Origin of the sequence: Bradyrhizobium sp. URHA0013, from assembly GCF_000518345.1 — a bacterium.
Lineage (GTDB): Bacteria > Pseudomonadota > Alphaproteobacteria > Rhizobiales > Xanthobacteraceae > Bradyrhizobium.
This window is the reverse complement of record NZ_JADK01000003.1, coordinates 1-448,506: the sequence shown is the minus strand read 5'-3', so window position 1 is coordinate 448,506 and position 448,506 is coordinate 1. Positions and strand designations below refer to the sequence as shown.

The window sequence follows — 448,506 nt, the reverse complement described above, 5'->3', positions numbered from 1 at the left end:
TCTCGGCGATCGCAACCAGCGTGCTGCCGACCATCGCGATCATGTTGGGGATCGCAAGCCGCAGCAGCGTGGGCAGGATCGGTGCCGTCAACAAGCTGGCGATGGGGGAGGCGACCGGGGCAGGCGGCGGCACGGCGTCTAGGGAGGCGTCGATCGTCATGTGTCACCGCGCGGAATATTAGATGATGATCGACATATTATATGGCGTACAGCCCCGGCACCAGCCGCGCCTCACGCAGGGCTCACCAGGGCAGGCCGCAGAGGTCGATGGTGCCCAGCGTCGGCGCGCTGACGATGTTGCAGACATAGGGCGCCATGTGAGTGAAGCGGATCCGTCCCTCCGGCTGCTCGCAATAGACCTCGCCCTTGAAGGGGAGCCAGCTGCGGGCCTCGTAGAAGGCGACATTGTGCGGCTCGCAGAACAGCAGCGCGAAGCGGACCGCCTCGTTGGCGCGCATGGTGTGCAGCGCGGCGTCGATCGCCATGGTCGCATAGCCGCGGCCGCGCCGGTCCTCCCGCGTGCAGACGCCGCCGATGCCGCCGATGTGAACCTTCTGCCCATTCCAGGTGACGGTGCGGAAGTAGATGCCGACGTGGCAGACGAGACCATCCTCGGGCGTCTCGATCAGCACGCGCAGGTCGGCATTGGCCCATTTGACGTGAGCCCAGGGCTGCTTCCCGACGATATCAGGTCCGAAGACCGCCCGATGCAGCGGCTCCGCCATCCGCCACGAGGCATCGCCGTTCAAAATGTCGATCTCGATGCTCATTGCTCTCTCTTTCGCATCTCCACGCCGCCGGTGCGTTTCGTCTCCCATAAGCACCTCAAAGGCAATGATATTTTACGCCTGGTTGAACGCCGACATCCTTGCGACGATTTTATGCAATCCGGCCAAACCGCCGCACAAGCCTTTTGGAAAAATTCGCGGTATTTAACGGCCACGGAACCTTCTATAAGGGGTGACCGTTAAGTCTCGTTCCCCCATCAGTCGCGGACAACACCCATGACCTTTACGCTGCCCCCACTCCCCTACGCCTATGACGCCCTCGGACAATTCATGTCGAAGGAAACGCTCGAATTCCACCACGACAAGCATCATCAGGCCTATGTCACCAACGGCAACAACGCGCTCAAGGGCACCGAATGGGAAGGCAAGTCCCTTGAGGAGATCGTCAAGGGCTCGTTCGGCAAGAACCCCGCGGTGTTCAACAATGCCGGCCAGCACTACAACCACATCCATTTCTGGAGCTGGATGAAGCCCAATGGCGGCGGCACCAAGCTGCCGGGCAAGATCGAGAAGAAGATCAACGAGGACCTCGGCGGCTTCGAGAAGTTCAAGACGGACTTCCAGGCGGCCGGCGTCGGCCAGTTCGGCTCCGGCTGGTGCTGGCTCCAGGTCAAGAACGGCAAGCTCGAGATTGCCAAGACCCCGAACGGCGAGAATCCGCTGGTGCACGGCGCCACCCCGATCCTCGGCTGCGACGTTTGGGAGCACTCCTACTACATCGACTATCGCAACCGCCGTCCCGATTATCTGAAGGCGTTTGTCGAAAACCTCGTGAACTGGGAATACGTCGAGTCCCTGTTCGACAAGGCCTGAGTTCGACAAGGCCTGGGGCTTCACGCATTCCGTGGTCGGCTTTGCCGCTCCGGAATGACGGAATTGAAAAGGCGGTCGCAGGCGCGGCCGCCTTTTTGCTGTGCGGAATTCGCACTTCACCTCGCATGGCCCTGCGCGAGGTGCGCATCGCTCCCGTCATCGTACTGTTTGCATCGCATCCGCGGCGCCCTTAATCAGGACGGGCATCACCCTCGAGCCGAACGCGCCCGTTGTCAGAACCCTCCCCGAAAGACCCGGCGCCCGCCGCGGACGCGGAATCCGAGCCGCGGCCGGGTCGCGTGCGCAAGCCGATCGGCTGGTCGACCATCATCATCGCAGCGCTGGTGGCGGTGAGCGCGGGTCTGGTCTGGCGGCGCGACGGCACCGACGGTGTTCTCGACATACTGATCCATGATCTCTCGCTGTTCGGCGGCATCCTGCCGCGCGTGCTCGCCGGCTGCCTGCTCGGCGCGTTCATCTCCGAGATCCTGCCGCACGAAAAAGTCTCGCGCGCGCTCGGGCCGAAATCGGGCCTGAAAGGCCTTCTGATCGGCACCGCCTTCGGCGCGATTCTGCCCGGCGGTCCCTTCACCGCCTATCCCGTGGCGAGTGCGCTGCTCGCGGTCGGCGCCGATTTCGGTGCCACCATCGCCATGGTCGTGAGCTGGACCTTGATCGGCTATGGCCGGGCGGTGGCCTGGGAAATCCCGATCATGGGCACCGACTTCACGCTGTGGCGCATTGTCATCTCGCTGCCGTTGCCGGTGCTCGCAGGCGCGCTCGGCCGCTTCGTCTATGTCCGGCTCTATCCGAAGCCGGTCCTGAAGGACGATGAGAATTGAGCGCCGCGCTCCTGATCGACATCCTGTTGTGGGGCTCGGTGTTCGGCGTTGGCCTGATCGCCTTTCGCCGCGGCCCACCGGTGTTCAAGGCCTCGCTGCGCGAAGGCTTGATGGACTTCATCAACATCGTGCCGCGGATCGCGCTGGGGGTGATCGGCTCCGGCTACATCGCCGCCATCATCCCGCAGGAAGTGATCAGCGGCTGGCTTGGGCCGGACAGCGGCTGGCTCGGGGTCGCGACCGCCGTGGTCGCCGGGGCCGCGACCCCCGGCGGTCCGGTGATCGGGTTCTCCATCGGTACGGTGGCGCTGAAATCGGGCGGTGGGGTGCCGCAGGTGGTGGCCTATGTCGTCGCTTGGGCGCTGTTTGCCTTCCAGCGGGTGATTTTGTGGGAGATTCCGTTCATGCCGGCCCGTTTCGTCTGGTTCCGCTGCGCGGTCTCGCTGCCGTTCCCGTTCGTCGCCGCCGCCATTGCCATGGTGATCGGCAAGCCCTGAGCCCGGCGTGGACAGGGGTAATGTTATAATATAACGTCCCGGCATGGTTCCCGCCGCGTCCCCAGCCCATCATCACGACCATGCTCATGGCCATTCCCATGATCACGGGCATTCGCACGGACACGATCACAGCCACCCGCTTAACACCCACGCCCATGTCCACGATGCGGCCTCTCCGCATCCGGCTCAGGCGGCGCACTGGTCGATCCTGCGCATGACGATGGCCGCCCGCCTCGCGGCCGCGCTCGCGGTCTGCGCCGTGCTCTGGGGCGTGGTCTTCCTGGCGATGAGGTGACCATGGCGGCGCTGCATTTTCACAACGTTACGCTCGGCTATGACCGCCATCCGGCCGTGCACCATCTCAATGGTGAGGTCGCGCCGGGTGCGTTGCTGGCCGTGATCGGCCCGAACGGCGCCGGCAAGTCGACGCTGCTGCGCGGCATCGTCGGCATCCTCAGGCCGCTCGACGGCAGCATCCATCTCGGCGGGCTCGACAGCCGCGATATCGCCTATCTGCCGCAGAGCGCGGAGATCGACCGCAGCTTCCCGATCTCGGTGCTGGACTTCGTTGCCACCGGTCTGTGGCGTGGGACCGGCCTGTTCGGCGGCATCGGCAAGGCGGCGCGCGAAAAGATCCTCCGCGCGATCGCTTCCGTTGGCCTCAACGGCTTCGAGAACCGCCCGATCGGCACACTCTCGGGCGGCCAGATGCAGCGCGTGCTGTTCGCGCGCGTACTGCTCCAGGACGCGCGGCTGATCGTGCTGGACGAACCCTTCAACGCCATCGACAGCAAGACCACGGCCGATCTGCTGACGCTGGTGAAGCACTGGCATGGCGAGGGCCGCACCGTGCTCGCCGCACTGCACGACATGGAGATGGTGCGCACCCATTTCAGCGAGACGCTGGTGCTGGCGCGCGGCCCTGTGGCGTGGGGGCCGACGGCGGAGGTGCTGACGCCGGAAAACCTGCTGGTCGCGATGCGGATGTGCGAAGCCTTCGACGACAGCGCCGCCGCCTGCTCGGCCGATGATGCCCGCTCACGGGCGGCTTGATATCCGATGCTCTATGACGCGTTGATCGGCCCGTTCACCGAATTCGAGTTCATGCGACGTGCGCTCGCGGCCGTTATCGCGCTGTCGCTCGCGGGTGCGCCGATCGGCGTGTTCCTGATGTTGCGGCGGATGAGCCTGGTCGGCGACGCCATGGCACATGCAATCCTCCCCGGCGCCGCTGTCGGTTTTCTGCTCTCCGGTCTCAATCTGTTCGCGATGACGGCCGGAGGCCTGATCGCAGGTTTTGCCGTCGCAATCCTCGCAGGCCTCGTCGCGCGCTCGACCGGGTTGAAGGAGGATGCCTCGCTCGCGACCTTCTATCTGGCATCGCTGGCGCTGGGCGTGACGATCGTCTCGATCAAGGGTACCAATATCGACCTGCTGCACGTGCTGTTCGGCAATATACTCGCGATGGACGACCAGACGCTGCTGGTCGTCGCCTTCAACGCCACGGTGACGCTGCTGGTGCTCGCGGTGATCTACCGGGCGCTGGTGATCGAAAGTGTCGACCCCTTGTTCTTGCGCACCGTGAGCCGGGCTGGCGGGCCTGCGCATCTCGCCTTCCTCGCGCTGGTCGTGATCAACCTCGTCAACGGCTTTCAGGCGCTCGGCACGCTGCTCGCGGTCGGTCTGATGATCCTGCCGGCCGGCATCGCGCGGTTCTGGTCGCGCGATCTCACCGTCATGATTTGCATCGCGGTCGTCGCTGCCGCCGTCTCCGGCTATGCCGGCCTCGTGCTGTCGTTCCAGACCCGTGTGCCCTCGGGCCCGGCGATCATTCTGGTGGCGAGCGCGCTTTACACCGTCTCCGTCCTGTTCGGCCGGGTCGGCGGCGTCGTCAGGCAGCTGTTTCCCGGCCGGCATCTGGAAGCGTGATAGCGATGCGGCGCATCCTGCTTTGTGTGCTTCTGCTGATTGCCTCGCCGCTGCACGCCACGGAGCAACTGAAGGTCGTCGCGAGCTTCTCGATCCTCGCCGATTTCGTCCGCAATGTCGGCGGCGACCGGATCAATCTGACGACGCTGGTCGGGGCCGACAGCGACGTCCACGTCTACACGCCCGCGCCAAGCGATGCGAAGCGGATCGCGGACGCAAAGCTCGTCGTCGTCAACGGGCTTGGTCTCGAGGGTTGGCTGCCGCGCCTCGTGCAGTCCTCGGGAAGCAAGGCGCAGGTGGTCACCGCGAGCGCGGGCATCGCGCCGCTCAAGCTCGGCTCTGCCGCAGACCCGCATGGCTGGCAGTCCGTCCCCAACGCCAAAATCTACGTCACCGACATCGCCGATGCGCTGGCTACGGCCGACCCAGATGATGCGGAGTTCTTCCGCGCCCAGGCCAAGGCCTATCTGGAAAAGCTCGAAACGCTCGACCGCGAGGTCCGCGAAGCCGTGGCCAAAATCCCGCAGGAGCGGCGCAAGGTGATCTCGACCCATGACGCCTTCGGGTATTTCGCCGCCGAATACGGCGTCAGGTTCATCGCGCCCTTGGGCGTCTCGACGGAAACCGAGCCCAGCGCGCAGGACATCGCCACCATCATCGGCCAGATCAAGACCCAAAAAATCCCCGCCGTGTTCCTGGAGAATATCAGCGACGACCGGCTGATCCGGCGGATCGCGGCGGAGACCGGCTCAAAAGTCGGTGGGACCCTGATTTCGGACGGTTTGACCGGCGAAAAGGGGCCTGCACCCACTTACATTGATATGGTCAGGCACAATATAAAGGCCCTGACCAGCGCGCTTGACCATTAGGGCAGGGGCCACCCCGCCTCGCGTCGCGCGAAAAGCCCGAAGTCCGGAGTTGTTATGTCTGAAGCGACCGCCCCAAAAATTCCCGTGACCGTCCTGACCGGCTATCTCGGTGCCGGCAAGACCACGCTGTTGAACCGCATCCTGTCGGAAAACCACGGCAAGAAGTACGCCGTCATCGTCAACGAGTTCGGCGAGATAGGCATCGACAACGACCTCATCATCGGCGCCGATGAGGAAGTGTTCGAGATGAACAACGGCTGCATCTGCTGCACCGTGCGCGGCGATCTCGTGCGCATCATAGAAGGCCTGATGAAGCGCAAGGGCAAGTTCGACGCCATCATCGTCGAGACCACCGGTCTTGCCGATCCGGCACCGGTGGCCCAGACCTTCTTCGTCGACGAGGACGTGCAGAAGAACGCGCGCCTTGACGCGGTCGTCACGGTTGCGGATGCCAAGTGGCTGTCCGACCGTCTCAAGGATGCACCCGAGGCCAAGAACCAGATCGCCTTTGCCGACGTCATCGTGCTGAACAAGACCGATCTCGTCACCAAGGCCGAGCTTGCCGAGGTCGAGGCTCGCATCCGCGCCATCAACCCCTATGCGAAGCTGCACCGCACCGAGCGCTGCTCGGTGGCTTTGGCGGACGTGCTCGACCGCGGCGCTTTCGACCTCGACCGCATCCTCGACATCGAGCCGGACTTCCTGAATGCCGAGGATCATGACCACGACCATGATCATCATCACCACGGTCACGACCATCATCACGATCATGATCACGGCCACGGCCTGAAGCACTATCACGACGAGGACATGCAATCGCTGTCGCTCAAGACCGACAAGCCGCTTGATCCGAACGTGTTCATGCCCTGGCTCCAGAATCTGGTGCAGGTGGAGGGCGGCAAGATCCTGCGCTCCAAGGGCATCCTCGCTTTCCACGACGACGACGACCGCTACGTCTTCCAGGGCGTGCACATGATGCTGGAGGGCAATCACCAGCGCAAATGGAAGGACGGCGAGCCGCGCGAGAGCCGCCTCGTCTTCATCGGTCGCGAATTGCCGCAAGATCTCATTCGCCAGGGTTTTGAGAGCTGCATCGTCTCGTGATGAAAGAGTTTACGCCGCCCGCCGATTCCGCCTCGATCGTCTCCGTCACCGAGCGCGTCAAACCGCTCGCGCTCGGGATGGTCGTGACCTCCGTGCATTTCCTTGGGCCCCGCGCTGCCTTCGTCGGCGGCGAGGAGAACGTCGCGTTCGTGGATGGCCAGGGCGAGATCAGCAAGGTCGCCGTGCACAGCGGCGGCATTCTCTCGGCCGCCTCCGACGGCAAGCGCCTCATGATGGGCGGCGACGATGGAAAAGTCGTATCGCTCGACGCCAAGGGCGAAGTGACGCTGCTTGCCACCGACCCGAAGCGGCGCTGGATCGATGCGGTAGCGCTGCATCCGGACGGTGCCTACGCCTGGTCGGCCGGCAAGACTGCTTTCTTCAAGAGCGGCAAGAGCGAGGAGAAGTCGCTCGAGGTGCCCTCGACCGTCGGCGGCCTCGCGTTTGCGCCGAAGGGCCAGCGTCTCGCGATTGCTCATTACAACGGCGCGACGCTGTGGTTTCCCAACATGGCGGGATCGGCCGAATTCCTGCCCTGGGCCGGCTCGCATCTCGGCGTTACCTTCAGCCCGGACAACAAATTCCTGGTCACCACGATGCACGAATCGGCGCTGCACGGCTGGCGGCTTGCCGACAACAGGCACATGCGCATGACCGGCTATCCCGGCCGCGTCCGCTCGATGTCGTGGAGCGCGGGCGGCAAGGGGCTCGCGACTTCGGGCGCCGACACCGTCATCATATGGCCGTTCGCCAGCAAGGACGGCCCGATGGGCAAGGAGCCTGCGATGCTCGCGCCGCTCCAGGCGCGCGTGTCGGTCGTTGCCTGCCATCCCAGGAACGACATCTTCGCCGCCGGCTACAGCGACGGCACCGTGCTGATGGTGCGTCTGGAGGACGGCGCCGAGATCCTCGTCCGCCGCAATGGCACCCCGCCGGTGGCCGCGCTCGCCTGGAACGCCAAGGGGACGCTGCTGGCGTTCGCCGACGAAAATGGCGACGGCGGCCTGCTGGAGCTTTAATCTGTCATCGTTCCGACCGTAGATGGGGCCATGCGGTTTCTGACGACCTTTCAGATCGCTGACTTCGCGGACACGCTGGTCAGCCTGTTCACGGCGTTCGTGCTGGGCACGCTGATTGGGGCTGAGCGGCAGTACCGGCAGCGCACCGCGGGCCTGCGTACCAACGTGCTGGTCGCGGTCGGCGCCGCCGCCTTCGTCGATCTCGCCATGCACCTGACCGGCGCCGACGGCGCGGTGCGGGTGATCTCCTACGTCGTCTCGGGCATCGGCTTCCTCGGCGCCGGCGTCATCATGAAGCAGGGCATGGACGTGCGCGGGCTCAATACCGCGGCGACGCTGTGGGCTTCGGCCGCGGTCGGCTCCTGCGCCGGCGCCGACATGGTCGCGCAGGCCGCGGCGCTCACCGTCTTCGTCATTGCCGGCAACACCATGCTGCGGCCGCTGGTCAACGCGATCAACCGCATCCCTCTCAACGAGAAGACCTCCGAGGCGACCTATTACTTCAAGCTCGCGGTCGCATCGGACGCCTTGCCCGACATGCGTGACCGGCTCGTTGAGAAACTCGAGAGCGCAAAATATCTGGTGGCCGATATCGAAATGGTCGAAACCGGGGATGATCTGATCGAGATCGTGGCAAAGCTGGTCGCGAGCGCCGTCGATCCAAACGAGCTGAATGCAGTGGCCACCGATCTCCAGCACCTGCCCGGCGTCCGCCACGCCACCTGGGAAGTCAGCACCACGGACTGAGCGCGGCAATTGGGCGCGCAGCCGCCGAGTTCCCGCCCCCGCGGGCAGGGAACCGCGGACCGGCGATTTCGTTGATCCCACGGACAAAGGCGGTGATCGACATGCCCGGCCAATATGACAAGCGCAGACTGAAGCTCGACCTGATGGTTGCCTGCTCGCTGTTCGCAGCAGGAGTTGTGGTCTCGGGCATGTCGCTGGCGCAAATCCGCGCCGAGACTCGGATGCAGACGGCCCAGGCGACGCAGCCCCTTCAGGGCACGCCGTCCGACGATCAGAACAAGCCCGCGGAAGCCAAGCCCGGCGGCGACCGGCCGACCACGCCCGCCCCAGAGCCGGCGCGACCCGACCCGCAGACGCAGGGCGCTGCGGGCGCGGCTAAACCAGCATTGCCGCCGGCGCCAGCCGAGAAGATCGCGCCTCCGATCGAGAGGAAGTAGCTAACTGCCAGTTGTGGCGTCATGGCCGGGCTTGTCCCGGCCATCCACGTTCTTGGAGTCGCGAGAAAGAAAGTGCGTGGATGCCCGGGACAAGTCCTGGCATGACGGCATAATCACCGCACCAGAACGTTCCGGAACTGCCAGGGATCGCTGGTGTCGATGTCTTCCGGAAACAGTCCCGGACGATCCGTCAGCGGCGTCCAGTCGGTATAAAAACCCTTCACCGGGCCGAGATACGGCAGCTGGATTTCCAGCAGACGGTCGAAATCCATCTCGTCGGCTTCGACAATGCCCTCGTTCGGGTTTTCCAGCGCCCACACCATGCCGCCGAGCACGGCGGAGGTCACCTGCAGGCCGGTGGCGTTCTGGTAGGGCGCGAGTTCGCGGGTCTCTTCGATGGAGAGCTGCGAGCCGAACCAATAGGCATTGTTGTCGTGGCCGAACAGCAGCACGCCGAGCTCGTCGATGCCGTCGACGATCTCGTTCTCGTCGAGGATTTGGTGCTTTTCCTGCATCTTAGCGGCGCGGCCGAACATTTCATGCAGCGACAGCACGGCATCGTCAGCCGGATGATAGGCATAGTGGCAGGTCGGCCGATAGACCGCCGTGCCCGATGCGTCGCGCACGGTGAAATAGTCCGCGATCGAGATCGACTCGTTGTGGGTGACAAGGAAGCCATACTGCGCGCCGCGGGTCGGGCACCAGGTGCGCACGCGGGTATTGGCGCCGGGCTGCATCAGATAGATGGCGGCGCCGCAGCCGGATTCGTGGGTGCGCGCATTCTCGGGCATCCATTTTTCGTGGGTGCCCCAGCCGAGTTCTGATGGCTGCACGCCTTCCGACAGGAAACCTTCCACCGACCAGGTGTTGACGAAGACATCGGGCTCTTTTGGCTTCTTGGAGCGCTGGGTGTCGCGTTCGGCGATGTGGATGCCCTTGATGCCGGCCTGTCGCATCAAGTCCGCCCATTCGGCTTTGGTCTTCGGCTTGGGGGCATTGAGCTTCAGGTCAGCGGCGACGTTGAGCAGCGCCTGCTTGACGAAAAACGAGACCATGCCGGGATTGGCGCCACAGCAGGAGACCGCTGTCGTCGAGCCTGCAGGGCGCGCCTTCTTGGCGGCCAGCGTTGCTTCGCGAAGGGCGTAATTGGAGCGCGCTTCCGGGCCTTTCGAGGAGTCGAAATAGAAGCCGAGCCAGGGCTCGTTGACGGTGTCGATATAGAGAGCGCCGAGCTCGTTGCAGAGCTCCATGATGTCGGTTGAACCGGTGTCGACCGAGAGATTGACGCAAAAGCCCTGGCCGCCGCCCTCAGTGAGCAGCGGGGTCAGCAACTCCCGATAATTGTCCTTAGTCACGCCCTTCTGGATGAAGCGCACATTGTGCTTCTCGCAATGAGCCTTGCGACCCTCGTCCTTCGGATCGATCACGGTAACGCGCGACTTGTCGTAATCGAGATGCCGCTCGATCAGCGGCAACGTGCCTTTGCCGATGGAGCCGAAGCCGACCATGACGATGGGACCAGTGATCTTCGCGTAGATCTGCGAGGCGGGGCTCATGGGATGGTTTCTCCGGAACGTGCTGGCGAACAAATGGTGAGGGATGGCTCAGGCGCTGCGGCGCTTGGCAGTGGCTTCGATTTCGACCTTCATCTCGGGCTTGTAGAGCGCCGAGACGACGAGAAGCGTGGCGGCCGGGCGGATCTCGCCGAGGACTTCGCCGCAGACCGCGAAATGCGCGTCCGCATCCTTGATGTCGGTGAGGTAGTAGGTCACGCGGACGATGTCGGCCATCTCGAAGCCACCCTCCTTCAGGGCAGCTTCGATGGTCTTGAAGCAGTTGCGTGACTGGTTCGTGACATCGGCCGGCATTGTCATCGTGGTGTAGTCGTAACCGGTGGTCCCCGCGACGAAGGCGAACTCGCCGTCGATCACGGCGCGGCTGTAGCCGGCGGTCTTCTCGAACGGGGAGCCGGTGGAAATCAGGCGGCGGGACATTGGTCGTGGGCCTCGACTGAAGGGGGCGTTTGGCGGGTTAAAGGGCGTTTCTCAGGCCCGCGCAACCCTAAAGCAAAGGGCACGCGCGAGCATCTCCGCTCGGCGCGGCTTCGGTATCGCCATCATGGCAATCCCTTACGCCGCGCGCGCCTCGAGGGCGCGAACTACCCTCCGTTTGGGTAGGGCCGCGCCAGTCGGGACGATCATCCCCTCGGCGCCATCCAGCGCGCCTGTCGTGAATTCGATCGCCAGCAGGCGGTCGCGTTCGAACGGACCGGGCAGCGACAGCTCGCCGGTGTTGGCCACGGAGAAGCCGAAGCGGGCGTAATAAGGGGCATCGCCGAGCAGGATCACGGCGGCATGGCCGCGCGCCCGGGCGGCAGCCAGCGCTTGTTGCATCAGCGCGGCGCCGATCCCGAGCTCGCGGCAGGCAGGGTCCACCGCTAGCGGTCCGAGGACCAGAGCGGGCCTGCCTCCGGCGCTGACGTGCCACAGCCGCACGGTTCCCACGAGCTTCCCCTCGCGCATCGCGGTCAGCGCGAGGCCGGCTGCGGGTGCGCGTCCGTCACGCAGGCGCTGGCAGGTGCGGCCATGGCGGTTCTCGCCAAAGGACGCATCGAGCAGCGCTTCACGCATCGCAACGTCGGCCGCACGCTCCGCACGGATCGCGAACGGAGCGGCTTTCGAGGTGGGATCAACCTGTGTCTTCCGAAGAGTGGTCATGGCGCGTCAGTCCCCGCTTGAAACGGACGTGCCCAAAGCACGCCGGTCCAAGGCGTCGTCAGAAATCGAAATGTCAGGGAGGGAGCCGGCAAGCCGGCTCCCGGGTTCGTCAGGCCTCGGAAAGAGAGGCGATCAGATATGGTAGGTCTTCAGCGGCGGGATGCCGTTGAACGCCACCGCCGAGTAGGTCGACGTATAGGCCCCGGTGCCTTCGATCAACAGCTTGTCGCCGATCTCGAGCGTCACCGGAAGCGGATACGGGTTCTTCTCGTACAGCACGTCGGCGCTGTCGCAGGTCGGGCCCGCGAGCACGCACGGCGTCATGTCCGCGCCGTCATGCGGGGTGCGGATGGCGTAACGGATCGACTCGTCCATGGTCTCGGCGAGACCGCCGAACTTGCCGATGTCCAGATAGACCCAGCGCACCTCGTCTTCGTCGCTCTTCTTCGAGATGAGCACGACTTCGGACTCGATGATGCCGGCGTTGCCCACCATGCCGCGGCCCGGCTCGATGATGGTCTCCGGAATCTGGTTGCCGAAGTGCTTGCGCAGCGCGCGGAAGATCGAGCGCCCGTAGGTCACCACCGGCGGCACGTCCTTCAGGTACTTGGTGGGGAAACCGCCGCCCATGTTGACCATGGTCAGGTTGATGCCGCGCTCGGCGCAGTCGCGGAACACCTGCGAGGCCATCGCCAACGCACGGTCCCACGCCTTCACCTTGCGCTGCTGCGAGCCGACATGGAAGGAGATGCCGCACGGCTCCAGGCCCAGACGCTTGGCAACGTCGAGTACGTCGACGGCCATCTCCGGATCGCAGCCGAACTTGCGCGACAGCGGCCATTCGGCGCCGGCGCAGTCATAGAGGATGCGGCAGAACACCTTTGCGCCGGGCGCGGCACGGGCGATCTTCTCGACCTCGGCGGTGCAATCGACCGCGAACAGCCGAATGCCGAGCGCGAAGGCGCGAGCGATGTCGCGCTCCTTCTTGATCGTGTTGCCGAAGGAGATGCGGTCGGGCGTCGCGCCGGCGGCCAGCGCCATCTCGATCTCGGCGACCGTCGCGGTGTCGAAGCAGGAGCCCATGGAGGCGAGCAAAGTCAGCACTTCCGGCGCCGGGTTCGCCTTGACGGCATAGAACACGCGGCTGTCGGGCAGCGCCTTGGCAAAGGTCTGGTAATTGTCGCGCACGACTTCGAGGTCGACGACGAGGCACGGTTCGGTGTCGAGGCCCTCGCTGCGGCGGTTGCGCAGGAATTCCTGGATACGGTCGGTCATAGCACTCTCCCAAACGGCCCAGCGACGGGGATCCGTTCAAAAAATGACGTCGGATAAGAGCGCTCCGGCCAGATCGCGCGATGGAGGCGCGACGAGCCAAAGACTCACATCAGACTGTGCTGCCGTGGATTGGTTGGGAATGTTCCCGCCCGCACACCTGGCAATGAAGGACAAGCCTTTTCAGTAGCCCGCGCCGGCGTTGGACTGCCGGTAGAGACCAAAAAAGCCCGATCCGTCGTTGCTTTAAGTCGCGTCCCCCGTTGAGAGCGGGGTGCGCCGGTTCGCCTCCGGCTGCCAGTCACGGTTGCAAAGAGCAAAGTCACCTTCGACAAGGCATCTCTTTGAGAGAGATGCTGGACGCTCCGGGTTTGCTTTCGTCTTCCGGCTATGAGCCTTCCGACTTCCACACTTCCGAAGAGCCCCTCGGCTTCTTCACCCCTTGGCGGCTGTCCGGCCTCTTGTCCGGATACCTACCGACTGACACACGACCACAGGCACGTGCGAAATTGGGCAATCCGCACATAAGTGTTTTGACTCTGCTTCGCAAGAGATTTTTTAGACTGCGAACAGAATTGCCTAACATCTGCTTGCGCAGTGTTGCGCGAGCGACGCGGAAGATGAACGCGCGTTAAGTTTTCTGCGCGCGTGTCTCTCGCACGCCTACGCGCTTCAGCCGCGCTTCGTGAACGGCTCGACGCGCTGAGCGGCGCGGATGAAGGCAGTCATCACGAGCACGCCGAGTGCAAACAGCGCGGCCTGAAGGATGTGCGTGCCCTGCTCGCCCAGCCCGAACAGGATCGCGAGCGCCCAGCCGCCGGCAAACGCCGCGCCGAACACCTCGGCGCCGATCAGGATGGCGGCGCTGATGACGGTGATGACGCTCGGCCAGACGATCCGACGGGAAGACGAGGAGGTCGCGTTCATGAGCTCAGGGGTCCTAGGCTTGGAGGGCCGCAATCTCCCCGAAAAGGCAGCCGGGAGCAAGGGCAAATGGCCCAAAAAAGCCCCATCGCGTGCTATAGCTGGCCGCAACAATCGAGCCACAAATCGGGACTTGTAATGTCAGAACCCCGCCAAACTACGGACTCCGAGACCAACCCGCTGCTGAAGGCGTGGGTGACGCCGTTTGCGACCCCGCCCTTCGACGAGATCAAGCCGGAGCACTTCCTCCCGGCCTTCGAGCAGGCCTTCGCCGACCACTCCGCCGAGATCGCAGCGATCACCAACGACCCGACCGCGGCCGACTTCGCCAACACCATCACGGCGCTGGAGCGCTCGGGCAAGCTGCTCAGCAAGGTCGCGTCGGTCTTCTACGACCTCGTCTCGGCGCATTCCAACCCGGCCATCCTGGAGATCGACAAGGAGGTTTCCTTGCGGATGGCGCGGCACTGGAATCCGATCATGATGAACGCCGTGCTATTTGGCCGCATCGCCCAGCTGCACGAGAACCGCGCCAATCTCGGTCTGACGCCGGAACAGCTCCGCCTGCTCGAGCGCACCTACACCCGTTTCCACCGCTCCGGCGCCGGCCTCTCCGAAGAGGCCAAGACGCGGATGGCGGAGATCAACGAGAGACTCGCCCAGCTCGGCACCAGCTTCAGTCATCATCTGCTCGGCGACGAGCAGGAATGGTTCATGGAGCTCGGCGAAGCCGACCGCCAGGGCCTGCCGGAGAGTTTTGTCGCCAGCGCCAAGGCTGCGGCAGAAGAACGCGGCATGGCCGGAAAGGCCATCGTCACTCTGTCGCGCTCCTCGGTCGAACAGTTCCTGAAGAGCTCGGCCCGGCGTGACCTGCGCGAGAAGGTCTACAAGGCTTTCACCGCGCGGGGCGACAACGGCAATTCCAACGACAACAACGCGACCATCGTCGAGGTCCTCAAGCTGCGCGAGGAGAGCGCCAATCTCCTGGGTTACCCGACCTTCGCGGCCTACCGGCTCGAGGATTCCATGGCCAAGACGCCGGAAGCGGTGCGCGGCCTTCTGGAGCGGGTCTGGAAGCCGGCGCGGGCGCGGGCGCTCGCCGACCGCGACGACATGCAGGCGCTGATCACCGAGGAGGGCGGCAATTTCAAGCTCGCCCCCTGGGACTGGCGCTTCTATGCCGAAAAGCTGCGCCTTCAGCGCGCCAATTTCGACGACGCCGCGATCAAGCCGTATCTCGCGCTCGACCACATGATCGCCGCCGCCTTCGACTGCGCCACGCGCCTGTTCGGCGTCACCTTCGAGGAGCGCAAGGATGTGCCGGTCTGGCATCCGGACGTCCGGGTTTGGGAGATGAAGGGACGGGACGGCAAGCACAAGGCGCTGTTCTATGGCGACTACTTCGCCCGGCCCTCGAAACGCTCTGGCGCCTGGATGACCTCACTGCGGGACCAGCAGAAGCTCGACGGCGAGGTCGCGCCGCTGATCCTCAACATCTGCAACTTCTCCAAGGGCGCGGATGGGGAACCCTCGCTGCTGTCGCCCGACGACGCCCGCACCCTGTTCCACGAGTTCGGCCACGGCCTGCACGGCATGCTCTCCAACGTGACCTATCCGTCGCTGTCGGGCACCTCCGTATTCACCGACTTCGTCGAATTGCCCTCGCAGCTCTACGAGCACTGGCAGGAGCGACCGGAGGTGCTGCAGCAGTTCGCCCGCCACTACCAGACCGGCGAGCCGCTGCCGGACGATCTGCTGCAACGGTTCCTGGCCGCGCGAAAATTCAACCAGGGTTTCGCCACCGTCGAGTTCGTCTCCTCGGCGCTGATCGATCTCGAATTCCACACCCAGCCGGCCTCCGCCGCGCAGGATGTCCGCGCCTTCGAGAGACGCGAGCTGGAAAAGATCGGCATGCCCGAGGAGATCTCGCTGCGTCATCGGCCGACGCAATTCGGTCACATCTTCACCGGCGATCATTATGCCGCCGGCTATTACAGCTACATGTGGTCTGAGGTGATGGACGCCGACGCCTTCGGTGCATTCGAGGAAGCCGGCGACATCTTCGATCCCGCCGTCGCAAAACGTCTGCACGACGACATCTACTCGAGCGGTGGATCGGTTGATCCGGAAGCCGCCTATGAGGCCTTCCGCGGCCGGCCGCCGGAGCCGGACGCGCTGCTGCGCCGCCGCGGCCTGCTCGACGCTCCGAAGGCGGCCTGAGGGCATGCGCGCCCTGTTCGGGCTGCTGCTCGCTGTCGCCCTGTCGCTCGCGGCAGGCGCGGCGCAGGCGCATCCGCATGTCTGGATCACCGCGACCAGTGAACTGCTCTACGCCGAGGACGGCACCATCACCGGCGTGCGCCACGCCTGGACGTTTGACGACATGTTCTCGGCCTATGCCGTGCAGGGGTTGGAGAGCAAGGCCAAGGGTGCCTATACGCGCGAGGAGCTGAGTTCACTGGCGCAGACCAATGTCGAGTCGCTGAAGGAATATGCCTACTTCACCTTCGCGCGAGCCGACGGCAAGAAGGAGCGATTCCAGGAGCCGGTCGACTACTTCCTCGACTACAAGGATACGGTCCTGACCCTGCACTTCACGCTGCCCCTGAAGAACCCGGTCAAGCCCAGGCAATTGGTGCTCGAAGTGTTCGACCGCTCCTTCTTCATCGACTTCCAGATGGCCAAGGACAATCCGGTCAAGCTGGTCGGCGCGCCCGCCGGCTGCCAGATGAAACTTGACCGGCCGAGCGACGGCACCGCGACCGCGCAGAAGCTCAACGAGCAGACTTTTATGAACGGCGAGAATTCCAGTTTCGGCATGATGTTCGCCAACAAGATCACGGTGGATTGCCCTTGAAGCCGCAACTCACGCCCATGGCGCGCGGGCTCGCTGTCTGCGCCGGCGTTCTTCTCGTCGTGGGCGTGACCGATGCGGCGCTCCACGATCTCCTCGCGCAGAACCCGTTCGGCGCGCCGCGTTCGACACAAGCTGCCCAGCCCGAGGCCGGCGGCTTGATCGGCTGGCTGTTGGCAAAACAGTCGGAATTCTATCGGCAGATGTCGGCGACCATCCGCGCCGCGAAGTCCGATGGCTCCGCGGTGTGGACGCTGCTCTTCATCTCGCTTGCCTATGGCATCTTCCACGCGGCTGGTCCCGGGCACGGCAAGGCGGTGATCGCCTCCTATCTCGTCGCCAATCGCGAGACCGCCCGGCGCGGTATCATGCTGTCGTTTGCCTCCGCGTTGATGCAGTCGCTGGTGGCCATCCTGATCGTCGGCATCTCGGCCTGGGTGCTGAATGCGACCGCCAAGACCATGTGCAAGGCGGAAGGCGCGATCGAGATCGCAAGCTACGCGCTGATCGCGCTGTTCGGCCTGCGGCTGGTCTGGGTCAAGGGACGCACCTTCATCCGCGCGCTGCAGGCGGTTCAGGCGGTGCCGGCGATCGCGGGCGTGCCGCATGACCATCATGATCTCGGTCACCACCATCACGATGCGCACGATCATCATGGCCACGATCACGCCCAGGCCCATCATCACCACCAGCATGACCACGTTCACGACGAGCATTGCGGCCATTCCCACGGCCCCACGCCGAGCGAACTCGCCGGCCCCGGTGGCTGGGGACGCGGCTTTGCCGCGATCCTGACCGTCGGCATCCGCCCCTGTTCGGGCGCGATCCTGGTGCTGGTGTTCGCGCTGGCCCAGGGCCTGTTCTGGGCCGGCATTGCCGCGACCCTGCTGATGGGGCTCGGCACCGCGATCACGGTCGCGGCCATCGCTGTGGTCGCCGTCTCCGCCAAGGGCATCGCCGCCCGCCTGAGCGCCGGACGCGACGGCGGCGGCGCACTGTTCATGCGCGGCATCGAATTCGCCGCCGCCGGCGTCGTGCTGCTGTTCGGCGCGGGTCTGTTGTTGGGCTACGTCGCGGCCGAACGGACGACGTGTTTCTGAGTTTTTCCCTCACCTTCTCCCGCAAGGGGAGAAGGAAGGAAAGGTGTCACACCGGCAAGAACTGCTTCAACGCTGGCATGAAGAAGATCCCGAGATTGATCGCAAAGCCGATGCTCCAGAGAATGGAGCGCAGCGTCGGGCGGTTGCCGAGATAGGTCAGCACATAGGCGATCCGTACGATCAGGAACAGCACCGCGAGCTCGTCGATCAGGCGCTGCGGCGAATCCCTGTATTCGGCGAGCAGCACCGCAAAGGCGAAGAACGGAAAGGTCTCGATCCCGTTCTGATGCGCGCCGAGCGCGCGCTGAGCGATGGCGTCCTCGAAGAAAGCTGGATCGCGCGGCCGCGAATTGTCGAAGCCGCGAAATCTGATCCATTTGATCGAGACGATCGTTAAGAGATAGAGCAGTAGCGCCCCGAAAACGCACCATTCCGCCAGCGTCATGGTTCTCCCCCTGTGTACTGACCCTAGCGAAACCGCCCCAATCTTGACAAGTTCGGAACAACGCGCGACGCAACGGATCATGATGACAATCGCCCCCAGCCACGCCGCGATGCCGGCCACGCAGCCCGTCCCCTCGCGCGTCGGTGTGCTCCTGGTCAATCTCGGCACGCCCGATACCGCCGACGCGCGCGGCGTGCGGGTCTATCTGAAGGAGTTCCTCTCGGACGCCCGCGTCATCGAGAATCAAGGCTTGATCTGGAAGGCGGTGCTGAACGGCATCATCCTGCGCACCCGCCCCCGCGCCAAGGCGCGCGACTATCTCAAGATCTGGAACACCGAGAAGAACGAGTCGCCGCTCAAGACCATCACGCGCTCGCAGAGCGACAGGCTCGCGGCCATGCTTTCGGACCGCGACCAGGTCACGGTGGAGTGGGCGATGCGCTATGGTAATCCTTCGATCAAGTCGGGCATCGATGCCCTGATTGCGAAGGGCTGCGATCGCATCCTTGCCGTACCGCTCTATCCGCAATATTCGGCTGCGACATCCGCCACCGTCTGCGACGAGGTGTTCCGCGTGCTTGCCCGCATGCGCGCGCAGCCGACGCTGCGGGTGACGCCGCCTTACTACGAGGATGAAGCCTATATCGAGGCGCTCGCCACCTCGATCGAGACGCATCTGGCGAGCCTGCCCTTCAAGCCGGAGCTGATCGTCGCCTCATTCCACGGCATGCCGAAGGCCTATGTCGACAAGGGCGATCCCTATCAGGGCCAATGCGTCGCGACCACAGAGGCGCTGCGCCGCCGGCTCGGCATGGACGAGACAAAGCTGCTGCTGACGTTCCAGTCGCGGTTCGGATTCGACGAGTGGCTGCAGCCCTACACCGACAAGACCATGGAGCGTCTGGCGAAAGAGGGCGTGCGCCGCATCGCGGTGATCACGCCGGGTTTTTCCGCCGACTGCCTCGAGACGCTGGAGGAGATCGCGCAGGAGAATGCCGAGATCTTCGAGCACAATGGCGGCGAGCAGTTTTCCGCGATCCCCTGCCTCAACGACAGCGACCCGGGCATGGATGTGATCCGAACGCTGGTGCTGCGCGAGCTCCAGGGCTGGATATAGTGAGCCTGGATCCGAGGAGCGCCCCATGAACCGCCGCGAGGTTCTGGCGCTTCTTGGGGTGACTGCGGCGCTGCCGGCCTCGGTGCTGGCGCAAACGAATGCGACGCGCCGGCTCGGCGTGCTCTCGGTCACTGCGGCCGACGATGCGATCGGTCAGACGCGTAGCGCGGTCCTGGTCGAGGCGCTTGCCGGCCATGGCTGGAAGGAGCACGACGGCCTCAAGATTGATTGGCGCAACGGCGGCGGCGACCGCGCACGGATCGCGCAATTCGCCGACGAACTCGTGGCGCTCAAGCCCGACATCCTGCTTGCGGTCGGCACGCCCTCGGTCGAGGAGCTGCGCCGGCGCACGACGACCATCCCGATCGTTTTCGCCGTCGTCACCGATCCCGTCAGCCAGGGCTTTGTCCAGAATCTCGCCCATCCCGGCGGCAATCTCACCGGCTTCACCGATTACGACGGCCCGCTGGCCGGCAAATGGCTGGAGATGCTGACGCAGGTCACGCCAAAACCGTCCCGTGTCTTGGTCGTCTACAATCCCGCCACCGCGCCGTTCGCGCCGCTGATGCTGCGTACGATCGAGGACGCTGGCCACGCGCTCGATGTGACGGTGGAGCCCGTGCCGGTCCATGACACGGCCTCGATCGCCGCCCTGGCCCTACGGAAAGACGGCGGCCTACTGGTGCTGCCGGACTTCTTCACCATGTCCAACCGTGCGCTTCTGCTGGCGGCGATCAATGAAGCGCGCGTGCCGGCGGTGTTCTGGAGCCGCACCTTCGTCGACGAGGGTGGCTTGATGTCCTACAGCACCGACAGCGCCGAGCAGCTCCGCCGCGCCGCCTCCTATATCGATCGTATCCTGAAGGGGGCGCGAGCGGCCGATTTGCCGGTCCAGAATCCCACCACGTTCGAGCTCGCGGTCAACTTGAAGACTGCGAAGGCGATCGGCGTCACGCTTCCGCCAAGCCTGCTCGCAACCGCGAACGAGGTCATCGAGTAGGATTCGGCTACGACGGCCGGCATGGCCGGATTCGTTAACGTCGGCGCTAGGTCTACGGAAGCACGCTTTCAAGAGCGCCTCGCAAATACATAATCGCGACCATTCCCTCTCCCGGCGTCTTGTGTAGAATCCTGCCGATGCCGAAATCAGGCACGACCGCTGAGCCTTGAATCTTCTGAACTCTTTACTGAACGCTTTACTGAACCCTTGGGGTCGTGATCCCGACCAATGACAGCGCGGAAAAGGCCTTTTCCCGACAATCTTTCCCGCCTTGGAGGAAATATGAGCGGTTTCGACATTTTCGCAATTGTGCTGGTTTTGCTGGTCATCGTCACGCTGATTGCCGGCGTGAAAACGGTACCGCAGGGCTATGACTGGACCATCGAGCGGTTCGGCAAATACACCCAGACGCTGAGCCCCGGGCTCAATCTGATCGTGCCCTATTTCGATCGCGTCGGACGCAAGATCAACATGATGGAGCAGGTGATCGACATCCCCGAGCAGGAGGTGATCACCAAGGACAACGCCACCGTGACGGTCGACGGCGTCGCCTTCTTTCAGGTGTTCGATGCCGCCAAGGCGAGCTACGAGGTTTCCAACCTGACCCAGGCCGTCACCGTGCTGACCATGACCAACATCCGTTCGGTGATGGGTTCGATGGATCTCGACCAGGTGTTGTCGCACCGTGACGAAATCAACGAGCGCCTGCTGCGTGTGGTCGATGCCGCCGTCTCGCCCTGGGGCCTCAAGGTCAATCGTATCGAGATCAAGGACATCGTGCCGCCGGCGGACCTCGTCGAGGCCATGGGCCGACAGATGAAGGCCGAGCGCGTCAAACGCGCCGACATCCTTCAGGCTGAAGGTGCGCGCCAGTCCGAGATCCTGCGCGCTGAGGGTGCCAAGCAGGGCCAGATCCTCCAGGCGGAAGGTCGCCGCGAGGCCGCCTTCCGCGACGCAGAAGCGCGTGAGCGGTCGGCGGAAGCCGAGGCCAAGGCGACGCAGATGGTCAGTGAAGCCATTGCCAAGGGCGACGTCGCGGCGCTGAACTATTTTATCGCCGACAAGTATATCAAGGCGTTCGGCCAGTTCGCGGACTCTCCGAACCAGAAGATCATCATGCTGCCGATCGAAGCCACCAGCATGCTCGGCTCGCTCGCCGGCATCGGCGAGATCGCGAAAGCCACGTTCGGCGAGAGTGCGGCATCCGCGGCTGCCGCCGCTCGTCGCGGGGCGGTGCCGACGACCGGCAGCACGCCGCCGGCGGTGCCGCCGCGGCAGGGGTAAAGCGCATGCCCCGGAAAAGTGGACACCGGTTTTCCGACGAGGGCATGCGCCATTTCAAAGAGGTCGTGTCATGACCGACATGTTCGTATCGCTCGGCACCTGGAATTGGCTGATCTTCGGCTTCGTCCTGATGGCGCTGGAGGTGCTGGCGCCGGGCGTGTTCCTGTTCTGGCTCGGGCTCGCCGCGCTGCTGGTCGGGCTGATCTCGTTCGGAGCAGCGATATCCTGGCAGATCCAGCTCGTGATGTTCGCGATCTTCGCCGCCGCCGCCGTGCCGGTATGGCGCCGGCTCGCCCGGCCGAAGCCGGATGCAATTGCCGCCAGCCCCTTCCTCAACAAGCGCGCGGATGCGCTGCTCGGCCGCGAGTTCACGCTGGAGAAGCCGATTGTCGACGGCAACGGCACCATGCGCATCGGCGACACCGTCTGGCGCGTCGCAGGTCCTGATACGCCGGCGGGCACGCGTGTGAAAGTGGTGCAGGTCGACGGTGCGAATCTGACGGTGGCGGCGGCTTAGGTCGCCGTAATTGCGAGCGAAGCAATCCAGAATCTTTCCGCGGCGACAGTCTAGATTGCTTCGCTTCGCTCGCAATGACAAGCTTGTCGGGACGGCATCGCCAGACTTACGCGCCGCTCTTGCTTCGCCACCGCTCCGCGAACCTATGCAGCGGCATGAACGTCTCGCACAATTCCCGCCCCAGCGCCGTCAGCCCGTAACCGCTGGCTTCGCGGAGCTCCACGAACCCGGCCTCGCGCAAATCGTCCAGCCGCGCCTGCAGCACCGTCGGCGAGGCCTCGTCGCAGGCCCCTCGCAATGCGCGCGAGGTGAGGGGGGCGTCGCGCAACTCCCACAGGATTCGCAGGCTCCAGCGTCGTCCCAGGAGGTCAAGCAGCACCATGACCGGCCGCCCGGTGCGCGAGCTACGGACGCCGCGCGATCTCGAAGTGGTCTGTTTCGCCATCGCCGCCCTCTTGCGTGATGCTACAAATAGTGTAGCGTAATGCTACAATAAATGTAGCAAGAGAGGCGGCCGATGTCACAGGCCATACCGCGTATTGCCCCGCTCACCCCGCCTTATCCCCCAGAGATTCAGGCGCAGTTCGACCGCATCATGCGCGGTGCGCCGCCGCTGCTGCTGTTCCGGATGATGGCGGGCCACACCCGCGCCTGGGACAAGTTTCGCGCCGGCGGCCTGCTCGATCCCGGCCCGCTCTCGTTGCGCCAGCGCGAGATCGTGATCGACCGTACCTGCGCGCTGAACCAATGCGAATATGAATGGGGCGTGCACGTCGCGATTTTCGCCGCCCCGGCGGGTCTCAGCGCGGCGGAGGTGCGGGCGACCGTGCAGGGCGATGCGTCGTCGTCGTGCTGGTCCCCGGCCGAGCAGGCGCTGATCGCCGCCGTCGACGCGCTGCATCACCGCGCGACCTTTGACGACGCCGAGTTCGCCGCGCTGTCGGCGCATTACGACGAGGCGCAGATCCTGGAGATCATGCTGCTGTGCGGCTTCTATCGCACGGTGTCGTATCTGTCGAATGGGCTGCGGCTGCCGCTGGAGGACACGGCGGCAAGATTTCCGGCGTTGCTCTAACCATCGTCATTGCGAGAAGCTCTTGCGACGAAGCAATCCAGAGTCTTTCCGTGGAGGCAGTCTGGATTGCTTCGCTGCGCTCGCAATGACGAGCGGAGAGAGCGTGTCTTAAGCCACGCCCGCCCGCAGCAGATCGTGCAGATGCACGATGCCCACCACCTTGTCCGCCTCGGTCACGACCAGCGTCGTGATCTTGCGGGTGTTCAGCACCTCGATCATCTCGGTGGCGAGCATCGAGGGCGGCACGGTCTTTGGCTGCCTGGTCATGATGTCGTCGACCGACGCCGCCAGCAGGTCCGGCCGCATCTGGCGGCGCAAATCGCCGTCGGTGATGATGCCGACGGCCTCGACCGCATCGTTGACGATGCAGACGCAGCCGAGACCCTTGGCCGACATCTCCATCACCGCGTCCGACATCTTGGTGCCGAGCGGCTTGACCGGGATCTCCGCACCGGTGCGCATGTAGTCGCGGACGAATTTCAGCATCGCCCCTAACTTGCCGCCGGGGTGGAAATGCGCGAACTCCAGCGCGGTGAAGCCGCGGCCTTCGAGCAGCGCTATCGCGATGGCATCGCCGATCGCGGCCTGCATCAGGGTCGAGGTGGTCGGCGCCAGATTGTGCGGGCAGGCCTCGCGCGCCTTCGGCAGCTCGATCACGATGTCGGCGGCTTGTCCCAGCGAGGACGCCGCGTTCGACGTCACCGCGATCATGGGAATGGCGAACCGTGCCGAATAGTTCACCAGCGTCTTCATCTCCGGCTGCTCGCCGGACCAGGACAGCGCCATGATGACATCGTCGGGCGTGATCATGCCGAGGTCGCCATGACCGGCTTCGGCGGCATGGACGAAGAAGGCGGGCGTGCCGGTCGAGGCCAGCGTTGCCGCGATCTTGCGACCCATATGGCCCGACTTGCCGAGCCCGGTGACGATGACGCGGCCCTTTGCGTTGCGGATCAGATCGACCGCCTTGGCGAAGCTCGCGCCAAGCGGGCCGCGCAGGGCGGCGGCGAGCGCGTTGATACCGCCGCTCTCCGTTTCCAGGGTGCGGAGTGCGGATTCGACGCTGTCGGGAATGGGGCCGGATGATTGGGTCATCAGCGGTTTCGAACTCGGCATGTTCTGGTCCAGGGAGGAGGGGCGTTTGCCCGTTGGCGTCTGCTTAGCACGCCAGGGCCTTCGAGGCGACGAGGGCTCCCCAGCCCTCAACCGGTCGTTAACCATAATTGTTTTAACTCCATTAACGATGGTTCCCGCCGATCGGTGGGGGCGATCGCGAAAGTGTTTGATTTCGTTGGAGTTCTTCCATCGTGGGGTCGTCTCCAGGCACGAGCCGGAGCAAACGCGCGCATTTCCTGCGCGCGGCTTTGCCGTGCTTTGCGCTGACGGTCCTTGGAACCGCCCCCGTGGCCGCCCAGAGCCTCACCCCAGACCTGTTCAGTCCAAACCGCGGTGGCTTCGCCTCGCCCGACACGCTGCCGACGCGCCGTACCGCGGGCGTGCCGCAGGCACCGTCGGATGCGCTGCCGACACTGCCCGATCCCAACGCCGATTTGCGCAAACGCCAGCAGACGCCGGCGCGCGTGGGCCAAAACCCGACCAACCAAAGCCCGACCGGTCAGGTCCCGATCTACGGCTTGCCCGCCGCCAATGGCGCCAGCGCTTCCGGCTACGACTCGCTCAACCGCAAGCGACAGCAGCCAAAGTTTTATCCCGGACAGGCGAAGCCGAAGCGTCCGGTCGGCCCCGGCTCGCCGGTGCCGCCGGCGACACCGGAGCGAACGCTCGGCCCGCCACGCATCGCGCCGCCGCCCTCCGAGACGGCGCACAAGACTCCGGTCGCCCCGGCGATGGCCGGCAACGTGCCCGGCCAGCCGCTGCGCCGCCGCCTCAAGATCGATGACGATGCATTCGGCGCGGTCGGCGACTATGCCGGCAGCTTCCTGATCAAGGGCGGGCTCGAGCTCTCCACCGGTTACGACACCAACCCGGCGCGTTTGAACAAGCCGGTCGGCTCGCCGGTTTATGTGGTCGCGCCCGATCTCCTCGTGGCGTCCGACTGGGAGCGCCACGCGCTGGTCGCGGATCTGCGCGGCTCGTTCTCGGGCTACACCAAGAACATGCCGGCGACGATCGACGGCTTTGCCTCGCCCTCGCCGGTCGAGGTTGACCGCCCCGACTTCAACGGCCATGTCGACGGCCGCATCGACGTCAATCGCGATCTCAAGCTGACCACGCAACTGCGCCTGCGGCTCGCCACCGATAATCCCGGCAGCCCGAACGTGCAGGCCGGCCTGCAGAAATATCCCGTTTACGCCACCTATGGCACGACCGTCGGCTTCGACCAGACCTTCAACCGCTTCCAGGTCGCGGCCGGCGCCACCGCGGATCGCACCGCCTACACCAACTCGAAACTCACCGACGGCTCGACCTTCAGCAACGATGACCGCGACTTCAACCAATATGGCGGCGTCGGACGTTTCTCCTACGATCTCAAGCCGGGCCTGAAGCCGTTCGTCGAGATCCAGGGCGACACACGCGTCCACGACCAGGCCGCCGACCGCAATGGCTTCTTCCGCGATTCGAACGGCGGCTACGCCAAGGTCGGCACGTCCTTCGAGTTCTCGCGCATCCTCACCGGCGAGGTCTCGGTCGGCTATTCCGCGCGCAACTATGTCGATCCGCGCCTGAGCCAGCTCGCGGGATTCCTGACCTCGGGCTCGCTGATCTGGAATGCAAGCGGCCTGACCACGGTGAAATTCGCCACCGACACGCAGATCGCCGAGACCACCATCCCCGGCTCCTCCGGCGTGCTGGTGCACACCTACGCCGCCGAAGTCGATCACGACTTCCGCCGCTGGCTTACGGCAGTGGGCAAGTTCACCTACGGCACCTACGACTACCAGGGCCAGAATCGCAACGACAAGACCTACTCGTTCGAAAGCAATCTGATCTACAAGCTCAACCGCAACATCTGGGTGAAGGGCACGCTCCGCCACGACATCCTGGATTCGAACCAGCCGGGGTCGAGCTCGCAGGCGACGGTGGTGATGGTCGGGGTGAGGCTGCAGAATTAGCGGGCACCCGACCGTAGGCTCCTAATGAGGCCAAACCTCAGGTGTCGTCCTGGCGAAAGCCAGGACCCATTACCACGGGCGTGGTTTGGCGAAGACTCGTCGTTTGGTATTGCGATCGGTCACGATCGAGGGATCACGCGGTATGGGTCCTGGCTTTCGCCAGGACGACAGCGGATTTCTTGTCCGCGTTCGAGCTTGCGCAGCTCGCCCCAACTCAGCGCGGCAGATCCGTCTTCCCCATCAAGAACGTGTCGATCGACCGGGCGCACAGCCGACCCTCGCGGATGGCCCAGACCACCAGCGATTGGCCGCGGCGCATGTCACCGGCGGTGAACACGTTCGGGCGCGAGGTCTGGTAGTCGAGCGTGTTGGCCTTGACGTTGCCGCGCGGGTCGAGCTCGACCGAGAGCATCTTGAGCATCCCCTCGTGCACGGGATGGACGAAGCCCATCGCGAGCAGGACGAGGTCGGCATCGAGCTCGAACTCGGTGCCGGCGATCGGCTTGAACTTGTCGTCGACGCGCACGCAATGCAGCTTCTTGACCTTGCCGGTCTCACCGGTGAACTTCTGCGTCAACACCGCGAATTCGCGGATCGCGCCTTCGGCCTGGCTGGAGGACGTCCGCATCTTGAGCGGCCAGTTCGGCCAGGTCAGGCCCTTGTTTTCGTGCTCGGGCGGGGCCGGCATGATCTCGAGCTGGGTCACCGAGAGCGCGCCCTGGCGCAGCGAGGTGCCGATGCAGTCGGATCCGGTGTCGCCGCCGCCGATGACGACGACATGCTTGCCACCGGCCAGGATCTCCTGGACGCCGTTCAACGGTTCCTCGGACACGCGGCGGTTCTGCTGCGGCAGGAAGTCCATGGCGTAGTGGATGCCGGCGAGGTCGCGGCCGGGGATCGGCAGGTCGCGCGGGGCTTCGGCGCCGCCGGTCAGGGCCACGGCGTCGTACTCGTTGAGCATTTCGCGGGGATCGACATTGCCGTCGACGCCGACATGGCTGTTGTAGTGGAAGGTGACGCCTTCGCCCTCCATCTGCGTGACCCGGCGGTCGATGACGTTCTTTTCCATCTTGAAGTCGGGAATGCCATAGCGGAGCAGGCCGCCGGCCTTGGCGAACTTCTCGAACAGATGCACGTCGTGGCCGGCGCGCGCGAGCTGCTGTGCGCAGGCCATGCCGGCCGGACCCGAGCCGATCACCGCGACCTTCTTGCCCGTCTTCACGGCCGCCACTTCCGGCTTCAGCCAGCCATTATCCCAGGCGCGGTCGACGATCGCGCATTCGATGGTCTTGATGGTGACGGGGTTGTCGTCGATGTTGAGCGTGCAGGAGGCTTCGCACGGCGCCGGGCAGATACGCCCCGTGAACTCCGGGAAATTATTGGTCGAGTGCAGATTGCGCGAGGCTTCTTCCCAGTTGCCCTGATAGACGAGGTCGTTCCAGTCCGGGATCTGGTTGTTGACCGGGCAGCCGGGCGTGCCGGGCGAGACCGAGCCGGTGCCGTGGCAATAGGGGATGCCGCAGTTCATGCAGCGCGCGGCCTGGTCGCGCGTTTCCTTCTCGGAGAGGGGAACGACGAACTCGTGGAAATGCTTCACGCGCTCGGCGACCGGGGTGTACTTGCGGTCATGCCGTTCGATTTCGAGAAAACCCGTGATCTTGCCCATTAAACCCGAAGTCCCTGCCGCTTAAATTCGTTGTGTTTCTCTCTCGTCGTCATTGCGAGGAGCGTGAGCTTCGAAGCAATCCATTCCGCATCAGAGGAGAAAGTCTGGATTGCTTCGCTACGCTCGCAATGACGGGGTGTGATGCTCAGGCCCCGATCGCGATTTTCGGCTCGGCGTCCGCGTTGGCGGCCATCTCGCGCAGCGCGCGCCGGTATTCGACCGGCATCACCTTGCGGAATTTGGGCAGCCAGTCCTTCCAATTGGCCAGGATGTCGGCGGCACGCTTGGAGCCGGTTGCCTTGGCATGGCGCGTGATCAGGACGTGGAGCCGCTCGACGTCAGAGGCGAGCAGGTCCTTGAACACGTCCACCCGGCCGTGCGCCTCGAGGTCACCGGAGTGATGATAGGTGCCGGCGTTGATCAGCTCTTCCGACAGCACCGGCTCGAGCTCGACCATCGCCATGTTGCACAGCCTGTCGAAGTCGCCGGTCTCGTCCAGCACATAGGCGATGCCGCCGGACATGCCGGCCGCGAAGTTGCGCCCGGTCTTGCCGAGCACGACCACGATGCCGCCCGTCATGTATTCGCAGCAATGGTCGCCGGCGCCCTCGACCACCGCCACGGCGCCGGAATTGCGCACGGCAAAGCGCTCGCCGGCGATGCCGCGGAAGTAGCACTCGCCTTGAATGGCGCCGTACATCACGGTGTTGCCGACGATGATGCTCTCTTCCGGCACGATGCCGCTGTTGGCCGGCGGCTTGACGATGATCTTGCCGCCCGAGAGGCCCTTGCCGACATAGTCGTTGGCTTCGCCTTCGAGCTCGAAGGTGACACCTTGCGCCAGCCACGCGCCGAAGGCCTGGCCCGCGGTGCCCTTGAGGCTGACATGGATGGTCTCATGCGGAAGGCCGGCATGGCCGTAGATCTTGGCGACCGCACCCGACAGCATCGCGCCCGCGGAGCGGTTGGTGCTGTTGATCTTGGCCTCGATCTTCACCGGCGCACCGCGGTCGAGCGCAGGCGTCGCCTGCTCGATCAGCGTGCGATCGAGCACCGCTTCCAGATGATGGTTCTGGCGCTCGGAGTGATAGATCTTCTGGCCCTTCTCTTCCTTCTGCTTGACGAAGAGCTTGGAGAAGTCGAGCCCCTTGGCCTTCCAGTGAGCGACCAGCTTGGTCTGGTCGAGCAGCTGCACCTGGCCGATCATCTCGTTGAAGCTGCGGAAGCCGAGCGAGGCCATGATCTCGCGGACCTCTTCGGCGACGAAGAAGAAGTAGTTGATCACATGCTCAGGCTGGCCGGTGAAGCGCTTGCGCAGGACGGGGTCCTGGGTCGCGACGCCGACCGGGCAGGTGTTGAGATGGCACTTGCGCATCATGATGCAGCCGGCCGCGATCAAGGGCGCGGTGGCGAAGCCGAACTCGTCGGCGCCCAGCAGCGCGCCGATCACGACGTCACGGCCGGTGCGGAAGCCGCCGTCGACCTGCACCACGATGCGGCTGCGCAGCCGCTCGCGCACCAGCGTCTGGTGGGTTTCGGCGAGGCCGATTTCCCAAGGGCTGCCGGCGTGCTTGATCGAGGTCAGCGGCGAAGCGCCGGTGCCGCCCTCGAAGCCCGCGATGGTGACATGGTCGGCGCGCGCTTTGGCGACGCCCGCGGCCACGGTGCCGACGCCGATCTCGGAGACGAGCTTGACCGAGACTGCGCCATCCGGATTGACGTTCTTGAGGTCGTAGATCAGCTGCGCCAGATCCTCGATCGAGTAGATATCGTGGTGCGGCGGCGGCGAGATCAGGCCGACGCCCGGCGTCGAATGCCGGACCTTGGCGATGGTCGCGTCGACCTTGTGGCCGGGCAATTGGCCGCCTTCGCCGGGCTTTGCGCCCTGCGCCATCTTGATCTGCATCATGTCGGAGTTGACGAGATACTCCGTGGTGACGCCGAAGCGGCCCGAGGCGACCTGCTTGATCGCCGAGCGCATGCTGTCGCCGTTCGGCAGCGGCTTGAAACGGTCCGCTTCCTCGCCGCCTTCGCCGGTGTTCGACTTGCCGCCGATCCGGTTCATGGCAATCGCGAGCGTGGTGTGCGCCTCGCGCGAGATCGAGCCGAAGCTCATCGCGCCAGTGGCGAAACGCTTCACGATGTCCTTGGCCGGCTCGACCTGGTCGAGCGGTATCGGCTTGCGCTTCTCTTCGTCCGCATTCTTGATCCGGAACAGGCCGCGTAGCGTCAGGAGACGCTCCGACTGCTCGTTGAGGATCTTCGCGAAGGCGCGGTAGCGTTCCAGCGAATTGCCGCGCGCGGCGTGCTGCAGCAGCCCCACCGACTCGGCGGTCCATGCATGGTCCTCGCCGCGGCTGCGATAGGCGTATTCGCCGCCGACATCGAGCGAAGTCTTGTAAACGAGGGCATCGCCGAACGCGTCGGCATGACGGCGCACCGCCTCTTCGGCAATCTCGCCAAGACCGACGCCCTCGACGCGGGTGTGGGTGCCGGCGAAGAATTTGCCGACGAATTCCGCCTTCAGGCCGATGGCGTCAAAGATCTGCGCGCCGCAATAGGACTGGTAGGTCGAGATGCCCATCTTGGACATCACCTTGAGCAGGCCCTTGCCGATCGACTTGATGTAGCGCTTGACGATCTCGTAGTCGTCGAGCGAGCCGGGCAGGCGGTCCTTCATCGCGATGATGGTCTCGAACGCCAGATACGGATTGATCGCTTCCGCGCCGTAGCCGGCGAGACAGGCGAAATGATGCACTTCGCGCGGCTCGCCGGATTCGACGACGAGGCCGACCGAGGTGCGCAATCCGGTGCGGATCAGATGATGATGCACGGCGGCGCAGGCCAGCAGCGACGGGATCGGAACCCGGTCGGTGCCGACCATGCGGTCGGACAGGATGATGATGTTGACGCCCTCGCGCACCGCGCTCTCCGCGCGTGCGCAGAGCTCATCCAGCACCTGGTCCATGCCTGCCGCGCCGAGGCCGGCGTGGAAGGTGGTGTCCAGCGTGCGCGACTTGAAGTGCGACTCGGCGACCTCGGAGATCGAGCGGATCTTTTCGAGGTCCGCGTCGGTCAGGATCGGCTGGCGCGCTTCGAGGCGCTTGGTCGTGGCTAGGCCTTGCAGGTCGAACAGGTTCGGCCGCGGTCCGATGATGGAGACGAGGCTCATCACCAGCTCCTCGCGGATCGGGTCGATCGGCGGATTGGTGACCTGCGCAAAGTTCTGCTTGAAGTAGGTGAACAGCGGCTTGGCCTTGGCCGACAGCGCCGAGATCGGCGTGTCGTTGCCCATCGAGCCTGCGGCTTCCTCGCCGGTGGAGGCCATCGGCGTCATCAGGATGGTGATGTCTTCCTGGCTGTAGCCGAACGCCTGCTGGCGATCGAGCAGCGACAGGTTGGAGCGCACGCCGGTGGTCGGCACCTTCGGCAGCTCTTCCAGCACGATCTGGGTCCGCTCCAGCCACTCCGTGTAGGGATGGCTTCTGGCGAGCTCGGCTTTGATCTCGTCGTCGGGGATCAGGCGGCCCTGCTCGAGATCGACCAGCAGCATCTTGCCGGGCTGCAAGCGCCACTTGGTGATGATCTGGTCCTCGGGAATCGTCAGCACGCCCATCTCGGACGCCATCACGATGCGGTCGTCCTTGGTGACGAGATAGCGCGCCGGCCGAAGGCCGTTGCGGTCGAGCGTGGCACCGATCTGGCGGCCGTCGGTGAACGCGATCGCGGCGGGGCCGTCCCACGGCTCCATCAGGGCTGCGTGATATTCGTAGAAGGCGCGGCGCTTCTCATCCATCAAGGGATTGCCGGCCCACGCCTCCGGAATCATCATCATGACGGCGTGCGGCAGCGAGTAGCCGCCCTGCACCAGGAACTCGAGCGCGTTGTCGAAGCAGGCGGTGTCCGACTGGCCTTCGTAGGAGATCGGCCAGAGCCGGTTGATGTCCTTGCCGTACAGCTCGGAGCTCACCGAGGCCTGGCGCGCCGCCATCCAGTTGACGTTGCCGCGCAGCGTGTTGATCTCGCCGTTATGCGCGATCATGCGGTAGGGATGCGCCAGCGACCACGCCGGGAAGGTGTTGGTCGAGAAACGCTGGTGCACGAGCGCCAGCGCGCTCTCGAAATCCTTCTCGTGCAAATCGGGATAGTACTTGCCGAGCTGGTCGGCGAGGAACATGCCCTTGTAGATCACGGTGCGGCAGGACATTGAGCAGGGATAGTAGCCGGCGAGGCCGCGGTCGCGGCGCTGATAGATCGCCTGCGAGATCGACTTGCGCAGAATGTAGAGCCGGCGTTCGAAATCGTCCTCGGTCTTGGCGGTGCCGTTGCGGCCGATGAACACCTGCATGCAGGCGGGTTCGGTCGGCTTCACGGTGACGCCGAGCGAGGAATTGTCGGTCGGCACGTCGCGCCAGCCGAGCAGCGTCAGGCCCTCTTCCTTGATCTGGTCGGCGATGATGCTTTTGATGACGTTGCGCCACGCGGTGTCGCGCGGCATGAAAAGCGCGCCGATGGCGTATTCGCCCGGATTGGGCAGCGCGAAGCCGAGCTCCTTCGCCTTGCGGCTGAAGAACGCATGCGGGATCTGCACCAGAATGCCGGCGCCGTCACCGGCGCGCGGGTCGGCGCCGACGGCGCCGCGGTGCTCGAGGTTGCAGAGGATGCTGAGCGCGTCCGCGACGATCTCGTGCGACTTCTGGCCCTTGATGTTGGCGATGAAGCCGACGCCGCAGGAATCTTTTTCCAGGCTCGGATCGTAGAGGCCTACGGCCGGCGGCCGTGAATTGTGTTCCTGAATCGGATCGGCCGTTTTCGAGGCGACCGTCGCCGACAGTTGTTCTGCCACGATGTTTCCGCGCTCGACTTGCGACCCGTTCATGTTCTCGTCCTCTCCATGCGGCAAGCTGCCTCACCGCCATCTTCGGCGCACCTTGGGCGTCCCGCGGCACCCGCTTCTGGGTCACCGCTCGTCCGCTCGCGAGCCGCATTTTCTTAAATTCAGGCCAAGGCGTTCTTCGTCCCCGAGAACGGCTTTGCCTGTTGCCTTCCTGGCGCTCGAAAGCACCGACTTTCGTTGCAATCCCTATGCCGGAACCGCAAGCAAAATTGAGACAGTCTTCCTGTCCTAACCGTCACCTTGCCAAATTTTTGTCTATCACACAAGCGCGCGCAAGTCCCGATTCCCCATAGATCAATCAATCGCTTTCCAAAAGTTGCGCGGCCCCGGTTTAGAAGCAAACACGCCCTGATCCGGCCCCGCCGACGCCGGAATCCCCAATGAAGCTTCGGATCAACCCTCTGGAAGACGCGCCACGTCGCAAGAAGCGAAAGAGCGCGATCCATCGGGGGGCCTGACAGGAGCGTCTCGACCATGAAGTTTTTCACAGGATGTGTGGCCGCCGCCACGCTGGCGCTGGCCGCGACCGCGGCTCAAGCGCAGGTTCCAGCGCGAGGGGCGATGATCGCGGTCTCGGATTTCGACGCCCCCTATGCGCCGCCGGAGGCCGCGCCGCCTCCGCCGCGCTACGGCTATGGCTATGGCTACGAAGAACGCGGGCCGGCCCCGGTGCTGCTGCCATCGACAGAGGTCTACGCGGTGCTGCGCGAGAACGGCTTCTCTCCATTGGGCATCCCGCGCCTGCGCGGCAGCGTCTACACCATCGCGGTGATCGACCGCCGCGGGGAGGACGGCCGGCTCGTGATCGATGCCCGCGACGGAAGGATTTTGCGCTTCATGCCGGCTGCCGACGCCTACGGCATGGCGCCCGGCTACGAGCAGCCTGCGGTTGCGCCTTACCGCCCGCAAAGCGCGCTGCCGCCGCCGACCATGGTCCGCAGTGGTCCGCCCCGCCCACCGGCTCCGATTCCGCATGTCGCCAGCCGCTCCGTGCCGCTGCCCAAGGCGGCTCCGCCGCGCGGCGAGACGCCGGTCACAGCGGCGAAGCCGGCCGAGCCTGCGACGCAGCCGGCAGCGCAGGCTCAACCTGCCACGCAGACCGTGGCGGCCGTGCCGGCAAAGCCCGCCGAGGCCGCGCCGCAGGTCATTGCTCCAACCGTCGGTCTGGCCAAACCTGCTCCAACCATCCTGCCGACACAGGACATGCCGGCAGCGCAGGGGCTGGATTAGGACGCGCTACGCATCACCAACGGTGTCGTCCTGGCGAAAGCCAGGACCCATACCGCCAGGTCTGTCGATTGTTCGTGGTGTGAGTACCGGACGACGAGTCTTCGCCAAACATCCCCTTGGGGTAATGGGTCCTGGCTTTCGCCAGGACGACGTTGGGGAGAGAGCGGAGCAAAACAAAAGGCGCCTGAGCACTCAGGCGCCTTTGCACCATGACAAGCGCCGCTCAGCTCCGCCCATACCCCGCCGCTTCCAGGATCAAATTCGCCACCTCCTTCGGATGAGACACCAGCGAGAGGTGGCCGGCGTCGAGCTCGATCGTCGTGGCGTTCATGCGCTTGGCGAGGAAGCGTTCGAAATCGGGATTGATGGTGTCGTCGCTCTTCGACACCGCGTACCAGCTCGGCTTGGAATGCCATGCCGCCTCTGTGGTGCGACCGGCGAAGATCGAGGCGGCCGTCGGCCATTGCACCGCGTAGAGCGCCTTCGCCTGCTCCGGCTTCACGCCATTGGCGAAATACTTCAGGAAGGCGTCTTCCGAGAGCCTGGTGTAACCGTCGCGCTCGACGACGCCGGTGCGCACCGGTCCCGCGGGGAATTGCTTGGACAGGGCGACGAAATCCTCGTTGGCATCGGGTGCGCGGGCGGCGACATAGACGAGGCCAGTGACCTTCGGGTCGTTGCCGACCTGGCTGATGACGGTGCCGCCCCAGGAATGCGCGACCAGCACGGTTGGACCATCCTGCTCGGCCAGCGCGCGCTTGGTTGCCTCGACGGAGTCCGACAGCGACGACAGCGGATTTTGCACGGCAGTCACGTTGAGGCCGGCGGCCTGGAGGATCGGGATCACCTCCGACCAGCTCGAGCCGTCGGCCCAGGCGCCGTGCACCAGCACGATGTTCTTGGCCTTCACCGTTTGCGGGGTCTGTGCGTGAGCAAGGCTGATGGGGGCCGCCAACAGGCTCGCGGCGACGAAAAGGCTGCGCCAAAGTGTCATGATCGTTCTCCGTCTCATTTTGTGTTCGATATTCAAAGGACGGTGTGCGGAGCGGCGGCGTTACGCTTGGTCACTCACCTGTGACAACCGCCTTGGTCGGGGGCGTACGAGACACGCAGGCGAGCTCATGCGGTGTGTGGGTAACGTAGAACAACAGACCCAAACCTGTATTTCGATTTCAACCGAAAACCAGCTGCCGGCCGCAGGATTTGCGGCTACTTGCAGCTTTCGCGAGCCAACGACTGAACACGCAAAAAAACGCCCCGGGGCACCGGGGCGTTTTCGCAACCTGGAAGTGGCGTCCGTGATTTACGCGGCTACCGAGTTCTCGATCACCTGTGCGCCCTGCGCACCGGTGTTGATCGCGATCTGGCGCGGCTTCTTCGCCTCGGGAATCTCGCGGACGAGGTCGACGTGAAGCAGCCCGTTCTCGAGCGAGGCGTTCTTCACCTGCACGAAATCGGCAAGCTGGAATGCACGCTCGAAAGCACGCGCGGCGATGCCGCGGTACAGCACTTCGGCCTTCGAGTTCTCGTTGGCGACTTTTTCGCCCTTGATCGTCAGCGTGTTTTCCTTCGCGACGATGGAGAGCTCATCCTTGGCAAAGCCCGAGACCGCAACGGTGATGCGGTAGTCGTTCTCGCCGGTGCGCTCGATATTGTAGGGGGGATAACCGGGGCTGCCGTCCGAACCGGCCTGGTCGAGCAGGTTGAAGAGGCGGTCGAAGCCGACGGTGGAACGGTAGAAGGGGGTCAGGTCGTACGTACGCATGGTCAAGTCCTCCATTGAGCGACTGTTGAGTAACCCGCCCGCCAATCGGGCCGGGCTTTCGTCTGTGTGCAGCCTGATGTTCCGGTTCCGAAACACTGGTAGCGGCCTGCACCAAGGTGATATGGGTTGACGATAACGGCGTTCAAGAGGGCGGATACTTAGCCTTTTCGGCGCTCCCGCCCCCTGATTTGCAGCACTTCGTGCCCAAGCCCTCCCCATCATGACGCTGGTCTCGATACCCTCCAATCCCGTTCCCGAAGACGTCGTCAGCGGCACCATCAAAACCCCTGATGGCGTCGAGCTGCGCTTTGCGCGCTGGGCGCCGCCGGCGAACCGCAAGGGCACCGTCTGCGTCTTCACCGGACGCAGCGAGCAGATCGAAAAATATTTCGAGACCGTGCGCGATTTGCGCGACCGCGGCTTTGCGGTGGCGATGATCGACTGGCGCGGGCAGGGCCACTCCTCGCGGCGCCTGCGCGATCCGCGCAAGGGCTATGTCCGCGACTTCGCGGACTTCGAGATCGACGTCGAGACCTTCGTGCAGCAGGTGGTGCTGCCGGATTGCCCGCCGCCCTTCTTCGCGCTCGCCCACTCCATGGGCGGCACGGTGATGCTGCGGGTGGCGCATGCGGGCAAGCGCTGGTTCGACCGCATGGTGCTGTCGGCGCCGATGATCGACCTCCCCGGCCGCGCCACCTCGTTTCCGGCGCGGGCGCTGCTGAAGACGATGCGCGTGTTGGGGATGGGCGGCCGTTATGTCCCCGGCGGCACCGACCAGATCACCGGGCTCAATCCCTTCATCAACAATCCGCTGACCAGCGATCCGGTGCGCTATGCGCGCAATGCCGCGATCCTGGAGGAGGATCCGACCCTCGGACTCGCGTCACCGACGGTCGCCTGGGCCGATACCGCCTTCCGCGCGATGAACACCTTCAAGGGCAAAAACTACCCGTCCGAGATCCGTCAGCCGATCCTGATGCTGGCGGCCTCCAGCGACACCGTGGTCTCGATCGCGGCGATCGAGGAGTTCGCCTATCATTTGCGCGCCGGCTCCCATCTCGTGATCGCCGGCGCCAAGCACGAGATTCTCCAGGAGCAGGACCGTTACCGCTCCCAATTCTGGGCCGCCTTCGACGCCTTCGTGCCGGGCACGCCGCTGTTCAAGTGAGGGGAAGCGATGCTTCCCTGCGACCACACGCCGTCATGCCCGGGCTTGTCCCGGGCATCCACGTTCTTTGCGCCGTGACGAAGACCGTGGATGGCCGGGACAAACCCGGCCATGACGAGGAAGTAGCATCACCCACTACAGCGTTTTCAGATACTCGATCAGATCGTAGCGCTCGTTGTCGTCCTTGAACACGCGGCCGATCACGCCGGGACGTTTTTGCTCGCCCGGCTTGCGCTCGAAGGAATGGCCGAGCACGCTGTTGCCCTGGATCGGATCCTTGTCCGACCCGGCCGAGAACTCGGTTTCACCCGTCTTGCACTTCTCGTCGGCGGTGACCGCAAAGCCGACGGTCACGGGATCATAGTCGCGGCGGCCCATGCAGAATTTTTGCGGGCGCTCGCTTGCAGGCTTCAGCAACCAGTAGAGAGAGGGCACCGAGCCGTTGTGCAGATAGGGCGCCGTGGCCCAGATGCCGTTCAGCGGCCGTGCCCGATAGCGTGCTCCCCCCACCGGATTGAGGCAGTTCTTGCGCGCGAGATTCCACAATTTCGCCCGCTCGGCGTCCGGAGTCTTCTCGTCGTCCATCCATTTGCGGGCGACGAGATCCACCACGGTCATCAGCCCGAGCGCATACACCATCTCGGTCGGGGAGCTTGCGGTCGAGACGTCGCATTGCCACCATTTCTGGAGGTCGGCCGTATTCACTTTCAGGAAGCCGGGCAGATCGACGATCCTGTTGCTGAGCACGAGCGACTGTTCGGGATCCGTCTTGATCTCGTCGAGGGGGATCGTCACCGCGTTCAGCACCTTGCTGTCGCCGCTCGGCTCCCAATGTCCCGAAGACCAGAAAGCCGGGGTGTCGATCGCCGGCAGATGGCATCCGGAACACATCTCGGCGTAGATCTTGCGGCCATTGTCGACCTTCTTCTGATCGAGCCTCCAATTGTCGCCAAGGATCTGCGAGGGCCATTTCGGCGCCAGCAGGCCGCCGAACTTCGGACCGGTGGAGGGATCCGCCGTCTTGAACGGATCTGGCCCCCTGAGCATGTCCTCGATCCAGCCGAGCGTGTTGATATGAACGGAGGACCGCCACAGCCTGTCCTCAGGGTAGGCGTCGGACAGATTGAGCAGCGCCGTCACGCCGAGGGCTTCGCCGGCGTTGCGGATCAGCGGCTGCTCGATCGAGGCGTCGTACTGGGCGAACTTGAACCAGGGCACGGTCCAGATCGGGGGATAGCTGACCGGGGCGTCCTGGGCGTGCAGGTTCTTCTCGAATCCCTTGATCCCGCTCAGCGCGAGATCCTGCGAAAAAACCTGATTGCCGATGCGATTGAGAGCGTCGAGGCGACCGAACCCTTCCTCGGTGTCCTGCTGCTGCCTGCCGTTCCAGGTCTTCTTGCCTTCAATCGTCTTTTGCTGGGTTTGCGCCCAGTCGATCAGGAAGTTGCCGATCGCGCTGAGCTTCTGCTTGAGCGCGGCGCGGTCAGCCTTGCTGGCATCGGGGCCGAGCACGCGATCGGCGAAGCGCTGGAAGCGGAACGGCACGTAAAGCGTGTAGGCGATCGACAGGCCGGTGGAGAGTTCGAGCTTCTTCAGATCGGTCATGGCCGGACCGCCGTCGAAACGCACGTCCACGCCCTGGTAGTGGATCTGGCCGGTATGGCAGCCCGCGCAGGTCAGTCCGATCTTGTCCTCTTCGCGACGGCCCGTCGCGGGATCGATGACACCGGTCATCCGTGCGAAGCCGACCGGCAGGCCGTCGACGTTCTCCGCCGGCGTCCACCTAGTCGACCAGTCCGGCGCCTGCGTCGTCTCGTAGACATTGGCGTAGCCAAAGCGGCGCAGTGACGTCGCATCGGTCTGGATCGACTGCGGGCTCGGGATGAACCCGAAGCGCTCGAGATAGGCGCTGTCCGTCATCATGCCTGGCCGCGAGAACAAATGCAGGCGCGGCTGCTCCAGCGCCATGAACCATTCGTAAGGCACCGGGAAAGTCGCGGTGCCCTGACTGGCGTGGTGAAACCAGTGCCTGTCCTTCAGCGACCAGTTCTGTTCGAGCCAAAAGGCCGCCTTCGTCTCGGGGACCGTGGGCAAGGGCGGCGGCAGGAGATTCACGAGAATTCCCTTTTGCGGCAGCATGGCGCGCATCTGGTCGGGGAATTCGGCGACCGCAACGAGCAAGGCGAGACCGAGGGCGACGAGCAGGGCCGCAACCTTGAGGGCGCCCCGCACCACGCGCTGGCAGGTCGACAGCACCGGCTGCGATACGAGCCGCTGGTTGATGCGAGCAGGGAATTGTCGCTCGTTGAACAGAGTGCGCACGTCGGCCACGCTGAGATAGCGGTCCTCACCCGCGCCCTTGCCCGCGATCTTCAGGAGGATCGGCCACTCGAACTTCATCAGCAGAGGGTAGTACCAGCGCGCGGCGCTGCCGGCGCGCTTGAGGTTGTCGTGCATGAAGACGCCGATTTCCGAGGCGTTGAGACCCGGCTCGGAGTCGCCGCCGTTCGGATCCTGGTAGGTCCGGCCGAAGCTCGCAAACCGCGCAAGCTCGTCCTCATCGACGTTGCCGTCGACGCCGAGGACGCGCGAGCCGGCACCGCGCTTGTCGAGGGGGCCGCCACGCAACGCGTCGAGCTGCGCGCCCGAAAATATGCTCTTCAGGATGTGACCCAGACCGTTGGCGATAAGCGCGACGCCGCGGACCTGGATGCGGGCCGAGACCTTCTTCAGCCCGGTCTCGCCGCTCGCATTCGCGATCGTTTGCGACAGCGTGCCGAGCGGGACGGTTCCGCCGTCAACAAACCCCTCGCCGACGAGGCCGCGGAGGAATGGACAGGGATTGTTCGGCGAGACCTGGATCGAGGGGTCGAAGGGGGGCTTCGGAGCAGAGTCATGCATGGCCCAAAATCCTGAAAACGGCGAATCGTGAAATACAGACGCGGCGATAGAGCGCGGAAAGTCCTGACAAGCCGACAACACATTATACTACTTCAGCGTGTAGCGGAGTGTGGCTGAATTCACTGTCGTGTCAATAAAGGCGGAGGGGACATCGCCGCGTGGCCGCGGCTGGCCCTCAGGATTCGGCGACGCGTTTGACGTCGCTCGAAACCAGGGTCAGTTTGCCGAGCGGTACGCCCGCATTCAAGAGTCCGGCGCGGTAATGGGCGAGGTCCTCGGGCCGCTTCCAGTGGAAATTGCGCAAATGACGGTCGACATTCAGGGTCGGGTAGTTACCCACGAGCACGCGGGTCGCCTCGACCGCCTCGTCGCCCCGCCCCAATTGCGCCAGCGCCGCGGCGCGGATTGCCAGCGCCTGCAAATGGTTCGGGTTGATGTAGAGCTGTTCTCGAGCCCATGACAGGGTCGCGTCATATTGGCCCAGCAGATAGTGGCTGAAGGCGTTCAGCGCGGCCCATTGGTAGCGCGGATCGCTGTTGTCGCGCTGTGCGGCCAGCGAGAACAGCTCGATCGCCTCGCGGTGCTCGCCGATGGCGAAATGGCAGATGCCGAGCACGCCGCGCGCGCCGTTGTCGTAGGGGTTGAGCGCGACGGCGCGCTTGGCGGCGTCCATCGCGGCCTCGTAATGGCCCTCCAGCGCGTGGGTCCAGGACAGGATCGAGAACGCAAATGACGAGCGCGGATCGAGCCGGACGCTGGTTTCGGCAAGCTTCATCGCTTCGGCCCACATCTCGCGCGTGCCCTTGACCCAGCCGAACTGGATGCTCTGGATCTGGATCGTGGCGAGATAGGCGTGCGCAATCGACAGCTTGGGCTCGAGCCTGATGGCCTCCCGGAACAGGTCGACGGCGATGGCCAGGTCTTCCTTGGTTTGCCGATAATAGTGCGACAGCCCTTTGAGGAAGCGGTCCCAGGCGGTGACGTCGGTCGAGAGCCGCGCCGGCGCCGAGGCCTCGGCCCGGACGATCTCGGTGGCGATGGCGGCGGACAGGTTGGTGGTGATCTCGTCCTGCATCGCGAAGAGATCGCCGATGTCGCGGTCGTAGCGGCCAGTCCAGAGCTGCTCGCCGGTCTCCGGCGCGATCAGCTCGGCGGTGACGCGGATCTTGGCTCCGGCACGCCGCACCGAACCTTGGATCAGATAGCTAGCGTCGATCTCCCGCGCGATCAGGCGGGTGCTGACGTTGTTGCCCTTGAACACGAAAGTCGAGTTGCGGCTCAGCACGCGGTAAAAGGATTGCAGCGACAGCGCGTGGATCAGATCCTCGGTCAGGCCGTCGGAGAAATACTCGTCCTGGGCGTCGCTGAGATTGGCAAAGGGCAGCACGCCGACGATCGCGGTGCGGTACTGCTGCGAGAGGGCGGATGCCTCCCTCAGCGCGGGCGCAAGCGCCGGTGCACCCTCAGGTGTCCAGGTCCAGACCCCGATCGGATCCTTGATGTTCTTGAAGCGGTGGTTGCCGGCATCGATCAGCGGCACGGTGAGATGCTTGCCGGTCTCCTTGTAGGCCTTGGCCGAGATCGCGAAGCCCCCGGGGCTCGCCACGGCTTCGAGGCGGACGGCAATGTTGACATCGTCACCGAACACCTCGTCCTCGTCGGCGATGACGTCACCCATATGAATCCCGAGGCGGAATTGCATGGCGCGATCGGCGGGCAGATGGTGATTGCGTTCCGCCATCAGCGTCTGCATCGCGATCGCGGCCTCGGTGGCGCCGACAATCGAGGGGAATTCCAGCAGGAAGCCGTCGCCGGTGTTTTTGACGACGCGGCCGCCGTGATTGAGGATGATGGGGTGGATCGCGCTGCGATGGGCCTTGAAGGCGGCATGGGTGCCGGCCTCATCGGTGCCCATCATGCGCGAATAGCCAGCGACATCGGCGCAGACAATGGCAGCCAGACGTCTTTCCATATTCCGGAGCTCCAAGAGACTTGCAAGAGACTTGGAAGAGATCGAGGACCGGCCACGGCGTCGCAGTCGCCTCGAATCCCGCGTTCAAAGAACCCGTTCCTTATAGAGCAGATGAGGCCGAGCGAAAGTACGAACCGCATTGCAAATTCGAGGTAAATCCTCGGCAATCCCGGCAGTGGACGGGGACGAGCGAACCCACTAAGCCGGCCTCTTGGGCCATGGTTGGGCGACGGAGGCACGTCACACATGCTGGGCATTCACGAAATCTGGCTCTTCGTCCTGTCAGGCGTGCTGCTCAACATCACGCCGGGGCCTGATACGGTCTACGTGATCGGTCGCAGCATGCAGCTGGGCTGGCGAGGTGGCGCCGCGGCCGCGCTGGGCATCAGTTGCGGCTGCTTTTTCCACGTCGCGGGCGCGGCAATCGGCCTTTCGGCCCTGCTGATGGCCTCATCGACCGCGTTCTCGATCCTGAAGCTGGCCGGAGCGGCCTATCTCGTCGTGACCGGGCTTCAGATGCTGTGGTCGCGCCCGGTGCTGGCCTCGGCCATCGACGAGCCGGTGCAGAGCTCGCTGCGGCGGGTTTTCCTCCAGGGCGTCTTCACCAACGCGCTCAATCCCAAGGTCGCGCTGTTCTTCCTGGCCTTCCTGCCGCAATTCGTCGCAGCCGACTCGGCCCACAAGCCGCTCGCCTTCCTGACGCTCGGCCTGATCTTCATCTGCACGGGAACGCTGTGGTGCCTGGTGCTGGCGGCGTTCGCGGCAAAGGCCGCCCACCGCTTGCGGAGCTCCGAAGGCGCGGTCGCCTGGGTCAACCGTGCCCTCGGCGGCCTCTTCATCTATCTCGGCATTCGCGTCGCCATGCTGGAGACGCGGTAACGTCCTTTACGCGAATTCCTTCAGCAGCGCGCTGCCGGCGAGATAGAGGCCGAGCAGGATCATCGCGATCAGGAACCAGCGGCGAAACGCTTCCGCCGGCATCCGCGCCCGCACCGTTTGGCCGATATACATGCCGGCAAACGCGCAGGCCATGCCGACGGCGCCCGGCACCGCGTTGGCCGGCGTCAGCAATCCGCCGGCGGTGAGGTTGAAGGCGAGCGCCAGTGTCGCTGTCGTGAAAAACACGCCGAGCGCCTGCACCAGCTCGTCCTTCTCCATGCCGATCGCCTGCATGAACGGCATCGAGGGGATCACCTGCACGCCGGTCGAGGCCGAGATCACGCCGGTGACCAAGCCGACCACGCCGCCGACCCATTTCTCGTTCTTTGGCGCCACGTGAAACTGGAATTTGTTCAGCCCGATGATTGCGTAGATGACCAGGAGTGCGCCGAGCACGATCGTGCCGTAGCGCGCATGCGGACCGGTGAGCGCGCCGGCATTGAGCCAGCACCCGATCACGGTGCCGATCATCAGTGGCCACAGCCGCCTCAGGATGTCGCGCAAATGGGGGCCGACGAAAGTCTGCCAGATGTTGGTGAGGATGGCGGGTACGATCACGATGGCGATCGCGCGGCTTGGCGTCATGCTCACCGCGAGCAGGCCCATGGACACGGTCGGCAGGCCGAGTCCGACCACGCCCTTGACGAATCCGGCAATCAGGAAAACGGCGGCGATGAGAACGAGGAGCGGGTCGATCATATCTGCACATTGACCGATGCCGCGCTTCGGCACAATCTGTAGCTTACGGAGAAAACCTTCGTCTGGAACGAAGGCTGAAGGGACCCGGGATGCGCTTCGACCTCGTCGACCTCCAGCTGTTCATCGCGGTCGCCGACCAGCGCAGCATCACCCGCGGCGCGGAGCGGTCGCATCTGGCCCTGGCCTCGGCCAGCGCGCGCATCAAGGGGCTGGAGGATGCACTCGGCGTCGCGCTGCTCAAGCGCGGGCGCCGCGGCGTCGAATTGACCGCGGCCGGCGAGAGCCTGCTCGATCACGCCCGTCTCGTCATCCACCAGATCGACGCCATGCGCGGCGATCTCGCCGGCTTTGCCAGCGGCGTGCGCGCGAGCGTGCATTTCCTCGCCAATACCTCCGGCCTCTCGGAGCATCTGCCGAAGGCGCTTGCCGGCTTCCTGCGCGAGCACCGCGACGTCGCCATCGACATCGAGGAGCGCGAGAGCACTGACATCGCGGCCGCGATCACTGCGGGCGCGGCCGATCTCGGCTTTGCCGCCGAGCACGCGCTGCCCGATCATATCGAGCGATTCGCCTTCAGCGAGGATCGCCTGACGCTGGTGACGTCCAGGCGCGGCCCGTTCGCGGGCCGCCGCGCGATCGATTTCCAGGAGGCGGGTGCTTGCGAGTTCGTCGGGCTGACCAGCGCCACCGCGCTTCAGGTGCATATTTCGAAGCACGCCGCCCGGCTCGGCATGCGGCCGCATTACCGCGCGCGCCTGCGCGACTTCGACGCGATCTGCCAGATGGTCGCCGCCGATGTGGGCGTCGCGCTGGTGCCCGAAGCCGCGGCCCGCCGCTGCGCAAAACTGATGCCGCTCGCCATGGTCCGCCTGCGCGATAGCTGGGCCAACCGCAAACTCGTGATCTGCGCGCGAAGCTTCAAGACGCTACCGCGCCCGGCCAAGATGCTGGTGGAGCATTTGCGGGCTGCGGCGGTGTGAGCTCCAAGATTTCCCCGCCCCTTCAGGAGGGGCAAGACACAGTTACTTCGCCGTCTCCACGCCAGCGTCCTTGATCACCTTCGCCCATTTCTTGGTCTCGTCTGCGATGAATGTGCGAAAATGCTCCGGCTCATCGCCGACCAGGGTGGCGCCCTGGGCGGCAAGCTTTTCCTTCACCGCGGGATCCGCCATCGCCTTCGTGGCCAGACCATGCAGCGCGGCGACGATCTCCTTCGGCGTGCCCTTCGGCGCGACCATGCCGTACCAGTTCTCGATGCGCAGATCGGCAAAGCCGGCTTCCGCGGTGGTCGGCACATCAGGCGCGGTCGGCGAACGCTCGGCGGAGCCAACTGCGATCGGTCGCAGGGCGCCCGCCTTGACCTGCGGCAGCAGCACGGGGAGGTCCAGGAACGTCATCTGCACCTGCTGGCCCAGCAGATCGTTCACGGCCGGCGCCGCGCCGCGATAGGGCACGTGCACGATGTCGATTTTGGCCGTCAGCTTGAACAATTCACCGGCGAGATGCGGCAGGCTGCCGGGGCCGGAGGAGGCGAAGTTGAGTTTTCCCGGCTGCGCCTTGGCGAGCGCGATCAATTCGCCGATGTCCTTTGCGGGCACATTGGTCGCCACCACCAACATTTCCGGCACGGTTGCGACCAGCGTCACCGGCGTGAGGTCATTGAGCGTATCGTAGGCGACCCGCTCCATGCTCGGGCTGATGGCGAGCGCGCCGGCCGAGGAGATCGCGATGGTATAGCCGTCAGGTGCGCTCTTGGCGACCGCGTCAGTACCAAGCACGCCGCCCTGGCCGCCGCGATTGTCGATCAGCACCGGCTGCCCTGACAGCTCCGACATGCGCTGGCCGATCACCCGCGCGATGATGTCGTTGGGGCCGCCGGCCGGGAACGGCACGATCAGCTTGATTGGCTTGGCCGGGAAATTCTGGGCGCAGGCCAGGGTCGGAAACAGAAGCAAGGCCGCGAGAAGGAGCGTGCGCCGGTTGGTCATGCAGGCTCCCTGAAGCATGATCCGGAAAAGTGTGCAGCGGTTTTCCGAGAGGATCATGCGCAAACAATAAATCGCCTATCCGTTGAGCAGTTTCAGTGCTTTTTCGTGAACCCTGGCGTCGCCGGCCGCGACGATGCGGCCGCCGCCCTGCGCCGGCTTGCCTTCCCAGGTGGTGACGACGCCGCCGGCGCCGGTCACGATCGGAATCAGGGCTGCAATGTCGTAAGGCTTCAGCTCGGTCTCGACCACGAGATCGACGTGACCCGCCGCCAGCATGCAATAGGAGTAGCAGTCGCCGCCATAGCGCGACAGCCGCGCGCCCTTCTCGATGCGGCCGAAGATGGCGCGGTCGCGCTCGTTCATCAGCAGCGGGCTGGTGGTGTAGGTCGTCGCCTCCGACAGCGAAGCACAGCGCCGGACCTGGAGCCGGCGCTCGCCGGAGGGGCCATTATAATGAGCCGAGCCGCTGTCGCCGGAAAAGCGTTCGCCGATGAAGGGCTGGTGCATCATGCCGTAGACCGGCGTGCCCTTGTGCAGGAGCGCGATCAGCGTGCCCCAGATCGGAAAGCCGCCGATGAAGGATTTGGTGCCGTCGATGGGGTCGAGCACCCAGACGTAATCCGAATCCTCGCGCTCGTTGCCGAATTCCTCGCCGACGATGCCGTGCTGGGGAAAGTTGGCCTTGATCAGACGCCGCATCACCGCCTCCGCGGCGCGGTCGGCCTCGGTTACGGGGTCGAAATCCTTGGTCTTGCTCTTGTCCTCGATCGACAGCGAGGTGCGGAAGAACGGCAGGATGGTTTCGCCGGAGGCGGTGGCGAGCCGTCCGATGAAGGCGGAGAAATCGATCACCGTCACGGCGTATCCTCAAAAAGCGAAAGTCGGGTGAAGCTCACTCCTGCCTAGCTCAAATCGGAAGGATCGTGCAGCGCTGTCTTGCTTTTGCACCCTGGTATTTTGGATGCGGGAAGCGTTCGCCTCGTCAAAGACACCGCTGGGCAAATATCGATCATTGAGTTGAAACCTTAGTTCCGGATCTGCCTCGTTGGTATGCAAATGATTATCAACCCATTGAATTTACTTATCAAAGGAACTGAATCCGGGTTTCTCTGGAAGCAACCGAGCTATGTCCTCATTGCATGGGAAACCGCTCGAAAGCCCTTGCACTTTGTGCGTCGCGGCCGCATATTGTTGCGGTGCGGTAGCGCTTCTCGCGTTACTGCTGCCCTCCTTGGGCGTTTCCTCCCTAGACTTGGGCCGCTTCTTCATTAGAAGCGGCCCTTTTTTCTTTCAGCCTCTCATTTCTTTAAGCCTTGGCTTTCATTTCAATGCGCGCCGCGAAACGCGCTCGCGCTGATCGCACCCAACACCATTGTTCGAAGAAAAACGTCGCGCTTATTCCGCCGCGGCCTGGAACGGGCCGAGATCGCCGAACGGGACCGTGGTCGCCAGCACGTCGGCGAGCACGCCGAAGTCCGACGCCACTTGCGCAAAGCGCGGACTGCGCTCGCGCCGCCGCTCGTCCATGTAGATCGCGCGGTTGAGCTCGAGCTGCACGGCGTGGAGGCCGCTGGCCGGGTTACCGTAATGCTCGGTGATGAAGCCGCCGGCATAGGGCTTGTTGCGGCCGATCGAATAGCCGAGCCCGGCCATGGTCTCCTCGACCCGGTCGGGCAATAGCGGCGTGCAGCTCGTGCCGTAGCGGTCGCCGATCACGATGTCGGGCCGCCGCGGCTCGTCGCGGGAGACGCCGACCGAGGGCATCGAATGGCAGTCGACCAGCACGACGGTGCCGAACATCTGGTGCACCTTGTTGATCAGCCGGCGCAGCGCGCGATGATAGGGCTTGTACAGCGTCTCGATCCGCCCCAGCGCGTCGTCGACCAGGATGCGCTCGCGATAGATCTCCTGGCCGTCGCCGACCACGCGCGGAATGGTGCCGAGCCCGCCGGCGACCCGCATCGAGCGGGTGTTGGCAAAGCTCGGCAGGCGCCCGGTGAACATCCGGGGATCGAGCTCATAGGGCTCACGATTGACGTCGACATAGGAGCGCGGAAAGTTGACCCGCACGGTCGGAAAGCCGCGCTCGCTGAGATGGCCGATCAGCTCGTCCATGAAGGAATCTTCGGAACGCCGCAGCGTCGGCAGGTCGATCCTGGAGGCGCTGAGGAATTCGTCCGGATAGGTCGAGCCGGAATGGGGCGAGTTGAAGATAATTGGCGCGCGCCATTGCGCGGGCTCAACGATCTCGAAGGCGGGCGACTTGTCGCCGTCAAACCGGGTCATCTTCTCAGGCTTCGTCCCTTGGTGTCAGGCTTCATCCCTTGGCAATCAGGCTTCGCCCCTTGGTATCAGGCTTCGCCCCCTTTGGCGCCGCACGATCCAACAAGCCCAGCACCGGCCTCAACGCATTGATTCGGCCGATCGAGCGGCTCTTATGTGTCGTCATTGTCCGGAATCGCAACCATCCTGCCAAGCGAAAAGATGAGATCTGCGCTGGAACATGTCTTAACCCTGCGGGCAGCGAGGTGGGGACCGGCAGGTACGGCTCGATTGCTTCGTGCCGTATTCCGGTTCACAAGAGTCTGGCAGCGCGAGCTGCGGACGGTAAAGATTTTCACCCCAAATTTACCCTCCGTCGGGCTTAGTGACCTCCGCTGATATCCTCTGGGGATTCGACATTTCCGCCATGCCAAAGATCCTGCTCGCCGAAGACGACAACGACATGCGCCGTTTCCTGGTCAAGGCGCTGGAAAACGCCGGTTTTCAGGTCTCGTCCCACGATAACGGCATGGCCGCCTATCAGCGGCTGCGGGAAGAGCCGTTCGAGATGCTGCTCACCGACATCGTGATGCCGGAGATGGACGGCATCGAGCTCGCCCGCCGGGCCTCGGAACTCGACCCCGACATCAAGATCATGTTCATCACCGGCTTCGCCGCGGTCGCCCTGAACTCGGATTCGGACGCCCCCAAGAACGCCAAGGTGCTGTCCAAGCCCGTGCATTTGCGCGAATTGGTCAGCGAAGTGAACAAGATGCTGGCGGCCTAAATCGGCCCCCTTCCGTCCTTGCACCGGCTCCCGTGAGCCGTTATAGGGACCCGACCCGATCTAGACGACATCTAGGGCGCGTAGCTCAGCGGGAGAGCACTACCTTGACATGGTAGGGGTCACAGGTTCGATCCCTGTCGCGCCCACCACGCTTCGCCTTCGGCTTCGCGTGGCACAGCCAAGACCTCTCGGGCGAAGCGTGTCCGGCGTAGCTCGAAGAGCGTAGACGGACTGGGGCGTTCTGCTCCGCAGCCTGGAACGTCCAGACGCGCTCCCGCATTGGTTCGCCATGCCGAAAGTGTTCAAGCGTGGCGACCATGTCAGCTGGAATTCCGAGGCCGGCCGGGTGCGCGGCCACATCCTCCGCGTGCACACCAAGGACGTCGAGTACAAGGGCTACGTCCACCATGCCAGCCCCGACGATCCGCAATACGAGATCAAAAGCGACAAGACCGATCACGTCGCCTTGCATAAGGGCCGGGCGTTGCACTTGCTCCGGAGCTGACGGGCGATGGCTCACCCATTCTTCACGATCGGCCACGGCACACGTCCAATCGGTGAATTCGTTGTCCTGTTGCAGAGCGTGTCCGTCACGCATCTCGTCGACGTCCGCACCGTGCCCCGCTCGCGCACCAATCCCCAATACAATCGCGAGGCCCTGTCGCAAGCACTCGGGGCCGTTTCGGTCGACTATGAGCATATCGCCTCGCTCGGCGGCCTGCGCAGCCGCAAGCGGGAGATACCGCGCGAGACCAATGCTTTCTGGCAGAACGACAGCTTTCACAACTATGCCGACTATGCGGTGAGCGAGAGCTTTCGCGAGGGGCTCGCGCATCTGCGCGAACTCGGGCAGGCGCAGCGATGCGCCATCATGTGTGCCGAGACGGTATGGTGGCGCTGCCACCAGCGGATCATCACCGATTACCTGCTCGCCGGCGGCGAGAGCGTGTTTCACATTACGGGACCCGGGGAGGTCAAACTGGCCGAGATGAATCCGGCGGCGCACATGATGGCTGACGGCCGCTTGGTTTATCCCGCGGAAAGTTAGCAAATCGTGCTATTCGCGGCTATGATTGCTGCAGTCCGTGATCCTCTGGGGGAGTGGGTTATCGCTACCCGTCACCCATAGGATCTATGATCCTCTTGGTCCGCGACGTGAGTTTGCCATGAGCATTTCCGTGCTCGAACAGGTCAGAATCCAGGCGCAGGTGTTGGTGCCCTTGGTCAAGGCGCTCCAGGCCGAGCTCGGCGAGACGCATGCCAATGCGCTGGTGCGCAAGGCGCTCGGCGATCTCTATCGCGGTTTCGGCGAGGAATTCTGGAAAGCCAAGAACGAGAACAATCTCGGCAAGGCGGTGTCCTCCGCCTTCCAGACCTATGCCCGTGACGACGCGCTCGCTTACAATATTGTCGAGCAGACCGAGGACGTCTTCGCGCTTGATGTGAAGCGATGCGCCTATGCCGAGTTCTACAAGGCGCTGGGCGAGCCCAAGCTCGGCTTTCTCCTGGTCTGCACCGCCGACTTTGCGACCGCCGAAGGTTTCGGCCCCGACGTCGCGCTGACGCGAACGCAGACCATCATGCAAGGCGCTCCGCATTGCGACTTCCGCTACCGGCGCGATCCGGGCGGATCACGGTGAAGGAACTCCGACCCATGCGAACGGGCTGTCTTGCCCTAGCTGTATTGTCGCTGATTGCGTCGCGGGCCGACGCAGCCGCCATCGACTGGCAGGCCGAGCTCCAGCGCTGTCGTGTGCTGCGCGAAAACGTGGCGCCGTTGCTTCAGGCCGGCGAGGGGATCTCGGCGGTCGGCCGCTCCAACAGATCCGTGCGTCGCTGCATATGGATCCAGCGCATGGCGGTACGAAGGAAGATTCCGGGCGCGGAGACGTGGTAACGCGGGCGCCTCTCAGGGGACGCCTCCTTCGGCCCGCGCAGCAGGTCCTTCAATCCGGTCGGATAGCGGCTTGGTGCTGGCCCGAACGTGCCGCCTGGCGCAGCCTTGATCCGTGACTCGCCGCCTGCCATTGTCCGATCCTTCACCGCGGCGGCGAACCTGGCATTCGGCGAAACTGTATCGCTCACCGCGGATGTGGAAAGAAGGCAGGTTACCGAAATGAGCAGCGTGAACAAGCCCGGCGGCAACTACCTGCCGGTGATCATCCATAGTGGAATTGCGTATGTCAGTGGTCAGCTGCCGCGTCGCGGCGAAGACCTGCTGCACTCAGGCAAAGTCGGCGCAGGTGTCGATGTCGCCGCCGCACAGGAAGCTGCTGCACTCTGCGCTGATCTCTGCATTTCGGCCATCAACCACGCAACAGGCGGAGAGGACAAGATCGTCCAGGTCTTGCAGCTCGTTGGGTACATCGCCTCGGCGCCTGGATTTACGCAGCAATCGCAAGTCATGAACGGCGCCTCCGACCGGCTGATCGAGCGCCTAGGTGATCGCGGTCGTCATACGCGTACATCTGTTGGCGTCGCCGAGTTGCCGCGGGGCGCACCGGTCGAGCTGAGTATGATTGCCGCTGTTCGGTCGTAGATGGCATGTTCGCTCGGTGATCGTCAGGTTCCGAAGTTCGCGATGTGATGCGCCGCGACGAACGCGGCCTATTCGACCAGATATTTCTTCACCGCGGCCTCGTCCCACGCAATCCCGTTGCCGGGCTCCTCGTTCGGCAGGGCAAAGCCGTCCTTGATGATCAGCCGCGTCGAGAGCACTGCGTCGGCCCAGTCGACATATTCCAGCCAGTGCGCGGTGGGCGTTACGCAGAGCAGATGCGCGCTGACTTCCGAGAACAGATGCGTCGACATCTCGATCCCGGCGGCATGCGCCAGCGCGGCGGCGCGCAGCCAGCCGGTGACGCCGCCGATGCGCTGCACGTCGGGCATCACGTAGTCGCAGGCTTCCGCCGACAGCGCGGTCTGCATCGCGAAGGCGCTGTCGAAATTCTCGCCGATCTGGACCGGGGTGCGCAGCGCATCCGCGATGCGGGCGCAGCCGGAATAGTCGTCGTGACGAATCGGCTCCTCGATCCAGGTGAGCCCCTCGTCGTCGAGCATCTCGCCGCGGCGAATGGCCTCGCTGACCGTCAGCGCCTGGTTATAGTCGCACATCAAGGTCACGTCGTCGCCGACGGCCTTGCGCACCGCGCGCACCACCTTCAGGTCTTCCCGTGCATCGGGACGGCCGACGCGGATCTTTGCGGCCTGAAAGCCCTCGGCCAGCAGCTTGTGGGCTTCCTCCACCGCGGCACCCGCCGGCATGATGCCGAGCCCCTTCGAATTGTAAGCCCTGACCGGTCTCGGCGCGCCGCCGAGCAGCCGCGCTAGCGGAAGGCCGCGTGCGCGCGCCAGTGCGTCCCATGCCGCCATGTCGATGCCGGATTGTGCCAGCCGCTGCAGGCCGGCGAGCCCCAGCAGGGTGAAGCGCTGGGTCAGCTTGCGCTCGATCTCGAACGGCAGCAGTTCATCGCCCGCGACGAGCTCTGACATTTCCGCGACCATCGCCGTCAATGGCTTCAAGGCCGATGGTGTGATCGAGAACAGATAGGCGTGCCCCCGCACGCCCAGGTCGGTCTCGCAGTCGATCAGCACCAGAGGCGCCTTTGCGACCGCTCCGGTCGAGGTTTTGAGCGGGAGCTTCATCGGCACGATCACGGGGCGCGCATTGAAGCGCTTGACACGGATGGTCTCGGTCATTTGAGGGATCTCCCGGTGGAGTGAATGCAGATTAATGCCGATCTTAAACATTCGCCATGAAACGAAAAGCCGCTTGGCGCGACCACCATAAAATGGGGTTGCGCGGGAGCGCGTTTATTGGCTCTGTTCCGCATCCCCCGAGTTCGAGACAAGAACGCTCATCACGGAGCCAAAGAGTGAAGCAAGAGATCTCCGAAGAACAGCGCAAGAGTGGCATCCTGACCGGTGCCGCGGTCGCCTTCCTCCTGCTCGCCTTGCCGCTCGCGGTGTGGCTGGACCTGACCGAACTCAGCAAGACCGCGCTGCGCCGGCAGGCGATCGACCTGAATTCGGTGATCACGAGCGTGCGCAGCTATTACGCGACCAACGTGGTCGGGCGCATCATCGCCAATCCGAACGGCACGACCAGGGTGGTTCACAACTACGAATCCGTCCCCGGCGGGGTCCCGATCCCGGCCACGCTGTCGCTGGAGCTCGGGCGGGTAATCGGAGCGCAGCAGGAAAACATCACCTACCGTTTCGTTTCGGACTTCCCGTTCCAGAATCGCGCCCCGCACCAGCTCGACAAGTTCGAGAAGGATGCGCTCGAATCGCTTCGCAACGATCCCGAGCAGAAGATCGTCGAGACCGAGACCTCGCTGTTCAACGACAAGGTCCGCTTGATCGCTCCGGTGACGATGGGCCCGGCCTGCGTCAGCTGCCACAACAGCCACCCCGAAAGTCCGAAGAAGGACTGGAAGGTGGGCGACGTCAGGGGCATCCAGGAGGTGATCATCGCCCAGCCGATCGCCGCCAACATCTTCTCGTTCAAATTCCTCTTGGCCTATTTCCTGATCGCGGCCGGCAGCGGCTTGTCGTTTCTCTCGCTGCAGCGCCGTCAGGCGAGCCGCATCAAGGGCATGAACAAGGAGCTCGAATCCGCCAACGACTTCCTCGCCTCACTCTCGATGAAGATCTCGCGTTACATTCCGCCGCAGGTCTACCGAAGCATCTTCTCTGGCCAGAAGGACGTCACCATCCACACCGAACGCAAGAAGCTCACCATCTTCTTCTCGGACATCCAGAACTTCACCGCGACGGCGGAGCGGCTCCAGCCGGAGTTGCTGACCCAGCTCCTCAACGAATATTTCACCGAGATGTCGGCGGTCGCCCACGAATTTGGCGGCACCATCGACAAGTTCATCGGCGATGCCATGCTGATCTTCTTCGGCGATCCCGAGACCAAGGGCGACCGCGCCGACGCCCAGGCCTGCCTCCAGATGGCCTGGCGCATGCAGCACCGCCTCACCGAGCTCAATGCGAAATGGCGCGCCTCCGGCATCGAGCTGCCGTTCAAGGCGCGCATGGGCATCAATTCCGGCTATTGCAATGTCGGCAATTTCGGCAGCAGCGATCGCATGGACTACACGATCATCGGTGCGGAGGCGAACCTCGCCGCGCGCCTGCAATCGATCGCCGAGCCCGGCGGCATCGTGCTGAGCTATGAAACCTTTGCGCTGGTCAGCGACATCGTCCGCGCCCACGCGCTGCCCGCGATCACGATGAAAGGCATCAGCCGCGAAGTGATTCCGTACTCCGTGGATGCGCTGAACGACGCTTCAGTGGAGACAAGCGGCATCATTACCGAGCGTGCCCCCGGGCTGGAGCTCTATCTCGACCCCGCGGTGGTGAAATCCGGCGACGCAGCGCGGGTGCGCTCGCTGCTGGAGAACGCGCTGGCCTCGCTGAAGCCGGTGTGAGGCAGGGCTGTCGCAGTCGCAGTTGAGGTTGTCGAACGTGCTCGGCCTGCATGGTTCGAGACGCCCGCTCTGGCGGGCTCCTCACCATGAGGGTCGGATTTCTCGCTGCGAAAACGCGACCTCATCCTGAGGGCCTGCCTAGGCGGGCGTCTCGAAGGATGGCCGCGGGCGAGCTCCCAGTCACGTTTTCTCCGTGCGCTACCGCTGCCAGCGTGAAGCAACTCACCGCGCCGCGCCTTCCGTAAACGCCGTCTCGATCACGTCGCCGAAGGGTTGCCAGGAACGGCCGTCGAACTGGACCAACCGCATCTGCCTGATCGGCAGGTAGCTGGTCGGCGAGGTGTTCATCCTGATGTTGGGCAGGGCGACCGAGGGCTGATAATTCCTCAGCGAAGCCGCCTGACGCATGATGTTCTCGCGCGATAAATCGTCGCCGCATTGCTTCAGCACCTGCGTCAGCGCCTCGGCCGCGGCGTAGCCATAGAGCGCGGCGCTGTTGTTGGTGCTTTCGTCGTGATGGTATTTGTCCATGAAGGCGAACCAGTCCTTCATGGCGGGATCGTCTTTCCACGCGGGATCGCTCGGATCCTTGAGGAAAGCCGCCGAGATCACGCCGGAGGAATTCTCCAGGCCTGCGGGCGCCATCGCATTTGCGATCGAGGCCGAGGCGTCGTTGACGATGAAGACCGGGCGCCATTTCATTGCCGCCGCCAGCTTGATCACCTTGGACGCCGTCGACGGTACACCGAGAAAGACGAAAATATCTGCGCCGGCGCGCTTGAGGATCGAGACGTGTCCGTCGAGATGCTCATCGGCAATGTCGAAGGCGATGTCGACGAGGACGAGACGGTTCAGATCGCCAAGTCCTTCCTCCATGCCCTTGAGAAGCGCACGCCCGAACTGGTCGTTCTGCCAGAGCACCACGATCTTCTTCCTGGGATAATAGGCCTGAAGATAGTTGGCGTAGATGCGCCCCTCCGACCGGAACGACGGCTGCCAGCCCATGGTCCAGGGAAACGCCTTGGCCTGGCTCAGCTCCTCGTCGCCGGAGGCGACGAACAGTTGTGGGATCTTCTTTGCGTTCAGATACCAGCGCGTGGCGAGATTACCGGGTGTGCCGAACGATCCGAACATCAAATGCACGTCGTCCGTCTCGACCAGATTGCGCGTCAGCTCCAGCGCCGTCATCGGATCGGAATTGTCGTCGCGCGTGATGAAGCGGATCTTGCGGCCGTTGATGCCGCCGCGCGCGTTGACCATGTCGAAATAGGCGGCTTCCGCCTGGCCAATAGCGCCGAACTCCGAGAGCGGTCCCGAATACGGCATGACATTGCCGATACGGATTTCGTTTTCGGCGGTGGATTGATCCGAGTGTTGTTGCTGCGACATCGCTCCGAGCGAGGCCAAGGCGATCATCGAGACGAACAGCATCCTGCCGGTGACGCGCATGCTCAACACCTTGTCGTTGGCCCCCAACGAGGTCGGCTCAGTCCGCAGCAAGGCGAGTTGATCTACGTCAAGCGTTTGTCAAAGCTGTGGCCGGATGGCGCGCTTCGATGCGGCGCGTCGCAGCCCGGGCGAAAGCGACAGGCGTGCTGACGGGCTGCAAGAGGTCGTCATGCCCGGGCTTGTCCCGGGCATCCCCACGTTCTTTGTGCCGCGAGGAAGGCGTGGATGGCCGGGACAAGCCCGGCCATGACGTTGCAGGAGCTGTGTCCGCAACACCGCTACGGCAGACCGCGCGCCTCGAGCTGATGCACCAGCAGCAGCGTCGGCTCGGCGAGGCTGTCGCCGGAGCCGTCGAGGCCGAAGGCGCTGGCGATGCCGTCGCGGCTGCGCAGCAGCGCGCTACGCGGACAATGGCCGGCGCCGCAGAGCGTCTTCTTCAGGATTTCGCCTTGCGCCGTGATGCCGGCGGAATCATCCGCGGCCCAAGCCAGCACGATCGGGACGTCGACATTGAGGATGCCGGGGAAGACCGAGCGCTTGTTGAACTGGCTGGCGTCGCTGCCGAGATAGGCCTTCTCGCTGTCGCTCGCGTCCTTGCCGGCGCGGTAGACCCCGGACACCAGCACGACCGCCGCGACATCGGCCCGGTCGGTCTGGAGTTCGGGATGGGCCAGCAGGGTGGCGACATGGAAGGCGCCGGCGCCGTAGCCGACCGCGACGATCTCGCGGGCATCGCCGTTGAACAGGTCGATATTGCCGTGGACCCAGGACAGCGCCGCCGCCACGTCGCTCGCACCCGCCGGCCACGTCGCCGAGGGCGCCAGCCGGTAGTTGACGCGCACGCCGATCATGTCGTTGCGCGCGGCAAAGCACATGGCCTGGTCCTGGATCTGGCGCGACAGCTCCGGCGCGGCGCGGTCGCCAGTGAAGGTGTCGCCGGTCACGAACAGCAGCACCGGCCGCGGCGTATCCGCCTTGGTCGTAGCGGTGGCGACATCGAGCACATTGGCTTCGCTCTCGCCGTAGCGCAGGCCGCGCGAGAAGGTGACCTGCTCGCACAGCCGCGCGGTGCCGCCTGCGGTGGTGTCGCTGTCGGTGAGGCCGACCCGGACGAGATCGGACGGCGCGGCCGGCGGCATCGGAAGCGGACCGTGTGCGGAGGCTGCCGTCACGCCCAGAATCAGAAAAAATGCGAGAAAATTCTTCATGTCGGTGTTGGCCCTGCGTGCCCGATATGGGCTCGCGCGTTTGGCCCGTCTTTTCAATTCGCCTTATTAGTTAGTTGGTCATGAGGCGATTTCACGGCACCCATGGTTCTCTCGGCGCGTCCTCCACGCGTGGTTCAATTCCCCGGCTGGAACGTGCAATCCGCGCCGCTGCCGTCCTTCCGGCGGATGGCGTTGGGGTCGATCGTGCAACTCAGCTTGGTCAGGCTCTCGAAATTCGATCCTGCGGCGCCGTCGGGCGGAATGCCGGCCAAGGCTTCGGTGGCGAAGATCTCGCCGGCCGTGGAGCCGTTCACCGTCCTGGTCTTCTTGCCGAAGGTGACCTCGCAGTTCCGGATGGTGATGTCCACATTACCGGCGCGACAAACGATTCGATCGGCGGTCACCAGGATCGGCTTCTTGTAGGGAATGTCGCTGTTGGCGGCGAACAGCATCGCCATTGCCTTCTTCTCGGCGCCGGACAGGACCGACGACAGCGGCGCGATCACCCCCGCGAGCGCCAGCGCCGTCGAGCCCGAGACTTTTGCGGGCGTCGCGTCGGATGCATCGGCGACGCCGGAGGCGGTTCCGACAACGAGGGCGCAGGCGAGGATCAATCGACCGGCTTTCATCTTGCCTCCCTGGGCCTGCCATCGCGGCTTCCCTTCCGGGCGGGCGCGTGGAACCAGTTTAGCATGTAAACGCGAATTGGAAGGCAAGTTCGCCGGGCCTTGGGCCTTTGCGCGGTGCGGCTGTTTTGCCCCGAGGTGTCAAACGGTTACGCCGCGGGGCCGAGCCTCGCGCCGACACGGCCGTTCTACTGTGCATGGGGTTGTTTTCGCGTTTTTTTTGTTTGGCCGGCCGGTCAGGCCTGCTTCATCGTCCGCAAGGTGATGGAATAGCGGCGCGCCTCGACCGGCGGGATGCTGTGCTCCCATTGCGACCGCGCCTCGCCGTCCATCATGTAAAGCGAGCGCGGCAAGGCTTCGAGCGTATGGCGCTCCCATTTGTCGCCGCTACGGCGGCGGAAGCGGAATTTGCAGGACGAGCCCAGCGACAGGCCGATGATTTTGTCGAAATGCGGCTTGTCGCGATGCCAGCCGATGCCGACGCCGGCGTCGTATTCGGTGCAGAGCACCTGCCGCACGCTGCCGCCGGCGAGACCCGCCCATGCCTCGACCTGCCGCGCGACAGGAAGCACCCAGTCCGGGATCGGCTCGGCCTCGGCCAGCCGCTGCTCTGTGTAGTCATAGCGATAGCCGAAGGACGCCACCCGGCGGTTGCCCTCGAAGGCACCGAACTGGAAGTGCTGGAGCGGCAATGCTGCGATGCGGCCGATGAGCGCCTGCTCGACGGCGGCCTCAACGAAGTCATCGGCATAGCGAAGGCCGGCAGGCCCTGCTTGCGGATCGGCGAACAAACCAAGCTGCGTCATTCCTCGCATTTCCGTGATGGAACCTAATGGTGGCTGATGCGACTTACATATGACGCGGAAAGTAACGTGCGAGGCTGTCATGGCAGAGAAGCATACCGCCGATCCGGCAGAGATCATGCGGGCGACCGGTCATCCTGAACTGGAATACGCCGCCGGCTGGACCATCGCCGGTCTGGTCACCATCGGCACCATCGTCGCCGCCTGGGTGTTCGCGATCTAGCCCATTGGAAACTGGAGCTCGAACGCCGCGCCCTGATCGGTCGCTTTGAGCCTGATCGAGCCGCCATGGCTCGCCATCACCGCGCGCGCGATCGCGAGACCCATCCCGGTGCCGCCCTGGTCGCGGCGGGTGGTGAAGAACGCGTCGAAGATCCTGTCGCGGTTCGGCGCCGAGATCGGCTCGCCGTCATTGCTTACCGTCAGACGCAGGGTCGTGCGCTCGTCGATCGCCTCCAGGGTGATAGCCCCAGCCTTGTGCCGCATCGCATTGTCCGCGAGATGCGACAGCACGATCAGCGCCTTCTCGGCCGACATGCCGATCATCAGGTCGAGGCTGCCGCTGGCCTCGATCGAGCTCGCCGGAAATCGGCTCCTGAGGTCGGCAATCACGGGCGCCAATTCCGTGCGCTCGTTTTGCGGCAGGCTTTCGGCACGCGCGAGTTCGCGCAGCCGCTGCGCCATCGCTTCCAGCCGCTTTGTGTCGGACAGGATGTTGGCGATGAACGTCTCCTGCTCGGCCGGCGTCAGGCTGCCCGCTTTGCCCTGAACCGAATCCTGCAACAGCTCGGCGGCGCCCTTGATCGAGGTCAGCGGCGATTTCAATTCGTGGGTGAGATGGGCCGAGAACGTCGCGATATAGTCCGAGCGCCGCGCCAGCTGTTCGGCCATGCCGAGGAAGCTGTGTGAGAGCTGCGCGAACTCGCGCGTACCGTAATGTCGGAGCGGCCTGAACGCCTCACGGTCGCCGCGGCCTATTCTGGTGGCGCGATCGATCAGCTCGCGCATCGGCAGCGTGATGGTGCGCGAGAATACGAGGCCGATCGCGATCGTGCCGAGAACCACGGCGAGCCCCGCCAGCACGAACTTGGCCCGCTCCTGATAGAGATGGTCGAAGATGTTGCTCGGCGTCCGCGTCGTGTAGATCACCCCCGCGACGCGGTTGTTGACGATGACAGGCATTGCCGAAAACACGTGGACGCCGAGGCCGCGGCTGAAGGAATAGATCGACGGCGGCGGCTTGTCGGGCACGCGGTTGCGCAAGGTGGCGCGGTATTGCCCATGCAGCGCGTCCGCGACCTCCTCGATGTGGGCGAGCGACTGCCCGACCTCCTGCCGCCCGGCGATCACCACGCCTTGCGGATCGAGGATGCGAAAGCCTGCCAGCGTCACCTTTTGGGTCTCGCGGATGATCGGCGTCAGCTTTGCGCCGATCTCGACATAGACGGGCTGCGGCGGCTGTGGAGCGGTTTGCGCCTCTGGCCGCCGCCGCAGCAGGTCGTTGGCGGTGAGGTCAAGCGCGGGACGGATCGGGGTGACCTGGTCGCCTGGATCAGGCAGCACGTTCGTCGGCACCTCGGCGCCGAGCGTGAGGCCCCTATCGAGCCTTGCTGTGACTTCCTGCGCGTAGATCGTCGCGAGCACGCGGCTCTGCGCGATCAGCTCGGCCTGGGTCTGGCGGATCAGCTGGTTGTCGTAGAGACGGAAGAAGAACAGGCCGACCAGCGGCAGCACGCCGACGGTCGCCAGCACCGTGAAGATCACCAGGGTGAGCGACGGCCGCCATTTGTCCGGCGCCGCGCTCATGCCTCTTTCTCGCAGCGGCCGAGCTTGAAGCCCACGCCGTGGATGGTCTCGATGACATTGTCGCAGGCCAGCGCCGCGAGCTTGGCGCGGATGTTGCGGATGTGGCTGTCGATGGTGCGGTCGGAGACCTGGATATTGAGCTGGTAGGCGGCCCGCATCAGCTGCTCGCGATTGAACACCGAGGTCGGCCGGGTCAGGAACGCGCGCAAGATGCCGAACTCGATCGCGGTCAGCTTCAGCGGCGTGCCGGCGAACGACGCGACATGCTGCTCGGGATCGATCAACAGGCCGCCTTGCGCGAGTGCCGACGGCCCCGCCTTGGCCTCGCCATTGCGCGGGCCGAGACGGCGCAGGATGACGTTGACCCGCGCCACCAGCTCGCGCGGGCTGAAAGGCTTCGTCACATAATCGTCGCCGCCGATCTCGAGGCCGAGAATGCGGTCAATCTCCTCGTCGCGGGCCGACAGGAACAGGATCGGCACGTCGGAGCCTTTGCGCACCTCGCGGCAGACATCGAGGCCGTCGAATTCGGGCATGCCGATGTCGAGCACGATCAGGTCAGGCCGGTCGGCGGCAAAGCGGGTCAGCGCCTCCTTGCCGTCGCGCGCCTCGATTACGTCCATGCCGGCTTTCTTCAAGGCGACGCGGATGACCTCGCGGATGTGGCCCTCGTCGTCGAGGATGAGAATGCGATGCGCCAAGAATCTCTCCGCTCAGCCTGCCGGCTGATTGCCGGGCTGGCTTTTGGCCCCAGCATCGAGCCGGCGCTGCAGCCGCCAGCTCCGAAAGCTCCAGGCCCGCCAGACCATGTTCAGCCGCTGAGCTTCTACAAGCCGATCGCGGCGCCGCGCAAGGCAGTCGTCGCCCTTGCGATGGGCTATTACCTTGTCGAGCGCGGGCAGCGCCTGCGGTCCGAGTGTGAGGAGGTAGTCGGTATCGATCATCATGCCCTTGCCCGACATTTCACTGCTGTGCGCCAGATTGTAGTCGGAAATGAACGCGTCGAAGTTCACCAGCGAGACAGTATAGAGCACGATCGCTAACGCGATCAGATTGGCGCCGACAAGCCACCGGTTGGTGTGGTCGAGCGCGATGCGGGCCACGATCAGGATCAGCCCGAGTGCCACCAGCCCCATCCAGATGAAAGCGGCGATGCGCCAATAGGTCAGCATGTACCTGTCGACGTAGAGGTCGAGGCGGAGGATGGAGGACGCGACCAGAAGTACATTCTGCCCGACCCAGAGATAGACCAGCAGCCGGATCACCTTTGATTTTTCGGCCGATCCACCCGGACGCATCGCCACCAGCACGAAGGCGGCGGCGAGCAGGGCGGTGGCGATCAGCGGGTAGGCGCCGCGATGGGCATAGGCGGCATAAGTCATGTTGGCCGGCAGCGCGACATGACCCCAGAGATAGATGCCGTCGAGAATGGACTGCGCCGCGAACAGCAGATTGAACAGGATCAGCGAGCGCAGGATGGTGGAGGGGCCCAGGAACTGAGCCGAGACTTGGGACGGCAGCGGCGGGTGCACGGGGCCATCGACGACCGTCGTGGTGGCAATCGTCCTGCGCCGCCAGCGAACGTGGATGAACGGCCAGACCAGCGCCAGCATCATGGTCCAGAACAGCACGCGCGGGAAGCTGACATAGTCGAGGATGCACTTTGGATTGAGCAGGAACACCCACTGCTCGATCAATGGATTGGCCGCGGCGAACAGTGCGATGAAGACCGTGCTCAGCGCTGCAGGCAGAAACCAGAGTGCGATGCTCCGGGTGAGTGCCGACATGTTGAAGATTTGAAGTGCATCGGGGAAGACCCTGAAGGGATTGATCAGGACAAAGTTTCGCAGCGCGCGGGTGCGGTCGGCGAGCCCGGTCGTCTCCGGATTGGTCGCGAGCAGGAGGGCGACGACCAGCGCTGCCACGAGGATTGGAAACGAGAGCGTGTTGAGCTCTTCCGCGGCCGGAACGAGACCAAGCGCAACGATCGCGCCGCCAATCGCAGCACGCCGATGATCCAGCGTCGCGTGGTTGGCAAGCAGCGAGGCGCAGGCGATCGCGATGGCCATGATCACCAGTGACAGCCCCAATCGCTGCCCGTAGAGCAGAAAGTCGGCGAGCGCGGCGAGCACCAATGCCAACGCGAGCTTTGCCGACAGCGCCGAAGGCCTGATCGGTTTGATTTCCGTCGTCGACGTCGTAGCCAGGCTCGTCATGTCCAAATGGCCTTTCGTGAATGGTGGCATCACGAAGTCTGAACGTCGTTTGTGCAGAAGGCGGGATCGTCGTCTGCACGGCTTCAGGAGTCTTTTGCAGATTATGTGCAGGCGCGGCTTTAGTCCTTACGCGGCGCAAATCGCTTTGATAGGTGCGATGCATACATCACCTTGGGCGTGACGCATCATGCAGCTCCTCAACCGCACCGGTCTCATCCTGCTCTGGCTGGCCGCCCCTCTCGTCGCATTTGCGGCCGCTAACAAGAACGATCCCTATCTGCTCGTGCTGCGCGGCGCCGGAAACATCGCGCTTGTCGTCACAAGCATCGTGATCGTCATCGTGCTGCTGCGCAGGGGACGTTGGTGCACAACCGCCGGCAAGCTGCTCGTCATGCTCTGGTGCGTTCCGCCGCTCCTGATGTCGGCGGCGCACCTGAAATTCGAACTGCGCAAGCACGATGTTCTTGCCGCCAGTGCGGCCGAGGCGGGTCAGCTCGGACCTCACTTCATGGTCGGCTATTCCTCCCTCCCGGAGGTCGCGCGCCTCGCCGAGCAAGGCTTGATCGGCGGTGTCTACGTCACCCGGCACAACATCCGGGGCCGGACAGTCGAGGCGCTGCGTGCCGAGATCGCGGCGCTACAGGACAAGCGGCGCGCCGCCGGCCTGCCGCCGCTGGTAATCGCCGCGGACCAGGAGGGCGGCATCGTCGGGCATCTTGCGCCGCCGCTGACGAAGCTGCCGGCGCTGGCGACGCTTGCCGGGCTTGCCCCCGATGACCAGCAGGCCAAAGCGGCAGAGTTCGGCCGCATCCACGGTCGTGACCTCGCCGGGCTCGGCGTCAACCTCAATCTCGCACCGGTGCTCGATCTCAAGCCGCCGGGCCGGCGCAATCGCCTCGATTTTCACACGTTGATCGGTCAGCGCGCGATTGCGACCGATCCGACCGTCGTCGGCGCGATCGCGAGCGCCTATGTGCGCGGGCTGGAACAATCCGGCGTCGGCGCCACGCTCAAGCATTTTCCCGGCATCGGGCGCGTGCGCACCGACACGCATCATTTCAGCGCCAATCTCGATACGCCGGTGAAGGAGTTGGAAGCAACCGACTGGCTTCCGTTCCGCGAGGTGCTGTCGCATTCGCGCAGCGCGCTCATGGTCGGCCACGTCACGCTCACGGCCGTCGATCCCGATCGCACCGCCTCGCATTCGAAGCGTGTCGTCGAGGGGATTATTCGCGACAAATGGGGCTATCAGGGCGTCGTCATGACCGACGATCTCGTGATGGGCGCGATCTACCAGCACGACGTCTGCCAGGCCGTGGTCGAGGCCATCAACGCGGGCGTCGATCTGCTGCTGGTCGCCTATGACGGCGCGCAGTTCTACCGGATTTTCGCTTGCGCCCTGGATGGATCGCGGCACGGCAAGCTCGATACGGCGATGCTGCGCGCGAGCGAGGCGCGGCTCGCGCAGGGTTTCCCGTCCGAGCAGGCGCGAGCCGTCTCAAGCACCGTCAGCGTCGCCCGCCAAAACTAGCCCTTTACGAACTGCCTGTAGTCAGGCTCGCGATGAAACCAGAATTCGTAGCCGGTGATGCCCTTCTGCATGGCGACATCGTGGATCGGCTGGTTGAGCGGGACGACGGGAACATCGCGCATGCAGAGCGCGATGAAATCCTTCACGGCCTTGTCGTACTCGGCGGCATCCGTGGTGAACCGCGCCTTGTCGATCAGCGCGTCCATTTCCTTGTTCTGGTAGGAGGAGATGTTGAAGATCGAGTTGTTGCCGTGGAAATTCCAGTAGAAGTAATATTCGGGATAATCGAGCCAGCCGCTGAAACGATTCAGCGCGAGCGGCAGCTCCTTCTTGTTCAGCGTGGTGCGCCAGTTCGCGCCGGGAATCTTTTCGATCGCCGCCTTGATTCCGATCTTGGCTAGGCTTTCCTGGATCAGGATGGCGGTCGGCTCGCCGACCGTGGCGGTGCCCGTGTCGAGTGACAACGTCGTCTCCAGCCCTGACTCGAAGCCTGCCTCCTTCATCAGGGCCTTGGCCTTGTCGAGATCGGTGGCGTAGGGAAACGCCTGCGGCCAGACCGGCTTTGAGACGTCCGCTGCTCCGCCATACATGGGCACGGCGCGTCCGAAGAACGCGCTGTTCTGGATCTGCTCATAGGGCATCGCCCAGGCGACCGCTTGGCGCAGCTTCACATTGTCGAACGGCGGCTTTGCGGTGTTGAGCGCGACCGACCAGAGCGCGTTCGGGATCGGCACGCCGGAGACCTTGACCTTGCCCTCCCGAATGATCTGCTCGAAGTCACGCGGCGCGAAGCCGCTGGAGATATCCGCATCGCCTCGTTCCAGCATGGCGCGGCGAGTGCCGGCGGAGGGGACGTCGCGCGCGATCACGCGCTTGAGCTTCGGGAGAGGTCCGCTTTTCCAATCGTCGAAGCGCGCCAGCACGGTCTCACTGCCCGGCTTCCAGCTTTCGATCCTGTAAGCGCCGCCGCCGGCCTCGTTGTTCCTGAGCCATGCCAGTGCCCACGGGTCTTCCGACGTCGCGTTCTTTTTCGCGAGCTCCGAGTTGATGATGAAGGGCACGACCACCGCGACGTTGAACAGCAGCATCTTGTCCTTGCGCACATAGTCGATGCGGAAGGTGTGGTCGTCGACCACGATGAACTGCTCGGACTTTTCCAGCGATCCCGCCGACATCTGGAAGGTCGGAAAGCCGCCGACCTTCACCGCGCGGTCGAACGACCATTTGACGTCTTTCGCCGTGACCGGCGTACCGTCGTGGAATTTGGCGTCCTTCCGTAGCTTGAACGTGCAGGACATGCCGTCGGCTGCAACCTCCCAACTCTCGGCGAGTTCAGGCGCGAGCTTTTCGCGGTCATAAGACAGCGTACCGTCGGGGAAGTTCTTGGAGGCGTAGCTCAGCAGGCGATCGTAGCAATTCCAGGACAGCCCGTTCACGGTCTGGTTGGAGCCGACGCCCTGCATGTCGAGCGAGTTCGGCCCGAGCTCCTGCACCACCAGCAGCGTCTCGCTGCGCCCCTGCGCCGAGGCAAATCGCGGAGCGAGGACGGTCATTCCGGCAAGGCCGAGACCGCCGAGCACGCCGCGGCGGTTTAGGTTGAAAGATGATGCGCTCATGGGAGCCTCACTCTTGAGAGATTTGCACCCTAAAGAGGCAAGGCGCATGCCATCAGCCGCGCTTCACGGCGTCGCATGCTGCGCGGATCTTCAATCCTACGGCGTCACCGCTCCGCGGCTCACGGCGCGCGGGGCGGTCAGCTCTTTCCAGGTGGAATTGGCGACATGCACGGGCGAGAACGCCGGGCGTTCGACATAATGGCCGTCGCCGGCCTCGGCGCGCAGATCGCCATCCTTCCAAACGATGCGGCCGCGCGACAGCGTCGCCGCCGGTCCGCCGGTGCATGAAAAGCCCTCGAACACGTTGTAATCGATCCGGCTCATCTGCCGCTTCGCGCTGATGGTCCTGCTCGCCTTGGGATCCCAAACCACGATATCCGCGTCCGAGCCGATGGCGACCGCGCCTTTGCGCGGATAGATGTTGAGGATGCGGGCGATGTTCGCAGAGGTCACTGCGACGAATTCTTCCTTCGTCAGCCGCCCCGTGGTGACGCCCGCGGTCCACAGCAGCGCGAGGCGATCTTCGAGGCCGCCGGTGCCGTTCGGGATCTTCCTGAAATCGGCGAGCCCGAACCGCTTCTGCTCGGTGGTGAAGGCGCAGTGGTCGGTCGCGACCACTTGCAGCGAGCCGGCTTGCAGGCCGGCCCAAAGACTATCCTGATGCGACCTGTCGCGGAACGGCGGCGACATCACGCGCTGCGCGGAATGATCCCAATCCTTGTTTTGATATTCACCCGCGTCGAGCAGCAAGTGCTGGATCAGCGGCTCGCCATAGACGCGCTTGCCTGCCGCACGTGCGCGCGCGATCGCCTCATGCGCTTCGCGGCAGCTCGTGTGCACGATGTAGACCGGCGTCCCCGTCATGTCGGCAATCATGATGGCGCGGTTGGTGGCTTCGCCCTCGACCTCCGGCGGTCGTGAATAAGCGTGTCCCTCGGGCCCGGTGACACCGCGCGCGATCAGCGCCTCCTGCATCAGGGCGACGACGTCGCCGTTCTCCGCATGCACGACCGGCATGGCGCCGAGATGGGCGCAGCGAGCGAACGAGTTGTAGAGCTCGTCGTCGTTCACCATCAGCGCGCCCTTGTAGGCCATGAAGTGCTTGAAGGTGTTGATGCCGTAGGTTTTGACCACGGTCTCCATCTCGTCATGTATCTGCTTCGACCAGGATGTTACGGCCATGTGGAAGCCGTAGTCGGAGGCCGCCTTCTCGGATTTGTGTCGCCACTCCTGATAGGCCGCGAGCATCGACTGGCCTGGATCGGGCAGACAGAAATCCACCACCATGGTGGTGCCACCGGCCAGCGCCGCCTTGGTTCCCGATTCGAAATCGTCCGCGGTGACCGTGCCCATGAACGGCATTTCGAGATGGGTGTGCGGATCGATGCCGCCCGGGATGACGTAGGCGCCGCCCGCATCGATGATCTCGCACCCCGTCGCCGCATCGAGCGATTGCCCGACCGCGACGACGGTCGCGCCGTCGATCAGCACGTCCGCGCGGCGCGAATGATCATGATTGACGACGGTGCCGCCGCGGATGAGGAGGGGCATGGGAGGCTCCCGAGAGAGGCGTGAACCTCGCGAAGCTAGGCGCGCTGCATGCGCCGCGACAGGTGAAATTTTAGTCAGGCGTGGCCGACAGTTGAGCTGTGCTGTCCCGGCCTCTACGCCGCCCGCGCGATCAGTCCGTCAATCATCGCGCGCACCAGGCCCGCGATTTCCTTCCGGAGCGCCGGAAGTGGTACCGCGACCAGCTTCTGCTCCAGGCCCAGCGCCACCATGCCATGCACCGCCGAGAACAGGCTGCGCGCGGTGATCCCGAGCTCCTCCCGACTGCGTTGTGGAAACAGCGCGGCCAGCGGCTGGTAGACATGGCGAAACAGCTGCAGCTGGTCGTCGATAGACCAGTCGGGGAGGGGCTTGTCGGGGTCCATGCGGTGCTCGAACAGCGCGCGCCACAGTTCGAGATTCTCCGCGGCGAAATCGCAATAGGCGAGGGCGATGCGGACCAGGGTCGCCTGTGGCGACGGCTCGCCCGCGCTTTCCGCCACGCTCAGGGCCTGGTCGAGCCGAAGCAAGGTGCGCGAGCCCACGCGCAGGATCAGCTCATCCACATCGGCGACGAGATTGTAGACCGCGCCGTTGGCGCAGCCGATCTCGCGGGCGAGATCGCGGGTTTTTAGGCCCACCAATCCCCTCCCAGCGATCATTCGTTCCGCCGCTAGGACTAGGTCGGATCGAAGTTTTTCTCGGCGTTTCAATGCTTTAGTCATCTGCAATCAAATTTCTGAGCGCTGCTCAAGTATTTCTTGAACGATGTTCAAGTTTCTTGCTACAAACCGTCTGTGAGCAACGCTCATAACAGGGAGCTTCAGATGTTCAAGACCGTAGTGACACTTTTCCGCGGCAGCGTGGCCGCCGCCGGCGAGGAGCTGGAGGATCGGACGGCCCTTCTGATCCTCGATCAACAGATGCGCGACGCGGCCGCCGCCGTCGAGCGCGGCAAACGGACGCTGGCGCTGGCGATCGCACAGGACCAGCAGGAAGGTCGCAAGCTCGAGGCGACCGTCGCCCGCATCGCCGATCTCGAGACCCGCGCGGTTGCGGCGCTCGATGGCGGCCGCGAGGATCTCGCCAACGATGCCGCCGAAGCCATCGCAGGCCTTGAGGCCGATCGCGATGCGGCACTGACGGCACGTGCGCTGTTCGCAACCGAAATCGCGCGGCTGAAGCGGCACGTCGCAAGCGCGCAGGCCCGCATCACCGAGCTCGACCGCGGCCGCCGCGTCGCCCGTGCCTCGGAGGCGGTGCGCTCGCTTCGCCGCAGCGGCATCGAGGCGGCACGCCCCTACGAATCCACACTGCCGGAGGCGGAGAGCACTTTGAGGCGACTTCGTGAGCGGCAGATGGAAGCCCAGGCCGCCGACGACGCGCTGGTCGAGCTCGATGCGGCCACCGGTCCGCTCGCCACCGCCGAAAAACTCGCCGAGCAGGGTTTTGGCCCCCGGCTGAAGACGACCGCGGACGACGTGCTGGCGCGGTTGAAGTCCAAGCGCATGCCGACTGCCTGATCCCAACTCCATCATTCGAACCAACAGGAGACCATCATGAACCAGAACGGCCAGCCCCACAGCGGCGCCTGGGTGACTTTCACTTACGCGTCCTTCGCAGCCTCCGCGTTCCTCATTGCCATCGGCATCTTCTTCCTCCCGATCGACCTCTGGATGAAGGGTTATCTCACCATGGGCATCGTCATGCTGATCCAGACTTGCATCACCCTGACCAAGACGGTCCGCGACAACCATGAAAGCAGCCGGATGGTGAACCGCATCGAGGATGCCAAGGCGGAACGTCTGCTGATGGAAGTCTCCAAGGCTGCTTGACTGGCATAGACAATCCGCAAGGAAGCAGCGGAGCAATGCGCTCCGCGGCTTCGGCGTCGGAACGCATTTCGCCACACCTCATATCGCGCCTGCGAAATGCAACATAGCCATGACGATCGCGCGGGCGTGCGCTCTTGCGCAACCGCACGGGCAGGGGCAGTCTTCACAGGCGGCGCACAAGAACGCCGCCAATAAGATGTGCTTACAAGATCTCGGCGAGGAACCTCATGGCAGCGACGCGGATCGACTGCGACATCCACCCGGCGGTTGGTGGCACGCGCACGACGCTACTGCCCTATCTCAGCGATCACTGGAAAGAGCAGGTGGTGAGCCGCGCCATCGATGGACTCGATCTCACCTCCTATCCGCCGAGCATGCCGCTGGCGGGCCGCGCCGACTGGCGCCCGGTGAACGGCGCCAAGCCCGGTTCCGATCTTGCGATGGTGCAGAAGGGCGCATTCGAGCAGTTGGGTGCCAGTCACGCGATCCTCAACGTGCTCTATGGCGCGCAGGCCGTGTTCGATCCCTACATGGCGGCCGACTTCTGCAAGGCGATCAACGATTGGATCGCGACTGAGTGGCTGTCGCGCGATCCGCGCTTGCGTGCCTCGATCGTGGTGCCGATGCAGGACCCGGATCTGGCGGTCGAGGAGATCGAGCGCCGCGCCGGCGATCACCGCTTCGTCTCGATCCTCGTGCTGGCGCAGGGCGAGACGCTGCTGGGACGGCGGCATTTCTGGCCGGTCTATCGGCTCGCGGAAGAGTACAAGCTGCCGCTCGCGATCCACGCCGGCACGCAATATCGGCAGGCGCCGAGTTCGGCCGGATGGCCGTCGCACCGCTACGAATATTACTTCGTCGAGGCGCAGGCGTTTCAGGCGCAGATCTTGAGCCTGATCTATGAGGGCGTGTTCGGCAAGTTTCCGAACCTCAAGGTCGTGCTGATGGAATCCGGCGTAAGCTGGCTGCCGGCCTTCATGTGGCGCGCCAACAAGACCTGGCGCGGAGTGCGCGTCGAGGTGCCCTGGGTCGAGCGCGAGCCGGCTGAGATCATTCGCGAGAATTTCCGCGTCACCATGCAGCCGTTTGATGCGCCGGGCGACGCCAGAAGCGTCGAGGAGATCATCGACCAGATCGGCTCGGAAAAGATGTTCCTGTTCGCGTCCGACTATCCGCACTGGCAGTTCGACGGCGACGATCCGATCCCGCCGAACCTGCCGAATAGCATTATCTCGAAGATGTGCGTCGACAACCCGCTGGAGACGTTTCCGCGGCTGTCGCTCGCCAACTGACTTTGGAGGTTCGCATGGATGAGGTCATCGACCGCCCGCTGCGGGAAGACGAGAAGCCCGCCGCTTCGCGGCTGCGCATCGTCGATTGCGACGTCCATCCGAGCCTGCATTCGCCCGACGACCTCAACGAGTTCTTGCCCAAACGCTGGCAGCAGCATCTGAAGGAATATGGCAGCCATTTGCGCACGCCCTATCTGTTCACCACGCCCTATCCGCGCTCCTCGCCGCTGATCGCGCGCCGCGATGCCTGGCCGCCGACCGGCGGACCGCCCGGCTCGGATCTCGCCTTCATGCAGAAGCAGCATCTCGATCCGCTCGACGTCGAGTTCGGGATTTTGCAGGTGCTCGATCTCTTCATCTTCTCGCAGCAGAACCTCGAATTCGGCGCCGCGATCCAGCGCGCCATCAACGACTGGCAACTGGCGTTCTGGTCGCATCGCGACCCGCGTCTGAAAGCTTCGATCCTGGTCGGCCAGGACGGCGTTGATCTCGCCATTGCCGAGATCGAACGCTGCGCGAAAATCGGCGAGTACGTCCAGATCAACGTCTCGCCACGCGCCAACGAGCCGCTCGGCCGCCGCCGCTATTGGCCCATCTACGAACGTGCGCAGGCGCTGGGCTTGCCGCTCGGCATCCATGTCGGCGGCTATGGCGGGCATGCGCCGACCGGTGGCGGCTGGCCGTCCTATTATGTCGAGGAGCACCAGTCCAACGCGCACACGATTGCGGCGCAGCTTGCCAGCCTCGTGATCGAGGGCGTGCCGGAGCGCTTTCCAAAATTGAAGTTCGTCTTCATCGAGGGCGGCTTCGGTTGGATCCCGTCCGCGGTGTGGCGGATGGACCAGCATTTCGAGCGCTTCCGCAGCGAGGTGCCGCATCTCAAGCGCAAGCCGTCAGAATATGTCCGCGAGCATTTCTGGTTCACGACGCAGCCGATCGACGAACCTGACGAAGCCCGGCACCTGGGCTCGCTGATCGAATGGGTCGGCATCGATCGTCTCTTGTTCTCGTCGGACTATCCCCACTGGGATTTCGACGATCCGCGCTTCGCCTTCAAGACGCCGCTGACGGAAGCCGAGCGAAAGAAGATCTTCAGCACCAATGCCCGCGCGGTCTACAAGTTCTGAGGAGGTCTGCACGGTATGGCCCGTCACATCGTCGCGTCCACCTCGGAGATCCCACCCGGTGGCAACAAGGTCGTCGATGTCGCCGGCCGCGACATTGTCGTGTTCCACGTCAATGGCGAGTTCTTCGCTTTGCTGAACCGCTGTCCGCACGAAGGCGCGCCGCTGGAGAAAGCGGCCTGTGTCGCGCGACTGACCTCGCCCGAGCCCGGCATCTATCAGCGCTCGCGCGTCGGCGAGATGCTGCGCTGTCCCTGGCATGGCTGGGAGTTCGACATGCGCAACGGCCAATCCTGGTTCGACCCGAAGCGCGTCAAGATTAGGTCATATCCGGTCGCGGTGGAGCGGGGCGAGGAACTCCAGAAAGGTCCGTATGTCGCCGAGACGTTTCCGGTGCATGTCGAGGACAGCTACGTGATTGTCGAGGTCTGAGCAGCCGTTTCGGATTGTGATTTCGCCGCAGGTGGGATAAGCCTCGCCCGCATTTATGGCGGAGACGAGCTTTGTCCAAACAATCCCTGCGTGAGGAGGCCGAGCGCCTGATCCGCGAATCGATGGAAAAGAAAACCGTCGTCGTCAAGCAGGGCGATACCCGCATCGAGGCCGTCTGCGGTAAATGCGGCGCCCCGAACCGCGTGCAGGCGCCAAAGGGCCAGACCCGCATCAAGTTCGCCTGCAAGAATTGCGGGCATCAGCAAGAGACGCTGTAGAGCGTCCCCCGTGTAAACCTTCATCCTGAGGAGCCCGCTGGAAGCGGGCGTCTCGAAGGATCGGGGCCCAACCGGGCCTGCATGGTTCGAGACGCGCGCATTCCGCGCTCCTCACCATGAGGATCAAACAGCCTAATCCCCCTTCACGAACTTCGCGAATGCATCCGCATGGTCCGGATGCCAGCGTGACAGCGGCGGGCGATTCTCCACGATATCGCCGGCGGCCCACAGCATGCGCTTTTCGTCGAGCGCGCGCGGGACATCGTTGTCCGGGCACAGGATGTAGAAATCGCCGGCCTCCAGCCGCATCAGCATGAAATTCACGGTCTGCTCGGCCGTCCATGCGCCGGCCGGCTTCTCCGTCCGGCCCTTCGCGGTAAGGCCCGTAAAGACGAAGCCGGGAATCAGCAGATGCGCGGTGATGCGGCAACCCGCAGTGTTGCGCAGCTCATGCTGGAGCGCTTCCGTAAAAGCTTTCACGCCGGCCTTGGAGACGTTGTAGGCGGGATCGCCGGGCGGGGTGGTGATGCCCTGCTTCGAGCCGGTGTTGATGATGAGCCCCGCCCTGCCGCGCGCGACCATGTTGGGCGCGAAGATGCGCGAGCCGTTGATGAGGCCCCACATGTTGACGCCGATGATGCGCTGCCAGTTGTCGGGTTCGCCGAACAGCGTGCTGCCGGGCTGGATGCCCGCGTTGTTCATGAGGATGTCGGTGCCGCCGAAGCGCTCGCGCACGGCGCGCTCCAGTTCCGTCACGCTCTCGGCCTTGCTGACGTCAATCGCGAAGGTCATCACGTGTGTGGCGGACGTCAGGGATGAGAGTCTTGTTGCGGCATCCGCGAGTCCCGCCTGATCCACATCGGCGATACACACCTTCATGCCGTCGCGCGCGAAGGCTGCGGCGGCGGCGAATCCGATGCCGGACGCACCGCCGGTGATCACGGCAACATTGTCTTTGACGATGGCGGGGTGGGGCATGGATCGTCTCCGGGGAGGGCTCGGTCGTGCCATAACATGGCACGCGCGCGACCCTGCTCAAGTCGGCATGGGAGGTCTTCGTTCCGCGCCGACTTTACGCCTCTCCTTTACGCCTGTCCGGCATCGCAGTATTCTATCGACCTAACGATCCCGCCCAGATCGAACCAATCAATCATTTGACAGGGAGTTCAGCCATGGCTGTGTCGCAGGCTATTCCGATCACGCGCCATCCGTTCGCCAACGGGTCCTACAAGCAGATGTTGATCGATGGGAAGTGGGTCGATGCTGCCTCCGGCAAGCGCTTCGAGACCCACAACCCCGCGACCGGCGAACTGCTCGCAACAGTGGCCGAGGGCGACAAGGAAGACATCGATCGTGCGGTCGCTGCCGCCCGCCGCGCCTTCGAAGGTCCCTGGAGCAAGGTCAAGCCGTTCGAGCGGCAGAACCTTCTCCTGAAGCTTGCCGACCTCGTCGAGAAGAATTTCGACGAATTGTCGCAGCTCGACACGCTCGACATGGGCGCGCCGCTCAGCCGTACCCGTGCCTATCGCCTGCGCGCCGTCGGCATGCTGCGCTATTATGCCGGCCAGACCACCGCGATTCATGGCGAGACCATCGAGAACTCGCTGCCCGGCGAGATCTTTTCCTACACGCTGAAGGAGCCGATCGGCGTCGTCGGCGCCATCATTCCCTGGAACGGTCCTCTGACTGCGACGATCTGGAAGATCGGTCCGGCGATCGCGACCGGCTGCACCGTCGTGCTCAAGCCCGCCGAGGAGGCGCCGCTGACCTCGCTGCGCATCGCCGAGCTCGCGATGGAGGCGGGCGTTCCGGCCGGCGTCATCAACGTCGTGCCCGGCTATGGCGAGACCGCGGGCGCCGCGCTTGCCTCGCACCACGACGTCGACAAGGTTGCCTTCACCGGCTCGCATGTCACGGGCCAGTCGATCATCCGCGCCTCGGCCGGCAACCTCAAGCGTGTCTCGCTCGAGCTCGGCGGCAAGTCGCCGGACATCGTGTTCGCGGATGCCGATCTCGATGCGGCCGTGCCGGGCGCCGCGATGGCGGTGTTCGCCAATTCGGGGCAAATCTGCAGCGCCGGCACCCGGCTGTTCGTCGAGCATTCGATCTACGAGGAATTCGTCGGACGTGTCGCCGAGTTCGGCAAGAAGCTGCAGGTCGGCAACGGCCTCGATCCCAACACCCAGATCGGACCGCTGGTGTCCGAGCAGCAGCTCGAGCGCGTCACCAGCTATCTCGACATCGGCCAGAAGGAAGGCGCCAAGGCGCTCGCCGGCGGTGGTCGCGTCACCGAAGGCGCGCTTGCAAAAGGCTTCTTCGTGTCGCCGACGGTGTTCGCTGGCGTCCAGGACAACATGCGCATTGCGCAAGAGGAGATCTTTGGTCCCGTCATCTCCGCGATCGCGTTCAAGGACATGGACGAGCTGGTCAAGCGCGCCAACGCCACCACGTTCGGTCTCGGCTCGGGCCTGTGGACGCGGGACGTCAGCAAGGCGCATGCGGTCGCGAAGAGGCTCCGTGCCGGTTCGGTGTGGGTGAACTGCTACCAGGCGATGGACCCGGCTGTGCCCTTCGGCGGCTACAAGATGAGCGGCTATGGCCGCGAATCCGGCAAGCAGCACGTCGAGGAATATCTCAACGTGAAGGCCGTGTGGATCAAGACGGCCTGACGCGCCATCGCGTCCGGACTTCAGCGATCGGTCTTGCCTGCGGCGACGCTTGTCCGCTTGCGGCGACCAAAGGTTGTTGCCCGGACGCTACATGCGATTTTGAAAGCTCGCGTTGTCCGCGATTTTGCAAGGCTTGCTATCCCATTTCGAATGTCGGCCGGTTAGTTCTGGTCAACGTCAATCTTCGGAATTGGAATCTCGATAATGCTTCGCTTTGCTCCGATCGTGTTTGTGGCTTTGGGCGTCGCCTCGGCGCAGCCCGCTCTTGCGGCCGATATGACCGCACGTGCGCCAGCGTACAAGGCGTCGCCACTGCCTGTTGCCTACAACTGGTCGGGCTTCTACGCCGGCGTGAATGTCGGGTATGGGTGGGGCGATGGTGCGAACAATCTCGCGCCCCATGATCCGGTCTTCACTGCGGGCGTGCTCGACGTCGCACTGGCGGGCGGCCTTGTCCCGGCTTCGCTGGCAACAAACGCGCGTGGTGTGCTGGGCGGCTTGCAGGCCGGCTACAATGTGCAGACGGGCTCGTTGGTGTGGGGCGTCGAAGCCGATATTGCGGCGGCCGACATCAAGGGTAGCTCAACGGTGACCCGAACCTTGCCGGTCTTCCCGACGATCATGACCACGCAGGATCAGAAGGTCGACTGGCTGGGGACCGTGCGCGGCCGGATCGGTGCCGCCGTCGTGCCCGACCTGATGCTGTACGCGACCGGCGGTCTTGCCTATGGGCATGTCAAGGCGTCGACGTCGATCGTGGATCCCACGGGTGGGAGCGGCACACCCTGCCTCAATGTGATCTGTAGCGCAGGCGCGGTGGAAAGCTGGCGCGTGGGCTGGACGGTCGGCGGCGGCGGCGAGTACCGCATTGCGTCGAACTGGAGCGTCAAGCTCGAATATCTCTACTACGATCTCGGCAGCGAGAAATACACCATCTTCAATCCGCTGTTCCCGTTCACGCCCGGCCCGGCGCGTGGCTTTGACTCTACCGCGAATTTCACGGGCCACATCGCGCGTGTTGGCTTGAACTACAAGTTCGGCCCAGGCGCGGTCGTTGCGAAATACTGACCTGCAATCTGAATAGACGAAAGCCCCGGGCCTGGCCCCGGGGCTTTTTTATTCGCCGCCTCTTTTGGCTGGCCAGCCATTCCCCCGTGCAGCTTCCGAGCCGCGGACCTTTCTCTTATGATCCCCGTCCTCTCATCCAATCATTTTGGGGCCGGAATGAAATTCAAGGCGTTGTTTCAACCGTTGCAGGTCGGTTCGTACAAGCTCGCGCACCGCGTCGCGATGGCGCCGTTGACGCGCATGCGAGCCGAGCGCGAGAGCTTTTCGCCGCGGCCGCTCAATGCCGAATATTACGGTCAGCGCGCCACCCAAGGCGGCCTGCTCATTGCCGAGGCCTCGCCTGTGCTCTCGTATGGTCGCGGTAATCCGGCGACGCCAGGCATCTATTCGGAGACGCAGATCGCGGGCTGGCGCAAGGTTGTCGACGCCGTGCACGCCAAGGGCGGCATCATCTTTCTCCAGCTCTGGCATGTCGGCCGCGTCTCGCATTCTTCCTTCCACGGCGGGGAGCTACCGGTCTCGGCCTCGGCGATCCCGATCAGGGCCGAAGGCATGAAGGCAATGACCGCCGACGGCAAGATCTCCGACTATGAGACGCCGCGCGCGCTGGAGACGGACGAGGTCATGGGCATCGTCGAGGCCTTCAGGCAGGGTGCGAAGAACGCGCTGGCCGCGGGCTTCGACGGCGTCGAGATCCACGGCGCCAACGGCTATCTGCTCGAGCAATTCCTGCAATCACGCAGCAACCAGCGCACCGATCAATATGGCGGTTCGATCGAGAACCGCGCGCGGCTTCTGCTCGAAGTGACCCAGGCCGCCATCGACGTCTGGGGCGCGGGCCGCGTCGGCGTGCGGCTGTCGCCCCACGGCATCGCCAATGATTCCGGCGAGCCCGATCCGATGCCGCTCTACACGCACGTGGTCAAGGCGCTCGACAAGCTCGGTCTCGCCTATCTGCATTTCATCGAACCGCGCTCCAGCGGCTCCGGGCGCGCCGAAGTCAACTGGCAGAACGTGCCGTCGGCAATGCTGCTATTCCGCCCGCTCTACAGCGGCGTGCTGATGACGGCAGGCGGGTTTACGGGCGAGACGGCGAACGCCGCGATCGCAGAGGGACACGCCGACCTCATCGCCTTCGGCCGCATCTTCATCTCCAACCCCGATCTGCCGCGCCGCCTGCAGCACGACTACCCTCTCACGCCGTATAACCGTGCGACGTTCTACGGCGGCGAGGAGAAGGGCTATACGGACTATCCGGTGTATGACGAGCTGACGCCGGTCTGACACTGCTGTAGCCCGGATGAGCGAATCGATATCCGGGGTCTTCACCTAAGCTCTGGTCTTCCCGGATGTCGCTTCGCTCATCCGGGCTACGGAGTTATTGTGTTGCCCCGACGGACACCACGAATTCCGTCATTGCGAGCGATGAGGGAAGCACCCATGGCCAAAGCCGCAGCCGCCGCAGGAGTTGCCACCGGCCAATGCCTCTGCGGCAAGGTCACCTTCGAGATCGACGTCCCCGCACGCTGGGCTTGGCACGATCACTCCGCTGCCAGCCGTCGCGCCCACGGCGCTGCCTATGCGACCTATGTCGGAAGCTGGAAGAAACGGTTTCGCATCACCGCAGGCAAGACGGCGCTGACCCGCTACGAAGATAAGACAACGAAGACCGCGCGCAGCTTCTGCGCGCATTGCGGCACGCCGATCGCATATGAGCGCCCGCGCGGGCCGCACATGGTCAACATCCCCCGTGCGCTGTTTAGGGAACGCACCGGCCGCCAGCCGCTCTATCACATCGCGATCGAGGAGCTGCAGGAATGGACCTATACCGGCGAGCCGCTGGTACCGTTGAAGGGCTTTCCCGGTGTGGTCTGGCAGCGCTCGAAAAAGAAGAAGCGGGCGGGCGGCGAGGATCCGTTCGAGCTGGGGCGCGAGGAGATGTAGCGTGCTGCGCCCACGCAACGCAGCCATGACCGCGCTTCCTTGCGCGCCTCCCGCGATTTCGGCCATCATGCTTCCTGCCTTGCGGCAACGTCCGCCTCTGGAGGAAACATGAAGAACAAGATCACCGGCCGCTCCGCCTTTCTCGCGCTGCTCAAGGACGAGGGCATCACGCATCTGTTCGGCAATCCCGGCACGACCGAACTGCCGATCATGCACGCGCTGAAGGACCATCCCGATCTCACCTATGTGATGGCGATGCAGGAGAGCCTGGTGGTGGCGATCGCGGATGGCTATAGCCGCGCCTCCGGAAAGCTCGTCGCATGCAACGTCCATGTCGCGCCCGGCCTCGGCAACGCGATGGGCTCGCTCTACAACGCCCAGTTCACGGGCACGCCGATGATCCTCACCGCGGGCCAGCAGGAGCAGGGCCACGGACTGATGGAGCCGGTGCTCTACGGCCCGCTGGTGCGCATGGCCGAGCCGCTGGTGAAATGGGCGGTCGAGGTGACCCGGCTCGAGGATCTGCCGCGCATCGTGCGCCGCGCCGCAAAAGTCGCGACCACGCCGCCGACCGGGCCGGTGTTCATTTCGTTGCCCGGCGACATCCTCAACAGCGAGGCCGGAATAGATCTCGGTCGCTCCACCCGCATCGACGCTCGCACAAGGCCATCGGATGAGGCACTCAAGGCGTTCGCCGCGCGACTACTGAGGGCCGAGCGTCCCGTGATCGTCACCATGGACGAGGTGGTGAAGAGCGATGCGCTGAAGGAGGCCGCCGAACTCGCCGAGCTTTTGGGCGCGGCTGCGTACCAATCCTCGACGCCCTACGGCTCGCACTTCCTCTCGGAGAGCCCGAGCTTCGTCGGCACGCTGGCACGGGTTCAGAAAGTCGCGCGCGACACGCTTGCGCCGTACGACCTCTTGATCGCGCTCGGCGGCGATCCCCTGCGGATGTCGGTCTACAGCGAGGTCGATGCGCTGCCGGAGGGCCTTGGCATCGTGCAGATCGGCCTCGGCGATTGGGAGATCGCCAAGAACTACGGTGCCGAGATCGCGCTGAAGGCGGATTTGAAGGAAACGCTGCGCGCGCTGATCCCGGTGTTGAAGGAGATGGGCGGCGCTGCCCTGGCGCAACGTGCGAGGCAACGTCTCGCCGAGCTCGCGCCGAAGAACTGGACCGCAAGGCGTACCGCGCTGGTCGAGCAGCTCGCCAAAGCCGCCGACCGCAGCCCCATCGATCCGGACTGGCTGGTGCTGCAGATGGTCGAGGCCATGCCAGCCAATGCCATCCTCGTGGACGAAGGCCTCACCTCGAGCCGCCAGATCACGGCGCTGCGTGCGCACCGCGACCGCTTCGGCTATCACGGCCTTGCCTCCGGCGGCATCGGCTGGGGCCTGCCGGCCTCCGTCGGCGCCAGCATCGCCAATCCCGATCGCCCCGTCGTCTGCTTCTCCGGCGACGGCAGCGCGATGTATTCGATCCAGTCGCTGTGGACGGCGGCGCATCACAAGCTGCCGCTCAATGTGGTCATTGCCAACAATGGCGGCTACCGCATCATCAAGCAGCGCCTGCTCGCCTTCCATGGCGACGATAATTACGTCGGCATGGATTTCGTCGATCCCCCGGTGGATTTCGCGGGCGTGGCGAAGGCGTTGGGATGCGAGGCGATCAAGGTCAGCGATCCCCGCGAGTTGAAGGCGACGCTGGTGTCGGCGTTCGGCCGGCCTGGCACGAAGCTGATCGAGGTGATGGTGGACGGGAAGGTGTAGGGCAGGTGCCTCCACCGTCATTGCGAGGAGCACTTGCGACGAAGCAATCCAGACTGTCTCCGTGGAGCAATTCTGGATTGCTTCGCTTCGCTCGCAATGACGGGGAGAGCAGTGGGGCTATCCCTTCCTCCCCACCCGGTACCCCGCCGCCGGATGCGGCGCACCCAGCCTTGCACGCCCGTCACCGAACAGCTTCTCCCGCAGCGTGCCCCGCGCGTACTCGGCCTTGTACCGCCCACGCCGCGTCAGCTCCGGCACCAGCATGTCGGCGATGTCCTCGAAATCGCCGGGTGAGATCGCGAAGGCGACGTTGAGGCCGTCGACATCGGTCGCCTCGAACCACGCCTCGATCTTGTCCGCGACCATCTCCGGCGTGCCGACTACGACGGGACCGGCGCCGCCGACGCCGACATGCTCGATGACGTCGCGCACGGTCCAGACGCGATCGGGATCGGCCCGAGTGACGTTATCGAGTGCGCTGCGGCCGGCATCGTTCTGAACATGGCGCACCTGCTGATCGAGCTCGTAGCCGGAGAAGTCGATTCCGGTCCATCCCGACATCAGCGCGAGCGCGCCCTCGGGGCTGATGTGGCGGCGATAGTCGGCGTATTTTTCGTTCGCCTCGGCCTCCGTCCGCCCGAGGATGATCGTCATCATCGAGAACATCAGGATTTCCGCCGGATTGCGGCCGAACGCGGCGGCCTCCTGACGGATCGCCGACACCCGCGGCGCGATCACCTTGGCCGACGGTCCCGACATGAACACGCATTCGGCGTGCTGTGCCGCGAACCTCCGTCCGCGCGGCGAGGTGCCGGCCTGGTACAGCACGGGCGTCCGCTGCGGCGACGGCTCGCTCAGATGGATCGTGTTGTTGATGCGGTAGTTGGCGCCCTCGTGGTTGACGCGATGAACTTTTGTGGGATCGGTGAAGATGCCGCGCGTACGGTCGCGCAGCACGGCGTCGTCCTCCCAGCTTCCTTCCCAGAGCTTGTAGACGACCTCCATATATTCGTCGGCGATCTCGTAGCGGTCGTCGTGCCCGATCTGCTTGTCCTTGCCGGCGCCGCGCGCGGCGCTGTCGAGATAGCCGGTGACGACATTCCAGCCGATACGCCCCTCCGTAAGATGATCGAGCGTCGACATCCGCCGCGCGAACGGATAGGGCGGCTCGAAGGAGAGATTGCTGGTGACGCCGAAGCCGAGGTTCTGCGTGACCGCCGCCATTGCCGACAGCAGCAGCAGCGGATCGTTCGAGGGCGACTGGGCTGCATTGCGCAAGGCTGCGTCAGGACTGTTGCCGTAGACGTCATAGACGCCGAGCACGTCGGCCAGGAAAAGCCCGTCGAAACGGCCGCGCTCCAGCGTTTTGGCAAGATCGATCCAGTAGGGCAGGCGGTTATATTCGGCAGTGCGGTCACGCGGATGGGCCCACAAGCCTGGTGATTGGTGCGCGACGCAATTCATCGCAAATGCATTGAGCCTGATCTGCTTGGCCATGATGGTCCCCCGGCGCCCTGTACCGGGCGCTCTTCGAATGATAGAGCTGCGCCCGAACTTGGCGAAGTTCTTGCATATAGCGCGACGTTGGCAAGGCCAAAATCAGCGGCGCTGCCGCGCTTGGCAAGCCAATCTCAAGAGAGCAAGAACGAAATCCCAAGACTATCGAAGTCCCCGCCACTTTCGGAGGCCCGCCCCTATCGGGTATGGTCCTTCGTCTCGCAACCTAAAAAAGAAAATAATGACCAGAGCCGATGCCATCGCCCGCGCCCGTGACGATTTCAAATCCGGCGCGTTCCTCGCTGAACTCGACCGTCGCGTCGCCTACCGGACCGAGAGCCAGAATCCGAACCGGAGCGTCGAGCTGCGCGCCTATCTGGAACAGGAGATGGTGCCCGCTTTCGCCGCGCTCGATTTCCAAAGCCGGATGATCGAATCTCCCAGCGGCAAGGCGCCGTTCCTGTTCGCAGAACACCACGAGAGCGAGACGGCGCCGACCGTGCTGATCTACGGCCATGGCGACGTCGTCGACGGCATGGAAGGCGAGTGGCGCGACGGCCGCGATCCCTGGCGCACCACGGTTTCGGGCACGCGTCTTTACGGTCGCGGCACGGCCGACAACAAGGGCCAGCACAGCATCAACATGGCCGCACTCCGCGCGGTGCGCGAGGCCCGCGGCGGCAAGCTCGGCTTCAACGCCAAGTTCATCGTCGAGATGGGCGAGGAGATCGGTTCGCCGGATCTCGGCAAGGTCTGCGATCTCAATCGCGATGCGCTCAAGGCCGATCTGTTCATGGCCTCCGACGGGCCGCGCCTGTCCGCCGACCGTCCCACCCTGTTCCTCGGCTGCCGCGGCGGCATCCGCATTCATCTCGATGTGAACCTTCGCGACGGCGGCCATCACTCCGGCAATTGGGGCGGTGTGCTCGCCAACCCCGCGACCATTCTGGTCAACGCGATCTCGACGCTGGTCGACGGCCACGGCCGCCTTCGGCTGGATGCGCTGAAGCCGCCGCGCCTCACCAACCAGATCTGCAGTTATCTTGCGGACGTGCAGGTGGTGCCGACCGAGGACGAGCCGGCGTTGGCCGAGGGCTGGGGCGAGGAGGGTCTTTCGGCGGCCGAGCGGCTCTACGCCTGGAACACGCTCGAAGTGCTGGCGATGTCGTCGGGCAATATCGAGAAGCCGGCCAACGCCATTCCCGGCCACGCCAATGCCGTGCTGCAACTGCGTTTCGTGGTCGGCACCAGGATCGATGGGCTGATCGAGGCGATCCGCGCGCATCTGGCGCAGAAGGGCTTTCCGATGGTCGAGGTGCGGGCGACGCAGAGCTTTGCCGCCTCGCGCACGGATTTCGACAGCCCCTGGATCACATGGGCGGCAGATTCGGTCCGTCAGACCACCGGCAAGGTCCCGGCGGTACTGCCCAATTTCGGCGGCTCGCTGCCCAACGACGTGTTCTCCGAGATCCTGGGCCTGCCGACGATCTGGGTGCCGCACTCCTATCCCGGCTGCTCCCAGCATGCGCCCAATGAGCACATCCTGCTGCCATTGACCGAAGAGGCCTTGACGGTGATGGCCGGCCTGTTCTGGGATCTCGGGGAATTGCCAAGCCCGCTAACGCGCCCGCCGGCCTGAGCCGTTAACCGGAGCCGCGATCCAGCCAAAAGTCACATTCTATTCCAATCCAATTTGTGCTTGCATCCCGCCGGCATCATCCTGAAAGGGGACCCAAAAGTGAAACATTTCCGTAGCATCGGCCTCGCGCTCGCCGCGACCTTCGCTGTCAGCCAGGCCGGGGCCGAGGAGCTGACCGGCACGCTGAAGAACATCAAGGACACCGGCGCCATTACGCTCGGCTTCCGCGACTCCTCGATCCCGTTCTCCTATCTCGATGACAACCAGAAGCCCATCGGGTTCGCGATGGACATCTGCTACAAGATCGTCGACGCCGTGAAGAAGGAGCTCAAGCTCGACAAGCTCGAGGTCAAGCTCAATCCCGTGACCTCGGCGACGCGTATTCCGCTGATGGCCAACGGCACCATCGACCTCGAATGCGGCTCGACCACCAACAATGCCGAGCGGCAGAAGCAGGTTGCCTTCACCAACACCCATTACCTGACCGCCAGCCGCTACGTCTTCAAGAAGTCGAGCGGCCTGAAGTCGATCGACGATCTCAAGGGCAAGACGGTGGTCTCGACCGCCGGCACCACCAACATCAAGCAGCTCACCGAAGCCAATGTTGCGAAAAGCCTCGGCGCCAACATCATCCCGGCCAAGGACCACGCCGAATCCTTCCTGATGGTCGAGACCGACCGCGCCGTCGCCTTCGTGATGGACGACATCCTGCTCGCGAGCCTCGTTGCCGGCTCGAAGTCGCCCGACGACTACGTCATCTCCAAGGACGCGTTCTCCAAGCCTGAGCCCTACGGCATCATGCTGCGCAAGGACGACGCGGCGTTCAAGAAGGTGGTCGATGCGGCGACCGCAGCGCTCTATACTTCCGGGGAAGGCCAGAAGATCTATGAGAAGTGGTTCACCCAGAAGATCCCGCCGAAGGGTCTGAACCTCAACACCCCGATCTCGGCCGAGCTGAAGAACGAGTTCGCCAAGCCGACCGACTCGCCGAACCCGGACGATTATAAGTAAGCTATAACCGCGATCTTTCGATCCGGATCGTGTCCGGCCATCTTGACTCCAAGGTGGCCGGACATTTGCATAGGCGCCAGGACATCCATGACTGGCGCGTTCGCGCGGGGGACACGTGAACTACCACTGGAACTGGGGAATTTTCTTCGAGCCGAACCCGATGGGGACCGGCACCTATCTCGACATGCTGTTGTCGGGCCTGGTGCTGACCCTCAAGACGGGTGCGCTCGCATGGATCATCGCGCTGATCATGGGCTCGATCGTCGGCGTGATGCGCACGCTGCCGTCGAAGGGAGCGTACTGGTTCGGCTTTGCCTATGTCGAATTCTTCCGCAACATGCCGCTGCTGGTGCAGCTCTTCCTGTGGTTCTTCGTGCTGCCGGAACTGCTGCCGAAATCTGCCGGCCTCTGGCTGAAGCAGCTGCCGAATGCGCCGTTCTGGACGGCGGCGATCGGCATCGGGTTCTTCATGTCGGCGCGCGTCGCCGTGCAGTTGCAGGCCGGCATCGGATCGCTCCCACGCGGCCAGAAGATGGCGGCGACCGCGCTCGGCCTGACGACCTTGCAGGCTTATCGCTATATTTTGCTGCCGATGGCTTTTCGCATCATCCTTCCGCCGCTGACGTCCGAGTTCCTCAACACCATCAAGAACACGGCCGTGGCCATCACCATCGGCTTGCTTGAGTTGACCGGACAGGCGCGCTCGATGCAGGAATTCTCGTTCCAGGTGTTCGAGGCCTTCACCGCCGCGACCCTTCTCTATCTCCTCGTCAACGCCGTCGTCGTGACCGCAATGCGCTTCCTCGAGCGCTACGTCGCGATCCCCGGCTACATCACGGGGAAATAGCACCATGTTCAGCAATTTCGATTTCGACGTCATCCGCCGCACGCTGCCTTATCTGTTCTACGAGGGCATGACGTTCACGCTGATGCTCACGGGACTTGCGGCGCTCGGCGGCCTGATCTTCGGCACGGCAATCGCGCTGATGCGGCTGTCTGGCTTCAAGATCCTGGGCCGCATCGCCGGGGTCTATGTCGACTTCATGCGCTCGCTGCCGCTGGTGCTGGTGATCTTCTGGTTCTACTTCCTGGTGCCCTATATCGGGCAGTGGGTGACCGGCGCGTCGCGCCCGATCAGTGTCGGCGCGTTCGCGTCCTCGCTCATCACCTTCATCTTGTTCGAGGCCGCGTACTTCTCCGAGATCATGCGTGCCGGCATCCAGTCGATCTCGCGCGGTCAGCCGGCCGCAGCCAACGCGCTTGGCCTGACATACGCCCAGACCATGCGCTACGTCGTGCTGCCGCAGGCCTTCCGTAACATGCTGCCGGTGCTGATCACGCAGACCATCGTGCTGTTCCAGGACACCTCACTGGTTTACGTGCTGTCGATCACCGATTTCCTCGGTGCCGCGAGCAAGGTCGCGCAGCGCGACGGCCGTCTGGTCGAAATGTATCTGTTCGCAGCGATCGTCTACTTCACCATTTCCTGTGTTGCGTCCTTTGGCGTTCGCCGCCTGCAGGCGCGCATCGCCATCATTCGATAGAGTTTGTCATGATCGAGATCAGCCACGTCGACAAATGGTACAGCCCGAGCTTCCAGGTGCTGACCGACTGCACCACCAGCGTCACCAAGGGCGAGGTGGTCGTGGTCTGCGGTCCGTCGGGATCAGGCAAGTCGACGCTGATCAAATGCGTCAACGCGCTGGAGCCGTTCCAGAAAGGCGACATCAGCGTCGATGGCACCAAGGTCAACGATCCCAAGACCAATCTGCCCAAGCTGCGCTCGCGTGTCGGCATGGTGTTTCAGCATTTCGAGCTGTTTCCGCATCTGAAGATCATCGACAATCTCTGTCTCGCACAGCAGAAGGTGCTCGACCGGTCGCGCGACAAGGCGATGGCAAAAGGCATGCAGCTGCTGGAGCGCGTCGGCCTGAAGGAACAGGCGCAAAAGTATCCCGCGAACCTGTCCGGTGGCCAGCAGCAGCGGGTGGCGATCGCTCGCGCGCTCGCAATGGATCCCATTGTCATGCTGTTCGACGAGCCGACCTCGGCGCTCGACCCCGAAATGGTGAGCGAGGTGCTCGACGTCATGGTGGACCTCGCCCATGAGGGCATGACCATGATGGTCGTCACCCACGAGATGGGCTTTGCCCGCAAGGTTGCCAACCGCGTGATCTTCATGGACCGCGGCGAGATCGTCGAGGACGCCCCGAAGGACGATTTCTTCGGCAAGCCCCGCAGCGATCGTGCGCAGAAGTTCTTGTCGAAGATCCTGTCGCATTAATTCTCGCGTTATTCCGGGATGCGCCGAAGGCGGGTTTCAGGGCGTCGCCAAATCCCGTATAACCGCACCAAATATCTCTTCCCGCCAGGAGACCTGCCTTGGATCCGATCGCCTATGTCAACGGCTCATTCGTCCCGCTCTCGGACGCCAAAATTTCGGTGCTCGATCGCGGCTTCCTGTTTGCCGACGGCATCTACGAGGTCTCGGCCGTGCTCGACGGCAAGCTGATCGACAATGCCTCGCATCTGACGCGGCTGGAGCGCTCGGTCGGCGAGATCCAGCTGAAGCTGCCCGAGACGGTCGAGCGCATCACCGAGCTCCAGAAGGAGCTGATCGCGCGCAACAAGGTCGAGAACGGCCTCGTCTATCTCCAGGTCACCCGCGGCGCCGACAAGGGCCGCGACTTCGCCTTCCCCAAGGGCGACGTCAAGTCGAGCCTGGTAATGTTCACGTCGGAGAAGGACATCATCAACGCCGCCTCGGCCAAGACCGGCATCAACGTGATCACCGTGCCCGACATCCGCTGGGAGCGGCGCGACATCAAGAGCGTGGCACTGCTCGCGCAAGTGCTGGCAAAGCAGGCCGCGGCCGAAGCCGGTGCGGGCGAGGCCTGGATGCTGGAAGACGGCTACGTCACCGAAGGCGGCTCGTCCTCGGCGTTCATCCTGACCCAGGACGACGTCATCGTGACCCGCAAGAACTCCAACGCGATCCTGCCGGGCTGCACCCGCAAGGCGGTGGTGGCGCTGGCGGAAGAGCGTCAGCTCCGCGTCGAGGAGCGTTCCTTCACGGTCGCCGAGGCGCTCGCCGCCAAGGAAGCCTTCGCCACCTCGGCGTCGCTGTTCGTCCAGCCGGTGGTTGCGATCGACGGCAAGAAGGTCGGCGACGGCAAGCCCGGCCCGCTTGCCGCGCGGCTGCGCGAGATCTACGTGGAGTTCGCCAAAGCGACGGCGGTTTAAGCGGCGCACTCGGTGTCACCGCCCGCGAAGGCGGGCGATCCAGTCCGCCGCGCGGGCGGTGATTAATCTCGCTGTCTCTGGAATACTGGATGCCCCGCCTGCGCGGGGCATGACAGCCAAGAACATCTTACGCCACCGACGCCTTCACCTTCACCGGGTGAACCGCACGGAACGCGATCGCGATTCTGTTCCAGGCATTGATGGCGCCGATCAGCATGGTCAGGTTCACCGTCTCCGCATCGGAGAATTGCGTGCGGACCTGCTCGTAGATGTCATCAGGCGCGTGCGTCTCGGAGATCAGCGTCACTGATTCGGTCCAGGCCAGCGCCGCGCGCTCGCGGTCGGTGTAGAGCGGCGATTCGCGCCAGGCGTTGAGTAGATAGATGCGTTGCTCGGTCTCGCCGCGCTTGCGGGCGTCCTCGGTGTGCATGTTGATGCAGAAGGCACAGCCGTTGATCTGCGACGCGCGGATCTTGACGAGCTCGATCAGCGATTTCTCGAGGCCGGTCGACTGGATCTGCTCTTCCAGCGCCATCAGCGCCTTCATCGTGTCGGGTGCGGCCTGGTAGAAATTCATGCGGGGTTTCATGGTCGTTCTCCTTGCTTGCTGGGGTGATGTCAGTGGGCGCCGCCGGCCGAGGCGGGGCCGGCCTTCTTCAGGAAGAGGGTGGCGATCAGCGCGACGATCAGTGCCACGCCGAGCAGATAGAAGGTGTCGCTGAAGGCGAGGATATAGGCCTGCTTCTGCACGATATGGCCGATCGCAACATAGGCGCGATGCAACGCGTCCGCCCGGTCGAGAATGCCGTGATTGACGAAGTATTGGGTGAGCTGTTCCAGCCGCGTCCGCGTCGCCTGCTCGAACAGCGAGACCGACTGCATCAGCACGTTGGAGTGATACTGCTCGCGCTTGGTCAGCAGGGTCTGCAACAGCGCGATGCCGACGGCGCCACCGAGATTGCGCATCATGTTGAACAGGCCGGAGGCCGAGCCCGCGTTCTCCGGTTCGATGCCCGAGGTCGCCACCGCAGACAGCGGCGCCATCACCAGCGCCTGGCCGATCGCACGAACCACATTGGGCCAGAGCAATTGATCGGCGGCATAGTTGCCGGTCATGTAGATGTTCATGAAGTTGGAGGCCGCGAACAGGACGAAGCCGACGCCGATGATGAGCCGCGCATCGAGCTTCTGCATCAGCCGCGGCACCAGCGGGATCAGCAGGAGCTGCGGCAGGCCCGTCCATGCCAGCACCATGCCGATCTGCTCGGCATTGTAGCCTTGGATGCGAGCCAGATATTGCGGCAGGATGAACACCGAGCCGTAGAGCGCGATTCCCAGCAGGAAATTCGCGAGCATGCCGAAGCCGAAATTGCGGCGGACCAGCAGGCGCAGGTTGAGGAGCGGCTTCTTCACGGTCAGCTCGATGATCAGGAAGGCGGTCAGCGCCACGGCCGCGATGACGGACAGCTTGACGATGAAGGGCGAGCCGAACCAGTCGTCCTTATTGCCTTCCTCAAGCACGGTCTGCAGCGCCGACAGTCCGATCGCCATGGCGATGATGCCGGCCCAGTCGCCGTCGCGCAGCAGCCCAAGCTTCATGGGCTTTGCATCGAGCGCGTACCAGAGCATGCCGACCATGATCCCGCCCGGGACGACATTGACGTAGAAGATGTACTGCCAGCCAAAATTTTCGGTGAGATAGCCGCCGATGGTCGGGCCGATCGCGGGCGCGAACGTCGCCGACAGCGCGAACAGCGCAAGGCCGACCGGCTGCCTTCCGCGCGGCAGCAATGTGATGATGAGCGTGAACGCCATCGGAATCAGCACGCCGCCGGTAAAACCTTGCACTGCCCGCAGCACGATCATCTGCGGCAGGTCCTGCGCCAGCGCACAGGCGGCCGACAGGATCAGGAACAGGACCGCGTTGGTGAGCAGATAAATGCGGATCGAGAACACCTGCGCCAGCCAGCCCGAGAGCGGGATGACCACGATCTCCGCGATCAGATAAGAGGTCGAGATCCAGCCGCCATCGTCGATGCCGGCGCCGATCGCGCCCTGGATGTCGGCGAGCGAGGCATTGACGATCTGGATGTTCAGCACCGCCATGAAGGCGCCGAGTGTCGCGCCGATCACGGCAATCCAGGTCTTGGTGGAAACCACCGGCGTGGCGGCCGCGGCCGGAGCAGGAAGGCTGGCGGCGGAAGCGGCGTTCAGGGCGGGTTGGAGCGTGCTCATGAAGGGCCTCGTCTCGGGTACGGAGACAGGATGCATCAGGCGGATGGCTTCGATCATCGCGGAAGCGTGGGAAGGATCATCCGGCAGGACTTGATATTGCTGCCGGAGCCGGCCTTTAGCCTCCGTTGGGTCGCGCCGCATTATCGGCGAGGCGCTTGGCCGTCTTGCGCTCGGCCATGACGGCCTGTTTGGTGTCGATAGTCGGCGCCGCGGACATGCCGGGGCGCAGCAGCCCGGTCAGGCTGTGGTCGTCGAGCACGATCTTTACCGGCACCCGTTGCACGATCTTGGTGAAATTGCCGGTGGCGTTGTCGGGCGGCAGCAGTGCGAATTCAAGGCCGCTCGCCGGCGACAGGCTGTCGACATGGCCGCGAAGGGTCTGATTGCGAAAACTGTCGACGTGCAGCTCGACCGGTTGGCCGGCGCGGACATGAGTGAGCTGCGTCTCCTTGAAATTCGCCACGACATAGACTGCATCGAGCGGCACCACCGCCATCAATTGCGTGCCGGCCTGCACGAACTGTCCCACGCGCAGTGAGCGGGCGCCAACCGTGCCGTCGACCGGCGCGGTAATCTCGGTGTAGGAGAGATTCAGGGTCGCCTGCTCCGCGACCGCGCGCGCGTGCTCGAGCTGGGCTGTCGCCTGCGCGCGCTGGGTGGTGAGCACGTCGATCTTGCGTTGCGCGGCCACGAGGCCCGACCTGGCATGTTGCAGTTGCGCGTTGCTGGCGCGCAACGCGGCGTCAGTCTGTTGTGCGCGCTGAATCGTGCCTGAGCCCGACTTCATCAAATCGTCGTAGCGGGCGCGCTCCTCCTGCGCAAATTTCAGATTCGCGTCCGCAGCAGCGACATCGGCCGTGCTCTGCTCGATGATCGGCTGCTGGAGTTCGAGTTGGGCGTCGAGGTTGCGCACCGACGCTTCCGCCGCAGCGACATCGGCGCGGGCCTGGTCGAGCGCCGCCTTGAAGTCGCGGTCGTCGATCTTCGCCAGCAGATGGCCCGCTTTGACCTTTTCGTTGTCGCTGACCAGCACCTTGGCGATGTAGCCCGAGACTTTTGGCGCGACGATCGTGGAGTCGGCCTTCACATAGGCGTCGTCGGTTGTCTCGAGATAACGGCCGTTGACCCAGTAGTCGTGTCCGTAATGGACAATCGCTGCTGTGCCCGCGAGAAACGCGAGCGCCAACGCCGCCCGTCGAACCATATTCCGGGTCGGACCACGCACCGGCACCGGCGGTGAAGCTTGCAGTACCTCAGTCGCTTGCTGGAAGTTTTCGGTGCGGGGCATCTCGGACATGGCAGTCTCCTGTCGGGTGGCTGAGACTATCGGTCTTCTTCGGGCGATCGATAATCGGCGAAATACCGGAAGGATTATCCGCTGAGAGTGGATAGTCCGGGAATCCCGCCTTCGCGTATGGTCTACCGAGCCGGAGGTGCGACTGCCCCAGAGCGATTGCCGCCTCTGTCGCAGGATTGCGGCTAACCCATCCGCCATCCGCGCGCGAGCTAATCTGACGGATAATCGGACAGAATTCCTTGCGATTATCGACCAAGAGCGGATAATCAGTCGGCATGGACCGATTGACGAGCCTCGAAGTCTTTAGCCGGGTGGTCGAGACTGGCGGCTTCTCTGCAGCAGCCCGCAAGCTCAACATGTCGACCACCATGGTGAGCAATCACGTTCAGGCGCTGGAAGACCGGCTCGGGGTGAGGCTGCTTCAGCGCACCACGCGTAAGGTCAATCTCACCGAGATCGGCAAGGCCTACTACGACCGCTGCATCCAGATCCTCGCCGATATCGAACAGGCCGACGACATTGCGAGCGAATTGCAGTCGGTACCGCGCGGGACGCTGCGGATCCACGTCGCCACGCACATGGTGCCGTTCGTCGCGCCCGTGGTGGCGAAGCTCCTGTCGGCCTATCCAGAGCTCAAGATCGATCTGCGCATGGGCGAAGCGGACATCGACCTCATCGAAGAAGGCTACGACGTTGCCCTGCGCATGACCGCGCCGCCGGATTCGAGCCTGATCGTCCGCAGCCTTGCCACCTGGCGTCACGTGCTGTGCTGCTCGCACGATTATCTCGACAAGCACGGTCGCGTGCAGAAGCTCGATGAGCTCACGGCGCACAATTGCGGGCGCCATTTGAACTATCCCTTCGGCGACGATTGGCGCTTTTTCGATCGCAAGGGCGCGCCGGCATCGGTACGGATTTCCGGCAGCTTCATCACCAACAGCGGTGAGGCCTTGCGGAAGGTGGCGCTGGAAGGCGCTGCCGTCTGCCTGATGGCGGGTTTTCTCGTTCGGGACGATCTCGAAGCCGGTCGGCTCGTTCGCCTGCTGCCCGAGTACCGGCCGGTCGAGATGTCGATGAACGCCGTCTATCCGCACCGGCATCATCTGTCGGCGAAGGTCAGGACTTTCATCGACATGCTCGTGCATCACAGCGCCGAGCAGCAGAAGCTGATCAATCCGTATTCATGATTGGCGCGGCGGCGGCAATCGCTCGAACACGGCGTCGAGTGCCATGCCGATCGCAAGCAGGCCGCGATCGCTGCCCGCGGGGCCGTCCAATTCAAGCCCGATCGGCAGTTTGCTCCGGGCGCCGAGCGCGATCGGAATCTGGATGCCGGGAATGCCGGCATTGCTGCCGGGATCGGTGTTCTGGATGAACAGGGCGAAATTCTCCAGGCTGCTGGAATCGGGATTGGAGGCAATGGCGATACGCGGCGTGGTCGGGAAGGCGATGGCATCGAGCCGGTTGTCCGCAAAGGTCTTGCCGTAGAGCGCCTGCAGGGCGGGTCGCGCGGACCTGATGGCCGCGTCATAGATCGGCTCGGCATCGACCAGCGTATTGTCTGGACCTGGCAGCTTGCGCGGGATCACGAGGCCGTCATAGGTGCCCTTGACGTCGGGGCTCGCGATCTCCCGCGCCAGTGCGTCAATGGTGATGCCGGTGCCGCTATGCGCCAGATAGGCCACCATGTCGTCATAGGCCTCGTACAGCGCGACGGGAAAGCCGACCTGGACGTTGAGTTCGGCCAGATGCGGCATCTCGATCTCAACGATCGTGATGCCCTGCGTCTTCATTTTCGTGAGGGCTGCCTGGAATGCGGCGTCGGTGTCGGCGTCGAGATTGCTCAGCATCGTCTTTACGATGCCGATCCGCACCAGCCTCAGATCGGCCGCCTGAACGGCATCGCCACCTGCAATGACGCGGTCGAGCAGCGCGACATCCGCCGCGGTCGCTGCCATCGGACCCGCGGTGTCGCGGGTGTGCGAGATTGGCGCGATGCCAGCCTGCGGATAGCGTCCGACCGTCGGGCGGAGCGAGGCACATCCATTCAGCGCGGCGGGAACCCTGACCGATCCGCCAGTGTCGGTGCCGAGACCGCCCGCGACGATCCGTGCGCCGATCGCGGCGCCCGTTCCGGAGGAGGAGCCGCCGGCGATCAGGGCGCGGTCATAGGCGTTGCGCACGCCGAACTCCGCGCCGGTCTTGAATGCGGTGTTGTAGCCGGAGATGCCGAAGGCGAGCTCGTGCATGCTGGTTTTGCCGATGATGACCGCGCCCGCCGCGCGCAGCTTTGCGACCACCGGCGCGTCGGCCCTCGGAACGTAATTTTTCAGCGCTGGCGTTCCCGCGCTGCAGGGCAGTCCCGCGACCTCGATATTGTCCTTGATCACGATGGGAACGCCGCCGAGCGTGTTGTCCTTGTTGTCGTTCGCGTCGAATGCGGCCGCAGCTTTCAGGGCGCCGGCCTCGTCCAGGGTGACGAAGGCATTCAGATCGGCATTGGCCGTGGCGCGGGCGAGAGCTTCCGTCGTGAGTGCGGTGCTCGTGATTTTTCCGGCGCGGAGGTCGGCTACAGCCTGGGTCAGGGTCAACTGGTCGAAATCCATGAGGCGTCACCCCGTTGCAGGAGCGCCATCAGGGCGCGCCTCGGCTCCAGAGGCTGAAGCTTCGTCGGCGCCCCGTCAACCGTAGGCGCGCATCTTTGCAGGTGATGGCGCGTCGAGCTCGGCGAACAGCCGCTCGACCTCGGCCTTTACCTTCCCGATCGCGGCGTCCTTAACCGGCCCGTAGCCCCGGATATCCATCGGCGCTTTTGCAATGGCGACGAGACTTGGCAGATGCGCCGCGTCGAGCCCGCCGAGCAGCCGTCTGATGACGCCGTCGTACCAGGTGATCAGTTCCCGCTCCGCGCGCCGTTCCGCCGTGTAGCCGAACGGATCAAACGGCGTCCCGCGCAATCCTTTCAATCGCGCCAGCGTGGCAAGCGGCATCTGGATCCATCGCCCGAAGGCGCGCTTGCGCGGACGTCCGCGGGCGTCGCGCTTCGACGGCAGGAACGGCGGGGCGAGGTGATATTGGATGCTGAAGTCGCCTTCGAATTCGCCTTTCAATTCGTCGAGGAAACCGCTCTGCATGTGCAGCCGTGCCACCTCGTATTCGTCCTTGTAGGCCATCAGCTTGAACAGCGCGCGCGCGACTGCTTCGGTCAATGCTCCGCTATTCAGTTTGGCTTCGGCCTTGCGAACGTTTGCAACGAGTGCTCGATAGCGCGTTGCATACGCATCGTTCTGATAGGCCGTGAGGAAGTCGGCGCGGCGGTCGATCAGCTGGTCGAGCGTCTCTGCCTTGGGCGCGTCGTCCATCTTCGGCAAGAAGTTGGGATCGGCCGCTGCAATCCGGCCCCAGGCGAAAGCCTGCTTGTTGCGTTCTACCGCGACCCCGTTGAGCTCGATTGCTCGCAACAGCGCCGACAGCGAGACCGGCAGCAGTCCGTGCTGCCAGGCAAAGCCCAGCATGACGATGTTGGCATAGACGGCATCGCCGAGCAGGCGCTCGGCCAGCGCGTTGGCGTTGATGGTGTCGAGATTGCCGTCGCCGATCACCTGGCCGATCGCGCGCAGGCGGGCAGGTGAGGCGAGATCTGCGTCGCGGAAGCGGACGACGTCGCCGGTCGGCATCTCCGCGGTGTTGACCGCGGCGCGCGTGCCTTTCCGATAGGTGCCGGATGCCTTTGGCGAGGAGCTGACGACGAGGTCGCAGCCGATCAGCGCATCGGCCGCGCCCTGGTCGATGCGGACCTGATGCAACGCGTCGGGGGATGCAGCCAATCGGATGTAGCTCAGCACCGGCCCGAATTTCTGCGCAAAGCCGGTAAAATCCAGCACCGAGACGCCGTTTCGTTCGAGATGCGCCGCCATGCCGATCAGCGCGCCGACCGTGATCACGCCGGTGCCACCGACGCCGGTGACGAGCAGATCATAGGGACGGTCGAGCGGTGCGGGCGCGGGCAGCGGAAGCGTGGCCGCGTGGCCGACCGGGTTGATCCGGCTCGCGCCCTTCTTCCGGCGCGTCGCGCCCTCAACGGTGACGAAGCTCGGGCAGAACCCGTTGAGGCAGGAGAAGTCCTTGTTGCAGGATGAGAGATTGATCCGGCGCTTCCGGCCGAACGGCGTCTCCTTGGGCTCCACGCTGAGGCAGTTGGATTCAACCGAGCAGTCGCCGCAGCCCTCGCAGACGAGATCGTTGATATAGGCGAAGCGTTTGGGATCGGCCATCTGGCCACGCTTGCGGCGACGCCGTTTCTCCGTCGCGCAGGTCTGCTGATAGATCAGCACCGAGACGCCTGAGATTTCGCGCAGCTCGCGCTGCACATTGTCCATCTCTTCGCGCGGATGGATGGACACGCCGACCGGCAAGTCGCCGGGCGAAAATTGCGCTGGATCGTCCGACACCAGCGCGATGCGCGCAACGCCCTCGGCGCGGACGCTGTGCGCGATGGCGTGGACGCTGATCGGGCCGTCGACGGGTTGGCCGCCGGTCATCGCGACGGCATCGTTGAACAGGATCTTGTAGGTGATGTTGGCTTTGGCCGCGATCGCCTGCCGGATCGCCATCGAACCGGAGTGATAGTAGGTGCCTTCGCCGAGATTCTGGAAGACGTGCTTGCTTCCGGTGAATCGTGACGAGGCGGCCCAGTTCACGCCTTCGCCGCCCATCTGGATCAGGGACGATGTCTCGCGGTCCATCCAGCTCGCCATGAAATGACAGCCGATGCCGGCCAGCGCCTTCGATCCTTCCGGCACTTTTGTCGAAATGTTGTGCGGGCATCCGGAGCAGAAATAGGGCGTGCGCGTCGCACCAGAGACGTTGATCGTGCGCGCAGCCTCAGGCATCAAGCCGGCTGCGCGCGCGGCGAGATTGAGGCCCGGGAAGATCGGATCGAGACGGCGTGCGAGCACCCCAGCGAGCGCTCGCGGCGACAATTCGCCGATCCAGGAGATCAGCCGCGCGCCGGTTTCGTCGTGCTTTCCGACCATGCGCTCGGGTTTTTCGCCCGGATAATCGTAAAAATATTCCTTGAACTGGCTTTCGATGATGCCGCGCTTCTCCTCGACCACGAGGATCTCGCGCTTGCCCTTCACGAACGCCATCGCGTCATGCAGCGCCAGCGGCCAGACCATTCCGACCTTGTAGATGTCGATGCCGATGCTGCGGCAGGCTGCTTCCTCGAGACCCATCAGCCGCAGCGCTTCCATCAGATCGAGATGCGCCTTGCCCGTGGTGACGATGCCGTAGGTGGCGCCCGGGATGTCGTAGATGTGACGATCGATCGGATTGGCCTTGGCGAAGGCGTAGACCGCGTGCTTCTTCGCCTCCAGCCGCTCCTCGATCTGTGGGCCGGGTAGATCGGGCCAGCGATAGTGCAAGCCGCCGGGCGGCGGCGTGAAGTCTGGCGTGTGGAAGGCGCGCGGCGGGCGCAGCGCGACGGAAGCGCCGGATTCCACGATCTCCGAGATCGCCTTGAAGCCGACCCACATGCCGGTGAAGCGGCTCAGGGCGTAGCCATATTCACCGAATTCGAGATATTCGCTGACGCTTGCGGGATGGAGCGTCGGCATGAACCAGCTCATGAAGGCCACGTCGGACTGGTGCGGCATCGAGGACGAGACGCAGCCATGGTCGTCGCCGGCGACCACCAGCACGCCGCCATGCGGCGAGGAGCCGTAGGCGTTGCCGTGTTTCAGCGCATCGCCGGAGCGATCGACGCCGGGGCCTTTGCCGTACCAGAGCCCGAACACACCATCGACCGCGCGGTCGGCCTGCGTTTCGACCTGTTGTGAGCCGAGCACCGCAGTCGCGGCAAGATCTTCGTTCACTGCGGGGAGGAATTCGATGCGGTCCCGCTTCAGTCGCTCCTGGATGCGCCACAGTTCGAGGTCGATGCCGCCGAGCGGCGAACCGCGATAGCCCGAAATGAAGCCCGCCGTGTTCAGCCCCGCGGCACGGTCGTGCCGCACCTGGTCGAGCGCAATGCGGACGATGGCCTGCGTGCCTGTAAGGAAGACGCGGCCCACTTCGCGATCGTAGCGGTCGGAAAGCTCGTAGGCGTCGAGTGACGAAATGGCGTCCATGCGGACCTCCCGCGGCATCCTTGCCATCGGAGAAGGGTAGGCCTGGGCGACTGGTAGGTCCTACCTATTTTCCCGAATAGAACATCCATTATGGTAGAATTGTCCGATATATTTTACAAAACGGTAGATAAATCCATTTTGGTGCTTTCCATGATCGAAGACCAAGACGCGCGGATTCTCGCCTATCTCCAGAAGGACGGCCGCGCCACCAACCAGCAGCTCGCCGACGCGGTTGGCATGTCGACCTCGGCGTGCTGGCGCCGGGTGCGCGCGCTGGAGGAGCGCGGTGCCATCCAGGGCTATGCGGCCCTCGTCGCGCGCGAGCAGGCCGGCTTTGCGATGTCCGCGATCCTCCACGTCTCGCTGGAACGGCACGACGCAAAATTCGTCGACGAGTTCGTCGCGCGGGTAACCACGCGGCGTGAGGTGTTGGAGTGCTTTGCGACCACGGGCGATGCCGATTATCATCTGCGCGTCGTCGTGCAGGACATGGCGGCCTACAACAGATTCCTCGACGACTTCATGTTCCGCATTCCCGGCATTCGCTATGTGAGAAGCAACGTGGTGCTGAAAGAGATCAAGACGGGCGTGGCGCTGCCGTTTTGAGCTTGCGCTGAGGAGGCTGCGTAGCGGCCGTCTCGAAGCGCGACACCACAACCGGGCCTTCATCCTTCGAGACGCTTGCTTCGCAAGCTCCTCAGGATGAGGATCACCGCTCCTCCCGCACGAACCTGTTCCGCAGCGTGCCGATGCCGGTGATGTCGATCTCCACGACGTCGCCATGCTTGATATCAGGCGAGGCTCCATCCGTTCCCATCCAGATCACGTCGCCGGGCCATAACGTAAAGTATTTGGTCAGCTCGACCAGGAACGGCACCACGCCAAAGATCATGTCGTTGGTGTGGAAGCGGTTGGTCTCCTTGCCGTTGACCCGGACGATCGTTTCCATCTTGTCGAGGTCGGCTTCGGTCTCGATCCACGGGCCCATCGGCTTGAACGTGTCGGCGTTCTTCGAGCGCCAGAGGCTGCGGTCGGCCTTCTGCCAGCTGCGCTCGCTGACGTCGTTGCCGATGGTGTAGCCGAACACGCAATCCATGGCATTCTGATTGGTGAGATGCTTGACCTTTCTGCCGATGACGACGACGAGTTCGCCTTCGTAGTGGATCTTGTCCGTAGCAAAGGACGGAATCACCACGTCCTCGTCATGCGCAATCAGCGCGTTTTGCGCGCGATAGCCGATCTCGGGGCGGTCGGGGACAGCAGGCACTTCGCCGCGCTTGTCGGCGGCTTCCTTCAGATGCTTGAGGTAATTCAAGCCGACGCAGTAGAAGGTGCGCGGAATCAGCGGCAGGTCGATTCTGACCTGCGACAGCGGATGCGTGCGCGAGGTGCGTTGCCATTCGCCGAAGGGATCGCCCTCGATCGCGATCACCTGGTCACCCTCGGCGATTCCCCAGGACGGCTTGTCCGCGGCGGTGAATTTCAGCCAGCGCATGCCGTGTCTCCGTTGTTATTCCGCGGCATCGCGCGGCTGCACTTTCCAGTCGCCGGCAGCCGGCCGCTTGAGCCCGAGATTTTCACGCAGCGTCTTGCCGCGATATTCCTTCTGGAACAATCCGCGCCGCTGCAATTCCGGTACGATATGTTGCACGAAATCGGCATAGGAGCCGGGCACATAGGTCGCGGCGATGACGAAGCCGTCGCAGCCCCGTTCGACGAACATTTCTTCGAGCTTGTCCGCGATCTCCTTGGGGCCGCCAACCATCGCATCCTGGACCTGACCGCGGCCGGAGAAGGTGACGAAGTCGCGCGCGCTCGGATTGCTCTTGCCGGAGTTCTTGAGCACGCCGTCGCGGATGCCCAGAATGCCCTGCATGCTCTTCAATTCTTCCGTCGTCAGCGGCTCGTCGAGATCCTTGGAGGCGAAATCGTAGTTGAGCGCTTCGGCCAGCAGCGACAGCGCGTCGATCTGCAGCGGCAGCTTGTTGATCAGCGCCATCTTGTCTTCGGCCTCGGCTTTGGTCGCGGCGCAAACCGGTGTCGTCAGGTTGCAGAGAAACATCGCCTCCGGATCGCGGCCGGCTTTCGCGGCCTCGTTACGCACCGACGCATAGCCTTCCTTGGCGGCGGCGAGATTGCGGGCAGCGGTGAAGATCACTTCGCCCCATCGTCCGGCAAAGCGCTGGCCGCGGCCGGACGCGCCGGCCTGGATGATCACGGGATGGCCCTGATCAGAGCGCGGCACCGTGAAGGGACCGCGCGACTTGTAGAATGGGCCCTTGTGATCGAGCCGCTTCACCTTGGCTGGATCGGCGAAGCGGCCGCTCTTTTTGTCCATGATGAGCGCGCCGTCTTCCCACGTATCCCAGTGGCCGAGCACGATCTCCATGAATTCGTCGGCGCGGTCGTAGCGGGAATCATGTTCGGGATGAGAGTCCCGCCCCATGTTGTGTGCCTCGCCGTCATTGAGCGAGGTCACGACGTTCCAGCCGGCACGACCGCCCGACATCAGGTCGAGCGTTGCGAAGCGGCGGGCGATGTCGAAAGGTTCGAAATAAGTCGTCGAGCCGGTCGCCCCCAACCCGAGCTTCTCCGTAACCATGCCCATCGTGGTCAGCACGATCAGGGGATCCATCTTCACGCAGCGGATGCCGTATTCGACGGTGTGGGCGTGATCGTTGCCGTAGCGGTCCGGCATCGCCAGCCGGTCGTCGAAGAAGGCCATGTGGAACTTGCCGGCTTCGAGGATTTTGGCGATCTCCTGATAATAGTCCGCCGACATCGAATCGTCGCGCGAGTCCGGATGACGCCACGAGCTCGGCAAATTCGTGCAGTTCTGCGCCTGAAGGAAGCCGACCAGTACCATCTGCCGCGTCATGCTGCTGTTCTCCGAATTGCGTCAGGCCGAAATCCGTCAGGCCAGGTCGAGGACTGTATCGAGCCTGTACTCGCGCGCCAGCGCGCGCAGCTTTTCCCAGGTGGCATCCTCGATCTCGATGCCGTCGCGCAGGCGCTGCTGTTCGCGCACGCCCTCGATCTCGCCGGGATAGAACACGCCCTTGCTGCCCTCGGAGGGCGGGGTCGATTTGAGATAGTGCGCGAACTCGGCGACCTCGCGCTTGAAGTCGTGCAGCGGGCGAAACGCGGCGACGTTGAACACGGCCATGAAGCAGCCGTCATTGTGCCGCCCCGTGGGCTCGACGCCGAAACCGAGGCCGGTGAGCAGGCCGCACAGGACCTCGACCATGGCGGCGAGGCCGCTGCCCTTGTAGCCCTCGGTGCCGCCGAGCGGCAGCAACGCGCCGCCCTTGCGGTATTGGGTCGGATCGGTGGTGTGTCGTCCTTCGGCATCGATGATCCACCCCGGCGGAATCTCCTCGCCGCGGGCGACCGCGAGCTGGATCTTGCCGGCCGCGACCGCAGAGGTCGCCATGTCCAGGTAGAAAGGCGCATCGAGATCGGACGGCACCGCGATCGAGATCGGATTGGTGCCGAGCCGTGCCTCCTTGCCGCCGAACGGCGCCACATGCTTCGGCGAACGGCCGGAATCCGCCGTTGCAATCCCGATCATCCCTTCGCGCATCGCCATCAGCGGATAGGCGGCGAGGCGGCCGACATGGCTTTGCCGGAACACGGTGCAGGCGGCGACATTCGCCGTCTTCGCTTTCTCGATCGTCAGCGCCATCGCCTTGGCGTTGACGTGGAAGCCAAAACCCCACTGGCCGTCGATCACGGTCGTCGTCGGCGATTCCTGCACGATGGTCCATCTGGCGCCGGGCACGATGTGGCCGGCCTTGATGCGGTCGACATAGGTGGGAATGGCGATCACGCCGTGGGAATCGTGGCCGGCGAGGTTGGCGTTGACGCAGCCGCTTGCGACCGCGTCGGCCTCTTCCTCGGAAGCCCCGGCGGCACGAAGCAGCGCGGCGCTGATACGCGTGAGGCGGTCGGCCTGGACGATCGGCATGGCGTTTCCCCGGCATGGTGCCCTTAACAGGCTGCTTGTTGGGAACCATGGTCTCAAAGCGCGGCTCCGATATCAATCTCCTGTAAACCAATACAGGGCTGCAAATTCGTAGCGAGGAGGGCCGTCGCGCGAAGATTCGTCCCGCACGGTGGCATTTCGACAGATTGGCGCAGGTCGTTCGCAGCTCGTTCACTTTGATCCACGGTTTGCAGCGCGCAATAACGACCACTTAGGCGATCGGCGGTCATAACGTCATCCGGGAAAAAAAGGCAGAAATGCCCGGGAGCTGAGATCGTGCCGACGACACTCGCGCGCACCTTTGCGGCGTTGAGCGCCATCAACGAAGCGATCCTCTACGCGAAATCGCCCGACGAGCTGTACCAGAAGGTCTGCGACGCCGGCTTTTCGAGCGGGGATTTTATGGCGGTGGCCGTGTTCCTCGTTGAGCCGGACGGCCAGCGGCTCCGCTTTGCCGCTGGTCGCGGCGATGACGTGGCGCGGCTGAGGGCGATCGAGATCACCACGCAAGCCAGCACGCCGGAAGGCCTGGGCGTAGGCGGCGAGGCGTTCCGCAGCCAGAAGCTCTGCATCAGCAACGATTTCCTGAACGACCCGCGTTCGCTGGCATGGCGCGACGGCGCGGTGGCGGCGGGTGTCGGCGCGGCCGCGGCGCTACCCCTGATCTGCATGGGCCGCAGTATTGGGGTGTTGTATGTTACGCGGTCGGGGGCCGGCTCGCTCGACGAGGCGATGGTTTCGTTGTTCGAGCGGATGTCGGCCAATATCTCTCACGCGCTGGAGAGCTTCGCGACCGAGGGAGCCCGCCTGGATGGCGAGCGCGCAGTGCGGCGGCTCAACCGCATGTTCGGCGCGCTCAGTGCGACGAACGAAGCAATTCTGCAAGCCAGCACCGAGCTGGACTTGTACCAGCGGGTCTGCGACGCCGCTGTTTATAGTGGCAAATCGCTTGCCACTTTCGTTCTGCTGCACGAGCCGGATTCCGAATGGCTGACGCCGGTGGCAGCGACCGGACATAATCTGGATCTGATCAGACAGTCGCGCTACTCGATTGATCCGGAGAGTCCCTACGGCAAGGGCATCTCCGGCGAGGTGTTCCGGACCCAGCAAGCGATCGTCGAGGACGACCTCGTCAATCGTACCAAGGGGACCACCTGGGAGCAGGCCAACGTCAATGCCGGCGCCGTCGCCTGCGTGGCTGCTCCCTTGATCAAGCGTGGCACCAGCATCGGCGTGCTGTTTTTCTTCGTGAGCAAAGCCTGGGCGAAAGACGAAGGCATCGTCGCATTGTTGCTGCGCATGACCGAAAACGTGTGCTTTGCACTCGAGAACTTCGACCGCGACAAGGAGAAGGCCCAGATCGCCCTGGAGGAGGATCGGCTGGCGCGTATGTACGCGGCGCTAAGCGCGACCAACGAAGCCATTCTGCGGGCAAGGTCGCGCAGCGAACTGTTGGATCTGGTTTGCGAAGCCACGGTGCACGGCGCCAAGTTCGCCTCGACCTCCATTGCATTGCTTGACGGCGATGCGGGACTGCTTCGTGTTGTCGCGTCCTTCGGACCGAACGCCGAGGAAGTGCGATCCTTCAGACTGTCGGTCAGCGACAAGGAGCCGGAAGGACGCGGGCTGACCGGCACCGCGTTCCGGACGCGGCGGCCCTGTATCAGCAACGATGTCCTGGCAGACGCCCGCCTCGAGCCCTGGCACACCAGCGCGCGTCGCAACGGCATTGCGTCTTCGACCGCGATGCCGCTGTTCAACGGCGACAGGGTCGAAGGCGTATTCCTGTTCAATTCGCCCGAGTGCGGCACTTTCACCGACGAATTCGTCGAGCTGTTGCGCAAGCTCCAGGCTAATGTCGCCTTCGCGTTGGAGAACTTCGACCGTGCCGACGAGAAGGCGAAGGCCGACAGGCAGCGTGACAGGTTGAGCGGCATGTTCGAGGCGCTGAGCGCAACGAACGAGGCAATCATGCGCGCCAAGACGCGTGAGGAGCTGTTCGAAGGGGCGTGCCAGGCAGCCGTGCTCGGCGGCGTATTCGCCTCGGCGACAATCGGCATTATGGACGACCGGCGTGAACTCGTTCGCGTGGTCGCCGTGAAGGGGCGCCTCCAGGAGCGGATGGTGGGACGCACCTGTTTCGTTTCCGCCGACCATCCTGAGGGTCGCGGAATCATAGGGATGTCGCTGCGGACCCGCGGGCCCAGCGTGATCAACGACTATCTCCACGACCCCCGATCGGCGCATTGGCACTCTAAGGCGATCGAAGATGGAACGCGAGCGGCTGCCAGCTTCCCGCTGCTGCGCGCCGGCCAGGAGCCGATCGGCATTCTGCTTTTCCTCGCGCCGGAAGAGAATACGTTCACACCCGATATGGTCGAGTTGCTCGGGCGCCTCGCCGAGAACGTGTCATTTGCACTCGATAATTTCGATCGCGCCGAGGAAAAGTCCCGCGACGAGGCGCGGACGGAGCGTTTGGCTCGCATGTTCGCGGCGCTGAGCGCGACCAACGAGGCGATCATGCGGGCGAAGTCGCGCGCCGAACTGTTCGACCTCGTCTGTCTCGCCGCATCGAACGGCGCCAAGTTCACCTCGACCACCATTGCGCTGGCGAGGGTCGATAGCGATCAGCTGGAGATCGTGTCGAGCGCCGGACCGTCGTCTGACACCACGCGCAATGTCCGCCTGTCAATCGACCCCGAGCGCCCCGAGGGGCGCGGAATGAGCGGCACGGCGTTCCGCACCCGCCAGCCCTGCATCAGCAACGACTATCTCAACGATGATCGCGTTCGCGCCTTTCATTCCATCGTCCGCAACGACGGCGCGCGGTCGGGCGCGGCTTTTCCGCTCGTCGCGCACGATAAGGCCGTCGGCGTCATGATCTACATGTCGACCGAGCCTGGCACCTTCACGGCCGAGTTCGTCGAGCTGTTGCAGCGCCTCGCCGACAACGTCTCCTTCGCGATGGAGAATTTCGACCGGGCCGACGAGAAAAACCAGGCCGACGAGCGAATCGAATACCTCGCTTCGCACGACAGCCTGACCGACCTGCCGAACCGCGAGACCTTCAACGGGCTGCTGCATGAGGCGATCGACGAGGCGCATCGCCACGATCGCCGCTTTGCGGTGCTGTTCATCGACCTCGACCGTTTCAAAGTCATAAACGATTCGCTGGGCCACGAAGCCGGCGATCTGCTCCTGCTCGAAGTGGCCAACCGGCTGCGTGGTGCGTTGCGCGCAACCGACGTCGTGGCGCGGCTCGGCGGCGACGAGTTCGTGGTGATCCTCGATCAATGCGGCGAGATCGATGGCGTCCAGCGCATCGCGACCGCGCTGTTGACGGCGCTTGCGGAGCCCATGGAACTAGCGGGGCACGAGTGCCACACCACGGCCTCGATCGGCATCGCGATGTATCCGACCAACGGCTCCGACGTGCAGACGCTAACCAAGAACGCCGATATGGCGATGTATCTCGCCAAGGAAGACGGCAAGAACGGCTATCGCTTCTTCTCCAAGGAAGTGAAGACGCAATCAATCGAGCGGCTGTCGTTGGAGAGCGCGCTGCGCCGGGCGCTGGAGCGGAATCAGTTCACTTTGAACTACCAGCCCAAGGTGGACATGGAGACCGGCCAGATCACGGGCGTGGAAGCCCTGCTGCGCTGGACGCACCCCGATCTCGGCAGCATCTCGCCGGCGCAGTTCATTCCGCTTGCGGAAGAGACCGGATTGATCGTGCCGATCGGCCGGTGGGTGGTGAAGGAGGCCTGCGCGCAGGCCATGGCCTGGCAGCGCCTCGGCCTGTTGCCGGTGTCGATGGCGGTCAACCTGTCACCGCGGCAGTTTGTCGACGAGCATTTGTTGCAGGACGTCGACGAGGCGCTGGCCGCCAGCGGCATGTCGCCCGTGCTGCTCCAGTTGGAGGTCACCGAGAGCATGATGATGCGCAACGTCGGGCGCGCGCTCAAGGTGCTCGACGCCATCCAGAGCCGCGGCATTCGCCTGGCGATCGACGATTTCGGCACCGGCTATTCGTCGATGTCGCTGATGAAGCATTTCCCGATCGATACCATCAAGATCGACCGCTCCTTCGTGCGCGACTTGCCGCAGGATGCGGAGGATCAGGCGATCGCGCAGGCGATCATCAGCATGGGCAAGGCGCTCGGCATGACCGTGGTGGCGGAAGGCGTCGAGAACGCCGAGCAGGAGGCGTTCCTGCGCGCCCATGGCTGCGACGAGATGCAGGGCTTCCTGATCTCCAAGCCCGTTCCGGCGCGGCAGATGGCCGAGCTGCTGCGGCCGATGGAGCTGCCCGGCGCGCCGCCGCTCCAGCCGGAGCGGGACCATGCCGCCACCGCGGCCGCGGCGCTACGGTTGAAAAGCGCTGTCGTCTGATGGCTGTGGGTGCAGCTCGCGGACGTCCTCGTCCCTGATCTCCGCCTTGCGTGGAAAATCATCCGGCCACGGAAGTGAGGTTTGTTCGGCGAAGAGCGTGATAAGGACATGCGCGCCTTCGGCAAAGCTCGAGCCGTCGCCAAGGCCGAGCTCACGGCACCACACCTGTCGCATCGGCTCGTGCGTATCGAGCACCGCCATCGCCGGACCCCACCACCACGCCGGCGCCGGCGATCGTTCGTCCTCCGGCACGGCATGCCAGAGGACGAGCTCGTCCATCATGCGCTCGAATTGCAGGCTTGCGGCCTGATTCATTCGTTCCGTGCTCCCTTGGGTCGTGCCTGAAAGCAGGCCGATGCGCGGACTCGATCGTGGCCTTCGCTGTGAAAGCTGGCTCGCACTATTGGCTGAGCCGATTGTGCCGCTTGTGCCGACGGCCATACAAAAACATGCGGCGGCCGGGAAAGTTGCCGACGCCGACTGTGACAGTCTCTTTAGCCGCTTATGAGCCCGACCTGCAAGGCAATACCGGCGCCGCTGGCGCTGAGGTAGCGCAGGTGGGGCTGATCACCGGCGGCGGTCATGTCGTTGTCAACTCAGCGATTGAAGGGCCCGTTGCGGCTGAACAGCAGATAGATCGCGCGAGGGTTGGTGGTCAGATAGCGCCAGAACAGCCGGCGGGGCTCGAGCAAGGTGCGCCAGGCCCATTCCAGGCCGATCTTCTGCATCCATCGCGGCGCGCGGGCGCGGCTTCCCGACAAGAAGTTGAACAGGCCGCCGGATGTCTTGATGACGCCGACATTGGTGAGATGCGGCGTGAATTCCTCGACGAAGGCCTGCTCGTTTGGCACGCCCAGCGCAACCCAGAGATAATCCGGCGCTAGCGCGTTGATCTCGTCGACCTTCGCGCGCAGTGCATCGCCACGGAGATACCCGTGGCTATGGCCGACGATCTTGAGGTTTGGATACATCTTCCGGACGTTCTCGACCGCCGCGGCGTTCTCGTCCTCGCTCGCGCCGAACATGTAAAAGGTGCGGCCGACCGCTTCCGCCTTGCGCGCGACGACGTGAAACAGATCCGTCGTGGCGACGCGCTCGGGCAGCGGAAACCAGGATTGCAGCCTTGACGCCGCCACCAGCGGCTGACCATCGGCGTTGATGAGGTCGGCGCCGCGGAACAGGCGCTCGGTCTCCGGTTCGGTCGAGCATCGCGCCAGGACCTCGCCATTGGCCGAGGTCAGGTGCAGCGGACGGCCGATGCGATGGCGCGGATCGGTCGCCTCGATCATGAAATCTGCGGTCGCTTCGAGGTCGAGCGCGGCCATGCGAAGGCCGCCGATGGTGATCCGCGGCACGTCGGCGGTTGCGGCCCGGCCATCGAGATTGATGCGGCGCTCAAGCATATTGTCTGCCTCGTTGGCGAGCTTGGGCCATAGGGGTGAGTTCGTCGAGCACGACGCCGACGAGCTTGCGCTCGGCGCGGCCGAGCGTGCTCAATATCTCTTCCAGGCCGTCGTTGATGTCGAGGCTGGTCGGCAACACTGCCACCAGCGCGTCGGCATCATCGAGCAGCTTACGGCTGCCGGCCGTGAGTGGCGCCGTGGGGCCGTCGAGGATCACGAGGTCATAGCCGCCGGCGGAGCGCGCCTGCTCGATGGCCTTGCGGATGGCGTCAGTGGCCTTGCCAGCGTCGCCTTCGACGGCCGGCAATACCGAGATGCCGTTGAGTGTCTTGATCTCGCGTGCGGCCTTGCTGCCGATCGAAAGCCATCCGACCTTGCTCGGCTCGCTCTTGCGGGGACGGTTGACCTTGTTCGAGAGAAAGTGCGCCTGATGGTCGGCGTCGATCATCAGCACCCGGGCGCCGTCGCGCGCGGCCGCGAGCGCGAAATTCAGCGCCGTCACGCTGCGCCCGGTGGTCTCGCTGGCACCGACGAGCGCGATGATCGGCATTGTCTTTCCGCCGGCGCGCCGGGCCGCCGTAGCGCGCATGTCGCGCCAGGCGTTGAGCAGCGTCGTCAGTGGAAAGCCGGGGCGCAGCGTCGGCCAGCCCAGCCGAGTGAGGTCGATGCCGCCGCCGGTGGCGAGAATGGCACCGAGCGTGTGGATGACGTCGGCCTCCTGCAGGCGCGCGATCAGCGGCTTTTCGATCAGGGGCTTCTCGACCATCGAAGGTTGCAGCGGCGGGGCGGCGAGTTCCGGCAGTGCCTCCGCGACTTCCGGGGCTCGCGAGACCGGCTGGGGCCGGGCAGTCCCCGGCGCCCGCGAAGGCTCTGGAGCTCGCGGCAACGGAGTACGATGGGGCCGGGCCGGCGCCGGTGCCGGCACGAACGCACCGGCGAACAGCAGTTCGGCCGCGACGAACCAGCTCGATGCAGCGATTGCGCCGAAGATGAAACCGATCATGGCGAACAGGCTCATCGCCGGCGGGAACGAGCGCCGTTGCGGCACCGTCGCTTCGCCGATGATCCGGGCCGCCGAGGTGTTCAGCGTCTCCTGCTCCTCGGTCTCGCGCGAGCGCTTGAGGAAGGATTGATAGACGTCACGGCTTGCATCGGCCTCGCGCTCGAGCTCGCGCAGGCGCACGGCGGCCTGGCTGAGCTGGACGCTCTGCCGCTTCTGCGCCTCCAGCGCCCGACTGAGCGAGGCTTCAAAGTCGCGGGCGCGCGTCAGATCGTTCTTGGCGGACTGGGCGAAGCGGTCGATCTCTTCGTTGATGGTGCGCTTGAGATCTTCGACCTGCTTCTCGGTCTGGCGCAGCGCCGGATGACGCGGGCCGAGCTCGCCGGCTTGCTCCGCATATTTCTTGCGCGCATCGGCATACTGCGCGCGCAGGTTCGCAATGGTCGGCGATTGCAGCGCCTCGGAGTTTGCGCCTGCATCTGCCGTGGTGCGTCGGCTCGCCTCGATCTGGTCGAGGCGCGCCTGCGCGTCCATCGTCGCGGCGCGGGCGGCGGAAAGCCGCTGGTTGCTGGCGGAAAGCTGCTGGTCGCTGATCAGCGCATCCTGGGTGCCGACGAAATTGTTCTGGGCCTTGTAGGTCGCAAGCACGGTCTCGGCGTTGCGCAGCCGCTCGCGCAGCTCCTTCAGGCGGCCGGAGAGATCGTTGGTGGCGCGCCGCGCGGCCGACGCCTGCGAGTTGCGGGATTCCGCGAGGTAGGCGCTGGTCAGCGTGTTGGCGAGCATCGCCGCTTTCGCCGGATCGGTCGACCAGACCTCGATGTCGACGATGAAGCTCTTCTCGGTCTTGCGGATCGTGATGTGCCGGTTCAGCGCCTCGAGGGCGGCGAGCTGCACTTCCTTTTTCTCCGTGGCGGAGGGCGCGTGGGGCTGAAGGCCGATCAGGCCGAGCAGCGACGACATCACGCCTTTGCCATCGGCCCCGCCGAATTCGGGGTCCTTGTCCAGATCAGCCTGCTGGATCACCTGGAGCAGCACGCTGTTGGAGGTGATCAGGCGCGCCTGGCTCTCGACCACCATCGACATGCCGGAGACGTCCTGCGCGCGAGGCGTTAGTTCGCGATCGACGAGCTGAAGCTCGCGCGGGTCGACATAGAGCTGGGCGGTGGCGGTGTAGCGGGGCGCCAGGCTCTTGCCCACGGTGACGGCAAGCGTCGCACCGAGCAGCGCGGCAACGGCAATCGCGATCTTCCGCCGCCAGAGCAGATTGACCAGCTCCAGCACGTTGAAGCCGGCCCGAGGCCGCTGCTGCGGAGCCTCCGGTCTGGCCCGGTCTATCGGCTGGTTGTAGTCAAGCATGATCCCCAGCTTTCATTCCAAGTGCCGCGTGCTGAGGGGGTACTCTTCGCTCTACGCCACGCACCGCAAATATAGGTGCCCACTCAACGCAACAGGGAAAATTAACCATACTCATTGAGGGACTATTCACCGAAATGGCAAACAAAGCGTTTAAGCGCATGCCACTCTTCGACGCGTCGTCGTGACGCGTGCGATGGCGCGGTCCGTCAGAGATTAACGGTTCGTTACCGCGTGCGGCGTGGCCGCGAGGCTTCGCTGGTCTTGCCATCGGCCGCGCCCGCGCCATGGCCGTCAGCTTTTCCGCAGGATGACGTGATAATCGCCGCGGCGGACGTCGGTCCCGCGCGGGAGCACGGCGTTGAGCACGGCGGCACCGGCGTCGACCAGGGCTGCGAACAGCGGCTTGCGCCGGCGCATCTCGGGATAGCGCGGGCTCTCGACCTCACGGCGGTAGATCATCTCGAGGCCATTGGCGGCGGCGAACGCTTGGAGCCTCGGCAGCGACACCAGGGGATGGAAGAAGGTCGGGAACGGCGGCTCGCCCGGCAAGCCGGCATCCTTGATGCCGCGAATGTGCCGGTAGAACCAGACGTGGAACCAGTGCGGCGAGTATTTGGTGACGACCCCGGACAGCGAACGCGGATTGGGCGCGCCGATCAGGATCATCCCGCCGCGCTTGAGCGCATCGCGGAAATTCAGGAGTGCGGCGTCGACGTTGGGAAGATGTTCGATCACGTTGTAGCAGATCACCAGATCGAAGGTCTCGCGCCCGAAGCGGTAGGTCTGGACGTCGCCGAGGATTGCTTCGTCCGCGTAGCTGTTGTTGCGAACCTGGTCCTCGTCGATGTCGACGACGGTGACCTTGCTGCGGCTCAGCAATTCCGGTGGCAGTACGCTGCACGAGCCGCCTCCGGCTTCGTAGGTGGCGAGCTGGCCCTGCGGCAGTTCGCGGCGCAGCACGTCGTGAACGGCGAGCAGGCTATCGCGGGCTTCACCGGGGACGAGATCGTGCAGCGCCTGAGTGTGTGCAATGGCCGCGGGAATTTGGACCGCCGTGGCTGTCGCGAAATCGATCGTGGCTGGCTTGTTCATTTTTTTTCGACCGCGCTTGTTCGACTTAAATTTACAGGAATAATCTCGTGTACCCGTAGAGCAAATCCGATGCCGCGACGCCTCACTCGTCGCAGTGCTTACGGTCAGGTTAATGAGCATGTGCGTTAACTACGGTATCGTCCGCGCCAGCCGCCATCGGCGCCGTGGGCCGCGAATTGCAGTATTACGCGCGCAAGGTTTCGCAGCAGAAACACCCGGAAGCAGTTAAGTGCATGGATGGCGGAAAATCGGCGGCGTGGCGCCGTCGGGAGGCTCAAACCGGCCGTTCATTTTGGGACGTGCCTGTCCCGCGGCGATGTGCCGTCGCGGGACGGCGCTGATCCCCGGGATCGAAGCAGGGCTTTTTCAATCTATCTCGGACATCTAGAACGTCATGACATTGATCCCGACAGACCTGTCCGCCACGCGTATCTCGGATGCCGTGCGCGATCCGAACCGGGAGATCGCGGCCAGCTCCCGGATTATCGACCTGTCGGTTGGTATCGTCGTCTGCATCCCCTGCTTCCGCCGCCCGCAGCATCTGCGGTTGACGCTGGACTCGCTCGCCAGCCAGCGCACCCCGCGCTCCTTCGCCGTCGTCATGGTCGAGAACGATGCGGTCCGGCGCGAAAGCGCGCCGGTGGCAGCGGAATATCTCGCCGATGGCAGGCTTCAGGGTGTCTGCCTGGTCGAGAAACGGCAAGGCAACGTCCAGGCGATCAATGCCGCGTTCGAGACGGCGCTGGCGATGTTTCCCGCCGCCACCCGGTTCCTGATGATCGACGACGACGAGATCGCCTCGCCCGATTGGCTCGAGCTGATGGTCCGCACCGCGGAGGCGACCGGCGCCGATGTGGTCGGCGGGCCGGTGCTGCCGGTCTTCGAGGACCGCAGCATGCCCTGGCTTTCGCGCCACCCCGTTTTCTGTCCCGCCTATGATTACAGCGGCGCTGTGCCCCTGATCTACGGCTGTGGCAATTGCCTGATCACGCGTGCGGCGTTCGAGAGGTTCGCCCGTCCCGCCTTCGACCCACGCTTCAACTTCCTCGGCGGCGGCGACTGTGATTTCTTCGTGCGGTGCCGCGATGCCGGCATGACGTTCCACTGGACGGCGGAGGCTGTCATCACCGAGACGGTGCCGCAAAGCCGCACCAGTTTCGGCTGGATCGTGAAGCGAGGCCTGCGCATCGGCGCGATCAATTATCGCGTGCAGGCCAAGGCCGCGCAGGGCGCGGCGGCGCGCGTGTGGGTGTTTGCGCAGATGCTCGGGAGGTTGCCGCTGTCGCTGGTGCGCGCGGCCGCTTTGCTGAAATCGTCGAAGGCCGTCGTCGCGATGCATCCCGTGATGGTCGCGCTCGGCTCGGTGCTCGCCGCGTTCGGCATCGAGCCGAAGCCCTACGAGGCTTCGAAGATCGTGTCCTGACGCCGAGGCGGCGGGCTAAATACCAAAGCAGGCGAGGGCGACCCTGACCGCGGAACGCGGCAGCGATTTGAGCGAGCGGCGCCCGACCATCCCGAGATAGGCGAAGGCCTGGCGATATCTGCCGAAGCGGACCGCTTGCATCGCCGAATACGTGACGAGATGAACCTCGGCGGCCTGGCGCAGCCCGGCTGCCATGCCCGCTGGCAATCGCGCCATGATCAGCCCGTCGTCGAACACCCGCGCGATCGCCGGAAAGAAATCCTGCGGCGTCCGCACCGCCGCGTTCATGGTGTTGGCCGTGTGCAGGCGGTAGTCGAGCAGCAGGTTCGGCGCAAATTCGAATTCGCCGATCGCGGCAAGACGGCACCAGCAGTGCCAGTCCTCGCAATATCTGAGCGAGACGTCGAAGCCACCGATGGCGCGGAAAGCCTCTGCACGTGCCAGCGCAATGCCGCCATTGACGATGAAGTTGCCGGCCGCGAGCCGCGCCAGCACGTCGCCGGACGGTTTGCGGCGTCCTTTCAGCAGATCCCGTCGGCCGATCTGCCGCCCCTCGCTGTCGATCGTGTTGTAGTCGCCGTAGACGAGAACCGCTCGTCGCGCGCCACGCGCAGCCGCCAGCAGCGCCGCGACGGCGCCGGGCCGCAGGCGATCGTCGGCATCGAGGAAGAGCAGCCATTGGCCGCTCGCATGGTGCGCGCCGAGATTGCGCGCTGCCGATACGCCGGCGGCGCCGTTGGTGATCAGGCGCAGTCGCGGGTCACGAATGGCGCGGACGATGGCGGTGGTGTCGTCGGTCGAGCCGTCGTCCACGACGATCACTTCGCTGACCTCGGCCTGAGCCAGTGCGCTGGCGAGGGTTTCGCCGACATAGGCCGCAACGTTCTTGGCCGGAATGATGACGGACACCGATGTGGTTGAGCCGACTTGCAGCGGGAGGCGCGCTGCCGGAACGACGCGCGATGTGGCGGGCAATTCGAGAATTTCTTCCGCGGTGATCAAGATACGACTCGCCTTTAACCGTCTGTTAACCAGGGCGCTTTGGCGCGTTGGCAATGCGATCGATCGCAACCTTGGCCGTCGCGAATGATACTCGCATTGGGAAAAAAACGTCGCCGTGAAGGCTAACGCAGCGCTGGTTTCGTCAATTAGCGTTAAGCCGCCGGCATTAAGCCTGTGGCAAATTTGGAAGAGTGCGGCAGCCGGTCCCATGCGAGAATGCGCATCAGGCCGCCGCGGATGGACCCCAGTGCCCGCAAAGACATTCGACTACGATCCCGACGACATGGTCCTCAACCTGTTCTACGAGGACAAGGACGATCGCTGGTTTCCCGGCGATCGGCATTTGCGGCGCATGGCGCGTCGCATGCTGCTCGGCGAGCCGCGCATGAGCGGGCAGCTCCGCGTGTTCCTCAATCTCTGTGCGGGGCTCGACCGGCTCGGTATCCGCTATCGCGTCAACGACTATGGCTACATCGCGCGGCATCCGGGCGAACTCGCCTGCATCATCGGCCGCACCTTCCTGCTCGACAAGTTCGCCTGGAAAAATCCGATCCTGCTCGGCGTCGCCGCCCACAATCATCCACTCGACGATCCCGACCTGTTCAAGCGCCTGCCGGTCAAGAAGGTCGTGGTGCCCGGCCCGTGGTACGCCGACATGTATCGACCGCATTGGCCCGACACGGAGGCCTGGCCGATCGGCATCGACACGGATCTCTGGGCGCCATCGCCGACGTCTCAAAAGAACGTCGACGTCCTGATCTACGACAAGGTGCACTGGGACCGCGATCACCATGCGACGGAGCTGATCGAGCCCGTCCGCGCCCGGCTCACGAGGGAAGGCCGCTCGTTCACCGAGCTGCGTTACGGCAGCTACAAGGAAGAAGACTATCGGGCCGCGCTCGCGCAATCGCGTGCGATGATCTTCCTCTGCCAGAACGAGAGCCAGGGCATTGCCTACCAGCAGGCATTGTCTTGCGGCGTGCCGGTGCTGGCCTGGGATCCCGGCGGCCCTTGGCGGGACCCCGATTATTATCCGCATCGCGTTCAGTTCGCGCCGGTGTCGTCGGTGCCGTACTGGGACGATCGTTGCGGCGCCAAGTTCGTCGACATCGCAGGGTTTGAGGCGGGCTGGGATGATTTCTGGGCCGGGTGCGCCGCCGATACGTTCGATCCGCGCGGTTTCGTGCTCGACAACCTCACGCTGGAACAGCGTGCCCTGCAATATTACGAGATCGCGCGGAGCATCGTGCGGCAGCAGGCGCCGCAGAGCTCCGGCGGACTGGTTGACGGATGCTTAACAGGGATCGGCTAGGACTTCGGGCTTCCCCCGGCTTCACCACCAACCTCGAGCCATGGATCGCAGCGCCACTGACATGACCGACGTCGAGGCCCGATCGTTCGGCGACGTCCTGCGCGTTGGGCTTGCGGGGGTCAACGCCGTGCGGGCGGCGCGCTGCCTCGTCGCAGTCGCAGCCCTGCTCCTCGTGCTGGTGACGCTCGATCCGTTTCCTGACCTGCGCAACGAGGATGTCACCACCGTGGTCGGCGGGCGAATGGCGCTCACCTATGTCTCCTGGGGTCTATTGGCCGTGGTCGCGGTATTGTTCGTCGCCGCAACGGATGCGCCCGCGCTGAAGACCCTGGTGACGCCACTGCATCTCTGCCTGGTCGGCTGGCTGGTGATCAACATCGTCTTCTCCGAGAATCGCGGAGTCTCGATGCAGCGCTTCGTGCTCGCAGCCAGCGTGATGTCGCTCGCGGTGTTGTTGCCGCTGTTGCCGCCGACGCAGCGTAGCTTCAATCTGTGTCTTGGCGGCGCCGCGCTCGCACTGCTTACGCTCTGCTATCTCGGCGTCTTCCTCGCGCCGCAATATTCGATGCACACCGCACTGGACGTCACCGAGCCGCAGTTGGCCGGCGACTGGCGCGGAAGCTTCGGCCACAAGAACATCGCTTCGCCCGTGATGACCATCCTGATCTATGTCGGCATTTACTTGTCTGCCATTGGTTCGTTCGTGATGGGGCCGGCCATCGCCGCGCTGGCAGGACTCTTCCTGATCTTCACCGGCGGCAAGACGTCGTCGGTGCTGTGTCTTGCGATCTACGCGCTCGCCTCGCTGGTCTGCGTCACACCGAGCCTGTGGCTGAAGCGGATCATTTGCTTCGTGCCGCTGATCGTGATGAACCTGTTGACGGTCGGCAGCGTCCTGAGCCCGGCGCTCGGGGCGATGACGCGGCTGCTTCCACTCGATCCCACCTTCACCGGCCGTTCCGCCATCTGGGAGTTCGCGCTCGCAGCCGTCGCCGAGAAGCCGATCATCGGTCACGGCTACGCCGCGTTCTGGGACGACGTGACCGCGCGGCAGACCGCCCAGGGCGCCGAATGGGCGACGAGCGCGGCGCACAGCCACAACAGCTATCTCGACCTCGCTGTCACGATCGGCCTGCCGGGGCTATTGCTGGTGATCCTCGTCTTCGTGCTCGCGCCGCTAGGCAATTTCCAGACGGCCCGAACTCACAACCGCAGCGGTGCGTTGGCAAAGCTGTTCCTGACCGTGTGGCTGTTCGGCCTGTACTACGGGGCCACCGAGACCTTCCTGCTCGAACGGCAAAATCCGATCTGGTTCATGTTCGCGGTTGCCGTGGCCGGCCTGCACTTCCTGGCCAGGTTCCAATGCGTCGCGGAAATGGAACCGGACGACTTGTCGCAGCCGGTGCCGCCGCAGTTGCATCGGCTTAACGATAAGCCGTGAGGTCACTTGTGGCCGCGACAAAACATAATCTATCTGGAAACACCCAGTAATCGCATGTCCCGCGGATGACGATCCTCAGCGTCGAGCAACCAGATGGTCTTGTGTCCAGCACGTCGGGAATCGCGGTCGATTTCGTGCGTGATTGGCCGCGGGCCGCATCGCGCCTGAACGCAGGCCATCGCACTGCATTCCAGCATGGCTACTGGCTCGGCGCCTGGTACGAGGCGTTCCACGGTCTCTCGCCGCTGATTGCATTGATCTCCGATGCCACGACCGGCAGGGACATCGCAATGGTGCCGATGATCAGCCACCTCAGGCGCGGCATCCGCATCGTCGAATTCGCCGATCTCGGCGTCTCCGACAACAACGCGCCAATCCTGGCGCTCGATGCCGCGTTGGACGCGGCGGCGACGGAGGCGATCGGCAAGGCGCTGATCGACGCATTGCGCGCATTGCCGGACCGCTTCGATTTGCTGCGCCTGAAGAAGATGCCGGCCCAGATCGGCGGCAACCCGAACCCGCTGGTGTCGCTCGGCCGGGTCGGGTCCTGCTCGCTCAACGGCAACGTCGTGCTGACCGGCGACGACTATGAAGATTACCAGGCCTCGATCAAGCGCATGCAGATGCCGCGCTGCTGGCGCGTCTTCAACCGTCACGCCGGCGCGCGATTCGAGATCGCTACCGATGTCGCCCGTGCGCGCGAGCTGCTGGACGTGATGGATGCCCAGCAGCAGGCGCGCATGCGAAAGCTTGGTTCGCGCTTCGTCCTCAACGACGAAACCCATGCGCAGTTCTATCGCGAGGTCGCGCGTCAGGGCGTCGCGGACGGTTATGCCGTCATCTCGGCCCTGGTCTGCGACGAGGCCGTCGTCGCCACCACGTTCGGCGTCAGGTTCGGTGCGGCCTATTTCCTGCTGCGCATCAGCCATGCCGGCGATTCCTGGTCGAACTGCTCGCCGGGGCTGCTCGTGACCGAGCGCACCATGGCGACGCTGCATGCGGAGGGCGTGCGCCGTTTCGACCTCAGCATCGGCAACCAGGAGTACAAGCGCCGATTCGGCGCCGAGCCGGTGCCGCTGACTGATGTCAGCGTCGCGCTGTCCTGGCGCGGCGTGCCCTTCGCGTGGCGTGACCACGCCGCCCAGGCCCTGCGCCGTCATCCCAGGCTCGCTGCCTTTGCGGCGAAGGCGATTGGCAAGGGGACGCGCTGACGGGCGCTCCCCTCCATCAGACGTGCAGCTCAGCCGTGTAGCTCAGCCGTGCAGCTTCCTGGCTGTCTCCGCGATCTGGCGGCCCTGATAGCGCGCACCGGCGAGCTCGTTGGCGCTGGGCTGGCGGCTGCCGTCGCCGCCGGTGATCGTGGTGGCGCCGTAAGGTGCGCCGCCGGTGATCTCGTCGAGCTTCATCTGGCCGGCGAAGCCGTAGTTCAGGCCGACCACGACCATGCCGAAATGCAAGAGATTGGTGATGATCGAGAACAGCGTCGTCTCCTGGCCGCCATGCTGGGTCGCGGTCGCCGTGAAGGCGCCGCCGACCTTGCCGTGCAGCGCGCCCTTGGCCCAGAGACCGCCGGCCTGGTCGAGGAAGTTCGCCATCTGCGAGGCCATGCGGCCGAAGCGGGTGCCGGTGCCGACGATGATTGCGTCGTAGTTTGCGAGGTCCTCGATCGTCGCGACGGGGGCGGTCTGGTCGAGCTTGTAATAGGACGCCTTGGCGACCTCGGCCGGCACCAGCTCAGGCACGCGCTTGATGTCGACGGTGGCACCGGCTTCGCGCGCGCCTTCCGCAACGGCATTGGCCATCGCTTCGATGTGGCCATAGGCGGAATAATAAAGGACGAGAACTTTGGTCATGATGGTCTCCGTTGGATGCAGATTTGATGCGTCGGTGTCGGGAGCGTCATGCCGGGACAAAGCCTGCATGACGAAGGCGTTGCTAAACCGCGTCGACGAGCACGATCTCGGAATCTTCCAGTGCCGTGATCTTCAGCCTGTCCTCGTCGCGGATCGCCGCACCGTCGCGGGCGTTGACGCGCACGCCGTTGATCTCGACTGACCCCGCCGCGGGCACGAGATAAAGGTGCCGTGACTTGTCCGGCGCGTACTCCGCGCTCTCGCCCGCCTTCAGTGTGGTGGCGAGCACCCGCGCATCGGCGCGGATCGGCAGAGCGTCCGTGTCATTCTCGAAGCCGCTCGCGATGGTGACGAGCTTGCCCGAGCGGTCTCCTTTCGGAAACGGCTTCGAGCCCCAGGTCGGCTGGCCACCGCGCGCGGTCGGCTCGATCCAGATCTGGAAGATGCGTGTCCTGGTCGGCTCGAGATTGTATTCGGAGTGGCGGATGCCGCTGCCGGCGCTCATCACCTGCACGTCGCCCGCTTCGGTGCGGCCTTCGTTGCCGAGGCTGTCCTGATGAGTGATCGCGCCCTCGCGCACATAGGTGATGATTTCCATGTTGGCGTGGGGATGGGCGGGAAACCCGGTGTTGGGCGCGATCTCGTCATCGTTCCACACCCGCAGGGCGCCGTGACCCATGTTGTCGGGGTCATAATGGCTTGCGAAGGAGAAATGATGCTTGGCATTGAGCCAGCCGTGATCGGCGCCGCCGAGCTTTGCGAAGGGTCTGAGTTCGATCATCTGCGTAATTCCTTGTTTGAGCGGGCGGCGCCTTGATCAGGCGCCGAAACCGCCGTCGACGTTGAGCACGGTGCCGGTGACGAAGGAGGCTTCCGGACTTGCGAGGAACACGACGCCAGCCGCGACTTCCTCGGGGCGGCCGAAGCGTTGCAGCGCGTGCTGCTTGCGCTGGGTCTCGGCGAACTCGCCGCCGTCCTTCGGGTTCATGTCAGTGTCGATCGAGCCGGGCTGCACCACATTCACGGTAATGCCGCGCGGGCCGAGGTCGCGCGCTGCGCCCTTGGTGTAACCGACCACGGCGGCCTTGGTGGCGACGTAGTCCGCAAGACCCGGGAACGAGGCGCGGTCGGCAAGCATCGAGCCGACGGTGACGATGCGGCCGCCCTCCCCCATCAATTGCGAAGCGGCGCGGATCGCCGCGATTACGCCATGCACGTTGATGGCATCCTGGCGGGCGAGCGCTTCCGTGTCGGCATTGGCATCGTCGATCGCGCCACCGCTCGCGACGCCCGCATTGTTGACGAGGATGTCGAGATGGCCGAACTCTTTCGCGACGTCGTTGACGAGCTGCGTCACGTCCTTGGCCGAGGCCTGGTCCGCCCGGAAGGCGCGCGCCTTGACGCCCCGGGCCTTCAACTCGGTGACGACCGCTTCCGCCTTTTCGGGCGAGGCGACGTAGCTGATGGCGACGTCCGCGCCTTGATCGGCGAGTGCGCGGGCGGAGGCCGCGCCGATACCGCGCGAGCCGCCGGTGACGAGGGCAACCTTGCCTGAGAGCTTCTTGGTCATTGGATTTCTCCATTCCTGAATTTCTGATGACCCTTGGATAAGCCTCCGCCTGTGGTATAGAAATAGAAACTGTTGAAACGCATTGTTTCCTTAAACAGCCCAATTGGATCCGCTATCATGGCCAAACTCCCCGATTTCGAGGCGCTCGCGATTTTCGCAAAAGTCGTGGAATTACGATCGTTTGCGGGGGCCGCGGGCGAGCTCGCGATGTCCAAGGCGACGGTGTCCAAGGCGGTCACGCGCCTCGAAGAGCGGCTCGGCGCCCGGCTGTTCAACCGCACCTCACGCCGGCTCGCGCTGACCGATGCCGGGCATAAGCTCGCCGAGCGTGCGACGCGCCTGCTGTCCGACGGCGAGGCGGCGGAGAACGAAGCACTGGCGCAGTCGGTAGCGCCGCGGGGCCTGGTGCGGCTCGCCGTCCCCATGACATTCGGGATCAAGGCGGTGGCGCCATTGCTGCCGGAGTTCTTCGAGGCTTATCCGGAGGTCTCGGTCGATCTGCACCTGAGCGATGCGACCATCGATTTGATCGGCGAGGGCTTTGACATGGCGGTGCGGATCGCGCGGCTGCCGGATTCCTCGCTGATTGCGCGGCGGCTCTTCACGATGCCGCGCTTTACGGTGGCGGCGCCGTCCTATCTTAAGCAATACGGACGGCCGACGCATCCGATGCATCTGGCCGAGCACAAATGTTTCAGCTACGCCTATCTCTCGACGCCCAACGTCTGGCACTACACCAATTCGGCCGGCGAGCAGGCCAGCGTGCGTCCGGGCGGGCAGCTCCGCGTGAACAACGGCGAAGCGGTAATGCCGGCGCTGATCGCCGGCCTCGGCATCGCCGACCTTCCGGAATTCATCGTCGGTGACGCCATCTCCTCCGGCGAGGTCGAGGTGGTCCTGAAGGACTGGAAGCAGGTTGAAGGCGCCGTGCATCTGGTGACGCCACCTGGCGGCCCGCGCCCCGCACGCGTCGAGGCGCTCGGCGATTTTCTCGCAGCGAAGCTGCCGGGTACGTGCAAGCGGCAGGTGCGCGGAAGGGCAAAGCCGTCGTAGCAAAGCCGTCGTAGAGCGAGTGCCTTCAGCGACCTCCGTCATTGCGAGAAGCGAAGCGACGAAGCAAATCCGGAATGTCTCCGCGGAGGCATTCTGGATTGCTTCGCTTCGCTCGCAATGACGGAGTTGGACTAAGACACCGTCACATCATTACGCGCGACCACGCGCAAGTTCGGCTTCAACGTTTCTTCCAGCTGCGACTTCAAATCATGGACACGCGGATCGCGCGAGCGCTTCGCGCAGACTGCGTATTGATGCACGGATTGCGCCAAGGCGCGTCGCGCTTCCGGCGTCCGCGTGACGTCGGGTTTTGATAGCCGCAAGACGATGGCGGCGAGATTCACCAGCATCTCGTCCAGCGCCACGTCAATGGTCTGAAGTCTATTCATCGCTCCACTCCCTGCGAGGCAACGGTAGAGTCCGGGGGGCGTTCCTGACCGGGCGGAACATGGATAATGCTTCGTTAATCCCGCCGCACGGCTTGTTCTTGCGGGCGGTCACGCTAGGCTGGCACCGAAATAAGAAAACAGGGGGAAATCTGCCATGGATCGACGCGATGTCCTGCGCGCCGCTGCCGCATTGCCGTTGTTGCCTTCGTTGTCGAGCGTGGCTTTCGCGCAAGTCTATCCCGCGCGCAACGTCACCATGATCGTGCCGTTTCCGGCCGGCGGCCAGGCGGATCTCGCGGCGCGCCCGGTCGCACAGGCGCTGGAGCGAATCCTGGGCAAGGCGGTCATCGTCGACAACCGCGCCGGCGGTGGCGGTGGATCGGTCGGCAATGCCGCGGCGGCGCGAGCCGAGCCCGACGGCTACACGCTGCTGATGACGCTGTCCTCGCTCGCGGTGCTGCCCGAAGCCGACCGGCTGTTCGACCGTCCGGTCGCCTATGAGATCTCGCAGTTCATGCCGATCGCGCGGGTGCTGGCCGATCCCACGCTGCTCGCCGTGCCGGCCTCGGCGCCGTGGAAGACCGCGCAGGATTTCGTCGAAGACGCAAAGAAACGCCCGGGCCAGATCACCTATGGCTCGTCCGGGCCTTACGGCACGCTGCACGTGGCGATGGAAATGTTTGCGAGCAGCGCCGACATCAAGCTGCTGCATGTGCCGTTTCGCGGCGCCGGTCCAGCGCTCACCGCGCTGCTCAGCGGCACCGTGCAGGCGATCGCCGCCGCACCGGGAACGCTGAAGCCGCAAGTGGAGGACGGCAAGCTGCGCGTGCTCGGCAATTGCGGCGCCAAGCGCATCGCAAGCTTCCCCGATGTACCGACCTTCCAGGAGCTCGGCTACAAGGACGTCGAGATGTACATCTGGGCCGGGCTGTTTGCGCAGAGCGCGCTGCCGGCGCCGATCGCGGCCCGCCTGCGCGAGGCGATGGCGCAGGTGATGACGAGCCCGGAGGTGCTCAAGGCCTTCGAAACGTCGGGCAGCCTCGTTGCCTATCAGGACGCGCCGGCGTTTGCCGAGTTCGTGGCGGTCGACAGCGCGCGGCTGATTACGGCAGTGAAGAAGATCGGCAAGGTCGAATAAGTTCCTGGCCCGTTTTCACAATTTTTTGTTGGTCCAGAACCTCTCCCCGTCTCATTGATTGGAGAGAATTCAGGAGACTCGCGAAGGAATCGGACATGCGAACAGAGCGGATTGCGCTGGGTGTGGCGCTTGCGATCGGCGGCATCGTCGCGCAGGGCGCTGCATCCGCTGAAGAGTATCGCGCAACCATGGAGCAGCAGATGGCCTGCACGCCGGATGTGTGGCGGCTGTGCAGCGACCAGATCCCTGATGTGAGCCGCATTACGGCCTGCTTGCGGCAGAACACGCCCCAGCTCTCCAGCGGTTGTCGCGCGGTGTTCCAGTCCAACAACCAGATGCCGCCGCAGCAGCAAGTTCCGGGCAATCGCGCCGCGCCGGCGCCACGATATAACAATGCGCCACCGCCTCCGGCGACCCAGCCCCGGCCTTACGACGAGGATGATTAGGGCGCTTCGGACCTGACTTCGCAGACATCGACCCATTCCGCCGCAGTCAGCTCGGCCATCCGCTCCGGCGTGATGCGCACCGCGCTGTGGGTCGAGCCAGCGGCCGGCACCACCACGTCGAACGCTTTCAGCGAGACGTCGCAATAGACCGGCAGCGGCGCCTTCAGTCCGAACGGGCAGACGCCGCCGACCTCGTGGCCAGTGACCTCCGCGACCTCTTCCAGTCCCAGCATCTTCGGTTTGCCGCCGAACGCGGCCTTCACCTTCTTGTTGTCCATGCGCGAGGTGCCGGCCGCGACGATCAGGATCACGCGCTCGCCGATCCGCAACGACAGCGTCTTGGCGATCATTCCGGGTTCGACGCCATAGGCTTCGGCGGCCAGCGCCACTGTCGCGGAGCTGATCGGGGATTCGATGACTGATATGTCGGGGGCTTTTTCAGCGAAGAAGGCGCGAACGGATTGTAGGCTCATTCAGGTCGGCTCATTCCAGACTTATGGGCGGGCGGCGATGCCTAAGCAATCCTTGGCAGCTCCGAGAGCGCCCGGACGCGATGATCGGGCGCAAAGCCGAGCTCGTCCATCTGGGTGCGGATCGCCTTGAACATCGTCAGCGGTGCCACGAGTTCGTTCTCGACGCAAGCCAGCGCCATCGCTTCGGGCGTCACCCGTTCGATCCAGGCAACGTTCAATCCGAATGCTTTCGCGCCCGCAACATCCCAGGGATTGGAGGAGACGAACAGCGCCTCATCCGGCGCGGTGCCGAGCACCTCGCCGATCAGCTCATAGGCTTCCGGGCTCGGCTTGAAGATCTTCTTCGCGTCGACGCTGATCGTGGCGTCGAGCAGGGCGTCGAGGCCGGAGTTGCGCACGAGCGCATTCAGCATATCCGGACTGCCGTTGGAGAGGATGGCGAGTTTTCGCGGTTTCAGAGCCGTGAGCGCTGCCGTCGCATCCGCATAGAGATCGAGATGCAGATATTTCTCGATCACGCGCTCGAATGCCTCGTTCTCGTAAGCGAGCCCGAGCACGCGCAGCGTATAGGCAAGCGAGTCGCGCGTGATGGCTGCGAAGTCCTGGTAGCGCCGCATCAGCGAGCGCAACCAGGTGTATTCGAGCTGCTTGATCCGCCAGATCTGCGTGATGATCTCACCGTAGCCCGGAAACGCATCCTCGGTGGTCTCGGCGACCGACTGGATGTCGTAGAGCGTTCCGTAGGCATCGAAGACAACGGCTTTGAGGCTCAATTGACCTGTCCTCCGGGATCGTTGCGGTCCACGGACTATACAAGGCGCCCCGAAATCGGTCCAAGACGGAATCGCGACTTGGGCCCTGGTTTCTAAAGCCTGATCACGACCTTGCCGAAATGTGAGCCGGTCCGCAGGTGCGCATACGCTTCGGGTGCCTCATCGAAACCATAGATCCGATCGACGATCGGGTGGATCGCATGTTCGGTCAGGAAGCGATTCATCGCGGCAAAGTGTTCGACCGATCCGACGGTGACACCGATGATGTCGGCATTCTCCCACTGAAGGCGCGCGAGGTCGGGCTTGGGACCGAACCCCGTCAAGACACCAATCTGGACGATCTTGCCACCCGAAGCGACCGATCGCAGCGATCGATCATAGGTGCCGGGACCGCCGAGTTCGAGGATATGACTGGCCCCGGCGTCATTCGTCGCCTTCATCAGGGCGACATCCCAGTCAGGCGTCTCGCGATAGTTGATGAGGATCGAGCCGCCCAGCGCCTTGGCGCGGGCGAGTTTTTCATCCGAGGAGGATATCACGATCGCACGCGCCCCCAACGCCACCGCGAATTGAAGCCCGAACAGCGCAACGCCGCCTGTTCCCTGGACCAACAGCGTGTCGCCTTTGCGCATCCCGCCGCGTGCGATGAGGCCATGGAACGCCGTGACGCCGGCACAGGGCAGGGTCGCTGCCTCCACCGCGGACAGATGCGCCGGCACTGAGACCAGCGCGGTCGCCGGCAGCACGACATACTCAGCCAGCATTCCGTCCATCGTGTTGCCACCGAGGGATGACGGAATATAGCTGGACTTGAACGGCCCCGAGATCCAATCGCGGAAGAAAGACCCAGCGACGTGGTCTCCGAGTCGCCATTGCGCGACGTCGGTGCCGATGGCGTCAACGACACCCGCACCGTCGGAGAGTGGCACGCGGCCCTTGAGCTCGCCTTGGCCTGCACGGTCGAGGATCAGGAGGTCGCGGTAATTCAGACTTGCCGCTTCGACCCGAATGCGGACCTCGCCATTGGCGGGTTCGGGTTTGCTGATTTCGACGCGCGCAAGGCGGCCAGCAGCAGCATGGCTATTCAAATGGTAGGCTCTCATCGTTGCTCCCTTCACAAGTGCATTCACTTGGACGAGCAAAGTCTGTAGGGTCTGACAGTGCTGTCAGGGTCAAGAGGCTTCAGATGAAGATCGGCGAACTCTCCCGGCGGACGGGGGTCAGCGTCCGAATGCTGCGCTACTACGAAGGCGAAGGACTGCTCGCGCCGCTGCGGACGAACTCCGGCTATCGCGATTACGGCCAGGCCGAAGAGGAAACGGTGCGGCGCATCAAGATGCTCGGCGGCGCCGGGATGACGCTCGAAACCATCAAGCGGTGGCTCCCCTGCGTGCGGAACAACGATCCGGCTTTCACGCCGTGCAACGAGCTGCGAAATATACTCAAGCAGCAGGTCGGCCTGATCGACGAACGTATCGAGACGCTCAGCCAAAGCCGGATAATTTTGGCGGGCTATCTGGCAAGCGTGAATTGATCGCACGCATCTCGACCATCACATTCACCGGCTCTTGGAATTCCAGGCCTCCCGCTCGGCGAAGACCTGGCTGACCTCCGCCATGTGCTCGGTGCCCCACGCGCAGAGCGGTACGAGAGCTTGGGCGAGGCTGTGACCCAAAAGGGTGAGGCTATAGTCCACCCGCGGCGGCACCTCCTTGTAGTCGGTCCGCTTCACGAGACCATCGGCCTCCAACTCCTTGAGCTGCTGGATCAGCACCTTGTCGCTGACGTCGCGCACGGCTCGCCGCAGCTCGCCGTAGCGGGTCGGCCCGCCCTGGGCGAGGAAGTACAGAATCAGCGGCTTCCACTTGCCGGCGATGACCCGCACGGTCGCGTCGAGGCCGCAAGTGAAGCCGGGCAAAGTCGGGGTGCAGCTTTGGACAGGTGGCGAAGCCTGCGCAGGTGGAGAGATCGTGTCTGACATTTTTGGGCACTTACCAAAAGGTGCATACTTGTCGATAGGTGGGTAGGCCGCCAGCTCAGTGCAACCCTAGTGAAGGAGCACATCATGAGCAGACTACAAGGCAAGACGGCGGTGGTTACGGGCGGCGGAACCGGCATCGGATTTGGAGCGGCCAAACGGTTCATCGACGAAGGCGCGTTCGTCTATCTCTTCGGGCGGCGGCAGGAGCCGCTCGACGCCGCCGTGGCGCAGCTGGGTTCCTCGGCGCGCGCCGTCAGGGGCTCGGTGACTGATATGTCCGACCTCGACAGGTTATACGCGGCGGTGAAGGCCGAACGCGGCGGGCTCGACATCCTGTTCGCCAATGCTGGGACCGGATTGTTTGCGCCGCTCGGCGAGATCACGCCCGAGCATTACGATCAGATCTTCGACGTCAATGTGAAGGGGCTGGTGTTCACGGTGCAGAAAGCCCTGCCGCTGATGACGAAGGGGTCGTCGATCATCCTGACCGGATCGAGCACGGGGGTGATGGGGACGCCGCAGTTCAGCATCTACAGCGCGACCAAGGCTGCGATCCGGAATCTGGCGCGCAGCTGGGCGCTGGACCTGCGCGGCACCGGCATCCGCGTCAATGTGCTGTCACCGGGGCCGACCAAGACGGAGCTGGCGCTGGAGATCGTCGGCGAGGAAGCCTTCGATGCGCTCGGAAGCATGACGCCGATCGGACGCGTCGGCGACCCGAGCGAGACGGGGGCGGTTGCGGCGTTCCTGGCGTCCTCAGACAGCAGCTTCATGACCGGCGGCGAGGTTTTCGTGGATGGAGGCCTGGCACAGGTCTGAGACTTGAGCGTGAGGGCTTCGGTTACCGGATCGAAGCCCTCGACGCGCTTTCTAGATCCCCAGCAGCTTCCTTGCGTTGGCCTTCAGCACCTTCGGCCGGATCTCGTCGCGGATCTCGATCTTGGCGAAATCCGACAGCCAGCGGTCCGGCGTGATCACCGGCCAGTCCGAGCCGAACAGCATCTTGTCCTGCAGGATCGAGTTGATGTAGCGCACCAGGATCGGCGGGAAATATTTCGGCGACCAGCCGGACAGGTCGATGTAGACGTTCGGCTTGTGGGTCGCGACCGACAGTGCTTCCTCCTGCCAGGGGAAGGAGGGATGCGCGAGGATGATCTTGAGGTCGGGGAAATCGGCCGCGACGTCGTCCATGTACATCGGGTTGGAATATTTCAGCCGCATCCCCATGCCGCCGGGCATGCCCGAGCCGACGCCGGTCTGGCCGGTGTGGAACAGCGCGATCGCGCCGCCATTGTTGATCTCTTCATAGAGCGGATAGGCCATGCGGTCGTTGGCGTAGAAGCCCTGCATGGTCGGATGGAATTTGAAGCCGCGCACCCCGTATTCCTCGATCAGCTTGCGCGCCTCGCGGACCCCGAGCTTGCCCTTGTGCGGGTCGATCGAGACGAAGGGGATGAGAACGTCGAGATGGTCGGAGGCGATCTCCAGCATCTCCTCGTTCTTGTAGCGGCGGAAGCCGGTTTCGCGCTCGGCGTCGACCGGGAAGATCACCGCGGCGATGTTCTTGGAGCGGTAGTAGGCGGCGGTCTCCGGCACGGTCGGCGGATGCTTGTGCGGCGACTTGAAATAGTCCGCCATCTGCGCCTGAAAATCGTCATAGCCGTCGTCGGGATGGGTGCCGCAGGGCTCCTCGGCGTGGGTGTGGATGTCGATGGCGACGACGTCGTCGATGTTCGGCAGCTTCAGCTTCGGCATGGGTTTCCTCCCGACGGGTTGCCGAATTGATTATATGATATAACGAACTTGGCAAGACATTGTGGGACAAGGCATTGTGGGACAAGGCATTGTGGGACCAGGCGTTGTAGGACAGGCGTCGTCCGCGCCAGATTGGGCCGATCCGGCCGCTTCTACTTTGCATGGGGTTGTTTTCCAGAATTTGGTGGGTGGGATCGGGGCAGTTAACATTGACATCCGGTCCTCCCATGCCTTAAGAACCGCCCCGTCCCGGGCGGTCGGTCCGCCAGCGGGAAAATCTCATTTTGCCTCATTCGCGCGTGCCGAAACGGTAGTGCCGAACACGGCCTTTCGAACGTTCAGGATTCTGCCATGAAGGTCCGTAACTCGCTGAAATCGCTGCGCGGTCGCCATCGCGCCAACCGCCTGGTCCGCCGCAAGGGCCGGGTCTATGTGATCAACAAGGTGCAGCGCCGCTTCAAGGCTCGCCAGGGCTGATTTCGCCCTGCCGGACGCCCGCGCGCGCCCCGCAAGACCACGGTCTCACACGAGTTTGACGCCGCCCCTGCTTTGCAAGGGCGGCTTTGCGCGTTTAGACTTCGACCATGGCAGTGAGATTCTTCATCGCGCGCACCCTGTGTCTGGCTCTCGTACTGGGAGCCGCCGGACTCGCTCCGGCGCTGGCACAGCAGATTGATCCACCGACTCCGCCCGGCAAGCAGAAGAAACTTCCGGAAGCGCCGGCCAAGCTGCCCAAGGTCGATCGCACCAAGAATCTCGATTTCCTATTCGGCGCGCTGAAAGCCGCGCCCGACGAGGCCAGCGCCAAGCACGTCGAGGCGCGGATCTGGGCGATCTGGATCCAGACCCCGAGCGACACCGCGGCGCTGCTGATGGCGCGGGCCAAGACCGCGGTCGACGCAAAGAAGATCGAGGTTGCGATCAAGCTGCTGGATTCGGTCGTCAAGCTCAGGCCCGACTACATCGAGGCCTGGAATCGTCGCGCGACGCTCTACTACATGCAGAACGATTACGGCCGCTCGCTCGCCGATATTCGCGAGGTGTTGATCCGCGAGCCCCGCCATTTCGGCGCGCTCGCAGGCCTCGGCATGATCATGCAGGAGGTCGGCGACGAAAAACGCGCACTCGAGGCCTACCGCAAAGCGCTCGCCGTCAATCCGCACCTCGAGAAGATCCCCGACCAGGTCAAGGCGCTGACGGAGAAGGTCGAAGGCCGCGATATTTAGCGGACAAGTCGATCATTGCTCGAGCGAATGCGGCGTAAGCCGATTAACCACGATGACACGCGCCGCGTTACGAGGGTTTGGGTTGCCCCGCCGCAGGCCTACCTTCATGGCGGGAGCACAGCCATGAAGCGTTTGATCTTTGCAGGTATATTGCTGCTGGCGCCGGGCACGGTGAGCCTCGCCGACGGACTGTTCTGGGTGGTCGGCAATCGCGCCACCGGAAAATGCAACATCGTGACCAGCAATCCCGTGATCATCGGCGATGTCTGGTTCGGTGACGGTCCTTACAAATCGAAGGCCGACGCCAAGCTTGCCCGTTCGACCATCCGCGCCTGTCCCGCACCCACGCCTGACGAGGAAAAGGACGAGGACGGCACGAACTAAGTCGACAGCAACCTAGTGCAAAACGCTGCCTTCGCGCTCGGCGAGGCCGCGATCGACCGCTGCGGCGTAAGCCTTTGCAAGCTCCGTCTCGAGGTGCTCGTTGATCAGCAGCAGCGCGCGCACGGCACCGCGCAGGTCGCCGTGGCAGCTTGCCACGATCTCGTCGATCGCAGTATCTTTGGACCTCAGGCTCATCGAAATTCTCCGGTTCAAATCAGGATAAATCCTGCCGGTCTTTCCCGCATCCCCGAGGGTTGCGAGCACGATCGGCGCCCACCCGCGTCTAAATGGCGGAACCGACCGTGGCGATTATAAGGAAGCCGCGATGACGACGGCATGAAGCTTTTCGAAGCCTGCGTGCTCCGGGGAGCAGCATTGATTTGATTGCGTTTTTCCCGCTTGAATTATGCACATATCCACAGCCCCGGCATTTCAAGTGGAGCGCGGGGGCTCCCCGGGCGAAACTGCCGCCCGCAAGCCACGTAACTGCCCTGTGCCCTGGATCGCCCGGATTCCATCCATGATCGTGATGTCAGTCGTGACCGCGCTGCTTGTGCTGGCGCTGGTCACGCAGGCCGGCGTCCTCGCCGTGCAGCGCGCGTTTCCACCGCAGGGCCGAATGATCGAGGTCGATGGTGCCGTGCTTCACCTCGTCGATATCGGCCCGCGCGATTCGGGCCTGCCGGTCGTGATGCTGCACGGCGCGAGCTCAAACCTCGAAGCGATGCGGCGGCCGCTCGGCGATCTCCTCGCCAGGAACCACCGCGTCATCCTGATCGACCGTCCCGGCCACGGCTGGAGCACGCGGGCGCGGCGGCAGGATTCGACCCCGGAGGTCCAGGCGCGGATGATCGATGAGGCGCTCGGCAAGCTCGGGATCGATCGCGCGGTCTTCGTGGTGCATTCCTGGAGCGGCGCGCTCGGCGCGCGGTTGGCGCTCGATTATCCCGGCCGCGTCGCGGGCCTTGTAATGCTCGCGCCGGTCACACATCCCTGGCGCGGCGGCGTCGGCCGCTACAACGAGATCATCGCAACGCCCGTGATCGGCCCGCTGCTCGCCTACACCATAACCCTGCCGCTGGGCTATTTCCTGAGCGAGCCCGGCGCGCGCAATGTCTTCCTGCCGCAAATGATGCCGGATGGTTTCGTGCAGGACTCTGCGACGCCGCTGCTGCTGCGCCCGCGCGAGTTCATCGTCAATGCGTATGATCTGGTGACGCTGAAGGAAGCGGTCGCCGCGCAGGTCGCGCGCTACGGCGAGATATCGGCGCCGGTCACGATCATCGCCGGCGAACCCGACAAGACGGTGAAGACCGACATTCACGCGCGGCCGTTCGCCGCCACCGTGCAGAACGCCAAGCTGATCGTGCTGCCCGATCTCGGCCACATGGTGCAGAACGCGGTGCCCGATCTCGTGAAGACCGAGATCGAGACGCTGATCGGGAAAATCGTCCCGGCGCAGGCGGCCGCCGATTAGAGCGTTTTCGAGCGAAGTGGATGCCGGTTTGCGTGAAGAAAACGCGTCAAAACAAGAAGCTGGAGCTTCGGTTCAGAACCGAAGCTCCAGCGACCGCCTGTCGCGCGCTTACTGCTTGATCTTCCCGTCCTTGTCGAACTGCGACACGTAGGCCCAGAGATTGTTGATCTCGGTCTCGTTCTTGATGCCGGCGAACGCCATCTTGGTGCCGGGGATCTTGGCCTTGGGGTCCTTGATGTATTCCTTGAACACGGCCTCGTTCCAGGTGATGCCGGAATTCTTGTTGGCGTCGGAGTAATTGTAGTCCGGCGCGGTGCCGGACTTGCGGCCGTCGAGGCCGTTGAGCTCGGGGCCGACCTTGTTCTTGGCGCCTTCGCCGATTGCGTGACAGGCCAGGCATTTGTTGAACGAAGATTTGCCGGCCGCGACGTCCTGCGCCATCGCGCTGGGTGCGGTGGCAATCGCGGTGAGGATGGTCAATGCGCCAAAAATCAGTTTTGTCATCGGGTGCTCTTCGTTTCTTCCCTGGGGCTGGTCAGTTGCATGCCTGATCGGCAATGGTCGGACCTGCCGGTTTTGGCAGGCCTGCTCGGATTGGACAAGCCGCCAAACCATGGCAGGTTTCACGATTTCCTACTTGTCCCAGAGCGAACTCGCGCAAGATCGTCGATCTGACTTTCGGATGGCCTACCCAAACCACCGCGGACGTGGTTGATTTACCGCGACAAATCGATCGTGCGGCCTCGGCCGGAACGATATGCCATGAAGGAAATGCTATGGCCATCATGATGCCCGCGAGTGACCAGGCCGTGCTCGCGCGCCGCGCCGAAATCGTGGCTGCATTGCGCGCAATCGTACCGGGCGAAGGCGTGATCGATAGCGCCGCCGAGATGCGAGCCTATGAATCCGACGGATTAACGGCCTATCGGCAGCCGCCGATGGTCGTGGTGCTGCCCGACACGACCGAGCAGGTTTCGCTGGTCCTGAAATATTGTGCAGGGCAGGGCATCAAGGTGGTCCCGCGTGGCTCCGGCACCTCGCTGTCCGGCGGCGCGCTGCCACTGGAAGACGGCGTGCTCCTGGGCCTCGGCAAGTTCAAGCGCATCCGCGAGATCGATTTCGACAACCGCGCCGTCGTCACCGAGCCCGGCGTCACCAACCTCGCGATCAGCCAGGCCGTCGCTCATGCCGGGTTCTACTACGCGCCGGATCCGTCCTCGCAGATCGCCTGCTCGATCGGCGGCAATGTCGCGGAGAATTCCGGCGGCGTGCACTGCCTGAAATACGGCATGACCACCAACAACGTGCTCGGCTGCGAGATCGTGCTGATGAGCGGGGAGATCCTGCGCATCGGCGGCAAATCGGCGGAGAACACAGGCTACGACCTGATGGGCGTCATCACCGGCTCGGAGGGCCTGCTCGGTGTCATCACCGAGATCACGGTGCGCATCCTGCAAAAGCCGGAGACGGCGCGCGCGCTTATGGTCGGATTCGCGCAAGTCGAGGCGGCCGGCGAATGCGTGGCGCGCATCATCGGCGCCGGCATCATTCCCGGCGGCATGGAGATGATGGACAAGCCCGCGATCCACGCCGCGGAGGCCTTCGTCCATGCCGGCTATCCGCTCGATGTCGAGGCCCTCCTCATCATCGAGCTCGACGGTCCCAAGATCGAGGTCGACGAGCTGATCACGCGGGTCGAGACGATTGCGAACGCTTGCGGCTCGACCACCTGCCAGATCTCGACCTCCGAGGCCGAGCGCAATCTGTTCTGGGCCGGCCGGAAAGCCGCGTTCCCCGCCGTCGGCCGCATCTCGCCGGACTATCTCTGCATGGACGGCACCATCCCACGCGGTGCGCTGCCGAAAGCGCTGGCGCGCATCCGCGAGCTATCGGAAAAATACCAGCTCGGTTGCGCCAACGTGTTCCATGCCGGCGACGGCAACCTGCATCCGCTGATCCTCTATGACGCCAACAAGCCCGGCGAGATCGAGCGCGCCGAAGCCTTCGGCGCCGACATCCTGCGCGCCTGCGTCGAGTTCGGCGGCGTGCTCACCGGCGAGCACGGCGTCGGCATCGAGAAGCGCGATCTGATGCCTGAGATGTTCAGTGAGATCGACCTCAACCAGCAGCAGCGCCTGAAATGCGCCTTCGATGCGCAAGGCCTGCTCAATCCCGGAAAGGTGTTTCCGACCCTGCACCGATGCGCCGAGCTCGGCCGCATGCATGTCCACGCCGGGAAGCTGGCATTCCCGGACATTCCGCGGTTCTAGAGTCGCCTCGCTGCAACGCGCCAAATTTGATTTTCGCTGCAAACTTCGTTACCCGCTACAGGCGTGGATACGCTCAAGGTCAGAGACGCCAACGACGTCGAAGAGGTGGTGCGCGCGGCGATTGCCAATGAGCAGCCGCTCGAGATCATCGGCCATGGCTCCAAGCGCGGCATCGGCCATGCGATGGCGACCAACGCCGTGCTGGACGTCTCCGCGCTGAATGCCATCACCGCCTACGAGCCCAACGAACTCATTGTCACGCTCCAGGCCGGGGCGCCGCTGGCCGACGTGCTGTCGCTGATCGATGCCAAGAACCAGCAATTCGCCTTCGAGCCGATGAACACCGCGCCGCTGCTCGGCACGCCCGCGCTCGGCACCATCGGCGGCATGATTGCGTCTGGCCTGGCCGGTCCGCGCCGGATCAAGGCGGGCGGGGCGCGCGACCATCTGCTCGGGGCGCATGCCGTCTCCGGTTTCGGCGATAGCTTCAAGACCGGCGGCAAGGTGGTGAAGAACGTCACCGGCTACGACCTCTGCAAGCTTCTCGCCGGTTCCTGGGGCACGCTGTCGGTCATGACCGAGGTCACGCTGAAGGTGATGCCGAAGCCGGAGGCCGAGCGGACGCTGTTGCTGCGCGGCCTCGACGATGCCGCGGCCAACAAGGCGATGACGGCGGCGCTCGGCTCGCCCTTCGACGTCTCGGGGGCCGCGCATCTGCCGACATCGGCGTTCCGGACCAAGATCGAAGGTCTCGGCGCTATCGCAGGCCAAAGCGAGGCGCTGACCGTGCTGCGGCTTGAGGGCATTACCGCCTCGACCGCCCACCGTGCCGGCTCGCTGCGCGAATTGCTGGCGCCGTTCGGAACCGCAACGCTCGTCGAGGACACGGTGTCAGCGGCGCTATGGACCACGATCCGCGACGTCCTGCCGTTCGCGGCTGACGGCACGTTGGGGGCTTGGCCGGTTTGGCGGATCGTCTGTCCGCCCGCGTCGGGCGCGGCGCTCGGGACGCTGCTGGCGCGCGAGACCGGCGGCGACGTGATCTACGATTGGGGTGGTGGACTGATCTGGGCGGCGTTGCCACCGAAGCCGGACGCGCATGCCACGGCCGTGCGCGAACGTGTGAATGCGGCCGGCGGGCACGCCACGCTGATCCGGGCGGCCGAGGACATCAGGCGCGCGATCGATGTATTCCACCCGCAGGCCCCTGGCCTTGCCGCGTTGAGCGAGCGGGTCCGCGCCAGTTTCGATCCGAAGACCATCCTCAACCGGGGCCGGCTGACGCGGGACGCTTGCTGAATGAAGACCGAATTCTCACTCGCGCAGCTCGCCGATCCCGACATCGCGGAAGCCGACAAGATCCTGCGCGCCTGCGTCCATTGCGGCTTCTGCACCGCAACCTGTCCGACTTATGTGCTGCTTGGCGACGAGCTCGATAGCCCGCGCGGCCGCATCTATCTGATCAAGGAGATGCTGGAGAAGGACCAGACGCCGACGGCCGAAGTGGTCAAACATGTCGACCGCTGCTTGTCGTGCCTGGCCTGCATGACGACCTGCCCCTCGGGGGTGAATTATATGCATCTGGTCGATCAGGCCCGGGTCAGGATCGAGCAGCGTTACGAGCGGCCGCTCGCCGAGCGGCTGCTGCGCCGGGTGCTGGCCTTCGTCCTGCCGGACCCGCAGCGTTTCCGCGCCAGCATGTGGCTGGCGCGGCTGGCCCGCCCGCTGGCCGCGTTCCTGCCGACGCCCCGGCCGTCGGCGACACCCGGCCTGATCCTGCGCCTCAAGGCGATGCTGGCGCTGGCGCCGGACCGGCTGCCGCCACCGGGGCCCGCCGCCGGCAGTGTGTTCGCGGCACTCGGCAAGAAGCGCGGCCGGGTCGCGCTGCTCCAGGGCTGCGCCCAGCAGGTGCTGGCCCCGCGCATCAACCAGGCCGCCATCAGTCTCCTCACGCGCCACGGCATCGAGGTCGTCCTCGTCAGGGACGAGCAGTGCTGCGGCGCGCTGACCCATCACCTCGGCAACGACCAGGACGCATTGGGGCGGGCTCGCGCCAATGTCGCGGCGTGGCGCGCGGAAGCGGCCGGCGAGGGGCTCGACGCCATCCTGGTGACGGCGTCAGGCTGCGGCACCGTGATCAAGGACTACGGCTATCTTCTGCGCGAGGACGCTGCGTTTGCCGCCGATGCGGCGAAGGTCTCCGCGCTCGCCAAGGACATAACTGAATACGTCGCCGGCCTTGGACTCGTGGCCACCGCGCGACAGGACAACATCGTCGTCGCCTATCACTCTGCGTGTTCGTTGCAGCACGGACAGAAAATCACGGGCCTTCCGAAAGAATTGCTTTCCAATAATGGATTCGTGGTGAAAGATGTGCCGGAGAGCCATTTGTGTTGCGGTTCGGCGGGGACCTACAACATTCTCCAGCCCGAGCTTGCGGGCCGGTTGCGTGATCGCAAGGTCGCCAACATCGCGAGCGTCAAGCCGGACATGATTGCCGCAGGCAATATCGGCTGCATGGTGCAGATTGCCAGTGGCACGTCAGTTCCGGTCGTACACACGATTGAGCTTCTCGATTGGGCTACGGGCGGGTCGCGGCCGGCATTGAACGCGCAAGACTGAGCTTTCGAAGACTGAGCTTTCGAGGGCTGAGCTTTCGTCCGGAGGTGACGGCTGAAGACGCCCGGATCGACCATTGTTCGGCGGCAACAGGAGGACCACGATGGCGAAAGCGAAGAAGAAAAAAAGCAAGAAGGCCAAAAAAGCCAAGAAGGCGGTAGCGGCGAAGAAGACCTCAAAGAAGGCAGCCAAGAAGTCCGCGAAGAAGTCTGCCAAGAAAGCCACAAAGAAATCTGCCAAGAAGGCCGCGCCGAAGAAGGCCGCCAAGAAGTCGGCCAAGAAAGCCGCTAAGAAGGCTGCCCCTAAGAAGGCTGCCCCTAAGAAGGCCGCCAAGAAGGCTGCGAAAAAAGCGGCGCCGAAGAAGGCGAAGGCAGCTCCCGCGCCGAAGCCGTCAACGCCGGCAGCTCCGGCTCCCGAGCCCGCCGCCGAGACAAGCTGGGCGATGCCTTCGTCTTCTGCGGAAACGACGCCGGCCGAAGGACAAGGTTAGGCCCAAAGTTAGGCCCAAGATTAGGCCAAAGGCTGGATCCAATCCGACGACCATGATCGACGACAGGAAGGCCGCAGCGGTGATGCTGCGGCCTTTTTGCATCGGCGTGACGGCGCGTTTGTCCTGGAGCAGCCTGATTCGTGGCGTGGCCAGCACGGTACCGCGGGGCCCGTACTAACCCGGGCCTGCCAGTGCACTTTGCAATGCAAATAATGTGGTCGAGAAGACACACAGGCTGACAACCTTTCGTGGAATCGTCAGAACGCCCAAAAAGTCGGCAGATGCCCGCGTTTTTTGCTTCTCGGTTTACGCCACTCCATCCAGATTGCCGCAGTTACGAAATTTGCAATCAGGTCGTGCGTTCCGGGGGCTTCCGGGATCCGGCTGGGGTCTTAGAACTGGTGATGGGGATCGAAATGAAAAAAGTGGCTTTGTTGGCAACGGCGCTGGCAATGGTGACGGGCTCGGCTTTCGCGGCAGACATGCGAGTGAAGGCACTGAAGGCCCCGCCGGTGGTCGCGTTTGACCCTTGGGATATCGCCTTCGGCGGCGCCATCATGAGCGACTACATCTTCCGCGGCGTCACGCAGTCGAACCACAAGCCGTCGGTCGCGGCCTATTTCGAGCCGCGCTACAACGTCAACAAGGACCTCCAGCTCTACGTCGGCGTGTCCGCCGAGAGCATCTCCTTCGCCAATCGTGCCGCTGCTGAAGTTGACATCTACGGCGGTATCCGCCCGACTTTCGGTGCCTTCGCCTTCGACATCGGCGTCTGGGGCTACCTGTATCCGGGTGGAAGCTGCGCCGACAACGTGCTCACCGGCGGCATTCCCGGCGGCAACGTCTGCGGCGTCAGCACGACCACGATCTTCCTCGCCGACGGCAACGTCATGAAGAAGGACGTCAGCTTCGTCGAAGTCTACGGCAAGGTGAACTACACCATCAACGACAGCTTCACGGTCGGCGCGACCGAGTACTACTCGCCGAACTTCCTGAACTCGGGTGCCTGGGGCAACTACGCTTCGTTGACCGCCAAATACACGGCGCCCAGCACGGCCTTCGGTCCCTCCGGCATGGGCATGTACGTGTCGGGTGAGTTCGGCCGCCAGTGGTTCGGTACTTCGGACGCCTTCTACGGCACCGGCGTCGGCACCGTTTTCGCCAACGGCATCCCCTACAAGGACTACAACACCTGGAATATCGGCATCGGCTTCACCTACAAGGTGTTCACGCTGGACCTGCGTTACTCCGACACCGACCTGAACAAGGGTGATTGCAACGCCTTCACCAGCGCCTTCAACGCCACCGGCACCACCAACGTCACCGCGATCAATCCGGGCGGCGCTGGCTCCAACTGGTGCGGCGCGGCCGGCATTGCCAAGCTGTCGTTCGACCTGACGGCGATGAGCAACCTGAAGTAAGCTTCTTCCCGAAGCGACTTGATGAGGGCGGCAGGGCAAACCTGCCGCCCTTTTGCTTTTGGGCGCAGGCCGGGGCGCCTGCATGGTTGGAGACGCCCACCTCCGGCGGGCTCCTCACCATGAGGGGGCACGGATTTCACCGCGAGGACAGACCTCATCCTGAGGGCCCGCCAAAGGCGGGCGTGTCGAAGAATGGCCGCAACGAAGGGCCATAGCCTCAGGGTTGGTCGGACCGTCTCAGCGTGCCGCGCTCGGCTCCTTCTCGACCGGCACACCACCGTCACCGAGGACGTGGATCGCGCCGTGCTTCACCATCGTCACCTTGCGGGTATGGAAGGCTTCCAGCGTCGAGCGGTGGCCAATCGAGACGACGGTGGCCTGTGGCAGCTTCTCCGCCAGCAACCGGTACAGGCGGGCCTCGGACGGCTCGTCCAGCGAGGCCGTGGCCTCGTCCAGGAACAGATAGTCCGGCGCGTGCAGCAGCGCGCGGGCGAGCCCGAGGCGCTGCTGCTCGCCCAGCGACAGCATCCGGTTCCAATGACCGTCCTCCTCAAGCCGCTCGGCGAGGTCGGGCAGCCCGACCGCGATCAGCGCGTCCCTGACGCGTGAGGTTTCGAACGCGCCCGGCGCGGCCGGGTAGACCACCGCGTCGCGCAGCACGCCGACCGGGAAATAGGGGCGCTGGGGCAGCATCATCAGCTTCGCCTTTTCCGGCACGAAGATGCTGCCGGTGCCGAACGGCCAGATGCCGGCGATGGCCCGGAACAGCGTCGACTTGCCGGAGCCCGACGGTCCGGTCACCAGCACGCGCTCCGGCGTCTGGACGGAGAAGGCGTCGGCGGCGACCAGCGGCGTGCCGCTCGGCAGGTTCACGCAGAGCTGTTCGAGAGAGATATTGCGATTGCCGCCGGCGGCCTTGAGGGCAATCGCAGGCTCGTGCGGCGGCAGGTGCGCGGCCGCATCGACCGACATCTCGAAGCCGTCGAGGCGGGCGACGATCGAGCGCCATTCCGCCAGCGATCGGTACGCCGTGACGAAGAACGACAATGCGCCCTGTACGCTGGAGAAGGCGGACGCGGTTTGCATCATGTCGCCAAGCTGGATCTTCTTGGCGAAGAAGGCCGGCGCCACCAGCACGTAGGGAAAGATCACGGCGGCCTGCTGATAGCTCGCGGTGAACGCGGTGAGGCGCTTGGTGCGGCTCATGATGGCGTACCAATTGCCGATCACGAAGCCGAAGCGCTCCAGCAGCCGGCCGCGCTCGGCGCCTTCGCCCTTGAGCAGCGCGATCTGCTCGGAATTTTCGCGGACACGGACGAGATTGAAGCGGAAGTCGGCTTCATAGCGCTGCTGCTCGAAATTGAGATTGACCAGCGGGGCGCCGATCCAGTGCGTCAGTGCCGTGCCGAAGATCGCGTAGACCAGCGCGCCCCAGCACAGATAGCCGGGGATCATGAGATCGGCGCCGAACAGGTGCAACGGCGCGGCGTTGGAAAGCCCCCAAAGGATGATCACGAACGAGAACAGCGTCACGATCGACGAGAGCAGGCCGAGACCGATGGTCAGGGTCTGCTCGACGAAATTCTTGACGTCCTCGGTGATGCGCTGGTCCGGGTTGTCGGCCGCATCGCCCTTGAGCTGCATGCGGTAGTGGGTGGCGCCTTGCAGCCATTCGCCCAGATAGTGCCGGGTCAGCCATTGCCGCCAGCGGATCTGAAGCCACTGGTTCAGATACAGCTTGTAGACGGCCAGCGCGATGAAGGCGGAGGCGAGGCCGATGAAGATCCAGATCTCCCTGACGAAACTATCCCAGTCACTTGCCTGCAGTGAGCTGTAGAACCGGTTCTGCCATTGATTGACCAAGACGTCGATCGCGACCAGCGCCAGCTCCATCGCGATGACAGCGGCGAGCAGGCCGCGGCCGGCCCATTTGTCCTCCGACCGGAAATAGGGGGCGGCGATTCGCCAGACGATCGCGAGCGTGGCGCTGATGTTCTTCACAGAGCTCTGTCTCCTGAGGGGATGTGCACAACTGCCCGGGGCCAAAGACTTGGGACGACGGCGAAAATCGGCGCGCTTAGACTAAAGTCGCAAGTCCTGCAATTTGCGTTGGCTTGTCGCAGCTTGCAACCCTAGCATGGGGCGCATCGGCGCGGGGTGGGGGCCTTCGGGATTTCGCGAGCTTGTGAGCGGACGGGAACCGCTGCATTCGCGAGGAATTCGCGTCCAGCTCGGGGGTTATCGCTTCAGCGTCAAGCAGGATCGGCTGTCCACGCGGGCCGCCTGCAGCACACATGCGTGGGGGAGGAAGATCATGTGGAATCAAGTTTATGACCCGTTGCACAGCCCTGTGCTGTCGACGATCGCGGCGGCAGTCCCTGTCGTCACATTGCTGGTCCTGATCGCGAGCGGCCGCGTCCAGGCTCATATCGCGGCGGTCATCGCCGTGATCGTGGCCAATTTGATCACGATCTTCGTCTTCACCATGCCGGCCAACATGTCGATCCGCGCTTCGGTGCTGGGCATCGTCACCGGTTTCTTTCCGATCGGCTGGATCGTTCTCAACGTCATCTTCCTTTACCAGGTGACGGTGACCACTGGACGCTTCGAATTGCTCAAGCGCGCCGTCGGCGGCGTCACCGAGGACCGGCGGCTGCAATTGCTGCTGATCGCGTTCTCGTTCGGCGCCTTCTTCGAGGGTGCTTCGGGCTTCGGCACCCCGGTCGCGATCACCGGTGCCGTCCTGATCGGCCTCGGCTTCTCGCCGCTCGCGGCCTCCGGCCTGTCGCTGATCGCCAACACAGCACCGGTCGCCTTTGGCGCGCTGGGTACGCCGATCCAGGGCCTCGCTTCGGTCACCGGGCTCGATCCCTACATCCTCGGCGCGATGGTCGGACGGCAGTTGCCGATCTTCTCGCTGATCGTGCCGTTCTGGGTGGTGTGGGCGTTCGCGGGCTGGAAGGGCATGAAGGACGTCTGGCCGGCGATTCTCGTCACCGGCGTGTCGTTCGCAGTCCCGCAATTCGTGATCTCGAACTTCGTCAACCCCTGGATCGTCGACATCGGTGCGTCGCTGATCTCGATGGGCGCGCTGATCCTGTTCCTGAAGGTGTGGCAGCCCAGGCAGCTCTGGCTGTCGCCGGCGCTGCGCAGCCGTGATGAATCGACCTCCACCATGGCGGCCGCAAAACCGCTCGACAAGACGCCGCTCACGCAGAGCGAGATGTTCAGCGCGCTGCTGCCTTGGATCATCGTCTGTATCGTGATGCTGATCTGGGGCAACGGTGCCTTCAAGACCTGGGCGAACTCCATCTTCACCTGGAACTACCCCGTTCCCGAGCTGCATCAGATGATCAACAAGATGCCGCCGGTCGCACCAGGGCCGACGAAAGAGAGTGCGGTGTTCGGCTTCACCTATCTCTCGTTCACCGGCACAGGCATGCTGATTGCCGCGATCATCTCCGGCTTCCTAATGGGCGTCGGACCCGGCAAGCTCGTGATTCAGTACGGCCGCACCATCCGGCTGTGCGCGATCTCGCTGATCACGATCTCGGCGATGCTCGCGATCGGCACGCTGACGCGGCTCTCCGGCGTGGACGCGACGCTCGGCCTCGCCTTTGCTGCAACCGGCGTGCTCTATCCTTTCTTCGGCACGCTGCTCGGCTGGTTGGGCGTGGCGCTGACAGGGTCGGATACCGCTTCCAACGTGCTGTTCGGAAATCTTCAGAAGATCACCTCCGAGCAGCTTGGCCTGTCGCCGATCCTGATGGCCGCGGCGAACTCGTCCGGCGGCGTGATGGGCAAGATGATCGACGCCCAGTCGATCGTGGTCGCGTCCACTGCGACGAATTGGTACGGGCACGAAGGCACGATCCTGCGCTTCGTGTTCTGGCACTCGATCGTGCTGGCCTCGTTGGTCGGCGTGTTCGTGACGTTGCAGGCCTATGTCTGGCCGTTCACGGCGATGGTGCTGAAGTAGCAGGTCACAATTCGCTTCGAAGCAAATCCCCGCGGATTCGTCCCCGCGGGGATTTTTGCGTCGCGTATGCGCGAACCTTCTCAACGGCGCCGCCGTCTTATAGAAGGTGCCGCAAATCAGGTCGGTCGAGAGGTTTCATGGTTTCGTTCAGGCAGATGGTGTGTGCGGCGGTTGCAATGCTCGCGATGTCCACGCTCGCGCGTGCGGAGGACGGTTTTCCGTTCGGCACCGAGATGACGCTGGAGGCGCTGCCGCAGCCGGGCTCGAAGCGGATTCCGAACATCGAGATCGGCGACAATGGTGAGGTCGTGCTGGAGCTCTGGTGCAAGGGCGGCAAGGGCCAGTTCTCGGTCGCCGGCAATACCGTGATCTTCGTCCCCGGCCAGATCCAGGACCGCTCCTGCCCGCCCGCAAGGGCCCAGGCCGACGACGATCTCGTTGCAGCCCTCGGCAGCGTCGAGACCTGGAAGCGCCAGGGCGACGTGCTGACGCTCGTCGGCCCCAAGCCGCTGCGTTTTCGCGTCAACGGAAATTAGCCACCGCTGTCATTCCCCGCGAAAGCGGGGAATCCAGTATGCCGCGGCCTATCGATTCAACCACGGCCGTCTCGGAGTACTGGATCGCCCGCCTTCGCGGGCGATGACTGACAGGGGGTGTCTGCGTCTATTTCCACACCGACTTGTCGGCGTCCCAGCGCTGGCCCTTCAGCTCCTTGGCGAGCGCCTCGACCGAACCGTTGTCGTCGGGCTGATCGCCTTCCTCGTCGGCGGTCGCTTCGTCCGAGAGATTGAGCTTGGCGCCGCTGCTCTCGTCGGTGGTCGTGGTCGCGGGACTCCCGACCCAGAGCATGAGCTTGTCGGTCGTGCCCGGCTTGTCGGGCGAGACGAGACCCGCAACCTCGATCGTGTCGGTGAGCTCGAGCGCGGGAAAGTCCTGGTTCGGCCGCTTGAACACCAGCTTGAGCTTGCCGGTCGCCGGGTTGAAGCTTTGCGAGACCGGCTTTGCCGCGAGCGTCCTGCTCAGCACGCCAGCCACCGCGGCCGCGAGCTTGTCGCGGTTGATCTTGTCGCCCTCGCGCCAGTCGGCGGCGGCAATGCGGATGGTGCGGTCCATCTCGGTCATGCCCGCGGTCCAGCCCGCGGCGGTGACGCCGGGCGTCGCCTTGAATTTTGCCAGCAGCGCACCGGCGCGCTCCGGATCGACCGACATGTTGATGGTCTGCTCGCCCGCGCGCAACGCGTCGCAGCCGACGGTGAGGCTCGCCAGCGTCACCTCGACGTCCTGGCCCTTCAGGCTCTTCAGGAACTCGGTCGCGGCATCCAGCTTGACCTTGACCGCGATCGCTTCCGGCGAGACGTCGGTGAAATCCTTCGGCTGCGGCGTGATACCGTCGTCGGAGGTCTGGTTGTCGAGGAATTCCTTCTCGCTGAGATCGGAATTGTCGGGCGAGGTGACCTCGGTCACGGCCTGGCCAATGCTGATCTGGCCGCGGAATTCGAACGTGTCTCCGGCCTGTTTGCGCAGCAGCTTGACGGTGACCGGCGCCTTCGCGCCGAGGCTCTGCGTCGTACCCGTCAGGTTCTGGCCCGCGACCTGGAGATTGACGACGAAGCGGTCCTTGCGGTCGGAATTCTTCGCGACGGGATAGCAGACGTCGAGCACGGCTGCGGTGACGGTCTTGCCCTGGCGTGTCTCCTTCAGGATCACGTCGGCATTGCCATCCATCAGCCCGTCGATCGAGGTGAAATAGCGCGTCTCGACGCCGCCGGGCGCCGTGGCCTTCGGCGCCAGCTTCATCTGGGCGGATGCGACCTCAGGCGAACCTGCAAGCAGAGCCGCCAGAACGGCCGTGGAGCAAAACACAAGCGCGCGCATCGACGAAATCCCCGGGGCAATGGGGCATGATCCGGAAAGTGTGAAGTGGTTTTCCGTTGAGATCAGGCCCAAACAATTCGAATCGGGCGTCACCGTAGTGGGTTTTGGCCGCCGGTTGAATTGGAAAGCACGGGCCATGATTGCCAAAAAAGAAGGCCGCCCGGAGGCGGCCTTCGCAACACTGTGGGCTAAGGATCGGTCTTAGAAGCCGCCCATGCCGCCACCGGCCGGCATGCCGGGCGCGGCGTCCTTCTTCGGCGACTCGGCGACCATGGCCTCGGTGGTCACCAGCAGGCCGGCGATCGAGGCGGCGTCCTGGAGCGCGGTGCGCACCACCTTGGCGGGGTCGATGATGCCCTTCTCGACCATGTCGACATACTCCTCGGTCTGGGCGTCGAAGCCGAAGGTCTCGGACTTGTTCTCCAGGATCTTGCCGACGACGATCGAGCCTTCCACGCCCGCGTTCTCGGAGATCTGGCGGATCGGGGCTTCCAGCGCCTTCAGCACGATGTTGATGCCGGCCTGGACGTCGGCATTGGCGTTGGTGAGACGGCCAACCGCCTTCTTGGCGCGGAGCAGCGCGACGCCGCCGCCGGGAACGATGCCCTCCTGCACCGCGGCGCGGGTGGCGTTGAGCGCGTCCTCGACGCGGTCCTTCTTCTCCTTGACCTCGATCTCGGTGGCACCGCCGACGCGGATCACCGCGACGCCGCCTGCGAGCTTGGCGAGGCGCTCCTGGAGCTTCTCACGGTCGTAATCCGAGGTGGTTTCCTCGATCTGGGCCTTGATCTGGCCGACGCGGGCCTCGATCTCCGGCTTCTTGCCGGCGCCCTTGACGATCGTGGTGTTCTCCTTGTCGATCACCACCTTGCCCGCGCGCCCAAGCATCTTCACCGTGACGTTCTCGAGCTTCATGCCGAGGTCTTCGGAGATCAGTTGCCCACCGGTGAGGATCGCGAGGTCCTCGAGCATGGCCTTGCGGCGGTCGCCGAAGCCCGGCGCCTTGACGGCGGCGACCTTCAGGCCGCCACGGAGGCGGTTGACGACCAGGGTAGCCAGAGCCTCGCCCTCGACGTCCTCGGCGATGATGACGAGCGGCTTGCCAGACTGCACCACGGCTTCCAGCACCGGCAGCATGGCCTGCAGGCCGGACAGCTTCTTCTCGTGCAGGAGGATGTAGGCATCCTCGAGCTCGGCGGTCATCTTCTCGGGGTTGGTGACGAAGTAGGGTGACAGATAGCCGCGGTCGAACTTCATGCCCTCGACGATGTCCACCTCGGTGTCGAGCGACTTGTTCTCCTCGACGGTGATGACGCCCTCGTTGCCGACCTTCTGCATCGCCTGCGCGATCATCTTGCCGATGGCGGCATCGCCGTTGGCCGAGATGGTGCCGACCTGGGCGACCTCGGAGGAGGCGGCGACCGGCTTGGCGCGCTTCTCGATGTCCTTGACGACGGCGGCGACCGCGATGTCGATGCCGCGCTTGAGGTCCATCGGGTTCATGCCGGCGGCAACCGACTTGGCGCCTTCGCGCACGATGGACTGGGCCAGCACGGTCGCGGTGGTGGTGCCGTCGCCGGCGAGGTCGTTGGTCTTGGAGGCGACCTCACGCACCATCTGGGCGCCCATGTTCTCGAACTTGTCCTCGAGCTCGATCTCCTTGGCGACGGTGACGCCGTCCTTGGTGATGCGGGGCGCGCCGAACGACTTCTCGATGAGCACGTTGCGGCCCTTCGGGCCGAGCGTCACCTTGACGGCGTTGGCGAGAATGTCGACGCCGCGCAGCATGCGATCGCGCGCGTCTCCGGAAAACTTGACGTCTTTGGCAGCCATGGTCTGCAATTCCTCTTGTTTCGTGATGTGTCTTGCTTATTGGGTCGCCTCATTCCCGGGGTCCGCGATCGAACCCGGCGGAATGATGCATGCCCGGATCGAGTGACCCGGGCATGCATTCAGCGGCCGTTCAGGCGTCTGGCCTTAGGCCATCACACCCATGATGTCCGACTCCTTCATGATCAGGAGCTCATCGTTGTCGATCTTGACCTCGGTGCCCGACCACTTGCCAAACAGCACACGGTCGCCGACCTTGAGGTCGATCGGGATCAGCTTGCCGGCCTCGTCGCGGCCACCGGGGCCGACGGCGACGACTTCGCCCTGGGACGGCTTTTCCTTGGCCGTGTCCGGAATGATGATGCCGCCCTTGGTCTTTGACTCGGCGTCGATACGTTTGACCACGACACGGTCATGCAGCGGACGAAATTTGGATTTAGTCATGACGTTTCCCTTTGGAGGCTCGCTTCGGAAGGAGTGAAAGTGGGCGGGCGGCGCTTCCGTCCACCCTTCTCGAGGATCGATCGGCGCGCGTTAGCAATCCATCTTTCAGAGTGCTAATGGTCCGCCCGGGAATATGGCTTGGCCGCGATCCTGTCAAGCAAAGGTGGTTAAGCGATTGGTGAGACGGATATAGGATGGTGACGTTGGAAACTTGTTCGGGGCGCCGGCGTATTAAAGGACGTCATTGCTCCGGCAGCGGTTTTGCGCTTGGCTGCGTAAGGGGTGCGGCCATGGTTTTGTCCGGGGGAATGCCATGATCAGTTCAGCTCACGCGCGCACGGTCGCCAATCTGGCGGCGGCTTCTTGCCTGGCGCTGCTGCTTGGCGCCTGCGGCGGCGGCATGAGCCTGCCGTCCTTTTCTTCGTCCTCACCGCCCCCCGAGGCCGAGCCCGGCACCGGTCCGGAAATGCCCGCGTCGATCCGCGCCGACGAGATCGTCGGGCGCTGGGGCCTCGCCTCGTTCCAGAACCCGGCGGACCGCGCCCGCACCGAGGCTGCCGCCCGGGCCCAATGCAAAAATCCTTATGTGATCACGGCCGGCTCCTCCGGCGGCGTGATCATGCATCTGGCGGACCAGGCAACACCGCAGGAGCTGCGGCTGAAGGGTTCGCCCAGCGGCAAGAACTATATCGGGCCGGCGGGTCCGACGCCCGGCGAGCAGGACCGCGAGATCGTCTCCTTCGACGGCCGCGTCCTCATCACCCGCTTCATCGACAAGGACGCCGCCACCCGCTACGGCAACATGGTCTACGTCCGCTGCGCGCCGAGGGCGTAATTTACTTTTGCCCTCTCCCCTTGCGGGAGAGGGTGGCTCGCCGCAAAGCGGCGAGACGGGTGAGGGGTCTCTCTCCCCGATCATAATTCTCACCTGAGTTTGCGGAGCCAATCCCTCATCCGGCGCTTCGCGCCACCTTCTCCCACAAGGGGAGAAGAGAACGCGGTGTCGCAATGACGAAAAAAACGCCGGCGTGCGCCGGCGTTTTGTTTTTCCGGAGTGTCGCGTCCGCTCAGTCGAACAGCGCGTCGATGTCGTCCTGCGAGGCGTGGCCGACGTCGCCTGCGAGCTTCGGGCCGTTGAGAAGCTTGTCGTCATCGCTGCGGGTGTCGACCTGCGGCACGACGTGGGACTTGATCGCGTCGACGCCGCCCCAGATCTCCATCATGGAATTGATGTGCTGCTCGATGAACTTCATCGTGCTCATGACCTTGCTGATGCGCTGGCCGGTCAGGTCCTGGAAGTTGCAGGCTTCGAAAATCGAGATGACGCGTTCCTGGATATCGTCGGCCAGCCGCTTCTGCTGATCGGCCGATTGCACCTTGGCCATCGCGCTGGCCGCCTGGTCGATCGACTCGGCGGCTTCGAGGATCTGCTGGGTCGCCTGTTCGGTGCCGCCGACGACCGCGCCGAGCTCGCCATTGACCTTGGCCATTTCGCCGCCGTCGAAGCTCTTGCCGTGCAGTGTCGCGATCTCGCGCTTGGTGCGGTCGATGGCGTCGTGGATGAGGTCGAGCTCGACCTTCAGCTTCTCGCACTGCTCGATCTGCGCCCGGTAAGTATCGAGCATGGTACGGGCTTCGGAGAGCTCGTGGGCAGTGGAGGCGTCGATCGCCGCCATGGCGGCGCTGCCGGACAAGGGCGCGGTGCCCTTCGCCATCTGTGCACGGATCGCACGCAACTCGGCCATGATCTCGCTATGCATCGGCGCAGCCTCCTCAATCATTTCGGGGCTGGGCATCTCGCCGACAATAGCCTCCTCGACACGAAAACGTTTGCGGTGAATAGCCATCAAGAACTCCCCCCACCTCACTCACGCGTCTTTGTAGGCAGAAGCGATTTAACACGAAGTTCACAGCCGGAACTGTCGTCTCGGTTGTGCGCGACGGCTTGCAAACGGGCGATTAACCATGCGTGCAAGGCGTTCATCGAAAATAAACGCTGATCGCCAAATTGCACCGCTGCCGACGACGTGGTGAATCGAAATGGCGTTTCCGTTTACCAAACAAAACGGCTTTTGCTCTTTATTGACCACGTCGCGGGTGCGGATCAGCGGTCAGCTTGCCACGACGCATGTGATCTAGACGAAACAGTACAGAGTACGTCGATGTTCAAGAAAATGTCTGTCGCGCTGCTTGGCAGCGCTTGCACCTTCATTGCCGGCGCCAACAGCGCCAGCGCCTTCGACAATAGCGTGCCGAACGATCCACCCGCGGTGCTCTATCAGCCGCAAGTGCCGCCTGCGCCGGTGCGTGTCGCCTCCAATGCGAACATGGGCGGCGGCTTCATCGAGTTCATGTTCGGTGACGGGCCCGGTCGCGGTCCGGCCTACGCTCCGCAGCAGCCGATGTATCAGCAGCAGCCTGGTTATTATGACCAGCGCCGCCTGCCGCCGATGGGCGAGCCGCAGACGCAGGGCGCAGGTCTCCAGCAGGAGGCGGTCGATCCGCGGCAGCGTCAGTTCGACCCGAGATTCGAGAAACAACTCGTTGACTATAGCGGCAATGAAAGCGCCGGCACGATCGTGGTCGATACGCCGAACAAATTCCTCTATCTCGTCGAGGGCAACGGCCGGGCGATGCGCTACGGCATCGGCGTCGGCCGTCCCGGCTTCACCTGGTCCGGCGTGAAGTCGATCACGGCCAAGCGCGAATGGCCGGCCTGGACGCCGCCGGCGGAAATGATCGCGCGCCGCCCCGATCTGCCCAGGCACATGGAAGGCGGCCCGGAAAATCCGCTCGGCGCGCGCGCGATGTATCTCGGCTCGACGCTTTACCGTATCCACGGCTCCAACGAACCCTGGACCATCGGCACCAACGTCTCCTCGGGCTGCATCCGCATGCGCAACGAGGACGTCATCGATCTCTACGGCCGCGTCAATGTCGGCACCAAGGTCGTCGTGATGTAGGCGCATAGCGCTCGGAACCAAAACGGCCGCCTCATCGGCGGCCGTTCTCGTTTGGAGCAAGGATAAAAAGCGTCAGGCGTAATCGCTGCCGCCATCATCTCCGCCGCCGAAATCGCTGTCGTCGGCGAGGTCGACATTGCCGCCGTCATTGTCGTTCTGATCGTTGTAGTTCTGGTCGTCGTTCGAAGCGTGGTCGGCGAAGCCCTGCCGGGACGCATCACCGCGGTTCGAGCCAATGTCGTCGAGGCCGGCATCACGCGCGAGCGAGCCGCCGGACTGATCGCTGCCGCTCCAGGGACTTCCACCAGCGCTGCGATCGCCCAGGGCATTGGTGTCGCCGAAGGCCTGCTGATGCGATCCGCCCATCATGCCGCGGATGCTGGAGAGCAGCAGCGAGCCGCCAACGACGCCGGCCGCGGCTGCCGCCGCCGTTCCGAGGAACGAACCGCCGCCACCGCCGACCGGCGGCGCGCCATAGCCCTGACCGGGGCCCTGACCTGGACCTTGACCGTAAGCCTGCCCGTAGGGCGGCTGGCCATAACCGGGCTGGCTTTGCTGCATCGCCTGGCCGCTGTTCCACACCGGCCGCGAGTCACGCGGCGGCACGTTCGGAACCGAGCCGCGCGACGGACCCCCGCCGAACAGCGTATCGCGCATGGTGTCCAGGAAACCGCCGGACTGCGCCTGTTCGGGCGCCTGCGCCGCCTCCAGCTCCTGGATACGGGCATGGGCGCGCTTCAGCGCTTCGTCCTGCAACAGCACGGTCTGCACCAGCGCATAGATCGCGCCAGGCGCCTTGCGCAGGCCGTCGGAGATCGCGGCGATCGCGTCGGGATCGCGCGGTGCATTTTCCAGTTTCGAAAGCCGGTCGAAAAGCTCGTCGACGAGCTGGCGTTCCTGCGGCGTCATGGTCAGTCTCCCTCGCGCAAAACAAGCGCGAGGCAGATGTAGGGTTCCATTGTGGCCCCAACAGTGCCGGCAGGATTAAATTTCGGTATGCGACAAGCTGCCCCGCGGGCGGCTTTTCGCAAACTGTCGCCGGTTTCATCCCAGCGTGACGCCGCTGTCCGTCAGCAGGCGCGCGAAGGCATCGCCGGCGAGATAGGCGTGCTCGCGTTCGCGGACATCCGTCATCGGGTCGAGCCCAGTGAGGATGTCGTCGACGAAGCCGGGATGACACATGATGAGGCCGCCATCCGGCAGGCCTTCGAGAAATTGCCGCATCAGCTTGCCGAAATCGGCCGCCTGCGTGAAATCATAGGCGCCGGCGAAGCCGGGATTGAAGCTCAGGCCCGCGCTGCCGGCACGGCGGCGGAATTGCGCGCTGAGGATATCGAGCACCATGGCTTTCGGTGAAGCCAGCCGCTGCATCAGCGGCAGGTCGCGGCCGCCTTGGCGCACCCAGGCTTTTGGCGCGACTTCGGCGACTGCGTCGATAAAGCCGTCGCGCACCTGCGGGTAGAGCTGCACATGCTGATGGCCGTCGACGAAGTCAGGCGCGCGCCCGAACGCTTTCGCGAAGGCTGCCAGCTGCGCCTTGACCTCGTTGCGAAAGAATTCGCGGTCGAGCCTTCGCGCAAGACCCGCGCGCAGCAGCTTCGGAAACGGGAGAAACATGTCGCCGTCGAGTGGGCGGAAATGCATGGTGAGCGGCCGGAACGGTGCCGACAATGTCACGTGCAATCCGATCGCGCAGCGCGGGCTCGCTTGCGCTGCCGTCTGGAGGGCTTCGATCTCGCTGCGCTCGACCGCAGGTCCCACCATCATAACCGAGGTGGCGTTGAGACGGCCGCGTTCGATCAGGTCGCGGATGGCGCGATTGACACCCGGGCTGATGCCGTAATCGTCGGCGCAGAGCCAGATCCGCCGCGGCGGCGCGGCCGCGTTCATTCGGCCGCCGTCCTCTTCGAGGCGTCGTCAGCCTTGTCGGTCTCGAAATGCTTTTCACTGTGCTCGGCGACGAAGTAGATCGGGCGCGCCTTCAGCTCGGAGAGGATCTTGCCGATATATTCGCCGACGATGCCGATCATGATGAGCTGCACGCCGCCGATCGTCATCAGGCCGATCACGAGTGAGGGATAGCCGGGCACCTGCTTGCCGGTGGTCAAGACCTCCCACAGGATCGACAGACCGAACAGGAACGCTCCGCCGGCGAGGATCACGCCGAGCAGGCTGGCGAAGCGCAACGGCGCCACCGAGAACGAGGTGACGCCTTCGATCGAAAGACCAAGTAGACGCGCGGCGCTGAAGGTTGTCACGCCATGGGTGCGCGGCGCGGGCTCGTAATCGACGCGGATCTGGCGGAAGCCGATCCAGCTCGCGAGGCCCTTAAAGAAGCGGTTGCGCTCCGGCAGCTGCCTCAGTGCTGCCACCGCGCGCGGCGACAGCAGGCGGAAGTCGCCGGCGTCTTCGGGAATCTTCTGGCGCGCGCCCCAATTGATCAGCGCATAGAAGCCCCGTCCGGCGAGCCGCCGCAGGAACGGCTCGTTGTCGCGATGCGCCTTGGCGGTATAGACGACGTCGTAGCCGTCCTCGATCCAGTGCCGCACCAGTCGCTCGACCAGCGACGGCGGATGCTGGCCGTCGCCGTCCATGAACAGCACCGCGCCGAGCCGGGCATGGTCGAGGCCGGCCATCAGCGCGGCCTCCTTGCCGAAATTGCGCGACAGCGACACCACCTGGACGTCGACCGCGTCGGCCGGCAGCGAGCGGGCGATCGACAGCGTCGCGTCCGCGCTGCCGTCGTCGACATAGACGACCTCGCAAGCCAAGCGATAGCGCTGACGCAAGGTCTTTGCGAGATCGCAGATGCGCTGGTGCAGGGCGGCGAGGCCCGCCGCTTCGTTGTAGAGCGGGACGACAATCGACAGTCCGTTCGCGGCGGTGCTTGCCGCGATGGTCGTCATGCCGGAAACGTCAGAGCCCAGCGTCATCGATCAAGGTTCCAGAGGCGTTCAAGGTCATCTCAACAGCATATGGTAGCTGCCGTTTGCTGTCGCTACGCTGAACGGAATTGCTCAACAAACTTTGGGCTCACTGCCGCAGGAACGCCTCGAGCCTGGCGAACAGCGGGTTGTCCCGGTCGAAAACATAATCCAGCGAAACCACCGAGACGGTCTCGGCGCCATGGGTGCGCAGGAAGCTCGCGAGTGCATAGAGCTGGCCCGGCGGGCAGTGCAGTGTGAGCATGCCTGACGAGGTCGGCCCGCCGAACGGGGCTTCGACGCCGAAGCGCTCGTGGGCCTCTGTGAGCATGGCCGCGTCGCACTGGCGGAAGCGGGTGCGGACTTCGCGGTATTTGTTGGCCCGCGCCCGCGCCGCGATGTGATCGAGGATGATTCGCGCGGTCTCCCGCGCCTGCGGCGACCAATCGGCATCTCTTGAGGCGACCAGATTGGCCTGGCTGCGCAGGATCATGCCGTCGTCGAGCACCCGCAATCCGTTGGCGGCGAGGGTCGCGCCGGTCGTGGTGATGTCGACGATCAACTCGGCGCTGCCGGCGGCCGGCGCGCCTTCGGTCGCGCCCGTGCTTTCGACGATGCGGTAATCGGTGATGCCCTGGCTCTGGAAGAAGGCGCGGGTGAGGTTGATGAACTTGGTCGCGACCCGCATCCGCATGTGATGCTGCTCGCGGAAGCCGGTGGTGACGTCGTCGAGGTCAGCCATGGTGCGGACGTCGATCCACGCCTGCGGCACCGCGACGACGACGTCGGCATAGCCGAAGCCGAGGCCTTCGATCAGGGAGACGCGCTTGTCGGCGTCCGCGATGGTCTCGCGCACCAGATCCTCCCCGGTGACGCCGAGATGCGCCGAGCCGCGGGATAGTTGCGAGGCGATCTCGCTCGCCGAGAGATAGGCGACCTCGACATTGTCGAGGCCCGTGAGCGTGCCGCGATAGTCGCGGGCGCCGCCCGCCTTCGACAGCTTGAGCCCGGCGCGGGCGAAGAAGGCTTCGGTGTTTTCCTGCAGGCGGCCCTTGGAGGGAACGGCCAGAACGAATGGCGCGCTCATGACTTAAGCTCCCACCTTGCGGCCGATCCGGGTCAGCGCATCCACCCAGACCGAGAAACCGACCGCCGGGATCGGCTCGGCCGATCCAAGCTGGGTCATCAGCCCGTCATAGCGGCCGCCGGCAACCAGCGGCTCGGCGCCGTTGCCGCGGTGATGCAGCTCGAATTCGAAGCCGGTGTAGTAGTCGAGCCCGCGCCCGAACGCGGTCGAAAACCGCGTCCCCTTCACATCGATGCCGCGCGCGGCCATGAAGCCGACCCGGCTTTCGAACTGGTCGATCGCAGCACTGAGGTCGAGCTTTGCATCATTGGTGAGCGCGCGCAGCTCGGCGACGGCGTCGTCGGGGTTACCCGATATCGACAGGAAACGCTTGAGCACGGCGATGGCCTCGCGCGGCAGCGCGCCACCCTTCAGCGTCGACTGCTCGAGGAAGCGGTCGGCAATCTCGGCGGTGGTGCGGCCGCCGACATTGGTGGTGCCGGCGATCGACATCAGATCGGTGACGAAAGCGAGTGCCGCCTTGCGGTCGGAGCCGGCGAGCGCCGCGAGCACGCCCTCATATTCGCTGCGGGTCGCGGTGGTTGCGGCCGCCAGCCGCTCCAGATCCTGCTCCAGGCTGATCTTGCGGTTGAAATCCTTGACCAGGCGGCGGCGCCAGACCGGATAGAGGTCGAGCGCGTCGAGCAGCGCGTTGAACAGCGCCACGTCGCCGGTGCGGATCTCGACGTCGCGGACGCCGAACGCGGCGGTCGCCTCCAGCGCCAGCGCCAGCATCTCGGCATCGGCCGCAGCGCGGTCAAGACGGCCGAACGATTCGATGCCGGCCTGCAGGAATTCGCTGCTCTGGCCGTTGCGGTAGCGGAACACCGGACCGAGATAGCTGAACCCGGCCGGCTGGCCGGCACGGCCAGAGCTGAGGTAATCGCGGGCCACCGGAATGGTCAGATCCGGGCGCAGGCAGAGCTCCTCGCCGGAGAGGTCGGTGGTCAGGTACAGGCTCTTGCGGATATCCTCGCCGGAGAGATCCAGGAACGGTTCGGCCGGCTGCAGGATGGCGGGCTCGGCCCTGACATAGCCGGCCTGCGCGAACGACAGCAGCAGCGTATCCGCCCAGGCGGCGGAGCCGGCAGCATGTGAGGTGGCAGTCGCGGTCATCTCAGGGGTCCATCGTCCCGGTGGAACCGGGCAGGGCAAGCAAGGGGAGCGAATTGCCGCAGGCCTTAGCATGGCCCGAAAGCGGTTTCGACCTCCAAAGGATCAATCGCTTAACAGCGTCGGAGCGAGGCGGTGTGATCAGAGGAGGCGGCGGCCTAATCAGGTCCGGCGCCAACTAGGTAATACAGCACCTGTTCATCCCGCTGCAATCGACCCAGGTAGGTAGGGAGGCTCACCTCACCCCCATTCATTTCGGGCCAAGGACGTCTCCGGGGCGCTTCCACGAGGAATGGGTCGCCTGGGGCGCCCCATCCGCGAGCTGCTCGGCCCGTTTGAGAATGCTCCACCGGTAGCATACTCAATTTGGGTAGGAGGACGATCCGTTCGCAGAGCCTTCGTTTACAATGCGAGTTGGTTTCCGATTCATGTGCAACGCAACCGATGGTATCCGGTCGCGCGACACACGCTGGCCTATATGCTGTTTTCGATCTGAGACATGTTCCGGCACTAAGACGAATTCGATCCACTCGACCTTCTGATCGTTCATGCCATCTCAATGCTCCGCGACTGCGGCGCGCCGGCGTCAACGGGCGGGATGATTTGCGTGGCGCTAAATCGCCGTTTCCAAGAAGAAGGCCAAGTAAGCAGCAGAACATGGATCAAAGCCGTCTAGTCCCTGCTCGCGAGGGAATGCAAAAGAGAGCGGCGGATCGCTTGATGTCGTTCCAGGATCTCAAGCCGTCCTCGGCGCTCGAGCTCAATTCGTATGACATCGATCATTTCGGCGAGACCGAGAAATACGCCGGCGCATCGAGCATGCCGTTGTCGGCCGGGGTGACAGCGATCATGCGTGCCCGGCTCACCTTGCCGACCCTGACCCTGTCGCTGTTGAAAACCTTCCCCCGGATCATTCGAGGCTATCAGTTCACCAATGCTGCCGCAGTGGCGGTACCGATGGATCACGTGACCTCTGCCCGCATCAACGGGCAATCGATGGGCGGTTCTGTCCTCGTATTGAAAGGTGATTCAGATTGCCTGGTGCATGAGCCGGAGGGGCGTCTGCTGGCAGTGGTCTACTTCAGTCCATCCGGGCGGGAGCCATTGCCTGAATTGGGCGATGGATGCCATTTGCTGAATCCGGCGCCGGACGTGCTTGCCTCGCTGCGCCGTCTGATCTCGATCTCGCTTGAAACCGCAGCAAATGACCCAGACTTCTTGAACGAGCCAGCTTCGCAAAAATTTGTCGAACAGTCACTGCTCAGCACGATGGACGCGGCGATCTGGTCCAGCGTCGCAAGCGGACCTGTCTCATCCACCGCCGAACATTATCGCCGGATCGTAGCTGATATGGAGAAACTGATTCGGCGCGATCTGATGATCTGGCACAAGACGACCGAACTGGCGGAGCAGGCGGGCGTGTCGGTCCGGACTCTCCAGAGTGCGACACGGGCCATCTGCGGCATGAGCCCACATCGCTATAGCCGGGTCTTACGCCTCTGGTCGGTGCGCAAGCAACTGCGCACCGGTCGAGCGGGCCGGAGTGTGAAGTCCTGTGCGCTTGCGCATGGTTTCTGGCATCTCAGCGAGTTCGCAGCGAGCTACAGAGAGGCTTTCGGAGAGTTGCCTTCGGAGACCCTGAACCGATCGCTACGAGGCGAATAGCAACGTGCCTTAGCCGCGTTCGCCAGCCCAGTCGCCCAGCACCGCCTGCACCAGCGCCAGCGCGGCCACTGCGGCCGTGTCGGCCCGCATGATCCGGGGTCCCAGCGCCAGCCGCAGGATTTTCGGCTGCCGCAGCAGCAGCGCCCGCTCTTCATCGGCAAAGCCGCCTTCGGGGCCGATCAGCACGTCGACGCCTGCCGCCGCGTCTGCGCCTTGCAGGCTCTGAATGGGGTTTTCGAGCTCCGCCGCCTCGTCGCAGAAGATCAGCAGGCGGCCCGCGGCGCGCTGGCTGAGGAAGCGCTCCAGCGGCATCGGCTCGCCAACGGTGGCGATGCTGAGAATGCCGCATTGCTCGGCCGCCTCGACGACATTGGCGCGCATCCGCTCGGTATTGACGCGGGAAGCCTGGGTGAACCGGGTCAGCACCGGCTGAAGCGAGGCCGCCCCCATCTCGATGGCCTTCTGCACCATGTAGTCGAGCCGGGCATGCTTGAGCGGGGCGAAGACGTAGGCGAGGTCGGGCAGCCGGTCCTGCGGCCGGGTCTGCTGGAGGATGACGAGGCCATCCGGCCGCTTGCGGCCTTCGATGGCGGCCTGCCACTCGCCGTCGCGGCCGTTGAACGCCAAGACCTCGGCCCCGGCGGCAAGCCGCAGCACATTGCCGAGATAATTGCTCTGGTCGCGGTCGAGCTCGATCCTGCCGTCCTGGGCGAGGGGGGCATCGACGAACAGGCGAGGGCCGCGGAAATCGTGGGAGGGCATGGTTCAAAGGTCCGATTTGGCGCCGTTCTTAGCCGAAAGCAGTACTTTCGGGGTAAATTTTGCCAAAATGGTGCGTCGGCGCGCCGCGCTCCTGCCCTATTCAACGGGTTGTTAAGGGCCGGCGGGAATCGTAAAATCGCGAGCACGCTGGTTGCGCTTCAATTGGGAAGACGCCGAACCCCGCAAGCTCCTGCCGGAGAGACTGCCTTGATGATCCGTCATTTGATGGTTCCGATCACTGCCGCCATGGTCACGATGGGCGCCGTTTGTGCCTATGCGCAGGGTTTCCCCGCGCCGCTGCCGGGCCAGGCCCCAACCAGTTCCGCGTTTCCGCCCGTGAACGGGTCGGCGCCCGTCGCCTCCGTCGGCGGCGCGCCGCAATCGTCCTTCCCCGTGAACGGCGCCGCGCCCGTCGGTGGCGCCGGCGCCTTCAGCGCGGCCCCGCCGACGCAAGCCGGTCCCGGCGAGGACTGCATGAAGGCCTTCATGCCTCTGCGCGAGGATGCCGAAAAGCGCGGCAAGCTGATCAAGGCCGCGAGCGACCGTCACGCCCCGCCTGACGAGGCCTGCAAGCTGATCCGCAACTTCAGCCAGGCCGAGACCAAGATGATCAAGTACATCGAGGCCAACGCCTCGAAGTGCGGGATTCCGGCGCAGGTCGGCGCGCAGATGAAGGACGGCCACAAGAACACCGATGCCATGGCGGCGAAGGTCTGCAATGTTGCGCAGCAGATGCAGAACCAGCCGCGCGGTCCGGCCGGTCCGTCGCTGAGCGAAGTGCTGGGTTCGGCCTCGGCGCCCGAGGCCAATGCGGGCAAGAAGGGCGGCAGCACCTTCGACACACTCAACGGCAACGTCCTGACCCGATGAGCGACACATCCGCCCGCGTTGCCGATTCCACCGGCAACTGGGTCGATACGCGCGCACCGCAATGGGCGCGGCCTTATCTGCGCTTGTCCCGCTTCGATCGTCCGATCGGCTCCTGGCTCCTCTTGATGCCGTGCTGGTGGTCGGCGGCGCTCGCCGCCGGCATGGCGCATGACGTCCGCGGCCTGCCGCTCACCATCGTCCTGTTCTTCATCGGCGCCTTCGTGATGCGGGGGGCAGGCTGTACCTGGAACGACATCACCGACCGTGACCTCGACGACAAGGTCGAGCGCACCCGCTCGCGGCCGCTGCCGTCGGGCCAGGTGAGCGCGAAGCAGGCGCTGGCCTTCATGGTCGCGCAGGCGCTGATCGGGCTCGTGGTGTTGCTGCAGTTCAACCGCTTCGCGATCCTGACCGGCATCGCCTCATTGCTGATCGTCGCGATCTACCCGTTCATGAAGCGCATCACCTGGTGGCCGCAGATCGTGCTTGGGCTCGCGTTCTCCTGGGGCGCCTTGATGGGATTTGCCGTCACCTTCGGGCGCATCGACGTCACCGCGCTCGTGCTCTATGCCGGCGCGATTTCCTGGGTGATCGGCTATGACACGATCTATGCGCATCAGGACGCCGAGGACGATGCGCTGATCGGCATCAAGTCCACCGCGCGCCTGTTCGGTGCGCATACGCACCAGGCGCTGATCCTGTTCTACGGCCTGGCGGTGCTGCTGATCGGCGTGGCGCTGGCGTCGGGCGATGCGCGCTGGCCGGCTTGGCTCGGACTTGTGGCCTTCGCCGTGCATCTGGCCTCGCAGATCGCGCGGCTGAATATTAGCGACGGCGAACTCTGCAAGCGCCTGTTCTATTCGAACCGCGACGCGGGGCTGTTGTTGTTTGCGGGCTTATTGGCCGACGCGGTGATGCGGGCGGCTTAACTCCGTGCGATGATCTCGCGCTCATCGCGATGCACCGACAACTCGCGTGCGACACCGGCGCGGCGGCGCATCAGAAATTTCGGATGGCGGTCGCGGATCGCGTTGGCGCGGCGGCGGCGTGGCGCGGGCTTGCGTGCGCCTTCGTCGAGCTGCGGAAGCGCGAACAGCTCGCTCCAGATCGCCCAGGCCTCAACGAGTTCGTCGCCATCGGCGCTGACCAGCAGCGGAATGGAGAGCGAGGGATCGCGATGCACCAGGACGAGGGTCTGGGCCTCGTCGTTGCCGCGCAGCGCGACGCCGATGAAGTCGCTGACGCGAACATTGATTGCCATCCGCATGCCGCGGACGGCACGGTGCAGCACGACACGTTCGCGATGAAGCTCGATCTGCCGGACATAACCGTCGGCGCGCGGATCATGCGCATCGAAGCGGACCGGAAGGGAAAGGGGGTCGAGCCGCAGGGAGCGGCTCGACCCGGCGGGAGCGATCCCGCTTGTTGCTGTTTGACGCCTCACGGCTTTAGTTCTCCCCGCCGGGATTATGTTCCCGGTCGATGTGAGGACCTTAGCGCGAGCCTTTCCGAAACCGCTTAAAAAGGCTGGTTAATCCAACCTCACCGCCGCTCATGATTGACAAGACCTTGGCACGCATGATTGACGAGACGTTGCGCGCAAGCTGCGAATCTGAGCTTTTGGTGGGCTGAAAATGCTTGAAGTCCGCGCGATCAGGGCACATCTGTGGGTTCCGGTCCCGCAGCCCGCCCCAACAGGATTTCGTTTGTGAACCCTTCACCAAGCTCGACGCTTTCGCCCAAGGATTCGTCCACAGCCGGTCGCGACCTGTTCGATCAGTCTGCGCTCTCCGATCTCGCGCAGCGGCTGGTGGAGGCTGCCCGGCGCGCCGGCGCGGATGCGGCCGATGCGGTCGCCGTGCGCGGCGTCTCGCAAGGCGTCGAGGTCCGCGACGGCCGGGTCGAGGAATCCGAACGTTCCGAGGGTGACGATGTCGGCTTGCGCGTGCTGGTCGGCCGGCGCCAGGCGGTGGTCTCGACCAACGACGCCAGCGGCGATGCCGTGACCAAGCTTGCCGAGCGAGCGGTTGCGATGGCGCGTGTTGCACCCGACGACAAATATGTCGGCCTTGCCGATCCCGCACTGCTCGCGCGCGACTTCCCCGATCTCGATCTGCTCGACCCCGACGTGCCCGCGACCTCGGAACTCGAGCGCCGCGCGCTCGAAGCCGAGGCTGCGGCGCTCGGTGTGAAGGGCGTGACCAAATCCGGCGGCGCCTCGGCCTCCGCCGGCATGGGCGGCATGGTGCTCGTCACCAGCACCGGCTTCCACGGCTCTTATCTGCGTTCCAGCCAGGGCATCTCCGCCACCGCCATTGTCGGCGACGGCACAGGCATGGAGCGCGACTACGATTTCACCTCGGCGCCGCATGGTGCCGATCTGCTGTCGCCGGAGATCGTCGGCCGTTCCGCGGGCGAGCGCACCGTGGCGCGCGCCAATCCGCGCAAGGTCGAGACCTGCAAGGTGCCTGTGGTGTTCGATCCGCGCGTCGCGGGCTCGCTGGTCGGTCATGTCGTCGGCGCCATCAATGGCGCTTCGATCGCGCGCAAGACCAGCTTCCTGAAGGACAAGCTCGGCCAGCAGCTGTTCGCCAAGAACATCCGCATCATCGACGATCCCCTGCGCAAACGCGGCCTGCGCTCGCAGACGTTCGACGCCGAAGGCGTCGCCGTGAAGAAGATCGCGCTGATCGACGAAGGCGTGCTGACGACGTGGCTGCTCGATTGCGCCACCGCGCGTGAGCTCGGTCTCACCACCACCGGCCACGCCCATCGCGGCGTCTCCTCCTCGCCGTCGCCGGGGCCGTATAATCTGCACCTTGAACCCGGCACGCCCACCCCGGCCGAGCTGATCTCCGACATCAAGCAGGGTTTCTACGTCACCGATTTGATCGGCTCGGGCGTCAACGGCGTGACCGGCGATTACAGCCGCGGCGCCTCCGGCTTCTGGATCGAGAACGGCGAGCTCACTTATCCCGTGAGCGAGGTGACGATCGCCGGCCATCTGTTCGAGATCTTCAAGTCGATGCAGCCGGCGAACAATCTCGAGTTCCGCTACGGCGTCAATGCGCCGACGGTGCGCATCGAGGGTTTGACGCTTGGCGGACGTTGACGCGAACGCAACAGGCGAAGCCATCCTGACGCGCGACGCGGCGCTGCTGCAAGACACGGTGCGGGAGGCGGGCGCACTCGCGCAGTCGATGTTCCGCACCGAGCTGAAGAAGTGGACCAAGGGCGCGTCCTCGCCGGTCTCGGAAGCCGACATTGCCGTCAACGATCTCCTGGAAGCTCGCCTGCGCGCGGCGACGCCCGACTATGGCTGGCTGTCGGAGGAGAGCGCCGACGACGAGGTGCGGCTGTCGCGGCGACTGACCTGGATCGTCGATCCCATCGACGGCACCCGCAATTACCTCAACGGCCATGACGAATGGTGCGTCAGCGTCGCGCTGGTCGAGGACGCCTCGCCGGTGCTGGCCGCGGTGTTCGCACCGACGAGCGATGAGTTCTTCTTCGCCGCCCGCGGCCGGGGCACGACCCTCAATGAGGTGCCGGTGCGGGCGACGGCGGGATCCGAGCTCGACTTCTCGCGGGTCGCGGGTCCGAAGCCCCTTGTTGAGCGCCTGAAGCCGTCACTGGGCGAGATCAAGCTGCATCCGCGAATCGGTTCGCTCGCGCTGCGTCTGTGCCGGGTCTCCCATGGCGCGCTGGATGCGGCTTTTGCGGGCGGCAACAGTCATGATTGGGACCTTGCGGCGGCGGATTTGATCGTGCAGGAAGCCGATGGTAGGATGAGCGATCTCTCCGGAGATCCCATCCTCTATAACCGCCGGCAAGTCACGCATGGGGTGCTGGTGGCAGCGGGTCGCGATCGTCATGCGAACATTGTCTCGCATTTTCGAAACCGCCCCTTGCCGTGAAGCGCTTTCTCGTGCTTGTCGAACACTGCTTTGCCGGGCAGCCCGTTAGGAACAGAACCGATGCCAGATAGTGCCCCGCAACAACTGCTCCACCTCGTCGTCGGCGGCGAGCTCGTCGATCTCGAGCACAACACCTTCAAGAACCTCGACGACGTCGAGATCGTCGGCCTCTATCCGAACTATGCGACCGCGCACGCCGCCTGGCGCGCCAAGGCGCAGAGCACGGTCGACAACGCGCAGATGCGCTATTTCATCGTCCATCTCCACCGGCTGCTCGACCCGAATCAAGAACCGGCGCGTTGAAAAAGCTGCTTCGCAATACGCTGAGGAGCAGCTTCGTCCAGCGTGCCGTCGGAATCCTGGCGGCCGAATATCTGCGTCTGGTCTGGCGGACGAACAAATTCACGTTCGATCCGCCTGACGTCTATGACCGCGTCGAACCGCAGATCCCGGCGATCTTCGCGTTTTGGCACGGCCAGCATTTCCTCACCCCCTTCATCAAGAACAAGGACTGGTACAAGGCCAGGGTCCTGATCTCCCGTCACCGCGACGGCGAGTTCAACGCGATTGCCGCCGAGCGGCTCGGCATCGGCACCATCCGCGGGTCCGGCGACCATGGCGGCGCGTTTCACCGCAAAGGCGGGGTCGGTGCCTTCAAGGAAATGGTGCGGACGCTCCAGGACGGTTGTAATGTCGCGCTGACCGCCGACGTCCCCAAGCGCTCGCGCGTGGCCGGGCTCGGCATCATCATGCTGGCACGGGAATCGGGGCGGCCGATCATGCCTTTTGCGATGGCGACCAGCCGCTTCGTCCGGCTCCAGAACTGGGACCGCACCACCATCAACCTGCCGTTCGGGCGGGGCGCGTTGGTCGGCATCAAGGAAATCCACGTTCCGCCGGATGCGAACGCCGCCACCATGGAAGCGCTGCGGCTCGAGCTGGAGGAGACCTTGAACGAGGCGACCCGCCGCGCCTATGCGCAACTCGGCCGGCCGGGACCTGCAGATGCCTAAATCGCTGCCCGGCTCGCTGCCGTTGACGCTGCGGATGTACCGGCGCCTGGCGCGCGGCCTGGTGCCGCTCGCGCCTGTGCTGATCAAGCGGCGCCTGAAGCAGGGCAAGGAAGATCCCGCGCGCGTCGGCGAACGGCGGGGCCTCTCCCGGGACGTGCGGCCGCACGGTCCGCTGGTCTGGATTCACGGCGCCAGCGTCGGCGAGGTCCTCGCCGCGGCGGCCCTGATCGAGCGCTTGCGCGATCTGAACCTGCGCATTCTGCTCACCTCGGGCACGGTCACGTCGGCTGCCATTGTGGCAAAGCGCTTTCCGCCCGACGTCATCCATCAATACGTGCCGTATGATTCCCCGCGTTATGTCGCGCGCTTCCTCGATCATTGGAAGCCGTCGCTGGCGCTGTTCATCGAATCCGATCTGTGGCCGAACCTGATCCTGGCCGGCGCCGCGCGCCGCGTGCCGATGGTGCTGATCAACGGGCGGATGTCGCCGCGCTCGTTCCCGCGCTGGCGCCGCATGCAAGGCACCATCTCGGCACTGTTGTCGCGGTTCGACATTTGTCTGGCGCAGTCCAAGACCGATGCCGAGCGCTTCTCGGCGCTCGGCGGCCGCGACGTCGTCACCACGGGCAATCTCAAGCTCGACGTTCCCGCGCCGCCGGCCGATCCCGCCAAGCTCGAACGGCTGCTGGCGATGACGCGCGGGCGTCCGATCATCGTGGCGGCCTCGACCCATCCGGGCGAGGAGGAGATGCTGGTGGCGGCGCATCGCAGCCTCAGCGGTTTCTTCCCGCAGCTCCTGAGCGTGATCGTGCCGCGCCATCCGGATCGCGGCTCCTCGATCACGGGCCTGATCACGGCGTCTGGCCTGAAGCCGGCCCTGCGCTCGCGCGACGAGCTGCCGACGGCGGCCACCGACGTTTATATCGCCGACACCATGGGCGAGCTCGGCCTGTTCTATCGCCTCTCGGACATCGTGTTCATGGGGGGATCGCTGATCCACCATGGCGGCCAGAATCCGATCGAACCGATCAAGCTCGGCGCGGCCATCGTCCATGGTCCGCACGTCTTCAATTTTGCCGATGTCTACGAGGCGCTCGATCACAGCGGCGGCGCGCGCCAGGCCGACACCCAGGAGCTGCTGATCAAGCAACTCGGCCAGCTGCTCGCCGATCCCGCCCTGCGCCAGAAGATACAGCGATCGGGCGCCGGCGTGGTCGAGGATCTCGGCGGCGCACTCAACCGCACCATGACCGCGCTCGAGCCTTATCTTCTGCAGTTGCGGATCGAGATGGGGGCCGCCAATGCGTGAGCCGGCCTTCTGGTACCGGCCACGTTCGCTCGAATCCTACGCATTGGGGCCGCTGGGTGCGCTCTACGGCGCGATCACCGAACGGCGGATGCTGCGCGAGGGCATCGACGCCGGCATCCCCGTGATCTGCGTCGGCAACTACCATGTCGGCGGCGCCGGCAAGACGCCGACCGTGCTGGCGCTGACCAAGCTCTTGCGCGAGCTCGGCGAGACGCCGGTGGTGCTCAGCCGCGGCTATGGCGGCAGGCTCAAGGGCCCGGTGATGGTCGACCGGATGCGTCACACCGCGTCCGAAATCGGCGACGAGCCGCTGATGATGGCGCGCGACGTCCCTGTTGCAGTTGCGCGCGACCGCCTCGACGGCGTCGCGCTGGCGAAGTCGCAAGGCGCCACCGTGATCCTGATGGACGACGGTTTCCAGAACCCGCGTCTGTTGAAGGACATCTCGCTGATCGTGATCGACAGCGAGCGCGGCCTCGGCAACGGCAAGGTGTTTCCGGCCGGTCCCCTGCGTGCGCCGCTGAAGGCGCAGCTCGCGCGCACCGACGCGCTGGTCCTGATCGGCGGTGGCCGTGCCGCCGATGATGTCGCGGCCGAGCTTGCCACGCGCAGCAAGCCGGAGCTGCGCGCGCGGCTGAAGCCGGACGCCGGGTCGGTCGCAAGACTGCTGGGCAAGCCGGTGTTCGCGTTCGCCGGCATTGGGGATCCCGAGCGGTTCTTCCGCAGCTTGCGCGCCGGCGGCATCGAGGTCGCGCGCACCCGCGCCTTCGCCGATCATCACATGTTTTCGAACGACGAGATCGCGGCCCTCGCTGCGGAGGCGCGGCGCGAGCAGCAAACACTGGTGACGACGGAAAAGGATATCGCCCGTCTGCACGGCCGCGAAGGCGTGCCGGATGGCATCGTGCCGTTCGCCGTCCAGCTCGAATTCGACGACCCGGCTGCGCTCCGGCAATTGATCAGCGATCATCTCTACAAGGCGCGCGAGCGGCGCTTTTCAAGGCGCTGAAACCCACTGTCGTCCTGTCAGGGCGACGAGGACATTCAGGCGCCATTCATCGCAAGCTCCTATCTTTTCAGACGATCAGGAGAATTCGATGAAGTTGCTGTCCGCCGCCTCACGCTTGCGGCTTGGGCGCGCCCGGGTAATGCCGCTCGAGCACGGCGGCGGGTGTGGCGTAGGCTTCCTGCAGGTCCACGCTCCAGTATTTCAACTCGTCGAGCGGGATGCGCGTATCGGTGATTGCGCACCGCACGAAGGTCCCCGGCGAGATCACGCGGAAATCGCCGTCGAGATACTGCACCTGCGCTTCGCCATGGCCCGAGGGGCCGAACTTGTTCAGCACGGTCGAAAGTCTCCGTGGAAGGCCGCTCCGGGATCACCTTGGAGGGCACGATGTGTTGGACGGGATGTAGCATAGATAGGGTGGCTTGTCCGCCCGGTAAACCCACCGGTTTGTGATGTTTTGGCGCCGTTTCCGCGTGATAGTGCTTGAGCGAAGGATCCAACGGCAAAGTTCGATGCGCCTTCCGTTCACCGCCCTGTTCCTGACGTTGCTGATGTCGGCCGCGCAAGCGTCGCCAGCGCCGCAGCCGGTCGAGATTCCGCTGGCGTCCGGCGTGCTGCATGCGCAGCTCTACAAGCCCGAGGGCACGGGGCCGTTTCCGACCGTGATCGCGCTGCACGGCTGCGGCGGGCTCGGTGGCCATTCCGATTCCGTGCTGCCGCGCTATCGCGAATGGGCCGAGCGGCTGCTCAAGTCTGGCAACGCCGTCCTGCTTCCTGACAGCTACGGCTCGCGCGAGCTCGGGCCGCAATGCCGCGTCAAGGAGATCCACGTCAAGGCGCGGCGCGAACGCGTCACCGACATCGCGGCGTCGCGCGCCTGGTTGATGCGGCAGAGTTGGGTTGCGCGCGACCGCGTCAGCCTGATGGGATGGGCCAATGGCGCCAGCGCGCTGCTCTGGGCCGTGCGTCCGCAAAACCTTGCGCGCGAGGCGGGCCCGGATTTCCGCGCCGCGATCGCGTTCTATCCGGACTGCAGGATTTCCGCAGGCCTTGGCTGGAGCACGCGGGTGCCGACGCTGGTGCTGATCGGCGCCAATGACGACGTCTCGTCGCCGCCGTCCTGTCGCCAGATGGTCGAGGGTGCGCATGGCCGCAGCGCGCTCGCGCGCATCGTGGTCTATCCCGGCGCCTATCACGATTTCGACCGCGCCAACACGCCGCTGCATGCGCTCGCCGGCAGCCTTGATGCCGCCGCACCCGAGCACGGCCATCTCGGCACCGATGCGGCCGCGCGCGCGGAGTCGCAGAAGGACGTCGCGGAGTGGCTGGCGCGGTAGGCTTGGGATGAGGGCTCGCCGCGCCGTAGCTCGTGAGAGCGAAGGCGGGGCCGCCCTTGGGAACAACAGCGGACAGCCCCGCATCGACCACCGCCCTGCACGGAGAATGGCCGACCGTGAATCTACGGTTGGCGCGCCGTGATGGTTTCAACCCGTGACGACGCCATCATTCGACCACGATGTCGATTAAACGCAATCCCATGCGCAACCGCTTCGTCCTGTTCTCCTCCGCCCTGATCGTCTTCACCGTCGCGGTCTTCCTGTTCGAAGCCCATCTGTTCGAAGCCCATGCCGGCGCGCCGATGCGTGCGCCGGAACATTGCGGCTTCTGGACCACGATCGATGCGGGATTGTCCTGCCGGTAGGCGGACTGCTGCCACACCGTCATTGCGAGCGCAGCGAAGCAATCCAGAGTCCCACCGCGGAAAGATTCTGGATTGCTTCGCTGCGCTCGCAATGACGAGGTTGAGGATGCATACGCGCGCCACACTCTCGCTGTCATCGCCCGGCTTGACCGGGCGATCCAGTACACCGAGGCGGCTGTGATTCATGGAGAAGCCGCGGCGTACTGGATTCCCCGCTCCAGTGCGCAATTGCGCACAAGGCGGGGAATGACGGCGAGGGTGGCGCAACGCCCTCGCGCCTCTAAAACAAATTCCCCTGATCCACCGGCTTGCCCACGCGCTTCGGAGCTTGCTTGGCCTCTTGCGCCGCCGCCTTCGCTTGCGAAGGCGCGCGCTTTGCTGCGGCCGCGGGCCGATCCGCATCCGCGGTCGCACCCACGCGGCCATCCGCAAACTCGATCTCGACCCTTGCACCAGGCCCGATCGCGTCGGCCGCATGCAGGGGATGGCCGGCCTCGTCGCGCACCAGCGCGAAGCCGCGCGCGAGCACGCCGCGATAGGACAGGGCGGAGAGCAGCTTGCCGCTGTTCTCGACGCGGGCATCGAGCCGCTGCAACAGCGTCACCAGCGCGCGGCTCGCGCGCTCGGCAAGGCGATGCGTGCGCTCGCGCTGGCGGTGAATCGCGTTGCGCTGCGCCTGCGCATTGGAGAGCTTTGAGGCGCGCAAGCGCACCTCCAGCCCGGCAAAGCGGTCGCGCCGCCGCCGCAGCAGCGAGCGCGTGGACAGGCCCAGCCGCTCGCCGCACACGGTGAGGCGATGATCGGCTTGCGAGATCTGGCCATGCAGCACCCGCAGCGTTAGCTTGGCGCTCGCGGCGGTGAACCTTCGGAAATGCGCGTGGGTGTTGGCCTTGAGGCAGCGGGGCAGGGACGCACCCGCCGAATCCAGCCGCTGCCGCGGGATCGCCAGCAAATCGCCGGCGGCCGGCAGCGCGCGCGCGGCCGCACGCAACTCGCTGCGGCGGCTCTCCTGGCCGCGTTGCCAGCAGGACCGGGTGCGTCGCCCGAGATCGCCGACCTCGACAAAGAGGTCGCTGCGCACCGGCACCGCCATCTCGGCCGCCGCCGTCGGCGTCGGCGCGCGCTTGTCGGCGACGAAATCGATCAGCGTGATGTCGGTCTCGTGCCCCACCGCCGAGATCAGCGGGATCATGCTCTCGGCCGCGGCACGGACCACGATCTCCTCGTTGAACGACCAGAGATCCTCCAGCGAGCCGCCGCCGCGCGCGACGATCAGCACGTCGGGGCGCGGAATCTTGCCGCCCTCCGGCAGCGCGTTGAAGCCGCGGATCGCGGCCGCGACCTGCTCGGCCGAGCCTTCGCCCTGCACCTTGACCGGCCACACCAGCACGTGGCGGGGAAAGCGGTCCTCCAGCCGGTGCAGGATGTCGCGGATCACGGCGCCGGTCGGCGAGGTCACCACGCCGATCACCTCCGGCAGCCACGGCAGCAGCTGCTTGCGCGCCTCGTCGAACAGGCCTTCGGCGGCGAGCTTCCGCTTGCGCTCCTCCATCAGCGCCATCAGGGCGCCGATGCCGGCCGGCTCCAGCGCCTCGATCACGATCTGGTATTTCGAGGAGCCGGGATAGGTCGTGAGCTTGCCGGTGGCGATGACCTCGAGCCCCTCCTGGGGCTTGAAGCGCATGCGGCCGTGCACGCCCTTCCAGATCACCGCCTCGATCTTGGCGCTCTCGTCCTTGAGCGCGAAATAGCAATGGCCGGAGGAGTGCGCGCCGCGGAAACCGGAAATCTCGCCGCGGACCCGGACATGGCCATAGGTGTCCTCGACCGTCCGTTTCAGGGACTGCGAGAGCTCGGAAACGGTGAATTCGGGGGTGTTGAGCAGCGGCTCTGCAGGCGGCATCGGCAAACGATTCGGCATTTTGGGGTCAGACCCGACGTTAAGGATTTTCGCAGCGCGGCGCCAATCCGGGGATTGATCACAAGAGTACTCTGTAGTATAGAGTTCTCTATATTGAACCGATTTTAGAGGAGTGGATCATGGCAATCCGACTGCTGCGCGGCGTTTTGAGCGGACTGAAATGGGCCTTGTGTGCGGTCGGCGGCGTGGCGCTGATCCTGGCCGCGATGATCGCAACGCCGCTAGAGCGGCCGCCGGAGATGCGATCCGTCTCCGACTCCGCCAAGGGCATCGATTGGTCGACGCTGCCGGCCCTGGAACGCTTTCAGGCCCGCGACGGCACCTGGATCGGTTTCCGCCACTACGCCCCCATTGGAGCCGCGACGGGCCGTGGCGCGATCTTCATCCACGGCTCCTCGGGCTCCAGCGGCACCGTCAATCATGCCCTGACCCATGCGATCGCCGCGCGCGGCGTGGAGACCTGGGCGCTCGACATTCGCGGCCATGGCGGCTCCGGCACGCGCGGCGACATCGGCTATGTCGGGCAGCTCGAAGACGACCTCGTCGACTTCGTCGCACAAATCCGCAAGACCGCGCCGGATCTGCCGCTCACTTTGATCGGCCATTCCGCCGGCGCCGGCTTCTCGCTGCGCGTCGCCGCGACACCGATCATGCAGGACATGTTCGTGCGCACGGTGCTGCTCGCGCCCTACCTCGGCTATGACGCGCCGACCAACAAGCCGCGTGCCGGCGGCTGGGCCAATTTCGACCTGCCGCGCTTCCTCGGGCTCGCCACCCTGCGCAAGCTCGGCATCGACTGCTGCGCGCAGCTTCCGGTGCTCGCTCTCGCCGTGCCGGCGAGTTCGGCAAAGTATCTCGTCTCCACCTATTCCGACCGCCTGACGCGCAATTTCGCGACGCGCGGCTATCGCGTCGATCTTCCGGCGGTAACGCATCCGATTACGATTTTCGGCGGCGCCGACGACGAGATGATGATCTCGGATAAATACGCGGAGACCGTGCAGGCCATCAAACAGTCGGTCGACGTCAGGATCATCGACGGCATCAACCACATGGGCATCGTCACCAACCCGAAGGCGATTTCGATCATCGCCGAGGATGTGGCAACGCGCGGGGCGGGGCAGTCATGATCGACAGCAAGGAGGCGTCCGCAGCGCTGGCCGATATCGACGACATCGTCCAGCGCGTGAAGCAATCGCAGCTCTACGAGCTGGCGAGCCATGCGGCCGTCTGGTGGGGCGTATTGGTGTTCGCGGGCAATCTCGCGACCTGGCTCTGGCCGGTCTATGCCGTCTACGCCTGGGTTGCCGTGGATGTTGTCGGCGTTGTCGGTATGGTTGTGCTCCGCCTGGTCAATCCGCCGCGCCACTCCCATGGTCGCGGCTTCGACATCAGACTGCTTCTGGTGTTTCTGCTCTTCTTCGCCTTCGGTTATCTCTGCACCAACGTGATCGGTCATTTCGGTCCGCGCCAGCTGGGCACGTTCTGGCCGCTCTACTTCATGCTGTTCTATGCGCTGGCGGGTCTCTGGTTCGGCTATGCCTTCATGGCGATCGGTCTTGGCATCTCCGCGCTGACGCTGATCGGATTCTTCTATATCGGCGAGGCGTTTCCGCTCTGGATGGCCTTCGTCAACGGCGGTGGCCTGATCCTCGGCGGGCTCTGGATGCGGCGGATCTGATGGCCGAGCTCGACGACATCATTCATCAACCGTTGCGGCTGAAGATCATGGCGGCACTCAACGCGCTGCCGGCCGCCGCAGGCCTGGAGTTTTCCCGGCTGAAAAAGCTCACCGGTGCCACCGACGGCAATCTCGGTGCGCATATCGAGACGCTGGCCAAGGCGGGGTATGTGTCGGTGGAAAAAGCCTTCGTCGGCAAGAAGCCGCAGACCACGGTGAGCGCGACCTCCGCCGGCCGCGGCGCGTTTGCAACGCACGTTGCGACGTTGCAGGAGATCATTGTGGGGAAGCAGGGCTAGGACGTGTATCCCTCAGCTCGTCAGCAGGGCAAGCCCCTGAAGGACGGCCGCAGCGGCAGCGGCTACAGCGGCATATGCACTCCAGCGAGATTGCGCCTGCGCTGATCCAGTCACATCATACATCCGGCCCTCCTTCAGAATTACCATGTTGTCACTTCTCGGGCCTTTCTGACCATCAGCCCAAACCTCAACGCGTGCTGAATGCAACCAGAGCGCTGCGGCGATAAATGCGCATCCAGCGGAAAGCCAATTCGCGAAAACGCTCCAGTTCATTCCGTCCCCCCGGTACAATATGGTCGACAAGCTAGAAGATACGACACGTTTAGTTCCCCAGTTCTACGCCAGTCTATTCTGCGTCCTCGGCGTCAAGGGATATCAATCCCCTGAGATCGCTGATTGAAAGCTCGTTCGACTTTCTCTTATGAAAGACCTCTTTGAAGATTCCGTAAGCGATGCCTATTTCGGCGACGATCTGATCGATATCGGACCGCCTCTCCTCTCGGCGTGCTCGATTTACAATCGTTGCAATGCTCGTCCTGTAGTACTCGAACAAGTTCATTATCAATGAGTCTAGATAAGTCAGGACGCGACCAGCGTGGACGAGATTATTCCGTGCCCTGTAAATGCGATGGATCTGCCATTCCACGCGCCGTTCATGGGAATTGAGTGCTTTGTAAATGCCCGCTGAACTTTGAAAGTCGCTGTTCAGTCTATACAGCCTATGGCAAGCGAGCGGATTGTCGGAGCACATCCGAAGCAAATCTGCTCTCAGTTCGCCATGTGGAGGTAGGAGCATCACGGATGCAAATCGCGAATGGATGTCAATCCCATTGATGGCCGTCTCGCGGGAAACAATGTCCTTAAATTTGCGCTTGTATGATACCAACAGCTCATCGCTTACTGCAGCAAACTGGAGGCGGATATGCCTCAGGCATATGCAGGGCACCAACAATTTTGAATAATGAACTATTCGAGGAACGCCAACCTCAGGTTCACTTAGAAGCACCTCAACTGCTGACCAAAGAGAGATAAGCTTGTTCTCTGGGCTCGGGGTCGTTCTTGCCTGCGCGCTGGTGTTTATTGAAGCAAGCAGCCTTTCATTAGAGCGCCTGTCGAAGTTCTGGAGAATGCGTAGCGAGTATTTTTTAATATCTCTGACCTGCCGTGCTGAAGATCGTGCGCGGCTCGATTGTCGCTCGAAGACTATATCAGCCTGCTCCTCTACGGCACCGTGCGTATCGCGAGCCTTTTGAACAAACTTCTTTTGACTCCATGTGCAAGGCAGGCCTTCATGTGCAAGGAAGGTAAGAGCGCGAACGTTAGTAAGAACCAGATTTTGTTTCGCGGCAGCGCTGTAGCTATCAAACGCCTCGAACGCATCCGTCACGATAGAAGAGAATTGGTCGTCGCCATCCACGCATTGAACTATGTCCGCAGAAAACCCGACCTTTGAGGCGACCTCAAAGCCCAGGCTTTTTAGGAATTGACCAAACTCCTTCGAAACAGCTGCATACACCTTATACTTCGATGGCTGCTGTTTGAACGAACCAAAAAACCTGCGAAGCGATGCACATCCAACTCGTCTTTGCGGACCTGATAAGAACTGGGACTCAACGAGCTTGGCTATATGATTTTTTGAATACCCTCTATTCACCAGATAGCTACAGTAAAATCCCGCTAGCACTCTCAGTTCATTCCGAGCCTTTGGATCATGAAAGGTCTCCAGTAGCGCCGCTTCCAGCGCATCTTTGTATTTTTCGCCGATGAGCTTCTGCAGCAGAATAAGATGAGCCAATAGTCCAGGCAGCGAGTATTGACCGGCTTCGACGAGACGGTGAAATGAAACAATTTCTGAACCAGCGAGGCCATTGGCGACCGGGTCCTTTTCTAATGACCACCTTAGTTCGTGCAGCACCGGCTCAAGCGCAAGCTTATTAATCCGATTTCGTTGTACGTCTTCAATGACAACGCTCGCCTCCTGCAGCCTTGAGACTGTGCAGAGAGTATAGACTCGATAACTTTCGAAGCTCTGAGGGCTCAACATCTCAGCTATCTGCTGGGCCAGCATGAGGACGCCACGAGCAGCGTCGCTACCTGGCCATGAGTATCGTGGGTGCCGCATGTTGCTGCGCTCCTTCTAGCAATAGCTTCAGCTTAAGGCGTGTCTCTGGCCATCGGCCACACGCGAATCAAGGGAGGTTTTCAGCATCGGTTCACGCGAAGTTTTGCAGAAAGCAATCCGAGGTCAGCTCGTAGGATGGTTGAGTCCTTGCGAAACCCCTCGCTTCTCTATCCCCGTTCTCCGAAATCGCGGCCGTCATCCGACTGATCGCCGGCCCAACCGGAATTACGGTGACAGTGCACTAACGGTAGCAACTGATGCGCTGGCTTCGGAAATTAGTGCTGTCACCGTAATACCTGTGATAGCTGGGCCATTCCTCGGTCATGTGAAGAACTGTGAAACTTGATTGTGGGAGTATCGGTCGCCGCCGAACGTCTCTTTCAGCGGCCGGTTCGAATAACCGATCAGTGCGGACTTGGCCTTGCTAATGCGCGCGTCGTTCTGAAGAGCCTTCAATGCAAAAGGATCGATGACGAAAAGCTTCAGGCCTGCGTGAATGCCGTCCACTATCGCGTCGTTGATATGGGAGTCACTAAAGCTGTACCCAATGACCATGAGCCTGGCCGAAGGCCGGGTGAGCATTTTTCGGAACTCGTCGTGGTACCACTGCAGAATTGGGTATAGCCCGATGCTGACAGCTTTCTGGCCACCCATGATGAGGATGCGCTTTCCCTGGTTGGATTCTACCCAATTCACCGACCCGTGGAGTTTGACGTAGGGCTGCGCCCCAGTCCCGAAGTTCGTGAACGGCGGATGGGGCTCCATAACGGCGAACTTGTCCTGCCGCGCTCCGGTAGGCTGGAATGGCGGCATGAACCTCATGCCAGGAGTGTTCATGCGCGCCCAATTCATCGGTGGCCCAATGTGTGGGTTGTAGTGCTGTTCGAGCAGGGCGTCCTGGTTCAACGTGAAGATGGCGTGAAACCGGCTCAGAAAGGCCGCCACCGAGTGCTGGACGCTCGGCGGGTCCTCGAACTCGAACCTCACGTGCATAAAAGTGTTGTTCATGCCGTTGAATAACCCCGCCACGCTTGTCATCAGCGCCTCATGCCGCTTCTGGTCGGCCGGGTCGGTCGATACTTGCAGGTCGGCCAACACCTGCTCGAAATTTCCTCCTGAATCGAACAGGCGGTCCCGGGTAGGGTTGTCCAAGTCTTTGTCAGCCAGCAGCGCGCTGAAGATATCGGAGGCGAGGGGGCCACCCCAATTGTAGGAAAATCCAGCTCCAGTCAGAAGAATGAAGGTCATGGCTTAACCGGCTTTGGCATGTCGAACAGCATCAGGGTGATGACGATATCCCGTTGCTTGTCCTGCGGATGGGTGAACGTATATCGGAAGCAGGTCTCGCCTTCTTTTTTCGGCCCGGATTTGAAGTGCTGATGGTCCTTCATCGCACGCTGAGCCTCTGAAACAACGCTGGTGAAATCCTGCCTCCGGCTAAAGATGATGAGGGCGGTCTTGGTGTCTCGCCACGTCGTGTATCCAAGAAGCTGGTCGACCGTCTTCTTCAGACCTTCATATCCCTCCCAGAACTTGCACTCGGCGACAAAGACGTTCCGATTCTCATGCCGGATGAGAATGTCGGTCTTGCCGTGGTTGTTGAACGTTTCTCCAGTGGCCTTGCCTTGGTACTGCCCGTTCAGCTGGACGAGGTATTGCACCCGGATGTGCTCCTCCTCCGCGTTTTCGAACACCGTGGGGCTTCGCTCCATGACCAGGGACATGCTCTCGCAAATCCGAAGAATGTCCTGGTAGTCCTTTTCGTCAAGCGTGAACTCACGCTCTGCCGATGGTATCAGTTTCAGTGCCAGAGGCTTCGGCTTCTCGGGCATCTTGAAGGTCTCAGGAGCGTTGTCCCTCCGTCGAAGGGGATACTTCAGACCCGCCGTGGTCTCGAGCGTTTTCTTGGCAGTCACAATCCGGTGCGCCAACCGAGCGATAATTACGTTGCGGAGCGCAGCGTTGAAGGGCGTGACGTGTTTCTCCACCCTTGCGACGCCATCCCGCAGAAAGGCAATGTTACCGTCGAACTGCTTGTTGATGGACTCGGAGTTGTGCCACGCGCCGGCCGCGGTGAAGACGACCTCGGTCGTGGACACACCCGCATGCTGCGGGTTCGCGGGCGGTGGCATCGGCATGTAGTGCCAGAGGTATTCGTCACCCGTGTAAGGGACGTGGAGGAAGTAAATGCGACCCTTCACGCCCGGCTGTTGGTCAAAGCTGGGGTTGGGCGTCATGTACTGGGGGACATACCCATCGACAAAATCGACGACCTTTGCGCCTAAGTCCAGCACCAACGGCTTAACGGCATACTTGTCATATACGTTCTCGGTCAGGTCCTCGATGGGATGCCCGAGTACATAGTCGTCGCTGCAATTGGCAATTTCGGTTTCGGCATTTCCTTGGACGGTTTTGAAGGCAACTTGGACATCGGCGCCGGAAAACAACAGGGTCATTTCTTGTCCCGTAGTTGAAACGTTCGCCAATAGCAGCTTTCCCGTGTGCAAAACAGCGGTTTTGCCGTTTCGACGTCAGGAAGCGTCACGATCGCATTCGTGCTGTTGCCGCCTGACGGGATCGTCCAGAGTCCAGCAAGCACGTCTGGCAATCTTATCCCCGAAGAGTGGTCGCAACTGCGCGGCGTACTTGATGCTATCGCAGCGGCTCAGTTGGAAGATGCGGCCGCTTCACCGCGCCCCGGAATGAAGGGGAGTTCGGGGCCTCCCCCCTTGAGCCCCACCCCGATTCGTGCGACCTCCGCCCCCAGCAAAACCCCTCTTTTCGAGCCTTCGATGCACATTCTCCTGCTCGGTTCCGGCGGCCGCGAACATGCGCTGGCGTGGAAGATCGCAGCCTCTCCCCTGGTGACCAAATTCTGGTGCGCGCCGGGCAATGCCGGGATCGCGCGCGAGGCGGAATGCGTGGCGCTCGACGTCGCCGACCATGCGGCCGTGATCGACTTCTGCAAAAAGAATGCGGTCGAGCTCGTGGTGGTCGGCCCGGAGACGCCGCTGGCGGCCGGTATCGTCGATGACCTCACCGCCGCCGGCATCAAGGCGTTCGGGCCGAACAGGATCCCCGCCCAGCTCGAAAGCTCGAAGGGCTTTACCAAGGCGCTGTGCACCGAATTCGGCATTCCGACCGGCGCCTATGAGCGATTCACCAACGCCGCCGATGCGCGTGCTTACGTCCAGAGCCAGGGCGCGCCGATCGTGGTCAAGGCCGACGGCCTTGCCGCCGGCAAGGGCGTCGTCGTCGCCAAGACCGTGCGCGAGGCCGAGGACGCCATCGCCATGATGTTCGAGGGCGCCTTTGGCGAGGCCGGCGCTGAGGTCGTGATCGAGGAGTTTCTGCCGGGCCGCGAGATCAGCTTCTTCGCGCTGTGCGACGGCGAGACCGCCATTCCGCTGGCCTCCGCGCAGGACCACAAGCGCGTGTTCGACCATGACGTCGGTCCGAACACCGGCGGCATGGGCGCCTATTCGCCGACGCCGCTGGTGACGCCGGCGATCCACGACGCGATCATGGCAAAAATCATTCTGCCGACGGTATCAGGCATGAAGCAGCGCGGCACGCCGTTTCGCGGCATCCTCTATGCCGGGATCATGCTGACGACGCAGGGCCCAAAACTGTTCGAGTTCAACGTGCGCTTCGGCGACCCCGAGTGCCAGGTGCTGATGCTGCGCATGATGTCGGACATCGTGCCGGCCTTCCTCGCCGCCTGCGACGGGCAGCTCAAGAATTTCGATCTGCGCTGGCATCCGGACTCCGCCCTTACGGTGGTGATGGCGGCGAAGGGCTATCCCGGCGACTACCAGAAGGGCACGCGGATCGAGGGGCTCGATGACGCCGCGAAGGTCGAGACCGCCGAGATCTTCCACGCCGGCACGGTCGAGAAGGACGGCGCCATCCTCGCCAATGGCGGCCGCGTGCTCAATGTCTGCGCGCTCGGCAAGACCGTGACGGAGGCGCAGGCCCGCGCCTATCAGGCCGTCGACCGCATCAACTGGCCGGAAGGTTTTTGCCGCCGCGACATCGGCTGGCAGGCGGTGGATGCCGAGAAGGCCAAGATCTGAGCGAGCGCTGACAGGCTTTTTTCGCACGCGCGCGCAATGTGCGGCCCCGCCCGACGGCACTCCGAAATTGTGTAGGCGGCTGTTGGACTTAGCTACTGTGCATGGGGTTGTTTTTCGACTTTTTTGTTTTGGGGCATTCTCAAGACCGAACAGATCCCGCGCTGACAGATAAGGATGCAGAAGATGTCCGATCTCGCCGACCTCTATCCCGGCTTCGCCTCCGAATGGATCAACACCTCCTTCGGCCGCATCTTCGCCCGCGTCGGCGGCAAGGGACCGCCGCTGCTGCTGCTGCACGGCTTCTCCGAAACCAACGTGATGTGGCACCGCGTCGCGCCGCAGCTGGCCGACCGGTTCACGCTGATCATCGCCGACCTGCCCGGCTATGGCTGGTCCGACATGCCCGAGAGCGATGCGCTGCACATCCCCTACAGCAAGCGCGCGATGGCCAAGGCCATGGTCGAGGCGATGGAGCAACTCGGCCACGTGCACTTCGCGCTCGCCGGCCACGATCGCGGCGGCCGCGTCTCGTATCGGCTGGCGCTCGATCATCCCGGCCGGCTGTCGAAGCTTGCCATGCTCGATATCCTGCCGACCTATAATTACTGGGAGCGGATGAACCGCGCCTACGCGCTGAAGATCTATCACTGGACGTTCCTGGCGCAGCCGGCGCCGTTGCCCGAGACGCTGATCGCGAGCAACGGCGAGTTCTTCCTGCGCTTCAAGATGGCGAGCCAGACCAAATCGAAGACGCTGGAGGCGATCGACGCGCGCGCGCTCGAACACTACATCGCCCCGTTCCGCGATCCCGCCCGCGTGCACGCGATGTGCGAGGACTACCGCGCGGGCGCCTATTTCGACTACGATCTCGACAAGGCCGATTTCGAGGCCGGCAAGAAGATCACCATTCCGATGCTGGCGCTGTGGGGCAATGCCGGCGTCGCGCAAGCCGCCGCCACCCCGCTCGACATCTGGAAGCAATGGGCGACCAACGTCGCGGGCATGCCGGTGGATTCCGGACACTTCCTCACCGAAGAGAACCCCGATGTCACCGCCAAGGCGTTGCGCGAGTTCTTCTCGGCTTAGGCCCGCTGTTCGCCACACACTCAACTGTCATCGCCCGCGAAGGCGGGCGATCCAGTACTCCGAGGCGGTCATGATTGAGTCGGCAGGCCTCGGCGTACTGGATGCCCCGGTCAAGCCGGGGCATGACATCGGAGGGCGTATCTCCTAGCGCCGCTCGCGAAAGAAGTCCTTGAGCATCCGCGCCGCCTCGCTTTCGCCGACCCCGGAATAGACATCCGGGACGTGATGGCAGGTCGGCGAGGTGAAGAACCGCACGCCTGATTCAACCGCGCCGCCCTTGGGGTCGGCGGCGCCGTAATACAGCCGCCTCACCCTTGCAAACGAGATCGCGCCCGCACACATGGTGCACGGCTCCAGCGTCACGTAGAGGTCGCAGTCGACCAGGCGCTCGCTGCCGATTTTTTTGGCCGCCTCGCGCAGCGCAACGATCTCGGCATGCGCCGTGGGGTCGTAGTCGGTCAGCGTCCGGTTCGCCGCGGTGGCGATGACCTCGTAATTGCGGACCACGACGCATCCGATCGGAACTTCGCCCGCCTTTCCGGCGCTTTCGGCCGTTTTGAGCGCCAAATCCATGAAAGAGGGGGCTTTCAAGCCTCGTATCATCGCGAGAAACCTGCTAGTAGCTGCGCCTTCAGCAGAAGTGCTTACCGATTTTGCCTGAGCATGCGGCTCGAGACGAGCGCGCACAATGCTTTCTGGCCACCCCCTGAGTGAGATTATTCATGCCTCGCGACAGCGACAAAGACAACGATTCCCGCGGCCGGCGTGATCGCGGCCCGGCCAAGGGCGGCCCCGCCAAGGGCCGCTCGGGCAAGCCACGCGGACCCGACAAGAAGTTCGCCAAGCGCGGCCCTCCCGGGGACAAAGGCGACGCCCGCCCGCCCCGCGGCGACCGCGACAGCCGTCCCTTCCGCCGCCGCGAGGAGAGCGATGCCCCGCGCCGCGACTTCAGCGACCGCCCGAAGTTCAATCGCGAAGACCGGCCGCGCCAAGACCGGCCGCGTGAAGACCGGCCGCGCGGCGAGGATCGTGGCGAGCGCAGCTTCAAGCCGCGTGGCGATCGTCCCTTCAAGCCGCGTGAAGACCGTCCGTTTTCCGATCGTCCGTCGCGCGACGGCGAGAAGCGCCCGTTCAAGCCCCGTGGCGACCGCCCATTTTCTGATCGCCCCTCGCGCGATGGCGACAAGCGGCCGTTCAAGCCGCGCGGTGATCGCCCGTCCTATGGGCGTGATGACCGTCCGCCGCGCAGGGATCGCGACGATTCCCGTCCGGCCGGCCGAACCGGTGACGCGAAGTTTGGCGACAAGCGACCTTACCGTCCGGAACGCAAGTTCGACGGCGAGCGGAAGTTTTCGCGCGGCGCACCGGACCGCAATCGCAGCGAGCGCAGCGATTCGAAACCTTGGCAGAAGCGCGATGCGGCCCCGCGCGGCGACCGGCCGCCGCGCAAGGACTTCAGCAAGGGTCCGCGCAAGGATTTCGGCGGCAGCGACCGCGGTCAGGACAAGCCCTGGCAGAAGCGCGATGATCGGCAAGGCGGCGGCGACGACCGTCCGCGCTTTTCGCGTTCGCGCGACGATCGCACATCGGGTGACCGTCCGTTCCGCGAGCGCCCCAAATTCGATCGTCCCAAGTTCGATCGTCCGCGCGATGATCGTCCGAGGTTCGATCGCGGCGGTGATCGCCCGAAATTCGATCGTCCGCGCGAGCGTTCCGAAGGCCGCTCCGACTGGCATGAGCATCCCCGCAGCGAAGAGCGTTCCGGCGATCGTCCACGCCGCGAAAACGAGGACGAGAGCAGGATCTTCGAGAAACGTCCCGCCTTCGGCGGTCGCGGCGCCTATCGCGAGCGCGATCGTGATTCCGAGCGGCGGCCGCGCCGCGAGGAAGAGGTCAAGCCGAAGAAGGCCGGTGAGCGTATCGCCAAGGTGCTGTCGCGTGCGGGCCTCGCCTCGCGCCGCGACGCCGAGGAGATGGTCACGCAGGGCCGCGTCAGCGTCAACGGCCGGGTGATCAATTCGCCCGCGCTCGACATCACCTCGAACGATGTCGTCACCATCGACGGCAAGCCGTTGCCGGAGCGCGAGCGCACGCGGCTGTTCCTCTATCACAAGCCGCGCGGCCTGATGACGACCCATGACGATCCCGAGGGGCGTCCGACCGTGTTCGACAATTTGCCCGAAGGTCTGCCGCGGCTGATCTCGATCGGCCGGCTCGACTTCAACACCGAGGGCCTGCTGCTGCTCACCAATGATGGCGGGCTCGCGCGCACGCTCGAACTGCCGGACACCGGCTGGCTGCGCCGCTACCGTGTCCGCGCCCATGGCGACGTCACGCAGGCGCAGCTCGACGAGCTGAAGAACGGCATCGAGATCGAGGGCATCAAATACGGTCCGATCGACGCCACGCTGGAGCGTGATCAGGGCGCCAATGTCTGGCTGGTTTTTGCGATCCGCGAGGGCAAGAACCGCGAAGTGCGCAACGTCTGCGCCCATCTCGGACTCGAGGTGAACCGGTTGATCCGGGTTTCCTACGGCCCGTTCCAGCTCGGCGAGGTCCCCGAAGGCCAGGTCGAGGAGATCAAGTCCCGCGTGCTGCGCGACCAGCTCGGCGAAAAGATCATCGAGAAATCGGGCGCGCAGTTCGACGTGCCGCAGAAATCTGCCTCGCATGAGGGAGACGACGCGCCGCGCGAGAAGAAGCCGGCGACCAAGCGCGGCGTGATCAACGACCGCAAGGGCCGCCGCGTGCTGGTGCAACGCACCGGGAGCGAGGAAGCGCGCGAGCGCAACGAGGCTGAGGCGAGCGGCTACGGCCCGCCGCGCCGTCCCAAGCGCGGCTACCACGGCAAGCGCGATCTGGCGCCGAAGGAGGACTGACGTTGCGCGTCGTCGGCGGTCGCTTGAAGGGGCGCAATCTGGCCTCACCGTCCTCGCGCGACATCCGCCCCACGGCGGACCGCCTGCGCGAGTCCGTGTTCAACATCCTCGTGCACGCCTATGACGATCCGATTGCGGATGCGCGCGTGCTCGATCTCTTCGCCGGCACCGGCGCGCTGGGCATCGAGGCGTCGTCACGCGGCGCGAAATTCGTGCTGTTCGTCGACAACGGCGCGGAAGCGCGCGCCCTGCTGCGGAATAATGTCGAGACGCTGGGCTTGGGCGGCGTGACAAAAGTCTATCGCCGCGATGCGACCGATCTCGGCCCTGCGCATCCGGTCGAGCCGTTCTCGCTGGTGTTTCTCGATCCGCCCTATGGCAAGGGGCTTGCGGAGAAGGCGCTTGCGAGCTTGCGCGACGGCGGCTGGCTGACGCCGGGCGCGCTGCTCGTCGTGGAAGAGGCAAAGGCTGCGCAATTCGTCACGCCGGAAGGCTTCGAAGAATTGGAGCGGCGCGCTTATGACGACACGGAGTTCGTGTTTTTGAAGCGGCCGTAACGTCGAACTCACCTTCGCCCGAACAGCTTCTCGACATCCGACAGCTTCAGCTCGACATAGGTCGGGCGGCCGTGATTGCACTGGCCGGAGTTCGGGGTGTCCTCCATCTCGCGGAGCAGGGCGTTCATCTCCTCCGGCCGCAGCCTTCGGCCGGCGCGCACCGAGCCGTGGCAGGCCATGGTGGCGGCGACGTGCATCAGGCGGCGCTCCAGAGGCAGCGCCTCGTCCCACTCGGCCATGTGCTCGGAAAGATCGCGCAAGAGCCCGCCCGCGTTGGTCTTGCCGAGCAGGGACGGCGTCTCGCGCACCGCGACTGCGCCGGGGCCGAAGGATTCGACCGCGAGGCCAAATGACGCCAGCTCCTCGCTGCGCTCGAGCAGGCGCTCCACCGTGGCCTCGTCCATCTCGACGATCTCGGGGATCAGCAGGATCTGCCGCTGCACGCCGTTCTCCGCCAGCGAGGCCTTCAGCCGCTCGTAGACGATGCGTTCATGCGCGGCGTGCTGGTCGACGATGATCAAGCCATCGCGGGTCTGCGAGACGATATAGGTCTCGTGGATCTGGGTGCGCGCAGCGCCGAGCGGGCGGTCGACCAGGTCACTGACCGGCTGGGATTCGATCCGCACGTCCGCGCTGGGGGCGCCGACGTCAAACGCCGCTTGGGCGCGTTCGGTAAATGCCGGCACGGCGGAGCCGTCGAATGACGGCATCGGCGCGACCGGGGCGGATGGCGACGCCCGCCAGTCCCAGCTTGCCGGGCGCGGCGTGAATGCGGGGCGGAACGACGACAGCGCGCTCTCGCCGCTGTTAGCCGCCGTACGCCGGCCCTCCCGTGCAAGCCCTTCCTTCAATCCGTGCACGATCAGCGCGCGGACGAGGCCGGCGTTGCGAAACCGCACCTCGGTCTTGGCCGGATGCACGTTGGCGTCGACCTCGCGCGGATCGAGCGTGACGAACAGCGCCAGCACCGGATGGCGGTCGCGCGGCAGATAGTCGGCATAGGCCCCGCGGACTGCCCCTAGGATCAGCTTGTCGCGCACCGGGCGGCCGTTGACGAAGAGATACTGCCCGAGCGCGTTGGCTTTGGTCAGCGCGGGCGCTGCGGCATAGCCGGCGACCACCACGCCCTCGCGCTCGGCATGGACCTCGATGGCATGGCTGCGGAACTCTGCCCCCAGGATGTCGCCGAGCCGCGTCAGGCGACCGGCGACGCCGGGCAGCGCCGCAGCCCAGGTCACCGGCGCGCGCTCTTCGCCCGCGAGCGTGAAGGCGATTTCGGGCCGCGCCATCGCGAGGCGCCGCACCACCTCACGGATCGCTTCCGCCTCGGTCCGGTCGGTCTTCAAGAACTTCAGCCGCGCCGGCGTAGCGTAGAAGAGGTCGTTGACCTCGACCCGCGTGCCATGCGCGAGCGCGGCCGGCATGATCTCGGATTTCTCGCCGCCCTCGACATTGAGCGCCCAGGCGTGCGGCTCGCCGGCGTGCCGCGTGGTGATGGCGAGCCGCGCCACAGAGCCGATCGAGGGCAGCGCCTCGCCGCGGAATCCGAGCGTGCGGATCTGCAGCAAGTCCTCGTCGTCGAGCTTGGAGGTGGCGTGACGCTCGACCGCCAGTGACAGGTCCTTGGCGGTCATGCCGCCGCCGTCGTCGGTGATGCCGATCCGCCGGCGCCCGCCGCCATCGGTAAAGACGTCGATCCGGCTCGCGCCGGCATCGATCGCGTTCTCGACCAGTTCCTTGACCACGCTAGCGGGACGTTCGACCACCTCGCCGGCGGCGATGCGGTTGACGACCTGTTCTGGCAATTGGCGGACGGGCATGAAACTCGTTTTTCGGCTTCGATCTTGGGCTTCGATCTGGATTCGCGGAGAACGCTATTCTAGGCCGTGTTGCGTCAAAAGCATGTGTTGGGCAACAGGAACGTGGCGGGCTGGGGAAAAGGGCTGTCTATCGCATTGATGGGATTGGACGTTCGAGAAAATCGCGCAACCGGGATGGATCGATCTCCGGCTGCCGTCCCGATTGTGGGGTACCGGGCTGCGGTGTAGCATCGCGAAAAAACGGCAACAGGACGGGAGGACGCCATGTGCCATCTCTTCGCGCATCAGCCCCAACGCGACTATGAATCCCAGACCCGCTCCTTACGGATCGGTGGGCATTGCACCTCGATCCGTCTGGAAATGGCGTTCTGGGACACGCTGGAGGAGATCGCGGCCAAGGAGAACATGAGCGTCGGCAAATTCCTGACGACGCTCTACAACGAGGTGCTCGACCATCACGGCGAGGTCAACAATTTTGCTTCGTTGCTGCGCTGCTCCTGCCTGATCTATCGCTCCCGGAGCTTGGCGCCGGTACGGGATTTCAAGGTCGCCGTCGCACCCATTCTTGATGCGGCTGAATAGCCCCTCCGTCATTGCGAGGAGCTCTTGCGACGAAGCAATCCAGACCGTCACCGCGGTGGGATTCTGGATTGCTTCGCGTCGCTCGCAATGGCGGGGAGGGAACGGTGTGCTCCATTCCGAGCCGATGGACGTCGGGCGTCAGATCTCTTTCTTCTGCATCGCGCCGGCAATGTAATCCGCCTGCCGGATCGCCAGCGAAACGATGGTCAGCGTCGGATTGCAGGCTGCGCCGCTGGTGAACTGGCTGCCGTCGGAGACGAACAGGTTCTTGACGTCGTGGCTCTGGCCGAATTTGTTGACCACGCCGTCTCGCGGCTTCTCGCTCATCCGGTTGGTACCGAGATTGTGCGTGCTGGGATAGGGCGGTGTCGGATAACTCACGGTGGCTCCGACGGCATCGTAGACCGCAGCGCCCTGCTTGTACGCGTGCGCGCGCATCGCGAGATCGTTGGGATGATCGTCGAAGTGCACGCTTGCGACCGGCTGGCCGAACTTGTCCTTCACGGTCGGATCGAGCGTGATGCGGTTGGTCTCCTGCGCCATGTCCTCGCCGACCAGCCACATGCCGGCCATCCTGGGATAACCGTCGAGCGCTGCGGTGAACGGACGTCCCCAGGCGCCGGGGTTGAGGAACGCCGCCATGAAGGGCAGGCCGATCGACAGTGTCTCCATCTCGTAGCCGCCGACGAAGCCGCGCTTCGGATTATTTGCGGCCTCGTCGCGGATGATGCCGGCCATGGTGGTGCCGCGATACATGTGCACCGATTTCTCGAAGACGGCGTAGACGCTGCCGGTCATGTGGCGCATGTAGTTGCGACCGACCTGGCCCGATGAGTTGCCGGGGCCGTCGGGAAACATCGTGGATGCGCTGTTCAACAGCAGCCGCGGGCTTTCGATCGAATTGCCGGCCACCGCAACGATGCGGGCCTTCTGGCGCTGCATCGCGCCCGTCTCGTCGGCGTACACCACGCCGGTGACCTTGCCGCCTGCGTCATGCTCGATCTTGACCGCCATGCTCGCGGGACGGACCTCGAGATTGCCGGTCGCCTCGCCTTTGGGTATCTCGGTGTAAAGCGTCGACCATTTCGCGCCGGACTTGCAGCCCTGGAAGCAGAAGCCGATCTGCTGACAGGCGCCGCGGCCGTCGCGTGGCTGGCTGTTGATCGCCATGTTGCCGGTGTGCACAGTCTTGTAACCGAGCTTCTTTGCGCCCGCCTCCATCACTCTGAAGTTATTGTTGCCGGGAAGTCCGGGAATGCCGTTGGTGCGGGTCACCCCCATCTTGTTCTCGGCCTTGGCGTACCACGGCTCCATCTCCGCGAGCGTGACCGGCCAGTCCAGCAGGTTGGCGCCGGGAATGTTGCCGTAGGTGCTCTTCACCTTGAACTCGTGCTCGTCGAACCGCAGCGATGCGCCGGCCCAATGTGTGGTCGAGCCGCCGACCGCCTTGACGATCCAGGCGGGAAGACCCGAGAAGTCTTTTGCGACGCGCCATGTTCCGGATGTGGTGCGCGCATCGGTCCAGGCGAGCTGAGAGAAGCTCTCCCACTCGTCGTTGACGAAGTCCTGATTTTCGATGCGGGGGCCAGCTTCGAGGATGACCACCTTGACGCCCTTCTGCGCAAGCTCGTTGCCCAGCGTGCCGCCGCCGGCACCGGAGCCGACGATCACCACAACGCCGGAGTCGTTCAGATCGAATTTTGCCATATGCGTTCTCCTGAACCGTTGGGTGGGCCTTAAGCCTTCGGCAGCCAGTCGATGTCTGCGAAGCCGCGGTTGATGTAGCCGCCGTGCTCGGCGGAGGAGCCCTCGTAGCCGAACCGCGGCCAGACCTCCTTCTGGTTGTAGAGAGAGACGATGAGGTCGCCGCGCACCTTCTGGAAGAAGTCGCTCTGCTCGATCTCCTTCAACAGCACCACGCGATCGGCTTCCCAGGGCACTTCAGCGTAAGCCACCTTGTGGCGATCACGCGCATTCTGATCGAGCCGTGTGATGCCGTCACTGATCAGCGACTTGACGGCGGGATCCTTCGCCGCCTTGCCTTCCCACGGCTTGATCGCGCTGATGTAATAGCTGTCGCCGAGGACGTCGTGCGGATAGATATCGCGTGCGACCTTCAGCAGCGTCTTCATCGTCGCGGGCGAAAGCGCGCTTGTCTCGTCAGCCCATGCGCCCTCGATGCTGACGGCGACGCTGGTCGCGACTGCCGCGACCGGCACGGCGGTCGCGGCGCCCTTGAGAAAGACGCGGCGGCTGTGCTTGCTTCGACGATCGACTTCTCTCATGGCATTCCTCCTTCGATTTTTTGGGATTTGAATTCTTGTGGTTCGATCAGTTGAAACGTCCGCCGCGCTGGATCACCTCGATCTTGTAGCCGTCGGGATCGCTGACGAAGAAGAAGCGCGCCAGCGTTTTGCCGTCGTGCTTGAAGTCGCGCAGCTGACCCGGTGCGAGCTTCTCGCGCTCGAAGCGGGCATGTTCGGCATCGAGATCCTCGACCACCACGGCGAGATGTCCGTAGCCGTCGCCGAGCGCATACGGCTCCTTGCGATCGAAATTGACCGTCAGCTCCAGCTCGAAGGGTGAGGAGGGGTGACGCAGATAGATCAGGGCAAAGTCTGCGAACTTCAGACGCTCGGTGACTTCCAGGCTAAAGGCCCGTCTGTAGAAGTCGAGTGAGCGCGCCTCGTCGAGTGCGCGGATCATGGAATGGACCGGCTTTGCCATTCAGTTCTGCTCCTTAAGAAAGGCGATGATGGCGGCGCGCGTCTCCGGTTTCGCCTGCCGGTACACCATGACCACGCCGGGAATCACGGCTTGCGGATTGGTCAGCCATGCGTCGAGCTTCGTCTCGTCCCAGGCGAAGGCTGCTTTTGCGAGGGGCTCTGAATAGTGAAAGCCCTCGACCTTGCCGGCGGGCCGCCCGACGATCCCGACCAGCGGCGGACCCTGCCGCACCGGTTCTGACAGGTTCGTGGTGTGGCACACCGCGCATTGCTGCTTGAACAGTGTTGCGCCATCCGGCGGCTTTGCAGCCGGCAAGGCTATCTGCGCCTCGGCCACCCGCACCACCAGCACCATCGCGGTGCACAATCCCAGCACGATCGCGCGCATCGTCAAAAGTCCGCCCGTCCACGTCAATTCAGCGTGCGCAAACTCTAGGCGCGGCAAAACATGCGGTGGTAGTAGCGGGCTGTTTCGCTGCGTGCGGAGGTGCGCGCGGGTGCGTTGTTCCAAGTTGCCGTATATGCGGAGGACAATTCCGCGAAACCGCCGTCAAATCCCTAAACGATCACCACACGAGACAGGTTGCATTGCGGTCGCGCCGTTCGAGCTCGTAACGCGATGGATCGGTTCGGCTCAGGCGGACGGCGCATCAAGCCGCCGAACCGATCATCGCGAAAATCCAGGAGAAATGGATGAAGTTGGTGAAGACCTCCGCAATCGCATGCGCCGTCTCGGCCCTCATTGTGACACCTGTTCTCGCGCAAGGTACGTCGTCTGGCGCCAAGCCTAGCGGCACCGTGCAAAGCAAACCCATGCAAGGTAGCACGATGGGCAGCGGCGACGAGGAGATGAATGCCCAGCCGGGCACGGCGGGCGAGACGACGGGCATGAAGCCGACGAAGGGCACCAGGGGCACGGTTGGCACCACGGGCAATGCTGCACACAAAGGGACCGCCGACGATTCCGCGACGGGCGGTGCAGCCACGGGCAAGCGCTACTAGCCAATGGAGTGAGACGGCAGAACTCCGGTCGCCCTGCGGCCGGAGTTCTTTTGCAGTCTCTGCTAGTCGTCGAAACCGCGCCCGCGCTTCGACTTGATGTCGCTGCGGTGTTTCTTGCCCTCGAGCCGGCGCTGCTTGGAGCCAAAGGTCGGCTTTGTCGCGCGCCGGGGCTTCGGCCGGATCATGGCTTCTCCGAGCATCTCCGTAAGGCGGTCGATGGCGTCCTGGCGGTTGCGCTCCTGGGTGCGGAAGCGTTGGGCCTGGATCACGATGACGCCGTCCTTGGTCATGCGCTGCCCTGCGAGCCGGGCGAGGCGCAGCGCGGCATCCTCCGGAAGCGTCAGCTTCCGCGTGTCGAAGCGCAATTGCGCCGAGGTCGCGACCTTGTTGACGTTCTGCCCGCCCGGGCCGGAGGCGCGGACGAAGCCGATCTCGATGTCGTCCTCGTCGATGACGAGATCGCGGGATATCCGCAGCATGGTGGCACCATTCGTGATGCCCGGACATATCCCGGACGCCCAAGTTCGGCAATGGCGCCCCGAAATGCAAATGGCCGGGCGAGCCCGGCCATTTCAGGAAGCGTATGGAAGACGTCAGTTCGACTTCGTCGCCGGTGCGGTTGCGGGTTGCGCCGCGGCCTGCGGAGCGCGGCCGACGACGACGGTCAGCAGGCCCTGGCCCCAGAGGCGCTTTGCGGCCGCCTTGGCGTCGTCCATGGTGACCGCATCGACGACGGCGTTGCGCTTCTCGATATAGTCGATCGGCAGCTTGTCCTGCTGATATTGCAGCAGCGCCTGCGCGAGCTTCGAGGAGGTGTCGAGCGCCAGCATCTGCGAGCCCTTGAGGTAGGACTTGGCCTCGTCGAGCTCCTTCTGCGTCGGGCCTTCCTCGGCGATCCGGCGCACTTCCTTGTCGATGGCGTCGATAGTGTCGCCGGCGCGGTCCGCGCGGGTGCCGGTGTTGCCGATGAAGACCGCCGAATGCTCCATCCAGAGCAGCGATTCGAACACCGAATAGGCCAGTCCGCGCTTCTCGCGCACCTCGCGATAGAGCCGCGAGGACAACCCGCCGCCGCCGAGGATGTGGTTGACAACATAGGCTGCCATGAAGTTCGGATCGCTGCGCTTCACTCCGGGGCCGCCGAAGGTGATCACGGTCTGGGGCACGTCGAGCGTCACGAAAGCGCGTTGCGGCGGCTTGGCGGCCTCAACGTCGGGGACCGGCACGAGATTGGCCTTGGCGGGCAGGCTGCCAAACGTGTGGTCGAGCAGCTTGCCGAGCGTATCGGCATCCACGTCGCCAACCACTGCAATCTTCAGCGTGTCCTTGGCGAGCACGCGGCCGACATAATCCTTCATGTCGGCGACCGTGATGGTCGGAACGCTGTCGAGGTTGCCGTTGGACTGCCTACCGTAGGGATGATCGCCGAAGGCGACCTCCAGGAATTTGCGGCTCGCCAGCGAGGTCGGGTTGGTGGTCTCGCGGCGCAGGCCCGAGATCACCTGCGAACGGATACGCTCGACATCGGCGGTTTCGAAATGCGGCGAGGTCAGCGCGCTCCGCAGCAGGTCGAAGGCTTCGTCCTTGTTGTCGCGCAGCATGCGCAGGCTGCCGCGGAAGGTGTCGCGGGTGGCGCTGAAGGAGAGCTCGATGGCGCGGCGGTCGAGCCGCTCATGGAAGGTCTTGGAATCGAGATCGCCGGAGCCTTCGTCGAGGAGATCGCCGACCAGATTGGCGACGCCCGACTTGTCCTTGGGATCCTGTGCCGAGCCGCCGGCAAAGGAATATTCCATGGCGATCAGCGGCACAGTCGCATCCTGTACGAACCAGGCCTCGATGCCGCCCGGCGAGGTCAAATGCTGGATCTTTGCTGCCGCCTGCGACGGCGAGACGGTAGCAAGCGCGAGTGCCGCGCCGGTGACGAGGGAGAATGAGACACGTCGAAGGAAGGGATAGGTCACGAACGCTTCTCCTCGCGCTTGGCGGCGCCGGTGTCCTTGATCAGGTAGCCCGTCACCGAGCGCTTCTTCTCGAGCCATTTCTGCGCGACGGTGCGGACCTGCTCGGCGGTAACGGCGCGGACGCGATCTGGCCAGCTCCGGATGTCCTCGATCGACAGGCCCGTGGTCAATGCGCCGCCATACCAGCGCGCCAGCACCGCCTGGTTGTCCTGGGCGTAGATCGCCTCGGCGATGAGCTGGGTCTTGACCCGCTCGAGATCCTCGGCGCGGATCGGGTTCTGCGCGATGTCGGCGATGACGCCGTCGACCACCTGCTCGACCTCGGCGAAGCTGACGCCGGATTTGGGCGAAGCCGAGATCGCGAACTGGGTCGGGTCAAGCGAGATGCTCGAATAGCTGGCACTGGCGGAGACCGCGAGCGGCTTGTCGACCACGAGCGCGCGGTAGAGATAGGAATTGCTGCCGCTGCCCATCAGTTGCGCCAGCACGTCGAGGGCCGCGCTTTCGCCGGCCGCAGCCGTCGTCGCCGAGGGCACCAGGTAATAGCGTCGCAGGCCGGGTTGCTCGACGCGCGGATCGGCCAGGGTCACGGTGCGCGGCGCCGCGGGCTCCGGCTCCTGCGGGCGGACGCGGCGCGCCGGGATGGCGGGTTGGGCAGGGATAGAGCCGAAATTGCGCTCGACCAACGGGCGGATGTCGGCGGGCTCGACGTCGCCGGCGATCACCAGGATCGCGTTGTTCGGCGCATAGAAGCGGCGGTAGAAGGCGAGCGCATCCTCGCGGTCGAGCTTCTCGATCTCCTGGTGCCAGCCGATCACCGGCCGGCCGTAGGGATGGTTGAGATAGAGCGCGGCCATGATCTGCTCGTTCAGCCGCGCGTCCGGATTGTTGGCGACGCGCATGTTGTATTCTTCGAGCACGACGTCGCGCTCGGGCAACACGTTCTCGTCCTTGAGGATCAGGCCGGTCATACGGTCGGCCTCGAACTCCATCATGGTCGGCAACTGCTCGCGCGGCACGCGCTGGTAGTAGTTGGTGTAGTCGACCGAAGTCGAGGCGTTCTCGTTGCCGCCGACGCGGAGCACGGTCTGGGAGAATTCGCCGACCGGATGCTTCGATGTGCCCTTGAACATCAGGTGCTCGAGGAAGTGCGCGAGCCCGGACTTGCCCGGCGTCTCGTCCGCCGAGCCGACCTTGTACCAGATCATTTCCGTGACGACGGGCGTGCGGTGGTCGGGAATCACCACGACCTGCATGCCGTTTCCGAGCGTGAAGCTGGCGGGCGGAGCCGATGTCACCGTGGTCTGCGCAAGGGATGCGCCGGCCGTGAGGACACTCGTCGAAAGCAGCGCGGCAAGGAGGCGGGCAGCCGATCGGTAAGAGGACATTATGATCCTTATGAAAGGCCGAGCCCGGATGTCCGGCTCGGAGGCACGGCATGGTACACCGTGCGGCAAACGCTTCGCGTCACGAAGCAGAGAACTCAACTCGGGCGCAAGTTACTGATAAGCAATTAAAGACCGCGTCCGGCGCGCACGAGCCGCCGGCGCGGGACCGCGTCTGTCGGGATGTCGCAAACGGACAGGAGGCTATTGTTCCTTGTCCTTGCCGGACATGATGTCGAAATAGGTCCGCCGTGTCTTGTCCTCTCCGGCGCCATAGGCGTAGCTCGGCGACGGCGTCTGGTAGCCCGGCGGCGGCTCGACCAGCGACTGGCGCGGCGGCTCGGTCGTGAATTGCTTGGCCTCGCCTTTGTTGTTCGACATCATGCCCCACAGACCGCCGGTGAAACCGAGCTGGGCCGGGCTGAGCGACGGATTGCCGTTGGTGCCCGGCTGAATAGGATCATTGCTGGTGCGCTCGGGTGCGGCTGTCCTGCCGACCTCCATCTCGGCGGGCGACAACGCCCGGCCTGCCTGCCAGCTCTCGGTGGCCTTGACGGCCTTCTTCCGCTGCGCGATGGCCTCCTTGCGGCGTCTCTCGTCAGGGTCCTTCGGCCAGTTCGGTGCGTTCTTGGCTTCAACGCCGGCGGGTGGCGGCAGGTCGAGCTTGGGCGGCACCACCAGCGGCGACCGCTCGCGGTATTCGATACCCTTCTTCTCCATGCTCTTGGCGCCGATGCCGGACATCAGATTGTCGATGAGCTTCTCTTCGAAGGTCATGTCGTCGTCGTCCTCGCCGTCGTCACCGGCGCGGGCGGCGCCAGCCGACATGACGAGACCGATGCCGAGCGCGACAGCGGACAATTTCAACGCCCGCCAGAACCCCTGCCGGGGGTCTTCAACCATCGAACCGCTGGTCTTCGAGCTGCGCATCACTGTACCTGTTCCAAAATGTGGCAGTTTGCCGCTCTCGCGCGGCATAATCCCTCGCAAAAGCAAGGTTCCGCCTGCCGGTCCGTATCGGCCGGGATCAGGGCGCTTTTACGGCGGGTACCCCCAGGAAGGAATCATACAATAGCGCCGCCACGCCAGCAACGATGGCCACGTCCGCAAGGTTGAACACGTACCAATTATAGGTGTTTCCGCCGATATTGATGTGAAACAGGGCGAAATCGACCACCGCGCCATAGGCGAGGCGGTCGATGCCGTTGCCGATGGCGCCGCCAATGATCAGGCCGAGCGCGATGGTTGCCAGCAGGGTGTGGGAGCGAGCCATCCAGATCGCCAGCGCAACCACCGCGAGGACCTTCACGGCCATCAGCGCCATTTGCGCAGCCTGACCGTCGTTCTGGAGCCAGCCGAAGCTGATGCCGATGTTCCAGGCCAGCACCAGGTCGAAGAACGGGGTCACCTCGACCGCGCCGCGACGGGCGAGGTCGAACACGTTCAGCAGCCAGAGCTTTGAGGCCTGGTCGGCCACGAGCGTGACCAGGGCCGCGAGGATGCCGGCGCGGAGCGGGGTCATGGGCAGTCGGCCACAATAGGCTCCGTCGTCGTCCTGGCGAAAGCCAGGACCCATACGCCGAGGCGGTCGTTGTTTGAAAGACTTGTGGTCATCAGCCTTCGTCGCAATTGGCGGCGGTGGAATGGGTCCTGGCTTTCGCTAGGACGACGGTGAGACCTAGATGCTGACCCCCAGCGCCTTCCATTCGCGCAGCGCCTGGGCATCGCGCGGGGTGACGTCGGGGTATTCGGGGTCTTCACCCACCGTCGGCGAAATCTTCCAGGAACGGGCGCATTTGGTGCCGACCGCCTTCTCCACCACGACAGCGACGCCTGGAACGGCATCGAGACGGAATGCGGAAGCCGGCGCCTCGCCCTCGCGCACCTCGTAGTTCGAGGTGATGCAGATCTCGGCGAGGTCGGTGTCGAACAGCGTCGCAAGCATGTCGCGGTCGGCGACATAGATGACCGGTGATGCCTCCAGCGACGAGCCGATGTTCTTGGCGGCGCGTTCGAGCTCCAGCGCACCGGTGACGACGCGGCGGACGTTGCGGATCGCTTCCCACTTCGCGGCGAGCTTGTCGTCGCGCAGGCTTTCGAGGTCGTCGGGAAACTGCGTCAGGTGCACCGAGGGCTCGGCGTCAGGCCTGTACATGCGCCAGGCCTCCTCCGCGGTGAAGCTGAGGATCGGCGCCAGCCATTTCAGGATCGAGCTGCACAACAGGTCGATCGTGGTCAGCGCCGCCTTGCGCGTCGGCGAGGACGGCGGATCGCAATACAGCGTGTCCTTGCGGATGTCGAAATAGAACGCGGAGAGCTCACTGTTCAGGAAGGCGGACAAGGTCGCGACCACGGTCTTGTAGTCGAACTCCTGATAGGCCTTGCGGACGACGGCAGCACGGACCGCGAGCTCGTGCAGCATCAGCCGTTCGAGCTCAGGCATGTCGGCGGGCGCGACTGCGTCGGCCGGCTTGTAGTGATCCAGCGTTCCCAGCATCCAGCGCACAGTGTTGCGCAGTTTGCGATAGGTCTCGATGGTGTTCTTCAGGATCTCCGGGCCGATGCGTTGGTCGTCGGCATAGTCGGTGGCGCAGACCCAGAGGCGCAGGATATCCGCGCCCGAATCCTTGATCACCTTCTGAGGCTCAACGGTGTTGCCGATCGACTTCGACATCTTGCGGCCGTTCTCGTCGAGCGTGAAGCCGTGGGTGAGCACGATGTCATATGGCGCGCGGCCGCGCGTGCCGGCGCTTTCCAGCAGCGAGGAATGAAACCAGCCGCGATGCTGGTCGCTGCCTTCCAGGTACATCACGGTGTCGTCGCCGCCATCGACCTTGCGGACGATGTTGCCGAGCTGCGGGAAGTTCTGGCGATCCTCGAGCACGAAAGCATGTGTGGAGCCGGAATCGAACCAGACGTCGCAGATGTCGTCGATCTTCTTCCAGTCTTCCTTCGCGCGCGATCCAAGGAAGCGCTCGCGGGCCCCTTCCATGTACCAGGCGTCAGCGCCTTCCTCCATGAAGGCCTCGGCGATGCGCTGATTGACGATCTCGTCCTGCAGGATCTCGGCCGAGCCGTCGCTCTTCTCGCGCACGAACACGGCGATCGGAACGCCCCAGGCGCGCTGGCGCGAGATCACCCAGTCCGGACGATTGGCGATCATGCCGTTGATGCGGTTCTCACCCGACGGCGGCACCCATTGCGTGACCGAGATCGCCTGCAGCGCGCGGGCCCGCAGCGTATCGCCCTTCCTGGCGTGGCCATTCTCGCTGACGTCCTTGTCCATCGCGATGAACCATTGCGGCGTATTGCGGAAGATGACCGGCTTCTTCGAGCGCCATGAATGCGGGTATTGGTGCTTGAGGCGGCCGCGCGCGAGCAGCTTGCCGGCCTCGATCAACGCCTTGATGACGGCCTCATTGGCATCGCCCTTCTCGCCCTTGTCGTTGAGCACGCGCTTGCCGGTGAAGCCGGGGGCCTGCGCAGTATAGGCGCCGTTCTCGTCGACAGTGTAGGGGATCGCGGTCGAGATGCCGCGTTCATCGAGCTCGCGGGTATTGGCCATCCAGACGTCGAAATCCTCGCGGCCGTGGCTCGGCGCGGTGTGCACGAAACCAGTGCCTGTATCGTCGGTGACATGCTCGCCGGCGAGCAGCGGCACGATAAACGTGTAACCGCCATCGAGGCCGCGCAAGGGATGGGCACACTCCACGGCGTCCAGCGTGTCGCCGGGAATGTCGCGCACCTTCTCATAGGCCGTGACGCGCGCCTGCTTGAACACCTCTGCGGCAAGCGCATCAGCCAGGATCACGAGATCGCCGGTCTTCGCCCAATTGTCCGCGGCCGCATCCGTGACCTTGTAGAGGCCGTAGGCGATCTTCGGCGAGAACGAGATCGCGCGGTTGCCGGGCAGTGTCCAGGGCGTGGTCGTCCAGATCACGACCGAAGCATTGGCGAGCGCGCCATGTGCCGGAGACGTGACGGGAAACTTCACCCACACCATGTCGGAGGTGTAGTCCTCGTACTCGACCTCGGCCTCGGCGAGCGCGGTCTTCTCGACCACGCTCCACATCACCGGCTTGGAGCCGCGATACAGCGTGCCGTTGGCGGCGAACTTCATCAGCTCGCGGGCGATCTGCGCCTCCGCGGGATAGCTCATCGTCTGATAGGGATGATCCCAGTCGCCGATGATGCCGAGGCGCTTGAATTCCTCGCGCTGCACGTTGATCCAGTGTGTCGCATAGGCGCGACATTCCTTGCGGAACGCCACCATCGCGGCGGAGTCGCGGAAGTCGGGCTTCTGCTTGCCCTTGGAGCGGTAGTTCTCTTCCTCGATCTTCCATTCGATCGGCAGGCCGTGGCAGTCCCAGCCGGGCACGTAGTTGGAGTCGAAGCCGAGCATCTGCTGGCTCTTGGTCACGACGTCCTTGAGGATCTTGTTCAGCGCGTGCCCGATATGGATGTTGCCATTGGCGTAGGGTGGGCCGTCATGCAGCACGAATTTGGCGCGGCCCTGGGCTTCCTGGCGCAGTCTGTCGTAAAGGCCGATGTCGTTCCAGTATTTCAGCAGCTCCGGCTCGCGCTGCGGCAGGCCGGCGCGCATCGGGAATTCGGTCTGCGGCAGGAACAGGGTTTTGGAATAGTCTTTGGCTTCGGATTTTTGAGATTTTTGTGGCTTGTCGGACATGAGGCTGACTGGCTCGGAAAGGCGCGGGAACGGATGGCGATGCGGAATCGCGGGTGAAACGACAACATCCCGGTCTTGCGCCGAGCCGAAAGCTCAGGCGGAAGCCGGGCCGCTAATCCCTATGATGCGCCGCGCAAACATGGGCTCTCCATAGCAGGGGGGCGGGGGAAGCGCAAAAGGTACGGCGGGCCGGTTTCCGACCTCAATCGATGACGCCAAGCCTCGGAAACGCGTCCGGGGCGGCGGCGAGCATGGCGCGGGCGCAGGCGGAATCGTCGTCCATCTGGCGGATCAGGGCCTCCAGGCTGTCGAATTTCAGCTCCTCGCGGATGAAGCCGATAAAGGCGCAGTCGAGCGTCTGTCCGTAAAGATCGCCCTTGAAGTCGAACAGGAAGATTTCCAGCAGCGGCGCGCCATTATCAAACGTCGGGCGGCGACCGAAGCTTGCCACCCCGTCCAGCCGCTCCGCGCCGCGGCCGACCCGCACCGCATAGATGCCGTGCTTGAGGCCGCAATTGGCATCGAGACGGATGTTGGCGGTGGGATAACCGAGGTCGCGGCCGCGCTTCTCGCCGTGGATGACCTCGCCGGTGATGAACCAGGGCGCGCCGAGCATGGCCGTGGCCTCGTCGAGTTGGCCTTCGGCGAGCGCGATCCGGATCGCGCTGGACGAGACCGGCCGCTCGTCGATATCGACATGCGGCTGCACGTCGACCTCGATGCCGAGCCGGGGCGCCTCGTTGACGAGGAGGCTCGGCGAGCCGACCCGACCCTTGCCGAAGTGGAAGTCGTAGCCGACTGCGATCCCGCCGATGCCCAGGCGCCCGATCAGGTCATGGTGAATGAAGTCTTGCGCGCTGGTCCCGGCGCGGGACTTGTCGAAGGTCATGACCACGGCGCCGTCAAGTCCGGTGCCGGCCAGAAGCCGCAGCTTGGCCCGCTCGTCGGTCAGGCGGAATTGCGGGGTGTTGGGGCTGAAAAACCGGCGCGGATGCGGCTCGAAGGTCAATGCCAGCGCCGGGCGGCCATGGATCCTGCCCATTTCCATGGCTGCGGCGATCACGGCGCGATGGCCGAGATGAACGCCGTCGAAATTGCCCATCGCGACCACGGCACCCCTTGCAATGGCGGAGTCCGGCGTGGTGTCGCGGATAACGGTAAAATGCGGAGCCATCAGGGGAATTCTCAAACCGGCGGGACCGGCCGGGACCGTGGCGCGACGGGCCGGATGAAGTCAAGCGGGAGGGGGCGGCCGCATCGAAAGCGATTTCAGTCCGCCGGGGGCGTTCCCAGTTAACGCGCTGTTTAACGCCTTGGTGCTAGTCCTTGGGCGTGGAACCGCGGGGCTCCGGCCCGGCAGGTCCGATCGTAAATATTTCCTGGGTTTGCGTTGGGGGAGTCGAGATGGCGGTTGATTTGTCGATGTCGGTTCTGGTGGTTGACGACTACAGCACCATGATCCGTATCATCAGGAACCTCCTGAAGCAGCTTGGCTTCGAGAATATCGATGATGCAAGCGACGGTTCGGCAGCGCTGAACAAGATGCGCGGCAAGAAGTACGGGCTCGTGATTTCCGACTGGAACATGGAGCCGATGACGGGTTACGACCTGCTGCGCGAAGTGCGCGCAGATCCGAACCTCGCCACCACGCCCTTCATCATGATCACGGCCGAATCAAAGACCGAGAACGTGATCGCGGCCAAGAAGGCCGGCGTGAACAACTACATCGTCAAGCCGTTCAACGCGGCGACGCTGAAGACCAAGATCGAGGCGGTCTTCCCGGACATGGCAAGCGCGTAAGGCGCGGTCGAAGCCATCGGTTGAATTCGGAAGGCCCGGGCGATCGTCCCGGGCTTTCTGCATCGGGTTCGTCGTGCCGGAATCGATGGCCCCACATCAAGCGGGAATGACGATCAACTCGCTACCACTTCAGTTCGCGCATCAGCGCCTTCGGCGGATGGCCGAACAATTCCAGTACCGAAGCCGGGTCGAGCTGGTCGAGACCCTCGAACTCCTCGGCATGGATGCCGCGGGTCACGAACAGGCAATCGATGCCGAACTCGCGCGCGCCGGTGAGGTCGGTCCGGACGGAATCGCCGATCGCGAGCACCTTTTTGCGGTCGATCTGGTGGCCCTGGCGTTCGCCGGCGAGCGCCATCGCGCGCTCGTAGATCGGCCGGTGCGGCTTGCCGTAGAAGATCACCTCGCCGCCGAGCTCGCGATAGAGCTCTGCGATCGCACCGGCGCAATAGATCAGGCGGTCGCCCTTTTCCACCACGATGTCGGGGTTGGCGCAGACCAGCGTCAGCTTGCGCTCGCGCGCCTTGAGCATCATGCCGCGATAGTCTTCCGCCGTCTCGGTCTCGTCGTCGTAGAGACCGGTGCAGACGATGTAATCCGCCTCCTCCAGCGGCGCGATCACCGCATCGAGGCCGCGGTAGATCGAGTTGTCGCGCTCCGGGCCGAGCCAGAACATCTTGCGGCCGGGATGGTCGGCGACATAGAGCCGCGTCAGGTCGCCTGAAGACACGATCGCATCATAGGTCTCGTCGGCCACGCCAAGTTTGCGCAATTGCCGCTGCACGGAGTCGGCCGGGCGCGGCGCGTTGGTGATCAGGATGACCGTACCACCGCGGCTGCGATAGGTATGCAGCGCCTCGCAGGCTTCGGGGAAGGATTCGAGGCCGTTATGGACCACGCCCCAGATATCGCTGAGCACGACATCCACGCCCGCCACGAGTTCACGCAGGCTTTCAGCGAAATGCAGCGTGGTCATGATACGTGCGGCCGATCAGATGCGGCGCGCGAGCGCGGCGTTGCCGGTGACGCGCTGTGGCGCAGACGCAGCCGACGTTGCGCTTGAGCTGGGTGTGCCGGAGCCATTGGATCCCTGAGTGTCCTGTGCCTGGTTCGGCGCGGCGGTAGCAGATGGCCCCTCCGGCCGCAATGGCCGGGGCGGCGCGAACAGGAACCCCTGGCCGAACCGCACGTCATAATCGAGCAGGTCGATCACGGCGCGCTCGCCCTCGATCCGCTCGGCGATCAGGTCAATGCCGAAGCGGCCGAGCAGGTCGGAAAGGTCGGAAGGGTGGATGTCCGAGGCCGAAGCCTGCCTGGGGTCGAGCAGCAGCGAAGCCGGCACCTTGATGAAGCGCACGCCGCGATCGGCGAGCTCGCGCGGTTCGATGCGCAAATCGGTGACATGGTCGATCGAGAAACGGAAGCCGCGCTGGGCGAGCGCGGCGAGATTTTCGGTCTCGGCCGGACCGAGATTGCGGAAGGTCGATTGCTTGAATTCCAGCACTAGCGAGGGCGCCAGCGCCCGGTTGGCTTCGAGGAAATCGAGGTATTGCGCGAAGGTCGTGGAATTGCCGAGCGTGGAAGCCGCGACGTTGCAGAACACGCCGACCTCCTTGTTGCGTACCATCAGGCGCCGCAGCACCTGGACGCAGCGCAGCATCACCATGTTGTCGATGCGCCCGATCAGGCCGGAGGCCTCCGCGATGCTGATGAACTCCTCCGCCGCGACCAGCTGGTCACGCTCGTGGCGCAGGCGCGTCACCGCCTCGTAGAAGCGGACCTTGCGCTGCGGTAGCGACACCATCGGCTGGAGAAAGATGTCGATGCGGTTCTCGTCGATCGCGTTGCGGAGCGTCGCCAGCAATTGGGTCTGGTTGCGGCCGTTGGAGGTCTGAACCGGATTGGCGGTCTGGGTCTGGATCGCCGGTGCTGCCGGCCGCAACGGCGGCGGCGCGGGAAGCGGGGGAAGAGCAGCCGGCCGCTCCTCCTCAAGCGTGGCGATCAGGTCGAGCGGCGCCTCCGGCTCCTGCCTTGCGACCGGCGCGGGGGCCGGCACCGGCGCGTTGCCGGCTATCAGATCCTCGTGGGCCGACACGGTGGTGGCGAGTTGCCTGACCAGTCCGCCGAGCTCGTTGATCTCGCCGACCACCGACTGGATGCGGTCGGAGTTGGCCGAATTGGAAGAGGCGATGCGTGCTTCGATCGTGGCGAGCCGGCGGCCGAACTCGGCGACCTGGCGGGCGAGGTCGGCGGTGCCGCGCGAAAGATCGGCGATCTGGCCACCGACGTCGCTGCGGTCGCGCAGTCGCATCGACACTGCATTGTAGAGGATCAGGAAGGTCAGCGCCGTCAGCGCCACGATCGCGGATTCGGTTCCGCTGATGCCGGCGACCGCGTAGAGCACGAGCCCAAGCGAGGCGGCGACCAGAACCATGCAGATGGCGATGAAGATCGTCGAAATACGAATCATGCCGCGCGTTACGCCTCAAGAGCTGACTGCCTGACCGGGAAAACACGGGTGGCGTCTCGAACCCGTGACGCCGCATGCTCCCCCAAGCGGCATGAGGTTAACATCATTGTTGATTCGAGGGGATAGCGGCCCGATCTCGGAGTCAGGATGGCGCCGCGGCGCCGACCGTGTCGGCCGAGACCGCCTCGCGGGTGCCAAGCGGCTTGGGCGCCCCGGCGGTCGTGTCGCGCAGGGTCTGCCGTTCGATCTCCGAATTCAGTTCGGCCCCGAACATGATGACGATGGCCGACATCCACATCCACATCATCAAGCCAATCGCAGCGCCGAGCGAGCCGTAGGTCGCATTGTAATTGGCGAATTCCGAGAGATACCAGGACAGCAGCGCCGAGCCGGCGATCCAGAGGATCGCCGCCGTTACCGCTCCAGGGCTCAGCCATTGCCAGCGCGGGGCGTCGCGGCTGGGCGCGAAGCGGTAGAGGATGGCGAGCGCCGCAAGGAGAATGACGAACAGCACCGGCCATCGCGCCAGCGCCACGATCAGCTTGCTTTCGGGCGCCATGCCGAGGTGGTTGAGCGCAAGCGGGAAGGCGACGACGGTGCCCACCATCAGCAGCAGGGCAACGATGCCACCGACCGTGAAGGCCAGCGAAACCGTGTTCAGCCGGATGAAGCTGCGCTTTTCACGCTCCTCATAGGCGACGTTGAGGGCGTCGAAGATGGCTTTGACGCCGGCATTGGCGCTCCAGATCGCGAGCACGAGTCCAAACAGGAAAGTGACACCAAGGGTGGCGCCGCCGTTCGACACGACGCGCGCCACCTGGTCCTCGACGATCTGGAACGCGCCCTCGGGCAGCATCATCGCGAGCGAATGCAGGTTGGAACTGATCGTCGAGGGATCGGCGAACAGGCCATAGAATGAAACCAGAGCTGTGACGGCGGGAAAGATCGCGAGCAGCCCGAAAAAGACGACGCCGCCGGCGGTCGCGAGCAGGCGATCCTCATCGATGCGCTGATAGGTGCGCCAGAGGATGTCCTTCCAGCCCGCCCACGGGATCGCGAACGGGCTTTTCGCACGGCGGCCGCGGCCGGGCTGCGAGGCTGCGCCCGTCGGGCTCGTTTCCGGCGAATTCGCCTCGCCGTTGCGGTGGTCTTGCGGAGGTCCCGGCCGGATCAGGCCAGAATCCTGGAAATACCGTTCCGCGGTGAGCACGAACACGGTCGTGGCTGCCACTAACAGCCAGCTGTCGAATTGCTCGGCGCGCCGCAGAGGCATTTTCAGGTATCCGCTCCGTGGCCGTGACGCCGCCGGCGAGCTGCCGTCAGCCCGACCAGCCCAACGGCCGCGAGCATCAGCCCGAGTTGCACAGGCCGGTTGGACCGAGCCGGCCACGTGCTGCCGCCATGTCCCCGGTCATGTCCTCGTTCGCCCGGCGCGAGCGGCGCCAGGGGAATTGTCGTCGCGACCTCTTTCACGGCCTGCTTCACCGTTCCGCGCGGGATGCGCGGGGTGGCGATCGCCACCCGTAGGCGGCTGGCAAGCGGCAAGATCGGCTTGGTCTTGCGCTTCATCTGAGCCATGGCCACGCCGGCGCAGGCGGCGGCGAGGACCAGGAGGACACCGCCGGCGGCGCCGAATCCCCAGAATTGCCCGTAATGGATCGCAACCCAGCGGTACAGGGCAATCAGGCCGACAAAGAAGGCTGCGATGACGAACAAGCCCGCAACGGCGAGCAGTCCGGCCGCAGTCGCGTAAGACGTCATGCGCCCCGTGGCTTGATTGCTCCGGTCACGGGCATAGGACTGGGCGGCGCGCTTGAGATGGTTGAGCTTGAGCGCGACGCCGGCGCGCAGCAATTCGCCCGATGGCGCAAGCATGCGGTGATCCTCCGAGTGCGAGAAAATTCGTCGGGGGATGAACGTGGCGGTATTTGACTTGTTCCGACGAGGTCTGCCCGTCGTGATCGATCAGCCGAGATCGGCTGCCGCGATCCAGAACACTTCGCCCTCGGAGTCCTCGGTGTCGAGCCAGAGCAGCGGTAGTTCAGGAAAGGCCTCGTCGACGAGTTCGCGGCCGCGGCCGATCTCGCAGATCAGCCCGCCATCCGGCGTCAAATGGCCGGGCGCGTCGCGCAGGATCCGGCGCACCACGTCGAGACCGTCGGCGCCGCCGTCAAAGGCGAGCTTCGGCTCGGCCCGGCACTCCGGCGGCAGCGCCGCCATGCCTTCGGCATCGACATAAGGCGGGTTGGTGATGATCAGGTCGTATTTGGCGTCACCGAGCGGGGTGAACAGGTCGCCGCGATGCAGGCTGATCCGGTCATCGAGCCCGTATTCGCCGACATTTCGTCTGGCGACGTCGATCGCGCCCTTCGAGATATCGACGGCGTCGATCGTGGCATTCGGAAAATGATGCGCCGCGAGGATCGCGAGGCATCCCGACCCAGTGCAGAGATCGAGTACGCGTTCGACCGCGCTGGGGTCGTCGATCAGCGAGCCGGCTTCGCCGTCGCCGCCGAAATGCGATTCCAGCAACTCGCCGATAAAGGAGCGGGGAACGATGACGCGCTCGTCGACATAGAACGGCAGGCCGCGCATGTAGATCTTGTTGACGAGATAGGCGGCCGGTTTGCGGGTGGTGACGCGCTGATGGATGAGATCGATGATGGTCCTGCCCTCGGCGTCCGTGACTCGCGCGTTGGCAAAAATCTCGAACTGCTCGGGATGCAGATGCAGGGCTTCACAGACCAGGAAGGCCGCTTCCGCGACCGGATCGGGTGTGCCATGGGCAAAGGCGAGCTTGGCCTCATTGAAGCGGCTCACCGCATAGCGGACGAAATCGATCAGCGTGAGAAGCTCGCCGCGCCCCACTTTCGCGAGCTTTGGCGCGGCGCGGCCGCGCACGGTCTTTTTGGATGTCGTTGCCATCAGGATCGGGTCCAGCGTGCGGCGGCTTCATCGTCGCGGGCCTGGGCCTCGACCCAGCCGGTGCCGGTGGCGCTCTCTTCCTTCTTCCAGAACGGCGCGTTGGTCTTCAGATAATCCATCAGGAACTCGGCTGCCTGGAACGCTGCCTGGCGGTGCTGCGAGGCGGTCAGCACCAGCACGATGTTCTGGCCAGGCATGAAACGGCCGACGCGATGGATCACCGTGACGCCGTTGAGCGGCCAGCGCGAGGTGGCCTCGTCGGCATGGCGCCTGATCTCTTCCTCGGCCATGCCCGGATAATGCTCGAGCGAGAGCGCGGCGATCTTGGCGCTGTCCTCGTCACCGCGGCAGATGCCGGAAAAGCTCACGACTGCACCGATGTCGGTGCGGTTCCCGGTCAGCACCGCGATCTCGCGCGCGATGTCGAAATCGTCTTGCTGGATACGAATGGTGACGGGACAGGTGGTGGCGGGCATGGTCTAGCCGCCGGTCATCGGCGGGAAGAACGCGATCTCGCGAGCGCCCGCGATCGCGGCGTCCGACTTGACGTGGGCATGGTCGATCGCGGTGCGGATCACCTTCGGCTTCTCGAACGCGTAGGCGTAGGCTTCGCCTTGGCCGGACAGCCAGGCGATCAGCTCTTCCACCGTGCGCACGGTCGCGGGCGGCTCGATGGTCTCCTCGGCCTTGCCGACGCGCTCGCGCACCCAGGCGAAGTACTTCACTTTCATCCCTCATCCTCCTTGATGAGGTGATGGATGCCGGCGCCGAAATAGTCGTAGCCGGTGTACATGGTGAGGATCGCCGAGGCCCAGAGCAGCGCCAGCCCGGTCATCGAGACCATGGGCACCACCTCATCGCCGGCGGGACCGGCCAGCAGGAAGCCGATGGCGATGAGCTGAACCGTCGTCTTCCACTTCGCAAGCTTGGTCACGGGCACGCTGACGCGCAGCGCGGCAAGATATTCGCGCAGGCCCGAGACCAGGATCTCGCGGCACAGGATCACGATGGCGGCCCACAGCGACCAGCCGTGAATGATGCCGTCGGCGGCCAGCATCAGCAGGCACGAGGCGACCAGAAGCTTGTCGGCGATCGGATCGAGCATGCGGCCGAACGCCGATTGCTGATTCCAGATCCGCGCGTAATAGCCGTCGAGGTAATCAGTGACCGCAGCCGCGATGAAAATGGCGACGGCAACCCATCGCAGCCACAGCGGACCGTCCATGATCGACTGTGCGTAGATGCACCCGACCACGACCGGGATCGCGGCGATCCGGCCGTAGGTCAGGATGTTCGGGAGGGACATCGCGCGGCTGGTGGTCCCTCGTGTCGTGGCGATGTTCATCCGTCCTACCAATACCGCTGCAGCCTCAAGGTCAACCGTTCCGCTCCCAAATGGGGTGCGGGATGCGACGACCATATGACCGCGGCCCCCTTTTATTTCATCTCGGCTGAGGGTGGAAATACTCGAAAATCCTGCGGGCGCTCTCGGCGCTCACCCCCGGAACCTTGCCGAGATCGGTGATCGAGGCCCGTTCGATCTCCTTCAGGGTTCCGAAATGATGCAGCAAGGCACGTTTGCGTGACGGGCCGATGCCCGGAATCTCCTGCAAGCCGGCCTCGCGGATGTCCTTCTTGCGCAGCTTGCGGTGCGAGCCGATGACGAAGCGGTGCGCCTCGTCCCGCAGGCGCTGGATGAAATAGAGCACGGGGTCGCGCGGCTCCAGCTTGATCGCCTCGCGCTCCGGCATGAACAGGGTCTCGCGGCCGGCATCCCGGTCCGGCCCCTTGGCCACGGACATCAGCGCCACCTGGGTCAGGCCGAGATTTGCAAAGATCTCCCGGACCGCGTTGAGCTGGCCGCGGCCGCCGTCGATGATCACGAGATCGGGCCATTGCGGGAAGTCGTCGTCCTTGGTTTTGGCCGCGCCCTCTTCGGGCGGATTGATCAGGCGCTTGAAGCGGCGCTCCAGCACTTCGCGCATCATGGCGAAGTCGTCGCCCGGCGTGATCCCTTCCGACTTGATGTTGAACTTGCGGTACTGGTTTTTGACGAAGCCATCGGGGCCGGCGACGATCATGGCGCCGACCGCGTTGGTGCCCTGGATATGGCTGTTGTCGTAGACTTCGATCCGCTTCGGCGCATGCGGCAGGCTCAAGGTCGTGGCCATGGCGTCCAGCAGGCGGCTCTGCGTCGCGGTGTCCGCGAGCTTGCGGCCCAGGGCCTCGCGCGCGTTGGTGAGCGCGTGGGTGACGAGCTCCTTCTTCTCGCCGCGCTTCGGCGTGGAAACCTCGACCTTGCGGCCGGCCTTTATCGACAGCGCGTTGGCGAGCAGCTCGCTCTCCTCGATCTCGTGCGAGAGCAGGATGTTCCTCGGCGGCGGCTTGTCGTCATAGAACTGGGCGAGGAAGGAGCCGAGCACCTCTTCCGGCGTATACGTCTTCTCCGCGCGCGGGAAATAGGCGCGGTTGCCCCAGTTCTGCCCGGTGCGGAAGAAGAACACCTCGACACATGAGAAGCCGCCCTCCTGGTGGATGGCGAACACGTCGGCTTCTTCCACCGTGCGCGGATTGATGCCCTGCTGCGACTGGATCGCGGACAACGCAGCGAGGCGGTCGCGGTAGAGCGCGGCGCTCTCGAATTCGAGCTCACCGGAGGCCTTCTCCATCTCGGCGGCAAGCTCCTGTTTCACCGCATGGCTCCTGCCGGACAGGAAGTCGCTCGCCTCGCGCACCAGGGTCGTGTAGCCGGGGAAGTCGATCTCGCGGGTGCAGGGGCCGGCACAACGGCGGATCTGGTAGAGCAGGCACGGCCGCGAGCGGCTCTCGAAGAAGGAATCCGTGCAGGAGCGGATCAGGAATGCGCGCTGCAACGCGGTGATGGTGCGGTTGACGGCGCCGGCCGAGGCGAACGGGCCGAAATAGCGACCGGGCCGCGTCTGCGCGCCGCGATGCTTCAGGATCTGCGGCGCCCAATGGTCGCCCGTGATCAGGATATAGGGAAACGACTTGTCGTCGCGCAGCTGCACGTTGAAGCGCGGTCGAAGCTGCTTGATGAGGTTGGCCTCCAGCAGCAGCGCTTCGGTCTCGGTGTGGGTCGAGATGATTTCCACGGTAACTGTGGCGGCGATCATGCGCAGGATGCGCGCCGGCTGCGGCGCACTCTGGCGCGCATAGTTCGACAGGCGCTTTTTGACGTTCTTGGCCTTGCCGACATAGAGCACGTCGGCATTCCCATTGAGCATGCGGTAGACGCCGGGCGAGGTGGGGGCGAGGCGGACCGCGCGTTCGATCGCCTCGTGGCCGGTCGCCAGCGGCTCTTCGCCAACCGTGCCGCTCTCTTCCAGGATGTCCGGCAGCCGTGCGTCGTCCTCGTCGTCCCCGTTTGCTGTGGCGGGATCGAGGTCGGGCGGCGCCGCTTCCGTCTCCTGGGGCGGGACGTCGGGCGCGTTGCCGCGCACGGGTTTGCGCGCACGTGCGTCGTCCGGATTGTCGGTGGAATCGTGAACCATGGTGCGAATTTAGGCGTTGCGGGTGGCGAATTGAAGTTCCGGCGGTGCGGCACGCACAGGATGGCGGCGCAGTTCCCGGTAACGCTTGCTTAAGCCTGTTAACAGCGCGGTAACCCGGCTTAACAGGCCTTTAACTTAAAACTCTCGATAAATGTTACGCGAAATAGTGGTGGTTCCGTAACCATGCGGTTTTGCCTCGCGCGGCGGCGCAGGCATCGCGCCGGTGACGGCAGTTGCGTTGGAGTATGTGATGAAGAGGCTCGTTGTGGGCGCAGCCGCGTTGGCTGCAGTCGGCTGGACGGCTTCGGCAGGGGCCGCCGATCTCAATTACGGGCAACGTGCGCCCTACACGGTCAATCAGCCGCTCAACGCCTATAGCTGGGCCGGTCCGTATCTCGGTGCCAATCTCGGCTACGAATGGGGCTCGGTGAACAACAATCCCGCAAAACCGTCGGGCTTCGTCGGCGGCGTTCAGGCCGGTTACAATTTCCAGACCGGCCCGTGGGTGTTCGGTGTCGAAGGTGACATCCAGGCCGCCGGTGCCGACGATACCTTCGCGCCGTGGAAGTTCTCCAATCCGTGGTTCGGCACCCTGCGCGGCCGCGCGGGCTATGCCCTCAGCAACGTGCTGTTCTACGGCACGGCGGGCCTCGCCTTCGGCGAGCTGCGCGCGCAGACGTTCGGCTGGACGGAGTCGCATACCAGCGCCGGCTGGACCATCGGTGCCGGCGCGGAAGTTGGTTTCGCGCCGAACTGGAGCGCCAAGCTCGAATATCTCTACATCGATCTGTCGACGAGTCAGTTCGCGATTACAGGCGTGTCAAACGGCTATAGCGCCAGCGTTGTGCGCGCAGGCGTGAACTATCACTTCTGATACCCAAAGAAGAAAATACCGGACTACAGCCTCCCGGCCGCTCGCGGCCGGGATTTTTTTTGCGCCGGTGTTTCGCGTCGGACTCGCTAGGGAAGGATGACCAAATCGACCGCCTTCGGCCCCTTGCCCTTCTTGTCCGGTTCGACTTCGAAAGTAATACGCTGTCCTTCGGCAAGGTCCTTCAGTCCGGCCCGCTCCACAGCAGTAATATGCACGAAGACGTCGCGGCCCCCGTCGTCCGGTTTGATGAATCCGTAGCCGCGCTCACCGTTGAAAAACTTGACCGTTCCCGTCATGGCCATCGGGAAACTCCCCCTCATTGCTCCTCCGTCGTGACGCAGACGCACGTCACGACATGACCGGGCCTTACGAAGCCCGGGAGCTGGCCATCCTTGGGCAGACCATTCGGTCCGACTGGATCTTTCTTAGGCCTTCACTCCGCCGCAACCATTCGCGGAAGCGGAACGTAAAGCCAGTCACCGCAACAGCATAATACGGTTCTCTGCAGATTGACCACCGCTCCTGCATATTTTTCCCAAGATGCCGGAGTGTTACGGCCTTGGCACCTCTAATCGGAATCTGGCAGCGCCCCCCTGGCCGAGCGGCATTTCCAGCTCGGGCAGGATCGTCTTGAGCTCGCCGTGCAGTGTGTAAGGGGGATTGACGATCAAGAGCCCGCTGGAGGTGAGGGCTGCGCCGTCGGCTTGTGGCGCCACGCTGAATTCGAGGCGCAGGCATTTTCCCGGCGGTTTTGCTGCGGCTGCGAGCCGCGCCACTGATTGCACCAGCGCGTCGGTGGCGCGCCGGCTCTTGGCGGGATACCAGATTACATAGATACCGGTCGGCCATTTCGCAAAAGCCGTCGAGAAGGCCTCTTCGAGCTTTTCGAACTCGTCCTTCGCCTCGAACGGCGGGTCGATCAGCACGAGCCCGCGCCGTTCCTTCGGCGGCACGAAAGCCGGCAGCGCCATCCAGCCGTCGAGGTCGACCACGCGGGCCTGTTCGTCGTGGCGCAGCACGCCGATCAGCGCCTTGCGCGCCTTCGGCTCGAGTTCGCAGAGCAAGAGGCGGTCCTGTGGTCTCAGCAGGCCGCGTGCGATCAGCGGGGAGCCCGGATAGGCCTTGAGCTCACCCTTCGGATTGAAGGCGCGGACGATGTCGAGGTAGGGCTTGGTCAGCGCCATGGCGTCGTTAGACAGTCGCGCCTGCATCAGCCGCGCAATGCCCGTCAGCCACTCGCCGCCGCGACGCGCCTCCTCGCTTTCGAGATCGTAGAGGCCAGCGCCGGCATGGGTGTCGATGACACGGAACGCGCCCGGCTTATCCTGGAGATAGGTGATGATGCGCGCCAGCACGATGTGCTTGATGACATCGGCGAAGCTTCCGGCGTGAAAGGCGTGGCGGTAATTCATGCAAGAGCACTACGCCACGTGACGGCTTGAGCAAAGAGGCACGATGCCTGGGCTAGCCACCCCGGATCGGCGGCATCGCCAACTGGTCGCGACGGCAGGCGCGGCGGTCGATCTCCTCGCAGGCGCGGAATTGCAGGTCCTTGCTGAGGCAGATGCGGACTTCCGATAGCCGCGTCCGGTTGCAGGTGATCGAGACGGCGGCATTGCTGAGGCCCGGATTGGCCTTGATGAAGGCTTCCTCCACCTCTGCCGGCGCCACCGTCTTGGCCTGCGACAAATCGAGATATTCGGCCGGAATCTTGATTGCGGCGCGCGCCTTCCGGATCGTCTCGAAATAGCTGCGGTCGGCGAGCCCCGAGCAGGTGCCGTGCTTGTCCCATTCGTTGAAGATCAGCCCCGGCGCCGGCATCAGATCGAGCATGGAGGAGACGATGCTGCGGTTCAGCCGCGGCGAAGGCCGCTGGCAATATTCCGGAAAACCGTTCTCATATTGCGGCCACAGACCATGCACCACGAAAGCATAGGGCCGTCCGCTGCACTGGGTCTGCGAGCGGCCGCCGCGCTCCGCTGCCTCTTCGCAGAAGGAGGGCGACCACGACAGCGACAGCACATAAAAATCGAATTCGCCGGGCGTGTTCTGCCGCTTGTCCTGGGCCTTTGCGCCGCCGGCCAGTGCAGCCAGCCCGGCCGCAAGCGTCAGCGAGATCATCAGGCGGGAGAACGAATGCAATCTGGAATGAAACATGGCGACGCCCCTCAACTAGACTGTGCAGACGAGCCTAGCAGGCGATAGGAACATTTCAAGAACAAATTTCGGGCGACCATCGTTGGGCCGCCTGATCGGTCCGGATCAGCGCAATTATTGCTTGGCGGCGCGGCAGGCCGGGTTGTAGGCCCAGTTGCGGTCGAGCCCGACCACGCACCATTCCACGCCCTGGCCGTAGCCGGCGAAGCCGCCGTCCTCGACGATCGAGAAGTGCACCTTGCGCATCTTGCCGTCCGTGAGCATGGCCTCGCCGGTGCAATAGCGGCGGGGGATGTTATCCGATGCCCAGGGCCGGAACGCGGTCTCGTGAACCGCGGCGAAGCCGGTGATCTTCAACGAGGAATTCCAGAACGAGCTTTCTTTCTCCCAGAACTGGCTGGCGATCGTCGGCAGCGCCCGGTCGCATTCGGAGACGTTGCCGTCATAACGCGGCCCGCTCAGCCAGAAATTCAGCTCCAGCGGATTGGCGGCCCTGGCCTCACCGAGCGACAACGCCCCGAACAGGAGGCCGAGCACGGCGGCAAAGCGGAGCGATTTCAGGAAGGTCGAGGCGCGCATGGATGATCCAGACAGCATGATCTGCAAGGGTCGGACGGTGCCGTGAAGGCCGGAGGAGGTCAAGTGCAGCGCGGCAACACTTGCCGACGAGTTGACCGCAATGCTGCGTTGGACCGGCCATCCGTTCTTTCCACCGCCGCGCCGACACCGTAAACTGCCGCCAACCAATCGGAGTGACGGGAATGCGAATCATTGCGGCCGCGGGCCTACTTGCCTTGGGTATGATGGCGAGCCAGTCGGCGCGCGCCGATCTGCTTCCGGTGCCTCCGTTCAAGGGCAACGACACTGGCGGAATCATCGCCTATTCGATGGCAACCCAGGTCGATGCGCGGCAGGTCGCGGTCGATCACTGCGCCCGCTACGGGAAGGTCGCCAAATTCCTGGCGATGCAGGCCTATGAGGGCGGCTACATCTCGTTCTCCTGCCGCTGGGTGCCCTATGGCGCGGCCGACCAGCCGATCCGCACGCTCTACTGAGGCGCTTTCGCAACGCCGCCATCGCAGCCGGGAGCTTCCGACATGACGCGCAAACTCGCTTTGCTCGGCTCCGCACTTTGCCTCGTCTTGTCGGCAGCCAGCGCCCGCGCTGACGACCTGCCGGTGCGCAAGGCGGGCCTGTGGGAATTGAAGATGGTCAGGACTGGCACGCCGGTGCCCGAGATGACCATGCAGCACTGCACCGACGAGACCGTCGACAAGGAGATGAACAACAACATCTCCCCGATGGCCAAGCAGATCTGCGCCAAGCAGGACATCAAGAAGACCGCAACCGGTTATGTCAGCGATTCCGAATGCAATGTCGCCGGCATCAGCACGACCTCGCATGCTGAGATCACTGGCGATTTCAATTCGGCCTATACGGTGAAGACATCGTCGCACGCGCAAGGCGGCGCCGCCGGCGCGGCAGGCCGCGACACCACCATGCAGCTCGAAGCGAAATGGCTAGGGGCCTGCAAGCCGGACCAGAAGCCCGGCGACGTCGTGATGCCCGGCGGCTTCAAGATGAACGTGCGCGACATGGACAAGCTGAAGGCGCTGTTGCCGAAGTAAGGAAGATCGTAGCCCGGATGGAGCGAAGCGAAATCCGGGACCGGTGCATCGATCGCGAAGAAAGAATCCCGGATTCGCTACGCTCCATCCGGGCTACATCACCGGTTACACCGGTATCCGCACGCTCGCTCTTAATCCGCCCATCGGACTGTCGCCAAGTGTGATGTCGCCGCCATGCGAACGGGCGATGTCGCGGGCGATCGCGAGGCCCAGGCCCGTGCCGCCTTCATCCTGGTTGCGGGCGTTGTCCAGCCGCAGGAACGGCTTGAACACCTCTTCGCGCAGGTGTGCGGGAATGCCCGGCCCGTCGTCGTCGACCGTCACGGTCAAATAACGGTGATCGCGCTGGCCGGTGATGGCGATGCTCTTGCCGTAGCGGGCGGCGTTGGTGACGAGGTTGGCAAGGCAGCGCTTGAACGAGGCCGGCTTCACCGTGACCACGGGCAGCCCGTTGAATGCGACTGTCGCCGTGTGGCCGTGGCGTTCGGCGTCGCTGCGCAGCTCCTCGAGCGCCTGGGCCATGTCGGTCGGCTGCGACTGCTCGCCGGAATCGCCGCGAGCAAACGCGAGGTAGTCCTCGAGCATCATCGACATCTCGTCGACGTCCTTGCGCATGCCCTCCATTTCGGGGCTGTCGCCGATCAGCGCCAGCTCGAGCTTGAACCGCGTCAGGATCGTGCGCAGATCGTGGCTGACGCCGGCGAGCATCGCGGTGCGCTGCTCCATCGTCCGCTCGATGCGCGACTTCATTTCGAGGAAGGCGACCGACGCGCGCCGCACCTCGCGCGCGCCGCGCGGGCGGAAATTCGGCGCCTCGCGGCCCTTGCCAAAACTCTCGGCGGCGTCGGCAAGTCGCAGGATCGGCTTGATCTGGTTGCGCAGGAATAGCACCGCGACGATCAGCAGGATCGAGGACGTTCCGACCATCCAGAACAGGAAGATCTCCGAGTTCGAGGCATAGGCGGCGCTGCGCTGCGCGAACACGCGCATCACGGCGTCGTCGAGCTGGATCCGGATCTCGACCAGATTGGAGCGGCCGACCGTGTCGATCCAGAAGGAGCGCCCGATCTGGCGGCCGAGCTGCACCGACAGCGTCTGGTCGAGCAGCGAGAAGAACGGCTTGGGTCCCGGCGGCGGCATGTCGCCGGCCGGGAGGAAATCGACGACGAGGCCCAGGCGCTGCTGCGCGATGCGGCGGATCTGGTCGCGATCCTTGTCTTGCGGATAGCCCTTGTAGACGTCGATCAGCGCGGCGATGTCCTGCACCACCGCGGCCGACAGGCGCCGTGTCACCGTGTTCCAGTGCCGCTCCATGAACACGAAGGCGACGACCGATTGCAGGATCACCATCGGCACGATCATGATCAGCAGCGCACGCGCATAAAGGCCGGTCGGCATCCAGCCCTTGAAGGCGTTGCCCATCCAGCCATTGGCGGCGGAGACGCGGCCGGCGGCGCTCTTCAAAAGCGTCAGGCCGCTATCGATCGTGCTCATCGGTGGCGCTTCACTCTTTATGGAGAGGCTACCAGCCGGTAGCCGATGCCGCGCACGGCCTGGAGGAACAGCGGATTGGCGGGATCGGTCTCGATCTTGCGCCGCAAGCGGTTGATCTGCACGTCGACGGCGCGCTCGTTGACGCTGCCATTGCCGGTTAGCGCGCTGCGCGGCACGGTCTCGCCCGGTGTCTCCGACAGGATCCGCAGCATCTCGCGCTCGCGGTCGGTCAGGTGAATGACGTCTTCGCCTTGGCGCAGTTCGCCGCGGTCCAGGTGATAGATGTACGGGCCAAACGCGATCTTCTCCACTGCAGCGGCCTGCGGCGGCGGCGCAGCGCGCTTGAGGATGTTGTTGATGCGCAGCGCAAGCTCGCGCGGCTCGAACGGCTTTGCGACGTAATCGTCGGCGCCGATCTGCAGGCCCTCGATGCGCGCTTCGGCTTCATGCCGCGCTGTCAGCATCACGATCGGCACCGAGGACGAAGTCCGGATGAAACGGGCGAGATCGAAGCCGGTCTCGCCGGGCATCATGACATCCAGGATCAAGAGGTCGAAGTGCAGGCCCAAAAGCTTGGAACGGGCGTCGCTGGCGCTGGCGGCGGTCGAGACGCGATAGCCTTCGCCGGCAAGGAAGCGCGAGAGCAGGTCGCGGATGCGGCGGTCGTCGTCAACCAGCAGGAGATGCGGAGCATCGTCGGCGGGGCGTGCCGGCGGGCGTGCGAGCGTGGCAGCGAGCGGCACGGTCACTCCTTGTCCTGATTGACGGTGGCGAAGATCGTTTCGAGCACCTTGTCGGGATCGTCGCGGTCGATCATTGCGCGCAGGAAGCGCTTGACGGTTTCGGCATCCTGCGGCGCCATCTCGGCGAGCGCCTTGGTGATGCGCGTGGTCTGGAGACCGGCGAGCTTCTGCACCAGCGCCTCGCCCTTCGGTGTCGCAAACAGCAGGCGTTGGCGGCGATCATTGTCGCCGGTCTTCTGGACGATATAGCCCTCGTCCAGGAGCTGCTTGAGCACCCGGCCGAGCGATTGCTTGGTGATGCGCAGGACGTCGAGGAGGTCGGCGACCTTGAGGCCGGGATAACGATAAACAAAGTGCATGACGCGGTGATGGGCCCGGCCGAAGCCGAACGCCTCCAGCTCCTGGTCGGGATCGCCGACGAAATCGCGATAGGCGAAGAACAGCAGTTCGATGATATCCCAGCGCAAATTGCCTCCGTCGTCTGCGGCCGGCCGCGGCCCGGCAGCGTCTTGAGAAGGAGTCGCGAAATTTATGTCAGGCATATTGACGTATCTTGGTCTCAATGTTACAAAACGATCGGCCCGTACGAAATTTTAGATCGTTTCGCGTCGGGTGGGCATCGAAGCAAGGCGGCCCCAGTGGGCCAGACAGGCGGCGACGGCCGGAGCAGATCAACCGTGCGATTGTCGAACGGCATTTCGGCAAAACATACTGGACTTCCGTCTTCCGCAAAAGCATGTCCTCGGTGACATGCTGGCCACGGAAACCGGCCGTAACAAGGCTGGCGGCGGTCCGGCCAGAAACCAATTGAGCCAGCCGGGCCCAAATCGGGGCAGGTGGGTGCCACAACGGCGCCGCTACCGGCAGCGGGAGGCAAGGACATGAGCATGAAATTCGACATCCAGCCCGCATCCAATCCGACCCCCGAGAAGGATCGGGTCGCCAAGCTGGTGGACCCCGGCTTCGGGCGGGTCTTCACCGATCACATGGCGGTGGTCCGCTACAACCAGGCCAAGGGCGGCTGGTACGAGGCGCGTGTCGAGGCCCGCGCCAATTTCCAGCTCGATCCGGCCGGCGCCGTCCTGCACTACGCCCAGGAAATTTTTGAAGGCCTCAAGGCCTACAAGCGCGACGACGGCGGCGTGAACCTGTTCCGCCCCGACGCCAATGCGCGGCGCTTCAAGGACTCGGCGGACCGCATGGCGATGGCGCAGCTCCCCGAAGACGTCTTCATCGAGGCCGTCGAGCAAATCGTGCGCATCGACCGCGCCTGGATGCCGGGCGGCGAGGGCAGCCTTTACCTGCGCCCGTTCATGATCGCGAGCGAGACCTTCCTCGGCGTCAAGCCGTCGTCCGAATACATCTTCGCGGTGATCGCCTCGCCGGTCGGCTCCTACTTCAAGGGCGGCCCCGCGCCAGTCTCGATCTGGGTGTCCGAGAACTACACGCGCGCTGCCGTCGGCGGCACCGGCGCCGTCAAATGCGGCGGCAACTATGCCGCAAGCCTGCGCGCCCAGGCCGAAGCGATCCAGCACGGCTGCGACCAAGTCGTGTTTCTCGATGCGATCGAGCGCCGCTACATCGAGGAGCTCGGCGGCATGAACGTGTTCTTCGTGTTTGACGACGGTTCGCTCTCGACGCCGCCGCTCGGCACCATCCTGCCCGGCATCACCCGCGACTCCATCATCGCGCTGGCCAAGGACGCCGGCAAGACCGTGCGCGAGGAGCCGTACTCGCTCGACCAGTGGCGCAAGGATGCGGCCAGCGGCAAGCTGAAGGAGGCGTTTGCCTGCGGCACCGCGGCCGTGATCTCGCCGATCGGCACGGTGCGCTCAGTGAGCGGCGATTTCGAGATCAGCGGCGGTGCCGCCGGCCCCGTCGCCATGGGCCTGCGCAAGCAGCTCGTCGACATCCAGTACGGCCGCACCAACGATCCGCATAACTGGATCCGCAATCTGTCTTGATTTTTGCCCTCTCTCTCTCCGCTCGCGGGGAGAGAGAGGCGCAATGAACGCGACACGATGATCGTGCGACAAAGTCCGAGACCTCGAATACCTGGACATCGAGTTTTCCGGACATTGCGATCATGACATCCACTCTTCCCCAGTCCCTGAAATGGGTCGTTCTCGCCGCAATCACCGGCGTCACCGTCTTTGGCATCCTGACCATCGGCCCCAAGCCGGACGTCTCCGCTGAGGGCCGTTCGCCCGTCGTCGACGTGCGCAACACCGATCCGGAGATGAACACCGCGATCGCGCGCGCCCGCGGCACGCTGCCGACCTTCTGGGCCTCCTACGAGGCGCCGAAACCGTCGGAAACGGGGCACGCCCTGAAGGTGCACTTTTCGACCCGCAAAGGCGGTGAGCACATCTGGATGGCCGAGGTGAAGAAGCTACCCAATGGGGGCTATTCCGGCCTCTTCGCCAACGAGCCACGCGATCTGCCGGGCAAGCGGGCAGGCGACAAGGTCGGCTTCACTGAAGCCGACATCTCGGACTGGATGTTCATGCGCAACGGCAAGATCGTCGGCGGCGAAACCATCAAGCCAACGCTGAAGTCGCTGCCGAAAGCGGATGCCGATGCGCTGCGGGCACGGATGGAGCAGCCGTAAGGGCCTACCCGGCAGTTGCCGCTTCGCGCGTCGGCTGGTAAATGCCGCGCATGGCCGAAAAATCCAAAAAACCCCAGAAACTGAAGGCGCGCCTGCCGCGCGGGCTCGAGGATCGCGATCCCGCCGCGATCCGGGCGACGCGCGAGATGGTGGAAAAGATCCGCACCGTCTACGAGCTCTACGGGTTCGAGCCTGTGGAAACGCCGGCGATGGAATACACCGATGCGCTCGGCAAGTTCCTGCCCGACCAGGATCGTCCGAACGAGGGCGTGTTCTCGTTCCAGGACGACGACGAGCAGTGGATCTCGCTGCGCTACGATTTGACCGCGCCGCTCGCCCGCTACGTCGGCGAGCGATACGGCACCGACGCTCTCGTGTTGCCCTACCGCAGCTACCGGGTCGGCTACGTCTTCCGCAATGAAAAGCCGGGTCCCGGTCGCTTCCGCCAGTTCATGCAGTTCGATGCGGACACGGTGGGCTCGGCAACGCCGGCGGCCGATGCCGAGATCTGCATGATGGCGGCCGACACGATGGAGGCGCTGGGCATTGCGCGCGGCTCGTATGTCGTGAAGGTGAACAACCGCAAGGTGCTCGACGGCGTTCTGGAAGCCATCGGGCTCGGCGGCGAAGAGAACGCAGCGCGCAGGCTCACCGTGCTGCGCGCAATCGACAAGCTCGATAAGTTTCCCGCCGAGGAAGTTCGCAAGCTCCTCGGTCCCGGCAGATGGGATGGAGGCGAAGAAGGCAAGGGCGACTTCACGAAGGGCGCCAATCTAAGCGCGTCGGAAGCTGACGTCGTTCTCGCCATCACCAAACCGCGCGACGATTGGAAAGAGGCCATTGCCGCGGCGGAAACCTATCTCACCAAGAGCGAAGTCGGTCAGGCCGGCGTGAGCGAGCTGGAAGAGATCGCGAAACTAGTGACGGCGTCGGGTTACGGTGCGGATCGCATCAAGATCGACCCCTCCGTGGTGCGCGGCCTCGAATATTACACCGGCCCCGTCTACGAGGTCGAACTGCTGCTCGAGACCAGGGACGACAAGGGCCGACCGGTGCGCTTCGGCTCGGTCGGCGGCGGCGGACGCTACGATGGCCTGGTCTCGCGCTTCCGCGGCGAGCCCGTGCCGGCGACCGGTTTCTCGATCGGCGTGTCGCGGCTTCAGGCCGCGCTGACGCTGCTCGGCAAGCTCGACACGAAGCCCGGGTTCGGCCCCGTCGTCGTCACCGTGTTCGACCGCGACCGCGTCGCCGACTATCAGAAGATGGTCGCATCGTTGCGAACCGCCGGCATCCGCGCCGAGCTCTATCTCGGCAATCCCAAGAACATGGGCAACCAGCTCAAATATGCCGATCGCCGCAATGCGCCCTGCGTCATCATCCAGGGCTCGGATGAAAAAGCGCGTGGCGAGGTGCAGATCAAGGATCTGATCGAGGGCGCGAAGGCGGCAGCCGCGATCGCTTCCAACCAGGAATGGCGTGAGAGCCGCCCGGCGCAGTTCTCGTGCAGCGAGGCCGATCTTGTCGCCAAAGTTCGCGAGGTGCTAGCGCGCCATGACGTGAGCTGGGGCTAGCTATTCGCTGACGCCGCCATGCCCGGGCTTGTCCCGGGCATCCGCCTCCTGTTTGATGGCGCCCGTCAATGGCCGGTGTTCGGCCCAAGGGAGAGAAAAATGCCTGAGATCACTGTCAGCATGGCCGAAGGCCGCACCGACGAGCAGAAGGCCGGCATGATGCGCGACATCACCCAGGCGCTGGTGAAGAATCTCGGCGTCGATGCCGACGCCGTCGTCATCCAGATCAATGAAGCCCCGCTCCGCCACAAGATGAAGGGCGGCAAGACGTTCGTGGAGCGCGCGGCGGCTGCGAAGAAGTAGCCAGCGCTCTAGCTGCAAACGCAACTGTCGTCCTGGCGAAAGCCAGGACCCATTACCCCAAGCGGCAGTTGTTACGGCGGGTCGTGGTTTAGGCCGCTCATGACAATGTTCAGTCGGGGTAATGGGTCCTGGATCGGCGCTTCGCTTCGCTGCGCTTGTCCAGGACGACGGGGGGAGGCCCCATGGACGCACGCGACTTCATCAAGGTCGGCATGAGCGCCGAGCGCACGCTGGTGGTGCCGGTGGAGCGCACGGTCGGGCATTTCGTGCCCGGCATGCCGATGGTCTATGCGACGCCGATGATGATTCTGGAAATGGAGATGACGTCGGGCGATGCGATCCGCAGCGTCCTTCAGCCCGGCTGGGTCACGGTCGGCACCGAGGTCGATATCCGCCATCTTGCAGCAGCCCTTGTCGGCGCGACGGTGCGGACTACCGCGAAGGTCATTGCGGTCGAGCGCCGCGTCATCCGCTTCGAGGTCGAGGCCTTCGAGGGCACGCGAAAACTCGGCGAAGGCCGCCACGCGCGCGGGCTCGTCAATGTCGCGATGTTCAACAAGCGGCTGGGGACGAGCTAGGAGCCCCTTGCTCTGCCCTCATCCTGAGGAGACCGCGCAGCGGTCGTCTCGAAGGATGGCCACAGGCGAGAGCCGGGCCTGCATGGTTCGAGACGGCGCTTTCGCGCCTCCTCACCATGAGGGGATAGCTTCCTTACTTCGCCAATTCCTTCGACCGCTGCGTCGCCGCCGCGATCGCGCGGATCATCAGATCGCGCAGGCCTGGTTCGCCCATCAGCACGCCGAGCGCCGCGGCCGTGGTGCCGCCGGGCGAGGTGACGTTCTGGCGTAGCGTGCCGGAGGCAAGCTCCGACTGGTGGAGAAGTTCACCCGAGCCGGCGACGGTTTCGCGCGCGAGTTTTGTCGCGAGCGCCTGGGGCAATCCCGCCTCGACACCGGCGCGCGCGAGTTCTTCGGCCAGCAAGAACACATAGGCCGGGCCCGAGCCGGAGACCGCGGTCACCGCGTCCATCAGGCTCTCATCGTCGACCCATTCCACCGAGCCGGTGGCGCGCAGCAGCGCATCGGCCACCGCGCGTTGCTGTGCGCTGACGTTGTTCGCGGCGACAGCCACCGTGATGCCACGACCGATCGCGGCCGGCGTGTTCGGCATCGCGCGCACCACCGCGCCGCCGCAGACCTCCTCGAGCAGGGCGATCGTGGTTCCCGCCATGATCGACACCACCGCGGTCTTGTCGGAGAGGAATGGCTTCAGCTTGGCGCCGGCCTCGCGGAACATTTGCGGCTTCACCGCGACGATCAGCGTCTCGACCTGGCCTGCCGTCGTCACATCAGGATTGAGCGCAACCCCCTTGGCGGCAAGTGCGGTGATCTCGGCCGAGATGTATGGATCAATCACCGCGACGCGGCGCGGATCGAGCCCGCCCGAAAGCCATCCGGTCAGCATCGCGCCGCCCATCTTGCCGGCGCCGGCGAGCAGGATAGTGCCGGTGATGTTTTCGAGAGTGCCGTTGCTCGTCATAGCCGTTACCACAAACTCAGTGTCGTCCCGGCCTAGTGCGCAATTGCGCACGGGGGGCCGGGACCCATAACCACAACTGGTTTTAGTGGATGGAGGTGTTGGCAACAAGCAGCGTGCCACAAGCGAAACCACGCGGTATGGGCCCCGGCCCCCCGTGCGCAAGTGCGCACTAGGCCGGGACGACAAGAAAACTACGCCTCGCCCACCGTGTCGAACATCGCCGCGTCCATGGCTTCCGTCGTGGACTTGCCCGCCCACACCACGAACTGGAACGCCGGGAAATAGCGCTCGCAGGCGTGGATGGCGCCGGCGAGCATGGCTTCGCATTGCCCGGTGGAGGCGGTGAGCCCGCCCGGCAGCACGAGGGCCTGCCGGTGCATGATCATGCCGGTGGTCGTCCACAGGTCGAAGTGCCCGACCCACAACTGCTCGTTGACGGCGGCGACGAGCCGCTGCACCTCCGGTCGCCGCGCAACCGGAATCTTCATGTCGAACGCGCAGGCCAGATGCAGCGCCTCGATCTCGCCCATCCAGGTGAAGGAGATCTGGTAGTCGGTCCATTGTCCCTTGGAGACAATCGTGAGTTCGTCTTCGCCGGAGCGTTCGAACGGCCAGTTGTTGCTGGCAGCGATATCCTCGACCACCGCGAGCGGATGGTTTTTGGAATCGATAGTGCCTTCGAGCAGGGACATGCCGTCTCGACCTCTTGCCTTTTTGTTGTCTTTGATACGCACGCGGTTGGTCCGGCGCGCGCTCCCTTAATATTGGTAAGGCGATCCGTTCGGATCAGCGCGGGCTTGTCGCGGATCAACTGATGTGATTTGCGGAATCTGCGCAACTGGCTGCCGAGTCCGTCCACAAGTCAGGACTCGTTCGTCCACAGCTCATCTCCGCCACAATTATTAACGCGGGGGAGGCCGAGCCGGACGGAAAAGAACAAACCGGAATCGGATTCGCCGATAGCCCTCCAATCGTTAATTCCGCCCCGTACGGACTGGACCACTATAGCGGCATGGGACCATGCGGTTTTCCCATGCGGAACCCGCTTGCCGCGGCCCCCAACCGGCGTCATATTTCGGTCAGGCCGTTCATTCCGGGCGGCCGATGTTCTCAGGGCGGGGTGAAAGTCCCCACCGGCGGTAAGGGCCGTAAGGCCTAAGCCCGCGAGCGCCTTCCTCAAAGTCTGTTGCTGAGGGGAAGGGTCAGCAGATTCGGTGCAACTCCGAGGCCGACGGTTAAAGTCCGGATGAAAGAGAACGGTCGGTGACAGACGCATCGCAGGATGCGGCTGTTTGTCGTTCCGTGTGCCCTGATTCTGGTCCTTAACTGAGGAAAGCCATGAATCAGATATTGCAAGATACCCAAGTCCAAACTTCCAAAGCCGAAACATCCCAACCAACCCAAACGCCACCGCCGGTTCCACACGAGCCGGCGCCCGACCATCCGCGCTTCGCGAAACCGCAGCGGGTGGCCTTCGTGCAGGCCTGCTGGCACCGCGACGTGGTCGAGGAGGCCCGTATCGCCTTCGTGAAGGAGGCAGAAGCGCGCCACCTCAATCACGTCGACGTGTTCGAGGTGCCGGGCTCGTTCGAGATCCCGCTGCATGCGCAGATCCTCGCCAAGACACGGCGCTACACCGCGATCGTCGCGGCCGGCCTCGTCGTCGACGGCGGCATCTACCGCCATGAGTTCGTGGCCGACACCGTGATCAAGGCGTTGATGGACGTGCAGCTGCGCACGGAGGTGCCCGTGTTCTCCGCGGTGCTGACGCCGCAGCAATTCCACGAGACCGAGGTGCACTACGATTTCTTCCGCAGGCATTTTGCGATCAAGGGCGTCGAGGTGGCGGCCGCCTGCGCGGAGACGTTGCTCGGGCTCGAACGCCTGCGCGGCCAGGTCGCCGCGGGAATCGTGTAACGCAGCGCAACGACCATCCCTCATCCCGAGGGGCGCGAAGCGCGTCTCGAAGGATGAGGGGCGATCGTCGCCGTCATCACCCCAGTGACACTCCTGCCTTGGCGCGGCTGATCCCGAGGGCCAGGATGCGCTGCAGGAGAGCCGGATATTTGAGCCCGTCATGTAGAGCGGCCGTCGCGAACTCCTGGCTCTTGGCGATCTCGGGATTGGGATTGGCTTCGATGAAATACGGCGTGCCGTCGGCGGTGAGACGAAAATCGATGCGCGCGTAACCGTCGAGGCCAAGCGCCCGGTAGATGCGTTTCGCGGCTCGCTGGATCCTGGCGGTCACTTCCGGCGCCAGATCCTTCGCAGGCCCGTCGACGATGCCGACCTTCTCCTGATAGTCGGTGTCGTGCTTGGCCTTCTCAGTAGCGATATGCCGTGACGAGCGGCCGCCCATGCTGCCGAATTTCAACTCCCAGATCGGCAGAACACGTAAGCGGTTGTTGCCGAGCACGCCGACGTAGAGCTCTCGCCCCTCGATGAACTGCTCGGCGATGGCGGCGGATTCGACCCGCTCGTGGATGAAGGCAACCCGCTCGGCCAGCTTTTCGTCGGTGTCGACGATCGAGGCTTGCGAGATGCCGAACGAGCCATCCATGTTCAGGCTCTTGACGATCAGCGGCAGCGCAAGACGCGTCGGGCGTTTCACTTTGCGGCGCATCGGGAAGACGGCAAAGGCCGGCGCGGCGATCCGGCGGTGATGCACCAGCGTCTTGGACAGATCCTTGCCGCGGGCCAGGGTCAGGCCGCGCGGATTGCACCCGGTATAAGGGACCTTCATCAGCTCGAGATAGCTCGCGATGTGCTGGTCGAAGGCGACGTTGTTGTGGAATTCCTCCAGCAACGTGAAAACCACGTGCGGCTTGAACTCCTCGATCGCCTCGCGCACCGGCCTGATTTCCTCCTGCGCGCCGAGCGGTCGAACCTCGTGGCCGGCGGCACGCAAGGTGCTCACCACGTCGTACTCGGTTTTCCACGCATTGATCTCCTGCGGGCTGTATCCGTCGGAGGAGTCCGGAGGCAGGAAGTCCGGATGCATGAGGACCAGAATGCGCAGACGTCTCATAGCGCGATCCATTTTCGTCGAGACGGGCCAAACATCGTGTGCATCGTCTTGGCGGTCACGAGGACGATGAAGTCGAGAACGAGCTTCTGTTCAGGGCCGACGGCACGCAGATCGAGCTCGCGACAACGGGAGATCATCTCGTCAAGCACAGCATCGAGCGTAAGCTGATTCTCGCCGGTCCATCGCGCGACCAATTGCCTGATCTGGGAGCGGTGGCGCCTGATCAGGGCTGAAGCCGGCTTTGAGCGGTGATGCCGTGGATCGGCTGAAAACAGCCGGGAGAGATCGCGGTCGTAGGTCTTGGGGGGTGTGAAGGCGTAGAACGCCTGCTTCTTCTTGTAGTGCTCTTCGAGCGTCTGGCTGAGCCGACCCAGCGTATCGACACGCTCCCGCGTCGCGATCGGCGGCCGCTTTCCCGCGATCTCGCCCATCAGCTCGTCGACATATTCGAGCTTCTTCAGCGCCGGCCAACCAGCATATCGCGTCCGCCAGTTCGAGCGCGGCCGCAGCCACACCGCAAAGGTCTCGGCGAAATCCTCGTCCGGATGGCTCTGCGCATACCACAGCCGCAGATGCTGGACGTAACGCCTGCTCGCCGGATTGGGCCGGTAGTAGCGCGGGTAGTGTTTCGACGACGGGCCGAACAGCTGCTGCCAGCGCCGCCGGCGCTGCAGCTGGTAGCCGTGTTGGATCGCGTGGCCCGCTTCGTGACGGAGGATGGCCATGCACTCGCGCCATGTTCCGCCCTCGACGTCAAACATCATCTTCTTCTCGAGTTTCATCAGGCGGGGATGAGCGAGATAGAACGGAATGGCGATGCCGGGAACGCCGCCCGGACTGAACCATTCGCTCGACATCCAGGTGTGCGGCCGCAGCCGGATATCCCGTTCTTCCAGCTCCTCATAGAGCGTGCTGACGCAATCCTCGAGCCAGGTGCCTTCGACCGTAACCCTCAGGCTGGAGAGGCGTTGCTTGAGCAACTCGTCATCCGACAGCTTCTCCCAGGCAAATTTCCGTCGTGGCATCGGGCATCCAGAGGGCAGAGATGACTCGGGATTCGGATGATGTCATGGGCGGTCGTTGGCAACAACCCGGGGGCTGCCTCATAAGGGACGTAGACGCTCGCACTCCCTGTCCCTGCAAGCGGGGCAAGGTAAGAAACTCAGTCGAACAGGCTCGACACCGACTCTTCCGCCGCGGTGCGCGCGATCGCGTCGGAGATCAGGCTGGCGATCGGCAGCGTGCGGATGTTCGGCGCCTTGCTCACCGCCTCGGTCGGCAGGATCGAGTCAGTGATCACCAGCTCCTTCAGCCTGGAGTTCGTGATCCGGGCAGCCGCGCCGCCGGAGAGCACGCCGTGGGTGATGTAGGCGTAGACGTCCTTGGCGCCCTTGGCGATCAGCGCGTCGGCGGCGTTCACCAGCGTGCCGCCGGAGTCCACGATGTCGTCGATCAGGATGCAGGTGTAGCCGGCGACGTCGCCGATCACGTTCATGACCTCGGATTCACCCGCCCTCTCGCGGCGCTTGTCGACGATCGCGAGCGGGGTGTTGATGCGCTTGGCGAGGCCGCGTGCGCGCGCCACGCCGCCGACGTCGGGTGAGATCACCATCGTCCTGGAGAGGTCGAACTTGTCCTTGATGTCGCGCACCATCAGCGGCGCGGCGTAGAGGTTGTCGGTCGGGATGTCGAAGAAGCCCTGGATCTGGCCGGCATGCAGGTCGAGCGTCATGACGCGGTCGACGCCGGCCTGCGTGATCAAATTGGCGACGAGTTTTGCCGAGATCGGCGTGCGCGAGCCCGATTTGCGGTCCTGCCGGGCGTAGCCGAAATAGGGCAGCACCGCGGTGATGCGGCGCGCCGAGGAGCGGCGCAGTGCGTCGGTGATGATCAGCAATTCCATCAAATGGTCGTTCGCCGGGAACGAGGTCGACTGGATGACGAAGGCATCCGAGCCGCGCACGTTCTCCTGGATCTCGACGAAGATCTCCATGTCGGCGAAGCGCCGTACCACCGCTTTGGTCAGCGGCAGGTCGAGACCTTGCGCGATGGCCTGCGCGAGAGCCGGATTGGAGTTGCCGGCGACGAGCTTGATGGAGCCGTTCTTGGCCGACATGGACGCTTCCTCCCGCGCTTTGCTGGACACGATGTTCAACATCAAACAATACCCACTGGAAGCACGGTTACGACGGGCGAGGAAATATCAGGCCGGGGGCTGCAATGGCAACCCGGGACGCTACGTTTTCCCTGCGAAATCCCGAATCCGGCCAACGGTTTGGCCGGAAGTTGGGGCCGTGGTTTCGCGGGGGTTATCGCTCGGCATAGCCCAGCGCCGAGGCCGGCATCTGGGCCGCTTGGGCCTCCGGGACCACGCTCGCCACGGCCGGCCCGCGCAAGCCGGGAGCCGAGTTCGGTGCATCCGGCGTTCCGTTGATCATGTTGGAAAGTCCGCTGAATCCGGCCTGGGCGATCTTCCGCAGCACGAGGTCATCGGCAGCGCCCCAAGGGTCGCGACCGCCCTTGGCCGCCGTGGGTTCCTCGCCGGAAAGGCGCAGCGCCCGCTGCTGGTTGGCGTCGTAGACGTCCCAGACCCAGGCGATCACGGTCTTGCCGCGCACGATCTGGGCGGAGAGGTAGCTGCGCACGCGGTAGGCAGCCGTCCCCTCGCGGGAGACTACGGACAGGCTGCGCAGCTTGGATTCGGTGTCGAGCACGCCGACCATGCGGTCGAACACTTGCGGTGGCGGCCCGTCGATCGATTCGAACGCGACTGTCGCGCCGGAGCTCGGCGCCATCGCATAGGAGTTCGCGGCACCACCGCCACCGGCACAGCCGCCAAGCGCGGTCGCAGCCGTCAGCAGCATGACCGCCAGCACGCGCGAACCCGCGCGGCGCAAGATGAATGACGCGTCCCTCATTATGGAGGGCAGCGATATCGTTAAAATCGATTAAGGTCTAGGGCGGGTGCGCCACAGGCCACTGTCATCGCGCGCAGGCATCGCCCCGGAATGACACGGGGTTGCCTTTGTGTTCACGCTTCGAGCGCGATTGCGTGAACGTGGCGGCCGTAATCCGGCTCCTTGCGATGCACCGAGCGGCGGTAGCTGAAGAAGCGTTCGTCGGCGTAGGTGTCCAGACCGAGATCGTCGATCATCAGGATACCCGCGGCTTCCAGACGCTTGCGGATGAAGCCGGCGAGGTCGAACATCGCGTGGCTTTCGCGCACCGACGGGATGAAGAACATGGCGTTGTGCGCATCCGCCTCGATGAAGCGCGCCACGAACTCGTTGCCGACTTCATAACTGTCCTGGCGGATCAGCGGGCCGATCGCGGCGATGATGCCGCTGCGCGAGGCGCCGAGTTTTTCCATCGCTGAAATGGTCTGCTCCAGTACGCCGGTGAGCGCGCCCTTCCAGCCGGCATGAGCGCCCCCGATCACGCCCGCCTCGGGATCGACGAACAGCACGGGCCCGCAGTCGGCGGTGGAGACGCCGAGCGCGATGCCGGGCACCTTCGTCACCAGCGCATCGCCCTTCGGCCGCGGCCCGCTCGGCCACGGAGCGTCGGCCACGAGCACGTCGGGCGAATGGATCTGGTGCAGGCTGAGAAAGCGTTCCGGTGCGACGCCGACATGCTCGGCCATACGGCGGCGGTTCTCCGCGACAAGGGCCTGATCGTCGTTGGAGCCGAGCCCGCCGTTCAGCGCGGAATAGATGCCGCCCGAGACGCCGCCCTCGCGGGTGAAGAAGGCGTGGCGCAGGCCCGGCACCGCCGACAGCAACGAGGAGGCAACCGTCATGAACCGTCTCCGGCGCGTTCGAGATCGCTGAGTCCCGCAAGGCCTGTCAACCGCGGCTCGGAGATGCCGAGCACTTTGAACATCGAACCCATGCCGCTGCGCCCGGTTTCGGTCAGGCGCTTGAGCGCGATCGAAATGTCGGTGGCAACGTCGGGCGCCGCCTTCTGCATCAAGGCGGCTGCACGGGTCTCGATGCCGACGCGTTTGAGGAAATCGCCCTGGGTCACCGGCCCGTGCACGCGTGCGCCCACGTCCTCCGCCCCGCGCGCGAGCGCCTGGAAGTCGACATGGGCCGTGACGTCGGCCTGGCCCGGCGCCTTCAGGGGATCGGTGAAGGTGTGGCGCGCGATCGCCTGGAAGGTGTCGCCGGCATCGCTGCGCAGATGACCGTAATCGATGATCAGCGCCGCGCCGTCCTGGTCGCGCACGCGGCTGGCGAGCTTCATGATCTCCGCATCTGGCCGCCATTCGAACACGGCCCCGACGGGCGCGGCGCGCACCAGAGGCGGCAGCAGCACCTCGAAGCGCGGCGTCGGCTCGGCCGCCGCGCCGAATTGAAGTTTTCCGTTGGCGTCGACCTCGATCACGCGCTCGTGCCAGCCGTTCTCGTGACGCACCATCTGGTGGATCGGCAGCACGTCGAAATATTCGTTGGCGAGGATGATGCTCGGTCCCTCGGGCACGTCGTCGATGCTGTCGTGCCAGGCGATGTTGCGCACGCCCGACAGCGTCGCACTCTGCCGCTCGCGCAGGACCGGATTGACCTCGACCATGTGGATGTGGAGCGCCTGGTAGAGCGGCGGCAGCACGCGGAGCGCACGCAGCGCATCCGCCATCATGGTGCCGCGGCCGGGGCCGAGCTCGATCAGCCGCAGGAATTGCGGCGAGCCCATCTGCTTCCACACCGAGGCGGTCCACAGGCCCAGAAGCTCGCCGAACATCTGGCTGACTTCGGGCGCGGTGGTGAAGTCGCCTTCTCGTCCCAGGGGATCGCGCGAGACGTAATAGCCATAGCGCGGATGCATCAGGCACAGTTCCATGTACCGCCAGACCGGCATGGGGCCTGAGGATTTGATCAGCGCCTTGATCTCGTCGAGTAACGGCTGGTCGGTCACGGCCTATCTTCTCAAAAGGAATTAACGAATAGCCCCTGCGGGCTCGGGCGCACCGCGCCTCACTGCCAATACAATAAGTACGAGGCCGACAATAAGCATCGGGATCGACAACAGCATGCCCATGGTTAATCCGCCCCAGAGGAAGCCGAGCTGGACGTCCGGTTCGCGGAAATGCTCGCCGGCGATCCGGCTCAGACCATAGATCAGGATGAAGGCGCCGAGGATCATGCCCGGCCGCTTCAGGGCGCCGAAGCGGATCATGATTGCAAGCACCGTGAACAGCAAAATGCCCTCCATGCCGGCTTCGTAGAGCTGGCTCGGATGGCGCGGCAGCTGGGTGGGATCATTGGGGAAGATCATCGCCCAGGGCAGCTCCGGGTCGGTGGCGCGGCCCCACAATTCGCCGTTGATGAAATTGGCGATGCGACCGAGCAGCAGCCCGACCGGAGCAACGGCGGTGGTGATGTCGCCGAGCGACAGGATCGAAATGCGATTGCGATAAGCGAACCACATCACCGCGACGACGCAGCCGAGGAAGCCGCCGTGGAAGGACATGCCGCCTTCCCACAGCCTGAAGATCGCGGCGGGATGGTCGATGAAGAAGGGCAGATTGTAGAACAGCACATAGCCGGTGCGGCCGCCGAGGATGATGCCGAGCGTGACCCACAGGATGAAGTCGTCGATCTGCAGCAGCGACATCGGCGCCGGGCCGCCCCACAGCCGCTCCTTCTTCAGGAGCGAGCGCGCATAGAGCCAGCCGAACACGATGCCGCAGATATAGGCCAGCGCATACCAGCGGATCGCGAACGGGCCGATCTCGATCGCGATCGGCTTGAAGGCGGGAAAGTCGATGAGCAGAAAGGGCATCGCGCCTTCTATGTCTAGACGAGATTGCGGCGATAGAGCGCCAGCAGGCGCTCCCAATGCCGCTCGGCGGCGTCGCGGTGATAGACCGGACGCTTGGGGAAGGCGAAGCCGTGATGGGTGCCGGGATAGATCTCGACTTCAGCTTTGGCGCCGCTCATGCCCTGCTTCACCTTCTCGATGATCTCGGCGGGCGCGTAGATGTCGGTCTCGGCGCAGGCGAAGTAGAGCTCGGCCTTGGTCTTGGCTGCCGCGAGATGCGGGCTGTCGTCCTGGTCGGTTGCGAGCTGCGTGCCGTAGACCGAGGCGGCGGCCTTGACGCGATCGGGGAAATGCGTGGCGGCGTTGACGGCGTAGCGGCCGCTCATGCAGTAGCCGACGGTGCCGATCAATTTGGTGTTCGCGGCCGCCTGGCCCTCGGCATAGGTCAGCAGCGCGCGCGTGTCGTCCATGATCATGGGGATCGTGAGCGATCCCATCAGCGCGAACATGCGCTTCCGCTCCGGCGCGTTCGGATCGGCCGGCAGCGCGCCCAGCTCCATCACCCCGGAACGGTAATAGAGGTTCGGCAGCATCACGTAATAGCCCGATGTCGCGAGCCGGCGCGCCATGTCGCGCAGCTCTTCGCGGATCGCCGGCGCGTCCATGTAGAACAGGATGACCGGAAACGGCCCGCCGCGTTCGGGATGGCTGATGAAGGTTGCGGTGTGACCGTCCTTGGTGGGGATCGCGATCTGCTGGTCGATCATCTCGAGCGCCTTTTGTGATTCTTCTTATGCAGGGACGTTGAATACGATTGCAAGGAAACCGGGGCATGACAAGGATACCGCCGATCGGCCCTTGAACCGGCCCAAACGGATTGCCATTGTCTTCCCGCGCGTTCGCGCAGAGTTCATCGAAAGCCGCCAGGAGACCGACATGACCCAGACCAACAACCGGTTTTTCGACGAGATCGGCCGCCTGATGAACGACGCCGCCGGTGCCGCGCAGGGCGTCAAGCGCGAGTTCGACACGGTGATGCGCACCCAGGCCGAAAAATTCCTGCGCGACATGGACCTGGTCAAGCGCGAGGAGTTCGAGGCGGTCAAGGACATGGCGCGCCTGGCGCGTGAGGAGAACGAGGCTCTGAAGGCGCGCATCGCGGCGCTGGAGGCCAAGCTCGGCGGGTAGGGAGGGAATCGTAGCCCGGATGGAGCCAACGGGTCGGCGCGAAGCGCCGCCCAATGACAGGCTTCGCGCAATCCGGGGTGTTCCAGCGGCGTAGGTCCCGGATCACGCTGCGCTCCGTCCGGGCTACCGACACCTTCCGGCAGCCCATTCTCCTTGTCATTTCCGCGTCTTCCGGGTAAAAGCCCGCCACGTCCGCAGCCCCCGCACCCCTGGAGGCTTGCTGCGGCGTATGCCATGGGCCGCGTTGCGGCCCATTAACTTTTGCAAAAACAAGGACTTAACGTTATGGCGACCGTCAAGGAATTGAAGGCGACCGCACGTCCGAAGAGCGGCAAGGGGGCCGCCCGGGCTGAGCGTCGCGCCGGGAGAGTGCCCGGAGTGATCTACGGCAACAACCAGCCCCCGCTGACCATCTCGGTTGACGATCGCGAACTGCGCTCGCGCATCCTCGCCGGCCGGTTCCTGACCACGCTGGTCGACATCGACCTCGAAGGCAACAAGCACCGCGTGATTCCGCGCGACTACCACCTCGATCCGGTCAAGGACTTCCCGATCCACGTCGACTTCATGCGGCTCGGCGAAGGCGCCACCATCCGCATCAGCGTTCCCTTGCACGTAGTGAAGGCTGAAGGTTCGCCCGGCGTGAAGCGCGGCGGCGCCGTGAACATCGTTGCGCACGCGATCGAGCTCGAGTGCGGCGTGGAGAACATCCCGCAGTTCATCGAGGCCGACGTCGGGTCGCTCGAAATCGGCCACTCGCTGCATCTCTCCGACATCAAGCTGCCGGCCGGCGTGAAGGCGCTGACCGCCGAGGACGCGACCCTCGTCACCATCGTGCCGCCGTCCGGCTACGCCGAAGAGCAGAAGGCCGCGGCTGCTGCTCCGGCTGCGGGTGCTGCTGCTCCGGCGGCTGGTGCTGCTCCGGCTGCGGGTGCTGCTGCTCCGGCAGCGGCTGCCAAGGCCCCGGCTGCCAAGGCTCCCGCCGGCGGCGACAAGAAGAAGTAATCTCTCAAAGCTGGCGCGCGGTCCCTGACCGCGCGCCGAGCGAGGGGCGCGCCGCGTCATGCGACTGTTTGTTGGGCTCGGCAATCCCGGCCCGAAATTCGCACGTAACCGGCACAATGTCGGCTTCATGGCCGTCGATGAGATCGCGCGGCGTCATGGTTTCGCGCCTTGGCGCCGCAGGTTTCAGGGCGAGACCTCGGAAGGCACGCTCGGCACCGAGCGCGTGATCCTGCTCAAGCCGATGACCTACATGAATGAGTCCGGCCGCAGCGTTCAGGAAGCGGCAAGCTTCTTCAAGATCGCGCCGGGCGACGTCACCGTATTCCATGACGAGCTCGAACTGCCGCCGGGCAAGGTGCGGGTGAAGATCGGCGGCGGCATCGCCGGCCACAACGGCCTGCGTTCGATCTCCGCCCATATCGGCAACGAGTACCGCCGGGTGCGGCTCGGCATCGGTCACCCCGGCGTCAAGGAATTGGTGCACGGCCACGTGCTGTCGGACTTCGCTAAAGCCGACAACGACTGGGTGGCGACGCTCTGCGACGCGGTGGCCGAGCACGCGGCACTGGTTGCCAAAGGCACCGACGCGACTTTCGCCAACAGGGTGCACCTCGCCATGCAGGCGAAGGGATTTTTGACCAAGGACGACAACGGCAAGGAATAACGCTCGTGGGATTTAAATGCGGGATCGTCGGATTGCCCAATGTCGGCAAATCGACCTTGTTCAACGCGCTGACCGAGACGGCCGCGGCGCAGGCGGCGAACTATCCGTTCTGCACCATCGAGCCGAATGTCGGCGAGGTCGCGGTGCCGGATCCGCGGCTCGACAAGCTCGCAGCGATCGCCAAGTCGGGCCAGATCATCCCGACCCGGCTGACCTTCGTGGATATCGCCGGCCTCGTGCGCGGCGCGTCCAAGGGTGAAGGCCTCGGCAACCAGTTCCTCGCCAACATCCGCGAGGTCGACGCCATCGCGCATGTCGTGCGCTGCTTCGAGGATTCCGACATCACCCATGTCGAGGGCAAGATCGCCCCGCTCGCCGACATCGAGACCATCGAGACCGAGCTGATGCTCGCCGATCTCGACAGCCTCGAGAAGCGCGTCGACAATCTGTCCAAGAAGGCCAAGGGCAACGACAAGGACGCCAAGGAGCAGCTCGACCTCGTCAATCGCACCCTGGTGCTGCTGCGCGAGGGCAAGCCCGCGCGCCTGGTCGAGCGCAAGGCGGAGGAGGAGCGCGCCTTCGGGATGCTCGGCCTGCTGTCGTCCAAGCCCGTGCTCTACGTCTGCAACGTCGAGGAAGGCTCGGCCGCATCAGGCAATTCGTTCTCGAAGGCGGTGCAGGACCAGGCTGCCAAGGAAGGCGCCATTGCCGTCGTCATCTCGGCAAAAATCGAGTCCGAGATCGCCACCATCTCGCGTGACGAACGCGCCGACTTCCTGGAGACGCTGGGTCTCGAAGAGGCCGGCCTCGATCGCCTGATCCGCGCCGGCTACACGCTGCTCGACCTCATCACCTATTTCACGGTGGGCCCGAAGGAAGCACGTGCCTGGACCATCTATCGCGGCACCAAGGCGCCGGGCGCGGCCGGTGTGATCCACACCGACTTCGAGAAGGGGTTTATCCGCGCCGAGACCATCGCGTATGAGGACTACATCACGCTCGGCGGCGAAGCCGGCGCCCGCGATGCCGGCAAGCTCCGCCTTGAAGGCAAGGAATACGTCGTCGCCGACGGCGACGTGATGCATTTCAGGTTCAACACGTAAGATTCCGGAGTTCGTGCCCCGGACGCACCGTCCGGGACACGGAAGCCTCACCGTACCCCGCCGCCCTGATCCCTGATCGCGCCGAGATGCTCGTTGATGCGGAAGATGATCAGGATCAGCTCCGCGATGATGCGCGAGAACACGATCCCGACGACGACGCTCGCGATCGACGACAGCAGCATCAGGAAGCCGCCGAACGGGCTGATCGCCATCATCGCGAGGCCGGAGAAGATGCCGGAGAGGCCGAACAGGCAGATCAGCGCGATCACCAGCCAGTAGAAGGTCTTGATGATCGTCGGCGTGATGAAGCGGTCCCATTGAAACAGGTCGCTGAATGAAAACATTGCTCTCCCCAGGGCAATTCAGGTGTTGTCGGGCCTTGCAAATGGATCGTGGCCCCTGCTCGATCCGACTCAAGACCAACGCCGTGCGCCGAATGTAGCACGAGCCATGCGGGCCGGCGGGTTGAGATTGCCGCAAAGTGCGGCCACAATCTGTCATTCCCTCAAACCTTTCCCAAGATGACCCTGACCTTCGAAGATTTCCCGCCCGGCCGGTTCGGAACATTCGGCCCGCGCCATGTCACGCGCGACGAGATCTTGGCCTTTGCCGCCGAGTTCGATCCGCAGCCGATGCACCTCGACGAGGAGGCCGCCGGCAAAAGCATGCTGCGCGGCCTGTCCGGCTCGGGCTGGCATCTCTGTTCGCTGATGATGCGGATGATGGCCGACGGTTTCATTACCCGCGCCGCTTCGCTGGGATCTCCCGGCGTCGATGAGGTGCGCTGGCTGTCGCCGCTCAGACCCGGCGACGACCTCACGCTCGACGTCGACGTCGTGGAGGCCCGCACCTCGAAGAGCCGGCCGGAACTCGGCATCGTCAAGTTCAAATGCACCGTGCGTAACGCCAGGGGTGAGGCGCTGTGCGAGATGACGTCGCCGATCCTGATCAAGCGGCGCGAGGGAGCGGTCTGATGCCGTTTTTCGAGGAGATCGAGATTGGGCATCGCCGCGAGATCGGCGCCTATACGTTCACGGCCGAGTCGATCAAGACATTCGCCGCAAAGTTCGATCCGCAGCGTTTTCACCTTGACGAGGAGGAGGGCAAGAACTCGCTGTTTGGCGGGCTCGCGGCCTCGGGTTGGCATGTCGGCTCGGCCTGCATGAGCCTGCTTGTCGCCGACGGACAGCGTCTGGCGCGGGAAGCCGCCTCGCGCGGCGAGGAGGTCGCGGTATGGGGGCCTTCGCCGGGCTTTCGCGACCTGCGCTGGATCAGGCCGGTGCTCGCCGGCGACATCGTCACCTACGTCAACGTCGTCATCGACAAGCGCAGCTCCGCCTCGCGACCCGGCTGGGGCATCCTGACCGCGCGCACCACCGGTACCAACCAGCGCGGCGAGGACGTCTACGCCATCACCGCCAGTGCTTTCGTGCCGATGCGTGCGAACGGCGGTTAGATTCGTTCCAGGATGAACGGCAAAAACAGCGCGCGAGTGTTGCCCCCGCGCTATGGACGCGATTCCGGGTGGCTGCCATAAGCCTGCGCAACATGGTTTTCCCGCGAAGCAGTTGGGGGAACCATCGAGTTGCTAACCAATTATGAACCTGTCGCTGTCTATTTGAACGAACTGGGCAGAGTACAGGGGACGAGGACCATGGCAGACCGCGGCGCACTCAAGCTGGTCGGATTCATCTTTGCTACCGCGACGCTGGCCGTGATGCTGGTCGCGGGCATGGTGGTGAAGGGCTATGCCGACGGTGCCTACACCTTGGAAGCTTCGACCGTGGAAGCCGCCCGGTAAGACTTCGTTAACTCCGCGGGGCCGCAACGCGGCCTCCGCCTCAGCGGCTATAGACGAACGCCAAGATCGCGATCGCAACCGCCAGCAATCCGACAAAACGCAACATGATCGTGCCGAACTGGTTCGGCGCGGGCTGTAGCGGTATCGGGTCCGTGGTGTCGGGCCGAATGCTTTCCATGACATGTCCCCAGGCCCGGCCGCGATGGCAAGAGCGCTTGGCGTTAGTCGCCGGGTGGATGCGGGAAGTTCAAAATCCTCCGCTGTCGTGCCCCGCGAACGCGGGGCATCCAGTACGCCGGGGGGCTCTCGGTTCTAGCCTCGCTGCCTCTGGAATACTGGATCACCCGCTTTCGCGGGTGATGACAGCTGCGCTTGAGAAGGCACCCTCGAATCAAAACCGCCGCGCCCCTTTCGGAACGCGGCGGCTGGTGATGCGTGATGTCAGCGATCAGCTGTTGCGCAGGCCGTCGGCGGCGCGCTTCCACTGCGAGACGTTGTCGGCGATCATGCGGGTCGACTTCATCGCGGCCTGGCTGAGCTGGGCGTAGCCGGAGATCTCGCGCTGGACGCGCTGGCCTTCGGCGTGGAGCAGGTCGCGCAGGCTCTCGAGCTCGGAGATCAAATTCTCGATCTCGGCGAGGGAGGTGCCGGCGACGCGCTGGATCAGCGAGTTGACGTTGGTGACGGTGGCCTCCGCGCTCGGATCAAGCGGCGGCGCGTCCGTGGCGGTCGCTGCCGGACGGCGCAGATAGGCGATGTCGTTGCGGACGAAGTCACGGATGCCGGCTTCGACTTCCGTCACTGCGGCGAGGTTGGTGTCGATGGTCTCGGTCTCGGTGCCTTCGGTCTTTTCCGGACGCATGGCGTTCATCGTTATTCCCCTGTTCGCGTTGAGCGCAGCGCGAGTGTCCCCCGCACGACGACGTCAGTCTGGGACTAGGGCGTCGGATTTTGGCCGCAACTTGGCCGAGGTGCGGCAAGGGCGGTCCATTCGTGGGCTTTGCCGTGGCGTATGGTTACGGGAGTCTGAATGCTGTCCGCGGAGAAGGAACCAATCTCCTCATGGTGAGGAGCGCGAAGCGCGCGGCGGACGGTGCTGCGCACAGCCGCGAGAACCATGCAGGCCCGGCTGTCGCCGCGAGGGCCTCGATCCTTCGAGACGCGCGCAAGCGCGCTCCTCAGGATGAGGAGAAAGATTCGCGCCCGACCTACCAGCTCTTCTTGAAACCCGCCGTCAGGCTCTTGTTGATCGCCCCTTGCGAGGTTTCGCCGACCGAGCCGGAGACGGTGACGTTGTCGAAGAGCTTTTGTTCGGCGCCGACCTTGCGCAGCCATTTGTCGTCGGTGGTCGACAGCGACTGGCCCGCGGTGATGCTGGTGCCGGTGTCGGTGAGGGTGACCTTGGCCGACTGGTCGGTCTCGTAATTGCGCGTGACGCGACCACCGACGCCGGGGAGCGCCGTGGTGCCCTGCTGGTTGACGCTGTAGCCGTTCTGCAGCGTCAGCGACGTGTCGCCCGTCAGCGGCACCGACTTGGTCAGCGAGGCCCCGAGCTTGCTCTGTTCGGCGCCGGGATCGACGCGGGCCTCCACAGCGGTCTTGTCCCAGATCGCGCCCGCGCCGGGCGCGGTCGCGGCCGCCCAGGCGCTGCCGGACGACTGAGGCACGCTGCCGCCATTGGTGGCCTTCTGCGCCAGCAGCTCGGACATCGTCCGCGGCTCGCTCGTCACCGTCATGTCGGCGCCGATGCGGGCGTCCCAGAATGAGGATACCGACTGCTTCACAGTCACCGCCGAGGAGCCGTTGGCGTTGGCGTTCGTCGCCCAGTTCAGCCCGTCCTTGGCGGCGGCCTGGGCGCGCTTCTTGGCGGCGATGATGTCGTTGAGCGTGCCGGCGTCGATCGCAAGCTGGCCCCAGTCGAGCTTGTCGACGTCGATGCCGCTCAGCACGTCGGGGTCGTTGACGTCGGGGGCCTCCGCCCCCTCGGCCTCGTCGTCGGACGCTGCGGCCGGGCCGGGGGAGAAGGGCGGAATGATCTGCGCCGACACCGTCAGCACCGAGCCCAAGATCAAAGCGGCCGCCAGCATCGGCAGCCTGGTCCAGCCAAACCCTGTCGCGAATTCCATCGTCCTGCCCGTCAGCCCAGTTCCCGCCGAGGATGCGGAACCATCGTTGCGAAATTGTGGCGGTTCCATCGAATGCGAACCAACGGGCCGCGCGAAAGGCGCGCGCCCGATGGCGAGCTTCTCCACGATTGCATCCGGCGGGGCTGGAGGCCAGGACGCGTCGCGGAGAGCATCAGCCATCGGTCCCGAACAGCGGGGCCCGTTGGTGTTCCGTTCAGCCGACGCTGGTCATCTTCGGCAGATGAATGGCGCGGCCGAGTGCCTGCTCGACCAGATCAAACGTGTCGATCAGCACGCGCATGCTGGTGAGCTTGCCCGCCCTGAACTGGGCGAACTGCGCCACCCGCAAGCTGATCGGCTTGCTGGAATCCAGCGCGGTCAGCGAATAGCGCAGCATCGAGGCGGCGGAATCAACGCCCAGCATGATGCTCTCGCGGTCGAAGCGGCGGACCTGGAAGTTGTCGGCGAACTGGCGGATGACGTCGAGCACGGCGTCCTTGCCCTGGCGCGCGCCGAGGAACGGAAACATGTCGATCGGGCCGTAGAGCGCCCACTCGACGTCCTCGTCGATCAGGGCCTCGATGTCCTCGAAATGCCGGTCGTTGATCGCGCGGTGCAATGCTCGCGAGAAACGCCAGAGGCTGTGCTCTGTCATTTTGGGCAGTCCTGAAGCTGGCTTGCGAAAAAACGAAAAACAACCCCAAGCGCACGGGATAGGTGCCGCGGGGTCGCTCAACTCATTTGTATACGAACAAAATACGCCAATTCGGCCAAAACGCAATTCACGTTTTCGCAATGCACAATTGATCGCGGCGTGTGAGATTTACAATAGAACCCCGTATTTTCCCGGTCCGGGCCGGTTTGGAGAGAGCTAAGCCCCGTCCACCCGCTCGCCCACGATCAGCGGGCCGATCTCACGTTCCAGCACCTGCTGCACCAGGTCGTAGGAATCGATGATCTCGCGGATCTGCGCCACCTGGCCGTTGCGGAAATTGTAGAATATGGCCATGTCGACCTGAATGATGCGGTCGTTGCTGCGCTTCCTGAAGAACACGCGCAGATAGGCCGCGACCGCGTCGCCTTCGGCGATGATCTGCGGCACCTCGTAGCGGATCTCGGCGTATCGCTCCTGCACGGTGCGCCAGAATTCGCCGAGCTCCTGCTTGCCGTGGCAGGGGCCCATGTGGGGCAGCACGTCGATCGGCGCGTGGGTGAGGAAGTCGACGTCGTCGGTGCAGCACGACAGCGCCGCCTCGAGATCGCTGCGCGCGATCGCGTCGAGCAGATGCAGCACACGCTGGCGATTGAGCTTCTCGACCGTCATTCCGCCCGTCCTCATTGGCCGTGTGGAGCTTGCGCCGAGCTAATGCGCGGCCTCGGATACCGGCAATCCGCAAACCCACAGGGAATATTGCAGACGTATGACGCGCAAGCGCAATGCCAGGTTCATGACTGCAATTGGGGGTTGAGCGACCGGGCGCCTGCACGAATTCGCGTGGCTGGCGTGGACGCAGGAAGCGAACGCGGAACCGGGACGGGCCTGTGCCCGTTGAGGTCGCAAGGCCGCATCCGGAGACATCGATCCATGAAATCCCTCGCCGCCATCGCCGCCGTACTTCTCATCTGTGGCGCGACTTCCGCCGCCAACGCCAAGGGCTGCATCAAGGGTGCCGTCGTCGGCGGCGTCGCCGGCCACTATGCCGGCCATCACGGCGTCCTCGGCGCCGCCGCCGGCTGCCTCTACGGCCGCCACCATGCCAAGGAGCAGCAAGAGCAGGAGAGACAGCGGCAACAGCAGAGCCAGGTGAACGGGCAGGGCAAGCTGTAACCTTGGTCATTCGGGGGGCGCGCGCCTTGTTCCCGCAGAGGAAATGGGCGTGACGCATCTCACATCATGCCTCCCTGATGGCGGCTAGATTCATCCGCATGTCCTCAGGGAGACGTGCCATGGCCGCCATCGCCAGAGTCAGAAAGTCCAGCCTGCATAACGCGCTCGAAGGCCTCGCGCTGACCGCGACGCTGCAGAGCTTCCCGACCTTCGCCGCCGCCGCCTTCCTGCTCAAGCTGGTCGGCAATCACGACCTGGTCGGCGATCCCGGCGTCGCCATCTTCGTCGCCATCGCTTCGCTCGCCCATGCGCTGCTTGCGGTGACCTTCGGGCCGAGCTTCCCGACCTTCTTCAAGACCGTCTACGAACCAAAGTTCTTCGAGGCCCATCTGTCGCTCACCGACAAGATCACGGCATGGCGAACCCAACCGGTCGCCTCGTTGCAACTCATGACCATCGTGCTGCTGCTGTCCGTGATGGCCGTGGTGACGGCGAGCGTGGGGTGATCGCATCATGCCCTTCATCACCGCGTCGAAATCGGGCCCGCTCAACTGGCTCGAAGGCTTTGCGCTCACCGCGATCCTGCAGGGATTTCCAATCTTTGCCGCGGCGTCCCTGATGGTGAAGCTCCTGGGCAACCATCATGGCGGCAATCCCATGCTTACCATCACCATGGCGACGATCTTCTACAGCTTCCTCTCCATCTGGGCAGGATCGACATTCCCGGGATTTGCAAAGAACGCCTACGAACCGCTGTTCTTCGACGCCAGCCTGTCCTTCTCCGACAAGATCGCCCGCTGGCGCGCCAAGCCCGCGACGTCGATGCAATTGGTGGCCTCAGTGCTGCTGTTGTCGCTGCTGGCGGCAAGCGTGGGGTGAGCTCGCGTTCTCATCATTCTCGCCGCCATGAACAACCATCGGCGGCGCCGGCGCTCTGCACCCCCTACCTCTTCTTCCACCCACCTCTATGCCCCGGCGCGCCTCCGCTCGACCGCGGCGATGGCCCGAACTCCGGTCCCGACTGCCTCGAGTCCGTCGGCTGGATGATCCGGCTCTCGCCGCCGAACGGTTTCGATGGCAGTGCGCGGTCCCCGCGATAGGGCAGGGATTCCGGGCCGTGCATCTCGTCGAGATGCGGCTTGTGCACCTTCGAGCCGCTGCCGCCGCCGCTCGCTTTCAGCGCCGAGCTCACGGTCTTCTTCTTCATGGCGCTGACCGGCAAATTGGCGGCGTCGCCGTATTTCTTCGCGCCCGCATAGGCGCCGGCCTTGCCCTGCACGGTGCGCTGCTTGACGGTGGGATCGTCGACCACTGCGAGCTCGGTGGCGCGCAGCCGCTTGACCTCGTCGCGCAGGCGCGCGGCTTCCTCGAAGTTCAAATCGGCCGCGGCCTCGCGCATCCTGGTCTCGAGATCGCCGAGCACGGCTTCGAAATTGTGGCCGATCGAGATGACGTCGTCGGTCATGTCGTGGCCGCCGATCTCGACCAGCACATGATCGCGCTCGTAGACGCTGTTCATGATGTCGCCGATCGACTTCTTGATGCTCTCCGGCGTGATGCCATGCGCCGTGTTGTACTCGACCTGCTTCTCGCGGCGGCGGTCGGTTTCGGCGATGGCGCGCTCCATCGAGCCCGTCATCTGGTCGGCATAGAGGATCACCTTGCCGTCGACGTTGCGCGCGGCGCGGCCGATGGTCTGGATCAGCGAGGTCTCGCTGCGCAAAAAGCCTTCCTTGTCGGCATCGAGGATCGCGACCAGCGCGCACTCGGGAATGTCGAGGCCTTCGCGCAGCAGATTGATGCCGACCAGCGCGTCGAACGCGCCGAGGCGCAGATCGCGGATGATCTCGATGCGCTCGATGGTGTCGATATCGCTGTGCATGTAGCGGACGCGAATGCCCTGCTCGTGCAGATATTCGGTCAGATCCTCCGCCATGCGCTTGGTCAGCACCGTGATCAGCGAGCGATAGCCGGCCTGGGCCGTGGCGCGGACCTCGCCGACGAGATCGTCGACCTGGGTGCGGGCCGGGCGGATGTTGACGGGAGGATCAATCAGGCCGGTCGGTCGGATCACCTGCTCGACGAACACGCCACCGCTCTCGTTGATCTCCCAGGCGCTGGGCGTGGCCGAGACCGCGACCGTCTGCGGCCGCATCATGTCCCATTCCTCGAAGCGTAGCGGGCGGTTGTCCATGCAGGAGGGCAGCCGGAAGCCGTATTCGGCGAGCGTCGCCTTGCGGCGGAAGTCGCCGCGGAACATGCCGCCGATCTGGGGAACGGTGACGTGGCTCTCGTCGGCGAACACCAGCGCGTTGTCGGGCACGTATTCGAACAGCGTCGGCGGCGGCTCGCCGGGCAGGCGCCCGGTGAGATAGCGCGAATAGTTCTCGATGCCGGCGCAGCTTCCTGTCGCCTCCATCATCTCGAGGTCGAAGGTGGTGCGCTGCTCCAGCCGCTGGGCCTCAAGCAGGCGGCCCTGGTCGTGGAGCTGGTCCAGCCGCATCTTCAATTCGGATTTGATCGACTTGATCGCCTGCACCAGCGTCGGGCGCGGCGTCACATAGTGCGAGTTGGCGTAGATCTTGATGAATTCGAGCTCGTCCTGCTTGTGGCCGGTGAGCGGGTCGAACTCCTCGATGGTCTCGACGGTGTCGCCGAACAGGTTCACGCGCCAGGCGCGGTCTTCATAGTGCGCCGGAAAGATGTCGATGACATCGCCGCGCACGCGAAATGTGCCGCGGGTAAAATCGGCCTGGGTGCGCTTGTATTGCAGCGCGACGAGGTCGGCGATGAGCTGGCGCTGGTCGATGCGCTCGCCCTTCTTCAGGGCAAAGGTCATCGCGGTGTAGGTTTCGACCGAGCCGATACCGTAGATGCAGGACACCGAGGCGACGATGATGACGTCGTCGCGTTCGAGCAGCGCGCGCGTCGCCGAGTGGCGCATGCGGTCGATCTGCTCGTTGATCGAGGAGTCCTTTTCTATGTAGGTGTCGGTGCGAGGGACATACGCTTCGGGCTGGTAGTAGTCGTAATAGCTGACGAAATACTCGACCGCGTTGTCGGGGAAGAAGCTCTTGAACTCGCCATAGAGCTGGGCGGCGAGCGTCTTGTTCGGCGCCAGGATGATGGCGGGCCGCTGCGTGGCCTCGATCACCTTGGCCATGGTGTAGGTCTTGCCGGAGCCGGTGACGCCGAGCAGCACCTGAGAGCGGTCATTGCGATTGATGCCCTCGACCAGCTCGGCGATCGCGGTCGGCTGGTCGCCGCGCGGCTCGTAATGCGACTTGATCTCGAAGCGCACGCCGCCTTCGGACTTTTCCGGACGCGGCGGCCGATGCGGGGTCCACACCCTGGTGGAGCCGTCGTCCTTGCGGAACTCCGGCCGGCCCTCGCGGATCAGCGATTCCAGCGCGTCGGCGGTCGCCTTGACGCCGAGCGCCTCCATCTTGCTGCGCGGCGGACGCGCCAGGGCTTCGGCATCGTCCTCTTCCGTGGGAAGACCGAGCTGACGCGCCAGCTCCGGATCGAGCGTCGGGATCGTGGCCGCGGTTCCGTAATTGGCCTGCGGTGCTTCCTCGAAGCCCGCGTCGCGGGCGCCGGGCGGCTGCGGATTGGGCCGCAGCGGCATCGGCCGTGTATTGTCTTGCGGAAACTCCTTCGGCGTCGAGGTCCGCGCGCGATGCGCGGCGGCCTCGCCCCCGGAGCGGCGGTCGCGCGAATTGTCCGGCGGCGGCTGCAGGCCGGTGCCCGATCCGAGCCCGGCATCGCCGCGATTGATTGCGGGATTGAGCAACTCGGCCAGCGCCGGCCCGATCGGCTGCACGTCGGGGCGAGACGCCTTGGAATTGGGCGCCTTCGCGTTCGGAGCCTTGGTCTTGGGGGATTTCCCGGATTTTTCGGAGGATGCAGGTTTCTTCGCCATGCTCCGAATATGGGGCGAGTCCGCCTCGCAATAAAGAGCGAATGCCCCCTCCCGGATCAGACTGCTGACAGCAGGTTGGCAGCAGGATTGGATCGCCGGATCTTGCGATCAGGCCGCCGGCGACGGTCCCTCGTCGTCCCCGGCCGCCTGACGTGGCTCGAGGATGTCGAGGTGGATGCCGCCGCAATCGGTGCAGCGCATGGCCCAATACTCGCATCCGGCACGGCCGCCGATCACGCGGAGCACCGTGAGATCGCCGTCGCATTCCGGGCAATTCGACAGCACATTGCGGGTGTAAATCCCCGGCCGCGGCGTGTCTTCGAATTCGATGACTGACATGACCGGTTTCCCCCTTTGACCCTGCGCCGTTCCTTGGTCGCCTGCAGTCCCGCTCGCCTATTCGTCGTCGCTGTCGTCGGCCCGCCGGCGGAAGCGATCGATGTGATGCTTGGCATGGGCAATCGCGGCATCGGGATCGGGCCAGGCGAAGCCGACTTCCATGGCCGGAAACAGCACGCCGTCGATGGCAACCGGGCTGAAATCGGCACGTCGGATCCGGGCGTGCCACAGCCCCTTGCCCGCTTCGAAGGATTCGATGTCAAAGCCGTCGTAGAGGGTCGTCATTGCAGTCCCCAAAATGTTTTGTTCGAGCGCCTTGTTGGAGGGTCAGGGGACCACATTTGCGGATTTCAGGATGTGAAGCCGTTCACAAGCGGCGGGCTTTTTTGCCCAAAGGGCGGCTGCAGCGTCAGTTCCGCGCGCTGGTGCGGCCGGTCCGCCGGACCGGACGGGCGGCGGGTTCCGACGCCGCGCGCATGATCCAGCGGCGGAACGCGGCAAAGTCGCGCTGCTCGGTCTGGAAGCTGCGATAGAGCAGGTACCAGCGCATGCCCTTGGGCACGGAGAGGTCGAATGGCGCGACCAGTCGGCCGGCGGCGAGATCGTCGTCGATATAGGGCCGGATGCCCATGGCGATGCCGAGCCCGTCGGCGGCAGCCTGAAGCGCCTGGCCGTAGAACTGGAACTCCGGCCCCCGCGCGTTGATGCGCGCGAGGTTCGCGGCCTTGAGCCAGATCGGCCAGTCCTCGGGCGAATGCGCGACGCGGATCAGGCTCGGTCCCCTAAGATCGGCCGGGCGCTTCAGCGAGGAAGCCAGGCGAGGCACGCAGACCGGCGTGAGGTCGCCGTCGAACAGCGGCTCGGCCACCAGCCCGGGCCAGTCGCCGGTCCCGAGCTGGATGCCGCAGCTCCAGTCTTCGCCGAACGGCACCGACGCGCCGCCGGTGGTGAAGCGCACCTCGATGTCGGGCTCCTCGTTGCGAAACTCCGACAGGCGCGGGATCAGCCAGCGCATCGCGAAGGTGTGGCCGATGCCGATGGTGAGCACGCGGACGCTCGAGGGCGCCGTCACCTGGGCGGTGAGGCTTGCGAGCGCGTCGAAGATCGGGGTCAGCCCGCTCTGATAGGCGCGGCCCGCCTGCGTGAGCAGCAGCTTGTTGGCCTTGCGCTCGAACAGCGCGACGCCGAGCCGTTCTTCCAGGATATGCACCATGCGGCTGACCGCCGCTGCCGATACGCTCAGTTCGAGGCCGGCCGCGGCAAAGCTGCCGGCCCGCGCCGCGGCTTCGAATGCCTTGATGCCGTTGAGAAACAGCAAGCGTCGCAAATGAACGACCCTCAGGAAAGCTGATGCCAGGTCAAGATAACTCAGTTTGCGTAGACGGCGCAAGCGGGGCACGTTTCTCTTCGCACGCGCCGCAAGCGGGGAGAAGGCCAACAGGAGATTTTTACGTGACGCCCATCACGATCGCTGCCCTTGGATTGCTGATGGTCGGCACCGCGTTCCTGTCGGGGCTGTTCGGGATGGCGGGCGGGCTGATCCTGATCGGCGTGCTGTTGGCCCTGATGCCGCTGCCGACCGCGATGGTGTTGCATGCGATCACGCAGATGGCCTCGAACGGCTGGCGGGCCTTTCTCTGCCGCGCGCATATCCGCTGGCGGCCGGTCGCAAACTACATGGTCGGCGCGGCCGTCGCGCTCGCGGCGTGGTCGCTCACGCGCTACGTGCCCGACAAGCCGGTCGCGCTGCTGCTGCTCGGCATCACCCCGTTCATGGCGCGGCTGCTGCCCGCGAACATCAAGCCGGATCCCGACCGTCTCTGGCAGGGCACCGTCTACGGCACGATCTGCATGGGCCTCATGTTGATGACCGGCGTGTCGGGACCGCTGCTCGACACCTTCTTCCTCGGCGGCGATTTCGGCCGGCGCGAGAAGGTGGCGACCAAGGCGATGTGCCAGCTCGTCAGCCATTTCACCAAGCTGATCTATTTCGGCGGCGTGATCGACCAGGCCGCGACGCTCGATCCCGTGCTCGCGGCCGTCGCGATCGCAGCATCCATGTTCGGCACCACGCTGGCGCGGCGCATCCTCGAAGCCATGACCGACCAGCAATTCGTGGCCTGGTCGATGAAGCTGATCACCACCATCGCCTGCTACTACGTCGCCTATGGCAGCTGGCTGCTGGTCCGCACGCCCGTGCTGGCGGCCTTCGAGAAGGGAGGTTTGCAATGAGCGAGACTGCCGACCCGCTGGTGCTGGACTTCGTCGAATGGGTTGCGCGCGAGCCGCGCGCCTATGCCGAGGTGATCGCGACCTGGAAGACCTCGTGCCCGCGCCTCACCATCTGGGAAGACGCCGCCGACCGCGGCTATGTCGCGCGCGAGACGCTCCCCGGAATGGGGCTGATCATCGCGGTGACGGAAGACGGCGAGAAGCTGCTGCGCACGAACGGGCGCTAGCTCTCGCCACATCCGTCATTGCGAGCGCAAGCGAAGCAATTCAGAATGTTTCCGCGGCGGCAGTCCTGGATTGCTTCGCTTCGCTCGCAACGACGGAATACCGGGAGACCCTTTTTATGTCGCTCAAACTGTTCGAACTCGTCGGCACCGACGCCTCGCGACCGTTCAGCCCGTTCTGCTGGCGCACGCGGATGGCGCTGGCACACAAGGGCCTTTCGGCGGAAACGCTGCCCTGGCGCTTCACCGAGAAAAGCGCGATTGCGCCGCACGGCTCGGAGAAGGTGCCGGTGCTGCTGCATCACGACCAGCCGGTGGTCGATTCCTGGGCGATCGCGACCTATCTCGAAGACAAGTTTCCGGACCGTCCGTCGCTGTTCGGCGGCGAGGGTGGCCGCGCCATGGCGCGCATGCTCAACGCCTGGGGCGACATCGCCATCGTCGGCGGCATCTTTCCGCTGATCATCGCCGACATCCCGAAGAATCTAGACGAGGTGGACGCCGCCTATTTCCGCCAGTCGCGCGAGGCGCGTTTCGGCGGCAAGACGCTTGAAGAGATCATGGCCAGCCGCGATGCCGGCGTGGTCGCCTTCCGCAAATCGCTCGAGGTGATGCGGCAGACCCTGAAGAAGCAGCCCTTCATCGGCGGCGCCGCACCGAACTATGCCGACTACATCGTGTTCGGCGGTTTTCAGTGGGCGCGCGTGACGAGCCCGTTCAAGCTGCTCGAGGCGGACGACCCGGTCTACGCCTGGCGCGAAAAGCTGCTGGAGGCGTTCGACGGCATGGCCCGGAAGTCACCGGGGCACGCGGTGTAAGCTTCGTAGCCCGGATTACGCTTTCGCTCCATCCGGGCTATGCATCGCCGCCGCCTCACGCAAGCAAGCCCGGCACAAACAATCCTCGCCCTTGACCGGCATCGGTAGCCGTGCCGTTTCTTCCGCGCACCAGCAGGTGCCCGAGAGGTCGCAGCCGAACTCGGTGCCGCAGCGGGAGCAGGCGAGGCGTCGCGGCTCCTGCACCGGAATGTCTTGCGGATTTGTCATGATTTGCGCAAAAGCCGTGCTGTCATTTTCATGCCGGGTTCATCTCCCGCTGCGGTATATTAGGCCTCGCGCACGTATCAGGAAAGCGGTTGGCAACGCGCGAAGGACACATCGATGGCCCGCGATTCGCAAGCCGCGCTCGTCGCGCTCAACCGTTTCGGCTTCGGCGCCCGTGGTGGTGCATCCGGCGATCTCATCAATGCGGCCTCCGATCCTCGCGGTTTTGTGAAGGCGGAACTGGCTCGTCCCAACGCTGTACTGCTGGAGGCGCCGGGCCTGCAATCCACGCCGCAGCTCGGGCAGGCCGTGTTCGCCTATCAGGATCAGGTCAAGCAGGCGCGCGAGGCCGCCGCCAAAGCCGGCGCGCCGGCCGAGGCGCCGTCGCAAGCGCCGGTCGATCAGAAGCCCGGACCGCGCCGCAATCTCTCGCTGAACGCCGTGGCAACCGAGATCGCCGGCCAGATGGCTGAGTCCAAGCCTACTGAAAATAAGCCGATTGATAACAAGCCGGCGGACAATATGGCCAAGCCGTACACCATGCAGCCCAACGCGGCCGCGCCGGCTGCCGCAAAACCCGCCCCGCAGCCGCTCAACGTCATCCAAAAGACCTTTCGCGCCGAGGCACTGGCGCGGTTGCAGCGCGCGACCCTGGTCGAATGCGGCTTCACCGAACGTCTGGTCGTGTTCTGGTCCAACCATTTCTGTATCTCCGCCAGCAAGGGCGAGCTGGCACGGATATGGGCCGGCGCGTTCGAGCGCGAGGCGATCAGGCCGCATGTGCTCGGGCGTTTCGCCGACATGCTGAAGGCGGTAGAGCAGCATCCGGCGATGCTGTTCTTCCTCGACAACCAGCAATCGCTCGGACCGGACTCGCGCGCGGGCCAGAACCGCAAGCGCGGGCTCAACGAAAATCTCGCGCGCGAGATCATGGAGCTGCATACGCTCGGCGTCGGCGGCGGCTACACGCAGGACGACGTCACCTCGCTCGCGCGCATCATCACCGGCTGGACCTTTGCCGGCCGGCAGGGACAGCTGGGGGTGCCCGGTTCGTTCGTGTTCAATGTCAATGCGCACCAGCCCGGGCCGCAAATGCTGCTCGGCAGGACCTACGAGCCGACCGGCCTTGCGCAGGGCGAAGCCGCGCTTGCGGACATCGCACGCCATTCCTCGACCGCGAATTTCATCGCCACCAAATTCGTTCGCCATTTCGTCGCCGACGATCCGCCGCCGGCGCTGGTGGCGCGATTGCGCGATGTCTTCATCAAGACCGACGGGGATCTCAAGGCGCTCGCAACCGCACTGGTCGATTCCGACGAGGCGTGGAAGGCGCCGCTGACGAAGATGCGGAGCCCCTATGATTTCCTGGTCGCGAGCGGCCGGCTGCTCGCGCGCGTGCCGGAGGATCCCGGCGCCTATCTCAACAACCTCAATCTGCTGGGCCAGCCGCTGTGGTCGCCGGCCGGCCCGAATGGTTTCGCCGATACCAGCGCCGCGTGGGCTGCTCCCGAAGGCATCAAGCTCCGGCTCGACATTGCCGCGCAAATGGGCGCGCGGCTTGGGCCCAACATCGATCCGCTCGATTTGTTGGAATTTGCGGCCGCAGATGCGGCCTCGATCGAAACGCGCCGCACCATCGAGCGGGCGGAGTCGCGGCAGCAGGCGCTGGCGCTGCTGTTGATGTCGCCGGAAATGCAGAGAAGATGATGATGATCGACTGCGTCGAGAACCGGCTCCTCACCTCGCGCCGCGGCCTCCTGCTCCGCGGTGCCTCTTTTGCGGCGTGGGCATATTTGCCGAAATTCGCCCGCGCGGCTGATGGCCGGGATCCCCGGCTGATCGTGGTGATCCTGCGCGGCGCGCTTGACGGGCTTTCGACCGTCGCGCCGGTCGGCGATCCCGATTATGCCGGCTTGCACGGGGCGATCGCGCTGACGGCGGACGGTGCCCATCCCGCGATCATGCTTGATCCTTTCTTTGCGCTGCATCCGGCGATGCCCGAGTTCGCACGCATGTATCGCGATAGGCACGCCGCGGTGATCCACGCGGTGGCGACGCCCTATCGCGACCGCTCGCATTTCGACGGTCAGGACGTGCTCGAAAGCGGCTACACCGGCCCGGGGCGCGTGCAATCCGGCTGGCTCAACCGCGCGCTGGAAGCGCTGCCGCGCGGCGAGCGGGTGTCGAGCGCTCTTGCCGTCGGCCCGACCACGCCGCTGGTGCTGCGCGGCAATGCGCCGACCGTCGGCTGGGCGCCGGTGGCGCTGCCGCAAGCCGATGACGACACCGCGATGCGCCTGGTCGAGCTCTACCGTCACCGCGATCCCGCGCTGGCGGCCGTGCTGTCGCAGGGCCTTGCGCTGGAAAAGGCCGCAAGCGGCGACGACATGAAGCCGAAGCCCGGCAATGCGGTCGCGCAGATGCGGCAAGTCGCGCGCGGCGCCGCAAAACTGATGGCGTCCGACGACGGCCCGCGGATCGCAGCGCTCGCTTTCGACGGCTGGGACACGCACGCCAATGAAGGCGGGCCGATCGGTCGCCTCGCCTTCCTGCTCGGCGGGCTCGACGGTGCGCTCGCCGAATTCGAAAGCGGCTTAGGCGAGCGCTGGCGCGACACCGCCGTGGTGGTCGCCACTGAATTCGGCCGCACCGCGCGCATCAACGGCACCGACGGCACCGATCACGGCACGGGAACGATCGCGCTCCTCGCCGGCGGCGCGGTGAAGGGCGGCCGCGTCATCGCCGACTGGCCCGGCCTCAAGCCCGCCAACCTCTTCGAGGCCCGCGATCTCAAGCCCACCACCGATCTGCGCTCCGTGATCAAGGGCGTGCTGCAGGGGCAGTTCGGCCTGTCGGATCGCGTGCTGGCCGAAACGGTGTTCCCGGATAGCGCAAGCGCACGTCCGATGAAGGGGCTGGTTACTTAACTGCGATTCCGGGCCCGCGCCTTGCGGCGCGTCCCGGAATGACGACATCATTAGCCGAACATCAGGAGATCATCCCCATGTACATCGCTATGAACCGCTTCCGCGTCGCCAAGGGCTCCGAGGCCGCCTTCGAGCAGGTCTGGCTTTCGCGCGATACTCATTTGGACAAGGTGCCGGGCTTCGTCGAGTTTCATTTGCTGCGCGGCCCGAGCTCGAGGACCACACACTGTACGCCTCGCACACGATCTGGGCCAACCACGCCGCGTTCGAGGCCTAGACCAAATCGGATGCTTTTCGTGCCGCGCATGCGCGGGCCGGCGACACCAAGCCGACCTATCTCGGCCATCCCCAGTTCGAGGGCTTCGAGGTGATCCAGACGGTCGGACATGGCGCCAAGTAGCGCGCCACTTCGCAACGATCAGCCCAGCGTGATCTTATCGATCTCCGCCATCTCCTCCGCACCGAGCTTCCACGCAATCGCCCTCACGTTCTCCTCGACCTGCTCGACGCGGGTGGCGCCGGCAATCACGCTCGACACTTGCGGGCGCGCGGCGAGCCAGGAGAAGGCGAGCTCGAGCATGCTGTGGCCGCGCGCCTTCGCGAATGCCGTGAGCTTCTCGACGATGTCCTCATTGCGCGGCGTGACGTAGCGGTCGCGTAACGCCGGTACCTTGCCGAAGCGCGTATCGGTCGGGGCCGCCGCGCCGCGCTGGTACTTGCCGGTGAGGAGCCCACTTGCAAGCGGGAAGAACGGCAGGAGGCCGAGCTTGTACTCCTGTGCGGCCGGCAGCAGGTCCTTTTCGATGTCGCGCACCAGCAGGCTGTATTCATCCTGGCACGAGACGAAGCGGCTGACATTCATCGCGCGCGCGGTGAATTCGGCTTCCGCCATGCGCCAGGCCGGAAAGTTGGAATTGCCGATGTAGCGCACCTTGCCCTGACGGATGAGATCGTCGAGCGCGCGCAGCGTCTCCTCCATCGGCGTCAGCGGGTCGTAATCGTGCTGCTGATAAAGATCGATATAGTCGGTCTTGAGCCGCGTCAGGCTCGCCTCGACTGCGTTCATGATGTAGCGGCGCGAAGCGCCCTGCTTGGTTCCGTCGGTCGCCATCGGCTTTGAGTATTTGGTGGCGAGCACGATCTCCTTGCGGCGGTCGCCGAGCACGGTGCCGAGCACCGTTTCCGAACCGCCCATGCCGGCATAGATGTCGGCGGTGTCGAACAGCGTAATGCCGAGATCGAGCGCGCGATGGATCACCTTGCGCGAGGTCTCCAAATCCGTGCGCTGGCCGAAATTGTTGCAGCCGAGCCCGACCGCAGACACGCGTAGGCCGGAGGCGCCGAGATTACGAATTTCCATGGGAGATCCCTGTCGGAGATAGGCAGGGGCGCATTGTGACTGCGCTGCGCCGCTGCAGCAAGCCGCGCGCCGCGTTGCTGCCATGCTGACAAGGAACTGCGGACAACGACTGCCGACAAAAAAATGCGGCCCCTGTCAGACGCGGCGACTGACGGGGACCGCTTTGGGGCGCTTGATCGGTGACGGGGGGCTGATCAGACGCAGCTGCAGCCTAGTCCCGCTATGTTACGCGCGGGTGACAGGCAAAGTTATCCACAGGCCCCGCGTCGCGACGATCAGAAGATCTTGCGATAGACGATGAAGCCGGAACGCTCGGCGACCTTGTCGTACAGACCCTGCGCCGTGACGTTGGTCTCATGCGTTTGCCAGTACACGCGCGGGGAGCCTGCGAGCTTCGCGCGCTCGTAGACGCCGTGGATCAGCGCCGAGCCGACACCTTTGCCGCGTGCGTCCTCGGTCGTGAACAGGTCCTGCAGATAGCAGGACGGCTCGATCGCGGTGGTGCTGCGGTGAAACAGGTAATTCGTCATCCCGAGCAGGCGGCCGTCGCTCTCGGCGACCAATCCGTGCACCGGCTCATAGGCATCGAAAAAGCGCTGCCACGTCACGCGCGTGATTTCGGGCGAGAGCGCGGTCGGGCCGGAGCGGCCGTAGAAGGCGTTGTAGCCGTCCCAGAGCGGCACCCATTGATCGTAGTCCTGCCTGGTGACGGGGCGAATGGTGAGCGACATATGAAATTCCCGCAATCGATGAGGCGTCCTTCATACGTGATGATGGATGCGTCGATCAATCGCGCATCACTCCGCGACGCGCAGATAACGGATCAGCTTGCGGCCTGCGGGATCGCGCAGTGAGCGGTAGTAGTCGGCGCGGGACGGCGCATCGGTGTGGCGCACGAGGTCGGTCACGGGCGTGTAGCTCAGCATGCGCCCGCCATCGGGCAGCGCGGCACAGACGAAGCGCAACACCTCGCCATTGCGCAAGGCGATGTTGATCGGCGTGGCATCGCCGATCCGCACCATCTCCATGCGCTGTGCGATGAAGGTGCCGAGCTCGTCCTGGGGCAATTCGAACGCGCCGGTGTCGCGGCCGTGATACATCAGCGCGATGAACGGCGGCTTGCCGTCGGCGATGTCGTCCGGCACCGCAAAATAGTCGCGGAACGCGCGGTTGATGAATTCGGCGCGCGTCTCGGCATCGAGCAGCACGATGCCGATATCGACCTGGTCGAGCGCGGCCGACAGCCGCGCGGCGATGGCGTGGCTCCGACGCTCGGCGGCAAACGTGCCGAGCAGCCGCTGGCGCATCAGGCCGGTGATGCCTGCGGTGCCCGCGGCGGCCGCCGCCAGGAGGCCGAGCCGGATCATATCCGCCGTGGTCAGGCCTGAAACGCCGTGCTGGCTGAGGAGCAGTAGTGCCGCGCCGATGACGGCGATAGCTGCGCTGGCGACGGCGGAAGCCGAACCCGAGAGCGCGCCGGCGAGCGCCACGATGCAGACGAGCAGCGGCGCGGGCGAGGGAATGGGGACGAAGCGATCGAAAAATATCGCCAGCAGCAAAGTCGCTGCCGTCAGCGCCGGACCGGAGATCGCACGCCATCCCAACCGCATGGGCCTGTCTCGCTCCTTCCTGAACGAGGTAAGGCGGCAACACTGACCGAACATTGCGCCATTGCGATGCGGTTTCGCGCGGTGTGCTTAAGGTGCGCTTTGGCTCACGCGCAAAGCTTTCGGATGATTTTAGACCAAATGCGCGTGCCTGAGACGTTGTTGCAGCGCGGGCGCATTCAGCGTCGACGTCCCTTGGCCCTTGCGTGTGCCGACGAAGATCAACAGCGATGCCGCGACCAGGATGGCCGCGGTCAGGGTGATTGCAACGATGACCACAGGTGATTTCATCGAAATCCTGTCGCGATGCCGGTCGGTGCGGGCCACGCGGCGCCTTGAAGGCGGGTCCAGGATGAAGCGGGAATCAGACCGGCAGGCCCATCGCCATGGTCGCCTTGGTCGACAGCACCGTCAGGGTGACGATCAGGCACAGCGAGAGCGCGGCGACGGCGAGCGAGGCCGCGACCGCATTGGTCAGCCGGGAAGACGAAACGGTAGCGGGTGGGCCCTGAAAGCCTGCCGTGCCGGACACCCGAATCATGGTCTAAATCCTTCAACGCGCGAGCGAATCACCCGCGACATCGAACAATTTCACTGTTGCAATCGGCAATATTGCGGCGGCCAATCGAGGGAAAATGGCGAGATTGCGGCAATGGTGACCCTTATGCCCGCTATTCGCCAGAGCGCGATCCCTCAGGCGCCAGCGGCGATGCTGGCGGGATCCTCGATGTCGGCCGGCCGCCAGTCCATTGCGACGAAGCCGGGCGCCGCTTCCACGCGCTTGAGCCAGTCACGGATCGCCGGGAAGGTCGAGAGGTCGAAGTCGCAGCGGTCGGCGAGATGGGTATAGCCGTACAGCGCGATGTCGGCGACCGTGAGCTGCCGGGCCGCAAAATAGGCGTTGGTCTTGAGGTGATTCTCCATCACCTGGAGCGCGCCATAGCCGCGCTCCATCCAGTCCTCCAGCGAATGAGTCTGCAGGTCGCGGCCGCCCCTTACCAGCGACAGCCAGAAATAGGCCGCGCCGATGTTCGGCTCCAGCGCGTGCTGCTCGAAGAACATCCATTGCAGCGCGTCGGCGCGATCGATGCGGTTCTCCGGCGCGAGCGGCGTGCCGACGGCGACGTACCAGAGAATGGCGTTGGACTCGGCGAGATAGCGATCGTCGCCGACCTCGAGCAGCGGCACCTGACCGGATGGGTTCTTGGCCAGGAAATCCGGGGTGCGGCTCTCGCCGCGCAGAATGTCCACCTCGACCGCTTCGTAAGGCAAGTTCAGCAGCGCCAGCGCAAGGCGGACCTTGTAACTGTTGCCCGAGCGCTGCATCGAATAGAGCTTGTACATTCTGAGGAGATTCCGGAAGACGGGAGGGCGCGGCGCTTGTTGCCTCGCAACGCGGCTAAACAATGATGCCGATGCGAATCCGCCGCAAGACCCGGCCAATAGAAAAACTCGAAAACCCTACCGCATTGCAATGCGGCGGAAGATCATTTCCGTGCGACCATCCAACTCAGTTCACGCTTGCGTCACCACGCGGATGCAAGGCGCCTGCATTGGTGTAGCGCAAGCGCTCGCGCTTCGTCGTGGCCGGGCTTGACCCGGCCATCCACGTCTGAGCTACGCAGCAGCAGAACGGATGCCCGGGCCTTCGCCGCACCGAAGCGGCTTCGGCCGCGCAGGCGGGACAAGGCCCGGGCATGACGACGGTCTGGATTTCGCGGCGATCAACCCGCCAAAATTGCTCCGAGGACACGCCTTGTCGGATATGTGGGATTTGCCTGGCAAAGTTGCGGAAAATTGCGGGAAATCACGGCTTGATGCGCGCCAGACACGTAAACTTTTGCGGGATCGGACCGAAGTTTCTTGCGGTGCAACGGCACTCGTTTTAGGGTGGCTCATTCCCACAATCGGAGTCGTGAAGCCAAAGGGTTCACGACGCTTGTCAGGAGATGACGATGTCCTTCCTTGCCGCTGCGCTCGACCGTGTGAAGCCGTCCGCGACCATCGCGGTCACGGATAAAGCACGTGCGCTGAAAGCGGCGGGCCGCAACGTCATCGGCTTAGGTGCCGGCGAGCCCGACTTCGACACGCCCGCCAACATCAAGCTGGCCGCGATCCACGCCATCGAAGCCGGCAAGACCAAGTACACCGCGGTCGACGGCATTCCCGAGTTGAAGGAAGCCATCATCGCCAAGTTTCAGCGCGAGAACGGCGTCGTCTACAAGGCGAACCAGATCATCGTCGGTACCGGCGGCAAGCAGGTGCTCTACAACGCGCTGATGGCAACCATCAATCCGGGCGACGAGGTGATCATCCCCGCGCCGTACTGGGTCAGCTATCCCGAGATGGTGGCGCTGGCCGGTGGCGAGCCGGTGCCGGTGGTCTGCACCGCCGCGACCGGCTTCAAGCTCCAGGCCGAGGCGCTCGAGCGCGCGATCACGCCGAAGACCAAATGGGTGATCCTGTGCTCGCCGTCGAATCCGACGGGAGCTGCCTACACCAGGACCGAGCTCAAGGCGCTCACCGACGTGCTGGTCAAGCATCCCCACGTCTGGGTGATGACCGACGACATGTATGAGCATCTCGTCTATGACGACTTCCAGTTCACCACGGTCGCGCAGGTCGAGCCGAAACTCTACGACCGCACGCTCACCGTGAACGGCGTGTCGAAGGCCTATTGCATGACCGGCTGGCGTATCGGCTATGCCGGCGGCCCGGCGCAGCTGATCAAGGCGATGTCGACGATCCAGTCGCAGTCGACCTCGAACCCGTCGTCGATTGCGCAATGGGCCGCGGTTGAGGCCCTGAACGGTCCGCAGGACTTCATCCCCGCCAACAATAAGGTCTTCAAGGAGCGCCGCGACCTCGTCGTCTCCATGCTCAACCAGGCCAAGGGCATCGAGTGCCCGCGTCCCGAGGGTGCCTTCTACGTCTATCCGTCCTGCGCCGGCACCATCGGCAAGACCGCGCCGTCGGGCAAGGTGATTGACAATGACGAGACGTTCGTGACCGAGCTGCTCGAGACCGAAGGCGTCGCCGTGGTGCAGGGTTCGGCCTTCGGCCTTGGACCCGCGTTCCGCATCTCCTACGCAACCAAGACCTCGGACCTCGAAGACGCCTGCAAGCGCATCCAGCGCTTCTGCGGCAATCTGCGCTGAACTCGCAGACATGAAGTAACATCAAAGGGCCCGCGCAATGCGGGCCCTTTTTCTTTCAAGTCTGCGCGATCTGGCGCCACCGGAACTGTTGTGGCATAGACCATCGCGCGGTGTGTGCCGCGCCCCCATGCTCGCATCGCATTCATCGCCGGAGATTTTCATGCGCCGTTCACTCCTCCTCGCCGGGCTTGCCGTTGCGAGCCTCGTTGCCTCGGTTGCGGGCGCCAGCGCGCAATCGCGGATGGTGCAGGTGGGCGTGCTCGAATGCCGCGGCGGCGCCAGCGTGGGCTTCATCGTGGGATCGGTGACCCATCTCGGTTGCGTGCTGCGGGTCGATGGTTTGCCGGACGACCGTTACGTCGCGACCATCCGCAAGGTCGGCCTGGATATCGGCATCACCCAGGAGACGGCTTTGGCGTGGGGCGTGTTCGCGCCGGTGAACCGACTCGGACCGGGCGACCTCGCCGGCAACTACGCCGGTGCGCAGGGCAGCGCCTCCGTTGGTGTCGGCCTCGGCGGCAACGTGCTGGTCGGCGGCTCCAACAATTCGATCGCGCTCCAGCCGCTCAGCGTGCAGGGCCAGGTCGGCCTCAACGTCGCCGCCGGCCTCGAGAGCCTGGAACTCCGCCCGGGCCGTTAACAACTCCCGTGTGTGAATCGCGTCGCTCCGGCGCGATTCCCGCGACGACGCACCGCAGCGACGTTTGATGCTTGCCAAATCTCGGGGACGGGCAGAGCATCGGCGTTTGCCGACCCAATCATGGGCCGAGCTCCACACCAAGGAGGCGGCGAATGGGACAAGACGTCAGAAGTCCCCGAGGTCCACGGTGCATCGCGCTGGTGGGCCCTTTCCAAAGCGGTAAAACCACACTTCTCGAAGCGATCATGGCACGAACCGGCGCAATCCCTCGCGCCGGCAGCGTCGATGCCGGAACCTCCGTCGGCGACGCCACGCCAGAGGCCCGTCATCACAAGATGACCGTCGGGTTGACTGCCGTCACCACGAGTTTCATGGGCGACAGCTACACCTTCCTCGATTGTCCCGGTTCCGTCGAATTTGCCCACGACATGCGCGCCGCGCTGCCCGCGGTCGATGCCGCAATCGTGGTCTGCGAAGCCGACGAGAAGAAGCTGCCGCAGCTTCAGATCATCCTGCGCGAGCTGGAGGAGCTGAAGATCCCGCGTTTCCTGTTCCTCAACAAGATCGACCGCGCCAACAAGCGCATCCGCGAGACGCTCGAGATGCTCCAGCCCGCCTCTCGCGTGCCGCTTGTGCTGCGCCAGATCCCGATCTGGAAGGACGAGCTGATCGAGGGCTTCGTCGATCTCGCGCTGGAGCGCGCGTTCATTTACCGCGAGCACAAGGCCTCCGAAGTGGTCGCGCTTCAAGGCGGTGATCTCGATCGCGAGAAGGAGGCCCGCTTCTCGATGCTGGAGAAGCTCGCCGATCACGACGATGCGCTGATGGAGCAGCTGCTCGAGGACATTCCGCCACCGCGCGATGCCGTGTTCGACGATCTCGCCCGCGAACTGCGCGACGGGCTGATCTGCCCCGTGCTGCTCGGCGCCGCCGCACGCGAAAACGGCGTGCTGCGTTTGATGAAAGCGTTGCGCCACGAGGCGCCCGGTATCGCGGAGACCGCAAAACGTCTCGGCGTTCCCGAGACCAGGGACGCCCTCGGCTTCGTCTTCAAGACGCTGCACTCGCAGCACGGTGGAAAGCTGTCGCTGACACGGATGCTCGCTGGCCATCTCGACGACGGTGCCACCCTGCAATCCTCCTCCGGCGGAGCCAGCCGCATCTCCGGCATCCTCGCCGTCACCGGAGCCTACGACACCAAGCGTGCCGCGGCGGAAGCCGGCGACACGGTGGCGCTCGCCAAGCTCGACCCGATCAAGACCGGCGACACGGTCTCGAACGGCAAGACCCAGCCGGCAGCGCTCGCCGCCAGCGAACCCACTCCGCCGGTGCTCGCGATCTCGGTTGCGGCCACCGACCGCAAGGACGACGTCAAGCTCGGCCAGGCGCTGATGCGGCTGCACGAGGAGGATCCCTCGCTCGTCTTCGTGATGAACGCGCAAACCCACGACACCGTGCTGTGGGGGCAGGGCGAGATGCATCTGCGCGTCGCGAGCGAGCGGCTGCGCGACCGTTTCGGCGTCAAGGTCGCCTCGCATCCGCCCGCGATCGGCTATCAGGAAACCATCCGCAAGCCGATCGTCCAGCGCGGTCGCCACAAGAAGCAGTCCGGCGGCCATGGCCAGTTCGGCGATGTCGTGCTCGACATCAGGCCGCTGCCGCGCGGTGAGGGCTTCAGGTTCGCCGAGAAGGTGGTCGGCGGTGCGGTGCCCCGCAACTATATCGGCGCGGTGGAAGAGGGCGTCGTCGACGGGCTTGCGCGTGGCCCGCTCGGTTTCCCGGTCACCGATTTGCAGGTGACGCTGACCGACGGCTCCTATCACAGCGTCGATTCCTCCGACCTCGCCTTTCGCACGGCGGCGCGGGTCGGGCTCAATGAAGGCCTGCCGCAATGCCAGTCGGTGCTGCTGGAGCCGATCCACGTGGTCGAGATCGTCTGCCCGACCGACGCCACCGCCAAGATCAACGCGATCCTGTCGGCGCGTCGCGGCCAGATCCTCGGCTTCGACACCCGCGACGGCTGGAGCGGATGGGACTGCGTCCGCGCCATGATGCCGGAAGCCGAGATCGGCGAGTTGATCGTCGAGCTGCGCTCGGCCACGGCAGGCGCCGGCAGCTTCACCCGCCAGTTCGACCACATGGCCGAAGTCACGGGGCGCGCCGCCGACCAGATCATCGCTGCGCATCAGCACGCGGCGTGAGCTGCCTCTCGCAGTGAGGCACGTACTGCTCTCGCCCTCTCTCCGTTCGTACGGGGAGAGGGCGATGCGGAGCACGTGGCGGCGAGGGCCCTCTTGCGTTCGGCTCAATTTGATGTATTTTACATCATTGTGCATGCTCCAGACATCATTTATAATCGTTAATACGTGAGGCCAAGGTGATCACGTCGTTCCAGATGCGGGCAGCGCGCGCGCTGCTCGGCATTGACCAGAGGGCCTTGGCGGAGCTTGCAGGCGTATCGCTGCCGACCATTCAGCGGATGGAGGCGAGCACCGGCAACGTCCGTGGCGTGGTCGAGACCTTGATGAAGGTGGTCGAAGCCTTTGATCGGGCCGGCGTCGAGCTGATCGGCGAACAGGCGCGCAGCGAAGGCGGCGGACGTGGCGTTCGGCTCAAGGAGCCGGGGCCGCCGCGTCGGGTGGGGGCGTGATCCCGCAAATGATCATGCTCGGAAGCAGTCTTAACTAACGCACCGTCGCGCCCCGATACGCGGCCGCACGATGCATCGGAGCGTCGTGGGCAGCGGAGCATTTTGCTGAAATGAGCATCACAGGCGAACACGCAGGCAAGCTGCACCAGCTTCGTCGGCCGACCTTCACCGAACTCTATCTGCCAAAGCTCGTCACCGTATGGCGCGAGGGCTACGGCTGGTCGGATTTCCGCGCCGATGTGTTTGCGGGCCTCACAGTTGCGATCGTCGCGCTGCCGCTGTCGATGGCGATAGCGATCGCCTCCGGTGTGACGCCGGACCGCGGACTTTACACCGCTGTTGTCGGCGGCTTCATTGCCTCACTGCTCGGCGGCAGCCGGTTCCAGATCGGCGGTCCTGCCGGCGCCTTCATTGTGCTGGTTGCGGCGACCGCCGACCGTCACGGGGTCGACGGCGTGATCCTGGCGACGCTGATGGCGGGCCTGTTCCTGATCGCTGCGGGCTTCCTGCGGATCGGCACCTATATCAAGTTCATTCCGTATCCGGTGACGGTCGGCTTCACCGCCGGCATCGCCGTCATCATCTTCGCCAGCCAGCTGCGCGATCTCGGCGGGATCACGCTCCTCGCGAAGGAGCCGAGCGAGTTCGTTCCGAAACTGGTCGCGCTTGCCGGCGGCCTGCACACCGTCAATCCGTCGGCCGTCGCGGTCGCGATCGTCAGCATTGCCATCATCGCCGGACTGCGACGTTGGCTGCCGTCCTGGCCGGGCATCCTGATCGCGGTCGTGCTCGCGGCGGTCGCATGTGCCGTGCTGTCGCTGCCGGTCGAGACCGTCGGCTCGCGCTTCGGCGGCATTCCGCGCGAACTGCCCTCGCCGGCCTTGCCTGCGTTCTCGCTCGCAAAGGCGACCGCCGTGCTGCCGGATGCGATCTCCTTCGCGCTGCTCGCCGCCATCGAATCGCTGCTGTCGGCGGTGGTGGCCGACGGCATGACCGGTCGCCGTCACCGCTCCAATTGCGAGCTGGTGGCGCAAGGCGCTGCCAATGTCGGCGCGGCGCTGTTCGGCGGCATCTGTGTCACGGGGCTGATCGCGCGTACCGCGACCAACATCCGCGCCGGCGCGCGGGGGCCGCTCGCGGGCATGCTGCATTCGGTCTTTCTGCTGCTGTTCATGCTGATCGCAGCGCCGCTCGCGAGCTACATCCCGCTGGCCGCGCTCGCCGCCGTGCTCGTCGTGGTGGCTTGGACCATGGCGGAGAAGCACGAATTCGCGACGCTCCTTCGCTCGTCATGGGGCGATGCCGTGGTGCTGCTCGCAACCTTCCTGCTCACCATCTTCCGCGATCTGACCGAAGGGATTCTGGTCGGCTTCGCGCTCGGTGCGGTGCTGTTCATCCATCGTATGGCGGAAATGACCGGCATCGAGGAACGTTCGCCGATGGTGGCCGCCGATCGTCCCGACGACGAAAATGGCGAGCGCGTGCCTTACGACCCCGCGCTCGCGGTCGATCGCGACGTGCTGGTCTATCGCATCACCGGCGCGTTCTTCTTCGGCGCGGCCTCGGCGATCGGCAGCGTGCTCGACGGCATCGCCGACAAGCGCAAGGGATTCGTGGTCGATTTCGCCGCGGTGCCGTTTTTGGATTCGACCGCGGCCAACGTGCTCGGCCGCGTCGCCGCCAAGGCCCACCGCCAGGGCATCCGGCTGTTCATCACGGGGGCGTCGCCTGCGGTGCGCCGCGCGCTGCTCACCCATGGCGTCACGCCGCCACGCGCCCGCTATCGCGAGACCATCGCGCGTGCGGTCGCCGACATCAAGGGTGGCGCGGCGCAGCCCGCGGCCGGTGAGGCGGGCACGACCTGACGTCGAGCCTCTCCCGAGACGGCCCGCGCGCTTGACAGGGCTTGCGGGACGCGAAATGGATCGCCTCCGAAACGACCCCAGGGGAGGACGACCGTGACCAAGGCTCCCGCAGCCTGTCTGATCGGATGGCCGGCCGCGCATTCGCGCTCGCCGCTGATCCATCGTTACTGGCTGCGCACGCTCGATATCGAGGGCGGCTATGTCATCGAGGCGGTTCCACCCGATAATCTGCGCGACTTCGTGCTGCGGCTGTCGCTGCGCGGCTTCGTCGGCGCCAACGTCACCATCCCGCACAAGGAGGGCGTGCTTGAGCTCTCGACGCCCGATGCCCGCGCGCGGGCGGTCGGTGCGGCCAACACGCTGTGGTTTGCGGACGGCGAGCTGCACTCGACCAACACCGACGTCGAGGGCTTTATCAGCAATCTCGATGCCAGCGCGCCCGGCTGGGACGCAGCCGAAGAGGCGCTGGTGCTGGGCGCCGGCGGTTCCTCGCGCGCCATCGTGTTCGGGTTGCTCGAACGCGGCATCAGCTGCGTCCATCTCGCCAATCGCACCATCGCCCGGGCCGAGATGCTTGCAAGGCAGTTCGGGCCGAACGTGCATCCTGTTGCGTGGGACAGCATCCACGACGTTCTGCCGCGTGCAAACCTTCTCGTGAACACGACCTCGCTCGGCATGGACGGCCAGCCTTCACTCGACCTTGACGTGGCGCGGCTGGCGGATGGCGCCGTGGTCGCCGATCTCGTCTATGTCCCGCTGGTGACGCCGCTGCTCGCGGCCGCACAGGCGCGCGGGCTGAAAACCGCCGACGGGCTCGGCATGCTGCTGCATCAGGCGATCCGCGGCTTCGAGCTGTGGTTCGGCCAGCGGCCGCAGGTCACGGCCGAGCTGCGCGCGCTGGTCGAGGCCGATCTCACAAAGACTTGAGAGAATAGCGCGTAACCTCCGGAGTTCTATGTCCGTAAGGGCGATAGGGACAATCGGAGACCATCATGTCTGTTCAACGTGCAACTTTCACACGTCCGCTCATCGCCGTCGCGATGGTGGCCGTCTCGACCATTTCGGCACTTGCGCAAAGGGCGCCGGTGCCGACGCGCGTGCGCGGCACGATCGAAAGCGTCAATGGTGACACGATGCAGGTCAAGGCGCGCAGCGGCGAGGACGTCAAGCTGCACATCGCCTCCGACGTGAACGTGTCGGGCATTACCAGGATTTCACTTGGCGACATCAAGCCCGGCTCCTTCGTCGGCGCCACCACCGTGCCGGGACCGGACGGCGGCGCGAACGCGGTCGAGGTCCACGTGTTTCCGGAGAGCATGCGCGGCACCGGCGAGGGCTCGCGACCCTATGACCTCAAGCCCAACTCCAGCATGACCAATGCGACCGTGTCGGAGAGCGTCGTCGGCAATGACGGCCATACGCTGCTGGTCAAGTACAAGGACGGCGAGAAGAAGGTGTTCGTCGCCGACAATACGCCGGTGGTGACCTTCGTGCCCGGCGACAAATCCGATCTGAAGGCCGGCGCCAAGGTGATCGCCTTCATGAAGCAGCTGCCGGACGGCTCGTTCGAAACCAACCGCGTCAGCGTCGGCCGCGACGGCCTGACGCCGCCGATGTAAATGGAGAATAACAACATGTCGAAGAGAAGCTGGATATCACGCGTTGGCGTGGCCGCATTCGCCGCCTGCATCGTCACGTCATCCGCCCTGGCGCAGCAGACGCCGACGGTCCGCATCCGCGGCACCATCGAGAGCGTCGACGGCAACACGCTCGGAATCAAGACCCGCGAAGGCAGCGACGTGAAGGTGCGCATGACCGACAACGTCGCCGTCTTCGCGGTGGTGAAGACGTCGTTGTCGGAGATCAAGGACGGCTCCTATATCGGCGTCACCGGAATGCCCGAGCCCGACGGCACCCAGAAGGCGATCGCGGTGCACATCTTCCCTGAAAACCAGCGCGGCGCGGCCGAAGGTTTTCGTCCCTGGGATGCGCGCGCCAACTCGACCATGACCAACGCCACCGTGGCGCAGACGGTGAAGGGCACCGACGGCCAGAACATCACGGTCAAGTACAAGGACGGCGAGAAGAAAGTCGTGGTGCCCCCGGACACGCCGATCGTCACCTTCGTGGCCAGCGACAAATCCGAGCTCAAGCCCGGCGCCAAGCTGATCATTTTCGGTGCGGTGAAGAAGGACGATGGTTCGCTGGAAGCCAACCGGGTCAACGTCGGCCGCGACGGAGTGACGCCGCCGATGTAAGGGTGCTGCTGCGGCGACATCTTCAGTGTCGTCCCGGCGAAGGCCGGGACCCATACCGCGTGATCTATCGTTGGGCGCAGGTCTCAGTACCGCGCGAAGGTTGAATAACTACCAATCTTCGCCAAACTACTCGCTGTGGCTATGGGTCCCGGCCTTCGCCGGGACGACGGCTGAGTTTGAAGCGGTTGCTTTTTGCCACATCACTGCGGTTCACATCGCAATGATATGTTCGTCGATCTCGTCGATCCTGTTGACGCCGCACAGGCCCATGGTGGTGAGCAGCTCCTTCTGGATGATGTCGATCGCCTTGGCGACGCCGGCCTGGCCGCCGGCGCCAAGGCCATAGGCGTAGGCGCGGCCGATCATGCAGGACTTTGCACCGAGCGCGAGCGCGCGCATCACGTCCTGGCCGGAACGAATGCCGCCGTCGAACATGATCTCCATCCTGTCACCGACCGCCTCGGCGATCTCGGGCAGCACCTCGATCGATGACGGCGCGCCGTCGAGCTGACGGCCGCCGTGGTTCGATACGACGAGCGCCTGCGCGCCGGTCTTGGCGGCCTCCTCGGCGTCCTCGACGTCCAGAATGCCCTTGATGATCAGCTTGCCCGGCCAGATGCTGCGGACCCACTCGACGTCCTTCCAGTTCAGGGACGTATCGAATTGCGACGCCGTCCACTCCGCGAGGCGATTGAGGTCCCCGGTGTTCTTCACATGGCCGGCGATGTTACCGAAGGTGCGGCGCTTGCCTTGCAGCACGCCGGAGACCCAGGCGGGCTTGCTGGCGAAATCCAATAGCTTCGAGAGCGACCATTCGGGCGGGACCGTCATGCCGTTCTTGATGTCCTGGTGGCGCTGGCCGATCACCTGGAGATCGACGGTCAGCACTAGCGCGGAGCATTTCGCCGCGATCGCGCGCTGGATCAATTCCTTGATGAAGCCGCGGTCCTTCATCACGTAGAGCTGGAACCAGAACGGCTTCTCGACACTGGCCGCGATGTCCTCGATCGAGCAGATCGACATCGTCGACTGCGTGAACGGGATACCGGCGGCTTGCGCGGCGCGGCAGGCATGGATCTCGCCGTCGCCATGCTGCATGCCGAGCAGGCCCACCGGCGCGAGCATCAGCGGCATGGTCGAGGGCTCGCCGAGGATCGTGGTGGCGGTATCGCGTTTGGAGACGTCGACCAGGATACGCTGGCGGAACTTGATCGCCTGCATGTCATCGCGGTTGGCGCGCAGCGTTTCCTCGGCGTAGGAGCCGCGGTCGCAATAATCGAAGAACGCCTTCGGCACGCGGCGCTGATGCAGTGTGCGAAGATCGTCGATACAGGTGATGTGCTTCATGAACGTTTCCCCGGCCCGTCTTGTATCGGAAGAGTCTGCATCGGAAGTAGCGGATGAGTCTTGCATCGGAAGATCGAGGGGTCATCTAGCATGGTTGGATGCACAGCCAAATCGTTTGCAAATCCTTTGTGGAGAGGAGGGCGCCATGACCAGGCCGCACACCGGACCGACGCCGGAGGAGATCAAGGAGAAGCATGATCTCGAGGAAGCGCTGGAGGAAGGTCTGGAAGAGACCTTTCCGGGCTCCGATCCCGTCAATGTCACCCAGCCGGCGCCGAGCCGCGGGGACGGCCATGTGAAGCGCTCGGACTAGGCGCGAGTTCCGCCCTGTTCCGGCGTCCTCGCTGGAAATATAATGTTAACAAGACGTTATCAGCGTCGGGGCCTGCCCGGTTCCGTAATGATTCATCATATTTTTTGAAGCCAAGTTAGCCGCGATGGCTTTATAAGACCTCAGCAAATCAGGGATGCGGGTCCCGCCAGGGCACTCGCAGGTTGTATTGGGGATCCCTGGTTGTCGCGTGGGGGACGATATGAGCCGCAAATATTTCGGGACGGACGGGATCCGGGGCCGCGCCAACGGACTGATCACGCCGGAGCTCGCGCTCAAGGTCGGCCAGGCCGCAGGCCTGGCGTTTCAGCGCGGTGACCACCGCCACAGGGTCGTGATCGGCAAGGATACCCGCCTGTCCGGCTACATGATCGAATACGCCATGGTGGCGGGCTTCACCTCGGTCGGCATGGACGTGCTGCTGGTCGGCCCGATGCCGACGCCGGCGGTCGCGATGCTGACCAAGTCGATGCGCGCCGATCTCGGCGTGATGATCTCCGCCTCGCACAACCTGTTCGAGGACAACGGCATCAAGCTGTTCGGCCCGCAGGGCTTCAAGCTCTCCGACGACGTCGAGAAGCAGATCGAGCAGCTGCTCGACGAGCCCATCGACAAGCGTCTCGCCCAGAGCGCCAGTCTCGGCCGCGCCCGCCGCATCGACGGCGTGCATGACCGCTACATCGAATTCGCCAAGCGCACGCTGCCGCGCGATCTGTCGCTCGACGGCTTGCGCGTCGTGGTCGATTGCGCCAATGGCGCCGCCTACAAGGTGGTGCCGGAAGCGCTGTGGGAGCTGGGCGCCGACGTGATTCCGATCGGGGTCGAGCCCGACGGCTTCAACATCAACAAGGAATGCGGCTCCACCTCGCCGGAAGCGCTGTCGAAGAAGGTCCGCGAGATGCGCGCCGACATCGGCATCGCGCTTGACGGTGACGCCGATCGCGTCATCCTGGTCGACGAGCGCGGTCACATCGTCGACGGCGACCAGCTGCTCGCGGTGATCGCGCAGAGCTGGAAGGAAGACGGCCGGCTGTCGCGATCGGGCATCGTCGCCACCGTAATGTCGAACCTCGGGCTCGAGCGCTTCCTCAATGCGCAGGGGCTCGATCTCGTGCGCACGCCGGTCGGCGATCGCTACGTGCTCGAGCAGATGCTGAACGGCGGCTATAATCTCGGCGGCGAGCAGTCCGGCCACATCATCCTGTCCGACTACGCCACCACGGGCGACGGCTTCGTTGCCGCGTTGCAGGTGCTTGCCGTGGTGCAGAAGCTGCGCCGCCCGGTGTCGGAAGTCTGCCACCGCTTCGATCCGCTGCCGCAGATTCTGAAGAACGTTCGTCACAAGGGCGGCAAGCCGCTCGACAATTCCGACGTCAAATCGGCGATCTCCGACGGCGAGCAGCGGCTCAACGGCCACGGCCGCCTGCTGATCCGCTCCTCCGGCACCGAGCCGGTGATCCGCGTCATGGGCGAGGGCGAGGATCGCATCCTGGTCGAGGACGTCGTCGATACCATCGTCTCGGCGCTCGGGCAGGCCGCGGCGTAAGCTCTTCCTCGACCACAGTATCGTAGGGTGGGCAAAGCGAAGCGTGCCCACCGCTTCTGTTGCGCTGTCGGGCGATGGTGGGCACGGCGCAAGTGCGCCTTTGCCCACCCTACGATTCCGGACTCGCGGAGAGGGTAAGAGATGCATCGCAGCCATTTGCGATTGGCGGTGGTTCCACCACTCCCTGCATCGTAATGAGCTTGTCGCGGCAATCTGCCGCGCCCGCCGGGATGCTCCAGTGAACAAGCCTGTCGTCGTCTCAGAGGAAGCGCTGACCGAACCCGTCATCGTCAGCGACGTGGCACAAGCAGCCAAGGCCGCAGGGCCGGCCTATGTCGTGCTGGCCGGCATCAGCTTCTCGCACTTCCTCAACGACACCATGCAGTCGCTGATCGCCTCGGTGTATCCGATCCTGAAGGACACCTACGCGCTCGACTTCGCGCAGATCGGCATGATCACGCTGGCCTTCCAGTTCACGGCCTCGCTGCTCCAGCCGGTGGTCGGCCACTACACCGACAAGAAGGCGCAGCCTTATTCGCTGTCGATCGGCATGGCCTCGACCTTCTTTGGTCTTTTGCTGCTCAGTGCCGCCCACCAATATCTCGTCATCCTCGTCGCCGCCGCGCTGGTCGGTCTCGGCTCGGCGGTGTTTCATCCGGAGTCGGCGCGCATCGCGCGGCTGGCCTCCGGCGGCCGCTACGGTTTTGCGCAGTCGGTGTTCCAGCTCGGCGGCAGTTTTGGCACCTCGATGGGACCGGTGCTGGCCGCGCTCATCGTCGTGCCGTTCGGGCAGGGCAGCATCGCCTGGTTCTCCTCGATCGCCTTCCTCGCGATCCTCATCCTCTGGCGCATCGGCCGCTGGTACGAACCGCAGATCAAGGCGAAGAAGACCGCGGTGGCTCAAGCCCATCCCGACGCGCCGAGCTCGCGTCGCGTCGTCGTTGCGCTCCTCGTGCTGGTCGCGCTGCTGTTCTCGAAACAGCTCTACGTCTCGAGCCTGTCGAGCTACTACATCTTCTATCTGATCGACCGGTTCGGCGTGTCGACGCAAGCCGCGCAGATGTATCTCTTCATTTTCCTCGCGGCGAATGCGGTCGGGGCTTTTCTCGGTGGTCCCCTGGGCGATCGCTTCGGCCGCAAGATCGTGATCTGGATCTCGATCCTGGGAGCGCTGCCGTTCACGCTGGCGCTGCCCTATGCCGGGCTCTATGCGAGCGCGGTGCTGTCCGTGATCATCGGCCTGATCATCTCCTCGACGACGTCGTCGATCATCGTGTTCGCGCAGGAGCTGGTTCCGCATCGCTTCGGCATGATCTCCGGCGTGTTCTTCGGTGTCGCGTTCGGCATCGGCGGCTTGGGCGCCGCCGTGCTGGGCAAGCTTGCCGACCACACCTCGATCGCGTTCGTCTACCAGGTCTGCGCCTATCTGCCGGCGATCGGCCTGCTTGCGGTGTTCCTGCCCAAGCTACCGCGGCACGCGCGTTAACATATCCTGTCTTGCTGCAGCGCGGCTTCATACATCGTTAGGACATGCGGCGACGGCGTCGCATTTGCGCTGCATTTTTGCAACGCTCGCCCCGCATGCGCGTGAACGGTTAGAAAAAATCAAGCTTAAAAATTAGGGTTAAGTGGCGCTTAAACATTTGCTGGCATCGTCCGGGCCGTGAGTTTCCAGAACGTGAGGCGCCGTATTGCCTCACCGGCCAAAAGGACGAAGCCAATGCGTAGCGTTAAGTCTCTCCTTGCCGCGGGTGCGGCAACCCTGATCTCCTCGATGGCGTTCGCCGCCGACATGCCGATCGCGGCGCCCCCTCCGATGTACGCGCCCCCGGCTCCGCCCGCCGACTTCGGCGGCTGGTATCTGCGCGGCGACGTCGGCATGACCAACCAGCGCGCCAAGAGCATCGAGGGCGCCGTAGCGCCTGGGTTTACGAAGACGACGGAGGGACTCGGCTTCGATTCGGCGACGCTGTTCGATCTCGGCGTCGGCTACCGCTTCAACAACTGGTTCCGTGGCGACGTGATCGGCCAGTACCGGGGCAGGGCCAATCTGCACGGCAGCGACAACGTCATTGGACCCGGCTTCGTCGGCGTCAACAATTACAGCGGCAGCAAATCCGAGTGGGTCGTCATGGCGAATGCCTATGTCGATCTCGGCACCTGGTGGTGCATCACCCCGTTCATCGGCGCCGGTGTCGGCGGCTCCTACAACAAGATCAGCGGCTTCCGCGACGACGGCGTGTCGTACAGCCCAGGGCTCAACAACAGCGTCGCTTACTTCGCCGACAACGGAAAGTGGAACCTCGCCTGGGCCGCCCACGCCGGTCTCGCCTACAAGGTCAATCCCGGGTTCACCGTCGAACTGGCCTACAGCTACATGAACCTCGGCGACGCGGCGCCCGGCAACTATCGCTTGTTCGACAACAGCGCCTCGGGTCCGTCAACGATCAAGATCAAGGAGCTCACCTCGCACGACGTCAAGCTCGGCGTGCGCTGGGATCTCAACAGCCCGCCGGCCTACATGCCGCCGCTCGTCACCAAGGGCTGATCGACAGCCTCATCGCTTAGGACTTCTTAACGGCGCGGGATCATCCCGCGCCGTTTCGCTTTGCGTATTTTTCATGGCGAGCGGCGACGAAAGGCTGCGACGCAACCATTGGTTAAGGTTAACGAGCCATGATCAGGGCTGAAAGATCGAGTTCGATGGAGCGTTCGATGCGTAGGCTTTTGTTGGCGGCGGCGATGTTGGGGACGGTCTCTGCGGCGCATGCGGCCGATCTTTCCGATCTTCCCATCCTGCGCGGTGGCTTCACCGACGGCTTGAGCAAGTCCAACGTCAACTGGCAGGGCAGCTATATCGGCGCCCAGGGCGGCTATGGCTCGTCGGACGAGAACTTCAACGGCTCGACCCGCAACATGATGGCGGCGTTGCTGGCCGATACCTTGATCGAAAGTTCGATGGGTGTATCGCAGTGGAACCTCGGACTTGGCAAGGCTTCGCAGCGTACCAGCGGCTACGGCGCTTTCGTCGGCTACAATGGCCAGTGGGACGATGTCGTACTCGGCCTTGAATTCAGCTACCTGCACGGCAAGTTTGGTGGAACGGCGTCAGCGTCGGAGCGGCGCGTGAGCCCCGTCGCCCTGTCCGACGGCAATTTTCACGACGTCACGGCGATCTCCACGTCATCGATCAACATCAGCGACATGGCGACATTCCGCGGCCGCGCAGCTTACGCCTGGGGATGCTTTCTGCCCTACATGTTCGCGGGTCTCGCACTTGGGAATGCCGACATCATCCGCACGGTCAGTGCGCAGGACCGCATCAGCGCGACCCAACTCGGCACCTATACTCCACTCGCGCTGCTGAGCTCGACGGATGCCCAGCATAACCATTTGATCTACGGCTACACCGCCGGTCTTGGCGTCGACGTCAATCTGGTTGGTGGCCTGTTCTTCCGCGGTGAATACGAATACATCCGCTTCAGCTCGGCGGTCGACACCAGCATCAACACCGTTCGCGCCGGTCTCGGCTACAAGTTCTGACGCGCCGGCGCGCGGCGCCGATTGACAGGCCGCCTCCGTCCTGATGCTCTGTCGCCGAATGCGCGGGGGGCAGCGATGCGGATCTACGGCGATACCAATTCCGGCAATTGTCTGAAGGTGAAGTGGGTCTGCGACAAGCTCGCGCTGCCCTACCAGTGGATCGAGATCGACACTCGCAAGGGCGAAAGCCGCACGGCGCAATTCCTCGAGATGAATGGTGCCGGCCAGGTGCCCACCGTCGCTTTCGACGACGGCCGCACGCTGGCGCAATCCAATGCCATCATCCGCTATCTCGCGCGCGACAGCGTGCTCATTCCGCGCGATGCTTTCACCGCCGCCAAGATGGACGAATGGCTGTTCTGGGAACAATACAGCCACGAGCCCTACATCGCGGTGTGCCGCTTCCAGCTCGTCTATCTCGGCAAGGACGCCTCCGAGCTCGATCCTGAAAAGGTCAAGCGCGGCTATGCGGCGCTTGACCGCATGGAGCAGCATCTCGCCGGCAGCCGTTTCCTCGCCGGCGATGCCGTCTCGCTCGCCGAGGTGTCACTGCTCGCCTATACCCGCGTTGCGCATGAAGGCGGCTTCGATCTCGGCCGCTTTGCCGCCGTCCGCCGCTGGATCGCCGAAGCTGAGACCTTTCTCGGGCTTCCCAAGGTGCGCTAAGGCGCGCTGAGGCAGGAGTAACTTCATGAACGCCGAATCCGTCTCCATTCGTCCCGCGCGCCGCGAGGACGTTGCTGCGATCGTGGCGATGCTCGCCGACGATCATCTCGGGCGCGCACGCGAGCGCGTAGAAGACCCGTTGCCTGCGTCCTATTACGAGGCATTCGCGCGGGTCGAGCGCGATCAAAATATCCAGCTCGTGGTTGCGGAGAGCGAGGGCAGGGTGGTCGGCTGCCTGCAGCTCGCGATCCTGCCGGGTCTCAGCTCGCAAGGCGGCCGGCGGGGTCTGCTCGAAGACGTCCGCGTTGCTTCCGATTGCCGCAGCCGCGGCATCGGCGAGCAATTGGTGCAATGGGCGGTGACGGAAGCGAAAGCGCGCGGCTGCAATCTGGTCGAACTGCTCACACATCAGACGCGAACAGATGCGCAGCGCTTCTACAAGCGGCTTGGGTTCACCGCGAGTCACGTCGGCATGACTGTCCGCTTTTGACGCAGCGCGCCATGAGCCTTGCGCGATCAGCGAAATCGGATCGCGCATACGTTCATGTTAAGAGCTGATAAACTACCCGTTCGACGTTCACATGGAACCAGGAACGAACGGTGCTACGCGAGCGTCTGAAACCGGGCTCGATCGGTTCGGGGATTTCGATGACAAGCTATTCGATGATCAAGGTCGGCAACGACTACGTCGTGCAGGCCAATGACAAATGCATTTTGAAAGTAGGCAGCCGCCGCCGCGCCGCGCAATTGATCAACGATGCCACGGACTTGCTGAACGCGCTGGCCGTGGTCGAATCCCCCAAAATCACACCGGAGGCGCCATCACTCGCGCGTGAGGCTCCGGAACTTCCTTGACTGGTCTTCCCGATTCCCGTATCTGCCGCGGCGGGACACCTCCCCCCAACGGGAGGCTTACTATCTGGAAGGGTAGACGATGACTGTAGCGAAGCCCGCTTCGCGGCCGAACGTGCCGCATTTTTCCTCCGGTCCCTGCGCCAAGCGCCCCGGATGGAATGCCCAAAATCTCAAGGACGCAGCGCTCGGCCGTTCGCATCGCGCGAAGGTCGGCAAGACCAAGCTCAAGCTCGCGATCGATTTGACGCGCGAGGTGCTCGAAGTGCCCGCCGATTATCGCATCGGCATCGTGCCGGCCTCCGATACCGGCGCTGTCGAGATGGCGCTGTGGTCGATGCTGGGGGCGCGGCCCGTCACCACGCTCGCCTGGGAATCCTTCGGCGAGGGCTGGGTCAGCGACATCGTCAAGGAATTGAAGCTCAAGGACGTCACCAAGCTCAACGCGGCTTACGGTGAGATCCCCGACCTCTCCAAGGTCGATCCGAAGTCCGACGTCGTCTTCACCTGGAACGGCACCACCTCGGGCGTGCGCGTGCCTAACGCCGACTGGATCAGCGCCACTCGCGAAGGCCTGACCATCTGCGACGCCACCTCGGCCGCGTTCGCGCAACCGCTCGACTGGGCCAAGCTCGACGTCGTCACCTTCTCCTGGCAGAAGGCGCTCGGCGGCGAAGCCGCGCACGGCATGCTGATCCTGTCGCCCCGCGCCGTGGAGCGGCTCGAAACCTACAAGCCGGCTTGGCCGCTGCCGAAGATTTTCCGCATGACCAAGGGCGGCAAGATCAACGAAGGCATTTTCGTCGGCGAGACCATCAACACGCCGTCGATGCTCTGCGTCGAGGATTATCTCGACGCGCTGAACTGGGCCAAGTCGATCGGTGGCCTGAAGGCGCTGATCGCGCGCGCCGACGCCAACACCAAGGTGCTCGCCGACTGGAAGGCGAAGACGCCCTGGATCGACTTCCTCGCCAAGGACGCCGCGATCCGCTCCAACACTTCGGTGTGCCTGAAGTTCACCGATCCCGCGATCACCTCGCTCTCCGAGGACGCGCAGGCCGACTTCTCCAAGAAGCTGGTGGCGCTGGTCGAGAAGGAAGGCGCGGGCTACGACTTCGCCTACTACCGCGATGCGCCCGCCGGCCTGCGCATCTGGTGCGGCGCCACCGTCGAGGCCAGCGATGTCGCGCTGCTGACACAGTGGATCGACTGGGCCTTCGCCGAGACCAAGGCCACGCTCGCCAAGGCGGCGTAAGCAGGCTTCGCTCGTCGCGTATCTCATCTCGTCATGGCCGGGCTTGACCCGGCCATCCATCGAAGAGAATGGTTCTGCGGGTCAAGCCGCGGATGACGGTCTCAGATTTATCGACCATCAGGGATCATTCCCATGACCAAACCCAAAGTTCTCATTTCCGACGCGCTCTCTCCGGCCGCCGTGCAGATCTTCAAAGACCGCGGCGTCGAGGTCGACTTTCAGCCCAATCTCGGCAAGGACAAGGACAAGCTCGCCGAGATCATCGGCAATTACGACGGCCTCGCGATCCGCTCGGCGACCAAGGCGACCGCGAAGATCCTCGAGAAGGCGACCAATCTCAAGGTGATCGGCCGCGCCGGCATCGGCGTCGACAACGTCGAGATTCCCGCCGCCACGGCCAAGGGCATCATCGTGATGAACACACCGTTCGGCAATTCGATCACGACCGCCGAGCACGCCATCACCCTGATGCTGGCGCTGGCGCGCGAGATTCCGCAGGCGGACGCTTCGACCCAGGCCGGCAAGTGGGAGAAGAACCGCTTCATGGGCGTCGAGATCACCGGCAAGGTGCTCGGCGTCGTCGGCTGCGGCAACATCGGCTCGATCGTCGCCGACCGCGCGCTCGGCCTGCGCATGAAGGTGATCGCGTTCGATCCGTTCCTGTCGCCGGAGCGCGCCAGGGACATCGGCGTCGAGAAGGTCGAGCTCGACGACCTCTTCAAGCGCGCCGACTTCATCACGCTGCACACTCCGCTGACCGAGAAGACCAAGAACATCATCGACGCAGCCGCGATCGCCAAGATGAAGAAGGGCGTGCGCCTGATCAACTGCGCCCGCGGCGGCCTCGTCGACGAGCAGGCCGTGGTCGACGCCTTGAATTCCAAGCACATCGCAGGCGCCGCCTTCGACGTCTTTGTCGAGGAGCCCGCCACCGCGAACGTGCTGTTCGGCCATCCCAACGTGATCTGCACGCCGCATCTCGGCGCGTCCACCACGGAAGCGCAGGAGAACGTCGCGCTTCAGGTCGCCGAGCAGATGTCGGATTACCTGCTCACCGGCGCGATCTCGAATGCCGTCAACTTCCCCTCGATCACGGCGGAAGAGGCGCCGAAGCTGAAGCCGTTCATCGCGCTCGCCGAAAAGCTCGGCTCGTTCGCGGGACAGCTCACCGAGAGCGGCATCCTCAAGGTCGAGATCACCTATGAGGGCCACGTCGCCGAGATGAAGATCAAGGCGATCACCTCCGCCGTGCTGTCCGGCCTGCTGCGGCCGATGCTGGGCGAGGTCAACGTCGTCTCCGCGCCCGTCGTCGCCAAGGAGCGCGGCATGGTGGTGGACGAGATCGTGCGCGCCGCCCAGAGCGACTATGAAAGCCTGATCACCGTCACCGTCACCACCGAGCGGCAGGAGCGGTCGGTTTCGGGCACGGTCTATGCCGACGGCAAGCCGCGCCTGGTCGACATCAAGGGCATCCGCGTCGATGCTGAATTTGGCAAGTCGATGATCTACGTGACCAACGAAGACAAGCCGGGCTTCATCGGCAAGTTCGCGAGCCTGCTCGGCGATGCCAAGATCAACATCGCGACCTTCCATCTCGGCCGCGTCGCGCCGGGCTCCGATGCCATCGCGCTGATCGAGGTCGACGGGGCGGTGCCGGCCGATCTGCTCGCCAAGGTGCAGGCCCTGCCGCAGGTCAAGCAGGTCAAGGCGCTGACGTTCTGACACGCCGACATATTCCGACCCGCGGAACAACGCCGCCCTCTCGCGAGGGCGGCGTTTTTATTTCTCCCGCGACCGCTGCACTTTGTGTACCAATGGCGCCGAGAAGACGTCGACCGACGCTCCGTTTAAAATCGTTCGAAAAGGGAGAAAACAATGCGTGAAGCCGTCATCGTTTCCTATGCACGCACGGGCCTCGCGAAATCCGGCCGCGGCGGGTTCAACATCACCCCGCCGATGTCGCTCGCGGCCCACGCCATTCACCACGCGGTCGACCGCGCCGGCGTCGAGAAGGACTATGTCGAGGATTGCTATCTCGGCAATTGCGCTCATGGCGCACCGAACATCGGCCGCCAGGCCGCGCTGCTGGCGGGAATGCCGAAATCGACCGGGGGCGTCTCGGTGAACCGGTTCTGCTCGTCCGGTCTCCAGACCATTGCGATGGCCGCCAACTCGATCCGCTCGGACGGTTCCGACTGCATCGTCGCAGGCGGGGTCGAGAGCATCTCGATGCCGGGCGGCGGCACTCCGAAAGAATCGATCGATCCCGAGCTGCTCAAGACGGCGCCGGCGATCTTCATGGCGATGATCGACACCGCCGATATCGTCGCCGAGCGCTACAATCTCAGCCGTGAATATCAGGACGAATATTCGCTGGAGTCGCAGCGCCGCATGGCCGCCGCGCAGCAGGCGGGCAAGTTCAAGGACGAGATCGTCCCGATGAAGACCAAGATGAAAGTGGTCGACAAGGCGACCAAGGCCGAGTCGATCGTCGACTACGTCGTCGACCGCGACGAGTGCAACCGGCCCGAGACCACGCTGGAAGGTCTCGCCAAGCTCGAGCCCGTCAGGGGCCCCGGCAAGTTCGTCACGGCGGGCAACGCCAGCCAATTGTCGGACGGTGCCGCGGCCGTGGTGCTGATGGAAGCCAAGGACGCGGAGAAGCGCGGCCTCAATCCCATGGGCCGGTTCGTCGCCTGGGCGGCGGCGGGTTGCGAGCCGGACGAGATGGGCATCGGCCCGATCTTTGCCGTGCCGAAGCTGTTGAAGCGTCACGGCCTGAAGATCGACGACATCGATCTGTGGGAGCTCAACGAAGCCTTCGCCAGCCAGTGTCTCTATTCGCGCGACAAGCTCGGCATCGATCCCGCCAAGTACAACGTCAACGGCGGCTCGATCGCGATCGGCCATCCCTTCGGCATGACCGGGGCGCGTCTCACCGGCCACATCCTCCAAGAAGGCAAGCGCCGCAAGGCCAAGTGGGGCGTCGTGACGATGTGCATCGGCGGCGGCCAGGGCGGCGCGGGACTGTTCGAGATCTACAGCTGAGGCGATCGCCTCATTGAATGCGAAGGGCACGGCGCCGCAAACGCCGTGCCTTTTGCTTTCTGGCGTGCTTGGGGTTACGCCCGCGGCAACTCAACCGTTCTTCTCGGTTGCGACAGGTCGGAACACCCATTCGCGCCAGACCACCAGCAAGGCTGACATGATCACCGGGCCTAAAAACAAGCCCAGGAGGCCGAAGGCAGCCAGGCCTCCAAAGATCCCGACGAATGCGAACAGAAACGGTAGCCGCGCCGAGTCGCCGACCAGGGTCGGCCATACGAAATGATCGCCGGCCAACATGACGATCGCGCCCCAGAAGAAGACGCCCGCGGCTGCGAAGCCGCTGCCTCCGCCGGAGATCAGGACCAGCGCCGCGGCGGTGAAGGCCAGCCAGGCGCCGAACGGAAGCATGGCGAAGGCCGTGGTCAAGATCGTGAATACGATGGCATGCGGCACGCCCGCGACGAAATAGGCCACGCCGATCAATAATCCCTCGCCCGCGGCGACCAGCACCGTGCCGTTCACCGTGCCGCGGATCGCATCGACCATTTGCTCCGCGAGACCCTCTCCCGCCTCACCGAAAAGTCGATCGCAGGTTTCCAGCACGCGGCCCGAGATCGGCCGGCCGTTGCGCAGCAGGACGAACAAGGCCACCAGCGAAAAGAACAGAAGAAACAGGCGGTGAAGCAGCTGTCCGCCGAACGTTCGAAACAGTTCCGATGCGTTGTCTGCATTGACGCTTTTCAGCCATGCGGTCGCGGCTTTGGGATCGGAAAGATTGCTGCGCCACCACTGCTCCATGCTCCCTGCGGCGATCGGAAGCCGCGCGAGCCAATCGGGCACTTCGATCCCGCTCTCTCCGGCCTGTTTCATCCAGCCCACGAGCAGATCGCCTTGTTGCGCGATCTGATAGACGGCAAGCGACATCGGCGTAAACAGGATGAGGGCGACGACGAGCGTGAAGACCAGCGGGGCCAGGCTGGACCGGCCGGAGCTCACGCGTGTCGCAAACTTGGTGTAGAGCGGCCACAGGCTGGTTGCGAGAATCGCGGCCCAGATCAATGCGGGGAGAAATCCCGCCGCCGTCCACAACGCCAGTACGACGAGCGCGAGGGCAAGCACGACCCGTGCGTTCATGCGTGCGCCCGCGCCCGTGGGCAGCGGCTTTCGCTCGGTCGTGTTCGGGCCGCCTTCGCTCCGCACGGCGTCGCTCCGCTTGGGCGAACGCTGCTTCGGTGCCACGGATTTCGCTCGTTCGGCCATTTGAGATCACTGGGGCGCGGGAGCTGCAGTGTCGAACTGATCAGCAGGAGAAACGCTGGGTCCCGGCTTCAAGCCGCAACAAGGGGCTTCAGTTCCGCCCGGGAAGAAGTTGCAGTGAGGTGGCGCCCTTCGTCGGGCGCGGCTCGGCCGAAGCCGCCCGGCACGAGGCCGCAGCGCGGCCGCGGGCGTGCACCGCGGGCAGGAAATCGCGTTCGCCGCTTAAGCCTGCGCCAGCGCCGGTGCGAACACCACCTCGATCAGCGAGCCGGAGTTCGCCGCGCTCTTGATGTTGAAGCGGGCGCGGTTGGCTTCGACCAGGGCCTTGGTCAGCGACAGGCTCAGCGCCGAATTGTCCTCGGCGTCGCCGGGCGGTGGGGTGCGGAACGGCTCCATCGCGGCGGCGACTTCGCGCTCGCTGAGGCCGTGGCCGGTGTCGCGGATGCGAAGTGCGACCTCGCCGCGGTCGGTGAGCGCGGTGGAGACGATGACCTGGCCGCCGGCGCTGGCGAGCCGGATCGAGTTCGAGATCAGGTTCATGGTGATCTGCCGCATAGCGCGCGCATCCGCGCTCACCTGCGGCAGCGCATGGCCGAGCGAGGTGCGGATGATGATGCGCTCGCGATTGGCCTGCGGCTGCATCACCACCACGCAGGCCTCGACGAGATCGTTGAGGTTGAGGTTGGCGAAGTTGAGGTCGAGCTTGCCGGTCTCGATCCGCGACAGCTCGAGCAGGTCGTCGATGATGGCGATGACGCGCTCGCCGGAGGCGCGGATGTCCTTCATGTACTCGCCGTAGCGCTCGTTGCCGAGCGTGCCGAAGCGCTCCGAGATCATCACCTCCGAGAAGCCGATGATGGCGTTGAGCGGCGTGCGGATCTCGTGGCTGATCCGCGCCAGCATGTCGGCCTTGGCGTTCGCCGTGCCTTCGACGAGGCGTCGCGCCTGCGTCAACTCGCTCTCGCCCTGCTTGCTGTGCGAGAGGTCGCGGAACACGGCGAAGAAGTTCGGGCCGTCGGGCCTGGTGCGGCCCATGATCATGGCGAGCGGAATGACGCCGCCCTTCTTCTCGCGCCCCAGCACCTCACGGCCGTGGTCGAGCAGGCTCGCGATGTCCTGGCTCTTGAGGTTTTCCAGATAGTCGATGACGACATGCTGGCTCTCCGGCGCGAACAGCGTCACCAGATTCTGCTGCATCAGCGTCTCGCCATCATAGCCGAACAGCGCCTCGGCGCTGCGGTTGCAGGCGTGGATGTTGCCTTCGGCATCGAACATGACGATGCCCTCGGCCGTGGTGTCGAGGATCGCAGCGAGATCTTCCGCGGCCGCCTCGCCGGCGTCGGGCTCGGGCGCGGTGGGGAAGGTCTCGGGGACAATGGTCTCCGGGACAATAGTCTCGGCGACGACGGTCTCGGCGATGACGGGAGCAGCGGGTGCTGCCTGCGGCAGCGCGCAGATCAGCGCATGCGCGCTCTCGCCGTCCCAGTCGATCGCGTGCAGATGCGCCTCGGTGGTCGGCAGCGGCGCTTCGCCATTGGCGAGCGTCGCGCTGATCGTGACAGGCGTGCCTGCTTGCGACGTGCTGCTGGCCGCGGACACGCCCGGCTCGACATAGAGCGCGTCCAGCCCGCCGGCATTCTCCAGTGCGCTCAGGCTGGCATAGCCCATGCGCGCGAGAAACGCGGGGTTGGCGTAGAGCAGGCGGTCGAGCCGGTAGATCAGGATGCCCGTCGGCAGCAGGTCGAGCAGCGCGCGGTCGCGCATGCTGTGGCCGTGTGCGGGCGGCGCGGGCTCGCTCAGCCATTCGGCCGGCGCGTGCGGCGTCTCAGGCTCCGGCGTCGGCGCCTCAGGCGTGATCTCGGCATCCGGCGGTTCGGACGATGCCGCGATGGTTTCCTTGTCGCGTTCGAGGCGCTCGGACAATTGCCGGGCGAGCTCGTTGAACGCGCTGTTCTCGACCGGCGTCAGCGTCGGCGATCGCGTGTCGCCGGGCGCGCGGAACGGCAGGACATTGGGAGGCGTTTCCACTGGCGTTTCCGGATTGGTTGGATGTGAATTCGCGTCGGTTGTGGGTTCGGGCAGTTCGGCTTCAGGCTCAGGTGCGGGCTCAGGCTCAGGCTCAGGTGCGGGCGGCTCGATCGGCGGAGGCGGCGGCGCCTCCAGCACTGGCTGGGGCTCGGGTTCAGGCTCCGGCTCGACCACATACAGGCTTTGCGGCGCCGCCGGTTCGGCCAACAACTCAAAACGCCTGAGCGCGTCGAGCCGGTTGAGGCCGTCGAGATCGCGGCAGACGCCAAAACCCCTGAAGCCCACGAAATTGCGCTCGCCATCATAAACCGGAAGCCCGGCAAGCTCGACCGGCAGATGCTCGCCGCCGTCGGCTGGCCAGTTCACGGTGATCCCGGCCCAGGTATCCTTGCTGGCAAGCGCGTGCGCCACACGGCTTTCAGGGTCGAGCGCGAATGCATCGGTGATCTCGCGCCAGGGGCGGCCGAAGCCGGCGGCCGTGCGCGGACCGATCAGGTGGATGAACTCGTCTGACAGAAGCACAAAGCGGCCCTCTGCATCCACCTTCCAGAGGAAGCGCAGCGGATGCTGACGCGGTGCGGGCGGCTCTTCGTGGCCCGACGGCGGCTCGACCATGCCTGTTACGGTCGGCGCGGCCTGCGGCGACACCATGGCTTCGGCCGAGTTTTCAACCGGAGTTTCTGGCGCGGCTTCGGCCGCTTCCTCGACGGTTTGCTGGATCGTCACGATCTCCGTCACCGGCTCGTGCGCGGGCGGTTCGTGCGCGATCGTTGCTTCCGGCGCGTCGACCGGCTCGGCAAAGGCGTCGAACAGCGCGATCTCGGATGGCGCCTCGTGCGACGGCGCGGCTTGCGCATGCTCGGGCACGGCGGCTGGAGCAGGGGCCGGCGTAGCCTCAGGCTGAGCGATGTCTTCGCGCGCGACCTCTTCAGCGGCCTCGGCTTTAACCTCGTCAGTCGCAGCCGCCGCCTGCTGCACGGCAGGCTCGATCAGCGCGACCAGGCCGACATCGGCTCCGCTGCCGACCCGCTGCAGCACCATCTGGCCGATGCCGATCGGCGTCTCGGCGCGGCCCTGGCGAAGCGCATCGCTGCGCGCCTGTTCGAGTCCGCCCTCGCTGAGATCGCGGAAGCCGAGCAGGGTGCGGGCGGTTTCGCTGGCGCCGACGAACAGGCCGTCGGGCGCGAACGCCGCCATCGGCGTCTTGGCGCCGTCGACCAGACGAAGCAGGCGTTCGACCAGCGGCATGGTGCGCAAGCCCGGGTCCATCGCGGTGACGAGCACGGCAGATCCTTGGAAGAATTGGCCGCCATCGGCGAAGTCGAGCCGGGCACAGGCGCAGGTCATCAGCGTGCCGAGCCGCGCCCCGAAGCCGCGCAGCCGTTCGAGCCGGATTGCGCCGTTTGGAGGCAGCCGGCCGGCAAGCCGGATGATCTGGCGGCGGTGGCTGTCGGTGGGCCCGAAGGTCTTCTCCGCCAGCGCCGTGGCATGGGCCGCGCCGAACAGCCTTGCGCCGACCGGATTGGCCCAGAGCACGCGCGTGCCGTCGATCGACCAGAGCCAGGCGGGCAGCGGCGAGGTCGCGTGCACGGCCAGCCGGGGATCGCCCACGCCTCGCAACTGGAAATCCGAACTCGTCATTCGACCGGCTTCGCGTCCCACTTGTGCGCATCAGGCTGCCGTAATGGCAGCCTTAAGAAAGGGTTAGTATCGCCCGCAGCCGCGGGCAGGTCCACGTCCCAAGCCTAGGCGGCAAGGCCTAAAGCCGCGATAACCTTAATGTAGCGGGGCCCGCAAGCCGTAGGCCGGTCGCATCCCCATCCTTCAGATGCCGCGTCGGGCAGCACCTATGCCGCCCAGCCAATCCGCGCAGCGGTTGTCTCCAGGCCAAGGCGGGTGCTCAGGGGCCACCCCGTTACCTCAACCACCGGTTCCCTAGCCTGGGAACCTCATCCTCGCCGCGATTAAATTTGCGCAATGCACCCCAAAACCCGTTGCGCTGCACAATGTTGACATTTTAGGCAGGCATGGTCCTCGCGCTGGGCGAGCCATCATTCGTTTTATGTTTCCAGTCTTCGCTTCCGTCACCCAATTGGCCGGCGGGCGCGGCCGAAAAGGCTCACTCCGTTTTTCCATTTAGTGTGAGGGATACCCAATGACAGGTACGACTGATCCATTCTCCGCCTCCGTCATTCCGTTCGAAGTTCCGGAGCAGATGCGTGCGTTCGCCGAAAAGGGCGTGTCGCAGGCCCGCGAGAGCTATGCCAAGTTCAAGGACGCCGCCGAAACCCACAACGGCACCGTCGAGGCCGTGTTCGCGTCCGCCCACAAGGGCGTCAGCGAATACACCGCCAAGCTTATGGAGTTCGCGAAGGCCAACACCAAGGCCCATCTCGACTTCACCCAGGAGCTGTTCAGCGTGAAGGCGCCGCAGGATGCGTTCGCGCTGTGGACCAACCATTCCAAGGCGCAGCTCGAGACCTTCCAGGCCCAGGCCCGGGAGCTCGCCGAGATCACCCAGCGCGCGGCCACTGCCGCCGCCGAGCCGATCAAGGCCTCCGCCGCGAAGCTCTACACGCCCCCCGCCGCCTGATCTGGTTGGGACGTCTGAATTAAGAAACCCGGGCCGAAAGCCCGGGTTTTTCTTCACCTCTCCCGCTTGCGGGAGAGGGCTCTCTCATCACGGGGAGTGTCGCCACCACGCGGGCGAGGGGAGCGCAACCTCGCTACGGTCGCCATCAAGCCCGATTTCATTGTGCTGAGGGTGATTTACCCCGGTTTTTCGTCCGTTTGCGGCCTTGCCAAAAACGGCCATTGCACCTAGTTTCCGCCCCGTCCAGCCCCCCTTAGGTCACGGCCCTTTCAGGCGCCCAGAGGCGCGGCTCGCAAGGATGCAGTTGTAGCTCAGTTGGTTAGAGCGCCTGTCTGTGGAACAGGAGGTCGGTGGTTCGAGCCCACCCAACTGTACCAGTGATTATAATATCTTATCCGAAAACAGCAGATCGTCGAATTTCTCTTAGCGGAGGCTATAGCGGAGGTCGCCGATGTGCGGAGTCGCGCCATTTGTTTGATCGCGCGACTAAAGGGGCCTCGCGAGAAATCCCACAGGGGCTCTCTCGGAAGAGCTTCGAAGCACTCAAATCGTGGGTGGATGTAATGGTGTCATTGGCCGAAAAATCCGTCGCCTCGAAATGGTACGTCGAATGGTACACGCCGACTTCAACAAAGGCCGAAGAGCATTATCTTTTGAGCGACTGGGCTGAGGTGCAGAACTTCATGGCCGAATTTAAGAAGACCGTTCCGGGCGTCATCTTCCGTGTGATTGCTCCGGATGATGCCAGCCCAAGCGACTTGGCCGAACTGAGAGCCGTTGGGGTTCGGACCTTCTGAGCGGGGTCGCCATGGTCACGATCAAAAGCAGTTTCATGGGCAACTTCAAGCTCGGCGATAATATTTGCTTCAATCTCGCCATCTTGAAGACGCTTTACGATCTTCGCGCGGCAGGCAATCCATTGCAGAAGCGCCATCTGCAAAAGCCGATCACTGTGATGAATGTCTCAATTATCGAGGCCGTGCTTTACGATCTTCATCTGCGCGTAAAAACCTTCACGAGCGAGGGTGTCGCAAATATTCAGGCAACAGTGATCGAGTATATTCGCGGAAAGAAGATCGACGAACTTGAAAGATACATCGCGAGCGCGAAGAAGCATGATCTCTTCGACCAAGGTGATAGTGGCTTTTATGAAGCGCTTGATGACCTGCGTAAGATCAGGAATAGGCTGCACATCCAAAATACAAGAAACCATTTTGAGCCGGACGACGTCACAGCTTTTAGCGAAGCGCGCATGATGCTTTCCGAGCAGGCCGTCGAGCATGTCCTGAGAACGATGGCGCGGAAATATCCAAGGCCGCAGCATAACTTTGTCAAAGATTTTATTCTTCCGTGGCAGCCTCATTTCGAGGATGTGCCGCTTTAGGTACTCCAGTTCGGCCAGCAGCCGTCTTCCTCATGTCGGCCGGTGCGATTGGTGCAGGTCTGATCCAGCAAGCGCTGGCCAACATTCTTCCAGATCGCGTCTGCTCCATAGAAGCGGACGGCATCGAGCTTCTGCATCTCGACGGTCCGAGAGCAGCGCCGGCACTCGACGCGAAGCACATGCTGCTGAATGTCGGCGAGGCGGCATTGCTGGATCGGCTGCTTGGGCTTGCCGGCCGCGCGCGGATCGGTCAGCAGGCTCGTCCATAGCTCGTCCGGCGTCGGAGCGGCTGGAGCCGGGTCAGGTGCGGCGGCGCCCCGACGCGCGGCGTCTGCCGCCATCTTTTCCATCTGCTTGATTGAGGGCATTCGCCAGCCTGCCATGCGCTGCTTGGTCATGAGCAAATTGGAACATAACAAGAACGAAGAGTCGAGTCACCGGAGGCTGCGGCCTAGGCTGCGTACAATTTTAGAAAGCGCTTTCACTTGGCTCCAATTACCGGGTGCTATTTCCGAGCCTTCCTCCCTAGGAGATAAAGCAATGGCAAAACTGGACCCCGATGTTGAGGCGATGGCGCAGGCATTTAACAATTTGAGGCGCAGGAGGCTTCGCGTCATGAAGACGGGCAATCCGAAGAAGGCTGGCACCGCAGTGAGAGCACGGTGGGACTGGCTCTTGAAGAATGCGAAGCGAAATGGGGCAGTCGGCGATTACCTTACCAGCAAGGGCCATCCCGTGACGCTCATGAACGCGATCAAGCAAGGGTATGTCGAGCTGGTATAGCAAAGGCATCCAGCGAGCCGAACGATGTAAGATGACAAGGTGCAGCATGGCTACCAAAGACGCTGGCAGCGTCCGCTCTCTGTTCACTGAACTAAAGAAGACAAAGCCGAAGGCCTTCCCAAAGGTCGGGATGCGACTTGAAGCTCCAAATGAGCAGGGTGTCTATGTGATCTATTCGCCGAGCGGGAAGGTCTTGCACGTGGGTCGGACATATCGAGGCACGAATGGTTTGCGGCAGCGTCTGGCCAATCACCTCCATGCAGCATCCTCTTTCACGGAGCAGTACCTGAAGGGGCACGGCGCTCGGCTGCGATCTGGATATAAGTTCGCCTTTTTGGCAGTGCCGCAGCCGCGCCAGCGTGCTTTGCTGGAGGCTTTGGCCATTGGATTGCTTTGCCCCGCCCACCTGGGGCTCGGTGAAAAGAAGCAATAGCTTCGAAGGGCGAGCCGCCGCCGACGCCGAACTGACAAGCGGCGGCTCGCTTGCCTGCCGCGCTAAGGAGGATGCCTCGACCGCAGACTTGTCGGGGGTTCTTTCATGAAAAGCGGACACTCGGATTACGGTGACAGTGCACAAAACCTCTCGTCGCAGAGAGTGCCCCATCCGCAACGCTGCTCAAAGCCAGTTTGGCGCACTGTCACCGTAGCTCCCCGGTCCGCAATGCGCTATCGGTAGCGAACCAAGGACATTTATGGACAAGCAAGCCAGGCGAAAAACATCGTGAGCTTCTTCGAGCGTCTCAAGACAGCAGCATCCGTTGAGTGGCGGGCTTATACCGAGCATCCCTTCACGAACGGATTGGCAGACGGCTCGCTCCCCGAAGCAGCGTTTCGTCACTACCTCGTTCAGGACTATCTGTTCCTCATCGAGTTTGCGCGCGCCTACGCGCTCGCGGTCTACAAGTCGCCCAGACTTGCCGACATGCGTGAGGCAGCCGTCGGCCTTTCGGCCATCCTTGATGTCGAGATGAACCTGCATGTGAAGCTCTGTGCCGATTGGGGTCTGTCGCCGACCGACCTTGAACAGGCCCCTCCGGCTGCCGAGATGCTGGCCTATACACGCTACGTGCTCGACGCGGGAATGCGCGGCGACCTGCTGGCCCTCAAGGTGGCGCTTGCCCCCTGCGTGATCGGGTATGCGGAGATCGCAACGCGGCTCGCCTCGCTCCCCCTCGCGGACGCCGCGTCGAACGCCTACCGCGTCTGGATCGCGGAATATGCCGGCGCGCCGTACCAGGAGGTCGCCGCCAAGGCGCGGGCGCATATGGAGCATCTCGCCGATCTCTACGCCACGCCGGCGCGCGAGGCAGAGCTGATGGCGATCTTCAAGGAAGCCACCCGACTCGAGGCCGACTTCTGGGAGATGGCCTGGCGCGCGGGTCAGCGTGTTCAATAGCTCTTTCGGCAGTCAGGATGGGGGCGAGGGCTCAGCACGCCACGACGCAGGATCGGTCGCTTTCGTTCCCCCATTTCAGGAGAAATCGGCATCGAGCAAGGCCGAACCTTTTCATGACCTGGAGTGTTTGTACCTGCGGCAGGGGTGACAACGCTGAGGAGCCAAGACATGAACGGTATTATCTATCTGGTCGGACTCGTCGTCGTGATTGGTGTGGTGCTCTCGTTCCTGGGCCTGCGCTGATTGTATTTGGGAGGTGGTGCGTCGCACTCGCCAAGCCTCTGACACCTCACCTCGCCACCACCCACACCACCACCGGCAACGTGACCGCCGCCAGCAGCGTCCCCAGCGCCACCGCGCCCGACACCGGGTTCACCAACCGCTTGTATTGCGCCGCAAAGATGTAGGCGTTCGCGCCGGTCGGCATCGCCGCGAACAGCACGATGACGCCGGCTGCTATCGGCGGCAAACCGAGCAGCTTGGCCAGCACGAACGCCGCCGCCGGCATCGCCATCAGCTTGAGCACGCACATCACGACGACGCTCGACATCTCGCCCTTGACCTCGAAACGAAAAAGATTGATGCCGAGCGCGATCAGCGCGGCCGGCGATCCCGCCTGCGCCAGCAGCTCGATGGTCCTGTCGACGACGGGATTGAGACCGAGCCCCGTAAAGCGCCAGACCACGCCAAAACCGATCCCCAGCATCAGCGGATTGCGCGCGAGATCCGCGAGCACGGGACGGATCACCGCCAGAGGCGAGCCGGCTTGCTTGCGGCTGACAAGCTCCATTTGCAGGATGCCGCAGAGCCAGAGCAGCGGCGTGTTCACCGACAGGATCAGCGCCATCGGCCCCGCCGCCTCGTTGCCCAGCGCCGAGAGCGTCAGGGGAATGCCGAGCATCACGATGTTGCCGTAGACCGAGCCGATTGCGAACACGACGCCGTCCTCGCGGTCCTCGCGCCGCGCGCGCAGCAGGGCCGACAGCGCCAGCGCCGCGAGCCAGGTCATCGCCAGCGCGCCGTAATAGGCGCCCCACATCCTGTAGGGGCTGACATCGGGGAATTCCGACACCACGATGGTGCGGAACAGCAGCGCCGGAATCGCGATGCTGAAGGCGAATTCGGAGATGCCCTTGTGCGCGGTCTCGGACACGAAACGAAACAGCACCGCGGCATAGCCGGCCGCGATCAGCGCGAATACCGGCGCGACGATCAGCACTGTAGACATGCGCCGCTACGACCCCATCTCGATGATCCGGCGCGCCATCCGGACATTGGCATAGTCGATCATCTTGCCGTCGAGGGTCACCGCGCCCTGGCCCTGCGCCTCGGCCTGCTCCATGGCCTCGACCACCCGCCGCGCGTGCGCGAGCTCAGCGTCGGACGGGACGAACGCCCGCAGCGTCGGTTCGATCTGGTCGGGATGGATCACCTGCTTGCCGTCAAAACCCATCGCAGCCGCCTTGAGCGCGCTGCTTTCCGTCAGTCTGGCATCCCGGAACGCGCCGCACGGGCCGTCGATCGCGCGCAGGCCGAACGCGCGCGCGGCCACCAGCAGGCGCATCATCGGATAGGCGAACAGATCGAGCGGAGCGGAGGCATAGCCGCTCTGGGCGGAGCCGACGTGGCGGTAGCCGTCCGGCGACGCGCCGATTTCGGAGGAACGGGCGCCGATCGACGCCGCGAAGTCGCCGACGCCGAGATGAAGGGCGCCGACACTTTGGTGCGCGGCGGCGAGCGCGTCGACATTGACCAGACCCAGCGCGGTCTCGATCAGCAGTTCGAGCGCGACGGGCGAGGGGCGACCAGGCGCGGCCGCGCGCAGCTGATCGGCAATGGCGGCGATGTCGCTCGGGCGCTCCGCCTTCGGCACGATCACAGAATCCAGCCTGGAGAGCGCAGCGAGCTTGCGGATTTCCTGCGCGATGAAGGGGCTATCGACGGCGTTGAGCCTGACCGCGACGACCTTGTTGCCCCAGTCCAGCGAGGACAGCGCCCGCGCACCTTCTTCCAGTGCCACGTTTTTCTCCGACGGCGGCACCGCGTCCTCGAGGTCCATGAACACCGCGTCTGCGGCCGAGGCAGCAGCCTTGGCGACGAGACGGGAGCGATGCGCGGGAACGGCCAGATAGACCCGCGTCGGCCGCTGAGGGGCCATCGTCATGTTTCCTTTGCGAGACTGAGTTCGCTGAGGATGGATTGATTGTGCTGCCCGACGCCGGGCACGGGATCCATCCGGGGCGACAGGCCGGGAATGGTGAGCGCCGGCAGGAAGCTCATCACCGGACCGCACGGAGAGCCAACCGTTTGCACCCGGTCGCGGGAGCGGAGCTGCTCGTGCTCCAGGAACGCCTCGACCGAATTCAGATGCGCGTTGGCGATCGAGGCCGCGTCGAGCAGCCGCAGCACCTCGTCACTGGTCATCGCCGCAAAACGCTGCTCGATATGCACCTGCAAATCGTCCCTGTTCTGCATGCGCAGCGGATTGGTGCGGAAGCGGGGGTGGTCGGCAAAGGGCGCGTCGCCAAGCACGATGGCGCACAGCGACCGCCATTCCCGGTCGTTCTGGATGCCGAAGAAGATCGTGTTGCCGTCGCCGACGCGGAAAGGGCCATACGGCGCTATGGTTGCATGCTTGGCTCCGGTTCGCGGCAGCGGGCGGCCGGTACTCTGCGTGTAGAAGGCGGGATAGCTCATCCAGTCCGTGATGGAATCGAACAGCGAGGCCTGGAAGGCGGTGCCCTTGCCGGTCCGCTCGCGGCGATACAGCGCCATCAGGACGCCGTTGAGGATGTACATGCCGGTGGCGATATCGACCACCGAAAGCCCGACCTTGGCGGGCTCCGCCTCGGTGCCGTTGATGGCGAGCACGCCGGCCTCGCACTGCACTAGGAGATCGTAAGCCTTCTTGTTGCTGTAGGGTCCGCCCGCACCATAGCCCGACACGTCGCAGGCGATGATGCGGGGAAACTTTCGCAGCAGCGATGCGGCATCGAGGCCGAGCCGCTCCGCCGCGCCGGGCGCCAGGTTCTGGATGAAGACGTCGGCCTGCGGCAGCAGGGCCTCGAGCACCTCCTGGCCGTCAGGACTCTTGATGTCGATGGCGAGGCTCTCCTTGGACCTGTTGGTCCAGACGAACTGGCTCGACATCCCGTTCATCACGTGATCGTAGTCGCGGCAGAAATCGCCATCGCCCGGCCGCTCGATCTTAATGACGCGCGCGCCCCAGTCCGCAAGATGCCGGCTGGCAAGAGGAGCCGCGATCGCCTGCTCGAGCGAGACCACCGTCACCCCCGACAGCGGCAGGTCCGCCTCATTCCTCTCCATGCAATCGTCTCCGTCCCGCTCACGCTTTCGACCAGCGCAGGAGACAAGCCGACCACCCCACGCAAATTCTGTGACGATGGCATGATGCCCCTGTTTTGCCCGACGAGTCAAACTTCATTTCGTAAAATCCGCAAATCGCGATCCGCAAAGTTCAATTCCAACATGGACTTGGCTACTGTGCATGGGGTTGTTTTCGCGGTTTTTGTTTTAGGGGGCCCTGTTGCCGAGACCGCACACGTCCCGCCTTTCGCATCTCGCCTCGGTTGCCAACGAACCCCCGTTCACCCACTATCGTCTCCGACTCGACATTTGGGGGGATCGATGCCGGCGTTCCGCTTTAAGAAATCTTTCGCTGCTGCGATCACGGGGATGGCGCTGGCCGTCCTGATCCACCCGGGTGAAGGCTTTGCCTACTCCCAGGAGGAGCAGCAGGCCTGCACCCCCGATGCGATGCGGCTGTGCGGCGACTTTGTTCCGAACGTCGACGCCATCACCGCCTGCATGATCCAGAAGAAGTCGCAGCTCTCGCCGCAGTGCCGGGCCTTCTTCCGGCCGGGACCGGAGCCGGGCATGGCGGCGGCGCCCCGCGCCGGCAAGCCGACCAGCATCGCGCCCAAGAGCTCAGCCCGGACGGCGAAGAAGAGCACCAAGCCGGCCAAGAAGAAGAAAGCCAGCGAAGGCTGAGCGCGAGCACGACGTTCCCTTTTTGAAACTCGACCATGCCCGGGCCACAGCGCGCAGTGCGTTTGAAGTCCCGGGCATCTGCGTGTCCGACTCCTCGTTTGCTCGCCCCTTGAGTCAAACTGACCCAGGCATCAGCCCCACACCAGCCACCGGACTCGTTTTGTTCGCCTTCGCGTGCGGATGCTTGCGACAATTACGACCGCGCGGGGATGGAAACGAGTCGCGGAACGGTTTGCCCGGCGAGGTTGCATTCCGTTTTTTCCCGCCGCACTGCTCAAAAAACGCACGATTGCTGGCGTGAGGCCGTCGTCGCACGCAGCAGTGTGACTCAAAAGCCAACGCGCTTTGTTATTTCATGGCGCCAGCATAACTTATGATAAATTTTTCTTTCCCGAATCACCGTGGTGATTCATTTTCGCTGCCTGGGGTCAATCTGGAGGCAGAGGTATGAACGTTATTGTTTTTGCATCGCGTAAAGGTGGCTCGGGCAAGAGTACGCTGGCCGCGCATCTTGCCGCGCAGATCAAGGCGACCAAGCCGATCCTGCTCGTCGATGCGGATCCGCAAGGCTCGCTCACGCTATGGCACAAGCTGCGTGGCACCAACGAACCGCCGATCAAGTCCGCGGTGAACTCGGTCAGCGGCATCGTCTCCGCTGCCAAGCGCGACGGTTATGAATGGGTGTTGATCGACACGCCGCCGAACCTGTCGGCCGTCGTCGACGACGCCATCCGCAATGCCACCATGGTGGTGATTCCCGCCCGTCCCGGCGTGTTCGACGTCAACGCGGTGCAGGAAACCATCCAGATGTGCCGTGCGGCGCGCAAGCCCTACGCGGTCGTGCTCAACGGTGCGCCGGCGCGCCGCGACGAGTCCGAGAGCCCGATCGTCACGATCGCCCGCGAGGCGCTGGCGAAGTTCCGTGCTCCGGTGTGGGGCGGCCAGATCACCAACCGTTCGGATCTGCTGATGGCGTTGAGCCACGGCGAGGGCGCGCGGGAATATCAGGCCGAGAGTCGTGCGGCTCAGGAAATCGCAAGGCTGTGGGCGGCGATCGAACGTTCGGTGAAGGCTATTCGCGGCACGGCGTCGGCATCCGGCGCAATGCACAAGCAGGCGGCGTAATTTTTCATAAATCATTCCCCGGACGAAAAACGCGCGGACCTCCGCGCGTTTTGCGTTTTCGGGAAGATGACTTTGCCGCTAGGCTACCATCAGCATGTAGAACACGATCACCGGCGACAAAGTGAGGATCACCGACCAGATGCCGGCGGCCCAGAGAATGTCCTCGGTGGTGAAGCCCTGCTGTCCAGCGTCGTAATGCGACGCCACTTCGTTATGACTATTCACAAACGCCCCCGCGATTTCTTCGCTTATGGGCATGAACGCTACGTGAGATATTTTAAAATTCCGGGTCGCAGTTTCGCGCGCTTTCGAACATAGGTGCTACCACGGATTAACCATCCGGACGCGCTTGCGTCAGGCCAGCCAGACCCGAAACACCAGCACCGGCATCAGGCCGAGCATCACCGCCCAGAAACCGAACGACGACACCACCAGAATTCCCCGCAAGAAATCGGCCGACGCGAACATGTCTGCCGCCGTCGGGCGGATGCGCTGCCCCATGATCATTCCCCCATTTGAAAAGACTTTGAACGAAGACGATAGGCGCGTTTGCGTAAACGAGCCGTGGATGCGCCATGCGGCAGCAGCGAACGCCGTTGGGGCGCGGTTAACCACGGGGCGTCTTCCCTTCTCCCGCAAGGGAGAAGGGCGAGCATGCGTGGATCGAGAAACACTACGCCGCGACTTCCATCCGCCGCTCGATCTCGCGGTCGAGCTGGACGGCGAGTTCGCTGCCGACCTCCACCATCGGCAGGCGCACTTCGGGGCTGTCGATCAGCCCCGTGCGCCACAGCCAGTATTTTGCCGGCGCAGGACTGGGCTCGGTGAACAACAGGCGCGTCAGGTCCGCGACCTCCTGCCAGCGCGCCAGCGCTGCATCATGGTCGCCGCGCTTCAGCTCGGCATGGACAGCCGCAAACGTCGCGGTCTCGAGATGGGCTGACAGCACGATGCCGCCGTCGGCGCCGTCGCTGAGCGCCTCGAAATAATTCGCATCCTCGCCGGTCAGCACGCGAAAGTCCGCGGGCCGGTCGCGCAGCAGGGCGATGGATTGGTCGCGGCTCGCGCCGCAATCCTTCAGGCCGATGATGTTCGGATGTTCGGCAAGCCGCAGCAGGGTCTGGTTGGAGATATTGACCGAGGTGCGATAGGGGATGTTGTAGAGCGCGAGTGGCCAGGCGGCGTGATCGGCGAGCGCCTCGAAATGCGCCAGCAACCCGCGCTGCGACGGCCGCACATAATACGGGCTCGCGATCAGATAGCCATCGATCGGCCAGTCCGCGGTCGCGTCGAGACGCTCCTTCAGCCGCGACGTGTCCGCGCCTGAAAGTCCAAGGCAGATCGGAATCTTGCTGTGGCCGGTGGCCAGCTCGTCGCGCACGATGGCGACGAGGCGTTCGAGCTCGGCGTCGCGCAGCGTCATGCCTTCACCGGAGGTCGCCCCCAGGATAAAGCCGTCGACGGCCTGTCCGCTGTAATGCCGTGTCAGGCGCCGCAGCGACCTCTCGTCGAGGGCGCCGTCGCGAAACGGCGTCACCAGCGGCAGCCAGAGCCCGTGCAATTGTTCCTGTAGTCCGGTCATGTTCCATCTCCTTCTCGGGAAAAATCCTGAGACGGGGCACATGAAAAAACCCCGTCCAGGCGGCGGGGTTTTCGAAGTTTCGGCTCGCGATGACGAAGGCTGTTAGCGCGCGCAAAAATCCGAGGTCCCCAGATGGGGGCCTTTTTTCGAGGCGACTGCCTGCGACGAGATTGCGCACGACTTCGTGATCATTCGCAAATGATGCGGGGTAAGCATGGAACTGTCAATACACGCGGAGGGCGATGGCCGGATCCGCAAAAAAAAGCCGGGCTCGATCGAGCCCGGCTTAAGGTATTGGCCACGTGAGGCCGACACAATCACCTTCCAAGAGGGATTACTGAACTCCCGCGCCACTGGAGGAGGGGGACAAATGCGCAACGCGAAGGCTCAGCGTGAACAGATTATGGGCTAGCTTCGCGCCATGCATCAAGCGTCCAAGCCGCATGTCAGACATGCGGAAATCAGGACGGCCAGCGCTGCGCCTTGCTCACCACGAAGTCGCGGAACACTTGCACGCGCGCGACCGTCTTCAGCTCTTCCGGATAAACAAAATACGTATCGAGCTGGATCGAATCCGATTCGCCGAACAGCTGCACGAGGCGGCTCTGTTCTTCGATCAGATAGTCCGGCAGCGCGGCGATGCCCAGGCCCTGCTGACAGGCGCGGACGAGGCCGAGAATGTTGTTGACCCTGAAATAGGCTTCGCGCGGACCCGAGCCGTTGCGCCCCGCTTCCACTAGCCAGTTGCGGTTCTGAAGATGCGGCGCGAAGTTGCCGTCGGAGAGCGTGATGATGCGGTGGGAGTCGAGCTCCTCCAGCGTGCGCGGCGTGCCGAAGCGCTTGATGTAATCGGGCGAGCAATAAGCGTGGAAGCCCATCGCGAACAGCTTGCGCTGGATGAGATCCGGCTGCGTCGGCTTGCGGGTGCGGATGGCGACATCGGCCTCGCGCATCGAGAGATCAAGCTCCTCGTCGGTGACGATCAGCGAGATCCGGATTTCCGGATAGAGCGCGGTGAATTCGCCAAGCCTGGGGATCAGCCAGTTGATGCCGACGCCGGGCGTGGTGGTGATCTTGAGATCGCCGCTCGGCCGCTCGCGGCTGTCGGTCAGTTTCGCGCGCGCCGCCTGCAGCTGCATGAACACGTCATGGGCGGTGCGGAACAGGAGGTCGCCCTGTTCGGTGAGGATCAGGCCGCGGGCGTGGCGGTGGAACAGCGAGACCGAGAGCTCCTGCTCCAGTGCCGAGACTTGGCGTGATACTGCCGATTGCGACAGGCCGAGCTGCTCGCCCGCGTGCGTGAAGCTGCCCGCTTCCGCCGCGGCGTGAAACACCTTCAGCTTGTCCCAGTCCATATCCGTAAATCCGTCGCGTGTTCTTGCCATGATGTCTATTCCGCTGCCGCGCGCTCGCTGGCGCGCAGGGCCAAAAATCGTTCCGCCTCGAGCGCTGCCATGCAGCCGAGGCCGGCCGCCGTCACCGCTTGACGATAAGTTTCGTCGGCGACGTCGCCGGCGGCGAACAGTCCGGGCACCGAGGTGGCGGTCGAGTTCGGGGCGACCTCGACATAGCCCGACGGTTTCAGCTTGATCTGTCCGGCTACGAGCTCGGTCGCCGGGGCATGCCCGATGGCGACGAAGACGCCGTCGGTCGGCACATCGGTCAAGGCGCCGGTCTTGACGTTCTTCAGTCGCACATGGGTAACCTTGTTCGGGTTCTCGGTACCGCAGATCTCGTCGACGGCTGAGTCCCAGATCACCTTGATCTTCGGGTGCTTGAACAGGCGCTCCTGCAGGATGCGTTCGGCGCGGAAGTGATCGCGACGATGCACGATGGTGACCTGCGAGGCGTGGTTGGTGAGGTAAAGCGCTTCCTCGACCGCGGTATTGCCGCCGCCGACCACCACGACTTGCTTGTTGCGGTAGAAGAAGCCGTCACAGGTGGCACAGGCCGACACGCCGCCGCCCTGGAATTTCGCTTCGGACGGCAGCCCGAGCCAGCGCGCCTGGGCGCCGGTGGCGAGAATGACGGTGTCGGCGAGATAGACATCACCGCTATCGCAGGTCAGGCGAAAGGGGCGTTGGGAGGTGTCGAGCTTGGTCACCAGATCGGTCTTGATCTGGGTGCCCACATGCAGCGCCTGCTTCTCCATCTGCTCCATCAACCAGGGGCCTTGGATCACGTCGGCGAAGCCCGGATAGTTCTCGACGTCGGTGGTGATGGTGAGCTGGCCGCCCGCCTGGATGCCCTGGATCAGGATCGGCTCCAGCATCGCGCGCGCGGCGTAGATCGCCGCCGTGTAGCCGGCGGGGCCGGAGCCGATGATGATGACCTTTGCATGGACAGCGGCGGACATTTCGACAGATGCCTTTCACGGGGGACTGCAGCGCGGGCGCGGAACGTGCCGGGAGGCCTCGCGGAGGCGCTGAAATATCAGAGGTAATCTAAGCCTTCTGGTGAGCTATGCAAGAATTGCATTCCCTGTCGGCGGATTTTTCCAACAGGGAACAAAAGTCGATTGCGCTGCACGCGCAATAAAATTGCGCCGAGTGCGTGGTCTGCGCTATGAGGATTGCGACAGAGCCATCAATACCGCCGCAAAGGCAGGAGTTCCAATCACGTGTCGCGGAACCTAGACGAGATCGACCTGAAAATTCTCACCGAGATTCAGGCCGACGGTCGAATCACGAATGTCGAGCTGGCCAAGCGCGTCGGCATTTCGCCACCGCCCTGCCTGCGCCGAGTCCGGGCGCTGGAGGAGGAGGGGTATATCCATGGCTATCGCGGGCTCTTGGACGCGCGCAAGCTCGGCTTCGACGTCACGGTGTTTGCCGCAGTGCACCTCTCCAGCCAGGCCGAGGCGGATTTGCGCGCCTTCGAGGAGTTCGTCCGCGCCGAGCCGCTGGTGCGCGAGTGCTGGATGCTGTCGGGCGAAGTCGATTTCATCCTGAAATGCGTCGCACCCGACATGGCCACCTTCCAGGATTTCGTCACCCATTTGACCGCCGCCCCGCACGTCCGCAACGTGCGGACCTCGCTGGTGCTGCACAATTCGAAATACGAGGCGGCCGTGCCGCTCGACGTGAGGGGACGAAGGTAGCGTCTCCTCCGTCATTGCGAGCAACACGCAGATACAGAAAAGGCCGCGCAGTGCGCGGCCTTTTTCAAATCACACGCAACGGCAAATCGTTACCGCCACTCCACCTTGGTAATCTCATAAGCCTTGGCGCCGCCGGGTGCGTTGACCTCGACGGTTGAACCCTTCTTCTTGCCGATCAGCGCGCGCGCGAGCGGCGAGGTGATGGAGATGCGGCCCTTCTTGGCGTCGGCCTCGACCTCGCCGACGATCTGCCACACCGTCTTCTTTTCGGTGTCCTCGTCGACCAGTGTCACGGTCGCGCCGAACTTGATGGTGTCGCCGGACAGCTTCGAGATGTCGATGATGTCGGCGCGCGCGAGCTTGTCCTCGAGCTCGGCGATGCGGCCTTCATTGTGGGACTGCTCTTCCTTCGCGGCGTGGTATTCCGCGTTCTCCGACAGGTCTCCGTGCGAGCGCGCCTCGGCGATATGCTCGATGATCCGCGGACGGTCCTCCGACTGGCGCTTCTTCAGTTCTTCCCCGAGCGCGGCAAAGCCGCCCGCAGTCATCGGTACCTTTTCCATCTCTTCTCTCGTCCTTCGGTCGCGCGCGCCCTGACATGTCAACGCGCACGCAACTTGATTCGTCAGTCTGTCCGGGGGCTCAACGCGCGTGCCGCCGAACGTTCATATGGGCTTGGCGCCGGAACAGAACAACCATATGGCCGGACAGTTCCTCCGGCCATAGTGGCTTCATCGCCAATCACTTAGCGGAAGGTTGGGCCTCCCGCTCGCGATCAGGTTTCCGAAAAGTAGCTCTGCAGGGTCCGAACCTCAAGGTCCCCGCCCAGATAGGCGTGGATGCCCTGCGCGGCCGCCACGGCCCCGGAAAGAGTGGTGTAATACGGCACTTTATGCAAGAGGGCCGCGCGCCGCAGAGAACGGCTGTCGGCGAGCGCCTGCGGGCCTTCGGTGGTGTTGAAGACGAGCTGGACCTCGCCATTGGTGATGGCGTCGACGATGTGCGGCCGGCCCTCCAGCACCTTGTTCACCTTCTCGGTCGGGATGCCCTGGTCGGTCAGGAAGCGGGCCGTGCCCGATGTCGCCAGCACCTTGAAGCCGAGCGAATGCAGCTCGCGAACGGCCTCGGTGATGCGCGTCTTGTCGCTCTCGCGAACCGAGACGAACACCGTACCCTTGCGCGGCACTCGTGTGCCGCCGCCGAGCTGGCTCTTGGCGAACGCCACCGCGAAGGAGCGATCGATGCCCATGACCTCGCCGGTCGAGCGCATCTCGGGGCCGAGCACGGTATCGACGCCGGGGAAGCGGGCGAACGGAAACACCGATTCCTTCACGCCGACATGGTCGAATTTCGCCTTCTTCAGCTTGAAATCGGCAAGCTTCTCGCCGGCCATGATACGCGCCGCGATCTTCGCGACCGGCGTACCGACCACCTTGGCGACAAAGGGCACGGTGCGCGAGGCGCGCGGATTGACTTCGAGCACGTAGATCTCGCCGTCCTTGATGGCGTATTGCACATTCATGAGGCCGACGACGTCGAGGCCGAGCGCCAGCTCGCGGGTCTGCCGCTCCAGCTCCTCGATCATCTTGTCGTCCAGCGAGTGCGGGGGCAACGAGCAGGCGCTGTCGCCGGAATGGATGCCAGCTTCCTCGATGTGCTCCATGATGCCGACGATGAAGGTGTCCTTGCCGTCGCAGAGGCAGTCGACGTCGATCTCGGTCGCATCGGACAAATAGCGGTCGAACAGCAGCGGGTTCTTGCCGAGCACGGTGTTGATCTGGCCGGTCTTGTCGTTCGGGTAGCGCGCCTTGACGTCTCCCGGCACCAGCTCCGGCAGCGTGCCGAGCAGGTAATCGCTGAGCTGGTTCTCCTCGCGGATGATTTGCATCGCGCGGCCGCCGAGCACGTAGGACGGGCGCACCACCAGCGGCAGGCCGAGATCGGTTGCGACCAGGCGCGCTTGCTCGACCGAATACGCGATGCCGTTCTTCGGCTGCTTCAGCCGCAGCTTGTCGAGCACCCGCTTGAAGCGGTCGCGGTCTTCCGCAAGGTCGATGGCGTCGGGCGAGGTGCCGAGGATCGGCACTTCGGCGGCTTCCAGCGCGCGCGCGAGCTTGAGCGGGGTCTGGCCGCCGAACTGCACGATTACGCCATGCAGCGTGCCGTTCGTGCGTTCCTTTGCGATGATCTCCAGCACGTCCTCGGCGGTGAGCGGCTCGAAATAGAGCCGGTCCGCAGTGTCGTAGTCGGTCGACACCGTCTCCGGGTTGCAGTTGACCATGATGGATTCGTAGCCGGCGTCGTGCAGCGCGAAGCAGGCGTGACAGCAGCAATAGTCGAATTCAATGCCTTGGCCGATTCGGTTCGGGCCGCCGCCGAGGATGATGACCTTCTTCTTGTCGGACGGCGAGCTCTCGTCCGCAGGCGCGCCCGCGAACGGCGCCTCATAGGTCGAGTACATGTAGGCCGTGGGCGAAGCGAACTCGGCCGCGCAGGTGTCGATGCGCTTGTAGACGGGGCGAACGCCGAGCGCGTGGCGCTTCGCCGTGACCTCCGCCTCCGTCGTCTCCGCGATCACCGCAAGCCGGGCATCGGAGAAGCCCATGGCCTTGAGCGTGCGCATGCCGAAGGCGTTGCCCGGCAGGCCGTTCTTGCGGACCTTCGCTTCCATATCGACGATGCCGCGCATCTCACCGAGGAACCACGGATCGATCTTGCAGGAATTGAAGATCTCCTCGTCCGACCAGCCGAGCCGCATCGCCTGCGCGACCTGGAGCAGTCGGTTCGGCGTCGGCGTGCCGAGCGCGGCGCGGATCGCATTCTTGTCGTCGTCGCGGCCGAGACCTTCGATCTCGATCTCGTCGAGTCCGGTGAGGCCGGTCTCGAGCCCGCGCAATGCCTTCTGAAGGCTTTCCTGGAAGGTGCGGCCGATCGCCATGACTTCGCCGACCGACTTCATCGACGTGGTCAGCGTGGTGGAGGCGCCGGGGAATTTCTCGAACGCGAAACGCGGCACCTTGGTGACGACGTAGTCGATCGTCGGCTCGAACGAGGCTGGCGTGGCGCCGCCGGTGATGTCGTTGGCGATTTCGTCGAGCGTGTAGCCGACCGCAAGCTTGGCGGCGACCTTTGCGATCGGAAAGCCGGTGGCTTTCGAAGCCAGGGCGGAGGAACGCGACACACGCGGATTCATCTCGATGACGACCATGCGGCCGTCTTCGGGATTGACGCCGAACTGCACGTTGGAGCCGCCGGTCTCGACGCCGATCTCGCGCAGCACCGCCAGCGAGGCGTCGCGCATGATCTGGTATTCCTTGTCGGTCAGCGTCAGCGCCGGCGCCACCGTGATGGAATCGCCGGTGTGCACGCCCATCGGATCGAGGTTCTCGATCGAGCAGACGATGATGCAATTGTCTTTCTTGTCGCGCACCACCTCCATCTCGTACTCTTTCCAGCCGAGCACGGATTCTTCGATCAGCACTTCGTTGGTGGGAGACGCATCCAGGCCGCGCTCGATGATGTCGAGGAACTCTTCCTTGTTGTAGGCGATGCCGCCGCCGGTGCCGCCCATGGTGAAGGAGGGGCGGATGATCGCGGGCAGGCCGATCTCGGATAGCGCCATCAGCGCTTGGCCGAGCGCATATTCCTGATAGCGCTTGCGACGGTCGCTCTCGCCGAGCGTCCACTGCCGCTCGAGTTCTTCGAGCGCAGCGCCCGATGCCTTTGCGCGATCGGCCTGGTACTTGTCGCGGAAGGACTTCTTCAGGGCGGAGGCGTTGGCGAGCCGCGACTTCGGCGTCTCGAGCCCGATCTTGGTCATGGCCTCGCGGAACAGCTGGCGGTCCTCGGCCTTGTCGATCGCGTCCGCGGTGGCGCCGATCATTTCGACGTCGAACTTGTCGAGCGTGCCTTGCTGGCGCAGCGACAGCGCGCAGTTCAGCGCGGTCTGTCCGCCCATGGTCGGCAGCAGCGCGAAGCCGCCGGGAATGACGTGACGTTCTTTCTCGATGATTTTCGCGACGATCTCGGGCGTGATCGGCTCGATATAGGTCGCATCGGCCAATTCCGGGTCGGTCATGATGGTGGCCGGATTGGAATTGACGAGGACGATGCGATAGCCCTCTTCCTTCAGCGTCTTCACCGCCTGGGTGCCCGAATAGTCGAACTCGCAGGCCTGGCCGATCACGATGGGACCGGCGCCGATGATCAGGATGGTGGTGATGTCTGTACGTTTGGGCATCAACTCTCGCCGAAGTGGAATTTGGGCACAAAAAAAGGGCGCGCCTGCTGCGCGTCCCTTTGGCCGAGAGCGCGTTGGTCCCCCTCGCGCGCGGGGTGGGTCTTAGACCAGTTTTCAGGGCGGCGAAACCCCGAAAAACGCCCATCAACCGGCAATTTTGACGGGTTTTGGCCGGGCCTGCCAGCCGCGGGCGAGATGGACCAGAAGAGCCGCCGAAACGCTCAATCCGCCGACCCAGCCCAGATCCGCCGGGCTCCACGCCGCAAGCACGGCGCCGCCCAAGGCTCCGCCGATCGCAAAGCCGAGATACATGGCCGAGGCGTTGAGCGAGAGCGCGATCATCGAGGCCTGCGGCTCGATCCGGATGATGCTGGCGACCTGGGCCGGGTAGAACGCCCATCCCGAGATGCCCCAGAGGAAGATCGCGCCCAGCACCGCATAATGCGCCTGTCCCGGCATCAGCTTCAGGACCAGCGAATGCAGGATCAGCGCGCTGGCCATGCCGGCAAGCCCGAGACCTGCTGTGGCGAGCGTGCCGAGCCGGTCGGCCAGGACGCCGCCGAGCATGTTGCCGATCGCGGCCGCGCCGCCGAACACCAGCAGCGCGAGGCTGATCTGCGAGGCGTCGAATCCAAGGCCGTGCAGCGGGACCGCGAAATAGGTAAACACGGTGAAGCCGCCGAGCGCCCATAAAATCGTGATCAGAAGCGCGACCAGGACATCGCGGTGACGCGCCACCGCCAGCCGATCGCTGAGCGAGGCTGTGTTGCGCGGCAGGCCGCGGGGCAGGCCGAGCAGGAGGCCGGCGAGCGCAACGGCGCCGATCAGGGCGACCATGGCAAAGGTCGCGCGCCAGCCGAGCAGGCTGCCGACGAGATTGCCGAGCGGAACGCCGATAACGGTCGCAACCGTGAGGCCCGAGGTGACGAGTGCCACCGCGCGGCCGCGCCGCTCCGGCGCGGCGACGGCCACGGATACGGCCAGCGCGGTCGGCATGCACAGCCCGGAGCCCAGCGCCATCAGCATGCGCGAGGCCAGCAACAGGGCGTAATTCGACGCCACCATGGCCGCGAGGTTTCCGGCAATGAAAGTCGATAGCGCCAAGGCTAGCACGGTGCGGCGGTCGATATTGTTCAGCGTCACCGCCAGGATCGGCGAGCCGACCGCGTAGGTGAGGGCATAGGCCGTGACCAACTGGCCGGCGGCGGGGACGGAAATCGCCAGGTCGGTTGCGATAGACGGCAAAAGCCCAGCAATGACAAAGCCTTCCGTGCCGATCGCAAAGGCCGCCAAGGCCAGCCAGAATACGCTCATCAGGAAAATCCTGTTCAACGTTTATTGAACTATGGGTGGGACCGAGTCGGGAGTCAATTGGTTCAAGAACTATTGAACATTGAGGCCATTTCGCTATGATCTCAGACCATGAGCCGCACGCCTCCTCACCCCACCCGCGAGCAGATCGAACTGCCGATGGTCCTGGATTGCCTGAGCGATCCGATCAGATTGGCGATTGTGTACCAGCTCGCCCAGCAGGAACCTGTCAGCAGCGAGCTGTGCTGCGGCGACTTCAACGCGCTCAGCGGCAAGTCGAATCTTGCCTATCACTTCGCCAAGCTACGCGAATGCGGCCTGATGCAGACCCGCGTCGCCGGCACCAACCGGTTCGTGCGGCTGCGCCGCGCGGATCTGGACGCACGCTTTCCGGGCCTGCTCGATGCAGTCATCACGTCCGCGGCAAAGGATGCCGACCGGCTGCGGCTGCTGTCGGAGCACGATCTGGTTGAGGCTGATTGAGGATTGGGCGGCCAGTCCGTCTTCGCTTGCGCTTCGCTCCAGCTACGCCGGACACGCTTCGCCCCTTCGGGTCTCGCGTGGCTGCGCCACGCGTAGCCCCGCAGGGGCGAAGCGTGGAGACCCGGCCTGGATTTGAACCAGGATAAAGAGCGATGCATCGCCCTCGCGTAGACACTTCCGCCACCGGGCCGCGGCGATCATTACTGATCGGGGTGCGACAAGCCACCTCAGGCAGACGTTATGCTTAACGAACTCAGGAAGCTTACCGAATCCGAGAGGTTTACCGAACTAATGGCGGCCGCGCGACGAACGTCATGCGCCAGCTATTGTGGCCGATATTGCGGTGAGCGCGCTGGACCGTGAAGCCGGCTGTCTTGAGCTTGGCGGTGATCTCCTCCTCACTGTAGCGCTGCAGCCCGATGCGCGTGCGCAGCTGACGGTAATCCGACAATGCGGTGCTGATCAGCCCGATCAGCGCATCTTTCAGAAAGCCGTGACGAAGGCCGAAGCTGAGTAGCGCTGTGACGTCCCTGAACATGCCGACATTGGGCTGGAGGATGTCGCCGAGCACCAGCTTGCCGGAGGGCTTCAGGATGCGGCGGAAGTTGAGGAGCGCGGCGTCGAGCTCGTCCGGCGCCATGTATTGCGCGACCGAGTTCATCACGACGAGATCGATCGACTGCTCCTGCATGTTGTGAACGTCGTCGAGCGAGCGGACGCGGATTTTCGTGTTCGGGGCAAACCGCGCGATCAGCCGGCCGCGCACGCCGGGCGCGGGCTCGGCCAAAATCAGCTTGCCGCAGACAGCCGCGACCTGGCTCGCCGACAGCGCCTCGCCGCAGGCATAGTCGAGCACGGCCGCCTCGGGCGAAGAAATGTAACCGATGATGTCCCGCGCGATGATCTGGAAGTGCAAGTCGCGATGCAGCTTGCTGACATAGATCGTGTGCGTCGAGTCGTAGTAATCGATCCAATCGTCCATGGTATTCGAGGGCCCCGGCCAAACGGTTCCGCTGAAGGAACCGGCGCTGCCCGCCTGCGTTAGGGGTGCGGCGGCGCGCCGTCAATGTCTGCGTCCTAACAGGAAGGTTTCCCGTGAGCAAAGCCCCACAAAAGGTCTCGCCCGACCTCGATACACCCACCGATCTGTCGTCCCAGGCGGTCAACAAGGTTTCGGAGGCGCTCAACGTGCTTCTGGCAGACGCGTTCGCGCTGTATCTGAAGACCAAGAATTTCCACTGGCACATCAGCGGCCGGCATTTCCGCGATTATCATCTGCTGCTTGACGAGCAGTCCGACCAGATCTTCGCCACCACCGACCAGCTCGCCGAGCGCGTCCGCAAGATCGGCGGCGTCACGCTGAAGTCGATCGGGCAGATCGCCAAGCTCCAGACCATCAAGGACAATAACGAAGACTATGTCCCGCCGCGCGAGATGTTGCGCGAGCTGATGCAGGACAACAAGCATGTCGCCGCGGCAATGCGCAAGGCACACGAGGTCTGCGACGACGCCGGTGACGTCGCCAGCGCCAGCATCCTCGAAAACTTCATCGACGAGACCGAACGCCGCACCTGGTTCCTGTTCGAAGCCACAAGACAGGAAGGTGCGAACGAGGCGTAGGTGACGCTGTCGTAGGGTGGGCAAAGGCGCGCTCTTCGCGCGCCGTGCCCACCATCTATCCGCAGTTCAAACTGTTTGGTGGGCACGCTTCGCTTTGCCCACCCTACTGCACCGTCTTTGTAGCTACCGCCACAACCGCATCAACGCCCCATCCTTCCCCGTCACCGGATCGGCCGGCGGCAGCGCGACGTTTGGAATCGTCTTCAGCGCTTTCGCGTGGTTCTCCGGCGTTGCGCGGGTGATCTCCATCTTCGCACCCGGCGGATAAGCGCCGATCACGCAGAAATCCTCGCTCGCCTTGATGCGCTGGTGACCTGTGCCGGCGGGCAGGATCGCGACGTCGCCGGCCTTGATCTCCAGCTCCTGGCCATGGTCGCCGCCGAAGCGGACGCGCGCGCTGCCACGCGCAACGCCGAGCACCTCGTGCACCGTCGCGTGATAATGCAGATAATCGAAGACGCCATTGCGCCACGTGCCGCCCCAGCCGTTCGCTTCGAACAAGCGTTCGATCGTCTCTTCCGGTTGTCTGGAATCGAGCGTCACCGCGGCCTGGTAGACCAGGAAGGGGAGGATATTGTTCGGCACGAGCCCGTCATCCTCAAACACGATGGCGAGCGGCTCGGCATTGTCGCGGACGACGGACATAAGGGGCTCCTGCGTGAGCGTAGCAGGGATCAACGAAGGGAGCTAAGCGGCGTTCCTTTCACGAAAAAAGCCCGGGACCAGGCCCGGGCTCTTTGTCATGACGTTAATTGCGAAAGAGCGCGCGCGCCTTACGCGCTCTTGTTCTGCCGCATCAGATCCGCAAAACGCTGGAACAGATAGTGCGAGTCGCGCGGACCCGGCGAGGCCTCGGGGTGGTACTGCACCGAGAACACCGGCTTGCCGTCGAGCTGGATGCCGCAATTGGAGCCGTCGAACAGCGAGATGTGGGTCTGCGTCGCGCCGGTCGGCAGGGTGCTCTCGTCCACGGCAAAGCCGTGGTTCATCGAAGTGATCTCGACCTTGCCGGTGGTCTCGTCCTTCACGGGATGATTGGCGCCGTGATGGCCCTGGTGCATCTTCTTGGTCTTGGCGCCGACGGCGAGGCCGAGCATCTGATGGCCGAGACAAATTCCGAATGTCGGCGTGCCCGACTTGATCACGTCCTGGATCACGGGCACGGCATATTTGCCGGTCGCGGCCGGATCGCCGGGACCGTTCGACAGGAACACGCCGTCCGGTTTCATCGCCAGGATGTCCTCGGATGACGTCGTTGCCGGCACCACCGTGACCTTGCAGCCGACGCCGGCGAGCAGGCGCAGAATGTTGCGCTTGATGCCGTAATCGATGGCGACCACGTTGAACTCAGGCTTGTCCTGACGGCCAAAGCCCTTGTCCCAGAGCCAGGGCGTTTCGTCCCATGTGAAACGCTGGCCGGAGGTGACCATCGGCACGAGGTCCATGCCCTCGAGGCCGGGCCATTCGCGCGCTTCTTCCTTCAGGCCGTGCAGGTCGAACTCGCCATCCCTGGCGTGTGCGATCACGGCGTTGGGCATGCCCTTGTTGCGGATCAGCGCGGTCAGCGCGCGGGTGTCGATGCCGGACAGGCCGATGATGCCGCGGGCCTTCAGCCACTGGTCGAGGTGCTTGGTGGCGCGGTAGTTCGAGGGATCGGTGATCGCGGTGCGCAGGATCACGCCGCGCGCGCCGGGCGTCGCGGCCATGTTCACCGTCTCGATGTCGTCGTCATTGGTGCCGACATTGCCGATATGCGGGAACGTGAAGGTGATGAGCTGGCCGGCATAGGAGGGATCGGTGAGGATCTCCTCGTAGCCGGTCATCGCGGTGTTGAAGCAGACCTCGCCGACGGCTTGGCCTTCGGCGCCGAGGCCAAAGCCTTCCAGCACCGTGCCATCGGCAAGCACCAACAGCGCGGTCGGTTTGTGGTCCGGCCAAGCGTGATCGTTATCATGTTGTGTCATGAGCCCGGTTCATAGTCCCCGCGGGCGCCGACGTCAAAGCGGAGATGCGCCGATTCACATGCGTTTTTGCATATTTGACAGGTCGCCTTGGGCCCCTAAGCTCCGCGGCACAATTTCCGGCAAATTCGAGGGCTTGGGAGGCAATAATGGACCAGACGATGCCGATTCTGCTGGTTCCGGGATTAGCTTCCTCGGCCCGGATTTATGCGCCGGTCATCCCGTCGCTCTGGCGGTTCGGCCCGGTGATGGTCGCCAACCATATTCGCGACGACAGCATGGCGGCGATCGCCCGGCGTGTGCTGAGCGAGGCGCCGCCGCGCTTCGCGCTCGCCGGTCATTCCATGGGCGGCTACATCGCCCTCGAGATCATGCGCCAGGCGCCCGAGCGGGTGGCCAGGCTGGCATTGATCAACACTCAGGCGCGGCCCGACACGGAGGAGGCGACCGCGCGCCGCCGTGGCCTGATGGAGCGGGCCAGGCGCGGCGAGCTGCGTGCCGCGCGCGAGGAGATGTTTCCCGAACTGGTGCATCCGTCGCGCCGCGACGATGCCGGTATTCGCCAGCTCGTGCATGAGCAGGGCGAGGACGTCGGCGTCGAAGGCTATCTGCGACAGCAGACCGCGATCATCGCGCGGGTGGATTCACGGCCGACGCTTGCGACGATCAAATGCCCGACATTGGTGCTGACGGGCGATGCGGACAACACGATTCCCAACGCACTCTCGAAGGAGATGGCGGAGGGCATTGCCGGTGCAAGGCTCGTCGTTTTGGAGGATTGCGGACACCTGCCGCAGCCGGAGCAGCCCGCGGCGACGGTGCGCGCGCTGGTCGAATGGCTGGGCCCCCCGGTTGTCTCAGGGCCGCGAACGGCCTAGATCAGGCCTCGGATATGCTAGGGGAGCACGATCATGCTGCGCGACGACATCAACAATGCGGTCAAGGAGGCCATGAAGGCCAAGGAAGAGCGCAAGCTGTCCACGCTGCGCATGGTCAATTCGACCATCAAGAACGCCGACATCGAGGCGCGCGGCAGCGGCAAGCCGCCGCTCTCGGACGCGGACCTGCTCGGCGTGTTTCAGAAGATGATCAAGCAGCGCCAGGAATCGGTCGAGCTCTACGAGAAGGGCGGCCGTGCCGAGCTCGCGGCGCAGGAGCGCGAGGAGATCGCGGTGATCTCGGCGTATCTGCCGAAGCAGATGTCGGACGACGACGTCAAGAAGGCGATCTCGGATGCCATCGCCGAGACCGGCGCCGCCGGCATGAAGGACATGGGCAAGGTGATCGCCGTGCTGAAGACGAAGTACGCGGGCCAGATGGATTTCGGCAAGGCGTCCGGTTTGGTGAAGGCTGCTCTGACGGGCTAGTTCTTGCCCTCTCCCCTTGTGGGAGAGGGTGGATCGCCGCGTAGCGGCGAAACAGGTGAGGGGTCTCGCTCCGCGTGTGCCATTCTCACGAGAAGAATTTGCCGACAGAAACCCCTCATCCGGCGCTTCGCGCCACCTTCTCCCACAAGGGGAGAAGGGTGCACCTTTGATGCGGCGCCCGTTCGGTCTACTCTCTCCCGATAGACAAATCGGGAGCAACCGATGACTGCCATCAAGCCGTTTCGCATCGCCATCAGCGACGACATTCTCACCGACCTCAAGTCGCGCCTCGCCCGCACGCGCTGGCCGGAGGCGGAGCTGGTCGACGACTGGAGCCAGGGTGCGCCGCTGAAATGGATCCAGGAGATCTGCGCCTATTGGGCTGATGGCTATGACTGGCGCGCGCGCGAGGCAAAACTCAACCGCTTCGAGCAGTTCACCACCGAGATCGACGGGCTCGACATCCACTTCCTGCATGCGCGCTCGAAGGAGCCGTCGGCGCTGCCGCTGATCATCACCCATGGCTGGCCCGGCTCGATCGTCGAATTCCAGAAGGTGATCGCGCCGCTGGTCGATCCTGTCGCGCATGGCGGCAATCCCGCCGATGCTTTCCACGTCGTCTGTCCGTCGCTGCCGGGCTTTGGGTTCTCCAGCAAGCCGAACACCACCGGCTGGGGCGTCGATCGTATCGCCGCGACCTGGGCCAAGCTGATGGACCGGCTCGGCTATATCAGTTATGGCGCGCAGGGCGGCGACTGGGGCTCGGCGGTGACGACCTCGCTTGGCATGCAGGACGGCGAGCATTGCGCCGGCATCCACGTCACGCTCGCCTTCAACGCCGCGCCGAAAGTCGAGGGCGAACCGACGCCGGAGGAGAAGCGCGCGCTCGCCGGCCTCAAGCATTATGTCGACCTCGACTCCGGCTATTCGAAGCAGCAATCGACGCGGCCGCAGACACTCGGTTACGCTCTGACCGATTCGCCGAGCGGACAGGCGGCTTGGATTTTGGAAAAATTCTGGGCCTGGACCGATTGCAACGGTCATCCCGAAAACATCTTCACCAAGGACGAGTTGCTCGACAACGTCATGCTCTACTGGGCGACGGAGACGGCGACCTCGTCTGCGCGGCTCTATTGGGAAAGCTTCGGCAAGCGCCGGACCTCGCCGGTCGTCAAGGTGCCGACGGGCGTGGCTGTCTTCCCCAAGGAGATCATCACGCCGGTGCGGCGCTGGATGGAGCCGAACTTTCACAACATCACGCATTGGAGCGAGATGGAGAAGGGAGGCCATTTCGCCGCATTCGAGCAGCCGGAGCTGTATGTCGGCGAGGTCAGAAAGTTCTTCCGGACGGTGCGCTGAGACGCATTCTCCGTCAGGCCCGGGCTTGTCCCGGGCATCCACGCCCTTAAACTCGGGTCAAACAAGAACGTGGATGGCCGGGACAAGTCCGGTCAAGACGACGCTGCCGGGAAACGACCATGCTCACCGAAGCCAACACCTACGACGAACTCTACAGCAATTTCCACTGGGAGATCCCGGCGCGCTTCAACCTGGCGGACGCCTGCTGCGATCGCCACGCCGACGGCACCAGCCGGCTCGCGTTGGTCTATGTCGACGAGGACGGCGCCATCACGCGCACATCCTTTGACGAAGTTGCGGAGATGTCGCGCCGCTTCGCCAATGTGCTGAAGGCAGATGGTCTTGCCCGCGGCGACCGCGTCGCGGTGTTCCTGTCGCAGTCGCTGGAGCTGCCGATCGCGCACATGGCCGCGTTCCGTTCGGCGATGATCTCCATTCCGCTGTTCGCGCTGTTCGGCGAAGACGCGCTGGAATTCCGTCTGTCGAACTCGGAGGCCAAGGCGATCGTCACCGACAAGGCGGGCTGGGAGAAGCTTTCGAAGATTCGCGACCGTCTGCCGGAGCTGAAGAATGTCTACATCGTTGGCGAACGAACGCCGGCGGGCACGACATCGTTCTGGAATTCGGTCAAGGCTGCATCGCCCGACTTCAGGCTGGTGGACACGTCTGCTGACGATCCCGCGCTGATCATCTACACCTCGGGCACGACGGGCAATCCGAAGGGCGCGCTGCACGCACACCGCGTCGTGCTCGGGCATCTCCCCAATGTCGAGATGTGCCACAACTTCCTGCCGCGCCCCGGCGATCTGATGTGGACGCCGGCGGATTGGGCCTGGATCGGTGGCCTCATCAACGGCCTGTTCGCGTTCTGGTATCACGGCATTCCGCTGGTCGGCCACCGCGCGCGAAGATTTGAGCCGCAAGCGGCGATGCAGATGATGGCCGATCTCAGCGTGCGCAATGTCTTCCTGCCGCCGACCGCGCTGAAGCTGATGCGGCAGGCCGGCGTGACGCATTCCGGAGTCAAGCTGCGCAGCATCTTTACCGGCGGCGAGTCCCTCGGCGGCGAGATGCTCGGCTGGGTGCGCGAGACTTTCGGCGTCGACGCGCACGAGGTGTTTGGCCAGACCGAATGCAATCTCGTGATCGGCAGCAACGCGAATCTGTTTCCGATCCGCCCCGGTTCGATGGGCAAGGCGACGCCGGGTTTCGATGTTCGCATCGTCAACGACAGAGGCGAGGAGCAGCCACGTGGCCAGCGCGGCATCATCGGCGTGCGCCAACCCTGTCCTTGCACGATGCTCGAATACTGGCGCAATCCGGAGGCGACGGCGAAGAAATATGCTGGCGAGTTCCTGCTCACCGGCGATCTCGGCGTGCAGGACGAGGACGGTTACTTCTGGTACGTGAGCCGCGAGGACGACGTCATCACCACCGCCGGTTATCGCGTCGGTCCTTCCGAGATCGAGCACACGCTGATGAAGCACCCGGCGGTGGCGATGGCGGCGGTGGTCGGCATTCCCGATCCGATCCGCACTGAATCGATCAAGGCCTGGATCGTGCTGCGCCCGGGCTTTGCCGCCGGCGACGCACTCGCGCGCGAGATCCAGGAATTCGTCAAGGTGCAACTCGCCGCCCACGAATACCCGCGCTTCGTGGAGTTCGCGGAGACACTGCCGATGACCGCCACCGGAAAGGTGCTGCGGCGCGAGCTGCGAGCGCTCGGGTAGAGCACATCGTCATCTCACCGCTGCGGCGTCGACAGCGCGGATCGCAGCATCGCGGCGAGGTCTCGCCGCCGGAACGGCTTGGTCAGGATGCGGGCATCGCCGATCCCGTCGGGCGCCTTGACCGGATTTTGGCTGTAGCCGGAGGTGAAGAGCACCTTGAGCCCGGGCCGCAACTGGATTGCTTGCCTGGCAAGCTCCGGCCCGAACATGCCGCCGGGCATCACGACGTCGGTGAACAGCAGGTCGATGTCCGCGGACTGGCGCAACAAGTCGAGCGCCGCCGGGCCGCTTGCGGCCGTGATGACGCGGTAGCCGAGCGCCTTCAGCTCGCTTTCGACATAAGTCCGAACCATGTCGTCGTCCTCGACGACGAGAATGGTCTCGCTTCCTTCGCGCGTGACGATCCCTTCGGCGGGTGAGGCGTCCTCGTTTGGCGGTGCCGCCAGGCGGGGAAAGAACAGCCTGACGGTGCTGCCTTGTCTCGGTGCGGACTGCATCTGCACCAGCCCGCCGGACTGCCGAACAAACCCGTGGACCATGCTCAGGCCGAGCCCGGTCCCCTTGCCGACCTCCTTGGTGGTGAAGAACGGCTCGAACGCCCGGCTCGCCACCTCGGCAGTCATGCCGCTGCCGGTGTCGGTCACGGCCACCATGACATAGTCGCCCGGTCGCGGTTCGGCGTTGATGTCCAAGTCGGATTCACCGAGCGACACGTTGCGCGCCTCGATGGTCAGCCTGCCGCCCAAGTGCATGACATCGCGCGCGTTGAGCACGAGATTGAGCAGGGCCGTCGTCAGCTGGCCGGGATCGACGCTGGTCAACCCCACATCCGGTTCGAGCACGAAAGCGCATTCGATGTGCTCGCCCAGCGGCCGGCGCAACAACGCCTCCATCTCCTGAATCTTCTCGCTAATGTCGATGTCTCGCGGCCTCAGGGGCTGCTTGCGCGCGAAGGCGAGCAGGCTCCGCGTCAGGTCGGAGCCGCGCTCGGCGGCTGTCGCGATGTCGCCGGCGATCCGGTGCAACTCCTTGTTCCCCGCCAGCCTGTCGGCAAGGTGTTCCGAATTGCCGAGAATGACGGTGAGGAGGTTGTTGAAGTCATGTGCCACGCCGCCGGTGAGCTGACCCATGGCCTCCATTTTCTGGGATTGGCTGAGCTTCTGGTTGAGGTCCGCGATGGCCGCGCGTTGCTGCTCGAGCGACTCGGCAGTGCCATTGAGCAGGGTCATCAATCCCCCCAGCTCGCCGCGCGGATGGGGCGGGGGAATTCGCGCGCTGAGATCGCCGAGCCCGAGTCGCTTCGCCATGTTGGCGAGTCGCCCGACCTGGCGCCCGACGCTCACGGTTGCGAGGATCCATACGCCGGCCAGCAGCAGCAGCAAGGCCACCGCGAGGATCGCCATGTCCTCGTAGAGCCGGCGATTCGCCGCCGCGACCAGTCCGCCCTTGGAGCGTCCGACCAGGATGAACAGGCCGGCATCACGGATCGAAGGCGAGTGGGCGACGGCCCAGACCTGCGTGCGGCCGTCGCGATCGGTCACTTCCTGAAATGCCTTTTGATCGGGAGCCGTCGCGAAGCGGAGCAGGTCGGATCCCGCAATCGACGCGCCCACGGGCGCGGTCCAGCCGGCTGTCGAGGGGGCGACGAGAACGGTGCCCTTGGCGTCAATGAGCAGGACATCCTTCTCGGCGAGCAGCCGCTTGTGGTGATACTCGGCGAATTTACGCAGGTTGAACGAGGCGAGCAGCACCAGCTTCAGCGCGCCCGCCTCCGATCGCACCGGATATGCGATCTGGAGCACCGATATTCCGGTCAGCCGGCCGAATACCGGCTCAACCACGACGCTGCGCGAGACCAGGGCCTGCTTGAAATAGGCGCGATCCCTCAGATCGAGGGTGCGGTTGGTCCGCAGCGAGTCGCAGAACAGGCTGCCGTCCGGGTCGATGGTCAGGATTCCCGTGAACTGAGGGTATTCCTCGCGCACGTCCGATAGAAACGCCGAGCACGCCGCCTTGTCGCGCGTGTCGAGGTCGCGCGCGCGGGCCAGACCGTAGTGAAGCTGCGCGGTTCCTTGAATCTTCTCACTCAGATCGCTGGCAATGTCGTCGGCCGAGGCCGCCAGATTGGCCAGGGCGGCGTTGATTTCACTGCTCCGGTTCTGCACGAAACGGAGCCCGACGAGGCTCGCCGGCACCAGCATGGCCGCGATGACGAGTATCAGTAGCCGGGTACGCAAGCTCATCGGTCGGACGGTCCAATCTGGTCATCGCGCGCTCGTTCAAGGACCCAATTTGCGGCACCACCCTCCGCTCAGTCCATAGGCATCGGGCCGAAAAAGTCCTCGACGGGGAAAGATTTCGAGCTAGTTGCAGCACGGATGAGCTTCTCGAAAGGAGCGCCGCCGACGGCGCGATGGCTTTCCCGGGTCTGCGCCGGTGGCCTCGGGATACCGTCGTCCGGCCGTCAACTCCCGCGTGCGCGCCGGCCGCGGGGACGCTAAGATCGAGGTCATCCGCGTGCGACGGAGATCGCACCGGCTAAGGAGGAGGGAGCTGATGTCCATTTCGGGCAAGGTCGATCCGGTGGTGCGTCCCGTCGCGGCGACCGACATCGCCGAGGCGCTGGTCGAGGGCCTGCGTGATTTCCAGGCGCTGCCGCTTTACGGCCTTTGCTTCGGCGCGCTCTACGCCACCGGCGGCATCGCCATCATGCTGTGCTTCACCGCGTTCGGCATGGTCTATCTGGTCTATCCGCTGGCCGCCGGCTTCGCGCTGCTCGGGCCATTCGTGGCGATCGGGCTCTATGAAGTCAGCCGTCGCCGCGAGCGCGGCGAGCCCGTCTCGCCCGGCGCGATCTGGTCGGCCGTGCGCGCGCGCAGCGAGATCGGCTGGATGGCCTTCGTCACGCTGTTCGTCTTCGTGGTCTGGATGTACCAGGTGCGGCTTCTGATCGCGCTGCTGCTCGGCCTGCATGCCTCGTTCTCGAGCCTGCAGGAGTTCATGACGGTGGTGCTGACCACGAACGAGGGCTTGCTGTTCCTCGGCATCGGCAACGCGGTCGGCGCGGTGCTGTCGCTGATCTTGTTTTCGCTGACCGTGCTGTCGTTTCCGCTGCTGCTCGACCGCGAGGTCGATTTCGTCACGGCGATGGTGACAAGCGTGCGCGCGGTCGTCGCCAGCCCGCTGCCGATGATTGGCTGGGCCGCGGTGATCGTGATGGTCCTGATCGTCTCGGCGCTGCCGTATTTTCTGGGGCTGGTGGTGACGCTGCCCGTGCTCGGGCACGCGACCTGGCATCTTTATCGGCGGATCGTGGTGCCGGTGGCGTAACAGTGAGCCGGACGCAACGGCAGCGAACTATTCGCCCGTTGCCAGCCGGCGCTCGCCTGATGAGGTCAGTTCGAGTTCACCGAGGCGCCTGACCGCATAACCGAGGTTGGTCAGCCGCTCGCCGTGCGCTTGCGGAATTTCGCCTTGCGCCTTGCCCTTGCCGATCTCGGCCAACGACGCAAATTCATCTGCGCTAAGCGCAACGCTACTGTCTGTCATCAGGCAACTTCGTCGGTCCATACTTTGAAATTGAGCAGCTTATTCGGACCGAAGGTCTGGGTGATCGGGACGTCCGCGGCATCGCGTCCTTGCGCGATCAGCACGCGGCCGATCCGCGGCGTGTTGTTGCGGGGATCGAACATGTGCCAGCTTCCGCCGAGATAAGCCTCGAACCATCCGGCGAAATCTCCCACGGCCCAGGGCTTCGGCGTGCCGATGTCACTGAGATAGCCGGTGCAGTAGCGCGCCGGGATGTTCATGCAGCGGCAGAACGCGATGGCAAGATGAGCATAGTCGCGGCACACACCCTTGCCTTCGTCGTAGACTTCCCGCGCCGTCTTGGTTGCGCGCGCGTGCTCATAGCCGAAGGCGATGTGACGATGAACGAAATCGCAGATGGCCTGGACCCGCGCCCAGCCGGGCGGCGTGTGCTCGAACAATTTCCATGCGATATCCGACAGGCGATCGGTCTCGCAGTAGCGACTGCCGAGCAGATAGACGAGCGTGTCGGTCGGCAGCGCCTCGACGGCGTGCTGAACTGCGTTCGGAAACGCCGGGTCGGGCAGGCCGCTGTCACTCACGACCCCATCGCCGGCAAGGCGAAAGGTACCGGCCGGCGCTACGATACGGCTGCACCAATTGCCGAAGAGGTCGCGATAGGGAGTGATCGGCACCGAGGGTCTGGTGGTCACCAGGTCGGGCACGATGACATCGGAGGCGCGGGTGAAGTGCGTGCCCAACACCATGATCATAGGCGTGGGCTGCGGGAATTCGTACAGCATCTCAAACCCGACGCGGAGCTTCATACGTTTTTCCCTTGGCTAAGCTCCCAACATGGCTACGAAGCGGCCGATCACAAGGCTTCGACGGCTTATTCGGTCGCGAACGGCAATTAGCGCTTCAAAAGCGCGGCACGGGCGAGAAAACGATAGCTAATTGCGGCGATTGCGCGCACGGTGCCGACAACGTCGGAAAGAACCTGTCGTCTCTGCGCATATGCAGCGCCACGACTATTCGCGCGACGTGAAAGCGCCTCATTCCCTCGCACTGGCGGAGCCGACTCATCGCGACGTCGCAACAGCGGTCGTTGCGTATATTGCCCGCTCCAGCGGTGAGGCGGACGCGGCACGCCCGTGCCACGAACGCCTGAAGGTTTCACCGCGATTCGATCACAAGATCGAACGCCAACCGAAAGCACCCGATGCAAACTCAACCGATGCAAGCTCTCTCGCCACGGCACGTCAAGACAGAAGAAGCGCTCCGGCTCGGCGTCGAGTCGGGCTGGTACGCGATCAAGGTCAGCGGGACCTTTGTCTCGGGCCCGCACGTTTCGGAAGCGGATTGCAGTCGCAAGATCGACGAAATCAATCCGCCGGTGAAGAAGAAGCGGTGACGGCGCAGGGTTCGTCCGCTACGGCGTCTTGATCCCCATCGCCCTCAACGCTTCCAGCATCTGCGCCGGCGGCGCCATCTTGATCTGCGGCGCCTTGCCCGTTTCCAGCAGGCTCTTCAGCCCCGACAGGATTGCGGGCCAGCCGGTGCGGCCGCCGGAAAGGATGTCGTCGCTGAGCGGGCGGTCGTGACGTTCGCTCATGGTGAGGCGGACGGCCTCGCCGGCTTGTTCGATCTCGTAAGTGACAAGCGTGGTGCCGAGCTTCGCGACGAGGTCGGGCCAGTTGACGTTCCACGTCACCGTCAGCCTGTTCGGCGGATCGTATTCGAATACATCGCCCGAGATGTGTTCCGACCCGTCAGGCGCGCGCACGATGAATTTGCCGGCGAGTCTGGGCTCCATCTCAACCGCAAAGCCGGAAAAGTATTTGCGGCTGAACTCGGCGGAGGTCAGCGCCTCCCACACCTTGTCCGGCGTCGCGGCGATGTAAATCGTGTAGACGGTGAGCGGCTTGAACTGATCGAGGTTCATTTTGCATCAAATCCCTTGTTGAGGGCTGCGCGCGGAATGGCCAGCACTTTGCCGCGTTCCAGCAGACTCTTGAGGCCGGACAGGATCGCCGGCCAGCCGTTGGAAACGGCGCCGAGATATTTGCCGCCTTCGACGAAGCCGTCATGCAGCACGGTCAAACGCACGAGCGAGCCGAACGGTTCGATGGTGAACACGACGCGCGAGATCGGTTCGCCGCGCAGCTCTTCGTATTTCTGGTGCTTGAAGCTGTAGGACAACCGCCGCGGTGGATCGGCTTCGAGTATCTCGCCGGAATCGGTGGTCTCGCCGTCCAGCAGCAGCGCGAAAGGGGAGCCGATTTTCCAATCGGACCTGACCTCGGCGCCGAACCAATATTGCATGGTGAACTCGCTTGATGTCAGCGCCTCCCACAGCCTCGTTGGCGTGGTCTCGATGTAGGTGACATAAACGAATTGCGGCTTACTCATCACGTTTCTCCAACTGGCGTTTCAACTCGCCGAGCGCGGCGAGCTTGCCGCGCTCGAATTTCTTGATCCAGCGCTCGCCGATCTGATGGATCGGAACCGGATTGAGATAGTGCAGCTTCTCGCGGCCGTGCCTGATGGTCGTGACCAAGTTGGCCTGTTCCAGAATCGCAAGGTGCTTGGTCACCGCCTGGCGCGTCATCGCGAGACCTTCGCAGAGCTCGTTCAGCGTCTGGCCGTTCCTGGTGTGAAGCCTGTCGAGCAGCGACCGTCGTGACGCATCGGCGAGCGCTTTGAAGACCTCATCCATGGCGACGATCATATGCAACCAAATGGTTGCTTGTCAAGACGGTGATGCATCGCGCGCGGCTCGTGTTCCGGCAGACACCGGAGATGAAGACGTGGGAGCTGCGGCGCTGGACGGACATTAAGTGTCATGCATTAATGCTCCAAACCGCTCTCAGCGAGTCCTCCCCATGATGTCTCTGCAAGCCTATCTCGCCTTCCTTGCCGCCTGCATCGCGCTGGCGCTGCTGCCGGGGCCGATCGTCACTCTCGTCATCGCCAACGGGCTGCGCCACGGCACGCGTGCGGCGCTGACCAATGTGGCCGGTGCGCAGGCCGGTCTCGCCATCGTCATCGGCATCGTCGCGGTCGGGCTGACCTCGCTGATGGCGACCATGGGCTACTGGTTCGACTGGGTGCGCTTTGCCGGCGCCGCCTATCTGGTCTGGCTCGGCATCAAGCTGATCTGGGCACCGGTCGAAGGCGTCAATGTCGACCAACCGCCGGCGCCGCCGCGCGGCGGATTCTTCCTGCAAGGTTTCCTGGTGCTGCTGTCGAACCCGAAGGTGCTGGTGTTCTTCGGCGCCTTCATCCCGCAGTTCATGGACATGAATCGCGACCACTTCCCGCAGGTCGCGCTGCTGGGTGCAACCTTCATGGTCACTGCGGTGATGACGGACGCGCTCTACGCCATCGCCGCGGGGCGGGCCCGAAAGTTCTTTTCGGCTCGCCGCACCCGCATGATGTCGCGCATCTCCGGCGGCTTCATGATCGGCGGCGGCATCTGGCTGGCGCTGACCAGGGCAAAATAACCGCCATCGGGCTAGTCGATAAGCCTCTCTGCCCGCAACTCCAGCTCGATCTCCGCAAAAATCCTCGCCAGACGCTCGGCCCATTGTTGCTGGCCGGACTGGTCGGCGATCAGATCCTGGCGGATCTCGATGCCGGTGTTGACGAGGCCGCGGGCTTCGCCATGCACGGGGATGGTGTAGTCGGTGAGGTCGTTGACCGCGTAGGGCTCGTTGTCGCCGACGACGAGATCGCTCTCTCTGCGCAGATGCCTGAGCAGCAGCTGCGGCAGCACGGTGTCGCGATTGTAGAGCGCGCCGATGTGCCAGGGGCGCGCGACGCCGGCGTAAACGGGGGTGAAGCTGTGCAGCGAAACCAGCACTGTCGGCCGCTTGTCGTGCACGCGGCGGTCGATCGCGGCCTCGATACGGCGGTGGTAGGGCTCGAAGATCTCACGCCGGCGCGCTTTGCGCTCCTGCTCCGAAATTCCCTCGTTGCGCGGGATCGCGGTTGCTTCGGAAATCAGGGGGATAGAGCTCACGGCGCCGGGCGGGCGGTTGCAGTCGATCACCAGCCGCGAATAGCGCTGGGCGATCAGATGTGCGCCCAGCATCTCTGCGAGCCGGTCGGCGACCCCCGCAATGCCGATGTCCCAGGCGATATGCCGCGTCAGCTCGCCTCCCGCGACGCCGAGATCGCCGAGCGCACGCGGCAGGACCCGTCCGTAGTGGTCCGAGGTGAGCAGAAAAGGCGATGTCCCTTGCGCATTCACCTCGTGCACTGGGGGGACGTCACCCTCGCTGAGGAGTTGATTGGTCGCCTCGATTGTGTCTAAAGCCATCCTGATTGCCTAATGAAACAGCAGTCACCCCGAAGAATCGGGCGGGATTGCTATAGATTGGTCCGCCCGACCTCACCATGATTGCCTGACGATGCCGCTGCTGACGATTCATCACAAGACCGAATATCGCTACACCCGCCCGGTGGCGTTCGGCGAACACAGGATCATGCTGCGTCCGCGCGACGGGCATGATCTGCGCGTGCTCGACTCCAGGCTCGAGATCTCGCCCGAGCCGATGTCGCTGCATTGGATCCATGACGTGTTCGGCAATTCCGTCGCGATCGCGAATTTCGACGAGCGCGCGGACACGCTGGTCTTCGACTGGCACGTCACCGTCGAGCACAATCCAGTCGAGGAGTTCGCGCTGACGCCGGACGACTCGGCCTATTTCTATCCGTTCGCGTATGATGACGAGGAATTTCCCGACCTCGTCCACTACATCACGCCGCAATATACCGATCCCGACGGCGAGATCGCGGAATGGGCGCGCGGCTTTCTCGACGAGGACGCGCCGACGCCGACCTTCAAGATACTGAGCGGCATGACCCACGGCATCCGCGAGCGGTTCAAGTATCGCAAGCGCCACGAGCTGGGCACGCAGCATCCGCTCGACACCTTGCAGTCCGGTAGCGGAACCTGCCGCGACTACGCGCTGTTCATGATCGAGGCGCTGCGCCATCTCGGCATCGCCGCACGATTCGTCTCCGGCTACATCTTCCTGCCGGAGGATATCGAGCAGCGCCATGTCGGCGGTGGTTCGACGCATGCCTGGGTGCAGGTCTACCTGCCCAGCGCGGGCTGGATCGAGTTCGATCCGACCAACGGCATCGTCGGCACCCGCGACCTCATCCGCGTCGCGGTCGCACGCGATCCGCGCCAGGCGATCCCGCTGCATGGCGTCTATATCGGCCCCGCGGGCGCGTTCGACGCCATGGACGTGACCATCAGGGTGGTGTCGGACGAGCAACGCAACGGCGAGGAGCTGGAGGCGGAGGTTTCGTAGACGCTCACCGTCGTCGTCCTGGCCTTCGCCAGGACGACACTGGAAGGTGTGGCGCTGTCGCTCTGCATCATTCGCAGCTATAGAGCCCCCATGACCTCCGATCGTCTTTTCGTCTACGGCACGCTGATGCGCGGCTTCGACCATCCGATGGCGCGGTTGCTTGCGGGCCATGCGGATTTTCTGGGTGAAGCGACCTGCCGCGGCCGGCTCGTTCTGGTGAAGCATTATCCGGGGCTGCTGCTCTCAGATGTGCCGTCCGACCGCGTCCACGGCGAACTCTTTCACCTGGGCGTGCCCGACGAGCTGTTGCGCGAGCTCGACATGTACGAGGCCTGCGGCGAGGGCTTTCCGGCGCCGACCGAATATCTGCGCCAGCTGGTCGACGTGACAGGCCCGGACGGCGCGACGGCACCGGCCTGGACCTACATCTACAACTGGCCCGTCACCGATCTGCCGCGCATCGAATCCGGCCGCTTCCTCGATCACTAGGCCGACAGCACTTCCTTCACCGCGCGGACGTCGACCTCGCGCTCGACATAACTCCACTCCTCGGTCCGCCTCAGCATCGCAACCAGCTCCTCGAACAGCGAGGCGTGCGCGGGCGCGAATTCGAACCAGGTCAGAAAATCGAAGGGCCCGCCGAGGTCGCGGCAATGATAGAGCTGGCGCGCAATCGCAGGCAGGAAGCGCAGGCTGCTCGCGATGTGATGCGACTTGTCCTCGAAGATCCTGCGTCGCTCTTCCTGGGTCAGCTCCCACCAGGCCTGCGACTTGCGGATCGGGATCAGCGCCGCGCTGGTCGCTTCCAGCCGGCCGAGGCCGGCCTGCACGGCCGTGAGCTGCTGCTTCTCGGCGCGCTCGGTGTAGCGCAAGTTGCTCGCGGCGCCGACCAGCCGCCAGGCATTGCGCGAGGGCACCAGGGGCAATGCGATGGCCTCGCTGTCGGTGACCGACAGCGCCGGCATGAAGGCGAGGGGTTCGCCCGTCACAGGCGAAATCGAGGTGATGCGCCAACCCCCACTCTGGCCGCCTCGGAAGGTCCTGAACATCGCCCATGGAAGCGTGGAACCGAGGCGGGTTCAAGGCCTCTGGCAGTCGGGCTCACACTCCGCGGGCCCCGGGATGACCGAAGGGCTGTGAACAGCGCGTATAAGCCTGACAAACCTGACTTCTGGACGGGCCGTCCCTATATCCCTGATCCCTTCGCCCGACTCACACGGTTTCGCGTTACACAGAGCCCATGCGCTTCACGCCCCAATTCCTCGACGAGCTGCGTGCCAGGCTTTCGGTCTCCGAAGTCGTGGGCAAGCGCGTCAAGCTGAAGAAGGCGGGGCGGGAGTGGAAGGGGCTGTCGCCGTTCCAGCAGGAAAAGACGCCGTCCTTCTACGTCAACGACCAGAAGGGCTTTTACCACGACTTCTCCTCGGGCAAGCACGGCGACATCATCAGCTTCATGATGGAGACCGATGGCCTGCCGTTCGCGGAGGCCGTGGAGCGACTCGCCAATATGGCGGGCCTGCCGCTGCCGGCGGTGACGCCGGATGCGGCGCGTCAGGAGCAGCGGCGCCGCTCGCTGCACGACGTGATGGATCTCGCGGCCAAGTTCTTTGCCGAGACGCTGGCCTCGCGCGTCGGCGCCAAGGCGCGGGGCTATCTCGCCGACCGTGCGATCTCGCCGGCGACGCAATTGCAGTTTCGGCTGGGCTATGCGCCACCAGATCGTTTCGCGCTGAAAGAGCATCTCGGTAAGCTCGGCGTCTCCGTCGACGACATGGTCGAGACCGGCATGCTGGTGGCCGGCAACGACATCCCCGTGCCCTATGACCGCTTCCGCGACCGCGTGATGTTTCCGATCACGGATTTGCGCGGCCGCGTCATCGCCTTCGGCGGCCGCGCGCTGGAGAAGGACGTTCCGGCCAAGTACCTGAATTCGCCGGAGACGCCGCTCTTCCACAAGGGCGACAATCTCTACAACCACCAGACGGCGCGCAAAGCCACCCATGACGGCAGCGCCCTCATCGTGGTCGAGGGCTATGTCGACGTCATTGCCATGGTCACCGCGGGCTTTGCCGGCAGCGTGGCGCCGCTCGGCACCGCGCTTACCGAAAACCAGCTCGCGCTGCTCTGGAAGATGGCGGACGAGCCGATCCTCTGCTTCGACGGCGACCGCGCCGGCCAGAAGGCCGCTTATCGTGCCGCGGATCTCGCCTTGCCCTTCCTCGCACCCGGCAAGAGTCTTCGTTTCGCGCTGCTGCCGGAGGGGCAGGACCCCGACGATCTCGTGCGCTCCGGCGGTCGCGGCGCAATCGAGGAGGTGATCGCGGCGGCGCGTCCGCTCGCCGAGATGATCTGGTCGCGCGAGCTCGAAGGCGGCAATTTCGCCACGCCCGAGCGCCGCGCCGCGCTGGAGGCGCGCATCAAGGAGCTCTCCAACGGCATCCGCGACGAGGTGGTGCGGCGCTATTATCGGCAGGATCTTGCCGAGCGGCTTCAGCGCGCCTTTGCCCCCGAAGGCGGGCGCGGCGGCTTTGGCGGCCGTGGCAATTTCCGCCCCGGCTCGGCTGGCCGTCAGTTCCAGCCCCGCGGTGGGGGAGGCGCGAATCGATTCGGCGGCCAAGGATTCGGCCAGGGATTTGGCGGCCGCCGCGGCCCGCCCGGTCCGATCCAGCTGCCCTCGGGGCCCTATCAGGCGGCGAGCGCGCAGCTCGCGGCAAGCCCGATCATGCGCGGCCAGCGCAGCGCCATCTCCCGCCGGGAGGCCCTGATCCTGCAGATCCTGATCAACCACCCCTGGCTGCTGCACGATCACCTCGAGGAAGTCGCGGCCCTGGAGCTCGCCCATCCCGAGGTCCATAAGCTCAGGGCCGGCATCATCGCCGCTTTTGCCAACGACCATCACCATTCGCCGGACCCCGGCGAGCTGGCCGAGAAGATGCGCAGCGACCTCGAGAAGGGTGGATTTTCGCAGGCTCTTCAAAGGGTTGAGGGCGGCATCACGACGGCGGCGGTGTGGGGCGCCCGCGAGGGCGCCGCACGGGACGACGTTCTCTCCACCTGGCATCAGCTGGTCGCCTTGCATCGGCAGTACCATTCACTACTTAGAGAGCTGAAAGACGCCGAGCTGGCCTTGGGGGATGATCCCAGCGAGGCCAACATGGCGTGGCTGCGCGACGTCAAGGCTCGGATAGGCGAAGTCGACGGCACCGAGGCCCTGATCGAGGGTTTTGGCGAGCTGTCAGGCCGGTTCCAGAAGAGCGTGTGATGAAAGAATCATGCGGACGGCCGAGGCCTGAACCGCTAAAAGACTCGCCAAATCCGAGGTTTGGCGGCAAAAACAGGGTTAATCGAGGCTTAACGGTCTTGTAGCACTTTGGCCACCAGGCGGCCGCAGGCAGAACAGACGCGTCAGGAATGAATCCGCGCAATTGCTGTTGGCACTACACCTGCATCCGCTGCGACAAAGAGGCTCTACGAAGCGTTAGGCAAATCCGGCGAGTGAAAGGTCGGGGGTGGCGACAAGAGGTCCGCGCCGCCCTTTCCGTGTCGAGATCTGACGAAGCGAGAGCATCGAGCAACAGGTTCAAGTGATTTCACGCGGGCGCGGCGAACGTCTGTGTGAAACGCGTTTAGGAGCAATGGATGGCCACCAAGGCAAAGACGCTGCAGGCGAAGGACAAGGAAAAAGACGACAAGGCAGCGGACGCGCCGGAGAAGGACTCCCAGGACGCGCCCTCGCCGTTGCTCGATCTGTCCGACGCGGCCGTGAAGAAGATGATCAAGCAGGCCAAGAAGCGCGGCTTCGTGACCTTCGATCAGCTCAACGAAGTTTTGCCGTCCGACCAGACCTCTCCCGAGCAGATCGAGGACATCATGTCCATGCTCTCGGACATGGGCATCAACGTCACCGAAGCCGACGATAGCGAAGGCGAGGAGGACAAGGACGAGGGCGGCGAGGACGAGACCGACAACGAACTCGTCGAAGTCACCCAGAAGGCCGTCACCGAGGTCAAGAAGAGCGAGCCGGGCGAGCGCACCGACGATCCCGTGCGCATGTATCTGCGCGAGATGGGCACCGTCGAGCTGCTGTCGCGCGAAGGCGAAATCGCGATTGCCAAGCGCATCGAGGCCGGCCGCGAGGCGATGATCGCAGGGCTGTGCGAAAGCCCGCTGACCTTCCAGGCCATCATCATCTGGCGCGACGAGCTCAACGAAGGAAAGATCTTCCTTCGTGACATCATCGATCTCGAAGCCACCTATGCCGGGCCCGATGCCAAGGCCGGCATGAACAATGCGATGATCGCCGGTCCGAACGGCGAGACCGGTGAAGCGACGGCCGAAGGCAGCCAGGCCACCGGTGCCGCGCCTGCGCATGTCGCCCCGCCCGCCGCACCGCCGGCGCCGACCCCGTTCCGCGCCGCGCCTGCGCCCGGCAATGCCGGCGACGCCGCGAAGGATCCGGCGGAGTCCGCCGCCGAAGCCGACATGGACGAGGACGACGAGTTCGAGAACCAGATGTCGCTTGCGGCGATCGAGGCCGAGCTCAAGCCGAAGGTCGTCGAGATATTCGACAAGATCGCCGACAGCTACAAGAAGTTGCGCAAGCTGCAAGAGCAGGACATCCAGAACCAGCTCGAGAGCACCTCGCACGGCCCTTCGCTCTCGCCGCACCAGGAGCGCAAATACCGCAAGCTCAAGGACGAGATCATCGTCGAGGTGAAGTCGCTGCGCCTCAACCAGGCGCGTATCGACTCACTCGTCGAGCAACTCTACGACATCAACAAGCGCCTCGTCTCGCATGAGGGCCGCCTGATGCGGCTTGCCGACAGCCACGGCGTCGCGCGCGAGGACTTCCTGCGCAACTACACCGGCTCGGAGCTCGATCCGCGCTGGCTTAACCGTGTCTCGAAGCTGTCGGCCAAGGGCTGGAAGAACTTCGTCCATCACGAGAAGGACCGCATCAAGGACCTCCGCCACGAGGTGCATCAGCTCGCGGCGCTGACCGGCTTGGAGATCATCGAGTTCCGCAAGATCGTGCACTCGGTGCAGAAGGGCGAACGCGAGGCCCGTCAGGCCAAGAAGGAGATGGTGGAAGCCAACCTCCGTCTCGTGATCTCGATCGCCAAGAAATACACCAACCGCGGCCTGCAGTTCCTCGACCTGATCCAGGAAGGCAACATCGGCCTGATGAAGGCGGTCGACAAGTTCGAGTACCGCCGCGGCTACAAGTTCTCGACCTACGCCACGTGGTGGATCCGGCAGGCGATCACCCGCTCGATCGCGGACCAGGCGCGCACCATCCGCATCCCCGTGCACATGATCGAGACGATCAACAAGATCGTGCGCACCTCGCGCCAGATGCTCAACGAGATCGGCCGCGAGCCGACCCCGGAAGAGCTGGCCGAAAAGCTCGGCATGCCGCTGGAGAAAGTGCGAAAAGTCCTCAAGATCGCCAAGGAGCCGCTCTCGCTGGAGACGCCCGTCGGTGACGAAGAGGATTCACACCTCGGCGATTTCATCGAGGACAAGAACGCGATCCTCCCGATCGACGCCGCGATCCAGTCCAACCTGCGCGAGACCACCACGCGCGTGCTGGCCTCGCTCACCCCGCGCGAAGAGCGCGTGCTGCGCATGCGCTTCGGCATCGGCATGAACACCGACCACACGCTGGAAGAAGTCGGTCAGCAGTTCAGCGTGACGCGCGAGCGTATTCGCCAGATCGAGGCGAAGGCCCTGCGGAAGCTGAAGCATCCGTCGCGGTCAAGGAAGCTGCGGAGCTTCTTGGACAATTGATCGCGAACATCGATTCAAAGCAAAACGGCGGGCCAAGGCCCGCCGTTTTTGTTTTAGCTTCCGCTCTCGCCCCGTCATTGCGAGCGAAGCGAAGCAATCCATCGCGCAGCATGTGGAGACGTGGATTGCTTCGCTTCCCTCGCAATGGCGGGGATGGGGCTGAACCTACTTCTTCTTCGCGCCGACCCGCTCGAGGTTCTTGATCTCCAGCGCCGGACGGCCGGATTTTTCGGCGATCTCGCGGTCCTGCTCCATGATGTAGGCGCGGGCCGGCTCGTCGCCCTCGAGGCCGCCGAGCAATTCGGCGGGGACGCGCCGGTTGGAGCGTTGGGAGCCGTCTTCATAGAAGACGTTGAAAAAGGCGAATTCGCCCTTGGGATTGGTTCCGGGTTTTTTGGCCATGGCCGGCTTTTCGTCGATCAGGGGGCCATAGTCAAATGACTTTGGCAGGCTTCCGGAGGCCGGTGCCCGGCCCTGCAGCGGCAGAACCGCCTGCGATCGATCGACGAGCCCGTTTGCGAGGCGCCTGGCTGTCGGGTGGAACGTCCAGCGCTTCGTAAAACCCGATGCGCTCCTTCGAGGAGACCCTTGTCTCACCCTTGCCTCAACAAACGGCGGGCCGCGAAGCCCGCCGTTTATTTTGGTCTTCAGTGTCGCCCGGGGCTGGCGGGGCGACAACCTAGAATAGAAGTTTATAACCGGCGCCATGCCGTGGCAAGGCAAATCGTTGGCGCTGCGATGTCGTAGCGAACGCATCAGATATGCAGCGGTCGCGACATCGCGTTTCGATCAGCGCCAAAGCAATTGCTTGGATGGCCAAATCACTTTGTTCATATTTCCTGCTCTCGCAATGAGACCGGCGCGCGCCTTGTTAGAAAACGCGTTTGCCTGCACGTATTTCCGCGTGCGTGCAGAAGTTGCGCCGACTAACATAATCCGTTTTCGCCTTCACATTGTTCCCATCATGCTGCGCGCGCAGCATGCACCAATCTCACGGCGCCACCAGCTCCACGCGCCGATTGAGCGCGCGGCCGGTGTCCGTTGCATTCGGGCCGACCGGCGCCAGCAATCCAACGCCGGCTGTGCGCAATCGCGTCGGCGCGATGCGAAAGTTCTTCACCAGCTCGGCTGCGACGGCTTCGGCGCGGCGCTTCGACAGGTCGAGATTGTACTCATAGGCGCCTTGGCTGTCGGTGTGGCCGACGATGAAGACGTTGAGCTGCGGCTGGCTCGTCAGCAGTTTTGCGATCTGCTCCAGCATCGGGCGGCTCTCCGGTTTGAGCACGGCCTTGTCGGTGTCGAAATAGATGCCGTAGAGCGCGATGTGGCCGGTCTCGCCGAGCCCCTTCGCCATCGCGGCGGCGTCCACCATCTTGTTCGCGATGGCGCCGAGCTCGGCGACGGTGACCTGCGCCGTGATGTCCTGATTGTTCTGGCTTACCAGGACGCTGGCAAAGGTCTCGCGCCCGCCCTCGGTCTTGCGGCCGGCGTAGTAACGATAGTTGAAACCATCGACCCACATCTGCGGGACCGGCAGCGTGTCGACGGCTTCGGTAAAGGGAATGGCGCCGCAGGCATCGGTGTCGCAGGCGAGCAGGGTCTCGAAGCCGGCTTTCGCAAGCTGCGTCTCGAAATTGCGCGACACTTCCAGGATCGAGGGGCCGGGATTGGTGCGATAGGCGATGCGAAAGACGCGGCCCTCGAGCCGCCGCGCATCGACGGGCTGGCCGTCCTTGAAGGGAGCCGCCTGCATCCGCGCCGCGTCAAAATCCTTCATCACATAACCGGTGATGACGCTGCCGGCGAACCGGCCGATGCCGGGATAGTCGCGGCTGCCGGCGACATCGCGCGTCTGCGCGGAAGCGGCCATCACGGTGAGGCAGAGCAAGGCGAGGACGGCGAGCATCCGGCGCGACATGGACATGAGCATGGAGATCCGCATAGGCATGGTCATCTCGATCGGTTGGGGAGGGGGCGAGCGCATTTGATTTGTCGCAGGCAGGCAGCGATCGGTTCTGGCGAGGATTGCCGCTTTGACGCGAATCCGGTTCCCGGGCATGATTGCGCGCTGCTCCCCCGCCCATTCCCTGTAGGATTCATCCGAATGTCGAAATACGCCTTGGCCATCGCCTTCATCGCCTGTCTGGCCGGCGGATCGGCGCAAGCCGCGCGCTGCGGCGGCGACTTCAACAGCTTTGTCGCCAGCATGACCGCGGAAGCGCAAGCTGCCGGCGTCTCGGCGAGCGTGACCAGCGCGGCGCTCAGCGGTGTGCAGCAGGATGGCGCGGTGCTCGCCTTCGACCGGCGCCAGCGCTACACCTTCAACAAGAGCTTCGAGCAGTACGTCTCGACCCGCGTCGGCCCCGGCCGCATCAATGGCGGCAAGGCACTGCTGCAGCGCCACGCCGCGCTGCTGTCTCGCATCGAGCAGCAGTTCGGCGTGCCCCGCTATATCCTGGTCGCGATCTGGGGGCTGGAGAGCGATTTCGGCAAGGGTGACATCGGCAAGCTGCCGGTGGTCCGCACGCTGGCGACGCTGGCGCATGATTGCCGCCGCACCGAGCTATTCCAGGGCGAGCTGCTTGCGGCGCTGAAGATCGTGCAGCGGGGTGACCTGCCGCTGCGCGACCTGATCGGCGCCTATGCCGGCGAAATCGGCCAGACCCAGTTCTTGCCGTCCTCCTACATCAAGTACGGCGTCGATTTCGACGGCGACGGCCACGTCGATCTCCGCCACAGCGTCCCCGACGTGCTCGCCTCGACCGCGAACCTTCTCCACACCAGCGGCTTCAAGATGGGCCAGTCCTACGGCGAAGGCACCGCAAATTTCGAGGCCATGCGCGAATGGAATAGAGCGGTGATCTATCGCAAGACGATCGGGTATTTTGCCGATCGGCTGGCGGGGCAGTGAGGGGGAGCTAACCACAGTCGTCATTGCGAGCGCAGCGAAGCAATCCAGAATCTTTCCGTGGAGACGGTCTGAATGCTTCGTCGCTGCGCTCCTCGCAATGACGAGCGGAGACAGTGCCGCGCCCCTGACCTACTTCGCCAGCCCCTTCGCCATCCTCTCCAGCTTGCGCTGCAACGGTGCCCAGTACGTTGCCGGGCGGAAGCGCTGCAGGAGGTCCATGAAGCGGGCGTCGTTGCCGATCAGGATGCGCGGCTCGTTTCTTTCGATGCCCTTGATGATGCGCAGCGCGGCATCTCTCGGCGTGGTCTTTGCCGCGTTCTCGAACCGCTCGATCGATTGCGACCGGCGTGCGTTGTCGGTAACGCCGACCCCGGTGCGCGAATTGCGGGCGATGGCGGTGGCGACGCCGCCGGGATGCACGACCGACAGCCTGACAGGGCTGCCCGCGACTGCAAGCTCGTGCCGCACGCTCTCGGAAAAGCCGCGCACCGCGAATTTCGCCGCAGCATAGGCCGACTGTCCGGGCGGGGCGATGATGCCGAAGATCGAGGACAGGTTGACGATGTGCGCCTCGCCCAGCGTCTTCAGATGCGGCAGGAAGGCGCGCGTGCCGTGCACGACGCCCCAGAAATTGATGTCGAACAGCCAGTCCATCTGCGCCTGGTCGATCTCCTCGAACGAGCCCATCAGCGCCACGCCGGCATTGTTGACGACGATGCCGAGCGCGGGATGCGCGATGGTCGCCTCACGCGCGAACTGCGCGATGTCGTCGGGCTCGCCGACGTCGACGCGATGCAGGCTGACCTTGCATGCGGCTCCGATCTCGGCCGCGAGCGTCTTCAGCCCGGGCTCGTCGCGATCGGCGAGCGCGAGATCGCAGCCGCGCCGCGCAAGCTCGGTCGCCAGCGCGCGGCCGATGCCGCTTGCCGCTCCGGTGATGGCGGCGGCGCCGCCGATTGCAGTCATGATGATCCCCCGTCGAGCGCTCTCCAGCGGAACTATGATTTACATTTTTTCATATTGGAACCGAACCGCATGGCGGTTCCCACCTTAACCTACGTTACTTCATGAAGACAGGCAGCATTGGGAGCCGCCGATGGGACAAGCACAGCCATTTCGCGCCACCGCACTGATCGTGGAAGACGACCTCATGCAGAGGGAGATGCTCAGTCTTCTTCTCGAAGAAAGCGGCTACGACGTCATTCAGTGCGAGAGCGCCGAGGCGGCCGAGCTTGTGCTGGAGAAGAGCGCCGGCGCGCTCTGCCTGATGATGACCGACGTGCAACTCGCCGGCCGCATGAATGGGGTCGAGCTCGCGCATGTCGCCAAGGACCGCAACCCGAAGCTCGACATCGTCGTCACCTCCGGCCGCCCCTTGATGCAGCCCTTGCCGAACGGCGCAAAGTTCTGGGCCAAGCCCTGGGCGCCGCTCGACGTGCTCCGCGAGGCCGAGATCGCGCAGCTGTCCTGACGGTCGATCCGGCAGGCCGGCTTTCGTGGTCCGGAGCGCGGTGATAAGGTCGGTCCATGACCTTGTCCTTCCTGCTCACCTCGCTCATCGTCGTCGCCTCGCCCGGCACCGGCGTGCTCTACACGCTGGCCGCCGCGCTGACCCGCGGCTCGCGCGCGAGCATCGCGGCTGCCTTCGGCTGCACCCTCGGGATCGTGCCGCACATGACGGCCGCGATGCTGGGGCTCGCCGCCGTGCTCCACACCAGCGCGCTCGCCTTCGCCGCGCTGAAATGGTGCGGCGTCGCCTATCTGCTCTACATGTCCTGGCAGGCGCTGCGCGAGACCGGGGCGCTGGCGGTGGACGGCGAGATCCGCGAGCGTTCGGCCGGCCGGGTGATCGTGACCGGCTTTCTGATCAACATCCTCAATCCGAAGCTGTCGATCTTCTTCCTCGCCTTCCTGCCGCAGTTCATCGCCGCGGACGAGGGCCATGTGCTGGCGCGGATGCTGGAATTGAGCGGCGCCTTCATGGCGATGACGTTTGCGGTGTTCGTGGTCTACGGACTCTGCGCAGCCTCGGTGCGCGAGCGCGTCATCTCCCGCCCGCGCGTCATGGCTTGGCTGCGCCGGAGTTTTGCCGCCGGCTTCGCCGCGCTCGGCGCCAAGCTGGCGTTCGCGGAGCGATAGCTTCTCCAGCCAATCAACGCGGGAGCCAATAAAAAAGCGGGCCTTGCGCCCGCCATCTTCCAACTCACAACTTCCACCCGACGCCCGGGCGGAGCGAGCTCCACCCGGGCAAAGAATAAGAAGCCTCGTTACTTCTTCTTCGCTGCCTTCTTGGCCTTCTTCTTCGTCGCCTTCTTCGCCTTCTTCGCTTTCTTAGCCATAGGATCCTCTTCAGGGTTAATGGTGAAACGCGACACGAGGGATGCTCGGCGGAGGGCCAGCCTCGCAACATCCTCGACGACAAGCTCAGCAGATTCGCGCGCTTCTGCCCCGCGCTGTCACATCGGTGTCATCGCGTTATCCACAGCTCAGATGCGTTTTTGGGTGATTTTGGTTCGCAAATCCGGCGTCGCCGGCATGCCTAACGATCCGACAATGCGCCGGCCGTTCATGAATCCAAAACCAAAGGCATGCTTTCGCGGATCGCAGTGAGACTCCGTTAAGCGCGACGGCCGCATTGTCTCCGCAAGAAAACGGGGACGGGGTCATGGACGGACAGCTGGCAGGGACAGAGGGCGCGATGCTGCGCTTGTGGCGCGCGCCATGCTGAACGTGCCGACACTCTGGACCGTGTTCGTCGTCAACTTCCTGGCGCTCGGCCTGATCTGGGCCTACGTGACACGCTCCTATCCGAAATTCGCGGCCGCGCGGTTCTGGATGGCATCGTGCTTCGTCGGCGCGACCGGCACGATGGCGGCCTTGATCCGCTTATTCGTCGTCTCGCCTGTCCCGCTTCTGCTCGGAGCCGCCGGCGTCATCGCGGCGAGCTGCCTTGCCGCCATGGGCATTCAGCGCTTCTACGGTCAACCGGTCTCCTGGCGCGTCATGGCCGCGACGGGAATTCTCAGCCTTGGCGGCGTCGTGTTCTTCATGGTCGCATTCGATCACATGCAGCTGCGCATGCTCAGCTACTCGCTTGGTCAGGGGCTGCCGCTGGCGCTGTCGCTGCGTTTGCTGCTGTCGCCGCCGGAAGGCCGCGCCAGCCCGGGAGCCCGGCTCTCCGGCATCGTGATCATCACCATCATCGCGATCTTCGCGGCCCGTGCGATCGGCAATCTGCTCGGTGGCGATTTCTCGTCGGTCGCCGGCGGGCAGTCTCATGCCGTCATGGTGCTGGGCCTCCTGTTCCTCTCGATGACGCTCAATTTCGGCTTCCTGCTGATGGCGATGGACCGCCTGCGCAACGAGGTTGCCGACCTCGCGCTGCTCGACGATCTTACCGGTGTCGCCAACCGGCGGCACCTGTTGCAGCGGCTGGGTGAAGAATGCGCCCGCTCGGAGCGCAGCAGCGAGCCGTTCTCGCTGCTGGTGATCGATCTCGACGGCTTCAAGACCATCAACGACACCCACGGCCATGCCGCGGGCGATGCCTGCCTGCAGCACTTCACCCTGATGGCGCAGACGCGCTTGAGGCCCGGCGACATGCTCGCCCGCACCGGTGGCGACGAATTCTGCGTCGTGCTGCCGTCGTCGACCTTGCGCGAGGCGGCTGCGATCGCCCGCCGCGTGCTCGAGGTCTGCCGCCAGGATGCCGTCAACTGCACCGGCATCGACATTCCGATCGCGATCTCGATCGGGGTGGCGCAGTGGGACCGCGGCGTCGGCCAGTTTCCGGACCGCCTGATCGCGCATGCCGACCACGCGCTCTATGCCGCCAAGAAGAACGGCAAGAACGACTTTGCCGTCCACGATCCGGCGCCGCCGCTCATGCCTGACCCGGTCGGTCCCGGCGAGGCCTTGCGCAAATTCGCGTAAGGGCGTGCTAACGTCAGGTCCGCACTGGACCCGCATGATGATCTCTCGCCTGCTCGCGGCCGTTCTCGCCGCTCTCATTCTGATCGCACCTGCCGCTGCGACCGACACCGAGCTCGCTAAGCTCGCGCGCGCCTCCGGCACGCCCGACATTCCCGGCCTGAAGATGGTGTGGCTGGCGCCATGGGGCGACGTCGGCAACGCAAAACCGTGGCGTAACATCATCGTGCACCAGACCGAGGGACCGGCCGGCTCGGCGCGGGGCGGTGCCGAGGTGCAAGCGAAGAATCCCACGCGTCGCGGCGTCACATTGTGGGTCGAGACCGACGGCACCGTCTATTGGGCGGTCGCGGAAAACCTGGTACCGACCCATGGCGACGGCGCCAACCGCAACGACAACAAATACATCGACAACAAGCCGACCTATCGCCAGGTGGTGCGCGACAATTCGATCGGCGTCGAGTTCGCCGGCAACTATCCCGACGTCACGACGGGACCGACCGCGGCGCAGGTCGCGGCATGGAAGATCCTCGTCCAGATCCTGCGCGCGCGCTACGGCATCCCGCTCGACCACGTCTATGCGCACAATTGGATCGACTACAAGGACGCCCGCTATTGCGAAGGCTGCTGGCTCGCGACGCTGGCGCGGATTTGGGGGGAGTGACTAGCTACACCGGTTGCGACATCCAGCCGAACAGCCGCCGGATCAAGCCCGGTCGCCGCGGCAGTTCGGGTGGGTCATCCACCGCCAGCACGCGTTTGAAGAAGTAGTCCAGGAACACCATGTCGTTCGGCTCAGTGACCGTGAATGTCTCGTCGCCGAAGTAGACGCTGTAATTGAAGAAGAACGGACCCATGAGCGGGATCGTCGCGGTCGAGGCGTAGTCCTTCGAGATCACGAACTCCGACGGCTCGAGCCCGTGGTCGCGCATGGCCTGCTCGACCAGCGGCAGCTTGCGCATGAACTGGGCGGAGAAGCCGCCGACGGTGGATTGCAGAATGATCGACACGGGTGGTGTCCGTTCTCTTGATGCTGTCGGCCCGATGCTTTTGGTCGGTCGACCGGCAGCGCGGGTTCAAGATGCCTGGTCCGCGTCCCCGCGAACATGCTGCGCCTCACACGCAAACAAAAAAGCCGGCGTTGCCGCCGGCTTTTTGTCTCTTGTCGATCCGCCAATCTCTGGCGCTAAAAACCTCGCGCTTAGAGCGCGGCTTCCAGCGCGGCCTGTTCGGCCTTTGCGATCGTGCCCTTGACCGCGGACTGCACCTTCTCGAAGGCGCGGACCTCGATCTGGCGGACGCGCTCGCGCGACACGCCGAACTCGGCAGCAAGGTCTTCCAGCGTCATCGGCTCATCGGCGAGGCGGCGCGCCTCGAAGATGCGGCGTTCGCGCGGGTTGAGCACGCCCATGGCGCCGTTCAGGGCGTCACGGCGATGATCATACTCCTCGTGCTCGGCCAGCATGGCTTCCTGGTTGGGCGAATTGTCGACCAGCCAGTCCTGCCATTCGCCGGCCTCGCCGTCGTCGCGGATCGGAGCGTTGAGCGACGCGTCGCCACCGAGGCGGCGGTTCATGTCGACCACGTCCTGAGCCGTGACGCCGAGACGCTTGGCAATGATGGCCACCTGGTCGGGGCGGAGATCGCCTTCGTCCAGTGCGGAAATCTTGCTCTTCGCCTTGCGCAGGTTGAAGAACAGCTTCTTCTGGTTCGCGGTGGTGCCCATCTTCACCAGCGACCACGAACGCAGGATGTACTCTTGAATCGACGCCTTGATCCACCACATCGCGTAGGTAGCGAGACGGAAGCCCTTCTCGGGCTCGAATCGCTTCACTGCCTGCATCAGGCCGACATTGCCTTCCGAGACGACCTCGGAGATCGGCAGCCCGTAGCCGCGATAGCCCATGGCGATCTTGGCCACGAGACGGAGATGGCTGGTGACGAGTTGGTGCGCGGCGTCACGATCATCGTGCTCGCGCCAACGCTTGGCGAGCATGTATTCCTGCTGGGGTTCCAGCATCGGAAACTTGCGGATTTCGCCGAGGTAACGGGAAAGGCCGGATTCGCCATTAAGGACCGGCAGGGTAGCTGTACGGGCCATAGTGCGCCCTCCAAACAGGTTCAGGCCCCCGATAGCGGCGGGCCAGGCAGACGACCGCTTGGTTAAAGCCGATCGGTGCTGCGATGTTCCGCGTTGGTCTTCAACGCAAGCGCAATATACTCCATCGGGAGGCAAAAAGGGAAGGATTGCTGACGTCACGTCCCCGTGTGGCAGCTATAACTTTTTGTAATGTAAGGCATTTCTGAAGCGGCCTGCGTCATAGCGCCGCTTTCAGGGCCCCTTGGAGGAGAAGCAAATCCTCCGGCAGAGGCGCCTCCCAGTGGAGTAATTCTCCAGTCCTCGGGTGCTCCAATACCAGCAGGTAAGCGTGCAGGGCCTGCCGCCCCAGCGCGGCCAGGACGGCCTGCGACTCAGGGCTCAGCTGGTTTGCCTTGGTCTTGAAATGCGGGCCGTAGACGGCGTCGCCCATCAGGGGGTGGCCGATATGGGCAAGGTGGACGCGGATCTGGTGGGTGCGCCCGGTCTCGAGCTCGCAGGCGAGCAGCGTCGCGATCGGCTTGCCGTCGCGCCCGGCAAAACTCTCCAGAAGCTCCCAATGCGTCACCGCCTCGCGGCCGCCCTGGCGCACCGCCATCTTCTCGCGCGCATGCGGGTGGCGGTCGATCGGCGCGTCCACGGTGCCACGGTGGCGGCCCGGCAGCCCCCAAGCGAAAGCCATGTAGCCGCGCCGCATCGGCCCGGTGCGGCCGTGGTCGGCGAATTGCGCGGTGAGCGAGGCATGCGCGAGGTCGTTCTTGGCGACCACCATCAACCCCGTGGTGTCCTTGTCCAGCCGGTGCACGATGCCGGGCCGCCGCACCCCGCCGATGCCCGACAGCGATGAGCCGCAATGGGCGATCAGCGCATTCACCAGCGTGCCGGTCTCGTGGCCGGCTGCGGGATGCACCACCAGCCCCTTCGGCTTGTTGAGGACGACGACGTCGTCGTCCTCGAAGACGATGTCGAGGGCGATATCCTCGCCTTTCGGCTCCGGCGGGGCCGCTTCCGGCACGTCGATTGTGATCGTATCGCCGGATGCGACGTGATAAGCGGGGTCCCGGATCGCGGCGTCCCTGAGGCTCACCGCGCCCGCCAGAATCAGGGCTTTCAGCCTCGATCGCGACAACTCGGCAAGGTGCACCGCCAGCACGCGGTCGAGCCGGGTCGAGCCCTCGGAGCCTTCGACGACAACCTCCAACCGCTGCGCAGAGCCAGAATTTTCCATGACGACGTCTGATACCGTTGTTCCCGAACCGAGCCCCGAGCAGGCCGCGCTGTTCGCGCGGGTGCGGCGGATGATGCTGATCGCGGGGCTGACCACGGCGCTGGCAATCTGCGCCGTGCTGATCGCCGTGGGCTACCGCCTTTTCAAGTCCGAGGGAAGGGCGCCCGAGCCGGCAGGCGACGTCATTGCCACCCTGCCGAAGGGCGCCAAAATTGTCTCGAGCGGCGTCGCCGGCGACCGGCTCGTGATCACGCTCGACGTCGGCGGCGTCACCGAGATCCGCACCTTCGATGCCCACACCTTGCGGCCGGCCGGAAAGCTGAAATTCGCCAATGAGCCGTAAGGCGGGGCTGGGGCGCGGAACCCGCCTCATCCGTCGTCCTGGCGAAAGCCAGGACCCATAACCACCGAATCGGGTTGCGTGAACGAGATCGTTGCTCCGATCTGCCTTAACCATCGCCACACGGGGCGATGGGTCTGAACTTCGCCAGGACGACGCCGATTGGGCGTTTGAATCCCCTCGATCCCCGCTTGCCGCCGGCAAAATTCGAGGCTATGTCCTCTCCCTCACGCTCCCTTCGTCTAGCGGTTAGGACGCGGCCCTCTCAAGGCTGAAACAGGGGTTCGATTCCCCTAGGGAGCGCCATTGTCTCTCAACCCATTGAAATATCGAAAGCTCCGATATATCAGGCGCTTGCTAACTGCCGTTGCTACACGAACGTGCTACGGCAGGGCGCTACATGGCATTTCGGATGACGCACCTGGTATGGCGGAAGGGCTGGGCCTACTTCCGCTTCAAACTACCTGACGATCTCGCTGGCAAACCCGTCCCTAGCGCTTGGCCGGATGACTTAAATCTGCTGGTCAACACTGCGCGTCGCATGTTCAAGGTCGAGATATGGAAATCGCTGAAGCTCGCCAAGAAGGATGAGCAGCGAGCAAAGCGCGCCGTCGCAACCAGAATTGCAGAGACCACCAGCCTGATTGACGAAGCACGTTTGCTCTTGGCGCGTGGCCCAGCCGCTGGGATCAGTGACGAGGACATTGCCGCCATCGCGGCCCGCGTCCATGCTGATCGCCTCGCCCATGACGAACAGTTGCGGCTACAGGGGATAGGGCTCCGCCTTCCTCGTGCAGCCGATCTTCTTCGCATACCATCAGCGGGCCATCGCACCGCCCCCGCAACCGAGGAGCCCGGCCTCACTGAAGATGATTTGGGCCTGCTGCGGTTCGCCGCCGAGAAGGTCCACAAGGAGCTGCAAGAGGCGGCGGTGCGGATGCGGCCACCGGCTGCCGTGAAACAGCGGGTTGCAGAGGAGCTTGCGAAGCGCGGTGCGGAATTAGCACCGGACGAGCGACGGAGGATCGAAATCGAGGTTCTGAAGGCCGAGTTACGGGCCTCGAACGACATCCGAGCGCGATTAGACGGTGAGATCATTCCGACCCCAATTGTCGAACCGATCGTGCCCACGGGAGGGCAGGACCCGATGTTGAAACAGGCGTTCGCCCTTTGGAAGGATGGCGCTGGGGTTCGTGGCGGCAAACTTCCGAGTAGGAATACGGCCCACGAAGCAGAGGTTGCTGTGAGGCGTTTTGCGGAGCTGCACGGGAATCTGCGGGTGTCCTCGATCAAACGAGGGCATGTCCGGTCGTTTCGTGATGCGATGATCAAGCTGCCGAAGCACCTGCCTCACGCACTCCAAAAGCTGCCCCTACCGCGCCTCCTTGAACAACTGCCCGGAGGGCTGGCGAAGCGTTCTGCGCGAACAGTCAACAAATCGCTACGGCTACTGTCCGCGATCACCAATGCAGCTGCAAACGAGTACGATTTTGCCGAACGTCCCGGGGGTTGGCGCAATCCATTTCACAGGATCGCGATTATAGTCGATGAAGGCGAGGACGACAGGCTTCCTTTCACCATCGCAGACCTCAAGGCTGTCTTCGCGTCGCCCGTGTATGCAGAGGCGAGGCGGCCTACAGGGGGAAGGGGCGAAGCAGCTTTCTGGTTTCCTCTGATCTCGCTGTACACCGGGGCGCGGCTAGAGGAGATAGCGCAGCTCTACGTGCGCGACCTACAGCAAGTGCCGAATGAGAATATTTGGTTCTTTAACATCACAGATGTGGGTACGGGTCAGCGCCTCAAGGTGGGGGCAAAGAACCGACGAGAGGTGCCGGTTCATGCTGAACTTGTTCGACTGGGGCTCGTGGCATGGCGAGTGAAGCGGCAGGCGGAGGCCGGCGTTGATGCCCTGTTGTTTCCCGGCTTTGAGCCCAATCGGGCCGAGAAGAGATCAGGAGCGTGGTCGAAATGGTTCAATCGCTATCTTCGCAACGAGTGCGGCATTGGCGATACTCGGAAGGTTTTCCATTCGTTTCGACATACGTTCAAGGACGCCTGCCGGAACTCCGACGTGGCTGAGGATCATCACGACCAGCTCACCTCTCACGCTGCGCGCGGACGAAATGCCGGGCGAGGTTATGGGGTGGGCCTTTCGCTCGACACACTGAACAGGTCGATCCAAAAGGTGCGCTACCGGGGCCTTGATCTGTCCGATCTTTATCCTGCAACTAAAGGCCAATAGAGACATAGTGCCTAGGATCGTTCACCCGCAGCTCATTTCTGCAAGAATTGATTTTCTAAAGCCCTTGAGTGTGCTTAAGTTGTCACTGGGGATGGGGACAACCAATGGCACTTTACGAGGGCCGGGACGAACTTGAGCGCGGCAGTCATTTGCTGACCGTCAAGCTGTCAAATGGACGACCTGTCGATCTGATCGATCTGACGACAAGTCTAAATGCGCTAGCTCAAGATTTCGAAGACTTCGCCAACAAAAATCTGCAAGATCCCATACCCAGCAATCTCAAGCTTTATGTTCGTGAGATAAGGTCCGGCAGCATCATTGCTGATTTGATGCCGTTGGGTGAGCAAATATCGTGGATCGTTGACCACAAGGATCTACTTGGCGCGTTCGTTGGCCATTTGAACGATCTAGCCCAATATTTTCTGGCAAGAGGCGATGCAGATAGCCCGCCTAGCCGACAGGATGCCGAACGGCTTTCGCAAATTCTGGAGCCGGTTTCGAAAGACAACAGTGCGCAATACAACATTCAAGCTACCGACCAGGCGAAGGTTGAAATACACAATCATTTTCACGTCGGGTTTGTTGAGGCAAATGCCATACAGAATGGGGTACGGCGCTTTCTGGGGCCCGCGATCCCTGCTATCGAGATTGTTCGCGATCGTCTTTTAACACTTGAGCAGGTGAAAAACGTTGCATCCGCCAAGACAGGGGACCGCGGTATCATAGAATCCGTATGGCCAAAGGCGGTGAAGCTGCAGTTCCTGAGCGACATGGCCAAACAGCAACTTCTGTCCCTCACAGAAAACCCCTTCCAGCGTGTCTTCTTAGTTGATGCCGAGGTTCACGCGGCAAATGGCCGGCCAGCCCTGTATCGCATCATCGAAGTTAAAGACATCATAGAAACCTGATGCGGCCCGTGCAATGACGAGGTATGCAGCGCTCCGATAGCCGCGCCAATAAAAGAGAACTTGATGCCCGCGCAGACCTTTCGCCGCAGACGATGACAATTACACCTGTCGAAAGAGATCAATTAGGCGTTCCGATCTGGTTCGGTGCTCAAGCGGATGAGCTTCGACTCTTGGCCTTCGGCTTTCGGCTGGCAGGCGGCGGAGCGCACCAGTCAAAGACTATGATGCTGGAAGAGCTTGAGGCGCTACTGCGCTCGAGTAGTACAAACGGCGAAGCGCTGAAACTCGCTGCTATCGAGGAAAACGCGCTTGGTAAGTCAACGGTCAACTCTCGAAGGCTAACCTTTGGTCATTTGACATCGCTCTATGGACTGATGGAACAGCCGCCTCTTACAAGGGCGCTTTTCAAGTTGTGGAAGTCTGATCCCGACGGCCACCGGCTCCAGGCTCTCCTAGTATCACTCGCCCGCGATCCGTTGCTACGTGAGACGGCCAAAGTGGTTTTGAGCCAGCCGGTCGGCCAGATTTTAGAACGCCCACTTTTTGAAGAAGCCTTATCGGCGGCTTTTCCGTCTCGTTTTAGCGAAAAGATGGTGCGTTCCATGGCGCAAAACTGCGCGTCGTCCTGGAGCAAAAGCGGACATCTCCAAGGCTTTGCTAAAAAGGTTCGTCGGCGCATCTTGCCAACCCCGTCGACGGTCGCCTTGGCAGCTTTGTTAGCAACCGTAAGCGGATTTGGAGGCCCGGCGATCTTGAGTTCGGGCTGGATGAAGGCCCTAGACTTGTCCGTCGATCAGGCGCTCGATTCCCTGCGTCGCGCAGAGGCGATCGGTTTGGCCCGGGTGCGGTCGACGGGAGATGTCACCGAGATTCTTGTCAGACAGGCGATGGCCTCAACGCTGGGAGTGAAAGAGCTTGAACACGTTTGATGATATTCTAACAGCGTATATCAAACAGGTTGGGCTCCCGTGGGCAGCAGACGTTCCGCCAGCCGGACGCATTTGGGTTGTATGGTACGAAAAGAGCCTTCAAAGCAAGTTTACGGGTCGTCTTGGCGATTTTGAGCAAGCGACATTAAAGGCCGGCCATGGCTGGCATCAAATCAACCTCTCGCCCTGGTTCGGCAAGTGGATCGCGCAGCATGAGTTCTTCGATGCACTGGTGGAGCAACCGAAGGAATTGCGTGGTTTGCTCCCGGAGATCGAAGACAGCATTGTCTTGCTTCTAAAGCAGGCGCTCGACGCATGCTCGCCGAACGACATCCTCGCAGTTGATGGATGCGGTTCGCTATTCGGCGTTGCTCGCATTTCGAGCTTGATAAGCCGTGTGGCTGATTTGGTGCCGGGCCGCCTACTCATCGGCTTTCCTGGGAAGCATGCAGGGGGCGTTTATCGCCTTCTCGATGCACGGGATGGCTGGAACTATCACGCAATCCCGATTCCCCCCGATAACGCTTTGTGAGGCACGGTATGTCCAACACCATTCTCAACCGTGAGACATTTTATACCGATCCTGCTGATTACAAGCTTGCGAACCAAGGCGTGGCGAAGATCTCCTTCCCGCCTGCGCTGGAGGCTATGGAAACGCTTAAAGGGGAACTTTCTACTTTCGTCTGCGATGGCGCTTACGCGGACGGGTTGTCTCGCATCCTTCAAGCTTTCCTTGGCTCGGTTGGAAATGCGGGAAGCTCACCTGCCGTTTGGATTTCAGGCTTCTATGGTTCAGGTAAATCGCACCTCGCAAGCATGCTGGCCGCGCTTTGGACGAATATTGAATTTTCGGACGGTGCGACTGCTGAGGGGCTAATCAAGCATTTGCCGCCGGAGGTTCGCGCGCCGCTCATAGAGCTGCGAACCGCAGCCAAAAGGGCGGGCGGTGTGGTCGCCGCTGGAGATACTTTGGGTACCGGCCCCTCCGATCCCGCCGAAGCTGCGCTTGGCATTATTCTTCGAGCAGTCGGTTTGCCGAGTGACTTGCGTGCGGCTCAGGTGGCGCTTTGGCTCGCCAGCCTCGACATTCTCGATGCCGTGCGTAAGGATTTAGGTGATAAATTTCTTACGGACATCAGGAATTTCATTCTATCTCCTCGCTTTAGCGCCGCGGTATTGAACGCGAAGCCGGAACTGGCCAGTTCAGCGAAGGCATTGAGCAGCCTCCTGCAGTCACAGTTTCCGGAGCCGCCCCCTGTGACGGTCGATTTACTCGAAACGATGGCTCGGCAGGCGCTTACTCTTGGACGTAAAGAGATGCCGCTTACGCTGATTGTACTTGACGAAGTGCAGCAATTTATCCGGCAGGACCCCGGCCTAACCTTGAAGATTCAGACAATGGCGGAACGGCTGTCCAGTCGTTTTGACGGCAGGTTGTTACTGGTCGCTACGGGCCAGCAAGCCCTTAGCGATGTCGACAATCTGCAAAAATTGCTTGATCGCTTCCCTGTCCAGATTGCCCTCGGTGAAGCTGACGTGGATGCAGTCATTCGCAAGACCGTTCTACTCAAGAAGACGGAGAAAGAGAAAGACATCCGTGGGATGTTGAGCGCCAACGCCGGCGAAATCAGTCGACATCTGCGCGGCAGCCGGCTGGCTCATACGGTACAAGACGAAAACGAGGCAATCCTTGACTGGCCTCTTCTGCCCTCGCGTCGGCGCGTGTGGGAGCGAATTTTGCGCGAGCTAGATCGCACAGGCCTGGGCGGGACGTTGCGGGGCCAACTCAGAACAACACTCGATGCCGCGCGCACCTATGGGAAAATGCCGCTCGGCTACGCCGTTCCTGTGGATTTTCTGTATGGTCGCTTCGCGACAGAAGCTTACAACGCTGGTCTCCTACCGAGCGAAACTCGCAATCGAATCGAAGCTCTCAAGGGCGGCGACGATAAAGACAAGCTGAAGGCCCGTATTCTAATGCTCGTTTATATGCTGGGTCGGATCGCGCCCGAGGCCGACCATCATGGAGTTCGAGCTCAGCCAGAAACAATCGCTGACCTTCTGATCGTCAATCTAGCAGGAGACGATGAGATTCGCCGCAGGGTGCCGGATCTCCTTGAAGAGCTTCGAGCAGATGGGGCGGTGATTGAGGTGGGCGGCGAATGGCGCCTCCAAACCAAGGAAAGCGCCGAATGGGAGGCTGCTTATCGAAGTGAGGAGAGAACGATTCTTGCTGATCAATCGGGACTAGGACGCACCCGGCGTGATCTACTTAGTGAATCAATCGAGACAGCCTTGTCTGGAGCAGCCAGCGTTACCCAGGGCGCTAGCCGCCAACAACGTCGCATTCACCGCTTACAACTGGACGAGAAAGCGCCTGGCGACGGTATCGCCTTACGCCTTCGAAGCGGATGGGGCGAGGACATGGCCGCCGTCGAGAAGGAAATCTCCGCAGCGTCAACTAGTGACGCTACCGTGCATCTGCTAATATCGCGGCATCCAACACGAGACAACGAGCTGACTACCGCCCTGACCACATGGCGGGCGGCCGAACATGTGCTTCAGCTTCGAGGGGTACCACAGACAGATGCAGGGCGCGAAGCGCAATTGGCCATGTTGTCCCGAGCAAACAAAGCTCAGGTAGCAGCGAAGGACATCATTCGAGAAGCGGTGGCACAAGCCCGAGTGCTCCAGGCGGGTGGTAAGCAGATCAACGGGGCACCAGCCGACGCAGTGAAGGAAGCGGCCACAAACGCGCTTGCAAGGCTCTATCCGCAGTTCGCCGACGGCGACCACGCTAACTGGGACAAGGTGCGCGATCGCGCGGTCCGCAAAGACCCCGACGCGATGAAAGCTGTTGACCACGTCGGCGCCCCTGAGAACCATCCTGTCTGCAAGGCATTGCTGGCTGATCTTGGTCCCGGCCGCAAAGGTTCAGACTTGCGGGCGAAATTCACCAGTCCACCGTACGGATGGTCGGGAGACGTAGTCGATGGTGCTCTGCTCGTTCTCGCGAATGCAGGTTTGTTGCGCGTGACGGGCGATGATGGGAAGCCTGCGTCGCTTCCTGATATCCCGCGCCAGAAGATCGGCACGTGCACTTTCCGAGCGGAAACAATCATCATCACCATCGCGCAGCGCATGCCGGTGCGCGGTCTGCTGACCGACACAGGGATCGCATTTGAAAACAATCAGGAACATTTGGCCCTTTCGGCCTTGCTCGATCGCTTAGAAAGCGCGGCCCTCCAGTCGGGTGGCGATGCGCCCGCTCCGGAGGCTGAAAAAGTGCCGAAGCTTGCCGCATACAAAGGAATGTCTGGCAACGACTTACTAGCCGCGCTGGCGGTGGACGCGACAACACTGCGCGATAGGCTAAAGGCATGGAAAGCCGCCGGCGAAAAAATATCGAGACGGCTCCCGAGCTGGCAGTTGGCGGAGAGGCTCATTCGTCTTGGAGCGACGGAGCAATCAGGGGACCTAGAGAGCATTCGGATGGGTCGTCGGTTGCTAGCCGAACCCGACGCGGTGCCGCCTCTCTTGGGAGCCGCCTCGGACAACTTGCGCATGAAGCTAAATGCCGCTTACGCGGCGTGGGATGCCGCCTGGACCACAGGGGAGCAGCGTCTCGCCGGGGAGCAAACCTGGGCCAAACTGTCGCCGGAGCAGAAGCGCAGCATTCGCCAACAGACCGGGCTCTTATTGGTTGCCAAACCAACCGTCGATACCCCCCAAAGTATAGTGGATACACTGTCCCAGCGAGGACTGTCCGAGTGGGAGCATATGGTGAAAGCTCTTCCGGCCCGGATCGATGATGCGCTCGCTTCAGCCGCGACACTGTTGGAGCCCAAAGCTCGAACGGTCTCGCTGCCTGCCGTAATGGTGAGGACGGAGGCCGAAGTCGATGAATGGTTGAAGAAGGTCCGCACTAAGATCATGGCAGCACTTGCCGATGGACCAGCTGTTCCGAGGATCTAGTAGCATGACCAACCGCTATGTTTCGGCGACGCTGCGCGCTGAGCTAGAGAAAAAAGTGAAGAGCGCACGGCTGACCGCCGAAGAGGGTGCGCGAGATGCGATCCACCGCCTAGGTGCAGCGGACGCAAAGGCACCAACCTACCTGAGCGATTCGGAAAAACATTTGCGCCGCCGCCTTCGGGCTCACGCGAGAGCGCTCGGGGACACCTTCGATCGCGCGACGGATACGCAGGAAACCAAAGGGCTGATTGAAGCAGCGGCCTATGCCCATTGGCATCGAATGTTGTTCGCGCGTTTTCTCGCGGAGCGCGGACTACTTCGTCATCCTGAGCATAACGTTCCTGTTAGCCTGGAAGATTGCCGGGAGCTTGCTGAAGCGGAGGGGGGAACAGATGCTTGGGCGGTGGCAGAGCGTTACTCGGCGGCAATGCTGCCCGCAGTATTTCGCACCGACGATCCGGCGCTTGCGCTGGACCTCGACCCCGTTCACTCGCAGAAGCTCAATCGCTTGGTGAAGAGTCTCGACAGCGAAATCTTTCAAGCCGAAGACAGTCTCGGCTGGTCGTACCAGTATTGGCGTGCAGCTGAGAGAGAGGCGATCAACGAATCAGGCGTAAAAATCGGGGCTGACGAATTGCCGGCGGTTACCCAACTGTTCACCGAGCCGTACATGGTGAAGTTCTTGCTACACAACACCCTAGGAGCTTGGTGGGCGGGCAAAATACTGGCAGCTGACCGAACACTCGCTTCAACGGCGGAGCATGAGGACGCCTTGCGGGCCGCGTGTGCCCTGCCGGGCTACAGCTTCGATATGCTGCGCTTCGTGCGCGAAGGCGATGAGAGCACGTGGCGCCCAGCCGCGGGTGTCTTTGCTGACTGGCCAAAGGAAGCCAAGGCTATCACCATGCTTGATCCCTGTTGCGGATCGGGGCACTTTTTAACCGAAGCTCTGATCATCATTGCGAGGTTTAGGCAAATGGAGGAAAGTCTAACGCCCGCCGCTGCCGTCGCTGCAGCCTTGCGTGACAATCTATATGGATTGGAGATCGACGGCCGATGTGTGCAGATCGCTGCCTTCGCAGTCGCGCTAAGTGCATGGCGGCTTGGTGGATGGCAGATGTTACCACTACCGCATATCGCCTGGGTTGGATCGCCACCGCCCCTTCCAAAGCAGGAGTTCTTAGCTCTAGCGGAAGGCGATCTTGAACTCGAATATGCGCTTTCTGCTTTGCACGATCTATTCTCACAAGCTCCCATACTCGGCAGCTTGCTACAGCCAACAGGCGGCGACTTATTCGAAGCAGAGAAACTGCGGGAAGTTGAACGACTGCTTGAACCGCTCTTTTTGAGAGCGCGTCGCGCGGAACCCGAACGCATTGAGGGGGTGATCGCGGCGCGTGGCATGGCTGACGCCGCCGCAATGCTCCACAAGCGCTTCAGCCTTCAGGCCACGAACGTTCCCTTTCTTGGCTCAAGCGAACAATGTGAGACACTATCCAATCACTGCAGTGATCGCTTCAGTTGGGCGAAAACCGACCTCGCAACAACTATGCTCGCGCGAATGTATAGTTTTGCTGCTGACGGTGGTGCCGTTGCGTCGGTATCAAAACAAGAATGGCTATTTCTTGAGTCCCACCGCCGCTTTCGCGAAAATGTCTTGCAAGAATATACTTTCTGCTCGGTCGTGAATCTTGGAGAGGAAGCCTGGCAGGCGTTCGGTATGCGAGGCCCCTTAGCGACGCTTTCAATATTTGAACGACGCCGTTCAACGGAAAAATCTCGATACTTGGCAATAGATGCTACCACTGACCCGACGATCGAAGGCAAAATCGAGCATCTTCGATTAGGCGAAGTTGAGCTGATTAGTCAAAACCAGCAACGCAACAATCCTAGCGCTCTAATTTCTTCGCACGACGTAGACTATTCTTCCACCTTGTCGAAGTTTGCAATGTCGGCGCAAGGGTTGGTGACCCGAGATTCTGCTCGGTTTATTCGCAGCTTTTGGGAGCTTTTCCCGATCAGCTCTGATTGGAAGCGATATCTATCATCGCCAAACTCGACTGCGCCGTTTTCAGGACGTTCATTTTGTGTCCATTGGCAAGAGGGTCGAGGTGGCCTCCATCGAGAAGGATTGGCGCATAATTTTCCTTCCCCCCGGATTACTAGCCGGCGAGGTGTCGCAATCTCTCAGGTCAGGACTTTTAGAGCAACCTATTATGACGGGGAAGTATTCAATGATGGATGCGTGCCGATTGTGCCCATCAACCCAGACCACGAAGCGGCTATTTGCGCGTTTGTGGAAAGTGAAGAATTTTCGACTTCGGTCAGGAAAGTTACGAAGGCCGTTCGGGTAACAAACGATTATTTTTTGAAAGTGCCTTTCGACTTGATGCGTTGGACGCAAAAGGCGCGAGATCAGTTTGGGCCCTCTGGCATTCCGGTGCCGTACTCAGACGATCCTACACAGTGGTTGTTTCACGGGCACCCATCTAAGACCGATATCGGGTATGCTCTACACGTAGCACTTGCTCGCCTCTGCGGTTATCGTTGGCCTGCTGAATCGGACCCCTCGATTCGCCTGTCTGAGGATGCTCGGCGATGGATTGCTCAGACTGCCACGCTTCGGGGCGGGGACAACGATGGATTGCTCGCCTTGCCAGCCGTCGCTGGCGAAAAGCCACTTGCTGATCGGTTGCGTACTTATCTTGGCTCCGCGTTTGCAAATTGGTCTGATGACTTGGAGCGCCAATTGGTCTTCGAGGCCGATCAGAAGCTCGATAAAAAGGTGGGGCGCGATGGTTCGCTAGAAAGATGGCTCAGAGACCGTGCCTTTCGCCAACACTGCGCGTTGTTTGGGCAACGACCATTCCTCTGGCACATTTGGGATGGAATGAAGGATGGTTTCTCAGTCTTCGTTCACTATCATCGGTTTGATCAAGCGGCATTGCGACGGCTTACCTATACTCTGTTGGGAGATTGGCTCGCTCGAGCCAAAGCAGAAAGCAATGTGCTGCGCTACGAGAAGGGGCGAGAGCTGCAACAAGCCCTCGAGAGTATCCTAGAGGGTGAAAATCCGCACGATATTTTTGTGCGGTGGAAACCGCTCGATGAGCAGCCGATTGGCTGGACCCCGGATATCGACGATGGCACACGACAAAATATTCGCCCCTTCGTCACCGCTGGCGTTCTAACTCACGATCTAGCTAAGAGTCTAAAGGACAAAGACAAGGGAAGCGACGTCAGTTCAGCCGCTTGGCATTCTGTTTTTGGTGGCGAGCGACGCAATAACCACCACACAACATTGGCCGAAAAGCTAACTGCCCGAGCCGGTGGGAAGAAGCGAGCGGAGGCATTGTGAGCACGCCACTCGATGCGCTCATCACCGCCTTACATGAGGCTGCCAGCTACAATGCCGCTGCCGAAGCCCCGCCAGAGGCCGTCGTGTGGTGCGATGGAAATGGCGACTTTCTTCCTTTGCTTCCGGCTTTGCGTGAACGCCTGCCCGAACTGCTGACCTGTGGTGATGTCGACGTGACGAACCGAACGGGGCCAGCAATCTGGCTGCGCGCCGCCGCGGTCGGGGCAATCTCTTCTATAACCTGGCCGGCAAAAGCGACACCGATCATCTATATTCCTGGAGTGGGGCGGGAGACGTTGAAAGGGGCGGAGGATTGTCCCGCCCTACTTCAGCCTTTGGTCTGGATGACCGTTTCCGGAAATTTCTTCGGTCACGTGAACGGCAAAGACTGGACGCTTCGCGGATTCCTCGCCGCCGAACGTGGCGCGTTGAAACTCAACATTTCTGACGATCTTGCGACTCGGACGTCACTTACGCACTGCGCGATTCGTTTCTGCACACGCTCTGTCGAAGAACTGCGTGGCAAGCGCTGGGATGCTGACCAGCTTAATGCACTGCTCGCGCCCGACCTCGCCGCCGACATGCTGGATTGGATTGACGGAGTGTTTTCGGAGGCAGCAGACGCTGGGCGTTTTGCCGCTTTTGCCAGTATTGCAACGAAGGACCTGAAATTCGATCCGCGCAAACTATCCCGACAGGACGCGACGAAGCGGCTGGCTAAGCGCGAGGGGCGATGGGCGGAGATATGGACACGCTTTTCGGCCTCAACAGGCTACGGTGGCGTCGTTAGTCTCCTAGGATTAGAAGAACCTGGCACGCTGTTCGAGCATCAGGACTCCTATCCGAAGTTGAACAAAAAAGCAGAAACCAAGCTTCGCGAACAGCTATCGGGAATCGCCGCACTATCCACTGATGCCGCCCGAGCGCAGATCGTCGCCTTGGAAAACGAACACGCCTGGCGCCGGCTGTCTGTTTGGGCCAGGCGGGGCGATGCGCCGCTGGCTCAAGCCCTGACCCATCTAGCCGTGGTGGCGAACGCGAAGGCGCTGCCTGCCCATGATGGGGCCGCGCTTGCTGAGGCCTATGTCGCGGAAGGCTCGCAGGTTGATTGGGCGGCTATGTCCGCACTCTCGTCCGCACCGCGTGAACTCGATCGCATTGCCGTGACTGCTGCTTTACGCTCGATCTATCTTCCGTGGATGGAAGCAGGCGCGTTGGCACTTCAGGAATTGGTCCGCTCGGGTAGGGTAAAGCTTGCTTCAGGTGCAATGTCGCAGTCAAAAGCGGCTACAATTCTATTCGTCGACGGATTACGAATGGATTTGGCGAGAGAGCTGGCCAGACGCTTGGAGTCGGAGGGTTTGACAATCAAGTTCGACTGGTCATGGTCCGGCTTTCCAACTGTAACCGCCACCTGCAAGCCCATGGTTTCACCCGCCGCTTTCCTGCTCACGGGCCCGAGCACCACTTCGGACGTGCTCCCACTTTCGCCGGATGGAAAGCCTGCGACGAAGTCGGTGTTGTTTAAGCTGATGCAGAGTGAAGGATGGGATACCGACGGCGGGTTGTTGCCATCAAAAAAGCTATGGGTCGAAACGGGTCGATTCGATGAAGAGGGACACGCATTAGGTTCACGTCTTGCGGAACGTTTATCGGCCGGTATTCGTGATGCGGCCGACCGCGTTCTCCAGCTTGTGCGCAGGGGACTTAGCGTCCGCATCGTGACCGACCATGGGTGGCTTTTAATGCCTGGCGGATTGCCGGTTGCCAATTTAGACGTCGGGTTGGTGGAACCGAGCGGAAAACGTATACGGTGCGCTATGGTGAAGCCGCATGCGACCAGTTCCTACTTACAGGTCCCATGGTCTTGGAATCCCGAAGTGTCTATTGCAGCAGCGACGGGAGCGCGATCCTTTTTTGCTGCTTACGAATACGCGCATGGCGGCATCAGCCCCCAAGAATGCGTGCTGCCCGTTCTAGAGGTTACAGGTAGTGGCGCCCGACAGGAAAGTTCAATCAACAAGGCGAACTGGGAAGGGCTGCGATTAAGGATTGAAGTGGCGGGAGGCGCTGATCTGAGGGTAGATTTGCGATTGGGCACGGAGACCAGCGGCGCATCCCTGGTCAAGGGCGGCCGTGTACTAGACGAAAGCGGGCGCACCTCTTTTCTAGTTGGTGATGAACACGAACGGCAAGATGCCTGCCTAGTGGTACTCGATGAGGACGGGCAAGTCGTCGCACACCGCACACTGACCGTAGGGGGGGCGTGAGATGGCCGCGCTTGATGAACTAGACCGTAAAGCAGCGGCGGCCTTCCCCGGTCACATTGTTCGAAAAGATCTAGTACGCCAGTTCCGTGGTCAATTTCCGGTGCCGACATATGTTGTTGAGTTCATGCTCGGCCGATACTGCGCGAGCACTGAGCTCTCCGAGATCGACGAAGGTCTCAAGATGGTGCAGTCGCAACTATCGGACCGAACGGTTCGAGCTGGTGAAGAGGAACTGTTCAAATCGCGGGCGCGAGATCGCGGATCGGTACGCATCATAGATATCGTAACCGCAAGGCTCGACGCAAAAACAGACAGCTATCTCGCGACCTTGCCTAGCCTCCGCCTAAACGACGTACGAATTGGGGACAAGATAGTTCTCGATCATGAGCGTATGCTCACCGGTGGTTTTTATGCCGAGGTTGAACTTGGCTACGACGCCAGCATCGCGCAAGAGAAGGGCGGGCGACCGTTCGAGATTATGAGCCTGCGGGAGATACAACTCTCATCCCGTGACATCTTGGACAAGATTGCGACCGGTCGAGCTCAACTTACGAGTCAGGAGTGGAAGAGCTTCCTACTGCGCAGTATCGGGCTTGAGCCATTGAAGCTCGATCACCGCGCCCAAGATGCAATGCTGCTTCGAATGGTTCCGTTCGTTGAGAGCAACTACAACATGGTGGAACTTGGGCCGCGCGGGACGGGCAAAAGCCATCTCTTCCAGCAGGTCTCACCTTACGCACATCTGGTTTCCGGCGGCAAAGCAACAGTAGCGCGAATGTTCGTTAATATGGCTAACGGTCAGCGCGGACTGGTCTGCCAGTACGATGTTGTTTGCTTCGATGAAGTTTCGGGCATTTCCTTCGACCAGAAGGACGGCGTCAACATCATGAAGGGCTTCATGGAGTCAGGTGAATTTTCACGCGGTCGCGAAAGCATCCGGGCTGAAGGTAGCATCGTGATGGTAGGCAATTTCGATGTCGACGTTCAGCATCAGCAGCGTGTGGGACACTTGTTCGGGCCAATGCCACCTGAAATGCGGAACGACACTGCGTTCATGGATCGCGTCCATTGCTATCTTCCGGGATGGGAGATCCCCAAGATGAGCAAGGACCTGTTCACTGATCAGTTTGGCTTGGTAAGCGACGTGCTGGCGGAGTGTTTCTCGCGCCTTCGCTCTCAGAGCCGGGTGAGCGTCCTGACTGGCCGGACGCATTTTGGTGGAGCCCTCTCTGGACGCGACCAGAACGCTGTTAACAAGACAGTCTCGGGGCTACTTAAATTGATGTTTCCCGATTCGACAACTCCGGTACCCGACGAAGAACTCGAATGGGCAATCCGGCTTGCACTCGAAGTTCGTAGGCGAGTTAAGGAACAGCAAAAGCGCATCGGTTCCGCTGAGTTCCGGAATACTCAATTCAGTTATGCGATTGGGCTCGACGGCGTCGAAAAGTTCGTGTCCACTCCCGAGCTCCAAAGCGAGGACAGCATAGGGTCAGATCCTTTGCCGGCCGGGCAAGCGTGGGCGATTAGTCCGGGTGGGCATGATGAGGGCGCTGGACTTTTTCGCATTGAAGTTACGGAAAGCGCGGGGAGTGGTGTTCGGATCTTAAATCAAGCCCCCCCGGGACCCTTTCGGGAAAGCGTGCGAATTGCTGAACAAAATCTCTATGCCCGCTCACGCGAGCTTGTCGGAGAACGGAATCCTCGGGAGCATGAGTTCGCGGCCCAATTGCGCTCATTCGATGCCGCCAAGAGTGGTGAGCAACTCGGGGTCGGCGTACTTGTGGCTCTCTGTTCAGCACTCCTTGGCAAACCCTTGAAGGGCGGTATCGTCATCTCCGGGGGCATCACCTTGGGTGGATCAGTGGAGCCGATCCACAATCCTATCGATCTCGTGGAGCTTGCGATGGAGAAAGGCGCAAATGCCGTGCTGGTGCCAGTCTCAAGCCGCCGGGCTCTGATCGACTTGTCTGACGAGGTGGCTACGAAGGTTCAGGTTCTATTCTACGCGGACGCCTCGGACGCACTGCGCAAAGCGCTGCATGATTAGGTAGTGATCAGCATGCTCGAAAAATGCTAGGCGATAGTTCCAGGGAAGGTGAACGCGAGGGCGGTGCTAGGTTCTAAGCGTCACTGGTGGCGGATATTCGACCAAAAAATGTGAAGGACCAGTCGAGTTGATCCTTGAAACAGAATCCCCCCGTGCCGGCCCGTTCAAAGGCGAATGCGTGGCAACCGTCTAGGTTCTCCAACATCCGATCTCCAACAAGCGTTTGATCCCATGAAATGTTCTATCGCTTCGCGGGCGAAGCTGCAGAACATGCAGTCGTTCCAATGCGCGACACTGCAACCTCTTCTCACGCGATCTTGTTTTCCAAGTTCGTAAACAAAGCCACGGTAAGGATCGAGCCGCCATTTTTTGTGTTTCAGCAAGTGACCGTGCGGCGCACTCGGGAACGTCGCCTTTATGCTATTGCCAAAAGCTACTGGAACTGAAGACTTTGCCGCGCCTGAAGATCGGCCCAGCCGTTCTGAACAGGAAACTGAAAATGCAGAGGCACGTCAGGTGCAGCCTCGTGTCTCAATGGCCCCTGCTTGTGTGAGACCTTCGTCGAGTGAGTCAATGTGACTCATAGACGTTGGGTTGGAGTTTTGAGACATGCTGTCTCTCATGGTCCTTGAGGCTAGTGGGAGATACAACAATGCTTGTCGGTTACGCGCGTGTCAGCACTGTCGAACAGGATGCGGGCTTTGCCGCGCAGTTGAACGAACTGACGAGGGTCGGTTGCGAAAAGCTCTTCTCGGAAAAGGTGTCGTCGGTAGCCGCGAAGAGGGCACAACTCGATGCTGCCCTGGAGTTCACCCGCGAGGGTGACGTGCTCGTAGTCACCCGGCTCGATCGGTTGGCTCGTTCAGTCGCCGACTTCGTTCGCATCAGCGATGCCCTGGATCGAAAGAAGGTGAGCCTCAGGGTTCTGGCGATGGGGCTCGACACCGGAAATGCATCCGGGCGCTTGATGCTGAACGTCCTCAGTTCCGTCGCCCAGTTCGAGCGCGAAGTGATGCTGGAGCGCCAGAGAGAGGGTATCGCGAAAGCAAAGGCTGCTGGCAAGTACAAGGGTCGAACGCCAACCGCGCGAGCGAAGAGCGCCGAAGTCATTGCGCTGTTCAAAACGGGAGAGGGACCGTCTGCTATCGCCAAGGCAACCGGCATCGGCCGCGCATCTTGTTACCGAATCCTCGCGGAGGCCGGCTTGATGCAAGCCAACAGGTCGCGGGGCGCGAGTTCTGAAAGCACCCTCAGTTCCAACTAAAGGAACACTTGAATGGCGCGAGCGAGTTGTTGACAGCGGCTCGCCAGCTTGATTTTCAGTGCTGAAGCAAAGGTGACAAGAAGACGATAAATGAGTTTGGCTATCGACTATTCGGCTGACGAAGACACCCAAGACGCTCGCAAGCTGCCAGCAATCGACTCCCCGAAGTTCATCGAGGAGGACAAGCGGATAAGGGCCGAGTTGGCCCAGAAGTTTGCCTGGACGGCCCAGCAGGGCGGGATCGTGTACCGTCTCGACCCGTTGAAAGGGTCGCCAATGCAGGATCACGTCTTCAACAGGGTTTCGCGGTTCGGACATTCCTTCCGATACCGAGATGAAAAGGGGCGTGCGAAGGTCTGGTTCTACAAGATGGACGACGTGCTTGCGGTGCTCGACGATCCGACCTTGGACTTCGGGTTCATCATGGCGGAGGCACTCGCGTTTTCACCTGGGCAACCCGAAATCAGCCAAGATGAGTTGGGGCGAAAAGTTCTCAATTTGTGGCGTCCGCCGGGCTGGCAAGAGGTGTCCCTGAATAAGGAACCTGCGCCGTTCCTTGAGCATGTGAAATATCTCTTCGATGGCGACGAAGCAGCCATCGATCACATCCTCAACTTCTTGAGCCATCTTGTGCAGAGGCCTCAGGAGCGTGTGAACCACGCCATCCTTCTCACGAGCGCCACGAAGGGCATTGGCAAGTCCACCTTTGGCACCATCGTCCGGCGCTTGGTCGGCGAGAACAACAGCCGCGTAGCTCAAACGAAGGACCTTAAGAGCCAGTTTGACGGGTGGCTCATGGGGAAGCTCCTGGTTCAGGTCGATGAGATCTACGAACACGGCAACTGGGACCTTGCCAACAAGCTAAAGCCGCTCATTACGGAACCTACAGTCAGCGTCAACGTGAAGTATGGTCCCCAAGTTGAAGTCTCCAACTTCGCGCGATTCATCATGTTCTCTAACCATTCGGCGCCCTTGGATATCGAGGACGGGGATCGCCGCTATTTCATTTTTGAGAGCAAGGCAACCGCCCGCGATGACAGGTACTATGAAGCCCTAAACGCCTTCGTCGGCAGTGCCGAGGGGATGAACGCGATCTACTCATATCTGATGCAGCGCGACCTCCGGTCATTCAGACCGTTTGCGGCGCCACCAATGACCCAGGCAAAGCGGTCGATCATTGATGTCAGCGGCAACCCGCTTCGGCAGTACATTATCGACGCGGCTCTGAGTGGCCACTTGCGCGACGAGGTGGGTCCGGAGTTCAGCCTCGATCAGCTTCAGAGGCAACTCTCACGAGATGGCTACGGGCAACAATCGAAGAACCTGAAAGAGATCGGTGCGGCGCTTGAAGCGGCCGGTGCGGTCAAGGCGCGGCGAGGCGCGAGCCGCCAGCGGGTATGGGTCCTGCCTTCGCCTGCCAGCGCTTCGCCAAGCCCAGACAATCCAGATTTCTGAAGTAGGGAAAGTGTTGGTAGTGCCCGGTCAGCCTGGTCGCAGGTGCAAGAAGTGCTGTTTCGTAGGGTTTTCATGCGCCCAAGGTTCGACCAGGAAGCGGCGGACACTGGTCTGCATGGTCGCCTTTGGGGTTCTTGCGGCGGGGTACCGAGTTTGTGCGCAAAAGTGGTTCCAGCAGTTCCGCCGATTGCGTGAAGACATGGATACGAGATGACCCCTGAGCAACTCCGATTTGCCTATTGCCGGCTCTTGCTAAGGGGGCGGCACTGGGTCCCGATAGGGTTGAACGCTGAACTGAAGCCGGAACACCGGTCAACGGATGGGGGCCCTGTGGTGACCGCCTTCTTGACCGCGATCGTTTCTGGAACCCAGTTACTAAGCTGGCCCGAGAGACGGAACAGTCGGGCCTTCACGGTCCAACGGGTGATGCCCGACGGGTCGGTGGAGCAGCCAGACTATTCATCCGTCATGGCTGACGTGTTTGCAGAAGATCAGGACGAGCAAGCCAAACAATTGGGTGTCGTAGGGATCAATCAAATCCTCGCGCGGCGAAGGGTCGCTGCCGAGGCGGCCGACATTCCCAAAGAGCTGAAGGACGCAGCCTTCCAACGCGCGGCGACGCAGATCATGGACAAGCTCCACGGAGAGCGAGCGCCAGGCGTCTATCTTGGTCAGGTCCGCGAATGACTTTGCCCCGGAGGCAACACCGGAAGCGTGAGGTCCAAACGAGGGCCTCTGAACCGAGCCACATGTTCCGACATTGTAAGGTGGTTGGATGCAGACGGCCTGCGCGGGCCGGGACTGCTGACGGGCTCGACACCCGATTCTGCCGCGCTCATGCCGATCACCGAGCACGACACGGAAGCCCCTACAGCCGCAGCTTCAGAGCCGCAGAAATAAATCCCTTTAGGAGGGCTGCGATCGGGTGGCTCTTGGCCCATCAAAACGATCGGTGGGTCAGCAACGCCGTCGAGCGCGTTACGGGACTGTATAAAAGTGCAGGCCCTTACGAAGAAGCATTCCGGCTGCGCGGCCTGCCGCCCCGCCAAAGGGCTTGGAAGGCCTGGGCGCGGCTGAGGCATCACAAGGTGGACCCGCATCTCGTACTGGCCGCATGGCTAGCGGTGGAATTGATCATCGCAAACGATCCGCGGAACGAGGATGGGCAAGAGTTCAAGCGGGTCCAGGCCGCCAAGATTGTCCATCGGCTTGCTTCCGGTACCCATAAGGTTTGGTCCGGCGCCCAGGGCCGCAAGACTGAATTGCACGTGTATCCCCCAAGCCGAGGGCTCGTTCTCCGCCACCTGGGCAGAGATTTGGAGCTAGCCGTCGAGCTTCTCTGTGACCACCACCTTCGAGCAATTCAGTTGCAAATGAAGCACATCAACAAGAAGTCACCTCGCGCCATTCCTCGTGCGCTGTCAGTCCGCCGAAGGGCGCCACGAGATGCACATTCGTCCCCGGCGGCCAGGAGAAAAGATGTCTGAGTTCAAGCCCACGCTCACCGAGGAGGAGAAGGCGTTTGCGCGTTCCCTCATGTTGGCGCTAGAGCCGTTTCGGGAGATACGCTCCACGATGCCCCTGCAGTATGTCTATACGTTCCTCCAAGTGGCATGTGATGAAGGGAGCGGTGTCACGGAGTACGCCAGATCAGCGGGGGTGAGCCCCACTGTCATGACTCGTCATCTGTTGGATATTGGTGATCGTAATCGCAATCGGGAGGAAGGGTTCGGACTTGTCACTCAGGAACGCGACCGTAATGATCTGCGCCGCCACCACGCGCGGGTGACGCCAACGGGCAAGGTCCTGATGCGCCGTATAATCAATGCTCTGAAGACGATTCCAAGATAATGCCAAGGATAGAAATGCGCCTGATTGCCCTGCTGGCCCTGCCGCTGCTCGCTGGCTGCGCCGCGCGCACGGCGTACGTCGAACCGCCGGTCGTCGACATGGCCGGTGTCGACCAGAACCGCTACAACAACGATCTCTCCGCCTGCACCAACGAGAAGATCGCCCGCACCGCGGACACACTCTGGACCAACGACATGATCTCACAGTGCATGGAGCGGAAGGGGTACAAGGTGCTCGCGCATAAGGGCTGATCCATCGGAGGGTTGCCCCCCGCTCGCCCAACTGCTACCTGACTGCAACCCGTGACGGCAAATTCGCACGCTATTCCAATTGGTTGGTTGGTGCACCGGTCCTTCCCCTAGGGAGCGCCATTTTCCTGCCAGACTGGGCACTTCGAAAACCGGCCGTTTCCGCTTGTAGCCCCAACCGGCGTGCGCAGTTCGCACGGCTCGGCGCGGGGTCTCTCCTAAGCGATCGTGCCGTCGATCGAGCGGCGGATCACCCGCTGTACTTCTGCGTTCGACAGAAACAGATCGTGGTTGATGATGCCCCAGCCCTCCTGCGAAGCATCGACCACGCGCACACCGAGCTGCGCGATGACGGCTTTCTCGGCGGCGCCGACCCTGGTCATTCCACCTGCGATCTGTCCCGACAGCGCCAGGGCGCGATCGTTCGTGGAGGCGATCACGGTGATCTTGCCGGCAAGCGGACCGATGCGGTGGATCGCCGACGAGAACACGTCCATGTCGATATCGGGCGCGGCAAACACCACCGCGCCGATCTTGCTCGTCACTGTGTCGCCGTATCGCGCATAGAGCTGACGCAGGCTTTCCAGCGACAGCATGGTTCCCATGCTGTGCGCAACGATGTTCACGCGGCCGGTGCCTGGCGCCGACACGAGTGCGGAAAGCACGCGCTCAAACTCGTCGCGGGACCACATCGCACTGTCGCGGTCATAGGCATAGTCGAACAGTCCTGCCTTGGAAGGCCAGGAGAACACCATGGTCCGGCCGCGGAACTTGATCCCGTCGGAGAGATGGGCGCCATCCAGCACCGCCGTCTCGAACGTCTGCTTGAAGCCGTGCACATAGATCAGCACATCTCCTCCACCGGCCTGCGCGACGAGATCGCCGGCGTCGGCCGACACCGGTTCGACCCGATCAAGGCGCCAATCGCCAAGTCCAACCGAGGCCAGAGAAAGGCGGCTCTCGTCCGGCGCCACCAGCTTCGCCCGCGCGACTGTCATGGTCGTCGCGCGCTCCGGCCCGAACCAGGGCTTCGTGCGACCGCCGTTCACCGGCTTGCGCGTGGTGGTGACGAGCAATGTGGGGTCAAGGGATAGCGATGACGCGTCGAAACGTGCCCCGGTTGCTCCCAAGCCGGCGCATCCGCCGAGCGCGAGGGCGGTCCCTGCCGACATAAATCCGCCGAGGAGAGCGCGGCGCGAAACAGAATGACAGGGGTCGCGTTGCGGAAGACGTCGAACGATCACACGAAACCTCTGGGAACTTTGTCCACCGTAGCGCCCCACTACATCCCTGAATGACAATGGGGGCGAGAAGACGGCGGAGCTGCTTCGCGGTCCATTGCACGGTCGTGGCGTCCGTCGTCTCCGACGGCCGGACGAAACAGACGCAAACGCAAGTCAACCCGTCATATCAAAATATTACGCTTTACCGAAATTCGGAATTGTCGTATATGTCGACGATCCCGGCCCGCAAAAGGGGCGGTCGTACGTCGTCACGAACGCGGGTTGGGAGTTGCGGTGGACGCGGGCGGCGTTAAAGGCGGGTGAGTAGCGTGCAGGGCGAGATGAACCTCGTGAGCATGTCACCAACCGCATCGACGGACGGCGCCCATGCCTGCGAAGTCTTTACCGAAGCAGGACCATGTCCTGCGAAGCCTTGAGGCGAAGCAGGAAGCCTGCGTACGGCGAAACCGTGTGGTCCTGGCCGTCGTTGCTACGGTCAAGCCTTTGCGAAGGCGTCAGCGCGTCAACCGGCGCGGTGCCGTGCATTTCGTGGAGGTGACGGAGGCAAGAAGGAGCTCGTTTCCGGGGAGAGCGCGGCATAGGCCGTCAAACCATCGCGCAGGGAAGGCCTGGTCTCGGCTGCCCTGTGTCTCCCCTGTGCATTGCGTGTGCAATCAGTTCGCATGGGGTTTTTTATGGGTGCCAGCCGGCGCCCGGTCTTCCCTGCGCCCTTTCTTCTCGAGGGGTGAAGCGAGAAGCATAGCTCGGGCAAACCTGCCGCGAGACTGCGAGCGCGTATCTGCGACCCGCATGTGAATTGACCTCCCTTCGAGCCTCCCTTTCGAGCCTCACTTGCGAGCATGATGCATAGGCATCGGTGGAGGTGGTCGTATCTCACGGAATCTGCCTTGATGCGAATTCAGCGTGAGGGAGCGACGATATGAGCGGCTTGGTGATCTCTGGCGGCCGGGTGGTGGATCCCGCCAGCGGAATGGACGCGATTGGCGATGTGGCGGTGGTGGACGGCAAGGTCGCCGCGGTCGGCGCCTCGCTCGGCGACGCCGAGCGGGTGATCGACGCGACCGGGCTCGTGGTTGCGCCCGGCTTCATCGACCTTCATGCGCACGGCCAGTCGCTCCCCGCGGATCGCATGCAGGCGTTCGACGGCGTCACGACGACGCTAGATCTCGAAGCCGGCGTGCTCCCGGTCGGGTCCTGGTATGAGCGCCAGGCGCGGAAGGGACGCGTGCTGAATTACGGCGCCGCCACCAACTGGGCTTTCGCGCGCATCGGCGCGATGACGGGCTCCAACGCCGAGAGCTCGCTGGAGGCGTTCGGCAACGCCATGCGCGATCGCCGCTGGATGGACAACGTGGCGAGCGATGCGGAGGTCGCCGGCATTCTCGAGCGCCTTTCGCGCGGCCTGAACGAGGGCGGCATCGGCATCGGCATCTTGAACGCCTATGCGCCGGGCGCCGGCGTGCAGGAGCTGACCGCGGTCTGCCAGCTCGCGGTCGCGCAGGACGTGCCGACCTTCACCCACGTCGCGTATATGTCGCGCGTCGACCCCGAGAGCGCGGCGGAAGCCTATATCCGCCTGATCGGCTATGCCGGCGCCACCGGCGCGCATATGCACATCTGCCATTTCAACTCGTCGAGCAAGACCGACGTCGAGCGCTGCCGCGTGCTGATCGCGAAAGCGCAGGCGCAGGGCCTGCCCATCACGGTCGAGGCCTATCCCTACGGCACCGGCTCGACCGTGCTGGCGGCCGCCTTCTTCAGCGACCCCGAATTCGTCGAGCGCAACGGCACCGGTTACGATTCCGTGCAGCGGGTCACCGACGGCCATCGCTTCAGCGATCGCGAGGAGCTCCTGAAGGCGCAGGCCGACGAGCCGTCCTCGCTGGTGCTGTGGCACATCCTCGACACCGAGAACAACGCGCATCACCGCGACCTGCTCGACATGTCGGTGCTCTATCCCGGCGGCGCGATCGCCTCCGACGCGATGCCGTGGACGACGTCGGACGGCAAGACCTACACCGGCGATGCCTGGCCGCTGCCGGATGACGCCACCTCGCATCCGCGCTCGGCCGGCTGCTTCACGAAGTTCATCCGCGAATGGGTGCGCGAGCGCAAGACCGTGTCGCTGCTCGAAGGCGTGCGCAAATGCGCGCTGATTCCGGCGGAGATCCTGTCGCAGAGCACGCCCGCGATGCGCGCAAAGGGCCGGCTCGCGAAGGATGCCGATGCCGACATCGTCGTATTCGACTACGAGAAGCTCTCGGACCGCGCGACCTTCACGGCGATGAACCGCCCGTCCGAAGGCGTGCGGCATCTGATCGTCAGCGGCGAGATACTAATCAGCGATGGTGTGCTGGACGTGGCGGCGCGGCCCGGCCGTCCCGTGCGCCGTCCCGTCGTCGGGGGCTAACACATGCCGGTCCCCATTCTCCTGGTGACGGGCTTTCTGGGGGCCGGCAAGACCACTGTCGTCAACCATCTGCTGGCGCATGCGGAGGGGCGGCGGATCGCCGCTGTAGTCAACGATTTCGGTGCGATCAACATCGATGCCGAGCTGATCGCGGGTGCGAGCGACGGCGTGGTCAGCCTCGCCAATGGCTGCATCTGCTGCTCGCTCGAAGGCGACCTATTGCGCATCCTCTCGACGCTGCTGCGGCGTGATCCGAAGCCGGAATACATCGTCATCGAGACCAGCGGCGTCGCCGATCCCGCCGAGATCGTCCGCAATTTGATGGATCCCGTGATCCTGCGTGAGGCGCCGCTGGAAACGGTGCTCTGCGTGATGGACGCGGCGACAGCGCCGGCCGCTCTCGACGATGCGCTGCATCGTTCGCAGCTGCGCGTCGCCGACATTGTGGCGCTGAGCAAGCTGGATCTGGCGGACGAGAGCGCGGGCTCCCGGATGCGCGAGGCCATCCGCGCGCAGCGCGTTCCTGCCGTGGTGGTTGATGCGCCGCACGGCGAGATTCCGGCCGCGCTGCTGTTTCCCGCGACCGTCGATCGGGCCCCCGCGCGACGCGAGCCCGGACCGCGACGGCCGGCAGAGCAACGCTTCGAAACGCTGAGCTGGACCTCGGACCAGCCGATCTCGCTGCCCCGCCTGCAGCAGGCGATCGGCCGGCTTGCGCCAAAACTCGCGCGGGCAAAAGGCCTGTTCGAGACCGTCGAGCAGCCCGGGCGCCAGATGGTGTTTCAATTCGCCGCCGGCCGCGCCACGCTGGCGCCGGGTGAAGCCGGGCTCGCCGTTGGTGATGCCACCGCTCTGCCGCGCGCGCGGATCGTCTTCATCGCCGAACTCGGGGTGCTCTCGAAGGCGGAGCTCGACGGGATCATGGAGACGTGCGTTGGATCGGTGAAGCTATAAGCTCAAGCGAATTGCGCAACGCCGTGGCCGACGGACCAGTTCTCCGCGGGCGCATCGAGGACGTTGACGAACACGTCCTCGGGGCGGATGCCCGGGTTTTCGCCGAGCAGATCCGCGATCCGCCGGTACAGGGCCTTCTTCTGCTCGGGTGTGCGCGAGGCGAATACGGTGATCTGGATCAGCACGGCATCGTCGCTGCGCGTGACGCCGTAGGCGTTGCCGCAGCGGAAGTTCGCGGGCGAAAGCTCGCTGATGGTCATGAACTCGTCGCCTTCGGGGACGTTCAGCGCCTCGCGCATGGCGCGGTAGAGGCCGTCGAGGATCGCCTTCCGGTAGGCTTCCGGCTTTCCGGCGCGCATCGAGATGTGGAGGAGAGGCATCGCGAATTCCTCATTGACGAAGGGCTGCGTAGGTACCAGTTTGTTTTTGACGAGGCGTCAAGAAATCATGTTTTTGACACCGTGTCAAATACGCCTGACGGGAGCAAAGCTTGAGGCCGCGCGAATTCGACCATGACGATGTCCTGCGCATCGCCTTCGACCAGTTCTGGCGCAAGGGCGTGCGCGGCACCTCGCTGTCGGACATCGCGCGCGACGCCGGTGTGCAGCGCGGCAGCCTCTACAACGCCTTCGGCACCAAGGAGGCGCTATTCCTGCAGGCGTACGAGCGCTATGCGGGAGACTATCTCGTCGCTTTGCAAAAGGCGCTCGGTGCGGGCAGCTTGCGAAAGCGCCTCACCGCGTTCTTCGACCTGACCATCAGCAACTTCCGCGCGGGCTCGCCGCCGCGGGGATGTCCGACCACGCGCGGCTTGATGGAGCTCGGCGCGGCAGAAGGCGAGGGGCTGGACGAGGAGGCGCGGCAGGCCTTCGCGAACCTCATCTCGCGCATCACTGTTCTGGTTCAGGAGACGTTGTCGGCGGGTGCGGCGCGCGGCGAGTTCAGCGGCAATTCCGCGGCCGCGGCACTGCACATCATCACCGTGACGCGCGGCCTCGCCGTGCTCGAACGCGCCTTCGGCGACGAGCCGCAGCTGCGCAAGATCGCGTCCCACACCATCGATCTCGTGCTCGGCAAGAAGGGCGGCTAGGTGTCAGCAGACCGCGAGCGCGTTAACCGCCTTCGTTGTCGCAATCCCGTTCTCGTTGCCGACGAACTGGCAAACGGCAGATTCGAGCTCACCCGGCTGGTTGCCGCGCGCCACCGCCAGCAGTCGCATCAATTCTGTCTCGTCCTGCGACAGGCGCCGGCACGATGGCGGCATGAAGCACAATTGACATGGCCGGCCCCTGCGCAGGATTCTGACGAGCGCGGCAACGCGTGCGACCAGCAGCGGGCTGTCGGCGATGCCAGGCGCCTCGTCGGCAAAGCGATAGGCCGCCTCCCAGCAATCGGACGCGCCGGTCGCATAGGCGGCAGCGATGAACCGGAACAGCGAGAGCGTGACGCGGCCAAAATCATCGTAGCTCTCGAAGTCAGGCCGCGTCGCAAGCGCGACCCGAAGCGGACAGAGCCGCGCCTGGCCGGCTTCCGTGACAGACACAGCGCCGCAACTGTCCTGCATCATGCGCGATCTCGTCAGTGCAACGTGGGGCTTCCGACCAGCCAGCTCTTCATCGCCATTGTCCGGTCGTGGTCGAAAGACGGAACGTGTCGGTCGGGCAGGATGAGGCCCGCCATGCGGAAGATCGTTGCAAGCCCGCGCACGGGTGCGAGAGCCCAATCGGCGCCGACCGGCGGCAGCCAGCATTCGAACTGTTCGCGCGCGATATCATCGCGCTCTTTCTGCGCGGCGGCGATTGCCCGCAACATCCCGTGCTCGCTGTCGGACATGCGCGGGCAGGTCGGGCAGTGCACCGCGATCGCCGTATGCGCCGTGCAGGCAAAGATCTCGATGATGGATTCCAGCGACGGCACGGCGTCGCCCACGCGAAAATGGTCGTACACTTGCTGGATGTCGGCCGCGGTGGGAACAGCGCTTCCGCTGCGTGCCTTGGCCCGAAATCCCCAGATGAAGAGCCGCTCCGCCGCGCTCAGCGCCGGAAGGTCGAGGGACCCTGTCGATGTCGATTGATGCATTCTAGCCTCTGGCCTCCGGCTGCGCCCGCGCCCCGGCTGGCGCTGATGATCTGCGCCGATCGTTCGGTCAGAGCCCCCTGCAAGTCAACGCTCGGAGGGGCGATGTCGAGGTCTTCTAGTTTTGAAGAGTTCGCATCTCGGATGCAGCCCGCCTCGTGAACCTGCCAGGTGTCCGAGGCATGCCGGTAGGATCCTACGGAGTTTGCGGGGTTTTGCGGGAACCCGAATCCTTAAAGCTTTGCTAAGGGACGCGGGATAAACTGGCATATCAGCCCTTCCAAATCTTGCGAGCCCCGATGTTTTTCTCCCGCATCAGTTTCAAGCTGGTCCTGATTGTCGGCATCAGCCTCCTTGGCATGATCGCGCTGGCGCCGATCGCGCTTTCGACCCTGCGCGCGCAGATGATCGCGGACCGTGAGGCCAAGACGCAGCACATGGTCGACGTCGGCTACGGCATCCTGGCGCACTACCAGAAGCTCGAGAGCGAAGGAAAACTCCCACGCGAGCAGGCGCAGGCCGCCGCGATCGCGGAGGTCAAGAGCCTGCGCTACGACAAGGTCGAATATTTTTGGCTGAACGACATGACCCCCAAAATGGTCATGCACCCGATCAAGCCGGAGCTCGACGGCAAGGATCTCTCCGGGATGAAGGATCCGTCCGGCAACGCGCTGTTCGTCGGCTTCGTTGACGTCGTCAAGAAGCAGGGGGCGGGCTTCTACAGCTATCTCTGGCCGAAGCCCGGCTTCGACCAGCCGGTCGGGAAAATCTCCTATGTGAAGGGCTTTGCGCCCTGGGGCTGGATCATCGGCACCGGGATCTATCTCGACGACGTCGACGCCGTCTTCCGCCAGAATGCGATGACCTTCGCCCTGGTGTGCCTGGTCGTGTTCGTGCTCGTGCTCGGCGCCTCCTTCGTGATCGGCCGCAGCGTGACCCGGCCGCTGGCGAAGATCACCACGCTCACCGAGCGCCTCGCCTCCGGCGACAGCGCGTTCGACGTGCCCCATACCGACCGTCGCGACGAGATCGGCGGGCTCGCCAAGGCGCTCGCCGTGTTCAAGGACAATGCTGCGGAGGTCGGCCGGATGCACACCGAACAGCAGGAGACGAAGCAGAAGGCCGACGAGGAGAAGCGCAGGACGATGACCGATCTCGCCGGCAAGTTCGAGGCGAACGTTCAGGCCGTCGTCCGCGACGTCTTCAATGAGGCGCGCGCGATGCAGCAGGCCGCGCAGGGCATGTCCGAAACCGCCAACAAGGCGACCGACCGCGCGAGCTTCGTCGCCACCGCCTGTCAGCAGGCTTCGAGCAACGTGCAGACGGTGGCCTCCGCCGCCGCGCAGCTGTCGTCCTCGATCACCGAGATCAGCCAGCGTGTCGCGCAGGCTGCAACCGTGGCCGACAAGGCCGCTGCCGACGGTCAGCGCACCAACGACACGGTGCAGGGGCTGGCGGCGGCCGCGCACAAGATCGGCGAGGTCATCGACCTCATCAACCAGATCGCCTCGCAGACCAATCTGCTCGCGCTCAACGCCACCATCGAGGCAGCGCGCGCCGGCGAGGCCGGCAAGGGCTTTGCGGTGGTGGCAAGCGAAGTGAAGTCGCTGGCGAGCCAGACCGCGAAGGCGACCGACGAGATCGGCGCGCAGATCACCGCGATCCAGGCCGAGACCAACCAGGTCGTCGGCAACATCGAGAGCATCCGCAGCACCATCATGGAGGTCAACGAGATCTCCTCGTCGATCGCCGCAGCGGTCGAGGAGCAGGGCGCCGCGACCGCGGCGATCGCCCACAGCGTGAGGGAGGCCGCCTCCGGCACCGACCAGGTGTCGCAGAACATCTCGGGTGTGACCGATGCGACGGCGGAGACCGGCCAGGCCGCCGGCCTCGTGCTGCAATCGAGCGGCCGGCTGTCGCAGAAGCTGCAATCGCTGGAAAACGAGGTCAGCGCTTTCGTTGCGGGGGTGCGGGCGGCTTAGTATAGCAGGGGGATGGGCCAAACTTCCGATCGGCGCGCGCGCATTCTCCTGATCAATCCAAACAGTTCCGTGGCGACCACCGAGATGATGGTCGCCATCGCGAGGTTGGCCGCTGGCGACGGCTTCGACATCGACGGCGCGACCGCAACGCGCGCGCCGCAAATGATCGTGACGCCGGATGCGTTGGATGCAGCTTCCACCGAAGTTCTGGAGATCGCGCAGTCGAACCGGCATGCATGCGACGGCATCATCGTCGCGGCGTTCGGCGATCCCGGATTAGCCGGGATCAAAGCCGCGATAGAACTGCCCGCGGTCGGCATCGGTGAGTCCTCGATGCTCGCAGCTGCCGAGAACAGCCGCCGCTTCGGCGTGGCGACCACGACGCCGCTGCTGGAAGCGAAGATCGACGCCTTGCCGGAAGCGCTGGGGCTGCGATCGTATTACACCGGCGTCCGCTTCGCGGAGGGCGATCCGCAGGAGCTGATGCGCGATCCGGCGCGGCTGCGCACAGCGCTCGCCGGCGCGGTCGAGGCCTGCATCGCGCAGGATGGCGCGGAGGCCGTCATCATCGGCGGCGGGCCGCTGGGCGAAGCTGCGCGCGAGCTTCAGCCGATGTTCACCGTGCCGATCATCGCCCCGATCCCGTCTGCCGTGGCGCGGATTATTCGCCTCATCACGGCGCAAGCGACCGACTGAAATTCCGGCCCGCGGGAACGGTCGTCGCGACCGGCGTTCTTGCCCTTGACGGCCTCGGCTAAAGTGACGAAGCAGAACCATCGGACCTGCCGACCCGCGCCTGGGCACGCGGGCATGGAGACGCTGCATGTCGTTCAAGAAGCTCCTGATCGCCAATCGCGGCGAGATCGCCATCCGCATCGCGCGCGCCGCAGCCGATTCCGGCATCGCGACGGTCGCGATCCATCCCGCGGACGATGCGCTGTCGCTGCATGTGCGGGTTGCCGATGAGGCCGTTGAAATCCCCGGCCGCGGCGCACGGGCCTATCTCGACATCGGGGCCGTGGTGAAGGCGGCAACGGCGTCCGGCTGCGACGCCGTGCATCCCGGCTACGGTTTCCTCAGCGAGAACGCTGCATTCGCCACGGCCTGTGCCCACGCTGGCCTTGCCTTCGTCGGGCCGAAGCCGACGGCGCTCGAACTGTTCGGCGACAAGGTGGCGGCACGGCAACTGGCAAAGCGCTGCGGCGTGCCGATCATTGCCGGCACCAGCGGGCCGTCCTCGCTGGAGGACATCACGGCGTTCTTCGTTTCCCTCGGCAGCAATGCGGCGATCGTGATCAAGGCGATGGCCGGCGGCGGCGGGCGCGGCATGCGCGTGGTCGAGCGCGCTGCCGATCTCGCGGAGGCCTACGCGCGCTGCCAGTCCGAGGCCAAGGCCGCGTTCGGCTTCGACGGCGTCTATGCCGAGCGGTTGATCCGGCAAGCGCGCCATATCGAGGTGCAGATCATCGGCGACCGCCACGGTGCGATCTCTCATCTTTGGGAACGCGAATGCACCATCCAGCGCCGGCACCAGAAGCTGATCGAGGTGGCGCCCAGCCCGTCGCTCAGCGACGGCTTGCGTGGCCGTATCATCGAGGCGGCGAAGGAACTCGCCGTGGCCGCGTCGTACGACAATCTCGGCACGTTCGAGTTCCTGGTCGACGGCACCGCCGACGACAGTTTTGCCTTCATCGAGGCCAACCCGCGGCTTCAGGTCGAGCACACAGTGACCGAGGAGGTGCTCGGCCTCGATCTCGTCCGCGCCCAGCTTGCGGTTGCTGCCGGTGCCTCGCTTGCCTCGCTCGGCCTGGCGCAAGGCTCGATCCCGAAGCCGCGCGGCTATGCCATGCAGCTCCGCGTCAACATGGAGACGCTGGACGAGCTAGGGGCGACGCACCCGACCGGCGGCGTGCTTGCCGTGTTCGAGCCGCCGTCAGGCCCCGGCGTCCGCGTCGATAGTTTCGGTTATGCCGGCTACAAGACCAGCGCCGCCTTCGACTCGCTGCTGGCAAAGGTCATCGTGCATACGCCTGGTGAAGCCTGGCACGACGTCGTCGCCAAGGCTTCGCGTGCCTTGCGCGAGTTTCGGATCGACGGCGTCATCACCAATATCGGCTTCCTCCAGGCCGTGCTGGCGCATCCCGACCTCCGGTCCAACCGCATCGCGACAGACTTCATCGATCGCAACATCGGCAAGCTCGTCGAAGCCGCGGATGGCGCGGCCAAACCACTCTATTTTGCGGCGACGGAGCGAAGCGGCGGTCCCGGCACCGAGGCGCATACGGCACAGACCGTGCCCGAAGGGACGGTAATGGTCGCGGCGCCCCTGCAAGGCACCATTGTCACTATTCAGGTGAAGAAAGGCGAGGTCGTGCGCCCGGGCCAGCAGCTCGCCGTGATCGAATCCATGAAAATGGAACATCTGGTCATGGCCGAGCAGGGCGGCCGCGTCATGCAGCTACTCGCCGGCGACGGTGACACGCTGATGCATGGCGAGCCGATCATGTATTTGGAGCCGCTCGACGTTGCGGCGGACGCGTCGGCAACGGAAACCGATATCGATCTCGACCAGATCCGTCCCGATCTCGCCGAACTGATCGCGCGCCAGGCCAACACGCTCGACGAAAATCGCCCTGCTTCGGTCGAGCGCCGCCGCAACACCAATCAGCGCACCGCGCGCGAAAATGTCGCGCAGCTCGTCGACGACGGCTCGTTCATGGAGTATGGCAGCCTTGCGATCGCGGCGCAGCGGCGGCGGCGCAAGCTCGACGATCTCGTCAAGAACACGCCGGCTGACGGCCTCGTCATGGGTGTCGCGACCGTCAACGCCGAGAAGTTCGGCCCCGAGGGCGGTCGCTGCATCGTCGTGGCCTATGACTACACCGTGCTCGCGGGCACGCAGGGCCACATGAACCACAAGAAGATCGACCGCATGCTGACGCTCGCGGAAGATTGGCGCGTGCCGCTGGTGTTTTATGCCGAAGGCGGTGGCGGCCGGCCCGGTGATACCGATCGGCTCGGCATGACCGGACTCGATGGTCCATCCTTTGTGCAGTTCGCACGGCTCTCGGGTCTCGTGCCGGTCATCGGCGTGGTCTCCGGTTACTGCTTCGCCGGCAATGCCGCGATGCTCGGCTGCTGCGATGTCATCATCGCCACCAAAAACGCCTCGATCGGCATGGGGGGCCCCGCGATGATCGAGGGCGGCGGGCTCGGCATCTATCACCCGGCCGAGGTCGGTCCTGTTACGTTCCAGTCGCCGAACGGTGTCATCGACATCCTCGTCGAGGACGAGGAGGAGGCGACGCGTGTTGCGCAAAAATATCTGTCTTATTTCCAGGGGGCGGTGACGGACTGGCAGGCCGCCGACCAGCGGCTGCTGCGCCGCGCCATCCCCGAGAACCGCCTGCGCGTCTACGACATCCGCAGCGTGATCGACCTCGTCGCCGACAAGGATTCCGTGCTGGAGCTGCGCCGCGACTACGGTGTCGGCATGATCACCGCGTTGATCCGCATCGAGGGCAGGCCGTTCGGCCTGATCGCCAACAATCCGCGCCATCTCGGCGGCGCGATTGACGCAGATGCCGGCGACAAGGCCGCGCGCTTCCTCCAGCTCTGCGACGCCTTCGATCTGCCGATCGTCTCGCTGTGCGACACGCCCGGCTTCATGGTCGGTCCGGAAGCCGAGAAGACGGCGATCGTACGCCACGTCTCGCGCATGTTCGTGACGGGCGCGAGTCTGACCGTGCCGCTGTTCGGCATCGTGCTGCGCAAGGGCTATGGGCTCGGGGCGCAGTCGATGATCGGCGGCGGCTTCCATGCCTCGTTCTTTACCGCGGCCTGGCCGACCGGCGAGTTCGGCGGCATGGGCCTGGAGGGTTACGTCCGCCTCGGCTTCCGCAAGGAAATGGAGGCGATCGCCGACCCCGCCGAGCGCGAAACTTATTATCGCAACAAGGTCGCCGAGCTCTATGCCAACGGCAAGGCTGTCTCGATCGCCTCCGTGTTCGAGATCGACAACGTCATCGATCCCGCCGAGACGCGGCGTTGGATCATGGCGGGCCTGCGCTCGGTGCCGAAGCCGCCGGCGCGGAATGGGAAGAAGCGGCCGTGCATCGATACGTGGTGAGGGCGGTGCAGCAATTCCGATTTGCGCTTCGCCGCCTTCCTGGTTCCCGATTGACATCCCCGCCTGCGGTGCCAGACTTTGCACAATAATACAGGGTGGAGACGTCCGCGATGGCCAGCCTTTCGGCCTCGAACCATGTCGCCCGCGTCTTGTCCGTCGCCAATCACGTGGCCGACGTCGATGCCTCTTCGCGCATTGCCAATTCCTGGCGGCGTTGCCTGGTCAGCCACAAGCTCGATCCCGCCCGTCAGGGGCCGCCGCAGACGCTCACCGAAGCCGAGATCCGTCACGTCGCCGAACCGATGGAAGAGACGATCCGGCTCGCAACGCCGGAGCTCGACGACCTCGCCCGGGTGCTGCGCGATGCCGGCTATTGCGTCAATCTGGCAGACGTGAACGCAACCATGCTGTTCAGCCGTCTGCCCGGCGAGGCCGACGCAAGACTGTTCATGGACTGGAAGATCTACACGGGGTCGAATTTTTCCGAGGCTTTTGAAGGCACCAACGGGCTCGGTACCGCGCTCGCCGAGCAGAAGCCGATCCTGGTGCATCGCGACGAGCATTTTCGCGCGCAGTGGCACATGTTTTCCTGCGCCGTGACGCCGCTGTTCGACCAGGCCGGACGGCTCGCAGGCGCCGTGAACATCACTTCCTGCCGCGAAGACCTCGAGCGCACCGCGCATCAGCTCGCGCTCGCGGTGACGATGGAGGCGACGCGGCGCATGGAGGGTGCGATCTTCCGCGGTCATTTCCGCAACGCATGGATCGCGACCGTACCGGGCGATGGCGGCAGCGGCCTGCTCGCCTATGACGACGATCGCCGCATCGTCGGCGCCTGCCGTTCGGCGCGCGCGCTGCTGGGTCTCACCGACGGCTTGATCGCATCCGGCATCGATCTGTCGCGCTACGTCAAGTTCGACCATCCCGCCGCGCGCGACGCAGACGATCTCGTCGAGCTGCGCCGGGCCGATGGCACTCCGTTGGGGCATGGCCATGTCGCGCCGCCGCTGCGAGCGAGAGTCTCGAGCCGCCCGCTCGCGCCGCGCCGCGATGCACAGGTCGATCGCTTCGATGCTCTGCAGCGGCTCGCCGGCCGCGATCCCGGCCTGATCAGGAGCGTGAAGCGACTTAGAAGCATCGGCGATCGCAATCTGCCGGTGCTGCTGCACGGCGAGACCGGCGTCGGCAAGGATGTGTTCGCCCGTGCCATTCACGCAGCCGGCAATCGCGCGCGCCACAACTATGTCGCACTGAACTGCGCGGCGATGCCGGAAAGCCTGATCGATGCCGAGCTGTTCGGTTACGAGGCCGGTGCCTTCACCGGCGCGCGCCGCGACGGCTCGAAGGGTCTGATCGTGCAGGCCGACGGCGGGACGCTGTTCCTCGACGAGATCGGCGACATGCCGATCGCGCTGCAGACGCGGCTGTTGCGCGTGCTGGAGAACCGCGAAGTGTGGCCGCTCGGCGCGCTGAAGCCCGTGCCGGTCGACATTCGCCTGATCAGCGCCACCCATCGCGATCTCGGCCGCATGGCCGAGGAGGGCGCCTTCCGCACCGACCTCTATTTCCGTCTGCGCGGCATGGAGGTGCGGTTGCCGGCCTTGCGCGAGCGCGCCGACCGCGACGACGTCATCCGCCACATCGCGCGCGAGGAAGCGCCGAACTGCTCCCTCTCGGACGAGGCCTGGGCGCAACTGGCGGCCTATTCCTATCCCGGCAACATGCGCCAGCTCCGACATGTGCTGCGGCTCGCCGGCTGCACGGCGGAGGACGGCGTGATTACCGATGCCGATCTCGATCTGCCACCGTTTGGCGGAAGGGCGGTGGAAGCGGATCTGGCCGCGGCGGAGCGCGCCACGATCGTGGAGACATTACGCAAGCATGGCGGCCGTGTAACTGAAGCGGCGCGCGCACTGAGACTCAGCCGGGCCACGCTCTATCGTAAGATCAAGCTGTTGAAGATCGAGACGACGCAGTAGTCCTCAACTGCGTGCGGCGCACATTCGTCCTTCTCCCGCAAGGGGAGAAGGAAGAGCGCACCATCAACGCCGCCGCTCCTACGAAAAATCGCTCCAGCTCAGATGTCGTGAGTCGAGATCGCCGACGGTTACGGTGCCGCGGATTTCGTGAGGGACGTGGAAGCTGCTGCGCAGATACACCAGCGGCGCCGCGCCGTCGGAATGCGATGCGCCGCGCACCTCGCCGACGAAGATCGAATGCGTCGTCGTCTCGAATTCCTGCGCCAGCACGCAGTCGAATGCGGCGACCGCGTCGCTCAGCACCGGCGCGCCGGTCACCCCGCGCGTCCACTCCCCGAACGCAAAACGGTCGTCGCCATTGACGCCCTTCTGGCCGCTGAAGGTGAGCGCCAGGAGAGCGTGGTCCTCATGCAGGAAGTTGATCGCGAACGCGCCTTCCTCGCGGATACGCGCGTGCGCACTGGCGTTGCGGTTGACGCAGACGATCAGGGATGGCGGTGAGTCCGACAGTGAGCAGGCCGAGGTGACCGTCAGCCCCGTGCGATTACCGTGCTCGGCACCGACCGTCACCAGCGCCACGGCGCCCGCACACTGGCGCATCGCCTGCTTGAATTCCTTTGCGTCCACCGTCACGCGGAAATCTCCGAAATGGATGCGGGTGCGGCACGATCGCGCCGCACCCGCGTCGGGTCAAGCCGCCTTCTGCGCGGAGCCGAGATGCTTCAGGCGCGGCATCACCTCGTTCCTCAGCAGCGACAGCGAGTGATGCCAGGCTTCCGCCTTGTGCTTGTAGTCGAAGCCGAACACCAGCAGCACGCCGAAGCCACCGACCTCCTCGTAGATCTTCTCGATTTTCTCGGCGACGGTCGCGGGCGAGCCGACGATCCAGTTCCGCTTGGCGCAATATTCGACGGTGACATCGCTATCGGGCACGTCGGGCGCGTGCTTCAAATAGTCCTTGAACCCGAAATGGCCGAGCAGCGGCAGGAAGTACTCGCCCATCATCCGGCCCATCATGTCGCCGGTCGAGAGCCTCCACGCTTCCTCGTCGGTATCGGCGACGAACACCTCGCGCACCAGCCGCCAATCCGCGCGGTCCGGCTTGCGTCCGGTCTTGGCGGCACCTGCTACGACCGAATCCCAATGACTGCCGACATAGGCGGGGTTCAGGTTGAGGCTCATCGGGATGAAGCCGCGCTCGCCGGCGAGCTTCAGCGTGTCCGAATTCTTCGAGAGTCCGGCGACGCCGATCGGCGGATGCGGCGTCTGCAACGGCTTGATGTGCGGCTTGAGGAAGTCGAACATCGTGTCCGGCTTGGTCACCGTCCAGAACTTGCCCTTGTAGGTCCAGGGCGCGGGATCGCTCCACATCTTCAGAATGATCTCCAGCGCCTCGCGCGTCATGTCGCGGTTCTGTCCGCTCATGCCGTCAACGTTGAACATGGCCCAGTCGCTTGGCAGGCCGCTGGCCGCAACTCCGAAATTGAGTCGTCCCCCGGAGAGGTGATCGAGCATCGCGACGCGGTTGGCGAGCTCGGCCGGGTGGTGATAGGGCAGCAGGAAGCCGCCCGGTCCGATGCGGATATTCTTGGTCTGCATCAGCGCCTGTGCGATCAGCAGATCCGGCGTGGGATTGGGTTCCCAAGGCGCGGTGTGGTGCTCACCGACCCAGGCCTCCTGATAGCCGAGCTCGTCGAGCCAGCGCATGACCTGCAGGTCCCAGTCGTTCCCTTCCTTCAGGCCGCACTCCGGCGGGTGCGAAGGCATCGTGAAATAACCGATCTCCATGGGTTTCCTCATCTGATGTTGACGCGTCTTGTTGCGCGGTTCACGGACGTGAGCGGGAACGCTTTAGCAAGCGGTGTGCCACCTCTTCGCAAGCGGTGTGCCACCGCGAACGGCGCCCCAGACCCGCGAAAAAAGGCTGGTTTGCGGCAGCAATAGCCGATATCCCGGGGCAGATTTGCGGGGCCCCGTCTCATTGTCGCGAGACGGCGTCTCGGCGGTGAGACGAGGATACGCGTTGAGATGACCGAACCTGCCTATGTCGCGGTGGACTGGGGCACCAGCAGCTTCCGGCTCTGGCTGATCGACCGCGCCGGCGAGGTGCTGGCTGAGCGCCGCAGCGACGAGGGCATGCTGGTGGCGGCGAAGGCCGGCTTTGCCGCCGTGCTGCAATCGCATCTCGCGGCAGTCGAGGCGCCCGATCATCTGCCTGTCCTCGTCTGCGGCATGGCCGGCGCGCGTACCGGCTGGATCGAGGCCGGTTATGTCGATACGCCCGCGCCACTCTCCGCTGTTCTGAAGCAGGCGGCGCGCGTGTCCGGCGAAGCGCGCGACATCCGCATCCTGCCGGGTATCGCGCAACGCGATGCAAAAGCACCGGACGTGATGCGCGGCGAGGAGACGCAGCTGCTCGGCGCGCTCGGGCTTGATGCCGCCGGTGAAGCGCTGGTCTGCATGCCCGGCACGCATTCGAAATGGGTACGAGTCAAGGACGGCACAGTCGCGCATTTCTCCACTTTCATGACCGGTGAGCTCTTCAGCGTCGTGTCGCGCGAGACGATTTTGTCGCTTGCGGTCGCCGGCGCCGAAGATACCGAGGATGTCGCGAGCTTCCAGGCTGCGGTGAAGGCCGCGTACGAAGCACCGGCCTTCGCCGCCAATTTCCTGTTCGGCGCGCGGTCGCGTCAGCTCCTGTTCGGGGGCACACCGGCCGCGGCGCGCGAAACGCTGTCGGGCACGTTGATCGGCGTCGAACTGGCGGCAGGGCTCTCCGGGGCGATGCCGAAAGCTGGAATCACGCTGATTGCCTCGGGGCGGCTCGCGATGCTGTACAGGCTGGCTTTCGACGCGCTGTCGGTGACCGTGATGCCGGTCGACGCCGATGAAGCCGTCCGCCGCGGACTGTCAATGGCGGCTGCGGCGATCTGGACGAAATGAGAGGATAGTCGAGATGAGCGTTCCCTTTCCGGCGATGAAACGGCCACTGGTCGCGATCCTGCGCGGCATCAAGCCGGAGGAGGCCGAGGCCATCGTCGGCGTGCTGATCGAGGCCGGCATGACCGCGATCGAAATCCCGTTAAACTCGCCCGATCCGTTCCGCTCCATCGCCGCCGCCGTCAAGCTCGCGCCGGCCGGCGTGCTGATCGGCGCCGGCACGGTGCTGACCACAGCGGATGTCGATCGGCTCAACGATGTCGGCGGCAAGCTGATGGTGTCGCCGAATGTCGATACACAGGTGCTCACGCGTGCGCACCAATACGCCATGGTCACGCTACCGGGCGTATTCTCGCCGACCGAGGCGCTGCTTGCCGCGCGCTCCGGCGCCTCTGGCCTGAAATTCTTTCCGGCCAGCGTGCTCGGCGCGTCCGGCATCGCCGCGATCCGTGCCGTGCTGCCGGCCGGCGTGATGATCGCCGCCGTCGGCGGCGTCTCCGACCAGAATTTCGCGGAGTATATCAAGGGCGGCGTCACCGCGTTCGGGCTCGGCTCCAGCCTCTACAAGCCCGGCATGACGGCAACGGACGTTGCCGCTCGCGCAAAATTGACGATCGCGGCCTACGATCGGGCGATTGCGAAAGACTGAAGCAGCAATAAACAAGCCGTGATGCCGTCACTGTTGCGCGTTATCCTATCTTGCCGCAGAAGCGAGATCAGGAGACCGACATGGCAATCAACAACGTGGCCGATCTGTTCGTGGCAACGCTCGAACAGGCCGGCGTAAAGCGCATCTACGGCATCGTCGGCGACAGCCTGAATGCGCTGACCGAAGCGCTGCGGCGGCGCGGCACGATCGAATGGATCCATGTCCGGCACGAGGAGGTCGCGGCCTTCGCCGCTGCCGGGGAAGCGGAGATGACGGGCAGCCTTGCGGTATGCGCGGGCTCGTGTGGTCCCGGCAATCTGCATCTGATCAACGGCCTGTTCGACGCCCATCGCAGCCGCGTTCCTGTGCTGGCGATCGCCGCGCAAATCCCGACGGCCGAGATCGGCAGCGGCTATTTCCAGGAGACGCATCCGCAAAACCTGTTCCGCGAGTGCAGCCATTATTGCGAGCTGGTCTCCGATCCGAGTCAGCTGCCCTATGTGCTGGAAAACGCGATCCGCGCGGCGGTCGGCATGCGCGGCGTTGCCGTCGTCGCCATGCCCGGCGACGTCGCCTTCCGCAGCCCACCCAAGCGCGCACTGTCGACGGCGCGTGGCCTTGCACTGTCGGCGCCGAAAATCGTGCCGCAGGCCGATGAGCTGAAGGCGCTCGCAGACCTCTTGAACGGCGCCGAGCGCATCACCTTGTTCTGCGGCCGTGGCTGCGCCGGTGCGCATGCGCCGTTGATGCAACTCGCGGAAGCCTTGAAGAGCCCGATCGTGCATGCGCTCGGCGGCAAGGAGCACGTCGAATACGACAATCCCTACGACGTCGGCATGACCGGCTTCATCGGCTTCTCCTCCGGCTATGCTGCTATGCACGCCTGCGACGCGCTGGTGATGCTCGGCACTGATTTTCCCTACAAACAGTTCTTCCCGACTGATGCGAAGGTCGCCCAGATCGACATCCGCCCGGAGAATCTCGGTCGTCGCTGCAAGATCGATCTCGGCCTCGTCGGCGACGTCAAGCTCACCATCGAGGCGCTGCTGCCGCTGCTCAAGGCCAAGACGCAGCGCAGGCATCTCGACGATGCGATCGCGCACTACAAGAAAGCACGCGAGGGCCTGGACTCGCTCGCGAAGGGCACGCCGGGCAGCAAACCGATCCATCCGCAATATCTCGCCAAGGTCATCAGCGACCACGCCTCTGATGATGCCGTGTTCACCGCCGATGTCGGCACGCCGACGGTGTGGGCCGCGCGCTATCTCGAGATGAACGGCCGCCGCCGGCTGATCGGCTCGTTCGTGCACGGCTCGATGGCCAACGCCATGCCGCAGGCGATCGGCGCGCAGGCCGCGCAGTCCGGCCGCCAGGTGATCTCGCTCTCCGGCGACGGCGGCTTCACCATGCTGATGGGCGATCTGATCACGCTGACGCAGATGAAGCTGCCGGTGAAGGTGGTCATCTTCAACAACGGCGTGCTCGGCTTCGTCGCACTGGAGATGAAGGCGGCCGGTTTCGTCGACACCAATGTCGATCTGGAGAATCCGGACTTCGCGGCAATGGCGCGCGCGATGGGCATCTTCGCAAGGCGCGTCGAGGATCCCGGCGAGCTCCCGGGCGCGATGAAGGAGATGCTGGCCCACAACGGACCGGCGCTGCTCGACGTGGTCACGGCGAAGCAGGAGCTGTCGATGCCGCCGACCATCACGCCCGAACAGATCAAGGGCTTCAGCCTCTGGGTCTTGCGCGCCGTGATGAACGGCCGCGGCGACGAGGTCGTCGATCTCGCCAAGACCAATTTGCTGCCGCGCTAACCCCGCTTGACCGACGGCACGGGCAGCCGCTCATGGCGGCGCTGGAAGCGTTGCCAGTGCAGCACGATGCCGATCAGCAGCGCCGGTACGAAGCCGAGCGCGATCAGGAAATGCGGCAGCTGCGCCGGCGAGATGAACGCGATGCCGATGTCGGAGATCAGCCACAGCGCGGCGAACATCACCGCGAAATCGGTGCGCGGGCAGCGCAGATAGTAGAACACGGCGGTGATGACGACGGCGGGTCCGATGGCGATGCCGATCATCACCGTCGTCAGCTCCTTCGGCGTCAGCGCGTCGAGCACCATCGCTGCCAGCAGCCAGAGCGCGGCGAACATGGCGACGATGTCGAGCGGATGCCGCAACCCAATACCTCTCGCGGGAACATGCTATCGTTGTGGCCCAGACCCTGGCCGTCAAGGGAAAATGCGCCTATTCCTCGTCGTTTCCGGGCGTCGGCCGCAGCATGAAATGGCCGAAGGCGGTGGCGATCGGCTTGTTCGCATCGTCCTGCCAGGCCCGCGCCTCGAAGGCGACGATGCGCCGGCCCTGTTTCACGATCGAGACGTTGGCGAACGTGTCGAGCGCGCGGCCCGAGCGCAGATAGTTGACGGTCAGTCCGATCGGCTTGGGCAGCGCGGCTGTGCCGAGTTCGCGCGCCACTCCGAAGATCGCGGTGGTCTCGAGGAAGGCGCCGGTCATGCCGCCATGGATCGCAGGCAGGATCGGGTTGCCGATGATCTTTGGCGAGAACGGCATCGTCAGTGTGTCGTCGTCGTTGGCGCGAATGCCGAGGCAGCGCGCGAACGGGCTGTTGGCGAACGGGCCTTCCGGATCGTCCGGCGCCTCCAGCGTCGGAATGTTGCGGGAGTCCATCCTGCGGTCCGCGAGCATGTTGGTGCGGTTGGCACCGATCATGAAGCAGGCGGTGGCGGTCGCGACTGGATCGTCCTCGGAGTCCTGATAGGCGGTCGAGCGCACGAAGGCGATCGAACGCGTGGTGCGGTAGCAGACCGAATGCGCCTTGATGTCGAGGCCCGGCGTCGCCGGCTTCTGATAGTCGATGCGCAGATCGAGCGTCGCGATCGCGCTCGTGCCGTCGAGCGCAAGTTGCACCGCCATGCCGCAGCTCTCGTCCAGCATCGCGGTGACGACACCGCCATGCAGCACGCCGGTCTCGGTATCGCCGACGAACACTGGCCGGTAGGGCAGGCTGGACCAGGCCTCGCGAGGCGCGAAGCGGTCGAGTTGGAGCCCGCTGATCTGGCCGTAATCGGAGCGGCGACCCTTGATCGCCTCGGCGAGGTCCTCGAACGAAAGTGTGGTCGGTGAGCTGGACATGAGGACGTTCTAGACCAGTGGCGGGCGCGGCGCAAAACCCCGGATGCGCGTCCCACGGCAGGTGCCGGGGCGGTTTGGCCTCGACAGGGCGGGCCGAAGCAACGATGGTGGGCGCCTCGTTCGTTCGACTAGCCGCAAGGAGTGCCCATGGCCGATCCCGAAACGCCCGCCACCAGCCAGGGGCCCGTCATCATTTCGACCTCGAGCTCGGAGCGGGCGCCGATCATCTATTTCGACGGTGCATCCTGCTTCGGCCACCACAACGGCGCGATCCAGATCGAGCTTGCGGCCAATTTGTTGATGCCGGTCGGCGCCGCCGTCAGGGTCGACGTCGTTCAGACCGCGCATCTGCGTTGCAGCGTGGCCGCCGCGCTGGCGCTGCGCGAAGCGCTCGAAAAGGCGCTGGCAATGTACCAGCAGGGCCAGCAGCAGCCCCGGCCGGAGGAAATTCCCTCGGTGAAGAACTGAGGCAGTTAGCGGATCGCAAGTTAATGCGATCAACTCACTCAGCTCACATGCACCTTCGGCTTCCTGCCGTCGTTCCACTTGCCGTCGAGCGCGCGCTCGATCTGGGCGGCGAGTTGCAGCAGCAGGCCGTCATTGGCCTGTTTCGCAATCGCCTGGATGCCGAGCGGCAGGCCGTGTTCCTGCGTGGCCATCGGCATCGAGATCGCCGGCATGCCGCAGAGATTGGCGAGTGGCGTGAAGGCGAAGAAGCGCCAGAGATTGCCGAACCAGTCGAGCACGTCAGGATTGTCGGAGATGGTGAGATACTCCCGGGTGCCCACCTTCGGCGTCGGCAGCGCAGTGATCGGGGTCAGGATCACGTCCCACTGCTCGAAGAAAGCGCCGAAGGCGCGCGAGGTCGTGTTGAACACGCCTTGCATCTTCGCCCGCTCGGCGAAGCTCGTATGCCGGCCGGCTTCCCAGATCCTGATATTCATCGGCTCGATGAGGTCTTCCGGCGGCCGTTCCAGTCCGCGCGCGGCGAGCATGTTCGAGATCACCACCGCAAAATTCGAGATGTAGCAGGTGGTCTGCGCCTCGAACGCGGCGCGGAAGTCGAGCTCGGGCAGGGCGTAGTCGACGTGATGGCCGAGGCCTTCGAGGAAGCGGCCGGCCTTCGCCAGCTCGGCGGCGATCTCTGGCGTCGCGGTGTAGTCGCCCCAGCTGTGCGACAGCGCGATGCGAAGCTTTGACGGATCGCGCTTGATCATCTCGGAATAGGGCTGCGCCGTGGTCCAGAACGGCATGAACTCGCCCGGCGCCGCTCCCCTTGCATGATCGACGAAGGCGGCGGTGTCGCGCACCGAGCGCGACTGGCAGCCCTGGATCGAGACCAGGCCGGTGAGATCGGACATGTGCGGTGCGAGCGAGAATACGCCGCGCGAGACTTTCAGGCCGATATTGCCGTTGACGCCGGCGGGAATGCGGATCGAGCCGCCGCCGTCGGTCGCATGCGCGATCGGCACCACGCCGGCCGCGACCATCGCGGCGCTGCCGGCCGACGAGCCGCAGGTGGTGTAGTCGGTATCCCAGGGATTGCGCGTGACATAGACGGCCGGATTGTCGGCCGAGCTGCAGACGCCGAATTCCGGCGTCGTGGTGCGTCCGATCAGGTTCAGTCCGGCCTGGCGGAATTTGCCGGTCAGGAACGTGTCGGCGCTGGCGCGATTGCCGCGCATCAGCAGCGAGCCCATCTCCTGGAGCCGACCCTTCATGGTCGGGCCGAGGTCCTTCATCAGGAAGGGCAAGCCTGCGAACGGGCCAGCGAGATTGGCGCCGTCCTTGGCCGGATCGGCGATCACGTCATCGAACAGCTCGACCACGCCCGACAGTGCCGGATTGACCTTGGCAACGCCCGCGGCGGCCTGGCGCGCCAACTCCTTCGCCGTGAGCTCGCCCTTGCGGACGCGCGCGGCCAGCCCCACGCCATCGTGCTGCGCCCATTCGTTCCAGCTCATCGGGAAAGTCATGCGATCCAAACCTCTTCGTGCGGCGCCATCTTAGTTTCGCACGGAAACACTTTAATCAACTGAGGCGGCGCGAAGGGCAGGGTTGCGCCGGATGGAGAGGTAATCCCGCATTGCATGCGCGCGCATCAATTCGAGAGCTTTGCGATCACCGCGACCGGCCCGCCGCCGGCGGGGCCCTGATGCTCGGCGCCGCCGGAGACATAGACTGCCCCGGTGCCGGCAAGGCCGGCAATCAACCCGCCAACGGCAGCCCGGGCGTGGCGCGTCGAGCTGATATCGGTATCTTCCAGCATGGTGTGGCGGAAGCCGCGCACGCTGCCGTCAGGCGAGGCCTCGGCCTTGGCGAAAATGTTGACGAACTCGCGGCCGGTCGTCGTCTGCGGCGCGGCACGGAGCCCAACGCTCTCCAGCGCCGCGAGCACGGCGGCAGCGTCGATCGCATCGCTCATCACGGCATGTCCGATCTCGAATTCGCTCGTCGAGGACATCGAATTGCCGAGCACGATGACGACGTTGTGCATCAGCTCGATTCCGGACGAGGTCGAGGCGACGTTCGAAAACAGATCGTAGCGTCGCAGCACGTCTTCGTCGCGTATGTCGGTTGCGATCTCGCCGAGCGCGACCGCAACCCCGAGCGCGGAGGCGCCGCGCGAATAGGCCATCGAGCTGTAGGCGCTGGTCGTCGCCGTCTTGTGGCCGCGCGCGTTCGCCGCCGCGACGCGCTCACTGGTGAGCAGCGGGCACTTGATCTGCACGAAGTGGACGTCGGCGGGATCGGCGATGCCGGCATCCGCCATCGCGGCCTTCACGGCCTCGGCTGTTTCCGTGATCTGAGCGGAGCGCCCGAGCTCTTCAGGGAGAAAATCCCGCGTCTGCGCCATGCCGATGCTCAGGCGCTTGCCGGAGATGCCTGCCGGGCGCTGCGGGACTTCCCTGCGCGTGAACACTGTAATGTGCGGGCTGAGCACGCCCTCGGTGCCGCCGGACATCACGAAAGCAATGCGCTGCTCGACCTCCTGCGGCGACAGCCCGAGCCGTGGCGCCAGCGCCGTGCACAGCGCGGCAACGGCATATTCCCGGGTAAAGTCGTTGACGCCGCCATTGCCTTCGGTCTTGCCGAGGATCGCCAGGATGGATGTCGGATCGATCGCGTCGGAGCCGATCATGCTGATCAATCCGGAGACGTCGCCGGGGCCTTTGGTGGCGATTCTAATGACGCCGACCGACGTGGTACGCATTATAGTCCTCACATGGGGTTCAGGAGCCCGGCGGACAAAACAGCCGTCGAACGAGGGTGTCTGTCAAGGTGTCAAGGCAATCCCCATCGTCGTCCTGGCGAACGCCAGGATCCACTACCCCAGGGGTCAGTTTGGCGAAGGCTCATCGTTCGGTACGCCTACCGCTCACAATCGATGAATCACGCGGTATGGGCCCTGCCTTTCGCCAGGACGACGGGGATATGTGCGCCGTCTGCGTCGCACCCACGATTGTGGCGAGATCGCATCGCTTCGACAAAAAATCCCTTGTCGACGGTTGTCCGCTGCACCTTGATGAATCAACCCCGATTGGTCCATAAGCGGCGTCCCGCAGCCGGTGGTTCGCCTCCGCGATGCGTGCTTGGATAGAGGGGTTCTCGCGTGGCAAATATCAACCAGAAAATTGCGCAGGAGCTTGGGGTTCGGGCGGAGCAGGTCGAGGCGACTGTGGCGCTGCTCGACGGCGGCGCCACGGTTCCCTTCATCGCCCGCTACCGCAAGGAAGTGACCGGTGCGCTCGACGACGCGCAATTGCGCACGCTGGAGGAACGCCTGGGTTACCTGCGCGAGCTCGAGGACCGCCGCAAGGCCATCCTCGAATCGGTCCGCGAGCAGGGCAAGCTCGATGCCGCGCTGGAAGCCTCCATTCTCGCCGCCGACAGCAAGGCGCGCCTCGAAGACATCTATCTGCCCTTCAAGCCGAAGCGCCGCACCAAGGCGGAGATCGCCAAGGAAGCCGGCCTCGAGCCGCTCGCCAATCAGCTCATGGCCGAGCCCACCAACGATCCGAAGGTCGTCGCCGAAGCCTTCGTCAATGCAGAGAAGGGCGTTGCGGATGCCGCTGCGGCACTCGACGGCGCCCGCGCCATCCTGGTCGAGCGTTTCGACGAAGACGCCGATTTGATCGGCGCGCTTCGCGAGGAGGTGTGGACCAATGCGCGCATGGCATCCAAGGTACGCGACGGCAAGAAGACCGAGGGCGAAAAGTTTGCCGACTATTTCGAGTTCTCCGAGCCGCTGACGAAGCTGCCCTCGCACCGTATCCTCGCGATGTTCCGCGGGGAGAAGGAAGAGATCCTCGATCTCCAGATTCAGGCCGAGACCGAAGCATCGCCGCCGGGCGTGCCGAGTGTCTATGAGCTGAAGATCATGAAGCGGTTCGGCATCGCCGACCTCAAGCGCGCCGGCGACCGCTGGATGATCGATACCGTGCGCTGGGCCTGGCGCACCAAGATCCAGGTGCATCTCAACATCGACCTGCGCATGCGGCTGTGGAATGCCGCCGAGACCGAGGCCGTGCGCGTGTTCGCGTCCAATTTGCGCGACTTGCTGCTCGCGGCGCCCGCCGGCACCCGCGTTACCATGGGCCTCGATCCCGGCTTCCGCACCGGCGTCAAGGTCGCCGTCACGGATGCGATCGGCAAGGTGGTGGATACCGCCGTGATCTATCCGCACGAGCCGCAGCGGCAGTGGAACGAGGCGCTTGCGATCCTTGGCAAGCTCGCGCTGAAACATCGCGTCGAGCTGATCGCGATCGGCAACGGCACCGCCTCGCGCGAGACCGACAAGCTCGCGGCCGACCTCGTCAAGGGCCTGCCCGACTTGAAGATGACCAAGATCGTGGTGTCGGAAGCCGGCGCGTCGGTCTATTCGGCCTCGGCTTTCGCCTCGGAGGAATTGCCTGATCTCGACGTCACCCTGCGCGGTGCGGTGTCAATCGCGCGGCGGCTTCAGGATCCGCTCGCCGAGCTGGTCAAGATCGAACCCAAGGCGATCGGGGTCGGCCAGTACCAGCACGACCTCGGCCAGGCCAAGCTCGCCAAATCGCTCGATGCGGTGGTCGAAGACTGCGTGAACGCAGTCGGCGTCGACGTCAACACCGCGTCCGCTCCGCTGCTCGCGCGCGTGTCGGGTGTCGGCTCCGGCCTCGCCTCGAGCATCGTGGCACATCGCGACGCCAACGGGCCGTTCAAGTCGCGCAAGGCGCTGAAGGACGTGCCGCGGCTCGGCCCCAAGGCGTTCGAGCAGTGCGCGGGCTTCCTGCGCATCCTCGGCGGCGAGGATCCGCTCGACGCTTCCGGCGTGCATCCGGAAGCCTATCCGGTGGTGCGCCGGATTCTCGGCGCCACCAAGAGCGACATCAAGGCGCTGATCGGCAGCAGCGACATCGTTCGCACGCTGAAGCCGAAAGACTTCGTGGACGAGACGTTTGGTCTGCCGACCGTCACTGACATCCTGCGCGAGCTCGAGAAGCCCGGCCGCGACCCGCGTCCGGCGTTCAAGGCCGCTGTGTTCATGGATGGCGTCGAGGAGATCAAGCACCTCAAGAAGGGCATGATCCTCGAGGGCACCGTGACCAACGTCGCCGCGTTCGGCGCCTTCGTCGACATCGGCGTGCACCAGGACGGCCTCGTGCACATCTCGGCGATGTCCAGGACCTACATCAAGGATCCGCGCGAGGTGGTGAAGCCCGGCGACATCGTCAAGGTGAAGGTGCTGGACTTCGAGGTCGCGCGCAAGCGCATCTCGTTGACACTGCGCCTCGACGACGAGGTCGGCGCCAAGAAGGACGCCCCCGGCATGCAGCGGGACAACAGCTCACGCAACCCCTCCCGCATGACATCGTCGGCCCCGCGCCAGCAGGAATCTTCCGGCGGCGGCGCACTCGCCGAAGCGCTGCGCCGCGCGGCGGAGAAGAACGGCGGCAAGCGGGCGTAGCTTCTTCTATCCGCGTCGTCATTGCGAGCGCAGCGAAGCAATCCAGAATCTTTCCACAGCGGGACTCTGGATTGCTTCGTCGCAAGGGTTCCTCGCAATGACGAGGAGAGAGCGGGTCCTCTCCCTAACACCGGCGTCAGAATCTGGCGCGTTTGTAAGTTGAAGGCGCCTGTCCCTTGCTCTCATCTGATCCTTCTCGCGCGGTAGAAATATCGCCGCGCAGCACGGAGGATGCTTCGATGGACAACAGGCTTCTCAAAGGCCTCACCGCGGTGACGATCGCAGCGGTGATGGCGCTCGCTTCACCGGTGCTCGCCAGAGGTGGCGGTGGTGGCGGACATGGCGGCTTCGGCGGTGGCGGACATTTCGGCGGTGGTGGGCATTTCGGTGGCGGTATGCACGCCGGTGGCTTCGGCGGCATGCATGTGGGCGGTGCGCGCTTTGCCCATGTTGGCGGAGCAGGCTTCGGTGGACCACGCTTTGCGCATGGCGCGATCGGACCACGCTTTGCCGGCGCCGGCTGGCACGGCCACCATGCCTTCCACCACCATCACTTCCGTCGTTTCGCCGTCTTCGGTGCGCCCTATTACTATGCCGGCTACAATGACGGCTGCTGGCGCAGGAGCTTGACGCCCTATGGGTGGCAATGGGTCAATGTGTGCGGAGACTCTTGGTACTAGCATCGCCGTACCGCACCATTGTCGCGATCGTCATCGGGCGGTTCCGCTCAGCCCCGGAACGGGATAGTCGGGTGGCGATCGTCGCGCGGAGTTTGTCATGTCCGGAGGTCACCGCCGCATTCTGGTCGTCGAGGACGATGCGGAAACCGCAGGCCAACTCGTCGAGGAGCTGACGATTTCTGGCTACGACGTCGATCTCGCCGCCACGGGGCGCGAAGCCCTCAGCCACGGCGCCGCGCGCGACTATGCCGTGATCACCATCGACCGCATGCTGCCCGACATCGACGGCATCAGCGTGATGCGCCAGTTGCGCGACGACGGCATCGCCGCGCCGTTCCTGATCATTTCCGCACTTGGCGAGGTCGACGATCGCGTGCGGGGCTTGCGCGCCGGCGGCGACGATTATCTCGTCAAGCCGTTCTCCTTCACCGAATTGCTGGCGCGGCTGGAGGCACTCGGCCGGCGCAGCGACACCGTTGCCAAGGAGACGATCCTGCGGGTCGGCGATCTCGCCATCGATCTGATCGCGCGGAGCGCGAGCCGCCGCGGCCGGAAGATTCCGCTGTTGCCGCGGGAATTCCAGCTGCTCGAATATCTCGTCCGTAACGAGGGCCGCGTCGTCTCGCGTGCGATGCTGCTCCAGCATGTCTGGGATCTGCACTTCGATCCCTCCACCAACATCATCGACGTCTATGTCGGTCGCGTCCGCCGCAAGGTCGATGATGCCCAGGCCTATCCGCTGATCCACACCATCCGCGGCATCGGATATTGTCTCCGTGCTCCTGGCTAAAACGCTCCGCTCCTCGACCTTCCGCCTGGCGCTGATCGCGATCGCGGCGTTCGGGCTGATCGTCGCGGCGATCATGGCCTATGTCTATTTCGGCACGATCGCCTATGTGCAGAACCGTGTCGGCTATGCCGGCGATCACAGCGGCTTCACCGCGATGATCGAGCTCGCAATGGTCGCTGTCGCGGTGCTGATGCTGGTGCTCGCGGGGCTCGCCGCGGTGCTGGTGACGCGCCGCACGGTCGGGCGAATCGAGGAGATCAACGCCACCAGCCGCGCCATCATGATGTCCGGCCTCGACCAGCGCATTCCCTTGCGCGGCAGTCACGACGAGTGGGACCGTGTCGCCGAAAACCTCAACCAGATGCTCGACCGCATCGAGACTTTGATGGGCGAGGTCAAGCAGGTCAGCGACAACGTCGCCCATGATTTGCGCACGCCGCTGACGCGCATGCGCGGCCGGCTGGAGAAGGCCTATCACACCCCTCGCAACGGCGAGGCCGACGCGGTGCTGATCGGCGACACCATCGCCGATCTCGACGCCGTGCTCGGCATGTTCGCCTCAATCACCCGCATCTCGGAGATCGAGACCCGCGCCCGCCGCAGCGCGTTTCGCACCCTCAATCTCGCCGAAATCGCCGGCGAGGTCGTCGAGCTCTACGATGCCGCCGCCGAACAGGTCGCGACGCGGCTCAGCCTGGGCGGCGACCGCGAGGTGGCGATTATTGGTGATCGCGACCTTCTGTTCGACGCCGTCGCCAATCTCGTCGATAACGCGATCAAGCACGGCCGCAAGGGCGGGCAGGTGACCGTCACCTGCCGCAGTGCCAACGAGGGGGCAGTGATCGCGATCGTCGACGACGGTCCAGGCATTCCGGCGGATCAGCGCGATCACGTGTTCAAACGCTTCTACCGGCTGGAGCAGAGCCGCTACACCCCTGGTAACGGCCTTGGTTTAAGCCTGGTCGCCGCGGTCGCTCGCCTCCATGGCGCCGAGATTGCCCTGCACGACAACACGCTGGGCCTGACGGTCCAGCTCAGTTTCCCGCCGCATCCGCCCTAGAGTTCGATCACGCCGCGGCGTGCCGCATGTGCCACCGCATCGGTTCGGCCGGTGGCATCGAGCTTGTCGAGCAGCGAGCCGACATGGAATTTCACGGTGTGCACGGAAATGCCGAGCTGACGCGCGATCATCTTGTTGGAGCCACCTTCCGCCATCAACGCTAGCACATCGAGCTCGCGCTGTGTCAGCGCGATGTCGTCAGGCATGATGCGCGGATCGCGGGTGACGATCGCCGCTGCGGCCTTCTCGCCGGGTCCGGCGAGGCGAAGCCCGGCGATATTGCCGAGCAGAGCAGCCAGGCGATCGGCGAGGGCGGGATCGTCGATCTCCAAAGCCAGCACGATCTCGGGCGCGATGTCCTCGCTCACGCCGCCGGCCTCTCGCCGATCGTAACCTTGAAGCTGACCGGCTCGCCGCCGCGGCGCGCCGCGATATCGACCACCGCGCCCACGCTCGCCGGACCCAGCGTCCGCGACAGCGCGCGTACGCCGGACAGCTTCTGGTCGTTGACGGCGACGATGACGTCGCCCTGGCGAATGCCGGCCGCGGCCGAAGGGCCGGCCTTGTCGACATTCATCACCATCGCGCCGACGCCGTCGTCGAGCCGGACCGGCTGCAGCCCGAGGCCGAGATACCCGCGTGCGATGCGGCCGCGGGCCTCCAACTGTGCCGCGACCCGCTCGATCGTCGCTGTCGGGATCACCAGCACACGCCTCGGGCCTAGCACGGCCATGCCGAAGGCCTCGCCCGATGCATCGAGCGCGAGGCCGCCCTGCTGGCTGGAGCGCAAGCGGACATCGATCTCGATCCGCGCGTCGATGTCGCCGCCGCGCAAGGAGCGCCAGCTCTTGCCGGACAGCGACACCATCCCGAGCGCGGCGCTCGGCGTATCGCGGTTGGTGGCGACGACGACCGACAACGCGCCGAGGGGCGGGACAATTGTTGCCAGCTTGACCGGGGTCAGCGCGCTATCGGCGCGCAGCAGCGCGATATCCGTCGTATGGTCGCGGCCTGCAATCGTGGCGGCTGCGGTGCTGCCGTCGGGGAGGCCGATCTCGATGTCCCCCTCATCGGCCAGCGCCTCGTCGGCGGTGACGATCAGGCCGGGCTTCCAAACGAACCCGGTGGCGCGGGAGCGATGCGAATGCACGGCGACGACGGACGGCGCGGTGCGGGACACCACATCCGCGAGCGCGGACGACAGCGAGGACAGGGGGGTGGGTTCGGTCATGGGAGGCTCCTGTAAAGCTGTCCTCAATCTGGGATGTCGCGGGCGATCGCGTAACTGGCCGCATGGCCAGGAAATGAGCAGGGAAGCTGATTCATACGACCACTGCCGACGAACATGTGATTGGGAGCCGCTCACGGGAACGTGTAGCAATCGCGAAATTGCGCCGCCTTCACGATTTTCAGCGAGCCTGACCGATGACCATCTACCTCACCCGCCGCACCCTGCTTCAACTCGCCGGCGCCACCTCGCTGGCAATGGCGGCTGCGGGCGCGGCGCGGGCCGAGGGCGCACCGCAGGGCGGCGGGCCGACCTACGCCAGCCGCACGCCGATGCGGGTCGGCATGGTGACGCTCCGGGTGAAGAACCTCGACAAGGTCGCCGACTACTATCGCGACGTGATCGGCCTCACCGTGATGGAGCGCTCTGCCAGCGCCGCCAAGCTCGGCACGGCCGGCATCACGCTGCTGGTGCTCGAGGCCCGTCCTGATGCCGAGATCGAACCACGCAACGCCGCCGGCCTCTACCACACCGCCTTCCTGATGCCGACCCGCAAGGACCTGGCGCGCTGGCTGGTGGCAGCCGCTTCGCATCGTGTGCCGCTTTCGGGCTTCGCCGATCACCTCGTCAGCGAATCCGTCTATCTCGACGATCCCGAAGGCAACGGGATCGAGGTCTATGCCGACCGCGATCCCGCGCAATGGCAGTGGAGCGAGGGCAGCGTGAAGATGGCGTCCGACGAGCTCAACATTCCCGACCTGCTGTCGCTGACCAATACGCGCGTGCCTGATTATGCCAAGGCGCCGGACGGTCTGCGCATCGGCCACATGCATCTGCGCGTCGGCGACCTCGCACAGGCCGAGCGCTTCTACCACGGTGCCATCGGCCTGGACCCGACCCGCAGCCGCAACGGTGCCGCGTTCCTGTCGTCGGGCCGCTACCACCATCACCTCGGCATGAACGTCTGGCAGAGCCAGGGTGCCGGCCAACGCGACGATCAGGCAACAGGGCTCGCCTGGTTCTCGCTGGTGACGGAGAAGCCGGACCTGCTTGCCGCGCAGGACGAGCGCCTGCGCAAGGGCGGTGCGAAAGTCACGGGGCTGGCCAATGGCGTGGAGGCGATCGATCCCTGGGGCACGCGGGTGCGGTTGATCAGGGTTTGATCGCCTGCGCCGGCGTTGCTAAGACCCGTCAGGTGCAAACCAGTCTCCGGGTCCCCTGACATGCCCGATTTTCGCGGTGTCTTCCCCTATCTCGTATCGCCCGTCGATGCCGACGGCGCGGTGCGGACGAACGTCCTCGCAAAGCTCTGCGACGATCTGATCGGCGCCGGCGTCCATGGTCTGACCCCGCTCGGCTCGACCGGCGAGTTCGCCTATCTCAACGCCGCCCAACGCACCGCGGTGGTGCAGGCCACGATCGAAGCGGCAAAGGGACGTGTGCCTGTGGTTGCGGGCGTTGCCTCCACCTCGACGGCTGACGCGGTGGCGCAGGCGATAGCGTATCAGAAGCTCGGCGCCGACGGCATTCTGGCGATCCTGGAAGAGTATTTTCCGCTCGCCGACGCTCAAATCGAATCCTATTTCCGCGCCATCGCCGATGCCGTGGACATCCCGGTCGTCATCTACACCAATCCCCAATTCCAGCGCTCTGATCTCACCCTCGACGTCATCGCGCGCCTCGCCGAACATCGGCGCATCGGCTACATCAAGGACGCCTCGACCAACACCGGCCGGCTGCTCTCGATTATGAACCGCTGCGGCGATGCCTTGCGGGTGTTCTCGGCCTCCGCCCACATCCCGGCTGCCGTGATGCTGATCGGCGGGCTCGGCTGGATGGCGGGGCCCGCCTGCATCATCCCGCGCCAGAGCGTCGCGCTCTACGACCTCTGCAAGGCCGGTCGCTGGGACGAGGCGATGGCGCTCCAGCGCAGGCTATGGCGCATCAACGAGGCTTTTGCCCGCTTCAACCTGGCGGCTTGCATCAAGGCCGGATTGGCCTTCCAGGGCTACGACGTCGGCGATCCCGTCCCGCCGCAGGCCGCACTCACCGCCGATGCGCGCAAGATCGTGGAAGCGGCCCTGCGGGAGCTGGCGTAGCCGATCCCCTCGTCGTCATGGCCGGGCATAGCCGTCCGAAGGACGGCGTCGCTTTCGCTCGCCTATGTCCCGGCCATCCACGCGCCTCCACACGAAAGTACGTGGATGCCCGGGACAAGCCCGGGCATGACGAAATCGCGGATATACCGCCTAAAAGCGCGGCTGGTATGCCCTTGATCGATCCGCTAAAAGGCGGCCCGCAGTTTCGAAAAGACCCTGAGGACCCCACGGAATGAACATTCTTCCCGGCAATTTGCGTTTCGGAGCGGGGCAACCGGTCAAGCGTTTGGAAGACCAGCGGCTGCTCACCGGGAAGGGGCAGTTCATCGACGACAAGCCGGAAGATGGCGCGCTGTGGTTGTACCTGCTGCGCTCGCCGCATGCCCACGCGAAGATCGTCTCGATCGACACCAGCGCCGCCACTGCGATGCCCGGCGTGACCGCGGTCTACACCGGCGCCGACCTCATCAAGGACGACATCGGCGTCATCCCGACCTTGAGCATCTTCAAGCGCCCCGACGGCAAGCCGATGACGGTGCCGCCACGCCGCCTGCTGGCGCACGAAATCGTACGCTATGCCGGCGAGGCCGTGGCCGCCGTAGTGGCCTCCTCGCGTGCCGACGCGCAGAGCGCAGCTGAAGCGATCGTGGTCGAATATGACGTGCAGCCGGCGGTGGTCGATCCCGTCGAGGCGGTCAAGCCCGGCGCGCCATTGGTGTGGCCGGAGGCGCCCGACAACGTCGTCGGCGCGATGAGCTACGGCGATGCCGCCAAGGTGGACGAAGCTTTTGCCAGGGCGGCGCATACCGTCGAGCTCGATCTCGTCAGCCAGCGCCTGGTGCCGTCAGCCATGGAGCCGCGCTCGACCATTGCAGAGATCGACAAGAAATCCGGCCGCCTCCTGCTGCATGTGCAATCGCAGACGCCCGCCTCGACCCGCGACGTGCTGGCCGAGGCCGTACTGAAGCGTCCGAAGGACAGCGTTCGCGTGCTGGTCGGCGATATCGGCGGCGGCTTTGGCCAGAAGACCAACCTCTATCCCGAAGACGGTATCGTCGCCTATGCCGCAACCAAGCTGAACAAAAAAATCCGCTGGCGCGGAGACCGCACCGACGAATTCGTCGGCGGCACCCATGGCCGCGATCTGACTTCGACCGCTTCCTTCGCACTCGACGAGAAAGGCAAGGTGCTGGCCTATCGCGTCAGCTCGATCGGCTGCACCGGCGCGTATTCCTCGGGCGCGGCCAACATCATTCCGCTGGTGCTGGGCCCGTTCGTGCAGACCGGCGTCTACGATCTGCCGCTGGTGCATTTCGAGGTGAAGTCGGTGATGACTCACACGGCGCCGGTCGGTGCCTATCGCGGTGCGGGCCGGCCCGAGGCCGTGTTCATCGTCGAGCGCCTGTTCGACGCGGCCGCGCGGAAAATCGGCATGGATCCGCGCGCGATCCGGAAAGCCAACTACATCAAGCCGGCACAGCTGCCCTATACCAATGCGGCGGGGCAAGTTTACGATTCTGGCGCCTTCGCGCACATGCTCGATCGCGCCGTGAAGCTCGCCGACTGGGACGGCTTTGCCGCGCGCAAGAAGGCCGCGAAGAAAAGGGGCCTGCTCTACGGCCGCGGGCTCACCTCCTATATCGAATGGACCGGCGGCCGCGCCCACACCGAGAAGGTCAGCCTGCACGCGACGTCGGAAGGCCGCGTCATCCTGCATTCCGGCACCATGGCAATGGGGCAGGGGCTGCAGACCACCTACACCCAGATGATCTCCGACACGCTCGGCATTGCCATGGACAAGATCGACGTGGTCCAGGGCGACACCGATCTGGCGACGGGCTTCGGCAGCGTCGGATCGCGTTCGCTGTTCGTCGGCGGCACGGCGGTCGCGGTCTCCTCCAACGATCTGATCCAGAAGGCGCGCGAGAAGGCGGCGAACGTGCTGGAGACCTCGATCGAAGACATCGAGTACCAGGGCGGCATGCTCACCGTGGTCGGCACCGACCGCCGCATCAGCCTGTTCGATATTGCAGAGAAGGAGAGCGGCGCAAAACTCAGCGTCGATTCCGAAGGCGAAGTGGATGGTCCGAGCTGGCCGAACGGCACGCATATCTGCGAGGTCGAGATCGATCCGGAGACCGGCGTCTCCAAGGTCGTGCGCTACACCACCGTCGACGACGTCGGTGTCGCCGTGAACCCGATGCTGGTCACCGGCCAGATCCATGGGGGTGTCGCACAAGGCATCGGCCAGGCGCTGTATGAGGGCGTGTCCTATGATGCCGACGGCCAGCTGCTCACCGCAAGCTACCAGGACTACTGCATCCCGCGCGCCGACGACATTCCGTCGATCGTGGTGACGCTCGACGATTCCGCGCCCTGCCGCACCAATCCGCTCGGCGCCAAGGGCTGCGGCGAATCCGGCGCCATTGGCGGCCCCCCCTGCGTCACCAACGGCGTGATGGATGCGCTCGCCGAGCTCGGCATCACCCAGCTCAACACGCCCTTGACGCCGCAGAAGATCTGGCAGGCGATCAAGGACGCGAAGGTGGGCGGTTAGCGGCCATTCTCGTGCTGGCCGTCGCCACAAATCCAACTCGTCGTCCCGGCCCTCGCCGGGACGACACCGAGGGTGAGGAAAAAGTTCGCGCTAAATCCCCAACATCATCTTCGCGATGATATCGCGCTGGATCTCCGAGGTGCCACCGAAGATCGTGTAGGCGCGTCCGTTGAGATATTCCGGCACCACCGTCAGCATCTCCTCCGGCATCGCCGGCTCGTGGTTGAGCCTGTAGAGCGGGCGCATCGGCTCGACCGCGAGGGCGTCATGGCCGATCACGTCTGCGCCGAGCCGGGTCACGGCCTGCCGGATCTCGCTGTTGCGCAGCTTCAGGATCGACGACACCGCGCCGGGATTCTGTCCGGTCTGCAGCGCCGACAGCACGCGCAGCTCGGTCATCTCCAGCGCGTCGATGTCGACCTCGACCTCGGAGATGCGCGTCGCGATGTCAGGACTGTCGATCGCGCGGCCCGTCAGGTCCGATTCAGCAAGCTCCGCGATCGCCTTCAGCCCTTCGCGCAATTTTGCCGACGCAATGCCGGAGCCGCGCTCGAACTCGAGCAGATACTTGCCGTAGGTCCAGCCCTTGCCTTCTTCCCCAACGCGGTTGGCCACGGGAACGCGCACATCGTCGAAGAATACCTGGTTGACCTCGTGGTCGCCGCCGATGGTGAGGATGGGGCGGGTCGTGATGCCCGGCGTCTTCATGTCGATCAGGATGAAGCTGATGCCGTCCTGCTGCCGCGGGCCGTCGCTGGTGCGCACCAGCGCGAACATGCGGTTGGCGTGATGGGCATGCGTGGTCCAGATCTTGGTGCCGTTGATGATGTAGTCGTCGCCGTCGCGCACCGCGCGCGTCTTCAGCGAGGAGAGATCGGAGCCGGAGCCCGGCTCGGAATAGCCCTGGCACCAATAATCCTCGCCGGACAGAATGCGCGGCAGGTAGAAGTTCTTCTGCTCCGCCGAGCCGAAGCCGATGATGACGGGGCCGACCATCTTCACGCCCATCACGTTGACATTGGGCACGCCGGCCCGCGCGCTTTCGGTCTCGAAGATCCAGCGCTGCGCCGGCGTCCAGTCGGGACCGCCGTGCTCGACCGGCCAGCCCGGCGCGCCCCAGCCTTGCTTGTGCAGCGTGCGCTGCCAGGCCATGCCGATATCGGGGTCGGAGAACACCGACGGCGTCAGCGCGGTCGCGCGCTTCATCTCCTCGGTGAGATTTTTTGCAATAAAGCCGCGCACCTCGTCCTGGAAGGCGCGCTCCTCGGCATTGAACGACAGGTCCATGATGCGCTCCTTGTGTCAGGCCGGCACGGTGCCGCGGCCAAGCCGGGCGTGGCGGCCATAGTGGTGCGCGCTGCCGCCGAACAACGTGTCGAACGCGACCAGCCGCTTGAAATAAGCGCCGACCTCGAGTTCCTCGGTGACGCCCATGCCGCCGTGAAGCTGGATCGACTGCTCGCCGACGAAACGCGCGGATCTGCCGATCTTCGCCTTCGCGCCCGACGCCGCCCGCGCGCGCTCGACCGGATCGGCGTCGACCTTCAGCGCGGCGCGCAGCGCCATCGAACGCGCTTCGTCGACCTGCACCGCCATGTCGGCGAGGCGGTGGCGGATCACCTGATTGGCCGAGAGCGGCCGGCCGAATTGCTTTCGGATCTTTGTGTACTCCAGCGTGGTGTCCAGCAGCACCTGCATGATGCCGACGGCCTCGGCGCTAAGCGCAGCCATGGCGCGGTCAACGGCCCATTCGATTGCCGGCAGCGCGTCATGCCCATTGCCGAGCAAGGCATCCTCCAGCAGTTGCACGTCCGACAGCTCGATGTTGCAGGCCCGTCCGCCGCCGAGGCGCTCGTAGTCGGAGATCGCAACACTCGGCGTCGTCGCCGGCATCAGGAACAGGCCAATGCGGCCGGATGACCCCTGATGATCATGGATATGCGCGGAGACGATGAGCTCGTCGGCGGCATGGCCGTCGAGCACGGCAATCTTGCTGCCGGTGAGGCGCCAGCCTTGCGCCGTCTTGTGAGCGGTGGTCGCGACCTTGCCGAGGTCGAACCGCGCCGCGCGCTCGGAATGCGCGAGCGCAAGCTTCAACGATCCCTCCGCGATCTTCGGCAGGATTGCCTGCTTCTGCGCCGTGCTGCCGCACCGCTCGATCAACGCAGCGCCAAGCACGACCGTCGCGATATACGGCTCCGACACCAGCCCGCGGCCGAAGGCTTCCATCAGAATGCCGATCTCGACCGCGCTGCCGCCGAGCCCGCCAAACTCTTCCGCGATCGGCAATGCCAGCCAACCGAGCTCGGCAAATTGCATCCACACCGCCGGACTGAAGCCGAGCGGATCGTTCGCCATCTTGCGGCGGTGATCGGCATCGTAGCTTTCGGCCACGAAGCGCTCCGCGCTTTCGCGCAGCAGCCGTTGCTCGTCGGTGAGATTGAGATCCATCCCGTCTACTCCGCGGCCGCTGGCGGCTTGCGCACGGAGGGGTGCAGGCCGGATGGATCGACAATCATGCCGAATTCCTGAAGATTGTGGGCGTGACAGAGCTGATGCAGCGCAAAGGCCTGGTCGATCGCGGCGGGCTGGCCCATCACGTCAACCGAACGATTCACCGCCTCCTTGGTCAGCTTCAGCGCAAAGGACGGTTTTGACGCGATTTTGCGCGCCAGCGCCAGCACGGCGGATGACAGCTCTGCGCGCGGCACGACCCGGTTGACCATCCCGAGTTGATGCGCCTCCTGCGCGCTCCAGCTATCGGCCGTGAACAGAAATTCCTTGGCCTTGCGCGGGCCGAGCTCCCAGGGATGCACGAACCATTCGACGCCGCAGACACCCATGGTGACCACGGGATCGCAGAACTGCGCATCGTCGCTGGCGACGATGAGATCGCACGCCCAGGCCAGCATCAGGCCGCCGGCGATGCATTTGCCGTGCACCTCGGCAATGGTCGGCTTGGCGAGGTTGCGCCAGCGCCGCGTGATCTGGAGATAGATCTCCTGCTCGCGCGCGAAGCGGCCATGAGCGTTTGCTTCGGCGAAGCCGCCCCAATTTCCGATCGGCGGAAAATCCACGCCCGCTTCATTCTTGCTGCCGGGTCGCAGGTCATGGCCTGAGGAGAAGTGCGGACCATTGCCGGCGAGAATGATCACCTTGACCGCGTCGTCCTGCACCGCCTGATCGAAGGCGGCGTTGAGATCGTAGGTCATTTGCAGGTTCTGCGCGTTGCGCGCGTCGGGCCGGTTCATCACGACCCGGACAATCGCCGGCTCCGGCCTCTCCACGAGGATGGTCTCGAACGAGCTCATCGCGTTCCCCTGGCGTTCCCGACCTGGCATTATTGTTCCCTCAAGTTGACTATTACAGCCAGGATTAAGCAAGAGGCTTGCGTACATCGGCCGCTTTTCACAGGCCACGGCCAGGACGCAAGATGTCTGGCATCTCGCGCGCGCAATCTGGTAGCTTGCGCCCGATTCCACCGGGAGAAATTTGATGCGCAAGATCCTGACCGTGCTGGCGGCGCTGGCCTCGTTGAGCCTCACCAATTGCGGCTATAACGCGATCCAGAGCGAGGACGAGCAGATCAAGGCCAACTGGTCCGAGGTCGTGAACCAGTATCAGCGCCGCGCCGATCTCGTGCCCAACCTCGTCAACTCGGTGAAAGGTTTTGCGCAGCAGGAGAAGGACGTGCTGCTTGGCGTCACCAATGCCCGCGCCAAGGTCGGCAGCATCCAGGCGACGCCCGAGGTGCTGAACGATCCCGCCGCATTCCAGAAATTCCAGGCGGCCCAGGGCGAGCTCTCCGGCGCGCTGTCCCGGCTGCTCGTGGTCACCGAGAACTACCCGCAGCTCAAGTCGGATGCGCTGTTCAAGGATCTGATGTCGCAGCTCGAGGGCACCGAGAACCGCATCACGGTGGCGCGCAATCGCTACATCAAGGCGGTGCAGGACTACAACGTCACCATCCGTTCGTTCCCGAGCAACGTCACCGCGATGGTGTTCGGCTACAAGGAGAAGCCGAACTTCTCGGTCGCAAACGAGAAGGAAATCTCGACCGCACCGAAGGTCGATTTCAATCCGGCGCCATCGAAGTAAGTGCCTTCGACCCCGATGCATACCCCACCCGCCACTGTCATTCCCCGCGAAAGCGGGGAATCCAGTACGCCGCGGCTTCACCATATCCCGCTGGCGTCTCTGGAATACTGGACCGCCCGGTCGAGCCGGGCGATGACAGCGAGTGTGTGGTGGCGTGTTGCCATCACGGTCGCGCTCCTGTTCACCTTTGCGCTTCCTGCCTCAGCCGACGTCGCCATACCCCAGCTCACCGGCCGCGTGGTCGATCAGACCGGCACGCTCTCCAGCGGCGACATCGCCGCGCTGTCGCAAAAGCTGCAGGACTTCGAGACCCGCAAAGGCAGCCAGCTCGTCGTCCTGATCGTGCCGACGACGGATCCGGAGACCATCGAGCAGTTCGCGATCCGCGTTGCGGAGGCCTGGAAGATCGGACGCAAGAAGGTCGACGACGGCGCCATCCTCGTGGTGGCCAAGAACGACCGGCACCTCCGCATTGAGATCGGTTACGGCCTCGAGGGCGCGCTCACCGACGTCACGTCGCGGCGCATCATCGACGAAGCCATCACGCCGAAATTCAGGAGTGGCGATTTCGCCGGCGGCATCACGGCGGGCGTCGATCGCATGATCCGCGTCATCGATGGCGAGCCGCTGCCGACGCCCTCGCGGAGCGTGAATTTCGGCGATTGGAACGACATCGAGCCGCTCTTTTTCTTTCTGCTGTTCGGCCCGCTGGTCATCGGCGGTATCCTGCGCTCCATGTTCGGGCGGCTGTTCGGTTCGGGGATAACCGGAGCGATCGTTGGTGTCATCGCCTGGTTCGTGATCGGCTCTGCGATCATTGGACTGGGTGTCGGTTTGCTCGGCGCTGTCCTGACGTTTATTGCCGATCTGTTTGGGGCGGGATCGGGCACGGGATCCTCGCGTCGCGGCTCGTGGTCGAGCGGCTCGTCATCCGGCGGCTGGAGCAGCGGGTCGTCGTCGAGCGGCGGCTTCAGCGGCGGTGGCGGCAGCTTTGGCGGCGGCGGTGCTTCGGGGAGCTGGTAGGTCATGAGCATCAGGCGCGTCACCCGGCATCTGCTCCAGCATCATTGGCGTGCCAAGCAGGTGTTTCCGAAAGACGTGCTCGACCGCATCGAGCAGGCGATCAAGCGTGGCGAAGCCATGCATTCCGGCCAGGTGCGGTTCGTGGTCGAAGGCGCGCTCGATGGCGGCCCGCTGTTTCGCAACCAGCCGGCGCGCGAGCGGGCGCTCGACGTGTTCTCGCAACTGCGCATCTGGGACACCGCGCACAACAACGGCGTCCTGATCTATCTCCTGCTCGCCGACCGCGATGTCGAGATCATCGCCGACCGCGGTATCGATGCGAAGGTTGGCGCCGAGGGCTGGGAGAGCATCTGCCGCGCGATGGAGGCGGAGTTCAGGTCAGGGCAATTCGAGCGCGGCGTGATCGGCGGGATCGAGGCGGTGTCCCGCGAGCTGGCAAAGCATTTCCCGCCGCAGGGCCCCCATGCGAACGAGCTGCCGGATGCGCCGGTGGTGATGTAGTCCCGGCTGATAACCCTACACTCCGTCATTGCGAGCGTAGCGAAGCAATCCAGACTGTGTCCGCGGTGAGACTCTGGATTGCTTCGCTGCGCTCGCAATGACGATGCTGAAGCGCCGTGCTTCTTTCGCAAAGAGTCACACGCAGCCGCCAGCCCACCTAATCATCCAGCTTGTTCAGATCCCGCACGGACTGCATGATCGGCTCGAAGTTCGAGCGCGCATCCAGCGCGTCGAACAATTGTGCGGTGTCCTCCAGCAAGCCGTGCGAGCGCGCGATGGCGATGCGCACGTCTTCCTGTGGCGTGTCCGACAGCCGGCCGTGGCCTGATAGCAGGATCTTCGCGTTCAATCCTTTGAGCCGCTCCAGCGATTCGATGTAGTCGGCGATGCTGCCCGAGCCGAACACGCCGCCCATCACGCCGCCTGGCATGAGCGTATCGGCGGCGAACAACAGCCCCTTGTCCTGATCGAACAGCGTGATGCAGGCCGAGGTGTGGCCGGGCGTGTGCATCACGTTGAGACGGAAATTCCCGAGGTCGATCAGATTGCCTTCTTCGAGCCAGATGTCGATATTAACAGGCACGTTCGGCTCGTTGAACATCTTTCGCAGCATCGAGAAGTCGTCGCGCAGCATGATCTTGTTGGCGGCGAGGCGATGGGCGGCGACGAAGGTGCGGCGTTCGTTGAAGTGCCAGGCCGCGCCGATGTGGTCGAGATGCTCGTGGCTGAGCACCACCATGTCGATCTTCTCCGGCGGGCAGCCGACGAAGTTCAGGCATTCGACCATCGCCGCATAATTCGAGGACAGCCCGGTATCGATCAGGATGGTCCGCGCCGAGCCGCGCACGAGATAGACATTGGCGGCGCGATTGGAGAAACGGATCTGGTAGACGTCGTCCGCCGCCTGGATCAGCGAGCAGGTGTCGTTCTTCATCAGGACCGGAAAGGCCGTCGGCTTGCCGTCGCTCATGATTGGGCCGCCCGGTAGCTGACCGCGTTGGCGGCGCGCAGGCGCTTCGACAGCGCATCCATCACCATCAGCGCAAACGCCGGCTGCTGGCTGACGAGATAGACGAAGCGGGCGTGGTTGACTCTCATCACCTTCGTGTTCGGCGCCGCCGCGATCGCGGTCGCCGAACGTGCGGAGCCGTCGATCACGGCCATCTCGCCGAAGAATTCGCCCTTGCCGAGTTTGATGATGCTGGTCTTGCTGGCGCCGCTGAACTTGGCGATCTCGACCTCCCCGTCGAGGACAACGTACAGCTCGCGGCCGGTCGAGCCTTCCTCGAAGATGATGTCATCGACGCCAAACTCGTTGATGCACTTCTCGATCGTCATGACACCCCCCAAGGGCCTCTGCAGCCGTTCTGGCTGACAGGCAGTCATGTTAGCGGGGTAACAGGGGCGGGCAAACAGCCTGTTCTGGCGGGAGCGTGCCCTACCGCAGGGCAGCATCGGCTGACGATTTGTTGCACGCCGTCACACCGGTTCCACTTTCCCGGCCCAATTCGGCCCCGGATGAGTTCCTAAAATTTTGGTAAGCGGGTCCGCAGGTAAGGAATTCGCAAGCAATGAAAGTTACCAAAAGGTCAACCGAGACTGGAGTATTTGAGCCGTGAGCGAACCAATGCCCGAGCAGGCCGCCCAGGATACTGGCGTCGTCGTAGCCGCAGCGACCGTGCCGCAGGCCATCGAGGCTGCTGCCGGCATCGAGGCCCCCTCGATTGCCCCCGACCACGAGACGCCGCCGAAGCCTGATCCGGTCAAGCCCGATCCAATCAAGGTCGAGCCCCCAAAAATCGAGGCATCGAGGATCGAGACGCCGAAGTTCGAAACCAAAGCCGAGCCCAAGCCAGAAACCAGGTCCGAGCCAAAGCCCGGCAAGCTCATCGTCATGGCACCCGCGGAGCGGTCTTGGGGCGGTGAGGAGTTTGCGCCGCATGTGAAGGCGGACGAGCCGCGCGAGACCGGCGGCAAGCGCCGCCTGTCGGCGATGGCCGCGGTGGTGGCGATTGCGGCCAGTGTCGGCGCCATCAGCGGCGCGCTCGCGACCGCAGGGATGATGCACTTCGCAAGCCCCGCGCCGGCACAGGTCGCCGACACCAGCGCGCTGGAATCCTCGGTCGCCCGGATCGATGCCGATGTCGTCGCGCTCAAGGCCAATGTCGAGCACACCTCCAAGACCGGCCTCGGCCAGTTCAACCGGACCAACGACCGCCTCGACAAGCTCGAGAAGGCGCAAGCCGAGCCGATGGCCAAAATCGCGAAGCTGTCCGAGACCGTCGACAAGCTCCGTGCCACTCCGCCGGCGGCGCCCGCCCAGGCCGCAGCCGCCGTGCCGGCCCGTGAGACCACCGGCTCGATCGCGCCGACCCAAGTTGCGACCGCGGCAGCTGCGCCGGCTCCCGCCGCACCCAAGACCGAGGTCGGCAGGCTGCCGACGGTCGAAGGCTGGGTGCTGCGCGACGTCTCCAACGGCGGTGCACTGGTCGAGGGCCGCGGTGGGCTCTACGAGGTTTATGCCGGTGACCCCATCCCGGGCGTCGGCCGTGTTGATGCGATCCGCCGCCAGGACGGCCGCTGGGTGGTCGTCACCAGCAAAGGGCTGATCGTCGCGCGCTGAGCCGCTCATCATCCGACTTTCGAAGAGGCGCTTCACCACCAGGTGAAGCGCCTTTTTGCTTGAATAGTCGTCCCTGCGCGGTGTTACCTGAGGCATGAGCCGCGCCTTGCGAATTCTCGTTGCTGCTGCCGTATTTTTCGGCGGCATCGTGTCGTTGTTGGCCGCGGAGAACGCGCAACTGGCACGCGGCACGGCGATCACCGATCCCGATCTCCTGCGCGAGCTTGACCAGCACGATGCGCTCACGATCTCACGCCTGTTGTGGCCGGAGCGGAACGCGAACTTTGCGCTGACGACCGATCTGATGTTTTCGTGGCTGTCGCAGCTCAAGGAAATTCGCCCCGCAATCGACGCCGAGATCGACCGCTACGTCGCGCGGCAGAAGGCGGCATATTCGACCGAGACCATCGGCGTCGGCGAGGGCTTCGACGTACAATTGTTCGATCGGGCCAATCTGAAATCCCGCGACACCCGTTTCGTGCTGGCCGGCATCGTCAACCGCATGGACCGGGCCTATGTCTCGGAAGACTCTTGCGGCGAGATCAGGCTGATCTATCGTCTTGCGCGTTTCGAGACCAAACCGGACGGCGGCAGGACAGCCACGCGGCTGCCGATGACGCTCAATCTGGTGATGAAGGCGCGCGACGCGCGCCAGATGGACGGGAGCGGCAAGCCGATCACCTGCGCCGAGGTCGCGCGACGCTGGCTCAGCAATGGCGACTGGCAGGGGCTGATCGGCAGCGACTTCTTCCCTTACGATGCGATGCTCGATCGCATCGAGACCAACGTTCAGATATCGGTTGCAGCGAAATCAGCGCTGCACGATTTCCGCTCCGACTATCTGCTCAAGGTGTTCAAGTACGACGCTGTCTCGAAGACGTTCGCGGAATCGACGCTGGAGAACCAGATCGACCGCGACCGCATTCTCGCCGACAATGATCTCCGGCGCGACTTCAGGGATTGGCTTCTTGCGCCCGATCATCTTCGCGACTTCGATCGCGGCACGGTGCTGATCCCGGAGAAATTCCTCGCCAAGGCTGCAATCGTGCCGACGCCCGCCGGCCTCGATGCTTCTCCGTTGCAGCCGGAGTTCGGGATGATGCAAGGGGAGGGCAACGGAGAGGGACAAGGCGAGCCGGTCTTCTCCGACAATGACGTGGTTGGTGCGCTGAAGCAGGCTGCGGCGCGTGGCATCGATCTGCAGAACGTCCGCTCGGTCGCGGGCTTCCAGCGCCGCCTCAATGACGTCACCTGCGCCGGGTGCCACCAGACCCGCGGCATCGGCGGCTTTCATTTCCCAGGCGTCGATTGGCTTGCGGACAAGCCGTCCAATGCCGCCATCGTGCCGGTCTCGCCGCATTTTCTTGGCGACCAGGTCCGCCGCCGCGACATCCTGACTGCGATGGCCGCAGGCAAACGTCCTGATTTCTCACGTGGATTTGCCAGCCGGCCGCAGACCCGCGGCCGCACTGAGCTGGCCGGGACCGAATATCAGGACGGCTGGGGCGCGCATTGTTCCCTGGAAAATGCGGGATCGGGATCGGCCGACAGGAGTTTTACGTCATGGAACTGTGCTAAAGGATTGACCTGTCAGGCTGCCGCGGCCTCGCGCCGCATCGGCATGTGCTTCATCAAGACGCGTTAGCGCGTGATCCGGACCCGGAGGGCCGCGCCAGCGCAAAGTGTGCAGCGGTTTTCCGAAGATCACGCGCAAGATAAAGCCCACAACCGGTTTGGATGACCCATGACGGACTCCAGCGAAGCCAACAAGGAGCGCAATCGCGAGATCGCGCAGAATGAAGAGGCCAAGCAGGTCACCGGCAGCATCCGCGTCAGCACCTGGGCTGTCACGGTCGTCGTCATCATCGGTGGAATCCTGTTCACGCTCGGCTGGCTGGCGCTGAAGTAGTCGGCACGCTCACTTCGCGTAGTTCGTCATCCGCTTGCCGGGCAGCAGCTCGTAGGCCGGCTTCCACCCGGGCAGTGCGGCCATGCGGCCAAGCCAGGCGTGGATGGCGGGATAGCTTTCCGCGAAATCGAAGCCGTGCTCGTCGCTCGGATAGTGCAGATAGGCCATCATCGAGATATCGGCGACGGTCGGCCTGGTGCCGATCGCGAATTCATTGTGCTGGAGATGGCCGTCGAGAATGCCGAGGAAGTCTTCGAGCCGCCTGCGAAAGTGTTTCAACACCTGCGGATCGTTACTTTGCGTGAAGGCGCGCATGAAGCGGTAGGTCGCCATGTAGCCGGTGAGTTTGTGGTTGTCCCAGAACAGCCAGCGCAGCAGCTCGAACTTTTCCTCCTCGGTCTCGGCACCGAAACGCCCGTACTGCTCGGTAAGCTTGAGCAGGAGAGGCGCGGTCTGCGTCATCTTCACACCGTCGACCTCGAGCACGGGAATCTCGCCCATCTCGTTCACGCTCTTGCGCCATTCCGGCGTGCGCGTGACGCCGCCGGCAAAGTCGGTCCAGACCGGCTCGAACCTCTCGCCGCAAAGCGTCAGCATCAGCGCCAGCTTGTAGCTGTTGCCGGATTCGGGGAAGTAGTGCAGGCGGTAGCTGGGCATGGGACCTCGCGATTACTTTGCCGACTATTATACCGCGATCTCCCGACATCGTCATTGCGAGCGTAGCGAAGCAATCCAGCAATGCGTCCGCGGCGGGATTCTGGATTGCTTCGCTGCGCTCGCAATGACGGGGTTGTGGCAGCGTATTGCCTATCCCACCGCTCCCTGCGACCGCAGCTGCTTGATCGCGGCCTCGTCGTATCCCGCGCCGCGCAAAATCTCGTCACTGTGCTCGCCGACGCCGGGCGGCTTGCGCGGCTGCACTTTCTTGGCGCCGTCGATCCAGATCGGGCTGGAGATGGTGAGCATGGTGTCGTTCTCGAACGGCACCAGCACCTCGTTGTCGAGCATCTGCTTGTCGTTCGGGATGTCGTCCAGGATGCCGACGATGCCGAACACCAGCCCGTTGCCGTCGAGGATCTTGCGCCATTCGGCGAGATCCCTGGTCGCGAAGGTCTCGTCAAAGATCTTGATCAGCTCGACGGAGCGGGCGTGGCGGTCGGGTTTGGTAGCGAAACGCGGATCGGTGATGAGGTCTTCGCGGCCGAGACACCTGGCCAGCGTCGGAAACTGCTTCTCCTCGCTCAGCAGCGACAGGATCAGCCAGCGACCGTCCTTGCACTGATAGTGGTTGGCGACCGCGTTCAACGCGCGTTCGCGCGGCCGCCGCTCGGCGAACTTGGCGCCGCAGAGCTTTGCCTGCGCCAGCACGCTCGCAGCCCACACGCCGTTTGCCATCAAATTGGAGGCGACATGCGAGCCCTTGCCGGTCTTCTCGCGCTGGTACAGCGCGGTGACGATGGCGCCGTAGAACGCCATGGCGCAGGGATGGTCGCCCATGCCGGCGACCGAGCGGGCCGGCGTCGTGTCGGTGTCGGCGCGGACGAGGTCCATCAGGCCGGAGCGCGCCCAATAGGCGTTGCTGTCGAAGCCGGGCTTGTTGGCCTCTTCGCCTTTCTCGCCATAGCCGGTGAAGGAGGCGTAGATCAGGCGATCATTGAGATGGGCGAGGTGGTCATAGGTGATGCCGAGCTTGGTGCGCACCGGCGGCGGCATGTTGGTGATGAAGACGTCGGCCTCTTCCACGAGCTTGTAGAGCACGGCCTGCGCCTCCGGCTTTGCGAGGTCGAGCGCGATGCTCTTCTTGTTGCGGGCCTCCAGCAGCCAGGCGAAATTGTGCTCGCTGGTCGGATAGCCCGGAATGTTGGGCAGGTTGCGGTAGGGATCGCCGGCACCGGGCGGCTCGATCTTGACGACATCGGCGCCGAAATCCGACAGCACGGTCGCGGCCGCTGGTGCTGCGATGAAGCTCGCGCAATCCAGCACCTTGAGCCCTGCAAAAATGCCCTTTTCCATCGCGGAATTGCTCCCTCGCTCGTGTTGTTTCCCGCGCGCTGGAATTGGCGAGGGCCCGTCACGGGCAGCATTAGACCGATGTTTCGGCGGGATGCAACGCTCCTCGCCGCGCCTCACTCATCCCCTGCGAGCAGGGCAGCGTTGCCGCCGGCTGCTGCGGTGTTGATCGTCACGGTCTGCTCGGTCGCAAAGCGCGCGAGGTAGTGCGGGCCGCCGGCTTTCGGGCCGGTTCCGGAGAGGCCGTTGCCGCCGAACGGTTGCACGCCGACGACGGCGCCGATCATGTTGCGGTTGACGTAGATGTTGCCGATCTGGACGCGGTCGACGATCGCCTCGATGGTATCGTCGATGCGGGAATGGATGCCGAGCGTCAGCCCGTAGCCGGTGCGCTCGATGGCTTGCAGGACGCGTTCGAGATTTTCGGCAGGGTAGCGCACGACGTGGAGGATCGGGCCGAACACCTCCTCGGTCAGCTGGCCGGCATCCCCAAGCTCGAAAATATGCGGCGCCACGAAGCAGCCCTTCGGCGCGGTGCCGGCAAAGTGCAGCCGCGCCTCTCTCTTCATTCGTGCGATATGCGCATCGAGGCGCTGCTTGGCCTCGACATCGATCACCGGGCCGATATGGGTCGCGACGTCGCTGGCGTCGCCGATCTTCAACTCGCGCGCCGCGCCCGCGATCATCTCGATCATGCGGTCGGCGACGTCCCCCTGCACGAACAGCAGCCGCAGCGCCGAGCAGCGCTGGCCGGCGGAACGAAACGCCGAGGTGACGACATCGTCTGCGACCTGCTCGGGCAACGCAGTCGCATCCGCGATCATGGTGTTGATGCCGCCGGTCTCCGCGATCAGCGGCACGATTGGCCCGTCCTTGGCAGCCAGCGCTCGGTTGATGCTGCGCGCGACCTCGGTCGAACCGGTGAAGACGATTCCGGCGATATCGGGGTGCGCGGCCAGCGCGGCGCCGACGCGGCCGTCGCCGGCGACGAGGTGCAGCGCGGTTGCGGGGATGCCGGCCTCGTGCAGCAGCCGCACCGCCTCGACCGCGATGCGCGGGGTCTGCTCCGCGGGCTTGGCCACCACGCTGTTACCGGCCATCAGCGCGGCCGTGACCTGGCCGAGGAAGATCGCCAACGGAAAATTCCATGGCGAGATCGCGACGAAGACGCCGCGGCCGCGCATGGCAAGCGCGTTGCTTTCGCCGGTCGGACCCGGCATCGCCACATCGTTGCCGAACAGCTTGCGGCCCTGCGCGGCATAATAGCGGCAGAAGTCGGTGGCCTCGCGCAGCTCCGACAGCGCATCGTCGAGCGTCTTGCCGCCCTCGCGTTGCAGCAGCGCGATAAAATGGGGCGCGCGGTTCTCCAGAAGATGCGCTGCCTGCTCCAGCGCCGCCGCGCGCGTGGCTGCGGGTGTCCGGCTCCAGGCGGCAAAGCCGGCGCGCGCTGCAGCCACTGCCGCATTGGCCTGATCCGGCGTTGCCTCAGTGACAGGTTTAAAGTCGATCGTCTCGGCCTTGACCTCGGTCAGCAACCGCTCGAGCGCGGCGCGCGCGCCGAATTCGACGCCGCGCGAATTGCGCCGTTCCGGCGCGAACAGATCGCCCGGCAGCGGAATTTTCGGATGGGACGCCTGCTGCGGCCGGACGACGGCATCCGCCGGGCGTTGCAACAGCGCCGTAACCGGCACGCGGTAATCGGACGCCTGTGCCACGAAGGAGGAGTTGGCACCGTTCTCCAACAGTCGCCGCACCAGATAAGCGAGCAGGTCGCGATGGCTGCCGACCGGGGCGTAGGTGCGGTAGGCAATCTCGGGGTGATCCTTGGCGAGCTGCTCGTAGAGCGCCTCGCCCATGCCATGCAGGCGCTGGAATTCGAAGCCGCCGTTCGCACCGGCAAGCTCCAGCACGGTCGCGACGCTCAGCGCGTTGTGGGTGGCGAATTGCGGGAAGATCCGCGGCCGCAGACTCAACAGCTTTTGAGCGCAGGCGACGTAGTTCAGATCCGTCATCGCCTTGCGGGTGAACACGGGATAGCCTTCGAGCCCGCGCTCCTGCGCGCGCTTGATCTCGGTGTCCCAATAGGCGCCCTTGACCAGCCGCACCATCAGCTTGCGATCATGCGCGCGGGCGAGCGCATCGACATAGTCGATCACGTCGCCGGCGCGCTTCTGGTAAGCCTGAATCGCGAGGCCAAATCCGTCCCAGCCGGCAAGCGAGGGATCGGCGAGCGTTGCCGCGATCACGTCGAGCGACAATTCCAGCCGGTCGGCTTCCTCGGCATCGACGGTGAAGTTGAGATCATGGGCCTTGGCGCGTTGCGCCAGGTCCAGCAATTGCGGCACCAGTTCGCTCATCACGCGGTCGCGGCTGATCGCCTCGAAGCGCGGATGCAGCGCCGAGAGCTTGACGGAGATGCCGGGCCGGTCGGGCAGGGGATGGTTGCCGGCCGCCTTGCCGATCGTCTCGATGGCACTGGCATAGGCGTCGAAATAGCGCCTGGCGTCGGTGGCCGTGCGTGCGCCTTCGCCGAGCATGTCGAAGGAATGGCGCGCCCTCTCACCCGAGCGCGGCCGGGCCCGCTCCAGGGCCTGCGCGATGGTCTCCCCCAGCACGAAATGATTGCCCATCAGCCGCATCGCCTGGCGCGTGGCGGTGCGCACGGCGGGTGCGCCCAGCCGCTTCACGAGACGGCCGATGGTGCCGTCGGGCGTCTCGCCGGGCTGGATCACCCGCGCCGAGAGGCCTAATGCCCAGGCCGAGGCGTTGACCAGGAAGGCCGTGGACTTGGTCTCGTGGTGGATGAAGTCGCCCTCGCCGAGCTTGTCCTCGATGAACCGGTCGGCGGTGCGCGCGTCAGGCACGCGTAGCAGCGCCTCCGCCAGCACCATCAAAGCGAGGCCTTCCTTGGTCGAGAGCGCGAACTCCCGCAGCATGTCCTCGACCCCGCCAAGACCGCCGCCAAGCCGGTCGTCGCGCTTGCGGATGGCTTCGATCAGCCGCGTCGCGGTGCGGTCGATCCGCGCCTCCTGCGGCGGGCCGAGATGCGCAGACGGCAAAAGGCGCGCGGCGATATCGGCATCATCGGGCGTGTAGGTTGCGGAGAAGGGAGGCGGAATGTTCGGCATGGCGTGTCCTGTGGCTCCGATCCAGGATAATGCCGGCGTTATCTTAGCTCGATAGACAATTTAGCTGATCTGGCTTAGGAAATGAAGCCTCGCAGCCATTTAACCTCATAAAGTATGGAATTAGATCGCACAGACCGGAAGATCCTCTCGATTTTGCAGCAGGACGGGCGAATCGCCAATGTCGAGCTCGCGGAGCGCATCGGGCTGTCGCCGACCTCGATCGGCGAGCGGCTGAAGCGTTTGCAGCGAGAGGGCTTTATCGAGGGCTATGGGGCGCGGCTCAACCCGCACCGGCTCGGCCTTGGGCTCCTGGTGTTCGTCGAAGTGCTGCTCGACAAGACCACGCCTGATCATTTCGAGCGTTTTGCCCGCGCGGTGAAACTCGCGCCCGAGGTGCTGGAGTGTCACATGGTTGCCGGCGGCTTCGACTATCTTGTGAAGGCGCGGCTGGCAGACATGACCGCGTATCGGCGCTTCCTCGGCGAGACCTTGCTGTCGATGCCCGGCGTGCGCGAAACGCGAACCTATGCGGTGATGGAAGAGATCAAGCGCGACGCACCATTGCCGGTGGACTAACGAAGTGCTGTCGCGATTGTCATTGCTGTGGCGTTGAACGGGCGATCTTCGCGGGACAAATAGTTCTCCGTGTGCAATCGCAACGCCTGTCGTCGAATGCACTGACCGTCTTCTGAAATTTTCTTGGCCCGGCTCCCGGATCGATCCGGGAGTTAGCGAAAGCCGCCGGGCTTATACTTTGAGGTTCTCTGCGGAGCTTTTGCCTCGGTTTGCGATCTCTTCATATTCCACCGTCTGCCCTTCGTTCAGGGACGACAGGCCGGCTTTCTGCACTGCCGAGATATGCACGAACACATCCTTGCCGCCCGACGCAGGCTGGATAAATCCATAACCCTTCGTCGGGTTGAACCACTTGACCGTACCTTTAGCCATCACGACTTCTCCGCGGGTCTTCCTCCGAGATCGCGAACCGCCAGTCCCCGCCAACCGGCCGGTTCGGTCTAATACGATACGCGGAATGTGGCTGGCTTGGTAGCTCAAACCACATCCGCCTTTCGCCGAATTCCGCTCAACTTCGCGGCGTTTTTGCCGGATTTGCCCGTTTCGCGGTCACTTGGTCCGCGCGCCGCGTGCCATCCGTCAATAAGTCGCGGCCAGATAATCGACGATCTTGCCGACATCGGCATCGTCGATCGGCGCGCCATAGACCTTGATCATCTTGGTGACCTCGGCCTGCCAGAAACCTTTCTTGTCCTTCATCGGCGGCTGCGTGTTGATGTAGTCGGCGGAGTGGCAGGCGCTGCAATTGCCCTGCACGACTTCAAGATTGGGCCCGGGCTTGAACGCCGCGACCTCATCGGGGGTCTTGTAATTGACCGGTGCTGCAAGTGCAGAACCCACCACGGCGGCGAGCGCGAGCGAAATGGCGAGAAGAGCGGTGCGCTGCATGATCATTCCCCTCAAGCCACGGTGACGCGGACGGTTTCGACGACGTTGCGCAAGTAACCCGCCGGATTCCAGCGCGGCGTATCCGGCTGGGTTTCGCCGCCATTGCCAGTGGCGCGCACCTTGAGCTCGTGAGAGCCCGCCGCGAGCTTCACCGGCAGCGTCCATTCACGGAATGAGTATTTGCCGAGATCCTTGCCGAGCTTGGCGCCGGTCCAGGTCTTGCCGCCGTCGGTGGAGACCGCGACCTCCTTGATACCCTTGCCGCCGTCGAAGGCGATCCCGCGCAGCGTCGTGCCGCCTGCTTTCAGCTTGGCTCCGTCGGGGACGCTGGTGATGAAGGAGCGGATGGTGAAGCGGTTGATCGGGATCGTCGCCTTCGGTGCAGTGCCCGGCTCGACCGCATTGTTCGGCGTGTCCGGAATGCGATAGGCCGACTTCATCCAGAAGCCGTCATAGACATTGTCGATGACGGTGATCTCGTTGAGGTGCTTGACCCAATAGGTGCCGAAATAGCCGGGCACGATCAGGCGCAGCGGAAAGCCGTTGAGGAACGGCAGGTCCTCGCCGTTCATGCCATAGGCCAGCATCACCTCGCCGTCGCTGGCGTGATCGATATCGAGCGCCTTGACGAAATCGGGCGTCTTGTCGCTGACCGGACCGTCCATGCCGTTGAAGGTGACCTGCTTGGCGCCGCTCTGCACGCCCGCCATCGCCAGCACCGCCTTCAGCGGCACGCCGCGCCAGCGCGCATTGCCCATCGCGCCGTTGGCGAGCTGGCCGCCGGCCACCCGCGGATCCAGGAAGCCGCGGCTGTTGCCGGAGCACTGGTTGACGGCGACGATCTCGGTCGCCTTCATCTTCCTGATGTCCTTCAGCGACAGCTTGAGCGGCTTGTCGACCTTGCCCTTGACCTCGAGCGTGAACTTGTCGGGGTCGAGACTGTAGGGCAGGTCGGACAGGTGATAGCGCACGAAGAACGCGTTATTCGGCGTGATCGGGCCGTCGTTGAAGACCGTGAACGGCGTCTCGAGCTGCGGCGGGCGACTGGTCAGGCCGATCATCGGCCGCTTCTGCGGATATTTCACCAAAGGCCGTTCGCCATTGGCGAAGGGCAGGGCGACGGTGTCGAGTGCCAGCGCTTTGGTCGAGTTCAGTGCAGTCGCAACAGCGGCAAGGCCCGCTCCTTTGAGCAGGTCGCGTCGATCGAACATGTGGTCTCCTCCCGGAGCTTTTCGGTGGATCACGGTCATCACCGCGATCTCGCACTCATGTGTCGCAACGACTCAGTTGAAGTCAATTCGTGCTTTCGCAGCAGGCCCATGTCGTTGCGTTGCAGCAAGCCGGTGTTACGCCGCGACGCGTTCGCCGTGGTCGACGAGTGCCGACAGCTCCCTCGCGTCCGCGACGACGCGCACGGCCATCGGTTCGTCGCGGCCGCGGATCGCGACCTCCTGCTGCGGCAGCGCATCGTCGGCAAGGCCCGCGGTGCGGCGGACTTCCTCCGAGACGATCGCTTCGCAGGCCAGTGTCTTGGTCATGTCCTGGAGGCGGGCCGCGACGTTGACGGCATCGCCCAGCGCCGTGAATACGATGTGATCGCGATAGCCGATGTCGCCGATGATGACCTCGCCGCCGTGGATGCCGATGCCGAAGCGGATCGGCTGGCGCAGATCGTGGCTCAGGAGCTCGTTCAGATCGTCGATTTGCCTGGCGATGCCGGCGGCGGCCTTCAGCGCCTGCCGGCAGGCTTCTTGTGGATCGGCGCTCAGCCCGAACAGCGCCAGCATACCGTCGCCGACAAACTGGTTCGGCTGGCCGCCATTCTCGATCACGGCCTGCGAGACGGCGCCGAGGAAGCGGTTGACGATGAACACGGTGTCGAACGGCAGCCGCTTCTCGGCCAGCTGCGTCGAGCCGCGCATGTCTACGAACAGGCTGACGAGATAGCGCTCCTGGCCGATTCTGGCGGGCGTCGAGGCCTGTGTGCTCGCCGTCAGGGTATGCGCGGTGAAGAGCTGGAAGAAGGAGAGATCTGATGTCGGCCGCAGCTGGCAGGCCAGCCTGATCGAGGGATCGCTGGTGCCGACGCGGGTGAGCACGAACGCCTCGCGCTGCGACGGCTCGGGCAGGGCGTCATGATCGCCGATGATGCGGATGCGACAGGTCGAGCAGCGGGCGCGGCCGCCACAGACGCTGGCATGCGGCACATTGTGGCGCAGACTCGCCTCCAGCACGGAGAGGCCCTTTGGGACGCGCACCGTCTTGCCGTTGCCGTAGGACAGCGCGATCATGCCACCGCGTCGTTCGCGCAAGGCCCGCACGCCGCGTGCGGCGAGCGCCAAGGCGAGCAATCCGAGATAACCGGCGGTGAGGCCGCCGGTGATGCGGTCGAGCGTCGTGGCCTCGGCAGCCGTGCCGACCTGGCGGCGCGTGAGATTGTGCGTCCGCCATTCCCCGTCGTCGGCCTCGACCTCGACGCTGCGGCCACCCTGGTAGACACCCAGCAGCGACAGCGTCGGGATCAGCACGGCCGCCGCGAGCAGATAGGGCGCCGCGCGCGTGAAGAACGGTTTGAGACGAAGCCAGAAATAGATGCCGATGCAGCCGTGCACCCAGGCGATGAGAAGCAGGATCGTCATGGTCCAGATGCGGTTCGACGCAACGAAGAACAGATAGAGTTCCTGCGGATAGAGCTTTTGGTGCCCGTACAGCGTCTGGCCGAGCCGCACGCCGATCACATGCCCCATGACCAGCGCGGGGATGCTCAAGCCCAGCACGAGCTGCAGCGGCTCGACCGTCCGCCAGCGGAACTGCCGGCGCTGATACAGTGCATAGATGCCGAGCCCCATATGCGTGAGCGCCGCCGTGTAGAACGTGATCGCAACCGGCAGGAACTGCCAGAACAGAGTGTGGTAGTAGACCCCGATCTCCATGGCATCGACCGAGATGTTGCCGAGCGCATGGTTGAGGAAATGGCTGACCACATAGGCGAACAGGATGACGCCGCAGACCAGCCGCACCTGGCGCACGCTGATGGCGCGGGAAAGCTCGGAAAATCGTGAGGATGCGGTAGCGGCCATGATTCTGTTGTATCAGTTCATGAAGGAGAACAGCCAGCGTCGCGTTTAATTCCGGGGATGGCCAGCTTGCGGGATCACATCCGCGGCAGGGTGACGAAATCGTAGGGTGGGAAGGCGTCTTGGCGCCGTGCCCACCAATCGGCACTTGTGGTGGGCACGCTTCGCTTTGCCCGTCGGGGCTGGGATCGCGACAGCGGAATAGGTCGATCCGTCCCCAACATTGACTCCCCCTCCCAGGTTGGCGAAAAGCGCCGCCGTGACGACAGCTCCCGACATCACGATGCCCCCCGTAGGCGCGGCGCGCCGGCCGCTCGTCATGGCCGCGGCGATCATTGCTGCGATGACGCTGCTGCGCATGGTCTACGCCTCCGCAATCGAGCTGCGTACGGACGAGGCCTATTACTGGACGTGGTCGCAGGAGACGGCGCTCAGCTTCCTGGATCATCCCCCCGGCATCGCCTGGCTGATCCGGTTCGGGACCGCGATCTTCGGCGACACCCCGCTCGGTTTGCGCTTCGGCGGCATCGTCGCGATGCTGGTGACGCAGCTCCTGCTCGCAGATATCGTCCGCCGCCTCACCCACGATGTGCGCGCCGTCGTGCTCGCGGTGCTGATGCCGGAGGCCGCGCTCTATTACGGCCTGCTAATGGCCAAGGTCGCGCCCGATGTCGCCATGATCCCGTTTGCGGTGGCGATGATGTGGTGCCTGGTGCGGCTTGCGCAGGGCGGCGATCGCCGCTGGTGGCTCGCGGCCGGCCTGTTCGCCGGGCTGGCGATGTTGTCGAAATTTACCGTGATCATGTTCGCGCCAGCGGTTGCCGCCTTTCTGCTGGTGCCGGATTGGCGCTGGCGCTGGCTGCGCAGCCCCTATCCGTATCTCGCGGTCCTGATCGCAATCGCCGTATTCTCGCCCGTCCTGATCTGGAACGTGCAACACGACTGGGCCGCGATCCGCTTCCAGGGCGTGCGCGCCACCACCAGCTACGGCATCTCGCTCCGCACCTTCGGCGACTACATCGGCCTGCAATTCGGACTGGTCGGCTTCGTCATGCTGCCGGTGGTGCTGACGGGGGTGGTGATGACGGCGTGGCGCGGCTATCGCACGCGCGAGCCGGTCGCGATTTTGTTGTCGACCGCGGTCCTGGTGCCGTTTCTCTATTTCCTCGCGAAATCCCTGACCCTCCGCGTCGGCGACACCTGGCCGATGTTCATGTGGCCGGTGGGTTTCGCCGCCGCCGCTGTCAACCTCACCATGCTGTCGGGCGAAGGAAGATCGGCACGGATGGTCAGGGCGTCGCTGTTCTGGGCCAACACGGCAGTGGTCTCGGGCATCGCCTTTGTCGTCATCGTGTTCTTCTATTACGTCGCCGCGCCCTGGAATTTGCTCGGCAAGATCGATCCGGTCGGCGCTGAATCCGGCTACGAGCAGGTCGCCGCGCGCGCACAGGCCGCATTGGACGAGACCGGCGCGACCTGGATCGCCACGACGGACTACCGCACCTATGCCATGATGCGCTGGCTTTTCAGGGGCCGCGTGCCCGTGATCGAGATCAACGAGCGCGGCCGCTTCCAGGACTTTCGTGATCCCGGCATGGATCGGATCAAGGGCCACGCCGGCATTTATGTCGGACGCGAGCCGGACAACCGCTCATCGCTGTGGGAGAACATCCCCGCCAGGCGCGAGTCGCTTGGTCAAGTCGAACGCCGCTGGCGCGGTCTCGTGATGGACAATTATGTGCTGGAGAAGCTCTCAGGCTGGACGCCGGAGCTGTCGCCGCCGACGAACTCGCCGCTGTTCCAGTGGCGCGTGCTGGCTTTCGTCTCCCCGCAAGCGTGGGACGGCAAACAGAATGCTACTCCTCCTCTTCCTTCTTCCGCAGCAGATCCGTGGCGAGATCCGACAGCTTCGGCGGCGGCAGTGCCGCGAACGGCAGCGGCCGGGTGACGTCGATCGCGGCGAGGCCCAGCCGCGCCGTCAGCAATCCATTCAGCATGCCTTCGCCCAGCCGCTGCGACAGCTTCGCCGCAATGCCGTGGCCGAGCATCTGCTGCACCAGGCTGTCACTCGCGGCCATGCCGCCGGTGATGGCGAGATGGGCGATGACGTGGCGGAGCAGGCGGATCATGCCGAGTGCGCCGGGGCGGCCGCCATAGAGAAAAGCGAGCTGGCGGATCAGGCGCAGCGACGCCACGAACACGAACAACACGTCGATCAGCGCGCGGGGCGAAACCGCCGTGACGATCGAGACCTTCTGCGCGGCTGATGACACCAGCCGCCGCGCCTCGATGTCCAGCGGCGACATCAATTCGCGCTCGGCGAGCCGGATCATGTCGGCGCCGTCGATGATCTCCCCGGCGTGGCTCTCCAGTGCGGCACGGGCGCGCGCGAGCTGCGGGTTCTGATGTGCGATCTTGAGCAGATCCTGCACGATGATTCGGCTCTCCTTGCGATCGTCGCTGGCAAGAACAGCGGCCGCGCGCTGATGTAGCTTTTCGATCGTTGCCAGCCGCGCCAGCCCGAACGCCTCGCGTCCGGTCACCACCGCGAGCGCAAGCGCGGTGACGAAGGCAAGCGCCAGTCCGACGAAGCCGAGGCTTTCGCTGCGCGCAAACAGATCCTCGATCAGACGGACAACGCCGAGTCCGACCCCGAGCAGCGTCAGCCCGGCAACGCCGGACCAGAACAATGTGCCCCAGGGAAAGCCGCGCCGCGCCGGAAGCGTCGTTGCGATCGGCACCGGCAAATTCGCCGGATCGGGCTCCGGCGTGATCTGGATGGTGGTGCGACCGAGCCGGGTCGTCTCGTCGGCTTCGGTGACGACAACACCGGGGTCGTCGAGCCGGAACGTTGCCGGCCGCCGTGACTTTGATCGGTCGTTCATGACAATTTGTCTCCGATCAGGAACTGCAAGGCACGGTCGAGACGGATGTGAGGCAGCGCCGGCTGGTCGGCGCCCTCGCGTTCGAGCTTTGGCGGGCGGAAGCGCAGGAAGCGAAAATCGCTTCTGTCGGCGGCCTCGGTCGAGAGCCCGCGGAACGCATCGGTGCCGTTGAACAGCGGCTCGGGATCGAGCGGCAGGTCGCCCGGAAAGGTTGCCACCTCGGTGTTGCCGTCGAAGAACTCGCCGCCGGCGCTTTCGCCCGCGGCCGGCGTTCCCAAAATCGACGGCAATTTGTCACGGCCATGCGCGACCTGGGCCTCGCGCGTGGCGCGGACGGCGGCGAGCGCGACGACGTCGATCGCAGCGCCGGTAGTTTCCGCGCGCGCAACCGCGTGGGTGACTGCGCGGCGCAGCACGGCCTCGAGCCGGTCATGGCTGGAATGATGCAGATGATCCGCCTTGGTCGCCGCGAACAGAACGCGGTCGATCCGCGGCCGGAACAGGCCGGAGAGGATCGTGCTGCGGCCGATGTTGAAGCAGTCGAGAATGCCCGCGAGTGCGGCTTCGAGATCGTGCAGCGCTTCGGGGCCGGCGTTGAACGCGGCGAGCGCGTCGGCCAGCACGATCTGGCGATCGAGCCGGGCAAAATGATCGCGGAAGAACGGCCGCACCACGACGTCCTTGTAGGCCTCGTAGCGACGCACCATCATCGCCCACAGCGATCCCTCCGGCGCCTGGCCGCCCGCGGGCACGTCGAGCGGCGCAAAGGTCAGCGCCGGTGTGTCGGCGAGATTGCCCGGCATCAGGAAGCGGCCGGGCGGCAGCAGGCTCATCGCAAACCGCTCGTCGCGGCAGCCTTGCAAATAGCCCCTGAACAGCTTTGCGGCCGTGAGCGTCGCCTGCTCGTCCTCGCGCGCCTCGGGCTTGAGCGTTGCGAGATGCGCGTGCCAGTCCGCGGCAAGATGGACGCGCGGCGCCTCGCGCGACAACGCAAGGCTTTCGGCCGACCATTGCTCAAAACTCTTCTGGAGCAGCGGCAGGTCGAGCAGCCACTCGCCGGGATAGTCGACGATGTCGAGCGTCAGCGTGCGGTCGGCGCCGTTCGGGCGCTGGTAGTCGATGACGAGCCTGAGCTCGCTGATGTCGACAGTCGAGCTCGGCCAGCGCCGCTCCTCGATCAGCGCGCGCAAATGGCTCTCATAGGCAAAGCGCGGCACGGCGTCGTCCGGCTGTGGCGCCAGATGCGCCCGCGCGATCCGCCCGGATGAATAGGCCTCGAATACCGGAAACCGCCCACCGCGCGTCAGACCGTGGATCAGCGCGGTGATGAACACCGTCTTGCCGGCCCGCGACAGGCCTGTGACCCCGAGCCGCACCGTCGGGTTGAAGAAGTGCCCGCCATAGTCGATCAGCGCCCTCGCCGACAACCGCGCTTCTTCGACCATATCCTGGAAACTGAATGCCATTTGAACGTTAAGTGATCTCGGCGGCAGAAAATGTGTGACCGATCACAAAAGTGGCAATTGCGTGGGGAAAATCAAGCTTCATACTTCCACCTCCTTTGTCGGCAAATCACCCGTTTGAACGACGCGCCGGTCCCGAAACACCCATACAAGAGGGTATTGTCTCACCTTGCGGATTGCCATGACCGTCTTCCAACTGAAACAGCTCGCATCCTCCTCCGTCCACGCAGCCGCCGACGCGGTCGGCTGGCATTACGACCGCGCCGAGCTGATCGCAGACGGCGTGATCCACGCGATCGGCGTGCTCTGCGGCATCATTGCCGCGACCGTGCTGGTGGTGCTGACGGTGCTCTTTGCCGACGCGACCGACATCGTCGGCGTCACGATCTACGTCGCCGGCCTGCTCTCGATGCTGGTGTTGTCGGCGACCTATAATCTCTGGCCGGTCTCGCCGGCCAAATGGCTGCTGCGGCGCTTCGACCATTCGGCGATCTATCTCCTGATCGCGGCGACCTACACGCCATTCATCCTGGAGGTGAAGGACAGTGGGGTCGCGCTGGTGCTGCTCGCCGGCGTCTGGTGCGTGGCACTCCTCGGCATCGTGCTGAAACTTCTCTACCCTGGGCGGTTCGACCGCGTCGCGGTCGGCATCTACCTCGCGATGGGCTGGAGCGGCATCATGCTCTACGATTCCGTGGTCAAGGCGCTGCCTGCGCTGGTGCTGGGCTTCATCCTTGCGGGTGGACTGCTCTACAGCTTTGGCGTGATCTTCCATGCCTGGCGGCGGCTGCGCTTCCAGAATGCGATCTGGCACGGCTTTGTCTTGGCCGGCGCGGCGTGCCATTATACCGCGGTGCTCGACCTCGTGTTGAGCTGAGCAAGCTCCGCGAAGCGGAATAAGCCAAAACGGTATAAGACAAGAGGAGACGTCGCATGCAGGTGACCGGCAAGGTCGTGGTCGTCACGGGCGGCGCCAACGGCATCGGCAAGGCGCTCTGCGAGGCCTTTCACAAGGCCGGTGCGGCCAAGGTCGTCGTCGCCGACATGGACGCGGACAACGCAAGGGCAGTCGCTGCCACGGTGGATGGCGCGGCCTTCAAATGCGATGTCGCGCAGGAAAAGGATATTGCCCACGTCATCGAGGAGACCGAGCGGCAGTTCGGCCCGATCGAATTGTTCTGCTCCAATGCCGGCATCGGCGGCGGCTTCGACCCGATGTCGGTCAATGCCGGCGGGGCCTCGGATGAGCCTTGGCAGCGCAGCTGGGCTATCCATGTCATGGCGCATGTCTATGCGGCGCGGCATCTGATCCCGCGCATGAAGGCGCGCGGCGGCGGCTATTTCCTCAACACGATCTCGGCCGCGGGACTGCTGTCGCAGGTCGGCAGTCCGGCTTACTCCACCACCAAACATGCCGCGGTCGGCTTTGCCGAAAATCTCGCGATCTCTCACAAGGCGCACAACATCCGTGTCTCGATCCTCTGCCCCCAGGGCGTCGATACCAACATGCTGCGTTCGATCCCCAAGGGCCCGCAATCCGGCGACGGCGACCTCTCGCCCGAGCAGGTCGCCAAGGACGTGCTCGCCGGCCTCGAACAGGAGACGTTCCTGATCCTGCCGCACCCGCAGGTGCTCGGCTACATGCGCAAGAAGACCGAGAATTACGACCGCTGGATCGGCGGCATGGCCAAGATCCAGGCCAGGATGCGCGACGAGTTCGGGACGTAGGGAAGAGGCGCGCCACGACCTCCGGTGTCGTCCTGGCGAAGGCCAGGACCCATACCGCGAGGTCTACCGACCTTGCCGTGGTAGCAGTACCGAGCGACAAGTCTTCGCCAAACTACTCCCTGGGGTAATGGGTCCTGGCTTTCGCCAGGACGACGGCATGAAGCGCAGTGCGCCCCTAATGCTTCTGCCCGTACAGCACCGGCACCGCCGAATCCACGATCACCTCGACGAGGCTGGTCCCTTCGAATGCCATCCCGCGCTTGAGCGCTTCGCCCAGCTCGGCTGCCTTGCTCACCCGCACCGCGTGGCAACCCATGCCCTCGGCGAGCCGGACGAAATCGATCCCCGGCAGCTCCAGTCCCGGCACGTTCCTCACCTGCATCACCTGGCTGAATGAGCGCATCGCGCCGTAGCCGGAATTGTTGATGACGAAGATGGTGAGCGGCAGCTTGCGCTGCGCGGCGGTCCAGAGTGCCTGGATCGAATACATCGCCGAGCCGTCGCCGATCAGGCACACCGTGCGGCTGTTCGGCTTGCCGAGCGCCATGCCGACCGCGGCCGGCAGCGAGTAGCCGAGGCCGCCGCTCGCCATGGTGTAAAAACTGTCCTGGCCGCGCATCGGCATGAACTTTTGCATCGCCGGCCGGTGCGAGGGAATTTCCTCGACCAGCGACGCGCCGTCCGGCATCGCCTGCGACAGCGAATGCAGCAGGAATTCGACCGGTAGCGGATCGGCGGCCTGCGGGGCCGCCGGCAGCGTTCGCCCCTTCGGTGCTGCGCGCTTGCTCTCGGGCAAGAGGTCGAGCAGCATCGCGAGCGCCGGCTTCATCGTCGCGATGATGCTGGTTCCGACCGGCGTCACCGCTGCGGCATCCGCGTCATCGGTGATCTGAAAGATCGTCGCGCCGCCGTCGAAGATCGCGGCGTGGCCTTCGACGTGGAAGGTGAACACCGGCGCGCCGATCACGACGACGAGGTCGTGCTCGCGTAGCGCGTCGGACAATTGCGCCGGCGAGGCATGCAGGAAGCCGGCGAACTGAGGATGGCGTTCCGGGAATGAGCAGCGCGCCGAAAACGGGCTGACCCAGACGCTGGCCCTGGCCTTCTCGGCCACGCGCACCATCAGGTCGACCGCGCCGGCACGATCGACACCGGGGCCGACGACGAGGGCAGGGTGCTTGGCTGAACCGAGCGCGGTGACCAGCGCCTTCATCGCGTCAGCCTCGGGCCCGATCTCGCGGCTGACCTTGCGGGCTTCGATGGGAGCTGCCGCATGCGCCCAGTCGTCGACCGGGATCGAGACGAAAGTCGGCCCGCAGGGCGGCTGCATCGCGGTGTAATAGGCGCGCGCGATCGCGGCCGGCACGTCCTCGGGACGCGCCGGCTCCACGCTGTACTTCACATAAGGCCTCGGGAATTCGGACGCACGCTCCGCATACAGGAATGCCTGCAACGGCAGGATCGAGCGCGCCTGCTGGCCCGCGGTGATCACCAGCGGCGTCTGGTTGCGATGCGCGGTGTAGATGTTGCCGAGCGCGTTGCCGACGCCGGCGGCCGAATGCAGATTGACGAAGCCGGCATTGCGCGTCGCCTGCGCATAACCGTCGGCCATGCCGACCGCGGACGCTTCCTGAAGCGCGAGCACGTAGTCGATGTCGTCGGGCCAGTCGCTCAGGAACGGCAGCTCGGTCGAGCCGGGGTTGCCGAACACGCGTCTGATGCCGAAGGAGCGCAGCAGGTCGAGTGTCGCCTGCTTGACGGTGACGGATTTGCTGCCGCTCTTGCCGTTCTTCGCCATGGTTTCTGTTCCCTGATGTTTATCGGCGCTGCTAACCCAGCCGTCATTGCGAGCGCAGCGAAGCAATCCAGAATGCCGCCGCGGTGACAGTCTGGATTGCTTCGTCGCTTCGCTCCTCGCAATGACGAGGAGAGACTATCACCACACTGCCGTCCCCTTCATCGTCGGCTGCCCCTCCGCGTTCGCGGTCCACAGCTCCATGCCATCAGCGGTCTCGTTGGCGTTGATGGAGAACTCGCTGCCCTCGAACAGCGGCTGCACCCCGCGATAGGTGAACTTCTTCGGAGCCTTGCCGCCGCGCAGCTTCGCCGCCATCTCGATGATGAACGTCGCCTGCAACGGCCCGTGGAAGATCAGGCCCGGATAGCCCTCGACCTTGGTGACGTAATCGCGGTCGTAATGGATGCGGTGACCGTTGAAGGTCAGCGCGGAATATCGAAACAGCAGCACGGGGTCGGAGACATGGGTCTCGCGATGCTGCGCCTTCGGCGGCGGAGGCGGCGCCTTTGCCGACGCGGACGTGGTCGTCATCTCGCGATAAACGATGTCCTGCCGCTCGCGGATGGCGATGCCGCGCGGCGAGGAGATGCTGTGCTCGACCGAGACGAAGCACAGCGTGCCGGTCGATCCCGTCTTCACCTGCACGTCCGCAATGCGCGAGCTCCGCGTCGATTCATCGCCGACGCGCAGCGGCTGCAGGAACTCGATCTCGCCGCCGGCCCACATCCGGCGCGGCAGCGGCACCGGCGGCAGGAAGCCGCCGCGGGTGGGGTGGCCGTCGGGGCCGAGCATCGACATCGGAAACACCGGCTGCGCCAGGCACCAATGCACCGTGAACGGCGCCGCATCGCCCGGCTTGGGCGAACCGACCTCCTGGAACAGCGTCGCGCGCAAACCCTTCACGAGCTGCGCGGTGACGGTGTCGGTGGCCTCTTCGCTGCGGCCGATCCATTGCCTGAGATGATCGATGTCGAGCTGCTCGGTCATGACGCCTCGCTCTTGTTATTTTTTGGATTGGGGATTTTCGCCGATCGCCGGCACGGCACCATAGCTGCGCGTCTCGCCGACGATGATCGGCGCCGGCGCGGGATAGCTGACGCGTCCTTGCGGGGTGTCGACCTCGATGCGGCGCAGATGCGGATGCTTGGTGAGGTCCGCCATGGTGTTGACCTCGGCAAAGGCGATGTCGGCATCGGACAGCCGCTTGAGCAGTTCGTCGCGCGTCATCCTGGCGAAGGCATCCGCGACCGTCTTGTCGGTGAAGTCGCGGTTGCGCACGCGCTCGACCATGTTGGCAACGCGCGGATCGGCGGGCAGATCCGGCTGGTCCAGCACCTTTGCGCAGAGCGTCTTCCACTCGCGCTCGCTCTGGATCGAGATCAGGATGTCCTTGCCGTCGCTCGACGTGAACACGCCATAGGGCGCGATCGAGGGATGGCGGAGCCCCATGCGCTTGGGCGGATTGCCGGCTTCCGAGTTGAGCAACGGCACCGTGCACCAGTCCGCCATCACGTCGAACATGGAGATGCGGATGTCGGCGCCCTTGCCGGTGCGTCCGCGCCCGATCAGCGCCTCCAGGATCGCCGCATGCGCGGTGGCGCCGGTCGCGACATCGACGATGGACATGCCGACGCGCGAGGCGCCGTCGGGATTGCCGGTGATCGAGGCAAGGCCGCTCTCGGCCTGGATCAGGAGGTCGTAGGCCTTGCGGTGCGCATAGGGGCCCTCGTCGCCATAGCCGGTGATCGTGCACGAGATCAGTTTTGGATAGTCCTTCAGCAGCCGCTCGCGCGAAAAGCCAAGCTTGTCCATCGAGCCCGGCTTGAGATTCTGGATCAGCACGTCGGCGCTTGCGATCAGTCGCTCCAGCTCGGCGCAGCCTTCCTTGGTGGCGAGATCGACCACCGCCGATTGCTTGCCGCGGTTGAGCCACACAAAATAGCTGCTCTGGCCCTTGGCCGCCGCGTCGTAGCCGCGGGCGAAATCGCCTTCGGGCCGCTCGATCTTGATGACTTCCGCGCCGGCATCCGCCAGCCGCGACGAGCAGAACGGGGCCGCCACCGCCTGCTCGACCGCGATCACCCTGATCCCGTCAAGTGCTCCCATGGTGCTGCCTCAGTACGAGCGGGGCATGCCGAGCACGTGCTCGGCGATGAAGGACAGCACGAGGTTGGTCGAGATCGGCGCCACCTGATAGAGCCGCGTCTCGCGGAATTTGCGCTCGACGTCGTACTCCTCGGCGAAGCCGAAGCCGCCATGGGTCTGGACGCAGGCATTCGCCGCTTCCCACGACGCATCGGCCGCGAGCATTTTTGCCATGTTGGCCTCCGCGCCGCAGTCGAGCCCGGCCTCGTATTTGCGCGTCGCTTCCTTCACCATCAACTCGGCCGCGCGCATCGCGGCGTAGGCCTTGGCGATCGGGAACTGGATGCCTTGGTTCTGGCCGATCGGCCGGCCGAAAACGCTGCGCTCCTTGGCGTAATTGGTGGCCTTCGCAATGAACCATTTGGCATCGCCGACGCATTCGGCCGCGATCAGGATGCGCTCGGCATTCATGCCGGAGAGGATGTAGCGAAAACCCTTGCCCTCTTCGCCAATCAGATTCTCCGCCGGCACCTTCATGTCGGTAAAGAACACTTCGGTGGTGGCGTGGTTCATCATGGTGCGGATCGGGCGGATCTCGAGGCCCTTGTTCTTGGCCTCGCGCATGTCGACGATGAACACCGAAAGTCCATCCGTGCGCTTCTTGACCTGGTCCTTCGGCGTGGTGCGCGCCAGCAGAAGCATCAGGTCGGAATGTTCGGCGCGGCTGGTCCAGATTTTCTGGCCGTTGACGACGTAGCCGGCATTGCCGTCCTTGCGTGCGAAGGTCTTCAGCGAGGTGGTGTCGGTGCCGCTGGTCGGCTCGGTGACGCCGAAGGCTTGCAGCCGCAATTCGCCGCTCGCGACCTTCGGCAGGTATTTTGCCTTCTGCTCGTCATTGCCGTGCCGCAGCACGGTGCCCATCGTGTACATCTGGGCGTGGCAGCCGCCGCCGTTGCAGCCCGCGCGCTGGATCTCTTCGAGGATCGCGGCGGCCGCAGAAAGCTTCAGGCCTGCGCCGCCATATTCCTCGGGGATCAGCACCGAGAGATAGCCGGCCTCGGTCAGCGCGTCGACGAAAGCCTTGGGGTAGGCCATCTCACGGTCGAGCTTGCGCCAGTATTCGCCGGGAAACTGCGCGCAGAGCTTTGCGACGGCTTCGCGGATGTCGGCGTGATCTTCGGTGTGGTGTTCTTCACTCATGGGGTTTCCCGTATGTGCGGCAGTTAAGATAACGCCGGCCGATCCTCTGGCGTTGTGAAAACAATGCCAGCCCCCTATGCTCATTTGCTATAGCGTATGGAGTAGCCTTCCAGGATTGGCAAGCATGGATTTCCGTCAGCTCAGGACCTTCAGTTGCGTGGCGGAGCTCGGCAGCCTCTCCAAGGCGTCCGACACGTTGCGTGTGGCGCAGCCCGCGCTGTCCAGGCAGATCAAGCTCCTGGAACACGAACTGCGTACGGAATTGTTCACCCGCAACGGCCGCGGCATGGTGCTCACGGATGCCGGCCGCCTGTTGCTGGCGCGCACCTCCGGCATCGTGCGGCAGATCGACCAGATCCGCGACGACATCCAGTCGTCCAAGGGGCCGCCGTCCGGCCAGGTCGTGCTCGGCCTGGTCCCGACCGTGAGCTGCGTGCTGTCGGCGCGCTTCGCGCGGCGCTGCGTCGAGAAATTTCCCGGCATTTCGCTGCGCATCGTCGAGAGCTACAGCGGCCATCTCGTCGAATGGCTGCACCGCGGCGAGATGGATCTCGCCATCCTCTACGGCCGCTCCGCCGATCTGCATCTCAACGTGGAGAGCCTCGGTCGCGACAACATCGTCGCGGTGGGTCCGCGCGGCTGCGGCCTCGCGCGCAAGAAGAGCGTCGATGTCGGCTGGCTGCTGCGGCAACGGCTGGTGCTGCCCAGTCATTCCCACGGCCTCCGTGCGCTGATCGAGCATGCGGCGGCCCAGCGCAAGATCAAGCTCAACGTCCAGCTCGAAGCGGATTCGTTCCGCGTGCTCACGAGTCTCGTCGAGGAAGGCCTCGGCTTCGCGCTGCTGCCGCCCTCGTCGGTCCACGGCGAGGTCGCGGATGGGCGGCTGGAAACGGCTGTCGTCTCGAAGCCGATGACGCGCGAGCTCATATTCGCCTCTCCGATCGACCGTCCGGTCTCGACGGCCTCGGTTGCAGTCACCGCCCTCCTGCGCGAGGAAGTCGCCGCCTGCCGCAAGGAAGGCGTGTGGGACATCAGGTTGAGTTAGATGTGCCGGTGTCGTAGACCAGTCGCGCGCGATCTCGCCTTCGCATCTGGCGCGAGCTGTCATGCCGGAATTTTATAGCCGGGTATTCCCGCGTTCACCGCTGGGGCCTCGAGGCGCACAAGTCGCCGAAACCTCGTCATTGCGAGCGCAGCGAAGCAATCCAGCAATCTTTCCGCCGTGGCAGTCTGGATTGCTTCGTCGCAAGGGCTCCTCGCAATGACGGAGGATGAGCCTACCCCGGAATCCTCACCGGCAGCGACTCATACCCCTTGATGAAGCTCGAATAGATCCGCTTGGGCTCGCCGACCACCTCGATCCGGTCGAAGCGCTTCAGCATCTCTTCCCAGACGATCTTGAGCTGGAGCTCGGCGAGGCGCATGCCGACGCAGCGGTGGATGCCGAAGCCGAAGGAGAGGTGGGTGCGCGGCCGCGGGCGATCGATGACGAACTCGTTCGGCCGCTCGAACATCTCCTCGTCGCGGTTGCCGGAGACGTACCACATCACGACGCGGTCGCCCTTCTTGATGTGCTTGCCGCCAACTTCAGTGTCCTGCAGTGCGGTGCGCCGCATATGCGCGAGCGGGGTCTGCCAGCGGATCACTTCGGGCACCATGGAATCGATCAGTTCCGGGTTGGCGCGCAGCCTGTCGTACTGCTCCGGGTTCTCGTTCAGCGCCAGCACCGAGCCCGTCATGGTATTGCGCGTGGTATCGTTGCCGCCGACGATGAGCAGGATGATGTTGCCCATGAGATTGTCGGGATCCATGAACCGCGTGGCGTCGTTGTGCGCCATCAGCGACAACAAATCGTTGCGCGGGGCGGAGTTGACGCGCTCGTTCCAGAGCTTGGACATGTAGGCGTAGCATTCATCCATCTCGCGACGGCGCTCTTCGGCCGAAGCCACGATGCCGCTCTTGGGCAGCGCGGTCGCGACATCGGACCAGCGCGTCAGCTTGCGCCGTTCTTCCCAGGGAAAGTCGAACAGGGTGGCGAGCATCTGCGTCGTCAGCTCGATCGAGACCCGCTCGACGAAATTGAAGGTCTCGTTGCGCGGCAGATTGTCCAGCACGGTCTGCGAGCGTTGGCGGATCAGTTTCGCCAGCTCGTCCAGATGCGTCGGCGTGAACATCGGCGACACCGTCTTGCGCTGCGACGAATGACGCGGCTGGTCCATGGCGATGAAGCTCGGCCAGTCATAACCTTCCGGCACGTCGCGGATCCCGATGCCGCCGAGCGTTGAATCGGAGGAGAACAGGCCGTGGTTGGTATCGACATGCATGATGTCGTCGTACTTCACCACCGACCAATACGGCTCGATCGGCGCATTGGTGCAGTAATGCACCGGCTCTTCCTTGCGCAGCCGCTCGAACCACGGCCACAGGGTGTCGTCCTGGAACAGCCTGGGCGCGCCCGGGTGGAACTGCGCCAGCGGGGTCGCATAGGCCTCCTCGCGCGCCCTGCGCATGCGTTCTGCCTTGTCCACTTGAACCGGCGCTTGGATGTTCATGGTGGTTGCTCCAGTTGCTTGCTCAACCTCTCCCGCGTGCGGGAGAGGGGGCGCAGCTTCCTTGTGGACGTGTCGAACTCATCTTTGCGAATCTAAGCCGCGATCTTCACCGGCAAGGTTTCGAGACCCTTCACGAAACTCGAATAGACCCGCTTGGGTTCGCCGACCACCTCGATGTGGTCGAATCGCTTGAGGATCTCTTCCCAGATAATCTTGAGCTGGAGTTCGGCAAGCCGCAAGCCGACGCAGCGGTGGATGCCGAAGCCGAACGAGAGATGCGTGCGCGGGCGGGCGCGGTCAATGATGAATTCGTAGGGCTTTTCGATCGCGTCGGCGTCGCGGTTGCCCGAAACGTACCACATCACGACCTTGTCACCTTTCTTGATCTGCTTGCCGCGGAACTCGAAGTCCGCAAGCGCGGTGCGGCGCATATGGGCCAGCGGCGTCTGCCAGCGGATCACTTCCGGCACGAAGCTGTCGAGCAGCGCGGGGTTTTCGCGCAGCTTGCGATATTGCTCCGGATGCTGGCTGAGTGCGTCGAGCGATCCGGACATGGTGTTGCGAGTGGTGTCGTTGCCGCCGACGATCAAAAGGATGAGATTGCCAAGAAAGTTCTTCGCGTCCATGTCGCGCGTCGCGGCACCATGCGCCATCATCGACAACAGGTCGCTCTTGGGCGGCTGCTCGATGCGCTCCTTCCACAGCCGCGCGAAATAGCCCGCGCATTCCGTCAGCTCGGCCTGACGCTCGTCTTCGGTGGCGACGAGGCCGTCGGGTCCGGGAATGGTGGTCGCGATGTCCGACCAGCGCGTCAGCTTGCGCCGGTCCTCCCAGGGGAAGTCGAACAGCACGGCGAGCATCTGCGTGGTGAGCTCGATCGAGACGCGGTCGACCCAGTCGAACACCTCGCCACGCGGGAGATTGTCCAGGCACTCGGCCGAGCGCTTGCGGATGCTCAGCGCGAGATTGTCCAGATGCGTCGGCGTGAACATCGGCGCCACGGTCTTGCGCTGCGCCGCGTGACGCGGCGGGTCCATAGAGATGAAGCTCTCGCGGCGCAGTTCCGGATCGATGTCGCGGATGGTGATGCCGCCGAGCGAGGAGGCCGAGGAGAACACCGAATGATTGGTCTCGAGCTCCATGATGTCGTTGTAGCGCGTCACCGACCAATACGGGCCGAACATCGAGTCCTTGCAATAGTGCACGGGATCTTCGCGGCGCAGGCGATCGAAATAGGGCCAGAACGTATCGGTCCTGAACAGCTCGGGGTCGCCCGGATCGAACTGCTCCAGCGGCAGTGACGTTGCGCGTGCGCGTAACGCGTCGAGCTTCGCCGCGCTTTCGATGGTCCCATGCATGACCGCTCTCCCTGACATGAACCGCGCGTTCTCGTTGAATTCTGCGCTGCGGTATTTGATTTGCAATTACAGCCGGTTGTCTGCGCCGGAGCAAGGGAGAGTTTTGCCACATGGGTGTGATGTAGCCCGGATGGAGCGGAGCGAAATCCGGGATTCGGTCCGCCACTGCCGCTGTCCCGGATTGCGCTGCGCTCCATCCGGGCTACGAGGCCATTGATCCAACAACGTGATCTCGCGCACGCCCTCGGCCGTGAAATCGTTCCAGAAATCGACCGGAATCGAGCTAAATCGAACCCGCCCATCTTGGGGATCGACTAATCTCTGATCTATAAGTTTGATCGAACCAGGTCCGCACCCCGAGGTTGCCGCCGTGAACGACATGCAATGGGCCCCCATCGGCTCCGAACCCTTACCCCCGCCGCTGCCGCCCACGCGGGTCGATTTCACCGGCAACCGTACCGAGTTTCGCAAATTGGTCACCAAGGGTGCCATGCTCGAGCTCGTCACCTTCGGCTTCTACCGGTTCTGGCTCGTCACCGACATCCGCCGTCATCTGTGGGCGAACACCGCGGTTGATGGCGACGCCGCCGAATATACCGGGCGGGCCAAGGAGCTCCTGGTCGGCTTCCTGTTCGCGCTCGCGATCCTGGTGCCGATCTACCTCGCTTACTTCCTTGTCGGTATCGAGTTCGAGCGCTGGCAGGGCTTTGCCTCGACGCCGCTGTTCATCAGCTTCTACGCCTTCGGTCAGTTTGCGATCTTTCGCGCGCGGCGCTATCGCCTGACGCGCACGGTCTGGCGCGGCGTGCGGTTCTGGATGGACGGATCGGGCTGGGCCTATTCGTTCCGCGCCATGCTGTGGGGCTTGCTGGTGTTCCTGACGCTCGGGCTCGCATTGCCGTGGCGCGAGGCCTCGCTCGAACGCTACAAGATGCGGCACACTCATTACGGCGATTTGCGCGGCGATTTCAAAGCCGACGGCTGGACGTTCTTCAAGCGCGCCTGGTGGCTGTGGCTGCTGAGCCCGATCGCAATGGTGATCTTTCCGCTGGCGCCGTTCTTCTATGCCGAATTCAAGGCGCGCGAGTGGCGCTGGTGGCTCGACGGCATCCGCATCGGCGACGTCAGCCTGTCCTCGCAACTGCCGCACAACGCATTCTACGGCCTGTACTGGAAAGTGATCGGCTGGTGGACGCTGCTCTCGGCCATCTTCGCCGCCTATATCGGCGGAGCGACCATGCTCGTGGTCACGCTGAGTGGTCTTTCGGTCGAGCAGGCGTTGGGGCCCGGCAATGCCGGCAAGAGCATCCAGACACTGGTGATGATGGTCATCGGCTACCTCGCTCTAGCCCTGGCCCTCAACATCGTCATGCGGGTCTATCTCCAGCGCGATCTCTGGGCCAAGGTGCTGGAAACGGTCGATGTGCACAACATCGCCGCAGCCGCGGATGTGCGCGGCAGCGCCGAGCTTGCCAGCGCGCTGGGCGAAGGCTTTGCCGATGGACTCGATGTCGCGGGATTCTGAGCTGTGAGTGACGTATTCGCTGAGGCCCCGGCGCAATCCGCAAAGCCGACCATCTTCTTCGACGGCGTGTCGAGCCGCAGGCGGCAGGTGACGCTGACGCTCAGTGACGCGCTCGAGATTCTCGAAGAGGGTGCGCCCGTTCGCTGGGCCTATGCCGACATCCGCCGGGCCGACAGCCCGCCTGGCATTTTGCGGCTCGCCTGCGCTTCCGCGCCGCCGCTGGCGCGGCTGGAAATCCGCGACGCTGTGCTCGCCTCGGACGTGACCGCGCGCTGCATGCGGCTCGACGACCACCAGACCTCGCGCCGTGGCGTCGCAAAGATCGTCGGCTGGTCGATGGCAGCCGCCGTCTCCATCGTCTGCGTCGTGCTGTTCGGGGTGCCGCTCGCTGCCGACCGCCTCGCGCCGCTGGTGCCGAAACCGATCGAGCGCCGTATTGGCGATGCGTCGGAGGTTCAGGTGAAGACCATCTTCGGCCGCAATGCGTGCGAGGATGCGGCGGGGAAGGCGGCCTTCATCAAGCTGGTCAACCGCCTGCGCGATGCCGCCAGCCTGGACGACGATTCCATGACCGCGGGCGTGCTGCCGACTCCGGTGCCGAACGCGTTCGCGCTGCCGGGCGGCAAGGTCTTCGTGCTGAAGGGCCTGCTCGACAAGGCCGAAAGCCCGGACGAGCTTGCCGGCATCCTCGCCCACGAACTCGGTCATCTCAAGCATTACGACAACATGCGCGGCCTGATCTATAACGGCGGCACCTCGTTCCTGATCGGCCTATTGTTCGGCGACGTCACCGGCTCGAGCGCCGCGATCTTCGCCTCGCGCAGCGTGGTCGAGGCGTCCTATTCGCGTGAGGCCGAGACCGCTGCGGATACGTTTGCCATCGAGATCATGCACAAGCTCGGCCGCTCGCCCAAACCCGCGGCGGAACTGATGTTCCGCATCACCGGCAAGGAAGGCGGCGGCCTCGCGTCGATCCTGGCGAGCCATCCACTGACCGAGGACCGCCTCGCGCGCATGACGAAGGAGGATCGCCCCGCGAGCGGCCCGCCGCTGCTGACGGATGCGGAGTGGCAGGCGCTGAAGGGGATCTGCGGCAGCGGCAAGATCTGAATCTCTTGCCGCCGACGCGTCGGGCCCCGCGCCAAATCACCAATCGGCGAGGAACGATCCGTCGGGGTCTGGTTATCCCCGATAGACAGCGGGAAGTTCCTCATGGCTTACGGTCGTTTCGTCACGATGATCGCGGCTTCCACCGTGATCATGTTCGCTCTGATGTATCTCAACACCTTCGCTCTGGATCACGTCTGGAACAGCCAGACCCGGACGTGGATGGCGTTGCTGATGGGCGCGGTCATGGCCGCCGTGATGCTCGCTTTCATGTGGGGCATGTACAGGAACCGTACGGCGAACGTCGCCATTCTGGCTGCCAGCGCTGTCGTGTTTGCGGTTTCGCTCTGGCTCGTTCGTAGCCAGCAGACCGTGACCGACGTTGCCTATATGCAGGCGATGATCCCGCATCATTCCATCGCGGTTCTCACCAGCGAGCGCGCGCACATCAGGGATCCCCGAGTCCGCAAGCTGGCCGACGACATCATCGAAGCCCAGGTGCGGGAGATCGGCGAAATGGAACGGTTGATCGCCGACCTCAAGGAGAAGCCCGCGCCCGCGGATGCGAAGGATCTGCCTCCGCGGCCGCCGACCTGACGGAGCGGCCTCGTATCACTTTGCCGGGGCGGTCGGATTGGTTGAGCCCGTGGTGACGCTCGGCGCGTTGTTCGGACTGGTGGTTGTGGTCTGCGGACCGACGTCGCGTCCATTGTAGAAGAAGACGGCTGCGACTACAGCGATCACGAAGATCGCCCCGATCGCCCAGCCCACCGGGCTGTTGCGGCGTGCTCTGTCTGCTCTGCGGTCATCCTGATAGGTCATCGTGCTCTCCATGGTAGAGCAGGAAAACCTTGCGCGAGCGAAGCTGTTCCTAATGTGACGCGGTTTGCAGGCCGACGCTTATCTTGTGCCGTAGGCGCGGTCGCCGGCGTCGCCGAGGCCCGGCAGGATAAAGCCGTTCTCGTCGAGACCTTCGTCGACTGCGGCCGTCCAGATCGGGACGTCCGGATGCAGTCCGCGCAGCCGTTCGAGCCCTTCGGGGGCGGCGATCAGGCAGGCGAGGCGAATGTCCTTGGCGCCGCGCTCCTTCAGCCGGTCGATTGCGGCCACAGCCGTGTTGGCGGTCGCAACGACCGGCGTCACCACGATCGCCAGGCGTTCGCTGAGATCGGACGGCGACTTGAAGAAGTATTCGACCGCCGCAAAACTGTGCGGCTCACGATAGAGGCCGATATGTGCGACGCGCGCCGTCGGCACCAGATCCATCATGCCGTCGACGAAGGTGGTGCCGGCGCGCAGCATCGGCACGAAGACCAGCTTCTTGCCCGCGATCTTGGCCGAATGCATCGTCGCCAGCGGCGTTTCGATGACGGTATCGGCGAGCGGCAGGTCGCGCGTCACCTCGTAGCACAGGAGCATGCCGATCTCCTTGATCAGCTCCCGAAACGATTTGGTCGAGATCGATTTGTCCCGCACCAGGGTCAGCTTGTGCTGCACCAGCGGATGATCGACGATCGTGACGCCTTGCATGACGGGATGCTCCTGAAATTGATCGATGCGCAATGCGATGCGTCTGGATTACGCGTTAGAAAACGGTCCCGTCGCTGATCACCTTGAGCGGCGGCGAACCGTCGGGGCGGCGCGCGAAGGCGATGGCGCGGCCCGCGGCCCAGGTGCCGCCTTCCAGAATGCTGGCGAGCGGCAATGTCTCAGGGGTGCGGCCGAGTTTGGCGCGGACCAGTTCGGCGAGCCGGTCCAGCAGCGCCACGGTCAGCGCGCGCCACTCGACGACGAGCAGGGAGTCCACCGCATGCGCACGTTCGGCGTCGGCGGCGTCGCGCAGGCGCAACACCTCGTGATCGACGAACAGGCCGCCATTGCGGTATTCGGCAAGCCCGGTCAGGCCGTCGATGTCGGTGACGTCAAACCCGGCGCGCTGGAGCGGCTCGATCAGCGAATAGCTCAGCCATTGCGACAGCTTGTGCAGGGGCACGAGGCCCGAGGTCGCATCGCTGGCCTTGATTGCCGGATGGCGCCAGCAATCGCCGAGCGGAATTCCGGCAAGCTCCAGTCGCGACGGCCAGATCGGTCCGAGCTGGTTCAGAACCGCCGACAGAATCGCGGGTGCGGGAACAGCGCCGCCCTTCGCCCGTGCCGCGATGTGATCGAACAGCCCGCCCGGCCGCGGCGTATCGTGCGCGCCGAACACGTCCGCGCGCTCCGTCACCAGCTTGCCCAGGCGTCGCAGCAGATCGGTCCGCCCTTCGAGCCCGAGCAGCGGATTGGCATCGCTCAGCTGAAAGGCGGAGGTGAGGGAGGCGAGGGGCAGTTTAGCAAGGATGTCCGCATCGGCCCTGAAGGGTGCGCGGGGATCGCGGGAAAAAAGACCGCTCGCGAACATGTCGAGGCTTGCAATCGCGAGTCCTTCGGATCGGCCGATGCTCCGTCCCGTCACGGCGTCGCGGTATCGCCACGCCGCACCCGCGCCGGCATCGAGCAGCACGCTGACGATGGCAAGGTCGAACTCCGCGCGTGCCCGTGCCGCGCGATGGGGCCACGGCGCCGCATCCGCAAGCCGCGCCCAGCGATCGACGCCGCCGAGCACGAAATGCCGCCAGCGCGCATGGAACGGAATCTCCAGCGTCGGATAGGCCTCGCGCGTCACGGCGAGAACGGCGTCGGCAACGCGATCCATGCGATCGAGATCGATCGTGAAATGCGTCAGCCCGTCGTTCAGGCCGATCTCGAACATCTCGCCGGCACGCGCGCGAACCGCTGCTGCGCGGAGCAGCGAACGGGCCGGCAATTCCAAAGCGTCTGCCATCAATCGATCAGTATTTTTCCAGCGAACGCCCGACCACGCCATCGACGTCCTTCTCCGGCGCGATGTCGGTGGAGTAATAGCCTGCGGCCTTCTTCGCGGCGATCTCGACATAGGCATCGGCGGGAATGAGCTCGGGCGGGATCGGCACGCGCTCGACGATGTCGATGCCCTGCGAGGTCAATGCGTCATGCTTCATGTCGCTCATCGAGAGGAAGCGGTCGATGCGCTTCAGGCCGAGCCAGTGGATGGTGTCGGGCATCAATTGCTGGAAGCGCGCGTCCTGGACGCCGGCGACGCATTCGGTGCGCTCGAAATAGGCGGCGGCGGCATCGCCGTCTTCCTGGCGCTTGCGTGCGTTGTAGACCAGGAATTTCGTGACCTCGCCGAGCGCGCGGCCTTCCTTGCGGTTGTAGATCACGAGCCCGAGTCCGCCCTCCTGCGCGCCGCGCGCGGATTCCTCGATGCCGTGAATGAGGTAGGGGCGGCAGGTGCAGATGTCGGAGCCGAACACGTCGGAGCCGTTGCACTCGTCATGCACCCGGCAGGTGATCTTGGTGCGATGGTCCGGCAGCTTGGTTACGTCGCCGAACATGTAGACGGTGGTGCCGCCGATCGGCGGCAGAAACACTTTCATGTCCGGCCGGGTCACCAGCTCGGGGAACATGCCGGCGGTCTGCTCGAACAGCGTGCGCCGCAGCTCGGTCTCGTTGGTCGCAAAGCGCTCCGCAAGGCCCGGCAGATACCAGACCGGATCGATCGCGATCTTCACCACCGACACGCTGCCATTGGCATGCACGACGTCGCCGTCGGCGCGCAGGCGCTTGGCGGCGAGCGCCTCGCGGATCTCCGGCAGGTCCAGCCGCGCCCGCGTCACCGCGATGCTTGGCCTGATGTCGATGCCTTCGGCGATGTCCTTGCCGAAATTTTCGGCGACGAGATGCCCCCAGGGATCGAGCGCGACGATCTTGGCGGGATCGCTCCATTGCGGAAACGGGCCGATGGTCGCGGCCGGAAACGTGTTGGTGAGATCGGGGCGTCGGATTGGATCGAGCGCCCCGGCGGACACCGCGAGCGCGCGGTACATCGCATAGGAGCCGCCATGGCTGCCGATCACGTTGCGATCCCCGACGCGCGACACCGTGCCGATGATCGGCCCGCGGGCCCGTGCGTCGGCGGCGCCCCAGTGGATCGGGAATGCAGCTGTCCTGCCCGGCTCCGGATGGGAAGTGAGGCGGATGTGGTCGGTACGGTTCGCGCGGCTCATGACCAAACTCCTAAAAAGCCAACGGCCCGCCGCTCGGACGGGCCTTGGCTCGTCGCGCTGCCGATGCGGAACACCGGCGGCGCGAGCTCAATCCAACATATTGTAGCGGGCAGTCGCGACAGACAAGTTAATCGTGCTGCGCGGGGCGGGGCGGCTCGCGGCCAAATTCCCGTCGTCCCGCAACCCGGCAGCGCCTGCCCGAGTGCCACGCCACCGCGCTGGCGGATCTCGCCGCTATCGCAGTAAGCTTATGAAGTAATTATGGTTTTCTAGTTTTCAAGAGGCGCCGCGCGGCTTGCGTGGCGGGCGTCGAGTTTCCGGACAAAACGTGTCATCAAACCAAACGCCCAGATCGCCTTTGCCCTATAGCCTTCCTTGGAGACCGCCATGCCCGCCGCCTACATCGACCCCCGCAACGGTAAGCTCTATCCGCTGGATCAGCCGCGCTGGTGCTCGGACGAGCGCACGCCGCTGCTGGTGACGGCGGGGGCCGGGATGTCGCGCGAGGACATCGACGGCCGCACGCGATCGCTCTGGCGCTACCGGGCGGCGCTGCCGGTCGAGATCACGACTCCGATCACGCTCGGCGAAGGCTGCACGCCGCTGGTGCAGCAGGCCTGGGGCGAGCTGCGCCCGTTCTTCAAGCTCGAATGGTTCAACCCGACCGGCAGCTTCAAGGACCGGGGCTCCGCCGTAATGCTGTCCTTCCTTCGTCAGATCGGCGTCGACGCCATTCTGGAGGATTCGTCCGGCAATGGCGGCTCATCGATGGCGGGGTTAGGTGCCGCCGGCGGCATGCGCGTGAAGATTTTGGCGCCGGCATCGACGTCGCCGGCCAAGATCGCGCAGGTCCGCGCCTATGGCGCGGCGGTGCAGCTCGTCGAGGGCCCGCGCGAGGAATCGGAGGCCGAGGCGATCCGGCAATCCAGCCAGACCTTCTATGCCAGCCACAACTGGCAGCCCTTCTTTCTCGAAGGCACCAAGTCGCTCGCCTATGAGATCTGGGAAGACCTTGGCTTTCGCGCCCCGGACAACGTCATCGTGCCGGTCGGCGCCGGCAGCAGCCTTTTGGGTTGCGCCTTTGGTTTCCGTGAGCTGTTGAAAGCCGGTCAGATCACCAGGCTGCCGCGCCTGTTTGCGGCGCAGCCGCTCAATTGCTCGCCGATCGATGCGAGCTTCAAGGCGGGCGTCGACACGCCTGTTGCGCGCGAGGTGAACAAGACCATCGCCGAAGGCACCGCGATCAAGCATCCGCTGCGCCTGCGCGAGATCATCGGCGCCTTGCGCGAGAGCGGCGGCGGCACCGTCGCGCTCACCGAGGATGAGATCGTCGCAGCGCTGCGGCGCCTTGCGCGGCAGGGCCTGTTCGCCGAGCCGACCAGCGCCAGTGCTGCCGCCGCGCTGGACAAACTATCCGCCACGGATGCCATCAAGGCGAACGAAACCACGGTCGCCGTCCTCACCGGCACCGGCCTCAAGGCTGCGACCATCGTCGCCGATCTCGTGCAATAGGAGCGCGAAGGAGGCGAAGCCGTCGCCGTCATGGGACCGCGTTGAACCTTTGGCATCCGTCGTCAGCCTCATGAAGGCCGACATCGAGCGAAGGGAGAGTTCCATGCCCGATCAAGACCCGTTTGCTGGTTTCAAGGCCGTCCAGAAGGAAGCCTGGTCGCTGTTCACGCCGATGGAAGTGTTCACGACACCCTCGGCCGCCAAGCTCGTGAGCTTCGCCGGAGTCGCGACCGGCCAAAGGCTGCTCGACGTCGGATGCGGCACCGGCGTTGCCGCGATCACGGCGGCGCGCCGCGGTGCGAAGGTCAGGGGCCTCGACCTGTCGCCGGTCCTGATCGATCGCGCCCGCGAGCACGCGCAGCTGGCGAACCTCGATGTCGACTTTGCCGAGGGCGACGCCGAAAGCCTGCCCTATGGCGACAACGAGTTCGACGTGGTGCTCAGCCAGTTCGGCCACATGTTCGCGCCGCGTCCCGAGGTCGCCATCGGCGAGATGCTGCGCGTGCTGAAGCCCGGCGGCACCATCGCCTTCTCCACCTGGCCGCCGCATCTCTATGTCGGGCGGATGTTCGCGCTGATCTCCCGCCATCTGCCGCCGCCCGAGGGCGTGGCATCACCGGTGTCATGGGGCGATCCGAAGATCGTCGCCGAACGTCTCGCAGGGAAAGCGAAGGACATCGCCTTCGACATGGACATCATGACGCCGTCCGCACTCAGCCCGCAGCATTTCCGCCGCACCATGGAAACGACGATCGGGCCTTTGATCAAGCTCATTGCCCAGTACAAGGACGAACCGGACAGGCTGCGGAGTTTTCGCAACGAGTTCGAGGCGCTGATTTCCGAATATTACGACGGAAGCAACAACGTGATGCGCCAGCAATTTTTGATGTCGAAGGCGAGGAAGGTGTGACTGCTTTCTCTTCTCCCTTGCGGGGGAAGAGCGCCTCATTCCTTCAGATCGTTCACGCGCTTCACCCAAATGCGCACATCGGTGAGCACGCCGGGCAGCACCGCCTTGACCTCCTGTATGGTCATGCCGGCCTTGATGCGGGGATCGTAGAGCAGGTTGAGGATGTACTGGTCGTAGACGTCGAAATAGCCCATCGAGACGTTGTCGTTGAACATGGTCCAGGGCACGCTCGCGGTGTCGTTGATCGGGCCGAGCGATTGCAGCAGCTCCTCATAGGCGCAGTCGAGGAAGGTGAAATCGCCGTTGTCGACGGTGAGGATGACGTCGGAATGCTCGATCTCGAAATTGTCGTTCTTGCGGAAGCCGGACAGGCATTGCGGATCGAGCGAGGTGCGGATCTCGCGGGCCTTCTCCGCACCGTAGAAGCTTGAGATGGTGCGGAACAGATCGCGGTCGCGCACGAGCTTCACCCGCACATTTGCGGCCTCGCTGCTGTCGATCATGGCGATGTCGAGATGCTGCACGCGCTTGCCGATGTCGGCCACGACCTTTGCGAGCTGCGCCTTGCGGTCGGCGCGGTCGCTCTCGGCGAACACGCGCACCGGTCCGTCGAACTTGCGGATGCGGTCGACGCGGCCGGCAAGATGGTATTCGGCGCCGAACGCCGTCTTCAGAAAGCCATCGACGATTTCGCCGTCGGTAAAGCTCTTCTTCTCGGCGCGCTGGCGCGAGGCGATCGCGGGCAATTCGCCCGCGACGGCGATGGTAGCGGTGTCAGGGGCAAACGCGACGGTGGCGAGCGCCAGCAGGGCGATGCGAAAGCCGGACGAAGACGGGGCCAATGCGCTCATTGCCAGGCGACGCTGCCGTATTCGGAACCGACGCACAAGACCGCATATCCACGCGCTCGCCGGTTCCTGCTAGTTGTTCAGCACGACCACGGTGGTGCCGACCCCGACGCGGCCGTAGAGGTCGGTGACGTCGTCGTTGGTCATGCGGAAGCAGCCCGAGGACACCGCCTGGCCGATCGTCTCCGGCTCGTTGGAGCCGTGGATGCGGTAGAGCGTCGAGCCCAGATACATCGCGCGCGCGCCGAGCGGATTCTCGACGCCGCCCTTCATGTGACGCGGCAGGTCCGGCCGGCGCGCCAACATCTGCGACGGCGGCGTCCAGTCCGGCCATTCCTTCTTGGCGGTGATCCTGTGCACGCCGCCCCAGCGGAAGCCGTCGCGGCCGACACCGATGCCGTAGCGCAGGGCCTGACCGTTCTGGAGCACCAGATAGAGCCGGCGCTCCGAGGTGTTCACCACGATCGTGCCGGGGGCGTAATTGCCGTTGTACATGACGGTGGTGCGGGGAACCGGGCTCGAGCCGCCGCGGAAGAAATTCGGGCCGCCGCCCATGATGTCGCGGGAGTCGAACTCCTCGGCGAAGGCGCCGCCGGCGGTCGCCGACAGCAGTGCGATGGCGGCAATCGGCGCGGCAAAAAACCGGATCATTGTTTCCCCCAGCAAAAAAATCGATTCAACTGAAGTCACAGGCCATATTTGCGAGCTTTCCGCAAGCCACGGCACCGTGAGGGAGGCATCCTTAATGAATGGCGTTACCAAATCGGCAACCATGCCAATTTGCCGGAAAGCATTAGCCAAACGGGCGCATCGCAGGGCGGCGATGCCGGCTATTGCTTTGACGAGACGAGCGAACAATGATTGATCGGACGGATTGTTGGAACATTGCCGGTTGCGGGAGCTGACGGATGAACGGTGCGGAAAGTCTGGTGCGGACGATGGTCAAGGGCGGGGTCGACGTCTGCTTCTCCAACCCCGGCACCTCCGAGATGCATTTTGTCGCAGCGCTCGACCGCGTGCCCGGCATGCGTTGCGTGCTCGGCCTGTTCGAAGGCGTGGTGACCGGCGCCGCCGACGGTTATTTCCGCATGAAGGGCACGCCGGCCTCGACGCTGCTGCATCTCGGTCCCGGCCTCGCCAACGGCCTTGCCAATCTGCACAATGCCAAGAAGGCGAATTCCGGCATCGTCAACATCGTCGGCCAGCACGCCGTCTACCACATCGGCTACAACGCGCCGCTGACCTCCGACATCGAGGGCCTGGCCCGGCCGATGTCGTCCTGGGTCCGGACCTCGCCGAACTCCAAATCGGTCGCCGCCGATGGTGCCGCGGCGATCGCCGCCGCCAAGAGCGCGCCGCCGCAGATCGCGACCCTGATCCTGCCCGCCGACACCGCCTGGAACGAAGCGGACGGCATCGCCGAGGTTCCGGCCGAGCAGCAACGCGCGAGCTATTCGCCACAGGCGGTCGAGCAGGCCGCAAAGATCCTGCACGGCGACGGCGAGGGCACGCTGCTGCTGATGACCGGCAGTGCGCTGAGCGAGCAGGGCTTGGCGCTGGCCGAGCGTATCGCCGCCAAGACCGGCTGCACCGTGATGGGCCCGACCTTCCGTCCCAGGATGGCGCGCGGCCGCGGCCGCTTCTCGATCGATCGCATCCACTACGTGATCGACAACGCGCTGCAGATGCTGGCGAGGTTCCGCCATATCGTGCTGGTCGAGTCCGACGATCCCGTGGCGTTCTTCGCCTATCCGAACAAGCCGAGCATCCTCAAGCCCGAGGGCTGCGACGTGCATCGCATGACCTCCTGGGGTGAGAATTCGGTCGCGGCGCTGGAAGCGCTCGCCGGCGCGGTGAAGGCCAGCGCGAAGGACGTCAAGCCGCAGGTCCCGGCCGAGCTGCTCAAGCCGAACGGCGCATTGACCCACGCCTCGATCGCCCAGTCGATCGCCTATGCGATTCCCGAGAATGCGATCCTGGTCGACGAATCCCTCACCACCGGGCGCGCCTTCTTCCCGCCGACCGCGGCGGCTGCTCCGCATGACTGGCTCCAGAACATGGGCGGCTCGATCGGCTTCTCGACGCCGCTCTCGATCGGCGCCGCGATCGCCTGCCCGGATCGCAAGGTGATCTGCATGGTCGGCGACGGCAGTGCGATGTACACGATCCAGTCGCTGTGGACGCAGGCGAGAGAAAACCTCAACATCGTCACCATCGTGTTCGCCAATCGCATCTACCAGATCCTGCGCGGCGAGTTCGACAATGTCGGCGCTGGCGAGCCCGGCCAGCGTGCCAACGACATGCTTCGGCTCGACCGGCCGGCGCTGGATTTCGTGGCGCTGGCCAAGGGCATGGGCGTGCCCGGCCGCGCCGTCACCAACGCGGACGAGTTCAACAAGGCGCTGGCCGAGGCCGTCGCCGAGCCCGGACCGCGGCTGATCGAAGTCCAGATGTAGGGCACCGCATCAGGAGCGCCGAGGGCCCGGAGGCAAGATGCAGACCGAGCTGAACAAGGTGATCGCGGCGCTCCGGGACTTCTACGCCCACGAAGCATTCCTGTTCGCGAAGGACATCGGCGAGCGTGCCATCACGCACCGCTTCGCCGTACATCTGGAGAAGCAATTCTCCGGCTGGTCGGTCGACTGCAACTACGACCGGCTCGGCGAGCGTACGCTGCATCTGCCGCACGGCACCATCATCTCGACCGACGATCATCTGGGCAAGTCGATCTACCCTGATGTCGTCGTGCATCAGCGCGAGATCCCGAACAATTTGCTCACCGTGGAGATCCGCAAGGCGAGCAATCACACCGCGCTCGACCACGACCAGCACAAGCTGATGGCGCTGACCGATGCGCATGTCTGGTTCGCCTTCTGGATCGGCGTGCTGCTGGTGCTGGACAAGGACCATGTGACGATCTCGGAAGTCTATGTCAGCGGCGTCCTCGATCAGCCGATGTCGCGCTGGTTCGCGACGCGGCTGGAGGAGATCGGCCTGAGGGCCGCGCGGTAAGGCGCGTGCCGAGATTGTCGCCTTTAATTCAGCTATTGCTTTGAGTCATAACCCAAGCGCGATCTCAGCCCATTTCAGCATGCGGTCGCTATTGAGGAATGACAGCACCGCCGGCTCCAGTGACGCGGTCGCGCCCGGTGCGAGCAAAGCCGTCGCGGCCACCATGTCGCAGCGTTGATTGAAGGCGAGTGAGAGCGCGGCCTTCGGATTCCCCTCAACGCGATATGCCCGGCTGCGGCCGCGCATCGGACCGACGACGATCTCTCGGCCGGCAGCCGTCGGCGTTGCCTTCCCAATCAGCGCCAGGTCGCCCATCTGTTCGAGGTCGCCGTCGTCGGCAACGCCGGTGGCGCAATTGCAAAACCCGAGCTTGTGGCGAACGTAGAGCTGGACCTCGCCACCGCAATCTTCGGCCTTGCAGCGAAACGCCTTTCCTTTCCCCCAGGGATCCGCGCCGAAAGGCCAGTCGATTTCCGTCCACACCGGGCGGACCTCGCCGGAGGCCGCTGTTGCGCGTGCCGGTTCGCCGGATCGCAATATCCAGAGCGCTGCGGCTGCGCAGAGCAGCGCACTGGCTGCGCTGATTGCAACGAATTTGTTTGTCAGGCGCATGGAAGTTGCCGCGGCACCTTTGCTAATTCTGAGCCATCAACTTTCGTGCGGCCGCGAGGTCTTCCCGAGACGAGTCGCCATTTCTCGCCGTTTCGACGACTTTGGCGTAATACTGGCGGGCCTTCACAGTATCCCCCGCTTTCTCGGCCGCGTGAGCGGCGCCGATCGTCGCGCCAAAGCGGTTCGGCTCCTTGCGCATGGTGCTTTCGAACGCGACCAATGCCTCCGTCGCCATGCCGCGTTCGAGCAGCATGGTCCCGTAAAGCTCGCGTGCGGGGGCAAGCGGACCCGGCGTCACGATGGATTTTTCGGTCTTGTCTTCGGCATCGGCGGCAAGGCGCATCGCTTCCAACGCATCCGCCTGTTTCCCCAAGGCGTTGAGTTGCCAGGCTGTAGCGACCTGCCGCTGAATGTCCACGATTTCGGCCCAATAAGCGTCCTTGTCCTGCTGCAGCTTGTCCCGCAACTCCGCCAGCTTGGCGATGTCCGCCGTTGCCGCGTCTGCATTGCCGGAGCGCGCGGCGCCAAGGGCGCGCGCGAAATAGGTGATGGCGTCGACATAGGCAAACCGGCTCGGCTCGACCTTCAGCGCGGCAGCACCCTGCCAATCACCGCGCTCGACCATATAGCGCGCTTGGCTGGCCGCGATCGCGTAGGGACCGGCGCGGACAGCCGGCGCATAGCCAGTGGTCGCAATCATGTCCGCGATGACGTCGCTGGCTCGGCTGTCTTGCGCAAGCTGGAGCAGCGCGTAGACCATATAGTCGTCGGCATGCAGCTGCTCGCTGGGGTCCTTGCCCTCCTTGGCAGCCTTGGCGGAACGGCTATTGGCGTCAATGGATTCGTTCCAGTAGCCGACGCGCGTGAAGATGTGCGACGGCATATGCAAGGCGTGCGGTGCCGCCGGCGCGATCTCGGAGTAGCGCTTGGCAGCGTCGAGTCCTTGCTCTGCGATCGCCGGATAGTCATAGAGATGGATCAGGTAATGCGCGACGCCGGGATGCCGCGGCTGGCGCTTGAAGATCGGCTCCAGGATAGCGGCGCCCTTGAGCTGGTTGGCATATGACTTGTCGTTTGGTGACGCCGTGACATTCAGCGTGATGGCGTAGGCGATCTGCGCCTCGTCATCATCGGGATAGCGCGCGGCGACGGCTTCGGTTGCCTTGAGATAGGACTGCGCGCGCTGGCCAAACGTCGTCTTTTCGTCGCCCGAATAGAAGGCCAGCAGCGCGTCGATATAGTCACGTTCGCGTTCGCTCTTGGCGCCGAGTGCCTTGGCCTTCTGCAGCGCGGCGAGACCTCCGGTGAGGTTTTCCTTCGGCGCGGCAAAATGCGGATTGTACAGCAGGCTCAGGGCAATGCCCCAATAGGCGATCGCGCATTCCGGATCGGCCTGCAGCGTCTCCTCGAAAATTTCCTTTGCGGGCCGGTACCAGAACGAGTGCTGATAACGCATCCCGCGATCAAAGCGGCGCTGCGCCACCTCGTTGCAGGAGGTCTGGAAGTGCACCTTGCCAAATTGCTCATCGGCCCCGTCCTCCGCGCGTGCGGCAGGCGTGCCGGAAATCGAGCCTAGGGTAGCGAGGGCGAGAAGAGAAATGGTTCTCAAGGCGAGCGCGCGCATCGGCCCCTCCGTTTTCTGTTCAGAATAAATCTGGTCAGATGGCGCCGATCAAACCGAGGGCGCCGAAGTTCGTACTGCTGAGATTGGCAATGGCAATTGTTGCTAAAGGATTTCTCCATTCGAGATGCGAGTCAACAGGAAGCGGACAGATTTGCGTTAGGGAAGCACGCCTGCCAGGATCCATCCGCCCGCGCGTCGAGGCGAGTGGGCCACAAGGCCGCTCGCACGACGAGCGGCCTTGCATCATCGTCCCTCATCCGCTCAATGCAGCGGATCGCCTTGGCCGAGCGCGTAGGCGACGAGGTCCTTCAGCGCGAAGCCGGAGCCGGTCACCGGCGTCCATTGCGGGTCGAGCGACAGCACGGAGGAATTATCTCCGAACATCATGCCGAGGAAGACCTCGGCGACGATGCGACCGCCGACCGGTCCGAGCTGCGGTGTCCTGACCGTGGCGGGCCCGCCGGTGGCGGAGATTGCCATGTCCGTCGCGTTTTGCCGCGCCTCGGCGAGGATGTAGGCCCACAGCGGGCAGTTGTCGGCAAACACGCCGTTTGCGATGGTCGCGATCTTGACTTGCGGATCGCCCGTCCCGGGCTCGTCGACCGCCTTGCCGATGATGATGTCGTCGTCGCTCAGCGGCGTCAGGTTCATCGCCCTGGCGACGGCCTGGCCCGACGGCAGCCCGAGCCGCCAGCTGCGCTCGAGATTGCGTAGCGCCAGCGACGCCGGATTGGATGCGACTTCCGGCGGCAGCTTGCGCAGCGGGTCCACCAGCGAGGCATCGATGCGATAGGCGAACTGCAGCCGCCTCTTGTTGTCGGGATTGGTGTCGTCGTCCTCGACGCCATAGGGGCGCGTGTCGAGATCGATGAAGCGGCCCCAGTCCATGGCACGTCCCGGTCCCATAGCACGGAAGCCGGTCAGTGCGTTGTGGTCGGGATTGTTGGGATCGGGGAAGATCTGCAGCAACATGTTGGCCGCGTCGTTGAGCCGGTAGCCGGGGCGGATCATGGAGTGCCCGAGCCGGTAGGCCGCGACCGAGAACTCGACCGGCATGAACGGATAGGTCTTCCAATGGTAGTAAGCGAGCTTGCTGCGGTCGTAGTGACCTGCGGTCTTCAGCTCGTCCAGCACGCTGGCGTGGACGATGCGCGGCAGGAAGTCGTTCAGCACCACGTACTGATAGTGGAATCGAACGCGCTGCTGCACGTCTTCGAACGACAGGCTGTCATTGTCGTCGACCATGCGGTTGTGAAAGCGCAGCATCAAGGCCTGGAATTGCGAGACGATGCTGTTCTCGTCGTTGCGGGGATCGCCGATCAGCGCGCGGCCCTTGAAGCGCGGCAGGTCGACGGCATCGGGCACGCCCGCGCCGGTGACCTTCTCGCCGAGCCGGAACTTGATGCCGTCATACATGTAGGGCTGGTCGTTCGGACCGCGGCCGTAGACATTGTCCATGTCGAGCGACGGCGTGCGGAAGTCGACGAGCCCGTCGGGATCCTGCTGCTTGGTCAGCGAGCTGACCGGATCGAAGGTGATGTCGTGGTCGACGAACTGGCCGAAATAAGTGTAGAGCGAAGGAATGCCGCTCTCTTCCGCGTCCGGCCCGTCCTTCGGCCCGTCGAAGCCGGCGATCATCTTGTCGGCGAGCGCCGACAGGTTTGCGATCGTGCCGGAATCGTTCGGGCCGAATTTGGCCGGTGCGAGCTTGCGGAACATGCGGCCGAAGCGGCCTTGCGAAAGCGGCGAACGCGTTGCGTTCAGACCGCGCGGAACAATTGCGTGGCGGCTGCTCATTGAAACACCTTCCTGAAAAGTCGGATGAAACAGTTCGGGCTCAAGTTTCTCGCGCTGGGTTTGCAGCCTAGGCGCGATTACGCCTGCCACGAGCGAGATGGATCACAATTGCCCGGCATCGAAATTTTCGGTAGGTGCGGCTTTCCCGCAAGCCACGGCTGCGCATCGTGAATTTCTTCGTGGCGATGACGGATAACATTCTCGTCATCGACGGACGCAGGCGGGTTCGCACAGTTTCAATTCGCCGAGGCGTCGGCGAAATGGATCGGTTTCACGCAAAAATGTGGCGGCGCGCGCGTCATGCGCGCACGCCGCCAATTCGTCAGTAGTCGCGCTGCTGCGAGAACGCGTAGCGCGGGTTGATGCCACAATAGGACGACGTGCCGGACGCGGTGGCGAGGCACTGCTGATAGCTGGCAAACTGGCAATTGCCGGGGTAACCCCACGAGCGGCCCTGGATGCAATATCGATCGTTCGCAGGATGTGCCTGGGCTGCCGGGGATGCTACGGCCAGCAGGGCCGCGAGCGATGCGAGAGTGAGGATGGTGCGACGCATGTCAGTCTCCTTCGTGAGCGAGTGGGTGGGAATGTCAGCGAGCCTGGCTCGTCTGCTGCAAAGTCATGCCTGTGTTGGTGTCGCCGGAATGCCTTGCGTTCGCGACAAGGCACATCATGACGCAGCTTGCCGCCGGCAATGTGATCTCGGCCACAGTTCACGACGGGGTTCCGGCCTATCGTGAGCGGACTTGCACGCGTCGATCCCGGAGAACTACGCTTGCCTTATTCGGATCAGGTCTTTTGGAGGTTCTAATGCAGAAATCATACTTGCTGGCTGCGACAGCAGCGCTGGCGCTTCTCATGCAGACACCGCTCGCGTTGGCGCAGGGCGCACCGGCCGCCGCCGGAACCGCGGCGCCTGCGGCGACAACCGCCGCGCCGGCAGCGACGACGACCGCGCCGGGCGCAGCCAACGACGCTTCCAGCCAGCCGACCGACTCCAAGAAGAGTGCGTCGAAGAAGCCGGCGAAGAAGAAGATGACGCGGCAGCAGGAGATCGACCACTCGGTCGACAGCGGCACGGTACCCGCGCGCTACCGCAGCTCGGTGCCCAAGCAGTACCAGCAATACATTCCGTTCGATAAGCAGTGACGGATCGCACGGCGGCGCGGCGTGATCGGGCGTCGCGTCGCCGGTGCCATCGCGTAAAAATAGGACCTTGGCCGGGGCGAAATCCGGCCATACATCCCCGGTGGCGGTCCGCGCGAGCGGTGCTAGAGTAGGCCGAAGCTTGGGGGGAGTTATGAGTGACGACGTGAGGGATGCTGGCCTTGTGGCCATGATCAGCAGCATCCTGGGAGGCAACAAGCGCGCCGCAGAAAGTGTCGCGCCGCCGCCGCTCATCGAGGTTCCGCCGCCGACAGCACCGACGAACGGGTTTGAGCTGGTCGAGCCCACCCCCGATACACCGCCGGCCAAGCTCGAGAACAACTCGGAGAATGATTCCGGGGACGCGCCCGATGTGACGCCGGCTGCCGCAAAGCCGGTCGAGCCGCCGGCGAAGATCGCCACGACGCCTGATGGCAAGCAGTTGCTGCCTGCTGAAGCGATCGCCGATCTCGTCCTGGGTGAGCTGCGCAAGCTCGAGAATTTTCCGGCGACCGGCGCCTCCGTGACGGTCTATGGTTACAGGCACTGGAATGCGATGATCACCTTCGCGCCGTTCTCGACCACGTTCCGGGATGCCACGCGGTTCCGCCAGGCCATGCCGGACATCGTCTTCAATCTGCGCCGTTTCGTCGAACTTGAGATATGATCGTGGCCGTGAGCCCGAACAGTTCGACAGGATTTTCGACTTGAGCGTTGCCTTTACCAAAGAAGAGAGCGCGGAAACCGCCGCCGAGACGCTGTTGCCGGATCGGCCGATCTCGCCGCATCCGAACCTCGTGACGGAAGCGGGCTTGCAGGCGCTGCAAAGACAGCTTCAGGACGCGCGCGAGGCCTATGAAGCCGCGCAGGCCATCGAGGACGTCAACGAAAAGCGCCGGCAATCGGCGGTGCCCTTGCGTGATGCCCGCTATCTCACCGAACGGCTGCGCACGGCGCAGGTCGTTCCCGCCCCAGCCTCGACCGACACCGTCGCCTTCGGCAGCACGGTGACCTTCAGCCGCGCCGATGGCCGCGTGCAAACCTATCGCATCGTCGGCGAGGACGAAGCCGATCCCAAGGCCGGCACGATCTCGTTCGTGGCGCCGGTGGCAAAGTCGTTGATGGGGAAGGGGGTCGGGGATGTCGTGGGGACGGGTGCGCAGGAGATCGAGATTCTGTCGATTGGGTAGGGGACGTTTATCGATGGTTTCCGCTGTGTCCGCGCAACAAGGCGCGATAGCTGGATGAGGCGGTTTCTGTCGGGGGCGTTGCCGTTCTACGCGCTGGCCGGGTTGGCCATGTGCATGTATCTCGTCCTGTACAAGACTGATCTCTTCGACCTGAACGCCATCGTCCGGGATGCAACCGGTTCGGCGTGGTTTCCGGTCTTCATATTCGTCTGCGTGCTGCTGGAGGCGGTCTTCCCGTATTTTGGCTATTTCCCCGGAACCGCTCTTATCCTGATGTCCGTGGCGCTCAATCCGAAGCCTGCGGACGTCTCCGTTTTTATCGTGGCGTGGCTGGCTATCATCGTCGGCGCCGTCCTGAGTTACGGGCAGGCTCGTTTTTTCAGACCGCTGTTGCAGCGGGTCGCCTCAAAGGCGGCCCTGAACCGGTGTGAGACCCTCCTCGACGCCTACGGTCCTTACGCGCGCATTGCCCTGTTCGTTCATCCCAACGCCTGCGCGATGTATTTCACGGCACTCGGTCTCCTCGGCCGCAACCTGACGCGCGAGCTCGCCTATCTCGGCGTGGGCGCAGCAGCCTCCGTGGGCGTTCTGTTCGTCGTCGTGACCAGACTCGTGTCGTCCGTAGGCACCACCGACGACGGGGAATTGCAGCTGCTGCTGGCCGCAGCACTGGTCGCCATCGGGACCCTGGTCGGTCTGTACGCAGCCTGGCGGCCGGCGCGGGCGGCTTGAAGCTCGAGGTGGCGTGCGCGTCAGCCGGCGCGGTCTCACCCCTTGCTCCGTCATTACGAGCGCAGCGAAGCAATCCAGAATTCCTCCGCGGAAAGACTTTGGATTGCTTCGCTACGCTCGCAATGACGAGGGGAGATCATGCGCAAAACAAAAAGCTGATGCGCAAGGGCGATGACCCAATCCCGCTCAGGCCACCGCGACGATGCCATCATGCCGGTGTTTTGCCCGGCAAGTCAAATCCGATTTCGGAAAAATAGTATGGTTGTAACCCATTGATCCGACTGGGGTCGGCTACTGTGCATGGGGTTGTTTTCGACTTTTTGATTGAGACGGTCCCGACACGCCTGCAGCCGTCGACGACGGGTCCGCAATCAGCAGGGTTCAGGAAGGTGGATGGTGGGCGCACAAGGGATCGAACCTTGGACCTCTCCCGTGTGAAGGGAACGCTCTCCCGCTGAGCTATGCACCCGAAACCATCATGCAGGCGGCCCGACTTTCGGCCGCCGACGCTTTGGAGCCCGCGATTTAGAAGTGCGGGCCGAACGTGTCAAGTTTCGAGGCGCCCGAAGACGTTAAAAGCGGCCCGGAAACCTTCCGCAGACCGCGCAATTCGGCGGTGAGACCGTTTGGAGCTGCCTACGCGCCCTGCTGGCGGGCGCGGGAGGCGTGGGCCTGGAGCGCGCGGATGCGTTCGGCCAGTGTTCCGCCGCCTTCGGGCAGGGTGCCTGCGGCCGTGCCGTTGGTCGGGGCGTCATTGGCCGGGCGCGGCGCCGGCCTCGGCGGCTGGCCGGCCTCGGCCGCGAGCAGGGCCTCGATCGGCGAGTTCGGGCCTTCGAGTTGCATCGCGAGCTTGGCCACTTCGGCTGCGATGTCGTTGATGCGTTCGCGCAGCAGCGCGTTCTCCATCCGCTCGGTCGCCCAGGAGCTTTCGGCCTGTTGCTGGATCGCGTTGATGTCGCGCTGGAGCTTGGCGCGCTCGTCGCGGGCGGTGCGCAGCTGCTCTTCCAGCGCGGTCTTTTCCGCGCGGATCGATTCCATTGCCGCCGACGATTTGCCGCCGCTCAAGGCCGCGATCTCGACGCGCAGCTCCTTGACGGTGCGCTCGGAACTCTCATTGGCCTGGCGCAGCTGGTTGTTCTCATAGTCGCGCTCGGCGAGCAGCTTGCCCTGCGTGGCCAGGCGGCCCTCGAGATCGCCGACACGGCCCGACAGCATCTCGGCTTCCTTCACCTGCACGATGAGCTGGCGATCGAGGTCGGTGACGCGCTGGCTCAGATTCTCGACGCGCCCGCGGGCGTCGCCGAGCTCGCGCGAGGCGGTCTCGGATTCGGTGCGCTCCTGCGCCAGCCGCGCCTGCGTCGCGGCAAATTCCTTTTCGGCGTCGCCGACGCGGTTCTTCAGCTCCTCGATCTGCGCACGGACCGCGACCAGCTCGACCTGACGGCTCTCCGCCATCATCGAGCGGTCCGACAGTTCGGAATTGATCTTTGCGAGTTCGCCCTGCTTGTCCGTCAGCGCGAGCTCGGCGGCGCGCAGGGCTGCGGTCTTGGTGTTGAATTCCTCTTCGGTGGCGCGGAGCTGCTCCTTCACCGCCTTCTCGCGCGCTTCGAGCGCGAAGATCGTGGCGTTCTTCTCGCCGAGTTCGATCTTCATGCGGTTGATGGCGTCGCTCTTCTTGCCGAGCTCGGCGAGCTGGCTCGTGGTCTTGTTCTTGAGCTGGTCGACGCTCATCTCCAGCCGTCGCGCCGACATGGCGAATTCGGCGCGGAGCTGGTCCTTGTCGGCCTGGATCTCGGCCATCGACAACGGCGTGGCGGCCTCGAGCCGGCGCGTGGTCAGGCGCACGGCGCGGTTATGCACCAGCGGCACGATCGCGAGCCCGCACAGCATCGAGAGCAGGAAACCGATCGCCAGGTACATGATCGGTTCGACCATGGGCCAGAACTCCCAAAGCTAAGGAAAAATTTACCAAGGACATTGCATGCGGGGCCGGCAAAAAGCCAGCCCCGACATGTCGTTAACCTTGATCCGTCGCCGCAGGGGAAAGCGGAACGCTAGAACGGGTTCCAGGTCGCGCGCGGGGTGAATTTCAAATAGCCGATATTGGCTCCCAGCCGCAGGCCGAGGCCCGAGCGGATCGGCACCAGCACGATGTTGTTGGCGGTGAGCGCCGTCATGCCGAAGCCGCCGATGATGTAGGCCGAGCCGTCGAGGCCGGCGAAGCGCTGGTAGATCGCGTTGGTGGCAGGCAGATTATAGACCAGCGTCATGGTGCGCGCGCCGTCGCCACCCCAGTCGAAGCCGAGCGAGGGACCCTGCCAGTAGACCCTGAGGTCGCCGGCGTTCTTGGTGTAAAGCGTGCCTTCGCCGTAGCGCAGGCCGGCGACGAAAGCGCCGGAGCCCTCCTCACCGAGGATATAGCCGTTGGGCAGGCCCCATTGGCTGACCGCCTTCTCGATGATCGAGGCGAGACCGCGCGAGACGTTGCCGAAGAAGCGGTGGCCGGCGTTCACGAGTTCGTCCGGCCCATAGGTGCTGGGCGTCTGGGTCCGCTGCGGCGGCGGCAAATCGGGCGGCGGCGGCTGCTGGGCGGAAGCCGGAATGATCCACCCGACCATCGCGGCAAGCGCGACTGCGGCAAGGCGTGATGCGAAAGTCATAAAAGAACCCCTGGTATCGAATCCGGTCGCTTCCTTAACCTGACGCCAACAGGCACGGCTCTAGGTTGCGCCGGATGTCCCCTCGACTCGGATGTTATCCGCAGCAACTATGACGGCAGAACGGCAGGAAGCCAGCCCTTTGCGCCCCGGAATTGCCTTGATCGGCCTTCTGGTCTGCATGCTGTCGGGCATTTGGATCCTCTGCGCAGGGGGGCCGGCGCAGGCGGCCACCACCGAGCGGATCGTCGTCAACCGCTTCAGCGGCGTGGCGATCGAGGGCTTCGACCCCGTGGCCTATTTCGTCGCTGGCACGGCCGTGCAGGGGACCGCCGAGTTCGAGGCGAACCTGTGGGGCGCAGTCTGGCGCTTTCGGAACGAGGGCAACCGGGCCTCTTTCCTGGCTCATCCAGAGGTCTACGGGCCGCAGTTCGGCGGCTACGATCCGGTCGATATCGCCCGCGGGGTCACCATCGCCGGCAACCCCCGTTTCTTCGCGATCGCGGCGCAGCGGCTCTATTTGTTCAGCCGGGAAGCCAATCGTGACGGCTTCGCCGCCAATCCCGAGCGCTTCCTCTATGAGGTGGGCAAGCGCTGGCCGGCCCTCCAGGACAAGCTCAGCCAGTAGCGCCCTTACGACGTCAGACTCTTGCCGCCTGCGGGTCACCCCAGGCGATGAACTCCGGGATGATGAAGCCGCCATCGTGCCGCTCGCCGAAGCGGAGCGCGCCGCCCTTGCCGTCGGTTACGCTGCCGCCGGCTGCGGTCACGACCGCGTAGCCCGCCCCGACGTCCCATTCACAAGTGGGCCCGAAGCGGGGATAGATGTCGGCACTGCCTTCCGCGATCCGGCCGAATTTCACGGCCGAGCCGACCGTCTTTCTGACGGCGTTGGGGCGGTGATCGATGAAGGCCTCGGTTCTGGGATCTCCATGCGAGCGGCTCACCGCGGCGATCCATGGCTCGCCCAAGGGCGGCAACTTGCGGGTATGGATCGGCTCGGCAGCGCCGATCGTCGCGCCGTCGAACCTGACGCGCTCGGCGCCGCGGCCGACGATGCCGCGCCAGAGCAGCCCGAGTGCGGGCGCGCTGACGATGCCCAGCAGCGGCACGCCCGATGTCACCAGGGCAAGGTTGACGGTGAACTCGTCGCGCCCGGCGACGAACTCCTTTGTGCCGTCAAGCGGATCGATCAGGAAGAAGCTGTCGCGGAACGGCGGCGAGGCCAGCTGGGTCCGCTCTTCCGAGAGCGTCGGGATGTCGCCCGCAAGCTGCGCCAGCCCGTCCGCGATGATGCGGTCGGCGGCAAGGTCGGCCTCGGTCACCGGCGAGCCGTCCTGCTTGCCGTCGACCCGCATCGCCGCGCGGTTGACCGCGAGGATGGCTTCGCCCGCCTCCACCACCAGCGCGGTGAGCGGCTCCATGAGGTGGGAGGCGGCCGCGCCGTCGATGATCCGTTTCACCTGCATGCCTCATTCATCGGCAATTCCATCCCTGCTCGAGTGATTCGCCGCGGCATTAGGGCCGGTTCGAACCGATCGCAAGCTAGCTGCCATGGGCTTGCGAATGTTAGAACCTGCGGCATTCGTCAAGCATGCTTGATTCGCCGCGTCCGCGCCGTGCAATTCCAGGAACCCTTTATGTCTGACGCTTCGTCACCCGCTACCGTTGCCGCTCCAGATGCGCTCGAACTCGCTGCGCTGCTGTGCTCGCGGGTCTGCCACGATCTCATCAGCCCTGTCGGCGCCATCGTCAATGGGCTCGAAGTGCTCGACGACGATCCCAAGCCCGACGACCGCGAGTTCGCACTCGACCTGATTCGCAAGAGCGCGAAAACCGCCTCCGCCCGCCTCCAGTTCTGCCGTCTTGCCTTTGGTGCGGCCGGCTCGTCCGGCGCGCAGATCGATCTCGGCGATGCCCAGACCATGGCGCGCGGCCACATCGAGGACGGCAAGTGCTCGATCACCTGGAATCTGCCGCGGATCCTGCTGCCGAAGAATCGCGTCAAGCTGTTGCTCAACATGCTGGTCGTTTCGCAGCACACGATCCCGCGCGGCGGCACGCTGACGATCGATCCGATCGGCGAGGGCGAGACGATGAGCTTCCGCATCACCGCGACCGGACATAATGCGCGCCTGCCGCAGAACATCTCCGAGCTCCTGAGCGGCGAGCGCGGCCCGGCCGCCGATGCACATGCGATCCAGCCTTATTATACGCGGCTGTTGGCAGAGGCTTGCGGGCTGACCGTGAGGCTCGCGCATGAAGGCGAGGCCATCACCATTATCGCGTCGTAGACACGCCGCCGCTCTCAAACGTTAATCGAATCTTTACGAGGCGCTTCGGCTTGTCCGGAGCGCCTTATCTCTTTGTTGATTCCGTTCTTTTCCACATACTCAACCATTATTAAACGCTTTGCGGTGAAGCTGGCCCCATTCCGAATTGGCGCATCACGTCTTGTGTGCGCGCCCTCCCTGTATGAAGGCCTGTTTTCATGGATGATCTGTTGCGGGAGTTTTTGACGGAAACCAGCGAGAGTCTGGACACCGTGGACAATCAGCTGGTGAAGTTCGAGCAGGAGCCGAACAACGCCAAGATCCTGGATAACATCTTCCGGCTGGTCCACACCATCAAGGGCACGTGCGGCTTCCTCGGGTTGCCGCGACTGGAAGCGCTGGCGCATGCCGGCGAGACGCTGATGGGCAAATTCCGTGACGGCATGCCGGTGACCGGGCAGGCGGTGACGGTGATCCTGTCCTCGATCGACCGCATCAAGGAAATTCTGGCCGGGCTGGAGGCGACCGAGGCCGAGCCCGAGGGTACCGACCGCGACCTCATCGACAAGCTGGAAGCGATGGTTGAGCAGGGCATGGCCGCTATGTCAGGCTCGGCGCAGCCGATGGCTGCCGGTGCTGCTGCTCCCGTGGCCGAAGCGCCGCCGCTGGTGCCGGAAGCACCTGTCGCCGCTGAAGCCGCGCCGACCTCCGGCGTGCTGGCCGACCAGAGCCTGGAGCGTCCGCTGCGTCCGGGCGAAGTCTCGCTCGACGAGCTCGAGCGCGCCTTCCGCGAGACCGCGATCGAAGTCCCGGCTCCCGTTGCCAAGGCTGAAGTCAAGGCCGAGCCCGCGCCTGCCGCTGAAGCGGCAGTGGCTGTTGCCAAGGACGCTGCCAAGGAAGCCAAGGACGTTAAGGCGCCCAAGGACAAGGCCGCGCCGAAGAAGTCGATCGCCGACGAGGGCGCCGGCGAGGGAGCCAGCATTGCCAACCAGTCGATCCGCGTCAACGTGGATACGCTGGAGCATCTGATGACCATGGTCTCCGAGCTGGTGCTGACCCGCAACCAGCTGTTGGAGATCTCCCGCCGCAATGAGGACACCGAGTTCAAGGTGCCGTTGCAGCGGCTGTCCAACGTCACCGCCGAGCTGCAGGAAGGCGTCATGAAGACGCGCATGCAGCCGATCGGCAATGCTTGGCAGAAGCTGCCCCGCATCGTTCGCGACCTCTCGAGCGAACTCGGCAAGCAGATCGAGCTGGAGATGCACGGCGCCGACACCGAGCTCGACCGCCAGGTGCTCGAC

Annotated in this window: 431 protein-coding genes, 4 tRNA genes, 1 pseudogene and 1 riboswitch (1 of these 437 only partly in view); of the genes and pseudogenes, 228 read left to right on the top strand and 208 right to left on the bottom strand. The window is 64.2% G+C overall.

Annotated elements, in window-relative coordinates:
- On the bottom strand, positions 1-160 hold the 5' end (the start) of the coding sequence (locus N551_RS0102215) for an MATE family efflux transporter (protein ID WP_027565558.1). It extends 1,226 nt beyond the left edge of the window; only the first 160 of its 1,386 coding nucleotides appear in the window; it begins with the start codon at positions 158-160; the stop codon falls past the left edge of the window.
- An 82-nt stretch (positions 161-242) separates the two neighbouring features.
- Entirely contained in the window at positions 243-770 is a 528-nt protein-coding gene (locus N551_RS0102210; protein WP_027565557.1) for a GNAT family N-acetyltransferase, read from the bottom strand.
- A 234-nt stretch (positions 771-1,004) separates the two neighbouring features.
- On the opposite strand from N551_RS0102210, the gene N551_RS0102205 reads away from it, so the two are divergent.
- The 11 genes from N551_RS0102205 to N551_RS38615 all read left to right on the top strand — a co-directional run bounded on the left by N551_RS0102205 (position 1,005) and on the right by N551_RS38615 (position 9,045).
- Positions 1,005-1,601: a superoxide dismutase gene (locus N551_RS0102205; RefSeq protein ID WP_007615200.1), complete on the top strand. Its 597-nt coding sequence runs from the start codon at positions 1,005-1,007 to the stop codon at positions 1,599-1,601.
- Between the two features lie 230 nt (positions 1,602-1,831).
- Positions 1,832-2,443, top strand: a complete 612-nt coding sequence (locus N551_RS0102200; protein WP_027565556.1) for a permease — start codon at positions 1,832-1,834, stop codon at positions 2,441-2,443.
- Complete coding sequence (locus tag N551_RS0102195) at positions 2,440-2,940, top strand: hypothetical protein (RefSeq protein ID WP_027565555.1); 501 nt, start codon at positions 2,440-2,442, stop codon at positions 2,938-2,940. The genes N551_RS0102200 and N551_RS0102195 overlap by 4 nt, the downstream gene beginning before the upstream one ends.
- 43 nt (positions 2,941-2,983) lie before the next feature.
- The gene (locus tag N551_RS39170) at positions 2,984-3,235 is read left to right on the top strand and encodes a hypothetical protein (protein WP_035961020.1); all 252 of its coding nucleotides are present in this window, start codon (positions 2,984-2,986) and stop codon (positions 3,233-3,235) included.
- A gap of 2 nt (positions 3,236-3,237) precedes the next feature.
- Complete coding sequence (locus tag N551_RS0102185) at positions 3,238-3,993, top strand: metal ABC transporter ATP-binding protein (RefSeq protein ID WP_027565554.1); 756 nt, start codon at positions 3,238-3,240, stop codon at positions 3,991-3,993.
- A 6-nt stretch (positions 3,994-3,999) separates the two neighbouring features.
- On the top strand, positions 4,000-4,869 hold the full coding sequence (locus N551_RS0102180; RefSeq protein ID WP_027565553.1) for a metal ABC transporter permease: 870 nt from the start codon (positions 4,000-4,002) through the stop codon (positions 4,867-4,869).
- Between the two features lie 5 nt (positions 4,870-4,874).
- A complete protein-coding gene (locus N551_RS0102175; RefSeq protein WP_027565552.1) occupies positions 4,875-5,738 on the top strand; it encodes a metal ABC transporter substrate-binding protein in 864 nt (287 codons plus the stop codon).
- A gap of 54 nt (positions 5,739-5,792) precedes the next feature.
- Positions 5,793-6,842 carry a GTP-binding protein gene (locus tag N551_RS0102170; protein WP_027565551.1) on the top strand — a complete coding sequence of 350 codons (1,050 nt, stop codon included), beginning with the start codon at positions 5,793-5,795 and terminating at the stop codon, positions 6,840-6,842.
- Entirely contained in the window at positions 6,842-7,861 is a 1,020-nt protein-coding gene (locus N551_RS0102165) for a WD40 repeat domain-containing protein (RefSeq protein ID WP_027565550.1), read from the top strand. Before N551_RS0102170 ends, N551_RS0102165 begins: the two co-directional genes overlap by 1 nt.
- A 30-nt stretch (positions 7,862-7,891) precedes the next feature.
- On the top strand, positions 7,892-8,608 hold the full coding sequence (locus N551_RS0102160; protein ID WP_027565549.1) for an MgtC/SapB family protein: 717 nt from the start codon (positions 7,892-7,894) through the stop codon (positions 8,606-8,608).
- A 101-nt stretch (positions 8,609-8,709) separates the two neighbouring features.
- Positions 8,710-9,045, top strand: coding sequence for a hypothetical protein (locus tag N551_RS38615; RefSeq protein WP_007597175.1), 336 nt, complete (start codon positions 8,710-8,712; stop codon positions 9,043-9,045).
- Positions 9,046-9,158: 113 nt separating this feature from the next.
- On the opposite strand, the gene N551_RS0102150 is transcribed toward N551_RS38615, so the two are convergent.
- The 5 genes from N551_RS0102150 to N551_RS0102130 form a co-directional block, all read right to left on the bottom strand.
- Positions 9,159-10,601, bottom strand: coding sequence for a homospermidine synthase (locus N551_RS0102150; RefSeq protein ID WP_027565548.1), 1,443 nt, complete (start codon positions 10,599-10,601; stop codon positions 9,159-9,161).
- A 48-nt stretch (positions 10,602-10,649) separates the two neighbouring features.
- A complete protein-coding gene (locus N551_RS0102145; RefSeq protein WP_027565547.1) occupies positions 10,650-11,039 on the bottom strand; it encodes a RidA family protein in 390 nt (129 codons plus the stop codon).
- 135 nt (positions 11,040-11,174) lie between these two features.
- On the bottom strand, positions 11,175-11,762 hold the full coding sequence (locus tag N551_RS0102140; RefSeq protein WP_027565546.1) for a GNAT family N-acetyltransferase: 588 nt from the start codon (positions 11,760-11,762) through the stop codon (positions 11,175-11,177).
- 132 nt (positions 11,763-11,894) lie between these two features.
- Positions 11,895-13,037, bottom strand: coding sequence for a type III PLP-dependent enzyme (locus tag N551_RS0102135; protein ID WP_027565545.1), 1,143 nt, complete (start codon positions 13,035-13,037; stop codon positions 11,895-11,897).
- 669 nt (positions 13,038-13,706) lie between these two features.
- Positions 13,707-13,961, bottom strand: coding sequence for a hypothetical protein (locus N551_RS0102130; protein WP_007597166.1), 255 nt, complete (start codon positions 13,959-13,961; stop codon positions 13,707-13,709).
- Positions 13,962-14,096: 135 nt separating this feature from the next.
- Here N551_RS0102130 and N551_RS0102125 point away from each other — a divergent pair, with 135 nt between their 5' ends.
- The 3 genes from N551_RS0102125 to N551_RS0102115 are packed head-to-tail and all read left to right on the top strand — an operon-like array spanning position 14,097 to position 17,912.
- The gene (locus tag N551_RS0102125) at positions 14,097-16,178 is read left to right on the top strand and encodes a M3 family metallopeptidase (RefSeq protein ID WP_027565544.1); all 2,082 of its coding nucleotides are present in this window, start codon (positions 14,097-14,099) and stop codon (positions 16,176-16,178) included.
- Positions 16,179-16,182: 4 nt separating this feature from the next.
- Positions 16,183-16,815, top strand: a complete 633-nt coding sequence (locus tag N551_RS0102120; RefSeq protein WP_027565543.1) for a DUF1007 family protein — start codon at positions 16,183-16,185, stop codon at positions 16,813-16,815.
- 17 nt (positions 16,816-16,832) lie between these two features.
- A complete protein-coding gene (locus tag N551_RS0102115) occupies positions 16,833-17,912 on the top strand; it encodes a nickel/cobalt transporter (protein ID WP_371180054.1) in 1,080 nt (359 codons plus the stop codon).
- 46 nt (positions 17,913-17,958) lie between these two features.
- On the opposite strand, the gene N551_RS0102110 is transcribed toward N551_RS0102115, so the two are convergent.
- Complete coding sequence (locus N551_RS0102110; protein WP_027565541.1) at positions 17,959-18,357, bottom strand: MAPEG family protein; 399 nt, start codon at positions 18,355-18,357, stop codon at positions 17,959-17,961.
- An 82-nt stretch (positions 18,358-18,439) separates the two neighbouring features.
- Here N551_RS0102110 and hemH point away from each other — a divergent pair, with 82 nt between their 5' ends.
- The 4 genes from hemH to N551_RS0102090 all read left to right on the top strand — a co-directional run bounded on the left by hemH (position 18,440) and on the right by N551_RS0102090 (position 22,275).
- Positions 18,440-19,474 carry a ferrochelatase gene (gene hemH, locus N551_RS0102105; RefSeq protein WP_371180053.1) on the top strand — a complete coding sequence of 345 codons (1,035 nt, stop codon included), beginning with the start codon at positions 18,440-18,442 and terminating at the stop codon, positions 19,472-19,474.
- Between the two features lie 25 nt (positions 19,475-19,499).
- Entirely contained in the window at positions 19,500-20,474 is a 975-nt protein-coding gene (locus N551_RS0102100; protein WP_027565539.1) for an ABC transporter substrate-binding protein, read from the top strand.
- Positions 20,475-20,756: 282 nt separating this feature from the next.
- A complete protein-coding gene (locus N551_RS0102095) occupies positions 20,757-21,758 on the top strand; it encodes an SPFH domain-containing protein (protein ID WP_027565538.1) in 1,002 nt (333 codons plus the stop codon).
- A 70-nt stretch (positions 21,759-21,828) separates the two neighbouring features.
- Positions 21,829-22,275 carry an NfeD family protein gene (locus N551_RS0102090; RefSeq protein WP_027565537.1) on the top strand — a complete coding sequence of 149 codons (447 nt, stop codon included), beginning with the start codon at positions 21,829-21,831 and terminating at the stop codon, positions 22,273-22,275.
- Positions 22,276-22,381: 106 nt separating this feature from the next.
- Here the strand turns inward: N551_RS0102090 and N551_RS0102085 are convergent, their stop codons facing one another.
- Positions 22,382-22,720 (bottom strand): helix-turn-helix domain-containing protein, encoded by a 339-nt coding sequence (locus N551_RS0102085; RefSeq protein WP_027565536.1) that lies wholly within the window; start codon positions 22,718-22,720, stop codon positions 22,382-22,384.
- A gap of 72 nt (positions 22,721-22,792) precedes the next feature.
- Between N551_RS0102085 and N551_RS0102080 the strand changes: the two genes are divergently transcribed.
- Entirely contained in the window at positions 22,793-23,350 is a 558-nt protein-coding gene (locus tag N551_RS0102080) for a carboxymuconolactone decarboxylase family protein (RefSeq protein WP_027565535.1), read from the top strand.
- 108 nt (positions 23,351-23,458) lie between these two features.
- On the opposite strand, the gene N551_RS0102075 is transcribed toward N551_RS0102080, so the two are convergent.
- Positions 23,459-24,466 (bottom strand): SIS domain-containing protein, encoded by a 1,008-nt coding sequence (locus N551_RS0102075; protein WP_027565534.1) that lies wholly within the window; start codon positions 24,464-24,466, stop codon positions 23,459-23,461.
- A 191-nt stretch (positions 24,467-24,657) separates the two neighbouring features.
- Here N551_RS0102075 and N551_RS0102070 point away from each other — a divergent pair, with 191 nt between their 5' ends.
- The gene (locus N551_RS0102070; protein WP_027565533.1) at positions 24,658-26,424 is read left to right on the top strand and encodes an outer membrane beta-barrel protein; all 1,767 of its coding nucleotides are present in this window, start codon (positions 24,658-24,660) and stop codon (positions 26,422-26,424) included.
- 214 nt (positions 26,425-26,638) lie between these two features.
- Here the strand turns inward: N551_RS0102070 and N551_RS0102065 are convergent, their stop codons facing one another.
- Positions 26,639-28,090, bottom strand: a complete 1,452-nt coding sequence (locus N551_RS0102065) for a glutamate synthase subunit beta (protein ID WP_027565532.1) — start codon at positions 28,088-28,090, stop codon at positions 26,639-26,641.
- A gap of 145 nt (positions 28,091-28,235) precedes the next feature.
- Positions 28,236-32,969, bottom strand: a complete 4,734-nt coding sequence (gene gltB, locus N551_RS0102060; RefSeq protein WP_027565531.1) for a glutamate synthase large subunit — start codon at positions 32,967-32,969, stop codon at positions 28,236-28,238.
- Between the two features lie 492 nt (positions 32,970-33,461).
- Between gltB and N551_RS0102055 the strand changes: the two genes are divergently transcribed.
- Positions 33,462-34,217, top strand: coding sequence for a hypothetical protein (locus N551_RS0102055; protein WP_027565530.1), 756 nt, complete (start codon positions 33,462-33,464; stop codon positions 34,215-34,217).
- A 223-nt stretch (positions 34,218-34,440) separates the two neighbouring features.
- On the opposite strand, the gene N551_RS0102050 is transcribed toward N551_RS0102055, so the two are convergent.
- Together N551_RS0102050 and N551_RS0102045 are read right to left on the bottom strand one after the other, a co-directional pair.
- Positions 34,441-35,211 (bottom strand): alpha/beta fold hydrolase, encoded by a 771-nt coding sequence (locus N551_RS0102050; RefSeq protein ID WP_027565529.1) that lies wholly within the window; start codon positions 35,209-35,211, stop codon positions 34,441-34,443.
- 309 nt (positions 35,212-35,520) lie between these two features.
- Positions 35,521-35,982, bottom strand: coding sequence for an Hsp20 family protein (locus tag N551_RS0102045; RefSeq protein ID WP_007597127.1), 462 nt, complete (start codon positions 35,980-35,982; stop codon positions 35,521-35,523).
- Between the two features lie 220 nt (positions 35,983-36,202).
- Between N551_RS0102045 and N551_RS0102040 the strand changes: the two genes are divergently transcribed.
- A complete protein-coding gene (locus N551_RS0102040) occupies positions 36,203-37,150 on the top strand; it encodes an alpha/beta fold hydrolase (RefSeq protein WP_027565528.1) in 948 nt (315 codons plus the stop codon).
- Between the two features lie 135 nt (positions 37,151-37,285).
- Here the strand turns inward: N551_RS0102040 and N551_RS0102035 are convergent, their stop codons facing one another.
- Complete coding sequence (locus N551_RS0102035; RefSeq protein ID WP_027565527.1) at positions 37,286-40,051, bottom strand: di-heme-cytochrome C peroxidase; 2,766 nt, start codon at positions 40,049-40,051, stop codon at positions 37,286-37,288.
- A 175-nt stretch (positions 40,052-40,226) separates the two neighbouring features.
- Positions 40,227-42,023: an adenylate/guanylate cyclase domain-containing protein gene (locus N551_RS0102030; protein ID WP_027565526.1), complete on the bottom strand. Its 1,797-nt coding sequence runs from the start codon at positions 42,021-42,023 to the stop codon at positions 40,227-40,229.
- Between the two features lie 246 nt (positions 42,024-42,269).
- Between N551_RS0102030 and N551_RS0102025 the strand changes: the two genes are divergently transcribed.
- Positions 42,270-42,902 carry a LysE family translocator gene (locus N551_RS0102025; RefSeq protein ID WP_027565525.1) on the top strand — a complete coding sequence of 211 codons (633 nt, stop codon included), beginning with the start codon at positions 42,270-42,272 and terminating at the stop codon, positions 42,900-42,902.
- 6 nt (positions 42,903-42,908) lie between these two features.
- Here the strand turns inward: N551_RS0102025 and N551_RS0102020 are convergent, their stop codons facing one another.
- The gene (locus N551_RS0102020; RefSeq protein WP_027565524.1) at positions 42,909-43,661 is read right to left on the bottom strand and encodes a sulfite exporter TauE/SafE family protein; all 753 of its coding nucleotides are present in this window, start codon (positions 43,659-43,661) and stop codon (positions 42,909-42,911) included.
- A gap of 89 nt (positions 43,662-43,750) precedes the next feature.
- Here N551_RS0102020 and N551_RS0102015 point away from each other — a divergent pair, with 89 nt between their 5' ends.
- On the top strand, positions 43,751-44,641 hold the full coding sequence (locus N551_RS0102015) for a LysR substrate-binding domain-containing protein (RefSeq protein WP_027565523.1): 891 nt from the start codon (positions 43,751-43,753) through the stop codon (positions 44,639-44,641).
- A 42-nt stretch (positions 44,642-44,683) separates the two neighbouring features.
- Here N551_RS0102015 and N551_RS0102010 read toward each other — a convergent pair whose 3' ends face one another.
- The 3 genes from N551_RS0102010 to N551_RS0102000 all read right to left on the bottom strand — a co-directional run bounded on the left by N551_RS0102010 (position 44,684) and on the right by N551_RS0102000 (position 47,935).
- A complete protein-coding gene (locus tag N551_RS0102010) occupies positions 44,684-45,649 on the bottom strand; it encodes a tripartite tricarboxylate transporter substrate binding protein (protein WP_027565522.1) in 966 nt (321 codons plus the stop codon).
- A gap of 75 nt (positions 45,650-45,724) precedes the next feature.
- Positions 45,725-46,507 carry a histidinol-phosphatase gene (gene hisN / locus N551_RS0102005; RefSeq protein ID WP_027565521.1) on the bottom strand — a complete coding sequence of 261 codons (783 nt, stop codon included), beginning with the start codon at positions 46,505-46,507 and terminating at the stop codon, positions 45,725-45,727.
- Positions 46,508-47,044: 537 nt separating this feature from the next.
- Positions 47,045-47,935, bottom strand: coding sequence for an N-formylglutamate amidohydrolase (locus N551_RS0102000; RefSeq protein WP_027565520.1), 891 nt, complete (start codon positions 47,933-47,935; stop codon positions 47,045-47,047).
- Between the two features lie 403 nt (positions 47,936-48,338).
- Here N551_RS0102000 and cpdR point away from each other — a divergent pair, with 403 nt between their 5' ends.
- The 7 genes from cpdR to N551_RS0101965 all read left to right on the top strand — a co-directional run bounded on the left by cpdR (position 48,339) and on the right by N551_RS0101965 (position 51,237).
- Positions 48,339-48,698, top strand: coding sequence for a cell cycle two-component system response regulator CpdR (gene cpdR, locus N551_RS0101995; RefSeq protein ID WP_007597092.1), 360 nt, complete (start codon positions 48,339-48,341; stop codon positions 48,696-48,698).
- 74 nt (positions 48,699-48,772) lie between these two features.
- Positions 48,773-48,847 (top strand) — tRNA-Val (locus N551_RS0101990).
- 140 nt (positions 48,848-48,987) lie between these two features.
- Positions 48,988-49,203, top strand: coding sequence for a DUF2945 domain-containing protein (locus tag N551_RS0101985; RefSeq protein ID WP_027565519.1), 216 nt, complete (start codon positions 48,988-48,990; stop codon positions 49,201-49,203).
- 6 nt (positions 49,204-49,209) lie between these two features.
- On the top strand, positions 49,210-49,746 hold the full coding sequence (locus tag N551_RS0101980) for a DUF488 family protein (RefSeq protein WP_027565518.1): 537 nt from the start codon (positions 49,210-49,212) through the stop codon (positions 49,744-49,746).
- Between the two features lie 118 nt (positions 49,747-49,864).
- Positions 49,865-50,338, top strand: a complete 474-nt coding sequence (locus tag N551_RS0101975) for an L-2-amino-thiazoline-4-carboxylic acid hydrolase (protein ID WP_027565517.1) — start codon at positions 49,865-49,867, stop codon at positions 50,336-50,338.
- Between the two features lie 14 nt (positions 50,339-50,352).
- A complete protein-coding gene (locus N551_RS39165) occupies positions 50,353-50,595 on the top strand; it encodes a hypothetical protein (protein ID WP_027565516.1) in 243 nt (80 codons plus the stop codon).
- A 105-nt stretch (positions 50,596-50,700) separates the two neighbouring features.
- Positions 50,701-51,237 (top strand): RidA family protein, encoded by a 537-nt coding sequence (locus N551_RS0101965; RefSeq protein WP_245287719.1) that lies wholly within the window; start codon positions 50,701-50,703, stop codon positions 51,235-51,237.
- Between the two features lie 68 nt (positions 51,238-51,305).
- Here the strand turns inward: N551_RS0101965 and N551_RS0101960 are convergent, their stop codons facing one another.
- On the bottom strand, positions 51,306-52,397 hold the full coding sequence (locus N551_RS0101960; RefSeq protein ID WP_027565514.1) for an enolase C-terminal domain-like protein: 1,092 nt from the start codon (positions 52,395-52,397) through the stop codon (positions 51,306-51,308).
- A gap of 176 nt (positions 52,398-52,573) precedes the next feature.
- Here N551_RS0101960 and N551_RS0101955 point away from each other — a divergent pair, with 176 nt between their 5' ends.
- Complete coding sequence (locus N551_RS0101955; protein WP_027565513.1) at positions 52,574-54,136, top strand: adenylate/guanylate cyclase domain-containing protein; 1,563 nt, start codon at positions 52,574-52,576, stop codon at positions 54,134-54,136.
- A gap of 222 nt (positions 54,137-54,358) precedes the next feature.
- Here N551_RS0101955 and N551_RS0101950 read toward each other — a convergent pair whose 3' ends face one another.
- The 4 genes from N551_RS0101950 to N551_RS0101935 all read right to left on the bottom strand — a co-directional run bounded on the left by N551_RS0101950 (position 54,359) and on the right by N551_RS0101935 (position 58,225).
- Positions 54,359-55,585 carry an ABC transporter substrate-binding protein gene (locus N551_RS0101950; RefSeq protein ID WP_027565512.1) on the bottom strand — a complete coding sequence of 409 codons (1,227 nt, stop codon included), beginning with the start codon at positions 55,583-55,585 and terminating at the stop codon, positions 54,359-54,361.
- A gap of 278 nt (positions 55,586-55,863) precedes the next feature.
- Entirely contained in the window at positions 55,864-56,793 is a 930-nt protein-coding gene (locus N551_RS0101945; RefSeq protein WP_027565511.1) for an alpha/beta hydrolase, read from the bottom strand.
- 134 nt (positions 56,794-56,927) lie between these two features.
- Positions 56,928-57,422: a hypothetical protein gene (locus N551_RS0101940; protein WP_027565510.1), complete on the bottom strand. Its 495-nt coding sequence runs from the start codon at positions 57,420-57,422 to the stop codon at positions 56,928-56,930.
- A gap of 233 nt (positions 57,423-57,655) precedes the next feature.
- Positions 57,656-58,225, bottom strand: a complete 570-nt coding sequence (locus tag N551_RS0101935; protein WP_027565509.1) for an alpha-ketoglutarate-dependent dioxygenase AlkB — start codon at positions 58,223-58,225, stop codon at positions 57,656-57,658.
- A 79-nt stretch (positions 58,226-58,304) separates the two neighbouring features.
- Between N551_RS0101935 and N551_RS38610 the strand changes: the two genes are divergently transcribed.
- On the top strand, positions 58,305-58,445 hold the full coding sequence (locus N551_RS38610; RefSeq protein WP_007597071.1) for a hypothetical protein: 141 nt from the start codon (positions 58,305-58,307) through the stop codon (positions 58,443-58,445).
- Here the strand turns inward: N551_RS38610 and N551_RS0101925 are convergent.
- Genes N551_RS0101925 through N551_RS0101915 form a run of 3 tightly spaced genes read right to left on the bottom strand, consistent with a single transcriptional unit; the run spans position 58,442 to position 62,244 of the window.
- Entirely contained in the window at positions 58,442-60,028 is a 1,587-nt protein-coding gene (locus N551_RS0101925) for an ATP-binding protein (RefSeq protein ID WP_027565508.1), read from the bottom strand. The genes N551_RS38610 and N551_RS0101925 overlap by 4 nt on opposite strands.
- On the bottom strand, positions 60,025-60,729 hold the full coding sequence (locus N551_RS0101920) for a response regulator transcription factor (protein WP_027565507.1): 705 nt from the start codon (positions 60,727-60,729) through the stop codon (positions 60,025-60,027). The genes N551_RS0101925 and N551_RS0101920 overlap by 4 nt, the downstream gene beginning before the upstream one ends.
- A gap of 12 nt (positions 60,730-60,741) precedes the next feature.
- Positions 60,742-62,244, bottom strand: a complete 1,503-nt coding sequence (locus N551_RS0101915; protein WP_035961016.1) for a DUF4173 domain-containing protein — start codon at positions 62,242-62,244, stop codon at positions 60,742-60,744.
- A 187-nt stretch (positions 62,245-62,431) separates the two neighbouring features.
- On the opposite strand from N551_RS0101915, the gene N551_RS0101910 reads away from it, so the two are divergent.
- Positions 62,432-63,775 (top strand): glycoside hydrolase family 3 N-terminal domain-containing protein, encoded by a 1,344-nt coding sequence (locus tag N551_RS0101910; protein ID WP_027565505.1) that lies wholly within the window; start codon positions 62,432-62,434, stop codon positions 63,773-63,775.
- On the opposite strand, the gene N551_RS0101905 is transcribed toward N551_RS0101910, so the two are convergent.
- From N551_RS0101905 to N551_RS0101895, 3 genes are all read right to left on the bottom strand, one after another.
- Positions 63,772-65,391, bottom strand: coding sequence for an ABC transporter substrate-binding protein (locus N551_RS0101905; protein WP_027565504.1), 1,620 nt, complete (start codon positions 65,389-65,391; stop codon positions 63,772-63,774). The genes N551_RS0101910 and N551_RS0101905 overlap by 4 nt on opposite strands.
- Before the next feature lie 96 nt (positions 65,392-65,487).
- Positions 65,488-66,942, bottom strand: coding sequence for a dihydropyrimidinase (gene hydA, locus N551_RS0101900; protein WP_027565503.1), 1,455 nt, complete (start codon positions 66,940-66,942; stop codon positions 65,488-65,490).
- A gap of 113 nt (positions 66,943-67,055) precedes the next feature.
- Positions 67,056-67,664, bottom strand: coding sequence for a TetR/AcrR family transcriptional regulator (locus tag N551_RS0101895; RefSeq protein WP_155809370.1), 609 nt, complete (start codon positions 67,662-67,664; stop codon positions 67,056-67,058).
- 102 nt (positions 67,665-67,766) lie between these two features.
- Between N551_RS0101895 and N551_RS0101890 the strand changes: the two genes are divergently transcribed.
- The 6 genes from N551_RS0101890 to N551_RS0101865 all read left to right on the top strand — a co-directional run bounded on the left by N551_RS0101890 (position 67,767) and on the right by N551_RS0101865 (position 71,900).
- Positions 67,767-68,462 (top strand): PspA/IM30 family protein, encoded by a 696-nt coding sequence (locus N551_RS0101890; RefSeq protein WP_027565501.1) that lies wholly within the window; start codon positions 67,767-67,769, stop codon positions 68,460-68,462.
- A gap of 36 nt (positions 68,463-68,498) precedes the next feature.
- A complete protein-coding gene (locus N551_RS0101885; protein ID WP_027565500.1) occupies positions 68,499-68,774 on the top strand; it encodes a YiaA/YiaB family inner membrane protein in 276 nt (91 codons plus the stop codon).
- 227 nt (positions 68,775-69,001) lie between these two features.
- Positions 69,002-70,066: an amidohydrolase family protein gene (locus tag N551_RS0101880; RefSeq protein ID WP_027565499.1), complete on the top strand. Its 1,065-nt coding sequence runs from the start codon at positions 69,002-69,004 to the stop codon at positions 70,064-70,066.
- 14 nt (positions 70,067-70,080) lie between these two features.
- Positions 70,081-71,193 (top strand): amidohydrolase family protein, encoded by a 1,113-nt coding sequence (locus N551_RS0101875; RefSeq protein ID WP_027565498.1) that lies wholly within the window; start codon positions 70,081-70,083, stop codon positions 71,191-71,193.
- Between the two features lie 15 nt (positions 71,194-71,208).
- Positions 71,209-71,622, top strand: a complete 414-nt coding sequence (locus N551_RS0101870) for a Rieske (2Fe-2S) protein (RefSeq protein WP_027565497.1) — start codon at positions 71,209-71,211, stop codon at positions 71,620-71,622.
- A 71-nt stretch (positions 71,623-71,693) separates the two neighbouring features.
- Positions 71,694-71,900, top strand: coding sequence for a hypothetical protein (locus tag N551_RS0101865; protein ID WP_007615092.1), 207 nt, complete (start codon positions 71,694-71,696; stop codon positions 71,898-71,900).
- A gap of 132 nt (positions 71,901-72,032) precedes the next feature.
- Here N551_RS0101865 and N551_RS0101860 read toward each other — a convergent pair whose 3' ends face one another.
- Positions 72,033-72,878 (bottom strand): SDR family NAD(P)-dependent oxidoreductase, encoded by an 846-nt coding sequence (locus N551_RS0101860; protein WP_027565496.1) that lies wholly within the window; start codon positions 72,876-72,878, stop codon positions 72,033-72,035.
- A 194-nt stretch (positions 72,879-73,072) separates the two neighbouring features.
- Here N551_RS0101860 and N551_RS0101855 point away from each other — a divergent pair, with 194 nt between their 5' ends.
- From N551_RS0101855 to N551_RS0101835, 5 genes are all read left to right on the top strand, one after another.
- Positions 73,073-74,569, top strand: coding sequence for an aldehyde dehydrogenase family protein (locus tag N551_RS0101855; protein ID WP_027565495.1), 1,497 nt, complete (start codon positions 73,073-73,075; stop codon positions 74,567-74,569).
- Positions 74,570-74,773: 204 nt separating this feature from the next.
- Entirely contained in the window at positions 74,774-75,637 is an 864-nt protein-coding gene (locus N551_RS0101850; RefSeq protein WP_027565494.1) for an outer membrane protein, read from the top strand.
- A 156-nt stretch (positions 75,638-75,793) separates the two neighbouring features.
- Positions 75,794-76,921 (top strand): alkene reductase, encoded by a 1,128-nt coding sequence (locus tag N551_RS0101845; RefSeq protein WP_027565493.1) that lies wholly within the window; start codon positions 75,794-75,796, stop codon positions 76,919-76,921.
- Between the two features lie 156 nt (positions 76,922-77,077).
- On the top strand, positions 77,078-77,581 hold the full coding sequence (locus N551_RS0101840; protein WP_027565492.1) for a GFA family protein: 504 nt from the start codon (positions 77,078-77,080) through the stop codon (positions 77,579-77,581).
- Between the two features lie 108 nt (positions 77,582-77,689).
- Positions 77,690-79,351 carry a thiamine pyrophosphate-binding protein gene (locus N551_RS0101835; protein WP_027565491.1) on the top strand — a complete coding sequence of 554 codons (1,662 nt, stop codon included), beginning with the start codon at positions 77,690-77,692 and terminating at the stop codon, positions 79,349-79,351.
- A gap of 117 nt (positions 79,352-79,468) precedes the next feature.
- Here N551_RS0101835 and N551_RS0101830 read toward each other — a convergent pair whose 3' ends face one another.
- Positions 79,469-80,848, bottom strand: coding sequence for an LLM class flavin-dependent oxidoreductase (locus tag N551_RS0101830; protein WP_027565490.1), 1,380 nt, complete (start codon positions 80,846-80,848; stop codon positions 79,469-79,471).
- Between the two features lie 241 nt (positions 80,849-81,089).
- Between N551_RS0101830 and N551_RS0101825 the strand changes: the two genes are divergently transcribed.
- The 6 genes from N551_RS0101825 (at position 81,090) to N551_RS0101800 (ending at position 86,741) form a co-directional block, all read left to right on the top strand.
- Positions 81,090-82,487: a M20 family metallopeptidase gene (locus N551_RS0101825; protein ID WP_027565489.1), complete on the top strand. Its 1,398-nt coding sequence runs from the start codon at positions 81,090-81,092 to the stop codon at positions 82,485-82,487.
- A gap of 99 nt (positions 82,488-82,586) precedes the next feature.
- Positions 82,587-83,498, top strand: coding sequence for an amino acid ABC transporter substrate-binding protein (locus N551_RS0101820; protein WP_027565488.1), 912 nt, complete (start codon positions 82,587-82,589; stop codon positions 83,496-83,498).
- Between the two features lie 115 nt (positions 83,499-83,613).
- Complete coding sequence (locus N551_RS0101815) at positions 83,614-84,345, top strand: amino acid ABC transporter permease (protein WP_027565487.1); 732 nt, start codon at positions 83,614-83,616, stop codon at positions 84,343-84,345.
- Positions 84,346-84,349: 4 nt separating this feature from the next.
- Positions 84,350-85,042, top strand: coding sequence for an amino acid ABC transporter permease (locus tag N551_RS0101810; RefSeq protein ID WP_027565486.1), 693 nt, complete (start codon positions 84,350-84,352; stop codon positions 85,040-85,042).
- Positions 85,043-85,050: 8 nt separating this feature from the next.
- The gene (locus tag N551_RS0101805) at positions 85,051-85,782 is read left to right on the top strand and encodes an amino acid ABC transporter ATP-binding protein (RefSeq protein WP_007597027.1); all 732 of its coding nucleotides are present in this window, start codon (positions 85,051-85,053) and stop codon (positions 85,780-85,782) included.
- A gap of 98 nt (positions 85,783-85,880) precedes the next feature.
- Positions 85,881-86,741, top strand: a complete 861-nt coding sequence (locus tag N551_RS0101800) for a D-amino-acid transaminase (RefSeq protein WP_027565485.1) — start codon at positions 85,881-85,883, stop codon at positions 86,739-86,741.
- Positions 86,742-86,868: 127 nt separating this feature from the next.
- Here N551_RS0101800 and N551_RS0101795 read toward each other — a convergent pair whose 3' ends face one another.
- The 3 genes from N551_RS0101795 to N551_RS0101785 form a co-directional block, all read right to left on the bottom strand.
- A complete protein-coding gene (locus tag N551_RS0101795; RefSeq protein ID WP_027565484.1) occupies positions 86,869-87,330 on the bottom strand; it encodes a carboxymuconolactone decarboxylase family protein in 462 nt (153 codons plus the stop codon).
- A gap of 29 nt (positions 87,331-87,359) precedes the next feature.
- A complete protein-coding gene (locus N551_RS0101790) occupies positions 87,360-88,976 on the bottom strand; it encodes an MDR family MFS transporter (RefSeq protein WP_027565483.1) in 1,617 nt (538 codons plus the stop codon).
- Between the two features lie 115 nt (positions 88,977-89,091).
- Positions 89,092-90,273 (bottom strand): HlyD family secretion protein, encoded by a 1,182-nt coding sequence (locus tag N551_RS0101785; protein WP_027565482.1) that lies wholly within the window; start codon positions 90,271-90,273, stop codon positions 89,092-89,094.
- A 275-nt stretch (positions 90,274-90,548) separates the two neighbouring features.
- Here N551_RS0101785 and N551_RS0101780 point away from each other — a divergent pair, with 275 nt between their 5' ends.
- Entirely contained in the window at positions 90,549-91,460 is a 912-nt protein-coding gene (locus N551_RS0101780; protein ID WP_027565481.1) for a LysR family transcriptional regulator, read from the top strand.
- Here the strand turns inward: N551_RS0101780 and iaaH are convergent.
- On the bottom strand, positions 91,455-92,879 hold the full coding sequence (gene iaaH / locus N551_RS0101775) for an indoleacetamide hydrolase (RefSeq protein WP_027565480.1): 1,425 nt from the start codon (positions 92,877-92,879) through the stop codon (positions 91,455-91,457). The genes N551_RS0101780 and iaaH overlap by 6 nt on opposite strands.
- Positions 92,880-92,954: 75 nt before the next feature.
- The gene (locus tag N551_RS0101770) at positions 92,955-96,404 is read right to left on the bottom strand and encodes an indolepyruvate ferredoxin oxidoreductase family protein (protein WP_027565479.1); all 3,450 of its coding nucleotides are present in this window, start codon (positions 96,402-96,404) and stop codon (positions 92,955-92,957) included.
- A 150-nt stretch (positions 96,405-96,554) separates the two neighbouring features.
- On the opposite strand from N551_RS0101770, the gene N551_RS0101765 reads away from it, so the two are divergent.
- The gene (locus tag N551_RS0101765) at positions 96,555-97,010 is read left to right on the top strand and encodes an Lrp/AsnC family transcriptional regulator (protein ID WP_027565478.1); all 456 of its coding nucleotides are present in this window, start codon (positions 96,555-96,557) and stop codon (positions 97,008-97,010) included.
- A 103-nt stretch (positions 97,011-97,113) separates the two neighbouring features.
- Here the strand turns inward: N551_RS0101765 and N551_RS0101760 are convergent, their stop codons facing one another.
- Genes N551_RS0101760 through N551_RS0101750 form a run of 3 tightly spaced genes read right to left on the bottom strand, consistent with a single transcriptional unit; the run spans position 97,114 to position 100,371 of the window.
- Positions 97,114-97,899 (bottom strand): fumarylacetoacetate hydrolase family protein, encoded by a 786-nt coding sequence (locus tag N551_RS0101760; RefSeq protein WP_027565477.1) that lies wholly within the window; start codon positions 97,897-97,899, stop codon positions 97,114-97,116.
- Positions 97,900-97,914: 15 nt separating this feature from the next.
- The gene (locus N551_RS0101755) at positions 97,915-99,282 is read right to left on the bottom strand and encodes an LLM class flavin-dependent oxidoreductase (protein WP_027565476.1); all 1,368 of its coding nucleotides are present in this window, start codon (positions 99,280-99,282) and stop codon (positions 97,915-97,917) included.
- Positions 99,283-99,318: 36 nt separating this feature from the next.
- Entirely contained in the window at positions 99,319-100,371 is a 1,053-nt protein-coding gene (locus N551_RS0101750; RefSeq protein ID WP_027565475.1) for an Ldh family oxidoreductase, read from the bottom strand.
- 294 nt (positions 100,372-100,665) lie between these two features.
- Between N551_RS0101750 and N551_RS0101745 the strand changes: the two genes are divergently transcribed.
- On the top strand, positions 100,666-104,781 hold the full coding sequence (locus N551_RS0101745; RefSeq protein WP_027565474.1) for a GAF domain-containing protein: 4,116 nt from the start codon (positions 100,666-100,668) through the stop codon (positions 104,779-104,781).
- Here the strand turns inward: N551_RS0101745 and N551_RS0101740 are convergent.
- The 4 genes from N551_RS0101740 to N551_RS0101720 all read right to left on the bottom strand — a co-directional run bounded on the left by N551_RS0101740 (position 104,755) and on the right by N551_RS0101720 (position 109,632).
- Entirely contained in the window at positions 104,755-105,096 is a 342-nt protein-coding gene (locus N551_RS0101740; RefSeq protein WP_027565473.1) for a hypothetical protein, read from the bottom strand. The genes N551_RS0101745 and N551_RS0101740 overlap by 27 nt on opposite strands.
- Before the next feature lie 281 nt (positions 105,097-105,377).
- The gene (locus N551_RS0101730; RefSeq protein WP_027565472.1) at positions 105,378-106,184 is read right to left on the bottom strand and encodes a WecB/TagA/CpsF family glycosyltransferase; all 807 of its coding nucleotides are present in this window, start codon (positions 106,182-106,184) and stop codon (positions 105,378-105,380) included.
- On the bottom strand, positions 106,177-108,540 hold the full coding sequence (locus tag N551_RS0101725) for an exopolysaccharide transport family protein (RefSeq protein ID WP_027565471.1): 2,364 nt from the start codon (positions 108,538-108,540) through the stop codon (positions 106,177-106,179). Before N551_RS0101725 ends, N551_RS0101730 begins: the two co-directional genes overlap by 8 nt.
- 291 nt (positions 108,541-108,831) lie before the next feature.
- Positions 108,832-109,632 carry a methyltransferase gene (locus tag N551_RS0101720; RefSeq protein ID WP_027565470.1) on the bottom strand — a complete coding sequence of 267 codons (801 nt, stop codon included), beginning with the start codon at positions 109,630-109,632 and terminating at the stop codon, positions 108,832-108,834.
- A 394-nt stretch (positions 109,633-110,026) separates the two neighbouring features.
- On the opposite strand from N551_RS0101720, the gene N551_RS0101715 reads away from it, so the two are divergent.
- Positions 110,027-111,055 (top strand): glycosyltransferase family 2 protein, encoded by a 1,029-nt coding sequence (locus N551_RS0101715; RefSeq protein WP_027565469.1) that lies wholly within the window; start codon positions 110,027-110,029, stop codon positions 111,053-111,055.
- A gap of 15 nt (positions 111,056-111,070) precedes the next feature.
- On the opposite strand, the gene N551_RS0101710 is transcribed toward N551_RS0101715, so the two are convergent.
- Positions 111,071-112,057: a glycosyltransferase gene (locus tag N551_RS0101710; protein ID WP_027565468.1), complete on the bottom strand. Its 987-nt coding sequence runs from the start codon at positions 112,055-112,057 to the stop codon at positions 111,071-111,073.
- Positions 112,058-112,304: 247 nt separating this feature from the next.
- Between N551_RS0101710 and N551_RS0101705 the strand changes: the two genes are divergently transcribed.
- The 3 genes from N551_RS0101705 to N551_RS38605 all read left to right on the top strand — a co-directional run bounded on the left by N551_RS0101705 (position 112,305) and on the right by N551_RS38605 (position 116,021).
- Positions 112,305-113,369, top strand: coding sequence for a glycosyltransferase (locus N551_RS0101705; RefSeq protein ID WP_027565467.1), 1,065 nt, complete (start codon positions 112,305-112,307; stop codon positions 113,367-113,369).
- A gap of 40 nt (positions 113,370-113,409) precedes the next feature.
- Positions 113,410-114,810 carry an O-antigen ligase gene (locus tag N551_RS0101700; protein ID WP_027565466.1) on the top strand — a complete coding sequence of 467 codons (1,401 nt, stop codon included), beginning with the start codon at positions 113,410-113,412 and terminating at the stop codon, positions 114,808-114,810.
- 65 nt (positions 114,811-114,875) lie between these two features.
- Positions 114,876-116,021 carry a GNAT family N-acetyltransferase gene (locus N551_RS38605; protein ID WP_027565465.1) on the top strand — a complete coding sequence of 382 codons (1,146 nt, stop codon included), beginning with the start codon at positions 114,876-114,878 and terminating at the stop codon, positions 116,019-116,021.
- A gap of 42 nt (positions 116,022-116,063) precedes the next feature.
- Here the strand turns inward: N551_RS38605 and wrbA are convergent, their stop codons facing one another.
- The 3 genes from wrbA to N551_RS0101680 form a co-directional block, all read right to left on the bottom strand.
- A complete protein-coding gene (wrbA, locus tag N551_RS0101690; protein WP_027565464.1) occupies positions 116,064-116,663 on the bottom strand; it encodes an NAD(P)H:quinone oxidoreductase in 600 nt (199 codons plus the stop codon).
- A gap of 82 nt (positions 116,664-116,745) precedes the next feature.
- Complete coding sequence (locus N551_RS0101685) at positions 116,746-117,444, bottom strand: pirin family protein (protein ID WP_027565463.1); 699 nt, start codon at positions 117,442-117,444, stop codon at positions 116,746-116,748.
- A gap of 36 nt (positions 117,445-117,480) precedes the next feature.
- On the bottom strand, positions 117,481-118,233 hold the full coding sequence (locus tag N551_RS0101680; protein ID WP_027565462.1) for an SDR family NAD(P)-dependent oxidoreductase: 753 nt from the start codon (positions 118,231-118,233) through the stop codon (positions 117,481-117,483).
- Positions 118,234-118,350: 117 nt separating this feature from the next.
- On the opposite strand from N551_RS0101680, the gene N551_RS0101675 reads away from it, so the two are divergent.
- Positions 118,351-119,286 (top strand): LysR family transcriptional regulator, encoded by a 936-nt coding sequence (locus N551_RS0101675; protein WP_027565461.1) that lies wholly within the window; start codon positions 118,351-118,353, stop codon positions 119,284-119,286.
- 131 nt (positions 119,287-119,417) lie between these two features.
- Here the strand turns inward: N551_RS0101675 and N551_RS0101670 are convergent, their stop codons facing one another.
- Positions 119,418-119,675 (bottom strand): hypothetical protein, encoded by a 258-nt coding sequence (locus N551_RS0101670; protein WP_027520456.1) that lies wholly within the window; start codon positions 119,673-119,675, stop codon positions 119,418-119,420.
- A gap of 154 nt (positions 119,676-119,829) precedes the next feature.
- Here N551_RS0101670 and N551_RS0101665 point away from each other — a divergent pair, with 154 nt between their 5' ends.
- Positions 119,830-120,813, top strand: a complete 984-nt coding sequence (locus N551_RS0101665) for a tripartite tricarboxylate transporter substrate binding protein (protein ID WP_027565460.1) — start codon at positions 119,830-119,832, stop codon at positions 120,811-120,813.
- Positions 120,814-120,908: 95 nt separating this feature from the next.
- Complete coding sequence (locus tag N551_RS0101660; protein ID WP_027565459.1) at positions 120,909-121,259, top strand: hypothetical protein; 351 nt, start codon at positions 120,909-120,911, stop codon at positions 121,257-121,259.
- Here the strand turns inward: N551_RS0101660 and N551_RS0101655 are convergent.
- The 3 genes from N551_RS0101655 to N551_RS0101645 form a co-directional block, all read right to left on the bottom strand.
- Positions 121,256-121,732: a YbaK/EbsC family protein gene (locus N551_RS0101655; protein ID WP_027565458.1), complete on the bottom strand. Its 477-nt coding sequence runs from the start codon at positions 121,730-121,732 to the stop codon at positions 121,256-121,258. The two genes, N551_RS0101660 and N551_RS0101655, sit on opposite strands and share 4 nt — an antisense overlap.
- Before the next feature lie 41 nt (positions 121,733-121,773).
- Positions 121,774-122,505, bottom strand: a complete 732-nt coding sequence (locus N551_RS0101650) for a haloacid dehalogenase type II (protein WP_027565457.1) — start codon at positions 122,503-122,505, stop codon at positions 121,774-121,776.
- Positions 122,506-122,597: 92 nt separating this feature from the next.
- The gene (locus tag N551_RS0101645) at positions 122,598-123,608 is read right to left on the bottom strand and encodes an NAD(P)-dependent alcohol dehydrogenase (RefSeq protein ID WP_027565456.1); all 1,011 of its coding nucleotides are present in this window, start codon (positions 123,606-123,608) and stop codon (positions 122,598-122,600) included.
- An 83-nt stretch (positions 123,609-123,691) separates the two neighbouring features.
- Here N551_RS0101645 and N551_RS0101640 point away from each other — a divergent pair, with 83 nt between their 5' ends.
- Positions 123,692-124,039, top strand: coding sequence for a MerR family transcriptional regulator (locus N551_RS0101640; RefSeq protein ID WP_027565455.1), 348 nt, complete (start codon positions 123,692-123,694; stop codon positions 124,037-124,039).
- Between the two features lie 24 nt (positions 124,040-124,063).
- On the opposite strand, the gene N551_RS0101635 is transcribed toward N551_RS0101640, so the two are convergent.
- Positions 124,064-124,486, bottom strand: a complete 423-nt coding sequence (locus N551_RS0101635; RefSeq protein WP_245287718.1) for a helix-turn-helix domain-containing protein — start codon at positions 124,484-124,486, stop codon at positions 124,064-124,066.
- 84 nt (positions 124,487-124,570) lie between these two features.
- Here N551_RS0101635 and N551_RS0101630 point away from each other — a divergent pair, with 84 nt between their 5' ends.
- Complete coding sequence (locus N551_RS0101630; protein ID WP_027565453.1) at positions 124,571-125,305, top strand: SDR family NAD(P)-dependent oxidoreductase; 735 nt, start codon at positions 124,571-124,573, stop codon at positions 125,303-125,305.
- Between the two features lie 51 nt (positions 125,306-125,356).
- Here the strand turns inward: N551_RS0101630 and N551_RS0101625 are convergent, their stop codons facing one another.
- Positions 125,357-126,241 carry an amidohydrolase family protein gene (locus N551_RS0101625; protein ID WP_027565452.1) on the bottom strand — a complete coding sequence of 295 codons (885 nt, stop codon included), beginning with the start codon at positions 126,239-126,241 and terminating at the stop codon, positions 125,357-125,359.
- Positions 126,242-126,592: 351 nt separating this feature from the next.
- Here N551_RS0101625 and ykgO point away from each other — a divergent pair, with 351 nt between their 5' ends.
- The 3 genes from ykgO (at position 126,593) to N551_RS0101610 (ending at position 127,851) form a co-directional block, all read left to right on the top strand.
- Positions 126,593-126,718 (top strand): type B 50S ribosomal protein L36, encoded by a 126-nt coding sequence (gene ykgO, locus N551_RS0101620; protein ID WP_006611362.1) that lies wholly within the window; start codon positions 126,593-126,595, stop codon positions 126,716-126,718.
- Positions 126,719-126,825: 107 nt separating this feature from the next.
- Positions 126,826-127,467, top strand: a complete 642-nt coding sequence (locus tag N551_RS0101615; protein ID WP_027565451.1) for a tetratricopeptide repeat protein — start codon at positions 126,826-126,828, stop codon at positions 127,465-127,467.
- 123 nt (positions 127,468-127,590) lie between these two features.
- Entirely contained in the window at positions 127,591-127,851 is a 261-nt protein-coding gene (locus tag N551_RS0101610; protein WP_027565450.1) for a hypothetical protein, read from the top strand.
- Positions 127,852-127,863: 12 nt separating this feature from the next.
- On the opposite strand, the gene N551_RS0101605 is transcribed toward N551_RS0101610, so the two are convergent.
- On the bottom strand, positions 127,864-128,046 hold the full coding sequence (locus N551_RS0101605) for a hypothetical protein (protein WP_007596968.1): 183 nt from the start codon (positions 128,044-128,046) through the stop codon (positions 127,864-127,866).
- Positions 128,047-128,371: 325 nt separating this feature from the next.
- On the opposite strand from N551_RS0101605, the gene N551_RS0101600 reads away from it, so the two are divergent.
- Entirely contained in the window at positions 128,372-129,328 is a 957-nt protein-coding gene (locus tag N551_RS0101600) for an alpha/beta fold hydrolase (protein WP_027565449.1), read from the top strand.
- 108 nt (positions 129,329-129,436) lie between these two features.
- On the opposite strand, the gene cycA is transcribed toward N551_RS0101600, so the two are convergent.
- Positions 129,437-129,832, bottom strand: coding sequence for a cytochrome c-550 CycA (gene cycA, locus N551_RS0101595; protein WP_027520444.1), 396 nt, complete (start codon positions 129,830-129,832; stop codon positions 129,437-129,439).
- A gap of 272 nt (positions 129,833-130,104) precedes the next feature.
- Here cycA and N551_RS0101590 point away from each other — a divergent pair, with 272 nt between their 5' ends.
- The 5 genes from N551_RS0101590 (at position 130,105) to N551_RS0101565 (ending at position 136,128) form a co-directional block, all read left to right on the top strand.
- Entirely contained in the window at positions 130,105-131,598 is a 1,494-nt protein-coding gene (locus tag N551_RS0101590) for an FAD-linked oxidase C-terminal domain-containing protein (RefSeq protein ID WP_027565448.1), read from the top strand.
- Between the two features lie 63 nt (positions 131,599-131,661).
- Positions 131,662-132,897 (top strand): FAD-binding protein, encoded by a 1,236-nt coding sequence (locus N551_RS0101585; RefSeq protein WP_027565447.1) that lies wholly within the window; start codon positions 131,662-131,664, stop codon positions 132,895-132,897.
- Positions 132,898-134,220, top strand: a complete 1,323-nt coding sequence (gene glcF, locus N551_RS0101580; RefSeq protein ID WP_027565446.1) for a glycolate oxidase subunit GlcF — start codon at positions 132,898-132,900, stop codon at positions 134,218-134,220. It abuts the gene before it with no gap.
- Between the two features lie 100 nt (positions 134,221-134,320).
- Entirely contained in the window at positions 134,321-134,707 is a 387-nt protein-coding gene (locus N551_RS0101575; protein ID WP_027565445.1) for a hypothetical protein, read from the top strand.
- Positions 134,708-135,123: 416 nt separating this feature from the next.
- Positions 135,124-136,128, top strand: coding sequence for a TorF family putative porin (locus N551_RS0101565; protein ID WP_027520439.1), 1,005 nt, complete (start codon positions 135,124-135,126; stop codon positions 136,126-136,128).
- 237 nt (positions 136,129-136,365) lie between these two features.
- Here the strand turns inward: N551_RS0101565 and N551_RS0101560 are convergent, their stop codons facing one another.
- On the bottom strand, positions 136,366-138,129 hold the full coding sequence (locus tag N551_RS0101560; protein WP_027565444.1) for an ABC transporter ATP-binding protein/permease: 1,764 nt from the start codon (positions 138,127-138,129) through the stop codon (positions 136,366-136,368).
- A gap of 313 nt (positions 138,130-138,442) precedes the next feature.
- On the opposite strand from N551_RS0101560, the gene N551_RS0101555 reads away from it, so the two are divergent.
- A complete protein-coding gene (locus tag N551_RS0101555; protein ID WP_027565443.1) occupies positions 138,443-140,107 on the top strand; it encodes an L-lactate permease in 1,665 nt (554 codons plus the stop codon).
- Between the two features lie 137 nt (positions 140,108-140,244).
- Positions 140,245-140,643: an META domain-containing protein gene (locus N551_RS0101550; RefSeq protein WP_027565442.1), complete on the top strand. Its 399-nt coding sequence runs from the start codon at positions 140,245-140,247 to the stop codon at positions 140,641-140,643.
- A gap of 127 nt (positions 140,644-140,770) precedes the next feature.
- Here the strand turns inward: N551_RS0101550 and N551_RS0101545 are convergent, their stop codons facing one another.
- From N551_RS0101545 to groES, 3 genes are all read right to left on the bottom strand, one after another.
- Complete coding sequence (locus N551_RS0101545; RefSeq protein WP_027565441.1) at positions 140,771-141,982, bottom strand: hypothetical protein; 1,212 nt, start codon at positions 141,980-141,982, stop codon at positions 140,771-140,773.
- Positions 141,983-142,183: 201 nt separating this feature from the next.
- Positions 142,184-143,815, bottom strand: a complete 1,632-nt coding sequence (groL, locus tag N551_RS0101540) for a chaperonin GroEL (RefSeq protein WP_027520435.1) — start codon at positions 143,813-143,815, stop codon at positions 142,184-142,186.
- Between the two features lie 144 nt (positions 143,816-143,959).
- Entirely contained in the window at positions 143,960-144,256 is a 297-nt protein-coding gene (gene groES / locus N551_RS0101535) for a co-chaperone GroES (RefSeq protein ID WP_007596954.1), read from the bottom strand.
- A gap of 313 nt (positions 144,257-144,569) precedes the next feature.
- Here groES and N551_RS0101530 point away from each other — a divergent pair, with 313 nt between their 5' ends.
- Positions 144,570-145,091 (top strand): hypothetical protein, encoded by a 522-nt coding sequence (locus N551_RS0101530; RefSeq protein ID WP_007596953.1) that lies wholly within the window; start codon positions 144,570-144,572, stop codon positions 145,089-145,091.
- A 232-nt stretch (positions 145,092-145,323) separates the two neighbouring features.
- Here N551_RS0101530 and N551_RS0101525 read toward each other — a convergent pair whose 3' ends face one another.
- Entirely contained in the window at positions 145,324-146,103 is a 780-nt protein-coding gene (locus N551_RS0101525) for a protein phosphatase CheZ (RefSeq protein ID WP_007614982.1), read from the bottom strand.
- A 315-nt stretch (positions 146,104-146,418) separates the two neighbouring features.
- On the opposite strand from N551_RS0101525, the gene N551_RS0101520 reads away from it, so the two are divergent.
- Positions 146,419-147,219 carry a L,D-transpeptidase gene (locus N551_RS0101520; RefSeq protein ID WP_027565440.1) on the top strand — a complete coding sequence of 267 codons (801 nt, stop codon included), beginning with the start codon at positions 146,419-146,421 and terminating at the stop codon, positions 147,217-147,219.
- 72 nt (positions 147,220-147,291) lie between these two features.
- Here the strand turns inward: N551_RS0101520 and N551_RS0101515 are convergent, their stop codons facing one another.
- From N551_RS0101515 to N551_RS0101495, 5 genes are all read right to left on the bottom strand, one after another.
- On the bottom strand, positions 147,292-148,128 hold the full coding sequence (locus tag N551_RS0101515; protein WP_027565439.1) for a DUF2076 domain-containing protein: 837 nt from the start codon (positions 148,126-148,128) through the stop codon (positions 147,292-147,294).
- A gap of 135 nt (positions 148,129-148,263) precedes the next feature.
- Positions 148,264-149,109, bottom strand: a complete 846-nt coding sequence (locus N551_RS0101510; protein ID WP_027565438.1) for a ChbG/HpnK family deacetylase — start codon at positions 149,107-149,109, stop codon at positions 148,264-148,266.
- Positions 149,106-150,152, bottom strand: coding sequence for a glycosyltransferase family 2 protein (locus N551_RS0101505; RefSeq protein WP_027565437.1), 1,047 nt, complete (start codon positions 150,150-150,152; stop codon positions 149,106-149,108). Before N551_RS0101505 ends, N551_RS0101510 begins: the two co-directional genes overlap by 4 nt.
- A gap of 100 nt (positions 150,153-150,252) precedes the next feature.
- A complete protein-coding gene (gene hisG / locus N551_RS0101500; protein WP_027565436.1) occupies positions 150,253-151,230 on the bottom strand; it encodes an ATP phosphoribosyltransferase in 978 nt (325 codons plus the stop codon).
- A 3-nt stretch (positions 151,231-151,233) separates the two neighbouring features.
- Positions 151,234-152,385 carry an ATP phosphoribosyltransferase regulatory subunit gene (locus N551_RS0101495; protein WP_027565435.1) on the bottom strand — a complete coding sequence of 384 codons (1,152 nt, stop codon included), beginning with the start codon at positions 152,383-152,385 and terminating at the stop codon, positions 151,234-151,236.
- 717 nt (positions 152,386-153,102) lie between these two features.
- Between N551_RS0101495 and N551_RS0101490 the strand changes: the two genes are divergently transcribed.
- Positions 153,103-154,047 carry a helix-turn-helix domain-containing protein gene (locus N551_RS0101490; protein WP_035961012.1) on the top strand — a complete coding sequence of 315 codons (945 nt, stop codon included), beginning with the start codon at positions 153,103-153,105 and terminating at the stop codon, positions 154,045-154,047.
- A 9-nt stretch (positions 154,048-154,056) separates the two neighbouring features.
- On the opposite strand, the gene N551_RS0101485 is transcribed toward N551_RS0101490, so the two are convergent.
- A complete protein-coding gene (locus N551_RS0101485) occupies positions 154,057-154,809 on the bottom strand; it encodes a 16S rRNA (uracil(1498)-N(3))-methyltransferase (protein ID WP_027565433.1) in 753 nt (250 codons plus the stop codon).
- Positions 154,810-155,019: 210 nt separating this feature from the next.
- Between N551_RS0101485 and N551_RS0101480 the strand changes: the two genes are divergently transcribed.
- Positions 155,020-155,679: a hypothetical protein gene (locus N551_RS0101480; protein ID WP_027565432.1), complete on the top strand. Its 660-nt coding sequence runs from the start codon at positions 155,020-155,022 to the stop codon at positions 155,677-155,679.
- A complete protein-coding gene (ubiA, locus tag N551_RS0101475; RefSeq protein ID WP_027565431.1) occupies positions 155,676-156,608 on the top strand; it encodes a 4-hydroxybenzoate octaprenyltransferase in 933 nt (310 codons plus the stop codon). The genes N551_RS0101480 and ubiA overlap by 4 nt, the downstream gene beginning before the upstream one ends.
- On the opposite strand, the gene N551_RS0101470 is transcribed toward ubiA, so the two are convergent.
- Entirely contained in the window at positions 156,605-157,123 is a 519-nt protein-coding gene (locus tag N551_RS0101470; RefSeq protein WP_027565430.1) for a DUF6101 family protein, read from the bottom strand. The two genes, ubiA and N551_RS0101470, sit on opposite strands and share 4 nt — an antisense overlap.
- A gap of 264 nt (positions 157,124-157,387) precedes the next feature.
- On the opposite strand from N551_RS0101470, the gene N551_RS0101465 reads away from it, so the two are divergent.
- The 6 genes from N551_RS0101465 to lpxK are packed head-to-tail and all read left to right on the top strand — an operon-like array spanning position 157,388 to position 162,927.
- Entirely contained in the window at positions 157,388-158,791 is a 1,404-nt protein-coding gene (locus N551_RS0101465; protein WP_027565429.1) for a TldD/PmbA family protein, read from the top strand.
- The gene (locus N551_RS0101460) at positions 158,778-159,596 is read left to right on the top strand and encodes a 3'(2'),5'-bisphosphate nucleotidase CysQ (RefSeq protein WP_027565428.1); all 819 of its coding nucleotides are present in this window, start codon (positions 158,778-158,780) and stop codon (positions 159,594-159,596) included. The genes N551_RS0101465 and N551_RS0101460 overlap by 14 nt, the downstream gene beginning before the upstream one ends.
- 60 nt (positions 159,597-159,656) lie before the next feature.
- Complete coding sequence (locus tag N551_RS0101455; RefSeq protein WP_007596929.1) at positions 159,657-159,899, top strand: DUF4170 domain-containing protein; 243 nt, start codon at positions 159,657-159,659, stop codon at positions 159,897-159,899.
- Complete coding sequence (locus N551_RS0101450) at positions 159,896-160,609, top strand: lysophospholipid acyltransferase family protein (RefSeq protein WP_027565427.1); 714 nt, start codon at positions 159,896-159,898, stop codon at positions 160,607-160,609. Before N551_RS0101455 ends, N551_RS0101450 begins: the two co-directional genes overlap by 4 nt.
- Entirely contained in the window at positions 160,572-161,918 is a 1,347-nt protein-coding gene (locus N551_RS0101445) for a 3-deoxy-D-manno-octulosonic acid transferase (RefSeq protein WP_027565426.1), read from the top strand. The genes N551_RS0101450 and N551_RS0101445 overlap by 38 nt, the downstream gene beginning before the upstream one ends.
- On the top strand, positions 161,911-162,927 hold the full coding sequence (gene lpxK / locus N551_RS0101440) for a tetraacyldisaccharide 4'-kinase (RefSeq protein ID WP_027565425.1): 1,017 nt from the start codon (positions 161,911-161,913) through the stop codon (positions 162,925-162,927). The genes N551_RS0101445 and lpxK overlap by 8 nt, the downstream gene beginning before the upstream one ends.
- 109 nt (positions 162,928-163,036) lie before the next feature.
- Here lpxK and N551_RS0101435 read toward each other — a convergent pair whose 3' ends face one another.
- A complete protein-coding gene (locus tag N551_RS0101435; protein WP_007596922.1) occupies positions 163,037-163,264 on the bottom strand; it encodes a DUF2093 domain-containing protein in 228 nt (75 codons plus the stop codon).
- A gap of 175 nt (positions 163,265-163,439) precedes the next feature.
- Between N551_RS0101435 and N551_RS0101430 the strand changes: the two genes are divergently transcribed.
- A complete protein-coding gene (locus N551_RS0101430) occupies positions 163,440-164,264 on the top strand; it encodes a dienelactone hydrolase family protein (protein ID WP_027565424.1) in 825 nt (274 codons plus the stop codon).
- A 179-nt stretch (positions 164,265-164,443) separates the two neighbouring features.
- On the top strand, positions 164,444-164,629 hold the full coding sequence (locus N551_RS37680; protein ID WP_197031108.1) for a hypothetical protein: 186 nt from the start codon (positions 164,444-164,446) through the stop codon (positions 164,627-164,629).
- 280 nt (positions 164,630-164,909) lie between these two features.
- On the opposite strand, the gene xseA is transcribed toward N551_RS37680, so the two are convergent.
- A complete protein-coding gene (gene xseA, locus N551_RS0101420; RefSeq protein ID WP_027565423.1) occupies positions 164,910-166,532 on the bottom strand; it encodes an exodeoxyribonuclease VII large subunit in 1,623 nt (540 codons plus the stop codon).
- Positions 166,533-166,669: 137 nt separating this feature from the next.
- Here xseA and N551_RS0101415 point away from each other — a divergent pair, with 137 nt between their 5' ends.
- From N551_RS0101415 to N551_RS0101405, 3 genes are read left to right on the top strand one after another with little or no spacing between them, the layout of a single operon-like run.
- On the top strand, positions 166,670-167,680 hold the full coding sequence (locus tag N551_RS0101415; protein WP_027565422.1) for an alpha/beta hydrolase: 1,011 nt from the start codon (positions 166,670-166,672) through the stop codon (positions 167,678-167,680).
- Positions 167,677-168,231, top strand: a complete 555-nt coding sequence (locus N551_RS0101410) for a hypothetical protein (RefSeq protein ID WP_027565421.1) — start codon at positions 167,677-167,679, stop codon at positions 168,229-168,231. The genes N551_RS0101415 and N551_RS0101410 overlap by 4 nt, the downstream gene beginning before the upstream one ends.
- The gene (locus N551_RS0101405) at positions 168,231-168,530 is read left to right on the top strand and encodes a transcriptional regulator (RefSeq protein WP_027565420.1); all 300 of its coding nucleotides are present in this window, start codon (positions 168,231-168,233) and stop codon (positions 168,528-168,530) included. The genes N551_RS0101410 and N551_RS0101405 overlap by 1 nt, the downstream gene beginning before the upstream one ends.
- A 346-nt stretch (positions 168,531-168,876) precedes the next feature.
- On the opposite strand, the gene N551_RS37675 is transcribed toward N551_RS0101405, so the two are convergent.
- The 3 genes from N551_RS37675 to N551_RS36520 all read right to left on the bottom strand — a co-directional run bounded on the left by N551_RS37675 (position 168,877) and on the right by N551_RS36520 (position 173,108).
- A complete protein-coding gene (locus N551_RS37675) occupies positions 168,877-170,598 on the bottom strand; it encodes a hypothetical protein (protein WP_155809346.1) in 1,722 nt (573 codons plus the stop codon).
- 375 nt (positions 170,599-170,973) lie between these two features.
- On the bottom strand, positions 170,974-171,900 hold the full coding sequence (locus tag N551_RS0101385) for an SIR2 family protein (RefSeq protein WP_027565416.1): 927 nt from the start codon (positions 171,898-171,900) through the stop codon (positions 170,974-170,976).
- Entirely contained in the window at positions 171,897-173,108 is a 1,212-nt protein-coding gene (locus N551_RS36520; protein WP_051462591.1) for a hypothetical protein, read from the bottom strand. Before N551_RS36520 ends, N551_RS0101385 begins: the two co-directional genes overlap by 4 nt.
- A gap of 336 nt (positions 173,109-173,444) precedes the next feature.
- Here N551_RS36520 and purD point away from each other — a divergent pair, with 336 nt between their 5' ends.
- Positions 173,445-174,728: a phosphoribosylamine--glycine ligase gene (gene purD, locus N551_RS0101375; protein WP_027565415.1), complete on the top strand. Its 1,284-nt coding sequence runs from the start codon at positions 173,445-173,447 to the stop codon at positions 174,726-174,728.
- A gap of 183 nt (positions 174,729-174,911) precedes the next feature.
- Positions 174,912-175,814: an alpha/beta fold hydrolase gene (locus tag N551_RS0101370; protein WP_027565414.1), complete on the top strand. Its 903-nt coding sequence runs from the start codon at positions 174,912-174,914 to the stop codon at positions 175,812-175,814.
- Positions 175,815-175,958: 144 nt separating this feature from the next.
- On the opposite strand, the gene N551_RS0101365 is transcribed toward N551_RS0101370, so the two are convergent.
- Positions 175,959-176,417 carry a nucleoside deaminase gene (locus tag N551_RS0101365; RefSeq protein ID WP_035961010.1) on the bottom strand — a complete coding sequence of 153 codons (459 nt, stop codon included), beginning with the start codon at positions 176,415-176,417 and terminating at the stop codon, positions 175,959-175,961.
- A gap of 119 nt (positions 176,418-176,536) precedes the next feature.
- On the opposite strand from N551_RS0101365, the gene N551_RS0101360 reads away from it, so the two are divergent.
- Positions 176,537-178,693, top strand: a complete 2,157-nt coding sequence (locus N551_RS0101360; protein ID WP_027565412.1) for a pseudouridine synthase — start codon at positions 176,537-176,539, stop codon at positions 178,691-178,693.
- A 2-nt stretch (positions 178,694-178,695) separates the two neighbouring features.
- On the top strand, positions 178,696-179,250 hold the full coding sequence (gene rsmD / locus N551_RS0101355) for a 16S rRNA (guanine(966)-N(2))-methyltransferase RsmD (RefSeq protein WP_027565411.1): 555 nt from the start codon (positions 178,696-178,698) through the stop codon (positions 179,248-179,250).
- Positions 179,251-179,258: 8 nt separating this feature from the next.
- On the opposite strand, the gene mutL is transcribed toward rsmD, so the two are convergent.
- Entirely contained in the window at positions 179,259-181,070 is a 1,812-nt protein-coding gene (mutL, locus tag N551_RS0101350) for a DNA mismatch repair endonuclease MutL (RefSeq protein WP_027565410.1), read from the bottom strand.
- Positions 181,071-181,334: 264 nt separating this feature from the next.
- Between mutL and N551_RS0101345 the strand changes: the two genes are divergently transcribed.
- A complete protein-coding gene (locus tag N551_RS0101345) occupies positions 181,335-181,652 on the top strand; it encodes a ribbon-helix-helix domain-containing protein (protein ID WP_027565409.1) in 318 nt (105 codons plus the stop codon).
- A gap of 138 nt (positions 181,653-181,790) precedes the next feature.
- Here N551_RS0101345 and N551_RS0101340 read toward each other — a convergent pair whose 3' ends face one another.
- From N551_RS0101340 to N551_RS0101325, 4 genes are read right to left on the bottom strand one after another with little or no spacing between them, the layout of a single operon-like run.
- Positions 181,791-183,359, bottom strand: coding sequence for a GMC family oxidoreductase (locus tag N551_RS0101340; RefSeq protein ID WP_027565408.1), 1,569 nt, complete (start codon positions 183,357-183,359; stop codon positions 181,791-181,793).
- Between the two features lie 29 nt (positions 183,360-183,388).
- On the bottom strand, positions 183,389-183,937 hold the full coding sequence (locus tag N551_RS0101335; RefSeq protein WP_027565407.1) for a hypothetical protein: 549 nt from the start codon (positions 183,935-183,937) through the stop codon (positions 183,389-183,391).
- Between the two features lie 46 nt (positions 183,938-183,983).
- The gene (locus tag N551_RS0101330; protein WP_027565406.1) at positions 183,984-184,379 is read right to left on the bottom strand and encodes a VOC family protein; all 396 of its coding nucleotides are present in this window, start codon (positions 184,377-184,379) and stop codon (positions 183,984-183,986) included.
- Complete coding sequence (locus N551_RS0101325) at positions 184,380-184,766, bottom strand: cytochrome c family protein (RefSeq protein ID WP_027565405.1); 387 nt, start codon at positions 184,764-184,766, stop codon at positions 184,380-184,382.
- A 305-nt stretch (positions 184,767-185,071) separates the two neighbouring features.
- Between N551_RS0101325 and N551_RS0101320 the strand changes: the two genes are divergently transcribed.
- Complete coding sequence (locus N551_RS0101320; protein WP_027565404.1) at positions 185,072-185,380, top strand: hypothetical protein; 309 nt, start codon at positions 185,072-185,074, stop codon at positions 185,378-185,380.
- A gap of 62 nt (positions 185,381-185,442) precedes the next feature.
- On the opposite strand, the gene arfB is transcribed toward N551_RS0101320, so the two are convergent.
- The 7 genes from arfB to N551_RS0101285 form a co-directional block, all read right to left on the bottom strand.
- A complete protein-coding gene (arfB, locus tag N551_RS0101315; protein ID WP_018453479.1) occupies positions 185,443-185,859 on the bottom strand; it encodes an alternative ribosome rescue aminoacyl-tRNA hydrolase ArfB in 417 nt (138 codons plus the stop codon).
- 114 nt (positions 185,860-185,973) lie between these two features.
- Positions 185,974-187,341 carry a pitrilysin family protein gene (locus tag N551_RS0101310; RefSeq protein WP_027565403.1) on the bottom strand — a complete coding sequence of 456 codons (1,368 nt, stop codon included), beginning with the start codon at positions 187,339-187,341 and terminating at the stop codon, positions 185,974-185,976.
- Positions 187,338-188,729, bottom strand: a complete 1,392-nt coding sequence (locus N551_RS0101305; protein WP_027565402.1) for a pitrilysin family protein — start codon at positions 188,727-188,729, stop codon at positions 187,338-187,340. Before N551_RS0101305 ends, N551_RS0101310 begins: the two co-directional genes overlap by 4 nt.
- 201 nt (positions 188,730-188,930) lie before the next feature.
- Entirely contained in the window at positions 188,931-189,656 is a 726-nt protein-coding gene (locus N551_RS0101300; protein WP_027565401.1) for a hypothetical protein, read from the bottom strand.
- Positions 189,657-189,753: 97 nt separating this feature from the next.
- Positions 189,754-190,248 carry a signal peptidase II gene (gene lspA / locus N551_RS0101295; RefSeq protein WP_027565400.1) on the bottom strand — a complete coding sequence of 165 codons (495 nt, stop codon included), beginning with the start codon at positions 190,246-190,248 and terminating at the stop codon, positions 189,754-189,756.
- Positions 190,249-190,404: 156 nt separating this feature from the next.
- On the bottom strand, positions 190,405-193,413 hold the full coding sequence (ileS, locus tag N551_RS0101290) for an isoleucine--tRNA ligase (RefSeq protein WP_027565399.1): 3,009 nt from the start codon (positions 193,411-193,413) through the stop codon (positions 190,405-190,407).
- A 202-nt stretch (positions 193,414-193,615) separates the two neighbouring features.
- Positions 193,616-194,587: a bifunctional riboflavin kinase/FAD synthetase gene (locus N551_RS0101285; RefSeq protein WP_027565398.1), complete on the bottom strand. Its 972-nt coding sequence runs from the start codon at positions 194,585-194,587 to the stop codon at positions 193,616-193,618.
- A 230-nt stretch (positions 194,588-194,817) separates the two neighbouring features.
- Between N551_RS0101285 and N551_RS0101280 the strand changes: the two genes are divergently transcribed.
- Positions 194,818-195,213: a response regulator gene (locus N551_RS0101280; RefSeq protein WP_007596883.1), complete on the top strand. Its 396-nt coding sequence runs from the start codon at positions 194,818-194,820 to the stop codon at positions 195,211-195,213.
- A gap of 121 nt (positions 195,214-195,334) precedes the next feature.
- Here the strand turns inward: N551_RS0101280 and N551_RS0101275 are convergent, their stop codons facing one another.
- The 9 genes from N551_RS0101275 to uvrC all read right to left on the bottom strand — a co-directional run bounded on the left by N551_RS0101275 (position 195,335) and on the right by uvrC (position 204,120).
- The gene (locus N551_RS0101275; RefSeq protein ID WP_027565397.1) at positions 195,335-196,189 is read right to left on the bottom strand and encodes a TIGR01459 family HAD-type hydrolase; all 855 of its coding nucleotides are present in this window, start codon (positions 196,187-196,189) and stop codon (positions 195,335-195,337) included.
- Positions 196,190-196,204: 15 nt separating this feature from the next.
- A complete protein-coding gene (locus N551_RS0101270) occupies positions 196,205-197,683 on the bottom strand; it encodes an EAL domain-containing protein (RefSeq protein WP_027565396.1) in 1,479 nt (492 codons plus the stop codon).
- 142 nt (positions 197,684-197,825) lie between these two features.
- Positions 197,826-198,956 carry a YihY/virulence factor BrkB family protein gene (locus tag N551_RS0101265; protein ID WP_027565395.1) on the bottom strand — a complete coding sequence of 377 codons (1,131 nt, stop codon included), beginning with the start codon at positions 198,954-198,956 and terminating at the stop codon, positions 197,826-197,828.
- Between the two features lie 2 nt (positions 198,957-198,958).
- The gene (locus N551_RS0101260) at positions 198,959-199,558 is read right to left on the bottom strand and encodes a phage holin family protein (protein ID WP_027565394.1); all 600 of its coding nucleotides are present in this window, start codon (positions 199,556-199,558) and stop codon (positions 198,959-198,961) included.
- A gap of 90 nt (positions 199,559-199,648) precedes the next feature.
- On the bottom strand, positions 199,649-200,608 hold the full coding sequence (prmB, locus tag N551_RS0101255) for a 50S ribosomal protein L3 N(5)-glutamine methyltransferase (protein WP_027565393.1): 960 nt from the start codon (positions 200,606-200,608) through the stop codon (positions 199,649-199,651).
- The gene (locus N551_RS0101250) at positions 200,608-201,084 is read right to left on the bottom strand and encodes a molybdenum cofactor biosynthesis protein MoaE (protein ID WP_027565392.1); all 477 of its coding nucleotides are present in this window, start codon (positions 201,082-201,084) and stop codon (positions 200,608-200,610) included. The genes prmB and N551_RS0101250 overlap by 1 nt, the downstream gene beginning before the upstream one ends.
- A gap of 3 nt (positions 201,085-201,087) precedes the next feature.
- Positions 201,088-201,339, bottom strand: a complete 252-nt coding sequence (gene moaD / locus N551_RS0101245) for a molybdopterin converting factor subunit 1 (RefSeq protein ID WP_027565391.1) — start codon at positions 201,337-201,339, stop codon at positions 201,088-201,090.
- The gene (gene pgsA / locus N551_RS0101240) at positions 201,336-201,953 is read right to left on the bottom strand and encodes a CDP-diacylglycerol--glycerol-3-phosphate 3-phosphatidyltransferase (RefSeq protein ID WP_027565390.1); all 618 of its coding nucleotides are present in this window, start codon (positions 201,951-201,953) and stop codon (positions 201,336-201,338) included. Before pgsA ends, moaD begins: the two co-directional genes overlap by 4 nt.
- 97 nt (positions 201,954-202,050) lie before the next feature.
- The gene (gene uvrC / locus N551_RS0101235) at positions 202,051-204,120 is read right to left on the bottom strand and encodes an excinuclease ABC subunit UvrC (protein WP_027565389.1); all 2,070 of its coding nucleotides are present in this window, start codon (positions 204,118-204,120) and stop codon (positions 202,051-202,053) included.
- A gap of 250 nt (positions 204,121-204,370) precedes the next feature.
- On the opposite strand from uvrC, the gene N551_RS0101230 reads away from it, so the two are divergent.
- Positions 204,371-204,994 carry an outer membrane protein gene (locus N551_RS0101230; RefSeq protein ID WP_027565388.1) on the top strand — a complete coding sequence of 208 codons (624 nt, stop codon included), beginning with the start codon at positions 204,371-204,373 and terminating at the stop codon, positions 204,992-204,994.
- Between the two features lie 86 nt (positions 204,995-205,080).
- Here N551_RS0101230 and N551_RS0101225 read toward each other — a convergent pair whose 3' ends face one another.
- The 4 genes from N551_RS0101225 to N551_RS0101210 all read right to left on the bottom strand — a co-directional run bounded on the left by N551_RS0101225 (position 205,081) and on the right by N551_RS0101210 (position 207,730).
- Positions 205,081-205,296 (bottom strand): cold-shock protein, encoded by a 216-nt coding sequence (locus N551_RS0101225; protein ID WP_007614865.1) that lies wholly within the window; start codon positions 205,294-205,296, stop codon positions 205,081-205,083.
- Between the two features lie 249 nt (positions 205,297-205,545).
- Positions 205,546-206,406 (bottom strand): 23S rRNA (adenine(2030)-N(6))-methyltransferase RlmJ, encoded by an 861-nt coding sequence (locus N551_RS0101220; protein WP_027565387.1) that lies wholly within the window; start codon positions 206,404-206,406, stop codon positions 205,546-205,548.
- A gap of 52 nt (positions 206,407-206,458) precedes the next feature.
- Complete coding sequence (locus tag N551_RS0101215) at positions 206,459-207,151, bottom strand: ribonuclease T2 (protein ID WP_027565386.1); 693 nt, start codon at positions 207,149-207,151, stop codon at positions 206,459-206,461.
- A gap of 114 nt (positions 207,152-207,265) precedes the next feature.
- Positions 207,266-207,730, bottom strand: coding sequence for a hypothetical protein (locus N551_RS0101210; protein WP_027565385.1), 465 nt, complete (start codon positions 207,728-207,730; stop codon positions 207,266-207,268).
- 182 nt (positions 207,731-207,912) lie between these two features.
- On the opposite strand from N551_RS0101210, the gene N551_RS0101205 reads away from it, so the two are divergent.
- Both N551_RS0101205 and N551_RS0101200 read left to right on the top strand, forming a co-directional pair.
- Positions 207,913-208,206, top strand: a complete 294-nt coding sequence (locus N551_RS0101205; RefSeq protein WP_007596852.1) for a hypothetical protein — start codon at positions 207,913-207,915, stop codon at positions 208,204-208,206.
- Positions 208,207-208,248: 42 nt separating this feature from the next.
- Positions 208,249-208,779: a DUF3617 family protein gene (locus tag N551_RS0101200; protein ID WP_027565384.1), complete on the top strand. Its 531-nt coding sequence runs from the start codon at positions 208,249-208,251 to the stop codon at positions 208,777-208,779.
- Between the two features lie 105 nt (positions 208,780-208,884).
- On the opposite strand, the gene N551_RS0101195 is transcribed toward N551_RS0101200, so the two are convergent.
- From N551_RS0101195 to N551_RS0101185, 3 genes are read right to left on the bottom strand one after another with little or no spacing between them, the layout of a single operon-like run.
- On the bottom strand, positions 208,885-210,273 hold the full coding sequence (locus N551_RS0101195) for an ATP-binding protein (RefSeq protein ID WP_027520375.1): 1,389 nt from the start codon (positions 210,271-210,273) through the stop codon (positions 208,885-208,887).
- A 17-nt stretch (positions 210,274-210,290) separates the two neighbouring features.
- A complete protein-coding gene (locus tag N551_RS0101190; RefSeq protein ID WP_018453502.1) occupies positions 210,291-211,022 on the bottom strand; it encodes a response regulator in 732 nt (243 codons plus the stop codon).
- Positions 211,019-211,558: a MarR family winged helix-turn-helix transcriptional regulator gene (locus N551_RS0101185; protein ID WP_007596846.1), complete on the bottom strand. Its 540-nt coding sequence runs from the start codon at positions 211,556-211,558 to the stop codon at positions 211,019-211,021. Before N551_RS0101185 ends, N551_RS0101190 begins: the two co-directional genes overlap by 4 nt.
- 339 nt (positions 211,559-211,897) lie before the next feature.
- Here N551_RS0101185 and N551_RS0101180 point away from each other — a divergent pair, with 339 nt between their 5' ends.
- The 5 genes from N551_RS0101180 (at position 211,898) to N551_RS0101160 (ending at position 216,079) form a co-directional block, all read left to right on the top strand.
- Positions 211,898-212,980 (top strand): branched-chain amino acid aminotransferase, encoded by a 1,083-nt coding sequence (locus N551_RS0101180; protein WP_027565383.1) that lies wholly within the window; start codon positions 211,898-211,900, stop codon positions 212,978-212,980.
- Between the two features lie 122 nt (positions 212,981-213,102).
- Positions 213,103-213,627, top strand: coding sequence for a YegJ family protein (locus N551_RS0101175; RefSeq protein ID WP_027565382.1), 525 nt, complete (start codon positions 213,103-213,105; stop codon positions 213,625-213,627).
- Positions 213,628-213,677: 50 nt separating this feature from the next.
- A complete protein-coding gene (hisS, locus tag N551_RS0101170) occupies positions 213,678-215,198 on the top strand; it encodes a histidine--tRNA ligase (RefSeq protein WP_027565381.1) in 1,521 nt (506 codons plus the stop codon).
- Positions 215,199-215,216: 18 nt separating this feature from the next.
- On the top strand, positions 215,217-215,501 hold the full coding sequence (locus N551_RS0101165; RefSeq protein ID WP_256378942.1) for a tautomerase family protein: 285 nt from the start codon (positions 215,217-215,219) through the stop codon (positions 215,499-215,501).
- 182 nt (positions 215,502-215,683) lie between these two features.
- Positions 215,684-216,079: a thioesterase family protein gene (locus N551_RS0101160; RefSeq protein ID WP_027565380.1), complete on the top strand. Its 396-nt coding sequence runs from the start codon at positions 215,684-215,686 to the stop codon at positions 216,077-216,079.
- Positions 216,080-216,212: 133 nt separating this feature from the next.
- Here N551_RS0101160 and proC read toward each other — a convergent pair whose 3' ends face one another.
- Both proC and N551_RS0101150 read right to left on the bottom strand, forming a co-directional pair.
- On the bottom strand, positions 216,213-217,040 hold the full coding sequence (proC, locus tag N551_RS0101155; protein WP_027565379.1) for a pyrroline-5-carboxylate reductase: 828 nt from the start codon (positions 217,038-217,040) through the stop codon (positions 216,213-216,215).
- 191 nt (positions 217,041-217,231) lie between these two features.
- Positions 217,232-217,732 carry a YbjN domain-containing protein gene (locus N551_RS0101150; protein WP_027565378.1) on the bottom strand — a complete coding sequence of 167 codons (501 nt, stop codon included), beginning with the start codon at positions 217,730-217,732 and terminating at the stop codon, positions 217,232-217,234.
- A gap of 410 nt (positions 217,733-218,142) precedes the next feature.
- A riboswitch (FMN riboswitch) is annotated at positions 218,143-218,302 on the top strand.
- Positions 218,303-218,378: 76 nt separating this feature from the next.
- On the opposite strand from N551_RS0101150, the gene N551_RS0101145 reads away from it, so the two are divergent.
- Entirely contained in the window at positions 218,379-218,957 is a 579-nt protein-coding gene (locus N551_RS0101145) for a 6,7-dimethyl-8-ribityllumazine synthase (protein ID WP_027565377.1), read from the top strand.
- Positions 218,958-219,033: 76 nt separating this feature from the next.
- Here the strand turns inward: N551_RS0101145 and N551_RS0101140 are convergent, their stop codons facing one another.
- From N551_RS0101140 to N551_RS0101105, 8 genes are all read right to left on the bottom strand, one after another.
- On the bottom strand, positions 219,034-220,068 hold the full coding sequence (locus tag N551_RS0101140; RefSeq protein WP_027565376.1) for an ATP-grasp domain-containing protein: 1,035 nt from the start codon (positions 220,066-220,068) through the stop codon (positions 219,034-219,036).
- Positions 220,065-221,093 carry a putative zinc-binding metallopeptidase gene (locus N551_RS0101135; protein WP_027565375.1) on the bottom strand — a complete coding sequence of 343 codons (1,029 nt, stop codon included), beginning with the start codon at positions 221,091-221,093 and terminating at the stop codon, positions 220,065-220,067. Before N551_RS0101135 ends, N551_RS0101140 begins: the two co-directional genes overlap by 4 nt.
- 137 nt (positions 221,094-221,230) lie before the next feature.
- Entirely contained in the window at positions 221,231-222,184 is a 954-nt protein-coding gene (locus N551_RS0101130) for a ribose-phosphate pyrophosphokinase (protein WP_007596822.1), read from the bottom strand.
- Positions 222,185-222,377: 193 nt separating this feature from the next.
- On the bottom strand, positions 222,378-222,986 hold the full coding sequence (locus tag N551_RS0101125) for a hypothetical protein (protein WP_027565374.1): 609 nt from the start codon (positions 222,984-222,986) through the stop codon (positions 222,378-222,380).
- A gap of 113 nt (positions 222,987-223,099) precedes the next feature.
- Entirely contained in the window at positions 223,100-223,867 is a 768-nt protein-coding gene (gene pgeF / locus N551_RS0101120; protein WP_027565373.1) for a peptidoglycan editing factor PgeF, read from the bottom strand.
- Positions 223,864-224,982: a class I SAM-dependent methyltransferase gene (locus N551_RS0101115; RefSeq protein ID WP_027565372.1), complete on the bottom strand. Its 1,119-nt coding sequence runs from the start codon at positions 224,980-224,982 to the stop codon at positions 223,864-223,866. Before N551_RS0101115 ends, pgeF begins: the two co-directional genes overlap by 4 nt.
- A gap of 21 nt (positions 224,983-225,003) precedes the next feature.
- Positions 225,004-225,849, bottom strand: coding sequence for a prolipoprotein diacylglyceryl transferase (gene lgt / locus N551_RS0101110; RefSeq protein WP_027565371.1), 846 nt, complete (start codon positions 225,847-225,849; stop codon positions 225,004-225,006).
- 14 nt (positions 225,850-225,863) lie between these two features.
- Positions 225,864-226,595, bottom strand: a complete 732-nt coding sequence (locus N551_RS0101105; protein WP_027565370.1) for a dienelactone hydrolase family protein — start codon at positions 226,593-226,595, stop codon at positions 225,864-225,866.
- 169 nt (positions 226,596-226,764) lie between these two features.
- Between N551_RS0101105 and N551_RS0101100 the strand changes: the two genes are divergently transcribed.
- From N551_RS0101100 to ychF, 4 genes are all read left to right on the top strand, one after another.
- Complete coding sequence (locus N551_RS0101100; RefSeq protein ID WP_007596812.1) at positions 226,765-227,016, top strand: accessory factor UbiK family protein; 252 nt, start codon at positions 226,765-226,767, stop codon at positions 227,014-227,016.
- Between the two features lie 285 nt (positions 227,017-227,301).
- Complete coding sequence (locus N551_RS0101095; RefSeq protein ID WP_027565369.1) at positions 227,302-228,021, top strand: 50S ribosomal protein L25/general stress protein Ctc; 720 nt, start codon at positions 227,302-227,304, stop codon at positions 228,019-228,021.
- A gap of 58 nt (positions 228,022-228,079) precedes the next feature.
- Positions 228,080-228,685 (top strand): aminoacyl-tRNA hydrolase, encoded by a 606-nt coding sequence (gene pth, locus N551_RS0101090; RefSeq protein ID WP_007614831.1) that lies wholly within the window; start codon positions 228,080-228,082, stop codon positions 228,683-228,685.
- A gap of 5 nt (positions 228,686-228,690) precedes the next feature.
- Complete coding sequence (gene ychF / locus N551_RS0101085; RefSeq protein ID WP_027565368.1) at positions 228,691-229,788, top strand: redox-regulated ATPase YchF; 1,098 nt, start codon at positions 228,691-228,693, stop codon at positions 229,786-229,788.
- Between the two features lie 47 nt (positions 229,789-229,835).
- Here the strand turns inward: ychF and N551_RS0101080 are convergent, their stop codons facing one another.
- The gene (locus N551_RS0101080) at positions 229,836-230,132 is read right to left on the bottom strand and encodes a DUF4282 domain-containing protein (protein WP_007596805.1); all 297 of its coding nucleotides are present in this window, start codon (positions 230,130-230,132) and stop codon (positions 229,836-229,838) included.
- A 177-nt stretch (positions 230,133-230,309) separates the two neighbouring features.
- Here N551_RS0101080 and N551_RS0101075 point away from each other — a divergent pair, with 177 nt between their 5' ends.
- From N551_RS0101075 to N551_RS38600, 3 genes are all read left to right on the top strand, one after another.
- Positions 230,310-230,762: a MaoC family dehydratase gene (locus tag N551_RS0101075; RefSeq protein WP_027565367.1), complete on the top strand. Its 453-nt coding sequence runs from the start codon at positions 230,310-230,312 to the stop codon at positions 230,760-230,762.
- Positions 230,762-231,244, top strand: coding sequence for a MaoC family dehydratase (locus N551_RS0101070; protein WP_027520354.1), 483 nt, complete (start codon positions 230,762-230,764; stop codon positions 231,242-231,244). Before N551_RS0101075 ends, N551_RS0101070 begins: the two co-directional genes overlap by 1 nt.
- Before the next feature lie 198 nt (positions 231,245-231,442).
- On the top strand, positions 231,443-231,589 hold the full coding sequence (locus N551_RS38600; RefSeq protein WP_007596790.1) for a hypothetical protein: 147 nt from the start codon (positions 231,443-231,445) through the stop codon (positions 231,587-231,589).
- Between the two features lie 40 nt (positions 231,590-231,629).
- Here N551_RS38600 and N551_RS38595 read toward each other — a convergent pair whose 3' ends face one another.
- The 5 genes from N551_RS38595 to N551_RS0101040 form a co-directional block, all read right to left on the bottom strand.
- Entirely contained in the window at positions 231,630-231,767 is a 138-nt protein-coding gene (locus N551_RS38595; protein ID WP_197031095.1) for a hypothetical protein, read from the bottom strand.
- A 270-nt stretch (positions 231,768-232,037) separates the two neighbouring features.
- A complete protein-coding gene (locus N551_RS0101055; RefSeq protein ID WP_007614810.1) occupies positions 232,038-232,460 on the bottom strand; it encodes a hypothetical protein in 423 nt (140 codons plus the stop codon).
- Between the two features lie 337 nt (positions 232,461-232,797).
- A complete protein-coding gene (locus tag N551_RS0101050; RefSeq protein ID WP_027565366.1) occupies positions 232,798-233,715 on the bottom strand; it encodes a hypothetical protein in 918 nt (305 codons plus the stop codon).
- Between the two features lie 214 nt (positions 233,716-233,929).
- Entirely contained in the window at positions 233,930-234,370 is a 441-nt protein-coding gene (locus N551_RS0101045; protein WP_018453530.1) for a nuclear transport factor 2 family protein, read from the bottom strand.
- A gap of 216 nt (positions 234,371-234,586) precedes the next feature.
- Positions 234,587-235,039, bottom strand: a complete 453-nt coding sequence (locus N551_RS0101040; RefSeq protein ID WP_027565365.1) for a nuclear transport factor 2 family protein — start codon at positions 235,037-235,039, stop codon at positions 234,587-234,589.
- 261 nt (positions 235,040-235,300) lie between these two features.
- Here N551_RS0101040 and N551_RS0101035 point away from each other — a divergent pair, with 261 nt between their 5' ends.
- From N551_RS0101035 to N551_RS0101025, 3 genes are all read left to right on the top strand, one after another.
- Positions 235,301-235,543 (top strand): hypothetical protein, encoded by a 243-nt coding sequence (locus N551_RS0101035; protein WP_027520351.1) that lies wholly within the window; start codon positions 235,301-235,303, stop codon positions 235,541-235,543.
- A gap of 119 nt (positions 235,544-235,662) precedes the next feature.
- Complete coding sequence (locus N551_RS0101030) at positions 235,663-236,049, top strand: hypothetical protein (protein ID WP_027565364.1); 387 nt, start codon at positions 235,663-235,665, stop codon at positions 236,047-236,049.
- A 7-nt stretch (positions 236,050-236,056) separates the two neighbouring features.
- The gene (locus N551_RS0101025) at positions 236,057-236,422 is read left to right on the top strand and encodes a hypothetical protein (protein ID WP_027565363.1); all 366 of its coding nucleotides are present in this window, start codon (positions 236,057-236,059) and stop codon (positions 236,420-236,422) included.
- 64 nt (positions 236,423-236,486) lie between these two features.
- Here the strand turns inward: N551_RS0101025 and uvrB are convergent, their stop codons facing one another.
- The 4 genes from uvrB to N551_RS0101005 all read right to left on the bottom strand — a co-directional run bounded on the left by uvrB (position 236,487) and on the right by N551_RS0101005 (position 241,131).
- Complete coding sequence (gene uvrB / locus N551_RS0101020) at positions 236,487-239,465, bottom strand: excinuclease ABC subunit UvrB (RefSeq protein WP_081747783.1); 2,979 nt, start codon at positions 239,463-239,465, stop codon at positions 236,487-236,489.
- 108 nt (positions 239,466-239,573) lie between these two features.
- Positions 239,574-239,804, bottom strand: a complete 231-nt coding sequence (locus N551_RS0101015; RefSeq protein WP_027565361.1) for a hypothetical protein — start codon at positions 239,802-239,804, stop codon at positions 239,574-239,576.
- A 57-nt stretch (positions 239,805-239,861) separates the two neighbouring features.
- Positions 239,862-240,089 carry a hypothetical protein gene (locus N551_RS0101010; RefSeq protein ID WP_007614796.1) on the bottom strand — a complete coding sequence of 76 codons (228 nt, stop codon included), beginning with the start codon at positions 240,087-240,089 and terminating at the stop codon, positions 239,862-239,864.
- Between the two features lie 124 nt (positions 240,090-240,213).
- A complete protein-coding gene (locus tag N551_RS0101005; RefSeq protein WP_027565360.1) occupies positions 240,214-241,131 on the bottom strand; it encodes a LysR substrate-binding domain-containing protein in 918 nt (305 codons plus the stop codon).
- 125 nt (positions 241,132-241,256) lie between these two features.
- On the opposite strand from N551_RS0101005, the gene N551_RS0101000 reads away from it, so the two are divergent.
- The 3 genes from N551_RS0101000 (at position 241,257) to N551_RS0100990 (ending at position 243,078) form a co-directional block, all read left to right on the top strand.
- Positions 241,257-242,036, top strand: a complete 780-nt coding sequence (locus N551_RS0101000) for a sulfite exporter TauE/SafE family protein (RefSeq protein WP_027565359.1) — start codon at positions 241,257-241,259, stop codon at positions 242,034-242,036.
- Entirely contained in the window at positions 242,033-242,263 is a 231-nt protein-coding gene (locus N551_RS0100995; protein ID WP_027565358.1) for a hypothetical protein, read from the top strand. The genes N551_RS0101000 and N551_RS0100995 overlap by 4 nt, the downstream gene beginning before the upstream one ends.
- Before the next feature lie 116 nt (positions 242,264-242,379).
- Entirely contained in the window at positions 242,380-243,078 is a 699-nt protein-coding gene (locus tag N551_RS0100990; RefSeq protein ID WP_027565357.1) for a glutathione S-transferase family protein, read from the top strand.
- Between the two features lie 15 nt (positions 243,079-243,093).
- Here N551_RS0100990 and N551_RS39160 read toward each other — a convergent pair whose 3' ends face one another.
- Entirely contained in the window at positions 243,094-243,306 is a 213-nt protein-coding gene (locus N551_RS39160) for a cysteine-rich CWC family protein (protein WP_081747782.1), read from the bottom strand.
- 114 nt (positions 243,307-243,420) lie between these two features.
- On the opposite strand from N551_RS39160, the gene N551_RS0100985 reads away from it, so the two are divergent.
- The 3 genes and pseudogenes from N551_RS0100985 to N551_RS36750 all read left to right on the top strand — a co-directional run bounded on the left by N551_RS0100985 (position 243,421) and on the right by N551_RS36750 (position 246,630).
- Positions 243,421-245,010: a DUF1800 family protein gene (locus tag N551_RS0100985; protein WP_027565356.1), complete on the top strand. Its 1,590-nt coding sequence runs from the start codon at positions 243,421-243,423 to the stop codon at positions 245,008-245,010.
- Between the two features lie 2 nt (positions 245,011-245,012).
- The gene (locus N551_RS0100980) at positions 245,013-246,230 is read left to right on the top strand and encodes a DUF1501 domain-containing protein (protein WP_035961094.1); all 1,218 of its coding nucleotides are present in this window, start codon (positions 245,013-245,015) and stop codon (positions 246,228-246,230) included.
- 77 nt (positions 246,231-246,307) lie between these two features.
- Positions 246,308-246,630 (top strand): annotated as a pseudogene (locus tag N551_RS36750) (antibiotic biosynthesis monooxygenase).
- 18 nt (positions 246,631-246,648) lie between these two features.
- Here the strand turns inward: N551_RS36750 and N551_RS0100970 are convergent.
- From N551_RS0100970 to N551_RS0100945, 6 genes are all read right to left on the bottom strand, one after another.
- Positions 246,649-247,590 (bottom strand): aldo/keto reductase, encoded by a 942-nt coding sequence (locus N551_RS0100970; protein ID WP_027565354.1) that lies wholly within the window; start codon positions 247,588-247,590, stop codon positions 246,649-246,651.
- A gap of 275 nt (positions 247,591-247,865) precedes the next feature.
- On the bottom strand, positions 247,866-248,321 hold the full coding sequence (locus tag N551_RS0100965) for a GNAT family N-acetyltransferase (protein WP_027565353.1): 456 nt from the start codon (positions 248,319-248,321) through the stop codon (positions 247,866-247,868).
- Between the two features lie 66 nt (positions 248,322-248,387).
- A complete protein-coding gene (locus tag N551_RS0100960; RefSeq protein WP_027565352.1) occupies positions 248,388-249,200 on the bottom strand; it encodes a PAS-domain containing protein in 813 nt (270 codons plus the stop codon).
- A gap of 129 nt (positions 249,201-249,329) precedes the next feature.
- Positions 249,330-249,524, bottom strand: a complete 195-nt coding sequence (locus N551_RS37665) for a hypothetical protein (RefSeq protein ID WP_155809328.1) — start codon at positions 249,522-249,524, stop codon at positions 249,330-249,332.
- A gap of 37 nt (positions 249,525-249,561) precedes the next feature.
- A complete protein-coding gene (locus N551_RS38590) occupies positions 249,562-249,738 on the bottom strand; it encodes a hypothetical protein (RefSeq protein ID WP_197031094.1) in 177 nt (58 codons plus the stop codon).
- 152 nt (positions 249,739-249,890) lie between these two features.
- Complete coding sequence (locus N551_RS0100945; RefSeq protein ID WP_007596746.1) at positions 249,891-250,541, bottom strand: glutathione S-transferase family protein; 651 nt, start codon at positions 250,539-250,541, stop codon at positions 249,891-249,893.
- Positions 250,542-251,152: 611 nt separating this feature from the next.
- Here N551_RS0100945 and N551_RS0100940 point away from each other — a divergent pair.
- The 8 genes from N551_RS0100940 to N551_RS0100905 all read left to right on the top strand — a co-directional run bounded on the left by N551_RS0100940 (position 251,153) and on the right by N551_RS0100905 (position 259,768).
- Positions 251,153-252,355 carry a pyridoxal phosphate-dependent aminotransferase gene (locus N551_RS0100940; RefSeq protein WP_007596745.1) on the top strand — a complete coding sequence of 401 codons (1,203 nt, stop codon included), beginning with the start codon at positions 251,153-251,155 and terminating at the stop codon, positions 252,353-252,355.
- A 160-nt stretch (positions 252,356-252,515) separates the two neighbouring features.
- Positions 252,516-252,995: a DUF992 domain-containing protein gene (locus N551_RS0100935; RefSeq protein ID WP_027565351.1), complete on the top strand. Its 480-nt coding sequence runs from the start codon at positions 252,516-252,518 to the stop codon at positions 252,993-252,995.
- A 152-nt stretch (positions 252,996-253,147) separates the two neighbouring features.
- Positions 253,148-255,196: an elongation factor G gene (locus N551_RS0100930; RefSeq protein WP_027565350.1), complete on the top strand. Its 2,049-nt coding sequence runs from the start codon at positions 253,148-253,150 to the stop codon at positions 255,194-255,196.
- A 176-nt stretch (positions 255,197-255,372) separates the two neighbouring features.
- The gene (locus N551_RS0100925) at positions 255,373-255,645 is read left to right on the top strand and encodes a helix-turn-helix domain-containing protein (RefSeq protein WP_007614761.1); all 273 of its coding nucleotides are present in this window, start codon (positions 255,373-255,375) and stop codon (positions 255,643-255,645) included.
- Positions 255,646-255,755: 110 nt separating this feature from the next.
- Positions 255,756-257,510, top strand: a complete 1,755-nt coding sequence (locus N551_RS0100920) for a SulP family inorganic anion transporter (RefSeq protein ID WP_027565349.1) — start codon at positions 255,756-255,758, stop codon at positions 257,508-257,510.
- A gap of 93 nt (positions 257,511-257,603) precedes the next feature.
- Positions 257,604-258,437: a shikimate dehydrogenase gene (locus N551_RS0100915; protein WP_027565348.1), complete on the top strand. Its 834-nt coding sequence runs from the start codon at positions 257,604-257,606 to the stop codon at positions 258,435-258,437.
- Between the two features lie 65 nt (positions 258,438-258,502).
- Positions 258,503-259,129: a hypothetical protein gene (locus tag N551_RS0100910; protein ID WP_027565347.1), complete on the top strand. Its 627-nt coding sequence runs from the start codon at positions 258,503-258,505 to the stop codon at positions 259,127-259,129.
- A gap of 15 nt (positions 259,130-259,144) precedes the next feature.
- On the top strand, positions 259,145-259,768 hold the full coding sequence (locus N551_RS0100905) for a hypothetical protein (RefSeq protein ID WP_027565346.1): 624 nt from the start codon (positions 259,145-259,147) through the stop codon (positions 259,766-259,768).
- Positions 259,769-259,978: 210 nt separating this feature from the next.
- Here the strand turns inward: N551_RS0100905 and N551_RS0100900 are convergent, their stop codons facing one another.
- Positions 259,979-261,115, bottom strand: coding sequence for an alpha-hydroxy acid oxidase (locus N551_RS0100900; protein ID WP_027565345.1), 1,137 nt, complete (start codon positions 261,113-261,115; stop codon positions 259,979-259,981).
- Between the two features lie 145 nt (positions 261,116-261,260).
- On the opposite strand from N551_RS0100900, the gene N551_RS38585 reads away from it, so the two are divergent.
- The 11 genes from N551_RS38585 (at position 261,261) to N551_RS0100845 (ending at position 272,356) form a co-directional block, all read left to right on the top strand.
- A complete protein-coding gene (locus N551_RS38585) occupies positions 261,261-261,428 on the top strand; it encodes a hypothetical protein (RefSeq protein WP_007596725.1) in 168 nt (55 codons plus the stop codon).
- 220 nt (positions 261,429-261,648) lie between these two features.
- Positions 261,649-262,992 (top strand): phosphoglucosamine mutase, encoded by a 1,344-nt coding sequence (gene glmM, locus N551_RS0100890; protein WP_027565344.1) that lies wholly within the window; start codon positions 261,649-261,651, stop codon positions 262,990-262,992.
- A 238-nt stretch (positions 262,993-263,230) separates the two neighbouring features.
- Positions 263,231-264,478: an MFS transporter gene (locus N551_RS0100885; RefSeq protein ID WP_027565343.1), complete on the top strand. Its 1,248-nt coding sequence runs from the start codon at positions 263,231-263,233 to the stop codon at positions 264,476-264,478.
- Between the two features lie 234 nt (positions 264,479-264,712).
- Positions 264,713-265,540, top strand: a complete 828-nt coding sequence (locus N551_RS0100880) for an outer membrane protein (protein WP_027565342.1) — start codon at positions 264,713-264,715, stop codon at positions 265,538-265,540.
- Positions 265,541-265,707: 167 nt separating this feature from the next.
- A complete protein-coding gene (locus N551_RS0100875) occupies positions 265,708-266,535 on the top strand; it encodes an outer membrane protein (protein ID WP_027565341.1) in 828 nt (275 codons plus the stop codon).
- A 75-nt stretch (positions 266,536-266,610) separates the two neighbouring features.
- The gene (locus N551_RS0100870; protein WP_027565340.1) at positions 266,611-267,201 is read left to right on the top strand and encodes a glutathione S-transferase family protein; all 591 of its coding nucleotides are present in this window, start codon (positions 266,611-266,613) and stop codon (positions 267,199-267,201) included.
- A gap of 25 nt (positions 267,202-267,226) precedes the next feature.
- Positions 267,227-267,691: a GNAT family N-acetyltransferase gene (locus N551_RS0100865; protein ID WP_027565339.1), complete on the top strand. Its 465-nt coding sequence runs from the start codon at positions 267,227-267,229 to the stop codon at positions 267,689-267,691.
- Between the two features lie 158 nt (positions 267,692-267,849).
- A complete protein-coding gene (locus N551_RS0100860; RefSeq protein WP_027565338.1) occupies positions 267,850-268,056 on the top strand; it encodes a hypothetical protein in 207 nt (68 codons plus the stop codon).
- Positions 268,057-268,135: 79 nt separating this feature from the next.
- Complete coding sequence (locus N551_RS0100855) at positions 268,136-269,308, top strand: phosphoserine transaminase (protein WP_027520323.1); 1,173 nt, start codon at positions 268,136-268,138, stop codon at positions 269,306-269,308.
- A 132-nt stretch (positions 269,309-269,440) separates the two neighbouring features.
- Complete coding sequence (gene serA / locus N551_RS0100850) at positions 269,441-271,030, top strand: phosphoglycerate dehydrogenase (RefSeq protein ID WP_027565337.1); 1,590 nt, start codon at positions 269,441-269,443, stop codon at positions 271,028-271,030.
- A 153-nt stretch (positions 271,031-271,183) separates the two neighbouring features.
- The gene (locus N551_RS0100845; protein ID WP_007596708.1) at positions 271,184-272,356 is read left to right on the top strand and encodes an acetyl-CoA C-acyltransferase; all 1,173 of its coding nucleotides are present in this window, start codon (positions 271,184-271,186) and stop codon (positions 272,354-272,356) included.
- 90 nt (positions 272,357-272,446) lie between these two features.
- Here N551_RS0100845 and N551_RS0100840 read toward each other — a convergent pair whose 3' ends face one another.
- On the bottom strand, positions 272,447-273,616 hold the full coding sequence (locus N551_RS0100840) for an AI-2E family transporter (RefSeq protein ID WP_027565336.1): 1,170 nt from the start codon (positions 273,614-273,616) through the stop codon (positions 272,447-272,449).
- Between the two features lie 219 nt (positions 273,617-273,835).
- Positions 273,836-277,282, bottom strand: a complete 3,447-nt coding sequence (locus N551_RS0100835) for a PAS domain-containing protein (RefSeq protein ID WP_027565335.1) — start codon at positions 277,280-277,282, stop codon at positions 273,836-273,838.
- A 514-nt stretch (positions 277,283-277,796) separates the two neighbouring features.
- Between N551_RS0100835 and N551_RS0100830 the strand changes: the two genes are divergently transcribed.
- The 4 genes from N551_RS0100830 (at position 277,797) to N551_RS0100815 (ending at position 279,618) form a co-directional block, all read left to right on the top strand.
- Positions 277,797-278,234 carry a phasin gene (locus N551_RS0100830; protein ID WP_027565334.1) on the top strand — a complete coding sequence of 146 codons (438 nt, stop codon included), beginning with the start codon at positions 277,797-277,799 and terminating at the stop codon, positions 278,232-278,234.
- 300 nt (positions 278,235-278,534) lie between these two features.
- Positions 278,535-278,611, top strand: a tRNA-His gene (locus tag N551_RS0100825).
- 93 nt (positions 278,612-278,704) lie between these two features.
- Positions 278,705-279,031: a hypothetical protein gene (locus N551_RS0100820; protein ID WP_155809324.1), complete on the top strand. Its 327-nt coding sequence runs from the start codon at positions 278,705-278,707 to the stop codon at positions 279,029-279,031.
- An 11-nt stretch (positions 279,032-279,042) separates the two neighbouring features.
- Positions 279,043-279,618: a molecular chaperone TorD family protein gene (locus N551_RS0100815; RefSeq protein ID WP_027565332.1), complete on the top strand. Its 576-nt coding sequence runs from the start codon at positions 279,043-279,045 to the stop codon at positions 279,616-279,618.
- Here the strand turns inward: N551_RS0100815 and N551_RS0100810 are convergent.
- Positions 279,615-279,986: a hypothetical protein gene (locus N551_RS0100810; protein ID WP_035961090.1), complete on the bottom strand. Its 372-nt coding sequence runs from the start codon at positions 279,984-279,986 to the stop codon at positions 279,615-279,617. The two genes, N551_RS0100815 and N551_RS0100810, sit on opposite strands and share 4 nt — an antisense overlap.
- 172 nt (positions 279,987-280,158) lie before the next feature.
- On the opposite strand from N551_RS0100810, the gene N551_RS0100805 reads away from it, so the two are divergent.
- The 3 genes from N551_RS0100805 (at position 280,159) to tenA (ending at position 281,797) form a co-directional block, all read left to right on the top strand.
- Positions 280,159-280,401 (top strand): hypothetical protein, encoded by a 243-nt coding sequence (locus tag N551_RS0100805; RefSeq protein WP_027565330.1) that lies wholly within the window; start codon positions 280,159-280,161, stop codon positions 280,399-280,401.
- 46 nt (positions 280,402-280,447) lie between these two features.
- Positions 280,448-280,834, top strand: coding sequence for a hypothetical protein (locus N551_RS0100800; protein WP_155809323.1), 387 nt, complete (start codon positions 280,448-280,450; stop codon positions 280,832-280,834).
- 288 nt (positions 280,835-281,122) lie between these two features.
- The gene (tenA, locus tag N551_RS0100795) at positions 281,123-281,797 is read left to right on the top strand and encodes a thiaminase II (protein WP_027565328.1); all 675 of its coding nucleotides are present in this window, start codon (positions 281,123-281,125) and stop codon (positions 281,795-281,797) included.
- 289 nt (positions 281,798-282,086) lie between these two features.
- Here tenA and N551_RS0100785 read toward each other — a convergent pair whose 3' ends face one another.
- The 3 genes from N551_RS0100785 to N551_RS0100775 are packed head-to-tail and all read right to left on the bottom strand — an operon-like array spanning position 282,087 to position 285,124.
- Positions 282,087-283,025, bottom strand: coding sequence for an AEC family transporter (locus tag N551_RS0100785; RefSeq protein WP_027565327.1), 939 nt, complete (start codon positions 283,023-283,025; stop codon positions 282,087-282,089).
- A 6-nt stretch (positions 283,026-283,031) separates the two neighbouring features.
- Positions 283,032-283,955 (bottom strand): CoA ester lyase, encoded by a 924-nt coding sequence (locus tag N551_RS0100780; protein WP_027565326.1) that lies wholly within the window; start codon positions 283,953-283,955, stop codon positions 283,032-283,034.
- A 2-nt stretch (positions 283,956-283,957) separates the two neighbouring features.
- Positions 283,958-285,124: a CaiB/BaiF CoA-transferase family protein gene (locus N551_RS0100775; protein WP_027565325.1), complete on the bottom strand. Its 1,167-nt coding sequence runs from the start codon at positions 285,122-285,124 to the stop codon at positions 283,958-283,960.
- A gap of 321 nt (positions 285,125-285,445) precedes the next feature.
- On the opposite strand from N551_RS0100775, the gene N551_RS0100770 reads away from it, so the two are divergent.
- Together N551_RS0100770 and N551_RS0100765 are read left to right on the top strand one after the other, a co-directional pair.
- Complete coding sequence (locus tag N551_RS0100770; RefSeq protein ID WP_027565324.1) at positions 285,446-285,808, top strand: hypothetical protein; 363 nt, start codon at positions 285,446-285,448, stop codon at positions 285,806-285,808.
- Between the two features lie 447 nt (positions 285,809-286,255).
- Positions 286,256-286,933 (top strand): ParA family protein, encoded by a 678-nt coding sequence (locus N551_RS0100765; protein WP_007596685.1) that lies wholly within the window; start codon positions 286,256-286,258, stop codon positions 286,931-286,933.
- A 78-nt stretch (positions 286,934-287,011) separates the two neighbouring features.
- Here the strand turns inward: N551_RS0100765 and N551_RS0100760 are convergent, their stop codons facing one another.
- The 5 genes from N551_RS0100760 to trxB all read right to left on the bottom strand — a co-directional run bounded on the left by N551_RS0100760 (position 287,012) and on the right by trxB (position 290,871).
- Positions 287,012-287,191: a hypothetical protein gene (locus tag N551_RS0100760; protein ID WP_027565323.1), complete on the bottom strand. Its 180-nt coding sequence runs from the start codon at positions 287,189-287,191 to the stop codon at positions 287,012-287,014.
- A 96-nt stretch (positions 287,192-287,287) separates the two neighbouring features.
- The gene (locus N551_RS38580; RefSeq protein WP_007596683.1) at positions 287,288-287,434 is read right to left on the bottom strand and encodes a hypothetical protein; all 147 of its coding nucleotides are present in this window, start codon (positions 287,432-287,434) and stop codon (positions 287,288-287,290) included.
- Between the two features lie 172 nt (positions 287,435-287,606).
- Complete coding sequence (locus N551_RS0100750) at positions 287,607-288,515, bottom strand: 4-hydroxy-tetrahydrodipicolinate synthase (protein ID WP_027565322.1); 909 nt, start codon at positions 288,513-288,515, stop codon at positions 287,607-287,609.
- A gap of 461 nt (positions 288,516-288,976) precedes the next feature.
- A complete protein-coding gene (locus tag N551_RS0100745; RefSeq protein WP_007614700.1) occupies positions 288,977-289,900 on the bottom strand; it encodes a LysR family transcriptional regulator in 924 nt (307 codons plus the stop codon).
- A 5-nt stretch (positions 289,901-289,905) separates the two neighbouring features.
- Entirely contained in the window at positions 289,906-290,871 is a 966-nt protein-coding gene (trxB, locus tag N551_RS0100740) for a thioredoxin-disulfide reductase (RefSeq protein WP_027565321.1), read from the bottom strand.
- Between the two features lie 264 nt (positions 290,872-291,135).
- On the opposite strand from trxB, the gene N551_RS0100735 reads away from it, so the two are divergent.
- Complete coding sequence (locus tag N551_RS0100735) at positions 291,136-291,615, top strand: Lrp/AsnC family transcriptional regulator (RefSeq protein ID WP_007596676.1); 480 nt, start codon at positions 291,136-291,138, stop codon at positions 291,613-291,615.
- Between the two features lie 89 nt (positions 291,616-291,704).
- Here the strand turns inward: N551_RS0100735 and greA (N551_RS0100730) are convergent, their stop codons facing one another.
- The 3 genes from greA (N551_RS0100730) to N551_RS0100720 all read right to left on the bottom strand — a co-directional run bounded on the left by greA (N551_RS0100730) (position 291,705) and on the right by N551_RS0100720 (position 297,169).
- Entirely contained in the window at positions 291,705-292,178 is a 474-nt protein-coding gene (greA, locus tag N551_RS0100730) for a transcription elongation factor GreA (RefSeq protein ID WP_007596674.1), read from the bottom strand.
- Between the two features lie 212 nt (positions 292,179-292,390).
- On the bottom strand, positions 292,391-295,855 hold the full coding sequence (carB, locus tag N551_RS0100725; RefSeq protein ID WP_027565320.1) for a carbamoyl-phosphate synthase large subunit: 3,465 nt from the start codon (positions 295,853-295,855) through the stop codon (positions 292,391-292,393).
- Between the two features lie 144 nt (positions 295,856-295,999).
- Positions 296,000-297,169 carry an MFS transporter gene (locus N551_RS0100720; protein ID WP_027565319.1) on the bottom strand — a complete coding sequence of 390 codons (1,170 nt, stop codon included), beginning with the start codon at positions 297,167-297,169 and terminating at the stop codon, positions 296,000-296,002.
- Positions 297,170-297,277: 108 nt separating this feature from the next.
- On the opposite strand from N551_RS0100720, the gene N551_RS0100715 reads away from it, so the two are divergent.
- A complete protein-coding gene (locus N551_RS0100715) occupies positions 297,278-297,649 on the top strand; it encodes a helix-turn-helix transcriptional regulator (RefSeq protein ID WP_027565318.1) in 372 nt (123 codons plus the stop codon).
- Positions 297,650-297,929: 280 nt separating this feature from the next.
- Here N551_RS0100715 and N551_RS0100710 read toward each other — a convergent pair whose 3' ends face one another.
- Positions 297,930-298,631, bottom strand: a complete 702-nt coding sequence (locus N551_RS0100710) for a class I SAM-dependent methyltransferase (protein WP_027565317.1) — start codon at positions 298,629-298,631, stop codon at positions 297,930-297,932.
- A 113-nt stretch (positions 298,632-298,744) separates the two neighbouring features.
- Here N551_RS0100710 and N551_RS0100705 point away from each other — a divergent pair, with 113 nt between their 5' ends.
- The gene (locus N551_RS0100705; RefSeq protein WP_027565316.1) at positions 298,745-299,269 is read left to right on the top strand and encodes a Dps family protein; all 525 of its coding nucleotides are present in this window, start codon (positions 298,745-298,747) and stop codon (positions 299,267-299,269) included.
- 123 nt (positions 299,270-299,392) lie between these two features.
- On the opposite strand, the gene N551_RS0100700 is transcribed toward N551_RS0100705, so the two are convergent.
- Both N551_RS0100700 and carA read right to left on the bottom strand, forming a co-directional pair.
- On the bottom strand, positions 299,393-299,914 hold the full coding sequence (locus N551_RS0100700; RefSeq protein ID WP_027565315.1) for a hypothetical protein: 522 nt from the start codon (positions 299,912-299,914) through the stop codon (positions 299,393-299,395).
- A 128-nt stretch (positions 299,915-300,042) separates the two neighbouring features.
- Positions 300,043-301,233 (bottom strand): glutamine-hydrolyzing carbamoyl-phosphate synthase small subunit, encoded by a 1,191-nt coding sequence (gene carA / locus N551_RS0100695; protein ID WP_027565314.1) that lies wholly within the window; start codon positions 301,231-301,233, stop codon positions 300,043-300,045.
- A 146-nt stretch (positions 301,234-301,379) separates the two neighbouring features.
- Between carA and N551_RS0100690 the strand changes: the two genes are divergently transcribed.
- From N551_RS0100690 to N551_RS0100675, 4 genes are all read left to right on the top strand, one after another.
- A complete protein-coding gene (locus tag N551_RS0100690) occupies positions 301,380-302,108 on the top strand; it encodes an alpha/beta fold hydrolase (protein ID WP_027565313.1) in 729 nt (242 codons plus the stop codon).
- Between the two features lie 33 nt (positions 302,109-302,141).
- A complete protein-coding gene (locus tag N551_RS0100685; RefSeq protein WP_007614677.1) occupies positions 302,142-302,597 on the top strand; it encodes a GatB/YqeY domain-containing protein in 456 nt (151 codons plus the stop codon).
- A gap of 222 nt (positions 302,598-302,819) precedes the next feature.
- The gene (locus N551_RS0100680) at positions 302,820-303,956 is read left to right on the top strand and encodes an epoxide hydrolase family protein (protein ID WP_027565312.1); all 1,137 of its coding nucleotides are present in this window, start codon (positions 302,820-302,822) and stop codon (positions 303,954-303,956) included.
- A gap of 119 nt (positions 303,957-304,075) precedes the next feature.
- The gene (locus N551_RS0100675; protein WP_027565311.1) at positions 304,076-305,686 is read left to right on the top strand and encodes an acyl-CoA synthetase; all 1,611 of its coding nucleotides are present in this window, start codon (positions 304,076-304,078) and stop codon (positions 305,684-305,686) included.
- 14 nt (positions 305,687-305,700) lie between these two features.
- On the opposite strand, the gene N551_RS0100670 is transcribed toward N551_RS0100675, so the two are convergent.
- Complete coding sequence (locus tag N551_RS0100670) at positions 305,701-307,929, bottom strand: ATP-binding protein (RefSeq protein WP_027565310.1); 2,229 nt, start codon at positions 307,927-307,929, stop codon at positions 305,701-305,703.
- 313 nt (positions 307,930-308,242) lie between these two features.
- On the opposite strand from N551_RS0100670, the gene N551_RS0100665 reads away from it, so the two are divergent.
- Positions 308,243-309,016, top strand: coding sequence for a DUF2189 domain-containing protein (locus N551_RS0100665; protein ID WP_027565309.1), 774 nt, complete (start codon positions 308,243-308,245; stop codon positions 309,014-309,016).
- Positions 309,017-309,043: 27 nt separating this feature from the next.
- Here the strand turns inward: N551_RS0100665 and N551_RS0100660 are convergent, their stop codons facing one another.
- The gene (locus tag N551_RS0100660) at positions 309,044-309,235 is read right to left on the bottom strand and encodes a hypothetical protein (RefSeq protein ID WP_027565308.1); all 192 of its coding nucleotides are present in this window, start codon (positions 309,233-309,235) and stop codon (positions 309,044-309,046) included.
- Complete coding sequence (locus N551_RS0100655) at positions 309,235-310,041, bottom strand: transglutaminase family protein (protein ID WP_027565307.1); 807 nt, start codon at positions 310,039-310,041, stop codon at positions 309,235-309,237. Before N551_RS0100655 ends, N551_RS0100660 begins: the two co-directional genes overlap by 1 nt.
- Positions 310,042-310,451: 410 nt before the next feature.
- Here N551_RS0100655 and N551_RS38575 point away from each other — a divergent pair, with 410 nt between their 5' ends.
- Positions 310,452-310,628 (top strand): hypothetical protein, encoded by a 177-nt coding sequence (locus N551_RS38575; RefSeq protein WP_197031093.1) that lies wholly within the window; start codon positions 310,452-310,454, stop codon positions 310,626-310,628.
- 18 nt (positions 310,629-310,646) lie between these two features.
- Here the strand turns inward: N551_RS38575 and N551_RS0100645 are convergent, their stop codons facing one another.
- The 3 genes from N551_RS0100645 to N551_RS0100635 are packed head-to-tail and all read right to left on the bottom strand — an operon-like array spanning position 310,647 to position 311,933.
- On the bottom strand, positions 310,647-311,159 hold the full coding sequence (locus N551_RS0100645; protein ID WP_027565305.1) for an SRPBCC family protein: 513 nt from the start codon (positions 311,157-311,159) through the stop codon (positions 310,647-310,649).
- Entirely contained in the window at positions 311,156-311,626 is a 471-nt protein-coding gene (locus N551_RS0100640) for an SRPBCC family protein (RefSeq protein WP_027565304.1), read from the bottom strand. The genes N551_RS0100645 and N551_RS0100640 overlap by 4 nt, the downstream gene beginning before the upstream one ends.
- Complete coding sequence (locus N551_RS0100635; RefSeq protein ID WP_027565303.1) at positions 311,619-311,933, bottom strand: helix-turn-helix transcriptional regulator; 315 nt, start codon at positions 311,931-311,933, stop codon at positions 311,619-311,621. The genes N551_RS0100640 and N551_RS0100635 overlap by 8 nt, the downstream gene beginning before the upstream one ends.
- A 166-nt stretch (positions 311,934-312,099) precedes the next feature.
- Here N551_RS0100635 and N551_RS0100625 point away from each other — a divergent pair, with 166 nt between their 5' ends.
- Positions 312,100-312,720 carry a LysE family translocator gene (locus N551_RS0100625; protein ID WP_081747781.1) on the top strand — a complete coding sequence of 207 codons (621 nt, stop codon included), beginning with the start codon at positions 312,100-312,102 and terminating at the stop codon, positions 312,718-312,720.
- 11 nt (positions 312,721-312,731) lie between these two features.
- Here N551_RS0100625 and N551_RS0100620 read toward each other — a convergent pair whose 3' ends face one another.
- Positions 312,732-313,538 (bottom strand): N-formylglutamate amidohydrolase, encoded by an 807-nt coding sequence (locus N551_RS0100620; RefSeq protein WP_027565302.1) that lies wholly within the window; start codon positions 313,536-313,538, stop codon positions 312,732-312,734.
- A gap of 91 nt (positions 313,539-313,629) precedes the next feature.
- Between N551_RS0100620 and N551_RS0100615 the strand changes: the two genes are divergently transcribed.
- On the top strand, positions 313,630-314,541 hold the full coding sequence (locus N551_RS0100615) for a transglutaminase family protein (RefSeq protein WP_027565301.1): 912 nt from the start codon (positions 313,630-313,632) through the stop codon (positions 314,539-314,541).
- A gap of 90 nt (positions 314,542-314,631) precedes the next feature.
- Positions 314,632-315,030 (top strand): gamma-glutamylcyclotransferase, encoded by a 399-nt coding sequence (locus N551_RS0100610; RefSeq protein ID WP_027565300.1) that lies wholly within the window; start codon positions 314,632-314,634, stop codon positions 315,028-315,030.
- Here N551_RS0100610 and N551_RS0100605 read toward each other — a convergent pair.
- Positions 315,027-315,590 (bottom strand): chlorite dismutase family protein, encoded by a 564-nt coding sequence (locus tag N551_RS0100605; RefSeq protein ID WP_027565299.1) that lies wholly within the window; start codon positions 315,588-315,590, stop codon positions 315,027-315,029. The genes N551_RS0100610 and N551_RS0100605 overlap by 4 nt on opposite strands.
- Positions 315,591-315,781: 191 nt before the next feature.
- Between N551_RS0100605 and dnaG the strand changes: the two genes are divergently transcribed.
- Entirely contained in the window at positions 315,782-317,803 is a 2,022-nt protein-coding gene (dnaG, locus tag N551_RS0100600) for a DNA primase (RefSeq protein WP_027565298.1), read from the top strand.
- Positions 317,804-318,180: 377 nt separating this feature from the next.
- Positions 318,181-320,331, top strand: a complete 2,151-nt coding sequence (gene rpoD / locus N551_RS0100595; protein ID WP_027565297.1) for an RNA polymerase sigma factor RpoD — start codon at positions 318,181-318,183, stop codon at positions 320,329-320,331.
- A 165-nt stretch (positions 320,332-320,496) separates the two neighbouring features.
- Here rpoD and N551_RS0100590 read toward each other — a convergent pair whose 3' ends face one another.
- Positions 320,497-320,733, bottom strand: a complete 237-nt coding sequence (locus N551_RS0100590; protein ID WP_027565296.1) for a hypothetical protein — start codon at positions 320,731-320,733, stop codon at positions 320,497-320,499.
- Positions 320,734-321,322: 589 nt separating this feature from the next.
- Positions 321,323-322,261: an OmpA family protein gene (locus tag N551_RS0100585; protein ID WP_027565295.1), complete on the bottom strand. Its 939-nt coding sequence runs from the start codon at positions 322,259-322,261 to the stop codon at positions 321,323-321,325.
- Positions 322,262-322,435: 174 nt separating this feature from the next.
- On the opposite strand from N551_RS0100585, the gene N551_RS0100580 reads away from it, so the two are divergent.
- Positions 322,436-323,242 (top strand): lytic murein transglycosylase, encoded by an 807-nt coding sequence (locus N551_RS0100580; RefSeq protein WP_027565294.1) that lies wholly within the window; start codon positions 322,436-322,438, stop codon positions 323,240-323,242.
- Positions 323,243-323,371: 129 nt separating this feature from the next.
- Here the strand turns inward: N551_RS0100580 and N551_RS0100575 are convergent, their stop codons facing one another.
- Positions 323,372-324,208, bottom strand: a complete 837-nt coding sequence (locus tag N551_RS0100575; protein WP_027565293.1) for an SDR family oxidoreductase — start codon at positions 324,206-324,208, stop codon at positions 323,372-323,374.
- 130 nt (positions 324,209-324,338) lie between these two features.
- On the opposite strand from N551_RS0100575, the gene N551_RS0100570 reads away from it, so the two are divergent.
- From N551_RS0100570 to N551_RS0100550, 4 genes are all read left to right on the top strand, one after another.
- Positions 324,339-324,713, top strand: a complete 375-nt coding sequence (locus N551_RS0100570; RefSeq protein WP_027520278.1) for a response regulator — start codon at positions 324,339-324,341, stop codon at positions 324,711-324,713.
- 56 nt (positions 324,714-324,769) lie between these two features.
- Entirely contained in the window at positions 324,770-325,381 is a 612-nt protein-coding gene (locus N551_RS0100565; RefSeq protein WP_027565292.1) for a LysE family translocator, read from the top strand.
- Positions 325,382-325,963: 582 nt separating this feature from the next.
- Positions 325,964-327,175: a GGDEF domain-containing protein gene (locus tag N551_RS0100555; protein WP_027565291.1), complete on the top strand. Its 1,212-nt coding sequence runs from the start codon at positions 325,964-325,966 to the stop codon at positions 327,173-327,175.
- A 34-nt stretch (positions 327,176-327,209) separates the two neighbouring features.
- Positions 327,210-327,836, top strand: a complete 627-nt coding sequence (locus N551_RS0100550; protein WP_027565290.1) for a peptidoglycan recognition family protein — start codon at positions 327,210-327,212, stop codon at positions 327,834-327,836.
- Between the two features lie 4 nt (positions 327,837-327,840).
- Here the strand turns inward: N551_RS0100550 and N551_RS0100545 are convergent, their stop codons facing one another.
- The 3 genes from N551_RS0100545 to N551_RS0100535 all read right to left on the bottom strand — a co-directional run bounded on the left by N551_RS0100545 (position 327,841) and on the right by N551_RS0100535 (position 330,498).
- Positions 327,841-328,182 (bottom strand): hypothetical protein, encoded by a 342-nt coding sequence (locus tag N551_RS0100545; protein ID WP_027565289.1) that lies wholly within the window; start codon positions 328,180-328,182, stop codon positions 327,841-327,843.
- Between the two features lie 191 nt (positions 328,183-328,373).
- Positions 328,374-329,273, bottom strand: a complete 900-nt coding sequence (gene rpoH, locus N551_RS0100540; protein WP_007596598.1) for an RNA polymerase sigma factor RpoH — start codon at positions 329,271-329,273, stop codon at positions 328,374-328,376.
- Positions 329,274-329,490: 217 nt separating this feature from the next.
- A complete protein-coding gene (locus N551_RS0100535; RefSeq protein WP_027565288.1) occupies positions 329,491-330,498 on the bottom strand; it encodes an RluA family pseudouridine synthase in 1,008 nt (335 codons plus the stop codon).
- On the opposite strand from N551_RS0100535, the gene N551_RS0100530 reads away from it, so the two are divergent.
- The 16 genes from N551_RS0100530 (at position 330,497) to N551_RS0100455 (ending at position 351,391) form a co-directional block, all read left to right on the top strand.
- A complete protein-coding gene (locus N551_RS0100530) occupies positions 330,497-330,841 on the top strand; it encodes a hypothetical protein (RefSeq protein WP_027565287.1) in 345 nt (114 codons plus the stop codon). The genes N551_RS0100535 and N551_RS0100530 overlap by 2 nt on opposite strands.
- A gap of 228 nt (positions 330,842-331,069) precedes the next feature.
- Positions 331,070-331,144: transfer RNA gene (locus N551_RS0100525), tRNA-Glu, on the top strand.
- 106 nt (positions 331,145-331,250) lie between these two features.
- Entirely contained in the window at positions 331,251-333,080 is a 1,830-nt protein-coding gene (locus N551_RS36515; RefSeq protein WP_051462590.1) for a site-specific integrase, read from the top strand.
- Between the two features lie 104 nt (positions 333,081-333,184).
- Positions 333,185-333,988 carry a hypothetical protein gene (locus N551_RS0100515; RefSeq protein WP_027565286.1) on the top strand — a complete coding sequence of 268 codons (804 nt, stop codon included), beginning with the start codon at positions 333,185-333,187 and terminating at the stop codon, positions 333,986-333,988.
- Between the two features lie 23 nt (positions 333,989-334,011).
- Complete coding sequence (locus N551_RS35135) at positions 334,012-334,917, top strand: hypothetical protein (RefSeq protein ID WP_051462588.1); 906 nt, start codon at positions 334,012-334,014, stop codon at positions 334,915-334,917.
- A complete protein-coding gene (locus N551_RS0100505) occupies positions 334,904-335,449 on the top strand; it encodes a hypothetical protein (protein ID WP_027565285.1) in 546 nt (181 codons plus the stop codon). The genes N551_RS35135 and N551_RS0100505 overlap by 14 nt, the downstream gene beginning before the upstream one ends.
- Before the next feature lie 8 nt (positions 335,450-335,457).
- Positions 335,458-338,892 (top strand): BREX system P-loop protein BrxC, encoded by a 3,435-nt coding sequence (gene brxC, locus N551_RS0100500; RefSeq protein ID WP_027565284.1) that lies wholly within the window; start codon positions 335,458-335,460, stop codon positions 338,890-338,892.
- Between the two features lie 4 nt (positions 338,893-338,896).
- The gene (locus tag N551_RS0100495) at positions 338,897-342,250 is read left to right on the top strand and encodes a hypothetical protein (RefSeq protein WP_027565283.1); all 3,354 of its coding nucleotides are present in this window, start codon (positions 338,897-338,899) and stop codon (positions 342,248-342,250) included.
- Entirely contained in the window at positions 342,247-344,520 is a 2,274-nt protein-coding gene (pglZ, locus tag N551_RS0100490; RefSeq protein WP_027565282.1) for a BREX-1 system phosphatase PglZ type B, read from the top strand. Before N551_RS0100495 ends, pglZ begins: the two co-directional genes overlap by 4 nt.
- A 1-nt stretch (position 344,521) precedes the next feature.
- Entirely contained in the window at positions 344,522-346,570 is a 2,049-nt protein-coding gene (brxL, locus tag N551_RS0100485) for a protease Lon-related BREX system protein BrxL (RefSeq protein WP_027565281.1), read from the top strand.
- A gap of 236 nt (positions 346,571-346,806) precedes the next feature.
- Positions 346,807-347,016, top strand: a complete 210-nt coding sequence (locus N551_RS37655) for a hypothetical protein (RefSeq protein ID WP_155809318.1) — start codon at positions 346,807-346,809, stop codon at positions 347,014-347,016.
- A 206-nt stretch (positions 347,017-347,222) separates the two neighbouring features.
- Complete coding sequence (locus N551_RS0100480; protein WP_027565280.1) at positions 347,223-347,834, top strand: recombinase family protein; 612 nt, start codon at positions 347,223-347,225, stop codon at positions 347,832-347,834.
- Positions 347,835-347,924: 90 nt separating this feature from the next.
- Positions 347,925-349,289, top strand: a complete 1,365-nt coding sequence (locus N551_RS0100475) for a primase-helicase family protein (protein WP_027565279.1) — start codon at positions 347,925-347,927, stop codon at positions 349,287-349,289.
- 345 nt (positions 349,290-349,634) lie between these two features.
- Positions 349,635-349,976, top strand: a complete 342-nt coding sequence (locus N551_RS0100470) for a hypothetical protein (RefSeq protein WP_155809317.1) — start codon at positions 349,635-349,637, stop codon at positions 349,974-349,976.
- A 792-nt stretch (positions 349,977-350,768) separates the two neighbouring features.
- Positions 350,769-351,140: a MarR family winged helix-turn-helix transcriptional regulator gene (locus tag N551_RS0100460; protein ID WP_027565277.1), complete on the top strand. Its 372-nt coding sequence runs from the start codon at positions 350,769-350,771 to the stop codon at positions 351,138-351,140.
- 14 nt (positions 351,141-351,154) lie between these two features.
- Positions 351,155-351,391 carry a hypothetical protein gene (locus N551_RS0100455; protein ID WP_027565276.1) on the top strand — a complete coding sequence of 79 codons (237 nt, stop codon included), beginning with the start codon at positions 351,155-351,157 and terminating at the stop codon, positions 351,389-351,391.
- A gap of 215 nt (positions 351,392-351,606) precedes the next feature.
- Here N551_RS0100455 and N551_RS0100450 read toward each other — a convergent pair whose 3' ends face one another.
- A complete protein-coding gene (locus tag N551_RS0100450) occupies positions 351,607-352,560 on the bottom strand; it encodes an alpha/beta hydrolase (protein WP_035961002.1) in 954 nt (317 codons plus the stop codon).
- Positions 352,561-353,551: 991 nt separating this feature from the next.
- Here N551_RS0100450 and N551_RS0100440 point away from each other — a divergent pair.
- Positions 353,552-355,042: an amidohydrolase family protein gene (locus N551_RS0100440; RefSeq protein WP_027565274.1), complete on the top strand. Its 1,491-nt coding sequence runs from the start codon at positions 353,552-353,554 to the stop codon at positions 355,040-355,042.
- Between the two features lie 3 nt (positions 355,043-355,045).
- Positions 355,046-355,996 carry a GTP-binding protein gene (locus N551_RS0100435; RefSeq protein WP_027565273.1) on the top strand — a complete coding sequence of 317 codons (951 nt, stop codon included), beginning with the start codon at positions 355,046-355,048 and terminating at the stop codon, positions 355,994-355,996.
- Positions 355,997-355,998: 2 nt separating this feature from the next.
- Here N551_RS0100435 and N551_RS0100430 read toward each other — a convergent pair whose 3' ends face one another.
- Complete coding sequence (locus N551_RS0100430; protein WP_027565272.1) at positions 355,999-356,376, bottom strand: tautomerase family protein; 378 nt, start codon at positions 356,374-356,376, stop codon at positions 355,999-356,001.
- 110 nt (positions 356,377-356,486) lie between these two features.
- Between N551_RS0100430 and N551_RS0100425 the strand changes: the two genes are divergently transcribed.
- Positions 356,487-357,086, top strand: coding sequence for a TetR/AcrR family transcriptional regulator (locus N551_RS0100425; RefSeq protein ID WP_027565271.1), 600 nt, complete (start codon positions 356,487-356,489; stop codon positions 357,084-357,086).
- Positions 357,087-357,089: 3 nt separating this feature from the next.
- On the opposite strand, the gene N551_RS0100420 is transcribed toward N551_RS0100425, so the two are convergent.
- Positions 357,090-357,563, bottom strand: a complete 474-nt coding sequence (locus N551_RS0100420) for a hypothetical protein (RefSeq protein WP_027565270.1) — start codon at positions 357,561-357,563, stop codon at positions 357,090-357,092.
- 11 nt (positions 357,564-357,574) lie between these two features.
- Complete coding sequence (locus tag N551_RS0100415) at positions 357,575-357,925, bottom strand: hypothetical protein (protein WP_245287717.1); 351 nt, start codon at positions 357,923-357,925, stop codon at positions 357,575-357,577.
- A gap of 446 nt (positions 357,926-358,371) precedes the next feature.
- Here N551_RS0100415 and N551_RS0100410 point away from each other — a divergent pair, with 446 nt between their 5' ends.
- The 4 genes from N551_RS0100410 to N551_RS0100395 all read left to right on the top strand — a co-directional run bounded on the left by N551_RS0100410 (position 358,372) and on the right by N551_RS0100395 (position 366,162).
- Positions 358,372-360,054 carry a methyl-accepting chemotaxis protein gene (locus N551_RS0100410; protein ID WP_027565268.1) on the top strand — a complete coding sequence of 561 codons (1,683 nt, stop codon included), beginning with the start codon at positions 358,372-358,374 and terminating at the stop codon, positions 360,052-360,054.
- Positions 360,055-360,066: 12 nt separating this feature from the next.
- Entirely contained in the window at positions 360,067-360,750 is a 684-nt protein-coding gene (locus N551_RS0100405; protein ID WP_027565267.1) for an aspartate/glutamate racemase family protein, read from the top strand.
- 127 nt (positions 360,751-360,877) lie between these two features.
- Positions 360,878-364,183 carry a carboxyl transferase domain-containing protein gene (locus N551_RS0100400; RefSeq protein WP_027565266.1) on the top strand — a complete coding sequence of 1,102 codons (3,306 nt, stop codon included), beginning with the start codon at positions 360,878-360,880 and terminating at the stop codon, positions 364,181-364,183.
- A 110-nt stretch (positions 364,184-364,293) separates the two neighbouring features.
- Positions 364,294-366,162, top strand: coding sequence for a sigma-54-dependent Fis family transcriptional regulator (locus tag N551_RS0100395; RefSeq protein ID WP_027565265.1), 1,869 nt, complete (start codon positions 364,294-364,296; stop codon positions 366,160-366,162).
- A gap of 78 nt (positions 366,163-366,240) precedes the next feature.
- On the opposite strand, the gene N551_RS0100390 is transcribed toward N551_RS0100395, so the two are convergent.
- A complete protein-coding gene (locus tag N551_RS0100390) occupies positions 366,241-366,795 on the bottom strand; it encodes a flavin reductase family protein (protein WP_027565264.1) in 555 nt (184 codons plus the stop codon).
- 57 nt (positions 366,796-366,852) lie between these two features.
- Complete coding sequence (locus tag N551_RS0100385; protein ID WP_007596571.1) at positions 366,853-367,950, bottom strand: LLM class flavin-dependent oxidoreductase; 1,098 nt, start codon at positions 367,948-367,950, stop codon at positions 366,853-366,855.
- Between the two features lie 240 nt (positions 367,951-368,190).
- Here N551_RS0100385 and N551_RS0100380 point away from each other — a divergent pair, with 240 nt between their 5' ends.
- From N551_RS0100380 to poxB, 3 genes are all read left to right on the top strand, one after another.
- On the top strand, positions 368,191-369,105 hold the full coding sequence (locus tag N551_RS0100380) for a 2-dehydro-3-deoxygalactonokinase (protein WP_027565263.1): 915 nt from the start codon (positions 368,191-368,193) through the stop codon (positions 369,103-369,105).
- Positions 369,106-369,118: 13 nt separating this feature from the next.
- Positions 369,119-369,751, top strand: a complete 633-nt coding sequence (locus N551_RS0100375; RefSeq protein ID WP_027565262.1) for a 2-dehydro-3-deoxy-6-phosphogalactonate aldolase — start codon at positions 369,119-369,121, stop codon at positions 369,749-369,751.
- Positions 369,752-369,831: 80 nt separating this feature from the next.
- Complete coding sequence (gene poxB, locus N551_RS0100370) at positions 369,832-371,568, top strand: ubiquinone-dependent pyruvate dehydrogenase (protein ID WP_027565261.1); 1,737 nt, start codon at positions 369,832-369,834, stop codon at positions 371,566-371,568.
- On the opposite strand, the gene N551_RS0100365 is transcribed toward poxB, so the two are convergent.
- Positions 371,565-371,930 (bottom strand): hypothetical protein, encoded by a 366-nt coding sequence (locus tag N551_RS0100365; RefSeq protein WP_027565260.1) that lies wholly within the window; start codon positions 371,928-371,930, stop codon positions 371,565-371,567. The two genes, poxB and N551_RS0100365, sit on opposite strands and share 4 nt — an antisense overlap.
- Before the next feature lie 67 nt (positions 371,931-371,997).
- Positions 371,998-372,906, bottom strand: a complete 909-nt coding sequence (locus N551_RS0100360) for a PaaI family thioesterase (RefSeq protein ID WP_027565259.1) — start codon at positions 372,904-372,906, stop codon at positions 371,998-372,000.
- Between the two features lie 147 nt (positions 372,907-373,053).
- On the opposite strand from N551_RS0100360, the gene N551_RS0100355 reads away from it, so the two are divergent.
- On the top strand, positions 373,054-373,374 hold the full coding sequence (locus N551_RS0100355) for a hypothetical protein (RefSeq protein ID WP_027565258.1): 321 nt from the start codon (positions 373,054-373,056) through the stop codon (positions 373,372-373,374).
- 38 nt (positions 373,375-373,412) lie between these two features.
- Here the strand turns inward: N551_RS0100355 and N551_RS0100350 are convergent, their stop codons facing one another.
- Complete coding sequence (locus N551_RS0100350) at positions 373,413-374,882, bottom strand: amidase (RefSeq protein ID WP_027565257.1); 1,470 nt, start codon at positions 374,880-374,882, stop codon at positions 373,413-373,415.
- A 125-nt stretch (positions 374,883-375,007) separates the two neighbouring features.
- Positions 375,008-376,120, bottom strand: a complete 1,113-nt coding sequence (locus tag N551_RS0100345) for a ring-opening amidohydrolase (protein WP_027565256.1) — start codon at positions 376,118-376,120, stop codon at positions 375,008-375,010.
- A gap of 399 nt (positions 376,121-376,519) precedes the next feature.
- Between N551_RS0100345 and N551_RS0100340 the strand changes: the two genes are divergently transcribed.
- The 4 genes from N551_RS0100340 (at position 376,520) to N551_RS0100325 (ending at position 381,386) form a co-directional block, all read left to right on the top strand.
- Positions 376,520-378,856: a Tex family protein gene (locus tag N551_RS0100340; protein ID WP_027565255.1), complete on the top strand. Its 2,337-nt coding sequence runs from the start codon at positions 376,520-376,522 to the stop codon at positions 378,854-378,856.
- Between the two features lie 239 nt (positions 378,857-379,095).
- The gene (locus N551_RS36740) at positions 379,096-379,536 is read left to right on the top strand and encodes a hypothetical protein (protein ID WP_081747780.1); all 441 of its coding nucleotides are present in this window, start codon (positions 379,096-379,098) and stop codon (positions 379,534-379,536) included.
- Between the two features lie 97 nt (positions 379,537-379,633).
- Positions 379,634-380,326: a response regulator transcription factor gene (locus N551_RS0100330; RefSeq protein ID WP_007596553.1), complete on the top strand. Its 693-nt coding sequence runs from the start codon at positions 379,634-379,636 to the stop codon at positions 380,324-380,326.
- On the top strand, positions 380,313-381,386 hold the full coding sequence (locus N551_RS0100325) for a HAMP domain-containing sensor histidine kinase (protein WP_027565253.1): 1,074 nt from the start codon (positions 380,313-380,315) through the stop codon (positions 381,384-381,386). The genes N551_RS0100330 and N551_RS0100325 overlap by 14 nt, the downstream gene beginning before the upstream one ends.
- Here N551_RS0100325 and N551_RS0100320 read toward each other — a convergent pair.
- The gene (locus tag N551_RS0100320; protein WP_027565252.1) at positions 381,383-381,754 is read right to left on the bottom strand and encodes a response regulator transcription factor; all 372 of its coding nucleotides are present in this window, start codon (positions 381,752-381,754) and stop codon (positions 381,383-381,385) included. The genes N551_RS0100325 and N551_RS0100320 overlap by 4 nt on opposite strands.
- A complete protein-coding gene (locus tag N551_RS0100315; protein ID WP_027565251.1) occupies positions 381,751-382,617 on the bottom strand; it encodes a S1C family serine protease in 867 nt (288 codons plus the stop codon). Before N551_RS0100315 ends, N551_RS0100320 begins: the two co-directional genes overlap by 4 nt.
- A gap of 194 nt (positions 382,618-382,811) precedes the next feature.
- Here N551_RS0100315 and N551_RS0100310 point away from each other — a divergent pair, with 194 nt between their 5' ends.
- The 3 genes from N551_RS0100310 to N551_RS0100300 all read left to right on the top strand — a co-directional run bounded on the left by N551_RS0100310 (position 382,812) and on the right by N551_RS0100300 (position 387,270).
- On the top strand, positions 382,812-383,777 hold the full coding sequence (locus tag N551_RS0100310; protein WP_027565250.1) for a VOC family protein: 966 nt from the start codon (positions 382,812-382,814) through the stop codon (positions 383,775-383,777).
- 60 nt (positions 383,778-383,837) lie between these two features.
- Positions 383,838-384,713: a dihydrodipicolinate synthase family protein gene (locus N551_RS0100305; protein ID WP_027565249.1), complete on the top strand. Its 876-nt coding sequence runs from the start codon at positions 383,838-383,840 to the stop codon at positions 384,711-384,713.
- Between the two features lie 232 nt (positions 384,714-384,945).
- Positions 384,946-387,270 carry a xanthine dehydrogenase family protein molybdopterin-binding subunit gene (locus N551_RS0100300; protein WP_027565248.1) on the top strand — a complete coding sequence of 775 codons (2,325 nt, stop codon included), beginning with the start codon at positions 384,946-384,948 and terminating at the stop codon, positions 387,268-387,270.
- 90 nt (positions 387,271-387,360) lie between these two features.
- On the opposite strand, the gene N551_RS0100295 is transcribed toward N551_RS0100300, so the two are convergent.
- From N551_RS0100295 to N551_RS0100285, 3 genes are read right to left on the bottom strand one after another with little or no spacing between them, the layout of a single operon-like run.
- Positions 387,361-388,557, bottom strand: a complete 1,197-nt coding sequence (locus N551_RS0100295; RefSeq protein WP_027565247.1) for an acyl-CoA dehydrogenase family protein — start codon at positions 388,555-388,557, stop codon at positions 387,361-387,363.
- Between the two features lie 15 nt (positions 388,558-388,572).
- Positions 388,573-389,721 (bottom strand): acyl-CoA dehydrogenase family protein, encoded by a 1,149-nt coding sequence (locus N551_RS0100290; protein WP_027565246.1) that lies wholly within the window; start codon positions 389,719-389,721, stop codon positions 388,573-388,575.
- Between the two features lie 5 nt (positions 389,722-389,726).
- Positions 389,727-390,581, bottom strand: coding sequence for an enoyl-CoA hydratase (locus tag N551_RS0100285; protein WP_027565245.1), 855 nt, complete (start codon positions 390,579-390,581; stop codon positions 389,727-389,729).
- Between the two features lie 184 nt (positions 390,582-390,765).
- Here N551_RS0100285 and N551_RS0100280 point away from each other — a divergent pair, with 184 nt between their 5' ends.
- The 3 genes from N551_RS0100280 to N551_RS0100270 all read left to right on the top strand — a co-directional run bounded on the left by N551_RS0100280 (position 390,766) and on the right by N551_RS0100270 (position 392,892).
- Positions 390,766-391,368: a LemA family protein gene (locus tag N551_RS0100280; RefSeq protein WP_027565244.1), complete on the top strand. Its 603-nt coding sequence runs from the start codon at positions 390,766-390,768 to the stop codon at positions 391,366-391,368.
- A gap of 132 nt (positions 391,369-391,500) precedes the next feature.
- Positions 391,501-392,391: a YgcG family protein gene (locus tag N551_RS0100275; protein WP_027565243.1), complete on the top strand. Its 891-nt coding sequence runs from the start codon at positions 391,501-391,503 to the stop codon at positions 392,389-392,391.
- 3 nt (positions 392,392-392,394) lie between these two features.
- On the top strand, positions 392,395-392,892 hold the full coding sequence (locus tag N551_RS0100270) for a TPM domain-containing protein (protein WP_027565242.1): 498 nt from the start codon (positions 392,395-392,397) through the stop codon (positions 392,890-392,892).
- 157 nt (positions 392,893-393,049) lie between these two features.
- Here the strand turns inward: N551_RS0100270 and N551_RS0100265 are convergent, their stop codons facing one another.
- Both N551_RS0100265 and N551_RS0100260 read right to left on the bottom strand, forming a co-directional pair.
- The gene (locus N551_RS0100265; protein WP_027520235.1) at positions 393,050-393,862 is read right to left on the bottom strand and encodes an MBL fold metallo-hydrolase; all 813 of its coding nucleotides are present in this window, start codon (positions 393,860-393,862) and stop codon (positions 393,050-393,052) included.
- On the bottom strand, positions 393,859-394,230 hold the full coding sequence (locus tag N551_RS0100260; protein WP_027520234.1) for a Crp/Fnr family transcriptional regulator: 372 nt from the start codon (positions 394,228-394,230) through the stop codon (positions 393,859-393,861). The genes N551_RS0100265 and N551_RS0100260 overlap by 4 nt, the downstream gene beginning before the upstream one ends.
- A gap of 289 nt (positions 394,231-394,519) precedes the next feature.
- Between N551_RS0100260 and N551_RS0100255 the strand changes: the two genes are divergently transcribed.
- From N551_RS0100255 to N551_RS38570, 3 genes are all read left to right on the top strand, one after another.
- Entirely contained in the window at positions 394,520-395,515 is a 996-nt protein-coding gene (locus tag N551_RS0100255) for a hypothetical protein (RefSeq protein WP_027565241.1), read from the top strand.
- 94 nt (positions 395,516-395,609) lie between these two features.
- Entirely contained in the window at positions 395,610-397,160 is a 1,551-nt protein-coding gene (locus tag N551_RS0100250; RefSeq protein ID WP_027565240.1) for a hypothetical protein, read from the top strand.
- Between the two features lie 99 nt (positions 397,161-397,259).
- Positions 397,260-397,424 carry a hypothetical protein gene (locus N551_RS38570; RefSeq protein WP_197031092.1) on the top strand — a complete coding sequence of 55 codons (165 nt, stop codon included), beginning with the start codon at positions 397,260-397,262 and terminating at the stop codon, positions 397,422-397,424.
- 9 nt (positions 397,425-397,433) lie between these two features.
- Here the strand turns inward: N551_RS38570 and N551_RS0100240 are convergent, their stop codons facing one another.
- The 3 genes from N551_RS0100240 to putA all read right to left on the bottom strand — a co-directional run bounded on the left by N551_RS0100240 (position 397,434) and on the right by putA (position 402,562).
- A complete protein-coding gene (locus N551_RS0100240) occupies positions 397,434-398,081 on the bottom strand; it encodes a glutathione S-transferase family protein (RefSeq protein WP_027565239.1) in 648 nt (215 codons plus the stop codon).
- A gap of 150 nt (positions 398,082-398,231) precedes the next feature.
- Positions 398,232-399,437, bottom strand: coding sequence for a CaiB/BaiF CoA-transferase family protein (locus tag N551_RS0100235; protein WP_027565238.1), 1,206 nt, complete (start codon positions 399,435-399,437; stop codon positions 398,232-398,234).
- A 113-nt stretch (positions 399,438-399,550) separates the two neighbouring features.
- Positions 399,551-402,562, bottom strand: coding sequence for a bifunctional proline dehydrogenase/L-glutamate gamma-semialdehyde dehydrogenase PutA (gene putA / locus N551_RS0100230; protein WP_027565237.1), 3,012 nt, complete (start codon positions 402,560-402,562; stop codon positions 399,551-399,553).
- Between the two features lie 114 nt (positions 402,563-402,676).
- On the opposite strand from putA, the gene N551_RS0100225 reads away from it, so the two are divergent.
- Positions 402,677-403,138, top strand: coding sequence for an Lrp/AsnC ligand binding domain-containing protein (locus N551_RS0100225; protein WP_027565236.1), 462 nt, complete (start codon positions 402,677-402,679; stop codon positions 403,136-403,138).
- Positions 403,139-403,309: 171 nt separating this feature from the next.
- Here the strand turns inward: N551_RS0100225 and N551_RS0100220 are convergent, their stop codons facing one another.
- The 4 genes from N551_RS0100220 to N551_RS0100205 form a co-directional block, all read right to left on the bottom strand.
- Positions 403,310-403,510, bottom strand: a complete 201-nt coding sequence (locus tag N551_RS0100220) for a cold-shock protein (protein WP_007596519.1) — start codon at positions 403,508-403,510, stop codon at positions 403,310-403,312.
- A 207-nt stretch (positions 403,511-403,717) separates the two neighbouring features.
- Complete coding sequence (locus tag N551_RS0100215; protein WP_027565235.1) at positions 403,718-404,026, bottom strand: sulfite:cytochrome C oxidoreductase subunit B; 309 nt, start codon at positions 404,024-404,026, stop codon at positions 403,718-403,720.
- An 11-nt stretch (positions 404,027-404,037) separates the two neighbouring features.
- Positions 404,038-405,237 (bottom strand): molybdopterin-dependent oxidoreductase, encoded by a 1,200-nt coding sequence (locus N551_RS0100210; RefSeq protein WP_027565234.1) that lies wholly within the window; start codon positions 405,235-405,237, stop codon positions 404,038-404,040.
- Between the two features lie 135 nt (positions 405,238-405,372).
- Entirely contained in the window at positions 405,373-407,106 is a 1,734-nt protein-coding gene (locus N551_RS0100205; RefSeq protein ID WP_027565233.1) for an adenylate/guanylate cyclase domain-containing protein, read from the bottom strand.
- A gap of 280 nt (positions 407,107-407,386) precedes the next feature.
- Between N551_RS0100205 and N551_RS0100200 the strand changes: the two genes are divergently transcribed.
- Positions 407,387-409,051 carry a glycosyltransferase family 39 protein gene (locus N551_RS0100200; protein ID WP_245287736.1) on the top strand — a complete coding sequence of 555 codons (1,665 nt, stop codon included), beginning with the start codon at positions 407,387-407,389 and terminating at the stop codon, positions 409,049-409,051.
- Here the strand turns inward: N551_RS0100200 and N551_RS0100195 are convergent.
- Positions 408,960-409,988, bottom strand: coding sequence for a YcjF family protein (locus tag N551_RS0100195; protein ID WP_027565231.1), 1,029 nt, complete (start codon positions 409,986-409,988; stop codon positions 408,960-408,962). The genes N551_RS0100200 and N551_RS0100195 overlap by 92 nt on opposite strands.
- Entirely contained in the window at positions 409,985-411,454 is a 1,470-nt protein-coding gene (locus N551_RS0100190; protein WP_027565230.1) for a YcjX family protein, read from the bottom strand. The genes N551_RS0100195 and N551_RS0100190 overlap by 4 nt, the downstream gene beginning before the upstream one ends.
- Positions 411,455-411,632: 178 nt before the next feature.
- Between N551_RS0100190 and N551_RS0100185 the strand changes: the two genes are divergently transcribed.
- Both N551_RS0100185 and N551_RS0100180 read left to right on the top strand, forming a co-directional pair.
- Positions 411,633-412,328 (top strand): hemolysin III family protein, encoded by a 696-nt coding sequence (locus tag N551_RS0100185; protein ID WP_027565229.1) that lies wholly within the window; start codon positions 411,633-411,635, stop codon positions 412,326-412,328.
- A 56-nt stretch (positions 412,329-412,384) separates the two neighbouring features.
- Entirely contained in the window at positions 412,385-413,179 is a 795-nt protein-coding gene (locus tag N551_RS0100180) for an SDR family oxidoreductase (RefSeq protein ID WP_027565228.1), read from the top strand.
- Positions 413,180-413,354: 175 nt separating this feature from the next.
- On the opposite strand, the gene mdlC is transcribed toward N551_RS0100180, so the two are convergent.
- The 4 genes from mdlC to N551_RS0100160 all read right to left on the bottom strand — a co-directional run bounded on the left by mdlC (position 413,355) and on the right by N551_RS0100160 (position 418,262).
- Positions 413,355-414,977, bottom strand: coding sequence for a benzoylformate decarboxylase (gene mdlC / locus N551_RS0100175; RefSeq protein WP_027565227.1), 1,623 nt, complete (start codon positions 414,975-414,977; stop codon positions 413,355-413,357).
- A gap of 138 nt (positions 414,978-415,115) precedes the next feature.
- Complete coding sequence (locus tag N551_RS0100170) at positions 415,116-415,964, bottom strand: MaoC family dehydratase N-terminal domain-containing protein (protein ID WP_027565226.1); 849 nt, start codon at positions 415,962-415,964, stop codon at positions 415,116-415,118.
- 15 nt (positions 415,965-415,979) lie between these two features.
- Positions 415,980-417,083, bottom strand: coding sequence for a CaiB/BaiF CoA-transferase family protein (locus N551_RS0100165; protein WP_027565225.1), 1,104 nt, complete (start codon positions 417,081-417,083; stop codon positions 415,980-415,982).
- Positions 417,084-417,092: 9 nt separating this feature from the next.
- On the bottom strand, positions 417,093-418,262 hold the full coding sequence (locus N551_RS0100160; protein WP_007614510.1) for an acyl-CoA dehydrogenase family protein: 1,170 nt from the start codon (positions 418,260-418,262) through the stop codon (positions 417,093-417,095).
- A gap of 124 nt (positions 418,263-418,386) precedes the next feature.
- Here N551_RS0100160 and N551_RS0100155 point away from each other — a divergent pair, with 124 nt between their 5' ends.
- Positions 418,387-419,307 carry a LysR substrate-binding domain-containing protein gene (locus N551_RS0100155; protein WP_027565224.1) on the top strand — a complete coding sequence of 307 codons (921 nt, stop codon included), beginning with the start codon at positions 418,387-418,389 and terminating at the stop codon, positions 419,305-419,307.
- 232 nt (positions 419,308-419,539) lie between these two features.
- Here N551_RS0100155 and N551_RS0100150 read toward each other — a convergent pair whose 3' ends face one another.
- A complete protein-coding gene (locus N551_RS0100150; protein ID WP_027565223.1) occupies positions 419,540-420,814 on the bottom strand; it encodes a cytochrome P450 in 1,275 nt (424 codons plus the stop codon).
- A 92-nt stretch (positions 420,815-420,906) separates the two neighbouring features.
- Positions 420,907-422,172 (bottom strand): cytochrome P450, encoded by a 1,266-nt coding sequence (locus N551_RS0100145; RefSeq protein ID WP_027565222.1) that lies wholly within the window; start codon positions 422,170-422,172, stop codon positions 420,907-420,909.
- Positions 422,173-422,551: 379 nt separating this feature from the next.
- On the opposite strand from N551_RS0100145, the gene N551_RS0100140 reads away from it, so the two are divergent.
- From N551_RS0100140 to N551_RS0100130, 3 genes are all read left to right on the top strand, one after another.
- Positions 422,552-423,697 (top strand): DUF898 family protein, encoded by a 1,146-nt coding sequence (locus N551_RS0100140; RefSeq protein ID WP_027565221.1) that lies wholly within the window; start codon positions 422,552-422,554, stop codon positions 423,695-423,697.
- Between the two features lie 3 nt (positions 423,698-423,700).
- Positions 423,701-424,807 carry a M48 family metallopeptidase gene (locus tag N551_RS0100135; RefSeq protein ID WP_027565220.1) on the top strand — a complete coding sequence of 369 codons (1,107 nt, stop codon included), beginning with the start codon at positions 423,701-423,703 and terminating at the stop codon, positions 424,805-424,807.
- Between the two features lie 102 nt (positions 424,808-424,909).
- The gene (locus N551_RS0100130) at positions 424,910-425,401 is read left to right on the top strand and encodes a DUF305 domain-containing protein (RefSeq protein WP_027565219.1); all 492 of its coding nucleotides are present in this window, start codon (positions 424,910-424,912) and stop codon (positions 425,399-425,401) included.
- Between the two features lie 15 nt (positions 425,402-425,416).
- Here the strand turns inward: N551_RS0100130 and N551_RS0100125 are convergent, their stop codons facing one another.
- The 4 genes from N551_RS0100125 to N551_RS0100110 form a co-directional block, all read right to left on the bottom strand.
- Positions 425,417-425,626 (bottom strand): hypothetical protein, encoded by a 210-nt coding sequence (locus N551_RS0100125; RefSeq protein WP_027565218.1) that lies wholly within the window; start codon positions 425,624-425,626, stop codon positions 425,417-425,419.
- Positions 425,627-425,704: 78 nt separating this feature from the next.
- Positions 425,705-426,334, bottom strand: coding sequence for a uracil phosphoribosyltransferase (gene upp, locus N551_RS0100120; protein ID WP_007614501.1), 630 nt, complete (start codon positions 426,332-426,334; stop codon positions 425,705-425,707).
- Positions 426,335-426,389: 55 nt separating this feature from the next.
- Entirely contained in the window at positions 426,390-427,628 is a 1,239-nt protein-coding gene (locus tag N551_RS0100115) for a URC4/urg3 family protein (RefSeq protein ID WP_027565217.1), read from the bottom strand.
- A 7-nt stretch (positions 427,629-427,635) separates the two neighbouring features.
- Entirely contained in the window at positions 427,636-428,892 is a 1,257-nt protein-coding gene (locus N551_RS0100110; RefSeq protein ID WP_027565216.1) for a GTP cyclohydrolase II, read from the bottom strand.
- Positions 428,893-429,279: 387 nt separating this feature from the next.
- On the opposite strand from N551_RS0100110, the gene N551_RS0100105 reads away from it, so the two are divergent.
- Both N551_RS0100105 and N551_RS0100100 read left to right on the top strand, forming a co-directional pair.
- Positions 429,280-430,404 carry a threonine synthase gene (locus N551_RS0100105; protein WP_027565215.1) on the top strand — a complete coding sequence of 375 codons (1,125 nt, stop codon included), beginning with the start codon at positions 429,280-429,282 and terminating at the stop codon, positions 430,402-430,404.
- 103 nt (positions 430,405-430,507) lie between these two features.
- On the top strand, positions 430,508-431,314 hold the full coding sequence (locus N551_RS0100100) for a class I SAM-dependent methyltransferase (protein WP_027565214.1): 807 nt from the start codon (positions 430,508-430,510) through the stop codon (positions 431,312-431,314).
- A 35-nt stretch (positions 431,315-431,349) separates the two neighbouring features.
- Here N551_RS0100100 and N551_RS0100095 read toward each other — a convergent pair whose 3' ends face one another.
- Positions 431,350-432,165, bottom strand: a complete 816-nt coding sequence (locus N551_RS0100095) for a DUF2927 domain-containing protein (protein WP_027565213.1) — start codon at positions 432,163-432,165, stop codon at positions 431,350-431,352.
- A gap of 69 nt (positions 432,166-432,234) precedes the next feature.
- Positions 432,235-432,813, bottom strand: a complete 579-nt coding sequence (locus N551_RS0100090; protein ID WP_027565212.1) for a L,D-transpeptidase — start codon at positions 432,811-432,813, stop codon at positions 432,235-432,237.
- Positions 432,814-433,070: 257 nt separating this feature from the next.
- Here N551_RS0100090 and N551_RS0100085 point away from each other — a divergent pair, with 257 nt between their 5' ends.
- Both N551_RS0100085 and N551_RS0100080 read left to right on the top strand, forming a co-directional pair.
- Positions 433,071-434,618 carry an acetolactate synthase large subunit gene (locus N551_RS0100085; RefSeq protein ID WP_027565211.1) on the top strand — a complete coding sequence of 516 codons (1,548 nt, stop codon included), beginning with the start codon at positions 433,071-433,073 and terminating at the stop codon, positions 434,616-434,618.
- Positions 434,619-434,655: 37 nt separating this feature from the next.
- Positions 434,656-435,174, top strand: coding sequence for a hypothetical protein (locus tag N551_RS0100080; protein ID WP_027565210.1), 519 nt, complete (start codon positions 434,656-434,658; stop codon positions 435,172-435,174).
- A 45-nt stretch (positions 435,175-435,219) separates the two neighbouring features.
- Here N551_RS0100080 and N551_RS0100075 read toward each other — a convergent pair whose 3' ends face one another.
- The 4 genes from N551_RS0100075 to N551_RS0100060 all read right to left on the bottom strand — a co-directional run bounded on the left by N551_RS0100075 (position 435,220) and on the right by N551_RS0100060 (position 439,763).
- On the bottom strand, positions 435,220-435,786 hold the full coding sequence (locus N551_RS0100075) for a hypothetical protein (protein WP_027565209.1): 567 nt from the start codon (positions 435,784-435,786) through the stop codon (positions 435,220-435,222).
- Between the two features lie 22 nt (positions 435,787-435,808).
- Positions 435,809-437,410, bottom strand: coding sequence for a hypothetical protein (locus N551_RS0100070; RefSeq protein ID WP_027565208.1), 1,602 nt, complete (start codon positions 437,408-437,410; stop codon positions 435,809-435,811).
- 261 nt (positions 437,411-437,671) lie between these two features.
- Positions 437,672-439,207 (bottom strand): heme peroxidase family protein, encoded by a 1,536-nt coding sequence (locus tag N551_RS0100065; RefSeq protein ID WP_027565207.1) that lies wholly within the window; start codon positions 439,205-439,207, stop codon positions 437,672-437,674.
- Between the two features lie 322 nt (positions 439,208-439,529).
- Positions 439,530-439,763: a DUF3551 domain-containing protein gene (locus N551_RS0100060; RefSeq protein WP_007596464.1), complete on the bottom strand. Its 234-nt coding sequence runs from the start codon at positions 439,761-439,763 to the stop codon at positions 439,530-439,532.
- Positions 439,764-440,017: 254 nt separating this feature from the next.
- On the opposite strand from N551_RS0100060, the gene N551_RS0100055 reads away from it, so the two are divergent.
- The 4 genes from N551_RS0100055 (at position 440,018) to N551_RS0100040 (ending at position 442,275) form a co-directional block, all read left to right on the top strand.
- On the top strand, positions 440,018-440,356 hold the full coding sequence (locus tag N551_RS0100055; RefSeq protein WP_027565206.1) for a hypothetical protein: 339 nt from the start codon (positions 440,018-440,020) through the stop codon (positions 440,354-440,356).
- 151 nt (positions 440,357-440,507) lie between these two features.
- Complete coding sequence (locus N551_RS0100050; RefSeq protein WP_027565205.1) at positions 440,508-441,020, top strand: hypothetical protein; 513 nt, start codon at positions 440,508-440,510, stop codon at positions 441,018-441,020.
- A 40-nt stretch (positions 441,021-441,060) separates the two neighbouring features.
- On the top strand, positions 441,061-441,543 hold the full coding sequence (greA, locus tag N551_RS0100045; protein ID WP_027565204.1) for a transcription elongation factor GreA: 483 nt from the start codon (positions 441,061-441,063) through the stop codon (positions 441,541-441,543).
- A 54-nt stretch (positions 441,544-441,597) separates the two neighbouring features.
- On the top strand, positions 441,598-442,275 hold the full coding sequence (locus N551_RS0100040; RefSeq protein WP_027565203.1) for a hypothetical protein: 678 nt from the start codon (positions 441,598-441,600) through the stop codon (positions 442,273-442,275).
- A 394-nt stretch (positions 442,276-442,669) separates the two neighbouring features.
- On the opposite strand, the gene N551_RS0100035 is transcribed toward N551_RS0100040, so the two are convergent.
- From N551_RS0100035 to N551_RS0100025, 3 genes are all read right to left on the bottom strand, one after another.
- Positions 442,670-442,744, bottom strand: a tRNA-Val gene (locus N551_RS0100035).
- A 167-nt stretch (positions 442,745-442,911) separates the two neighbouring features.
- Positions 442,912-444,210, bottom strand: a complete 1,299-nt coding sequence (locus tag N551_RS0100030; RefSeq protein WP_027565202.1) for a hypothetical protein — start codon at positions 444,208-444,210, stop codon at positions 442,912-442,914.
- A 119-nt stretch (positions 444,211-444,329) separates the two neighbouring features.
- Complete coding sequence (locus N551_RS0100025) at positions 444,330-444,935, bottom strand: DUF1134 domain-containing protein (RefSeq protein ID WP_027565201.1); 606 nt, start codon at positions 444,933-444,935, stop codon at positions 444,330-444,332.
- Positions 444,936-445,074: 139 nt separating this feature from the next.
- Here N551_RS0100025 and N551_RS0100020 point away from each other — a divergent pair, with 139 nt between their 5' ends.
- On the top strand, positions 445,075-445,560 hold the full coding sequence (locus tag N551_RS0100020; RefSeq protein ID WP_027565200.1) for a YHS domain-containing (seleno)protein: 486 nt from the start codon (positions 445,075-445,077) through the stop codon (positions 445,558-445,560).
- A gap of 13 nt (positions 445,561-445,573) precedes the next feature.
- Here the strand turns inward: N551_RS0100020 and N551_RS0100015 are convergent, their stop codons facing one another.
- Positions 445,574-446,401 (bottom strand): 3'(2'),5'-bisphosphate nucleotidase CysQ, encoded by an 828-nt coding sequence (locus N551_RS0100015; RefSeq protein WP_027565199.1) that lies wholly within the window; start codon positions 446,399-446,401, stop codon positions 445,574-445,576.
- Positions 446,402-446,572: 171 nt separating this feature from the next.
- On the opposite strand from N551_RS0100015, the gene chpT reads away from it, so the two are divergent.
- Both chpT and N551_RS0100005 read left to right on the top strand, forming a co-directional pair.
- On the top strand, positions 446,573-447,226 hold the full coding sequence (gene chpT / locus N551_RS0100010) for a histidine phosphotransferase ChpT (RefSeq protein ID WP_027565198.1): 654 nt from the start codon (positions 446,573-446,575) through the stop codon (positions 447,224-447,226).
- A gap of 197 nt (positions 447,227-447,423) precedes the next feature.
- A partial coding sequence (locus N551_RS0100005; protein ID WP_027565197.1) for an Hpt domain-containing protein occupies positions 447,424-448,506 on the top strand: 1,083 nt, incomplete at its 3' end.

Bases quoted from the DNA above. Each gene is read 5' to 3' on its own strand.
- N551_RS0100420 (WP_027565270.1), bottom strand. From the start codon at position 357,563: ATGATGCAGGACAGTTGCGGCGCTGTGTCTGTCACGGAAGCCGGCCAG.
- N551_RS0101770 (WP_027565479.1), bottom strand. From the start codon at position 96,404: ATGGACGCCATTTCGTCACTCGACGCCTACGAGCTTTCCGACCGCTAC.
- N551_RS0101055 (WP_007614810.1), bottom strand. From the start codon at position 232,460: ATGAACGCCATGCGTCCGGAAAAGACCGAAGGCACCGAGACCGAGACC.
- N551_RS0100985 (WP_027565356.1), top strand. From the start codon at position 243,421: ATGGCCCGCGATTCGCAAGCCGCGCTCGTCGCGCTCAACCGTTTCGGC.
- mutL (WP_027565410.1), bottom strand. From the start codon at position 181,070: ATGCCCGTCCGCCAATTGCCAGAACAGGTCGTCAACCGCATCGCCGCC.
- lpxK (WP_027565425.1), top strand. From the start codon at position 161,911: ATGCGTGAGCCGGCCTTCTGGTACCGGCCACGTTCGCTCGAATCCTAC.
- N551_RS38595 (WP_197031095.1), bottom strand. From the start codon at position 231,767: ATGGAAAGCATTCGGCCCGACACCACGGACCCGATACCGCTACAGCCC.
- N551_RS0101925 (WP_027565508.1), bottom strand. From the start codon at position 60,028: ATGAGCGCGGCGCCGGACAAATGGCGGCCGTCGCTCACCCTGGTGATC.
- N551_RS0102160 (WP_027565549.1), top strand. From the start codon at position 7,892: ATGCGGTTTCTGACGACCTTTCAGATCGCTGACTTCGCGGACACGCTG.
- N551_RS0101160 (WP_027565380.1), top strand. From the start codon at position 215,684: ATGGACGCACGCGACTTCATCAAGGTCGGCATGAGCGCCGAGCGCACG.
- N551_RS0100700 (WP_027565315.1), bottom strand. From the start codon at position 299,914: ATGTCCGTCGTCCGCGACAATGCCGAGCCGCTCGCCATCGTGTTTGAG.
- N551_RS0101825 (WP_027565489.1), top strand. From the start codon at position 81,090: ATGACCAGAGCCGATGCCATCGCCCGCGCCCGTGACGATTTCAAATCC.
- N551_RS0100535 (WP_027565288.1), bottom strand. From the start codon at position 330,498: ATGGAAAATTCTGGCTCTGCGCAGCGGTTGGAGGTTGTCGTCGAAGGC.
- hisG (WP_027565436.1), bottom strand. From the start codon at position 151,230: ATGAGCGCGCCATTCGTTCTGGCCGTTCCCTCCAAGGGCCGCCTGCAG.
- N551_RS0100980 (WP_035961094.1), top strand. From the start codon at position 245,013: ATGATCGACTGCGTCGAGAACCGGCTCCTCACCTCGCGCCGCGGCCTC.
- N551_RS0102110 (WP_027565541.1), bottom strand. From the start codon at position 18,357: ATGACGCTGGCGGAATGGTGCGTTTTCGGGGCGCTACTGCTCTATCTC.
- N551_RS0100265 (WP_027520235.1), bottom strand. From the start codon at position 393,862: ATGAGCGACGGCAAGCCGACGGCCTTTCCGGTCCTGATGAAGAACGAC.
- N551_RS0100945 (WP_007596746.1), bottom strand. From the start codon at position 250,541: ATGTACAAGCTCTATTCGATGCAGCGCTCGGGCAACAGTTACAAGGTC.
- N551_RS0100615 (WP_027565301.1), top strand. From the start codon at position 313,630: ATGCCGCTGCTGACGATTCATCACAAGACCGAATATCGCTACACCCGC.
- N551_RS0100880 (WP_027565342.1), top strand. From the start codon at position 264,713: ATGCGTAGCGTTAAGTCTCTCCTTGCCGCGGGTGCGGCAACCCTGATC.
- N551_RS39170 (WP_035961020.1), top strand. From the start codon at position 2,984: ATGGTTCCCGCCGCGTCCCCAGCCCATCATCACGACCATGCTCATGGC.
- N551_RS0102010 (WP_027565522.1), bottom strand. From the start codon at position 45,649: ATGACCAACCGGCGCACGCTCCTTCTCGCGGCCTTGCTTCTGTTTCCG.
- N551_RS0100140 (WP_027565221.1), top strand. From the start codon at position 422,552: ATGCAATGGGCCCCCATCGGCTCCGAACCCTTACCCCCGCCGCTGCCG.
- N551_RS0100930 (WP_027565350.1), top strand. From the start codon at position 253,148: ATGGGACAAGACGTCAGAAGTCCCCGAGGTCCACGGTGCATCGCGCTG.
- N551_RS0100475 (WP_027565279.1), top strand. From the start codon at position 347,925: ATGAGTTTGGCTATCGACTATTCGGCTGACGAAGACACCCAAGACGCT.
- N551_RS0100570 (WP_027520278.1), top strand. From the start codon at position 324,339: ATGGGACAAGCACAGCCATTTCGCGCCACCGCACTGATCGTGGAAGAC.
- N551_RS0100935 (WP_027565351.1), top strand. From the start codon at position 252,516: ATGCGCCGTTCACTCCTCCTCGCCGGGCTTGCCGTTGCGAGCCTCGTT.
- upp (WP_007614501.1), bottom strand. From the start codon at position 426,334: ATGCAAGGCGTCACGATCGTCGATCATCCGCTGGTGCAGCACAAGCTG.
- N551_RS0101715 (WP_027565469.1), top strand. From the start codon at position 110,027: ATGACATTGATCCCGACAGACCTGTCCGCCACGCGTATCTCGGATGCC.
- N551_RS0101280 (WP_007596883.1), top strand. From the start codon at position 194,818: ATGGCGGTTGATTTGTCGATGTCGGTTCTGGTGGTTGACGACTACAGC.
- N551_RS0101150 (WP_027565378.1), bottom strand. From the start codon at position 217,732: ATGTCCCTGCTCGAAGGCACTATCGATTCCAAAAACCATCCGCTCGCG.
- N551_RS0101490 (WP_035961012.1), top strand. From the start codon at position 153,103: ATGTCGTTCCAGGATCTCAAGCCGTCCTCGGCGCTCGAGCTCAATTCG.
- N551_RS0100900 (WP_027565345.1), bottom strand. From the start codon at position 261,115: ATGAAGCACATCACCTGTATCGACGATCTTCGCACACTGCATCAGCGC.
- N551_RS0101530 (WP_007596953.1), top strand. From the start codon at position 144,570: ATGATCAGTTCAGCTCACGCGCGCACGGTCGCCAATCTGGCGGCGGCT.
- N551_RS0101415 (WP_027565422.1), top strand. From the start codon at position 166,670: ATGGCAATCCGACTGCTGCGCGGCGTTTTGAGCGGACTGAAATGGGCC.
- N551_RS0100565 (WP_027565292.1), top strand. From the start codon at position 324,770: ATGACCTTGTCCTTCCTGCTCACCTCGCTCATCGTCGTCGCCTCGCCC.
- poxB (WP_027565261.1), top strand. From the start codon at position 369,832: ATGGCAATCAACAACGTGGCCGATCTGTTCGTGGCAACGCTCGAACAG.
- brxL (WP_027565281.1), top strand. From the start codon at position 344,522: ATGGCCGCGCTTGATGAACTAGACCGTAAAGCAGCGGCGGCCTTCCCC.
- gltB (WP_027565531.1), bottom strand. From the start codon at position 32,969: ATGAACGGGTCGCAAGTCGAGCGCGGAAACATCGTGGCAGAACAACTG.
- dnaG (WP_027565298.1), top strand. From the start codon at position 315,782: ATGCGCTTCACGCCCCAATTCCTCGACGAGCTGCGTGCCAGGCTTTCG.
- N551_RS0101830 (WP_027565490.1), bottom strand. From the start codon at position 80,848: ATGGCCAAGCAGATCAGGCTCAATGCATTTGCGATGAATTGCGTCGCG.
- N551_RS0100960 (WP_027565352.1), bottom strand. From the start codon at position 249,200: ATGCGGTTGGGATGGCGTGCGATCTCCGGTCCGGCGCTGACGGCAGCG.
- cpdR (WP_007597092.1), top strand. From the start codon at position 48,339: ATGCCAAAGATCCTGCTCGCCGAAGACGACAACGACATGCGCCGTTTC.
- pgeF (WP_027565373.1), bottom strand. From the start codon at position 223,867: ATGACGGTTGCCTCCTCGTTGCTGTCGGCGGTGCCGGGCCTGCGCCAC.
- N551_RS0100675 (WP_027565311.1), top strand. From the start codon at position 304,076: ATGCTCACCGAAGCCAACACCTACGACGAACTCTACAGCAATTTCCAC.
- N551_RS0100810 (WP_035961090.1), bottom strand. From the start codon at position 279,986: ATGCCCTCAATCAAGCAGATGGAAAAGATGGCGGCAGACGCCGCGCGT.
- N551_RS0100440 (WP_027565274.1), top strand. From the start codon at position 353,552: ATGAGCGGCTTGGTGATCTCTGGCGGCCGGGTGGTGGATCCCGCCAGC.
- N551_RS0100130 (WP_027565219.1), top strand. From the start codon at position 424,910: ATGGCTTACGGTCGTTTCGTCACGATGATCGCGGCTTCCACCGTGATC.
- N551_RS0100780 (WP_027565326.1), bottom strand. From the start codon at position 283,955: ATGGCCCCTCAGCGGCCGACGCGGGTCTATCTGGCCGTTCCCGCGCAT.
- N551_RS0101590 (WP_027565448.1), top strand. From the start codon at position 130,105: ATGGCCATCATGATGCCCGCGAGTGACCAGGCCGTGCTCGCGCGCCGC.
- N551_RS0101665 (WP_027565460.1), top strand. From the start codon at position 119,830: ATGGATCGACGCGATGTCCTGCGCGCCGCTGCCGCATTGCCGTTGTTG.
- N551_RS0101445 (WP_027565426.1), top strand. From the start codon at position 160,572: ATGCGCAACTCGGCCGGCCGGGACCTGCAGATGCCTAAATCGCTGCCC.
- N551_RS0100655 (WP_027565307.1), bottom strand. From the start codon at position 310,041: ATGAAGCTCCGCGTCGGGTTTGAGATGCTGTACGAATTCCCGCAGCCC.
- N551_RS0100530 (WP_027565287.1), top strand. From the start codon at position 330,497: ATGACGACGTCTGATACCGTTGTTCCCGAACCGAGCCCCGAGCAGGCC.
- N551_RS0101165 (WP_256378942.1), top strand. From the start codon at position 215,217: ATGCCCGGGCTTGTCCCGGGCATCCGCCTCCTGTTTGATGGCGCCCGT.
- N551_RS0101675 (WP_027565461.1), top strand. From the start codon at position 118,351: ATGGCCAAACTCCCCGATTTCGAGGCGCTCGCGATTTTCGCAAAAGTC.
- N551_RS0100830 (WP_027565334.1), top strand. From the start codon at position 277,797: ATGACAGGTACGACTGATCCATTCTCCGCCTCCGTCATTCCGTTCGAA.
- N551_RS0101605 (WP_007596968.1), bottom strand. From the start codon at position 128,046: ATGAGCCTGAGGTCCAAAGATACTGCGATCGACGAGATCGTGGCAAGC.
- N551_RS0101030 (WP_027565364.1), top strand. From the start codon at position 235,663: ATGGCCGCCATCGCCAGAGTCAGAAAGTCCAGCCTGCATAACGCGCTC.
- N551_RS0101145 (WP_027565377.1), top strand. From the start codon at position 218,379: ATGAATCAGATATTGCAAGATACCCAAGTCCAAACTTCCAAAGCCGAA.
- N551_RS0102185 (WP_027565554.1), top strand. From the start codon at position 3,238: ATGGCGGCGCTGCATTTTCACAACGTTACGCTCGGCTATGACCGCCAT.
- prmB (WP_027565393.1), bottom strand. From the start codon at position 200,608: ATGGCAACGACATCCAAAAAGACCGTGCGCGGCCGCGCCGCGCCAAAG.
- N551_RS0102115 (WP_371180054.1), top strand. From the start codon at position 16,833: ATGGCGCGCGGGCTCGCTGTCTGCGCCGGCGTTCTTCTCGTCGTGGGC.
- N551_RS0102120 (WP_027565543.1), top strand. From the start codon at position 16,183: ATGCGCGCCCTGTTCGGGCTGCTGCTCGCTGTCGCCCTGTCGCTCGCG.
- N551_RS36740 (WP_081747780.1), top strand. From the start codon at position 379,096: ATGGACAACAGGCTTCTCAAAGGCCTCACCGCGGTGACGATCGCAGCG.
- N551_RS0100995 (WP_027565358.1), top strand. From the start codon at position 242,033: ATGAGCGAGACTGCCGACCCGCTGGTGCTGGACTTCGTCGAATGGGTT.
- N551_RS0101845 (WP_027565493.1), top strand. From the start codon at position 75,794: ATGAAATTCAAGGCGTTGTTTCAACCGTTGCAGGTCGGTTCGTACAAG.
- N551_RS0101100 (WP_007596812.1), top strand. From the start codon at position 226,765: ATGACCCAGACCAACAACCGGTTTTTCGACGAGATCGGCCGCCTGATG.
- N551_RS0101035 (WP_027520351.1), top strand. From the start codon at position 235,301: ATGAAATCCCTCGCCGCCATCGCCGCCGTACTTCTCATCTGTGGCGCG.
- N551_RS0100575 (WP_027565293.1), bottom strand. From the start codon at position 324,208: ATGACTGCAATCGGCGGCGCCGCCGCCATCACCGGAGCGGCAAGCGGC.
- N551_RS39160 (WP_081747782.1), bottom strand. From the start codon at position 243,306: ATGACAAATCCGCAAGACATTCCGGTGCAGGAGCCGCGACGCCTCGCC.
- N551_RS38615 (WP_007597175.1), top strand. From the start codon at position 8,710: ATGCCCGGCCAATATGACAAGCGCAGACTGAAGCTCGACCTGATGGTT.
- N551_RS0101130 (WP_007596822.1), bottom strand. From the start codon at position 222,184: ATGTCGGCCAAGAACGGCTCCATCAAGCTCGTCGCCGGCAACTCCAAT.
- N551_RS0100300 (WP_027565248.1), top strand. From the start codon at position 384,946: ATGAACATTCTTCCCGGCAATTTGCGTTTCGGAGCGGGGCAACCGGTC.
- N551_RS0101960 (WP_027565514.1), bottom strand. From the start codon at position 52,397: ATGACCGAGACCATCCGTGTCAAGCGCTTCAATGCGCGCCCCGTGATC.
- N551_RS0101345 (WP_027565409.1), top strand. From the start codon at position 181,335: ATGTGCCATCTCTTCGCGCATCAGCCCCAACGCGACTATGAATCCCAG.
- N551_RS0101205 (WP_007596852.1), top strand. From the start codon at position 207,913: ATGCGAATCATTGCGGCCGCGGGCCTACTTGCCTTGGGTATGATGGCG.
- uvrC (WP_027565389.1), bottom strand. From the start codon at position 204,120: ATGGTTCACGATTCCACCGACAATCCGGACGACGCACGTGCGCGCAAA.
- N551_RS0101270 (WP_027565396.1), bottom strand. From the start codon at position 197,683: ATGATTCGTATTTCGACGATCTTCATCGCCATCTGCATGGTTCTGGTC.
- N551_RS0101410 (WP_027565421.1), top strand. From the start codon at position 167,677: ATGATCGACAGCAAGGAGGCGTCCGCAGCGCTGGCCGATATCGACGAC.
- N551_RS0100405 (WP_027565267.1), top strand. From the start codon at position 360,067: ATGGGCCAAACTTCCGATCGGCGCGCGCGCATTCTCCTGATCAATCCA.
- N551_RS0101140 (WP_027565376.1), bottom strand. From the start codon at position 220,068: ATGAGACGTCTGCGCATTCTGGTCCTCATGCATCCGGACTTCCTGCCT.
- N551_RS0100375 (WP_027565262.1), top strand. From the start codon at position 369,119: ATGAGCGTTCCCTTTCCGGCGATGAAACGGCCACTGGTCGCGATCCTG.
- N551_RS38605 (WP_027565465.1), top strand. From the start codon at position 114,876: ATGACGATCCTCAGCGTCGAGCAACCAGATGGTCTTGTGTCCAGCACG.
- N551_RS0100285 (WP_027565245.1), bottom strand. From the start codon at position 390,581: ATGAGCTCGTTCGAGACCATCCTCGTGGAGAGGCCGGAGCCGGCGATT.
- purD (WP_027565415.1), top strand. From the start codon at position 173,445: ATGCACATTCTCCTGCTCGGTTCCGGCGGCCGCGAACATGCGCTGGCG.
- N551_RS0101655 (WP_027565458.1), bottom strand. From the start codon at position 121,732: ATGAGCCTACAATCCGTTCGCGCCTTCTTCGCTGAAAAAGCCCCCGAC.
- N551_RS0100155 (WP_027565224.1), top strand. From the start codon at position 418,387: ATGGATTTCCGTCAGCTCAGGACCTTCAGTTGCGTGGCGGAGCTCGGC.
- iaaH (WP_027565480.1), bottom strand. From the start codon at position 92,879: ATGGATTTCGACCAGTTGACCCTGACCCAGGCTGTAGCCGACCTCCGC.
- N551_RS0101885 (WP_027565500.1), top strand. From the start codon at position 68,499: ATGAACCAGAACGGCCAGCCCCACAGCGGCGCCTGGGTGACTTTCACT.
- N551_RS0101840 (WP_027565492.1), top strand. From the start codon at position 77,078: ATGGCCAAAGCCGCAGCCGCCGCAGGAGTTGCCACCGGCCAATGCCTC.
- N551_RS0101010 (WP_007614796.1), bottom strand. From the start codon at position 240,089: ATGACGACCCTCTACGACGGCTTTGACATCGAATCCTTCGAAGCGGGC.
- N551_RS0101265 (WP_027565395.1), bottom strand. From the start codon at position 198,956: ATGCCTCTGCGGCGCGCCGAGCAATTCGACAGCTGGCTGTTAGTGGCA.
- N551_RS0100290 (WP_027565246.1), bottom strand. From the start codon at position 389,721: ATGGATCTCAATCTCACCGACGAGCAACGGCTGCTGCGCGAAAGCGCG.
- N551_RS0101095 (WP_027565369.1), top strand. From the start codon at position 227,302: ATGGCGACCGTCAAGGAATTGAAGGCGACCGCACGTCCGAAGAGCGGC.
- N551_RS0100660 (WP_027565308.1), bottom strand. From the start codon at position 309,235: ATGACAGACAGTAGCGTTGCGCTTAGCGCAGATGAATTTGCGTCGTTG.
- N551_RS0101790 (WP_027565483.1), bottom strand. From the start codon at position 88,976: ATGAGCACGCTCCAACCCGCCCTGAACGCCGCTTCCGCCGCCAGCCTT.
- N551_RS0100785 (WP_027565327.1), bottom strand. From the start codon at position 283,025: ATGTCTACAGTGCTGATCGTCGCGCCGGTATTCGCGCTGATCGCGGCC.
- N551_RS0101210 (WP_027565385.1), bottom strand. From the start codon at position 207,730: ATGCGCGCCTCGACCTTCCTGAAATCGCTCCGCTTTGCCGCCGTGCTC.
- N551_RS0100060 (WP_007596464.1), bottom strand. From the start codon at position 439,763: ATGCGTCGCACCATCCTCACTCTCGCATCGCTCGCGGCCCTGCTGGCC.
- N551_RS0100860 (WP_027565338.1), top strand. From the start codon at position 267,850: ATGACAAGCTATTCGATGATCAAGGTCGGCAACGACTACGTCGTGCAG.
- N551_RS0101615 (WP_027565451.1), top strand. From the start codon at position 126,826: ATGGCAGTGAGATTCTTCATCGCGCGCACCCTGTGTCTGGCTCTCGTA.
- N551_RS0101915 (WP_035961016.1), bottom strand. From the start codon at position 62,244: ATGACGAGCCTGGCTACGACGTCGACGACGGAAATCAAACCGATCAGG.
- N551_RS38600 (WP_007596790.1), top strand. From the start codon at position 231,443: ATGGCAGACCGCGGCGCACTCAAGCTGGTCGGATTCATCTTTGCTACC.
- glmM (WP_027565344.1), top strand. From the start codon at position 261,649: ATGAGCCGCAAATATTTCGGGACGGACGGGATCCGGGGCCGCGCCAAC.
- N551_RS0100295 (WP_027565247.1), bottom strand. From the start codon at position 388,557: ATGGACCTGTCGTTCAATGCCGAGGAGCGCGCCTTCCAGGACGAGGTG.
- N551_RS0101050 (WP_027565366.1), bottom strand. From the start codon at position 233,715: ATGGAATTCGCGACAGGGTTTGGCTGGACCAGGCTGCCGATGCTGGCG.
- N551_RS0100205 (WP_027565233.1), bottom strand. From the start codon at position 407,106: ATGGCCGCTACCGCATCCTCACGATTTTCCGAGCTTTCCCGCGCCATC.
- N551_RS0102175 (WP_027565552.1), top strand. From the start codon at position 4,875: ATGCGGCGCATCCTGCTTTGTGTGCTTCTGCTGATTGCCTCGCCGCTG.
- N551_RS0101305 (WP_027565402.1), bottom strand. From the start codon at position 188,729: ATGTCCTCTTACCGATCGGCTGCCCGCCTCCTTGCCGCGCTGCTTTCG.
- N551_RS0101045 (WP_018453530.1), bottom strand. From the start codon at position 234,370: ATGACAGAGCACAGCCTCTGGCGTTTCTCGCGAGCATTGCACCGCGCG.
- N551_RS0102015 (WP_027565523.1), top strand. From the start codon at position 43,751: ATGCGCTTCGACCTCGTCGACCTCCAGCTGTTCATCGCGGTCGCCGAC.
- N551_RS0100115 (WP_027565217.1), bottom strand. From the start codon at position 427,628: ATGGCAGACGCTTTGGAATTGCCGGCCCGTTCGCTGCTCCGCGCAGCA.
- N551_RS0100855 (WP_027520323.1), top strand. From the start codon at position 268,136: ATGACTGTAGCGAAGCCCGCTTCGCGGCCGAACGTGCCGCATTTTTCC.
- N551_RS36520 (WP_051462591.1), bottom strand. From the start codon at position 173,108: ATGACCCTGTTGTTTTCCGGCGCCGATGTCCAAGTTGCCTTCAAAACC.
- hydA (WP_027565503.1), bottom strand. From the start codon at position 66,942: ATGCCCCTCCTCATCCGCGGCGGCACCGTCGTCAATCATGATCATTCG.
- N551_RS0101135 (WP_027565375.1), bottom strand. From the start codon at position 221,093: ATGCCACGACGGAAATTTGCCTGGGAGAAGCTGTCGGATGACGAGTTG.
- N551_RS0101070 (WP_027520354.1), top strand. From the start codon at position 230,762: ATGCCGTTTTTCGAGGAGATCGAGATTGGGCATCGCCGCGAGATCGGC.
- N551_RS0100400 (WP_027565266.1), top strand. From the start codon at position 360,878: ATGTCGTTCAAGAAGCTCCTGATCGCCAATCGCGGCGAGATCGCCATC.
- N551_RS0100710 (WP_027565317.1), bottom strand. From the start codon at position 298,631: ATGGACGATTGGATCGATTACTACGACTCGACGCACACGATCTATGTC.
- N551_RS0101680 (WP_027565462.1), bottom strand. From the start codon at position 118,233: ATGACCAAGAAGCTCTCAGGCAAGGTTGCCCTCGTCACCGGCGGCTCG.
- N551_RS0100635 (WP_027565303.1), bottom strand. From the start codon at position 311,933: ATGGATGAGGTCTTCAAAGCGCTCGCCGATGCGTCACGACGGTCGCTG.
- N551_RS0100665 (WP_027565309.1), top strand. From the start codon at position 308,243: ATGTCCATTTCGGGCAAGGTCGATCCGGTGGTGCGTCCCGTCGCGGCG.
- N551_RS0100690 (WP_027565313.1), top strand. From the start codon at position 301,380: ATGGACCAGACGATGCCGATTCTGCTGGTTCCGGGATTAGCTTCCTCG.
- N551_RS0100160 (WP_007614510.1), bottom strand. From the start codon at position 418,262: ATGAGTGAAGAACACCACACCGAAGATCACGCCGACATCCGCGAAGCC.
- N551_RS0101835 (WP_027565491.1), top strand. From the start codon at position 77,690: ATGAAGAACAAGATCACCGGCCGCTCCGCCTTTCTCGCGCTGCTCAAG.
- N551_RS0102040 (WP_027565528.1), top strand. From the start codon at position 36,203: ATGACGCTGGTCTCGATACCCTCCAATCCCGTTCCCGAAGACGTCGTC.
- N551_RS0100345 (WP_027565256.1), bottom strand. From the start codon at position 376,120: ATGCGTACCACGTCGGTCGGCGTCATTAGAATCGCCACCAAAGGCCCC.
- N551_RS0101950 (WP_027565512.1), bottom strand. From the start codon at position 55,585: ATGCGCGTCACCGGCAGGATGCTGTTCGTCTCGATGATCGCCTTGGCC.
- N551_RS0101370 (WP_027565414.1), top strand. From the start codon at position 174,912: ATGTCCGATCTCGCCGACCTCTATCCCGGCTTCGCCTCCGAATGGATC.
- N551_RS0100720 (WP_027565319.1), bottom strand. From the start codon at position 297,169: ATGAGCGTATTCTGGCTGGCCTTGGCGGCCTTTGCGATCGGCACGGAA.
- N551_RS0101860 (WP_027565496.1), bottom strand. From the start codon at position 72,878: ATGCCCCACCCCGCCATCGTCAAAGACAATGTTGCCGTGATCACCGGC.
- N551_RS0101875 (WP_027565498.1), top strand. From the start codon at position 70,081: ATGGATGAGGTCATCGACCGCCCGCTGCGGGAAGACGAGAAGCCCGCC.
- N551_RS0101025 (WP_027565363.1), top strand. From the start codon at position 236,057: ATGCCCTTCATCACCGCGTCGAAATCGGGCCCGCTCAACTGGCTCGAA.
- N551_RS0101105 (WP_027565370.1), bottom strand. From the start codon at position 226,595: ATGATCGACCAGCAGATCGCGATCCCCACCAAGGACGGTCACACCGCA.
- N551_RS0101220 (WP_027565387.1), bottom strand. From the start codon at position 206,406: ATGAATTACCGCCACGCCTTTCACGCCGGAAGCTTCGCCGATGTCATC.
- N551_RS0101600 (WP_027565449.1), top strand. From the start codon at position 128,372: ATGATCGTGATGTCAGTCGTGACCGCGCTGCTTGTGCTGGCGCTGGTC.
- N551_RS0100360 (WP_027565259.1), bottom strand. From the start codon at position 372,906: ATGTCCAGCTCACCGACCACACTTTCGTTCGAGGACCTCGCCGAGGCG.
- N551_RS0101405 (WP_027565420.1), top strand. From the start codon at position 168,231: ATGGCCGAGCTCGACGACATCATTCATCAACCGTTGCGGCTGAAGATC.
- N551_RS0101685 (WP_027565463.1), bottom strand. From the start codon at position 117,444: ATGATCGAACTCAGACCCTTCGCAAAGCTCGGCGGCGCCGATCACGGC.
- N551_RS0100315 (WP_027565251.1), bottom strand. From the start codon at position 382,617: ATGACCGAACCCACCCCCCTGTCCTCGCTGTCGTCCGCGCTCGCGGAT.
- N551_RS0100215 (WP_027565235.1), bottom strand. From the start codon at position 404,026: ATGCAGCGCACCGCTCTTCTCGCCATTTCGCTCGCGCTCGCCGCCGTG.
- groL (WP_027520435.1), bottom strand. From the start codon at position 143,815: ATGGCTGCCAAAGACGTCAAGTTTTCCGGAGACGCGCGCGATCGCATG.
- N551_RS0101225 (WP_007614865.1), bottom strand. From the start codon at position 205,296: ATGGCCATGACGGGAACGGTCAAGTTTTTCAACGGTGAGCGCGGCTAC.
- N551_RS0101185 (WP_007596846.1), bottom strand. From the start codon at position 211,558: ATGCCTGACATAAATTTCGCGACTCCTTCTCAAGACGCTGCCGGGCCG.
- N551_RS0101330 (WP_027565406.1), bottom strand. From the start codon at position 184,379: ATGGCAAAGCCGGTCCATTCCATGATCCGCGCACTCGACGAGGCGCGC.
- N551_RS0100055 (WP_027565206.1), top strand. From the start codon at position 440,018: ATGCAGAAATCATACTTGCTGGCTGCGACAGCAGCGCTGGCGCTTCTC.
- N551_RS0100555 (WP_027565291.1), top strand. From the start codon at position 325,964: ATGCTGAACGTGCCGACACTCTGGACCGTGTTCGTCGTCAACTTCCTG.
- N551_RS0100070 (WP_027565208.1), bottom strand. From the start codon at position 437,410: ATGCGCGCGCTCGCCTTGAGAACCATTTCTCTTCTCGCCCTCGCTACC.
- N551_RS0100025 (WP_027565201.1), bottom strand. From the start codon at position 444,935: ATGACTTTCGCATCACGCCTTGCCGCAGTCGCGCTTGCCGCGATGGTC.
- N551_RS0100620 (WP_027565302.1), bottom strand. From the start codon at position 313,538: ATGGCTTTAGACACAATCGAGGCGACCAATCAACTCCTCAGCGAGGGT.
- N551_RS0100800 (WP_155809323.1), top strand. From the start codon at position 280,448: ATGGCTACCAAAGACGCTGGCAGCGTCCGCTCTCTGTTCACTGAACTA.
- N551_RS0100970 (WP_027565354.1), bottom strand. From the start codon at position 247,590: ATGGAAATTCGTAATCTCGGCGCCTCCGGCCTACGCGTGTCTGCGGTC.
- N551_RS0100030 (WP_027565202.1), bottom strand. From the start codon at position 444,210: ATGGTCGAACCGATCATGTACCTGGCGATCGGTTTCCTGCTCTCGATG.
- N551_RS0100835 (WP_027565335.1), bottom strand. From the start codon at position 277,282: ATGACGAGTTCGGATTTCCAGTTGCGAGGCGTGGGCGATCCCCGGCTG.
- N551_RS0101550 (WP_027565442.1), top strand. From the start codon at position 140,245: ATGGTTTCGTTCAGGCAGATGGTGTGTGCGGCGGTTGCAATGCTCGCG.
- rpoH (WP_007596598.1), bottom strand. From the start codon at position 329,273: ATGGCCCGTACAGCTACCCTGCCGGTCCTTAATGGCGAATCCGGCCTT.
- N551_RS0102085 (WP_027565536.1), bottom strand. From the start codon at position 22,720: ATGGCGAAACAGACCACTTCGAGATCGCGCGGCGTCCGTAGCTCGCGC.
- ykgO (WP_006611362.1), top strand. From the start codon at position 126,593: ATGAAGGTCCGTAACTCGCTGAAATCGCTGCGCGGTCGCCATCGCGCC.
- trxB (WP_027565321.1), bottom strand. From the start codon at position 290,871: ATGTCCGCCGCTGTCCATGCAAAGGTCATCATCATCGGCTCCGGCCCC.
- N551_RS0100760 (WP_027565323.1), bottom strand. From the start codon at position 287,191: ATGCCCATAAGCGAAGAAATCGCGGGGGCGTTTGTGAATAGTCATAAC.
- N551_RS0100495 (WP_027565283.1), top strand. From the start codon at position 338,897: ATGACCAACCGCTATGTTTCGGCGACGCTGCGCGCTGAGCTAGAGAAA.
- N551_RS0101935 (WP_027565509.1), bottom strand. From the start codon at position 58,225: ATGACGCAGCTTGGTTTGTTCGCCGATCCGCAAGCAGGGCCTGCCGGC.
- N551_RS0101660 (WP_027565459.1), top strand. From the start codon at position 120,909: ATGCGAACAGAGCGGATTGCGCTGGGTGTGGCGCTTGCGATCGGCGGC.
- N551_RS0101945 (WP_027565511.1), bottom strand. From the start codon at position 56,793: ATGAAGAATTTTCTCGCATTTTTTCTGATTCTGGGCGTGACGGCAGCC.
- N551_RS37675 (WP_155809346.1), bottom strand. From the start codon at position 170,598: ATGCTGGCCCAGCAGATAGCTGAGATGTTGAGCCCTCAGAGCTTCGAA.
- N551_RS0100480 (WP_027565280.1), top strand. From the start codon at position 347,223: ATGCTTGTCGGTTACGCGCGTGTCAGCACTGTCGAACAGGATGCGGGC.
- N551_RS0101700 (WP_027565466.1), top strand. From the start codon at position 113,410: ATGGATCGCAGCGCCACTGACATGACCGACGTCGAGGCCCGATCGTTC.
- N551_RS0100270 (WP_027565242.1), top strand. From the start codon at position 392,395: ATGAGCATCAGGCGCGTCACCCGGCATCTGCTCCAGCATCATTGGCGT.
- N551_RS38580 (WP_007596683.1), bottom strand. From the start codon at position 287,434: ATGGGGCAGCGCATCCGCCCGACGGCGGCAGACATGTTCGCGTCGGCC.
- N551_RS0101730 (WP_027565472.1), bottom strand. From the start codon at position 106,184: ATGCTTGAGCGCCGCATCAATCTCGATGGCCGGGCCGCAACCGCCGAC.
- N551_RS0100165 (WP_027565225.1), bottom strand. From the start codon at position 417,083: ATGGGAGCACTTGACGGGATCAGGGTGATCGCGGTCGAGCAGGCGGTG.
- N551_RS0101765 (WP_027565478.1), top strand. From the start codon at position 96,555: ATGATCGAAGACCAAGACGCGCGGATTCTCGCCTATCTCCAGAAGGAC.
- N551_RS0102025 (WP_027565525.1), top strand. From the start codon at position 42,270: ATGCTGGGCATTCACGAAATCTGGCTCTTCGTCCTGTCAGGCGTGCTG.
- N551_RS0101740 (WP_027565473.1), bottom strand. From the start codon at position 105,096: ATGAATCAGGCCGCAAGCCTGCAATTCGAGCGCATGATGGACGAGCTC.
- N551_RS0101575 (WP_027565445.1), top strand. From the start codon at position 134,321: ATGGCGAAAGCGAAGAAGAAAAAAAGCAAGAAGGCCAAAAAAGCCAAG.
- pth (WP_007614831.1), top strand. From the start codon at position 228,080: ATGCGACTGTTTGTTGGGCTCGGCAATCCCGGCCCGAAATTCGCACGT.
- N551_RS0100775 (WP_027565325.1), bottom strand. From the start codon at position 285,124: ATGGAGAGGAATGAGGCGGACCTGCCGCTGTCGGGGGTGACGGTGGTC.
- N551_RS38610 (WP_007597071.1), top strand. From the start codon at position 58,305: ATGGCAGAGAAGCATACCGCCGATCCGGCAGAGATCATGCGGGCGACC.
- N551_RS0100910 (WP_027565347.1), top strand. From the start codon at position 258,503: ATGTCTGTTCAACGTGCAACTTTCACACGTCCGCTCATCGCCGTCGCG.
- N551_RS0101080 (WP_007596805.1), bottom strand. From the start codon at position 230,132: ATGTTTTCATTCAGCGACCTGTTTCAATGGGACCGCTTCATCACGCCG.
- N551_RS0100875 (WP_027565341.1), top strand. From the start codon at position 265,708: ATGCGTAGGCTTTTGTTGGCGGCGGCGATGTTGGGGACGGTCTCTGCG.
- N551_RS0100450 (WP_035961002.1), bottom strand. From the start codon at position 352,560: ATGTCGGCAGGGACCGCCCTCGCGCTCGGCGGATGCGCCGGCTTGGGA.
- N551_RS0101125 (WP_027565374.1), bottom strand. From the start codon at position 222,986: ATGAGGGACGCGTCATTCATCTTGCGCCGCGCGGGTTCGCGCGTGCTG.
- N551_RS0101340 (WP_027565408.1), bottom strand. From the start codon at position 183,359: ATGGCAAAATTCGATCTGAACGACTCCGGCGTTGTGGTGATCGTCGGC.
- proC (WP_027565379.1), bottom strand. From the start codon at position 217,040: ATGACGAGCAACGGCACTCTCGAAAACATCACCGGCACTATCCTGCTC.
- N551_RS0101905 (WP_027565504.1), bottom strand. From the start codon at position 65,391: ATGAGCGCATCATCTTTCAACCTAAACCGCCGCGGCGTGCTCGGCGGT.
- groES (WP_007596954.1), bottom strand. From the start codon at position 144,256: ATGACTAAATCCAAATTTCGTCCGCTGCATGACCGTGTCGTGGTCAAA.
- N551_RS0100410 (WP_027565268.1), top strand. From the start codon at position 358,372: ATGTTTTTCTCCCGCATCAGTTTCAAGCTGGTCCTGATTGTCGGCATC.
- N551_RS0101640 (WP_027565455.1), top strand. From the start codon at position 123,692: ATGAAGATCGGCGAACTCTCCCGGCGGACGGGGGTCAGCGTCCGAATG.
- lgt (WP_027565371.1), bottom strand. From the start codon at position 225,849: ATGCCCTTTCTGCTCATCGACTTTCCCGCCTTCAAGCCGATCGCGATC.
- N551_RS0101525 (WP_007614982.1), bottom strand. From the start codon at position 146,103: ATGGCTATTCACCGCAAACGTTTTCGTGTCGAGGAGGCTATTGTCGGC.
- N551_RS0102165 (WP_027565550.1), top strand. From the start codon at position 6,842: ATGAAAGAGTTTACGCCGCCCGCCGATTCCGCCTCGATCGTCTCCGTC.
- N551_RS0100040 (WP_027565203.1), top strand. From the start codon at position 441,598: ATGAGGCGGTTTCTGTCGGGGGCGTTGCCGTTCTACGCGCTGGCCGGG.
- N551_RS0100310 (WP_027565250.1), top strand. From the start codon at position 382,812: ATGACCATCTACCTCACCCGCCGCACCCTGCTTCAACTCGCCGGCGCC.
- uvrB (WP_081747783.1), bottom strand. From the start codon at position 239,465: ATGGCGAAGAAACCTGCATCCTCCGAAAAATCCGGGAAATCCCCCAAG.
- serA (WP_027565337.1), top strand. From the start codon at position 269,441: ATGACCAAACCCAAAGTTCTCATTTCCGACGCGCTCTCTCCGGCCGCC.
- ileS (WP_027565399.1), bottom strand. From the start codon at position 193,413: ATGTCCGACAAGCCACAAAAATCTCAAAAATCCGAAGCCAAAGACTAT.
- N551_RS0102150 (WP_027565548.1), bottom strand. From the start codon at position 10,601: ATGAGCCCCGCCTCGCAGATCTACGCGAAGATCACTGGTCCCATCGTC.
- N551_RS0101515 (WP_027565439.1), bottom strand. From the start codon at position 148,128: ATGACGCCGCAGGAACGCCAGCTCGTCGACGAGCTTTTCGACCGGCTT.
- N551_RS0100845 (WP_007596708.1), top strand. From the start codon at position 271,184: ATGCGTGAAGCCGTCATCGTTTCCTATGCACGCACGGGCCTCGCGAAA.
- N551_RS0101855 (WP_027565495.1), top strand. From the start codon at position 73,073: ATGGCTGTGTCGCAGGCTATTCCGATCACGCGCCATCCGTTCGCCAAC.
- N551_RS0101645 (WP_027565456.1), bottom strand. From the start codon at position 123,608: ATGAGAGCCTACCATTTGAATAGCCATGCTGCTGCTGGCCGCCTTGCG.
- N551_RS0102035 (WP_027565527.1), bottom strand. From the start codon at position 40,051: ATGCATGACTCTGCTCCGAAGCCCCCCTTCGACCCCTCGATCCAGGTC.
- N551_RS0101940 (WP_027565510.1), bottom strand. From the start codon at position 57,422: ATGAAAGCCGGTCGATTGATCCTCGCCTGCGCCCTCGTTGTCGGAACC.
- mdlC (WP_027565227.1), bottom strand. From the start codon at position 414,977: ATGGCGAAGAACGGCAAGAGCGGCAGCAAATCCGTCACCGTCAAGCAG.
- N551_RS0100610 (WP_027565300.1), top strand. From the start codon at position 314,632: ATGACCTCCGATCGTCTTTTCGTCTACGGCACGCTGATGCGCGGCTTC.
- N551_RS0101545 (WP_027565441.1), bottom strand. From the start codon at position 141,982: ATGCGCGCGCTTGTGTTTTGCTCCACGGCCGTTCTGGCGGCTCTGCTT.
- N551_RS0102075 (WP_027565534.1), bottom strand. From the start codon at position 24,466: ATGCCGAGTTCGAAACCGCTGATGACCCAATCATCCGGCCCCATTCCC.
- N551_RS0101880 (WP_027565499.1), top strand. From the start codon at position 69,002: ATGGCAGCGACGCGGATCGACTGCGACATCCACCCGGCGGTTGGTGGC.
- N551_RS0100685 (WP_007614677.1), top strand. From the start codon at position 302,142: ATGCTGCGCGACGACATCAACAATGCGGTCAAGGAGGCCATGAAGGCC.
- N551_RS0100385 (WP_007596571.1), bottom strand. From the start codon at position 367,950: ATGGAGATCGGTTATTTCACGATGCCTTCGCACCCGCCGGAGTGCGGC.
- N551_RS0100225 (WP_027565236.1), top strand. From the start codon at position 402,677: ATGGAATTAGATCGCACAGACCGGAAGATCCTCTCGATTTTGCAGCAG.
- N551_RS0102125 (WP_027565544.1), top strand. From the start codon at position 14,097: ATGTCAGAACCCCGCCAAACTACGGACTCCGAGACCAACCCGCTGCTG.
- N551_RS0100170 (WP_027565226.1), bottom strand. From the start codon at position 415,964: ATGACCGAGCAGCTCGACATCGATCATCTCAGGCAATGGATCGGCCGC.
- N551_RS0100250 (WP_027565240.1), top strand. From the start codon at position 395,610: ATGAGCCGCGCCTTGCGAATTCTCGTTGCTGCTGCCGTATTTTTCGGC.
- ubiA (WP_027565431.1), top strand. From the start codon at position 155,676: ATGAGCGACACATCCGCCCGCGTTGCCGATTCCACCGGCAACTGGGTC.
- N551_RS0101195 (WP_027520375.1), bottom strand. From the start codon at position 210,273: ATGAGCACGATCGATAGCGGCCTGACGCTTTTGAAGAGCGCCGCCGGC.
- hisS (WP_027565381.1), top strand. From the start codon at position 213,678: ATGGCCGAAAAATCCAAAAAACCCCAGAAACTGAAGGCGCGCCTGCCG.
- N551_RS0102080 (WP_027565535.1), top strand. From the start codon at position 22,793: ATGTCACAGGCCATACCGCGTATTGCCCCGCTCACCCCGCCTTATCCC.
- N551_RS0101250 (WP_027565392.1), bottom strand. From the start codon at position 201,084: ATGCCCGCCACCACCTGTCCCGTCACCATTCGTATCCAGCAAGACGAT.
- N551_RS0100275 (WP_027565243.1), top strand. From the start codon at position 391,501: ATGACAGCGAGTGTGTGGTGGCGTGTTGCCATCACGGTCGCGCTCCTG.
- N551_RS0100430 (WP_027565272.1), bottom strand. From the start codon at position 356,376: ATGCCTCTCCTCCACATCTCGATGCGCGCCGGAAAGCCGGAAGCCTAC.
- N551_RS0100770 (WP_027565324.1), top strand. From the start codon at position 285,446: ATGCCGGCGTTCCGCTTTAAGAAATCTTTCGCTGCTGCGATCACGGGG.
- N551_RS0100670 (WP_027565310.1), bottom strand. From the start codon at position 307,929: ATGAGCTTGCGTACCCGGCTACTGATACTCGTCATCGCGGCCATGCTG.
- N551_RS0102100 (WP_027565539.1), top strand. From the start codon at position 19,500: ATGAACCGCCGCGAGGTTCTGGCGCTTCTTGGGGTGACTGCGGCGCTG.
- N551_RS38585 (WP_007596725.1), top strand. From the start codon at position 261,261: ATGACCAGGCCGCACACCGGACCGACGCCGGAGGAGATCAAGGAGAAG.
- N551_RS37680 (WP_197031108.1), top strand. From the start codon at position 164,444: ATGTCGATTAAACGCAATCCCATGCGCAACCGCTTCGTCCTGTTCTCC.
- N551_RS0102000 (WP_027565520.1), bottom strand. From the start codon at position 47,935: ATGACCCGGTTTGACGGCGACAAGTCGCCCGCCTTCGAGATCGTTGAG.
- N551_RS0101040 (WP_027565365.1), bottom strand. From the start codon at position 235,039: ATGACGGTCGAGAAGCTCAATCGCCAGCGTGTGCTGCATCTGCTCGAC.
- N551_RS0100180 (WP_027565228.1), top strand. From the start codon at position 412,385: ATGCAGGTGACCGGCAAGGTCGTGGTCGTCACGGGCGGCGCCAACGGC.
- N551_RS0100355 (WP_027565258.1), top strand. From the start codon at position 373,054: ATGGCCGATCCCGAAACGCCCGCCACCAGCCAGGGGCCCGTCATCATT.
- N551_RS0101720 (WP_027565470.1), bottom strand. From the start codon at position 109,632: ATGAACAAGCCAGCCACGATCGATTTCGCGACAGCCACGGCGGTCCAA.
- N551_RS0101750 (WP_027565475.1), bottom strand. From the start codon at position 100,371: ATGCCGATCGTCCAGGCCGACCGCCTCACGCGTATCAGCGCCGCGCTG.
- N551_RS0101285 (WP_027565398.1), bottom strand. From the start codon at position 194,587: ATGGCTCCGCATTTTACCGTTATCCGCGACACCACGCCGGACTCCGCC.
- glcF (WP_027565446.1), top strand. From the start codon at position 132,898: ATGAAGACCGAATTCTCACTCGCGCAGCTCGCCGATCCCGACATCGCG.
- N551_RS0101365 (WP_035961010.1), bottom strand. From the start codon at position 176,417: ATGATACGAGGCTTGAAAGCCCCCTCTTTCATGGATTTGGCGCTCAAA.
- N551_RS0101760 (WP_027565477.1), bottom strand. From the start codon at position 97,899: ATGCGCTGGCTGAAATTCACCGCCGCGGACAAGCCGTCCTGGGGAATC.
- N551_RS0102145 (WP_027565547.1), bottom strand. From the start codon at position 11,039: ATGTCCCGCCGCCTGATTTCCACCGGCTCCCCGTTCGAGAAGACCGCC.
- N551_RS0100305 (WP_027565249.1), top strand. From the start codon at position 383,838: ATGCCCGATTTTCGCGGTGTCTTCCCCTATCTCGTATCGCCCGTCGAT.
- N551_RS0102205 (WP_007615200.1), top strand. From the start codon at position 1,005: ATGACCTTTACGCTGCCCCCACTCCCCTACGCCTATGACGCCCTCGGA.
- N551_RS0100750 (WP_027565322.1), bottom strand. From the start codon at position 288,515: ATGACCGGACTACAGGAACAATTGCACGGGCTCTGGCTGCCGCTGGTG.
- N551_RS0100550 (WP_027565290.1), top strand. From the start codon at position 327,210: ATGATGATCTCTCGCCTGCTCGCGGCCGTTCTCGCCGCTCTCATTCTG.
- N551_RS0101485 (WP_027565433.1), bottom strand. From the start codon at position 154,809: ATGCCCTCCCACGATTTCCGCGGCCCTCGCCTGTTCGTCGATGCCCCC.
- N551_RS0100765 (WP_007596685.1), top strand. From the start codon at position 286,256: ATGAACGTTATTGTTTTTGCATCGCGTAAAGGTGGCTCGGGCAAGAGT.
- N551_RS0100280 (WP_027565244.1), top strand. From the start codon at position 390,766: ATGCGCAAGATCCTGACCGTGCTGGCGGCGCTGGCCTCGTTGAGCCTC.
- N551_RS0101975 (WP_027565517.1), top strand. From the start codon at position 49,865: ATGAGCATTTCCGTGCTCGAACAGGTCAGAATCCAGGCGCAGGTGTTG.
- N551_RS0102065 (WP_027565532.1), bottom strand. From the start codon at position 28,090: ATGGGCAAGATCACGGGTTTTCTCGAAATCGAACGGCATGACCGCAAG.
- N551_RS0101480 (WP_027565432.1), top strand. From the start codon at position 155,020: ATGATCCGTCATTTGATGGTTCCGATCACTGCCGCCATGGTCACGATG.
- N551_RS0100125 (WP_027565218.1), bottom strand. From the start codon at position 425,626: ATGACCTATCAGGATGACCGCAGAGCAGACAGAGCACGCCGCAACAGC.
- N551_RS0102130 (WP_007597166.1), bottom strand. From the start codon at position 13,961: ATGAACGCGACCTCCTCGTCTTCCCGTCGGATCGTCTGGCCGAGCGTC.
- N551_RS0100645 (WP_027565305.1), bottom strand. From the start codon at position 311,159: ATGAACCTCGATCAGTTCAAGCCGCTCACCGTCTACACGATTTACATC.
- N551_RS0100200 (WP_245287736.1), top strand. From the start codon at position 407,387: ATGCCCCCCGTAGGCGCGGCGCGCCGGCCGCTCGTCATGGCCGCGGCG.
- N551_RS0100330 (WP_007596553.1), top strand. From the start codon at position 379,634: ATGTCCGGAGGTCACCGCCGCATTCTGGTCGTCGAGGACGATGCGGAA.
- N551_RS0101200 (WP_027565384.1), top strand. From the start codon at position 208,249: ATGACGCGCAAACTCGCTTTGCTCGGCTCCGCACTTTGCCTCGTCTTG.
- greA (WP_007596674.1), bottom strand. From the start codon at position 292,178: ATGGAAAAGGTACCGATGACTGCGGGCGGCTTTGCCGCGCTCGGGGAA.
- N551_RS0102135 (WP_027565545.1), bottom strand. From the start codon at position 13,037: ATGACCGACCGTATCCAGGAATTCCTGCGCAACCGCCGCAGCGAGGGC.
- N551_RS0100065 (WP_027565207.1), bottom strand. From the start codon at position 439,207: ATGAGCAGCCGCCACGCAATTGTTCCGCGCGGTCTGAACGCAACGCGT.
- N551_RS0100080 (WP_027565210.1), top strand. From the start codon at position 434,656: ATGCAGACCGAGCTGAACAAGGTGATCGCGGCGCTCCGGGACTTCTAC.
- N551_RS0102045 (WP_007597127.1), bottom strand. From the start codon at position 35,982: ATGCGTACGTACGACCTGACCCCCTTCTACCGTTCCACCGTCGGCTTC.
- N551_RS0100240 (WP_027565239.1), bottom strand. From the start codon at position 398,081: ATGCCCAGCTACCGCCTGCACTACTTCCCCGAATCCGGCAACAGCTAC.
- N551_RS0101850 (WP_027565494.1), top strand. From the start codon at position 74,774: ATGCTTCGCTTTGCTCCGATCGTGTTTGTGGCTTTGGGCGTCGCCTCG.
- N551_RS0101565 (WP_027520439.1), top strand. From the start codon at position 135,124: ATGAAAAAAGTGGCTTTGTTGGCAACGGCGCTGGCAATGGTGACGGGC.
- arfB (WP_018453479.1), bottom strand. From the start codon at position 185,859: ATGCTGCGGATATCCCGCGATCTCGTCATCGACGAGGACGACATCGAG.
- N551_RS0100185 (WP_027565229.1), top strand. From the start codon at position 411,633: ATGACCGTCTTCCAACTGAAACAGCTCGCATCCTCCTCCGTCCACGCA.
- lspA (WP_027565400.1), bottom strand. From the start codon at position 190,248: ATGACCCCGCTCCGCGCCGGCATCCTCGCGGCCCTGGTCACGCTCGTG.
- N551_RS0101555 (WP_027565443.1), top strand. From the start codon at position 138,443: ATGTGGAATCAAGTTTATGACCCGTTGCACAGCCCTGTGCTGTCGACG.
- N551_RS0101325 (WP_027565405.1), bottom strand. From the start codon at position 184,766: ATGCGCGCGATCGTGCTGGGATTGTGCACCGCGATGGTGCTGGTGGTG.
- N551_RS0102095 (WP_027565538.1), top strand. From the start codon at position 20,757: ATGAGCGGTTTCGACATTTTCGCAATTGTGCTGGTTTTGCTGGTCATC.
- N551_RS0100110 (WP_027565216.1), bottom strand. From the start codon at position 428,892: ATGAGCCGCGCGAACCGTACCGACCACATCCGCCTCACTTCCCATCCG.
- N551_RS0100455 (WP_027565276.1), top strand. From the start codon at position 351,155: ATGCGCCTGATTGCCCTGCTGGCCCTGCCGCTGCTCGCTGGCTGCGCC.
- cycA (WP_027520444.1), bottom strand. From the start codon at position 129,832: ATGACAAAACTGATTTTTGGCGCATTGACCATCCTCACCGCGATTGCC.
- N551_RS0101075 (WP_027565367.1), top strand. From the start codon at position 230,310: ATGACCCTGACCTTCGAAGATTTCCCGCCCGGCCGGTTCGGAACATTC.
- N551_RS0100940 (WP_007596745.1), top strand. From the start codon at position 251,153: ATGTCCTTCCTTGCCGCTGCGCTCGACCGTGTGAAGCCGTCCGCGACC.
- N551_RS0101895 (WP_155809370.1), bottom strand. From the start codon at position 67,664: ATGACTAAAGCATTGAAACGCCGAGAAAAACTTCGATCCGACCTAGTC.
- N551_RS0102140 (WP_027565546.1), bottom strand. From the start codon at position 11,762: ATGACCACTCTTCGGAAGACACAGGTTGATCCCACCTCGAAAGCCGCT.
- N551_RS0101890 (WP_027565501.1), top strand. From the start codon at position 67,767: ATGTTCAAGACCGTAGTGACACTTTTCCGCGGCAGCGTGGCCGCCGCC.
- N551_RS0101805 (WP_007597027.1), top strand. From the start codon at position 85,051: ATGATCGAGATCAGCCACGTCGACAAATGGTACAGCCCGAGCTTCCAG.
- N551_RS0100015 (WP_027565199.1), bottom strand. From the start codon at position 446,401: ATGCAGGTGAAACGGATCATCGACGGCGCGGCCGCCTCCCACCTCATG.
- N551_RS0101785 (WP_027565482.1), bottom strand. From the start codon at position 90,273: ATGTCCGAGATGCCCCGCACCGAAAACTTCCAGCAAGCGACTGAGGTA.
- N551_RS0101260 (WP_027565394.1), bottom strand. From the start codon at position 199,558: ATGCTTGCGCCATCGGGCGAATTGCTGCGCGCCGGCGTCGCGCTCAAG.
- N551_RS0100585 (WP_027565295.1), bottom strand. From the start codon at position 322,261: ATGCTCATGTCCATGTCGCGCCGGATGCTCGCCGTCCTCGCCTTGCTC.
- N551_RS0100865 (WP_027565339.1), top strand. From the start codon at position 267,227: ATGAACGCCGAATCCGTCTCCATTCGTCCCGCGCGCCGCGAGGACGTT.
- N551_RS0100380 (WP_027565263.1), top strand. From the start codon at position 368,191: ATGACCGAACCTGCCTATGTCGCGGTGGACTGGGGCACCAGCAGCTTC.
- N551_RS0101175 (WP_027565382.1), top strand. From the start codon at position 213,103: ATGACATCCACTCTTCCCCAGTCCCTGAAATGGGTCGTTCTCGCCGCA.
- N551_RS0100515 (WP_027565286.1), top strand. From the start codon at position 333,185: ATGGCACTTTACGAGGGCCGGGACGAACTTGAGCGCGGCAGTCATTTG.
- N551_RS0101630 (WP_027565453.1), top strand. From the start codon at position 124,571: ATGAGCAGACTACAAGGCAAGACGGCGGTGGTTACGGGCGGCGGAACC.
- N551_RS0101510 (WP_027565438.1), bottom strand. From the start codon at position 149,109: ATGAACGCGGCCGCGCCGCCGCGGCGGATCTGGCTCTGCGCCGACGAT.
- N551_RS0100220 (WP_007596519.1), bottom strand. From the start codon at position 403,510: ATGGCTAAAGGTACGGTCAAGTGGTTCAACCCGACGAAGGGTTATGGA.
- N551_RS0100640 (WP_027565304.1), bottom strand. From the start codon at position 311,626: ATGAGTAAGCCGCAATTCGTTTATGTCACCTACATCGAGACCACGCCA.
- hemH (WP_371180053.1), top strand. From the start codon at position 18,440: ATGACAATCGCCCCCAGCCACGCCGCGATGCCGGCCACGCAGCCCGTC.
- N551_RS0100095 (WP_027565213.1), bottom strand. From the start codon at position 432,165: ATGAGCGCATTGGCCCCGTCTTCGTCCGGCTTTCGCATCGCCCTGCTG.
- N551_RS0100090 (WP_027565212.1), bottom strand. From the start codon at position 432,813: ATGATCCGGTTTTTTGCCGCGCCGATTGCCGCCATCGCACTGCTGTCG.
- N551_RS0102210 (WP_027565557.1), bottom strand. From the start codon at position 770: ATGAGCATCGAGATCGACATTTTGAACGGCGATGCCTCGTGGCGGATG.
- N551_RS0100210 (WP_027565234.1), bottom strand. From the start codon at position 405,237: ATGTTCGATCGACGCGACCTGCTCAAAGGAGCGGGCCTTGCCGCTGTT.
- N551_RS38570 (WP_197031092.1), top strand. From the start codon at position 397,260: ATGACGGACTCCAGCGAAGCCAACAAGGAGCGCAATCGCGAGATCGCG.
- N551_RS38575 (WP_197031093.1), top strand. From the start codon at position 310,452: ATGCAAGCTCTCTCGCCACGGCACGTCAAGACAGAAGAAGCGCTCCGG.
- N551_RS0101215 (WP_027565386.1), bottom strand. From the start codon at position 207,151: ATGTTTCATTCCAGATTGCATTCGTTCTCCCGCCTGATGATCTCGCTG.
- N551_RS0101725 (WP_027565471.1), bottom strand. From the start codon at position 108,540: ATGCTTGACTACAACCAGCCGATAGACCGGGCCAGACCGGAGGCTCCG.
- N551_RS0101795 (WP_027565484.1), bottom strand. From the start codon at position 87,330: ATGAAACCCCGCATGAATTTCTACCAGGCCGCACCCGACACGATGAAG.
- N551_RS0102050 (WP_027565529.1), bottom strand. From the start codon at position 35,211: ATGACACTTTGGCGCAGCCTTTTCGTCGCCGCGAGCCTGTTGGCGGCC.
- N551_RS0100965 (WP_027565353.1), bottom strand. From the start codon at position 248,321: ATGTCGCTCACCATTCGCCCCGTCACCAGGCAGGACTACGATCAATGG.
- N551_RS0101755 (WP_027565476.1), bottom strand. From the start codon at position 99,282: ATGACGCGGCAGATGGTACTGGTCGGCTTCCTTCAGGCGCAGAACTGC.
- N551_RS0101275 (WP_027565397.1), bottom strand. From the start codon at position 196,189: ATGACCACGCTGCATTTCGCTGAAAGCCTGCGTGAACTCGTGGCGGGC.
- N551_RS0101625 (WP_027565452.1), bottom strand. From the start codon at position 126,241: ATGCCGAAGCTGAAGCTGCCGAACATCGACGACGTCGTCGCCATCGAC.
- brxC (WP_027565284.1), top strand. From the start codon at position 335,458: ATGTCCAACACCATTCTCAACCGTGAGACATTTTATACCGATCCTGCT.
- N551_RS0100050 (WP_027565205.1), top strand. From the start codon at position 440,508: ATGAGTGACGACGTGAGGGATGCTGGCCTTGTGGCCATGATCAGCAGC.
- N551_RS0102090 (WP_027565537.1), top strand. From the start codon at position 21,829: ATGACCGACATGTTCGTATCGCTCGGCACCTGGAATTGGCTGATCTTC.
- N551_RS0100085 (WP_027565211.1), top strand. From the start codon at position 433,071: ATGAACGGTGCGGAAAGTCTGGTGCGGACGATGGTCAAGGGCGGGGTC.
- N551_RS0100235 (WP_027565238.1), bottom strand. From the start codon at position 399,437: ATGGAAAAGGGCATTTTTGCAGGGCTCAAGGTGCTGGATTGCGCGAGC.
- N551_RS0100145 (WP_027565222.1), bottom strand. From the start codon at position 422,172: ATGCATGGGACCATCGAAAGCGCGGCGAAGCTCGACGCGTTACGCGCA.
- N551_RS0101780 (WP_027565481.1), top strand. From the start codon at position 90,549: ATGGACCGATTGACGAGCCTCGAAGTCTTTAGCCGGGTGGTCGAGACT.
- N551_RS0101505 (WP_027565437.1), bottom strand. From the start codon at position 150,152: ATGACGCTGGGCTCTGACGTTTCCGGCATGACGACCATCGCGGCAAGC.
- N551_RS0102180 (WP_027565553.1), top strand. From the start codon at position 4,000: ATGCTCTATGACGCGTTGATCGGCCCGTTCACCGAATTCGAGTTCATG.
- wrbA (WP_027565464.1), bottom strand. From the start codon at position 116,663: ATGACCAAAGTTCTCGTCCTTTATTATTCCGCCTATGGCCACATCGAA.
- N551_RS0100395 (WP_027565265.1), top strand. From the start codon at position 364,294: ATGGCCAGCCTTTCGGCCTCGAACCATGTCGCCCGCGTCTTGTCCGTC.
- N551_RS0101015 (WP_027565361.1), bottom strand. From the start codon at position 239,804: ATGTCAGTCATCGAATTCGAAGACACGCCGCGGCCGGGGATTTACACC.
- N551_RS0100680 (WP_027565312.1), top strand. From the start codon at position 302,820: ATGACTGCCATCAAGCCGTTTCGCATCGCCATCAGCGACGACATTCTC.
- N551_RS0100870 (WP_027565340.1), top strand. From the start codon at position 266,611: ATGCGGATCTACGGCGATACCAATTCCGGCAATTGTCTGAAGGTGAAG.
- N551_RS0100815 (WP_027565332.1), top strand. From the start codon at position 279,043: ATGGTCACGATCAAAAGCAGTTTCATGGGCAACTTCAAGCTCGGCGAT.
- N551_RS37655 (WP_155809318.1), top strand. From the start codon at position 346,807: ATGTTCTATCGCTTCGCGGGCGAAGCTGCAGAACATGCAGTCGTTCCA.
- N551_RS0101610 (WP_027565450.1), top strand. From the start codon at position 127,591: ATGAAGCGTTTGATCTTTGCAGGTATATTGCTGCTGGCGCCGGGCACG.
- N551_RS0101870 (WP_027565497.1), top strand. From the start codon at position 71,209: ATGGCCCGTCACATCGTCGCGTCCACCTCGGAGATCCCACCCGGTGGC.
- N551_RS0100990 (WP_027565357.1), top strand. From the start codon at position 242,380: ATGTCGCTCAAACTGTTCGAACTCGTCGGCACCGACGCCTCGCGACCG.
- N551_RS0101985 (WP_027565519.1), top strand. From the start codon at position 48,988: ATGCCGAAAGTGTTCAAGCGTGGCGACCATGTCAGCTGGAATTCCGAG.
- N551_RS0100460 (WP_027565277.1), top strand. From the start codon at position 350,769: ATGTCTGAGTTCAAGCCCACGCTCACCGAGGAGGAGAAGGCGTTTGCG.
- chpT (WP_027565198.1), top strand. From the start codon at position 446,573: ATGTCTGACGCTTCGTCACCCGCTACCGTTGCCGCTCCAGATGCGCTC.
- N551_RS0100150 (WP_027565223.1), bottom strand. From the start codon at position 420,814: ATGAACATCCAAGCGCCGGTTCAAGTGGACAAGGCAGAACGCATGCGC.
- N551_RS39165 (WP_027565516.1), top strand. From the start codon at position 50,353: ATGCGAACGGGCTGTCTTGCCCTAGCTGTATTGTCGCTGATTGCGTCG.
- N551_RS0100075 (WP_027565209.1), bottom strand. From the start codon at position 435,786: ATGCGCCTGACAAACAAATTCGTTGCAATCAGCGCAGCCAGTGCGCTG.
- N551_RS0101360 (WP_027565412.1), top strand. From the start codon at position 176,537: ATGCCTCGCGACAGCGACAAAGACAACGATTCCCGCGGCCGGCGTGAT.
- N551_RS0100190 (WP_027565230.1), bottom strand. From the start codon at position 411,454: ATGGCATTCAGTTTCCAGGATATGGTCGAAGAAGCGCGGTTGTCGGCG.
- N551_RS0100905 (WP_027565346.1), top strand. From the start codon at position 259,145: ATGTCGAAGAGAAGCTGGATATCACGCGTTGGCGTGGCCGCATTCGCC.
- N551_RS0100260 (WP_027520234.1), bottom strand. From the start codon at position 394,230: ATGACGATCGAGAAGTGCATCAACGAGTTTGGCGTCGATGACATCATC.
- N551_RS0101810 (WP_027565486.1), top strand. From the start codon at position 84,350: ATGTTCAGCAATTTCGATTTCGACGTCATCCGCCGCACGCTGCCTTAT.
- N551_RS0100920 (WP_027565349.1), top strand. From the start codon at position 255,756: ATGAGCATCACAGGCGAACACGCAGGCAAGCTGCACCAGCTTCGTCGG.
- N551_RS0101335 (WP_027565407.1), bottom strand. From the start codon at position 183,937: ATGAGAGAAGTCGATCGTCGAAGCAAGCACAGCCGCCGCGTCTTTCTC.
- N551_RS35135 (WP_051462588.1), top strand. From the start codon at position 334,012: ATGCAGCGCTCCGATAGCCGCGCCAATAAAAGAGAACTTGATGCCCGC.
- N551_RS0100580 (WP_027565294.1), top strand. From the start codon at position 322,436: ATGTCGAAATACGCCTTGGCCATCGCCTTCATCGCCTGTCTGGCCGGC.
- N551_RS0100605 (WP_027565299.1), bottom strand. From the start codon at position 315,590: ATGTTCAGGACCTTCCGAGGCGGCCAGAGTGGGGGTTGGCGCATCACC.
- moaD (WP_027565391.1), bottom strand. From the start codon at position 201,339: ATGAAAGTGAAGTACTTCGCCTGGGTGCGCGAGCGCGTCGGCAAGGCC.
- pgsA (WP_027565390.1), bottom strand. From the start codon at position 201,953: ATGAACATCGCCACGACACGAGGGACCACCAGCCGCGCGATGTCCCTC.
- carA (WP_027565314.1), bottom strand. From the start codon at position 301,233: ATGACACAACATGATAACGATCACGCTTGGCCGGACCACAAACCGACC.
- N551_RS0102030 (WP_027565526.1), bottom strand. From the start codon at position 42,023: ATGGAAAGACGTCTGGCTGCCATTGTCTGCGCCGATGTCGCTGGCTAT.
- N551_RS0100745 (WP_007614700.1), bottom strand. From the start codon at position 289,900: ATGGCAAGAACACGCGACGGATTTACGGATATGGACTGGGACAAGCTG.
- N551_RS0102020 (WP_027565524.1), bottom strand. From the start codon at position 43,661: ATGATCGACCCGCTCCTCGTTCTCATCGCCGCCGTTTTCCTGATTGCC.
- N551_RS0101320 (WP_027565404.1), top strand. From the start codon at position 185,072: ATGAAGTTGGTGAAGACCTCCGCAATCGCATGCGCCGTCTCGGCCCTC.
- N551_RS0101520 (WP_027565440.1), top strand. From the start codon at position 146,419: ATGTTCAAGAAAATGTCTGTCGCGCTGCTTGGCAGCGCTTGCACCTTC.
- N551_RS0100435 (WP_027565273.1), top strand. From the start codon at position 355,046: ATGCCGGTCCCCATTCTCCTGGTGACGGGCTTTCTGGGGGCCGGCAAG.
- N551_RS0101430 (WP_027565424.1), top strand. From the start codon at position 163,440: ATGCGCCTTCCGTTCACCGCCCTGTTCCTGACGTTGCTGATGTCGGCC.
- N551_RS0100255 (WP_027565241.1), top strand. From the start codon at position 394,520: ATGCCCGAGCAGGCCGCCCAGGATACTGGCGTCGTCGTAGCCGCAGCG.
- N551_RS0101670 (WP_027520456.1), bottom strand. From the start codon at position 119,675: ATGAATAGACTTCAGACCATTGACGTGGCGCTGGACGAGATGCTGGTG.
- N551_RS0101910 (WP_027565505.1), top strand. From the start codon at position 62,432: ATGCAGCTCCTCAACCGCACCGGTCTCATCCTGCTCTGGCTGGCCGCC.
- xseA (WP_027565423.1), bottom strand. From the start codon at position 166,532: ATGCCGCCTGCAGAGCCGCTGCTCAACACCCCCGAATTCACCGTTTCC.
- putA (WP_027565237.1), bottom strand. From the start codon at position 402,562: ATGCCGAACATTCCGCCTCCCTTCTCCGCAACCTACACGCCCGATGAT.
- N551_RS0100625 (WP_081747781.1), top strand. From the start codon at position 312,100: ATGATGTCTCTGCAAGCCTATCTCGCCTTCCTTGCCGCCTGCATCGCG.
- N551_RS0100100 (WP_027565214.1), top strand. From the start codon at position 430,508: ATGCCCGATCAAGACCCGTTTGCTGGTTTCAAGGCCGTCCAGAAGGAA.
- carB (WP_027565320.1), bottom strand. From the start codon at position 295,855: ATGCCCAAACGTACAGACATCACCACCATCCTGATCATCGGCGCCGGT.
- N551_RS36515 (WP_051462590.1), top strand. From the start codon at position 331,251: ATGACGCACCTGGTATGGCGGAAGGGCTGGGCCTACTTCCGCTTCAAA.
- N551_RS0101635 (WP_245287718.1), bottom strand. From the start codon at position 124,486: ATGTCAGACACGATCTCTCCACCTGCGCAGGCTTCGCCACCTGTCCAA.
- N551_RS0100715 (WP_027565318.1), top strand. From the start codon at position 297,278: ATGAGCCGCACGCCTCCTCACCCCACCCGCGAGCAGATCGAACTGCCG.
- N551_RS0101230 (WP_027565388.1), top strand. From the start codon at position 204,371: ATGAAGAGGCTCGTTGTGGGCGCAGCCGCGTTGGCTGCAGTCGGCTGG.
- rpoD (WP_027565297.1), top strand. From the start codon at position 318,181: ATGGCCACCAAGGCAAAGACGCTGCAGGCGAAGGACAAGGAAAAAGAC.
- N551_RS0100105 (WP_027565215.1), top strand. From the start codon at position 429,280: ATGCCCGCCGCCTACATCGACCCCCGCAACGGTAAGCTCTATCCGCTG.
- N551_RS0102055 (WP_027565530.1), top strand. From the start codon at position 33,462: ATGAAGTTTTTCACAGGATGTGTGGCCGCCGCCACGCTGGCGCTGGCC.
- N551_RS0101180 (WP_027565383.1), top strand. From the start codon at position 211,898: ATGAGCATGAAATTCGACATCCAGCCCGCATCCAATCCGACCCCCGAG.
- N551_RS0101385 (WP_027565416.1), bottom strand. From the start codon at position 171,900: ATGACCTTCATTCTTCTGACTGGAGCTGGATTTTCCTACAATTGGGGT.
- N551_RS0101980 (WP_027565518.1), top strand. From the start codon at position 49,210: ATGGCTCACCCATTCTTCACGATCGGCCACGGCACACGTCCAATCGGT.
- N551_RS0100350 (WP_027565257.1), bottom strand. From the start codon at position 374,882: ATGACTTTCCCGATGAGCTGGAACGAATGGGCGCAGCACGATGGCGTG.
- N551_RS38590 (WP_197031094.1), bottom strand. From the start codon at position 249,738: ATGATTCGGGTGTCCGGCACGGCAGGCTTTCAGGGCCCACCCGCTACC.
- N551_RS0101455 (WP_007596929.1), top strand. From the start codon at position 159,657: ATGCCAGATAGTGCCCCGCAACAACTGCTCCACCTCGTCGTCGGCGGC.
- N551_RS0100840 (WP_027565336.1), bottom strand. From the start codon at position 273,616: ATGGCCGAACGAGCGAAATCCGTGGCACCGAAGCAGCGTTCGCCCAAG.
- N551_RS0101495 (WP_027565435.1), bottom strand. From the start codon at position 152,385: ATGACCGCGACTGCCACCTCACATGCTGCCGGCTCCGCCGCCTGGGCG.
- N551_RS0100195 (WP_027565231.1), bottom strand. From the start codon at position 409,988: ATGAACGACCGATCAAAGTCACGGCGGCCGGCAACGTTCCGGCTCGAC.
- N551_RS0100590 (WP_027565296.1), bottom strand. From the start codon at position 320,733: ATGGCCAAAAAACCCGGAACCAATCCCAAGGGCGAATTCGCCTTTTTC.
- N551_RS0102170 (WP_027565551.1), top strand. From the start codon at position 5,793: ATGTCTGAAGCGACCGCCCCAAAAATTCCCGTGACCGTCCTGACCGGC.
- N551_RS0100805 (WP_027565330.1), top strand. From the start codon at position 280,159: ATGGCAAAACTGGACCCCGATGTTGAGGCGATGGCGCAGGCATTTAAC.
- N551_RS0101300 (WP_027565401.1), bottom strand. From the start codon at position 189,656: ATGCGCAGCTCGAAGACCAGCGGTTCGATGGTTGAAGACCCCCGGCAG.